The organism is Variovorax sp. EBFNA2, assembly GCF_033802765.1.
Lineage (GTDB): Bacteria > Pseudomonadota > Gammaproteobacteria > Burkholderiales > Burkholderiaceae_C > Variovorax > Variovorax paradoxus_H.
In genome coordinates, this window is record NZ_CP138497.1 from 225,338 (window position 1) to 681,453 (window position 456,116).

421 protein-coding genes and 17 pseudogenes (2 of these 438 running past the window's edge) are annotated in these 456,116 nt (G+C 65.1%); 255 read left to right on the top strand and 183 right to left on the bottom strand.

What is annotated here, in order from left to right; all coding sequences use genetic code 11:
* The 9 genes and pseudogenes from RZE79_RS31470 to RZE79_RS31510 form a co-directional block, all read left to right on the top strand.
* Positions 1-671 carry the 3' portion of a helix-turn-helix domain-containing protein gene (locus RZE79_RS31470; RefSeq protein ID WP_319362165.1) on the top strand. It extends 133 nt beyond the left edge of the window, so only the last 671 of its 804 coding nucleotides appear in the window; its start codon lies beyond the left edge, outside the window; its stop codon occupies positions 669-671.
* Positions 672-835: 164 nt separating this feature from the next.
* Positions 836-1,384 (top strand): hypothetical protein, encoded by a 549-nt coding sequence (locus RZE79_RS31475; protein WP_319362166.1) that lies wholly within the window; start codon positions 836-838, stop codon positions 1,382-1,384.
* A gap of 110 nt (positions 1,385-1,494) precedes the next feature.
* Positions 1,495-2,325: a methyltransferase domain-containing protein gene (locus tag RZE79_RS31480; protein WP_319362167.1), complete on the top strand. Its 831-nt coding sequence runs from the start codon at positions 1,495-1,497 to the stop codon at positions 2,323-2,325.
* Positions 2,326-2,842: 517 nt separating this feature from the next.
* A complete protein-coding gene (locus RZE79_RS31485) occupies positions 2,843-3,478 on the top strand; it encodes a secretin and TonB N-terminal domain-containing protein (protein ID WP_319362168.1) in 636 nt (211 codons plus the stop codon).
* Between the two features lie 5 nt (positions 3,479-3,483).
* Positions 3,484-4,044: an RNA polymerase sigma factor gene (locus tag RZE79_RS31490; RefSeq protein ID WP_319362169.1), complete on the top strand. Its 561-nt coding sequence runs from the start codon at positions 3,484-3,486 to the stop codon at positions 4,042-4,044.
* Positions 4,031-5,032 (top strand): FecR domain-containing protein, encoded by a 1,002-nt coding sequence (locus RZE79_RS31495; RefSeq protein ID WP_319362170.1) that lies wholly within the window; start codon positions 4,031-4,033, stop codon positions 5,030-5,032. Before RZE79_RS31490 ends, RZE79_RS31495 begins: the two co-directional genes overlap by 14 nt.
* A gap of 143 nt (positions 5,033-5,175) precedes the next feature.
* The gene (locus tag RZE79_RS31500; protein ID WP_319362171.1) at positions 5,176-18,675 is read left to right on the top strand and encodes a filamentous haemagglutinin family protein; all 13,500 of its coding nucleotides are present in this window, start codon (positions 5,176-5,178) and stop codon (positions 18,673-18,675) included.
* 230 nt (positions 18,676-18,905) lie between these two features.
* Positions 18,906-19,091, top strand: a pseudogene (locus RZE79_RS31505) (helix-turn-helix domain-containing protein); the annotation flags it as partial.
* 100 nt (positions 19,092-19,191) lie between these two features.
* A complete protein-coding gene (locus RZE79_RS31510) occupies positions 19,192-20,628 on the top strand; it encodes an IS1182 family transposase (protein WP_319359682.1) in 1,437 nt (478 codons plus the stop codon).
* Positions 20,629-20,941: 313 nt separating this feature from the next.
* On the opposite strand, the gene RZE79_RS31515 is transcribed toward RZE79_RS31510, so the two are convergent.
* On the bottom strand, positions 20,942-21,547 hold the full coding sequence (locus RZE79_RS31515) for a TetR/AcrR family transcriptional regulator (protein WP_319362172.1): 606 nt from the start codon (positions 21,545-21,547) through the stop codon (positions 20,942-20,944).
* Positions 21,548-21,835: 288 nt separating this feature from the next.
* On the opposite strand from RZE79_RS31515, the gene RZE79_RS31520 reads away from it, so the two are divergent.
* The 8 genes from RZE79_RS31520 to RZE79_RS31555 all read left to right on the top strand — a co-directional run bounded on the left by RZE79_RS31520 (position 21,836) and on the right by RZE79_RS31555 (position 39,167).
* Positions 21,836-22,804: a tripartite tricarboxylate transporter substrate binding protein gene (locus tag RZE79_RS31520; protein ID WP_319362173.1), complete on the top strand. Its 969-nt coding sequence runs from the start codon at positions 21,836-21,838 to the stop codon at positions 22,802-22,804.
* Entirely contained in the window at positions 22,804-23,577 is a 774-nt protein-coding gene (locus tag RZE79_RS31525; RefSeq protein WP_319362174.1) for a cyclase family protein, read from the top strand. Before RZE79_RS31520 ends, RZE79_RS31525 begins: the two co-directional genes overlap by 1 nt.
* 17 nt (positions 23,578-23,594) lie before the next feature.
* Entirely contained in the window at positions 23,595-25,289 is a 1,695-nt protein-coding gene (locus tag RZE79_RS31530; protein WP_319362175.1) for a CocE/NonD family hydrolase, read from the top strand.
* 88 nt (positions 25,290-25,377) lie between these two features.
* Positions 25,378-26,652 (top strand): fumarylacetoacetase, encoded by a 1,275-nt coding sequence (gene fahA, locus RZE79_RS31535; protein ID WP_319362176.1) that lies wholly within the window; start codon positions 25,378-25,380, stop codon positions 26,650-26,652.
* A gap of 142 nt (positions 26,653-26,794) precedes the next feature.
* Complete coding sequence (locus RZE79_RS31540) at positions 26,795-27,259, top strand: LysR substrate-binding domain-containing protein (RefSeq protein ID WP_319362177.1); 465 nt, start codon at positions 26,795-26,797, stop codon at positions 27,257-27,259.
* Between the two features lie 247 nt (positions 27,260-27,506).
* Positions 27,507-29,618 (top strand): sensor histidine kinase, encoded by a 2,112-nt coding sequence (locus tag RZE79_RS31545; RefSeq protein WP_319362178.1) that lies wholly within the window; start codon positions 27,507-27,509, stop codon positions 29,616-29,618.
* Positions 29,615-30,352: a response regulator transcription factor gene (locus RZE79_RS31550; RefSeq protein ID WP_319362179.1), complete on the top strand. Its 738-nt coding sequence runs from the start codon at positions 29,615-29,617 to the stop codon at positions 30,350-30,352. The genes RZE79_RS31545 and RZE79_RS31550 overlap by 4 nt, the downstream gene beginning before the upstream one ends.
* Before the next feature lie 394 nt (positions 30,353-30,746).
* Positions 30,747-39,167, top strand: a complete 8,421-nt coding sequence (locus RZE79_RS31555) for an autotransporter-associated beta strand repeat-containing protein (protein WP_319362180.1) — start codon at positions 30,747-30,749, stop codon at positions 39,165-39,167.
* 172 nt (positions 39,168-39,339) lie between these two features.
* Here the strand turns inward: RZE79_RS31555 and RZE79_RS31560 are convergent.
* The 3 genes from RZE79_RS31560 to RZE79_RS31570 all read right to left on the bottom strand — a co-directional run bounded on the left by RZE79_RS31560 (position 39,340) and on the right by RZE79_RS31570 (position 42,306).
* Positions 39,340-40,879, bottom strand: a protein-coding gene (locus tag RZE79_RS31560; protein ID WP_319362181.1) for an IS3 family transposase whose coding sequence is annotated in 2 segments (ribosomal slippage) — positions 39,340-39,804 and positions 39,806-40,879 — 1,539 coding nt in all. Because the reading frame shifts where the segments join, the coding sequence is not laid out codon by codon here.
* Between the two features lie 768 nt (positions 40,880-41,647).
* Entirely contained in the window at positions 41,648-41,986 is a 339-nt protein-coding gene (locus RZE79_RS31565; protein ID WP_319362182.1) for a type II toxin-antitoxin system RelE/ParE family toxin, read from the bottom strand.
* Positions 41,987-41,988: 2 nt separating this feature from the next.
* Positions 41,989-42,306, bottom strand: coding sequence for a type II toxin-antitoxin system ParD family antitoxin (locus RZE79_RS31570; RefSeq protein ID WP_319362183.1), 318 nt, complete (start codon positions 42,304-42,306; stop codon positions 41,989-41,991).
* A 325-nt stretch (positions 42,307-42,631) separates the two neighbouring features.
* Between RZE79_RS31570 and RZE79_RS31575 the strand changes: the two genes are divergently transcribed.
* Together RZE79_RS31575 and RZE79_RS31580 are read left to right on the top strand one after the other, a co-directional pair.
* On the top strand, positions 42,632-43,156 hold the full coding sequence (locus tag RZE79_RS31575) for a HipA domain-containing protein (RefSeq protein ID WP_319362184.1): 525 nt from the start codon (positions 42,632-42,634) through the stop codon (positions 43,154-43,156).
* Positions 43,157-43,183: 27 nt separating this feature from the next.
* A complete protein-coding gene (locus RZE79_RS31580) occupies positions 43,184-43,384 on the top strand; it encodes a hypothetical protein (RefSeq protein WP_319362185.1) in 201 nt (66 codons plus the stop codon).
* 126 nt (positions 43,385-43,510) lie between these two features.
* On the opposite strand, the gene RZE79_RS31585 is transcribed toward RZE79_RS31580, so the two are convergent.
* From RZE79_RS31585 to RZE79_RS31605, 5 genes are all read right to left on the bottom strand, one after another.
* Entirely contained in the window at positions 43,511-44,422 is a 912-nt protein-coding gene (locus RZE79_RS31585; protein ID WP_319362186.1) for a LysR family transcriptional regulator, read from the bottom strand.
* A 62-nt stretch (positions 44,423-44,484) separates the two neighbouring features.
* Positions 44,485-45,945: a TolC family protein gene (locus tag RZE79_RS31590; protein ID WP_319362187.1), complete on the bottom strand. Its 1,461-nt coding sequence runs from the start codon at positions 45,943-45,945 to the stop codon at positions 44,485-44,487.
* A complete protein-coding gene (locus tag RZE79_RS31595; protein ID WP_319362188.1) occupies positions 45,942-46,925 on the bottom strand; it encodes an HlyD family secretion protein in 984 nt (327 codons plus the stop codon). Before RZE79_RS31595 ends, RZE79_RS31590 begins: the two co-directional genes overlap by 4 nt.
* Before the next feature lie 20 nt (positions 46,926-46,945).
* Positions 46,946-47,158, bottom strand: coding sequence for a DUF1656 domain-containing protein (locus tag RZE79_RS31600; RefSeq protein WP_319362189.1), 213 nt, complete (start codon positions 47,156-47,158; stop codon positions 46,946-46,948).
* Complete coding sequence (locus RZE79_RS31605; RefSeq protein WP_319362372.1) at positions 47,155-49,182, bottom strand: FUSC family protein; 2,028 nt, start codon at positions 49,180-49,182, stop codon at positions 47,155-47,157. The genes RZE79_RS31600 and RZE79_RS31605 overlap by 4 nt, the downstream gene beginning before the upstream one ends.
* A 635-nt stretch (positions 49,183-49,817) precedes the next feature.
* Here RZE79_RS31605 and RZE79_RS31610 point away from each other — a divergent pair.
* Positions 49,818-50,612, top strand: a complete 795-nt coding sequence (locus RZE79_RS31610) for a helix-turn-helix transcriptional regulator (RefSeq protein WP_319362190.1) — start codon at positions 49,818-49,820, stop codon at positions 50,610-50,612.
* Between the two features lie 56 nt (positions 50,613-50,668).
* On the opposite strand, the gene RZE79_RS31615 is transcribed toward RZE79_RS31610, so the two are convergent.
* Both RZE79_RS31615 and RZE79_RS31620 read right to left on the bottom strand, forming a co-directional pair.
* Entirely contained in the window at positions 50,669-51,448 is a 780-nt protein-coding gene (locus RZE79_RS31615) for an SDR family oxidoreductase (RefSeq protein ID WP_319362191.1), read from the bottom strand.
* 222 nt (positions 51,449-51,670) lie between these two features.
* Positions 51,671-52,816, bottom strand: a complete 1,146-nt coding sequence (locus tag RZE79_RS31620) for a PrpF domain-containing protein (RefSeq protein ID WP_319362192.1) — start codon at positions 52,814-52,816, stop codon at positions 51,671-51,673.
* Positions 52,817-53,003: 187 nt separating this feature from the next.
* Here RZE79_RS31620 and RZE79_RS31625 point away from each other — a divergent pair, with 187 nt between their 5' ends.
* From RZE79_RS31625 to RZE79_RS31650, 6 genes are all read left to right on the top strand, one after another.
* Positions 53,004-53,363 carry an OB-fold domain-containing protein gene (locus tag RZE79_RS31625; RefSeq protein ID WP_319362193.1) on the top strand — a complete coding sequence of 120 codons (360 nt, stop codon included), beginning with the start codon at positions 53,004-53,006 and terminating at the stop codon, positions 53,361-53,363.
* Position 53,364: 1 nt separating this feature from the next.
* On the top strand, positions 53,365-54,501 hold the full coding sequence (locus tag RZE79_RS31630) for a thiolase family protein (protein ID WP_319362194.1): 1,137 nt from the start codon (positions 53,365-53,367) through the stop codon (positions 54,499-54,501).
* 10 nt (positions 54,502-54,511) lie between these two features.
* Positions 54,512-55,291 (top strand): SDR family NAD(P)-dependent oxidoreductase, encoded by a 780-nt coding sequence (locus RZE79_RS31635; protein ID WP_319362195.1) that lies wholly within the window; start codon positions 54,512-54,514, stop codon positions 55,289-55,291.
* 48 nt (positions 55,292-55,339) lie between these two features.
* Positions 55,340-56,530 (top strand): CoA transferase, encoded by a 1,191-nt coding sequence (locus RZE79_RS31640; RefSeq protein WP_319362196.1) that lies wholly within the window; start codon positions 55,340-55,342, stop codon positions 56,528-56,530.
* A gap of 9 nt (positions 56,531-56,539) precedes the next feature.
* Entirely contained in the window at positions 56,540-57,316 is a 777-nt protein-coding gene (locus RZE79_RS31645; RefSeq protein ID WP_319362197.1) for an enoyl-CoA hydratase/isomerase family protein, read from the top strand.
* A 119-nt stretch (positions 57,317-57,435) separates the two neighbouring features.
* The gene (locus tag RZE79_RS31650) at positions 57,436-58,419 is read left to right on the top strand and encodes a Bug family tripartite tricarboxylate transporter substrate binding protein (RefSeq protein WP_319362198.1); all 984 of its coding nucleotides are present in this window, start codon (positions 57,436-57,438) and stop codon (positions 58,417-58,419) included.
* A gap of 110 nt (positions 58,420-58,529) precedes the next feature.
* On the opposite strand, the gene RZE79_RS31655 is transcribed toward RZE79_RS31650, so the two are convergent.
* Positions 58,530-59,426: an oxidoreductase gene (locus tag RZE79_RS31655; protein WP_319362199.1), complete on the bottom strand. Its 897-nt coding sequence runs from the start codon at positions 59,424-59,426 to the stop codon at positions 58,530-58,532.
* A gap of 88 nt (positions 59,427-59,514) precedes the next feature.
* Between RZE79_RS31655 and RZE79_RS31660 the strand changes: the two genes are divergently transcribed.
* The gene (locus tag RZE79_RS31660; RefSeq protein ID WP_319362373.1) at positions 59,515-60,393 is read left to right on the top strand and encodes a MurR/RpiR family transcriptional regulator; all 879 of its coding nucleotides are present in this window, start codon (positions 59,515-59,517) and stop codon (positions 60,391-60,393) included.
* Entirely contained in the window at positions 60,393-61,253 is an 861-nt protein-coding gene (locus tag RZE79_RS31665) for an EamA family transporter (protein WP_319362200.1), read from the top strand. Before RZE79_RS31660 ends, RZE79_RS31665 begins: the two co-directional genes overlap by 1 nt.
* A gap of 21 nt (positions 61,254-61,274) precedes the next feature.
* On the opposite strand, the gene RZE79_RS31670 is transcribed toward RZE79_RS31665, so the two are convergent.
* From RZE79_RS31670 to RZE79_RS31735, 14 genes are all read right to left on the bottom strand, one after another.
* The gene (locus RZE79_RS31670) at positions 61,275-62,147 is read right to left on the bottom strand and encodes a LysR substrate-binding domain-containing protein (protein WP_319362201.1); all 873 of its coding nucleotides are present in this window, start codon (positions 62,145-62,147) and stop codon (positions 61,275-61,277) included.
* A 27-nt stretch (positions 62,148-62,174) separates the two neighbouring features.
* On the bottom strand, positions 62,175-63,416 hold the full coding sequence (locus RZE79_RS31675) for an MFS transporter (RefSeq protein WP_319362202.1): 1,242 nt from the start codon (positions 63,414-63,416) through the stop codon (positions 62,175-62,177).
* 226 nt (positions 63,417-63,642) lie between these two features.
* Positions 63,643-64,365, bottom strand: a complete 723-nt coding sequence (locus tag RZE79_RS31680; protein ID WP_319362203.1) for an ABC transporter ATP-binding protein — start codon at positions 64,363-64,365, stop codon at positions 63,643-63,645.
* A complete protein-coding gene (locus tag RZE79_RS31685; protein WP_319362204.1) occupies positions 64,346-65,110 on the bottom strand; it encodes an ABC transporter ATP-binding protein in 765 nt (254 codons plus the stop codon). Before RZE79_RS31685 ends, RZE79_RS31680 begins: the two co-directional genes overlap by 20 nt.
* A complete protein-coding gene (locus tag RZE79_RS31690; protein ID WP_319362205.1) occupies positions 65,107-66,120 on the bottom strand; it encodes a branched-chain amino acid ABC transporter permease in 1,014 nt (337 codons plus the stop codon). The genes RZE79_RS31685 and RZE79_RS31690 overlap by 4 nt, the downstream gene beginning before the upstream one ends.
* Positions 66,117-66,986, bottom strand: coding sequence for a branched-chain amino acid ABC transporter permease (locus RZE79_RS31695; protein ID WP_319362206.1), 870 nt, complete (start codon positions 66,984-66,986; stop codon positions 66,117-66,119). Before RZE79_RS31695 ends, RZE79_RS31690 begins: the two co-directional genes overlap by 4 nt.
* Positions 66,987-67,001: 15 nt before the next feature.
* Positions 67,002-68,180 carry an ABC transporter substrate-binding protein gene (locus RZE79_RS31700; protein ID WP_319362207.1) on the bottom strand — a complete coding sequence of 393 codons (1,179 nt, stop codon included), beginning with the start codon at positions 68,178-68,180 and terminating at the stop codon, positions 67,002-67,004.
* 80 nt (positions 68,181-68,260) lie between these two features.
* Positions 68,261-68,902, bottom strand: coding sequence for an isochorismatase family protein (locus RZE79_RS31705; protein WP_319362208.1), 642 nt, complete (start codon positions 68,900-68,902; stop codon positions 68,261-68,263).
* Positions 68,899-69,942: a 2,5-dihydroxypyridine 5,6-dioxygenase gene (locus RZE79_RS31710; protein WP_319362209.1), complete on the bottom strand. Its 1,044-nt coding sequence runs from the start codon at positions 69,940-69,942 to the stop codon at positions 68,899-68,901. Before RZE79_RS31710 ends, RZE79_RS31705 begins: the two co-directional genes overlap by 4 nt.
* A gap of 25 nt (positions 69,943-69,967) precedes the next feature.
* The gene (locus RZE79_RS31715; RefSeq protein ID WP_319362210.1) at positions 69,968-70,963 is read right to left on the bottom strand and encodes an amidohydrolase family protein; all 996 of its coding nucleotides are present in this window, start codon (positions 70,961-70,963) and stop codon (positions 69,968-69,970) included.
* Positions 70,964-70,980: 17 nt separating this feature from the next.
* Complete coding sequence (locus tag RZE79_RS31720) at positions 70,981-71,496, bottom strand: nuclear transport factor 2 family protein (RefSeq protein WP_319362211.1); 516 nt, start codon at positions 71,494-71,496, stop codon at positions 70,981-70,983.
* Positions 71,493-72,800, bottom strand: coding sequence for a Rieske 2Fe-2S domain-containing protein (locus RZE79_RS31725; RefSeq protein WP_319362212.1), 1,308 nt, complete (start codon positions 72,798-72,800; stop codon positions 71,493-71,495). The genes RZE79_RS31720 and RZE79_RS31725 overlap by 4 nt, the downstream gene beginning before the upstream one ends.
* 29 nt (positions 72,801-72,829) lie before the next feature.
* Positions 72,830-74,083 (bottom strand): FAD-dependent oxidoreductase, encoded by a 1,254-nt coding sequence (locus RZE79_RS31730; protein WP_319362213.1) that lies wholly within the window; start codon positions 74,081-74,083, stop codon positions 72,830-72,832.
* Positions 74,080-74,397, bottom strand: coding sequence for a non-heme iron oxygenase ferredoxin subunit (locus RZE79_RS31735; protein WP_319362214.1), 318 nt, complete (start codon positions 74,395-74,397; stop codon positions 74,080-74,082). The genes RZE79_RS31730 and RZE79_RS31735 overlap by 4 nt, the downstream gene beginning before the upstream one ends.
* 668 nt (positions 74,398-75,065) lie before the next feature.
* Here RZE79_RS31735 and RZE79_RS31740 point away from each other — a divergent pair.
* From RZE79_RS31740 to RZE79_RS31765, 6 genes are all read left to right on the top strand, one after another.
* Entirely contained in the window at positions 75,066-77,447 is a 2,382-nt protein-coding gene (locus RZE79_RS31740; RefSeq protein ID WP_319362215.1) for a xanthine dehydrogenase family protein molybdopterin-binding subunit, read from the top strand.
* Positions 77,444-78,295, top strand: coding sequence for an FAD binding domain-containing protein (locus RZE79_RS31745; protein ID WP_319362216.1), 852 nt, complete (start codon positions 77,444-77,446; stop codon positions 78,293-78,295). Before RZE79_RS31740 ends, RZE79_RS31745 begins: the two co-directional genes overlap by 4 nt.
* 65 nt (positions 78,296-78,360) lie before the next feature.
* The gene (locus RZE79_RS31750; protein WP_319362374.1) at positions 78,361-79,518 is read left to right on the top strand and encodes a 2Fe-2S iron-sulfur cluster-binding protein; all 1,158 of its coding nucleotides are present in this window, start codon (positions 78,361-78,363) and stop codon (positions 79,516-79,518) included.
* A gap of 125 nt (positions 79,519-79,643) precedes the next feature.
* On the top strand, positions 79,644-80,450 hold the full coding sequence (locus RZE79_RS31755; RefSeq protein ID WP_319362217.1) for an alpha/beta hydrolase: 807 nt from the start codon (positions 79,644-79,646) through the stop codon (positions 80,448-80,450).
* An 84-nt stretch (positions 80,451-80,534) separates the two neighbouring features.
* Positions 80,535-81,065, top strand: a complete 531-nt coding sequence (locus tag RZE79_RS31760; protein WP_373696603.1) for a MarR family winged helix-turn-helix transcriptional regulator — start codon at positions 80,535-80,537, stop codon at positions 81,063-81,065.
* A 267-nt stretch (positions 81,066-81,332) separates the two neighbouring features.
* Positions 81,333-83,123 carry an acyl-CoA dehydrogenase gene (locus RZE79_RS31765; protein ID WP_319362219.1) on the top strand — a complete coding sequence of 597 codons (1,791 nt, stop codon included), beginning with the start codon at positions 81,333-81,335 and terminating at the stop codon, positions 83,121-83,123.
* A 301-nt stretch (positions 83,124-83,424) separates the two neighbouring features.
* Here RZE79_RS31765 and RZE79_RS31770 read toward each other — a convergent pair whose 3' ends face one another.
* Positions 83,425-84,060, bottom strand: coding sequence for a helix-turn-helix domain-containing protein (locus RZE79_RS31770; protein WP_319362220.1), 636 nt, complete (start codon positions 84,058-84,060; stop codon positions 83,425-83,427).
* A gap of 122 nt (positions 84,061-84,182) precedes the next feature.
* Between RZE79_RS31770 and RZE79_RS31775 the strand changes: the two genes are divergently transcribed.
* From RZE79_RS31775 to RZE79_RS31820, 10 genes are read left to right on the top strand one after another with little or no spacing between them, the layout of a single operon-like run.
* On the top strand, positions 84,183-85,934 hold the full coding sequence (locus RZE79_RS31775) for an FAD-dependent monooxygenase (RefSeq protein ID WP_319362221.1): 1,752 nt from the start codon (positions 84,183-84,185) through the stop codon (positions 85,932-85,934).
* Positions 85,931-86,485, top strand: coding sequence for a VOC family protein (locus RZE79_RS31780; protein WP_319362222.1), 555 nt, complete (start codon positions 85,931-85,933; stop codon positions 86,483-86,485). The genes RZE79_RS31775 and RZE79_RS31780 overlap by 4 nt, the downstream gene beginning before the upstream one ends.
* Positions 86,486-86,509: 24 nt before the next feature.
* On the top strand, positions 86,510-87,514 hold the full coding sequence (locus RZE79_RS31785) for an ABC transporter substrate-binding protein (RefSeq protein WP_319362223.1): 1,005 nt from the start codon (positions 86,510-86,512) through the stop codon (positions 87,512-87,514).
* 10 nt (positions 87,515-87,524) lie between these two features.
* Positions 87,525-88,304 carry an ABC transporter permease gene (locus RZE79_RS31790; protein ID WP_319362224.1) on the top strand — a complete coding sequence of 260 codons (780 nt, stop codon included), beginning with the start codon at positions 87,525-87,527 and terminating at the stop codon, positions 88,302-88,304.
* 29 nt (positions 88,305-88,333) lie between these two features.
* The gene (locus RZE79_RS31795) at positions 88,334-89,137 is read left to right on the top strand and encodes an ABC transporter ATP-binding protein (RefSeq protein ID WP_319362225.1); all 804 of its coding nucleotides are present in this window, start codon (positions 88,334-88,336) and stop codon (positions 89,135-89,137) included.
* Positions 89,134-89,880: an ABC transporter permease gene (locus RZE79_RS31800; protein ID WP_319362226.1), complete on the top strand. Its 747-nt coding sequence runs from the start codon at positions 89,134-89,136 to the stop codon at positions 89,878-89,880. Before RZE79_RS31795 ends, RZE79_RS31800 begins: the two co-directional genes overlap by 4 nt.
* A 10-nt stretch (positions 89,881-89,890) precedes the next feature.
* The gene (locus tag RZE79_RS31805) at positions 89,891-90,673 is read left to right on the top strand and encodes a fumarylacetoacetate hydrolase family protein (RefSeq protein WP_319362227.1); all 783 of its coding nucleotides are present in this window, start codon (positions 89,891-89,893) and stop codon (positions 90,671-90,673) included.
* 2 nt (positions 90,674-90,675) lie between these two features.
* A complete protein-coding gene (locus tag RZE79_RS31810; protein ID WP_319362228.1) occupies positions 90,676-91,059 on the top strand; it encodes a nuclear transport factor 2 family protein in 384 nt (127 codons plus the stop codon).
* Positions 91,060-91,061: 2 nt separating this feature from the next.
* Positions 91,062-91,670 (top strand): NAD(P)H-dependent oxidoreductase, encoded by a 609-nt coding sequence (locus RZE79_RS31815; protein ID WP_319362229.1) that lies wholly within the window; start codon positions 91,062-91,064, stop codon positions 91,668-91,670.
* Between the two features lie 24 nt (positions 91,671-91,694).
* Complete coding sequence (locus tag RZE79_RS31820) at positions 91,695-92,669, top strand: tripartite tricarboxylate transporter substrate binding protein (protein WP_319362230.1); 975 nt, start codon at positions 91,695-91,697, stop codon at positions 92,667-92,669.
* A 137-nt stretch (positions 92,670-92,806) separates the two neighbouring features.
* On the opposite strand, the gene RZE79_RS31825 is transcribed toward RZE79_RS31820, so the two are convergent.
* Together RZE79_RS31825 and RZE79_RS31830 are read right to left on the bottom strand one after the other, a co-directional pair.
* On the bottom strand, positions 92,807-93,034 hold the full coding sequence (locus RZE79_RS31825; protein ID WP_319362231.1) for a hypothetical protein: 228 nt from the start codon (positions 93,032-93,034) through the stop codon (positions 92,807-92,809).
* A gap of 15 nt (positions 93,035-93,049) precedes the next feature.
* Positions 93,050-93,334 carry a hypothetical protein gene (locus tag RZE79_RS31830; protein WP_319362232.1) on the bottom strand — a complete coding sequence of 95 codons (285 nt, stop codon included), beginning with the start codon at positions 93,332-93,334 and terminating at the stop codon, positions 93,050-93,052.
* 473 nt (positions 93,335-93,807) lie between these two features.
* On the opposite strand from RZE79_RS31830, the gene RZE79_RS31835 reads away from it, so the two are divergent.
* Together RZE79_RS31835 and RZE79_RS31840 are read left to right on the top strand one after the other, a co-directional pair.
* A complete protein-coding gene (locus RZE79_RS31835) occupies positions 93,808-95,859 on the top strand; it encodes a TonB-dependent receptor (RefSeq protein ID WP_319362233.1) in 2,052 nt (683 codons plus the stop codon).
* 32 nt (positions 95,860-95,891) lie between these two features.
* Positions 95,892-96,071, top strand: coding sequence for a hypothetical protein (locus RZE79_RS31840; RefSeq protein ID WP_319362234.1), 180 nt, complete (start codon positions 95,892-95,894; stop codon positions 96,069-96,071).
* Between the two features lie 15 nt (positions 96,072-96,086).
* Here the strand turns inward: RZE79_RS31840 and RZE79_RS31845 are convergent, their stop codons facing one another.
* Positions 96,087-96,869 (bottom strand): helix-turn-helix domain-containing protein, encoded by a 783-nt coding sequence (locus RZE79_RS31845; RefSeq protein WP_319362235.1) that lies wholly within the window; start codon positions 96,867-96,869, stop codon positions 96,087-96,089.
* A gap of 143 nt (positions 96,870-97,012) precedes the next feature.
* Here RZE79_RS31845 and RZE79_RS31850 point away from each other — a divergent pair, with 143 nt between their 5' ends.
* The 6 genes from RZE79_RS31850 to RZE79_RS31875 are packed head-to-tail and all read left to right on the top strand — an operon-like array spanning position 97,013 to position 102,947.
* Positions 97,013-98,008 carry a tripartite tricarboxylate transporter substrate binding protein gene (locus tag RZE79_RS31850; protein WP_319362236.1) on the top strand — a complete coding sequence of 332 codons (996 nt, stop codon included), beginning with the start codon at positions 97,013-97,015 and terminating at the stop codon, positions 98,006-98,008.
* A 3-nt stretch (positions 98,009-98,011) separates the two neighbouring features.
* Positions 98,012-98,806 (top strand): SDR family oxidoreductase, encoded by a 795-nt coding sequence (locus RZE79_RS31855; protein ID WP_319362237.1) that lies wholly within the window; start codon positions 98,012-98,014, stop codon positions 98,804-98,806.
* On the top strand, positions 98,803-99,960 hold the full coding sequence (locus RZE79_RS31860; protein ID WP_319362238.1) for an acyl-CoA dehydrogenase family protein: 1,158 nt from the start codon (positions 98,803-98,805) through the stop codon (positions 99,958-99,960). The genes RZE79_RS31855 and RZE79_RS31860 overlap by 4 nt, the downstream gene beginning before the upstream one ends.
* Positions 99,957-100,883, top strand: a complete 927-nt coding sequence (locus RZE79_RS31865) for an acyl-CoA dehydrogenase family protein (RefSeq protein WP_319362239.1) — start codon at positions 99,957-99,959, stop codon at positions 100,881-100,883. The genes RZE79_RS31860 and RZE79_RS31865 overlap by 4 nt, the downstream gene beginning before the upstream one ends.
* On the top strand, positions 100,880-102,127 hold the full coding sequence (locus RZE79_RS31870; RefSeq protein ID WP_319362240.1) for a CaiB/BaiF CoA-transferase family protein: 1,248 nt from the start codon (positions 100,880-100,882) through the stop codon (positions 102,125-102,127). The genes RZE79_RS31865 and RZE79_RS31870 overlap by 4 nt, the downstream gene beginning before the upstream one ends.
* A 13-nt stretch (positions 102,128-102,140) precedes the next feature.
* Complete coding sequence (locus tag RZE79_RS31875; protein ID WP_319362241.1) at positions 102,141-102,947, top strand: enoyl-CoA hydratase-related protein; 807 nt, start codon at positions 102,141-102,143, stop codon at positions 102,945-102,947.
* 499 nt (positions 102,948-103,446) lie between these two features.
* Here RZE79_RS31875 and RZE79_RS31885 read toward each other — a convergent pair whose 3' ends face one another.
* The 6 genes from RZE79_RS31885 to RZE79_RS31910 form a co-directional block, all read right to left on the bottom strand.
* Complete coding sequence (locus RZE79_RS31885) at positions 103,447-104,823, bottom strand: sigma-54-dependent transcriptional regulator (protein ID WP_373696598.1); 1,377 nt, start codon at positions 104,821-104,823, stop codon at positions 103,447-103,449.
* A complete protein-coding gene (locus RZE79_RS31890; protein ID WP_319362375.1) occupies positions 104,816-106,867 on the bottom strand; it encodes an ATP-binding protein in 2,052 nt (683 codons plus the stop codon). Before RZE79_RS31890 ends, RZE79_RS31885 begins: the two co-directional genes overlap by 8 nt.
* A gap of 140 nt (positions 106,868-107,007) precedes the next feature.
* Positions 107,008-107,997: a tripartite tricarboxylate transporter substrate-binding protein gene (locus RZE79_RS31895; protein ID WP_319362243.1), complete on the bottom strand. Its 990-nt coding sequence runs from the start codon at positions 107,995-107,997 to the stop codon at positions 107,008-107,010.
* An 81-nt stretch (positions 107,998-108,078) separates the two neighbouring features.
* Positions 108,079-110,367, bottom strand: a complete 2,289-nt coding sequence (locus RZE79_RS31900; RefSeq protein ID WP_319362244.1) for a DUF6351 family protein — start codon at positions 110,365-110,367, stop codon at positions 108,079-108,081.
* Positions 110,368-110,953: 586 nt separating this feature from the next.
* On the bottom strand, positions 110,954-111,412 hold the full coding sequence (locus RZE79_RS31905) for an AAC(3)-I family aminoglycoside N-acetyltransferase (protein ID WP_373696599.1): 459 nt from the start codon (positions 111,410-111,412) through the stop codon (positions 110,954-110,956).
* A gap of 58 nt (positions 111,413-111,470) precedes the next feature.
* The gene (locus tag RZE79_RS31910) at positions 111,471-112,298 is read right to left on the bottom strand and encodes a Crp/Fnr family transcriptional regulator (protein WP_319362246.1); all 828 of its coding nucleotides are present in this window, start codon (positions 112,296-112,298) and stop codon (positions 111,471-111,473) included.
* On the opposite strand from RZE79_RS31910, the gene RZE79_RS31915 reads away from it, so the two are divergent.
* Entirely contained in the window at positions 112,297-114,633 is a 2,337-nt protein-coding gene (locus tag RZE79_RS31915) for a DUF6351 family protein (RefSeq protein ID WP_319362247.1), read from the top strand. The genes RZE79_RS31910 and RZE79_RS31915 overlap by 2 nt on opposite strands.
* Before the next feature lie 332 nt (positions 114,634-114,965).
* Here RZE79_RS31915 and RZE79_RS31920 read toward each other — a convergent pair whose 3' ends face one another.
* The 4 genes from RZE79_RS31920 to RZE79_RS31935 form a co-directional block, all read right to left on the bottom strand.
* Positions 114,966-115,196, bottom strand: a complete 231-nt coding sequence (locus RZE79_RS31920) for a hypothetical protein (RefSeq protein WP_319362248.1) — start codon at positions 115,194-115,196, stop codon at positions 114,966-114,968.
* Positions 115,197-115,858: 662 nt separating this feature from the next.
* Positions 115,859-116,347: a hypothetical protein gene (locus RZE79_RS31925; RefSeq protein ID WP_319362249.1), complete on the bottom strand. Its 489-nt coding sequence runs from the start codon at positions 116,345-116,347 to the stop codon at positions 115,859-115,861.
* 727 nt (positions 116,348-117,074) lie between these two features.
* Entirely contained in the window at positions 117,075-117,950 is an 876-nt protein-coding gene (locus RZE79_RS31930) for an alpha/beta hydrolase (RefSeq protein WP_319362250.1), read from the bottom strand.
* A 3-nt stretch (positions 117,951-117,953) separates the two neighbouring features.
* The gene (locus tag RZE79_RS31935; protein ID WP_319362251.1) at positions 117,954-118,928 is read right to left on the bottom strand and encodes a tripartite tricarboxylate transporter substrate binding protein; all 975 of its coding nucleotides are present in this window, start codon (positions 118,926-118,928) and stop codon (positions 117,954-117,956) included.
* Between the two features lie 133 nt (positions 118,929-119,061).
* On the opposite strand from RZE79_RS31935, the gene RZE79_RS31940 reads away from it, so the two are divergent.
* Both RZE79_RS31940 and RZE79_RS31945 read left to right on the top strand, forming a co-directional pair.
* Complete coding sequence (locus RZE79_RS31940; protein WP_319362252.1) at positions 119,062-120,015, top strand: LysR family transcriptional regulator; 954 nt, start codon at positions 119,062-119,064, stop codon at positions 120,013-120,015.
* A gap of 215 nt (positions 120,016-120,230) precedes the next feature.
* Positions 120,231-120,356: pseudogene (locus RZE79_RS31945) on the top strand (acyl-CoA dehydrogenase); the annotation flags it as partial.
* 117 nt (positions 120,357-120,473) lie between these two features.
* On the opposite strand, the gene RZE79_RS31950 reads toward RZE79_RS31945, so the two are convergent.
* Positions 120,474-120,989 (bottom strand): MarR family winged helix-turn-helix transcriptional regulator, encoded by a 516-nt coding sequence (locus RZE79_RS31950; RefSeq protein WP_319362253.1) that lies wholly within the window; start codon positions 120,987-120,989, stop codon positions 120,474-120,476.
* A 270-nt stretch (positions 120,990-121,259) separates the two neighbouring features.
* On the opposite strand from RZE79_RS31950, the gene gtdA reads away from it, so the two are divergent.
* The 17 genes and pseudogenes from gtdA to RZE79_RS32035 all read left to right on the top strand — a co-directional run.
* Positions 121,260-122,291, top strand: a complete 1,032-nt coding sequence (gene gtdA / locus RZE79_RS31955; RefSeq protein ID WP_319362254.1) for a gentisate 1,2-dioxygenase — start codon at positions 121,260-121,262, stop codon at positions 122,289-122,291.
* A 37-nt stretch (positions 122,292-122,328) separates the two neighbouring features.
* Positions 122,329-123,204, top strand: a complete 876-nt coding sequence (locus RZE79_RS31960; protein ID WP_319362255.1) for a fumarylacetoacetate hydrolase family protein — start codon at positions 122,329-122,331, stop codon at positions 123,202-123,204.
* 3 nt (positions 123,205-123,207) lie between these two features.
* Entirely contained in the window at positions 123,208-123,630 is a 423-nt protein-coding gene (locus RZE79_RS31965) for a thioesterase family protein (RefSeq protein ID WP_319362256.1), read from the top strand.
* A gap of 31 nt (positions 123,631-123,661) precedes the next feature.
* Entirely contained in the window at positions 123,662-124,540 is an 879-nt protein-coding gene (locus RZE79_RS31970; RefSeq protein ID WP_319362257.1) for a 3-keto-5-aminohexanoate cleavage protein, read from the top strand.
* Positions 124,541-124,548: 8 nt separating this feature from the next.
* Positions 124,549-125,556, top strand: coding sequence for a 3-hydroxyacyl-CoA dehydrogenase NAD-binding domain-containing protein (locus RZE79_RS31975; RefSeq protein ID WP_319362258.1), 1,008 nt, complete (start codon positions 124,549-124,551; stop codon positions 125,554-125,556).
* Positions 125,553-127,289 (top strand): acyl-CoA dehydrogenase family protein, encoded by a 1,737-nt coding sequence (locus tag RZE79_RS31980; protein ID WP_319362259.1) that lies wholly within the window; start codon positions 125,553-125,555, stop codon positions 127,287-127,289. The genes RZE79_RS31975 and RZE79_RS31980 overlap by 4 nt, the downstream gene beginning before the upstream one ends.
* Before the next feature lie 20 nt (positions 127,290-127,309).
* Positions 127,310-128,107, top strand: a complete 798-nt coding sequence (locus tag RZE79_RS31985) for a crotonase/enoyl-CoA hydratase family protein (RefSeq protein ID WP_319362260.1) — start codon at positions 127,310-127,312, stop codon at positions 128,105-128,107.
* 12 nt (positions 128,108-128,119) lie between these two features.
* Positions 128,120-129,265: an FAD-dependent monooxygenase gene (locus RZE79_RS31990; protein WP_319362261.1), complete on the top strand. Its 1,146-nt coding sequence runs from the start codon at positions 128,120-128,122 to the stop codon at positions 129,263-129,265.
* Between the two features lie 29 nt (positions 129,266-129,294).
* Positions 129,295-130,866: an AMP-binding protein gene (locus tag RZE79_RS31995; RefSeq protein WP_319362262.1), complete on the top strand. Its 1,572-nt coding sequence runs from the start codon at positions 129,295-129,297 to the stop codon at positions 130,864-130,866.
* Positions 130,867-130,953: 87 nt separating this feature from the next.
* Entirely contained in the window at positions 130,954-132,108 is a 1,155-nt protein-coding gene (locus tag RZE79_RS32000) for an ABC transporter substrate-binding protein (protein WP_319362263.1), read from the top strand.
* 42 nt (positions 132,109-132,150) lie between these two features.
* Positions 132,151-133,266, top strand: coding sequence for an alcohol dehydrogenase catalytic domain-containing protein (locus RZE79_RS32005; protein WP_319362264.1), 1,116 nt, complete (start codon positions 132,151-132,153; stop codon positions 133,264-133,266).
* Positions 133,267-133,296: 30 nt separating this feature from the next.
* Positions 133,297-133,839, top strand: a complete 543-nt coding sequence (locus tag RZE79_RS32010) for a cupin domain-containing protein (protein WP_319362265.1) — start codon at positions 133,297-133,299, stop codon at positions 133,837-133,839.
* Positions 133,840-133,856: 17 nt separating this feature from the next.
* On the top strand, positions 133,857-134,894 hold the full coding sequence (locus tag RZE79_RS32015) for a branched-chain amino acid ABC transporter permease (protein ID WP_319362266.1): 1,038 nt from the start codon (positions 133,857-133,859) through the stop codon (positions 134,892-134,894).
* A gap of 1 nt (position 134,895) precedes the next feature.
* Positions 134,896-136,728, top strand: coding sequence for a branched-chain amino acid ABC transporter ATP-binding protein/permease (locus tag RZE79_RS32020; protein ID WP_319362267.1), 1,833 nt, complete (start codon positions 134,896-134,898; stop codon positions 136,726-136,728).
* Between the two features lies 1 nt (position 136,729).
* Positions 136,730-137,461, top strand: coding sequence for an ABC transporter ATP-binding protein (locus RZE79_RS32025; RefSeq protein WP_319362268.1), 732 nt, complete (start codon positions 136,730-136,732; stop codon positions 137,459-137,461).
* Positions 137,462-137,658: 197 nt separating this feature from the next.
* On the top strand, positions 137,659-138,363 hold the full coding sequence (gene leuD, locus RZE79_RS32030; RefSeq protein WP_319362269.1) for a 3-isopropylmalate dehydratase small subunit: 705 nt from the start codon (positions 137,659-137,661) through the stop codon (positions 138,361-138,363).
* Positions 138,364-138,375: 12 nt separating this feature from the next.
* Positions 138,376-138,614: pseudogene (locus tag RZE79_RS32035) on the top strand (CoA-transferase); the annotation flags it as partial.
* Here RZE79_RS32035 and RZE79_RS32040 read toward each other — a convergent pair.
* From RZE79_RS32040 to RZE79_RS32055, 4 genes and pseudogenes are all read right to left on the bottom strand, one after another.
* Positions 138,608-138,679: pseudogene (locus tag RZE79_RS32040) on the bottom strand (winged helix-turn-helix transcriptional regulator); the annotation flags it as partial. The pseudogenes RZE79_RS32035 and RZE79_RS32040 sit on opposite strands and share 7 nt — an antisense overlap.
* 166 nt (positions 138,680-138,845) lie before the next feature.
* On the bottom strand, positions 138,846-139,802 hold the full coding sequence (locus tag RZE79_RS32045) for a cysteine synthase family protein (protein WP_319362270.1): 957 nt from the start codon (positions 139,800-139,802) through the stop codon (positions 138,846-138,848).
* Positions 139,803-139,898: 96 nt separating this feature from the next.
* Entirely contained in the window at positions 139,899-140,639 is a 741-nt protein-coding gene (locus RZE79_RS32050; protein WP_319362271.1) for a glutamine amidotransferase, read from the bottom strand.
* Between the two features lie 10 nt (positions 140,640-140,649).
* Positions 140,650-141,570 (bottom strand): carbon-nitrogen hydrolase family protein, encoded by a 921-nt coding sequence (locus tag RZE79_RS32055; RefSeq protein ID WP_319362272.1) that lies wholly within the window; start codon positions 141,568-141,570, stop codon positions 140,650-140,652.
* Between the two features lie 81 nt (positions 141,571-141,651).
* Here RZE79_RS32055 and RZE79_RS32060 point away from each other — a divergent pair, with 81 nt between their 5' ends.
* From RZE79_RS32060 to RZE79_RS32090, 7 genes are all read left to right on the top strand, one after another.
* Positions 141,652-142,572: a LysR family transcriptional regulator gene (locus tag RZE79_RS32060; RefSeq protein WP_319362273.1), complete on the top strand. Its 921-nt coding sequence runs from the start codon at positions 141,652-141,654 to the stop codon at positions 142,570-142,572.
* 515 nt (positions 142,573-143,087) lie between these two features.
* Entirely contained in the window at positions 143,088-144,653 is a 1,566-nt protein-coding gene (locus tag RZE79_RS32065) for an ABC transporter substrate-binding protein (protein WP_319362274.1), read from the top strand.
* Positions 144,654-144,677: 24 nt separating this feature from the next.
* On the top strand, positions 144,678-145,625 hold the full coding sequence (locus RZE79_RS32070) for an ABC transporter permease (protein WP_319362275.1): 948 nt from the start codon (positions 144,678-144,680) through the stop codon (positions 145,623-145,625).
* A gap of 88 nt (positions 145,626-145,713) precedes the next feature.
* Positions 145,714-146,514 (top strand): ABC transporter permease, encoded by an 801-nt coding sequence (locus RZE79_RS32075; protein ID WP_319362376.1) that lies wholly within the window; start codon positions 145,714-145,716, stop codon positions 146,512-146,514.
* A gap of 8 nt (positions 146,515-146,522) precedes the next feature.
* The gene (locus RZE79_RS32080) at positions 146,523-148,175 is read left to right on the top strand and encodes an ABC transporter ATP-binding protein (protein WP_319362276.1); all 1,653 of its coding nucleotides are present in this window, start codon (positions 146,523-146,525) and stop codon (positions 148,173-148,175) included.
* The gene (locus RZE79_RS32085; RefSeq protein WP_319362277.1) at positions 148,172-149,389 is read left to right on the top strand and encodes a M20/M25/M40 family metallo-hydrolase; all 1,218 of its coding nucleotides are present in this window, start codon (positions 148,172-148,174) and stop codon (positions 149,387-149,389) included. The genes RZE79_RS32080 and RZE79_RS32085 overlap by 4 nt, the downstream gene beginning before the upstream one ends.
* A 96-nt stretch (positions 149,390-149,485) precedes the next feature.
* On the top strand, positions 149,486-150,274 hold the full coding sequence (locus RZE79_RS32090) for a GntR family transcriptional regulator (RefSeq protein WP_319362278.1): 789 nt from the start codon (positions 149,486-149,488) through the stop codon (positions 150,272-150,274).
* 233 nt (positions 150,275-150,507) lie between these two features.
* Here the strand turns inward: RZE79_RS32090 and RZE79_RS32095 are convergent, their stop codons facing one another.
* Complete coding sequence (locus RZE79_RS32095; protein ID WP_373696604.1) at positions 150,508-151,386, bottom strand: AraC family transcriptional regulator; 879 nt, start codon at positions 151,384-151,386, stop codon at positions 150,508-150,510.
* Between RZE79_RS32095 and RZE79_RS32100 the strand changes: the two genes are divergently transcribed.
* From RZE79_RS32100 to RZE79_RS32135, 8 genes are all read left to right on the top strand, one after another.
* Positions 151,378-151,575 carry a hypothetical protein gene (locus RZE79_RS32100; protein WP_319362397.1) on the top strand — a complete coding sequence of 66 codons (198 nt, stop codon included), beginning with the start codon at positions 151,378-151,380 and terminating at the stop codon, positions 151,573-151,575. The genes RZE79_RS32095 and RZE79_RS32100 overlap by 9 nt on opposite strands.
* Before the next feature lie 119 nt (positions 151,576-151,694).
* Positions 151,695-152,645, top strand: coding sequence for an alpha/beta fold hydrolase (locus tag RZE79_RS32105; RefSeq protein WP_319362279.1), 951 nt, complete (start codon positions 151,695-151,697; stop codon positions 152,643-152,645).
* Positions 152,646-152,737: 92 nt separating this feature from the next.
* Positions 152,738-153,340, top strand: coding sequence for a TetR/AcrR family transcriptional regulator (locus RZE79_RS32110; protein ID WP_319362280.1), 603 nt, complete (start codon positions 152,738-152,740; stop codon positions 153,338-153,340).
* Between the two features lie 678 nt (positions 153,341-154,018).
* Entirely contained in the window at positions 154,019-154,831 is an 813-nt protein-coding gene (locus RZE79_RS32115; RefSeq protein WP_319362281.1) for a glutathione S-transferase family protein, read from the top strand.
* 37 nt (positions 154,832-154,868) lie between these two features.
* Entirely contained in the window at positions 154,869-155,453 is a 585-nt protein-coding gene (locus RZE79_RS32120; protein WP_319362282.1) for a 2-hydroxychromene-2-carboxylate isomerase, read from the top strand.
* Positions 155,450-156,148, top strand: coding sequence for an SDR family NAD(P)-dependent oxidoreductase (locus RZE79_RS32125; protein WP_319362283.1), 699 nt, complete (start codon positions 155,450-155,452; stop codon positions 156,146-156,148). The genes RZE79_RS32120 and RZE79_RS32125 overlap by 4 nt, the downstream gene beginning before the upstream one ends.
* A 55-nt stretch (positions 156,149-156,203) precedes the next feature.
* On the top strand, positions 156,204-157,331 hold the full coding sequence (locus tag RZE79_RS32130) for a zinc-binding dehydrogenase (RefSeq protein ID WP_319362378.1): 1,128 nt from the start codon (positions 156,204-156,206) through the stop codon (positions 157,329-157,331).
* A 56-nt stretch (positions 157,332-157,387) separates the two neighbouring features.
* Positions 157,388-158,212, top strand: a complete 825-nt coding sequence (locus tag RZE79_RS32135) for an enoyl-CoA hydratase/isomerase family protein (RefSeq protein ID WP_319362284.1) — start codon at positions 157,388-157,390, stop codon at positions 158,210-158,212.
* Positions 158,213-158,425: 213 nt separating this feature from the next.
* Here RZE79_RS32135 and RZE79_RS32140 read toward each other — a convergent pair whose 3' ends face one another.
* The 14 genes from RZE79_RS32140 to RZE79_RS32205 all read right to left on the bottom strand — a co-directional run bounded on the left by RZE79_RS32140 (position 158,426) and on the right by RZE79_RS32205 (position 172,637).
* Positions 158,426-158,668, bottom strand: coding sequence for a hypothetical protein (locus tag RZE79_RS32140; protein WP_319362285.1), 243 nt, complete (start codon positions 158,666-158,668; stop codon positions 158,426-158,428).
* Between the two features lie 185 nt (positions 158,669-158,853).
* Positions 158,854-159,936 carry a phosphotransferase gene (locus tag RZE79_RS32145; RefSeq protein ID WP_319362286.1) on the bottom strand — a complete coding sequence of 361 codons (1,083 nt, stop codon included), beginning with the start codon at positions 159,934-159,936 and terminating at the stop codon, positions 158,854-158,856.
* Positions 159,937-160,006: 70 nt separating this feature from the next.
* Entirely contained in the window at positions 160,007-160,708 is a 702-nt protein-coding gene (locus RZE79_RS32150; RefSeq protein WP_319362287.1) for an SDR family oxidoreductase, read from the bottom strand.
* 281 nt (positions 160,709-160,989) lie between these two features.
* On the bottom strand, positions 160,990-161,739 hold the full coding sequence (locus tag RZE79_RS32155; protein ID WP_319362288.1) for a glucose 1-dehydrogenase: 750 nt from the start codon (positions 161,737-161,739) through the stop codon (positions 160,990-160,992).
* Positions 161,740-162,032: 293 nt separating this feature from the next.
* Entirely contained in the window at positions 162,033-163,532 is a 1,500-nt protein-coding gene (locus tag RZE79_RS32160) for an NAD(P)(+) transhydrogenase (Re/Si-specific) subunit beta (protein ID WP_319362289.1), read from the bottom strand.
* A complete protein-coding gene (locus tag RZE79_RS32165; RefSeq protein WP_319362290.1) occupies positions 163,529-163,861 on the bottom strand; it encodes an NAD(P) transhydrogenase subunit alpha in 333 nt (110 codons plus the stop codon). Before RZE79_RS32165 ends, RZE79_RS32160 begins: the two co-directional genes overlap by 4 nt.
* Before the next feature lie 38 nt (positions 163,862-163,899).
* On the bottom strand, positions 163,900-165,030 hold the full coding sequence (locus RZE79_RS32170) for a Re/Si-specific NAD(P)(+) transhydrogenase subunit alpha (protein WP_319362291.1): 1,131 nt from the start codon (positions 165,028-165,030) through the stop codon (positions 163,900-163,902).
* Positions 165,031-165,032: 2 nt separating this feature from the next.
* A complete protein-coding gene (locus RZE79_RS32175; protein ID WP_319362292.1) occupies positions 165,033-166,664 on the bottom strand; it encodes an AMP-binding protein in 1,632 nt (543 codons plus the stop codon).
* 16 nt (positions 166,665-166,680) lie between these two features.
* Entirely contained in the window at positions 166,681-167,718 is a 1,038-nt protein-coding gene (locus RZE79_RS32180) for an NADP-dependent oxidoreductase (protein ID WP_319362293.1), read from the bottom strand.
* Between the two features lie 24 nt (positions 167,719-167,742).
* Positions 167,743-168,318 (bottom strand): NAD(P)H-dependent oxidoreductase, encoded by a 576-nt coding sequence (locus RZE79_RS32185; RefSeq protein ID WP_319362294.1) that lies wholly within the window; start codon positions 168,316-168,318, stop codon positions 167,743-167,745.
* The gene (locus tag RZE79_RS32190; RefSeq protein ID WP_319362295.1) at positions 168,315-169,250 is read right to left on the bottom strand and encodes a nitronate monooxygenase; all 936 of its coding nucleotides are present in this window, start codon (positions 169,248-169,250) and stop codon (positions 168,315-168,317) included. The genes RZE79_RS32185 and RZE79_RS32190 overlap by 4 nt, the downstream gene beginning before the upstream one ends.
* Positions 169,251-169,263: 13 nt before the next feature.
* A complete protein-coding gene (locus RZE79_RS32195) occupies positions 169,264-170,463 on the bottom strand; it encodes an acyl-CoA dehydrogenase family protein (protein ID WP_319362296.1) in 1,200 nt (399 codons plus the stop codon).
* A 40-nt stretch (positions 170,464-170,503) separates the two neighbouring features.
* Entirely contained in the window at positions 170,504-171,295 is a 792-nt protein-coding gene (locus RZE79_RS32200) for an SDR family oxidoreductase (protein ID WP_319362297.1), read from the bottom strand.
* 70 nt (positions 171,296-171,365) lie between these two features.
* Positions 171,366-172,637, bottom strand: coding sequence for a branched-chain amino acid ABC transporter substrate-binding protein (locus RZE79_RS32205; RefSeq protein ID WP_319362298.1), 1,272 nt, complete (start codon positions 172,635-172,637; stop codon positions 171,366-171,368).
* Positions 172,638-174,001: 1,364 nt separating this feature from the next.
* On the opposite strand from RZE79_RS32205, the gene RZE79_RS32210 reads away from it, so the two are divergent.
* A complete protein-coding gene (locus RZE79_RS32210) occupies positions 174,002-174,625 on the top strand; it encodes a TetR family transcriptional regulator (RefSeq protein WP_319362299.1) in 624 nt (207 codons plus the stop codon).
* 255 nt (positions 174,626-174,880) lie between these two features.
* On the opposite strand, the gene RZE79_RS32215 is transcribed toward RZE79_RS32210, so the two are convergent.
* Genes RZE79_RS32215 through mdlC form a run of 8 tightly spaced genes read right to left on the bottom strand, consistent with a single transcriptional unit; the run spans position 174,881 to position 184,044 of the window.
* Positions 174,881-175,957: a maleylacetate reductase gene (locus tag RZE79_RS32215; RefSeq protein WP_319362300.1), complete on the bottom strand. Its 1,077-nt coding sequence runs from the start codon at positions 175,955-175,957 to the stop codon at positions 174,881-174,883.
* 10 nt (positions 175,958-175,967) lie between these two features.
* Positions 175,968-176,297 (bottom strand): Dabb family protein, encoded by a 330-nt coding sequence (locus RZE79_RS32220; protein WP_319362301.1) that lies wholly within the window; start codon positions 176,295-176,297, stop codon positions 175,968-175,970.
* A 36-nt stretch (positions 176,298-176,333) separates the two neighbouring features.
* Complete coding sequence (locus tag RZE79_RS32225) at positions 176,334-177,182, bottom strand: intradiol ring-cleavage dioxygenase (protein ID WP_319362302.1); 849 nt, start codon at positions 177,180-177,182, stop codon at positions 176,334-176,336.
* A 12-nt stretch (positions 177,183-177,194) separates the two neighbouring features.
* Complete coding sequence (locus tag RZE79_RS32230) at positions 177,195-178,157, bottom strand: tripartite tricarboxylate transporter substrate binding protein (RefSeq protein ID WP_319362303.1); 963 nt, start codon at positions 178,155-178,157, stop codon at positions 177,195-177,197.
* The gene (locus tag RZE79_RS32235) at positions 178,154-179,914 is read right to left on the bottom strand and encodes an FAD-dependent oxidoreductase (protein ID WP_319362304.1); all 1,761 of its coding nucleotides are present in this window, start codon (positions 179,912-179,914) and stop codon (positions 178,154-178,156) included. The genes RZE79_RS32230 and RZE79_RS32235 overlap by 4 nt, the downstream gene beginning before the upstream one ends.
* 23 nt (positions 179,915-179,937) lie before the next feature.
* On the bottom strand, positions 179,938-180,903 hold the full coding sequence (locus RZE79_RS32240) for a tripartite tricarboxylate transporter substrate binding protein (protein WP_319362305.1): 966 nt from the start codon (positions 180,901-180,903) through the stop codon (positions 179,938-179,940).
* 20 nt (positions 180,904-180,923) lie between these two features.
* Positions 180,924-182,375: an aldehyde dehydrogenase gene (locus RZE79_RS32245; RefSeq protein ID WP_319362306.1), complete on the bottom strand. Its 1,452-nt coding sequence runs from the start codon at positions 182,373-182,375 to the stop codon at positions 180,924-180,926.
* 40 nt (positions 182,376-182,415) lie between these two features.
* The gene (gene mdlC, locus RZE79_RS32250) at positions 182,416-184,044 is read right to left on the bottom strand and encodes a benzoylformate decarboxylase (protein ID WP_319362307.1); all 1,629 of its coding nucleotides are present in this window, start codon (positions 184,042-184,044) and stop codon (positions 182,416-182,418) included.
* A gap of 84 nt (positions 184,045-184,128) precedes the next feature.
* On the opposite strand from mdlC, the gene RZE79_RS32255 reads away from it, so the two are divergent.
* The gene (locus tag RZE79_RS32255; RefSeq protein ID WP_319362308.1) at positions 184,129-185,034 is read left to right on the top strand and encodes a LysR family transcriptional regulator; all 906 of its coding nucleotides are present in this window, start codon (positions 184,129-184,131) and stop codon (positions 185,032-185,034) included.
* A 251-nt stretch (positions 185,035-185,285) separates the two neighbouring features.
* Here the strand turns inward: RZE79_RS32255 and RZE79_RS32260 are convergent, their stop codons facing one another.
* Entirely contained in the window at positions 185,286-185,765 is a 480-nt protein-coding gene (locus RZE79_RS32260) for a RidA family protein (protein WP_319362309.1), read from the bottom strand.
* Positions 185,766-185,770: 5 nt separating this feature from the next.
* Positions 185,771-187,084 carry an aminotransferase class V-fold PLP-dependent enzyme gene (locus tag RZE79_RS32265; protein ID WP_319362310.1) on the bottom strand — a complete coding sequence of 438 codons (1,314 nt, stop codon included), beginning with the start codon at positions 187,082-187,084 and terminating at the stop codon, positions 185,771-185,773.
* 278 nt (positions 187,085-187,362) lie between these two features.
* On the opposite strand from RZE79_RS32265, the gene RZE79_RS32270 reads away from it, so the two are divergent.
* Positions 187,363-188,121, top strand: coding sequence for a PAS domain-containing protein (locus RZE79_RS32270; protein WP_319362311.1), 759 nt, complete (start codon positions 187,363-187,365; stop codon positions 188,119-188,121).
* Positions 188,122-188,290: 169 nt separating this feature from the next.
* Here the strand turns inward: RZE79_RS32270 and RZE79_RS32275 are convergent, their stop codons facing one another.
* The 3 genes from RZE79_RS32275 to RZE79_RS32285 are packed head-to-tail and all read right to left on the bottom strand — an operon-like array spanning position 188,291 to position 191,864.
* Entirely contained in the window at positions 188,291-189,928 is a 1,638-nt protein-coding gene (locus tag RZE79_RS32275) for a hypothetical protein (protein ID WP_319362312.1), read from the bottom strand.
* A gap of 2 nt (positions 189,929-189,930) precedes the next feature.
* Positions 189,931-190,908 carry a tripartite tricarboxylate transporter substrate binding protein gene (locus tag RZE79_RS32280; protein WP_319362313.1) on the bottom strand — a complete coding sequence of 326 codons (978 nt, stop codon included), beginning with the start codon at positions 190,906-190,908 and terminating at the stop codon, positions 189,931-189,933.
* Positions 190,909-190,946: 38 nt separating this feature from the next.
* Complete coding sequence (locus RZE79_RS32285; protein ID WP_319362314.1) at positions 190,947-191,864, bottom strand: NAD(P)/FAD-dependent oxidoreductase; 918 nt, start codon at positions 191,862-191,864, stop codon at positions 190,947-190,949.
* Positions 191,865-191,947: 83 nt separating this feature from the next.
* On the opposite strand from RZE79_RS32285, the gene RZE79_RS32290 reads away from it, so the two are divergent.
* The 11 genes from RZE79_RS32290 (at position 191,948) to RZE79_RS32340 (ending at position 201,562) form a co-directional block, all read left to right on the top strand.
* Positions 191,948-192,427 (top strand): SMC-Scp complex subunit ScpB, encoded by a 480-nt coding sequence (locus tag RZE79_RS32290; RefSeq protein ID WP_319362315.1) that lies wholly within the window; start codon positions 191,948-191,950, stop codon positions 192,425-192,427.
* Between the two features lie 164 nt (positions 192,428-192,591).
* Positions 192,592-192,972, top strand: coding sequence for a hypothetical protein (locus RZE79_RS32295; RefSeq protein ID WP_319362316.1), 381 nt, complete (start codon positions 192,592-192,594; stop codon positions 192,970-192,972).
* Positions 192,973-192,993: 21 nt separating this feature from the next.
* Positions 192,994-193,926, top strand: a complete 933-nt coding sequence (locus RZE79_RS32300) for a LysR family transcriptional regulator (protein WP_373696600.1) — start codon at positions 192,994-192,996, stop codon at positions 193,924-193,926.
* Between the two features lie 94 nt (positions 193,927-194,020).
* Positions 194,021-195,037, top strand: coding sequence for an ornithine cyclodeaminase family protein (locus RZE79_RS32305; protein ID WP_319362318.1), 1,017 nt, complete (start codon positions 194,021-194,023; stop codon positions 195,035-195,037).
* Positions 195,038-195,063: 26 nt separating this feature from the next.
* Entirely contained in the window at positions 195,064-196,083 is a 1,020-nt protein-coding gene (locus RZE79_RS32310) for a dihydrodipicolinate synthase family protein (RefSeq protein WP_319362319.1), read from the top strand.
* An 11-nt stretch (positions 196,084-196,094) separates the two neighbouring features.
* Entirely contained in the window at positions 196,095-197,570 is a 1,476-nt protein-coding gene (locus tag RZE79_RS32315; protein WP_319362379.1) for an NAD-dependent succinate-semialdehyde dehydrogenase, read from the top strand.
* Positions 197,571-197,597: 27 nt separating this feature from the next.
* Positions 197,598-198,566, top strand: coding sequence for a tripartite tricarboxylate transporter substrate binding protein (locus RZE79_RS32320; RefSeq protein ID WP_319362320.1), 969 nt, complete (start codon positions 197,598-197,600; stop codon positions 198,564-198,566).
* Positions 198,567-198,576: 10 nt separating this feature from the next.
* Positions 198,577-199,158: a cupin domain-containing protein gene (locus tag RZE79_RS32325; RefSeq protein WP_319362321.1), complete on the top strand. Its 582-nt coding sequence runs from the start codon at positions 198,577-198,579 to the stop codon at positions 199,156-199,158.
* 36 nt (positions 199,159-199,194) lie between these two features.
* Positions 199,195-200,184, top strand: a complete 990-nt coding sequence (locus RZE79_RS32330; RefSeq protein ID WP_319362322.1) for a fumarylacetoacetate hydrolase family protein — start codon at positions 199,195-199,197, stop codon at positions 200,182-200,184.
* Between the two features lie 36 nt (positions 200,185-200,220).
* Entirely contained in the window at positions 200,221-201,162 is a 942-nt protein-coding gene (locus RZE79_RS32335; RefSeq protein WP_319362323.1) for an NAD-dependent epimerase/dehydratase family protein, read from the top strand.
* Between the two features lie 61 nt (positions 201,163-201,223).
* On the top strand, positions 201,224-201,562 hold the full coding sequence (locus RZE79_RS32340) for a hypothetical protein (RefSeq protein ID WP_319362324.1): 339 nt from the start codon (positions 201,224-201,226) through the stop codon (positions 201,560-201,562).
* Here the strand turns inward: RZE79_RS32340 and RZE79_RS32345 are convergent.
* The 3 genes from RZE79_RS32345 to RZE79_RS32355 are packed head-to-tail and all read right to left on the bottom strand — an operon-like array spanning position 201,537 to position 203,923.
* Positions 201,537-201,794, bottom strand: coding sequence for a hypothetical protein (locus RZE79_RS32345; RefSeq protein WP_319362325.1), 258 nt, complete (start codon positions 201,792-201,794; stop codon positions 201,537-201,539). The two genes, RZE79_RS32340 and RZE79_RS32345, sit on opposite strands and share 26 nt — an antisense overlap.
* Positions 201,795-201,843: 49 nt before the next feature.
* Positions 201,844-202,890 (bottom strand): molybdopterin-dependent oxidoreductase, encoded by a 1,047-nt coding sequence (locus RZE79_RS32350; RefSeq protein WP_319362326.1) that lies wholly within the window; start codon positions 202,888-202,890, stop codon positions 201,844-201,846.
* On the bottom strand, positions 202,883-203,923 hold the full coding sequence (locus tag RZE79_RS32355) for a carbon-nitrogen hydrolase family protein (protein ID WP_319362327.1): 1,041 nt from the start codon (positions 203,921-203,923) through the stop codon (positions 202,883-202,885). The genes RZE79_RS32350 and RZE79_RS32355 overlap by 8 nt, the downstream gene beginning before the upstream one ends.
* Positions 203,924-204,133: 210 nt before the next feature.
* On the opposite strand from RZE79_RS32355, the gene RZE79_RS32360 reads away from it, so the two are divergent.
* From RZE79_RS32360 to RZE79_RS34805, 4 genes are all read left to right on the top strand, one after another.
* Positions 204,134-205,075: a LysR family transcriptional regulator gene (locus RZE79_RS32360; protein ID WP_319362328.1), complete on the top strand. Its 942-nt coding sequence runs from the start codon at positions 204,134-204,136 to the stop codon at positions 205,073-205,075.
* Between the two features lie 354 nt (positions 205,076-205,429).
* Positions 205,430-206,608: a PLP-dependent transferase gene (locus RZE79_RS32365; RefSeq protein ID WP_319362329.1), complete on the top strand. Its 1,179-nt coding sequence runs from the start codon at positions 205,430-205,432 to the stop codon at positions 206,606-206,608.
* A 50-nt stretch (positions 206,609-206,658) separates the two neighbouring features.
* On the top strand, positions 206,659-207,630 hold the full coding sequence (locus RZE79_RS32370; RefSeq protein WP_319362330.1) for a LysR substrate-binding domain-containing protein: 972 nt from the start codon (positions 206,659-206,661) through the stop codon (positions 207,628-207,630).
* Between the two features lie 121 nt (positions 207,631-207,751).
* The gene (locus tag RZE79_RS34805; protein ID WP_373696605.1) at positions 207,752-207,970 is read left to right on the top strand and encodes a LysR family transcriptional regulator; all 219 of its coding nucleotides are present in this window, start codon (positions 207,752-207,754) and stop codon (positions 207,968-207,970) included.
* On the opposite strand, the gene acs is transcribed toward RZE79_RS34805, so the two are convergent.
* From acs to RZE79_RS32420, 10 genes are all read right to left on the bottom strand, one after another.
* Positions 207,906-209,828, bottom strand: a complete 1,923-nt coding sequence (gene acs, locus RZE79_RS32375) for an acetate--CoA ligase (protein ID WP_319362380.1) — start codon at positions 209,826-209,828, stop codon at positions 207,906-207,908. The two genes, RZE79_RS34805 and acs, sit on opposite strands and share 65 nt — an antisense overlap.
* A 93-nt stretch (positions 209,829-209,921) precedes the next feature.
* Positions 209,922-210,830 carry an acyltransferase domain-containing protein gene (locus RZE79_RS32380; RefSeq protein ID WP_319362331.1) on the bottom strand — a complete coding sequence of 303 codons (909 nt, stop codon included), beginning with the start codon at positions 210,828-210,830 and terminating at the stop codon, positions 209,922-209,924.
* Positions 210,827-211,690 carry a triphosphoribosyl-dephospho-CoA synthase MdcB gene (mdcB, locus tag RZE79_RS32385; RefSeq protein WP_319362332.1) on the bottom strand — a complete coding sequence of 288 codons (864 nt, stop codon included), beginning with the start codon at positions 211,688-211,690 and terminating at the stop codon, positions 210,827-210,829. The genes RZE79_RS32380 and mdcB overlap by 4 nt, the downstream gene beginning before the upstream one ends.
* Positions 211,687-212,370, bottom strand: a complete 684-nt coding sequence (mdcG, locus tag RZE79_RS32390) for a malonate decarboxylase holo-[acyl-carrier-protein] synthase (protein WP_319362333.1) — start codon at positions 212,368-212,370, stop codon at positions 211,687-211,689. The genes mdcB and mdcG overlap by 4 nt, the downstream gene beginning before the upstream one ends.
* Positions 212,371-212,384: 14 nt before the next feature.
* Positions 212,385-213,086, bottom strand: a complete 702-nt coding sequence (locus tag RZE79_RS32395) for a biotin-independent malonate decarboxylase subunit gamma (RefSeq protein WP_319362334.1) — start codon at positions 213,084-213,086, stop codon at positions 212,385-212,387.
* 14 nt (positions 213,087-213,100) lie between these two features.
* The gene (locus RZE79_RS32400; protein WP_319362335.1) at positions 213,101-213,979 is read right to left on the bottom strand and encodes a biotin-independent malonate decarboxylase subunit beta; all 879 of its coding nucleotides are present in this window, start codon (positions 213,977-213,979) and stop codon (positions 213,101-213,103) included.
* Positions 213,976-214,308: a malonate decarboxylase acyl carrier protein gene (gene mdcC, locus RZE79_RS32405; protein ID WP_319362336.1), complete on the bottom strand. Its 333-nt coding sequence runs from the start codon at positions 214,306-214,308 to the stop codon at positions 213,976-213,978. The genes RZE79_RS32400 and mdcC overlap by 4 nt, the downstream gene beginning before the upstream one ends.
* A gap of 14 nt (positions 214,309-214,322) precedes the next feature.
* Positions 214,323-216,005, bottom strand: coding sequence for a malonate decarboxylase subunit alpha (gene mdcA / locus RZE79_RS32410; protein ID WP_319362337.1), 1,683 nt, complete (start codon positions 216,003-216,005; stop codon positions 214,323-214,325).
* 46 nt (positions 216,006-216,051) lie between these two features.
* Entirely contained in the window at positions 216,052-217,425 is a 1,374-nt protein-coding gene (locus RZE79_RS32415) for an SLC13 family permease (protein WP_319362338.1), read from the bottom strand.
* 208 nt (positions 217,426-217,633) lie between these two features.
* Entirely contained in the window at positions 217,634-218,548 is a 915-nt protein-coding gene (locus tag RZE79_RS32420) for a LysR family transcriptional regulator (protein ID WP_319362381.1), read from the bottom strand.
* 439 nt (positions 218,549-218,987) lie between these two features.
* On the opposite strand from RZE79_RS32420, the gene RZE79_RS32425 reads away from it, so the two are divergent.
* The 5 genes and pseudogenes from RZE79_RS32425 to RZE79_RS32445 all read left to right on the top strand — a co-directional run bounded on the left by RZE79_RS32425 (position 218,988) and on the right by RZE79_RS32445 (position 223,513).
* Entirely contained in the window at positions 218,988-219,329 is a 342-nt protein-coding gene (locus RZE79_RS32425; protein ID WP_319362339.1) for a DUF485 domain-containing protein, read from the top strand.
* 7 nt (positions 219,330-219,336) lie between these two features.
* Positions 219,337-221,217, top strand: coding sequence for a cation acetate symporter (locus RZE79_RS32430; protein ID WP_319362340.1), 1,881 nt, complete (start codon positions 219,337-219,339; stop codon positions 221,215-221,217).
* A gap of 330 nt (positions 221,218-221,547) precedes the next feature.
* On the top strand, positions 221,548-221,898 hold the full coding sequence (locus RZE79_RS32435; protein ID WP_319362341.1) for an H-NS histone family protein: 351 nt from the start codon (positions 221,548-221,550) through the stop codon (positions 221,896-221,898).
* Positions 221,899-222,014: 116 nt separating this feature from the next.
* Positions 222,015-222,427 (top strand): annotated as a pseudogene (locus RZE79_RS32440) (transposase); the annotation flags it as partial.
* A 321-nt stretch (positions 222,428-222,748) separates the two neighbouring features.
* Entirely contained in the window at positions 222,749-223,513 is a 765-nt protein-coding gene (locus tag RZE79_RS32445) for a 7TM-DISM domain-containing protein (protein WP_319362342.1), read from the top strand.
* A 63-nt stretch (positions 223,514-223,576) separates the two neighbouring features.
* On the opposite strand, the gene RZE79_RS32450 is transcribed toward RZE79_RS32445, so the two are convergent.
* Positions 223,577-223,897 (bottom strand): hypothetical protein, encoded by a 321-nt coding sequence (locus RZE79_RS32450; RefSeq protein ID WP_319362343.1) that lies wholly within the window; start codon positions 223,895-223,897, stop codon positions 223,577-223,579.
* A gap of 100 nt (positions 223,898-223,997) precedes the next feature.
* Here RZE79_RS32450 and RZE79_RS32455 point away from each other — a divergent pair, with 100 nt between their 5' ends.
* The 4 genes from RZE79_RS32455 to RZE79_RS32470 all read left to right on the top strand — a co-directional run bounded on the left by RZE79_RS32455 (position 223,998) and on the right by RZE79_RS32470 (position 227,282).
* Entirely contained in the window at positions 223,998-224,459 is a 462-nt protein-coding gene (locus tag RZE79_RS32455) for a hypothetical protein (RefSeq protein WP_319362344.1), read from the top strand.
* An 85-nt stretch (positions 224,460-224,544) separates the two neighbouring features.
* Positions 224,545-224,871 (top strand): hypothetical protein, encoded by a 327-nt coding sequence (locus RZE79_RS32460; RefSeq protein ID WP_319362345.1) that lies wholly within the window; start codon positions 224,545-224,547, stop codon positions 224,869-224,871.
* A 910-nt stretch (positions 224,872-225,781) separates the two neighbouring features.
* Positions 225,782-226,222, top strand: coding sequence for a helix-turn-helix transcriptional regulator (locus tag RZE79_RS32465; RefSeq protein WP_319362346.1), 441 nt, complete (start codon positions 225,782-225,784; stop codon positions 226,220-226,222).
* Between the two features lie 538 nt (positions 226,223-226,760).
* Positions 226,761-227,282 carry a hypothetical protein gene (locus RZE79_RS32470; RefSeq protein WP_319362347.1) on the top strand — a complete coding sequence of 174 codons (522 nt, stop codon included), beginning with the start codon at positions 226,761-226,763 and terminating at the stop codon, positions 227,280-227,282.
* A gap of 158 nt (positions 227,283-227,440) precedes the next feature.
* Here RZE79_RS32470 and RZE79_RS32475 read toward each other — a convergent pair whose 3' ends face one another.
* Positions 227,441-227,830, bottom strand: coding sequence for a hypothetical protein (locus RZE79_RS32475; protein ID WP_319362348.1), 390 nt, complete (start codon positions 227,828-227,830; stop codon positions 227,441-227,443).
* A gap of 399 nt (positions 227,831-228,229) precedes the next feature.
* Between RZE79_RS32475 and RZE79_RS32480 the strand changes: the two genes are divergently transcribed.
* From RZE79_RS32480 to RZE79_RS32490, 3 genes are all read left to right on the top strand, one after another.
* Positions 228,230-228,829, top strand: a complete 600-nt coding sequence (locus RZE79_RS32480) for an AbiEi antitoxin N-terminal domain-containing protein (protein WP_373696601.1) — start codon at positions 228,230-228,232, stop codon at positions 228,827-228,829.
* Positions 228,826-229,728 (top strand): nucleotidyl transferase AbiEii/AbiGii toxin family protein, encoded by a 903-nt coding sequence (locus RZE79_RS32485; RefSeq protein ID WP_319362350.1) that lies wholly within the window; start codon positions 228,826-228,828, stop codon positions 229,726-229,728. The genes RZE79_RS32480 and RZE79_RS32485 overlap by 4 nt, the downstream gene beginning before the upstream one ends.
* 581 nt (positions 229,729-230,309) lie before the next feature.
* Positions 230,310-230,738: a hypothetical protein gene (locus tag RZE79_RS32490; protein WP_319362351.1), complete on the top strand. Its 429-nt coding sequence runs from the start codon at positions 230,310-230,312 to the stop codon at positions 230,736-230,738.
* Positions 230,739-230,784: 46 nt separating this feature from the next.
* Here the strand turns inward: RZE79_RS32490 and RZE79_RS32495 are convergent, their stop codons facing one another.
* Complete coding sequence (locus RZE79_RS32495; RefSeq protein ID WP_319362352.1) at positions 230,785-231,189, bottom strand: hypothetical protein; 405 nt, start codon at positions 231,187-231,189, stop codon at positions 230,785-230,787.
* A 384-nt stretch (positions 231,190-231,573) separates the two neighbouring features.
* Between RZE79_RS32495 and RZE79_RS32500 the strand changes: the two genes are divergently transcribed.
* The 6 genes from RZE79_RS32500 to RZE79_RS32525 all read left to right on the top strand — a co-directional run bounded on the left by RZE79_RS32500 (position 231,574) and on the right by RZE79_RS32525 (position 237,208).
* On the top strand, positions 231,574-231,888 hold the full coding sequence (locus RZE79_RS32500) for a response regulator (protein WP_319362353.1): 315 nt from the start codon (positions 231,574-231,576) through the stop codon (positions 231,886-231,888).
* 217 nt (positions 231,889-232,105) lie between these two features.
* Entirely contained in the window at positions 232,106-232,483 is a 378-nt protein-coding gene (locus tag RZE79_RS32505) for a hypothetical protein (RefSeq protein WP_319362354.1), read from the top strand.
* A gap of 128 nt (positions 232,484-232,611) precedes the next feature.
* The gene (locus tag RZE79_RS32510; RefSeq protein WP_319362355.1) at positions 232,612-233,538 is read left to right on the top strand and encodes a Ku protein; all 927 of its coding nucleotides are present in this window, start codon (positions 232,612-232,614) and stop codon (positions 233,536-233,538) included.
* Between the two features lie 63 nt (positions 233,539-233,601).
* Positions 233,602-236,154, top strand: coding sequence for a DNA ligase D (gene ligD / locus RZE79_RS32515; RefSeq protein ID WP_319362356.1), 2,553 nt, complete (start codon positions 233,602-233,604; stop codon positions 236,152-236,154).
* 236 nt (positions 236,155-236,390) lie between these two features.
* Positions 236,391-236,627, top strand: coding sequence for a hypothetical protein (locus RZE79_RS32520; protein WP_319362357.1), 237 nt, complete (start codon positions 236,391-236,393; stop codon positions 236,625-236,627).
* A 227-nt stretch (positions 236,628-236,854) separates the two neighbouring features.
* Positions 236,855-237,208, top strand: coding sequence for a hypothetical protein (locus tag RZE79_RS32525; protein WP_319362358.1), 354 nt, complete (start codon positions 236,855-236,857; stop codon positions 237,206-237,208).
* Positions 237,209-237,214: 6 nt separating this feature from the next.
* Here the strand turns inward: RZE79_RS32525 and RZE79_RS32530 are convergent, their stop codons facing one another.
* Positions 237,215-237,460, bottom strand: a complete 246-nt coding sequence (locus RZE79_RS32530) for a hypothetical protein (RefSeq protein ID WP_319362359.1) — start codon at positions 237,458-237,460, stop codon at positions 237,215-237,217.
* Positions 237,461-237,573: 113 nt separating this feature from the next.
* On the opposite strand from RZE79_RS32530, the gene RZE79_RS32535 reads away from it, so the two are divergent.
* The 8 genes from RZE79_RS32535 (at position 237,574) to RZE79_RS32570 (ending at position 247,953) form a co-directional block, all read left to right on the top strand.
* Positions 237,574-238,506, top strand: a complete 933-nt coding sequence (locus tag RZE79_RS32535; RefSeq protein ID WP_319362360.1) for a Ku protein — start codon at positions 237,574-237,576, stop codon at positions 238,504-238,506.
* Entirely contained in the window at positions 238,503-239,348 is an 846-nt protein-coding gene (locus RZE79_RS32540; protein ID WP_319362361.1) for a tetratricopeptide repeat protein, read from the top strand. Before RZE79_RS32535 ends, RZE79_RS32540 begins: the two co-directional genes overlap by 4 nt.
* 77 nt (positions 239,349-239,425) lie before the next feature.
* Positions 239,426-239,746: a hypothetical protein gene (locus tag RZE79_RS32545; RefSeq protein WP_319362362.1), complete on the top strand. Its 321-nt coding sequence runs from the start codon at positions 239,426-239,428 to the stop codon at positions 239,744-239,746.
* Positions 239,747-240,282: 536 nt separating this feature from the next.
* On the top strand, positions 240,283-242,787 hold the full coding sequence (locus RZE79_RS32550; RefSeq protein WP_319362363.1) for a type VI secretion system Vgr family protein: 2,505 nt from the start codon (positions 240,283-240,285) through the stop codon (positions 242,785-242,787).
* A 19-nt stretch (positions 242,788-242,806) separates the two neighbouring features.
* Positions 242,807-243,799, top strand: coding sequence for a DUF4123 domain-containing protein (locus tag RZE79_RS32555; RefSeq protein ID WP_319362364.1), 993 nt, complete (start codon positions 242,807-242,809; stop codon positions 243,797-243,799).
* A gap of 6 nt (positions 243,800-243,805) precedes the next feature.
* Positions 243,806-246,586 (top strand): T6SS effector BTH_I2691 family protein, encoded by a 2,781-nt coding sequence (locus tag RZE79_RS32560; protein WP_319362365.1) that lies wholly within the window; start codon positions 243,806-243,808, stop codon positions 246,584-246,586.
* Positions 246,583-247,320: a putative type VI secretion system effector gene (locus tag RZE79_RS32565; protein WP_319361409.1), complete on the top strand. Its 738-nt coding sequence runs from the start codon at positions 246,583-246,585 to the stop codon at positions 247,318-247,320. The genes RZE79_RS32560 and RZE79_RS32565 overlap by 4 nt, the downstream gene beginning before the upstream one ends.
* 132 nt (positions 247,321-247,452) lie before the next feature.
* Positions 247,453-247,953: a pentapeptide repeat-containing protein gene (locus tag RZE79_RS32570; protein WP_319361411.1), complete on the top strand. Its 501-nt coding sequence runs from the start codon at positions 247,453-247,455 to the stop codon at positions 247,951-247,953.
* Positions 247,954-247,990: 37 nt separating this feature from the next.
* Here RZE79_RS32570 and RZE79_RS32575 read toward each other — a convergent pair whose 3' ends face one another.
* Positions 247,991-248,224 (bottom strand): hypothetical protein, encoded by a 234-nt coding sequence (locus tag RZE79_RS32575; protein ID WP_319361412.1) that lies wholly within the window; start codon positions 248,222-248,224, stop codon positions 247,991-247,993.
* 169 nt (positions 248,225-248,393) lie between these two features.
* On the opposite strand from RZE79_RS32575, the pseudogene RZE79_RS34810 reads away from it, so the two are divergent.
* Positions 248,394-248,495, top strand: a pseudogene (locus RZE79_RS34810) (EAL domain-containing protein); the annotation flags it as partial.
* Between the two features lie 134 nt (positions 248,496-248,629).
* Here the strand turns inward: RZE79_RS34810 and RZE79_RS32585 are convergent.
* The 5 genes from RZE79_RS32585 to RZE79_RS32605 are packed head-to-tail and all read right to left on the bottom strand — an operon-like array spanning position 248,630 to position 252,679.
* Positions 248,630-248,974: a nuclear transport factor 2 family protein gene (locus RZE79_RS32585; RefSeq protein WP_319361414.1), complete on the bottom strand. Its 345-nt coding sequence runs from the start codon at positions 248,972-248,974 to the stop codon at positions 248,630-248,632.
* 3 nt (positions 248,975-248,977) lie between these two features.
* Entirely contained in the window at positions 248,978-249,823 is an 846-nt protein-coding gene (locus tag RZE79_RS32590) for a fumarylacetoacetate hydrolase family protein (protein WP_319361416.1), read from the bottom strand.
* A gap of 32 nt (positions 249,824-249,855) precedes the next feature.
* Positions 249,856-250,608 carry an IclR family transcriptional regulator C-terminal domain-containing protein gene (locus RZE79_RS32595; protein ID WP_319361417.1) on the bottom strand — a complete coding sequence of 251 codons (753 nt, stop codon included), beginning with the start codon at positions 250,606-250,608 and terminating at the stop codon, positions 249,856-249,858.
* A gap of 21 nt (positions 250,609-250,629) precedes the next feature.
* Positions 250,630-252,129 carry a bifunctional 3-(3-hydroxy-phenyl)propionate/3-hydroxycinnamic acid hydroxylase gene (locus tag RZE79_RS32600; RefSeq protein WP_319361418.1) on the bottom strand — a complete coding sequence of 500 codons (1,500 nt, stop codon included), beginning with the start codon at positions 252,127-252,129 and terminating at the stop codon, positions 250,630-250,632.
* Positions 252,122-252,679, bottom strand: a complete 558-nt coding sequence (locus RZE79_RS32605; RefSeq protein ID WP_319361420.1) for a VOC family protein — start codon at positions 252,677-252,679, stop codon at positions 252,122-252,124. The genes RZE79_RS32600 and RZE79_RS32605 overlap by 8 nt, the downstream gene beginning before the upstream one ends.
* Positions 252,680-252,826: 147 nt before the next feature.
* On the opposite strand from RZE79_RS32605, the gene RZE79_RS32610 reads away from it, so the two are divergent.
* Entirely contained in the window at positions 252,827-253,813 is a 987-nt protein-coding gene (locus RZE79_RS32610) for a tripartite tricarboxylate transporter substrate binding protein (RefSeq protein WP_319361422.1), read from the top strand.
* Between the two features lie 182 nt (positions 253,814-253,995).
* Here the strand turns inward: RZE79_RS32610 and RZE79_RS32615 are convergent, their stop codons facing one another.
* Together RZE79_RS32615 and RZE79_RS32620 are read right to left on the bottom strand one after the other, a co-directional pair.
* Entirely contained in the window at positions 253,996-254,280 is a 285-nt protein-coding gene (locus RZE79_RS32615) for a hypothetical protein (RefSeq protein ID WP_319361424.1), read from the bottom strand.
* 849 nt (positions 254,281-255,129) lie between these two features.
* On the bottom strand, positions 255,130-256,167 hold the full coding sequence (locus tag RZE79_RS32620) for a site-specific integrase (RefSeq protein WP_319361426.1): 1,038 nt from the start codon (positions 256,165-256,167) through the stop codon (positions 255,130-255,132).
* Between the two features lie 196 nt (positions 256,168-256,363).
* Here RZE79_RS32620 and RZE79_RS32625 point away from each other — a divergent pair, with 196 nt between their 5' ends.
* From RZE79_RS32625 to RZE79_RS32675, 11 genes are all read left to right on the top strand, one after another.
* Positions 256,364-257,350, top strand: coding sequence for a DNA-binding protein (locus RZE79_RS32625; protein WP_319361428.1), 987 nt, complete (start codon positions 256,364-256,366; stop codon positions 257,348-257,350).
* 315 nt (positions 257,351-257,665) lie between these two features.
* Complete coding sequence (locus RZE79_RS32630) at positions 257,666-257,998, top strand: helix-turn-helix domain-containing protein (protein WP_319361430.1); 333 nt, start codon at positions 257,666-257,668, stop codon at positions 257,996-257,998.
* A complete protein-coding gene (locus RZE79_RS32635) occupies positions 257,988-259,250 on the top strand; it encodes a HipA domain-containing protein (protein WP_319361432.1) in 1,263 nt (420 codons plus the stop codon). Before RZE79_RS32630 ends, RZE79_RS32635 begins: the two co-directional genes overlap by 11 nt.
* Positions 259,251-259,668: 418 nt before the next feature.
* Positions 259,669-260,004 carry a hypothetical protein gene (locus tag RZE79_RS32640; protein ID WP_319361434.1) on the top strand — a complete coding sequence of 112 codons (336 nt, stop codon included), beginning with the start codon at positions 259,669-259,671 and terminating at the stop codon, positions 260,002-260,004.
* Positions 260,005-260,397: 393 nt separating this feature from the next.
* Entirely contained in the window at positions 260,398-261,318 is a 921-nt protein-coding gene (locus RZE79_RS32645) for a dihydrodipicolinate synthase family protein (protein WP_319361435.1), read from the top strand.
* Complete coding sequence (locus tag RZE79_RS32650) at positions 261,315-262,502, top strand: mandelate racemase/muconate lactonizing enzyme family protein (protein WP_319361436.1); 1,188 nt, start codon at positions 261,315-261,317, stop codon at positions 262,500-262,502. The genes RZE79_RS32645 and RZE79_RS32650 overlap by 4 nt, the downstream gene beginning before the upstream one ends.
* Before the next feature lie 8 nt (positions 262,503-262,510).
* Positions 262,511-263,410, top strand: coding sequence for a 2-dehydro-3-deoxygalactonokinase (locus RZE79_RS32655; protein WP_373696588.1), 900 nt, complete (start codon positions 262,511-262,513; stop codon positions 263,408-263,410).
* Positions 263,407-264,003 (top strand): 2-dehydro-3-deoxy-6-phosphogalactonate aldolase, encoded by a 597-nt coding sequence (locus RZE79_RS32660; RefSeq protein WP_319361440.1) that lies wholly within the window; start codon positions 263,407-263,409, stop codon positions 264,001-264,003. The genes RZE79_RS32655 and RZE79_RS32660 overlap by 4 nt, the downstream gene beginning before the upstream one ends.
* Positions 263,988-265,022, top strand: coding sequence for a tripartite tricarboxylate transporter substrate binding protein (locus RZE79_RS32665; RefSeq protein ID WP_319361442.1), 1,035 nt, complete (start codon positions 263,988-263,990; stop codon positions 265,020-265,022). Before RZE79_RS32660 ends, RZE79_RS32665 begins: the two co-directional genes overlap by 16 nt.
* Positions 265,019-266,038 (top strand): tripartite tricarboxylate transporter substrate binding protein, encoded by a 1,020-nt coding sequence (locus RZE79_RS32670; protein ID WP_319361444.1) that lies wholly within the window; start codon positions 265,019-265,021, stop codon positions 266,036-266,038. The genes RZE79_RS32665 and RZE79_RS32670 overlap by 4 nt, the downstream gene beginning before the upstream one ends.
* A 212-nt stretch (positions 266,039-266,250) precedes the next feature.
* Positions 266,251-267,891, top strand: a complete 1,641-nt coding sequence (locus tag RZE79_RS32675; RefSeq protein WP_319361446.1) for an SMP-30/gluconolactonase/LRE family protein — start codon at positions 266,251-266,253, stop codon at positions 267,889-267,891.
* Positions 267,892-267,991: 100 nt separating this feature from the next.
* On the opposite strand, the gene RZE79_RS32680 is transcribed toward RZE79_RS32675, so the two are convergent.
* From RZE79_RS32680 to RZE79_RS32710, 7 genes and pseudogenes are all read right to left on the bottom strand, one after another.
* Positions 267,992-269,011, bottom strand: coding sequence for a porin (locus RZE79_RS32680; protein WP_319361448.1), 1,020 nt, complete (start codon positions 269,009-269,011; stop codon positions 267,992-267,994).
* Positions 269,012-269,524: 513 nt separating this feature from the next.
* Positions 269,525-269,674, bottom strand: a pseudogene (locus RZE79_RS32685) (amino acid ABC transporter ATP-binding protein); the annotation flags it as partial.
* Positions 269,675-269,821: 147 nt separating this feature from the next.
* Entirely contained in the window at positions 269,822-270,991 is a 1,170-nt protein-coding gene (locus RZE79_RS32690; protein WP_319361450.1) for a pyridoxal phosphate-dependent aminotransferase, read from the bottom strand.
* A 106-nt stretch (positions 270,992-271,097) separates the two neighbouring features.
* On the bottom strand, positions 271,098-272,279 hold the full coding sequence (locus RZE79_RS32695) for an enolase C-terminal domain-like protein (protein ID WP_319361452.1): 1,182 nt from the start codon (positions 272,277-272,279) through the stop codon (positions 271,098-271,100).
* A gap of 42 nt (positions 272,280-272,321) precedes the next feature.
* Positions 272,322-273,314, bottom strand: coding sequence for a tripartite tricarboxylate transporter substrate binding protein (locus RZE79_RS32700; RefSeq protein ID WP_319361454.1), 993 nt, complete (start codon positions 273,312-273,314; stop codon positions 272,322-272,324).
* Between the two features lie 41 nt (positions 273,315-273,355).
* Positions 273,356-274,624 carry an aminotransferase class V-fold PLP-dependent enzyme gene (locus RZE79_RS32705; RefSeq protein ID WP_319361456.1) on the bottom strand — a complete coding sequence of 423 codons (1,269 nt, stop codon included), beginning with the start codon at positions 274,622-274,624 and terminating at the stop codon, positions 273,356-273,358.
* A 16-nt stretch (positions 274,625-274,640) separates the two neighbouring features.
* On the bottom strand, positions 274,641-275,579 hold the full coding sequence (locus RZE79_RS32710) for a dihydrodipicolinate synthase family protein (RefSeq protein ID WP_319361458.1): 939 nt from the start codon (positions 275,577-275,579) through the stop codon (positions 274,641-274,643).
* 174 nt (positions 275,580-275,753) lie between these two features.
* Between RZE79_RS32710 and RZE79_RS32715 the strand changes: the two genes are divergently transcribed.
* From RZE79_RS32715 to RZE79_RS32725, 3 genes are all read left to right on the top strand, one after another.
* Positions 275,754-276,758 carry a LysR substrate-binding domain-containing protein gene (locus RZE79_RS32715; protein WP_319361459.1) on the top strand — a complete coding sequence of 335 codons (1,005 nt, stop codon included), beginning with the start codon at positions 275,754-275,756 and terminating at the stop codon, positions 276,756-276,758.
* Positions 276,759-276,799: 41 nt separating this feature from the next.
* Positions 276,800-277,123: a hypothetical protein gene (locus RZE79_RS32720; protein WP_319361461.1), complete on the top strand. Its 324-nt coding sequence runs from the start codon at positions 276,800-276,802 to the stop codon at positions 277,121-277,123.
* A gap of 546 nt (positions 277,124-277,669) precedes the next feature.
* Positions 277,670-278,350, top strand: a complete 681-nt coding sequence (locus tag RZE79_RS32725; protein WP_319361463.1) for an ion channel — start codon at positions 277,670-277,672, stop codon at positions 278,348-278,350.
* Positions 278,351-278,776: 426 nt separating this feature from the next.
* Here the strand turns inward: RZE79_RS32725 and RZE79_RS32735 are convergent, their stop codons facing one another.
* The 3 genes from RZE79_RS32735 to RZE79_RS32745 all read right to left on the bottom strand — a co-directional run bounded on the left by RZE79_RS32735 (position 278,777) and on the right by RZE79_RS32745 (position 280,112).
* Positions 278,777-279,109, bottom strand: coding sequence for a BrnA antitoxin family protein (locus tag RZE79_RS32735; protein WP_319361465.1), 333 nt, complete (start codon positions 279,107-279,109; stop codon positions 278,777-278,779).
* Entirely contained in the window at positions 279,090-279,359 is a 270-nt protein-coding gene (locus RZE79_RS32740; RefSeq protein ID WP_319361466.1) for a type II toxin-antitoxin system RelE/ParE family toxin, read from the bottom strand. Before RZE79_RS32740 ends, RZE79_RS32735 begins: the two co-directional genes overlap by 20 nt.
* 363 nt (positions 279,360-279,722) lie before the next feature.
* Positions 279,723-280,112, bottom strand: coding sequence for a DUF3223 domain-containing protein (locus RZE79_RS32745; RefSeq protein WP_319361467.1), 390 nt, complete (start codon positions 280,110-280,112; stop codon positions 279,723-279,725).
* A gap of 586 nt (positions 280,113-280,698) precedes the next feature.
* Between RZE79_RS32745 and RZE79_RS34815 the strand changes: the two are divergent.
* A pseudogene (locus RZE79_RS34815) lies at positions 280,699-280,815 on the top strand (universal stress protein); the annotation flags it as partial.
* A gap of 154 nt (positions 280,816-280,969) precedes the next feature.
* Here RZE79_RS34815 and RZE79_RS32755 read toward each other — a convergent pair.
* Positions 280,970-281,941 (bottom strand): annotated as a pseudogene (locus tag RZE79_RS32755) (methyl-accepting chemotaxis protein); the annotation flags it as partial.
* Positions 281,942-282,434: 493 nt separating this feature from the next.
* Between RZE79_RS32755 and istA (RZE79_RS32760) the strand changes: the two are divergent.
* The gene (istA, locus tag RZE79_RS32760; protein ID WP_319361469.1) at positions 282,435-283,928 is read left to right on the top strand and encodes an IS21 family transposase; all 1,494 of its coding nucleotides are present in this window, start codon (positions 282,435-282,437) and stop codon (positions 283,926-283,928) included.
* Positions 283,925-284,728: an IS21-like element helper ATPase IstB gene (gene istB / locus RZE79_RS32765; RefSeq protein ID WP_319361471.1), complete on the top strand. Its 804-nt coding sequence runs from the start codon at positions 283,925-283,927 to the stop codon at positions 284,726-284,728. Before istA (RZE79_RS32760) ends, istB (RZE79_RS32765) begins: the two co-directional genes overlap by 4 nt.
* Positions 284,729-284,770: 42 nt before the next feature.
* Here istB (RZE79_RS32765) and RZE79_RS32770 read toward each other — a convergent pair whose 3' ends face one another.
* The 3 genes and pseudogenes from RZE79_RS32770 to RZE79_RS32780 all read right to left on the bottom strand — a co-directional run.
* Entirely contained in the window at positions 284,771-285,037 is a 267-nt protein-coding gene (locus RZE79_RS32770) for an MCP four helix bundle domain-containing protein (RefSeq protein WP_319361473.1), read from the bottom strand.
* Positions 285,038-285,234: 197 nt separating this feature from the next.
* A complete protein-coding gene (locus RZE79_RS32775; RefSeq protein WP_319361475.1) occupies positions 285,235-286,134 on the bottom strand; it encodes a universal stress protein in 900 nt (299 codons plus the stop codon).
* 160 nt (positions 286,135-286,294) lie between these two features.
* A pseudogene (locus RZE79_RS32780) lies at positions 286,295-286,342 on the bottom strand (hypothetical protein); the annotation flags it as partial.
* Here RZE79_RS32780 and RZE79_RS32785 point away from each other — a divergent pair.
* From RZE79_RS32785 to RZE79_RS32795, 3 genes are all read left to right on the top strand, one after another.
* Entirely contained in the window at positions 286,322-286,648 is a 327-nt protein-coding gene (locus RZE79_RS32785; protein WP_319361477.1) for a universal stress protein, read from the top strand. The pseudogene RZE79_RS32780 and the gene RZE79_RS32785 overlap by 21 nt on opposite strands.
* A 187-nt stretch (positions 286,649-286,835) precedes the next feature.
* Positions 286,836-287,861, top strand: coding sequence for a sodium:calcium antiporter (locus RZE79_RS32790; protein WP_319361479.1), 1,026 nt, complete (start codon positions 286,836-286,838; stop codon positions 287,859-287,861).
* A gap of 30 nt (positions 287,862-287,891) precedes the next feature.
* On the top strand, positions 287,892-288,434 hold the full coding sequence (locus RZE79_RS32795; RefSeq protein ID WP_319361480.1) for a hypothetical protein: 543 nt from the start codon (positions 287,892-287,894) through the stop codon (positions 288,432-288,434).
* 31 nt (positions 288,435-288,465) lie between these two features.
* Here the strand turns inward: RZE79_RS32795 and RZE79_RS32800 are convergent, their stop codons facing one another.
* The 3 genes from RZE79_RS32800 to RZE79_RS32810 all read right to left on the bottom strand — a co-directional run bounded on the left by RZE79_RS32800 (position 288,466) and on the right by RZE79_RS32810 (position 292,447).
* On the bottom strand, positions 288,466-288,915 hold the full coding sequence (locus tag RZE79_RS32800; RefSeq protein WP_319361481.1) for a universal stress protein: 450 nt from the start codon (positions 288,913-288,915) through the stop codon (positions 288,466-288,468).
* A gap of 45 nt (positions 288,916-288,960) precedes the next feature.
* Positions 288,961-291,594: a cation-translocating P-type ATPase gene (locus RZE79_RS32805; RefSeq protein WP_319361483.1), complete on the bottom strand. Its 2,634-nt coding sequence runs from the start codon at positions 291,592-291,594 to the stop codon at positions 288,961-288,963.
* 85 nt (positions 291,595-291,679) lie between these two features.
* Complete coding sequence (locus RZE79_RS32810; protein WP_319361485.1) at positions 291,680-292,447, bottom strand: YoaK family protein; 768 nt, start codon at positions 292,445-292,447, stop codon at positions 291,680-291,682.
* A 321-nt stretch (positions 292,448-292,768) separates the two neighbouring features.
* Between RZE79_RS32810 and RZE79_RS32815 the strand changes: the two genes are divergently transcribed.
* Together RZE79_RS32815 and RZE79_RS32820 are read left to right on the top strand one after the other, a co-directional pair.
* Complete coding sequence (locus tag RZE79_RS32815) at positions 292,769-293,140, top strand: Hsp20/alpha crystallin family protein (protein WP_319361487.1); 372 nt, start codon at positions 292,769-292,771, stop codon at positions 293,138-293,140.
* 73 nt (positions 293,141-293,213) lie between these two features.
* Positions 293,214-294,878, top strand: a complete 1,665-nt coding sequence (locus RZE79_RS32820; RefSeq protein WP_319361489.1) for an alpha/beta fold hydrolase — start codon at positions 293,214-293,216, stop codon at positions 294,876-294,878.
* Between the two features lie 216 nt (positions 294,879-295,094).
* Here the strand turns inward: RZE79_RS32820 and RZE79_RS32825 are convergent, their stop codons facing one another.
* Complete coding sequence (locus RZE79_RS32825) at positions 295,095-295,937, bottom strand: universal stress protein (protein WP_319361491.1); 843 nt, start codon at positions 295,935-295,937, stop codon at positions 295,095-295,097.
* A 40-nt stretch (positions 295,938-295,977) separates the two neighbouring features.
* The gene (locus tag RZE79_RS32830) at positions 295,978-296,193 is read right to left on the bottom strand and encodes a hypothetical protein (RefSeq protein WP_319361492.1); all 216 of its coding nucleotides are present in this window, start codon (positions 296,191-296,193) and stop codon (positions 295,978-295,980) included.
* Positions 296,194-296,329: 136 nt separating this feature from the next.
* Here RZE79_RS32830 and RZE79_RS32835 point away from each other — a divergent pair, with 136 nt between their 5' ends.
* The gene (locus RZE79_RS32835) at positions 296,330-297,601 is read left to right on the top strand and encodes a DUF4010 domain-containing protein (RefSeq protein ID WP_319361494.1); all 1,272 of its coding nucleotides are present in this window, start codon (positions 296,330-296,332) and stop codon (positions 297,599-297,601) included.
* A gap of 675 nt (positions 297,602-298,276) precedes the next feature.
* Here the strand turns inward: RZE79_RS32835 and RZE79_RS32840 are convergent.
* Positions 298,277-298,660 carry an RT0821/Lpp0805 family surface protein gene (locus RZE79_RS32840; RefSeq protein ID WP_319361496.1) on the bottom strand — a complete coding sequence of 128 codons (384 nt, stop codon included), beginning with the start codon at positions 298,658-298,660 and terminating at the stop codon, positions 298,277-298,279.
* 118 nt (positions 298,661-298,778) lie between these two features.
* Positions 298,779-299,252: a hypothetical protein gene (locus RZE79_RS32845; protein ID WP_319361498.1), complete on the bottom strand. Its 474-nt coding sequence runs from the start codon at positions 299,250-299,252 to the stop codon at positions 298,779-298,781.
* 298 nt (positions 299,253-299,550) lie between these two features.
* Between RZE79_RS32845 and RZE79_RS32850 the strand changes: the two genes are divergently transcribed.
* From RZE79_RS32850 to RZE79_RS32860, 3 genes are all read left to right on the top strand, one after another.
* Positions 299,551-299,994 carry a YgaP-like transmembrane domain gene (locus tag RZE79_RS32850; protein WP_319361500.1) on the top strand — a complete coding sequence of 148 codons (444 nt, stop codon included), beginning with the start codon at positions 299,551-299,553 and terminating at the stop codon, positions 299,992-299,994.
* A gap of 275 nt (positions 299,995-300,269) precedes the next feature.
* Positions 300,270-300,479 carry a hypothetical protein gene (locus RZE79_RS32855; protein ID WP_319361501.1) on the top strand — a complete coding sequence of 70 codons (210 nt, stop codon included), beginning with the start codon at positions 300,270-300,272 and terminating at the stop codon, positions 300,477-300,479.
* A 578-nt stretch (positions 300,480-301,057) separates the two neighbouring features.
* A complete protein-coding gene (locus RZE79_RS32860; RefSeq protein ID WP_319361503.1) occupies positions 301,058-301,195 on the top strand; it encodes a BON domain-containing protein in 138 nt (45 codons plus the stop codon).
* Between the two features lie 105 nt (positions 301,196-301,300).
* Here the strand turns inward: RZE79_RS32860 and RZE79_RS32865 are convergent, their stop codons facing one another.
* Positions 301,301-301,603: a hypothetical protein gene (locus RZE79_RS32865; RefSeq protein ID WP_319361504.1), complete on the bottom strand. Its 303-nt coding sequence runs from the start codon at positions 301,601-301,603 to the stop codon at positions 301,301-301,303.
* On the opposite strand from RZE79_RS32865, the gene RZE79_RS32870 reads away from it, so the two are divergent.
* From RZE79_RS32870 to RZE79_RS32890, 5 genes are all read left to right on the top strand, one after another.
* Positions 301,602-301,841 carry a hypothetical protein gene (locus tag RZE79_RS32870; protein WP_319361506.1) on the top strand — a complete coding sequence of 80 codons (240 nt, stop codon included), beginning with the start codon at positions 301,602-301,604 and terminating at the stop codon, positions 301,839-301,841. The two genes, RZE79_RS32865 and RZE79_RS32870, sit on opposite strands and share 2 nt — an antisense overlap.
* Positions 301,842-301,885: 44 nt before the next feature.
* Positions 301,886-302,512: a host attachment protein gene (locus RZE79_RS32875; RefSeq protein ID WP_319361508.1), complete on the top strand. Its 627-nt coding sequence runs from the start codon at positions 301,886-301,888 to the stop codon at positions 302,510-302,512.
* Positions 302,513-302,765: 253 nt separating this feature from the next.
* Positions 302,766-303,194, top strand: a complete 429-nt coding sequence (locus RZE79_RS32880; protein WP_319361509.1) for a hypothetical protein — start codon at positions 302,766-302,768, stop codon at positions 303,192-303,194.
* 41 nt (positions 303,195-303,235) lie between these two features.
* On the top strand, positions 303,236-303,601 hold the full coding sequence (locus RZE79_RS32885) for a universal stress protein (protein ID WP_319361511.1): 366 nt from the start codon (positions 303,236-303,238) through the stop codon (positions 303,599-303,601).
* A gap of 11 nt (positions 303,602-303,612) precedes the next feature.
* Positions 303,613-304,686 (top strand): hypothetical protein, encoded by a 1,074-nt coding sequence (locus tag RZE79_RS32890; RefSeq protein ID WP_319361513.1) that lies wholly within the window; start codon positions 303,613-303,615, stop codon positions 304,684-304,686.
* A 534-nt stretch (positions 304,687-305,220) separates the two neighbouring features.
* On the opposite strand, the gene RZE79_RS32895 is transcribed toward RZE79_RS32890, so the two are convergent.
* Positions 305,221-306,612 (bottom strand): phenylacetate--CoA ligase family protein, encoded by a 1,392-nt coding sequence (locus RZE79_RS32895; RefSeq protein ID WP_319361515.1) that lies wholly within the window; start codon positions 306,610-306,612, stop codon positions 305,221-305,223.
* 254 nt (positions 306,613-306,866) lie between these two features.
* On the opposite strand from RZE79_RS32895, the gene RZE79_RS32900 reads away from it, so the two are divergent.
* Entirely contained in the window at positions 306,867-307,289 is a 423-nt protein-coding gene (locus tag RZE79_RS32900) for an Hsp20 family protein (RefSeq protein ID WP_319361517.1), read from the top strand.
* 61 nt (positions 307,290-307,350) lie between these two features.
* Here RZE79_RS32900 and RZE79_RS32905 read toward each other — a convergent pair whose 3' ends face one another.
* From RZE79_RS32905 to RZE79_RS32915, 3 genes are read right to left on the bottom strand one after another with little or no spacing between them, the layout of a single operon-like run.
* Entirely contained in the window at positions 307,351-308,553 is a 1,203-nt protein-coding gene (locus tag RZE79_RS32905) for an HlyD family efflux transporter periplasmic adaptor subunit (RefSeq protein ID WP_319361519.1), read from the bottom strand.
* A gap of 5 nt (positions 308,554-308,558) precedes the next feature.
* The gene (locus tag RZE79_RS32910; RefSeq protein WP_319361521.1) at positions 308,559-310,949 is read right to left on the bottom strand and encodes an FtsX-like permease family protein; all 2,391 of its coding nucleotides are present in this window, start codon (positions 310,947-310,949) and stop codon (positions 308,559-308,561) included.
* Between the two features lie 7 nt (positions 310,950-310,956).
* Positions 310,957-311,676 (bottom strand): ABC transporter ATP-binding protein, encoded by a 720-nt coding sequence (locus tag RZE79_RS32915; protein WP_319361523.1) that lies wholly within the window; start codon positions 311,674-311,676, stop codon positions 310,957-310,959.
* A gap of 348 nt (positions 311,677-312,024) precedes the next feature.
* Between RZE79_RS32915 and RZE79_RS32920 the strand changes: the two genes are divergently transcribed.
* Together RZE79_RS32920 and RZE79_RS32925 are read left to right on the top strand one after the other, a co-directional pair.
* Complete coding sequence (locus RZE79_RS32920) at positions 312,025-312,240, top strand: DUF2892 domain-containing protein (RefSeq protein WP_319361525.1); 216 nt, start codon at positions 312,025-312,027, stop codon at positions 312,238-312,240.
* Between the two features lie 27 nt (positions 312,241-312,267).
* The gene (locus RZE79_RS32925) at positions 312,268-313,095 is read left to right on the top strand and encodes a murein L,D-transpeptidase (protein WP_319361527.1); all 828 of its coding nucleotides are present in this window, start codon (positions 312,268-312,270) and stop codon (positions 313,093-313,095) included.
* Positions 313,096-313,119: 24 nt separating this feature from the next.
* On the opposite strand, the gene RZE79_RS32930 is transcribed toward RZE79_RS32925, so the two are convergent.
* Entirely contained in the window at positions 313,120-314,649 is a 1,530-nt protein-coding gene (locus RZE79_RS32930; protein WP_319361529.1) for an AAA family ATPase, read from the bottom strand.
* A gap of 241 nt (positions 314,650-314,890) precedes the next feature.
* Here RZE79_RS32930 and RZE79_RS32935 point away from each other — a divergent pair, with 241 nt between their 5' ends.
* The gene (locus tag RZE79_RS32935; RefSeq protein WP_319361531.1) at positions 314,891-315,166 is read left to right on the top strand and encodes a hypothetical protein; all 276 of its coding nucleotides are present in this window, start codon (positions 314,891-314,893) and stop codon (positions 315,164-315,166) included.
* 226 nt (positions 315,167-315,392) lie between these two features.
* Here the strand turns inward: RZE79_RS32935 and RZE79_RS32940 are convergent, their stop codons facing one another.
* The 3 genes from RZE79_RS32940 to RZE79_RS32950 all read right to left on the bottom strand — a co-directional run bounded on the left by RZE79_RS32940 (position 315,393) and on the right by RZE79_RS32950 (position 319,195).
* A complete protein-coding gene (locus tag RZE79_RS32940; RefSeq protein WP_319361532.1) occupies positions 315,393-316,478 on the bottom strand; it encodes a hypothetical protein in 1,086 nt (361 codons plus the stop codon).
* A 232-nt stretch (positions 316,479-316,710) separates the two neighbouring features.
* Positions 316,711-318,219: a thymidine phosphorylase family protein gene (locus RZE79_RS32945; RefSeq protein ID WP_319361534.1), complete on the bottom strand. Its 1,509-nt coding sequence runs from the start codon at positions 318,217-318,219 to the stop codon at positions 316,711-316,713.
* Between the two features lie 85 nt (positions 318,220-318,304).
* Positions 318,305-319,195, bottom strand: a complete 891-nt coding sequence (locus RZE79_RS32950) for an MBL fold metallo-hydrolase (protein WP_319361536.1) — start codon at positions 319,193-319,195, stop codon at positions 318,305-318,307.
* Positions 319,196-319,286: 91 nt separating this feature from the next.
* Here RZE79_RS32950 and RZE79_RS32955 point away from each other — a divergent pair, with 91 nt between their 5' ends.
* The 7 genes from RZE79_RS32955 (at position 319,287) to RZE79_RS32985 (ending at position 323,572) form a co-directional block, all read left to right on the top strand.
* Complete coding sequence (locus RZE79_RS32955) at positions 319,287-319,610, top strand: metalloregulator ArsR/SmtB family transcription factor (protein ID WP_319361538.1); 324 nt, start codon at positions 319,287-319,289, stop codon at positions 319,608-319,610.
* Between the two features lie 2 nt (positions 319,611-319,612).
* A complete protein-coding gene (locus tag RZE79_RS32960) occupies positions 319,613-320,047 on the top strand; it encodes a YeeE/YedE thiosulfate transporter family protein (protein ID WP_319361540.1) in 435 nt (144 codons plus the stop codon).
* A 10-nt stretch (positions 320,048-320,057) separates the two neighbouring features.
* The gene (locus RZE79_RS32965) at positions 320,058-320,516 is read left to right on the top strand and encodes a YeeE/YedE family protein (RefSeq protein ID WP_319361542.1); all 459 of its coding nucleotides are present in this window, start codon (positions 320,058-320,060) and stop codon (positions 320,514-320,516) included.
* Entirely contained in the window at positions 320,513-321,145 is a 633-nt protein-coding gene (locus tag RZE79_RS32970; RefSeq protein ID WP_319361544.1) for a DUF599 family protein, read from the top strand. Before RZE79_RS32965 ends, RZE79_RS32970 begins: the two co-directional genes overlap by 4 nt.
* 103 nt (positions 321,146-321,248) lie before the next feature.
* Positions 321,249-321,524 carry a hypothetical protein gene (locus tag RZE79_RS32975; RefSeq protein ID WP_319361546.1) on the top strand — a complete coding sequence of 92 codons (276 nt, stop codon included), beginning with the start codon at positions 321,249-321,251 and terminating at the stop codon, positions 321,522-321,524.
* A gap of 21 nt (positions 321,525-321,545) precedes the next feature.
* Entirely contained in the window at positions 321,546-322,220 is a 675-nt protein-coding gene (locus RZE79_RS32980; protein ID WP_319361548.1) for a response regulator, read from the top strand.
* The gene (locus RZE79_RS32985; protein ID WP_319361550.1) at positions 322,217-323,572 is read left to right on the top strand and encodes an ATP-binding protein; all 1,356 of its coding nucleotides are present in this window, start codon (positions 322,217-322,219) and stop codon (positions 323,570-323,572) included. Before RZE79_RS32980 ends, RZE79_RS32985 begins: the two co-directional genes overlap by 4 nt.
* A gap of 9 nt (positions 323,573-323,581) precedes the next feature.
* On the opposite strand, the gene RZE79_RS32990 is transcribed toward RZE79_RS32985, so the two are convergent.
* The 6 genes from RZE79_RS32990 to RZE79_RS33015 form a co-directional block, all read right to left on the bottom strand.
* On the bottom strand, positions 323,582-324,277 hold the full coding sequence (locus RZE79_RS32990; protein ID WP_319361552.1) for a hypothetical protein: 696 nt from the start codon (positions 324,275-324,277) through the stop codon (positions 323,582-323,584).
* A 15-nt stretch (positions 324,278-324,292) separates the two neighbouring features.
* On the bottom strand, positions 324,293-325,177 hold the full coding sequence (locus RZE79_RS32995; RefSeq protein ID WP_319361554.1) for an SDR family oxidoreductase: 885 nt from the start codon (positions 325,175-325,177) through the stop codon (positions 324,293-324,295).
* A complete protein-coding gene (locus tag RZE79_RS33000) occupies positions 325,174-325,854 on the bottom strand; it encodes an iron-containing redox enzyme family protein (RefSeq protein ID WP_319361556.1) in 681 nt (226 codons plus the stop codon). Before RZE79_RS33000 ends, RZE79_RS32995 begins: the two co-directional genes overlap by 4 nt.
* Positions 325,855-325,874: 20 nt before the next feature.
* The gene (locus RZE79_RS33005) at positions 325,875-327,320 is read right to left on the bottom strand and encodes an AMP-binding protein (RefSeq protein ID WP_319361557.1); all 1,446 of its coding nucleotides are present in this window, start codon (positions 327,318-327,320) and stop codon (positions 325,875-325,877) included.
* Positions 327,317-327,967: a thermostable hemolysin gene (locus RZE79_RS33010; protein ID WP_319361559.1), complete on the bottom strand. Its 651-nt coding sequence runs from the start codon at positions 327,965-327,967 to the stop codon at positions 327,317-327,319. Before RZE79_RS33010 ends, RZE79_RS33005 begins: the two co-directional genes overlap by 4 nt.
* Before the next feature lie 516 nt (positions 327,968-328,483).
* Positions 328,484-329,272, bottom strand: a complete 789-nt coding sequence (locus RZE79_RS33015) for a Crp/Fnr family transcriptional regulator (protein WP_319361561.1) — start codon at positions 329,270-329,272, stop codon at positions 328,484-328,486.
* 210 nt (positions 329,273-329,482) lie between these two features.
* Between RZE79_RS33015 and RZE79_RS33020 the strand changes: the two genes are divergently transcribed.
* The 5 genes from RZE79_RS33020 (at position 329,483) to RZE79_RS33040 (ending at position 333,219) form a co-directional block, all read left to right on the top strand.
* A complete protein-coding gene (locus RZE79_RS33020; RefSeq protein WP_319361563.1) occupies positions 329,483-329,992 on the top strand; it encodes an ornithine carbamoyltransferase in 510 nt (169 codons plus the stop codon).
* A 130-nt stretch (positions 329,993-330,122) separates the two neighbouring features.
* Positions 330,123-330,773, top strand: coding sequence for a BON domain-containing protein (locus RZE79_RS33025; RefSeq protein ID WP_319361565.1), 651 nt, complete (start codon positions 330,123-330,125; stop codon positions 330,771-330,773).
* Complete coding sequence (locus RZE79_RS33030) at positions 330,770-331,492, top strand: beta-ketoacyl-ACP reductase (RefSeq protein WP_319362383.1); 723 nt, start codon at positions 330,770-330,772, stop codon at positions 331,490-331,492. The genes RZE79_RS33025 and RZE79_RS33030 overlap by 4 nt, the downstream gene beginning before the upstream one ends.
* Before the next feature lie 69 nt (positions 331,493-331,561).
* Positions 331,562-332,551 (top strand): zinc-dependent alcohol dehydrogenase family protein, encoded by a 990-nt coding sequence (locus tag RZE79_RS33035; protein WP_319362384.1) that lies wholly within the window; start codon positions 331,562-331,564, stop codon positions 332,549-332,551.
* Between the two features lie 11 nt (positions 332,552-332,562).
* On the top strand, positions 332,563-333,219 hold the full coding sequence (locus RZE79_RS33040; RefSeq protein ID WP_319361567.1) for a hypothetical protein: 657 nt from the start codon (positions 332,563-332,565) through the stop codon (positions 333,217-333,219).
* Between the two features lie 137 nt (positions 333,220-333,356).
* Here RZE79_RS33040 and RZE79_RS33045 read toward each other — a convergent pair whose 3' ends face one another.
* Together RZE79_RS33045 and RZE79_RS33050 are read right to left on the bottom strand one after the other, a co-directional pair.
* Positions 333,357-333,758 (bottom strand): hypothetical protein, encoded by a 402-nt coding sequence (locus tag RZE79_RS33045; protein ID WP_319361568.1) that lies wholly within the window; start codon positions 333,756-333,758, stop codon positions 333,357-333,359.
* Positions 333,759-333,789: 31 nt separating this feature from the next.
* Positions 333,790-334,212, bottom strand: coding sequence for a universal stress protein (locus RZE79_RS33050; protein ID WP_319361570.1), 423 nt, complete (start codon positions 334,210-334,212; stop codon positions 333,790-333,792).
* 184 nt (positions 334,213-334,396) lie between these two features.
* Between RZE79_RS33050 and RZE79_RS33055 the strand changes: the two genes are divergently transcribed.
* The 5 genes from RZE79_RS33055 to RZE79_RS33075 all read left to right on the top strand — a co-directional run bounded on the left by RZE79_RS33055 (position 334,397) and on the right by RZE79_RS33075 (position 340,232).
* The gene (locus RZE79_RS33055) at positions 334,397-334,924 is read left to right on the top strand and encodes a flavodoxin (protein ID WP_319361571.1); all 528 of its coding nucleotides are present in this window, start codon (positions 334,397-334,399) and stop codon (positions 334,922-334,924) included.
* A complete protein-coding gene (locus RZE79_RS33060) occupies positions 334,921-336,438 on the top strand; it encodes a trypsin-like peptidase domain-containing protein (RefSeq protein ID WP_319361573.1) in 1,518 nt (505 codons plus the stop codon). Before RZE79_RS33055 ends, RZE79_RS33060 begins: the two co-directional genes overlap by 4 nt.
* Entirely contained in the window at positions 336,435-336,824 is a 390-nt protein-coding gene (locus tag RZE79_RS33065) for a TraR/DksA family transcriptional regulator (RefSeq protein ID WP_319361575.1), read from the top strand. Before RZE79_RS33060 ends, RZE79_RS33065 begins: the two co-directional genes overlap by 4 nt.
* Positions 336,825-336,891: 67 nt before the next feature.
* Positions 336,892-337,401 (top strand): universal stress protein, encoded by a 510-nt coding sequence (locus RZE79_RS33070; protein ID WP_319361577.1) that lies wholly within the window; start codon positions 336,892-336,894, stop codon positions 337,399-337,401.
* Positions 337,402-337,538: 137 nt separating this feature from the next.
* The gene (locus RZE79_RS33075) at positions 337,539-340,232 is read left to right on the top strand and encodes a GNAT family N-acetyltransferase (RefSeq protein WP_319361579.1); all 2,694 of its coding nucleotides are present in this window, start codon (positions 337,539-337,541) and stop codon (positions 340,230-340,232) included.
* Here the strand turns inward: RZE79_RS33075 and RZE79_RS33080 are convergent.
* A complete protein-coding gene (locus RZE79_RS33080; RefSeq protein ID WP_319361581.1) occupies positions 340,222-340,719 on the bottom strand; it encodes a universal stress protein in 498 nt (165 codons plus the stop codon). The genes RZE79_RS33075 and RZE79_RS33080 overlap by 11 nt on opposite strands.
* 168 nt (positions 340,720-340,887) lie before the next feature.
* On the opposite strand from RZE79_RS33080, the gene RZE79_RS33085 reads away from it, so the two are divergent.
* The 7 genes from RZE79_RS33085 (at position 340,888) to RZE79_RS33115 (ending at position 348,814) form a co-directional block, all read left to right on the top strand.
* Positions 340,888-341,388, top strand: a complete 501-nt coding sequence (locus tag RZE79_RS33085) for a universal stress protein (RefSeq protein WP_319361583.1) — start codon at positions 340,888-340,890, stop codon at positions 341,386-341,388.
* On the top strand, positions 341,385-342,038 hold the full coding sequence (locus RZE79_RS33090; protein WP_319361585.1) for a BON domain-containing protein: 654 nt from the start codon (positions 341,385-341,387) through the stop codon (positions 342,036-342,038). Before RZE79_RS33085 ends, RZE79_RS33090 begins: the two co-directional genes overlap by 4 nt.
* 10 nt (positions 342,039-342,048) lie before the next feature.
* Entirely contained in the window at positions 342,049-343,080 is a 1,032-nt protein-coding gene (gene adhP, locus RZE79_RS33095; RefSeq protein ID WP_319362385.1) for an alcohol dehydrogenase AdhP, read from the top strand.
* Positions 343,081-343,108: 28 nt separating this feature from the next.
* Positions 343,109-343,366 (top strand): BON domain-containing protein, encoded by a 258-nt coding sequence (locus RZE79_RS33100; protein WP_319361587.1) that lies wholly within the window; start codon positions 343,109-343,111, stop codon positions 343,364-343,366.
* Positions 343,367-343,494: 128 nt separating this feature from the next.
* The gene (locus RZE79_RS33105; protein WP_319361589.1) at positions 343,495-345,864 is read left to right on the top strand and encodes a phosphoketolase family protein; all 2,370 of its coding nucleotides are present in this window, start codon (positions 343,495-343,497) and stop codon (positions 345,862-345,864) included.
* 102 nt (positions 345,865-345,966) lie between these two features.
* Positions 345,967-346,713 carry a response regulator transcription factor gene (locus tag RZE79_RS33110; protein ID WP_319362386.1) on the top strand — a complete coding sequence of 249 codons (747 nt, stop codon included), beginning with the start codon at positions 345,967-345,969 and terminating at the stop codon, positions 346,711-346,713.
* A gap of 4 nt (positions 346,714-346,717) precedes the next feature.
* Positions 346,718-348,814, top strand: a complete 2,097-nt coding sequence (locus RZE79_RS33115; protein ID WP_319361591.1) for a PAS domain S-box protein — start codon at positions 346,718-346,720, stop codon at positions 348,812-348,814.
* A gap of 42 nt (positions 348,815-348,856) precedes the next feature.
* Here RZE79_RS33115 and RZE79_RS33120 read toward each other — a convergent pair whose 3' ends face one another.
* A complete protein-coding gene (locus tag RZE79_RS33120) occupies positions 348,857-350,209 on the bottom strand; it encodes an MBL fold metallo-hydrolase (protein WP_319361593.1) in 1,353 nt (450 codons plus the stop codon).
* A gap of 12 nt (positions 350,210-350,221) precedes the next feature.
* Entirely contained in the window at positions 350,222-351,022 is an 801-nt protein-coding gene (locus tag RZE79_RS33125; protein ID WP_319361595.1) for a universal stress protein, read from the bottom strand.
* A gap of 534 nt (positions 351,023-351,556) precedes the next feature.
* Between RZE79_RS33125 and RZE79_RS33130 the strand changes: the two genes are divergently transcribed.
* Positions 351,557-351,832 carry a hypothetical protein gene (locus RZE79_RS33130; protein ID WP_319361597.1) on the top strand — a complete coding sequence of 92 codons (276 nt, stop codon included), beginning with the start codon at positions 351,557-351,559 and terminating at the stop codon, positions 351,830-351,832.
* 230 nt (positions 351,833-352,062) lie between these two features.
* On the opposite strand, the gene istB (RZE79_RS33135) is transcribed toward RZE79_RS33130, so the two are convergent.
* From istB (RZE79_RS33135) to RZE79_RS33150, 4 genes are all read right to left on the bottom strand, one after another.
* Positions 352,063-352,959: an IS21-like element helper ATPase IstB gene (istB, locus tag RZE79_RS33135; RefSeq protein WP_319361599.1), complete on the bottom strand. Its 897-nt coding sequence runs from the start codon at positions 352,957-352,959 to the stop codon at positions 352,063-352,065.
* A complete protein-coding gene (istA, locus tag RZE79_RS33140; protein WP_319361601.1) occupies positions 352,952-354,484 on the bottom strand; it encodes an IS21 family transposase in 1,533 nt (510 codons plus the stop codon). Before istA (RZE79_RS33140) ends, istB (RZE79_RS33135) begins: the two co-directional genes overlap by 8 nt.
* 831 nt (positions 354,485-355,315) lie before the next feature.
* A complete protein-coding gene (locus RZE79_RS33145; RefSeq protein ID WP_319361603.1) occupies positions 355,316-356,230 on the bottom strand; it encodes a ParB/RepB/Spo0J family partition protein in 915 nt (304 codons plus the stop codon).
* The gene (locus RZE79_RS33150) at positions 356,227-357,039 is read right to left on the bottom strand and encodes a ParA family protein (protein WP_319361605.1); all 813 of its coding nucleotides are present in this window, start codon (positions 357,037-357,039) and stop codon (positions 356,227-356,229) included. The genes RZE79_RS33145 and RZE79_RS33150 overlap by 4 nt, the downstream gene beginning before the upstream one ends.
* 404 nt (positions 357,040-357,443) lie before the next feature.
* Here RZE79_RS33150 and RZE79_RS33155 point away from each other — a divergent pair, with 404 nt between their 5' ends.
* The 7 genes from RZE79_RS33155 to RZE79_RS33185 all read left to right on the top strand — a co-directional run bounded on the left by RZE79_RS33155 (position 357,444) and on the right by RZE79_RS33185 (position 363,360).
* A complete protein-coding gene (locus RZE79_RS33155) occupies positions 357,444-357,872 on the top strand; it encodes a hypothetical protein (RefSeq protein ID WP_319361607.1) in 429 nt (142 codons plus the stop codon).
* A gap of 6 nt (positions 357,873-357,878) precedes the next feature.
* Positions 357,879-358,301, top strand: coding sequence for a TrbC/VirB2 family protein (locus tag RZE79_RS33160; RefSeq protein ID WP_319361609.1), 423 nt, complete (start codon positions 357,879-357,881; stop codon positions 358,299-358,301).
* A 22-nt stretch (positions 358,302-358,323) separates the two neighbouring features.
* A complete protein-coding gene (locus tag RZE79_RS33165) occupies positions 358,324-358,623 on the top strand; it encodes a VirB3 family type IV secretion system protein (protein WP_319361611.1) in 300 nt (99 codons plus the stop codon).
* The gene (gene virB11, locus RZE79_RS33170) at positions 358,554-359,588 is read left to right on the top strand and encodes a P-type DNA transfer ATPase VirB11 (protein ID WP_319361613.1); all 1,035 of its coding nucleotides are present in this window, start codon (positions 358,554-358,556) and stop codon (positions 359,586-359,588) included. Before RZE79_RS33165 ends, virB11 begins: the two co-directional genes overlap by 70 nt.
* The gene (locus RZE79_RS33175) at positions 359,554-361,434 is read left to right on the top strand and encodes a type IV secretory system conjugative DNA transfer family protein (protein ID WP_319361615.1); all 1,881 of its coding nucleotides are present in this window, start codon (positions 359,554-359,556) and stop codon (positions 361,432-361,434) included. Before virB11 ends, RZE79_RS33175 begins: the two co-directional genes overlap by 35 nt.
* 21 nt (positions 361,435-361,455) lie before the next feature.
* Entirely contained in the window at positions 361,456-362,583 is a 1,128-nt protein-coding gene (locus RZE79_RS33180; protein ID WP_319361617.1) for an LPD7 domain-containing protein, read from the top strand.
* 96 nt (positions 362,584-362,679) lie between these two features.
* A complete protein-coding gene (locus RZE79_RS33185) occupies positions 362,680-363,360 on the top strand; it encodes a TraX family protein (RefSeq protein ID WP_319361619.1) in 681 nt (226 codons plus the stop codon).
* 29 nt (positions 363,361-363,389) lie between these two features.
* Here the strand turns inward: RZE79_RS33185 and RZE79_RS33190 are convergent, their stop codons facing one another.
* Entirely contained in the window at positions 363,390-364,868 is a 1,479-nt protein-coding gene (locus RZE79_RS33190) for a trypsin-like peptidase domain-containing protein (protein WP_319361621.1), read from the bottom strand.
* Positions 364,869-365,037: 169 nt separating this feature from the next.
* On the opposite strand from RZE79_RS33190, the gene RZE79_RS33195 reads away from it, so the two are divergent.
* A complete protein-coding gene (locus RZE79_RS33195) occupies positions 365,038-365,586 on the top strand; it encodes a flavodoxin (RefSeq protein WP_319361623.1) in 549 nt (182 codons plus the stop codon).
* A 154-nt stretch (positions 365,587-365,740) separates the two neighbouring features.
* On the opposite strand, the gene RZE79_RS33200 is transcribed toward RZE79_RS33195, so the two are convergent.
* Both RZE79_RS33200 and RZE79_RS33205 read right to left on the bottom strand, forming a co-directional pair.
* The gene (locus RZE79_RS33200) at positions 365,741-366,511 is read right to left on the bottom strand and encodes a PRC-barrel domain-containing protein (RefSeq protein ID WP_319361625.1); all 771 of its coding nucleotides are present in this window, start codon (positions 366,509-366,511) and stop codon (positions 365,741-365,743) included.
* A 56-nt stretch (positions 366,512-366,567) separates the two neighbouring features.
* Positions 366,568-367,605, bottom strand: a complete 1,038-nt coding sequence (locus RZE79_RS33205) for a zinc-dependent alcohol dehydrogenase family protein (protein ID WP_319361627.1) — start codon at positions 367,603-367,605, stop codon at positions 366,568-366,570.
* Between the two features lie 372 nt (positions 367,606-367,977).
* Here RZE79_RS33205 and RZE79_RS33210 point away from each other — a divergent pair, with 372 nt between their 5' ends.
* Together RZE79_RS33210 and RZE79_RS33215 are read left to right on the top strand one after the other, a co-directional pair.
* Positions 367,978-368,289 (top strand): heavy-metal-associated domain-containing protein, encoded by a 312-nt coding sequence (locus tag RZE79_RS33210; protein ID WP_319361629.1) that lies wholly within the window; start codon positions 367,978-367,980, stop codon positions 368,287-368,289.
* Between the two features lie 14 nt (positions 368,290-368,303).
* The gene (locus tag RZE79_RS33215) at positions 368,304-368,552 is read left to right on the top strand and encodes a DUF2933 domain-containing protein (RefSeq protein WP_319361630.1); all 249 of its coding nucleotides are present in this window, start codon (positions 368,304-368,306) and stop codon (positions 368,550-368,552) included.
* Between the two features lie 446 nt (positions 368,553-368,998).
* Here RZE79_RS33215 and RZE79_RS33220 read toward each other — a convergent pair whose 3' ends face one another.
* Positions 368,999-369,355: a response regulator gene (locus RZE79_RS33220; protein WP_319361632.1), complete on the bottom strand. Its 357-nt coding sequence runs from the start codon at positions 369,353-369,355 to the stop codon at positions 368,999-369,001.
* 74 nt (positions 369,356-369,429) lie between these two features.
* Here RZE79_RS33220 and RZE79_RS33225 point away from each other — a divergent pair, with 74 nt between their 5' ends.
* Positions 369,430-370,557, top strand: a complete 1,128-nt coding sequence (locus tag RZE79_RS33225) for a sensor histidine kinase (protein ID WP_319361634.1) — start codon at positions 369,430-369,432, stop codon at positions 370,555-370,557.
* A gap of 637 nt (positions 370,558-371,194) precedes the next feature.
* On the opposite strand, the gene RZE79_RS33230 is transcribed toward RZE79_RS33225, so the two are convergent.
* The 6 genes from RZE79_RS33230 to RZE79_RS33255 form a co-directional block, all read right to left on the bottom strand.
* On the bottom strand, positions 371,195-372,004 hold the full coding sequence (locus RZE79_RS33230; RefSeq protein WP_319361636.1) for a c-type cytochrome: 810 nt from the start codon (positions 372,002-372,004) through the stop codon (positions 371,195-371,197).
* On the bottom strand, positions 372,004-373,626 hold the full coding sequence (locus RZE79_RS33235) for a cbb3-type cytochrome c oxidase subunit I (protein ID WP_319361638.1): 1,623 nt from the start codon (positions 373,624-373,626) through the stop codon (positions 372,004-372,006). The genes RZE79_RS33230 and RZE79_RS33235 overlap by 1 nt, the downstream gene beginning before the upstream one ends.
* Positions 373,613-374,182: a cytochrome C oxidase subunit II gene (locus RZE79_RS33240; RefSeq protein ID WP_319361640.1), complete on the bottom strand. Its 570-nt coding sequence runs from the start codon at positions 374,180-374,182 to the stop codon at positions 373,613-373,615. Before RZE79_RS33240 ends, RZE79_RS33235 begins: the two co-directional genes overlap by 14 nt.
* Positions 374,179-374,361: a hypothetical protein gene (locus RZE79_RS33245; RefSeq protein WP_319361641.1), complete on the bottom strand. Its 183-nt coding sequence runs from the start codon at positions 374,359-374,361 to the stop codon at positions 374,179-374,181. The genes RZE79_RS33240 and RZE79_RS33245 overlap by 4 nt, the downstream gene beginning before the upstream one ends.
* 12 nt (positions 374,362-374,373) lie before the next feature.
* A complete protein-coding gene (locus RZE79_RS33250; protein ID WP_373696606.1) occupies positions 374,374-375,603 on the bottom strand; it encodes a cytochrome c in 1,230 nt (409 codons plus the stop codon).
* 62 nt (positions 375,604-375,665) lie between these two features.
* Positions 375,666-376,334 carry a c-type cytochrome gene (locus tag RZE79_RS33255; RefSeq protein ID WP_319361645.1) on the bottom strand — a complete coding sequence of 223 codons (669 nt, stop codon included), beginning with the start codon at positions 376,332-376,334 and terminating at the stop codon, positions 375,666-375,668.
* Positions 376,335-376,781: 447 nt separating this feature from the next.
* On the opposite strand from RZE79_RS33255, the gene RZE79_RS33260 reads away from it, so the two are divergent.
* Genes RZE79_RS33260 through RZE79_RS33275 form a run of 4 tightly spaced genes read left to right on the top strand, consistent with a single transcriptional unit; the run spans position 376,782 to position 379,847 of the window.
* Positions 376,782-377,129, top strand: coding sequence for a DUF2249 domain-containing protein (locus RZE79_RS33260; RefSeq protein ID WP_319361647.1), 348 nt, complete (start codon positions 376,782-376,784; stop codon positions 377,127-377,129).
* Positions 377,126-377,500: a metal-sulfur cluster assembly factor gene (locus RZE79_RS33265; RefSeq protein ID WP_319361649.1), complete on the top strand. Its 375-nt coding sequence runs from the start codon at positions 377,126-377,128 to the stop codon at positions 377,498-377,500. Before RZE79_RS33260 ends, RZE79_RS33265 begins: the two co-directional genes overlap by 4 nt.
* The gene (locus RZE79_RS33270; protein ID WP_319361651.1) at positions 377,497-378,651 is read left to right on the top strand and encodes a hypothetical protein; all 1,155 of its coding nucleotides are present in this window, start codon (positions 377,497-377,499) and stop codon (positions 378,649-378,651) included. The genes RZE79_RS33265 and RZE79_RS33270 overlap by 4 nt, the downstream gene beginning before the upstream one ends.
* A complete protein-coding gene (locus RZE79_RS33275) occupies positions 378,651-379,847 on the top strand; it encodes an NnrS family protein (protein ID WP_319361653.1) in 1,197 nt (398 codons plus the stop codon). The genes RZE79_RS33270 and RZE79_RS33275 overlap by 1 nt, the downstream gene beginning before the upstream one ends.
* 323 nt (positions 379,848-380,170) lie before the next feature.
* Here RZE79_RS33275 and RZE79_RS33280 read toward each other — a convergent pair whose 3' ends face one another.
* From RZE79_RS33280 to RZE79_RS33295, 4 genes are all read right to left on the bottom strand, one after another.
* Positions 380,171-380,944: a helix-turn-helix domain-containing protein gene (locus RZE79_RS33280; protein ID WP_319361655.1), complete on the bottom strand. Its 774-nt coding sequence runs from the start codon at positions 380,942-380,944 to the stop codon at positions 380,171-380,173.
* Between the two features lie 142 nt (positions 380,945-381,086).
* Entirely contained in the window at positions 381,087-381,338 is a 252-nt protein-coding gene (locus RZE79_RS33285; RefSeq protein ID WP_319361657.1) for a hypothetical protein, read from the bottom strand.
* Positions 381,339-382,224: 886 nt separating this feature from the next.
* Positions 382,225-382,677, bottom strand: a complete 453-nt coding sequence (locus tag RZE79_RS33290) for a hypothetical protein (protein WP_319361659.1) — start codon at positions 382,675-382,677, stop codon at positions 382,225-382,227.
* Between the two features lie 38 nt (positions 382,678-382,715).
* Positions 382,716-382,919, bottom strand: a complete 204-nt coding sequence (locus RZE79_RS33295) for a hypothetical protein (protein WP_319361661.1) — start codon at positions 382,917-382,919, stop codon at positions 382,716-382,718.
* A 194-nt stretch (positions 382,920-383,113) separates the two neighbouring features.
* Here RZE79_RS33295 and RZE79_RS33300 point away from each other — a divergent pair, with 194 nt between their 5' ends.
* From RZE79_RS33300 to istB (RZE79_RS33310), 3 genes and pseudogenes are all read left to right on the top strand, one after another.
* Positions 383,114-383,344 (top strand): hypothetical protein, encoded by a 231-nt coding sequence (locus RZE79_RS33300; RefSeq protein ID WP_319361662.1) that lies wholly within the window; start codon positions 383,114-383,116, stop codon positions 383,342-383,344.
* Between the two features lie 745 nt (positions 383,345-384,089).
* Positions 384,090-385,583, top strand: a pseudogene (gene istA / locus RZE79_RS33305) (IS21 family transposase).
* Entirely contained in the window at positions 385,580-386,383 is an 804-nt protein-coding gene (gene istB / locus RZE79_RS33310; RefSeq protein WP_319361471.1) for an IS21-like element helper ATPase IstB, read from the top strand. Before istA (RZE79_RS33305) ends, istB (RZE79_RS33310) begins: the two are co-directional and overlap by 4 nt.
* A gap of 115 nt (positions 386,384-386,498) precedes the next feature.
* Here istB (RZE79_RS33310) and RZE79_RS33315 read toward each other — a convergent pair whose 3' ends face one another.
* The 3 genes from RZE79_RS33315 to RZE79_RS33325 form a co-directional block, all read right to left on the bottom strand.
* The gene (locus RZE79_RS33315; RefSeq protein WP_373696589.1) at positions 386,499-386,702 is read right to left on the bottom strand and encodes a hypothetical protein; all 204 of its coding nucleotides are present in this window, start codon (positions 386,700-386,702) and stop codon (positions 386,499-386,501) included.
* Between the two features lie 888 nt (positions 386,703-387,590).
* Positions 387,591-387,851: a hypothetical protein gene (locus tag RZE79_RS33320; RefSeq protein ID WP_319361664.1), complete on the bottom strand. Its 261-nt coding sequence runs from the start codon at positions 387,849-387,851 to the stop codon at positions 387,591-387,593.
* Between the two features lie 318 nt (positions 387,852-388,169).
* Positions 388,170-388,574 carry a response regulator transcription factor gene (locus RZE79_RS33325; RefSeq protein ID WP_319361666.1) on the bottom strand — a complete coding sequence of 135 codons (405 nt, stop codon included), beginning with the start codon at positions 388,572-388,574 and terminating at the stop codon, positions 388,170-388,172.
* 168 nt (positions 388,575-388,742) lie between these two features.
* Between RZE79_RS33325 and RZE79_RS33330 the strand changes: the two genes are divergently transcribed.
* Entirely contained in the window at positions 388,743-389,030 is a 288-nt protein-coding gene (locus RZE79_RS33330; protein WP_319361668.1) for a hypothetical protein, read from the top strand.
* Positions 389,031-389,089: 59 nt separating this feature from the next.
* Here RZE79_RS33330 and RZE79_RS33335 read toward each other — a convergent pair whose 3' ends face one another.
* Entirely contained in the window at positions 389,090-389,413 is a 324-nt protein-coding gene (locus RZE79_RS33335; RefSeq protein ID WP_319361670.1) for a hypothetical protein, read from the bottom strand.
* 74 nt (positions 389,414-389,487) lie between these two features.
* Positions 389,488-389,868 (bottom strand): hypothetical protein, encoded by a 381-nt coding sequence (locus RZE79_RS33340; RefSeq protein ID WP_319361672.1) that lies wholly within the window; start codon positions 389,866-389,868, stop codon positions 389,488-389,490.
* Between the two features lie 206 nt (positions 389,869-390,074).
* On the opposite strand from RZE79_RS33340, the gene RZE79_RS33345 reads away from it, so the two are divergent.
* Positions 390,075-390,278, top strand: a complete 204-nt coding sequence (locus RZE79_RS33345; RefSeq protein ID WP_319361674.1) for a hypothetical protein — start codon at positions 390,075-390,077, stop codon at positions 390,276-390,278.
* A 446-nt stretch (positions 390,279-390,724) separates the two neighbouring features.
* Here RZE79_RS33345 and RZE79_RS33350 read toward each other — a convergent pair whose 3' ends face one another.
* Positions 390,725-391,705, bottom strand: coding sequence for a tripartite tricarboxylate transporter substrate binding protein (locus tag RZE79_RS33350; protein ID WP_319361676.1), 981 nt, complete (start codon positions 391,703-391,705; stop codon positions 390,725-390,727).
* A gap of 152 nt (positions 391,706-391,857) precedes the next feature.
* Between RZE79_RS33350 and RZE79_RS33355 the strand changes: the two genes are divergently transcribed.
* The 5 genes from RZE79_RS33355 to RZE79_RS33375 are packed head-to-tail and all read left to right on the top strand — an operon-like array spanning position 391,858 to position 395,970.
* Positions 391,858-392,412 carry a VOC family protein gene (locus tag RZE79_RS33355; RefSeq protein WP_319361677.1) on the top strand — a complete coding sequence of 185 codons (555 nt, stop codon included), beginning with the start codon at positions 391,858-391,860 and terminating at the stop codon, positions 392,410-392,412.
* Positions 392,405-393,904 carry a bifunctional 3-(3-hydroxy-phenyl)propionate/3-hydroxycinnamic acid hydroxylase gene (locus RZE79_RS33360; RefSeq protein ID WP_319361679.1) on the top strand — a complete coding sequence of 500 codons (1,500 nt, stop codon included), beginning with the start codon at positions 392,405-392,407 and terminating at the stop codon, positions 393,902-393,904. Before RZE79_RS33355 ends, RZE79_RS33360 begins: the two co-directional genes overlap by 8 nt.
* A gap of 18 nt (positions 393,905-393,922) precedes the next feature.
* On the top strand, positions 393,923-394,675 hold the full coding sequence (locus tag RZE79_RS33365; RefSeq protein WP_319361681.1) for an IclR family transcriptional regulator: 753 nt from the start codon (positions 393,923-393,925) through the stop codon (positions 394,673-394,675).
* Between the two features lie 37 nt (positions 394,676-394,712).
* Positions 394,713-395,561 (top strand): fumarylacetoacetate hydrolase family protein, encoded by an 849-nt coding sequence (locus RZE79_RS33370; RefSeq protein ID WP_319361683.1) that lies wholly within the window; start codon positions 394,713-394,715, stop codon positions 395,559-395,561.
* Between the two features lie 4 nt (positions 395,562-395,565).
* Positions 395,566-395,970: a nuclear transport factor 2 family protein gene (locus RZE79_RS33375; RefSeq protein WP_319361685.1), complete on the top strand. Its 405-nt coding sequence runs from the start codon at positions 395,566-395,568 to the stop codon at positions 395,968-395,970.
* A 217-nt stretch (positions 395,971-396,187) separates the two neighbouring features.
* Here the strand turns inward: RZE79_RS33375 and RZE79_RS33380 are convergent, their stop codons facing one another.
* The 3 genes from RZE79_RS33380 to RZE79_RS33390 form a co-directional block, all read right to left on the bottom strand.
* A complete protein-coding gene (locus RZE79_RS33380; RefSeq protein WP_319361687.1) occupies positions 396,188-396,664 on the bottom strand; it encodes a hemerythrin in 477 nt (158 codons plus the stop codon).
* Positions 396,665-396,774: 110 nt separating this feature from the next.
* Positions 396,775-397,377: a YitT family protein gene (locus RZE79_RS33385; protein WP_319361689.1), complete on the bottom strand. Its 603-nt coding sequence runs from the start codon at positions 397,375-397,377 to the stop codon at positions 396,775-396,777.
* A 66-nt stretch (positions 397,378-397,443) separates the two neighbouring features.
* A complete protein-coding gene (locus RZE79_RS33390; protein ID WP_319362387.1) occupies positions 397,444-398,652 on the bottom strand; it encodes a nitronate monooxygenase family protein in 1,209 nt (402 codons plus the stop codon).
* Positions 398,653-399,018: 366 nt separating this feature from the next.
* Between RZE79_RS33390 and RZE79_RS33395 the strand changes: the two genes are divergently transcribed.
* The 8 genes from RZE79_RS33395 to RZE79_RS33430 are packed head-to-tail and all read left to right on the top strand — an operon-like array spanning position 399,019 to position 410,242.
* Positions 399,019-400,320 (top strand): nitrate/nitrite transporter, encoded by a 1,302-nt coding sequence (locus tag RZE79_RS33395; RefSeq protein WP_319362388.1) that lies wholly within the window; start codon positions 399,019-399,021, stop codon positions 400,318-400,320.
* A 22-nt stretch (positions 400,321-400,342) separates the two neighbouring features.
* On the top strand, positions 400,343-401,764 hold the full coding sequence (locus RZE79_RS33400) for an MFS transporter (RefSeq protein WP_319361691.1): 1,422 nt from the start codon (positions 400,343-400,345) through the stop codon (positions 401,762-401,764).
* A gap of 34 nt (positions 401,765-401,798) precedes the next feature.
* Complete coding sequence (locus RZE79_RS33405) at positions 401,799-405,578, top strand: nitrate reductase subunit alpha (protein WP_319361693.1); 3,780 nt, start codon at positions 401,799-401,801, stop codon at positions 405,576-405,578.
* A 14-nt stretch (positions 405,579-405,592) separates the two neighbouring features.
* Positions 405,593-407,125 (top strand): nitrate reductase subunit beta, encoded by a 1,533-nt coding sequence (gene narH / locus RZE79_RS33410; RefSeq protein ID WP_319361694.1) that lies wholly within the window; start codon positions 405,593-405,595, stop codon positions 407,123-407,125.
* A gap of 15 nt (positions 407,126-407,140) precedes the next feature.
* Positions 407,141-407,824, top strand: a complete 684-nt coding sequence (narJ, locus tag RZE79_RS33415; protein ID WP_319361696.1) for a nitrate reductase molybdenum cofactor assembly chaperone — start codon at positions 407,141-407,143, stop codon at positions 407,822-407,824.
* Complete coding sequence (gene narI, locus RZE79_RS33420) at positions 407,821-408,615, top strand: respiratory nitrate reductase subunit gamma (RefSeq protein ID WP_319361698.1); 795 nt, start codon at positions 407,821-407,823, stop codon at positions 408,613-408,615. Before narJ ends, narI begins: the two co-directional genes overlap by 4 nt.
* Positions 408,612-409,496: a peptidylprolyl isomerase gene (locus tag RZE79_RS33425; protein ID WP_319361700.1), complete on the top strand. Its 885-nt coding sequence runs from the start codon at positions 408,612-408,614 to the stop codon at positions 409,494-409,496. Before narI ends, RZE79_RS33425 begins: the two co-directional genes overlap by 4 nt.
* Positions 409,493-410,242, top strand: a complete 750-nt coding sequence (locus tag RZE79_RS33430; RefSeq protein WP_319361701.1) for a carbonic anhydrase — start codon at positions 409,493-409,495, stop codon at positions 410,240-410,242. The genes RZE79_RS33425 and RZE79_RS33430 overlap by 4 nt, the downstream gene beginning before the upstream one ends.
* Here RZE79_RS33430 and RZE79_RS33435 read toward each other — a convergent pair.
* Together RZE79_RS33435 and moaA are read right to left on the bottom strand one after the other, a co-directional pair.
* Positions 410,239-410,652 carry a ribonucleotide reductase subunit alpha gene (locus RZE79_RS33435; RefSeq protein WP_319361703.1) on the bottom strand — a complete coding sequence of 138 codons (414 nt, stop codon included), beginning with the start codon at positions 410,650-410,652 and terminating at the stop codon, positions 410,239-410,241. The two genes, RZE79_RS33430 and RZE79_RS33435, sit on opposite strands and share 4 nt — an antisense overlap.
* A gap of 84 nt (positions 410,653-410,736) precedes the next feature.
* Positions 410,737-411,915: a GTP 3',8-cyclase MoaA gene (moaA, locus tag RZE79_RS33440; protein ID WP_319361705.1), complete on the bottom strand. Its 1,179-nt coding sequence runs from the start codon at positions 411,913-411,915 to the stop codon at positions 410,737-410,739.
* Between the two features lie 366 nt (positions 411,916-412,281).
* Here moaA and RZE79_RS33445 point away from each other — a divergent pair, with 366 nt between their 5' ends.
* The 4 genes from RZE79_RS33445 (at position 412,282) to RZE79_RS33460 (ending at position 417,096) form a co-directional block, all read left to right on the top strand.
* Positions 412,282-412,725: a universal stress protein gene (locus RZE79_RS33445; RefSeq protein ID WP_319361707.1), complete on the top strand. Its 444-nt coding sequence runs from the start codon at positions 412,282-412,284 to the stop codon at positions 412,723-412,725.
* A gap of 115 nt (positions 412,726-412,840) precedes the next feature.
* The gene (locus tag RZE79_RS33450; protein ID WP_319361709.1) at positions 412,841-415,240 is read left to right on the top strand and encodes an adenosylcobalamin-dependent ribonucleoside-diphosphate reductase; all 2,400 of its coding nucleotides are present in this window, start codon (positions 412,841-412,843) and stop codon (positions 415,238-415,240) included.
* Entirely contained in the window at positions 415,233-416,504 is a 1,272-nt protein-coding gene (locus RZE79_RS33455; protein WP_319361710.1) for an NnrS family protein, read from the top strand. Before RZE79_RS33450 ends, RZE79_RS33455 begins: the two co-directional genes overlap by 8 nt.
* A 7-nt stretch (positions 416,505-416,511) precedes the next feature.
* A complete protein-coding gene (locus RZE79_RS33460; protein ID WP_319361711.1) occupies positions 416,512-417,096 on the top strand; it encodes a nitroreductase in 585 nt (194 codons plus the stop codon).
* On the opposite strand, the pseudogene RZE79_RS33465 reads toward RZE79_RS33460, so the two are convergent.
* Together RZE79_RS33465 and RZE79_RS33470 are read right to left on the bottom strand one after the other, a co-directional pair.
* Positions 417,085-417,480: pseudogene (locus RZE79_RS33465) on the bottom strand (response regulator transcription factor); the annotation flags it as partial. The gene RZE79_RS33460 and the pseudogene RZE79_RS33465 sit on opposite strands and share 12 nt — an antisense overlap.
* Positions 417,481-417,963: 483 nt before the next feature.
* Entirely contained in the window at positions 417,964-418,194 is a 231-nt protein-coding gene (locus RZE79_RS33470; protein WP_319361713.1) for a hypothetical protein, read from the bottom strand.
* A gap of 692 nt (positions 418,195-418,886) precedes the next feature.
* Between RZE79_RS33470 and RZE79_RS33475 the strand changes: the two genes are divergently transcribed.
* From RZE79_RS33475 to RZE79_RS33510, 8 genes and pseudogenes are all read left to right on the top strand, one after another.
* Positions 418,887-419,234 (top strand): type II toxin-antitoxin system prevent-host-death family antitoxin, encoded by a 348-nt coding sequence (locus RZE79_RS33475; protein WP_319361715.1) that lies wholly within the window; start codon positions 418,887-418,889, stop codon positions 419,232-419,234.
* On the top strand, positions 419,234-419,881 hold the full coding sequence (locus tag RZE79_RS33480; RefSeq protein ID WP_319362389.1) for an AAA family ATPase: 648 nt from the start codon (positions 419,234-419,236) through the stop codon (positions 419,879-419,881). The genes RZE79_RS33475 and RZE79_RS33480 overlap by 1 nt, the downstream gene beginning before the upstream one ends.
* A 284-nt stretch (positions 419,882-420,165) precedes the next feature.
* Positions 420,166-421,137, top strand: a complete 972-nt coding sequence (locus RZE79_RS33485) for a GSU2403 family nucleotidyltransferase fold protein (protein ID WP_319361717.1) — start codon at positions 420,166-420,168, stop codon at positions 421,135-421,137.
* A gap of 723 nt (positions 421,138-421,860) precedes the next feature.
* Positions 421,861-422,142, top strand: a complete 282-nt coding sequence (locus RZE79_RS33490; protein WP_319361719.1) for an HU family DNA-binding protein — start codon at positions 421,861-421,863, stop codon at positions 422,140-422,142.
* A 585-nt stretch (positions 422,143-422,727) separates the two neighbouring features.
* Positions 422,728-422,931 (top strand): transcriptional regulator, encoded by a 204-nt coding sequence (locus tag RZE79_RS33495; RefSeq protein WP_319361721.1) that lies wholly within the window; start codon positions 422,728-422,730, stop codon positions 422,929-422,931.
* Positions 422,921-423,268, top strand: a complete 348-nt coding sequence (locus RZE79_RS33500) for a HipA N-terminal domain-containing protein (RefSeq protein ID WP_319361723.1) — start codon at positions 422,921-422,923, stop codon at positions 423,266-423,268. Before RZE79_RS33495 ends, RZE79_RS33500 begins: the two co-directional genes overlap by 11 nt.
* A 107-nt stretch (positions 423,269-423,375) precedes the next feature.
* Positions 423,376-423,504: pseudogene (locus RZE79_RS33505) on the top strand (type II toxin-antitoxin system HipA family toxin); the annotation flags it as partial.
* A 28-nt stretch (positions 423,505-423,532) separates the two neighbouring features.
* The gene (locus tag RZE79_RS33510; RefSeq protein WP_319361724.1) at positions 423,533-424,012 is read left to right on the top strand and encodes a HipA domain-containing protein; all 480 of its coding nucleotides are present in this window, start codon (positions 423,533-423,535) and stop codon (positions 424,010-424,012) included.
* Positions 424,013-424,278: 266 nt separating this feature from the next.
* Here RZE79_RS33510 and RZE79_RS34820 read toward each other — a convergent pair.
* Positions 424,279-426,848 (bottom strand): annotated as a pseudogene (locus tag RZE79_RS34820) (DUF6351 family protein).
* On the opposite strand from RZE79_RS34820, the gene RZE79_RS33525 reads away from it, so the two are divergent.
* The 3 genes from RZE79_RS33525 (at position 426,760) to RZE79_RS33535 (ending at position 431,039) form a co-directional block, all read left to right on the top strand.
* A complete protein-coding gene (locus RZE79_RS33525) occupies positions 426,760-427,836 on the top strand; it encodes a PAS domain-containing sensor histidine kinase (RefSeq protein WP_319361730.1) in 1,077 nt (358 codons plus the stop codon). The pseudogene RZE79_RS34820 and the gene RZE79_RS33525 sit on opposite strands and share 89 nt — an antisense overlap.
* A gap of 9 nt (positions 427,837-427,845) precedes the next feature.
* Positions 427,846-428,481 carry a response regulator transcription factor gene (locus tag RZE79_RS33530; RefSeq protein WP_319361732.1) on the top strand — a complete coding sequence of 212 codons (636 nt, stop codon included), beginning with the start codon at positions 427,846-427,848 and terminating at the stop codon, positions 428,479-428,481.
* A 134-nt stretch (positions 428,482-428,615) separates the two neighbouring features.
* Complete coding sequence (locus tag RZE79_RS33535; protein ID WP_319361734.1) at positions 428,616-431,039, top strand: DUF6351 family protein; 2,424 nt, start codon at positions 428,616-428,618, stop codon at positions 431,037-431,039.
* Positions 431,040-431,148: 109 nt separating this feature from the next.
* On the opposite strand, the gene RZE79_RS33540 is transcribed toward RZE79_RS33535, so the two are convergent.
* Positions 431,149-431,661 (bottom strand): nucleoside deaminase, encoded by a 513-nt coding sequence (locus RZE79_RS33540; RefSeq protein WP_319361736.1) that lies wholly within the window; start codon positions 431,659-431,661, stop codon positions 431,149-431,151.
* Positions 431,662-431,721: 60 nt separating this feature from the next.
* Positions 431,722-433,062, bottom strand: a complete 1,341-nt coding sequence (locus RZE79_RS33545) for a nucleobase:cation symporter-2 family protein (RefSeq protein WP_319361738.1) — start codon at positions 433,060-433,062, stop codon at positions 431,722-431,724.
* Positions 433,063-433,190: 128 nt separating this feature from the next.
* On the opposite strand from RZE79_RS33545, the gene RZE79_RS33550 reads away from it, so the two are divergent.
* Together RZE79_RS33550 and RZE79_RS33555 are read left to right on the top strand one after the other, a co-directional pair.
* Positions 433,191-434,105: a LysR family transcriptional regulator gene (locus tag RZE79_RS33550; RefSeq protein ID WP_319362390.1), complete on the top strand. Its 915-nt coding sequence runs from the start codon at positions 433,191-433,193 to the stop codon at positions 434,103-434,105.
* 63 nt (positions 434,106-434,168) lie between these two features.
* Positions 434,169-434,788 (top strand): annotated as a pseudogene (locus tag RZE79_RS33555) (cytochrome d ubiquinol oxidase subunit II); the annotation flags it as partial.
* A 308-nt stretch (positions 434,789-435,096) separates the two neighbouring features.
* Here the strand turns inward: RZE79_RS33555 and groL are convergent.
* From groL to RZE79_RS33570, 3 genes are all read right to left on the bottom strand, one after another.
* Positions 435,097-436,722 (bottom strand): chaperonin GroEL, encoded by a 1,626-nt coding sequence (groL, locus tag RZE79_RS33560; protein WP_319361740.1) that lies wholly within the window; start codon positions 436,720-436,722, stop codon positions 435,097-435,099.
* 62 nt (positions 436,723-436,784) lie between these two features.
* On the bottom strand, positions 436,785-437,105 hold the full coding sequence (locus tag RZE79_RS33565; RefSeq protein ID WP_319361742.1) for a co-chaperone GroES: 321 nt from the start codon (positions 437,103-437,105) through the stop codon (positions 436,785-436,787).
* Between the two features lie 171 nt (positions 437,106-437,276).
* Complete coding sequence (locus RZE79_RS33570) at positions 437,277-437,939, bottom strand: diguanylate cyclase (protein WP_319361744.1); 663 nt, start codon at positions 437,937-437,939, stop codon at positions 437,277-437,279.
* 194 nt (positions 437,940-438,133) lie between these two features.
* Here RZE79_RS33570 and RZE79_RS33575 point away from each other — a divergent pair, with 194 nt between their 5' ends.
* Positions 438,134-439,228: a glycosyltransferase family 4 protein gene (locus RZE79_RS33575; RefSeq protein WP_319362391.1), complete on the top strand. Its 1,095-nt coding sequence runs from the start codon at positions 438,134-438,136 to the stop codon at positions 439,226-439,228.
* A 3-nt stretch (positions 439,229-439,231) separates the two neighbouring features.
* The gene (locus RZE79_RS33580; RefSeq protein ID WP_319361746.1) at positions 439,232-441,379 is read left to right on the top strand and encodes an amylo-alpha-1,6-glucosidase; all 2,148 of its coding nucleotides are present in this window, start codon (positions 439,232-439,234) and stop codon (positions 441,377-441,379) included.
* A gap of 34 nt (positions 441,380-441,413) precedes the next feature.
* Here RZE79_RS33580 and RZE79_RS33585 read toward each other — a convergent pair.
* The 5 genes and pseudogenes from RZE79_RS33585 to RZE79_RS33605 all read right to left on the bottom strand — a co-directional run.
* A pseudogene (locus tag RZE79_RS33585) lies at positions 441,414-441,971 on the bottom strand (MBL fold metallo-hydrolase); the annotation flags it as partial.
* Between the two features lie 415 nt (positions 441,972-442,386).
* On the bottom strand, positions 442,387-443,157 hold the full coding sequence (locus RZE79_RS33590) for a M48 family metalloprotease (RefSeq protein ID WP_319361748.1): 771 nt from the start codon (positions 443,155-443,157) through the stop codon (positions 442,387-442,389).
* Between the two features lie 535 nt (positions 443,158-443,692).
* Positions 443,693-443,959 carry a type II toxin-antitoxin system Phd/YefM family antitoxin gene (locus RZE79_RS33595; RefSeq protein WP_319361750.1) on the bottom strand — a complete coding sequence of 89 codons (267 nt, stop codon included), beginning with the start codon at positions 443,957-443,959 and terminating at the stop codon, positions 443,693-443,695.
* A 45-nt stretch (positions 443,960-444,004) separates the two neighbouring features.
* Positions 444,005-445,543, bottom strand: a complete 1,539-nt coding sequence (locus tag RZE79_RS33600) for an IS3 family transposase (protein ID WP_319355680.1) — start codon at positions 445,541-445,543, stop codon at positions 444,005-444,007.
* Between the two features lie 374 nt (positions 445,544-445,917).
* Positions 445,918-446,232, bottom strand: coding sequence for a hypothetical protein (locus tag RZE79_RS33605; RefSeq protein ID WP_319361752.1), 315 nt, complete (start codon positions 446,230-446,232; stop codon positions 445,918-445,920).
* 388 nt (positions 446,233-446,620) lie between these two features.
* Between RZE79_RS33605 and RZE79_RS33610 the strand changes: the two genes are divergently transcribed.
* The gene (locus RZE79_RS33610) at positions 446,621-446,956 is read left to right on the top strand and encodes a hypothetical protein (RefSeq protein ID WP_319361754.1); all 336 of its coding nucleotides are present in this window, start codon (positions 446,621-446,623) and stop codon (positions 446,954-446,956) included.
* Between the two features lie 510 nt (positions 446,957-447,466).
* Here the strand turns inward: RZE79_RS33610 and RZE79_RS33615 are convergent.
* On the bottom strand, positions 447,467-448,210 hold the full coding sequence (locus RZE79_RS33615; RefSeq protein ID WP_319361756.1) for an SDR family oxidoreductase: 744 nt from the start codon (positions 448,208-448,210) through the stop codon (positions 447,467-447,469).
* A gap of 102 nt (positions 448,211-448,312) precedes the next feature.
* Here RZE79_RS33615 and RZE79_RS33620 point away from each other — a divergent pair, with 102 nt between their 5' ends.
* From RZE79_RS33620 to RZE79_RS33650, 7 genes and pseudogenes are all read left to right on the top strand, one after another.
* On the top strand, positions 448,313-449,227 hold the full coding sequence (locus tag RZE79_RS33620; RefSeq protein WP_319361758.1) for an AraC family transcriptional regulator: 915 nt from the start codon (positions 448,313-448,315) through the stop codon (positions 449,225-449,227).
* A 224-nt stretch (positions 449,228-449,451) separates the two neighbouring features.
* Positions 449,452-450,359: pseudogene (locus tag RZE79_RS33625) on the top strand (ornithine cyclodeaminase family protein).
* Positions 450,344-450,484, top strand: a complete 141-nt coding sequence (locus RZE79_RS33630) for a hypothetical protein (protein WP_319361760.1) — start codon at positions 450,344-450,346, stop codon at positions 450,482-450,484. The pseudogene RZE79_RS33625 and the gene RZE79_RS33630 overlap by 16 nt, the downstream one beginning before the upstream one ends.
* A 101-nt stretch (positions 450,485-450,585) precedes the next feature.
* Positions 450,586-450,849, top strand: coding sequence for a type II toxin-antitoxin system Phd/YefM family antitoxin (locus RZE79_RS33635; RefSeq protein ID WP_319361762.1), 264 nt, complete (start codon positions 450,586-450,588; stop codon positions 450,847-450,849).
* A gap of 4 nt (positions 450,850-450,853) precedes the next feature.
* Positions 450,854-451,180: a CcdB family protein gene (locus RZE79_RS33640; RefSeq protein WP_319361764.1), complete on the top strand. Its 327-nt coding sequence runs from the start codon at positions 450,854-450,856 to the stop codon at positions 451,178-451,180.
* Between the two features lie 351 nt (positions 451,181-451,531).
* On the top strand, positions 451,532-452,041 hold the full coding sequence (locus RZE79_RS33645; protein WP_373696590.1) for an ABC transporter ATP-binding protein: 510 nt from the start codon (positions 451,532-451,534) through the stop codon (positions 452,039-452,041).
* Positions 452,042-452,342: 301 nt separating this feature from the next.
* Positions 452,343-454,307, top strand: a complete 1,965-nt coding sequence (locus RZE79_RS33650) for a metallophosphoesterase (RefSeq protein ID WP_319361766.1) — start codon at positions 452,343-452,345, stop codon at positions 454,305-454,307.
* Between the two features lie 192 nt (positions 454,308-454,499).
* On the opposite strand, the gene RZE79_RS33655 is transcribed toward RZE79_RS33650, so the two are convergent.
* Positions 454,500-454,997: an arsenate reductase ArsC gene (locus RZE79_RS33655; protein WP_319361768.1), complete on the bottom strand. Its 498-nt coding sequence runs from the start codon at positions 454,995-454,997 to the stop codon at positions 454,500-454,502.
* 429 nt (positions 454,998-455,426) lie between these two features.
* Here RZE79_RS33655 and RZE79_RS33660 point away from each other — a divergent pair, with 429 nt between their 5' ends.
* Together RZE79_RS33660 and RZE79_RS33665 are read left to right on the top strand one after the other, a co-directional pair.
* Positions 455,427-455,612 carry a hypothetical protein gene (locus RZE79_RS33660; protein WP_319361770.1) on the top strand — a complete coding sequence of 62 codons (186 nt, stop codon included), beginning with the start codon at positions 455,427-455,429 and terminating at the stop codon, positions 455,610-455,612.
* Between the two features lie 147 nt (positions 455,613-455,759).
* Positions 455,760-456,116, top strand: the start of a protein-coding gene (locus RZE79_RS33665; protein WP_319361772.1) for an SMI1/KNR4 family protein. It continues 1,278 nt past the right edge of the window; 357 of the gene's 1,635 nt are visible here — the first part of the coding sequence; it begins with the start codon at positions 455,760-455,762; the stop codon falls past the right edge of the window.

Here is a 456,116-nt window from a genome sequence, read left to right on the forward strand (position 1 = left end):
CCGAGCGCACGGGTTTGTCGAAGTCCACGGTCAGCCGGCTGACGCAGACGCTGGTCGGCGCAGGCATGCTGCAGCTCGACACCGTGCGGCGGGCCTACCGCCTCGCGCCCGCGGTCCTGAGCCTGGCGCATGCCATGCGCTCCGGCTCGCGGCTGCTGGCCGTCGCGGCGCCCCGGATGCGCGCGCTGGCGGAGAGCCGCCGCGTCAACGTCGGCCTGGCGGCGCCCGATCGTGACGAGATGGTCTACCTGGAGTCGATCCGCTATGCCCGGCGGGTCGCGTTGCGCCACGTGGTCTCGGGGCAGCGCGTTCCCATGGAGCTGACCTCGCTGGGCCGCGCCTACCTTGCCGTGGCGCCCGAGCCCAGGACCCGTGCGCTGATGCGCCTCTTCAAGGGCCGCCGAGGCTCGACATGGAGCGGAATGGTGCGGGCCATCGATGCGGCGCGCGTGAGCGTGGAACGAGATGGCTTCTGCGCTGCGTCGTGGCAGCCGGAGGTGGTGGCTCTGGCCGTGCCGCTGGTGGTGGACGACGCGATCTACGTGATGAACCTCAGTCTGTCCACCGCCGAGCCCGTCGAGCAGATCGCGGACCAGTTCTCGGCGTGCCTGCTGGCGTTGGTCCGCGAGGTTCAACGCGAACTGGATGTCCGATTTCCCTCGGACGGATGACGATCTTTCCTTGGCGTCCGTCGGAAAGAAAAACACCAAACGCGAGACAGAAGGAACTTCTAAAGTCTAGTTTGCGCTGGACGACAGTTGTTAGTTGCCTGCGGCGCCGTTCGCCGTATATGCCCGCTCTAGACCGGTTGCAGTCCGACGGCGCGGTCCGCTGAATGTCTGCTGTGCACCGCAATCGAGCCATCCGGCAGCGCATCGATCCGCCTCGCCCCCGTAGCGCGACGTACGGATTTGGCCGTTCGGGCGCGGCGCCACTTGTCACCAACCTGGTGGGCGGCGAGCTCGCCTCGGCCTTCATCGATAGTTCCACCGCGCGGCCGCCCCTCAAGTCGAAGAGCCCGATCACCGTGACCAGCACGCAACGCATGCCCGACGTGCCTCGCCGAACTAAGCTTTCACTTCTTCGACGCCTACGGCCGGCTCGGTGTGTTCCTGCCCGCCGCCACGCTTGCGCCGGTGGTGCTGAATCTTTCCGTCGAAATCGACTGCATCGTGCACCTGCCCGACACGAGCGCAAGATCGAGGCGCTGCGCCTGCAGCTGACCGGCGGCAAGCCCGAAGCGTTTCAGAAAGTGGTGCGCACGGATGCCGCCATCTACGCGAAGATCATCGAGGACGCGAACATCGGCTTCGCGCAGTACGCGCGAGCCGTTGCAACGCTGCGTGAGGTGGCGCAAGATGCCGCGTGGTCGACGCAGGCTTGAGATTCACGGCCTCGTCGTGGTGCTCGTCGCTGTTCGCCACCATGCTGGTTCGGGACGGAAAGGACCCTTTCATTCGCTGGACAACCCCAACAGGGACTGGAGGCATTTCTATGCCGAATCGAATCAACCAAGCCATCCAGACGCACTACGGTCGCCCGGATGTGGGAAGCGTCATTTTGGCGGCCCTGGAAAAGGCGGGCAAAGACCTGGACCGCCTCACGCCAGACGACTTGGCACCGGTTGACGAGTTTCATATCCGGGGCCGGGTCGCGACGCTTGAGCTTGCCCTGGCCGCGGGTCTCGATGCGAATAAACGTGTACTCGATGTCGGCAGCGGAGTTGGCGGGACCTCGCGCTGTCTTGCCAGGGAATTCGGTTGCCACGTCACTGGCATTGACCTCACAGACGAGTATTGCCGTGCCGCTGCAATGCTCTCTGCCAAGGTCGGACTCGCGGACCTGGTCGATTATCGCCAGGCTGATGCCACTGACCTGCCGTTTGATGACGGCGTGTTCGACGTCGTCTGGACGGAGCACGTGGCCATGAACATTCCAGACAAAACCCGGCTGTACAAGGAGATGCACCGGGTTCTGAAGCGGGGCGGCACGCTCGCCATCTACGACGTATTGGCCGGCCCTTCTGGACCGGTCCTGTTTCCCGTCCCATGGGCGCGCACGCCGGATACAAGCTTCCTCGTGCAGCCGGACGAGTTGCGCAGGCTTATCGAGAACGCTGGATTCACGATTTCTGACTGGATGGACACGACCGAGGCAGCGCGCACATGGTTCGTGTCCTTGGCCGAGAAGATCCGCAAGGAAGGCTTTCCGCCCCTTGGATTCCATCTGCTCCTCGGGGCTGACTTTCAGGCGATGGCACAAAATCAAGGGCGAAATCTCCAAGAAGGACGGATTGTTCTTGGGCAAGTTGTCGCAAGGAAATAGGGGGCGCCCAACAACGGAGTGCAGCCGCCCGGCATCCGGCACGCCGTCGTAGGCTGGTCGGACGACTGCGAGCTGATCAAGATCCTCCCGCCTGAACGCGAGACGGTCAATGACGCATAGCACGGGCTCATTGCTCGCCGGTCTCCCACGGCGCACCGCCTGGGTGCGCGCGAGATTTGAAGAGAGCATCCGGGGCGTTCTAGCGTGGCGGAGGCTGCAGTCGTTGGGGGCATCGCACCGAACGGCCGAGGTAGCGCGCAAGTCAGAAAAAGACGCGAATCGCTCGGAACTACACGTGTGAACGAAACGTCACATGTCGGTCATGCACGGCGACTAGTCTCACCGGCACGCTCACCCCGGCCGCACGGCGGACGCCCGCCTTTCGAGTCCTTCGTTGCTGCTGTTGATTCTCCGTCACATGACATGTACTTCCGCATCAGGCGGTGCCCTGACACTGTCCTGGTGCTTGGTCATGGCGCTGGTGATGTGCGCTGCCCATGCGGCAGCAGCCGATGACATGGCGTCCGACGCGGTACCTTTGCATTTCGATCTGCCTGAGCAGCCGCTGGCGCGATCCCTGGCCGTCTTTGGCTATCTCACCGGCCACTCGGTGCTCGTTACCAGCGGCCTCACCGACGGTCGCGAGGCTTCACCGGTGCAAGGCGACTTTGCACCGCGCGACGCACTGCAGCGGATGCTCGCCGGCACCGGGCTGGTGGCGCGCTACACCGGCGCCAGCGCGTTCACGCTCGTGCCGGTACAGGCGACAGCCGTTGCCCAGGACGAACGCGCACCGGCTGGCGCCCCGGTGGCTGGCAGTCCCCGTGCCTTGCAGGCCTACGCTGCCGTCCTGCAGGGCGCGGTCACGCGCGTGCTGTGCATCGCTCAGCCCGACGCCTTCGGCCGCTACCGGCTCGCGATCCAGTTGTGGATCGATCCGGCGGGCGCCGTCACCGAGGCCCGTCTGCTCGAGGGCAGCGGCGTGCCGGCGCGCGACGCCACGGTGCTCGCCAGCCTGCGCTCGCTCGGCCTGGACACGCCGCCACCGGCCGCGCTGCCGCAACCCCTCACGCTCCTGCTGACCCCGCGCCCCGACCCGGCGCGCGACTGCCGGCCGTACCTGCGTGCGCGCGCTGCAGGCGCCACGGGCTGAGGCGCATGTCCGAATCGATCAAGGCTTCGCTGCGTGCGCTGTTCCTGGCGCGCTATGCGCAGTTCCGCAAGCACCTGCACCACCGCCTCGGTTCGGAAGACCTCGCCAACGATGCGCTGCAGGAGGCTTACCTGCGTGTGGAGAACTCGACCGTGCGCAGCGCCGTGCGCTACCCCTCGGCCTACCTGTTCCGCATTGCGCTCAACGTGGCAGAAGACCAGCGCAAGAGCAACGCGCGGCTGCTGAGCGTGGGCGAGGTCGAAGCGCTGTACGACATGGCCGACGAGGCCGCCGACCCCGCGCGCGGTGCTGAGGCGCGCAACGAACTCGAGGCCCTCGAGCGCGCGCTGGGCGAGCTGCCGCGCCGCCGCCGCGCTATCGTGCTGGCCGCGCGCGTCGACGAGATGCCGCACAAGGACATCGCGGCGCGCTACGGCGTGTCGGCGCGCACCGTCGAGAAGGAATTGCGCGCCGGCCTGGAGCATTGCTGCGAGCGGCTCGGCCGGGATTTCATCCAGCGCTTCGGTCCCGGCGCCGGAAAACAGTCTCCCCATGATGACCGATGAAGAACCCCAGGCGACCGAGGCCATGAAGCAAACCCTGCAACGCGAAGCGCAAGCCTGGGTGGTGCGGCTCGGCTCGCAACAGGCGACGGAGGCCGACGGTCAGGCCTTCCGGCGCTGGTGCGCGCGCAGCCGCGACCACGCGCAGGCCTTCGTGCAGGCGCGCGAGGTGTGGCAGGCCATGGCGCCGGCCGCTCAGCGCGTGCGCCAGCAGGAGGTGCGCGAGGCGGCCCGCCGCCTCGCGGTGCCCGGCCGCCGCGCCTTCCTGGGCGGTGCGGTCGCGGCATCGGTCGCCTACCTCACTGTGTCGCCGCCGCTGGCGCTGTGGCCCTCGGTCGCCGAGTGGGGCGATGACTACCGCACTGTCACCGGGGAACAGCGCGAGGTCGCCATGGGCGACGGCGTGGTGCTGCAGATGAACACGCAAACGCGTATCAACCTGCGGCGCGGCGCGGCGCCAGAGCCCGCAGGCGAGGCCATCGAGCTGGTGTCCGGCGAGGCCGAGGTGCTGGCCGGCGGTTCGACCTCGGCGCGCATCACGGTCGCGGCGGGCGCAGGCACGGTGTCGGCGACGCGCGCGCGCTTCAACATCCGCCATTTCGACGGCGAGGTCTGCGTGACCTGCCTTGCGGGACAGGTCGACGTGGCGCAAGGCACGCAGCAGGTGCGGCTCGACGAGGGCCGGCAGCTGCGCTACGGCGCTGCCGGGCTCGGCGTTGCCACGGCCGTGGACACCGCCGCTGTCATCGCATGGCGCCGCCGCCAGCTCGTGTTCGACCAGGTGCCGCTGTCACAGGTGGTGGCTGAGGTCAACCGCTACCGCCATGGCCGGCTCATCCTCACGAGCGAGGCGCTGGGCCGCAGCCGCGTGCAGGCCAGCTTTTCCATCGACCGGCTGGACGACGTGGCCCTCCTCGTGCGCGATGTGTATGGCGCCGAACTCACGCAGTTGCCCGGCGGCATCGTGCTGCTGGGCGCCGCGAACGCCTGAGGCGTGCCGAACCGCGCGTTCGTGAAGATTTCGTGACATGGTGCAGTCGCACCCGACCTTCGCTGTCATAGCTCGGTAGTCCACGAGCCGTTTCGGTTCGTGGCCCCAATCGAGCAACGAAACACGAACTCATGGAAGTCCGCATGCAACGCAGCAGCAGCCGCACGGTGTCCCGGCGTAGTCAGCCGAACGCGTCCTCTTCCTCGTCCACGGCAGTCGTGCAGGCACGGCTCACGCCACTGGTGCGCGCCATCGCGCTGCTGCTAGCCGGCGGTGCAGCGTTCGACGGCGTGCAGGCGCAGCAGGCTTTCAGCGGCGCCTGGATGGCGCAGAAGAACATGGCGCAGAGCACCGCGCTGGCCACCGGCCGCCTGCCCAACGGCATGTCCGCCGCGATGCTCGCGGGACCGCAGGCACAGCAGCAACGCGCGAACGAACAGCTGCAGCAGTCCATCGGCAATTTGAATTTGGCGGCGCGTGCCATCGCGGCGCAACAATCGGCCCAGGCCGCAGCGCGCGCGGCTGCACAGAACGATCCGTCGGTGCCCGACGGCCTTGCCGAAGGCGGCCTGAAGGTCGACACGAATGCGCTCACCGCCGGCTGGCACAACGCGCGCCCGCTCACGGCCGATTCGCAGCGCCAGACCGCGGGCCGCACGGTGGTCATGGTCGAGCAGACGGCAGACAAGGCGATCCTCAACTGGGAGACCTTCAACGTCGGCAGGAACACCACGGTGAAGTTCGACCAGCAGGCCAACTGGGCGGTGCTCAACCGGGTGAACGATCCGAAGGCTCGGCCAAGCCAGATACAAGGCCAGATCAAGGCCGATGGCACGGTGATGGTGGTCAACCGGAACGGCATCATCTTCAGCGGCAGCAGCCAGATCGACACGCGCAACCTGGCGGCATCGGCGTTGAACATCAGCGACGCACAGTTTGGCAAGGGGCTGTTCAGCGAGGCGCAGGGGTCGGCCCATATTCCCACCTTCGCCAACGACCTCGCCATCGGTGCCAGCAGCTTCGCTCACAGCGCGGTGACTGCCGGCGTCACCGTCGAAACCGGCGCGCGCGTCGCCACGCGCGCGCCGAAGTCGGTGACGGAGGGCGGCGGGTATGTGCTGCTGCTGGGCCGCGAAGTGCGCAATGCCGGCGAGATTGCCACGCCCTCCGGACAGACCGTGCTCGGCGCCGGCGATGCCTTCGTGATCCGCAAGGGCCTGGCCACCGATTCGAATCAGGCCTCCACCACGCGCGGCAACGTCGTGAGTTCGTTGCGCAACAGCGGCAGCGGGGCCGGAGATGTCGTCAACAGCGGCTTGGTGCAGGCGACGACCGGCGACATCACCCTGGTCGGGAAGAACCTGCGCCAGGAAGGCGCGCTGGTCGCCACCACCTCGGTACACACGCGTGGCACGGTCCACCTGCTGGCGGACCGGGCCGATGCCGCGAGCCAGGTGACGATGGGCGAGAGCAGCCTGACGGCGGTGGTGCTCGATGCGTCCGCAACCACCGCGCTCGACGTGCAGCGCGAGACGCTGGTCCAGGCTTCCGAGAGACCCGGAGACGGCGTGTCTCACCGGCGCGACCAGTCGCTGGTCCGAATCGACAGCGGGAGCAGCGTCGACTTCAACGCCGGCTCGTTGACGCTTGCCACGGGCGGCCAGGTGCTGGTGGATGCCCGCCGCCGCAGCACCGTGCACACGGGCGCCGCCATCGACGTTTCGGGCGCGGTCGGCGTCGTCGTCGCGATGGAGGCCAACAACGTGCAGGTCAATGTGCAGGGCAACGAGCAGCGCGATGCGCCCGGCAACCGCGACTCGAAGCGGCTGAACAACAGCAACCTCTGGCTGGACCGGCGCGACCTGGTCCGAGTGGCCGCCGGCACGAACGGCTACGAGACCGACCGCTGGTACACGGCGGGCGGCCTGCTCGAGGTGGGCGGCTACCTCGGCGTGACCGGACACGGCATCGCGGAATGGTCGGCGCTGGGGGGCACCGTGCAGTTCGGCGGCAGCGAGCTCGTCACGCGGCCGGGCTCGTCCATCAATGTGTCCGGCGGAACGCTCGACGTGCAGACCGGTTATATCCACCAGTCGTGGCTCGTGGGAACCGACGGCCGGCTCTACAACGCCTCGCGTGCACCGGGCGACCTGCTCTACAGCGGCGTCTACAAGGGCTTCCGGACCGAGCATGTGCGCTGGGGCAACGCAGCTGAAGAATCGTTCTACAGCCCACTGATCGGGCCGATGCGGCGGCTGGAGAACGGCTACACCGTCGGCCGCGACGCGGGCAGGCTCGTGGTCGCCACGCAGGCGGCGGTGCTCGAGGGCGACGTCGAAGGCACGACCTTCCAGGGCGAGCGCCAGACGCGCGGCCGCGATGCGGACACGGACGGCTACCAGCAGGCGCAGACGGCGGTCGCCCGCGGCGCGCGGCTTGTGCTCGGCAGCCTCACGCCGATCTACGACAAGCAGACAGGCCGCCTGCGCGACAGCCCCGCTGCGATGGTGAACGAGGTCCTGATCGGCGACATGCCCGACGGCGCCATGCCCGACAGTGGGCGCATCGTGCTCGACGCCGGCTGGCTCAACGGGCTCGGGCTGGGTGCATTGGAGGTTTATGCGCGCGGTGCCGTGATGGTGCAAAAGGGCGTCGAGGTGGCCACGGGCGGCGACATCGCTCTGCATGCGACGCAGGTCCGCGTCGATGCCGATCTCACCGCACGCAGCGGCTCCATCGCCCTGGGCAACCTGTTCGTCCGCCGCTCCGAAGCGGCCGGCGGCGCGTGGCTCGAAGAGCCCGTCAGCCTCACGGTGCCGACCGGGCGAGCCCTGGAGACGGTGGTGGCTGACGGCGTGAGGCTGGATGTGCGGGGCGTGTGGAGCAACCTGCAGCAGGACCCCGCCGGCTCCGGCGGGCTGCCGTTCATCGACGGCGGCAAGGTGGCGATCCGCGGCAGCGGCAACGTGGCCATCGGAAAGGACAGCCTGATCGATGTGTCTTCCGGCGCGGCCTTGATGGCGGACGGCTCGCTGCGGGGCGGCCGCGGCGGGGACGTCGACCTGGCCGCCGGGCAACACAGCGGCACCGGCGTGCTTTCGCTGGACGGTGCGTTGCGCGGACATGGCGTCGAGGGTGGCGGTCAGCTCCATATCGCCCATGGCACGCTGGTCAGCATCGGCGGCAGGCTGCCGCAGGCCGTCGAGCAGTTGCAGGCCGGCCAGGCCACCACGCTGCCGCTGCGGCTGGCCAACGACTACGTCGTCGGCGCGGGCCAGGTCATCCCGATGAACTTCTCGGTCACGGTGTCGCGCCTGTTGCCGGGTCAGCCCTTGCTGACCGGCACGCAGCCCCTGGTCCAGTCCGGCAACCCCGTGACCCTGCAGGCGCCGTGGCTGGTGCCGGTGACCGTGGTCACTGCGGGCGGCCAGCAGGTCCACGCCGGCGCGACCCTTCCCGCCGGCACGGTGCTGACCACCATCGGCAGGCTCGATGCGGGCTACGTGCTGCCGGCCAGCGTCTTCCCCGACGGCCTCCCGATCACGCCCTCCACGCGCAGCTACCAGGCTGGCAGCATCGCGGCCGCGCCGGTGGTCGTGCCGGCGGGCATGCGCATTCCGGTCGGCACCTTCTGGCCCGAAGCGGTGGCGGTGCAGCCTTCGCTGGCGCTGGGCACTGGCCTGTTCCAGAGTGGCTTCCGCCACTACGCGGTCGAGGGCCAGGACGGACTGGTTGTCGTCGACGGCGCGCAGCTCTCGGTCGCCATGCCGGTGCTGCGCGCGGACCCTGCGCTGGCGCGCGGGCTTGCCAGCGGCGAAGACCCGTCGCTCGCGCTGCAGGCGTGGTTGCCGCCGCTGCTGCAGAACGATCCGGCAAAGGCGCGGATGCGCCTGCGCGAAGGCGCCAGCCTCTCGCTGGTGGCGGGCTCGCGGCTGTCCGAGGGCGACGCGCACGTCGGCGCGGGCGCGCGCATCACCGTTGATCCGGGCGAGGCCATCACGCTGACCGGCAATGCGCAGATCACCATCGAGGGCGAACTGCGGGCGCACGGCGGACGCATCTCCGTATTGCCGGGCACCTTCGGCACGGGCTCGTCGCAGGGCGCCCCCAGCGCGCGCTCGCTCTGGATCGGCGAGCAGGCGGTGCTCGACGTTTCCGGCCAGGCATACGTCGGTGTGGACGCGAAGGGTCGGCGCCATGGGCAGGTGCTCGATGGCGGCGTCATCGAAATCGGCGGCAGGCACGACCTGGCGGCGCAGATCTTCGATGCGATCGACAGCTTTGTCGTGGTGCGCAAGGGCGCGCGGCTGGATGCCTCCGGTGCGTCCGCCACGCTCGACCTGCCGGGCCTGGGCGAGGTCTTCCTGCCCAGCGACGGCGGCGCGATCTCGCTGAGTTCGGGCAACGGGCTCTACATCGACGGCGCGCTGCGCGCCGCAGCGGGCGGGGCAGGCGCATCCGGCGGCAGCCTGGCGCTCAACTTGGAGACGCCGGTCTATCTCGGCGTCGAACGCAACAGCCTTCTGGGCGATGCCGTCAGCGACGAGGTGCGCGTGCCGCGCGAGCTGGTGCTGGGGCAGACCCATGCGGGCAGCGGCCTGCGCGCCGACCTGAAAGCGGGTGCTGCCGATGCGGGCCTGGCCTACGGCAAGGCGCGCTACGGCGTGGATGCGGTGCATGCCGGCGGCTTCGACACGCTGTCGCTGTTCGCCAACGGACTGCTTGGCTTCGATGGCAACGTCGAGCTGCAGATGGGCAACGCGCTGTACCTCACCGCGAGTGCGCTCGGGCTGAGCCAGTCGGCGCCCCGCGACAGCCGGGTGCACCTGTCGGCACCGTACCTGCGGCTGGCTGGCAGCACGGCCCGCCAAGGGGACGGCACCCTGATGCCCAATCCGGTGTTCGGCTCAAGGAACGTCAGCGCGGGCAGCGGCACGCTGGGGGTGCCGCTGGTCGCCGAGGGCGCGGGGCTGCTGCTCGAGGGCGGCCTGATCGATGTGGTGGGCGAGTTCGGCATGGGTGCGCGCGGCGAGATCGTGCACAACAGCGGCACGCCCCTGAAGGTCGAGCGCGATGCCTTCGGCGACGTGCAACTGCGCAGCCGCGGCGACCTGCGCCTGCGCGGCGCGGCCCTGTTCTCGCCGGGCGACATGGTGTTGGCGGCGCGCCAGATCCACGGCAGCGGCACGGTGGTGGTGGGCCAGCGAACCGCCTTCGACACCTGGGGCAACGCCAGCATCGCGCTCGACCCGGCACGCAGCCTGGACATCGAACGCGTCGGCGAGGTGCTGCCGCCGATGCCGTACAGCGTGTTCGGCGAGATGGCTTTCTTCGCCGCCACAGTCAACCAGGGCGGCGTGCTGCGCGCGCCCCTGGGCAGCATCACGCTGGGGCGGGCCGACGGCAGCGGCTACACCGGGCAGGTCAACCTGCTGCCGGGCAGTGTCACGTCGGTCAGTGCCAATGGCCTGACCATGCCCTACGGCGGCACAGTCGACGGGCTGAGCTACTACTACGACGGCGCGGATGTGGACTACCGCGGCGTCGGCCTCGAGCCGAAGGTCCTGTTCAACGCGCACGCCGTCGATGTGCGCGGCGGCGCGGTGATCGACCTGTCCGGCGGCGGCGAGCTGACCGGCGCGGCCTTCCTGAGCGGGCGCGGCGGCTCCACCGATGCACGCCTGCATCCGCTGATGCAGCGGTCGGGCGACGGCCGCGGCTTCGTGCTGCCGGGCCTGGCCACCAACCCGGTGTACGCCATCGTGCCCGGCGCGCAGGCGGGGCAGGCGCCCGTCGCCCCCGAGAAGGGCGCGGGCGATCCGGCGATCGGCCGGCAGATCACCATCGGCGCGGGTGTACCGGGCCTGCCCGCAGGCACCTACACGCTGCTGCCCTCGACCTATGCGCTGTTGCCGGGCGCCTTCCGCGTCGAGCTCAACGGCTTGGCCGCGAGTGTCAGCGCCTTCGGCACCGGCAGTGCAATGCGCAACGGCTCATGGAGCACGTCGGCGCGCCTGGGCATGGCCCAGTCGGGCGTGCAGGACGTGCTGCCCACGCAGGTGGTGCTCACGCCGGCCGGCACTCTGCGCAGCTACTCGCAGTACAACGAGACCAGCTACGCCGGCTTCGCGACCGCCGTGGCCGCGCGCGACGGGGTGCCGCGCCCGGTGCTGGAACGCGATGCAAAGGCCGTTCACTTCAATTTCCTGTCGCCCGACCAGGCTGGCGCGCTCGGCGCGGCGCCTGCGCTGCGCTTCGATGGCGCGCTGCGCGGCAACGCCGCAGGCGGCGGCCATGGGGCGACCGCGGTGGTCCGCAACGCATCGCGCTACGAGCTGCTCGCCGACGGGGCCGCGCCCACGAGCGGCTTCGATGGCGTGTCGGTGCATGCGAGCAGCCTGAATGCGCTCGGCGCTTCGCGGCTGGTCATCGGCGGTGAGCTCAGGTCCGTCTACACCGACTCGCAGACCGGATCGCACCAGTCGGCGAACATCATCAGCGTGGCTGGCGCGAACACCGGCGGCATCGTGCTGCGCGCGGGCGCAGAGCTGAAGGCGGCCGAGGTGTTCCTGCTGACCGGCCGCGTCGATGGCGGCATCGTGCTGGAGCAGGGCGCCGCCATCAACACGCTGGGCCGGGGTGCCGCGTCGTACGACGCCGGCCAGGGCTATGCCTACGACCCGGGGCGCAGTTCGATGCTCGCCGTCTCCAACGGCGTGCTCCACATGCTGGCGCCGTCGGCCGCAGATGCGCAGGGCAACGGCGCGGGTTCGATCGAGATCGGCAACTGCGCCGTGGCGGCGGGCTGCAGCGGCGTCACGCGGCTGTATTCCGAAGGCACGATCACGGCGGCAACGGACAACCGCTTCGTGCTCGGCGATGCGGTGCGCTACGGCACGCGCAACCTCGTGCTCGCCGTGGGCAGCATCAACGCTGGCACCGCGCCAGCGCTGAGCGACGCCGCCGCGCGCGGCGTGCTGAAGGCGGGCCTGACGCTCAACCAGGACGTGCTCGGCCGACTGCTGCTCGGTGACACCAGCGTGGGCGCGCCGGCCCTGGAGAACCTGGTGCTGACCGCGCGCGATTCGGTCAACTTCTTCGGCAACGTGACGCTGTCCACCATCGACCCCGCCACCGGCCGCTCCGCGCTGGAGCGCCTGGTGCTCGGCACGCCGGCCATCTACGGCAGCGGCAGCGCGGGCGACACCGCGCGCATCCACACCGACACGCTGGTCTGGACCGGCACGATCAATCCGGCGGGCGCCGTCGTGGCGGGCGGCGCGGGCACCGGCAGCGGGCAGCTCACGGTCGATGCGCGCGAAATCGAGTTCGGCTTCGGCCCCGGCATCCGCGTGGATTCGGTGCGCTCGCACGACCGGCTGGCGTTGGGTTTCGCGTCGGTGAACCTGAACGCGGCCGAGCGCATCACGGCCAACCACAAGGGCACGCTGTCGGTCCATGCGGCGCAAGGTGCGTGGAACGACGCCACCAAGGCCTTCGACCGCAGCGGCGGCAACCTGAACATCAGCACGCCGCTGTTGACCGGCCGGGCAGGCTCCGTCAACAGGCTCTCGGCCGGCGGCGACATCCGCGTGGGCAGGCCTGCCGGTGCTGCGGCGCCGACCGAAAGCGCCACGCCGGCTGGCGCGCTGGGCGCCGAACTGGCGCTGGACAGCCTGGCCGGCCGCCTGGTGCTCGACACCGCCGTGCTGCTGCCCAGCGGCAAGCTGGGCCTCGGCGCGCAGGGCAACGTGCAGCTTGGCGACGGCGCGCAAATCGACCTGGCCGGCCGTCGCATCGGCTTCTTCGACACCGCCCGCTACAGCTGGGGCGGCGACGTCGCGATCGAGAGCCGGGGCGGCGACATCGCGCAGTCCGCGGGCTCCCGCATCGACCTGTCGGCACGGAACAACCGGGCCGGCAAGCTCACGGCCATCGCGCTCGGCCAGGGCGCGGGCACCGTGGCGCTGGCCGGCACGCTCGAAGGCGCGAGCAGCGGCCACTACGACGCCGGCGGCACCGAGGTGCCTTTCGCTGCCGGTGCCATCGAGGTGCGCGCGCAGCACATCGCCGATTTCTCCGGGCTCAACCGGCGCCTCACCGACGGCGGTGTCGTCGGGCGCCGCAGCTTCCAGCTGAAGCAAGGCGATTTGGCCATCGGAAGCGAGATCAAGGCGCGCGAAGTCAACGTATCGGTCGACAGGGGCCATCTCACGGTCCACGGCACCATCGACGCCAGCGGCGAACAGGTCGGCAGCATCCGCCTGGCGGGCCGGCAGGGTGTGACGTTCACGGGTTCGGCCGTGCTAGACGCCCATGCCAGCGTGCAGCGTGTCGACAGCTATGGCCAGACCATCGACGCACCGAACCGGGCGGTCATCGAGGTCGACTCGGGCGACGGGCGCCTCACGCTCGCAAGCGGTGTGCGCATGGACCTGCGCGTGGCCGGTGCCAGTCGCCACCAGGGAACGGTCGTGCTCAACGCACCGCGCCTGGGCGGCGCGCGCGGCAACGACGTCGACATCGACGCGGCCGGAACCATCGCCATCGACGGCGCCAAGGCCATCGTCGTCAATGCCTTCATCACTGACGACAGTGCCCCGGCCGGCACTGACGCCACGGCCGACGGCCGCACCTACCAGCGGATCGACCAGGCTTGGCTGGACGCTCGTCATGCCGACAGCGTGGCGTTCATCGGCAATGCGCTGGACAACGCCAGCCTGATGAACGGCAAGCTCGCGGGCCTGCGCGGCTACACGTCGCAGTTCCGCCTGCGTCCGGGGCTCGAGGTTGCCAGCCATGCGGCCAACACCGATGGCGATCTGCACATCGACGGCGACATCGACCTGTCGAGATACCGCTACGCCAGCGTGAACCCCGCCACGCAGATGACGGATGCGTACGGATCGGGCGAGGCCGGCGCGCTGGTGGTGCGCGCGGCGGGCAACCTCGAGGTGTTCGGCAGCATCAGCGACGGTTTCGACGGTTCGCGCCTGCACGCCACCGCCGACGACAACGGCTGGGTCCTGCTCAAGGGCCGACAGCCCTGGGGCGCCGATGTAGTCGTGCCGCACGGCGGGCTGGTCACGCTCGCGCGGGACACCTTCTTCCCGTCTGGCAAGGTCCTGAACTACGACCTGCCGATGCAGGCGATGAGCCTGGCCGCGAACACGCTGCTGCCGGTCGCCGCCACCTTGAGCGAGCCGCTGAGCCTGGCGGCTGGCACGGTGTTGTCGGGCCCGGTGTCCGATGCCGCGGGCAACCTGCTGCATGCGGCGGGCACGGTGCTGGCGCAAGGGACCACGCTGCCCGAGGGCGCCCGGCTGGGTGCGGGCGTGCGCCTGCCGGTGGGCGCGAAGGTCGCCGCCATGACCTGGCCGCGCGGCGTGGCGCTGCCGTTCCCGATCGGCGCGGTCAACGACACGACCGATGCATGGAGCACACCCAATGGCGTGCAGCTTGCGCAGGACCTGACGCTGCGCAAAGGCTCGCTCGTCCCCAGCGAGACGGTGGTCAGGCTGCCCGGCGGCGCCGAGATGGTGGACCTGCGCCCGCGCGAAGCCGACGGCATGCAGGGCCGCAACTGGGCGGTGGCCCCGATGCTGCCTTCGGGCTCGCAGTCGTGGGACATCACGCTGGTCGGCGGCGCCGAAACGGGGGCTGCCGACCGGTTGGCGACGGCCCGCGGTACGAAGGGCGGCGTGCGGGTGTCCGACCTGCACTACGGCATGGGCCAGGACGAGGTGCCCGTGCCGGGGACCGGCACGCCAGCCACGTACCGGTGGGCGGCCGATGCGGATGTTGCGATGTGGGAGACGTGGGGGCTGCCGCCCGGGACCCTGGTGCCGGGCGGCACGATTACGCCAGAGGCCCTGCAGACACTGTTCGATTTCGGCTTCATATCCGCGTCACCGCTGGAGCTGAACGACTGGGGTCTGGGCAACACGGTGGCCGTGGAGAGCCCCGGCACGCCGCCCGACACCACCCGGGTTTCGCGTCCCGTGCGCGAGGAGCTCTTCAGCGTGCTGCGCACCGGAACGGGCGACCTGCGTGTCGTCTCGGGCGCCGACATCCTCACCACCTCGCTCTACGGCGTCTACACCGCGGGCACGCCGTCGGCGTCCCTGGCGCCAGCGGGCCAGCCCGATCGCCATGACCTGGGCCGCAGCGTCGGCCACGACGGCACGCTGCTGGGTCCGAAGGGCAGGTCTTTCGCACCGCTGGTGGACGGCGGCGGTCAGAGCCTCTATGCGGCCTGGTACCCCGAAGCCGGGGGCAACCTGCTGCTGCGCGCGCAGGGCGAGGTGATGGGCGACAGCCTCGGCCGGCGCGGGGAACGACAGCGCGAGGAAGGCTTCGGCTACCCGGTGGCGCCGCTCACCGGCAGCGCGTCGGTCGGCACCTGGCTGTGGCGCCAGGGCACCGGCCGCGTGGAGACCGGCCCCGAGGCCGTGCCCACCGCGTGGTGGATCAATTTCGGCACTTACGTGCCGTCGTTCGTGGAAGACGGCAACGCCTACAGTCCGATGCCGCGCCTCGTCGGCTTCACCGGCTTCGGAACGCTGGGCGGCGGCAACCTGGTGCTGGAAGCCGGCGGCGATGCGGGCATGCTCACCGGCCGCGGCGATTGGGGTGCGGTCTTCGTCAACCGCAGCCAGGGCCTGAACCTGGCGGTGGCCGGCACCGGGCGCATGGCGTCGGATGGCAGCTTGGTGCTCACGGGCGGCGGTGACCTCGACGTTCGCATCGGCGGTGGGCTCAATGCCGATCCAGCGCTGCGCAGTTTCAGCGGACGCAGTTCTGGCGAGAGTGCCAACACCGCCTATCTGCGCGACACCCACCGCGTCGACCTCAACGGCATGCTCGTCAACCTGCGCGGTGCGCTGCGGCTGGAGGCAGGCAGCGTCGGCGGCGTCGAGCTGCTCTATGGTCGGCAGGACAGCAAGGAGTCGCGCGCCTATGGCCTGGCCACGGCCAGCTCCGCTACGGCCAGCGGTGGGCCGGTGCTGGTGCCCGGCGATGCCGGGGTGCGGATCGATGCGCGCGGCGACCTGGTGATCGCCAACGTGGTCGACCCCGGCCGTGTGCCCCAGTTCAGCGGCGGCACGCCCTTCCATGCGGACGGTGCGCAGCACGACGGCGGCGGCTTCAGCTGGTTCTCGCTGTGGACGCCGTCCACGGCCGTGGACCTGCTGTCTGCGGGCGGCCATCTGGCGCCCACCCTGGCATGGCTGAGCAATGGGCAGGGCGATGCCACGGCGACCGATGGCGCGAACCTGTACCCGTCGATCTTCCGTGCGGCGGCGGCCAGCGGCAGCCTTTACTACGGCTACAAGCCCGCCAACGAGGACACCACCATCACGCGGCAGCACGTGGTGCTGGCGCCATCCCCGGTGGATCCGCACTTCAAGGCGACCGGCACCGGCCAGCTCGAGCTGCTGGCCGCCGGCTCCATCTATGCAGGCGGCTTCGGCTTCTCGATGTCGGGCGCGGACCCGACCGCGTTGCCCAGCCCGTTCAACCCGGGTTTCGTGGGGGACGCGGAAACCATCTGGTACGGCCCGCGCAAGGTGCACAACGTGAGCAGCACCGCCCTCGCGCCGGCGGTGCTGCTGAACACGGGCCCGATGGGCGGCGGCGGCGGAGCGGGCACGTATCCGCTGTTCTCGTTCACACCGCCGACGGCTTCCGGCCATGTGCACGTGGGGCAGCCGCCGGCGCGCTACTACGCGGCGCAAGGCGACATCGTCGGCCTGCGCACCGGGTCCATCGTCCACCGGGGCAACAACACCGGCCAGCTCGGCAGCTACGCGAGCTGGTACGACGGCGGCGGGCCGGTGGCGATCCGTGCGGGGCGCGACATCGTCAATGCCGGCACCACGCTGGGGAGCTACGACAACCTGGGCAGCGTCTATCGCTTCGAGCCGGGCGCGCTGGGCTGGCTCACGATGGAGAACCTGGGTGATCTCGGTGCCCCGCAGAAACCTGTAGCCGTGCCGGGCGGAACGGGCCGCGGCAACCTGATCGTGCACAACAGCCTGGACGACGTGTCGGTCGTCGAAGCGGGTCGCGACATTCTCACCAGTACCTTCTACGTCGCGGGCCCGGGCCTGCTGGACCTCAGTGCCGGGCGTAATGTCTACATGGCCGACAAGGCCGAGCTGCGCAGCATCGGCCCGGTGGCCAGCGCGGTGCCCGGCGACCGAGGCAGTGGCGCCGGCATCGCGGTCATGGCGGGCGTCGGATCGCACGGACCCGCTTGGCGCGCATTCGCCGAGCGCTACCTGGATCCGGCCAACCAGGCCGATCCGGCGGTGGCCTTCGCCGACCAGCCGGGCAAGGCGCTCGAGATCTACAGCGGCAGCCTGCACCTGGTCAAGTGGCTGAGCGAGCGCTTCGGCGGCGCCAACGGCTTGGGGCTGCATTTCGATGCCGCGACCATGGACGCGCGCGCCTTCTTCACCGCGCTGCCACCGGCGCAGCAGAACGTGTTCCTGCGCGACATCTACTACGCCGAACTCAAGGCCGCCGGCCGCGAGTACAACGACGCGGACGGCAAGCGCTCGGGCAGCTACCTGCGCGGGCGCGAAGCCATCGCCACGCTGTTCCCGGCGCAGGATGCCGAAGGCAGCGCCTTGCGCTACGAGGGTGACCTCACAATGTTCAGCAGCGCGCTGTACTACAGGCAGTACGTCGACAGCCCCGCCACCCGCCGGCCCGAGCGCGGCCTGACATACATCCGCGAGGACGAGTGGGTGGCGCGCGGCAGCCCGGGCTACGACGTGCCGTTCTACAAGGTGCTCGACGCCGGCATGCACACCGACTTCGGCGGCGACATCAGCCTGATGGTGCCGGGCGGCCGCGCGCTGGTTGGGGTGGACGGCGGCTTCACTCCGGGCGAAGGCTCGGGCCTGCTCACGCAGGGCGCGGGCGACATCCGGATCTACACGCAAGGTAGCCTGCTGCTGGGCCAGAGCCGCATCTTCACCACCTTCGGCGGGCACATCCTGGCGTGGTCGGCCGAAGGCGACATCAACGCCGGGCGGGGCAGCAAGACCACCGTCGTCTACACGCCGCAGCGGCGTGCCTACGACAGCATCGGCAACGTGTCCCTGTCGCCGACCACGCCGAACACCGGCGCCGGCATCGCCACGCTCAACCCGATCCCGGAAGTGCCGCCCGGTGACATCGACCTGATCGCGCCGTTGGGCACCATCGATGCAGGCGAGGCGGGCATCCGCGTCTCGGGCAATGTCAACTTGGCGGCGCTCCAGGTGGTCAACGCCGAGAACATCCAGGTGCAGGGCGAGTCGGTGGGCATCCCGGTGGTCGCCGCCGTCAATGTGGGAGCGTTGACCAATGCCAGCGCGGCGGCCTCGCAGGCTGCCACAGCGGCGCAGGACGCCGTGCAGCGCGACCGCGCGGCCCAGCGCCAAGCGCTGCCGTCGGTGTTCACCGTGCGCGTGCTCGGCTTCGGCAACGAACCCGCGGGCGGCGAGGGCGGTGGCAGCGGTACCGGAGGCGAGCGCAGCGGCGCGGCCTACGACCCCAAGGGCGTGGTGCAGGTGCTCGGCGCGGGCGAGCTCACGACCGCGCAGATGCAGTCGCTCACGCCGGGCGAGCAGCGAGGGCTGAAACGCTGAGCGGCTGAATTTTTGTGCGCATTCGCGTGCATACCGCCGCGGAGGGGCCTTTGAATGCCGAGAGCTAAGGGCAACGAAAGTCGAGCTGTTCGCCGCAGCTCTGCTGTGCTCCGCTAGGGAGATGAAGCGCGGTGAGCATGCGGTGGTGCGTACGCCCGAGCAGATCGCACGTCGGAGTACGCGTCCGGTGAAGTGGTCTCGACAGGGTTGCCTGCCAAGTCATGGCTGCAGTGAGTGCAATCAGTTGGACTTCGCAACTACCGCAACCGTGGCAATTCGAGTGGCGCGGCATCGATCTGCTGCGCGCGTTCAGGCCCGGCTCGGAACTGCAGGGCAGCAGCGAGCTGGCCGAGCGCACGGGTTTGTCGAAGTCCACGGTCAGCCGGCTGACGCAGACGCTGGTCGGCGCAGGCATTCGTCGCATATGCCCGCTCTAGACTGAGGCTGTGTGAAAACGCATTGAATCCGTGCATGCCGTCGCCTAGATTGAGACAACGCCACGAACTGGGTTGCCACATGAAGCGATTCATCGAGCCAGGGGATCGAAGCCAGACCACGCTGCTGCCAGAGTGCCTTGACGACTACATCTCAGAAGAGAACCCCATCCGCGTAGTCGATGTCTTTGTCGATGAACTCAAGCTCTATCGGCTCGGCTTTGAAGGCGCGGAACCTGCGGCCACCGGGCGGCCGTCGTACCACCCCTCAGTGCTGTTGAAGATCTATATCTACGGCTACCTGAACCAAGTGCAATCCAGTCGACGCCTGGAGCGCGAGGCACAGCGCAATGTGGAGTTGATGTGGCTGACCGGGCGCCTGGCCCCTGATTTCAAAACCATCGCCGACTTCCGCAAAGATCATGGTGACGCCATTCGTCTGGTGTGCCGAGAGTTCGTTCTTTTGTGCCGCCGGCTCAAGCTATTTGCCGACGGCGTCATCGCCGTGGACGGAAGCAAGTTCAAGGGCGTCAACAACCGCGACAAGAACTTCAACGAGCACAAGCTCCAGGTGCGGATGCAGCAGCTCGAGCAGAGCATCGGCCGATACCTTGCCGAACTTGATCGAGCTGACCGAGATCCAGCGATGGTTCTCCCCGAGCGTGTTGCGCGCCTCCAGGAAAAGGTAGCCAAGATCAAAGGAAAGATGCGTGAAATCTCTGCCATCGAGCGGCAGCTTCAGTCCACGCAAGAGCGACAGATCTCGCTGACCGATCCGGATGCCCGCTCGATGGCGACCAGCCGACTTGGCTCAGCAGTCGTAGGCTACAACGTCCAGGCCGCGGTCGATGCAAAACACCACATGATCGTCGCCCATGAGGTGACCAACGCAGTAACCGATCGAGGCCAACTGGCCGCCATCTCCAAGGCGGCTCAAGAGGCCATCGAACACCCCAAACCAATCGTGCTGGCGGATCGAGGCTACTTCGAAGGCTACGGGATTCTGGAGTGCGAACGTGCGGGCATTGCGACACTTGTCCCGAAGCCCTTGACGTCCAACAGCAAGTTCGAGGGCAGATTCGACAAGCGAGACTTCGTCTATGACAAGCGACGGGATGTGTACCGGTGTCCGGCGGGCGAGATCGCAATCTACCGCTTCACCGCCATTGAGGACGGCAAGGCGTTGCGCAAGTACTGGACATCAAACTGTGGCGGCTGTCACTTGAAGCCGCAGTGCACCCCGGCGCCAGCCAGACGCATCAGTCGATGGGAGTACGAGGAGGTCCTGGAAAAGGTCCAGGCGCGTCTAGATGCTGCGCCCGAGGCCTCAAAGTTCAGGCAACGAACGATCGAACACGTGTTCGGCACCCTGAAAGCGTGGATGGGGGCCACGCACTTCCTGACGAAGACCTTGCCGAACGTGAAAACCGAGATGAATCTGCAGGTTCTGGCCTACAACCTCAAGCGAGCAATCAAGATCCTCGGCCCAAGTACCCTGATTGCAGAGATGAAGTCGTAGGAGCCGACTCGCGTCTTGTCGAGACGGCCGAGAATTCCGGTAGGAACTGAGTCCGCCGGTCCAACGGATCTTGCGCGCCCCTTCAATGCAGGCTGTTTCCACACAGCCTCGACTGGTTGCGGTCCTTGAGCGGAGACGCCTGAACGTCGCAAACGGGCGCAAAGCCGACGTTCGTCAACCCCAAAAGCGGTCGTTGGGTGCTGCTCTTCAGCGACTCTTCGCAGGATCCGAACTCAGAACGTCGCGATGCCGTTCATGGGTTGACTGCATGTTGCGGCCCCGCACAAAGCAACTTCACGTGTTGGCAAAGTCCCTACGAAGACACGCTCGCTCGGATCCCTCCAACGACGAAGTCAACAAGCGCGCTTGCGGTGGCCTTCGTGTCCGTTGTTCCGGCCTTCGTGCCTGAAAGGCGATGGAGTCGATTGGGTCGACCCCTGTCAGTCAGAAAGAGCACCACGGTGCTGACCATCAGCATGTAACGCAGGTACATCAGGCTCAGCGGAATTTCGGGCACGGCGTCGTGGAGTGCTGCCACGAACTGCTTGGCCATCGGGTCGAAGTGCTTCTTGATGACCCGCTCCGTCATCGGTGAAGGTGAAAGGCGGTGCTTCAGTATCAACTGCGCGAGCAACTGGCCTTCGGTTGCTGCGCCCTCCCCAACGTATGGAGCGACGAAGGCGGACACGATCGCCGTCACTTCGGGTCGCGCGCCTTCTGAGCCAGCTGCCGCCGTGATCTCTTTCAGGGCAAGCGTGCGGCTTTTGTTCACTCGCGCTGACAGTTCATCAAAAACCGCCTCGGCCAGCGCTTCGGTGCTTCCGAAGTGGTAGTGAATCGCCGCGACGTTGACACCCGCATGGCTGGTCAGCGCTCGCACAGGCACCCCGTCTACGCCTTTCTCGGCGTACAAGGCCAAGGCGGAATCGAGGATCTTCTGCCGGGTGAGGCGATCAGAGGAGGGAGGTGTTCGTCCTGGCATGTCCGAAGGGGCAAAAAAGTTGGGCTGTGCTTGCGACGGAAGCGCAGATCGCCACGGTCAAGGGACATTCTGCATCAGCCAGTCAATCACTTGTTTCAATCAATGAAGCAGAACGCAGTACTCGTAGAAACACTTGATTCAAACATGTGTTTTATTTGTCTAGAATGCGCCGGTTGCCGGCTTCCGGCGTAGTCAGCGCCGGCCGGTGCCATAGGAGACAAATCCATGTTGAATCGAAGAGAAGCGCTCGCAGGCGTTGCAGTCACGCTTGCAGCGCCCATGTCGAAAGCGGCGACGACGGACCTTCCCGAGCTGATGAGGATCGTGATGCCGTTTCCTGCAGGGGGAGCCCTCGACGGGATCACGCGCATCTTTGCAGACACCTATCAGAAGGTGACAGGTCGCCAATGCATTGTCGACAACAAGCCGGGTGCCGCCACCACCATCGGTGCGTCAGAGGTGTCGCGTGCAAAGCCCGATGGCTCCGTGGTGCTCTGGACCACCGGTGGGCACCTGACGAATGGGGTGCTGATGAAGAAACTGCCGTACCACCCGATCGACGGCTTCACGCCCTTGTCGATGGTGTATTCGACCTATGGCTTCGCGCTGCTGCACAGGGCGAACGGACCCTTCAACACGCTCGCCGAATTCGTCGCCGCAGCCAAGAAGCAACCAGGCAGGTTGAGCTATGCGTCAGCCGGGAACGGAAACACGACACATGTGGTCGGCGCCCTGTTCGCCAAACAGGCCGGGATCGATCTGATCCACGTCCCCTACAAAGGAACGCCGCTCACGGATCTGATCAGTGGTGTGGTGGACGTCTCGTTCATCGCGCCATCGTCTGTGATGCAGTACATCGAGGCCAAGAAGATCAAAGCCCTCGCGATCACTGGGGCACAGCGCGCAGAGACGCTGCTGACCGCGCCTACGTTCGCGGAACTGGGCATGCCCGACATCGACATCCCCGCGTGGATCGGCATGCTCGCGCCGCCCAAGATGCCGCCGCAGGTCCTCGCGGCACTCTACGAAGGCGTTGCGAAGACGCTGGCCGACCCTGGCTTCAAGGAAAAGATGGTCACGTTCGGCAACAAGGTCTCGGAGATGCCGCCTGACCGGTTCAAGGCCTATCTTGAAAAAGAGTTCGCTCGCTACCAGCGAATCCTTCCTCCACTCGGCATCGAAATGGATTCGTGATGTTCAAGAAAATCGTCGACCTTTCCATCTTCCTCGAGAACGATGTGATCTCGGACCCGCCGGCGTTCGCGCCCAGGATCCACTACATGAACCACACGGAGAGCTTCAGCCGGCTGGCTCAGTTCTTCCCTGGGCTCAAGGCCGGAGATCTACCCGATGGCGAGGCATGGGCCGTGGAAAGGGTCGAACTCAGCACCCACAACGGCACGCACCTCGATGCACCCTGGCACTTCGCCTCCACGATGAACCATGGCGAGCCCGCGATCACCATCGACGAGGTGCCTCTCGAATGGTGCCTGCAGCCAGGCGTGAAGCTTGACTTCCGCCATTTCGAGGATGGCTACGTCGTGCAAGCAGAGGACGTCGAGGCGGAGTTGAAGCGCATCGGCCACACGCTGAAGCCGCTGGAGATCGTGGTTATCAACACCCGCGCGGGAAGCCGCTATGGCAAGCCCGATTTCGTGCAATCAGGGTGCGGCATGGGTTACGGCGCGACGATGTACCTGCTTGAGCGTGGCGTTCGCGTGACGGGTACAGACGCCTGGAGCTGGGACGCACCCTTCGTTTACACCGCCGAACGCTACAAACAGGACAAAGATCCGGCAGTGATATGGGAGGGCCACAAGGCCGGCCGCGACATAGGCTACTGCCACCTTGAGAAGTTGCACAACCTGGAAGTGCTGCCGCCGGACGGGTTCTTCCTATCCTGCTTTCCAGCCAAGATCCGCGGCGGTTCGGCGGGCTGGACGCGCGCGGTCGCACTGTTTCAGTGACGTCGATCGGAGTAACCATGATCTTTGAAAAGAATGTGCTGATTCGCTTGCGCGACGGCTCGGTCCTCAAGGCGAACGTTTTCCGCCCGGACGGGGACGCACCCGTGCCGGTCCTCATGACGCATGGCCCCTACGGCAAAGACGCGCATTTCGAGGACGCGTTCAAGCCGCAATGGGACGAACTGAAACGCCTCTACCCTGGCATCGACACGGAAGGCAGTTCCGGAAAGTACCTGCGTTGGGAGGTGGCCGATCCGGAACGCTGGATTCCTTGGGGCTACGCGATCGTGGTGGTCGACAGCCGAGGCGCCGGCGAGTCGCCCGGCAAGCTGTGGGTGTGGTCGCCGCAGGAGGTAGACGACTACGCAGACTGCATCGAATGGGCCGGCGTGCAGGGATGGTCCAGCGGCAAGGTCGGCCTCCTTGGCATCTCGTACTACGCGATGAACCAGTGGCAGGTCGCAGCGCGCCGGCCTTCCCATCTGGCGGCCATCTGTCCGTGGGAAGGGGCCAGCGACATGTACCGCGATGCCAGTCATCACGGCGGGATCTTTGGCAATTTCTTCTTCGAACTCTGGTTCCCCAAGCAGATCCTCTCGGTGCAGCACGGTAAGGCGGACAGTCCCTACATCGACCGCGAAACGGGTACGACGAGCACCGGCGAGGCGCTGGACGCTGACACTCTGCGCGCGAACCGGGTGGATGTCATCGAGGAGTTCCGGTCGCACCCGCTGATGGACGACTGGTATGCCTCAAGGTCTCCGAAGCTCGCCGACATCGAGGTGCCGGTCCTGTCCGCAGGCAACTGGGGCGGCATGGGGCTGCATCTTCGTGGCAATGTGCAGGGCTTCCTAGGTGCAGGGTCGCGCCAGAAGTGGCTGCAGATGCATGGCGGCACGCACTGGGAATCCTTCTATCTGCCCGAGTATGTGCAAATGCAGAAGCGCTTCTTCGACAGGTTCCTGAAGGACGAGCCCAACGGATGGGAGGAGCAACCCCCTGTGATGCTGGAGGTGCGCCATCCGGATCGGTTCGAGCAGCGCTTCGAACACGAATGGCCGATCGCTCGAACGCAATGGACCAAGCTCTACCTCGATGCCCAAGCAGGCAAGCTAGCTGCTGATGCCGTTGATTCGACCGCGACGGCGTCGTACCGCGCGCCCGGCCGCGGTGTCGAATTCCAGAGCGCACCGATGGAGACATCGACAGAGTTCACCGGACCACTGTCACTGGTTGTGTGGATTCGCTCAAGCACCGAAGACATGGATCTCTTCGTGACAGTCCGGGCGTATGACCCCGATGGCAACGAAGTGCTCTTCCGGGGCGCGACGGACCCACAGGTGCCGGTCGCGCAAGGGTGGCTACGAGCGTCGCACCGCAAGACCGACCCGGCGCGGTCACGGCCCGGGCAGCCGTTTCACACGCATACCGAAATCGAGCCGTTGATTCCTGGCGAAGACTATCGGGTGGAAGTGGAAATCTGGCCGACGTCCATCGTGCTTCCGCGTGGGTATCGGCTTGCGGTGCGCGTCGATGCGCAGGACTTCCAACGTGAAGGCGCGACAGGGCCACGCAAGGGGTCAGGGCCGTTCCTACACACCGACCCGCTGGATCGCAAGCCTGATCTCTTCAGCGGCGAGAACACGATCCTCACGGGCGGGCGCTACGACTCATATCTGGTGCTGCCACTGATCCCCTCCCGCGACAACTGAAGCGCTTTTCCAAGTCGCTCCCCGTACCCCGGGGGCGAACTTGGGTGTCGGCTCGCGCAGACGGCACTCTCGACCACAAAGGACCACCTTGACCGCCCCGTTCGATACGAACTCGCCTGACCTCGTCAGTTGGGTTGAGAGCGCAAACGCCCCCGAAACTCCTTTTCCCATCCAAAATCTTCCCTACGGCAGGTTTAGGCGGGATGCATCTGATCCGTGGTCGATCGGCGTGGCCATCGGGGACCAGGTCTTGGATGTTCATGGCGCCGGGCTCGCCCACAGTTCTGAGATGGGCCACTGGCTGACGTTGAGTCGTGTTCAGCGTCTGGCGCAGCGGGATGCGATCTCGCTGGCTCTGAAGCACGGTAACGACAGCCGAGCGCGCATCGCGCCATGGCTGGTGCCAATGACGGGGGTCGAGCTGGGCCTGCCGTGCGAGATCCGCAACTACAGCGACTTCTTCATCGGCATCCACCATGCGTGCAACACGGGTCGCCTCTCTCGACCCGATACGCCACTGCTGCCCAACTATCGCTGGGTGCCCATCGGCTACCACGGACGCGCGTCATCCATACAAGTCAGCGGGCGAGATTTCGCGCGGCCCAAGGGTCAAGTGAAGCCCGCAGGTGCCGAGGTGCCGTCGATGCGGCAGAGCGACCGGCTGGATTTCGAATTGGAGATGGGCATCGTCATCGCCCGAGGCAACGAGCAAGGCGATGCGATCCCCATCGACGAGGCCGAGGAGCACATTGCAGGCCTGACGCTCTTGAACGACTGGAGTGCGCGTGATCTTCAGGCTTGGGAGGCACAGCCGCTGGGGCCGTTCCTGGCGAAGAGTTTCGCCACGACACTGTCGCCTTGGATCGTGACGCTGGAAGCTCTGGCGCCATTTCGCAGGCCCTTCGTCCGATCAGCCGAGGAACCGCAGCCGCTGCCGTACCTGGAAGGTCAGTCGAGCCGTGAGTTCGGTGCGATCGATGTGACGCTCGAGGTCTGGCTCCAAACGCCGCAGATGCGGGCTCACGGGCAGGGCGGCGAATGCATCGTTCGCACGGGCCTCGCCCAGGCTGCATACTGGACGGTGGCTCAGCTGGTGACGCATCACACCATCAATGGGTGCAACCTGATGCCGGGCGATTTGCTTGGGACGGGGACGCTCTCCGGCGAGGGCGCCGGACAGGCGGCGTGTCTGCTGGAAATCACGCAAGGTGGCAGGCATCCACTGCGACTGGCAAACGGCGAGGAACGTCTGTTCCTGAACGATGACGACACCGTCACATTGCGGGGCTACTGCGAGCTTCCGGGGCGCCGTCGGATCGGCTTCGGGGACTGCACAGCGACCGTGCGCGAGGCGAAGGCTTAGCTCGCCTGGGAGTTACGGGTGGGCTCAGCAGTCATCGGGGCGTATTGAACGCCCGCTTTTGGCCGGAACTGCGTGCTGCGCGAGATGCAGACGCTGGAACAGCTCGAGGCGATCGGCACCGACCCGGATCGAGCTGGGTATCGTGCGGCCGTTTGCCCCCCGCAGCTTTGCCGAATCGGCCGCGATCTTTCGTGAACCCTTCGTGTTCGCGATGCCCAGCGAGCACCGTTTGGCCGGGCAGGCCTGCATGCGCCTGCCGGACTTTGAAGGCGAGGCGTTCATCCAGTTCTGCCCGTCGGAGTCGCGCTATCTCTACGAACTGATCGCCGGCAGGCTGCGTGCTCAGGGCGTCGCGCCAGAAACGGTGCAGACCCTGAGCCACACGCATTCGATCCTGGCCCTCGTGGATGCGGGCGTGGGCGTGGCGCTCGTGCCGCGCTCCGCGCAGAAGCTGGGCTACGCGGGCGTGCGCTTCAGGCCCTTGGATGAGACCGACAGCTTCGATGTCGAAGTTCATCTGGCCTGGCGCCGCCGGGGCCGCCAGGGCGTGGTGGATGCGGTGCGCGTGCTGATCCCGGCGGCGTACCCGGTGCCGGCCAAGGCGTAGCCAATTGCGCCGCAGCGCGCGGCGTGCCTGGGACGTTTGCATGGCTACAGCACGCGCGCCTCTGGCACGAAGCCCGACGGATGAAAGAAAAAGTAAGGTGCAAACTCCGCGGCCGCGCCCCAGAATCCGGTGCGAAGCGGCGGCGCAGACAGCGACGCAGACGGCACTTTCGAGGACTCGGACGGCAACTTTGTTCATCGCGCTCTGCTTGACAAATTTCGGGTTGCGACTCGCTGCGGTCCGCGCGATGGCGGGGCTCGCCCTGTTCCTGCTGGCTTGCCTTGCCATACCGAGCCATGCGCAGGCTCAGCCGCTGAGACTCGATGCCGGATTGGACATCCTCGAGCGCAGCTTCAACGGGCGCCTGAAGGCATACCACGACAAGAGCGGCCTGCTCACGCGCGAACAGGTGGCATCGCCTTCCCATCAGCAGCAATTCAAGACGGTCGAGGGCGTCTTCAACGGCGGCTATGCCAGGGGCGCGTGGTGGGTGCGCTTCCAGATCCAGGCCTCGCCCGAACAGATTGCGCATCCGCTCGAAGGTGGCTGGTGGCTGCGGCTGAACGCGCCGTACGCCGACTACATCGATGTGTGGTGGCCCGACGGCGCAGACGGCGCGAGCGGCGGCTTCACGCACCGCGCGCTTGGCGGGATGCGCGCCGCCTCCGCGCGCGAGCTGCCCTGGTCAATCCCTGCCGTGCGCCTGCCCGACCTGCCCGATACCGAACCGCGCTGGGTCTGGGTGCGGCTGGCGGGCGACCGCTCGCTGACCCTGGCCGGCGGTGTATCGCCGCTGCGCGAGCAGGCCGTGGTGCAGCAGGAGCTGGACTACGTCGACGCGGCCGTCGCTGGCATGGTCCTGCTGATGGCGGTGGTCAGCCTGATGATGGGCATCGCGTTGCCCGACCGGCGATTCATTGCGTACGCCGGTTATCTCCTCACGCTCGCGCTGGTGTTCGGAAGCTCGGAGGGCCTGCCGGCGTCCCTGTGGCTGCAGGACCACCCGTTGGCCGCCGTTCGCCTGCACAACTTCGCGGTCTGCCTGCACAGCGCCGCCGCATTCGGATTCGCCCGCGTGCTGCTGGACATGGAGCGGCAGTTCCCGCGCATGAACCGGGTGTTCCAGGTGATGACGCTGGTTTGCCTCGCGGCCTGTGCGCTCGCCATGGCGGGCTGGTACGGACGCATCGCGCGACCGCTGAACCTGATGTGGGTGGTGTTCGCCGCCTGCATCGTGCCGATGTGCGCCATTGCGCTGCGCCGGAACATCCAGGCCTGGCCGGGATTGGTCGGCTATGCCATCTACCTCCTGATGGGCGTGGCGCACTTTGCGAAGAACCTGCAGTGGTTGCCCTACACGCTGGCCACACAGTCCAGCTATGCGATCGGCAGCATCCTTCACATCATGGCTTTCTTCTTTGCGCTGGGCTGGCGCGTGCGCCATCGCGAGCGACGCGCGCTTGCGCTGTCCCGGCGGCATCGTGCGCGGTTGGCACGGCGGGTGAACGAACGCACCCGCGATCTGCGCCTGGAGATCGCGCAGCACCATCGCACGCACGACCAGCTGGCGCTGGCATTGCGCGAGCAGCGCGGCCTGCTGGCCATGGTGTCGCACGAGTTCCGCACGCCGCTCGGCACGATCGGCGGGGCGGCGCAGATTCTCTCGGACGACCGGCTCGGCCTGGCACGCGAAGAGGTCAAGAAGGAAGCGGAGAAGATCAGCCGTACCGTCTTTCGCATGCGCGATCTGGTGGACACCCTGCTGGCCGACGAATGGCTCCAGGCGTCCAGCAACAACCTGTGCCTGGTGCCTGTCGAGCTCGCGGGTTTTCTGCGCGAGAAGATCGAGGAGCACAACGAAGGCGTGGGTGGCGGGCGGATTTCCCTCGATCTCGATGCGCGCGAACTGCCGGTGCTGGCGGACGAGACGCTGATGCACATCGCCATGGACAACCTCCTGACCAACGCCATCAAGTACTCGCCGCCGCATTCGCCGGTGGTGGTCAGGGCCGGAATCCGGCGCTGCCGCTCCGATGGCCTTTCGGACGACGACGACACCGTGCCGGGCGTCTGCATCCAGGTGTGCGACGAAGGCCCCGGCTTCCTGCTGCAGGACCTCACGCATGTCTTCGAGCGCTTCTATCGCGCGGCCGGCGTGCGGCGGATTCCGGGCATCGGACTGGGCCTGCACATGGTGCACCGCATTGCCACGGTCCATGGTGGAAGCGTGGTCGCCTCCAACGCGAGCGGGCAGGGCGCCGTGCTGACGTTGACCCTGCCGCTGCTCGGAAGCTTCGAGCCGCCGGAAGCGCGCGGCGGAAGCCCTGCGGCGATTCCCGCCTACGGAGGGCTCCGATGAGCGCTCCGGCCCGCGTGCTGGTCATCGAGGACGACGACGACCTGCGCGACACGGTGCTGCGGTACCTGCGCGGCGTGGGCATGTTCGCGAGCGGCCTGGAGAGCGCCGAGGCGCTGGACGCCGAACTCCAGCGGCAGGACTTCGATGCCGTGGTGTGCGATATCAATCTGCCGGGCGAAGACGGCTTCAGCGTACTGGCCCGGCTGAGAGCGCGCAGCGCCATGCGCATCGTGATGCTGACCGCACGCGGCATGGCGAACGATCGCCTGCACGGACTGGGCCTGGGCGCCGATTACTACCTCGTGAAGCCGGTGAACCTGCGGGAGCTCGAGATGGTGCTGCACAACCTGCTGCAGCGCAGCCAGGAAACGCGAGGGCAAATCGCGAGCGACCCCGCTGCGATAGAGGCCGGCGAACCCGCCGCGCAGGCGCCGTGGCGCTATTGCGTGACCACCTGGTTCCTGCTGTCGCCGGCCAGCCAGGGCGTGCAGTTGTCCAGCGCGGAAGCGCGGCTGCTGCAGTGCCTGATCGAGCAGCCGCGCGAAGTCGTGGACCGGGCCACGCTGCTCGCGGCGATGGGGCGCCCCGGGCTGGAAGCCTACGAGCGCAACCTCGACGTCACGGTGTCGCGGCTGCGCCGCAAGGCCGAGCAGGCCACGGGCGAGAAGCTGCCGATCGTCGCGGTGCGCGGCGAGGGCTACAGCTTTCAGGGGAGCGTGCGCATCGAGCGTTGATGCGCCACGGGCCCTGCCGGCGCGTGAAAGCCAATGCATTCCTCTCGCAGGAAAACCCACGGTTTTCCGTAGGTGAAGGCGTGTCCATTGCAAGAAAAAGTAAGGTGCAAATCCGATAGCGGCACTTGAGAATTTCTCTCCAAGCGGCAGCGCAGTGATGCCGCACGCGCCATGCGTCCTTGCGATGGCATGGCGGGAGGAGACCCCCTTGAATAGCACCACGACAGCCCCGCGCGGTCGCCGGCCACATCGAACGAGCCTCGCCTGCTCGTCGATTTCCCGCGCGGCGAGTCCCCCGGCGCCCGGCGCGTGGGGATGACCGCGCCGTCGGCCCGCCGCTTCCGATCTGATTTTTTCGCAGTACCTTGAACACGCTGCGCATGGAGAACCGTTGATGAATACCGCCTACAAGACCCTCTGGAACGCAGCGCTCGGTGCATGGGTCGCCGTGTGCGAAACGGCGCCCGCACGCGGCAAGCGCAGCGGCGGGCGGCGTGCGTCGAGCCGCGCGAGCCTCGTGGCGCCGCTCGTGGCCGTGCCCGCTTTCCTGCTGAGCGGAACGGCCTGGGCGGCGTGCACGCTCACGGGCACCACGCTCGACTGCGCGGGCGTCACGCCCGGCTGGGTCGGCGTGGCGGACGGCGGCACGATCAACAACACGGGAACCATTGCCACGCTCGGCGATGGCACCTGGGCCATCAACGTCGGCTCCAACGTCACGGTCAACAACACCGGCACGATCCATGGCACGGCGGGCGTGGTGACCGGCGGCAACTCGGTGATCAACAACAACGGCGGCACGATCAGCAGTACCGATCGCGCGGTCCAGGTGACCGGCGGACCGGTCACGCTGACCAACTCGAACGGCGGCGTAATCGAAGGGTCCGCGGGCGCCTTGCTGTATGGGGGCGGAACGATCGTCAACACCGGCAACAGCCGCATCACCAGCAACGGCAACTACCTGGGCCTCGGCTTCGGCGGAGGCAGTGCAAACATCACCAACACGGCGGGCTCCACGATCGAGGGCATCTACAGCATCTACGGCCAGGCCACCGCGATCACGCTCGACAACGGTGGCCTCCTGCGAGGCCACGTCGCCCTGGACGGTGGGCTGGTGCAGTGGGTCACGCTTCGCACCGGCAGCCGCGTTCAGGGCAACCTCACCATCGGCAACCGCGCGGGATCGACGCTCACCCTGGCCGGCGCGGGCACGCAGATCCATTCGCAAGCGGTCACCGGCGTCACTGACTTCGGCGGCGACCTGATCAAGAACGACAGCGGCGACTGGATCGTCGACCGCGCCATCGGTCCGCGAACTGCAACAGTCAACGGGGGGGCGCTGGGCTTCGCCTCGGGCGGCTCCTTCGGCACCGGCACTGCCCTGAGCCTGGCCGCAGCGGGCACGATGCTGCACACGGATTCGGGCACTGCCGTCGTCGGCAACCTGACAGGCGTGGCGGGCAGCATGGTGGCGCTCGCGGCCGGTTCCTCGCTGAGGATGGCCGACGACAGCAGCACCACCGTCGCCAGCGATTTCAGCGGCGGGGGAACGCTGATCAAGAGCGGCATCGGCGTGCTCACGCTCAGCGGCAACAACAGCGCCTTCACCGGCAGCTTCACGGCGAACGCGGGCACCTTGCAGGCTGCGAGCGCGCAGGCCATCGGCGGCGCGGCGCTCGGCATCGGCGGCGCGGTCACGCTCTCGAGCCCGTTCGCGCTCGCGTTGAACAACGTCGACCTCATCTCGGGCAGCGGCGTGCTCGACGTGCAGACACCGGGCGCGGTCAGCTTCGGCGGCGTGGTCTCGGGCGCGGGTTCGCTGGACCTGCGCGGCATCGGCGGCACGGTCTCGCTGCTGAACAACAACAGCTATGCGGGCGGCACGCGCCTGGCCGGCAGCACCGTCGTGCTGGGCAGCAACACCGCGCTGGGCACCGGCACGGCCGCGATCGAGGGCAACACCGCGCTGTCGGGCAATGCAGCGCTGACGCTGGGCAACGCCTTCGCGATCGGCAAGTCGAACACGCTGAGCATTTCGGGCCCGGCACTGACGCTCGATGGCCAGATCTCGGGTGACGGCGCCATCGTGAAGCAGGGCGTCGATGTGCTCACGCTGCGCGGCGACAACAGCTACAGCGGCGGCACCACGGTGGCCATGGGCACGCTGAGCGTCAGCAACAAGAGCGGCAGTGCCACGGGCACGGGCGCCGTGCAGGTGCAGTCGGGCGCGGCGCTCGTGGGCAGCGGCGCCATCGCCGGCCCGGTCAATGTGGCCGCGGGAGCCCGCCTGTCGGTGGGCAACGGCGGCGTGGGAGCCCTTGCCACCGGCGCGCTCACGCTCGCGGCAGGCTCGACGCTCGAGATGGAAATGGGCAAGGCCGGCAAGGCCGGCGGCGCGTTCAACGATCTGCTCAACGTCAACGGCGATCTCTCGCTGGCGGGCACGCTCGATCTCGCCCAATCGGCTGGCGGCACCTTCGGTGCGGGGATCTACCGGCTCATCAACTACACGGGCGCGCTCACCGCCAACGCGATGACCATCGGCAGTGCGCCGACGCCGCTTGGATACCTCGCGCTGCAGACGGGCGTGGCCAACCAGATCAACCTGGTCAACACCGGCGGCCTCGCGCTCAACATGTGGGACGGCAACAAAGTCGCGAACTTCAACAACGGCCAGGTCGAAGGTGGCAGCGGCACCTGGCGCGCCGGCTCGCCCGGCGACAACTGGACCGATGCCAACGGCATCGTCAACGCGGGCTGGATCCAGGACGGCCTCGCGGTCTTCACCGGCAAGGCCGGCACAGTCGCGGTGGACAACACGGGCGCAGGTGGCGCGGTGCGCATCGGCGGCGCGCAGTTCGCGGTCGACGGCTACGTAGTCAACGGCGACCCGCTCGCGATCAACGCGGCGAACACCACGGTGCGCGTGGGCGACGGCACCGCCGCGGGCGCGGGCATGACGGCGACCATCAATGCGGCCATCGGCGGCACGGGCGGGCTGGTCAAGGACGACGGCGGCACGCTGGTGCTGACCGGCAACAACAGCTACATGGGCGGTACCTCGGTCAAGGGCGGCATCCTGCAGATCTCGGGCGATGCCAACCTCGGCGCGATCGGCACGGGCCTGGCGCTGGACGGCGGCACCCTGCGCATCGCCACGGGTTCCACGCCGTTCTTCAGCATGCGCAATGTCGCGCTCGGCGCCGGCGGCGGCACCATCGACCTGGGCAACAGCTTCCTCGAGCTGCGCGGCGTCGTCAGCGGCAGCGGCCTCTTTACCGTCACCGGCAAGGGCGGCAGCCTGAGTCTGGTGGCGGCCAACAGCTATAGCGGCGGCACGGTGCTGAAGGACGGCGCGAGCATCGTCGCCAGCGCCGGCGGCGTGTTCGGCGGCGGCGCGGTGCAGCAGCAGGGCGACGGCACGGTGCTGGCCTTCACCAACGCGGCGAGCGCCGGCGGCAACGACTACATCGTGGGACGTGCCGCGACCGCGGACAACGGCAATGTGCTGTCGTTCGCCCAGACCACCACGGCGGCCACTTCGAAGATCACGGTCAATGGCGGGGGCTGGCAGGCGCCGGGCGTGAACATCTTGCGGTTCGGCGGCAGTTCGAGCGCCGGTGCATCGACCATCGTCAATGCGGGCGGTGGGATCGGCTTCCTGGAGACCGCCAGCGCCGGGACGGCGACGATCACGAACGGCAGCAACAGCCTGCTCGTCTTCGGCCAGAAGGCCACGGCCGGCAGTGCGCAGATCGCCAACACGGCCGGCGGCCTTGTGCTCTTTGCCGATACCGCGACGGGCACGAATGCCTCGGTCACCAACGCCGCAGGCGCCACGCTCGATGTGTCGGGCGCGACGGGCGGCAAGCCCGCCGTCGAACTCGGCTCGCTCACGGGCGCGGGCGCCGTGGTGCTGGGCGCCACGCAGCTCGCGCTCGGTGGCCTGGGCAACAGCGACACGATCTCGGGCACCGTCAGCGACAAGGGCAGCATCTTCGCGCAGCCGGGCTCGGGCACGGGCGGCTCGATCGTCAAGGTCGGCGCCGGCACGCTCACGCTGAGCGGCGCCAACAGTTACACCGGCGGCACCACGGTGGCGGCCGGCACGCTCGCCGTGAACAACGTCGGCGGCAGCGCGACCGGCACGGGCGCGGTGCAGGTGCAGTCGGGCGCGACGCTCGCAGGCATCGGCAGCATCGCGGGCGCGGTGAGCGTGGGCAAGGGCGGCCAGTTGTCCGCAGGCAACGGTGGCGCCGGCACGCTGACCTTGGGCAGCCTGAGTCTCGCCGATGGCGCAGTGCTGAACTACGACCTGGGCCAGGCCGGCGTGGCCGGCGGATCGCTCAACGATTTGGTCAACGTCAACGGCAACCTGCAACTGGACGGCACGCTCAACGTGGCGGAATCGACCGGCGGCAAGTTCGGCGCGGGCCTGTACCGCCTCATCAACTACACCGGCACGCTGACCGACAACGGCCTGGACATCGGCACTGCGCCGACCGACGCGAGCAAGATGTCCGTGCAGACCTCGGTGGCGAACCAGATCAACCTGGTGAACAGCAACGGGCTGGTGCTCAACCTCTGGGACGGCGTCAACTCCGGCAACTTCAACGACGGCAAGATCGCCGGCGGCTCTGGCACCTGGCGTGCGGGCGTGCCCGGCGACAGCTGGACCGACGCGAATGGAACCGCCAACGGCACCTGGGTGCAGGGCGGGTTCGCGATCTTCGCCGGCAAGGCCGGCACGGTCACGGTGGACAACACGGGCGCGGGCGGGGCGGTGCGCATCGGTGGTGCGCAGTTCGCTGTCGATGGATACACCATCGACGGCGCAGCGCTGACGATGAACGCCCCGGTCTCGATCATTCGCGTGGGCGACGGCACGGCCGCGGGCGCCAGCATGACCGCGACCATCAACGCGGCCATCACGGGCGCGGGCGGTCTCGTGAAGGATGACGTGGGCACGCTGGTGCTCGGCGGCAGCAACAGCTACACCGGCGGCACCACCGTCAAGGGCGGCACCTTGCAGATCGCCTCCGACGCCAACCTCGGTGCGGCCGCGGGCGGCCTTGCGCTGCAGGGCGGCGCCACGCTGCACGTGACCGGCGACAGCGTCAGTGCGCGCGCCGTGAGCCTGGGCGCGGGCAGCAACACCTTCGACATCGACGCGGTACGTACCGTGGCGCTGAACGGCACCGCGAGCGGCGCGGGCAGCCTGCGCAAGACCGGCGCGGGCACCTTGCGGCTCGGTGCGGCCAACAGCCATGCGGGCGGCACCTTCGTCGATGCCGGCACGCTGGCCACCGAGGTCACCGGTGCGCTGGGCAGCGGCGCGGCGACCGTGGCCACGGGCGCGACGCTGCAACTGGGTGGCGGCTTCGACGCCGGCACCACCGCCATCGGCAACCAGGGCAAGGTGCGCTTCCAGGACAAATCGAGCGCCGGCACATCGACCATCACCAACGCCGCGGGTGGGGTGCTGGCCTTTGCCGGCGACGCCTCGGCCGACAAGGCCACGGTGATCAACCAGGCCGGCGCACAGGTGCGCATCGACCAGGCGACCACCGGCGTGAGCTTCGGCGCACTCAGCGGCGCGGGCGATGTCGTGCTCGGCGCCAAGGCGCTCACGCTGGGCGGCAGCGGCGGCGACAACAGCTTGTCGGGCACCGTCAGCGGCACCGGCGGCTCGGTCGTCAAGATCGGCGCCGGCACGCTCGTGCTGACAGGCGCCAACACCTACACCGGCGCCACCACGGTGGCCGCCGGCACGCTGAGGGTGAACAACACCAGCGGCAGCGGCACGGGCACCGGCAGCGTGCAGGTGCAGTCGGGCGCCACGCTCGCGGGCAGCGGCAGCATCGCGGGCGCGGTCACCATCGCCAAGGGCGGCATCCTCGCCGCGGGCAACAGCCCGGGCACCCTGACGCTCGGCGCGCTCACGCTGGCCGGCGGCTCCACGCTCAACTACGAACTCGGCCAGGCCGGCGTGCCCGGCGGCGCGCTCAACGACCTGATCAACGTCACGGGCAACCTGCAGCTGGACGGCACGCTGAACATCGCGCAGTCGGCGGGGGGCACCTTCGGACCGGGCCTGTACCGGCTCATGAGCTACGGCGGCACGCTGACCGACTTCGGCCTGGACATCGGCACCGCGCCGGCCGGCGCCAAGCTGGCCGACCTGCAGGTGCAGACCTCGGTGGCGAACCAGGTCAACCTGGTCAACCGCGCGGGCCTGTCGCTCAACTTCTGGGACGGCGGCGACAGCAGCAAATACAACGACGGCCAGGTGGCCGGCGGCAACGGCACTTGGCGCCTGGGCAGCCCGCAGCCTTCGCAGGACGGCTGGACCGACATGGACGGCAAGCTCAACGCCAACTGGGCGCAGAACCAGTTCGCCGTGTTCGGCGGCAAGGCCGGCACCGTCACGGTCGATGGGGGCGGCGGGGCGGTGCGCATCGCGGGTGTGCAGTTCGCGGTCGACGGCTACACGGTGCAGGGCGACGGCATCACGCTGGACAACGCCAACTCGGTCATCCGCGTGGGCGACGGCACGGCCGCCGGCGCGAACATGACCGCCACGATGAATGTCGCGCTCTCGGGCACGGGCGGCATCTCGAAGGAAGATGCGGGCCGGCTGATCCTCGGCGGTGCCAACACCTACACCGGCGGTACCACCGTAAAGGGCGGCGTGCTGCAGGGCAGCGCCACCAGCCTGCAGGGCAGCATCGTCAACAACGCCGAGGTCGCGTTCGACCAGGACAAGACCGCCGGCATCTACGCGGGCGTGATGAGCGGCACCGGCAAGCTGCGCAAGATCGGCGCGGGCACCCTGACGCTGGCCAGCGCCAACAGCTACAGCGGCGGCACGCTGGTCGATGCGGGCACGCTCGCCACCGCCACCAGCGGCGCACTGGGCACGGGCGCGGTGAGCATCGCCTCGGGCGCGGCGCTGCAGTTCGGCGGCAAGGCCGATGCGGGCAAGCTCGCCATCGCCAACCAGGGCACGCTGCGGCTGCAGGACGGCGCGAATGCCGCCAGCGCCACGGTGGCCAACGCGGCCGGCGCGCAGGTGCGCATCGACCTCGCCACCACCGGCGCGAGCATCGGCGCGCTCGGGGGCGCGGGCGATGTGGTGCTCGGCGCCAAGGCGCTCACCACCGGCGCTGTCGGCAGCGACAGCACGATCTCGGGTGCCATCACCGGCGCCGGTGGTTCGCTGGTCAAGGTCGGCGCGGGCACGCTCACGCTCGCCGGCACGGCCAGCTACAGCGGCGAGACGCGCGTGGCCGCGGGCACGCTCAAGGCCGGCGCGGCCAACGCCTTCAGCGCTGCGTCGAACGCCGTGGTGGCCAGCGGCGCCACGCTCGACCTCGCGGGCTTCAGCCAGACCGTGGCGGGCCTCGCCAACAGCGGCACCGTGGCACTGGCGGGCGCCGCGCCCGGCACCACGTTGACGGTCAAGGGCAACTACGTCGGCAACAACGGCGTGCTGAAGCTGGGCACCGTGCTCAACGGCGGCGCGGGGCCATCGGACCGGCTGGTGATCGATGGCGGTGCGGCCAGCGGCAAGACCAGTGTGCAGATCGCCAACATCGGCGGCCTGGGTGCGCGTACCAGCGGCGCGGGCATCGAGGTGGTGAGCGCGCGCAACGGCGCGACCACCACCGCGCAGACCACCAAGGACGCCTTCGTGCTCGCAGGCGGCCACGTCGATGCCGGTGCCTTCGAGTACCGGCTGCACGCGGGCGACGCGAGCGGCGGGGGCGAGAACTGGTACCTGCGCACCGAGGCCGAACCGGGCACGCCGGGCAATCCTGGCGGCACCGGCCTGCCGACCTACCGCGCCGAGGCTTCGCTGTTCGCCGCGCTGCCGAACCAGCTGCGCCAGAGCAACCTGGGCATGCTCGCGAGCCGCAGCCAGCGCGTGGGCGACGACGATGTGCGCGGCGGTGCCAGCAGCACTTCGGGCACCGACGGCAGCTACCGCCGCGCCTGGGGCCGGCTGATCTCCACCGACATGGGCATCCGCCAGGGCGGCACCGTCTCGCCGCACAGCGAGGGCCGCCTGACCGGGCTGCAGGCCGGCACCGACCTGTGGGCCAACCCGGATTGGCGCGCCGGCATCTATGTGGGCCAGCTCGACGGCGACGCCCGCGTTCGCGGCGTCGGCAGCGGCCTGCTGAATTCCGCCACCGGCCGCAACGACCTGCGCAGCCAGTACCTGGGCCTGTACGGCACCTTCGCCACCGAAGACGGCTTCTATGCCGACGCGGTGCTGCAGGCCGGCCGCCACCGCTACACGGTGCAACCGCTGCTGAGCGGAGGCGTCGAGGGCAAGGGCAACAGCTTTCTGGCATCGATCGAAGTGGGCAAGGCGTTTGCGATCGGCTCGGGCGGCTGGTCGGTGGAACCGCAACTGCAGTTGATCCACCAGCGGCTGCGGCTGGACGACGTGTCCATCCCGGGCGCGCTCGTGCAGCAGGACGCCGACAGCGGCTGGATCGGCCGCGCGGGCGTGCGCATCAAGGGCAGCTTCGCGACAGGTGCCGGCACGCTGCAGCCGTATGTGCGCCTGAACGTCTATCGCAGCGCCAAGGGCAACGACGTTGCGCGCTTCGTGAACCCGGCGGCGATCACGCCGGTGGGTGCGCCGATCGGCGGCACCAGCACCGAATTGGCCGCGGGCTTCACATTGTCGGTGAGCCAGCGCACGAGCCTTTACGGCGAACTGGGCAAGCAGTGGGCTTCGGGTGGCGACGCGCGCGTAGGCAGCTCCATCAATGCGGCGGCAGGGGTGCGGGTGAAGTGGTGAGGTGAAACGGGACCGGTCAGTCCCGGCGACGACGCGGTGCCGAGGGCGCTACGGCAGTGATTTCCGGCGCTGCAGTTCCGCGGCGACCGCCGAGCCGAGCGTGTGTTGATTGCCGCCGAAAATTGACCCTCTAAACCCAGTAAGGGGGTGCGGATAAAAACTTGGACTGGTTTTATGCCGCAAGTCCAAGGCTCACCCGGTATTCGATAGGGCTGAGAGAGCCAAGAGAGATCTTGATCCGCTTCTCGTTGTACCAGCGGATGTACGAGTCGACCGCCTCGATGAATTGCTCGATGGTGGCGTTCTTCCAGTCTCGAGGATAGAACAGCTCGTTCTTCAGCCGACCGAAGAAGCCTTCGCAAGCTGCGTTATCAGGTGAGCATGCTTTGCGAGACATCGAGCGGGTGAAGTTCGCGTCGCTCATTCTTGATAGCCAACCTGGCCAGCGGTAGTGGCCGCCCCGATCGGAGTGAACCACAGGCCGGTCAGTCGTTTCGGCCACTGTCACGATGGCTGCATCCAGCATCGTGTTGACCAGCTCAGCGTCCGGACTGGTTCCAATGGTCCAGCTGACGACCATTCCATCGAAGCAGTCGATGATGGGCGAGAGGTACACCTTGCCAGCCGGGATCTGGAACATCCGTGATGTCCGTGAGCCATTTCTCGTTGGGGACCGCGGCCTGGAAGTCGCGGTTGATGAGGTTCTCAGGCGCTGGACTGATCTCGCCAAGGTATGACGCATACCTGCGCTTCCTGGGCTTTGGAACAACCAGGCTTTCCTGCTTCATCAACCGCTGCACGACCTTCTCGGAGATCGCGACGTCCTGTCTAGTGAGCGAAGCTTGCAGCCTGCGGTAGCCATAGCAGCGGTGGTTCGACTCAAAGATTTCGGTGATGCATTGCCGCACCTCCAGGTACTTGTCGCCCACCGCTGCACGGGCCCGATGATAGAAGTACGAACTGCGCGCAAGATCCAACTGTGCAAGGAGCTCTGGCAGGCCATAGTGCTCCCTGAGGGCGTCAATCAGCAGTGTCTTCTCCCGGTTGGTCAGGAACTGCAGGTCGACGCCCAAGCCTTTTTTTAACAGTTCGTTGGCCTTGTTCAAGAGGTCCTGCTCAAGGCGAAGTTGCCTGACTTCGCGGCGCAGCGACTCAACCTGGCGCTCGAGCTCGTCGCGCTCTTGCGACGGCGGAGATTGATTGGTGCTTTTCATGGATGCGGGTGCCTCACGTCCCAGAAGTTGGTTCTTCCAGTTGTACAGCGTTGGCCGGCACACTCCGAACTTGTCGGCTACAGCCTGGGCACTTTCCTCACGCGTGCAAAGCTCCATGACTCCCGCTTGCATCAGCTTCCCGGAATACCTTCGTCGCCCCGTACTGCCGACGATAGCCCTTCTGGCCTCAGGAAGGGCCTCGCGAATCCAGGCGGTTAGCTTCCCTCTGCACGGGTGGCCCAGTGCCCTCATGGTGGCAGCAATGCAGCGGTCGTGAGTGAGGTAATGCTCGATAGCTGCCGCCTTTTGCTCCTGCGAGAACTTGGGTCTGCGGCCCGCATAGCCCGCTGGCAAGTCGAGCTTCTGCTGGTATTCGTTGTACCAGCCCTTCAGAGAATTTTTTGTTGGGTAACCTAGCTGACGGATAGTGGGTCTGACGCGTTTGCCGAGCTTGATGTAGAGCTCAACGGCTCGAATCCGATCTTCGTAGGAATACATGAACTACCTCCTGGTAGTCCAAGTTTTTGTCCGCACCCCCTTCCGCCCAAAACAGGAATCCCGTCGGCAGTCATTCTCGATCGGTGAAGCGAGTCAGAACCCTTGAATCACCTGAGCGGCCGAAACGATGCGTCGCACGCGGTGATCGACGTAGTAGCCGCCGTACTCCGTATATCTCAGCACGACGATCGAACAGCTGCGGCATCGGTAGACATCGCACCGATTGAAAGGAAAGAACTGCACCGAGATCGGGGGCGTCGACGGAGTCATAGCGAGTGGCGTGGGGATGAAACTCTTCAAAAGTCGGCTCGTCGACCGATGCGTCTCGCAGTGTGCCCAATGACTCCATGAGGTTGGTCGGCCACCGTTCTTCAGTGAAGCTCTCCCAACTCGCCGCAGCGTGCAAACGGCAGGCACAGTTCGCAGTCAAAGGCGCCTGCTCAGAAAGCTGCGCAAGTCGGCGAAGCTACGACGCATCCAGGTGCTCGCCGCTCATGTCGGAAACCCCTCTGTGTTGCCGCCTTGCCTGTACTCGCTTCGATGGCGCATGAAGCGGTGATATGACATGCGCAGATGCAGTTGCATGACCTGGCGCGCAAGTTCGCCGTCGCCCGCGCGAACGGCCAACGTCAGATCGCGGTGCTGAGCCCGCGTTTATTTGTTCCTTTTTCTTCGCCTGCCGGGCGCTGCGCCTTGCACGCTCATGCGCGGATTGCCGATGGCCGGCATGGGCGCCGGCGGTGCTCGCCTGAGGCGGGATGGTTCGGTTCAGGGCGAACCGAGCTGATCGATCAGCGCGGCGACGTAGTTGGTGCGTGTGTGCGGCACATCCACCACATCCACGGCATCGGGGTGGCGGAAATAGACGATCATGTAGGGGTACCTGGGCAGTTTCCATGAGCGCAAGCCGGGCATTCCCAGTTCGGCCTCGAGACGCGGCGAGCCCGCGTCGGGATTTCGCTTGATGAGCTCGTAAGCCCTCTGCAGTTCGTCCACAAAGCCCCTGGCGGCAGTCGGTGCCTGCATGGTGACCGCGTAGTACTGGATCGCGGCGGTGATCTGCGTACGGGCACGAGGGCGGACAAGGAATCGCTTGACGCCCTTCACGCTCAGGTCGCTTTCTTCCTCACGGCCTTTGCGGGTGCCGCCCTGGCCTTGCGCTGAGCGGAAACCTCCGGCGTGCGCGTGCCCGCTGCCTCGGCGTGGGCGATCTCGGCCCGCAATTCATCGAAGTGTGCCGACGTCCACTCGACGGCAGGCCCCGATTCGAGGCCTGCAAAGATGGCCGCTCGAAACTGCTCCCGCGCCAGGTCCCGCCGGATGAGGTCACGCATGTATTCGCTGGCGTTGCCGTAGCGGCGATCTGCGACCTGCGCATCCACAAAGGCCTTCATCTCGTCCGGGAGGGAAATGTTCATCGTGGTCATAGAGGAGACTCTAACGCGAGATGGCAAACTTTGCCATAGTCCGGACTATTCAGGCAGCGGCGGCTGATTCACCTCGCTGTCCCTGAGCACCGATGCGCAGTCCGGGCGGTTGCTGCCGAAGCGCCTCGGGTCCCGCGTGGCCGACAGCATGCAGCAAGCGGTTGATCTCGCGCGCAGCGCAAGCCTGCGCAGTCACCGTCCAGCGCCTCGCCGGTGAGGGGGCAGATTTTTTCAGGCGTGGCGGCCCGCCTCGCGTTGCTCCGTGCCGGTCCGCAGAGCGGGCAGGGCGCCGGAAAGCACAGAGGAGGTCTGTGGATGGGCTGGCTTGCTGCGGCCTGGAGCAGGGCACACCGTTCTCGCCGTCAAGGTCTGCGCGCCGCGGGCGCGCTGGCGGCCTGCGGCCGTCTTCGAACCTTGTCCGGCCAAATTCCCGGGACACAAGGACCAGTACGACTGGGGAAGCTGGGAGTACCTGATCTACCTCCTGGCTGGCGATGCCGGGATCGGAATGCCCCCGGCCAAGCGAGTCCTCCTGAGCGACCGGTACCACACCTACTGCGTGAGTCAATTCGATCGCCAGGCTGGCGCAGCAGGCGCCGCGCAGGGACGCCGGATGTATGCATCGGCCATGACGCTGCTCGAGCGACGCGATGGCCAGGAAGGGGGGAGCTACCTGCATCTCATCGAGGCCCTTGAATCTTGCGGCGGTGTGGGGTTGACCGATGACATGCACCAGCTTTTCTTACGCGCCGTCTTCAATCTGTTGGTGGGAACAGGGACGACCACCTGCGCAACCACGGATTCATCCTGCAGCCGACAGGCTGGCGACTTTCCCCGCTTTCGACCTTAATCCCAATCCCGCGAAAGCGAGCATTCATTGACATGGGATGGCAAGTCTGCGGCGCCGGTACTGCAGACCTTGATGGACACGGCGGGGCACTACCGTCTCGACGCAGCCGTCGCACAGGTCATCGTCGACGAGATCTCTGCAGTCGTGGCCACGTGGAAGGATCTGGCCGCAAAGCTCGACCTCCTTGGTGGTGAAGTACAGATGATGGCCAACGTGTTTGCCGTCTGATGCTTTTGAAAGCTTCGGGCAACTGCATTCTGCATCCCGATCGCGGTGGTTCATCACCGATGCGCAATTCGAACCAGTCTCTCAAACTCAATCCGGATGAACACCGGCTACAACCTATTGGAAGCTTCACATCCAGGCCGGATGGTCGGGCGCGCCGCCTCCCATACGGGCTTCAAGCAATGTCAGTAGTGCCCGCAGGGCTGCGCTGTTGTGCCGGCGCTGCGTGTACGCTGCGTAGAGCCAGATGTCACGAGGCATGAATTCCTTGAGGACTGGCACGAGGCAGCCACGTTCTGTGTACGACTGAGCCAGCAAGGCTGGCACACACACCGCGCCAATGCCGGCCAGTGCCGCGGCAATCAGCGTACTGGAGTCGTTTGCATCCATCCGTCCGTAGATGGGGAGGTTGTATGGCTCGCCATCGACTTCGAACGGTATGTGCGGGGCCCCCGTTGTCAGTGAGTAGGTGAGCACGTCGTGCCATCGCATGTCGTCGGGCATTTGAGGGATGCCGCGCCTGGCCCAATAACTGGGTGTGGCGCAGAGGGTGAGCTCCACGCGTTGGAGGCGACGCACGATCAGGTTCTCGTCGCCGATGCGACCGAACCTCAGAGCCACGTCCACCCCTTCCTCCACGAGATCGATGACGCGATTGCCGATCTGCAGGTCGATGTGGACATCGGGGTAGAGCGTGAGGAATTCGCTCAGCAAGCTTGGGAAGTCGGTTTGCACAAGCCCGTGAAGCCCCGCCACGCGCAAACGACCGCTTGGGCGGGAGCCATGCGCCTGCAACTCGCTGTGTGTCGACTCGACCATTTCCATCAGCGGCGCGCTGCGAAGCTGGAGCAGCCTTCCCGCATCGGTCAATGTCACCGACCGCGTGGAGCGGTTCATGAGCCGTACGTTGAAACGCGCCTCAAGTGTCGCGACATGCTTGCTTGCGCTGGCCTTGGAGATTCCCAGCTTGCCCGCTGCGCGCGAGAAGCTGCCGACGTTGGCAACCTCCAGAAAGGTCTTCAGAAGATTCAGCCCATCCATGTTCGCCCTTACCCACAGGAATTTCCGCCTGTCCCATATATCGAGAGACGCTCAGGTGTGCGCTAGTGCACGGCATTCACGAGGAGCTCATCGCCCTCCCAGCCACCTCCCAGCGCCATGAATACAGCGACTTGATCCTCTGCCAACAAGGCCGCGGAGGTTGCCAGAGCGGCTTCGCTGGCTGCCAGGGTGCGCTGTGCATCCAATGCTTCAAGCTGACCGGTCTTGCCGTTGACATAGAGCTTGTGCGCCTGCCGGCCGACGATGGCACTTTGATCTCGCGCGGCCGAGAGCGCCGCGTGACGTTCGAGTTCGCGGGCGTAGATATCGAGTGCCGTTTCCACCTCGCGCAGCGCCGTGAGGACCGTCCCGTCGAAGCGGGCGGCGGCGACCCGGGTGGCCGCCTCGGCCTGCGCGATGCGAGCGCGGGCAACCCCGGTGTTGGGTAGCGTCCAGTTGATCAACGGACCCAGGCTGTAGCTGAGCGTCTCCCGGTTTCCAAATCTTGCCAGGAAGCCCGCCGAGCTGGCAGACAGGCCCAGTGACACCTTGGGGTAGAGGTCGGCTGTTGCGACGCCGATGCGTGCCGTGGCGACGGCCAGGCTGCGTTCGGCCTGGCGAACGTCGGGCCGCCGGCGCAAAAGGGCCGTGCCGTCTCCGACCGGAAGCAATCCCGCCAAGCGCGGCGGCTGCTCGCACGTGGCCACTGCTGCGGGGAAGTCGCGAGGTGCAGCGCCGGTCAGGGTGGCCAGCCGGTACAACGCACCCTGACGCTGGGCGCGAAGCGGCGGCAATGCCGCGCGCAGTTGTTCCAACTGGCCTTGCGCACGTGCAATGTCGGTTTCCCCCACCTTGCCCGCTCGCTGCAGCCGCTCGGAGACGCGTATCGCCTCTTCCTGCAGACGAACCGACGCCTGTGCTGCGCGCAAGCGATAGCCACTTGAACATGCCTGTGCGTAGGCATGCGCCACGCCGCCAGCCACGTTCACACGCACAAGGTCCAACGCCGCCTGCGTGGCGGCGATGCCGGCCTCGGCCGCTTCGATGGCGCGGCGCAGCTGACCAAACAGGTCCAGTTGATACGACAAGGAAACCCCCGCGCTGTATGTGCCGCGGCTGGGAGGTTCGTGGTCGCGCTGCAAGAGGCTCAAGCCCGACACGTGCCCGAAGCCGGGGCCACCGCTGGCTGCCACCGTCGGCTTGTCTTGTCCACGCACCTCTGCCGCGAGCGCCCGGTCGCGCTCCAGGTTGGCCACGGCCTGCCGCAGGTCGGTGTTGTGTTCCAGCGCCTGTGTGACCAACGCGTCCAGTTGCCGGTCGTCGTAGAGCCTCCACCATTGCGGCGGCAGCGTCGTGTCCGCCGCATCACCGCCGGCAGATCGGAAGGTGCCCGCGGAGGCCGATTGCGCGAAAGTCAGGGGGGCAGGGCTCACGTAGTCTGGGCCCACGGGCGCGTGGGCACAACCGGCGAGCAGCGCGCTTGCGGCCGCGGCGGCAGCCAGGAGTCGAGACACGGCAGTCATCCCCGGTTCTCCGAAGTGCGGGGCGTGACAGCCGTGGTCGGAGCGATCTCGAGAATTTCAACGGTGACCGTCTGGCCTGCGACCAGACGGGTGCCAGACGACGTCTGGTCGAGCTTCACGCGCACGGGCACGCGCTGCGCGAGCCGCACCCAGCTGAAGGTGGGATTGACGCTGGGAAGCAGGTTGGCGCTGGTGCTGCGGTCACGGTCGGCGATCCCGGCGGCGATGCTCTCGACGGTGCCCGCAAGTGCCGGGCCCCCCATGGGCGTGACCCGCACGCGATCGCCCTGATGGATCCGAGCCAGCTTGTTTTCCTCGAAATAGCCTTCGACATAGATGGAGCCCGCGTCAACCAGCGCCATCACGGGGTGGCCGGCGCTCGCATAGGCGCCCTGGCGCAGGTCGAGGTTGGTCACGAGCCCCGCGGCGGGTGCGCGCACCTGGGCGCGCTCCAGGTTCAACGTTGAGGTATTCAACGCGACCAGCGCCTGCCGCAACGCCGCTTCGGCAGCTTGAAGTGCCCCTTTGGCCTGGTCCATCTTCAGACGCGACTGCTCGCGAGCCTCCAGCGAGATCAGATCGCCCAGGTTGGAGTTGCGCTGGCTCTCGCGCTGCGCCTGTGCGAGCGTGATGCGCTGGTTGCTGATCGCGATGCGCTGCGTCTCGACGGCGGCCTGGGCCTGCTCTCGCGCCAGCTCGAAGCGGGCCTTGTCCACCGAGAACAGCAAGGCGCCAGCGGCAACGAACTGATTGTCGTGCACCGCCACATTCGCGACCATGCCGGACACGTCAGGCGCGACTTGCACGACATTGGCTCGCACGCGTCCGTTGCGTGTCCACGGGGCGAGTTCATAGTGATCCCATAGGCGCCATCCCGCCCAGGCGGCTGCAGCCACCATCAGCACGGTGACCAACAGACGAACGACGGGACGGGCAAGACGGGAAGTTGAGATGGGCAAGGGGAGGGCGTCAGGTTTCATGGGTTGAAGCGGTCCGGATATCAGGGCGAGGTGGCGGTTGCGCCGGTGAGACAAGCCAAGGCACTGAGCACCAGGGCGTACAGCGCAAGGTCAAACAGGGCGGGGTGCCAGATCCATCGGTAGGCACCGGCGATGGCCAGCAGACGGCGCATTGCCCAGGCACACGGCAGCGCGCCGGCTGCCAGCAGCAAAAGCCAGGGCAACTGCATGCCCCCAAAGTTGACTTCGATCATGGTTGGAGCGCGGCGGGCGCGGTCGGAAAGAGGTTGCGTCGAAGACCCACGAGTGCCGCGACGGCAGGCCGCTCGGTGTCCGCGACCAGGGCATCGAGCAACAGCCGATCGATATGCGGCAGCAGCGGCGCATGACGCGGTGGTGCTCCTGCCACCTGGGCGCGAAAGACGAGCGCCAATTCCCTGAAGAGGCGGCTGACGGGGTCTGCCGGAAGGCGCGCGCGATGCCGCTGCAGCGCGGCGATGTCTGCCCCCACGCGCAGTTCGCGCAGCGCGCGGTGTGCTGCGATCCGGACCGCTTCGGGACCGGCGGGAGCGATGCGCGGCGCCAACAGCGCGATTCGGTCGAGCATGCGCGAGGCAAAGGCGTCCCGGGCGGATGCGTCCTGCGGACGAGCGGCCAGATCGGCCAGATCGGCGAGGTCGTGCCATGTCGCGCGGCGTATGCGCCTGACCGTCCAGTCGCGCCCCACGCTGCGCATGAGCGCGGTGACGCGGGCCGCGATCACCGCACCCACGAACAAGGCCAGGTTGGAACCGATGAAGCTCACCCAATCGGCGGTGGCCGTGTCTTGAAGGGCGAGCGTTCCGGCGACGCCGAAGAACATGCCAAGGGCCGACAGGGAACTGGCCGGTCGTGCCATGTAGCACCCGACCACCAAGAACACAGGCGCGATGCACAGCACCAGCATGCCGAAGTCATGTGCCAGCGGCATGATCCCCAGGACATAAAAAGCCGACACAGGCAACGACCACAACAGCGCGGTGATGAACTTGTGCATGGCAGGCACGGGATCGTCCAGGGTGGCGAAGAAGCTGCAAAACACGGCAGCGCCCATGGCCATGGCGGATCCGAAGGGCCAGCCCGTCGCAATCCACAGCGCGCACGAGAGGCAGGTGCCCAACACCGCAGTGATCGCCGACCGCAGCGCAAGCCCTCTGTCCAGGTGGAGCACCCTGCGACCCAAAGCCGCGGTGCGCCGCAACGCCACCGGGTTCCCGGCGATGCCGGCGTCGATATCGCTGCGCAACGTGGTGCAGGCCTCCCAGTGCGCGACCAGGTCCTCCAGGCGGGTTGCCAGATCGATCCGCAACGCGCGGATCCAGGCTGAAGCGGCCGGACCGTCCGCGATGGCTCGAAAGGCGGTGCGCGCTTTCTCCACGCCCGCGTTCGTCGCGCTCGGCGCCAGCCAACCTGCATGCTGCGCGAAGGTCGAGCCGATGTCATCCGGCACACCGCCTGTGGCGGCGCACAGCGCTTGCAGGCAATCCTCCACGGCCGAAAGCTCCGGGGTGAGGGCGGCCAGACGGTCCTGCAGGGCGTCGATGGCGCCCCTGGCCCAGCGCAGATCGGTGTCAAAGGGCACATGCGTGGACAGCAGACGCAGTTGTGTGATGTCCAGGGCCAGCCGCTGGCGGTCCGCCGCCATTCGAGCGTCCTTGGCTTCGGTCGGCGGCTCGCGCAGCAGGTCGGTGAGCCATTGCCGCGCATCGCCAAGTGCGCGATCCATCACGCCGAGCAGGGATGGGCCCAGGCCGGCAGGAAGCGCGATGCTGTGGACCACGCTGGCACACAGGATGCCCAGCCCGATTTCAGTGACCCTTGCGACGGCCGTGTCGAACATCGCCGCGGGTGCTTCGACCAGAGGGAATCCGATCAAAGCGGCTGAGTAGCCGGCCAGCATGAAGACGTAAGAACGCGCGCTGCGGTCCAGCAGCGACACATAGAGGCACAGTCCCACCCACAACGCCAAGGCCAGCGACAGGAGCTCCGGGGACCCGGACAGCGAGGGAACGAGCACCACGGTCGCGGCGCACCCCAGCAAGGTGCCCAGGAATCGGTACAGAGCCTTGGAGCGCACATGGCTGGCCAGAGGGTGGGCCACGATGTAGGCGGTCATCATGGCCCAGAAGGGCCGGGGCAGTCCGAAGCGGCTCGACAAGTACAGCGCAAACATGGCGGCGACGAAGCTCTTGAGAGAAAAGAGCAACTCCTGCCGAGAGAAACGTGGCAGCGCGATCACGCGGCGCCCCGAGAAATCGCACGAGCGCGCATCCATGCGAAACGCGAGCGCAAGCGCAAACCGCCGACAGTGATGCTGGCAAAAGCGTGAAGCCATGGGTGAGCTGTGCCCGTCAGCTGTGCCAACTCCCGCGTCGGAATCGTTGGGCACAGCAGCGTGCCGAAGCATTGCGACATCGGTTCCGGAAGGGCAACGCCGGCGGTGTCCCATGACCGGCGAACCGCGCCCGTCAGCACCAGCCCGATGAGAAGAATGAGCAGTGGCCGGGCCGAAACCATCTCGTTCTTATTGCGAATCATTTTCATGCGACGATGCTATTGATCGGCGCACGCGCCGAGAATTGCAAAGTTGGACGAATGACTTCTCTTTTCGGTCATCGTGAAGAAGGCGTGCCCGGCAACGATGCGGAGCCTGCGTCAGCGCGGATGTCGTGACTCGGTGTAAGGCCTGAAGTGGGCCTTGCCCGCCAGCGCGTCCGAGCGACAGGCGCTGCAGCGCGGCGGCGATGCCTTCGGTGCAGCAGCAGGAGGAGCGATCCCTCTGCGTGCCTCGGCCGATCGAAACCGCTTCGGACGGAGCACCCGATCCAATGCACGAACAAGCCCGGTGGCGGGAGCAACACCCACTTTCTCAACATGCGAAGCGCAGAATTCGGTGAGCCAGGCCTGGACTACGAACCGTCAGTACCCGTGTTGGCACTGCGCGTCGATGTGGCGGCGCGCGAGCGAGAGATTCCTGTGCACGAGCACCGGTCCGGCCAGCTCGTGATCGCACTGCGCGGTGCGGTCTCCTGCGAGGTGCCTGGCGCGCTGTGGATGGTCCCACCCCAGGCGGGCGTGTGGATTCCCGGCGGCACGCCGCACAGCAACCGAGGAACGGCGAACGCGCAGATCTTCTACCTCTTCGTCGAACCTGGCGCGGCCCCATTGCCGGATCGTTGCTGCACTTTGCGCGTCAGCCCGATGCTCAGCGAGATGATTCAGTACCTCGCAGGATTGCCGCCCTTGTACGAAGCCGGCGGGTCGACCGATCGACTGGCGCAGGTGCTGCTCGACCAGCTGTGCGCGATGCCCACGGAGGAAATGTTCCTGCCGATGCCCGAGGACGCAAGGCTCAGAAAAATCTCAACGGCGATGATGCGCGATCCCTCCGATCGCAGGACCCAGACGAACTGGGCAAGCGAACTGGGCATGAGCGATCGAACGTTGAATCGACTGTGCACCTCGCTGACGGGCCTGAGTTTTGGCCGCTGGCGGCGCCAGCTGCAGATGATCGTGGCGCTTCGCGAGCTGTCCGGTGGCGCGACCGTCCAGCAAGTCGCCTATGACCTGGGCTATGAGTCGCCCTCTGCCTTCAACACGATGTTCAAGAAGGCTTTTGGAAAGCCGCCCGCCACCTACATCAACGACCGCTTTCGGGTCGATGGATGACACGCGAGTTCATGTCGGCGCGTCGCCGCACACCAGCGGCCATCCCATCGACACACTCACCTGTAGGCCCGGGCGTGGGTCACACCACCGTCCACCACCAGGGTAGCGCCCATCACGTAGTCACCAGCACGCGACGCCAGGAAGATCGCCGCGCCTGCGATGTCCTCTGAAGTGCCGATGCGTCTGGCGGGTATGTGTTCGGACAGTTGGTCGCCGCGGTCGCGCGCGTTGCGGTTCATCTCGGAGGGAAACGCGCCAGGTGCGATGGCGCTGACCGCGATGTTGTCTTGCGCCAGGCGCAGTGCCATGCGCCGCGTCAGGTGGATCAAGCCCGCCTTGCTGGCGACGTAGGAGTAGTTCTCCTGAGGGTTGAGCGCGATGCCATCCGTGGACGCGATGTTGATGATCTTCCCCACACGCTCCTTGGCCGCGGCGCGCAGCGGTTCGGACAGCGCCTTCGTCAGGAAGAAGGGTGTCTTCATGTTGAGATCGACCACCTTGTCCCAGCCGCTTTCGGGGAAAGCATCGAAGTCTTCTCCCCAGGCCGCGCCCGCGTTGTTGACCAGGATGTCCAAGGTGGTCTCATGCTGGGCGTAGGCAGCGGCCAGGGCCTGGCAGCCGTCGACGGTGGAGACGTCGTAGGGCAGCGAGACGCAGTGTCCGTGCGTCGACAGTTCCGAAGCCGCCAGATCGCATGCCGCGGCCTTGCGCGCGCTGATGTAGACGCGTGCGCCCTGCGCCAGAAATCCCTCGGCGATCATGCGGCCGATGCCCCGCGAGCCGCCCGTGACGAGTGCGGTGCGGCCTTGCAGAGAAAAAAGGTCGCGCGTCAGCATCGCGATGCCTCGGCCGTGGTGTTGTTGCGCATGTGAAATATCTCCTGTCTGATTTTTGGGCGCCAATGACGTACTGGCCTTGATGAAAACGACACGGGAGCTCTGGCAGAGCGCAGGCGGCCCATGCTCCCCGGCTGGCCCACCGGTGCGGCCCCAAGGTGCGTGACCACAGGCCCGCTGCGCCGCTGTGTGCAGCACTGCCGCATCGGCAGTCCGGCGGGATCAGTCCACTTCGAGAAGGGCTCGTCTCACGTAGGCGGTGCCATCCAACAGTCGCCGAGCGGTTCGGGTGAAGTGCACTTCTCGGACCGACCACTCGTCGTCGGTAGCGCGAGCCACGTTCGCAAAAATTCCGATCACGCCGCTCGGATGACCGATGCGGATGCGCGTGGGACCGGCATGACTGCCTCGCGCCTCAGCCGGGATCGTTCCTGCGATCTGTGCTGCCACGGAAAGGCAGACCGAGCCACCGCCCGGAAAGGCCTTGTGCATCGCGCCGCCATTGAGAACCATGCGCGCCACGAAGTCGATCTCCGATGACTTGACGATTCGATCGCCGCCGATGGTTCGGTAGTCCTGCGCTTCGCCGATCAGGATCTGGTAGGGCGTGAGGGTTCCTGACGCTGGCAGGTTGCAACGATCGGCGGCCCAGCGTCTGACCTCCTCGGCCATTTCGTAGATGTCGGAGTCGAGCTGACCGGGAAGCTCCGTGCCGGTGACGCCCAGATCCGCTGCGCGGATGAACACACATGCCGTGCCCACATCGACGATCGACACGGGTATCTCGCGACCGAGTTTGGAGACGTAGACCGAATCACGTGCCTGCCCGGTGGGCAGCAACCTGCCCGTGGTGGCCCCGCTGGTGCCGGAGTAGTCCAACGCGACCTCGGCGCCCTTGGCGGGCACCCCATCCACTTCGGTGTCGCCTTCCACGCGGGGCTCGCCGTGCGCACATTGCACCACCATGCGCAGAATCTTGCCGGTGTTGGTGTTGTGCACGCGCACCGTGGTGGCGGGCTCCTGCACGGGAATCAAGCGCTCCTGCAGCGCGTAGACGCCGGTGGCCGATGAGATGTTGCCGCAGACGATCTCGAAGCTCACACTGGGCTGATCGATGCCGATCTGCACAAAGGTGTAGTCGATGTCCGCGTCAGGCCGTGACGGGGGTCCGATGATTGCGCATTTGCTCGTGAGGATGTCGGCGCCTCCCAGCCCGTCGATCTGGCGCACATCGGGGCTGCCGAACAGCGCCAGCAGGAATCGCTGCAGCGCCTGCGGATCCGAGGGCACGTCGCGCTGTGCGAGAAAAACAGCCTTGCTTGTGCCGCCGCGCATCAAGGTGACCGGAACGCTGATTTGTTCTTTCATTCATTCAGTATGCGCGTGCGCATGGCGCGCGTCCTTGCAGTTCGGCTGCTCTGGCTTTAGAAGAACTACACGATTGAGACTCTTTAGGAAAGCTAAAGAATGCGCAGCACAAATCCAATGACGGGGTGGCCCTGGGTCACCAAACTTCCTGTTGCCGTGGCCATCGCCACCGGAACAGGAGACACCTTTGAAGATCATCAAGCGCACGGATTCCCACATCCGTGACACCCCCGGCGGCATGGTGCTTGTGGCCACGCAGGCAGGCGGTCAGCCCGCCCAGTTTCCGCCGATCGAGTTCGTTCAGCATGACCAGCCGATCGAGGAAATAGAGCTCGGCCCGACCGGGTCCCTCTACAGCTTCACCGTGGTCCATCCCGGCAAGGACAAGCCCGCCTACGCATTGGCGATGGTCGACTTCGAGCCGGGCGTTCGCGCCTTCGGTCGGCTCCTGTTCGATGGAAGCCCGCCTGCGATCGAAAGCCGCGTGCGCGTGGTGCCTTTCGCATTGCCGGACGGCACACCCGACTACGCCTTCCAGGAGCAATGAAATGAAGCAACCAATGATCACCGGCGTGGGAATCACCGACTTCGGCCGCTTTCCGGAGCTCACCGAAGAGGCCATGGTCCAGTCGGCCATTCTTGACGCCGTGGAAGATGCCGGCACGCGACTCTCGGACGTGCAGGCGTTCTACTGCGGCAACGCGCTCGGGGCCATGCTGCCGGGGCAGAGGGCACTGCGTGAACTGCATGCGCACGGGGGCGCCGTCTACAACGTGGACAACGCCTGCTCCAGCGGCGCGACAGCGCTGAACCTCGCATTGCAGGCGCTCAAGGTCGGGCAGTACGACACGGTCCTGGTGTTCGGGATGGACCATCTGAGCGGTCTGGGCGGCGGGCCGCTGCAGCTGAGCCAGCAAGACTGGAACAACAGGCGGGGCATGATCATGCCCGCTTTGTACGCCATGCGCGCGCGGCGCTACATGCATGAGCGCGGGCTCAAGCTCGAGACGCTTGCGGACATCTCCGTGAAGAACCGAAAGCACGGCGTTCTCAATCCCATCGCCAAGTTTGCAAAGCTGGCGACCCGCGAGGAGATCCTTGCGTCCCGCCCCGTGGCCGAGCCGCTCACGCTGCTGCAGTGCTGTCCCGCCGTGGTCGACGGTGCAGCGGCCCTCGTGCTCAGCACCAGACCTTCTCAAGGCATTGCAAAGCCGGTTCAGGTCCTGGCGTCCGTGGTGCAGTCCGGCTTGTTCGAAACCACGCCGGTCGACATGACGGAGGCCGAGATCACGGCGCGTGCCGCCAAGTTGGCTTATGAGCAGGCCGGTGTGGGACCACAGGATCTCAGTCTGCTGGAAGTGCACGACGCCTTCACCATCTCCGAATTGCTCTACTACGAAGCGCTGGGGCTTTGCGATCGCGGCGACGCGGCTGCGTTGCTGCACAGCGGTGCGACCGCGCTGGGCGGGCGGGTGCCTGTCAATCCGAGTGGCGGCCTTCTCGCCAAGGGACATCCGCCCGGCGCAACCGGCGTCGCACAGATCGTGGAGGTCTGCGAGCAGTTGCAAGGCCGCGCGGGAGCGCGGCAAGTGCAGGGGGCGCGCATCGGCCTCACGCAGGTGACTGGCGGCGGTATCTGGGGCGTGGATCACGCTGCCTGCGCCATCCACATTCTTTCGCTCTGATCGGGTCGACATGAACCAGACAAATCCAACCGCGCCTGCCTCGTTGCAAGGCCTCGTTGCCGTCGTCACCGGGGGGGCGAAGGGCATCGGCCTTGGCATCGCCCGCGAGCTTGCGCAGGCCGGCTGCCGCATCGCGCTGTGGGACTTCGACGACGAAGCCCTGCAAACGGCCCAGCGCAGCCTTGCGAGCGAGGGGGTCGACGTGAAGACCTTCAAGGTTGACGTGAGCTCCGTGGCGCAGGTGGAGTCGACGGTGGCTCAACTGCTGGCATCCCATGCCCGCATCGACATCCTGGTCAACAACGCCGGCATCGGTGGAGACAAGCTTGTTTCCAAGATGGACCTGGCGTTCTGGAGCCGCGTGATCGAGGTCAACCTCCATTCGCAATTCATTTGCTCCAAGGCGGTCTTAGCCCAGATGGCGGAAAACCGGTTCGGGCGCATCATCAACATCGGTTCGCGGGCCTGGCTGGGCAATCGCGGCCAGGCGGCCTATTCCGCTTCCAAAGGCGCCGTGGTGAGCCTGACCCGCTCGCTGGCGCTGGAATATGCGCGCAAGGGCATCACCGTGAATGCCATCGCCCCGGGCATCGTCGAGACGCCGCTGTTTGAAACGCTCACCGAAGAGGTCAGGCAGGGTCTTCACAAGACCGTGCCGATGGAGCGCATCGGCCAGCCGGAAGACATCGGTCGTGCCGTTCGATTCTTCGCGGAACCGGGCTCGAGCTACGTCACGGGGCAGCTGCTTTACGTTTGCGGTGGACGCAGTCTCAGCAGTCCGTCGGTGTAGTGAGCCGATGCGAATCCGAGAAGAACATCCAACGAGATCGAAGGTCGCATGCTCGCAAATGCATTGAGCGGATTGAAGGTGATCGACTTCACCCAGGTCATGGCGGGCCCCACGTGCACGCTGTGCATGGCCGACCTCGGGGCCGACGTCGTAAAGGTGGAAGCCCCCACAGGCGATCTGTCGCGTGCGCTGTCGCCCTGGGTTCATGGCGAGGGCGTTCCTTTCCTGGCGCTCAATCGCAACAAGCGCAGCATCGTGCTCGATCTGAAGCAGCCGACCCACCGGCAAGCGGCGCTGCAGCTGGTCGCGCAGGCGGACGTGCTGGTGGAGAGCTTCCGCCCGGGCGTGATGGAACGCCTGGGGCTTGATTACGCCACGGTGGCTGCGGCCAATCCGCGGCTGATCTATTGCTCTGTCTCCGCGTACGGTCAGCACGGTGCCGCGAGGGACCTGCCCGGGGTGGACGGCGTGCTGCAGGCCGTGAGCGGCCTCATGAGCGTCACCGGCGCGCCCGATGGACAGCCGTGCAAGGTGCCGGTGCCCGTTGTCGATCTTGTCACGGGGTCCTTCGCGACCATCTCGATCCTGGCTGCTCTCGCGGATCGCCAACGCACGGGGTTGGGCCAGCACGTGGAAGCGAGCATGTTCGCCAGCGCCATCGCGCTGCAGCATGTGAGTTTTGCGTCCTATTTCGCAGACGGCCATGTGCCCGGCCCGCAGGGAAATGCCGCGCCGTATTCGACGCCGAACGAGGCCTTGCGGTGCGCCGACGGATGGATCATGGTGGCGGCCTATCACCCCGCGCGATGGCAAGCCTTGTGTGCCGCCATCGGTGCGCCTGAGCTCGCATCCGATCCGCGTTTTGCTGATAACAAGAGTCGATTGCAGCACCGCGAGGCGCTGTTGCGCCTGCTCGAAGCACGCATGCTTGCGCATCCCCGTGCCGTCTGGCTCGAGCGGTTCGCGGCCGTGGACATCATCTGCGGGCCGATCAACAACTATGCCGAGGTCGCGCAATCCGCGCCCTTCGTCGAAGCGGCGCTCACAGAGACCTTGCAGCATCCGGTCGCAGGTGCGTTGACCATGCCACGCAGCGTCATCGGTGCGGTTGGCGAGCGGCCTCAGGCGCGACGGGCCGCTCCCACACTCGGACAGCACACGCGCGAGGTGCTGGTCGAACTGGGCATGCCGCCAGCAAACATCGAGGCGGTCATCGCCGCCGACTCTTCTTCGAACTGAGACACACCCATGCCCATCGTCAAGACAGTCCAGGATGGCGTCGCCATCGTCACCCTGAACCGGCCCGAAGCCATGAATTCCATCGACCCGGAATCCAACGAGCAGTTGCTCGCGATCTGGGACGATGTCTCCAGCGATGAGAGCATCCGCGTCCTCGTGCTGACCGGCGCGGGCGAGCGTGCGTTCTGCACAGGTGCAGACCTCAAGAAGACGATGCCGCCCGCCGACAGCGCAGCCCGACAGGTCTTTCGCCCCGGTACGCGGCATTCCAATTTCGGCACGCTGCAGACCGACAAGCCTGTCATCGCCGCGATCAATGGCTATGCCCTGGGCGGCGGACTGGAACTGGCCTTGCTTGCGGACATCCGCATCTGTTCCGACAACGCGCAGTTCGGCTTGCCGGAGGTGCGCGTCGGCAGCATCCCAGGCGCCGGGGGCACGCAACGCCTGATTCGCGCGGTGGGCCAGTCGGACGCGATGTGGATGCTGCTGACGGGCGAGCGCATCGATGCCACCGAAGCGTTGCGGATCGGATTGGTCAGCAAGGTCGTTCCCCTTTCCGTGCTGCAGGAAACGGCGGTCAACCTGGCACGCGCAATGGCCGCCAATGCGCCATTGGCGATGACCGCAGCCAAGCGTCTGGCCATGACCGGACGGGAGCTGCCGCTTGCGGGCGGACTCGAACTGGAGCGCCAGGCCTTTGGCGTGCTCAGGGACAGCGAGGACCGACTGGAGGGGCGCCGCGCGTTCGCCGACAAGCGCGCTCCGGTCTTTCGCGGGCGCTGACTGTGCTTCGCACACAGGCGCCAAGCGTCGTGGGTCGCCGCGCGCTCGAACCCCCGAGTGGCCTCGTGCCGACGCCACAGCAAGCGATGTGACCTCGCTGAATTTCCTTGGAGCAACTCTTGAACAAACCGAGTACCGCCTGGCTCTGCAGCCTCGCACTCATCGTTGCCGTGCCCTTCGGCACGTCGTCGGCCACGGCGCAGTCGGCCAGCCGCCCGCCCGCAAGGATTCTTGTGGGCTTCTCGCCTGGCGGGACACTCGATGTGGTCACACGCGCGCTTGCGGATCAGCTGCATGAGCCGCTCCATCGCACGGTCGTGGTGGAGAACAAACCCGGCGCCGGCGGAAAGATCGCGGTCGATGCGCTGCGTGCCGCGCCGAGCGACGGGAGCGTGGCCATGCTGTGCCCTGACTTCCTGCAGTCGATCTATCCGTTCGTCTTCAACAAGCTCAACTACGCTGCGCAGCGGGACATCTTGCCGGCGTCGACGGTGGTCGAGTTTCCGATGGCACTGGCTGTACCCGCATCCTCGCCCGTCAAGACCTTTGCCGAATATGCCCCATGGGTGCGCGCGCATCCTGAGCATGCCAACTTCGGCCATGCCGCATCGGGAGGCCCGACCCATTTCCTGGGATTGCAGATCGCCAAGGTCATCGGCACACCGCTGCAGGACGTGCCGTTTCAGGGCGCAGCCCCGATGATCGTGAACCTCGTCGGTGGCAATGTCGCCGCGGGAAGTTCGACGGTCGGAGACTTCGCGCAGCATCACAACGCCGGCAAGCTTCGAGTGCTGGCAGTCACCTCTGCGCAGCGCTCGCCGCTTCTGCCCGACGTTCCGACGTTCGGCGAACTCGGTCGAAAGGAGCTCACCGCCGTGGGCGTATTGGCCATCTGCCTGCCACCTGGAACGCCTGCGGTCGTCGTCTCCGAATGGAGCACCGCGATCCGAAAAGCGGTGGCAACCGAGCAGTTCGCGCGCAAGATCCGCACGCTCGGCTTCGTGGAGGCGGGAAGCTCGCCGGCCGAGGCTCGAGCCCGGTTCGGCGAAATGCGCGCCTTCTGGGAGCCGGTGGTCAAGGCTTCGGGATTCAAGGCGGACTAGGGTGTGGGCCGCGAAGGCCGGTGTTCGCACACTGGCTGGACAGCAACTCGACGCAGGATTGCAGGCGCTGCAGAGGAAGAGGCGCGACGGTGCGCGCAGCGGCCGCGGGATCAGCCAGGGCCATCGCTCGCGGCCGCGAGCAGCGGCACCAGGATATCGCTGATCGGCGTCGCGACGCCCAGAGCCCGGCCGCGACGCGCGACGACACCGTTGCGGATATCCCATTCGAGCGGCCGACCGGCTTCGCGATCCGTGAGGATGGACGTGCCCATGTCTGCGGGAGAGGCCTGGAACCTGTCGAGAATTTCCTGGGGCACCCCGTCGTCGAGTTCTGCGCCTTCGGCGCGTGCCACGGCCAGGCATTCCCGCAGATAGGCAAGGGCGAGTGCGGCGATATCGGACCGGCCGAACATGCCGCTGCGGCGGTGCGTGAGCACCATGAGTCCGGCCACCGCGTTCTGCAGCAGTTTGCGCCAGGCCAGCGCGTGGAAGTTCGCCGCGAGTTCGACGCGGCACTGTGTGCCTTGCAGCGCCTCGGCCACCACGCGGGCGGGTGACGTGTCTGGCAGGCTCAGGCGCATGTCTGCGCGCAGGCGCACCGAGCCGTCGGCTTGGGCCTGCACAGGGAACCACACGACCGCGGGAACGACCTGCGCGGCCCGGGCATGCAAAGCGACCCGCTCCAGTTGCTCGACGCCGTTCTGCAGAACGCACACGACGGTCTTCGGGCCACTCAACACGGCGAGCCAGTCTGCCGTCGCCTCGATCTGTGTCGCCTTGACCGCCAGAAACACGAGGTCAACCGTCCCGCCGATTTTTGCGGGATCCACCCGCACCGGGCCGTCCACGGTGATGAGGCGATCGCCATCGTGAAGCGTCAGGCGCGCCCGGGGTGTGCGGCCGCACAACAACGGTGTACGACCGGCTTCGTGCAGTGCCGCCGCGATCGCGGTGCCGATGGCGCCCGGACCCACGACCGCGATGGATGCGGCCCTTGGTGTATTCATGAACACAGACTCCTTCGAGCGCCCCTTCAGCGTTCCGTACACGCCGTGCTTGCGCGCGTCACCGGTGCAATGTAATCTATTACCTATCATGAAGAAATATGGTAATGCAGTTTCAGGCAACGAGCGCTTGTTGCAATGGATCGGAAGCATCCAGGCCCGAACCGGCGATCTGGCTGCCAGCGAGGCAAAGGTCGTCGAACTCCTGCTCGTCGATCCCCTGTTTGTGGGCGCGAGCACGACCGCGCAGGTGGCTGCCCGCGCCGGCGTTTCCCCACCGAGCGTGATCCGCGCAGCGCGTGCGATCGGGTTCAGCGGTTTCACCGAACTCAAGATCGAGATCGCGCGTGCCCGCGGTACCACCGGGTTCTTCGCACCATCTGACGTGCTCACCGCGGATGCGACGACCGCTGCGGTGCTCGAGGCCTCGATCCGCGCAGGCACTGACGCACTGATGGCGCTCGGCGGCGCCCTGGAGCTGTCGGCGCTCGAGCGGGCGGTCAGCACCATCGAGCAGGCGCGCCAGGTGATGGCATTCGGAGCCGGCCCCTCCGCGACGGTCGCCGCCGATGCGGTCTTCCGACTGCGCGCGGTCGGCGTGACGAGCATCGGCATCGCGGACCATCTGTCGGCAATGATCGCGACACGGCTCCTGGGCCCCGGTGACGTCGTCATCGCCATCAGTTCGACGGGACGCACCTCGACGACCCTCGCCATCGCCGATGCGGCAGCTTCTGCCGGCGCCTCGCTCATCGCCGTCACCAACCAGTACGGCACGCCGCTGGCGAGCCTCGCGAACATCGCGCTTGTCGTCGGCGGGGCACCACTGACGGCCCAGATGGCCGCGGCCGGGAGTCGGCTGGCGCAGCTCGTGGTGATCGACGCGCTGGTCGCGGCTGTCGCGCTGCGCGACCCGCAGCGCAGCCGCCGCGCCGAACGGGCGGGCATCGACCTGCCCGATATCGCCTGATGCTGCCCGGCACCGTCGCGATGGTCCTCGCCGCGGCGCTCGCCCATGCGGTGTGGAACCTGGCCTCGAAGTACAAGCGCGGTGATGCCTTCCTGTTCGTCTGCGCCTACACCTACGCTTCGGCGCTGCTGTGTGTCCCGATCAGTCTCGTCTTCATGGCGGATGGGCCGCCAGTGCTCGGCTGGCAACTCGCGGCGGGCGCCGCTGTCTCGGCCGTGTTGCACACCGCCTACTCTCTGACGTTGCAGGCCGGCTACGAACGCGCCGAGCTGGGGGTGGTTTATCCGGTCGCCCGCGGCACCGGGCCGGTGCTGGCGATGCTGTTCGCGATCCTGCTCCTGGACGAACAGCTCGCCGTTGTGGCGATGTTCGGCGCTTCGCTGGTCGTGGCGGGCATTCTCGTCGTCACCGGCAACCCGTTCAGGAGCGCAAGCCGCCGGCCGCTGCAGGGCTTGCTCTGGGGCGCCGCGACGGGGGCCACCATCGCCGCCTACACCGTCTGGGACGGCTACGCGGTCGTTGCGCTGCACCTGGCGCCTGTGAGCTACTACGCGGCTACGCTGCTGCTGCAAAGCCTGATCCTGACCCCCGGTTTGCTGCGCCGGCGCCATCGCATCCGAGCGGCCATCCGTGTCGACGCCGTGCCGATTCTCATCGTGGCTGTGTTCTCCCCGCTCGCCTACATCCTCGTTCTCACCGCCATGCTGAAGGCGCCGGTGGCGCTCGTCGCGCCCCTGCGCGAGTCGTCCATCGTCATCGGCTCACTCGTTGCATGCCGACTGTTTGGCGAGGGTCATCTCGCGCGCCGCATGGCCGGCGCGGTGATCGTGCTGGCGGGGATCGCGGCGATCAGTCTTTGACGCCTTCTTCGATACCCCCTGCTACCGGACAGAACGGATCCAATCTCTGAAGAGCTTCACGGGAGCCTCTGCCGCTTTCAGCGGATCGCAGACCAGGTAGTACCCGGACTCCGTTCTGGCCACGTGATCCACAGCGATGACGAGCCGCCCGCTGCGCAGGTCATCGTCCACGTAGGCGCGCTGGGCGATGGCGATCCCCAGCCCGTCGGCCGCTGCCTGGTAGCACAGCGCAGCATTCGCCAAGGTGATTCCATGCAGCCGCGGGGAATCCACAAGTTCGGCCGAACTGAACCACAGCGACCAGGCTTCCGGGCGCATCATCGAGTGCAGCAGGTTGGCTTGCAGCAGGTCTTGAGGTGTCTTCAGATGCCTGGCCAGGTGGGGTGCGCAGACGGGAAGAAATTCGTCGTCGAAGAGGTGATCCAGTTCGACATCGGCCCACTCTCCCATGCCATGCCGGATCGCGCAGTCAGCGCCCTCGAGCCGGATGTCGTCGGCCATTGCGATGGTCGAAATCTCCAGGTCAATGTCGGGGTGTTGCGCGTAGAAGCCGCGCAGGCGAGGCACCAACCATCGGATGGCCAGGCTCGGCGTCACCTTCAGGCGCAGCCGCTTGTCCAGCTGGACATCGACCACGTCATTGAGCGCATCGTTCAGCCGGTCGAAAGCGTCCGAGACGCGGTGGGCCAGTCGTTTGCCCACCGCGGTGAGTTCGATCTCGCGGCCGGATTTCTGGAACAGCTGAGCTCCGAGCCCGACCTCCAGCTGCTTGACTTGCTGGCTGACTGCGCCGGGCGTCACATGCAGAACCTGAGCGGCGCGCGTGATCCCCTTGGCGCGGCACACTGCATCGAACACGCGCAGCGGGCCCAGGAGCGCACGGAGACTGTGCATCGTGACCAAAGTGAAGGCGCAGCGAACTCAGTGCTCGCCCGGACCCGCCGCTGCGGCCGTGCCGCTCGCGTGCCCGGCGGCCGGACGGTCCGTGAGGCAAAGCATTGCGGCCGCAAGCAGCAGTCCCGCGGCCAGACAGAGCCACGAGACATAGCTGCCGGAAATGTCAAAGAGCCGTCCCGCGAGAAATGGCCCGATGCCGGCGCCGATGGCCACCGTGGCATAGACACCTCCGAAGAGGGTGCTGTAGAGGTTCAGCGGGAATTTTCGGCTCACCAGATAGGCTGCGAGGTCGAACTCCGCGCCGACCGCGAAGCCTGTCATGAGCAACCCCGGAAGCACCAGCGCCGGTTGGCCTGTGGCCAGCAGCAGCATGCCGGTGGCAGACAGCATGAAGAGCGTCGCCGACAAGCGCGCGGCATCGAACACGTCCAGCAGAAAGCCGGTGACGATCCGTCCGACGATGACCGCCACGCCAAGGATGCTGGCGAGACCGGCGGCGCGGCTCGGGGAAAGCCCCAGGTCGGTGAGCATCGGAACGACGTGCACGATCGTGCCGAAGATGCCGACCGAGCACAACAGGAAGACCGCGGCAATGCGGAAGAAGCGCGGATCGGCCAGCGCCTTCAGATTATTTCCGGCTGAGGCACGGCGGCCCTTGTCTGCAGGGGCCGCATCCGCGCCCCGCAGGAAGTAGGCAATCGATGGCAAGAGTACAAGGACAACCGCCGCAAGGCCCAGGTAGGTGGCGCGCCATCCGAAATGGGTGATGGCCGGCGTGACGATCAGCGGAATCAGGATGGCCCCGACGCCCGTTCCGGTGATGGCGATGCCCAGCGCCAGTCCGCGTTGGCGAGAGAACTTGCCCACGAGGATCTTCGTGAAGGACAAGGGCGAGGTCGCGCCACCGAGCAGTGTCAGGACCGTGACCAGCGCCAGAAAACTGGCCAACCCCTGTGTCCAAACGCCCAGAAGCAGGAACGAGGTCGACAGGCCCACCAGGGAGAGCAGGGTGACGCGTCGCGCGCCGTACCGGTCGATCACCTGCCCGATGAACGGCGCCGCGCATCCGAGCAGCACGCTGCTGATCAGCGAGCCCAGGGACGCGGTGCCTCGGGTCCACCCGAACTCGGCGGCGAGCGGCTTCAGAAACAGACCTGAACTGTAGAAGTACAGCGATGAGACGCCGCTGGCCAAGCCGAGGAAGCAACCCAGGACGTAGCGCCAATGCTGCCGCAGTTCTGAAGATGAATGAGGAGAGGGCGCCATGTGCGGATCCTTATGACGAAGTGAAAGTGAACGGTGGAACGGCGCGGTCGTCGCGCACGCCGAGAAGAAACTCGCAGCGCCCCTTCGCCCGCAAAAAGCAGCCGAACGGAGCCGACGGATCGGTGGCTTCAGTGCTCGACCGCGCCGAGTCGATCAGCGCTGCGCATCGCCTCGTGAGAGTGGGCCTTCCTTTCGAGGTCACGTTGAACCAACGATGAATTCGTCTTCAGCACTTCTGGATGCCGATGGTGCGGTTCAGCAATGCCTCTTCGCCGCTCAGTACCGCTGCTGACCCGCAGTAGGCGGCCAAGCCGCGTTCCAGCACGATCACATTGTTGGAGAACTCGAGAACGACATCCACGTGCTGCTCCACGATGATGCAGCCCACGCCCAGCTGATCACTCATCCGGACGATGGCGTCCATCAGCTCCTCGCGCACCATCGGCGCCAGGCCTTCCAGCGGTTCGTCGAGCAACAGGATGCGCGGCTGCCCGACGAGTGCGCGTGCCACGGACAGCATTTGCTGCTCGCCACCCGACAGCTGCGTGCCTCCGTTGCGTCGACGCTCCTTGAGCCGCGGAAACAGCGCATAGATCGGGGGCAGGGCAACGCTGGCCGAGCGTCCCTGCAGGCCCGACAGCAGGTTCTCCTCCACTGTCAGTGAGGGGAAGATGTCGCGGCTTTGCGGCACGTAACCGAGGCCAGCGCGCGAGCGTGCGTAGGTGCTCGCGCTGCTGATGTCGTTGCCGCCGAAGTGAATGCGCCCCTTCATCAGGTCGGCCAGGCCCATGGCTGTCGCGAGCGTCGTGGTCTTGCCGGCGCCGTTGCGTCCGATCAGACCGAGGCGCTCGCCTTCGCGTACGCTGAAGCTCAGATGCTCGAGCACTGGCAGGCCGCCATAGCCTGCAGTGACGTCGTCGAACCGGAGTTCAATGGTGGGCTTGGGCATGACCGTCTCGTCCGAAGTAGATTTGCTTGACCTGCTCGTTGGCAGCGACTTCCTGTGGCGTCCCCTCGACCATCACCGCACCGGCGACCAGGACGATGATGTGCGACGCGAACCGGAACACCAGGTCCATGTCGTGCTCGATCAGCAGGACGGACAGATCCTTGGGCAAGCCCGCGATGGCTTCCATGATGCGGCCGCCCTCACCCTGTGGCACGCCTGCGCCCGGTTCATCGAGGAGCAGCACCTGGGGCCTCATCGCGAGTGCAAGGGCGATCTCCGCAAGCCGCTGCTCGCCCAGTGCCAACTGTCCCACCACCCGATTCGCATAGGGATGCAGCCCCAGCATGCCGAGTGTCTCGTCGACATCTTGCTGCACGCGTGTGGAACGCGTCGGCGAGGGCCACCACTGCATGGAAGCCCGGTGCCGCTGCAACACGGCGACCTTGACGTTGTCCGCCACAGTGAGTTCCTTGAACAGGCGGCTGATTTGGAACGTGCGAACGATGCCGTTGCGCACGCGTGCGTACTGGGGCAGCTGGACGATCGAGCGGCCGTCCAGCTGAATGTCGCCCGACTGCGGGCGCAACGCCCCGCTCAGGAGGTTGACCAACGTCGTCTTGCCGGCGCCGTTCGGCCCGATCAATGCCGTGCGGGCTCCCTGGGGGAGGGACAGCGTGACGTTCTGCGTGACCGCCAGGCCGCCAAAGGAGTGACTCAGGTGATGAGTCTGGAGTCGGTGGGTCATCGTGCCACCCCGCTGCGGCCAGGCCGCTTGGTGTACGCCACAGCGCGGTCCACAAGTCCGATCAAGCCTTCGGGCAGGACGATGAGTACGACGATCAGCATCGACCCGATGAAGAACAACCAGTGATAGGGGTTCAAGGTCGATGCGATGTGATGGATAGTCATGTACGCGACGGTGCCCAGCACGGCGCCCGACAGACGGCGCGTTCCACCCAGCACGATCATGACCACGACTCCGGCCGATGTCGTGAAATCCAGCATGAAGAGGTTGGCGACTTTGCTGGTCTGCGCTGTCAATGCGCCAGCCAGCCCCGCCACGATGCCGCCGACGGTGTAGACGGCCAGCAAGTGCAAGTAGACGCGCCCCCCCAGCGCCTGAACTCGTCCGGGATCTTGCCGGATGGCCCTGGCCGTCAGGCCGAACGGTGACTCCACGAGGTTCCTCAGCAGGAAGTACACGAGCACAAGTGCACCCAAGGCATAGAAGTAGCCCGTGTGGCTCAGGAAGTTGAATTCCCAGATGCCCAGCAGGGGAGCGATGCTGAAACCGGCAAGCCCATCGTCGCCGCCCGTGAGCCACCTCGCCCAATTGGCCAGTTCAAGCAGCAGCTGGGCGACCGCGATGGTCAGCATGACCAGCGTCAGTTTGGTTGACCGCAGCATGACGGCGCCGCTCAGCAGCGCGATCACGCCGCCGCCCAGCCCGCCCAGCAGCAGGCCGACGATCGGGTCTGCCGTCAGATACAGCGCCGTCCAGCCCGCGACGTAGGCACCGCTGCCGTACAACGCGGCCTGCCCCAGGGTCGCGATGCCGGCCTGTCCCAGCACGAGACTCAGCGACAGCGCGAAGATGGACATGGTCGCCATGTTGGTGAGCAGGCCGAGATCCTGCGGAAACAGCACGAAGGCCAGCAGCCCCACCAGCATCAGCACGAGCTCTCCGCGCAGTTGCATCCACGGGCGGGCGCGAGACGGTGCGGTCATCGTCATGGGCGCACTGACTGCGTTCATGCGTGTCTCCCGAACAGCCCTTGCGGGCGAACCAGCAGGACGATGATCATCGTCAGGAAAAACGCAGCCGATGCGAGCTGCGGAACCATGTATTTCATCGAAGTCTCCACAATGCCGAGCAGCAACGCTGCAAAGAATGAGCCGAACAGATTTCCGTTGCCTCCCACAGCGACGACGGCCAGGAGGATCACCAAGTATTTGGAGGCGTAAGTCGGCTCCATGGGCAGCAATTCCGCGCCGGCTATGCCTCCCAGCGCGGCGAGCGCTGCACCCATCACGAAAGTGGCGGCATAGATCTTCGTCGTGTCGATGCCGATGGCTCGTGCGATGGGCGCGTTGTCGACGGCAGCGCGTACCCGGATGCCAAAGGACGATTTGTCCACCGCCAGCCAGAGAACGCAGACCACAACGAGCCCACAGGCCACAACGATGAGGCGATGCCGAGGGATGGACCGAAAGCCAAGATCGACCGTGCCGTTGAACAGCTCCGGCAGCGCCACCGATGTCACCGTCGAGCCGAACAACAGATTCACCGCGGCGGTTGCCACGAACATCAGTCCGATCGTCACCAGCATCTGATCGAGATCGTCGCGTCGATAGAAGCGCCGTAGCAGGATGCGCTCGAACAGCAGCGCAACCAGTCCCACCAGGACGATGGCCAGCACGAAGCCCAGCCAGATCGGCACGCCCAGGCGTTGCGGGATCGTGGCTGCGAAGAAGCCGCCGAGCATCGCGAAGGCGCCATGGGCCAGATTCACCACCCGCATCAGGCCCATCGTCATTGACAGGCCCACTGTGATCATGAACAGGATCATCGCGTACGCGATCCCGTCGATCAGAATGCTGCTAAGAAGCGCGAGAGACATGCTGCGGACTCTGGGTTACTTGGACGCGTTCTGGGTGCGGCCGTAATCGGGCTGCATCTCGAACGTGCGGAATTCCCGATTGACGTAGCGCCCGGACGGATCCTTTTCGACCACGCGCATGTAGACGTTCTGCACGAACTCGCGGGAGGCCGGGTCGATCTTCACGGGGCCACGCGGACTTTCCCAGGAATGACCCTTGGCGCTGGCAAGCGCCTTGGCGCCGTCGCGCTTCCCATCGGTTGCCTTGACCATGTGATAGATCACATGCAGACCGTCATACGCGTTCGCAAGCTGGACGGTCGGAATGGCCTTGGGGGCAACCTCGCCGAGGGCCTTGATGACGGCGTTGTTCAAAGGAGAGTTGTGCGTTGCCGAATAGAACATGCCCGTCTCGATGCCCAGAAGATCCGGGCCGATCGCTCGCAGCTGGTCCTCATCGGTCTCGGCCGTGCCGAGAAAGCGCACGCCGGCCGCCCTCAATCCGGCCTCGTTGTATGCCTTGACCATCGCGTAGGTCGCAGGTCCGCCTGGGGCAAAGACGTACAGGGCATCGGGCTTGAGCGCCTTGACGCGCTGCATCAGAGGACCAAAGTCGGTTGTCTTCAGCGGCGCGCGGATGGCCTCGAGCAGCTTGCCTCCGCCGCTGACAAATGCCGTGGTGAAGCCCTTCTCGGCGTCCAGGCCGGGACCGAAGTCGCTGACGAGCGTGACCACGTTCCTGACGTTCTTCTCCAGCGCGTACTTGGCCACAGGCACCGCCATCTGCGGCAAGGTGTACGAGGTGCGCAGCAGGAAGTCCGACTTGTCCAGAAGCGAAGATGTCGATGCGTTGAAGATCACGACCGGTACCTTGGCCTCCTGCGCGAGCGCAGCCACAGCCAGGGTGTCAGGGGTGAAATAGAGGCCGGCGATGTACTGGGCGCCTTCCTTGACAATCAGTTCCTGTGCCAATGCCTTGGCTTGCGCGGGGTTGATCTCCGGAAGGTCGCGATAGATGACTTCGATCGTGTGTTTGCCCACGGTCGTGCCATTGAGCTTCTGGTACGCCTTGGTCGCACCCTCCCAGGTTTGCCCCACGGCCGAGAACGGTCCGGACATCGGCGCGATGACGCCAACCTTGATGACGTCGGCGCGGGCCTGAAAGGCGATCGTCGCGAGTGAGACCGCCAAGGCGGCAACGAATTTGATGGTCATTCTTTTCTCCAAATGGTGGGGCATGTCTGGCCCCCTGAGCGCCAGGGGGTCGAACGAGGTGACGTTCCTTCGAACGGATGTCAGACCGAGGCACTGTTTTCTGCCCTGGTGGTCGCCTCAAGCGCGACATCACGGGCCATCAAGGTCGCGTACTTCTGATTCATGTCGAACAGGTTGGCCTCGTGGGCCTGCAGCGATCGGTCGCCCACGCAGTCGGTCACGACGAGGGGGCGGAACCCGTGGCACATGGCGTCGACCACACTGGCGCGGACACAGCCGCTGGTCGTGCACCCGGCAATCAGGACGGTTCGTATGCCGCGCAGGGACAACCAGGCGGCCAGCGAAGTCCCGAAGAAGGCCGAGGGACTGGTCTTGCGCAGCACCAACTCGCCTGTCACCGGCTGCAGTTGCGGCACGATCTGACTTTCCGGCGCATCCTCGCGCAGGGCAAGGATGGGAGGCACCTTGAGCGCGAAAATGTTGGCGTCGGCGCCATCGTCCTGATACACGACCCGCGTATGCACGACCGGCCATTGGCGCTGGCGCGCTTGGGCAAGAAGCCCGCGCGTGCATTCGATGGCCGGGCCGATGTTGCCGCCGCCAAACGTGAGCGGATCGGCGAAGCCATTGATGAAGTCGATGATCAACAGGCCGTAGGGCGCAATGGGCGCCACGGCATTGCCGAACCCTTGCTTCTGGTAGATGTCTTGATCGAAACTCATTGGAAGGCCTCGTCGATCACCTTGCCGTCGCGGACCACGACGATGTCATCGAGCGCCACCGTGCAATTGCGCAGCGGAATGTCGAGGTGACAAGGTGTGGTGCGAGAACCGCCGGCCTCGTTGTTCGGACCCAGAGAGAACAGGAAGTTGCCTTCGAACGAGCGCGCATCCTGGCCGGTCGTCGCCTCCCGGTCCATCAGCGACAGTGTGTGCCAGTAGCACCGTGGCTGCATCCCCCAGCCGATGTGCGCGATGGCGTAGGCCTCGGGGTCCTTGTAGGCTTCCATGAATTCGCGCAGCAAGGCGGCATCGACGTCACCTTCGATGCTGCGCACGAAGCCGCCGCTCAGATTCATCGTGATCTTGTCCGAGACATAGTTCTTCTGCGGCAGCAGGATGTCCCCGCGATCGATCACGATGGTGCCGTCGCTGCCGCCCTCGTTGGCGAAAGTGAAGAGAAAGCCGCTGGGCCAGTGGTCCCAGCGCCCGGGTTCCTCGCAGAAGCCGTACTCGGTGATGACCGGAAATTCGCCGAGCTGGAACGTCACGTCCGTGCCGGCTGGCGACGTCACGTGCATCCTCTTGGCCTGCTTGAGAAGCTTCGACGCGTCCAGCACGCGCTTGCGATCGGCTTCGGTCGGCACTGCCCGCACCAGGACTTCCGGTGGCTCCACGGCCAGCAGGATCTTCGTTCCCGACTCGAGGATCTCCATCTGCTCGGGCGAGAACAGCAGCAGCATCAAGTCCAGGACGAGGTCGCTGTTCTTCATCGCCGCCAGCGCGGCCGGGTTGTCGGTCAGGGGCGTTGCACCCAGGTAGCTCATCAGGTCGCGGCTGGTGGCCTTCTCCGCGTTGATGGGTTGCAGCTCGATCCTCGTCACGATCGCGCCCGCAGCCTGCGCGGCGATCGTTGCTGTCTGGAGCGTCTGCGGATGCGTGTGGGGACCGCAAAGAATAGAGACCGTCTGTCCGCGCTCGACTTTGCTGAGCTTCAGGACCTCGTCCCAGGCCTTGACCATCTGATAATCGCTGACTGCCATTTTTTTCGTCCTTTGGAGTGAAGTGTCAGAACTGCAGCAGCGCCAGGTCTTCCGGGCTGCCTAGCTTGAAGAGCCGGCGCGCATTGCCATGGCACACCTGTGCCCGGGTCCTGTCGTCCAGGGGCGCGTCTTCGATGAAGGCGCAGGCCTGGGCGGTGGACTCGTAGGGGTAGTCCACCGAAAAGAGCACGGCCTGTGCCCCGAGCTCGCCAATGGCGCCCAGCAGGGCCGGTGCGGAGCACACGCCGGACGTGGTGATCAGGATGTTGCTGCCGATGTACTCGCTGGGTTTGCGCGCCAACTTGATGTCGGATGGATATGCGGCGAAACGGCTGTCGATGCGCCAGCGCTGGTACGGCAGCGCCTCCCCCATGTGGCCCAGCACCAGGGTCAGGCGGGGGAATCGGTCGAACACCCCGCCGAACAGCAGGCGCAACGCATGGCCCGCTGTCTCCACGCCCCATCCCCATGCCGCGCCCTGGAGCACCGGCATGCCTTCGAGCAGGGCCGGTGCCTGGCTGAACGCGTTGGGATGCAGATAGATGGGCACGCCGAGCGCCTGTGCGCGCTCCCAGAACACATCGAACGCGCCACCTTCGTAGTAGCGACCCAGGGTATGGCCGTTGATCATGGCGCCTTTGAAGCCGTGTTCGACGACGGTGCGCTCCAGCTCCTTGGCCGCGGCGCTCGGATCCTGCATGGCCACGTGGGCGAAGGCGCCGAAGCGCTGCGGATGGCGTGCCACGCGCTCGGCAAGGAATTCGTTGTTCTCGCGCGCGCGGCGCACGGCGGTGTCGCGATCCGCCTCGGCCTGTACACCGGGCATCGTTTGCGACAGCACGACGTACTCGATGTTCCCTGCGTCCATTTCCGCAAGACGCTGATCGTCGAAGTCGGCCAGCCTGGCGTCGAGCTTGGCGACGAATTCGGCGGGCAGCGCTCGCGTGTAAGGGGCGGAGTAGGCGTCGAAGCCGGGAGCGCAGAAGTGCTCTTCCAGTGCGATCTTTGGGATTTGATTCATAGTCTTCCTAGGTGGCCTCAGACCGGGTACGCCAAGGCGGTGTCGAGAATTTCCGTGTCGTGGATCACTTCGCGGCTGGCAAGCAGCAGCCGTTCGCCTTCGCGCACGAAGCGGTCGTGATAGACCCCGGCCAGGTGCACCGTCGATGGGCCCTCCACCAGGGTCTGCATGAGGATGAAGGGCGTCTGGGAACTGATCGTGTCTCCCGTCTCTTGCAGTACGCGCGCAATCCCCAGCACATGCAACATGTGCCGCGGCGCGAACATCTGCGAGTGCGCGACGGCGAGGGCGCGGTCGATGATCATGTCCAGGCCTTCGCAGTAGATGAGCCCCACGGGCATGTTCAAGAGCGCGTTCTGGCGCGAGGTCACGCGGTACGTCGCTTCCTGGCTGAAGAAGTCCGGCCAGCGTTCGACGTCGTTCGCATCCAAGACCGCGCAGTACTCGACGTGAAACGACTCGATCTCGGCGCGCAACTCGGCTGCGCGTCGCGGCGAGATGGTGGTCTTGGCGTAGGCGAGCCGATCCTTCATGCTTCCTCCGCAACACGGATGTCCATCACGTCCCGGTAGTACTGGTAGAGGGAGCGGATGCAGGACTCGGAGATGAGATTGCGTGCCGTGCCCTGGTGGCCGGCATCGAGCTTGACGACGTTGTTGTCCGTGGACGAGTTGCGCAGGCCTTCCTGGACGAACTTCAATGCCTCGTTGTCCTCGAGACCCAGGAAGCCGGCCGGGCCCATCAGGTTGCCCTGACGCAGGCGGTGCCGTGTCATCTCCGGCGTGTCGTCCTCGTACCCGAACATCGTCCACTGCATCACCATGCTGTTCGGACCGTTCGGGATGATCTGGCGCACACCCATCGTGTTCATCTGGCGCTGAACGATGAGGTTCGGCCACATGGTCATCATGTTGGCGGACCAGGGCGACTTGAACTCTCGAACGTAGTCCAGGAACCGTTCGTCGCGCAACCGGAGGTTGTCGCTGAAGGAACGCATCTGCGCCTTGTCGTCGTCCGCGACAGTGGCATAGATCTCGTCCGGCTTGGCCGATGCCATGAAGCCATGGCGGCCATGCGCCTTGTCCGCAAACACGATCGACTTGATGCCGGGAACCAGCAGGCCAAACACCACGAGAAACGAATGCAGCAGCGTCGCGTGGTACGGATCCTTGAGGTTCTCGTGGTACATCTTCCAGTTGCAGGGAAGCTCGTTGCGGCAGTAGCCCAGGATCTTGAGTTTCTTGCCCGAGAAGGGAACGTCGAACTCCTCGACGATCTCCTGGGTCATGTACTCTTCCAGGGGCGGGGTCTTGTCGGAGTAGGTGGCGAACACCACGCCGTTGCGCGTGGCCACGCGCAACTGGCGGGTGCCGTGGTCAGCGTTCTTGAAGTCCGCCGGCATGCCACCGACCTTGTTGATGCCGCGCTTGAACGGAACGCCCTGCAGGTTTCCCTTGAGGTCGTACGACCACTGGTGGTAGGGGCAGACGAACTCCTTCGTATTGCCCTGGCTGGCGCGACAGAACTCAGCGCCGCGATGGGCGCAGCGGTTCTCGAAGACGGAGATCGTGTGGTCCTCGGCGCGAACGATCACGACGGCCGTGGCGCCGACGTAACCGCGCTTGTAGTCGCCCGGGTTGGGAATCTCCGCTTCCAGGGCGACAAAGTTCCAGGTGTCCCCCCGAAAGATGCGCTCGATCTCCTGGTCATAGATCGCCTGGCTGGTGTAGACCCAGTCCGGAATGTTGTTCATGGCGTCCGCTGGCCAGACGCACTGTTCCAAGGGCGGGTTCTTTCGGGCATTCGTGATGCCGATGACCGCCTGCGATTGATACATGAAAGCTCCTTAGCTTTGAGAGAGGTGGTTTAAGCGGTGATTGCGACGTCGGCCTGCATCTGCTTGGCCCATGCGCGTAGAGGGATGGCGTCCCGTTGAAAGTCCTCCAGCTGCACGGGGCGCCCGCGTTCGAAGAGAGGGCGAACGGCGCGCAGATCGGCGCCTGCATTGATGGCGACGCCGTGCAAGGGGACAGAATCCCGATGGCCGATCCACAGAACCTTGTCGTCGGCCGGGTCGCCGCGGCGCACATATTCGAGATCACTGGCCGGCAGGCCCAGCATCTGGATGTTGTGTTTCCCCTGGTCGGTCCAGAACCACGGCACCGCGGGTGCAGGAAGAGGCAAGCCCAGCATGGCGGCAGCGGCCGTTCGCCCCTGCTCGTTCGCGTTCTGCCAGGATTCGACGCGCGTTGGCGCCGCCTGGCCTGGGCGGCGTTGGCTGGTGCAATCGCCACATGCAAACACGTGCGCGTCGCTGGTGCGGCAGGAGGTGTCCACCAGAATGCCGCCGCCTGCCGCGACCTGCAGCCCCGCATCGCGCGCCAGCGCCTCGTTGGGCGACAGGCCGATGGCGACGACCACCTCATCCACTTCCAGCTCGCCGGTGCTGGTGCTCAGGCGCGACCGACCGGCCGGCAGTGAATGGACGCCGCTGCAGGAAGTCCCGAGCAGGAGTGTTGCGCCCGCTGCCCGCGTTCGCGATTCCAGCCATGCCGACGCCTGCGGCGGCACAAAGCGATCGAGCAGGGCGGTGGCGCGTTCGAGCACCGTCACCGACGCGCCTGCGGACAGTGCCGAGTGGGCGATTTCGAGGCCGAGGAAACCCCCGCCAAGAATTGCGACTTGCGGCGTTCCTTGAAGGGCTGCGCGCAGCCTGCGCGCGTCATCCAGAGTCCGGATGTAGTGCACACCCGGACGGCCGGCCGGAACGGACGCGAGCGTGACCGCCTCGCCGCCGGTGGCGAGCAGACAGATCTCGTACTCGAGTACCTGCCCGTGCGCAAGGCGGACGTGCTGCTGCGCAAGATCCAGTGCAACCGCATCGCTGCCGCTGAGCAGGTCGATCTTGCTGCGCGCCCAGGATTCGTCCGTGAGGACGTCCAGCCGGGGGGCGTCGGCAGCGACCAGGACGGCCTTGGACAAAGGCGGGCGCTCGTACGGTCTGTGGCGCTCGCGCCCCAGCATCGTGATGCGTCCGCTGTAGCCATGCTCGCGCAGGGCGTGTGCCGCGACAGCCGCCGACTGGCCCGCCCCGACGATGACGATGCCGCGTGAGGTCATTTGCCGGCAGGCGACAACACGTAGATGTGATCGCCCTCCCGCTTCACGGCATGTGTGCGCAGGTCCACGGTGGCCGGCGCACACATCGCTTTGCCCGTGCGAATGTCGAAGCGGCCCTGATGCAGGGGGCATTCGACACAACCGTCTTCCACGTAACCCTCCGACAGCAAGGCGGTGGCATGGGTGCACATGCTGTCTGTGGCGAAAAACTCGTCGTCGATGCGGTACAGCGCGACACCGTAACCAGCGACATCGACCGTCTTCGCTTCATCGTTGCTCAGCTCTTGCGCCGAGGCGACCTTGATCCAATCCATGGCTCCATCCAGTCGTTGAAAGATCCGAAATAAATACTCAGTGAACTGTCATATTAGTTGGATAAGTTTGTCTTTTCAAGTGCGGGTTTGTACTTGTTGGCACTGCACCAGAGTGGATGGAAACGCACCTGCAAATCGGGCTAAAACGGTGCGATATAGCTGGTAGGACGCACAGAATCGGTGAGTTTTATGTGTCAGGGTTTTCATCAAGAAACACTGCCTTCACACGCGAGGACCGCACGTCTATACTTCTGCATGTGTACTGTCATAAAAATGCGATCAGGCTGTGGAAGGTGTGCTGAAAACTGCGACGCGAATGGCGGGATTCGGCAGGTGAACATCTTCTTGATGAGAGCCGAGCGGGTGGGCAAGTGCGCGGATGAAGCGGTGGAGCGTGTCTGGTCAGGACCGCCGTTCACGAAGGGGTCCCGGTGCTTTCGAATTCGCGCGCACATCGGGCGCGCCCGGTCGAGGTCATGGCTTCGCTCGGGACTTTCGATGAGTCAGCGATGCGCCGGCGACGCGACGCACGAAGTGCTGTCACGCGCCAGTTTCGCGGGGCCATCGGTGCGCATGAGTAAGCAGCCACTGGGATCGCTGGGACAGTGCCGCCGTGTCGCGCATCCTGTGCGGTGCACGGGAAAAATTAGTCAAGCAAAAGGAAACGCATGAACCAAGCAGACATTCCGGCGAGAGTTCTCAAGCGCGAGGGCATCGGAGCCCGTGTGCCTCGCAAGGAGGATGCGCGCCACATGGTGGGCAAGGGCAACTTCGTGGGCGACTTCGTATTGCCGGGTCTGCAGGAGGTCGCGTTCCTGCGCAGCCCTCTGGCGCACGCCACCATCACGGGTGTCGAGATTCCGGAAGCGATTGCGGGGAAGGTGTTCCTGCGCGAGATGATGCTGGATGCAGCGGACATCGGTTCGCCTTCTTCGCTGCCCACATACCAGTATTCGGCCTTGCCGCCACTGGCTTCGGGCAAGGTCCGGCACGTGGGAGAGGCGGTCGCCATGGCTGTTGCGCCCACGCGTGCAGTGGCGGAAGACCTGCTCGAGGAGGTGCAGGTCTCCTATGACGAGCTGCCCGTCTACCACGGCGCCGAGTCTTCTCTTGCGGCGACGGGAGACTTCCTTCATCCTGGGTGGAAAGACAATGTGTTTCTCACGCTGCGGGCCAATCGCGACTTCGATGAACTTGCCGCGAAGGCGGAAGTGAAGGTCAGCCGCACCGTCGAGCTGTCGCGTCAGTGCATCGTGCCGCTGGAGGGCAAATCGGTGCTGGCCTACTGGGACTTCCAGGCCGATCAACTCGTGGTCGTCAGTGCGACGCAAGTCCCGCACCTGCTGCGCGTCGGTATCGCCCAGCATCTCTCGATGAACGAGGAAGCGGTGCGCGTGGTGTCTCCGGACGTGGGAGGCGCCTTCGGCTACAAGGGGCAGCTGTACCCCGAAGATCTGTGCATCGCCTGGCTGGCCAAGACGTACCGGACCCCATTTCGCTATCTTGAGGATCGGCGTGAACATCTGATCGTCGGCGCCAACACGCGGCAGCATCACTACCAGCTCACTGCCTACGCGGACCGCACGGGAAAGCTCCTCGCGTTGGACGCTGTCATCACCATCGACGGCGGTGCCTATTCCTACTATCCCTTCTTCGTCGGTCTGGAGCCTGGCCAGGCAATCGGCAACCTGCCGGGGCCCTACACCTTCCGCGGCTATCGTTGCGAGACCCTGTGTGTCGCGACCAACAAGCCGGGCTTCATGGCCTACCGCGGCGTGGCGCGCACCGGCGTGTGCTTCGCGATCGAGCTCCTCATGGACGCCGTGGCGCGTGAAGTGGGCCGAGAGCCATGGGAGGTCCGCATGGACAACCTGGTCCCGGCCGCTGCCATGCCCTACGTCAACGTGGCCAACAAGCACTTCGACAGCGGTGACTTTCCCGCGAGCCTGCGCCGCGCCGTGGAGATGATCGGACTGGCTGCTGTGCGTGACCGACAAGCCCGGGGAGAGCCGGACGGACGTCGGATCGGTTTCGGAACGGCAACCTACACGGAGCAGTCCGCGCACGGCACGACCGTGTTCGCCAACTGGGGGTTGCCGGTGGTGCCTGGCTTCGATCAGGCGGTGGTCAGGATGACCGCGGATGGCGGACTGGAAGTGCGCGTCGGCGTGCACTCGCATGGCCAGGGCATGGAGACCAGCTTCGCGCAGATCGCCAATGATGTGCTGGGCATTCCTGTTGCCCGGATCCGGGTGGTGCATGGCGACACCGCGCTCACGCCCTTCTCCTCGGGGACCTATGCGTCTCGGGCCACCGTCATGTCCGGAGGCGCCATCTCGACGGCGTGCAAGGAACTGCTGCCTCGCATCCAGTCGATCGCCGGCTATCTCATGGGCGTGGACCCGCAGACCGTCGCATTGGTCGAGGGGTTCGCCGTCGCCGGGGAGAAGTCGATTCCGCTGTCCCAAGTGGGCGGCGCGTGGTATCTCACGCCACAGGACCTGCCCGAGAACGTGCATCTTGGTGGACTGGAGGTTTCGCGTGCATACAAGCCCAAGGTCGACACGGGTACCTTCACCTATGCCACCCATGCGGTCGTTGTCGCCGTCGACACGCAGACAGGCGAGGTCGAGATCCTCGACTACGTCGTCGTCGAGGATTGCGGCACCATGGTCAATCCGATGATCGTGGAGGGTCAGACCATCGGGGGCATCGCGCAGGGCATTGGCACCGCGATGTACGAAGAAAGCCCATACGACGACCAAGGCCAGCCCCTGGCTTCCACGCTGGCCGACTACATCCTGCCTGGCGCCACGGAAGTGCCGCGCATCCGCATCGAGCACTTCGAGACCCCTTCGCCTCACACCGAGTTCGGTGCCAAGGGCGTTGGGGAGGGGGGCGCAATCGCGCCGCCCGCGGTGATCTTCAACGCCGTCAACGACGCGTTGCGGGGCACGGGTGCTGCCGAGGTGCTGATGACGCCCCTGACGCCACGTCGCTTGCTCAAGGCCCTCGAAAGCGCGAAGCCGCAACAGGAGCTCGTCAAATGAAGGCTGCGAAATTTGCATACACGCGGGTCTTCGACGTGGATGAGGCGATCAAGGTGCTGGCCAAGGGCGGCGGCACGGCCAAGGCAATGAGCGGAAGCCAGTCCTTCGGTCCCATGCTCAACTTGAGACTGGCGCGACCGGCGCAAGTGGTCGACGTCGCCCATATCGCGGTGCTGCGCGCCGTCAGTCGCAAGGGCGAGTGGGTCGAGATCGGCGCTGCCGTCACGCATGCCGAGATCGAGGATGGTGTGTACCCGCCGCTGGCTGCGCATCCCATGCGTCAGGTCGCGGGTGGCATCGCCTACCGGGCCATCCGAAGCCGCGGCACCGTCGGAGGCAGCCTGGCGCATGCAGATCCGGCTGCGGACTGGGTGGTGACGCTCGCTGCACTTGGTGCCCGCATCGTGCTCAGGTCGCCGCGCGGCGAACGCACGATCGAGGCGGACGGCCTCATGCTCGGCGCCTATACGACCGTGCTCGAGGCCGATGAGTTGATCGTGGCGATCCATGTGCCATCCGAGACGCCGAGCACGCGCTGGGGGTATCACAAGGTCTGCCGCAAGCCTGGGGAATTTGCCGAAGCCAGTGCAGCAGTTTATTTCGATGTCTCGCGCAAGCGTGCACGCGTGGTTCTGGGGGCAGCGGACGGGCCCCCGATCCTCTTGAACGAGTTCGCGGCGGAAGTTGCCAGCAAGGGTGCGCAGGCCGCGGGGCGTGAAAAGGTCGCCGCGGCCGTCGGCCTCGCGCTTCCTGATCGCGACGGCATCGACCGGAAGCTCTTCACGGCCTGCGTCGAGCGCGCGCTCGAGCAGTCGGGTGTTTTTTCCAACCACAAGCTTGCGGAGTAAGCGACTTGAACCCCATCTCTATTCAGGTCAACGGCCGCGGCTTCAGCCGGCAGGCGGAGCCGCGGATGCATCTTGGTGACTTCCTGCGGGACGAACTGCGCCTGACAGGAACCCATCTTGGCTGCGAGCATGGCGTCTGCGGCGCATGCACGGTGCTCGTCAACGGGCAACCGACGCGCTCGTGCATCACTTTCGCCGTGGCATGTGAAGGCCAGGAGGTCACCACCATCGAGGGCTACGACGATGATGCGGTGATGCAGAGGCTGCGTCCGGCGTTCACGCGTCACCACGCACTGCAGTGCGGCTTCTGCACACCCGGCATGCTCACCACGGCGCGCGACATCGTGCTGCGTCTGCCCCACGCCGACGAGGCGCGCGTGCGCCTGGAGCTGTCCGGGAACCTGTGCCGCTGCACCGGCTACCAAGGCATCGTGGACGCCATCCTGGATGTGCTGCAACAGCAGCGTGACGCCCCCGACACGCAGGTCGAAGAGCTGCGGCAGACGCTGAGCCTGCCGCGAAACGCGGCACTGGGCCCGGTCACGACGCCGAGCCAAGCGCAGCCGCCCGCGCGTTCGACCGCCAAGCCGCCCACGGCGGATCCGGTGGCTGCCGCGGAAATGGCGGAGGTCGATCCCGTCGCGATGGCCAAGGCCAAGGCCAAGGGCAACGCGATCGAAGTGCATTTCGATGTGCCCTATCCCGCCGATCAGGTGTGGGAATTCATGGGCGACCTGCCTGCCGTTGCGTCCTGCTTGCCCGGTGCGACCATCGACTCGCACGAGGGAGAGCGGGTCAAGGGCACCATCGCGATCAAGTTCGGTCCGATGTCGGCGGCGTTCGCTGGTGCAGCGCGGCTGGAGCGTGACGACGTTGCCAGGCGCGCAGTCCTTCGCGGTGCGGGCCAGGACAGCTTGAGCAAGTCGCGCACCCAGGGAGACATCACCTATCGCCTGGAAGCACTGACGGCGGGCAACACTCGTGTCCACGTGGACATGATCTATGCCCTCCAGGGTCCACTGGCGCAATTCTCGCGCTCCGGACTCGTGAAGGATTTCGTGCGCCGCATGGTCGCGGACTTCGGCAAACAGATCACGCGACGGTTGGGCGGGCAAACGGTTGCGTCCAATGAACCACAACCCACGGTTTCCGTCGCCGGGATGATGTGGAGCGTGCTCTGGAGTCGCATCCGTGGCTGGTTTGGAAAACCGCCGCAGCCCTGACATATCTCGCTTCAGGTGCGATGAGCAAAACACGCGAGCGATTGGATGGTGCTTTCACCGCAGGTTCCAGCGGGACGCTGGATCCTCGCATACAGGCGAGTGAGTGAATCTTTTTTGGAGTCTCAATGAGTTCCTTTCTTCATGGCTATCACGTGCGCGCGAACGGAGTGCGGCTGCACCTCTTGCGCTACGGCGGGCAGGGCCCTCGACTGCTCCTGTTGCCGGGAATCACGAGTCCTGCAATCACCTGGGGCTTCGTCGCCGAGCGATTGGCTCGGCACTTCGACGTCCATGTCGTTGACTTCCGGGGGCGCGGTCTGTCCTTCAGCGCGCCCGGGATGGACGCGGGCCTTGATGCCATGGCGGCCGATGTGCTGGACCTGCTGAATGTGCTGGGGTGGTCGTCCGTGACGGTGCTGGGGCACTCCATGGGCGCCCGCGTGGCGATTCGCGCCGCGGCGCGCGATCCGGGACGCATGGACAGACTGCTGCTTGTCGATCCGCCCATGTCCGGCCCTGGGCGCCGGCCCTACCCAGTCCCCCTGGCTTGGTATGTCGAGTCGATCCAATTGGCTGTCAAGGGCATCACGGCCGAGGAGCTTCGCTCCTATGCACCGACGTGGACAGACGAGCAGTTGCAGCTTCGGGCCGAATGGCTTCATACCTGCGACCAGGATGCCATTGTCCAGGCGCATGCCGGCTTCCATGAGGACGACATCCACGCCGATCTACCCAAACTGCAGACGCCGGGACTTGTGATGGCGGCCGGCCGAGGAGGGGTGATGCTGCCGGAAGACCTTGCTGAGATCGAGGCTCTCGCGCCTGGATTGTCGCAATGCACGGCCTTGAATGCCGGGCACATGATCCCGTGGGATGACGAGGAAGATTTTTATCGCTTGCTTGGTGATTACCTGAAGGTCGACCTGCGTTAGCGCAACCTGGAAGCGCGGTTTGGTTTCCATTCACCCTCAAGGGAGTCGATAAACTCGTCGGCTGACACCTTCAGCGATCTCGAGATAATGACAAAGCGTTCTCCCGCTCAGAAAAAGACAGTCGGCTCGGCCGATGTGGCAAAGCAACCGGTCCTGGAGCCTTTCAATCCATTGCGCCAGGTCATGTGGCGTCGTCCGGGTTTCCTCATCCGCAGGCTGACCCAGATCGGACAGGCGATCTTTTTCGATCTATGCAAGTCCGAGAGCATCACGCCGCTCCAGGTCGGCATGCTGACGGCGCTTTCGATGAATCCTTGGCTGGATCAGAAAGCGATCGGTCGAGAGCTTTCGCTGGACAGGACTACGACGGCCGAAGTGCTCAAACGTCTCAGTGACAAGGGCTTGGTCGAAACCCGCGTCAACCCGGACGATCGTCGGTCAAGACTGTCGGTGATCACCACGGATGGGCTCAACCTGATCAACGACTTGCAAGAGAGCATTCATCGCTCCCAAGAACTGCTGATCGAACCGTTGCCGCCGGAGGATCGCGCTGTCTTCATGAGGTTGCTTGCGCAGCTTGTCGATGCACATGAAAAGAAGGAAAAGGAAAGCTGAGTCGTCTGATGGCATTTCCGTCTTTCACAGACTGATCACTATCGCGCACTGATTTCTTTCAACGCCCGTATTGCTTGCTGATCGGCCGCAGCAACTGCCCTCGTCGTGCGAATCGGTATCTCCATGCATCGGTCTTCTGCGGGATTTCTCTGACTGCCTTGGGAGTCTTGGGAAGCCGTCAAAGGTCAGGCTGTGGGCCGTCGGTTGATCCACTTGCAAGTTGTGTTTACTAAGTAATTTGGGACTGCTTTTGGAAGCAGGATTGAGATGAGCTACACCGCCCCCCTCAAGGACATGCTGTTCGACATCGAGCACCTGGCCAACATCGGCGAGATCGCCAAGCTGCCCGGCTTTGAAGACGCCGGCCTCGAAACCGCGCAGGCCGTACTCGAAGAATGCGCGCGCTTCAACCAGGACGTGGTTGCGCCGCTCAACGTCGAAGGCGACCGCAACCCCTCGTCGTTCAAGGACGGCGAAGTCACCACCAGCAAGGGCTTCAAGGACGCCTTCGCACAGTACGTGTCGGGCGGTTGGCAGGGTTTGCAGCATCCGGCGGACTTCGGCGGCCAGGGCCTGCCCAAGACCATCGGCGCGGCCTGCGGCGAAATGCTCAACTCGGCCAACATGAGCTTCGCGCTGTGCCCGCTCTTGAGCGACGGCGCCATCGAGGCGCTGCTCACCGCCGGCTCCGACGAGCTCAAGGCCATCTACCTCGAGAAGCTCGTGAGCGGCCAGTGGACCGGCACGATGAACCTCACCGAGCCGCAGGCCGGCAGCGACCTGGCCATGGTGCGCAGCCGCGCCGAGCCGCAGCCCGACGGCACCTACAAGGTCTTCGGCACCAAGATCTTCATCACCTACGGTGAGCACGACATGGCCGAGAACATCGTGCACCTCGTGCTGGCCCGCGTGACCGGCGCGCCCGAAGGCGTGAAGGGCATCAGCTTGTTCGTGGTGCCGAAGTTCATGGTTAATGCCGACGGTTCGCTCGGTGCACGCAACGACGTGCACTGTGTGAGCATCGAGCACAAGATGGGCATCAAGGCCTCGCCGACCGCCGTGCTGCAGTACGGCGACCATGGCGGCGCCATCGGCTACCTCGTGGGCCAGGAAAACCGCGGCCTCGAGTACATGTTCATCATGATGAACTCGGCCCGCTACGCCGTGGGCATGCAGGGCATCGCGATTGCCGAGCGCGCCTACCAGCACGCCGTGGCCTACGCGAAAGACCGCGTGCAGAGCCGCCCGGTCGATGGCTCGATCAACGCCAGCGCGCCCATCATTCACCACCCGGATGTGAAGCGCATGCTGATGACGATGCGCGCCTACACCGAAGGCTGCCGCGCGATGGCCTCGGTGGCCGCCGCCGCCTACGACGCGGCGCACCACCATCCCGATGCCGACGCGCGCAAGCAGAACCAGGCCTTCTACGAATTCATGGTGCCGCTCGTGAAGGGCTACAGCACCGAGATGAGCCTCGAAGTGACCTCGCTCGGCGTGCAGGTGCACGGCGGCATGGGCTTCATCGAAGAGACGGGTGCGGCGCAGTACTACCGCGACGCGAAGATCCTCACGATCTACGAAGGCACCACCGCGATCCAGGCCAACGACCTCGTGGGCCGCAAGACCGCGCGCGACGGCGGCCAGACCGCCAAGGCCATCGCTGCGCAGATCGAGAAGACCGAGGCCGAGCTCGCCAAGAGCGACAGCGCTGCAGCCGCAGCCGTTCTCAAGCGCCTGACCGCCGCGCGCCTGGCCTTCATCGACGTGGTCGACTTCGTCGCCGGCCAGACCAAGGCGTCGCCGAATGCCGTGTTCTCGGGCAGCGTGCCGTACCTCATGCTCGCGGGCAACCTCGTGGCCGGCTGGCAGCTCGCGCGTTCGCTCATCGTGGCGCAGGACCAGGCCTCGCACAACGTCGACGTCGCCTTCATGCAGGCCAAGATCGCCACCGCGCGCTTCTACGCCGAGCACATCCTGAACAAGGTGCCGGGCGTTCGCGACAGCATCGTCGAAGGCGCCGAGAGCGTCACGGCGCTGGCGCTCGACGCGTTCTGACGGGGATGATCCGCAGGCAAGTTCCTGGTCGAAGTCACTGCGATGAAAAATGCAACGGGCGGCTTGCGCAAATGAAACTTGCCGTCACCGCGGAACGCAAGAAAGTTCCCGATTCCGTCTGCGAGCCCGTGGTGTACGGGCCCTTTTTGTCCACGGCGCGCTCGGCTCGGGCCGAGGTCCGCGGAGCCGGACATACGCGCCGAGATTCTGAGCGGTGTGCACTGCGGGTCCAATCGGAATGGGCCGATTGCACTGCCCACGAAGTCGCACGGATGCAGACCGATGCGCCGGCCCTGCGGCCCTAGACGTTGCGATCGAGTTCGACGCAAAGCACATCGCAGGCCAATTGGTCCAGCTGGCGAAGCGTCAATTCCAAGACTTCGGACTCGCTCACCGAGCGGTCCGCGAGCCACGCCAGAACGAGCTGATCGTGAAATCCGATCCAGGCGCGCATGCACGCGCGAACCTTCCTGGTGGGGCTCGCAATCCCCAGGACTTCGCATATCCGATCGATCGCTTGCTGGCGCGATGCTTCCCAGATCTCGGCAACCTCCGAATTGATCGCGAGGTTGTGGGAGCGCGCTCGGAAAAGCGCATCGCCTTGCCGTTGCTTTACGGCCTTCACATGTGCGCGCAGGAACGATGCGACTTGTTCACGCGCGGTCCGGCCGCGAAATGAGTTCTGCTGCGCCTTGTTCATCTGCTGCGCGGCCGCCCGGCTGACCTCGGCATACAGACCTTCCATCGATCCGAAGTGATGAAAAAGCAGGCCGTGGGCGACGCCTGCCTCGCGAACGATCTCTGCGGCTGAGACATCCAGGAACCCCCTGTTCGCAAAAAGGCGCTCCGCCGTTTCCAGGATTCGTTGCTTGCCCGAAGGCGCCCGCTCGGGCGTTTCCCGTCCGGGGCGTGCAGGAGAAATCGCGGTGTCAGTCATCGTTTCGATCATATGTCCGCTCGGCCGCGCGGGTATTTCGAGCCTCAGGGAAAACCAGCAATTGGCATTCGTCCCCGCGCCATAGACTGACTGACAGTCAATCAATTAACAAACGGATTTAGATGGTGGCGAACAAATCAGAAGACACGACTGCTCCCGACTACGAGGTCCTGATCGTCGGCGGCGGGCCCTGCGGGTTGGCGGCGGCCATCGCGCTGGGGCGTTGCGGGGTACGCGCGCTGCTCGTCGAGAAGCACCCGTCGACGAGCTTTCATCCGCGCGGTCACGTCGTCAGCGCGAGAACGATGGAGATCTTCAGGACCTGGGGATTGGAGGAGGCGGTGCGCGCCCGCGGCATTGCCCACGACCGCAATCAGGGCGTCATCTTCGTGCGCTCTGTTGCCGGCGAGGTGATCGGCGAGATCCGAACGTGCGCCGATCGGCAGCGCAATCGACTCTTCGAAACCTACGGACCGAGCGCGAAGACATCCTGCCCCCAGGATGCGCTCGAGCCTGTTCTGCGGCGCGCGGCGGAAGAACAGGCCGGCGTCCATGTCATGTTCGGGACCCTGCTGGATGAGCTCGGACAGGATGAGCGGGGCGTGTCGGCGAAGATCACCACAGGCAACGGCACCACGCGCATCGTTCGCGCGCGCTACGCCATTGCGGCCGACGGCGCGCGTGGCGGCCTTCGCGAGCGTCTGGGCGTTGCTCTGGGCGGCGAAGCGGCGCTTGGCCATCAGATCGGGGTGTACTTCGAGGCCGACCTGTGGCCCTGGGTGGCGAATCGTCCCAACCTGCTTTGGTGGATCTACAACCCCGCGACCGTCGGCGTGATGATCGCGCTGGACGGGCGCCGCCGCTGGACCTACAACTTCGGCTACGACGCCAACAAGAACGCCTCGCAAGACTTCACCCCCGAGCGCTGCGCCGACATCGTCAAAGCCGCCATCGGTGTCGAGGACCTTCGATTGCAGGTCAAGGACGTTCGCGCGTGGCGCATGCAGGCGCGTATCGCCCAGAAGTTGCGCGTCGGGAACGTCTTCCTCGCAGGCGATGCCGCCCATCCCTTGCCACCCACGGGCGGGCAGGGAATGAACACGGCGATTGGCGATGTCCACAACCTGTGCTGGAAACTCGCGCTGGTCCTCAGGGGCGTGGCCGGCGAGCACATCCTCGACTCGTACGAAGTTGAGCGCATGCCGGTGATCCGGTTCAACGTGGCGCAGAGCGTGCGCAACGCGCGGCGCATGGAGTCTGCGGGTCTGGGCGGCATCATGAAGACGCCCGACGATTTCTGCGAAGACGACATCTCCCGCATGCGCGACGCCATCCCTGGTCAGCGGGATCACTTCGAATACCACGGACAGACCTTCGGCTACGTCTACCGCTCGGCTCTGGTCTTCGATGAGGGAACTGCGGCGCAGCCAGGAGACATCAACACCTATGACGCGAGCGCCGCGCCGGGCGCACGCGCCCCCCACTGCTGGCTGACGCTGCCCGAAGGCGGGCCCACGATCTCGACGGTAGATCTGTTCAAGGACCTGCGCTTCACCCTGCTCGCCGGTCGCGATGCCCAGCCATGGGTGCAGGCGTTCTCCAGGGCCACATCTGCGGCGGGCATCCGGTCACAGGCATTTGTCGTGGGTGCGCATCGCGACCTGCTGGACCACCTGGGTGCGTTCCACGACCTCTACGAAATCTCTCCGCGCGGTGCCGTCCTCGTGCGGCCCGATGGCCACGTGGCATGGCGCGCCAAAGACGCCATGCCACACGCCGACCGAACGATGGCCCAAGTGATCGGCGCTTTCGCATCGAGAACCGACAAGGGCAATTCAGAGCCTGCATCACAACATCAGGAGGTACACGCATGACTTCAGTCCCTGCCATCGCGACGAAATCGCCACGGCGCCTGGCTCATGTCGCACTGCGCACCAATCACCTGAGCGCGCTTGTCGACTGGTATTGCAAGGTTCTCGGAGCGCACGTCGCCCACGCCTCCGACAAGGTTGCGTTTCTGACCTACGACGATGAACACCATCGGATCGCATTGCTCGCATTGCAGGACTATCCGCCGCAAGACGCGACCGTGCGCGCCGGCCACTTTCACACGGCCTTCGCCTACGACTCACTGGCCGACCTGCTCGACAACTTCGTGCGCCTTCGGCAACTCGGGATCGTTCCCCATCGGGCGATCAACCACGGGCCCACGGTCTCCTTCTATTACGCGGACCCCGAGGGCAACCAGATCGAGCTGCAGGTGGACAGTTTTCCCGATGCCCAGGCGACCAATGCCTGGCTCCATAGCGAAGCATTCAGGCGCAACCCCATCGGAATCGAATTCGACGCGGACGAGATGCTGCAGAAGCTGCGCGACGGGGTTCCCGAAGTGGAATTGATGCGGCGGCCCGATTCCGACCTCTAGGTCATTCAAGCAAGGAGACAAGGCATGCTCAACAGGTACCTGAGGAACGCCGTCATCGGCGTGATCATCGCGGCGGCAGCGCTCGCCGCGGCCGCACAGCCCACGAAGGCGAAGCTGGTGCTTCCGGCCGTCTCCATTCTTTTCGCGCCGGTCTACATCGCGCAGGACGCCGGCTACTTCAAGGAAGCGGGCGTTGACGTGGAGCTCAGCCAGCTGGCAGGTCCGGCCGCGCTCAATGCGCTGATCGGCGGCAGCGGCGACTTCACCACGATCGCCGGCCTGGTTCAGCTGCGCGCGGCCCAGCGCGGCCAGAAGACGCTGGCAATCGCCGGTCTCCAGGAAAACGCGACCACCGAGATCGTGCTGTCAGGGCCCACGGCCGAACGCCTGGCCTTCGCCAAGACGCCGATGGACAAGGCCCGCGCACTCAAAGGCCTGACGCTGGCGGTGGACACGGCCAACGGCCTGCCTCAGGCCTATCTGCGATTCATTGCCAGGCAGGCAGGCATCGACGCGGACCGGGACATCCGCCTGGTCTTCATCGCGCCGCCGGGAATGGACGCGGCCCTTCAGAAGAAGGAGGTGGACGGGTTTGTCTTCTCCAGCCCTTTCACGCTGGAAGCCGTGCGCCGCGGCGCACGGCTGTGGATCAGCGGCCCCGGCGGCGATTTTCCCCAGGTGAATCCGACGACCTACAACGTGCTGGTCGCCCGCGACGGCTTGTGCCGCGGCGCCCCCACCACCTGCCGCCAGATGGTCGGCGCGCTCGACCGCAGCCTGGCGCTCATCACCGCAGAGCCTCAGAAGGCGCTGGCACTGTTGGCCAAGCGCTTCGACAAGATGGACCCCGAGCTGCTGAAACTGGCATTCGAGAGCTTCCAGCGCAACACACCCGCTCGCTCGATGCCGATGGGCAATGCGTTCGAGCGCACGGTGGACGTGATGTTCGGTCCGCAGGATGACAAGGCAGCGTTGAAGGCGCTCGCCAAGACGCTCTACACCGACGAGTTCGTCGGCTCCGGCAAGTAGGCGGTCGAAGATGACTCATCGTCGCCTGTGGACGGACAGGATCGTTCTGGCCTGCGTGATCCTGATGGCCTGGGAGATGGTGGGCCGCCTGCGAGGGGCCTACTGGATCAGTTCGCCGACGCTGGTGCTGGAGCGGATCTGGACGCTGGTGCTCAACGGCGATCTCTGGTTCCATGGCCGGTTCACGATCGGCGAGGCACTGGGCGGCTTTCTCCTTGGCGCGATTCCCGGCTGCGCGGTCGCGATGGCGCTGCGCCGCCATCCCTTCTCGCGCGCGGCCTTCGTGGGTGTCGCCGCCATCGGATATGCCATTCCCAAGACGGCGCTCGTGCCGTTGTTCATCCTCTGGCTCGGGGTCGGCCCCGGCGCGAAAGTCGCTCTGGTGGGCGCAGCGATCTTCTTCATCGTCTTCTACAGCACCCTGGATGGCGTCGACGCTGTCGATCAGAAGCTTGTGCTGTCGGCACGCGTTTTCGGTGCCACGGAATCGCAGCTGCTCAGGCATGTGGTCTGGCCTGCCGTCATCCCGTATGTGTTCGGCGGTCTGCGGGTGGCCGTGCCCTATGCCATCGCCGGTGCCATCGTGGGAGAGATCATTTCGTCGAACCGCGGCCTCGGCTACCTGGCGCAGTACGGCGCCACGGATTTCGACACCACTCTGGTGTTCGTCTCGCTCGTGACCGTGATGCTCATCGTTCTTTCGGTGAGCGCCGTCCTGTCCCGAATCCAGAAGCGCTTGCTCAGATGGCAAACCAACCCGTCGCAGGACGCGCATACCGTCGGAGCATGACCATGAAAAGAGACATCCCCGAAACAGCCATGGCCGATGTGGTGCTGCAACTTCGGCAACTGGGAATCTCGTACGGTCCGCGCACCGCCGACGAACGCCACTGGATCCTGCGCGATCTGGACCTGAGCGTTCGGGAGGGTGAATTCGTGACCGTCATGGGCTCCTCGGGCGCCGGCAAGTCGACGCTTCTGAACCTGGTGGCGCAGACGCTGCAACCCTCCGCGGGTCAGATCGCCTTTCGAGGAGAAGTCGTGGGGGGCGCCGACATGCGGCCCAACCCCGGCAGCAGCCGCCAGATCGGCTACGTCACGCAGGACGACAACCTGCTGCCGTGGCGCACCGTGTGGGACAACGTGATGTTTCCGCTCACGCTGGCCGGCAAGCCGTCGCCTTCAGAGGTCGATCGCGCGCGTCACCTGATCGACCGGGTCGGACTGTCGCAGTGGACGCAACATTTCCCGCATCAGCTGTCGGGCGGCATGCGCAAGCGCGCGTCCCTGGCCCGCACGCTCGCCTACAACCCGCCGGTCGTCCTCATGGACGAGCCTTTCGGGGCGCTGGACGCAGAGACGCGGGCGCAATTGCAAAGCGATTTGCTTGCGCTGTGGGCATCCGAGAAAAAGACGATTCTGTTCGTCACGCATGACATCAACGAAGCCATCGCGCTGGGCGATCGCATCATCGTGCTGTCGGGTTCGCCCGGGCGGATCGTGCTGGAGCGCCGCATCGACATCGATCGTCCGCGCGATCCGGAGCTGATCTTCAAGGCGCCGACGTTCGCAGGGCACTACGACGCCGTGCGCGATTGCCTTCGCAGCGCGTGCCAACCATGACAAGGAACGAGCTGTTTCTGGCCAAGGCGCTGGGCCTGGTCGCTTTCGCCGCCGTGTGGGAGGCCGCGAGCCGTGCGGTCGGCGACTACTGGGTCCCCGGCATCGGGCAGGTCGCCGCCCGGTTCTGGACGGAACTGCTCGCCGGCAGGCTGGTTGCCGACCTGGCCGCCACCGGTCACCTGCTACTGGCCGGCACGTCGGTCGGCGCCGTGTGCGGATGCGCCATCGCATGCATGCTCAGGCTCGCTCCGCGGCTCGACGCGATGGTGCAACCGTTCATCACGGCTGTCATGAGCATTCCGAAGCTGGGCCTGGTTCCGCTGCTCGTGCTCTGGTTCGGGACCGGATGGACGCCCAAGGTGATGCTGGTGGCACTGACGGTTCTGTTCATCGTCTTCTCGCTGACCTATGCAGGCTTGGCGACCGTGAACGCGCGCCTGGTCATGACGGCCAGGGTGTTCGGTGCCAGTTCGCTCCAGCTCACGCGACATGTCGTCATTCCGAGCGTGCTTCCCTTCATGTTCACGGGACTTCAGGTGGCTTTGCCGTGGGCGGTCAGCGCGGCGCTGGTTGCCGAGTATCTCGCGGCCAAGGTGGGGGTCGGGCACGGGATCGAGCAGGCCAGGCAACTGAGCGATTCGACCGGGGTGTATTACGGAATCGTCCTAGCGACGGCCCTGGTCCTGCTTTGCAACGGCGTGCTGGCTTGGGTCCGCAAGCTGGCCATCAAGGTTCAACCATAGGAGCGAGGACATGAAGATCTACAAGTTTCTGGAGGCGGGCAGACCGCAGTTCGGGGTGCTGGACGGGCCGGCCACCGTCCGTGCGCTGAAGGCATCGCCGTTCGAAGGGGCGATCGAGCTGGGTGAGAAGACCTGGCCCCTCGCGAGCCTGACTCTCCTGCCGCCGACGGTGGCGCACCCGCGCATCTTCGGCGTGGGACTCAATTACAAGTCCCACATTCTCGAGACCGGCCGCGGGCTGCCGGAGATTCCACCGCTGTTCATGAAGCCGGACACCGCCTTGATCCCACATGGCGAGCGCATCGTCTATCCGGAAGGCAGCACGATCGTGCACTACGAGAGCGAGCTCGTCGCGGTGATCGGACGCACAGCGAAAAACATCGAACGTGCGGACGCGCTGACTTACGTGCTCGGCTATACGTGCGGCAACGACGTGAGCGAACGCACGATCCAGCGAAAGGAGATGGCGATGGGCCTCATGACCATCGGCAAGGCCTTCGACACCTTCGCGCCGATCGGCCCGTGCATCGAGACATCGGTGGATCCTTCGAAGCTGCGAATGCGAGGGCGCTTGAACGGGGCTGTCGTCCAGGACTGCGACACCTGCGACATGCTCTTCGGAGTGGATGCGCTCGTGGCCTACCTGAGCAGGTCGATCACCCTGATGCCGGGCGATCTCATCATGACCGGAACGCCCGGCGGGGTGGGTCCGCTGCAGCCCGGCGACACCTTCGAGGTCGATATCGAAGGCGTGGGCGCGCTGAGCAACAACGTGGTCGCGCACAACACATGACCGTGACGGATCCCACCCTCGAATCGCAGGTCTTGGCGGCCGATGAAACCAGGTACCAGGCGCTGTACCGGCAGGACCTGGCTGCGCTCGAGCAGATGCTCGCTGCAGACTACCGCCATACCCACGCGAACGGAAAGATCGACGACAAGGCTGCCTTTCTCGCGTCCATCAAAGCAGGCAGATACCGCTTCGTCGATGCGCTGCGTTCCGAGCAATGCGTTCGGGTCTGCGGTCCTGTGGCGCTGTTGAGCGGCAAGACCCGCACGACCCTGGACATCGCAGGCCAGATCAAGGTCATGGACAACGCCTTCGTGACGGTATGGGCGCGGACCGATGGCGGCGTGAGGCTGCTGCATTGGCAAGCCACCAAGGTTCTGGAAGCCTGAGCATGCCGCTGCCAGAAGCCATCGATCAGGCGCCGAGGCTGCATGTCGTGACATGCAGCACCCGTGCAGGCAGGGCAGGGGACACCGTGGCCCAGTGGTTCGCCCGGGAAGCGAGCCGTTTCAGCAGGCTTGCCGTCGAACGCGTCGATCTGAAGACGTTCAACCTGCCCGTCTTCGACGAGCCACGGCACCCTCGGCTGGGCGAATACGCCCATGCGCATACGCGGGCATGGGCTGCAAAGGTGCAGGAGGCCGATGCCTTTGTGTTCGTCATTCCGGAATACAACCACTTTCCGCCATCGTCGTTTGTCAACGCGCTCACCTATCTGTCACGGGAGTGGCAGTACAAGCCGGCTGGTTTTGTGAGCTACGGCGGCATCTCCGGAGGCATCCGCGCGGTCCAGGCGGCCAAGCCGATGCTGTGCGCACTTCGGATGGTGTCAGTCGTGGAATCGATTGCGATTGCGGACATTGCGAGCCGCCTGGATCCGAATCGAAGCTTCGTGGCGACCGATGCCATCAACGCTGCAGTCGAGCCTTTTCTGCGAGAGATCGATCGCGTGGCCCGCAGCCTGCGGCCCCTGCGCGTCGAACACCCATCCGCCTTGTAAGCAGAAAAACCAGGAGACAGGTCCATGAAGAAAACAAGACGACACGTCGCGGCACTGTTGGCCACTGCAGCGCTCAGCGTTCCTCTGGCCGCGTTTTCGCAAGCCAACTACCCCTCCCGGCCTGTCACGCTGGTCCTGCCGGCGGCAGCGGGCACCGGCGTCGACATCATCGGTCGGCTCGGCGCTCAGAAATTGTCGGAGGTGCTCGGGCTGCCGGTGGTGGTCGACAACGTGGTGGGGGCCAGCGGCGTCATCGGCGTTCAGAAGGTCACGCGCGCGAAGCCGGACGGATACACGTTGCTTTTCGCATTCAATCAGACGATCACCATGAACCCTCACATGGTGGCCAATTTGCCGTACGACCCGCAAAAGGAGCTGGTCCCCGTTTCAAGATTCGCGGCCTCGCCGTTTGTGTGGATGGTCAACGCACAGGTCCAGATCAGAACCTTTGCGGACCTCGTGGCGCACGCGAAGTCGCATCCCGGCAAGCTTGCGATGGGCGTCACCGGATTTGCCTCGGCCGCCTATCTCGGTTCGCAGCTTCTTGCATACCAGACGGGGGCGGAAGTCCTGCCGGTGAACTACGCGGGCAACTTCAGCGCCGACCTGATGTCGAACGTGGTCCAGCTGTCGATGAGCCCTGCCGCACAGGTTCCGGCCCTGGTCGCCAGCGGCAAGGTGCGCGCGCTGGCGCAGACAGGCGCGCGCAGGGCCGAGGGGATGCCCGAGGTTCCAACCGTCAAGGAGACCGTGCCCGGCTTCGTGATCGATGGCTGGTATGCGGTCTGGGCCCCCGCCGGAACGCCCAGGGAAGTCGTCGCGATCTTGACAGACGCTTGGCGATCGGTGGCATCGATGCCCCAGGTCAAGGAGCGTCTTGCCGCGGTCTCGGCCGTCGCGGTGGGAAGCACTGCAGAAGAACTGAGCGAACTGACCCGCACCGAGACGAAGATGTGGGGCGAGGTCGTCAAGGCGCGAAGCATTGTGCCGGCGCAGTGATGGCGCTCTTTTTTCGAGAGGGAGAGGCGCTTGCAGCTGGTTGGGCGTTGAACTCCGCCAGCCTCGGACCGTAGGCTATTCTTTTCCTAAGTGTTGCAAGATTTTCTGCATTCGAGGCCTTCGATCCCAGAATTTCTTCACTGCAAGCGCTTCATCGCCATGTGCCGTCTTCTCCAAAGATCGGTCGGCAACATGGGTGAGTAGCGCCGCCTCCTGTCCCACCAGCAATCGACAGGATCAGCACCGACCCCGATGAGATCATGACGGTCGTAGATGTCGCGTGGCGCATTGCGTTGATCTGACATGGCTTCCGCGATTTTCATAGTCGTAGCCGCCAGCATGTCGTGGATGTACGACGTGACCAAGAGGGGCGCCATCCCCTATGCCGGCGGAGGGCTCACCATCTCCACCGGGATGTACTGACGGTTCAACTCACGCTGTCGCCCGGAGACTTCGACCTCGAAGCGCAGGTCGGTTCCTCCGATAGTTCGTCCGGCAAGGCGGGCTCGCACTGCCGTACCCGACTCCTTGGTGATCTCAGCCGAGATCTCCCGCATTCCTGCGTTGGCGCCTGCCGTCTTCAACATTTGGGGCAGACGCCCTTTGTTCGACTGCAGCGACAAAGAGGGATCGCGATCAAAGTCAATGTCCTTGGTCAGGCGCATGCTGCCGACCCCGCCCATCGCTCACCAAAGCGTCTGTCGGCTGGACGTATAGAGAAGTCATATCTCGCTAACTGAGAGTTATGCACTCAATACTACGAAGCTCGCGGGCCTCGACCGCTAACAGCGTCGCCCGTGCGGCCTTGAGTGCAAGTTCACGCCGATGAAAACGACAGCCGTCTTCTGCGCGGCGTACTCCACCCACTCTGCCTCTCGCGGCGGCATTGCTTCAGCAAAAAAGCATCGGAAGGTTTGTAATTGAGAATGAAACGCATTAACATTTCTGTCAGGAGAAGCTTAAGATGGTGGACAGGACAACAAAGCGGTACGGTGGGTGCGACGACTTCGCGGCCTCGCCTTGGATGACGATCGTGAAAGGGGCCCTTGCCGCTCATGCCGTCTTCGGTGCCCATGCGGCGCTTGCGCAGACGACGCCATCCGATCCGGCGCCAAGTGGGACTACCCCGGCGCAGGCGTTGCCCGCAATCACGGTCACCGAGCAACGCACTGCCATCGACGAAGCGCCGCCGGCCATCGGCGGCGGCCAGGTGGGCAGCGGTGCCCGCATGGGCATCCTGGGCAACGCCTCGGTCATGGAAACCCCGTTCAGCGTGACGAGCTACACCGCCCAGGCGATCGAAAACGAGCAGGCCCGTTCGGTCGCGGACGTGGTCTCCATGGACCCGTCGGTGCGCATGGGCACAGCGCGCTCGAACCTCAACGAGGACATCACGATCCGCGGCTTCAATGTTCCGAGCAGTGACTTCGCATTGAACGGCGTGTTCGGCGTGACCCCCTATTGGCGCGCACCGCTGGAGGCCATCGAGCGCGTCGAGATCATCAAGGGGCCTTCCGCCTCGCTGTTCGGCATGTCGCCTGGCGGCAGCGTGGGCGGTGTGGTGAATCTCGTGCCCAAGCGCGCGACCAGCGCGCCCATCACTCGTGTGACGGGCACCGCCTCGTCGGATTCCGTTCTTGGGGCGCATGTCGATATCGGACGGCGCTTCGGCCCAGACGAGGCGTTCGGCGTGCGCGTCAACGCCATGCATCGCGAGGGCGATACGGCGATCAAGGCTCAGTCCACAAGAGAAAGCCTGGGCGCCCTCGCGCTGGACTACAGAGGACGTGCCCTGCGCGCATCGTTGGACCTGGTGTGGCAGCAGGAGCGCATCGACAACGTGGTGCGGCAGTTCCAGCTCGGTCCCGGGCTGCTGGCCGTGCCACAGGCGCCGAGCGGGCGCTATCCCTACCCGGGCCTGGGCTGGTCCGACGCACGAAACGGGTCGGCACTGTTGAAGGTCGAGTACGACATCACGGAAAACATCACCGCCTTCGCCGGCTACGGCAAGCGCAAGCTGAACTGGGGGGCGATCGCGGCCAACCCCGTCATCCTGAACACCCAGGGCGACTACATGTACTTCGGTGGATGGCAGCGCATGCCTGTGGACAGCAAGTCCGTCGAGGCCGGCCTGCGCGCGAACTTCACCACCGGCCCCGTGGCCCACAACCTCGCGCTGAGCGCCTCCGAACTGGACCAGGAGCAGAAGCTCGGTTTCTACACCGGCTTTCCCGGTGGCAGCTCGAATCTCTATGCGGGCCTGCTCTTCCCGACGCCGTCGATCCGCGGCATCAGCAACCCGGTACGGCCCTACGTCGACACGAAGCTGCGCAGCGTCGCATTGGCCGACACCCTTTCCTTCATGGGCGACCGGCTGCAGCTCACGCTGGGTGTGCGCAGGCAGCAGGTGGGCGGACAGAACTACAACTACCTGACAGGCGAAAGCAGCGGCGCTTACTACAAGGAGAGTGCCACCACGCCCGTGGCCGGTCTCGTCTTCAAGGTGCGGCCCGGCGTTTCGCTCTATGCCAGTTACATCGAAGGGCTCTCGCGCGGTGAGACCGCTCCCATCAGTGCGGCCATCAGCAATCCGGGCGCGGTCATGCCGCCCTCCAAGTCCAAGCAAAAGGAGATCGGTGCGAAGTTCGAGCTCGACGGCAACATGACCGCTGCCGTGAGCCTTTTCGAACTGACCATGCCCAGCGCGGGCATCTCCGGCGCCACCTTCGGCGTCTTCGGCGAGCAGCGCAACCGCGGCGTGGAAGCGACCCTGGCCGGCGAGCTCACACGCGGCGTGCGCGTGATCGGCGGCATCACCTACCTGGACGGCGTTGTCGCCAAGGCGGTCGACCCGGCTCTTGAAGGAAAGAAGGCGGTCGGGGTGCCGAAGTGGCAGCTCAATCTCGGCGCGGAGTGGGACCTGCCCTTCGCACCCGGCCTGACGCTCAACGGCCGACTGATCCATACCGCCAAGGCGGCGGTGGACGCAGCCAACACGCTTCATATCCCCGGCTGGAGTCGCTTCGACGCCGGCGCGCGCTACACGACGAGGATCGGCGACAAGCCCGTGACCTTCCGGCTGAACGTGGAGAACTTCTTCGACAAGAAGTACTGGGGAACCGCGACAGCAGGCTATCTGTTCGTGGGCTCGCCGCGAACCGTCAGCCTCTCGGGCACCATCGAATTCTGAGCGCCCCGATGTCCACGCGTCGTTGAGTTCGGGTGCACAAGTCGAGCAGCCTGGCGTGCACGCTGTTCATGCAGCTGATGTGGCTGCCGCTGATCTTCCACGAAGTGATCGAACATCTAAGTGGCATGGCTCAGGCACCCGCGATGCCGCCCGGCACACCCAATCCGGTCCTGGATCCCGTCGCGAAGGCCGTACCGCTTGTTGTCGTGTAACCCGGCCGCTGGCGTTCACGTGCCTCTGGACTCGAGCCCGTTGCTCATCTCCTGGGCCAACACGCGCTTCCACTCCTCGATGATCGATTCGGTGACCATGGATGCGTGGGACGCAATGCTCAGCGCCAGGTGTGGCGCAGCGCCTGCGCTGGGCACGGCAGTGCCCATGCCGAAGCCGTCCGCCACCACCGTTCCCTGGCTCAAAGCGAAGCCCGTCTGGCGTGCCATGCGCACTGCGCTGCGCACGCTGTTGGGGTTCAGGCGAGGGTAGGGCCTCAGGCCGGGTGCGACGAGTTCGATGATCTGTTCGCAGTGCTCCTTGTCCAGAGCCGCCAGCAGCGCAGTGGCGCCGGCGCCCACGCCTAGCAGGCGGCGCTGGCCCACTTCCACCGGCACGAAGCGCATCAGTGCCTGACTGTCCGCCTTGGCGAGACACACCGCCTCGACACCGCTGCGACGCATCAGGTAGGCCGTGGCGCCCGTTCGGCGCGCAATCGCGCTGAGCACGGGTCGCCAGTGCGCCACTTCGAGCACGCTGGCTGTTGGCGCGAGGCTCAGTTCATAGACCAGCTCGCCCAACCGGTAACGCTTGTCCTGCTCCGGCGCGCAGGCCAGTCGTTCCTCGATGAGGCAGCGCAGGATGCGGTGCGCGGTAGAGCGGGCCAGATTGCAATCACGCGCCACCTCCGCCAGCGTGGCTCCCCCTGCACCGGCTTTGCCAAGCGCACGCAGCACGGCCGCGGCCCGGCGTATGGCTTGGGTTCCGCTGGCCGCGGCTGATTCGGTGGGGGTGTCCATCATATGGAACGTGAGGTGCCGTGATTTCCCTTGGCAACGGACCGGTGTGCTGGATGTCGTCGCACCGATGAGCCAAATTCGAAGCTTGAGTATCCCACCATGTGGATGAACCATCTTCCCGAATCAGCAAAAGGAGCACGATCATGGGCCGATCTTTTTCCAGTTCGCCTTTCCGTCGCCGCCGCAGTCTTGTGCTGGCAGCCACTGGCGCCGCACTGACCGGCATCACTTCCTGGCCAGCCGCAGCGCAGGGGACCTATCCGGACAAGCCCGTGCGCATCGTGGTGCCGTTCGGTGCCGGCGGCTCCGACTCGCTCGCCCGCGCGCTCGGTGAAAGGCTCGGCGTCCAGCTCAACCAGGCCGTGATCGTCGACAACAAGCCAGGCGCGGCGGCGCTCGTCGGCACCGAGTACGCGGCCGCACAGCCCGCCGACGGCTACACGATCCTGTTCCTCGGTGGCGGCAGCCTGACGCCGGTACTGGTCAAGGACCTGAAGTTCAACCTGCTGCGATCCATGCGGCCCATCGTCTGCGTAGCGCGCGGCGGCATGACGCTGATGGTCCCGGGCACGCTGCCGGTGAACAACTTCCGGGAGTTCGTCGACTACGCCAAGAAGAACCCAGACAAGGTCAACTTCAGCTACACGGCGGGCAGCATCCTGTTGGCGGGCGAGATGCTGAAGTCGCGCGCGGGCTTTCAGGCGACGCCGATCCCGTACAAGGGATCCACGCAGGTTGCCACCGCGCTGATTTCCGGCGAAATACAGATGGGCATCGACGTGCCGCTGTTCTACGTGGGCATGATCAAGGAAGGTCGCATCAAGGCGCTGGCGCACGGCGCGTCCGAGCGCTCCCCCTCTTTGCCGGAGGTTCCGACTTTGGCAGAAGTCGGAGTGCCCGACCTCACCTTCGCGTTCTCGTTCGGATTCTGGGCGCCGGCCACCACGCCCGAGTCCATCGTCAAGCGGCTCAATGCCGCGTTCAACGAAGTACTGAAGGATCCAGACATTCGTGCCCGACTCGCGCAAGCCGGCGTGATACCCGTGGGCGGTGCGCCGGAGGTCCATTCCGCCCAAGTGGCAGCCGAGCAGCGGATGTGGGCGCAAGCCGCAGCCGCGATCGGCTACAAGCCGGAGTAACGCATGTTTTCCTTGTCAGGCAAGACAGTCGTTGTCACTGGCGGCGGGCGCGGTATCGGGCGAGGCATCTCACTGGCCGTGGCGCGCTGCGGTGCCAACGTGGTGGTGAGCGGCCGGTCAAAGGATGCGTTGGCTGCCACGCAAGCCGAGATGCAAGAGCTGGGCGTGCAGGCGCACGCCGTGGCAGCTGACGTCACGCGCGCCGAAGACATCGCGCGCATCGTCGCCGAAGCGCAGCACCGGTTCGGTGCCATCGACGGCTGGGTCAACAATGCCGGCAGCGCAGCCCCGGGCGATATCGGCCCGCTGCTGGACGTGCGCGAAGACCAATGGGATCGCGTCGTCGACCTGAACCTGAAGTGGACGTTCTTCGCGGCGCAGGCTGCCGCTCGTGCCATGCCGCACGGCGGCTCCATCGTGAACATCACTTCCCGCAGCGCATCACATCCCAATCCCGTCACGGGCCACTACGGTGCGGCCAAAGCTGCCGTCGAAAACCTCACGCTCACGATGGCCGCCGAGTGGGGGCATCGGGGCATCCGCGTCAATGCCGTGGCGCCGGGGGTCGTGATGACCGAAGAGCTGGCCAAGGTGTTCAACACCGAAGGGAGGATCCGCCGCCAGGTGGAAACGGTGCCACTGCAGCGTTTGGGAACGCCCGATGACATCGGCCCGCTCTGCGCCTACCTGCTGTCGGACGAGGCGTCGTGGACCTCCGGTGCCTTGATCGCAGTCCATGGCGGCAGTCCTGTCCCCATGGGCTATCTGAGTTACCTGCACAAGGTGAGCAACGCATGAATTTCGAATGGACCACCGAACAGCGGGCGCTGCGCGATCGTGTGCGCACGCTGCTGGCGCGCGAACTGCCGCCCGACTGGGAACACATCAGCCGCCATGGCCCGGGGTCCCCGGCGCAAACGGCGTTCTCGCTGGACTTTTGCCCCAAACTCGCAGCCGAGGGATTGCTGGTGCCGCACTGGCCGGTGGAGCATGGCGGGCGCGGCGCCCCGGCCTGGGAGCACTTCATCCTCGGTGAGGAACTGTTCGCCGCGGGAGAGCCGCGGGGACCGCAATACATGAACGTCAACTTCATCGGCGCCACGCTGATGAAGTACGGAACGCCGCAGCAGCAGGCCCGATACCTGCCGGACATGGCGGCGGGGCGCGCGGTGTGGTGCCAGGGATTTTCGGAACCGTCGGCAGGATCCGATCTGGCCTCGCTGGCCACGCGTGCCATTCAGCGCGAAGACGAATACCTGATCAATGGCAGCAAGGTGTGGACGTCCTATGCCGGCATGGCGCAGACCTGTTTCCTGCTGGCGCGCACCGGGGCGGGCAAGGGTGGCATCGCGATCTTTCTCGTGCCGATGGATACGCCTGGCATCACGGTGCGCGCGATCCCTTCGCTGATCGGTCACGGCGACATCCACGAAGTGTTCTTCGACGACGTGGTGGTGCCTGCCACGGCGCGCCTCGGCGCAGAAGGCCAAGCCTGGGCCATCATCGGCTATGCGCTGTCGCTCGAGCGTGTGGGACTGGCACGCTATGCGTTCTCGCGCCGCGTACTGGATCGAATGGTCTGCGAACTCCAGGCGCGGGGCCGGTTCGCCGACACCCACGTACGTGCGCAGGCGGCCCAGGCGCTCGCCGCCTGTGAAGCGGCTCGCCTGCTCGTTTATCGGGTGGTGGACGAACGTGCCCGCGGCCTACCACCCAGCGCCGTATCCAATGTGGCCCGCGTGGCGGTGGTGAAGGCCGACCATGCGGTGTCGGACTTCGCGCTCGCACATTTCGGCGACGCGCTGTGCGGCGACGGCTGGCCGCTCGTGCAGGCCCACCATGAACGCGCGATCGCCGCTGGCATCGCCTCGGGCGCCGCGGAAATCCAGCTCAACCTCGTCGCGCAGGCATGGCTGCAGTTGCCGCGCGAACCCCTTCCGGAAAGCACATGAACCTGGAATTCAACCCCGACCAACTCGCGTTGCTCGATGCCGTCGAGCGCATCGCGTCGGCCCACGAGGCGCGTTCGGTGCTTGGTGCCAACCACTTCGAGTACTCCACATTGCTGCAGACCGACCTGGACGCCGCTGGCATCTTCGAGGCCGCAGCCGTTGAGGAACTCGGCGCTGTGGCTGCCGTGGCCATGATCCACCGCCTGGCAAAGCTGCCGCAGTGCGTGGAACTCGTTGCCGCGGCGCTGGTGTTGCCTCTTCTCGCCCCGGATCTGGCCCGCGCTTGCGCCGTGTTCTGGGGCCGCCGTGACGGACCTGCGCGCTGGCTGCCTGGCGCACGCACGGTGCTGTGCGTATGCGGCGACATCGTCGAGACCGCCATGCTCACGGATGCCGACGTTGCGAGTCTGGACAGCCCATTCGGCTATCCCGTGGGACGCTTGATCGAACCGGACGCGCTCTCGTGGCGCCAGCTCGACCTGGAGGCGGCCGAACTGCGACGGCTGTGGCGATTGGGCGTCGCGATCGAACTGACCGGCTGCCTCGAGGCGGCGTTGCACGCGGTGGCAGCCCATGTGCGCGACCGACGCCAGTTCGGACGCCCGCTGGGTGCGTTCCAGGCTGTCCAGCACCGGCTGGCCGCTGCGGCGGTGCAGGTGGAGGCTGGTCGGTGGCTTGCATTGCAGGCGGCACACAGCGGGTGCGACGCCGACGCCGCCTGCGCCCTGGCGCACGCTCAGGATTGCACGCCTGCCATCACCTACGACCTGCACCAGTTCATGGGGGCGATGGGCCTGACGCTCGAGCATCCGCTGCACAGATGGACCACCCGGGCCAAGATGCTGCGTGCTGACACCGGAGGCGCACAAGCGCAGCAGCTTGCGCTGGCAGCTGCTGTCTGGGACCTGGAGGTGACAGCATGAGTGACATCAACACCAGGCTGCCGCTCGCAGGCGTGAAGGTCCTCGATTTGAGCCGCATCCTGGCGGCACCGCTGGCCGCGCAGACCCTGGCGGACCTCGGGGCCGAAGTCATCAAGGTCGAACGGCCTGGGAACGGGGACGAAGCGCGCCGTTGGGGGCCCCCGTTCTTGAAGGACCCAGACGGCAATGACACGCGCGAGTCACCCATGTACCTGTCGGCGAACCGCAGCAAGCAGTCGATCACGATCGACATCGCATGCGCGGAAGGGCAGGACCTGGTGCGCCGTCTGGCCGCGCGATCCGATGTGTTGCTCGAGAACTTCAAGGTCGGCGATCTGGCTCGGTACAAGCTGGACCATACGTCTCTGCGCGCGCTGAACCCGCGACTCATCTACTGCTCTGTCACCGGCTTCGGCCAGACCGGCCCCAAGAGTCACCTGCCGGGCTACGACACCGTGTTCCAGGCGATGAGCGGCATGATGAGCGTGACCGGCCTGCCGGACGGCGTTCCCGGAGGCGGTCCCATGAAGACCGGTCCCAGCCTGGCCGACTTCATCGCCGGGCAGTACGCAGCCTCGGGCGTGCTGGCGGCGTTGTACGAGCGTGACGGGCCCAATGGCACGGGCTTGGGCCGGCACATCGACATCGCACTGCTGGACTGCACCATCGCCGCCCAGACGCATTCGGTCATGACCTATCTTGCAGCCGGCGTGGTGCCGCCGCGCCGCGGCACCGAAGGCAATGGCGGTCTGCCTTCGCAAGCGTTCGAATGCGCCGATGGCGGCATCATCGTCATCTGCGGCAGCGAGGCGCAGTACAAGGCGTTCTGCGGCGTACTGTGCCAGCCGCAACTGGCGGACGACGCTCGCTTTGTCAACAACTCGCAGCGGCTCGCGCACCGCCGCGAACTGGCCGACGTGTTCAATGCGCTCACCCGACAATGGCCGGCGCGCGAACTGTTGATCGCGCTGGAGGCCGCGGGCATTCCCAGCGGCCCGATCAACCACTATCCGGAGGTGTTCGCCGACCCGCAGGTCGTGCATCGCGGCGTGACCCAACGCGTACCGCATCCAACCGCGGGGGAAGTGACACTGTGCGTCAGCCCGATCCGCTTCACCGGCATGCAGCCGCCGCCATCCAAGGCGCCGCCCACCATCGGCCAGCACACCGACAGCATCCTGCGCGATGTGCTGGGGCTGGAACCCGCCGCCATCGCCTCGCTGCATGAGCGGCGCATCGTCTGAGGAAAACACGACGATGTACGACTACGAGACCATTCTTTGCGACGTGGCCGACGACAGCGTCGCGACGCTCACGCTGAACCGCCCCGCGTCGCTGAACGCCATCAGTCGGCTCATGGCCGACGAAATGACAGATGCCTTGGCGCGTCTTGCGGCCGAGGCGAGCCTGCGCGTGCTGATCCTTCGCGGCGCAGGCGAAGCTTTCTGCGCGGGCGGTGACGTGCGCGACATGGCGAGCCAGGGCACCCGCAGTTCGACTGAAGCACTGGACAGCATGGCGCGGTACCGCCGAATGACGCTCGCGCTGCATGGCTTTCAGCGGCCGGTGATCGCCGCCGTGGACGGCGTGGCCTTCGGCGCCGGGATGAGCCTCGTCCTGCTGGCCGATCTGGTTCTGTTGAGTGAGCGTGCAAGGCTTTGCCTGGTGTTCCAGCGCGTGGGCCTGAGCCCCGACTGCGCCGCTCTATATACCTTGCCTCGTCTGGTGGGCCTGCAGCAAGCCAAGGCCCTTGCGCTCTCGGCACGTGAAATCGGTGCGATCGAAGCGCAGGCCATGGGTCTGGCACTGGAAGTGCTGCCCTGGCAGAAGCTTTATGAGCGCGCGAACCAGCTCGCTACCGCGGTCGCCAAGGGCTCTCCTGCCGCACTTTCGCTGACAAAGCAGGCACTGGACGCGTCGCTCCAGAGTGACTTGCCAACCATGCTGGCGATGGAAGCCGCCGCGCAGGCAATCGCCCTGACAAGCGAAGACCATCGAGCGGCGGTGCGGGCATTCGTACGAAAAGAAGGAAATCGGTACGTCTGGCCTGCGCGGTCCGACTGACGCTGCACCGATGTCAGTAGCAGCCCGTCAGCCGGCAGCGCCTCTTGCTCGGCGGGCGCCTCGCGGGAACGGCGCGTGTGCTGACGCCGGGAGTCATTGCCTGCCACTTGCGACTCTACGCCCCTGAACGCTTGTGCTGCGGCTCTCTGGTACAGGCCAGCGCAGGAACCCGCATCAGGCTCGCGAGAACAGGGAAAGCCTGCGGAACGAGCCTCGGGCCTAGATCCTGAGTCGCAGTTTCTCGGATCTTCCGTCTAAGACGTGTACCATCCAAAACCATACCCTGCTCGTTCTTGAGTCAGATGTGGCGATATTGAGTGTCATCAGACGCGGGGCCCCGCCCGATCAGATATCCATCCGCGAGATTGCAAGGCCCGCAGGCGTGCCTCGCGACACTGTCAAGAAGTACCTGCGAGCGGGCGAAGTAATGCTGCGTTACATCAAGCGGTGAACTCGAGCCCTTGCAGGCAAGCTTTCGACCGGATCCGCAGTCGAGCATTCAGGCGCTGCGCAATGCGCGCCTGGCCCCCGCATCGTCCACCGGCGCATCGAGCGGGCCGAGGCGCCGCATCTTGTCGTACAGCGTCTTGCGCGGCACGCCCAGCCGCTCGGCCGCTGCCGCGGCGCTGCCGCCGCAAGCCTCGAGCGCCTCGTGGATCAGGTAGCGCTCGAATTGGGCCATTTGCTCATCGAGCGTGCGCGAGCCCCGGGCGGTGCTGAGGATGCCGCCATCCCCATCCCAGAGGCCGAGCACGAAGCGGTCGGCGATGTTGCGCAACTCACGCACGTTGCCCGGCCATGCGTGCGCCATCAACTCCTGCAGGTGACGCGGCGTGACCACCGGCAGCTCCCGTTCGTGGCGCAGCGCCGCCTGCATTGCGAAGTGAGTGAACAGCAGCGGGATGTCCTCGCGGCGCTCGCGCAGCGGCGGCAGCTGCAGCACCACCACGCTCAGGCGGTAGTAGAGGTCGTCACGGAAGGTCCTGGCGCGCGCGGCCTCCAGCAGGTCGGCCTTGGTGGCGGCGACCACGCGGCTGTCCATCGGGCGCAGTTCGTTGGAGCCCAGGCGCTCGTACTGGCGCTCCTGCAGCGTGCGCAGCATCTTCACCTGCAGGTTCATCGGCATGGTCTCGATCTCGTCCAGAAAGAGCGTGCCACCGCGCGCATGCTCGATCTTGCCGATGCGCCGCTTGGCCGCGCCGGTGAAGGCGCCGGCCTCGTGACCGAACATCTCGCTCTCGAAAAGCGCCTCGGGCATGCCGCCGCAGTTGATGGCCGCGAAGTGGCCCTCGCGCCGCCTCCCGTGGTCGTGCAGGCAGCGCGCCACCAGTTCCTTGCCGGTGCCGGTCTCCCCGAGGATCAACACATCGGCATCGGTCGTGGCCACGTCCAGCACCAGCCGGCGCAGGCGCTGCATGGCCGACGAACGGCCGATGAGCTTGGCCTCGATCGCCTCGTAGCTCGCGAGCTTGCGGCGCAGGAGGTCCACCTCCAGGCTCAGCGCCCGTTTCTCGAGCGCGCGCTCGACCACTTCGCTGAGCTGCTCGGGCGAGAAGGGTTTCTCGATGAAATCGTAGGCGCCCAGGCGCATCGCCTGCACCGCCATCGTGATGTCGCCGTGCCCGGTCACCAGGATCACCGGCAGCGTCGGGTCGATCTTCAGCGCACGCGCCAGAAGCGCCAGCCCGTCCATGCCCGGCAGCTTCACGTCGGTGACCAGCACGCCGCCAAAGCCGGGCACCACGCGCGGCATCACCTGCTCGGCCGAGCCGAAGCCCGAGACGCGCAGGCCTGCCAGCTGCAGCGCCTGGGTACTGCCCATGCGCACCGCGGGGTCGTCCTCGACGAACAGCACTTCGAGTTCTTCTTCAGCCATGGGTGTCTGCTCCGCGCACTCCGTGGCGCAATGTGACGATGAATGCCGCGCCGCCGAGCTCGCTGTGGCCGGCGCGCAGGAGTCCGCCGAAGTCGCGCACGATGCCCGAGGAAATCGCCAGGCCCAGGCCGAGGCCCAGACCCTGCTCCTTGGTGGTGAAGAAGGGCTCGAACAGGCGCGGCATCACCTCGAGGGGGATGCCGTTGCCGTTGTCGTGTACTTCCACGATCGCGCCCTCGCGCGTGCTGCGCGCGACGATGCGCACGCGCCGCAGGCTCGCTGCGCCGGCCGCAGTGGCGTCGAAGGCGTTGGCCAGCAGGTTGACCAGCACCTGCTCCAGCCGATTGCCCTCGCACAGCGCGTACACGTGCGGCTCGATGGCTTGTTCCAGCTGGATGTGCTCCTGGCGGATTCGCTGGTCCAGGAGGAAAAGCGCATCGGCGATGACGTCGGCCAGCGCAACCGAACGCATCGCCACCGCCGAGCGCCGCGCGAATTTCTTCAGCTGCGCGGTGATCTCCCCCATGCGGTCGGTCAGCTGGCAGATGGTGCGCAGGTTCAGGTCGACCTGCGAGGCCTGCCCGCGTTCCAGGTACACCACCGCGTTGGCCGAGAGCGTGCGCAGCGCCGCCAGCGGCTGGTTGAGTTCGTGCGTGATGCCCGCGGACATCTGGCCCAGCACGGCCATCTTGCCGGTCTGCACGAGGTCGTCCAGCGTGGTCTTGAGGATCTCCTCGGCGCGCTTGCGCTCCGCGATCTCGGTCTGCAGGTGCAGGTTGGCCTCGCTCAGCGCCTCGGTGCGCAGCTGCACCTTGTTCTCGAGCTCGTCGTAGGCGCCTTGCAGCGCCTCGCGCGCGGCCAGCCGCTGGTGCACGATGCGCCGTCGCTGCTGGAAGTACAGCACCAGCAGTGTGAGAAAGACAAGCGCGAACACCGTGGCCACCGCGCTTGTACGCGCCAGCGCATGCACCGGCTTCATGTCCGACAGCATGATGAGCTTCCAGTCGGTACCGTCCACCGGGCGGCTGTCCAGCAGGTAGTCCGGGCCGAAGGCGTCGCGACCCGGCGCGCGGCCCGCTTCCCCGCGGCTGAGCTGCACCACGACGCCGGCGCCGCCCGACAGCGGCCTGTCTTCGCGCATGTCGATGGGTGTGAGCGACCCTGCCTCGGTGTACTGACGCGTCTGCGCGAGCTGCTGCAGCGTTTCGCTGGAAAGCGGGCGCAGCGCGCGGAACTTCCAGCCCGCGTCCGACGAGAGGAACACCACGCCGTTGCCGTCCACCGCGAGCACCTTATCGGCCGATTGCGACCAGGTGGCGTCGAGTTTGTCCAGGTTGACCTTCACCGTCGCCACGCCGAGCTGGCGGTCGCCGTCGGGAATGCCGAACGAGAAGTAGTACCCCGGCTCGCGGCTCACCGTGCCGATGCCGTAGAACCGCCCCGGCACGCCGCGCAACGCGTCCTGGAAGTAGGGGCGGTACGAGAAGTTCATGTCCACGAAGCTGCCCTGCTGGTTCCAGTTGCTCGCGGCCAGCGTGAGGCCCTTGGCGTCCATCACGTAGATGGCCGAGGCCTGGGCGTGCGAATTGACGGTCTCCAGGTAGACGTTGGCGCTGAACTGCAGGCTGCTGTCGCCGGGGCTGCGCAGCAGGTCGAGCACGTCGGGGCTCAGCGACAGCACCTGCGGCAGGTATTCGTAGCGGCTCAATTCGCTGCGCAGGCTGGTCGAATAGATGTCGAGGCGGTGCAGCGTGCCCTGCTGCAGCGAGCGGATGCCGGCGCGCTCGCCCACGAGGTACGCGAGTGCTCCGCCCGCGCCGATCAGGCAGAGCCAGACGCCGGCGGCTGTCCAGCGGCGCCAGCGCGCGGCCGGCGGCGCACCGGTGGAAGAGCCGGTGGACGCGCCGGGAACGGCCGATGCATGGCCGCTGGCGGGAAAGCGCGCCAGCACGGCCTTGTCGCGCACGTCTGCCGGCGATCCGGCAAAGCCGGGCCGGTACGGCGCGGAGAGCTTCAGCATGGCACGGCCTGCCGCAAGGAGCATGGACACGGGAACGGGAAGCGGAAGTCCGCCGGTCTGCGATGAAAGGCCACGATCGTAGTCAGGCCCACCTGCCTCGCCGAGACGGAATTACCCTCGTTGCCGGCCCCATCCCCGCCCATGCGCCGCACCATGGCAGCGCGTCAGTCGGCGTACACGCCGGCCGCCTTGATGACCGGGCCGAAGCGCGCGACCTCGGCCTGCACGAACTTCTTGTGCTCGGCCGGCTCGACGCGCCCGTCGGCCACGACGACCGCGCCCAGGCCTTCTTCCTTCTTGACGAACTCCGGGTCCTTCAGCGCGACCTTCAGCGCATCGTTGATCTTCTTGAGCACCGGCGCGGGCGTGCCCTTGGGTGCGTAGAGGCCGTGCCAGATCGTCACCTGGAAATTCTTCAGGCCCGACTCGTCCAGCGTGGGCAGGTCCTTGAGTGCGGGGGTGGACAGGCGCTTGAGCGTGGTCACGGCATAGGGCTTGACCTTTCTGGCCTCGATCTGCCCGGTGGTGTTGGTCGTCTGGTCGCACAAGAGGTCGATCTGCCCGCCCAGGAGGTCGGCGATGGCCGGCGCAGTGCCCTTGTAGGGCACGGTGGTCATCTCGGCCTTGAGTTCGCTTTGCAGCAGCAGGCCGCACAGGTGCGAGGCCGAGCCGATGCCCGCGTTGCCCAGGTTGGTCTTGCCCGCGTTCTTCGCGACCCACTCGCGCAGTTCCCTGAAGTTGGTGGCTTCGAGTTGCGGCTTGCCGATGACGGTCATCGGCACGTCGTTGATCATGCCCAGGTACTCGAAGTCGGTTTCATAGTTGTAGGGAAGCTTGCGGTAGAGCACCGGCGTGGTCGCCATGCCCACATGGGTGAGCAGCAGCGTGTACCCGTCGGCCTTCGCGCGCGCCACCTTGGCGTTGCCGATGGTGCTGCCTGCGCCGGCCGCGTTGTCGATCACGATGCTGGTGCCGTCCAGGGGCTTTCTCATCGCCTCGGCGAGGTCACGCGCGACGCGGTCGGTGGGGCCACCGGCTGCGAAGGGCACGACGATGGTGATCGGCTTGCCTGCGGGAAAGTCCTGCGCGTGCAGGCCCAGCGAGGCCGTGGAAAGGACGGCGGCAGACGCGATGAGGGCCAGGGGATTCTTCATGGATGCTTTCAAGGGTCACTCCGGGATGCAAAAAAAGGGGCGGGGACGGGAGCGGGAGGGCACGCCTTCCCCGCGCAGGGCTTACATGAAGCTGGACACCAGCTTCTTCGTGATGTCGAACAGCAGGTTCACCGGCGACGGGCCGAACGACAGCCAGGTGCCCGCGAGCGGCTGCTGGCCGACGCCGGGCTTGGTCCAGTCGCACACGCCCTCGGGAAAGGCTGCGCTCAGGCGTGCCCACTGCACCGGGCTGAAGATCACGCGGTAGTCCGAAGGATTGAGCGGTTTGAGCTGGCACTTGGCGATGTCGTCGCTCAGCGGGCCGCCTGCGGCCATTCGCGGTGTGGTGCCCGCAGGGTAGAAGGTGTTGCACGCGCCGGAGCCGAAGGCGGTCTGCTCCTCGGTGTACTTCAGGCCCGCGTTCCAGCACGCATCGCGCAGGTCGGCCGGGCGGTTGGCGGCGATCTTCTGCGCCTGGGTGCGGTCGGACGTGTCCGCCTTCGCGGCGGTGAGCCACTTGACCATCTCGTCGTACGCAGCCGGGGTGCCGCCACCCATGGTCCACATCACGTGGTTGTCGATGTTGCCGTTGGCGCGGCGCAGGCGCTCGCGCATCGAGAACGAATGGATCTTGGTGTGGATGTCGCCGCCGGCGTTGCCGTCGTTGTAGTCGCGCAGGTCGATGATGGCTGTGGACGCGAGGCCGCCTCCGCCGCTCACGATGCGGCCCGACTGGTAGGCGCGGCGCAGCGCCTGATCGTCGCCTACGGTGCGCGTGGCGGTGCGCTTCATGTCTCGGTCCACGCCGCCCACGCGCTCGTTCAGGTCGAGGAACTTGTCGATGCTGAGCTTGCCTTCGTTGAGCGCGTTCAGGCCGTACTGGATGCCCACGTTGTCGATCGGGCGCAGTGCGAAGCCCTCGGCCTCGGTCTTGCCGTAGACGTTCACCGTGTGGTCGAACACCGTGGCGCGCGCGCCGGTGGGATTGGTGAGCGCGTTGTAGCGCTTGTCGAGCGGCACGCCCGCAGGGAACGACACGGTGGGATCGAGCCGGCCCGCGCTGTTGCTCATGTTGGGAATGTTGCCGATCTGCAGGTAGCCCGAGATGGCCTGCTTCTCGGCTGTCGTGTAGGCGAGCGCCGTGGTGGCCGGGTCGTTGAAGTAGTTGTTGAGCACGCGCGAATCGTGCAGCTTGAAGATGGTCGAGGAGGTCACGTCGGCGAACACCTGACTCACCACCACCCCGTCGAACAGGCCCGGGTAGTTGTCGCTCGTCTGGTGGCTCTGGTAGGAGCCGCCCGAGCCGCCGGTGCCGATGGTGTGGGCGGGCAGGCCGTAGTTTTCGATGAAGCGCTCCTTCACCATGGCGATGGTCTCCGAGGAGAGCTGGTCGTTGCAGTTGGTGCCGAAGACATTGAGGGTGGAGGTCGTCACCGCGAAGCCGCGGCTCTGGTAGACCGGGTTGATGAGCGTGGCGAAGTCACTGCCCTGCTGGAACCAACCGCCCTGGCAGCCACCGCCCAGCGGGTAGAGCAGCGTGCCGTTCCAGTTGGCCGGGGGCGTGGTGGGCGAGGGCGGCGGCTCGTTGAGCACGTCGTGCAGGATCGCCGACTGGTACAGGCCGCGGTTGATGGTGCCGCTCTCCAGCCGCACCACGTAGGGCACCTGCTTGCCGTTGATCGCGAGGTAGGCGATGTTGGCCGGATAGGCGGTGATCGACTCGGGCACGAAGCGCGTGTTGGCGCCGCCCGTGGTGCGGTAGTAGTAGTCCACGCGCGTCTGCACCGAGCACTTGCCGTCGTCCAGCGACTTGAGCACCTGCCCACCCATGCGCGTGAAGGTGGCGTAGCCGCAGACGAAGGGCTCTTCGTGCGGGCCGGAGATGACCGGACCGGTGACCGGCCAGGCGGTGAGCGCGAGCTTGGTGCTGTAGTCGCCGTACCTGGCGACCAGTTCGTTGGCGCCTTCCTTCAGGCCCGTGACCTTGCCCAGCAGGCGACCGGTTGCGGGGTTGCGCGCGAAGGCGGCGGTGACGTCGCGGCCGTCGACCGTCACGGCGAGGCTGTCCGCCGGCTGCTCCTTGATCAGTTCGAGCTCGACCAGCGCGTCCTCGCCCGTCACGAGCTGCGGCGCGGACGACACAACGCTGACCTTGAGCGTGGCGGCGGGCGGCATGCCTGGACCGGGATCGGGATTGCCGGGGGTGTCAGGGTTGCCCGGCGTGCCGGGACCGCCCGCGACGGGCGGGATGAAGCCGACGCCTGCGCCCCCTCCGCTGCCGCCGCCGCAGGCGGTGAGGATCAATGCGGCCAGCAGCGTGCCGACCCGGGCGGGGCTGATGCGAAAGCGTGTCGCGTTCTGGATTTTCATCTTTCAATGTCTCCGTTTTGTTGTGGTTGCAAGGGCAGGGGAGGGAAAACAGAAGAGGCTTCGCCGCGAGCCGAAGACGGGCATGCGGCGGCGCGACTCGGCAGGGCCGGGTCGTCGCACGGGGCGGGGCGCGTCAGCGCGGGTCGGGGAAAGAAGGCAGGCTCGCGGGCATCGGCGCCGCGCAGGCGGTGGTCGGCAGGTCGTTCATGGGTGTCTCCATCCTCGGGTGGGGGTGAACTCCAAATAGCAACCGATGTGCCATGCCTGCTGGAAACAGCAAGTGTTTGAATTCAAAGGACTTTTGAAAATAGGCTCGTGGTTTTCCCGTGCAGCGCAGGATGAAAAACCAGCCGCCGAATGCCCTTGTTGTCTGGAAAATCGCACGCGCCTTCTCGCACCGAAGGTTGTTGACACTGTGCGTTCGCTGCGCTCATGCACGGTGGATGCAGTCTCTTCATTCCGAACCACTCATGGCGCAGAGGAGAGGTCGCGCTTGCTGCACGAGGACCACGATTTCCGCGGTGGCTTCGCGGGCGCTCCTTGATGGGCCGATGGCACCAGGCATCTGGAGGGCCTTCGAGGACAATCAAGTGCCCGGTGTCGGCCGCACCGGGAAGTCGAAATGCAGCACCTCTTCGCGCGCGCCGAGCTTTGCGTACAGCGCGACCGCGGGCTCGTCGGGTGGGTCTGCCTGGACGAAAATCACCCAGGCCCCGCGCCTGGCGCCGATGTGCTGGAGCTCGCGGATCAACGCCGTCGCAACCCCCTTGCGCCTGTGTGCTGTCGCGACGGCCAGGTCATAGATGTAGATCTCGCTGCGCTCCTGCTCGAATTTCTTCAGCTCGTAGGCTGCGAGGCCGCCGATGACCTGCGCCCCATCTCGGGCGACCAATGCAATGAAATGGTCGCTGTCGAGCAATTGCCGAAGGTAGGCTGGTCGGGGACGGCGGGCACCGTAGGTCTCCGTGTCGCCGAAGGCTTCGCCGAAAACGGTGAGCAGCGCATTCATCAGCGGCCCGTCGTCGGCACAGAGCTGCTGAATCATGTAGCTGTCTGGAGCGGACATCATGCGCGTTGGTCGCCGCAAGCCTCTGGCGTCCCCTTCACTTGCTCAGGCTCAGTGGCTCGGAGCTTTGCTGGAAGCCGCGCAATCCTCCAAGGTCGAGGATCGCAAGTCCGCGTTTTTCGAGGCGGATGAGCCCCAGCGCCTGGAAGCGGCGCAGCGCCACGTTCACGCGCTGCCTCGATACATTGGCCAGCAGGCCGATCTCGACCTGCCCGACCTCCAGGAAATGTGGCGCGTCAGGATACAAGTCGGGATTGAACAGGCTTGCCAGGCAGTTCGCGACGCGCGCGTCGGTGTCGAGCAGGCGCTCGTGTGCGAGTGCGCCGATGAAAAGGCTCAGCCGCGCGTTCAGCAGCTCCTGCAGGTAGTGGTTGAACGGCACGCTGGTGCCGCGCAGCCATTCGAATGTGCGACGCGGCATCAGCGCCACCCGCGTGGGCCGCAGCGCGAACACGTCGTAGCGGCGCGCCTCGTGCTTGAACAGCGATCCTTCACCGAACCAGACGCCTGGTGACACGCCGGTGAGCGTGGACACGCGCCCCTCTTGCGAAGCCACCGACATCTTCGCAAAGCCGTCCACGAGCCCGATCCAGTGCTCGACGAGCTGCCCGGCCCGCGCGATGCAGGCGCCGCGCGCGAACTGCCGCTCCTGCATGCTGCCCAGTACGTGCTCGACGTCCGCCGGCGCAAGGCCCGCTGCCCATCGCGAGCGCCGCACCATGTCTTCCATGGCTGGCGCGCTCGAGAGCCGGGCGGCCTCAGGGATTACCTCTAGCGATTGGCACCTCATGTGTCGTCGCGACGACCGCAGCGTGGAACGTCCATCCTTAATCTTCCAGAACACATCACAGAAGGAGACTTCCATGCTCGCAACACCTCACCGCCCGCACAAGCGGGTTTTTCCGTGGCCCGGGATCCGGAGAAGGGCTGTCGCGGTCGGCGTCGCCATGGCCGGCGCAATGCTCGTCGCGGGTTGCGGTGGGGGCTCGGGCGGCGGGGGGTTCTCGTTCATTCCGGTCGCGAGTCCACCGCCGGCTGCGCAGACGCCGGCCGAGACGCCGGCCGTATTCCAGGTCAAGACGCTGTCTTCCGCCCCCGACATGATCAGCGGCGGCGACACGCTGATCGAGATCACTGCACCCGGGGGCGTTGCGCCCGACAAGGTGCGCGTGAGCCTCAACGGCAGTGACGTGACCGCGCAGGTGCCCGTGGTCGACAGCACCGCGCGCGTGCTGCGGGGCCTCGTCACCGGCCTCACGACCGAACCGGGCAGCACCACCGGCAGTGTCAACACGCTGGTGGTGAGCAACGTCGATGTTGCGGCGCAGCGCACCGAAGCCCGGCTGGTCAACTATCCGATCACCGGGCCGATCCTCTCGGGATCGCACATCTCGCCCTACGAATGCCGAACGATCCAGAGCGGCCTGGGCAATCCGCGCGATGCGAACTGCTCGGCCACTACGCTGGTGACGTACTACTACCGCGGCTCGGCAAGTTGCCCAGCTGGGGCGGTCGCTTGCTTCAAGCCACTGACCTATCCAACCGCTGCGCGGCCTGCAGACCTGCTGAACACGACCACCAAGGATGGCGTGACCGTGCCGTACATCGTTCGCGTCGAACGCGGCACGATCAACCGTGGGATCTATGACATCGCGATGCTGGACAACCCGCCAGTGGGCGCCGCGCTGCCGGCCAAGTTCGTTCCGGGCACGGGCTGGAACCGAAAATTGCTCGTCTACTTCAGCGGGGGAGGGGGGGCGGCTTTCAACCAGGGCACTGCAGCCACTGGTGCCGCGTCGGACGCCTTGGGTATCGGCGAGCCTGCCATTGCCCGCGGCTTCGCGTTCGTGACGTCGACAGAGCTGTGGAACAACCAGCATTCCAATCCGTACGTGCAGGGCGAGACGCTGATGATGCTCAAGGAGTATTTCATCGAGCGGGTGGGGATCCCGAAGTGGACGTCCGGCCTGGGAGCGTCGGGCGGCGGCATCCAGCAGTACCTGCTCGCGCAGCTCTTTCCGGGGCTGCTCGACGGGCTTCAGACCTTCAATGCCTTCCCCGAGACTTTCATGCCGAACGTCTACGAATGCCGGTTGGCCAACGCCGTCTTCGCGAGCGACCCCGCACGCTGGACGACCGCCAAGCAAGTGTCCGTCCAGGGCTTTACGGCGGGGACCTGCAACTCGTGGGATCTCGCGTTCGCGAGCCTGTTGATCGGTACCGACTACGCGCCGGGCTGTGCGGTCAGCGATCCGGCGAACGTCGCGCGGATTTACAACAGGCAGACCAATCCGGCAGGGGACCTGTTCTGCGGCTTCCTCGAGACGAATACCAATCTTTTCGGCAAGGACGCCAGTGGGCGTGCCCGGCGGCCGTTTGACAATGTCGGCGTCCAGTACGGCCTGAAGGCCTTGAACAGGGGCGCGATCACGACGACGGAGTTCCTGGACTTCAACCAGTTGGTCGGCGGATTCGACAGCGACGGACACGGCCTGGCTGTGCCGTCGGGCCCGGTGGCGCCGGCGCCCGCCGCTCCCCGACATGTGGCCGATCTGGATGCGGTGCGGCTTGCGTATGCCGGGGGCTTCAAGAACAGCTTCGCGAGCCCTGGGCTTTCGAACGTGCCGATTCTGGAGCAGTACGTCAATGCCAGCGGAACGGCCGACATCCATGACGCGATGCAGGGGCTGATCATTCGAGCCAGGCTGCAGCGTGCCAACGGCAGAGCGGACAACCATGTGCTGATCACATCGAGCACGGAGTCGGCCATCGCCGGCTACAACTATCTCACCACATCGCTGGACATCATGAATGACTGGCTCGACGCGATCGTCGCCGACCCGGCTGCGGCGTCGATCGCCAAGGTCGTTCGTCTGAAGCCGGCCTCGGCGACCGATGCATGCATCGACAAGGCTGGCGTGCGAATCGATGAAACACAGTCGCTCGACCCGGCAACCACGTGCAATACGATTTATCCGCGCGCCTCGACGCTGCGAATTGCCGCTGGCGAGCCCCTGGTGCAAGACGGTGTGAAGTGCGCGCTCAAGCCAGTCAAGCCATCGGACTACGCGGTGACCTTCAGCAACTCCGAACTTGCGCGTCTGAATCAGATCTTTCCAGAGGGTGTGTGCGACTGGACGCAGCCGGGCGTGAATCAGGTGCCGCTCAAGGGGACCTATTTGCGGCTGCCGCTGAACTGAGAGTCGAGGCAGCCGTTGCGAGTGGCTGCCGGGCAACTGCCTTGCTTGTCAGTCATTCGCAGGCAGACGATGGAATCGAGCGGCAGTTCGCCGTCCGTCTTCGACATCGTCGTGCGATCTGCAGGGTACTGCCGCCACCGCTGAATCGTGCTGTCGCACAGGCGGTGGATCCCAGTCCACGCAGGTAGCGATGCATCGCGATGATGTTGCATGTCCGCCGTGATGAAGCAAGCAACGATAGCGGGGTGTTCAGTTACGCCTTTGGCTGTCGCCGGTCAGGTCAGCAATGGCCAGCTCGGGGTCGCCGAAGGTGGGCAGGCGCCCAATACCCTTCAGCGTGCCCTCCAGAACTGCCACCAGCGGGCTCGCGCGGCCCTCATCGCGAGCGGCCGCATATCGAGGGTGTCGTAGTTGGTGAATGGCGCACCGGCACGCCTTCGCAACTCGGCTTCGAGTTCGTGGGCGATGCCGCGTGCATGAAACTCACCCTTGAGCGCCTTCCTGCGCCACTCGGCCGCCATTGCACCCAGCGCTTCGTCGGTCCACTCGTGACTTGTGTTCATGAGCAGGTTCTGCCGCTGCTGCTCATCTGTCTTGCCCATCTGCACAGGCGCTGTCGCGCGCAAGCCAATACTCAACACGGTACCTCTGCATCATTTCGCTTTCGTAAACGCCGTCGTGGCCAGGTGGCCGTTGAAAGGTGACAGCGGTCGGCATCGAGGCGATTCCCTGAGCAATTTTTTCTTCCCCTTGCCTCTACCAGCGCCGAACCGCTGTCGAGAGCCAGTGTGCGCGGCGCAAGTGAAGTCAGGGTGAAGTCTGTGCAGGAGTCCCGTGAAACGATACCCGTCGTCTTGGCGCGAGCCACCCTGGACAGGGCTGCCATACGTTTGCGTGCAGCAGTGTTTGCGGTTTTCTCCCTTGCCGGTCGACGGACAGGGTTGCGCGTCCTCACATAGGCCCTGTCTCGTGAAAGTATCGGTCTGACATGTCCAGCTGCGGCAGTCGGCGTCGACATCCCGAACGCAACTGCGCACGAGCCGCGTCAGCGGGACGCTCGCATGGCCGGCGAGGGCGTGGACCTTTGGTAGGGTTCATCGAGATCGTCGAGATACTTGCAGCGTCGTTGGCATTGCTGCGCAGCTCGCGCGGCGTGGCGCCCCAGCATGCTTTGACAGCATGCCAGAAGGAGTTGGGCTCGGTGTAACCCAGGTGCTCGGCAACATCAGGCAGCGGCATGCTGCCATGGGTCAGAAGAAGCAGGGCCTCGTCCATTCATGCGGCCTCCAGAACCGGACGGAAAGGCATACCGTGCTGGCTCAGGCGCCGTTGCAATGTGCGGGGGGATGCCGAGGTCGCTCGCGATGTCGTCGCACGACACATGGACAAAGCCACGCTGGGCAATGGCAGCCCTCACGGCCGCTTCGAGCGAGTCGGATACGTTCTGCGCGCGCAGCAGGCCGTCCGCTTGCGCACGGATCAACGCGAGCAACGCGGAATCGGCACCTTGAAAGGGCTGATCGAGTGCCTGGTTGTCATATTTCACGCACACGTTGCGCGCGCCCAGCGTGGCAGGGCAGCTCAGGAGTGCCGTGTGGGCCAGGCCGAGCTGCTTGTCCGGCGCAGTCAGCGCAATGTGCCTGGGCGTGACGCTTCGTGTGCTGCAACGCTTGAGAAATGCCATGTGTCCGCCAAACAGCGAGGCGATCTGCATGGGGTGCAAGGGTCGAAGGTTCGAATCCTTTCACACGACCAGTATTGACAGGGGTTAGCAGCGTAGTAGTTGCTAACCCCTTTGTCATTTTCGGCACTCGTGCCCTAGAGATGCCCTAACTTGCGGCGCTTCGATAATCTTCAGAGGCTGCCCATTGACTGGGTGCACAGCCGGTGGGCCGCGGGAGTGCATCCATCTCTCTTCCCTAGCTGAGCACGGCTTCAGGGGGTAGTCCTACCCTGACTGGCTCGCCTCATGCAAGGCGCCGACACGCAGCGCACCGCGGCACTCCGACAAGGACGACCGCACGAGCCCTGACCGCTGGCACGGGAAACAGGGGCCCTGGCTTGAGCTACGACTGCCGACGTTAATGGGGCTTCGCCCAGTGCACCGGGCTGCATATGGCCTAGATCACACCCGCGTTGCTAGCGGCCTCGAGTGCTCTGAGCGCCGACGTCGAGTTCGGCGCAGAGCGATCTGTATAAGAGGCCCTTGTGCCCCTGTCGCTGTGGAAGATCGATCTGGCCTCCTTGTGTTGGGTCAGAGATCGGCGGAATCCAACAGCGAGAAGGTGCCATTTGCTCACCGGCACCACTGCTGCTCGCAGGGCACGCCGTCATTGTTGCCGTCCATCTTCACGCCGAGGCAGTTCTTCAGTTCGTCATCATGTGGGTTGGTCCTCGTCGTTGTCGATAGGCTGAGCGGCGGACTTGTCAGGTCCGAGCGATCAGGCGGGAGCGAGACCCACCGGACCGACGCCGATCCGGTGAAGAAAACTCAGTACGATCTCGTTGAAGAGTCCTGGGTTGTCGCGGTGAACGCCATGACCCGCGTCGGGAACTTCGACTGTTTGTGCGCGAGGCATCAACGTCGCCAATGCTTCGAATATCGCGCGATGGATTGCCTCTGTCCTAGCACCGCGCAGCAAAAGGGTTGGCACTTCCAGCATGGAAAGGGCCCGACGGTCCAAGGCCGGATAGGCATGGTCCGAAAGCGCCAATGCCCGCATGGCTTGCGCATTGCGAAGTCGTCGGGCGAGACCTGCCGCGGACATTGCCTCTTGACTGCCGACTCCGTTGATTCCGCCGGTGAGTATGCCGATGGCGACTTCGGTCTGTTCGCTTGCGAACGCCGCGTCGGACGGCCGAAGGACCTCGCGCTCGAAGTGCTCGCGCGCTGTACGTCCACCAGGAACGTGGTCCGCAAACGGTAGCACGGGCGGCTCGGTCAGCACCAGCGAGCGGACCTTGTCCGGCGAGCGCAAGGCGAGTGCTAGAGCGGTGTAGGCGCCGTAGGATGTGCCGACTAGCGTCGCTGGCGCCGCGTCCCAGGCGTCGATTAAGGCGCCGAGGTCGTCGGCCTCGGAAAAGACGGAGTGATTGGCTCGATCCAACTGGTTCTGATTGGGTGAGCTGAAGCGTCGGCTATAGCTGAAACAGTGGAACTGTGGCGTGAATGCCGGCCATTGAGGGGCCCAGGATTGCCAGTCGCCCATCCCCCCGTGCACGAAGATCAGGGGGCTTCCCGATCCTGCCTCGGCGTAGTGAATGTTGATGTCGTCACGAATCTCGATGCGTCGCAGCGGCAATTCCAACAGATCCATGCCTTACTCCGGTTTGACATTGGCGAGGAGCGGTCGAAGCCGGCTCTCCTCTTGGGCTAGGAACTGGCGGAACGCGCCCGGGTCCGCGAATTCAGCCACCACGCTGCCGGATTTGAACTCGGCGTCACGGTAGGAGGCGCTCGCCATGATCTCCTTGAGAACCGCGGAGAGCCGCGCGACCACCGCGGGCGGCATGTTTGCTGGCCCCAGCAATGCGGTCCACAGGTCTGCCTCGACACCCCTGACGAGCTTGCCTTCGTTCACAGTCGGAATTGCCGAAGCCGTGGAATCGCGATGCATCGAGATGACGCCCAGCGCTTTGAGCTTGCCGTCCCGGATGAACGGCAGCGCAGAGGTCAGCGCGATGGTGCCGATCTGCACTTGTCCTGCGACGAGGTCGTTGAGCAGCGGGGCGCCTCCCTTGTAGACGACATGGTTCATTTTGAATCCACCTGCGTCGGCAAGCATTGTTCCGCCGAAGGTCTGCATCGTCGCGGTGCCTGTGGCACCTGAAAGTAGCGGATCGCGGCTCTTGCGGGCGAGTTGGATCAACTCGTCGACGTTGTTTGCACCGAACGATGGATGCGCGACAAGCACCGTAGAGTTGTTCGAGATCCTGGCGATGGGCGTAAAGTCCTTTATGGAGTAGCCGGCCTTCAACACGGGCGGTGCGACCACAAGTTCGTTCACTGTGCCAATCAGCAGGGTGTAGCCGTCGGGCTTAGCGCGCAGCACGCGCTTGCCCGCCAGTGTGCCGGACGCGCCCGCCACGTTCTCGACGATCACGCTCTGGCCCAAGCGCTTGCCCAGTTCGAGCGCGAGTCCGCGTGCCACCCGGTCCACCGCAGCACCCGCGGGATAAGGCACCACCAGCGTGACCGCTTTGTCGGGATAGGTCTGTGCGAGGGCAGGGCCGGCCAGCGCGGCGGCGATGAAAGTAGACGCGATCAGGCGTCGGTGAAGCGGGGGATGGGCCAAGGCTGTGTCTCTGGATGGGTGTTGTATTCGCCGAAGTTTGTTCCACGCGGCGATAGATTTCTAATCGATTTTTGCCATAGCCAATTGGCATTTTCGATACCATGACCGATGACACCCGCCACTCGAGAACCCGATGAACCCAACCGCCACAGTCCTGCGCAACCGGCTACTCAGCCGTGCCCGCTTGCGCCATCTGGAGGTCTTCGTCCGGGTCGCTGACCTGGGTTCAGTCAAGCGAGCTGCCGAAGCCGTCGGCATGGCGCAGCCGACGGCCACACAGGCGCTGTCCGACCTTGAGGCTTTGTTGGGTGGTGCCTTGTTCCTGCGGCATTCGAAAGGCATGACTCCAACGGCCCTGGGGCTGGCATTGCTGCCGTTGGCACGGCGTACCCTGGCCCTGGTGGACGAAGCCGCGACACAGGCTGTGGCTATCACGGGCGGTGCAAGTTCGCTTGTGCGGGTGGCGGCCATTGCCGCGGGCATCGGTAGCTTGCTCGGGAATGCATTGCCCGCGTTTGCCAGCGCACATCCCGAAGTTCTGATTCAGCTCCAGGAAGCAGATGCCCTGCGACAAGCCTCGCTGCTGGCTGACAGAGACAGCGACTGCTTCATCTGCCGGGCACCCCAGGTGCTGCCGGAAGGCTGGGAGTTCATCGCTCTGCAGCGTGACAGATTCGCCGTGGTGGCGGCGCCGGACCATCCCCTTGTGCGCAAACGGTCCGTCTCGCAGGCCGACCTGGAGGCCGCGACCTGGCTTGTGATGCCCAGCCCGGTTGCTGCGCGTGCCGCATTCGACGAGCTTTTTTCTTGCTCAGCGCAAGCGCCTCCAACCTTCAGTGTGCTGACCACGTCACCCACCATGGTGTGGGCGTTGCTGGCGAAGAAAGGCCTGCTAGCGTTGCTGCCGACCAGCGTCATCCAGCATCTGCTGGACGGAGGGCATCTCGCAGAACTGCGCTGGAGTTCGGGGCGAGAGTTTGGTGATATTGGCGTGCTCTTGCCATTGCGTGAGCGCAGTGGTGCGCTGGACTGTTTCGTGCGGTTTCTGACTTCGCACGCGAGCAGGCATGATCGTGCGCCGACGTAGTGGAAAAGCGTTTCCGACTCATTCCTCGTAGTGGTTATTGCGAAACTCTAGGACGTACAAAGGGCGCACCGCCTAGTGCGGCCAGGCGCTGGTTGCTGCTGCGCGGCGTCGCGCAGATTGGCGCGGGCTTCCTCAAAGTGCAGGCGGTAGTGGTTGAAGCCGTCGACGATGTGGTCGAGCTCGCGCACCTCGGTGCGCGGCAGTTTAGGCACGACACCGCCAAGCACATCTTCGCGATCGTGCCGTCGAAGCAGGACGGCATCCGTTACCTCGACGACTGGGACCACCTGGGCCAGCGCCTGACCGAGTCGGGCGGCGTGATCATCGAGGACGTTCGTGTCGCCGTAGTCGATGACCGCATTTTCCGCAAGCCGACATTGGCCGCGCTTGATCAAGTTCGGCGAGCTAAGGGGTGCCCGGAATCAAGGAAGTTGCGGATCGTCGTAGCCGCTAAGGCGTCAAGACTCCGTCGGGGCAATCTTCGATAGGAGATGCAACAGTTGCTTGCGCTCATCGGCTGTGAGAGCAACTGCGATTTCGGCTTCAAACGTCCTAACCAACTGTTGGTAGCGATTCAGCTCAGTCACGCCCTGCTCGGTGAGGACAAGCGCGTAGTTGCGGCGGTCGTCCATGCGCTCGCGCCGGAGCACCCCCATGCCTTCGAGGTCGTCGATAACCTTCACCACGCTCGGGCCTGCGATGTTCAGCATCGCGCCTAGCGCAGACTGGTTAATCCCAGGGTTCACGCCCACCGTGGCCAAAGCGCTAAGCCGAGCAGGCGACATGGGGGGAACAAGGTACTTCGCAAACGCGCCGTCGCTGCGCACCAGGGCGCGGCGAAGTGCGTAGCCAACCGAGTCTTCCAAGAGGTATTTGCCCATCACAAGTGCCGCTTGCTTTCGGCTCGCCGTAGGGGCGGGCGAAAGCACTTTCGGGGCTTTGCTTTTCACATTGGGAACAGAAGCTTCGCTCATAGGGAACTGTAGTCCTTCGGCCGGAACGCCTGCAAGCAGTGTAACGCAAAACAGCAAACGATTAGCGTAACGAACGATTAGCTAAGCGAATATAGTTTCCTGCGAGCTTCCCCTCCGAATTTGCGAGCCTCGCGCTGTCACGGCCGAGGCCGAACGTCCTGCCGTGCTAGGGGAAAGCACCGATCGATTCGCCCAGAAAGCGCATTGACCCGAATGCCTTAGCCTCCTACATTGTTAGCTAAGCTAACGATTAGCCAACTGAGGCAAAAAATGACATCTTCGTCGCAGCTTTCCGAACGCGAGTCCTACTACAGCGAGCTCGGCAACCATAGCTTGGCTCCTCTTTGGGCCTCGCTTGCCCGGCTCGTGCCGCCGTCTCCCCAGCCAAGTGCGCAGGCATTCGCCTGGAAGTACGCTGAGATCCGACAACACCTCCTGACGGCTGGCAATCTGATCACGGCGGAAGAAGCAGAGCGTCGAGTTCTGGTCCTGGAGAACCCAAGCCTCTCGGGCCAGTCCCGCATCACTGACACGTTGTATGCGGGTCTGCAGCTGATCCTTCCGGGCGAGGTCGCGCCTGCCCACCGGCATGTTCAATCGGCGCTGCGCTTTGCTATCGAGGGCGAAGGCGCCTACACCGCCGTCAACGGAGAGCGGGTGTCGATGTCGCCGGGCGACTTCATCATCACACCCGCATGGACATGGCACGACCACGGTAGCGAGTCCAGTGGTCCCGTCGTCTGGCTCGATGGCCTGGACGTTCCGTTCATCGACTTCTTGAAGGCCGGTTTTCGCGAACAGTACGAGCACGCGTCCCAGATTGCGCACAGAAGCGAAGGCGAAGCCCGCCTGCGTTTTGGCAGCGGCATGCTTCGGCCTTCCGACAAGCCCACCAACAGCTCGCCGCTGTTCAAGTACCCGTACGACCAAACCAAGGCGGCCTTGGCACTGATCTCGAAGACGGAAGAGATCGATGCCCACCGAGGCTTCGAGATCCGCTACATCAACCCGACCACCGGTGGTGACGCGCTGCCCACGATCTCCGCAGGCATGCGACTCCTGCCGGACGGCTTCAAGACGTCGCCCTACCGCTCGACCGATGGCAGCGTCATCGTCCTGGTCGAAGGCAGCCTCCGGGCGACCGTAGCAGACAAGGAAATCACCTTGTCGCCGAAGGACGTCTTGGCTATCCCCGCGTGGGCCTCCGTGACGCTGGAGGCCTCGGGCGAAACCGTCCTCTTCAACTTCTCCGATGCCCCGGTGCATCAGAAGCTGGGCCTCTGGCGCGAAGAGCGAAGCTGATTCCCTCCGCATATCCCTACCAAGCAAGAGATTCCAAATGAAAATTTGCCGCTTCAACAACGACCGCGTCGGTATCGTCGACGGGGATGGCGTCATCGATGTCACCGACTTGTTCGATCGCCAGCAGGCTTGGCCGGTGCCTCCGGGCGACACGATCATTCGCCAGATCGACGGCCTGAAGGACAAGCTCAGGGCTGCCCTCGCGAGCGATCAAGCACGTACCCCCTTGTCTTCGGTCCGACTGGAGAGCCCGGTCGCGAATCCGTCCAAGATTGTCGGCGCACCAATCAACTACAAGGCGCACATTGAGGAAGCCAACGCGGATTCCGAAATCAGCCACGGGCATGTCTACACCTCCCTGGACCAGTACGGCCTCTTCCTCAAGGCGAACACCTCGCTGATCGGCGTTGCCGACGAGGTCGAGATTCGATTCGCGGACCGTCGTACCGACCACGAGGTTGAACTCGCCGTCGTCATTGGCCGCGAGGCGCGGATGGTGACCAAGGAAGAAGCGCTCGACTACGTCTTGGGTTACGCCGTCGGCCTGGACATGACGGTGCGAGGAAAGGAATTTCCCACTTTCCGCAAGTCGGTCGACACGTACTGTGTGCTCGGGCCCTGGATCATCACGACCGACGAAGTGGCGGATCCGAACGCGCTGGAGCTGACTCTCACGGTGAACGGGAAGGCGCGTCAAGGCTCCAACACCAGCAAGCTGATCTTCAACGTACAGCGCCTCATCGAGTACGCCTCGTCCTTCTACACGCTCTACCCCGGCGATGTGATCATGACCGGCACGCCGGATGGCGTCGGGCCGGTCGAGCCTGGAGACGTCATGGATGCGGAAGTGGAAGGCGTCGCCAAGATCCAGGTGCGCGTCGCGCCCGGCTACGCAACGGCCGATCGGAGCTGATCGATGCGCACCTATCTCTACAACCGACTGATGCAGTGGAGTGAGTGCGATGCGGGCGGGATCATCTTCTTCCCGAACTACGCACGCTGGATGGTCGACGGCCTGAACCAGATGTTCCTGTCGCTCGGCATCGACCCCAACGCCATCCTCGATGCAGAGACCCGCGGCGGCCTACCCGTGCTGCAGCTCTCGATGCAGTTTCATCAAGCGCCGAAGCTCCATGAAACCGTGACGCACGAGATCCTGGTCGAAAAGATCGGCGGCAAGTCGTTGAACTTCAAGCATCGCTTCCTCGTGGGTGAAGTTCTCTGCATGGAGTCGACCGAGACCCGGGTCTGGGCCACGCACTCGCTCACGCAACCACCAGTCCTCACCACGCTGCCCGTGCCAGATCAGGTGCGAACGGCCCTTTCACTCGAAAGCTGACAACCCGGGCATCTGCCCAACGGAGACTCTCATGGCAAGCAACAAAGTAATCGTGACCGTCGCCCCCACGGGGGGCATGGCAAAGAAATCTCAAAACCCGAATCTTCCTACGCAGCCTGAGGAGATCGCGGAATCGGTGCATCGCTGCTACAACGCGGGCGCCTCGGTGGTTGCCATCCACGCGCGCCGCCCTGACGACCAAGCAACCTGCAATGCAGACATCTATCGCAGGATCAACCAGCTGGTGCGCGAGCGCTGCAACATCGTGATCAACAACTCCACCGGCGGGGGCGTCGACGGGGACATGCTGATTGAACGACCAGACGGTCTGTACGACGTGAACTTCGAGGAGCGTCTGAAGGGTCTGGACGCCGGCGCCGAGATGGCCACATTCGACGGCTTCACCGTCGCTGCGATACACGGCAAGCGGGAGATGATTGTCAGCACGACACCGAGCCAGTGCGATCGACTGGCCGCGCGCTTCATCGAGCGCGGCATCAAGCCCGAATGGGAAGTGTTCAGCCCTGCGCACATTCTCCAGGACGCCACGCGTCTGATCACGGTCTGCGACAAGCCGCCGTACTTCTTCAACTTCGTGCTGAATGTGGATCGCGGCTTCCAGGGTGCTATGCCTTACACGCCGGACATCCTGCAGATGATGGTCAAGCTGTTGCCCCCGAACTCGATCTTCAATGTCTCGGCTGCAGGCACGGCGCAGCTTCCGGCCACCACGCATGCACTCCTGCTCGGCGGACACGTGCGGGTCGGTCTGGAGGACAACCTCTATTACAGCAAGGGCGTGCACGCCACCAACGAGATGCTGGTCGAGCGGCAGGTTCGCATCATTCGCGAGCTCGGATTCGAGCCGGCCACTCCGGACGAAGCCCGCCAGATGATGGGCCTGGCGTAAGGCATATCGTGACACTCCTCGCGCTTGAAAACATCCGTGTGGCCGGCCTTGCCGGCGCCGGCTCCGTGGGCACCGCTTGGGCGGCGCTGATGCTGGCAAAGGACATGAAGGTCGTCGTGTACGACCCTTCCGAGGGCGCCGCCGAGCGACTTCGTGCGGGGGTGGAAGCGGCATGGCCCGCGCTGCGTGCACTTGGTAGCGCGAACCAGGCACACCCTCCGTTCGAGGCCCTGCGCTTTGCCGCTTCTCTGGAAGACATGGCTCGCCAAAGCGATATTGTTCAGGAGAACGTGGCGGAAGCCTTGGAGGTCAAGCGCGACGTCATAGCAAAGATCGACAGCGTCCTCGCATCCGATCGCCTCATTCTGTCGAGCAGCGGTGGCGTTCCTCCTTCGCAGCTGCAGGCCTTCTGCAGCCATCCAGAAAGGTTGCTTCTCGGGCACCCCTTCCATCCTGCGTACATCGTTCCGTTGGTCGAGGTGGTGGCGGGGGAGAAGACGTTGCCGGCGGCGGTGACGCTCGCCCGGCGCTTCTACGAAAAGCTCGGCAAGCATCCGATCACGCTGCAGAAGGAAATGACCGGCCACCTGTCGAACCGTTTGCAGTTTGCGCTCCTGCGTGAGGCGATCTACTGCTTGAGCGAGGGCGTGGCCAGCGCGGACGACATCGATGCCGCCATGCGCTTCGGGCTCGGCCCCCGCTGGGCTGTCATGGGTCCGTTGATGACCTTCAATCTTGCTGGTGGTGACGGTGGAATCGAACAGATCCTCGCCCGCTTCCGCACGGATGTCGAAGGCTGGTGGTCGTCGTTGGGCCAGCCATCGCTGACGCCCGAGGTTTGCGACTCGCTCAAGGCGGGTGCGCAGCTTTTGCGCAAGGGGCGCTCAAACGCCGAATGGTCGGCCTGGCGCGACCGCGAACTGGTTGATTTTCTCTCGTACCGGAATGCGCACCCGTATGCCGGCGACGATCCTGCGAACCTGGGCGCAGGCGCGGCAAGGGAGGTGGCGCGATGAATGACACCAACTACGGGTTACACGCGGACGTGATCCGAAAGCACATCGAACTCGTGCCAGGCTACAGGCCGTTGGCACAGCGCCTTCTTCCAGGCATCGATGTGTCGCCGGATTCGATCCAACAAATCCTCGATGCAGCTGCGAAGTTCGCCGAGGAAGTCCTCGTGCTGATCAATCGAGTTGGGGACGTAGAGGGCTGCCTCACGCTGAACGGTCGGGTGAGGACCGCGCCCGGCTATCGAGAGGCTTGGAAGAACCTTGCCGCGGCAGGTTGGAACAGCGTCGACCAGCCGGAGGAATATGGCGGTCAAGGCTTGCCAACCTTCGTGAACGCCGCGTGCCGCGAGCTCTTCGACCGGGCATGCATGGCAATTGGAATGGTCAGTGGGCCAACCCGCGCGGCAACCCAAGTGCTGATGCAATTTGCCTCGGAGGCAATCAAGGAAGAGTGGATCCCGAAGTTCGTGACTGGCGAATGGGCCGCCACGATCTGTATTTCGGAAGCGGACGCGGGCTCCGACGTCGGACGCATCCGTTCTCGCGCCACGCCCTCCGATGACGGCACATGGCGCCTGACCGGCGAGAAGATGTGGACCACCTTCGGTGACAACGATCTCGTCGAGAGAATCGGGCACCTGGTGTTGGCGCGGACGCCTGACGCGCCCCCCGGCAGCGCGGGCCTCAGTCTTTTCCTAGTGCCCAACTTCATCCATGACGCGGCGGGCGCACTGGCTCCCAACGGCGTGCAGGCGCGCCGGATTGAACACAAGCTCGGCCTGCACGGCTCGCCGACGTGCGCCATGGGTTTCGAAGGAGCGCAGTGCTACTTGCTCGGCAAGCAGCATCGTGGCTTGGCTCAGATGTTCGTGATGATCCAGACGATGCGCCAAATGGTGGCCATCGAAGGGGTAGGAATGGCTTTCGGCGCCGAACAGGTTGCCCTCGGCTATGCCGCCGAGCGCCGCCAGGGCGGTGATCCATCCAAGGCGCCGGTCGCCATCTCCAATCACGCCGATGTTCAGCGTCAGCTCTTGACGATGGCGAGCCGTGTGGAAGTACTTCACGGGCTGGTGTACGAGCTGATTATCCGCATCGACGCCCAACAGCTGGATTCCGCGAGCGCCGAGGGCAATCGCCCGGCCACGGACAACGTTGCGCAGTGGCTCCTTCCTATTGTCAAGGCCTCATGTGCAGACGCAGGACACGAGGTTCCTGACGAAGCCATCCAGGTTCTGGGTGGCGCCGGCTACACGACCGAATGGCCCGTCGAACAATGGATGCGCGACGCCCGGATGATGTCGATCGCCGAGGGAACGACCGGGGTGCAGGCGCTCGACCTCGTGCACCGCCGGCTCTGGCGAGACAACGGAAAGGGGTTGGGGGAGTTCCTGCAGGTCGCCTCCGCCGAAGTCGCGGCTGCCGATGCGTCCCTGGCAGTGCCTGCGGCTGCCACCCTCGCCATTCTCAAGGCTACCGGAGACGCCGTGCTCAAGCTTCAATCCTCGCCGCGTGACGCGGAGGCAGGAGCCGTTTCCTTCCTTAGGCTGGCGATGCTAGGCGCCACCGGCTGGATCGCCGTGCGACTTGCTAGCGCGCCCGGCGATGACCGAATCACCAGAAGACTCGCAGCAGCGGGCAAGTACTGGTTGAGCGACCTTGAAACGCGTGCTGCTCATGCAGCCAAACAAGCCACCGCCGGCGCCTCGTCGCTGGATCTCTTCGAACACATCTGACCGCCATTGCGGAACGTCCTATGACCGAATCTGAAGCAATCTCCTACGAGCTCCGAGGCAACATCGCCCTTATCGCGATCGATCGGCCCTCCAAGCGCAACGCGATGAACCAGGCCATGTTTGAAGCCTTGGGAAAGGCCGCGCAGCGCGCCCAGGAAGAGGCGCGTGTCGGGATCATCTACAGCCGCAACGAGAATTTCTCGGCGGGCCTTGATCTTGCCGAGCACATGGGCCGCACGCCGATTGACGGCCTCCACGACTCACGCGCCCAGCATGCGTTGCTGAACATCGTCGAGCAAGGAAAGATCCCCTTCATTGCAGCCCTTCAGGGTGCGACGATCGGTGCTGGGCTCGAGATCGCGGCCTCGGCGCACATCCGCGTCGCAGACGCCACCACGTACTTTGCCCTACCAGAGGGCAAGCGGGGCATCTTCGTTGGTGGTGGCGGCTCGGTTCGCGTGGCACGTTTGCTCAGCGTCACGCGAATGGTCGAGATGATGCTCACGTCTCGCGTCGTGAAGGCGGACGAGGCGCTCGCGGCCAACCTGGTGAACTTTGTCACCGCGGAAGGCGGCGCTCTCGACAAGGCGCTGGAGTTGGCGTCTGGAATCGCGACGAACTCTCCGATCTCCAACTACGCAATCATCAACGCCCTGCCTCGCATTCACGACATGTCGCACGACGACGGTCTTTTCGTCGAATCGCTGATGGCCGCGATGACGCAGACCAGCCCGGAGGCCCAGGCTGGCCTCAAGCAGTTCATCGAAAAGAAGGCCGACAGGCTCAAGCCAGTCGCTGCTCAAGCTTCCAAGTCCTGACAGGAGACAACCATGCGAGTCAAGATCCTCGGCGGTGGGCCAGCAGGCCTGTACGCAGGCTTTCGAATCAAGCGCCAGTTTCCGACTTCGGAGGTGGTCGTCTACGAACAGAACGCTGTCGGTGAGACGTTCGGTTTCGGCGTGGTGTTCTCGGACAAGGCCCTCGAGTTTCTGAGCGCCGAAGATCCTGAAGCGCTTGCGGCCATCACGGCTGGTCTGGAATCCTGGAGCGACATCGAACTGCGCATCCATGGGGAGTTCATCCGAATTGACGGCGTGGTCTTCACCGCGATCGCTCGGCTTCGGCTGCTGCAGGTGTTGCGCGAACGCGCCGAGTCTGCCGGCGTCGTGCTCGTGAACAGCAAGCTCATCACCGATCTGGCCGAACTGGGCGAGGCCGACCTCGTCATTGGCGCCGATGGCGTGAACTCGCTCGTGCGGAGAACTTACGAGAAGGAGTTCGGGACCAAGCTCGACCTGCTGAACAACCGGTTCGCGTGGTTCGGTGCGACCAAGCCCTTCAACTTCCTCACGCAAACGTTCAAGGCGACGCCCGACGGCAATTTCAACGCGCACCACTATCGGTACTCGCCTGATATGAGCACGTTCCTGGTCGAGGTGAATGAGCAAACCTTCGACCGGATCGGATTCGCATCGATGTCCGAAGACGAGTCGCGTGTGAAGTGCGAACAGGTCTTTGCCGAAGAGCTGCAGGGCGCGAGCCTTGTGACGAACAAGTCGCTCTGGAGGCGCTTTCCCAATATCAGTAACGCACACTGGTCGTCCGGAAAATACGTCCTGGTCGGTGATGCGCTGCGGACCGCGCATTTCTCCATCGGCTCCGGCACACGTCTCGCCTTGGAAGATGTTCAGGCTCTCACCAAGGCGCTTGCCGAAAACCCCAGCAGCATTCCTGACGCGCTTGCCGCCTTCGAGTCCGGCCGACGCCCCATCGTCGACAAGCTAATTGCGGCGTCGGCCAGGAGCTCCGGCTGGTACGAGAACTTCGAAGATCACATGAAGCTTCCCGCATGGGAGTTCGCCATGAGCTACATCGGTCGTTCGGGTCGCATCGATCCCGAGCGCCTGAAGGCCATGTCTCCTCGATTCGTCGCGGGTTTCGAGGCGTGGCGCGCCGCGCACCCGGAATTCGCGTGAGCAACTCAACCTCAACGAACGGAGCAACCATGTCATTCCCAGACGCAAACGTCTTCGGCGACATCGTGCGGGCTCAAAGCACGCTGGGCGCCAAGATTGCGTTTCGCGACGACGTTGTGGAGGTCAGCTTCGAGGATTTCGGCCGACGGGTAGAGCGCCTTGTCCAAGGTCTCCTGGCCGCCGGGGTTCGACCAGGTCAACGCGTTGCATTGCTCGGTCGTAACAGCGTCGCCTTCGCCGAATGGGTCGCAACGTGCTCGGCTGGCTTCATCCCAGTGCCTCTGAACTGGCGGCTGTCCCGTCCTGAGCTCGAGCAACTGCTGGCGGATTGCACGCCTGCGGTGATCGTCGCGGACTCGGTGTGGATTGAGGTCGCTGACGAGATGGCCAAGACCGTCTCTTCTGTGAGGATGCGAGTCGCGGTGGCCGATGGACGCGACGGATGGATCGGCCACGAGGACTTGATCAAACGCAGCGAGGGAAGCGCGACCTATCCGGCAGTGCAGCCCGATGACGTCGCATGTCTCATCTACACCAGTGGAACGACGAGCGCCCCCAAAGGCGCGTCCATCAGCCATCGCGGGCTGGTGGAGAACTGCAAGGCGTCAGCTACCCAAGCCATCGGCGTAACGGCAGCAGACGTTGTCCTCTGTGTGATGCCGATGTTTCACGTAGGGGGACTCTGCTACTACCTTCTGCCGAGCTACGGCGCCGGCGCCACCATCGTTTTGCGGCCGATGTTCGATCTCGCCGACCTCGTGTCGAGCTTGAAGAGCCATGCGGTGACGAATGTGCACCTTGTGCCGACGATGCTCGGCGACCTGATCGGTCATCCGGAGGCGCCCGCAGCAGCTGCCGCGCTTCGCAGGATCGTCTACGCCGGTTCTGCCATGCCCGTTGCACACCTGAAGCGCGCGCTTGCCGTGCTCGGCGGCTGCTCGTTCTCGCAGTCCTATGGATCAACCGAAGGCGGAATCATCTCCACGCTGACTCCCCGGGACCACGAGCAGGCGGTCGCCGATCCCGCAAGCGCACATCTGCTCGCATCCTGCGGTCGACCGTTAGGAGCAGACGAGATCCGCATCGAGACTGTCAACGGCGATCCTGCAGAGATCGGCGAACCAGGCGAAGTGCTGGTTAGAAGCGCGCGCACGATGGTCGGCTATTGGAATCTTCCCGAGAAGAGTGCAGCGGCCTTTGCTGGCGGATTCTTGCGGACTGGCGACATCGGCTATCAGGATGCGCAGGGCTATCTGTACCTGGTCGACCGCAAGAACGACATGGTCGTGAGCGGCGGAGAGAACGTCTTTCCGTCCGAAGTCGAGCAAGTGCTCCACCAATCGCCCGACGTGAGCGAAGCCGCTGTGTTTGGCGTCCGAGACCCGCGCTGGATCGAGAGGGTGGTCGCCGCTGTCGTACTGCGTCCGGGCTCACAGGCCTCCACCCAGGACCTCATTGCCTTCGCCAAGCTGCATCTCGCGGCCTACAAGTGCCCCAAGGAAATCTTCCTCGTGACGGAACTGCCGAAGAGCGGCGCGGGGAAGGTGCTGCGCAAGACGCTTCGAACCAAGTTCGGTGCGGCGTCACCGCCACCGAAGTAGTCGTCATCAGGATTGGTCGCGGGGCAAACGCTGCTGCGGCTCGAGTTCACCGTGCTTTCGTTCTTTTTCAACGTTACTGGAGACAAAATGAAATTCAAGCTTGCAACTTCCGCCGTCGCCGTCGCCGTCGCCTTTGCTGCGCTCGCCTGTTTGATGGGCACCGCATCTGCTCAGATCAAGGTAGGCATCATCACCGGCGCGTCGGGGCCGGGCGCCTCGCTGGGCATTCCCTACAAGAACACTTTCGCTGCCACTCCGAACACGCTCGGGGGCGAACCGGTGACCTACATCGTCGTCGACGACGCAACCGATCCCGCCAACGCGGCGCGCTTGGCACGGAAGCTCATCACCGAGGACAAGGTTGATCTGATCATCGGATCGGGCAACGTGCCCACTGCCTCCTCGATCAGCTTCGTCGCTTCCGAGACGAAGACCCCGCAGATCGCGCTGTCGCCGCTGAGCGGCGAGCCGGCAAAGAACCCGTGGGTATTCTCTATGTCGCTTCCCACCTCCTTGCAAATGGGTGCTGTGGCCGACCACATCAAGGCGAAGGGAGCGAAGACAGTCGGCTACATCGGTTTCAGCGACTCCTGGGGCGATCAGGTCTATACCGCCCTCACTGCGCACGCACCGGCTGCAGGGTTCAGCGTCACCACAAACGAGCGATACGCACGGCTCGATACGTCGGTGACCAGCCAGGCACTGAAGGTGGTTTCCTCCCGCCCGGATGTCGTTGTGCTGGGCGGCTCTGGAACGCCCGGCGCCCTGCCGCACACCACGTTGGTGGAGCGCGGCTACAAGGGGCAGATCTATCACAGCGCTGCGGTGGTCAATCCTGAATTCCTGAAGATTGGCGGCAAGGCACTTGAGGGCGCTCTGGTTTCCGCGGGTCCGGTCGTCGTCGCGGAGCAACTGCCCGACTCGAATCCTGTGAAAAAGCAGGGGCTCGAGTTCACCAAGGCCTACGAGGCGAAGTATGGACCGGGGACCCGGAACTCTTTCTCTGCGTACTCGTGGGACGCATATCTGCTTGCCGACAGGGCCGTCGCGGTTGCGAAGACGAAGGCCAAGCCGGGGACGCCGGAGTTCCGCCAAGCACTGCGCGATGCACTCGAGGCCACCAAGGATCTGGCAGGTGCTCAGGGCGTCTACACGATGTCCCCGACCGATCACGCTGGCGCCGACAAGCGTGCCGTCGTTCTCCTGCGCGTCGAGAACGGCGGCTGGAAGCTGGCGAACTGAACCGATCCGTACCTCAACGATTGATATTGGAGCGAGACAAATATGAGCAACAAGACCATGCGCGCCGCACGCCTTCACGATGTGGGCGGCAAATTCCAAGTTGACGAGGTCCCTGTCCCGGAGGTTCGGCCAACGGATGTCCTGGTCGAGGTGAAGGCGGCGGGCGTCGTCCCCAACCTGCGAAATGTCATCGCCAACTATCCGACCTGGTTCCCGTACCTGCCGCTGCCGAAGCTGCCTGCCATTTATGGCCTGGACACGGCCGGCATCGTGACGGCGGTTGGCAGCCAGGTCCGCTCTGGCGTCAAACCCGGCGATCGGGTGTACGTCAACCCCGGTCTCTCATGCGGTGGATGCGTGGCATGCCGAAGGGGCGACTCCGTCAACTGCACGGCATACACCTTCATGGGCTACTTCGGGTTCGGCCCGGGCTCGCAGCAGCTGTTCGAAGACTATCCGTACGGTGGATTCGGCCAATATCTCGTTGCGCCGGTTGCGAACCTCGTGAAGCTTCCCGAAAGCATCACCTTCGAACAGGGAGCGCGGTTCGGCTACCTCGGAACTGGCTACTCGGCCCTTCGCAAGGCGCAGTTCGCTCCGGGACAGACTGTCTTAGTTGACGGGGGCACCGGCACTCTGGGGGTTGGAACCGTGTTGCTTGCGCTCGCGATGGGCGCCTCGAAGGTCTTCCCGACAGGTCGCAATAAGACGCTTCTCGAAAAGCTGCAGGCGCTGGATCCGAAGCGAATCCATCCGGTCGCGGTGGGCGAAAAGTCGGTTGCGGAAATCGTGATGACAGCGACCGACGGCCTCGGGGTCGACGTTGTGATCCAGGCGCTTGGCGCGAACGCTCCGGCCGCCGCCGTGTTGGACTCTTTCAATGCGCTGCGCCGCGGTGGCAAAGCGATCAATGTGGGCGGCGTTGCGGAAACCCTCGCCCTTGAACCCATCCCCCTGATGGTCCAGCAGAAGTCCCTCATCGGATCGCTCTGGTTCACCACTGCGGAAGGAGAGGACATGGCAGCGATGGCTGCTTCTGGGCAGCTCGACCTGAGCGTCTTGGAGCACGAATCTTTTCCTCTTGAGAAAGTGAACGAAGCGTTGGACGCCGTCGATCAACGCACCGGCGGGTTCACGAACATCGTGATCGCTCACTGAGCCGCCCCCGATCCCACATTGGAGAACTCCATGCAAGTTCGACGCATCGTCACCGGCCATAGCCCGTCGGGCAAATCGGTCTTTATCTCTGACGGCACGCTGCCGCGCTACTCAGAGTTCAAACACGTGCCTGGCATGAGCGCAGGTCTGGGTTGGGAAACGCCCCCAAATCCGCAGGTGCCAGCGATTTCAGCGGACCCCGCCGCGACCGCGACGTCTTGGCTGCCGCAGACCGGCGGAACCAACGTCATGGTCGTCACGCTGCCGCCGGACTCGGTCATGGCAAGCCCCGATTTCGATCCTGCCACGGCCGGCGGTGAATACATGCAGATCCTGCCGGGTTTGGCTGAGCGCTTCGAAATGGACAGCCCAGGCATGCACACCACCGACAGCGTCGACTATGCGATGCTCCTCGAGGGGGAACTGCACCTCGAACTCGACGATGGCGCTTGCAAGGCCCTGAAGGTTCACGACCTGATCGTGCAGAACGGCACGCGCCACGCCTGGCGCAACAGGAGCGATCGTCCAGCCACGATCCTCTTCGTGCTGATTGGCGCCAAGCGCAACGGCTGAACCAAAGAAGGCCTCCCATGGACCTCTCCATTGCATCCCTACTTTTCGTTGACGGCGCAGTCAACGGGGCGGTCTATGCCCTGATGGCGATTGCCATCATTCTGGTGTTCACCGTCACACGCGTACTGTTCATCGCCCAGGGCGAGTTCGTCGTCTTCGGCGTGGTGACCTTGGCGCAGCTCCAACTGGGGAAGGTCCCATCCGCAGTCTGGCTCGTAGCGATCATGGCCGTGGCCTGCGTCGTCCAAGAAATCTGGAACGGCATCCGCCGGGGCAGCGTCCTTCAGGATGTTGCCATGGCGTGCGGGAGGGTGCTTGCCGTGCCAGCGATCGTAGTGGCGCTGGCCGCGTGGCTTGCACCGCTGAAGGCGCCGTTGGCCGTGCAGGTTCTTCTGACGCTCGCCATCATCACGCCCATGGGGTCGATGCTTTATCGGCTGGTGTACCGGTCGCTTGCGACTTCCACGGTGCTCACGCTTCTGATCGTCTCGGTCGGCGTTCATTTCGCGCTCACCAGCCTCGCCCTCGCTTTCTTTGGGCCCGAGGGATTTAGGACTCCTTCGTTCTTCGACGCGACGTGGTCCCTGGGTGACATTTCGATCAACAGCCAGAGCGCGATCGTCATCGGTGTGGCTGCGGTTCTCATTGCGCTGCTGTTCTGGCTCTTCACGCGGACGTTCCGAGGCATGAGCCTGCGGGCGACCGCCGTGAACCAGCTCGGAGCCCGGATCGTAGGCATCTCGGCGGAGAAGGCGGGAATGCTGAGCTTCACGCTCGCTGCGGGCGTCGGCGCCCTCTCGGGCGTACTCATCGGTCCCACAACGACGGTGTTCTACGACACGGGATTCCTGATCGGTCTGAAGGGCTTCGTTGCTGCGGTCTTCGCTGGCCTGGCCAACTTCCCCGGTGCGCTCGCTGGCGCCATCGTCGTTGGCTTGATCGAATCGTTCGGGTCATTCTGGGCAAGCGCTTTCAAGGAATCGATCGTGTTCGCCGCAATCATCCCGATCCTGCTGTGGCGATCGTTGCTGAACCGTGGTTCGGAGGAGCATTGAGATGGCTATCGCTGAAAAACTCCCTATGACCGCGACGCCAGCGCGAACGAAAAGCGCCAACGTTCGACGCGTCGGCATCATCGCGTTCGTTGTCCTGGTGCTTGCGCTTCCGCTGCTTCCCATCCCAGCGTTTCTCATCACCCAGATGAACTACATCGGGATCGACGCCTTGGTAGTTCTCGGCATCGTGCTGCTGACGGGCGTGGTCGGTCTGACGTCCTTCGGCCAGGCGGCCTTTGCCGGGATTGGCGCGTACACGACGGCCTATCTCTGCGTGACGATGGGCTTGTCACCCTGGGTCGGCCTCGTGGCGGGCCTGGCGCTCACGGGGGTGATCGCGATTTGCCTGGGATGGGTAACGCTTCGTATGTCCGACCACAACCTTCCGTTGGCAACGATCGCCTGGTGTATCGCGCTCTACTATGTGATCGGCAATCTGGATGCGCTCGGGAAGTACGACGGGATCAACAACGTTCCGCCGATCAGCATCGGCGCCTACAGCCTTCAAAGCGGACGGGACTTCTACTATCTGATCTGGGGCATCGCGCTAGCCGCAGCTCTTGCCATGCATCACCTGCTGGACTCGCGAACGGGCCGCGTGCTGCGCGCCATGAATGCGGATCACGGAGGCGGCGAGACGATGCCCGCGTCGATCGGTGCCTCGACCTTCCGTTACAAGCTGACCGCCTTCGTGATCGCGGCGCTGCTTGCGTCGGTCTCGGGATGGCTCTTCGCTCACATGCAGCGCGCCGTGACCCCGTCACCTTTCGGCATCGGCAAAAGCCTTGACTATCTCTTCATGGGAGTACTGGGCGGCGTGGGCCATATCTGGGGAGCATTTCTCGGCGCCGGGTTTTCGACAGTCCTGAAGGACGCGCTGCAGGATTGGATGCCGGCACTGTTCGGCGCCGGAGCGAACTATGAGGGCGTGATCTTCGGCTTGCTCTTGATCATTGTCCTGAAGGTGGCACCTCACGGCCTATGGTCGCTGGTTGGACGGGTGCTGCCGAGATCGCAGCGGAAGAACGACTGGAATGAAGCGGGCCCCTTGCCGGCGCGCGAGAAGGTCGCCAAGGGCGAGCGCCTGCTCGATGTGGACGCTATTCGCAAGCAGTTTGGCGGCTTGACCGCGGTGCACGACATCACCTTTTCGGTGAGGGGAGGCGAGATCGTGGGCTTGATTGGCCCGAACGGCGCCGGAAAGTCCACGACCTTCAATTTGATCTCGGGCGTGCTTCCCCTCACCGGTGGGCAGGTCATGGTCACGGGCGACCGCGTCGACGGTCGGCCCTCTCGTGAGATCGCTGCGCGCGGCGTGTCGAGGACCTTCCAGCACGTCAAACTGGTTCCCGATATGACGGTGCTGGAGAACGTCGCTATCGGGTGCTATCTCCGGACCTCCTCCGGCATTGCATCGTCGGTCCTTCGAATGGATCGGGGCGAGGAGAGGCGGGCATTGCGGGAGGCACAGAAGCAGATCAAACGCATTGGCCTCGGGGCATCGATGTACGAGGTCGCTGGGAACCTCTCGCTTGGCGCTCAGCGGCTCGTCGAGATAGCTCGCGCCCTCGCGTCGGATCCGACCCTTTTGCTTCTCGATGAGCCGGCCGCTGGTTTACGCCATGGGGAAAAGCAGGCGCTCGCGAACGTGCTGAGCCAGTTGCGCGGCGAGGGTCTGAGCTTGCTCCTGGTGGAGCACGACATGGAGTTCGTCATGAACCTGACGGACCGAATCGTAGTGATGGAGTTCGGCAAGAAGTTGATCGAGGGCACCCCGGTGGAGGTCCAGGAAAGCCCGCTTGTGCGCGCCGCCTACCTTGGAACGGAGCACTGACATGACGACCACTCTTCTGGAGATTTCGCAACTGCGCGCGGGCTATGGGAAGGCTGAGGTTCTGTCCGGCCTGGCCCTGAACGCTGCGAAAGGCACCATCGTCTCCGTCCTCGGCCCCAACGGAGCCGGAAAATCCACGCTCCTCAACTCGCTGAGCGGCGTGATCGGCAGTCACGGTGTCCAGCGCTTCGAAGGTGAGGACGTTTCCAGGTTGTCGCTCGAGCAACGTGTGATGCGAGGCATCTCGCTGGTACCGGAGAAGCGAGAGCTCTTCACGACCATGACCGTCGAAGAGAACCTGTTGCTCGGTGGTCATCGGCCCCGAGAGTTGCGAGTCGCAGCATGGCGGGACACGACAGATCTTGTCTACGGTCTCTTCCCTCGCCTGAAGGAAAGAAGCAAGCAACTTGCGGGGACCCTATCGGGCGGCGAGAGGCAGATGCTTGCAGTGGGACGGGCCCTGATGGGGCAGCCGAAGCTGTTGATGCTTGACGAGCCGAGCTTGGGTCTCGCACCTCTGATCGTCGCCGAGATGATGAAGGCGATCAACAAACTCAAGGAGGCCGGTTTGACCGTGCTGCTCGTCGAACAGAACGCACGAGCGGCCCTCGAGATCTCTGATTGGGCCTATGTCCTCGAAGGTGGTACGTTCCTCATGCAAGGAAGCGCCCAAGAGATGCGCTCCGATCCACGTCTCATCGAAAGTTACCTTGGTACCCGAAAGGCCGGCTGAGCGCGACGCGCAAGGCGCGCCACAGGTTGCAGCAGGGAAGAAGATGGTTTACCTCGAAGGTCCGGGAGCGTTGGCAAGCGTGGAGGTCGATGAGGCCCGCGAGAGGGCGCCCGTCTCTGGCTGGTACTTTGCCGCACCTTTGGTGTTGATGTTAGTGCTCGTCATAGTTTGCATTGTCCAGAACGGTCGGTAGTCCAATGGAGAAGCTCTCAACGGTTCATAGCATCGCTGTCCCGCTTGATCGGGACAACGTGGACACCGACGCCATCATTCCGAAGCAGTTCATGAAGTCGATCCGTCGCACTGGGTTCGGGCCGAACCTGTTCGACGCCTGGAGATACCTTGATGCGGGAGAGCCCGGCAAGCCGCAGGGAAGCCGAAGGCCGAATCCAGACTTCGTTTTGAACCTGCCGAGGTACACGGGTCCGCGCATCCTCGTGACAGGATCGAACTTTGGATGCGGATCCAGTCGCGAGCACGCCCCTTGGGCGCTTCATCAGTTTGGCTTCCGTGTCCTCATCGCGTCTTCATTTGCCGAGATCTTCCGAAGCAACGTGTTCAAGAACGGGATGCTGGCGATCACCTTGGATCCATCAATCGTCAGAAAAATGTTGGACGACATCGTCGCTCAGCCTGGGTACGCGCTGTCGGTAGACCTCATTGGCCAGCGGATCGCGCTTCCAGACGGAGATTTTGTTGAGTTCCAGGTTGCGCCCTTTCAGAAGAAGTGTTTGCTTGAGGGCTTGGACGAGATTGAGCTGACCTTGCGGCACTCGGAAAAGATCGCCGCCTTTGAGGCGGAACGTCTCACCCGACAGCCATGGCTTAGGAATGTTCTGGCTGAAGACGGACGACCAGGGGAACCAATATCGCGGAGTTCGCGGCGCTCCGGACCAACCTAGAAGGATCTCATCATGGCGAACAAGATTTATCCCTCCGCCGACGCGGCGCTTCAAGGGTGTCGTGGCCGATGGCCAGACGCTCGCCGTCGGTGGCTTCGGGCCTGTGCGTCATCCCCGAGGCGCTGATCGACGTACTGCACGATTCGGGTGTGAAAAACTTGACCTGCATCTCCAACAACGCGGGCGTCGACGGCTTCGGCCCCGACACAATGAGTATCTCAGAAGCTTGGGGTGGCATGACCTATTCGACGTTCGACAGGGCGCCGTCACGTTGCAGCTCGTCGAGAATGCGCAGGTCGATGGTGTCGAGTTCCATGCGCACAGACCCTCTTTGGGCGGTCACGCTGGTTGTCCGCGCTGAGGTATATGCATTGTCTTGCCTTTGCCGACACTGGGAAGCACTATCATCGACATGACGCTTGTCAAGCACCCTTCAGGTGCGGCATTGCCGCGTCACACAATCGCAAGTTCACGATCCTCACCTATGCAGAAGGAGCGGAGAAGAGATTGCCGTTCATGTATTTCAGGCCCGTATCCGATGCGACAGTGACGACCGTTGCATCGGGTCCAAGTTCACGAGCGAGCTGTATTGCGGCGGTTACGTTTAGGCCGGTCGATGTCCCAGCAAGCAATCCTTCTTCGCTCGCCAGGCGTCGGCACATCCGACGCGCCTCGACTTCGGAGATTGCCCGTACTTCGTCATAGAGGTCTCGATCCAGCAGTGGTGGAACGAAGCCGATGCCAATCCCTTCGACATGGTGCTCGCCGGCGAAGCCGTGAGATATAAGGGGGGAAGTAGCAGGCTCGAGGACGACGATTCGCGTATCTTGGGCAGCTGCTTTGAGGGCCCTCGACACCCTCATCACCATGCCCGCCACTCCAACTGCTCCGCAGAAAGCTGAAATGCCGTTGGGAAACTGCTTGATGAGCTCGACTCCGATCTGCTCGTACCCGATGAGAGCATCGCGGTTGTTGAACTGGTCGGTCCGATAGCAATTTCCCTCGTCGGCGATCTCTTTCGATCGCTGAATCATCGAAGGAATCAAGTTTGCCGAAATATTCCCAGACGGACTGTGAATCAGCTCAACCTCTGCGCCGAAAGCAGCCATCGTTTTCAGTTTCTCTTGAGCGAATGCGTTGGACGAAACGATCCGAAATCGATAGCCCTTGACCGCACAGACAAATGCGAGAGACGAGCCGGTGCTTCCCCCGCTTGCCTCGACGACAGTCATGCCTGGCTTGAGAGTTCCTCGGGCCTCTGCTTCCTCGACCATTGTCTTCGCCATACGATCTTTGTATGAACCTGTTGGATTGAAGTACTCCAACTTCACGTATACAGATCCACTGCCCTCCGGCACCACTCGCCGAAGTTTTACGACCGGTGTATTTCCAATTGCACACAGAGCCGATTCCGATGGAAGAGGGCGAGGCTGGGTCATAAGAACGAAGAACGCATTGTTGCATCGATACGGATAAGGACGTGCACAACGGGTATCGCATACCTGTTAGATCCCGCGCGCTGGAGGTCGCCGCGGTTACCAAGAGTCAGCCGACACCTGTGCCGCTGTTGTGGCGAACTTCATGAGAATTGCGTGTGCATCGGGTGTAGGCGCAAGCTCGAGGAGCAGCTGTTCGACGTCTGCGCCTTCTTGTTCGAGGATGGTTCTGCGTCGCTGGATGCACAACGACATGATCGCCGGCGTGAACTCCGGATGAAACTGAATGGAAAAGGCATTCGGGCCGTAGCGAAGAATCTGATTCTCGTCATGTTCCGAGGCGCCTAGGACCACAGCGCCGGGTGGTTTGACCAGAACTGTCTGTGCGTGCGTCAGTAGCGCCGGGAACTCGCCGGGGATGTGTGCTAGGAGGGGATCGTTGATGCTCTCCTGCCGCAGCCGGATGGTCTGGAGGCCCAGTTCCCGACCTCGCGGGTGGTAGCCCACGAGTCCGCCAAGGGCGTGGGCCATGAGCTGATGTCCGTAGCAGACGCCGAGCAGCGGCACATCCGCTGCAACCAGCTGGCGGATCCACTCGGCCGTGCGTTCACTCCAGTCATGGAGATCGGTCACCATGTGCCATGAGCCAGTAACCACCGCGCCAGCAAAGCTGCCCGGTTGTGGCAACGGTTCGCCCATGTGCGGGCGCACCACCAGCACGTCGAGGTTCGCGGGAGCGAGCGCGGCGAGAAACCAGTCTGGTTGTTCGCCCAGCGCTTCACTCACGTCGTACGGCGGGCGTCCCATCTGGACGATCAATATCGGTAACTGTGCGCTCATTGCCGCAGGCTCAGTTGAACTCGACCGGGCGCTTCTGCCTCGTGTCCACGCTCAATGTGAAAACGTCCGGTCGTGCGTAGTGCCCCACCACGTCGAAGTCGTAGCGCGCGCGCACTAGTTCCTCAGTATCGATCTCGGCCACGACCAGCCCTACCTCGTTGAAGAGGGGACCAGCCAATACATCGCCGTACGGTCCGACGATCAGGCTGCCTCCGCGAATAAGGGGGCGGGATGGCTCCCAATTCGGCACCTCGATTCCAAGCTGGGACGGGGACTGCTGCACTTGGCACGCACTGATCACGAAGGAGCGTCCCTCGTGCGCGATATGGCGCATGGAACATTGCCAGACATCGCGCTCGTCCACCGTCGGTGCACACCAGATCTGCACCCCCTTCGCATACATCGCTGTCCGCAGCAGCGGCATGTGGTTCTCCCAGCAGATGGCGGCACCTAGGCGACCTGCGGCTGAATCAACGATCGGAAGCGTTGAGCCGTCGCCTTGGCCCCAGATCAGGCGTTCGGTGCCGGTCGGCATCAGCTTGCGATGCTTGGCCATCAGCCCGCTCTCAGGCTCGAAGAACAGAGCGGAGCAATAGAGGGTGTTGCCGCCGCGCTCGATCACGCCGACCACCAGACTCGCCTTTGCCCGGCGCGAGAGGTCCGCGAGCGCATCTGTTTCCGGCCCGGGAACGTCGATGGCATTGGCGTAGTAGCGACCATAGGCCTCACGCCCCTCCGGAAGCCGATAGCCCAGGCGCGTGCCGAAGATTTCGCCCTTCGGGTAGCCCCCCAGCAGTGCTTCCGGCATCACCACCACGGACGCGCCGGATTCAATGATTTTTTCCTCGAAGCCTAGCACGAGGTCCAGGGTAGCTTTTTTGCCAGTGGGAAGAGCGCCGACTTGAAGCGCGGCTACTTTGGTTTTGGCCATGGGAGATTGAAGGTGTGAAGGAATATTGCGAGTATTGAATCCACGGCAAAATCAATCAACACCGTTCTGCTTGTGATAGATATGACCATGATTGATATCAGCGCTGTTGATCTGAACATTCTGAAGGTCTTCGAAGCCTTGTACGAAGAGGGCGGCGCTACGCGAGCGGGGGTGAGGTTGGGGCTGACTCAATCGGCTGTAAGCGCGGCACTTGCGCGGCTGCGCAAGACCTATGGCGATCAACTCTTTACTCGCACCGGCCGCGGGCTGATGCCGACGCTAAGGGCGCAAGAACTCAAACCTCTGATCAGCGAGGGGCTTAACAAGTGTCGCCAAAGCTTGTCCATGAGCGGCAGCGGTGGCAATGACTTCCACGGCCGCTCGATCGTTGTCGGCTTGTCAGACGACTTCGAGGTTGCGTTCGGACGGCTGTTCATCGATGCGGTGGCGGCCCGGGCACCTGGATTGCGGTTGGCGTTCCGCCAGACGCACAGCCTGGTGGTAGGCAACATGCTGCAAGCGCGGCTCGCCGATGTCGCCGTGGTGTCGGGCGGCCTATCCTCGCGTCTGCTTGGCCACGAGGCGATTGGCCAGGGCCGCTACGCGTGCCTTATGGATCCTGCGTATGCACCGTCCACACGAGGACTGACCTTGCCGGAGTACGTCCGCAGAGGCCACTTGCTAGTTTCCTCCGGCGGCTTCATCGGCGTGGTGGACGAGGTGCTTGCGGCCATCGGGCGACCGCGCCGAGTCGTCGCCTCGACGACGCACTTCGCCGCGCTTCCTCACCTTCTGTTTGGCAGCGACGCCATCGCGACGATCCCCAAACATGCCGCCTCGGCGATCGCGGCGCGAACGGGACTGCAGATGTTTGCCTGTCCATTGACTATGCCGCGCTACGCGGTGGAAGTCGGGTGGCGAACCGATGCGCTGCGCGATGCAGCCATCGCAGAAGTGCGACGCGTACTGCTTGGGGTCCTCCAGGCCGCTCATTGGTCCTAGGCGCTGTGACATGGATTGTCGACAGTAAGGCAGCTTCTACTCAATAAGGGGCGTAGCAGGGGGTGACCGCGCATGACGCGCGAACATCGCGCTCAATACGTGGGTTGTGCCCCGCTCGGCGGCCGACTTCGGAGCAGTAGGTAGAACACATTGCGCCAGCGGTGATTGACCTAGCCAATCTTCGACCTTGCCGCAGCAACACCCTCGTGCCCGTGGATGGCGGCGTTGTGATCATGCCACTACGCCTCAGTGTGGTTTCTAAGTGGGAGACGCAGCCGTGCGTGGCAGACCGCAATACCCCATCGCCTAATTGCCCTTGGTTGCGGCGAGCTGTCCAGGAAGAGAGCGCATCTCTTTGGTTGCACAAATAAAGTCATCTGTCAAGCCGCTGTTTTCCCTCTACCTCTGAAAACAATAAACTTTATAGTAATGAGCGTGGCGAGACGGATGCCTCCCGTTTGCCAGCGCATTTGCACTCCGCTTCCCGAGGGCAACCACTCACCGAGAGATTCCGCATGAACACCCTTGTTGCTGCGAACCGTCGCGACTTCCTCGGGGCTGCCGCCTCGTTGGCTGCGCTGTCCTTTCCCATGTCATCGGCCTTTGCTGCCGGCCCGCAAAAACGCGGCGGTACGCTGCGCGTCAGCATCAATCAAGCAGTCAACAAGCTGAACCCCTTGGTGGCGCGTGTGACGCCGGAGTACTTGGTTGCCGAACTCTTGTACTCTGGGCTCACGCGGATTGGCCCGACCATGGCCCCCGAGGCTGATCTCGCCCAGTCCTGGACCAGTTCTCCCGATCTGACCCAATGGACCTTCAAGCTGCGCCCAGGACTAGTTTTCCATGACGGCTCGGCATGCACTTCTGCTGATGTTGTCGCGAGCTTCCAGGCCATCCTGGATGCAAAGACCGCCTCGCCGGGCCGCCAGAACATCGGCCCAATCGCGAGCGTCAGCGCTCCTGACAAGAGCAGCGTGGTGTTCGTCCTGTCGTCGCCCTACGCGGATCTGCCTGTCGCCCTGGCATTCCCGAGCGCCAAGATCGTTCCGGCATCCGTGCTGCAGAAGGGGCTGGACCGACTTAATCGCGAAGCCATTGGCACCGGGCCTTTCAAGCTCGTGACCTTTGAGCCAGAGCGTATCGTGGTTGTCGCACGCAACGAGGCTTACTACGACAAGGCGCGTCCCTACCTCGATCGTATTGAAGTCCGGGTATACCCAGACGCGACAGCCGAGGGCTCCGCGTTGATCGCCGGCGATACCGATCTGATGGCGCTGGTGCAGCCCGCTGAGTTTGCGCGCTTAAAGGCTGCGTCCGGTGTGAACGCCCTGAAGCTGCCGTCGGGCGTGTTCTGCAACATCAATCTCGGCTGCAACCAGAAGCCATTCAACGACGTGCGGGTCCGCAAGGCGCTTGCATTGACCGTCGACCGCCCCGCAATGGTGGACTTCGTTGCCGAAGGCTATGGCACCGTTGCGAACGACAACCCCATCAGTGCGTCCTATCCCTTCTACAAGGAACTGCCGCAGCGCAAGCGGGACATTGCGCAGGCGAAGAAGCTGCTGGCAGAAGCGGGCCATGACAAGGGCCTCACCCTCACACTGGTCGCTTCCGACAATCCGTCGATTCGCACGCAAATGGCCGTCGCCCTGCGCGAGATGGCCAAGCCCGCTGGATTCAACATCAATGTGCAGACGATGCCGCATGCCACTTATCTGGAGCAGGTCTGGAAGAAGGGCAACTTCTATGTCGGCTTCTACAACATGCAGCCGACGGTCGATTCGATCTTCTCCCTGCTGTACACCTCGAACGCTTCTTGGAACGAAACGCACTGGAACAATGCGACCTTTGACAAGCTGGTGGCCGACGCTCGCGCAACGGCTGACGTGAAGAAGCGCAACGAGCTGTACGCCGAAGCGCAAAGACTCATGACGGAGGAAGTGCCCTCCATCATCCCGGTGTACTTCGACCTGCTTCGCGCTAAGCGCAGCTATGTCGACGGCTACCAGGTTAATCCGCGCGGCCTGGTCTACCGTCTGGACTACGTTTCGCTGGACGACGGCGCCCCGAAGCGCGCCTGAAGCGCGCCCTCGCTTGGAGCAACCATGTCGCTAAGCTACTTCCTCAAACGGATCGGACTGAGCGTTTACACGCTTCTCGTCGTGTCAATCCTTGTCTTCGTCATTACACAGGTGTTGCCCGCCGATCCTGCGGTGATGATGCTGGGTGAGAACGCCACACCTGATGCGCTGCAGGCGTTGCGAGATCAGTTGGGTCTCGATGCCCCGCTTTGGCAGCAATACCTGCACTGGTTCACCGGAGCGATCCGCGGTGACTTCGGCGAGTCGATGCGCACCGGGCAAGCCGTCGCTCCGGTGATGATGGAGGCGTTGGGTCGTTCGCTGACCCTGGCCTTCCTGTCGATCAGCTTCATGCTAATGATCGCCATCCCACTGGGTATCATCGCGGCCGTGCGCCGCGGCAAGATTGCCGACGTACTTGTGAGCGTCGTGTCGTACGTCGGCGTGTCGCTTCCAGAGTTCGTGACGGCGACGCTGCTGGTGCTGGTCTTCGCCGACTTCTGGCAGATCCTTCCCGCGACCGGCTACATCCCGCTTTCGGAGAGCTTTTTCGGCGGACTTCGGCATCTGGCGCTGCCTGTGATCACGGTCTCGGTCATCTTGATTGCGCACGTGTCGCGGATGGTCCGCTCCGAGCTGGTTGATGTGCTGCACATGGACTACATCCGGTCGGCCCGTCTCAAGGGCCTGTCGAAGTATGCGGTGCTCTTCAAGCACGCCTTGCGCAACTCGCTTCTACCCACGATCACGATCGTTGCCCTTGATGTGGGCTACCTCCTGGGTGGTGTCATCGTCGTTGAAGAAATCTTTGCCCTCCCAGGCATCGGACGCCAACTGATCGTTGCCATCCAGAACCGTGATCTGCCCGCCATCCAGGCCGGCGCCCTCATCATGGCCGCGACCTATTGCGTCGTGAACTTCGTCGCTGACATGGCCTACGCGGCGCTCGACAAGAGGATTCAGTATGAGTGATATCGCCACACCGCTCCAAAGCGAAAAGCCCAGCGCCGCGTCGGCTTCGGCGGGAAAGCTCGGATCCAACCATTTCTTCGCGCGTCTCATGCGCTCGCCGCAAGGCAAGCTGGGGATGCTGATCATCGGGATCGTCATGGTGATGGTGCTGTTCGGCCCCTATCTGGCGCCTCACAGTCCCGACGACATGGCACCGCTGTCGCGCTACAAAGGGCCCAGCGCGGAGAACTGGCTCGGCACCGACCAGTACGGCCGGGATCTACTGAGTCGGGTTCTCTACGGAGCTCGCTCCACGGTCGTCTTGGCGTTCATGGCCACTGCGATCGGCAGCTTGATAGGCGCCTTTATAGGAACCTTGTGCGCCTTCCTCGGTGGCCGATTCGACGAAATCGTGATGCGCACGGTCGACGCTGTGATGGCCATCCCGAGCCTGCTGTTCGCGCTACTCATCGTCAACCTGATGGGCAAGGGCGAGATCAACGCGGTGCTGGCCATTGCCGTCGCGTTCGTGCCGAGCATGACCCGCATCACGCGCTCCGTAGCGCTGGCGATCCGCAAGCAAGACTTCGTCAGTGCCGCGATTGCACGCGGCGAATCAAGCCTGTACGTCGTACTGCGTGAGATGCTGCCGAACGTCGTGGCGCCCGTCGTGGTCGAGATGACGATTCGCGTGGCCTTCGCGGTCATGCTCTTCGCGACGTTGAGCTTTCTCGGCTTAGGCGCACAACCTCCCGCGTCTGAATGGGGCCTGATGGCCGCCGAGGCTCGCAAGTTCATGCACTTGAGCCCTTGGATGATCCTCTGGCCGAGCGCCGCCGTGGCGATGGTCGCCATCGGCTTCAACCTTCTGGGCGACGGTCTTCGTGATGCCCTCAACCCCAAAACCTGAGGCCTGTCATGGATCACGTCCTTGAAGTCAAAGACTACTCGCTCGACTACGCGACGCCGAACGGTCGCTTCCATGCGCTGGTCAATCTCAATCTGACGATCGATCGCGGCGAAGTGCTCGGCCTGGTTGGCGAGTCCGGCTCCGGAAAGACTTCGCTCGCCTGGTCGATCATGCGCTACCTCGCGGGTAACGCCATCGAGACGAGCGGGAGCATCAAGCTGGTCGGCGAAGACCTGTTGAAGTTCGCTCCGAAGCAAATCGATTCCATTCGCGGGCGCCGCATCAGCATGGTGTTCCAGGATCCGAGTACCTCTCTGAATCCAACCCTGTCGCTCGGGGAGCAGCTGACGGAAGTGCTGGTCCGGCATCGCAACCTGACCCGCAAGCAGGCAGCCATGGAGGGCATTGCCATGCTCGACCGCGTCGGCCTCAAGGACCCAGCGGGGATGATGCGCCGCTACCCACACGAAGCGTCCGGCGGGGAAAAACAGCGCGTCGTGATCGCCACAGCCTTCGCTTGCAGGCCGGAATGCATCATCTTCGACGAGCCGACCACCGCATTGGATGTCATCACTGGACGGCAGATCCTTGATCTTTTCGACGAGCTCCAGGCCGAAACGGACGTGGCCTCGCTGTACATCTCGCACGACCTTGCACTGGTCTCCCAGGTGGCCGACCGGGTGGCAGTGATCCACAAGGGCGTCATCGTCGAGCAAGGCGAGGTGGAACAGGTGTTCACCCATCCAGCCGATCCCTATACGAAGCGGCTGATCGGCGCCGTGCCTCGGCCCGATCACCGCCTCGTTGGCGCCCCCCCAAAGACCGGCGGCCAAGCGTTGGTCGAAGCCAAAGCGCTGAGCGTGACCTATGGCGGCGTCTCAGCATTCGCCAGGTTGCTCGGCAAGCGCAAAGCCAGCGTCGTCGGCAACCGTGCCATCAGCATTGCGGTCAAGCCCGGTGAGATTCTCGGCGTGGTGGGTGAGTCCGGTTCCGGTAAGTCGACGCTGGCCAAGGCCCTGACCGGCCTCAATCCTTTCGAGGGCCAGCTCTTCTTCGCAGGCAAACAGATTAACGGCGCGAAGGACATGGGGAAGCTCTACCGGCGGGATGTGCAGATGATCTTCCAGCATCCCGACGCCTCGCTCAATCCGCGCCAACGCGTGCGAGACATCCTGTCGCGACCGTTGAAGCTGTACACCGACACCCCGTCAGGCCAATACACACAGATCATCGGCGACCTCCTGGAACAGGTACGCCTGCCGCGTGAGTACATGAACCGCTTCCCGCATCAGCTCTCGGGCGGTGAGAAGCAACGGGTCGCAATTGCCCGCGCATTCGCGTCACGTCCCAAACTGGTTATTTGCGACGAGATTACCTCGGCGCTCGACGTTTCCGTGCAGGCGTCGGTGGTTGAGCTTCTCATCGAGTTGCAAAAGCAGTTCGGCACCGCCTACCTGTTCATCACGCATGACCTGAACCTCGTGCGCCAGATTGCCCATCGCATCGCCGTCATGTACCGGGGCGACCTGGTCGACCTCCTCGAAACCGCCGAGGTGGATTCTCCATCGCGGCATGCCTACACGCGCTCCTTGCTCGACGCCGTACCCACTCCGGTTGGCGACTACGCCAGCCTTGCTCCTGAATTGGAAGTTGCCCCATGAACGTTGATCAGTTGCTGGACCGTGTTGACGAGTCCGCTGCCCTCGAGTTTCTCACCAAGATGGTGCAGCACAAGAGCTATCCAGAAACCGATGGCGAGCGCGTGCTGGCGCAATACATGGTCGAGCAGATGCACTCCATTGGCCTGGAGGCGGCTCTGACCCCTGTCAACGAAAGCCGCGTGAACGCAATCGGCACCTGGAAGGGCACCGGCGGCGGAAAGAGCCTGCTGTTCAACGGCCATCTCGACACGAACCCCGTCTCGGAGGGGTGGACGGTCGACCCATGGGCCGGCACGGTGGACGACAAGTTCATCTATGGCATCGGTGTGTCGAACATGAAGGCCGGCGACGCTGCGTACTTCTGCGCGGTGAAGACGTTGATCGACGCCGGCGTCAGGGTCAAGGGTGATGTCGTGCTCACCTTCGTGGTCGGCGAACTCCAGGGGGGCGTGGGGACACTGGCGGCCATTCAGCAGGGCGTACGTGCAGACTACTTCATCAACAGCGAGCCGACCGACCTGTCCGCGGTGACGATGCATGCAGCCTCGCTGTCGTACACGATCGAGTTGACGGGTGTCACTCGCCATCTGTCCAAGCGCGAGGAAGCAGTGGATGCCATTGCGGCAGCGTGCGTGCTGATCCCACGAATCAACGCCATGACCTTCAGCAACGCAAAAAGCGAGGAGCATCGATCGATCAACCGCGGCCATGTCGGTATCGTCAATGGCGCGCTGGGCAAGGACCTGCATGGATGGCGTCCACCGCAGGTGTCAGACTTTGTTCGCTTGCGCGGCGTGTGTCGCTACGCACCGGGCCAGACCGAAGCCGATGCCCTGGGTGACCTGCGGCGATTGCTGGACACGCTCGAACAAGAACACCCTGGCCTGAAAGCCACTGTGGTCGCCGAGAAGCACACGGGACGCCCGACCATGCCGCCCTTCGAGGTCGACAAGAACTCTCGCATCGTCAAGGTTGTCAACGAAGCGTTCAAGAAAGTGCGCGGTACGGAGCAACCGACTGGCGCTATCAAACCCGCTGGCTTCTTCGGGACTGACGCGGGTCATTTGTATGCGGCAGCCGGAATGGAAGGCGTGGTCTGCGGTCCCGGCGGCCGCTACAACACGATGCCCGACGAACGTGTCGACATCGCCGACTACCTTGACATGATCCGAATCTACATGATCGCAATCCTCGAGGTCTGCGGAGCCGAGTAACTCACCATTTCCGATCGAGGCCATCGACCGAGCACAACGTGCGGCCTATCCCTGGCAAAATATAAACATTAAAGTTGAGCCAACGGACGGGAACAGATGCTCGAAGTCGAAGAACGATCCGCGCAGGCAGCAGGCGACAACTCGCCTGTGCAGCGCATCACTGAACTGTCGAGTTCGCCGCTGCACGAAGTCGTCAAGCGCCAGATTTCCGAGGCCATCGACGTGGGAGCCTGGCCACCCGGGCATGTATTGCCCAGCGAGATCTCGCTGGCCAACACCATGGGTGTCGCAGTCGGAACGGTTAGGCGCGCTCTGCTCGATCTCGCAGCAGAGGGGCTGCTGAGCCGTCGACGCAAGACGGGAACTGTCGTTACCGGGCGCACTGCACACCGAGGACTGAGGTACTTCTTCAAGTACTTCCGACTGCACAGACGAGACGGCTCGCTAGTCCATTCCGAAGCTCGGGTGCTGGCTGTAGTGCGGGAAAAGGCGAACGCCGTGGTGCAGGAAAAGCTTGGACTCGATGCCGGCGCGGACATTATTCGACTCGAGCGACTTCGCTTGGTAAACGCGCAACCGGTAATGCTCGACACTTTCATTCTGGCGGCTGAACGCGTACCGGATTTTCCCCTTAAGAACGAAGACGTTCCTCAACTCGTCTATACCTTTCTTGTCGAGCGGTATGGAATCAAAATTTCGGCCGTGAGAGAAGAGCTCAGCGCCGAACTCGCCTCGGTTGACGATGCTCGGCTTCTTGGCATACAGACACCTGCTGCGATCATGATGATCGAGGAAGTTGCTTTCGATCAGTCCAACGTTCCCACTATCGTGGGCGTGCGACGTGCGTTAACCAAGGACCACGTCTACATCAACGAAGTGCGTTAGGTACCACGCGCGACTTGAGTCGTTGCGCCGCTTCGCGCTTGGCGGCGGGCATAGCGCTCTTTACGGGAAGGTTCCTGGAACTTTAGCGTTCGCCTGGGTTGTCGTTGAGATTTCCTCAATCGCGTTCGAAGGGCAGCCTGCGCCTTGGCAGGTTCAATAGGATCTGCGCTAATGCGCAATGCTTCGATCCCGAATTGGCTAGCGCACACCAGAGTTTCAAACTTGGCGCAGTTTCAGCCGTATGCCCGGCTACGCCTTAGCGTCTGCGAGGGCGCTTCGCCGAATTGCCGTCGATACGTCGCGGCAAAGTCGCCGACATGGGTGAAGCCGTATTCGAGAGCGATGTCAGTAACGCGAATTTCGCCGCGGCTCGGCTTCTGCAGCGCGCCCCGCGCGGCTTCCATCCGCCTTTCCCGTAGCCACGTCATCGGACCTGCACCGTGGCAAGACTGAAACGCGGCGAACAGGGTGCGGCGAGACACTCCGCACTCAATGCAAAGGTCGCTCACCGAAACGTGGGACCGTAGCCGCCGTAGCATCAGCTCCTCGGCCTGTCTGACGATCCGCGGCGAGGCCGCGAAGGTCGCCCCTGCGTCGAGCGCGGACTGTTGGTTATGGGCATGCTGGGTCAGCAGAAGCGATGCCAGAGCGTCCGCCAGCGATGCTTGCGCGAATTGCCGTGCCTTGACGGCTGGCGGGAGCTCCGACGCAATGCCGGCGAGGGCGACGATGCCGCGCCACGCCTGGGGCAACTGCGGTCGCGCGAGCATAGACGTTTCGAAAATCAAAGGTGCTATCAGGGGCCGACCGGTCAGCCCCTGCCAAGCATCTGCAATCAATGAACTATCAACGCGGATCAGCAGTTGGTCATATCCCTCATGCACTTCCATCGAGAAGTTGCGAACTGGACTGAAAACGCCTGGACTCTGCACAGCCAGTTGGTGCAATTCGCCGCCCTGGCGTACTTGCGCTGCTCCTCGAGTCGGCAGGCTGATCAGGTAGTAGCCCTGCAAGGCCTGTGACAGAGGTTGGAGCGAAACACGCGCGCCCCAGCGTGTGCGATTGAATGACACGGGGCCCATCGGAACGCAGTCGAGCGTTCCATGGAACACATCGTCACGCCGCAACCGCTGAAGCTTGCATTCGCCAAAAAAGGGCGCGGTTTGCAGGGGCGATTCGTCAACATCGTGGCTGTCCGCCACGCGCAGGCCGCGCAGGCATATGCCTCCATGATCGAACTCAATGGGAGGGAACGGTGTTACGGAGGTCACTGGAAACGACGATGGTCCGGCAGTGGTTGACTCTCAAAAGGGAAGTTTCGAGTCAATGATTGCACGCATTCCGCTGAATTGCACTGAGGCGTTAGAGTCAATCCTGCATTCCACCGATGCTCCGGAATCTAATCCACGGAGACATCGCGATGCTTCATTCTCGACGCGCCATCATCTCATCTGTCCTTGCAGCCTCGGGCGCGGCCCTGGCCGCGTGCTCGGGAACCCATGCAGAACCGGGGCCAGCGCTCTTGCCAAAAAGCCCATACCTGCTGGTTCACGGGGCCTGGCATGGCACTTGGTGCTGGAGCAAAGTCAGTCCTCTGCTGGCCGCTGCCGGCCACCCGGTGCTGGCGATCGACTTGCCGGGGCATGGCCTCAATGCGGAATTCCCGGCGGCGTTCGACGTTCAGCCCCGGACGGCGGCGTTGGCGACCGAACGCTCACCGGTTGCGGGTATCACGCTGGCCGACTACGCTCGGGTCGTGGGCAATGCCGTTGACTCCTTGCTCGCCGCGGGCTTCCCGGCTCCGATCGTCGTGGGTCACAGCATGGGCGGCGGTGCGATCCATGCTGCCGCTGAACTGCTGGGCCCCGGCAAGATCGCGCGCCTGGTCTATCTCGCGGCATTCATGCCCAAGGACGGCGAGCCGATGGTGGCATTCCCTCCTGTTGAACAGGCTCCGCCATCGCTTTTGACACCGCTGCTGCGCAGCGATCCTGGAGTTACCGGCGCCCTGCGGCTCGACCCCGCATCCACAGACAATGCCTACCGCGCGGGGCTTATCAATCTGTTTTATGGAAAGGTGGACGCTGCAACAGCGCGGGCCGCTCTCAACTTGCTGTCGCCGGATATTCCGATAGGTGCGATGGTCACGCCAATCGCCACTTCCGTGCAGCGCTGGGGAGCCATTCCACGTACGTATATCCGGACCAGCGCGGACAACACCATCCCGCCGGCGCTCCAGGACCTGATGGTGGCGCAGGCAGACACCGCGACGCCCGCCAACAGGACGCAGGTGCTGCGACTGGACTCGGATCACAGCCCATTCCTGTCCATGCCGCAGCAGTTGGCTCGAGCTCTGCTCTCGCTGGGTTGAAGAGGAGGCGCGAATGCATCATGGAGCCATCAATGTCTACAATGAGATGTTGACCGTCATCCAGATCGTCAGATTGCACAGGAGCGTTTGCCTTGGGACATTCGCAGGCCGAAAAGGCGCAAAGTCGAGAGCGGATCCTGAAGGAGGCCGCCGACCAGATTCGAGACGGCGGACTTGAGTCAGTGAGCGTGGGCAAGCTCATGAAGAGCGTGAACCTCACGCATGGCGGCTTCTACGGTCATTTTGCATCTCGCGCGGACTTACTTGCCCAAGCCCTTAGGCAAGCTCTGAGTGATGGAGTACGTCGGTCGGCAGCGAGGGAGAAATCAGCGCGCTCGCGTGGCTTGGCTGGTTTCGTCAATGACTATCTGAGCTCCAGCCACCGGGACTCGCGCAGCACTGGATGCGCAGTCTCGGCGTTGGTTTCCGATGTCGGACGCGCCGATGCTCAGTCCAGAGCGGTCATGTCAGGCTCTATCGAGGACTACATTGCCGCGGCGCGGCGCCACCTTGGTGATAACGACGATGCCAGAGCGATGTTGGCCGTCAGCGCTATGGTTGGTGCTCTGGCGCTCTCGCGGGTGATCATAGACCCGGCTCGTTCCGACGACCTGCTCAGCAGCGTACGCGAGCAACTGGTGGCGCTCAAGGGGCCCAATGAGCGGGCGCTCTCAGGCAACCGGGACGAAACCTGAGTTGCGGCACGGGCGCTAACACGTTCCTCCTCGGCGCGTGCTCGGCAAGTGCGGAGCATGCTAGGTCCTCGCACCCGACGGTGAGCGCTCGCAGGTTTTCGCCGCGAGTGGTGGAACTCAAATTGCATGAGTGCTCAGTGCAGCGTCTGAGTGCGGGGTGCTGACCAATACGCCTATTCAGCTCATGTGGGCGCCACCCGGCCACAAGTAGCTTCCATCTGGGCGCCAACCTTTGTGGCTCAGGTTCTTCATCAGAGTGATTTCGTTCGGTCCGACCTGCCTGGCTCGCTCCGCGCGGTCGCTCGCGCTCCGTTGAGGCGTATTTCCGCCGCGCGAGCAAAAGCGTGTTGCCACGCTTTTGGTGGACATGCCCCGTCCAGGGCCAGGTCCCGCCCAGACGTCCGAAGCATTTGTTCCCGGCGACTTCAACGGCGGCGCTTACGGTCGACGCTCCGGTATTGGAGCAGTCCAGCCATGCGGTCGCGTCCTGTTTGACGCATCCGTCTCCGGGCAAGTCAGTGCAGTTCAAACGTCTTTTGGTGAAGTAATGCGATAGACAGGATGATGGTCGTCATGCAGAATGGGGCGTGAACAGTGGGTGGTGTCGGCAGTGGCTGGCTCCGCAGCCCGCTGGAACAACTGCGCCACCGCTTGTCGGCGCACCATGGAGACAGCTCGATGGCTGAAGTGCGGATCTTTTCCTACCTGCCCAATCCTCGTGTGTGGAAGTCAGTCATCGCCGCGCGCATCGGCGGCGTCGATCTGGAGGTGCGGGGGGCTGCGGGCGGCGAACTCGTGGATTGGCTCTGGGACTTCGACGCTCGACCGTTGAGCGAAGTGTCCGCCGAGGAGCGCACTGCCGCCGAGCGTATGGGCCGGATCGGATTCAAGGGCCTCAGTCTCTACAAGACCGACGCCTTTCTCGTAGCTCAGCCGTTCGGGACAGTCCCTGCAGCTTTCAGCGGGGACGGTCAGATCGGCATCTTTGAATCCAACAGCATCATGCGTGCGGTTGCACGCCAATCGGAGCGCAGTGGCCTATATGGCCACGATCCGTTCGAGGCCTCGCGGATCGATAGCTTTCTGGATGTCAGCCTGGTGTTCGGTCGCGACGCGCAGATTTACCTCCTCGCCCTACAAGATTCCGAGCTCGCAGCGGACGTCCACGCTCGCGCCGACGAGGCGTTCACAACCTACATGACGGGGATCGACCGGGCCTTGGCCCCGGCCCGCCAAGCGCTTGTCGGCGAGAGGGTGAGTTTGGCCGACATCTGCTTCGCCTGTGAGCTCGCCCTTTTCCACAACGAACTGGGCCGTAGCGACGCGCTAAGTGCGCTCGGCAAGGCGCCGCTCCTGGACAGCGCCCGTGAGCGGTTTCCCCGCGCCATGGCGCACTTTGACCGCCTCGCGAACGACCCTGCCTTCGCGCCGGAGTTCGGCCCATATCTCACGAAGTTCGCAAACGAGCACGGATTCGGACGCAGACGATAAACATCATTCACAACCACGGACTCTCAAAGGAACCCAAATGAAAAGCGTTGACTTCTACTTTGACTATCGCAGCCCCTACAGCTTCCTGGCACTGTCCCAGGTCCGGAAGATGGATGTCGAGATCGCCTTCCACCCATTCGAAATCGGGGCCCTGATGAAGGCGGTGGGAAACGTGCCGACGAGCCTCACCTGCGCACCCAAAGGCCGCTACGTGATGACCGACATGGCGCGATGGGCGGCCCACTATGGAGTTCCACTCAATCGGCATCCCCAGGGATCGGAGATCGACGCCAGCCGCCTGTTGCGTGCCACGCTCGTGGCCGGGCAACTGGGCGCTATGCCCGCGGCGGTGAACGCAATCTTCAACGCGTTTTGGTCAGCTCCCGCGCCGCTGTCCACGGCGGCCGAGGTCGCGGCCCTGCTGGGCGCTGCGGGGCTCGACGCTGAGACGCTTGAAGCGCGGATGGACTTGCCGGCCGCACAGGCCCTCCTGGATGAGGCAACCGGCGGGGCGGCGTCGCGCGGCGTGTTCGGCGCGCCGACCCTATTCGTGGAGGACGATATGTTCTTCGGCAATGACCGCCTGCACTTCGTGCAAGCTCGCTTGGAGCAGGCCGCATGAGGCCGCTTGTCATCATCACCGGCGTAGGACCGGGCACCGGCTCGGCAATGGTCCGACGGTTCCACGATGGCGGCTACCAGGTGGCCATGCTCGCGCGAACGGTCGAGCGCTTGACCGATCTCGAGAGCGCGCTTCCAAACGCTTTTGCGGTCCCCTGCGATGTGGCCGACCCTGCGGCGCTAGCGGCTGCACTCGATGCCATCGAGCAACGCGCCGGCATCCCCAAGGTGGTGATCCACAACGCAGTGGGTGGGGCATTCGGCAACTTCCTCGACATCGACCCGCAGGTTCTCCAGCAGAATTTCCAGATTAATGTCATGGCCCTGCTGCACCTTGCCCGGTGGGCGGCGCCGCGAATGGAGGTAGCAGGGGGGGGCGCCTTGCTGGTTACAGGCAACACCTCGGCCGTTCGTGGCAAGGCTGCTTTTGCGGGCTTTGCGCCAAGCAAGGCGGCGCAGCGCATTCTGGCCGAGTCCATCGCTCGTGAGATGGGACCCCGGGGTGTGCACGTGTCCTTCATGATGATCGACGCAGTCATCGACGTGCCTTGGGCCCGCGCGCGGATGGCGGACAAGCCGGATGACTTTTTCATCAAGCCATCCGACATCGCCGAAGAGGTCTGGCACGTCACCCACCAGCCACGTTCAGCGTGGTCGTTCCTGACGGAAGTGCGGCCCTTCCGCGAGTCCTGGTGATCGGAGGCGTTCAGCTTCCATGAACTCGCCTTTGTCCAACTCACAAGACACTCCCATGCCGTTGCAACTCCGCTCCATCGTCCGCGCCGGCGGCGAGCTTGAACTCTCGCTCGCCGAGGTGCCGATGCCCGAACCCAAAGCCGGCGAGGTGCTCGTGCGCATCGAGGCGGCGCCGATGAACCCGTCGGACCTGATGGTGCTGTTTGGCATGGCCGACATGTCGACCGCGAAGGCCTCCGGCACAGCCGACCGTCCGGTCGTCACTGCCACCGTGCCGCCCCGCATGCTGCCGGCCGTGGCGGGCCGCCTAGGCGAGTCCGTGCCGGTCGGCTACGAAGGCGCCGGCGTCGTGGTGGGCGCGGGAAGTTCCCCGGCTGCACAGGCCCTGCTCGGCAAGACGGTGGGTGTGATCGGCGGCGCGATGTATTCGCAGTACTGCGCAGTCAACGTCGCGCAGTGCCTATCGCTGCCCGAGGGCACGACGGCGGCGGAAGGTGCCTCATGGTTCGCCAATCCGCTCACCTCTCTCGGCATGACGGAGACGATGAAGCGAGAGGGCCACACCGCGCTGGTTCACACCGCTGCGGCGTCGAACCTGGGGCAGATGCTCAACAAGGTCTGCCTGAAAGACGGGATCGGCCTCGTCAACATCGTGCGCAAGCCCGAGCACGAGACGCTGCTGCGCGAACTCGGCGCGAAGTACGTCTGCAACAGCACGTCGCCGACCTTCATGGCCGACCTGACGAATGCGCTGGCTGAAACCGGCGCGACGCTGGCCTTCGACGCAATCGGCGGCGGCAAGGTGGCCGGCCAGATCCTCATGGCGATGGAAGCCGCCGCGAACCGCAATGCGAAGGAATACAACCGCTACGGATCGACCGTGCACAAGCAGGTCTACATCTACGGCAGCCTCGACCGGGGGGCGACGGAATTCACCCGTGGCTTCGGCATGACATGGAGCATGGGTGGCTGGTTGCTATTCCCGTTTCTGCAGAAGGTCGGCGCGACCGAGGTCGAGCGGCTGAAGCAACGCGTGGCATCCGAACTTAAGACAACCTTTGCAAGCCACTACACGCGGGAGGTGTCAATGGTCGAAGCACTGCAGCTTGACGCCATCGCGGTCTACAGCAAGGCGTCGACGGGCGCGAAGTACCTTGTTAATCCGAACAAGGATCGGAGCTGACCAAGTCGGCATCTTTGCGACATCTGGTGTTGATCTAAACCTAAGGAATTATGACCATGAGCAAACAAACCCAATTTCAAGTACACGCGGTGTCGCCGGCCTATTGGAAGGTGACCTTTGAGAACGGGCCGATCAACCTCATCGATCCGGACACCATCGATGAGCTTGGCGAACTGGTGACCCGCATGGAGCAGGACCCCGATCTGACCGTCGTCGTGTTCCAGAGCGCCAACCCCGACTTCTTCATGGCGCACTTCGATCTCAAGTCGGATATCCAGCGCGTGTACACCACGGCGCCGGGCCCCACCGGGCTCCTGCCCCACCCGGACACCCTTTTGCGCCTCAGCAGGGTTCCGGCCCTCACTATCTCGGCCATCAACGGCCGCGCCCGAGGAGCGGGAAGCGAGTTCGTCCTGCACACGGACATCCGTTTCGCTGGGCCTAATGCCATCCTGGGGCAGCCCGAGGTGGGCTTCGGCGCCGTACCCGGCGGCAACCCGATGGGGCGGCTGGCTGAGTTGGTAGGCCGAGGTCGCGCAATGGAGATCGTGGTGGGAGGAGAGGACTTCCCGGCCAAGCTCGCTGCCGAATATGGATATGTCAACCGCGTGCTTCCAGAGGGCGAACTGGACGACTTCGTCGACACCTTCGCCCGCCGCATCGCCGGCTTTAGCAAGGCCGGGGTCTCTGGCACGAAGGAGTTCGTCGATGCGGCTACCGCAATTCCGGCGGGGGATTACGCAGCAGCTATGGCCGCCTTCAGGCGCACGGCGGGGCGTCCGGAGAACGCAGCTCACGTGCGCAGCCTCTTTGAACGCGGTTTGCAGCAGCCTCAGGGAATCGAACTCGACCTCGGCAAGCGCATCGCTGAGAGGTTTTGAGCCGCACGGCCGGAGCTGTCAAGTTAACCGGAAATGCGGCTGTTCGGGCTCGTCTCTGGCTCTACGTCGCGCGGAAAGTCCCAGCAAAACCAGCCGCAGACCAGGGGCCAAATCCGGCTTTTGAGCCATCAATTTGGGGCTCGACCCGTCCGACCTAAAGCTACTCTGGCTGTGGCCAGATCCGGTTTTAACCTGAACCTGCTTGTCACCGGATCACTGGGGGCAATTCGCGTCGATTCTTGACGCGATGAACGCTCGTTCTTCAACCTGACTCAGGGCGTCTTCGGCGGCGACGCCGCTACGGCGACCGCGGCCGGCGACATAGAAGCCCGTCGCTCGGCAACGCTGGACGGAGATGATCGTATCGGTGGCGGTCCGGCGGAGGCGGGCGCACAGCACGCGGTGAAAGCTCGTGGCCAAACGCACCGAGAAAGTCGTGACGATGGCGTACGCCATCCGCCCAATGGCCTGGCGTATGCCGCACGCGATGCAGCGCGAGCACTGCCTCCTGCTTGATTGTTTCACCGGAACATGGTGCATGTTTGCCGACCCACTGCCTCCCAGATCGCCTCAGCATCGGCTGCATTGCTTCTTCAAGCGTCGATGACCCGAGGGCGTCGCTGAAGTGGACGCACGCTCATTCAAGCGCGTTGCGCGAGTGCCCAACCCATCTGCGCAAGCGGCCGCGCACCGGCACTCGCTTGCTTTGCCTGCGCGCTCGATGCCGTCCCCGTCTCCACACGTTTGGCAATTCCTTGCAGAATGCCGGCGAGCCGGAACATGTTGTAGGCGAGGTAGAAGCTCCAATCGGCCATCACTGCGTCGGGGTCGGCGCGGCCGGTTCGCTCGCAGTAGCGGCGCACATAGCTCTTCTCGTCGGGTATGCCGAGAGCGGCGAGGTCGAGCCCGCAAATGCCGAGGGTTGTCGGGCCCGGCTGGATGTGCCACGACATGCAGTGGTAGCTCAAGTCGGCCAGTGGATGGCCGATCGTCGAGAGTTCCCAGTCGAGCACTGCGATCGCCCGTGACTCGGTGGCGTGGAACATCAGATTGTCGAGCCGGTAGTCGCCGTGCACGATCGACACTTGGCTCTCGTCGCGCGCGCTCGCCGGTATGTGGGCAGGGAGCCAGTCCATCAACCGATCCATCTCGGGAATCGGCTGCGTGATCGAAGCCTGGTACTGCTTCGTCCAGCGACCGATCTGGCGCTCGAAATAGTTGCCAGGCTTGCCGTAGTTCTCGAGACCTACTGCCTTGACGTCGACGCTATGCAGCGCGGCGATCACTCGGTTCATCTCGTCGTAGATTCGACTTCGCCGTGTGTCGTCGGCAGCGGGGATCGATTGGTCCCACATCACGCGGCCAGACATGTACTCCATCACGTAGAAGGCGCAGCCGATCACGGATTCATCTTCACACAGCAGGTACATGTTTGGTACAGGCACGTCGGTCGCGCGCAGCGCTCGCATCACGGTGAATTCACGATCGATCGCATGCGCCGAGGCCAGCAGCTTCGCCGCCGGGCCGGGCTTGCAGCGCATCACGTAAGAGCGCTCCGGCGTGTTGAGTTTGTAGGTTGGGTTCGATTGCCCGCCCTTGAACTGTTCGACCGTGAGTGGTCCCTCGAAACCATCCACCCGCGGCTCGAGATAAGCCCGCAGCGTGGCTACGTCGAACGGATGAGCCCCGGAGATTGGCTTGGTGCCGGTTTGAGCTTCTGTCATGTCTATGGACTCGTGTTTTTCGTTCAATCAGTAGGTGCGGGGTAGTGGCTTGCCGGAAGGCAGTTCAGCCTTAGGTCGTCCGAAGGTAGACGCCCGGCTCGGCCGACAAGCCCTGCTTAACCTGCTGGGTGATCTCGTCGGCCAGCACCTCCTCGGCCCCGGCTTCGAGGGCGTCGAGGCTGCGGCGCACCACCTCTTCGGGGCTGGACTTCGGCTGATCGTTGCCGCGCGCCATGTCGGTGTCGACGAACCCCATGTGCAAGCCCAGTACCTGGGTGCCCTGGGCGCGCAGCTCGTGGCGCAGACTATTGGTCAGTGACCAGGCGGCCGATTTGGTGGCGGCATAGGTCGCGAGACGGGGTGCTGTGATCCAGCTCGCGAGCGACAGGACGTTCAAGATCGCACCGCCGCCATGGCCGGCGAGCACCGGCGCAAAGGCGAGCGCCATGCGCAGGGGCCCGAAAAAATTGGTCTCGAACTGGTCGCGGGCGGCCTCGACACTGCCCTCGGCAATGAATGCCCCGAGCGTCGCGATACCGGCGTTGTTGATCAGTAGCGTGACGTCGCCGCAATGGCGTGCCGCTGCAGCAATCTCATCGGGCCGGGTGACGTCGAGGCGAATTGGTTCGACGCCAGCCAACGTGACGTTGGCCGGGTCGCGCGATCCAGCGTAGACCTTGCGTGCGCCGCGCGCCAGAGCGGCGCGGGCGAATGCGAGACCGATGCCGCGGTTGGCGCCGGTGACGAGGACGGTAGCGTTTTCGAGTTTCATGGTCGGGTCTTTGCAGGAGATTGAAGAGGCTGCGGTGCAGCGGTAGAGCGCCACATGGATACGCTATTCGTCATGTTTCGCGTTCGAAAGAAGGTGGAGGCTGCGCGCAAGGCCCCTCGGGCCGCGGGGGTTAGTCCGATCTGATGGGCGGCAACGGTTGCTGCGCAACCGACCAATAGCTTGGCCCCCGGGGAAAGTCGCCTGACCCACATGATCCAAGTGGTAGTGACCGATCTCAATCGTTCCGTTGCGCACTTAGCAGGACCAACAGCTTCATCGCCCTAGATCTGCGCAATGCCTCCGTCGACGAACAGTTCAATGCCGGTGACGAAGCTCGATGCGTCCGAGGCTAGGAAGACGGCGACCTTGCCAATCTCATCGGGTTCTCCAACGCGGCCCATCGGAATCTGACCTGCAAAACCATCGAGCAGCCCCTGCTGGTGTTCGACTGGCACCAGGCCCACCAGCCCTGGTGTTTTCGTCGGTCCGGGACTGAGGACATTGATGCGAATGTTGCGACCTTTGAGGTCCAGAATCCAGCTACGAGCGAAATTCCGGATTGCCGCCTTGGAAGCGCTGTAGACGCTGAATGCAGGTACGCCATGTATTGAACTGGTCGAACCAACCAGGATGACTGCCGCGCCCTCGGCCAATAGGGAAAGTGCCTTTTGAACTGTGAAGAGCACCCCTTTCACGTTGGTGCTGAACGTCTGGTCGAACAGCTCTTCCGTGATCGCGCCAAGCGGAGCCATGCTGCCGCCTCCAGCATTCGCGACCAAGACGTCGATGCGTCCATGGCGTTGCTTGACGGTCTCGAAGAGTGTGTCGAGATCCTGTAGGCTGGAGACGTCGGCGCGGACGGCGGAGGCTTGATCCCCGATTTCGGCGACCGCGGCGTCAAGTTCTTTCGGGCGCCGACCGGTGATAACGACGCTTGCGCCTTCGGCTGCAAACCGTTTGGCAATAGCCAAACCGATACCGGTACTTGCACCAGTCACGACAGCGATCTTGCCTTGAAGAGAGGGAGTCATTTTGCGGGCCTTTGGAAATGGTCCGGCACGGGATGCGCCGGACGGGGGGATGAAGCGTGAGGTCCGGCACTGAGGCCGCTATCGGACGAGGCGCCAACCGTCGTAACCTGATCGCGTGATGCACTCAGTTCGTGTACCGTGAAACCGGCAGCGCACCGGTCCATTCACCATGCCAGACGGTGGCAAGAGGGATCCAATCCGCGGCTGTCTAAGCCTTGGCCCTGACCACAGCTGACGGGAGCACTGCCTCCGAGTCACCGTTGCACTGTGTTGATGCGTTCATCAGCAGCGCTTTATTCGATGGCCTTGCCCATGTCCTCGACGACCTTTTTGGCGTCTCCGAACACCATCATGGTCTTGTCCATGTAGAAGAGTTCGTTGTCCAGGCCCGCGTAGCCCGCCGCCATGGAGCGCTTGTTCACGATGACGGTCTTGGCCTTGTAGGCCTCCAGAATGGGCATGCCGTAGATCGGGCTGCCCTTGGTGTGCGCCGCGGGGTTCACCACGTCGTTGGCACCCAGGATGATCGCCACGTCGGCCTGGCCGAACTCGCCGTTGATGTCTTCCATCTCGAACACCTGGTCGTAGGGCACCTCGGCCTCGGCCAGCAGCACGTTCATGTGGCCGGGCATGCGGCCTGCCACCGGGTGGATGGCGTACTTGACGGTGATGCCCTTCTCGGTGAGCTTGGCCGCCAGTTCCTTCACGGCGTGCTGGGCGCGCGCCACGGCCAGGCCGTAGCCCGGCACGATGACCACGGTCTCGGCGTTGCCGAGCACGAAGGCCGCGTCGTCGGCGCTGCCGGTCTTCACGGGGCGCTGCTCCTTCGCGCCGCCAGTGGCCGCGGCCGCCTCGCCGCCGAAGCCGCCCAGGATCACGTTGAAGAACGAGCGGTTCATGGCCTTGCACATGATGTAGCTCAGGATCGCACCCGAAGAGCCCACCAGCGAGCCGGCCACGATCAGCATCGCGTTGTTCAGGCTGAAGCCGATGCCGGCCGCCGCCCAGCCCGAGTAGCTGTTGAGCATCGACACCACCACCGGCATGTCGGCGCCGCCGATCGGGATGATGATGAGCACGCCCATCACGAAGGCCAGCGCCAGCATGGTGAAGAACGCCGGCCAGCTTTCGGTGGCCACGAACACCAGGCCCAGGCCGATGGTCGCCAGGCCCAGCACCAGGTTCAGCATGTGCTGGCCCTTGAACTGCACCGGTGCGCCCTGGAACAGGCGGAACTTGTACTTGCCCGACAGCTTGCCGAAGGCGATGACCGAGCCGCTGAAGGTGATGGCGCCGATGGCCGCGCCCAGGAACAGTTCGAGCCGGTTGCCGTAAGGAATGCCGTGGCGCACGAAGCCCTCGAAGAGCACCGCGCCGTCGGGCGTGCGCGAACCGATGACGGCCGCCACGGGCGCAGCCGTGATGCCGAAGGCCCAGGGCTCGGCCACCGCGGCCACGCCGATGAACACCGCGGCCAGGCCGATCATGCTGTGCATGAAGGCAACCAGCTCGGGCATCTTGGTCATCTCGACCTTGTTGGCCATGAAGGCGCCCAGGCCGCCACCGACCACGACGGCAGCCAGCACCCAGGCGATGCCGGTGGTGAAGTCGACGTTGAGCGCGCGCGCCTGTGCGTGCACCAGCGCGATGGTGGTCAGCACGGCGATCGCCATGCCGGTCATGCCGAAGACGTTGCCGCGGATCGAGGTGGTGGGATGCGACAGGCCCTTCAGGGCCTGGATGAAGCAGACGCTGGCAACGAGGTACAGCAGCGTGACGAGGTTCATGCTCACTTGGAAGCTCCCTCTTCAGCCTTCGGTGCGACGGCCTTTTTCTCTTTCTTCTTGAACATCTCCAGCATCCGGCGCGTGACCAGGAAGCCGCCGAAGACGTTCACGGCGGCCAGCGCCACGGCGAGCACGCCCATGGTCTTGCCCAGCGGCGTGGTGGTGAGCGCGGCGGCCAGCATGGCGCCCACGATCACGATGGCCGAGATGGCGTTGGTCACGGCCATGAGCGGCGTGTGCAGCGCGGGCGTGACGGTCCAGACCACGTGGTAGCCGACATAGATGGCCAACACGAAGATGGTCAGGTTGATGACGGTGTGCGAAACGATTTCCATGGTGTTTTCTTCTCCTCGCGTAGATGCTCAGGGGGCGCTTATTTCTTCGTGACCTGGCCGTCTTGCGTGACGCGGCAGGCGGCGACGATGTCGTCCTCGAGGTCGATCTGGAGCGCGCCTTCCTTCGTGACGACGAGCTTGAGGAAGTCGAGCACGTTGCGCGCATAGAGCGCCGACGCGTCGGCCGCCACCAGCGCCGCCAGGTTGGTTTCGCCGACGATGGTCACGCCATGCTTGACGACGGTCTTGTCGGCCTCCGACAGCGGGCAGTTGCCGCCGATACCGTCCGGCCCCTTGCCGGCCGCGATGTCGACGATGACCGAGCCCGGCTTCATCGACTTGACCATCTCCTCGGTGATGAGGGTGGGCGCGGCGCGGCCGGGAATGAGCGCGGTGCTGATGACCACGTCGGCCAGCGCGACGCGCTTGGCAACCTCGATCTGCTGGCGCGCGAGCCAGCTAGCGGGCATCGGCTTGGCATAGCCGCCGACACCGACCGCGGCCTCTTTCTCTTCGTCGGTGTCGTAGGACACCTCGATGAACTTGCCGCCCAGCGACTCGATCTGTTCCTTGACGCTCGGACGCACGTCCGACGCCTCGATGACGGCGCCCAGGCGCTTGGCCGTGGCAATCGCCTGCAGCCCGGCCACGCCGACACCCAGGATGACGACGCGCGCGGCCTTCACGGTGCCGGCGGCGGTCATGAGCATGGGGAAGAAGCGCTGGTACTTGTCGGCCGCGATCATCACGGCCTTGTAGCCCGCGATGTTGGCTTGCGAGCTGAGCACGTCCATGCTCTGGGCGCGCGTGGTGCGCGGCGCGGCTTCGAGGGCGAAGGCCGTGACGCCGGCGGCAGCCAAGCGCTGCAGGCCGGCCGCGTCGAAAGGATTGAGCATGCCGATGACGACGGCGCCGGCCTTCAGCTGCGCCGCTTCGGCGTCGCTGGGCGTGCGCACCTTGAGCACCATGTCGGCGGAGAACGCGCCCGCCTGGTCTGTGATTTCCGCGCCGGCGGTCTGGTAAGCCGCATCGGTGACGCTGGCTGCAACGCCGGCTCCCGACTGAACACGAACGATGTGCCCGGAAGCGACCAGTTTCTTCACCGTTTCGGGTGTCACGGCCACTCGGGTTTCGCCAGCCGCTGTCTCGGCGGGTACGCCTATCTTCAAGGTCACAGCGGAGCACCCAGCGACGAACGCAGCAATTTTCCGACAGCTGATCGAGGGAGTTTTTCCCGAAATTCGATTACCTTCGGGCGTTTATAAGCCGTGAGATTCGCCTTCATGTGTTGCCTTATTGATTCTTCGGTGAGTGCATCACTTCGGGGCACGACAACCAACTTCACCGCTTCTCCAGTGATTTCGTCAGGAATGCCGACGGCCGCACACTCGAGTACCAGTTCCATCTCGATAGCCACAGCCTCGATCTCGCTGGGATAAACGTTGAACCCGCTCACGAGCATCATTTCTTTTTCCCGTCCAGAAATGCACAGGTAGCCCTGTTCATCAATGCGGCCAAGATCACCCGTCAGGAAAAAACCATCTTTCGTCATGAATCGAGCAGTTTCTGCTTCGCGCCGCCAATAGCCCTTAAATAATTGCGGCCCGCGAACTGCAATTTGACCGATCTCTCCCAAGGGCAGGGCTTGAAATTTCTCGTCAAGGATCATTACTTCCGTCGAGGGTGCTGGCGGGCCGACGGTTCCTTGGCGGATGGCGCCGTGAGGAGGATTGCAGCTGACAGTGCCGGAAGTCTCGGAAAGTCCGTATCCTTCGCTGATGGCGCAACCAGTTCTTTCGAACCAGCGAGCGGCAACCGGACGCTGGGTGGACATCCCGCCAGCCGTTGCGATCTTCAGGTGGCTCCAATCAACCGTGCCGAAGTCCGGGTCATTCATCAAATTGCTGAATAACGTATTGATGCCGGGCAGCATATGAAAAGGTGCTTCCTTCAGCTTCGACAACATTTTTGCTGAATCTCGAGGGTCTGAAATCAGAAGGAGGATTCCTCCCAGCTTGATACTTGCCAAAAGCGTTATGAAAGAAACTATGTGATACAGGGGAAGGGCGCACGCGATAACGGGAACTGGTACCTCCGCTAATGCAGGTTGAAACCAAGCGAAATTTTGAGCCGTGTTCGCTAATAGACTTTCGTGTGAAAGCATCGCCCCCTTGGAAACCCCGGTCGTCCCGCCGGTGTACTGCAGCACCGCGGTGTCGCTATTGGCCGAATTGGGTGGCGAGTAAATCGCTGACATGCCGAGAGAGAGCGCTGCAGGCATATCAACAGCGGTGCCGTCGCGGTGCGCGAGAAGGTCGCCTGGTTTCGGCTTCAAGTCCGTGCGTAAATTGCAGAGGATCAAATGGCGAATCTGCGTCTGGGATAGGCCATCTTTTACCGCATCGAATTGACTTTCGAGCAGTATCGACGCTTCGGCACCGGCGTCCGTGACTTGCAACAGGAACTCCCTAGCGGTATAGGCAGGGTTGACGTTGACCAATACCAATCCCGCCCGAATAACACCAATCGCCGCTACGACGTAGTGCGGTGAATTTGGAAGGGCAACAGCAACCCTCGCCCCCGCGCTGAGTCCAAGGGTCTGTAAATAGGCCGCGATCGCTAGACTCAAGGAGTCTAGATTTGAATAGCTGTACTCACTATTTTCGTGACGTATGGCAGTACGATCGCCTAAATGGTTAAACGAGGCGTTGAAGAAGTCAGCGAGCGTCTGATGATCCTTCAAGGGCTCGATGTCGTGAGGAACTTGAGGCGGGTACCATTTCAACCACGGGCGATTGTTCATGCGCTGACTCCGTTACTTATTCAGCAAGGTTGGCGGCTGCGGGGAGCTTAATAAGCATTTTCCCAGTGTTGCCACCATCAAACATGCGCTGCAATGCTGTCGGAAAGGACTCAATCCCTTCAAGTACATCTTCAAAAGATTTGATCCAACCAGCGGCGTGCCACCCGCGCAATGCATGCAGCGCCTCTGGATAACGCTGCTCATAATCGAAGATGACGAATCCTGCCATCGTGGCCCTGTTCATGAGCAAGGACATGTAGTTCCTCGGCCCATTGCCGCGAGCGACATTGTTGTATTGCGAAACGGCTCCACAAACCACGATTCGTGCACCGTGGCGAATGCGGCCGAGGGCCAGATCAAGGATTTCACCGCCTACATTGTCGAAATAGATATCGACTCCTTCCGGGCAGGCTTTCGCCAACTGAGCACGCGCATCAGGTTGCTTGTAATCAACAGCGGCATCGAACCCCAGATTATTTACGAGGTGTGCGCACTTCTCGGCTCCCCCTGCGATGCCGACGACGCGGCACCCCTTGATCTTTGCGATTTGACCGACCACGGAGCCCACGGCGCCTGCAGCACCAGAAACCAGGACCGTGTCGCCAAATTTGAGTTTTCCGATTTCAAGAAGCCCAAAATACGCTGTAAATCCGGGAGTGCCTAATGCGCCCATGTAAGCGGTCGCAGGCACCTTTGAAACATCGATCTTCGTAAGACCGTCAGCTTCCATGGATGCAAATTCCTGGACGCCGAAAGCCCCCAATACAGTGTCCCCGACACTAAATCTCGCATCGTCGGAAAACAGAACTACACCAGCTCCGGCCGCCCGCATGACATCGCCAATGGCTATGGCCTCCATGTAGGATTTTCCTTCGTTCATCCATGAACGCATGGCTGGATCCACCGAGATATAGGTAACCTGTACGAGTACCTTCCCTTTTTCTGGTGCCTTTACCGCTGTTTTCACCTGCTGCCAATCGCTTTCCTTCGGCAGACCGCTCGGACGCTGCCTGAGAATGAATTGCTTGTTGGAAAGTTGTGAAAAATTAGTCATGGGTTATCTCCGAATTTGAATGAGTTAAAGTTGCCGATTGCACGAGAGATTTGCGAATTTCACGACCTGACTCGCCATCAGTTGAATTTGCTGCACCACGGAGTTCGATTGGCATGCGCCTGCGGAATCGAGCGGAGCTTCGGATATGTTGATAGCGACGCCCATTGGGGTGGGCCATCCTCTTAGTGCATGCACTATTTCTCTCAAGGAAGCCATGGTTCCGACCGCGGCTTGCCATCCCCCGGCTACCGCCATGCAGCCGACCGCGCGTTCGCTGAAGTAGGGGCGTTGATCACTTCTGGTTTCCTCTGCGTAGTCAAGCGCGTTCTTCATAAAGCCGGATACCGTTCCGTGATAGCCAGGCGAAGCGATGATGATTCCGTCGGCCCTACGCAACTCTTTAACCAACTGCAGCGCTGATGCGTCAGAGGCTGCGCTGGGTTCATAGAGGGGTAAGCGAAGTGCACTTGCGCCGAGGAAACTCGTTGTTGCGCCAGCCTCTTCTGCAGCGCTCAATGCAAGTTGCAGATAACGCTCCGCGCTTGATCCAGGCCTTGTACCGCCACCGATGCCAAGGATATGTGGGGAGGAATTAGTCATTGCGCGGCCTCGGAATACTGCAATTTGGTGCCGCTTTCGACGGCGGACCAGTACTCTCTGCTTAGCCGATCCACCAACGTGGCGGTCGGCTCGATCACATTGAGCGATCCCACTCCGTGGCCGGCTGACCACACCTTCGTCCAGCGCTCGATGTCTCCGTTGTGTACGGGTTCAGCAGACTCGAGCTCGTCCGCGTTGATGCCGACTGCAGCTAAGCTTTTGCGGAGCCAGTACGCGGGCACCCCGGATACGGCTTTGGTTAAAACCAAGTCGTCGATATCCGAGTCCAGCAACATCTGACGATATGAGTCGCTGGCCATCGACTCTGGGCAGGCGATGAATGCCGTGCCCATGGAGGCGAGATCGGCGCCAAGCGTTTCGACGGCCCGGATGCCTGACCCATTGATAATTCCTCCCCCTAGGACCATTGTTCCGTGAAAGAACTCTCGGATCGCAGGCACCATTGCAAAAGCGCTCATCGTTCCGGTATGGCCCCCCGCGCCCGCGGCTACCAGGACAAGTCCATCGACTCCAAGCGATGTCGCCTTACGTGCATGTTGTACGGAGTTCACGTCGGCAAACACTCGCCCGCCATATGAATGCACGCATTCAATGACTTCTCTTGGACTACCAAGTGCTGTGATGACGAGTGGTGGGCGATAGCGAGCCACCACCTCCAGGTCTTCGCTGAGGCGGCGATAACTTTTATGCACCAGTAGGTTTACGCCCCATGGCGCATCTGCTGGACCTAGCTGCGTAGAAATCCGATGAAGCCATTCATCCAAGATCTCAACAGTTCTGGCGTTTGCTGCCGGAACTGTCCCGATGGCACCCTTGCGGCAAGCGGCCACTACCAGCTCAACCGTGGACACCAAGAACATTGGTGCAATGAGGAGCGGCAACTTCAACCGTCTGAGCCAGTCTTCAGGCATTGTCATTTCGACCTCAAAGCATTGCGGAGTTCGTTGGAAGGCCAAGGTAGAGCCGGCCCGTGAGCTCATACGTGGACTCGCTGACCATCATGTGTTGGGACGCCGTCAAGACGTCGCGCAGACAACGCTGCAGTGGAGAGTTGTCAAAGATGGCGCTGCCACCCGCACAGGAATACACCCGAGTCACAACCTTGACGGCCTCTTCGCTTGCGTGGGTCGTGGCCAGTCGAAGATCTCGGCGCAACGCCACTGAGATCTCTCCCGTGCTGCTCGACGCCGACCATGCCCTGTCAACTGCGTCGATCAGGAAGGCGCGTGCGGAGCGAAGCTGGGCTTCCGCTCTGGCGACATGCTGCTGAGTTGAAGCTCGGTCCGCCAAAAGGCGGGCGCTACCTTGAGGTGTCTTTTTCGTTGCGAGCTCAATCAAGCTGTCGATGGCGAGACGTGCAATGCCAAGCGCTACTGCCGCAATGCCAACTCCCAGAATGCAAAACACCGGGAACTTGAACAGTGCCCCTGGGAGTGGCGTGTCCGTGAGTATCGACGCGGACAGACCGTTGGGAACGAATGCATCTTTTACGCTGTACTCATTGCTGCCGGTGCCGCGCAGTCCGAGCGTATGCCATGTATCTGCTATCGATACTTGATCTGCTCTGAAGACCATGGATCGGTTCTCAAACAATCCATCAGCCAATTTCTCCGGCTTTCCGTCTTCGCCCAGAATCAAACAGCCGCCGGTGATGAAGTCTGCGTTGTACGACGCGGAGCCCCACATCCAACTTCCATTCACCAAAAAGCCGGGGACACCTTCGACTATTGTGCGGACAGCGGTGCCGCGCGGCGCGAACACGCCGGCCATCTTGACGTTCGGGTTTGCAAAGATCGCCTTGACTTCGCGCTCAGGAAGATAGGCCCCGATGATGGTTGATGTGTTCGAGATAAACGTACACCACGCCGCGGCCGCGTTGGCTTGTGCCAGTTTTTCCACGACGGCCACGAACGTATGAACATCCGCCTCCAGACCTCCGAGAGCGCGCGGAATGAATATGCGATAGAGACCTGCCTGGGCCAACCTTTCCGCAAGCTCATCCGGCAGATGTCTTTCTTCTTCCACCGTGTCATTGGCCGCTTGCAAGATTGGACTCAACTCCTGGCATGCGTAAAGCAGTTCGTCACGCTGCGTCAACTCTGATGGCTCGTACTCAAATGTCATGGGTAAGCTTTCGTTTGATTGCGAATTGATGCGTTGTTGTTCACGCTCCGATGACCGCACTGGTGCCGCCGTCCACGACAATTGAATGTCCGGTCATGTGCTTCCCAGCAGCGGACGCCAGCAATAGAGCGGCTCCCTTCAGGTCGTCTGGGTCGCCGAGCCGCCCGAGAGGCGTGGTGCTAATGATTCTTTCCTCACCGAACGCTGCAATCACGCCATCTGCCATCTTGCTTGGGAACAAGCCCGGGGAAATCGCATTCACGTTAATTCCGTGCTTGCCCCATTCGGCAGCAAGCGCACGGGTAAATGTGATAACCGCCCCCTTGCTCGTGTTGTAAGCGACGCATTCCATTGGAGCTGGATTTCCGCCGAGCCCGGCAATCGAGGCGATGTTGATGATGCGACCACGTCGGCGCGGGATCATGCTTCCTACGGCGACCTGCTGGCTAAAAAGAAAGAGACTTCGGATATTCAGGTTCATCACGCGATCCCATGCCTGAAGCGTGTGAGTCTCAGCCGAGGCACCCCAAGAAGTTCCCGCGTTATTAACCAATATGTCCAGATGGCCAAACGTGTCGAAAGTTGTGCTGCAAACGCGTTGAACTTCGGATGGGTCGCTAGAGTCGGCTGCGATCCAAGAAGCCTCAATCCCGAGGTTTCCCAAATAGGCGGCCGCTGCTTCGAGTTCGGCCTCCTTTCTGGCTGTCAGCATGAGCCGCGCACCGGCACTGCCGAGCGCTTCCGCAATTTGAAGCCCGATGCCTCGTGACCCGCCTGTAATGAGAGCGGTGGAACCTTCAAGATCGAAAAGTGTGTTGGAGTAGTGATTCATATCTTTAAACTAGTTCTCCAAGTGGAGTAGTTAAGGGGAAATTTTTTTATGAGGCGATGTCAAGAAAAATTCAAGGGCGAGACATGCGGCACGTTGAAGGTCTTGAAACTTGTTCGGCGGTGAATTCGCGCACAGGAGCGAATGTCTTGCCCGTGCCTTCAGCGCTGTAAGGAACTTGAGCGCTTACGCTCGTCCACACGGTTACAAATAACGGCTGCTGAAGTTGGTGGTCTGCTTTTCTCATTTCGACCAGCCCATTAAAACCGTTGAATTTTGCGCCCTCCATTTGTGCGGCGACGGGAATTACTTCTGTAGATTGCGCTTGTTGGATTGATTTGCTAAGCAACTCAAAAACTAGCGCAACACCGTGTGTGTAGAAATCTTCGTTGAACCGCTTCTGGAACTCTCTCATCCAGACGTTCATTTGACCACCCATGTTGTAGTGGCTGTAAGCGACTTGAAAGACGCGATTGTCATCAACTTGGCGGAGCGCGGTTGGAGTACCCGCGACTACGGCGTAGTAGGTATAAAAAGAACCCTTCCAGCCGCTTTCCTCTGCGGCCTTGATAAGCAAGGAAAGGTCTGTGCCCCAGCTGCCTGTAATGATCGTGTCCGCCCCGGAGGCGCGGACTTTTGTCATGTAGGGTGAGAAATCACGAATTTGCGCAAGTGGATGGCGATCGTCGCCAACGATTGCGATGTCAGGTCGCTTTTCCCGCAATCCGGCCTTCGCAGCCTCTGCGATCTGAATACCGGAAGAATAATTCTGGTTGATCAGATAAACTTTTTTTACCTTGGGCTGGTCTTTAATGAAGCTTGTCAATGCCTCCATTTTCATGGCGGTGTCTGCCTCAAATCGAAAATGCCAATAGCTGCAGTTGCTTCCAGTCAACTCAGGGTCGGTCGCGGCATGATTTAGGTAAAGAACTTCTTTTCCTGGATTGCGTTGATTGTGTTTTTCGATCGCACTGATAAGCGCCAACGCAGGCGCTGATCCAGTCCCTTGCGCAATGAATCGAATACCCTGATCTGTTGCGCTCTTAAGTGCGCCGAGAGTTTCGGTTGGACTCAGTTTGTTATCGAAGCCAACGATTTCGAACTTCACGCCCGCTGCGTTGGAGGCGCTGAATTGTTCCGCTAGGTACTGATAGGACTTCAGCAGGCTTGTGCCTACGGAGCCCATCAGTCCGGACAGGGGTTCGATCACCGCGATTTTCACCACTTGGCCTTTCAGTACAGGCTTCTGGTTTTGCGCCATTGCTTGTCTAGAAAAACCTAACCCAGCCACTGCCCAAGTCGCGATGCGGGCGAAGTGCCTCCGCGTGAAGGTTGTAGATGTCATCGAGAAAGTACTCCAAGTGGATAAGTTTGGTCTGGCTAATCTAGCTGCCACGGGGGCACGCGGAACTAGTACTTACCCGATAGCAGTCGCGCAGGTGATCTAAGGGAAGGGAAGACTTCAAGGGATTCACGACACGAAGCGCTGATGCGATCCTCAAGGCCAACAGTTTTGGCCGAGGGCGCGGACGCGGGGCTTCAGTCGCCAGAATCGCGGTGAGTCGAAACCTGAGGGCGACCTAGTACGGGGAAGCCGGAGGGCCGTGGCGTGCTCAACGCGCAAGGCACTTGAGAGCCCGGAGCCCGACAATCCACTTCATTGTGTGTTTCGGACAGTGCCTCGCAGCTCGCATCGCCGGGGAAGTTGAGCAAGAAGTCGCGCTACGGTGCGCACGGCCATAGTGCCAGTCAGAGCCGAATCCGGGCCAGGTCTGGATGCGCAAGCTGCAGCGTTGATCCGTGACGCCTTGTGGCCTGCGAGGGCGGTGAACCTGCATGATCTTGCTGTGACCGCGCTGTCGCGCTCGTGCAGGTTTGTGATGGGCCGAGGCCCATCCCGCCTGGCTCTTCTTCAACCGGCAAGCCAACCGCATGAAGGTCCTTGTGCAAAGGTGGTCTGCTTAGGCACGCTCCAGCGGACTCAAGGCTGCTCCCTCCGGGCCAGCATGGCCCTGTGGACCCAGACGGCCTGCCGCGTCAGCAGCTCGCTGATTTGTGGTCGGGGCACGGCAGCAGCGTCTGGGCGATGGAGGCCGCAGTCATTGCAGCATTGTGTGTGCGGCAGGGGGCCAAGCATCAACTGCGACGTTTGCTATTCGGCCCTTGCCGCGCATTTCGGCAATCTAGCGCTGATGCTCACCTACGAATAACTCGAGGGACTCGGCAAGGCCGAACTGCGCGCTGGTGGGGGGGATTGCTGATCCAGATCACCGAGCGCGACGCGAAATCGCGCTAGGCGAGCCCAGGTCACGTAGCCGAGAGAGCGAGATGCTGATGCAGGTACGGCCCAACACATCCGCAGGGACATGAGCGAGAAGCTCGAATACGTGCCGGATCTGTTCGCAGTAGTGCGTCACGTTCGGAGAAATTGGCCTGCTCCGCTGTGATGCAATCGACTCCATGGGATTCCCGCGGCGATGTGTACCCGCCAGTGTTCCTAGACCATCCCATCGCGCGTTCAGGACCCGGGGGCCACTTGTTGAATCCTCTTGTGGCCCGGTCCTTTGAGAGTGTTGAGCTTCGACAAAACTTGACGTATTTCAATCTCTTGGGGACTCCGCTAAAAACTTGATCTGCCACTTGGAGCCCGATGAACGATATGCCTTCTTCTGCTAAGCTGATGGCCCAAACGACTTTGAAGAGCCTGCTGTGAGCGCCTTTGCTGAACCAGATTTGCCACTGAGCGCGCGTGGATGTCAGCGTCACAAAGAATTGATCGCGGCGGCGCTTCGCGTATTAGTTCGTGATGGGCATCATGCTGTAACGTTGCGAGCAGTTTCGGTCGAAGCCAACGCAAGTCATGGGTCAATCAACTATTACTTCGGGTCCCGAAGCGCCTTGATGTGCGCCCTCGCTGAAGACGTTTGCCGTCGAATTGCAAACAACATTACTCTCGTCACTCCTAAGCTCGGAAAGTGCGCAGATGATCCCGATCGATTCGCCACCGTTCTCGCAGAGCACAACCTGAAATATATGGTCAACGATCATGCAATGGGCATGGCGATCACCGAGCTTTCACTTGCGGGGTCGCGCGACCAAGAGCTAGGTGGCGTCTTGGTGAAATGGGGAAAGATACATGCTCGTTTGATGCGAGATAGCTTTCTGAAGCTTGGATCCAAGGATCCAGATTTGGATTATGCTTTTGTGTTGAATTGTGTCAACGGACTTATCATGGCACAACTCGCGATACCGCGTCGCGACTTCCAATCGCGGATTCTTCAGCCCTCGTTGCTTCGGCTTGTTCGCGCTATCGCAAGTGAGAAAATCGTATAACACTTTGGCTTAATTTATTAATTAAGGGCCAAAAAAGTTTTTTGCGATCGTCAATTTTCAATAAGGAGGTTGCCTGCAAAGGCATACCAAGTCTTGGCTTCAGTTTTGGAGTCCTTGATCAATTATTTTGACCAAAGAAGAAAAAATAGCCGAGTCTCCAATAGTGGCCAACCCCGGTTTAGTGGGAGACAGATTTTCATCAATGGCAGTGGTCGGTGCGCCGAGGCCAGTTGATCTTGACTGCAGGTAATCGGCTTACTCAGGCCGGGTCCCCTCAAAGGCGTTCTGCAGCAGTCGCCTGATCTCGCCTCGCTGAGCTACGCCGATCTCTCGCGGATTCCAGTAGGGGTTGTTCACCACGAGATCCGCAGCACGGTCGAGGTCTGCCTCCTTCATGCCGATGTCGCGCAATGCCACCGGTGCGCCGTTGTCTCGCGCCAAGTCGAAGAGGCCGGCTGCGGCGCTGCGAGGCTCTGCGGACCCGAGTGCGCGCTCGATGCGGGACATGGCCTCAGGCACTGTCGGCGCATTGAAGGCAATGGCCTGGGGCAGCACCACCGTGTGAACCTCGGCATGCGGCAGGTTGAAGCTGCCGCCCAAGGTGTGGCACAGCTTGTGGTGCAAGGCCATGCCCACGTTGCCAAGTACCGTACCGCACAGCCATGCACCGTACAGCGCGTCTGCGCGAGCGTCGACATCGTTGCTGCGCTGGCGGACGGCCGGCAGCGCCCTGGCCAGCGCGCGAATGCCTTCTTCAGCCATCAGGCTCATCACCGGATTGCCGTCGCGTGCATACAGGCCTTCGGCCGCGTGTGCGATGGCATTCATGCCGCTCGTCACGCTCAAGGAAATCGGCAGCGTCAGCGTCAACTCCGGGTCGTAGATCACGGTACGAGGCAGCACGCGCGCGTCCTTGCCGGTCTTCTTCAATCCGGCCTCGGTGATGCCGTAGATCGGTGTCATCTCGCTGCCGGCGTAGGTCGTGGGGATCGCAAGAATCGGCAAGCCGGATTCCAGCGCAATGGCCTTGCCCAAGCCCGTGGTCGAGCCACCGCCGATGGCAATGGCGCAATCGGCACCCAGGCGGCGCGCCTCGTCGCGGGCTTCGCGTGCCGTCTCGATGGGCACGTGCATGACTGCGCGCGCAAAAATGCCCACAGCGCGGCCGCCGAGACGCTCGGCGACCATTTGCGCCTGGCCCTGCTGCTCGGGCGTGCACAGCACCAGCGCACGATGCGCGCCGAGAAGCTCGATCTCTCGCTCCAGATGCGCCAGTGAGCCTGCGCCGAACACCACCCGCGATGGCTGGCTGTTGTAGACGAAGTCCTTCATGTGATCCCCGTTACGTCGTGTTCAGTCCAGGTCTGCCGACCTGGACCTCGTAGTCCACCTGATGCCGTGCGATGCGGACGCCCGCTAGTTCGTCGCGTACTCGCAGATGTTCGGGGTGCGTTGCATAGGCGGTCAATGCTTCCCAGGATTCGAACTCGCTGTACAACACGACGTCACAGGCATAGTCGACCTTGCTGATATCCACGCCGATCTCCAGATAGAGCAGTCCGGGAATGCAGTCGCGCAGACCATGGAAACACTGTTGGAGGCGTTCGACGTTCCGCTGCTTTTCCTCGGCTGTGTCGCCGTTCACGTCCCACATGACGATGTGCCGGATCATCGCGCGTCCTTTGCGGTTGTTGGCGAAAGCAGGGTGTCAAGCATCCGCAGTCTTCTGCCTGGCGGGCTTCAGCACGAAGTCATACTCGACAAGGTAGGAGCCATCGGCCTGCTGCTTCCAATCGGCAATCAGCGACTGGCGCACGCCGAACACGGCATCCGAATCCAGGTAGCGATCGTCGCTGCGGAACACGTGCGTGATCAGCTTCTCGTAGCCACCGGCCTCGATCAGGAAGTGCAGGTGCGCGGGACGCCAGGGATGCCGGCCGGTAGCCTTCAGGAGATCGCCCACCGGGCCATCGTGCGGAATGGCATAGGGAACGGCCAGGATCGAGCGGAAGTGGTAGCGCCCCTCGCTGTCGGCGTGCACGATGCCGCGAGCCTGCGCATGGTCGATCTCCGGATGCTGCACGTCGTACAGGCCGTCTTCGTCCGACTGCCACACGTCCATGCGGGCATTGGCGACCGGCTCTCCGCCAATGCCACGCACCGTGCCGCGTACCAGGCACGGGATGCCGGACGCACCGTTGGAGATGTCTGCGCCGAGTTCGTAGTGAGGCGCCCCTTCTACGTGGAACGGACCGAAGACGGTCGCCTCGGTGCAGCCGGCAGGCTTGTCGTTGTTCTGCGCCACCGTCAGCATCGACAGGCCCAGAACGTCCGACAGCAGGATGAACTCCTGGCGTTTGTCGTCGGTGATGTGGCCGCAGCGGGTCAGGAACTCGATGCCCTTGAACCACTCCTCTTCGGTCAGTTCCACCTCGCGTGCAAAGGCATGCAGGTGCTGCACGAGACTGTCCATGACGCGCTTGAGCCGCGGGTCTGCCGCTTGCGCCTGCCGCGCAAGCACGGCGTCTGTGATGGTGTGATGGTTCAGATTGCGCATGATGGCTTTCCTTCAGTCCAGCTGCAGTTGGGTCCGCTGTGCGACCGTACCCCACTTGGCGAAATCCTCTTGGCTGCGCCGTTGCGCTTCCTGCGTGCTGTAGCCCTCGACACGCAGGTCCATCTCCGCCAGACGCGCTTTCACGGCCGGAGCCAAGAGCACGGCACGCACGTCGCGCTGGATCTTCTCGACCGTGGCCGCCGGCAGACTGGAGGGTGCCATCAAGGTCTCGAAGAAGGTGGCATCGAATCCCGGATGTCCGCTCTGGGCGATGGTCGGCACGCTGGGCAGCAGGCCCGATCTTTCCTTGCCGGACACGGCGATCGCGCGCAGCCGCCCGCTTTGCACATGGGGCAGGACGATGGAGGAGACGATGAAACCGCAGTCCACATGGCCTCCCATCACGTCCTGCGCGGCAGGGCCGGGGCCTTTGTAGGGCACATGGGTGAGCTTGGTTCCGGTCGTCGCCAATAGCATCTCCATGGCCATGTGGCTCGGTGTCCCCGCGCCGCCGGAGGCGTACATCCGCGTCGAGGGCAGCTGGACGAACTTCGCGAGGGACGGAACATCGGCGGCCGGATTGCAGACCAGCGTCTGGTTGAAGCTCGCGAAGTAGGTGACCGGCTTGAGCGAAGCCCTCAAATCGAAGCCCAGCTTCCTGTACAGATGGGGATTGATGGTGAGGATCGTGTCGGGCCCCACGAGCAGTGTGTGTCCGTCCTTGGCATGCGCGACTTCCCCAGCCGCCAGGTTGCCTCCCGCGCCTGTCTTGTTCTCTATGACGATCGGCTGATTCCAGGTGGCTTGAAGCGCCGGCTGTATCAACCTCGCGATCACGTCACCCGGGGTGCCCGGCGGAAATGCCGCCACCAGGCGGACCGGCTTGGTGGGCCAAGCCTGCGCGAAGGCCGAAGGAGCGATCCCCAAGGCCATCGCAAAGGCGGCGAGGCGAAGAAACAGGGTGTGGGTTTTCATGCCGGGTCTCCTCTCGTCGCATCGACGGAGATTGTTGAAGGGGTTGAAGTGACGTGCGGCGACGCGGGGCGAAGCAGGGCCGTGACGCGAGACAGCACACTTGCCGCATCGTCCGCAGCTGCACCGCGCCATGCCACGATCTGGTCCGGGCGGATCAGTGCAAGCGGCGCTTCATAGAGTTCGCGCAGGGACGGCTGCGCCAGCCGCACGACACGCAGGTCCATTTTCAAATCGCGGGCCGCGGCTTCGAAGGCCTCGGTAGCGGGGCAATCGGAGCCCAGCGCCAGCAGGGTCCATTCGGTGTGGAACAGGTCGAACAGCGAACGCCCGTCGTCGAGCCACGCATGCGGCGGCCGGCCGCCCGGACTAGCGGTGGGTGTGTAGGCATTCGGCTCGTCTGGCGGCAGCGCGGCCCCATCGCCAGGGATGATCGGCGAGCCGTCGTACCGGCCGCCGAAGGTCACGCCCGGAATATTGAATTCGAGCCGGGCATGCGCATCGAAGTGCAGGCCCGCGAGCTTGCGCTCGGCATCGCCTCGCTGGGAGGTTTCTTCCAGCACCGGCTTTGCCGCGAAGAGCCCCACCGAGTCGGCGAACTTGCGTGCGTAGCCGGTGTTGCGCTCGGCCAGGGGCCTGCGCTCGGCCTCGTAACTATCGAGCAGCGCCAGCGGTGCCTGGCCGCGGATCACGCTCGCGAGCTTCCAGCCCAGGTTGACCGCGTCTTCGACGGCCGTGTTGTAGCCCAGCCCGCCGGTCGGTGTGAACAGGTGGGCCGCATCGCCTGCGATGAAGACCCGGCCCTGCTGGAAGCGCTGCGCCACCAGCGCGTGCCCCGCGAGCCAGGTGCCCATGGAGAGAATCTCGATTGGCACGTCGGCGCCCACCGCCTCGGCGAAGACACGGTGTGCATCGGCCTCGGTCCAGCCCTCGGCATCTTCGCCGGGGCGCAGCGCCGCATGGAAGGCGTACTCGGACACGCCGTCCACAGAGGCCATGAAGGCACGCCTTTCATGGTTGACGGCCACGTACATCCAGGCCTTGGGGTGACGCAGCACGTCGACGAACCGGGGCGCGCGCAAGTAGATGGCAAACATCTTGCCGCCCATGAACTCGCGCTGTATGCCGCTCACGCCGCCCCACTCGATGCCCAGCTGTTGCCGAACCAGACTGCGGGCGCCGTCGGCACCGATCAGGAACTTTGCGACGATCTCCTGCGCAGGGCCGTCCTCGCTCGGCCGCACCGTGGCGCTCACCGAATCACCGTCGTCGCTGAACCGCTCCAGCCGCCAGCCATAGCGCACATCGGCGGAAGGCCAGGCCTGCGCATGGCGGCGCAGAGCTTGCTCGACGAATTTCTGCGACACGCGATGCGGCAACTCGGCGGCGCTCCAGGACCCGGTCATTGTCTTGACCTTGACCGCGGCCTCGGCGGCCGTGGGCAGGCTGATGCGGGCCAGTTCGTGGTCGGCCAAGCGCGTGAAGTAGGCGATGTCCGTCGGGTGGTCGGCGGGCAGCCCCAACGCACGGATCTCGTGCGCGAAGCCAAGCCTGCGGAAATGCTCCATCGTCCGGGCCTGTGTCGCATTGGCCTGCGGGTTGAAGGCCGTGCCCGCCTTGGCGTCGACCAGCAGGCAGCGGATGCCGCGGCGGCCAAGTTCGTTGGCGAGCATCAGGCCGCAAGGGCCGCCCCCGGCGATCAGCACGTCCGTGGCGATGAGGGGCGGGTGGCCGGCTGCAGGCTGGGGTGTGGCGGTCATCGGCTGTCTTTCTTCTTCATGCATCAATCGGCGCGGATGCCGCGTTCCCGGATCACGGCGCCCAGCCGCTTGAAGTCGGCCGCGCCCTTGTCGCCAAAGGCTGCGGGCGTCAACGACTCCGGCACGTTGCCGAGGGTTTCGATGGTTGTCCTGACGGCGGGCAATGTCAGTGCGCGATTGACCTCCGCATTGATCCGCTGGATCACAGCTGGCCGTGTGCCGGCCGGCGCGTAGAGGCCGAACACCGCATCGGCATCGAAGCCCTTGAGGCCGAGTTCATCGAGCGTGGGCACCTCGGGCATCTGCGGTGCGCGCTTCAGGCTTGCCACAGCCAGCATGCGCAACTTGCCGGTCTTGACGTGCTGGATGCTGATGCCCGGATCGAACAGGAAGTCAATTTGGCCGCCCAGCAGGTCCGTCAGCGCGGGCGCTGCGCCGCGGTAGGGCACGTGGATGGCTGCGGTCCCTGTCTGACCCGTCATCATCTCCGCTGCGAGGTGAGGCGAACTTCCGTTGCCGGGCGATCCGAACGAGCGCTTGCCGGGGTTCGCCTTGAGATCGGCGACCAGGCCCTTGAAGTCCTTGATCGGGCTGTCGGCACGAACCACCAGGTAGAACGGCACACGTGCGACGGACGCGACGGGGACGAGATCCTTCGCGGGGTCGAAGGACATCTTCGCGTAGATGTGCGGATTGATCGACACCATGCCGCCGGAGCTCATGAGGAAGGTATAGCCGTCGGGCTGTGATTTGGCGACGAACTCGCCACCCAGGTTGCCACCGGCGCCGCCCCTGTTCTCTACGATCACCGGCTGCCCAAGCGTCTCGTGCAAGGGTGCGCTGATCACGCGGGCCAGCTGGTCGGCCGCGCCGCCGGGCGCGAAGTTGGCGACGATCTTGATGGGCTGCTTCGGCCACTCCTGTGCCTGGGCAATACCGTACGGTCCCAAGCCGAGCGCAAGCGCTGTGGTTGCCAGCAGAAACTTCATGGGGTGTCTCCTGCTTTGCATCAGAACGGATAGTGACGGTCGGTGGTCTGCACCGTGAGCCACCGCAGTTCTGTGAACGCGTCGATGCCGGCCTTGCCACCGAAGCGGCCGTAGCCTGAGTCCTTCACGCCTCCGAAGGGCATCTGTGCTTCGTCGTGCACGGTCGGGCCGTTCACGTGGCAGATGCCGGAGTCGATGCGGTTGGCCACCTCCCAAGCACGGGCGAAGTCGCGACCGAACACGGCGGAGGACAACCCGTAGGGGTTGTCGTTGGCCACGCGCACCGCTTCGTCGACGCCGTCCACACGCACCACCGGCTTCACGGGGCCGAAGCTCTCTTCATGGTAGATGCGCATCTGTGGCGTCACATGGTCGAGCAGCGTCGCGGGCATCAGCGTGCTGTCGGCCTTACCGCCGCAAACGAGCTTCGCGCCTTTGGCGAGCGCATCATCGATCAGCGCGTTGCAGCGCTCGACCGTGCTCGCATCCACCACCGATCCCAACACCACCGGCCCCTTGCGCGGATCGCCCAGCGGCAGCTGCACGGCCTTGGCGGCGAGCTTGGCGACGAAGGCGTCTGCGATCTTTCGGTCCACGATGATGCGCTCGGTGCTCATGCAGATCTGGCCGCTGTTGGCGAAGGCACCGAAGGCTGCGCCGTTGACCGCGGCGTCGAGGTCGGCATCGTCCAGCACGACCAGCGGAGCCTTGCCGCCGAGCTCGAGAACCGCCGGCTTCAAGTACTTCGCGCAGGTCTGCGCGATCAGTCTGCCGACGCGGGTGGAGCCGGTGAAGTTCACCCGCCGCAGCGCCGGATGGGAAATGATTGCCTCGACCACCTGCGCTGCATCCGCTGGTGCATTGGTCACGAAGTTGACGACGCCCGGCGGAAAACCTGCATCCTTGAAGGCTTCGACGATCAGGCCGTGCGTGGCCGGGCTGAGTTCCGAGCCCTTGAACACCACCGTATTGCCGCAGGCGAGTGGCGTGGCAATCGCACGCACGCCGAGGATCACCGGTGCGTTCCAAGGTGCAATGCCCAGCACCACGCCGGCTGGGCGGCGCAGGCCCATGGCCAGGCTGCCGGGCACGTCGGAGGGGATGACCTCTCCGCTGATCTGGGTCGTCATGCCGGCCGCTTGTTGCAGCATGCCGGCGGCCAGGTGCACGTTGAAACCGGCCCACGGGGCGCCGGCGCCGGTCTCGGATGCCATGGCATCCGTCAGGGCTTGGGCCTTGGCTTCGATGGCCTGTGCCGCCTTCAGCAACAGCGCCCTGCGTTCGCTCGGCCCGGTGCGGGACCAAGCCGGAAATGCTGCGGCGGCAGCGTCGACGGCTGCCACAGCGTCGGCCTTCGTGGCGGCCGGCGCAATGGTCGCCACCGTGCCGTCGAGTGGATTGCGGCGCTCGAAGGTCGCACCGCCGGTGGCCTGGCGATCTTCGCCGTTGATCAACATCGATATCGTGCCCATCGTCTTGTCTCCTTGTGGATTTGGAAAAGCGAAAAAACTCTCAAGCCACTTCGATCTCGACCAGCATCGGTGCGGTCGATTGCAGTGCCTGGTGCAATGCGGGCTGCAACTGCTCCGCCGTTTCGACGCGCAGCCCCTTCATGCCTTGCGCGCCAGCCAGCGCGACAAAATCGAGGTCGGGCAGGTCGGTGCCGGGGACATGCTCGTCAGGCCGGTAGCCGAAGATGCGGGCGAAGTCGTACAGCGCGGCGTAGCGGCGGTTCTTCAGGATCAGCACCGTGACCGGCAGCGCCAGCTGCGCCGCACTCCATAGCGCCTGGATGGCGTACATCGCCGAGCCATCGCCCACCAATGCGATGACCCGTGCGCCAGGCTTGCCCAACGCCACTCCCACCGCGGCCGGAAGACCGAAACCCAGGCCGCCACTGCACATGGTGTAGAAAGTTTCCGACTCGAAGATCGGCAGGTGGCCATGCATGACCGGACGCGCGCTGGGTGCTTCCTCGACCAGGATGCTGTCGCGCGCACGGACATCGGCCAGCGTTTGCAGGACCCACGCCACCGGCAGGCGTTCGCCGGGCTCGGGCTCTGCGATGCGCGGCGGCCGTACGTGGGCAGGTGGCGCCTTACGATCGTGGGGCGTGCTGCATTCGAGCAGATCGAGCAATCCGAGGCGGATGCTGCCAACCACGGAGGTTCCTGTCGGCGCCCAGGCTGCGACCTGCGGATCGTCCGTCAGCTGCACCAGCTCGCATCCTTCGGGCAGGTGCGGCCCTTGGCCCGGCACATGGTAGGTGAACGCCGGCGCACCGAGCGCAAACACCAGGTCGTGGCCGGCGAGCCTCTCGACGATGCGCTCGCGCATCGGCGGCAGGAAGCCTCCCCAGAGCGGGTGATCTTCCGGGAAGCTGCAACGGCCCGACATGGGCGCGACGTAAACGCGGGCGTTGTGCCGCTCAGCCAATTCAACCGCCTCTTTCCAGGCCTCGTCGCGATCGACCGCGGCACCGACCACGAACGCCGGGGAGCGGGCACCATCTAGGGCCGCGGCAACGCGCGCGAGAAGATCGGGATCAGCACGCACGTGGCGGCTGACCTCGCGTGCATCGACCGGCAGGGTCTGCACGTCCCAGTCGTCCGAGGGGATCGAGACCAGCACAGGTCCGCGCGGTGGCGTCATTGCGATGTAGTAGGCCCGCGCAATTGCCAGCGGAACGTCCTCGGCCCGGGCCGGCTCGACGCTCCACTTCACATAGGGTCTCGGCAGCTCGGGCGCCTGCGTGGAGCCGAGGAAAGGCTCGAAGGGCAGGATCGACCGCGCCTGCTGGCCGGCGGTGATGACCAGCGGCGTGCGGTTGCGAAAGGCAGTGAAGATGTTGCCCATCGCGTGCCCGACGCCAGCGGCTGAGTGCAGGTTGATGAACGCCGCGTTGTGCGTGGCCTGCGCATAACCGTCCGCCATGCCCACCACGACGGATTCCTGCAGACCGAGTACGTACTGGAAGTCTCGCGGGAAGTCGATGAACATCGGCAGCTCCGTCGAGCCGGGGTTGCCGAACACGCGGGTCATGCCAAAGGCGCGGAGCAACCTGAAAACCGCGTCTCGCACGGTCTGGGTGCTGCTGGCCGGGAAGGGCGCTTGCGTGGAAAGTTCGACGCGTCGGTCCATGAATGCTCCTAGGTGAAGGCTGCAGTTTTGCGGTTCACCTGGTATTCATCAATACAATGAAATGTCTAAAGCAAAATAAGTCAGATGCATACTGAAAAGCTGGACATGAACTTGCTCCGCCTATTTGAGGCGGTGTACCGCCTGGGCAGCGTGAGTCGTGCCGCCGATGCGCTTGGGCTGTCGCAGCCGGCGGCCAGCCAAGGTCTGACACGATTGCGGCTCGCGTTGGGCGATGCGCTGTTCGTGCGCGCCAACGGGCGCATGCGCCCGACGCTGCGCGCGGAGCGGCTGGCAAGCGTCGTTCAGCCGGCCGTGGCCGCCATCGAGGATGTGCTGCGGGATGAAGACACCTTCGACCCCTCACGCTCGCGCATGACCGTTCGGCTGCATATGAACGACATCGGCGAGGCCAGGCTGCTGCCGGAACTGATGGAAGCTTTGCACCGCCAGGCACCCGGCATACGCGTGCATACGACGCCGCTGCCGCATGGGGAGATCACCGATGCCCTTGAAACCGGGGCCATTCATTTCGCACTCGGATTTCTGCCTTCGGTCAGTGGTACGGAGCGCGTCGAACTGCTACGTGACCGGTATGCAGTGGTGGTGCGGGCAGGGCATCCGATGGCGAAGGCCTCGAAGGCTTCGGATGTCCGCATGACGATCCAGGACCTGCGGCGCTTGGAGTATGTGGCCGTCCGCTCGCACTCGGAGACCTTCCGCATCTTGCAGCAGCTCGGGCTCGATGAAAGGTTGGTGCTCAATTCGGCGCATTTCCTGGCGCTGCCGGCGATCATTGCGCGCACCGATTTCGCCGTCGTGATGCCGCAGGCGATCGCGCGCAGGTTCATCGAGCCGAAGCGCTATGCAGTGCTTCCGGCGGAGCTTCCCCGCAGCGCTTTCACGGTGTCGCTGCACTGGAGCCGCCGGTTCGAATCGGACCCCGCGCACCACTGGATGCGAAATCTTTTCGTCGGCCTTTTTAAGGATTAGTCCGGATTCGGCACTGCACTCAGTCGCTTGATCTACACGATGATGGGCGGAGCGAAGGACTGCTCAGGGTTAGCGTGCTCGGGCCGACATGGCCCCTGAGGCCTCGGCTTGTCGTTTTGGCGATCCAATGGCCGTACCCCACGGCGCGCCGCTGGAGCGGCAGCAGTGGTGATGGCCACCAATTGCCGCGCGGCGCCCGCAATCTCATCGCGGCAACGAGTGAGAAAGCCCACTTGGTCGTTGGCGATCGGCTACTTCGCGGCGATGCACTCCAGTTCCACCCGAGCGTTGAACGCCAGGGCTGTGGCACCGAATGCACTGCGAGCAGGAAACCTCCCATCCTTGAAGTACGTCTTGTAGACATCATTGAACGCAGCCCACTCGCTCATGTCAGCAAGCATCGCCGTGCACTTGACCACATCGTCCAACGAGTAACCGTGCGCCTCCAGTGAAGTCCTGATGTTGTCGAGAACCTGCTTCGATTCTGGTTTGATGCCACCGGACGGTAACTTTAGACTGCCGGGGATGTTCCCGATTTGCCCAGATAGGTACAGCGTATTGCCGACTTGGACTGCCTCCGAGAACGGAAGAGTGGTGGGCAAGATCTTCCCTGAATTCAGGTACTTGGGCGGCGTGGTGCACCCGGCGCTTATTCCAAGCGCTAGTGCGAATGCACTCACGCCAAGAAGACGGGCGAAGGACGGTTTAGATGCGTGAAATGTGAGGTTCATGTGATTCAAGCGGTTCCGATAGCGGCGAGAAACTTTTCGATATCGCTCATGTCGTTGTACACCGATGGCGAGATACGCGCGTGGTTAGCGCGCAAAGTGATTTCGATCTTCGCGGGCGACAACCGTGTGGATAGCTGCGAGGCGTTCGCATAAGCAAACGTGACGATTGGCGAGACGGTTTCTGGAGGCGTGACCACTTGGAAACCTTTTGCGCGTAGCCCGGTTTGCAGCGCATCGGTCATGGGCTTCCGATAGGCTTGGATCTTGTCCACCCCGATACTTTGAATCCAGTCAATGGATGCTGCACAAGCCGTTTCCACAGAAGAAGCGGGGAACGAACCTGCGAAGTAGCCTGCGACAGAGTTGAGCTGTGCACTCTCGTAAGGGATGCTCCCAGGAGAGTCCAGTGGGTAAACGTGCAGGATTGGCGCCGCGAAGTTTCGTGTTTGTCGATACCCATACCAAGGGCGTTGGAGTTGGGGAAGAAGACTCTTGCGCACATAGAGGAAGGCAAACCCAAAGTCCCCCATGAGCCACTTGTAGGTTCCGCATGCGGCAAAGTCCACACCGGCCGCTTTGACATCGACAGGAATGGCGCCCGCCGACTGGATCAGGTCGACGTAGACAAGGGCTCCACGAGAATGCGCCAAGTCGCATACCGCCTTCAAATCGTGCGTGAAGCCGTTGTAGAGAGACACGTGCGAGATGGCGACCAGCTTGGTCCCCGGAGAGATTGCGACATCGAGAGCGCTGAGCGAGATCCGATAGTCGGCATCCATTGGAACCGTCACGACGTCTAGGCCTTGCAGACGGTATTGCTCGTACATGTAGAACGAGCCGACAAAATGCAAGGCGTCGGTCACGACTCGGCCGCCGCTCGTCGGCAGGCCAAGTGACTTGGTGACGAGGTATTCGCCCATTGAGGTGCTGGGCACATAGGTAACCTCGTCAGCATCGGCGTTGATGAGCGCCGCGAACTTCGCTGTCGCGGTGGCGCTTCCGTCGGCAAGGGAAAGCTTTGATTGGGCGTAGCCTTTCAAGGCGTCCGTGGCGTATTGGTTCCAGGGATGGTCCGCTGCTCCATTGAGGTATATGCGGTCCGCCACTCCTGGAAACAGTGCCTTCGCAGGAAGGCTCGATGCGCCTGCGGGCGTCGGCGGTTCAGCCGCAGATGCCGGCGAGATGGGGGCGCCCCCTGAGCCTCCGCCGCATCCCGTGAGCTGGCCTCCGAGCAGGCCAGCAATCGATGCGCCGCCGATGGACTTGAGCCATCGGCGACGAGAGGCCTCAGGGTAGGGCTGGGGTCGAACTTCGTTCATTTCAATAAACTCCTTGTCAATAGAACAACAAAATGTTGAATCAAAAGGCCCACTGCTGGCCTATAGTCATTGAGCCTACAGGTGCGTATTCAACGAGATGTTTATTGTTCAACACTCTGTGTAAATCGACGCATAGGGCTAACCCCTTCACTTCGGAGACACCTACTTACATGTCATCACGCAAGCTTCGCGAGTCCGCTGCCATGCCGCTAGGCGCCGCGCCAGGTGGGCGACACCGACTTGAACGTAGTCAATTGGCAATCGAGCGGGACCGGATCATGTCAATCCTGCGCCCCGTCGTTGATCTGATGGCGCAAATACTGCCGCCCAACACGGAACTGGTACTTCATGACCTCACACATCCAGACACTTCCGTGATTGCCATTGCTAACGGGCAGGTCTCGGGTAGAACGGTCGGAAGTCCTATCTTGAGTGGCCCGAAAGACGATCAGGCCTTTGCCGTGGCATTTGCTACTACGACTGAGGCCTCCGATGAGGGGCACGCGATGGTCGGCGTCTATCCCACAGTCAGTCCAGCCGGCACTCCCCTCAAATCAGCAACCGTCATCTTTCGTTCGAAGTCCGGAGTACCTCTGGCGGCACTTTGTGCCAACGTCGATCTCCAGATGCTCAAACTGGTTCACGCATGGATTGGCAGGGCTATCGATGGACCTTCGAATGTGACGGTAAACGGAGGAGCGCATACGGAAACTGCCGACATGGACACCTTGATGGCGGAGATTATTGAATCCGCAGTTCAAAACCTCGGGAAGCCCGTGCTGCTGATGACCAAGGACGAGAAGAGTAAGGCCGTCGAGGAGATGTTGCGCCGTGGATTGTTCATCGTGAAAGGCAGCGTTCCACGTGCCGCCAAGGCGCTGGGGCTCTCAAGGTACACGGTCTACAACTATCTCGAAGAGATTCGACAACGCGAAAAGCAAGCTCCTCCAAAGCGGAAATCTTCGACTACGGTGACGAATCGCGCCTCTGTACTGGGGCAGGCTACTGCCCGCAAAAGGGGATCCGTGGCAGATTGATGCAGCAACGTAGCCCTTTCAACTGATGCGAGACCTAAGCCTGCTATAGGTAGCGCTGTGCACCCCCAGCGCTATGCATCCGTCTCAGCCCTTTGGGTTTGGTCTCCAAGAATTCAGCAGTTTTGAATGACGTCCAGGCACAACGGGATATCAACCTTTCGGCCCGGAACTACATCCACTTGTCGACGGGGATCGAGACTGGGTTGTAGAACTGCCAAGCCTGAGACATGGGGTTTGTTCGGCCACCAACAACGACGATCTCGATCGAACCCTTCGGGTAGACCTGGATCTCCTGCTCGTCAGGCGCGGTGAGGTAAGACTCTGGCCAGCGCTTCGATTGATATGCCGCGCCGTTTCCCTTGATCCCCTGTTCCATGAAGGCCTTGTAAAAGTAGTCGCTACGAAAGTCCTTCGCAGTGCGCTTCGCGTTGGCCCACAGATACTCGGTCACGTCAGTCTTGGAATAGCCAGCTCCGGCAAGCTTGTCCGCAACAATCGGATCAAGCAGCAGCAACGCTCCTCGTGGCATCTCAAACTGTGCCAGTCCCCGAGCCATTGAGTCCAAGCCGAGCTTTACATCCGACATAAACCGGGCGAAGGGGGACAGGAAGTTCCATCCCCCATACAGGACCGTAACAACGTCCGCCGTGGAAGAGAATCCATGCGAGGCATGCCACGACTCCCATGGACTTTCCTTCACGTTTTCCGTGAACGCAAGGCTGTACTTTGTGGGATTGCCGATGCTGCTCAGGTCGCTGACGCCTGTTCTTGAGCCGCCAAGGCAGATCAAGGCGAGCCGGACGAAGCGGCCAATCGCAGCATTGGCCGAATTTCCTGTGCCCGCCCCCAACGCGTTCGCGCCGGAGTTCATGCCCAGCTTTGCCGCGATAGCCCCCCCGATGAGCGTAGCCAGAGAGAACGCGGTGGTTGAACGAACGCATGAGGCAAATGTCGGTGCACTAATTGCGTCTACGATGGCCAGAAGAACTGGCATGGAGTCAGGCGGGCAGTTGGTCATTGCGCCGACTGCTGCAACTTTCTCGACAGTGACGCGATACCCCTCGGGATGGAATCTCTCGACGACGACATCGTCGGGCTTCTTGCTCGTGGCCCGCAGCATCCTGGCGACGGCCGCCTCTGTTGGCGGCATGATCGGCAATCCGTCCGTCCATTCGCGGTTGGAGAAGAAGCAATTCACGTCTTCGATCGAGCCGCGAAATACGATGCGATCTCGCGAACCGTCGTCAACGGAGTTGGTACTAAGTTCGCGCTGCGTCAGGGGCTGGGTCAGGGCTGCCGCGAGCTGTTCCGCGATTTCTCGCATCTTTTGCTCGGGGACCATGTCGCATGGATGCGGAACGTGCACCCGTCTAAGCCCAGGCATGCCCTCTTTGTGACAGCTAACCTCGACGTCTGCACGGAACGGCTCGTCGACCACGTAGACACAGGGAGTTCCTCGTTTTTCGATCTCGGCAGACCAATGCGTGCCCCACATTGAACATGATCCGCACGCGCCACAACCGTAGATGACAGCATCTGCTTCGGCTTGCACGCGCGCCCACAGCCCTGGGTCGTCGGACATGTAAGTGGTTTCACGGCGAACAAACACGGTCTTTGCGCCAGGGGCGTACTCCGGGAGGAGCTTGGCCACGTATTGCATGAAGAAATCTGCGCCACCTATGACCTGGCTAATGCAATAGACAATTTTTCCTGAGAGGTCGGGTAGGCGGGGATTTGGAGAGCGAGGCCGCGCATGAACTGCCTCTCCTGAGGGGCTCAGGACTTCATATTCGGCTTCCTGCTGCATACTCATTGCTCCATCTTGATACCAGCGTTCTTGATCACCTTGCCCCACGTCGCGTAGTCTCTTCGCACAATGGAGTCGAACTCTTTCGCGCTAGTCCCAGTAAGCTCAATGCCAAGGGGCTCGAATTGCCGGCGGACCTCTTGTGACTTGAGCGCTTCGACAAATGCCCTGTTCAGGGTATCAACGACTGCTGAGGGCATGCCGCCGGGGCCAAAGACCCCGAACCAGCCCGTAACGTCGAGTTCGGAAAAGCCCATTTCGACGCAGCTTGGGATCTGGGGAAGGGCTTCAATTCTCGAAGTACCAGTCACGCCCAACGCCTTGACCTTCCCGGATTTGATATGCGGGATGGCAGAGGACACTGAATCAAAGTAGACCTGAACGATTCCTGCCTGGAGGTCGCGTTGGCCCTCCGACGCCCCCTTATAGGGAACATGGATGAACTTCGCGCCATAGATCCGGTTGAGCATCTCGATGTAGAGATGTCCATTGGTACCGATGCCTGCCGACGCAGCACTGATCGCTTCGGTCGACTTGGAGAGCTCAACCAGTTCTTTGAGGTTCTGAGCTTTCAGGGAAGGCTGCCCGCAGATGACGACACCGGCACGGAACAGCTGACAAATGGGTGTGAAATCGCGAAACGGATCGTAGGGAAGCTTCTGCAGTAGATGCGGGACCTGCGTGTGTGTGCTGTTGATCGTTAGAAGCAATGTGTATCCATCGGAAGGAGAGCTGGCAACAATGTTGGCACCCAGTACCGTGGCTCCGCCTGGCTTGCTTTCGACCACAATAGGCGCCCCCTTGAGTTGCGACGTCAGGGTCAGCGAGAGGGAGCGAGCCATCAAGTCGGCCGGACCACCAGGCGCCGCCGGCACAACGATCCGAACCGGCTTGCCAGCTATGGGGAACTCTGAAGCCCAAGCCGAGGCCGTTAGAACGGCAGCTCCAAAACCAAGGAAATCTCTCCGGTGTAAGGTCATCTCATGTCTCCATTGTTTTGTCACGAAAGGGGGCTGGTTCAGGCCATTCCAGAAAAGTTGGAAAGGATCGAATGCGCGGCAGCACGAGCGTCGGATATCGCGCTCGCGAACGTGCGAGCACTTCCCGCGCGCACCTCACCGATCGCAAAAATCCGCGATGCCGGGATGCGGCAACATTCATCCGTCTCGACCAAGCCTTCTCTGTCAAGGCCAACGCCTGAGTCCAGGAACTCCGTTTCGGGCATCCGACCCACTTGAATTGAGAGGCCGGTCGCGGGCAGCGTCCGAGGGCCTACGTCTTTCATGTTCACGTGCACTGCATCGATTGCCCCGGAGGCAGTCGCGCCCGCGCCGCTCACTTCCGAGGAAAGCATGATCTCGATGACGGAATTTCGATGGAGCTGCTCTGCGAGTTCAGGGGAGCAACCGAGCTCATTGGATCGCTCCACGAGAATCACACGCTCTGCGTGGATGGCCAAGTTGATCGCGTCAATTGCGCCTCCATGACCTGCTCCGCAAACTACAACGGTTTCGCCCCGGTAAAAGCCGGCGTCGCAAGCAGTGCAGCCGATCAGGCCCCGGCCTTCGAATTTGCGAAAGTCCTTGCCAAGTATTCTTCTTCGCCCCATCGCTAACACCACGGCGGAGCCTTGAACAAACCCGTGTCCAGATAGGGCGACGACAGCCGACCGGGAATAGAGCTCCAAGGCCGTGGCTTCTCTCGAAATGAATGTCACCCCTGCCGCTTGGGCGCGGTCGATCAGCTGGGAAGCCAGTTCTGCACCGTTGATCGGAGCATCTAGTCCAGGAACTCCATCTACCCACAAGAGGCTTGGAAGTTCGCCACCCAAGGGCCCTTTGTGCACCAAGCCTACAGCGAGCCCCTGTTGAGCCAACAGTTCAGCAGCAGTCAGCCCGGCGGGGCCTCCGCCCACGATCACGATGTCCCGGTGCACTGTGTCTCCTCAGGATTGGTTTAAAGTGCCTGCATATTGCAGCTAAAATGCAGACAGGTCAAGCGGATGATTAAAATAGCGACATGCTGAAGCCAATGCCTCTGGACAAACGAGTCAACTACAGACTCCATCAGGTCTCTCAAAGATGGAGCGGTCTTGTTGTTGCCATGGCCAGATCGAAATACCAGCTAAACGCAAGTGCGATGAAGACCCTTTCGGTGATCGCTTGCTACCAGCCCATCTCCCCGTCGGAACTCGTTGAACGCACGTCGTCTGACTCGCCAAAAGTGGCGAGAGCAGTTGGGTACCTCGTTGAGCAGGGCTTGATTGAGAGGGTTCCTGATCGCCAAGACGGGCGTCGGGCACTGCTTAGGGTCACATCGAAGGGCGCCAAGATCAACGCTGACATCGATAAGGTTGCGAACCTAGTCGAAGAGAAGATCGTTTCGGAACTAAGCGAGACCGATCAGAAGTCGCTTTACGACATCCTCGACAAGATCGAGTCAATCATTCATCAACAGTTGCATGGGACGACTTGGTCCGCAATCGTCAGCGAAGAATGATGGGTTGAGCGTCTGGCTCGTGCGATTGCGCACGTAGCGGAGCAGAGGGCCGCAACTTTTGGAGTTGCCGGTCCCTAGCGGCGAGCAGTACAGCCCCGTCAATTGGCGGGCATTGGCCAGAACGCCCGGTTCGCGCACAGCTTGGTATCCACGACCTACAGCTTGTGGCAGATCCCGTTCATCACCAGCGCTTCGTCGGTCCGGCCGAATTGAAGGGCCTTGCCCAGTTAGAAGTTCAGTGGCACGAACGCCCTGCCGACCGCCACACCGCCTTGCTGCGGTCGCAACGCACGGGTGAACTCGGTCTGTTGGCCACAACCACCTTCGTACTCGGCCTGAGCAAGGTGGAGCAGCGCCTTGACGGTCTGCCGCCCCTTCGGCAGTGCGTGTCAGCCAAGAATGCCAGCTTCACCGTGTCGAAATGGTGCCAGATCATCACTGCGGGCTTCGCCGGTGCATTGGCGGCTGGGCCTCGTGCGCAGGCATTTGCGCACTGTGTAGTGCGACAAGCTCTTCGTCCTCGCAAGATTTCGAACGGTTTTTAGTGCACCGGCGCCTGGCGGCCCATGCACAATTCCCGCGTGCAAAACATACTCGACCCCAAGTGGCAACTATTCGTCAAAGTTGCGGACTCCGGAAGTGTCTCGGGCGCCGCGCTCGCGCTCGACATGCAGCAGTCGGTGGTGAGTCGGCACATCACGCGGCTGGAGCAAGAGTCGGGGACGCGCCTGTTCCGCCGCACCGGCCGCGGCGTGGTGCTGACGGAATTCGGAGAACAGGTCTATCCGCGCGTGACGGCGCTGATCCGTGATGCTGAGCAACTGGCCGATGATATGCGCACGAACAGCGGAACCCCCGTCGGTGACGTGCGTGTCGGCTTGCTGCCCTCCACAGTCAGTATGCTGGCTGGCCCCGTGTTTTCGACCGTCCGCAAGTCGTGGCCGCAGGTCCGGCTGCATCTCACCGAAGGGTCGAGCGCCCAACTCGAGGAATGGTTGACCCAAGGCCGGCTTGACCTCGCCCTGTTGCTGCGTGAGGAAGACACCGCTTCGCCTGAAGAAACCGTGCTCACACGTCTTTCGCTCTACTTGGTGGTGCCTGCGAAGGACACTCTGGCAACCCGAAAGACGATCGACTTCGAGGAGGTTGCAGGTCTGCCTTTGGTGCTGCCGAGCGAGCCACATCCGCTGCGTGCGCGACTGGCGAAACTCGCGCGGCACAAGGGCCTGACTCTCACTCAAGTGCTGGAGGCCGACTCAATCCGACTGCAGCACGAGATCACGGCCAGTGGCGGCGGATATGCGATCACGGCGGGCACGCTGACAGCCAATGAGGCGCGCCGGCTCGCGGCCATTCGCATTGTCCGCCCTGTGTTGTCACGCGCGATCGTCCTCGGGATCACTCAGCACCGCGCTCACACCAAGGCGACCTGGGAAGTCATGCGCCTGCTCAAGACCATGGCACCGGCCATGCTCAAGTCGGCAAGACAGAACCCATAAGCTATTCCAAATCGGGAAAGCTGCTTTGGCCTCTTCCGGGTCGCCAGAGGGAGAGGCGCTGCCTACGATCGTGTCCATTACAGGAGACATCGCATTGGGCACCTTCAATTCCGCGGCCGCCATAGAGTTGCCGCCGACCCTTTTTCTCACGGACGAGGATGTAGCTCGGCTGACGGACTGGCAGGCCGCCTTCGACGCCCTGCGCAGCGCCTACGCCAGCACGATTGCCGCGGCCATGGTGCCGCCGCGTTCCATGGCCCGGGGCGAAGGCACTTGGCTGCGCGGTCTCACGGCCGTATCCCCCAGCGGCAGGCACATGGGCTGCAAGTTGATCTCCGCCAGCATGAAGGCGCGTCGTGCCAGCTACCTCGTCTCACTTTTCGACCAGGAGACCATGGGCCTGGCCGCGCTGATCGACGGCAACCGCATCACGGGCATTCGAACCGCAGCCACCGCCGCGGTCGCTGTCAACGCCGCAGCGCCCCTCAAGCCGTTGAGCGTGGCCGTGATCGGCTCTGGCTTCGAGGCGAAGGGATTGCTCGCAGCGCTGGTCGCAGTACGGAATATCGCGCGCGTTCGCATCTTCAGCCCGACACCGGCGAACCGGGAAAAGTTTGCATCGACGGTCCGCGAAGAGCACGGCCTCGACATCGAGGCCGCTGCATCGGCGTCCGGAGCGATCGAGGGTGCGGATGTCGTGCTCTGCGCCGCGCGCAGCCGCGACGAGTCGCCAGTGATCCGCGGTGAATGGCTGGCCCCCGGCATGACCGTGGTGTCCATCGGCTCCACGCTGCCCGAACAGCGCGAGGTCGATGAAGAAACCATCGTCCGTGCGTCCCTGATCGTCGCCGACATGCCCGAAGAGGTCGCCCACGACACCGGCGACATGCTGGCAGCGACCCGAGCCGGTGTCGGCTTCGCCGGCAAGCTGGTGTCACTCGCCGACTTCGTTGGAGGCGGGGTCGCACGCAAGCCAGAAGACATCGTTCTCTACAAATCCGTCGGCTCCGCACTGCAGGACGTCATCACCGCCGAGATGCTGCTGGCCCGCGCCCGAGCCATGGGGATCGGTACCGAGATGGCCCACAGCATCGTGCCGGTCGCCAAGTAAGTCAACCAATCAACCCAAGGAATACCATGCCTACCTATCAACGCAAGGACGCCCGCGCCTGGGCGCGCGACCACCTCGTCGGCTGCTCCGCTGTCACCATTCCCAGCTACTCCGCAGACCTGAGCAACCTGAACGAAAAGGGCATCCGCCACGACATCGCGCTCGCCAAGGAACTCGGCTACAGCTACACGCTTCTTTGCGCCGAAGTGGCAATCACCCCCGAAGAGAATGCGCAATTCACGGCATGGGCGCGCGACACGGCAGGTAGCGACATGGGTCTCTTTTTCCATGCGGCTTTCGGCACACTCGCGGAAAACATCCAGGCCGTGAAACTGGCGGAGAAGGCCGGCGCGGACATCGTGCTCCTGTCTTATCCCCCGCAGTTCTGGCCGACGACCGAGCAGGAGATCTACGACTACACCAAGCAGTTCTGCGACGCGACGCAGCTGGCCGTGATGCTGTTCCCGATTCCGCTGTGGGGTTTCGAGCGCGTCCATCCGGCGGGCATGTCGGTCGAGTTGGTGCGCCGCCTGCTGAAGGATTGCCCCAACATCGTGGCGATCAAGTCGGAGCAGGGATTCCCGCTGCCCGCGGGCCTGTGCGAGATGTACCACCACTTCCGCGACGACGTGGTGATCAGCTGCCCGATCGAAGGCGATGCCATCCCGCTCATGAGCGTGATGAAGCTGCAGTTTTCCGGGACCAGCAACACGCAATGGATGAGCACCTACTACCCGCACGCCTTCGATCTGGCGAGAAGCGGCGAGTGGGAGTCTGCAATGGAGCTGTATTGGAAGGTCAACCCGGCGCGCAGCGCCAACGGCGCCGCCGCACAGAGCTACGCCGGCGGCACCGGCGTGTTGAACCGGACGATGTGGAAGTACCAGGACTGGCTGGCAGGCTTCAACGGTGGCCCTCTGCGGGCGCCGGCGATGCGTGTGCCGGACCGCCTCATGAAGATGCTGCGCCAGGGGTTGGTGGCATCCGGCCTGCCGGTCACCAAGGACCCGGACAGCGCGTACATGGTTGGTCGCAACCCATGCTGAAAGAAGGCACCATGCGATACCTTCTCGAGGACCCCGAGCTCTTCCGCACCGCAGCTCATGTAGGCGGCGAGTGGATCGGCTCCACACCACACGGCACGTACACGCTGCGCAATCCGGCCGACAACGTCGTCCTGGCTGAGCTTCCCCGCTTCAGGGAGGCGGAGACCGCCAACGCAATCGAAGTTGCCCACGCAGCTTTCCTGTCCTGGCGCAAGACTACGGCCAAGCACCGTTCGGAAGTGCTGCGCCGCTGGTACGAGCTGATGATTCGGCACCGCGACGATCTCGCAACACTGATCACGCTGGAAGAGGGCAAGCCGCTCGCCGAAGCGAAGGTGGAGATCGACTACGCGGCCTCCTTCCTGCAGTGGTTCGCCGAGGAAGCTAAGCGGGTGCGCGGAGATGTGATTCCGGCACCGAAGGACACCCAGCGCATCGTGGTGCTGAAGGAGCCGATCGGGGTCTGCGCAGCCATCACGCCCTGGAATTTCCCTGCGGCAATGATTACGCGCAAGGCGGGCCCGGCGTTGGCGGCAGGCTGCAGCATGGTGGTCAAGCCCGCGAGCCAGACGCCGCTCACCGCGTTGGCGCTGGCGGAGCTCGCCCGGCGCGCCGGCGTGCCGGCAGGGGTGTTTAACGTCCTGACGGGAAACGATACCCGCGACATCGGGAATCAGCTCACATCGCATCCTCTTGTGCGCAAGATCACATTCACCGGTTCGACGGAGGTTGGGCGCCTGCTGCTCGCACAGGCCGCGGGGACGATCAAGAAGTGTTCCATGGAGCTCGGCGGCAATGCGCCGTTCATCGTCTTCGACGATGCGGATCTCGATGCGGCCGCCGACGGCGTCGTTGCTGCGAAGTTTCGCAACACAGGCCAGGCCTGCATCAGCGCCAACAGGGTGCTGGTCCAGGCGGGCGTGTACGACGCCTTCGCGGCCAAGCTCGTGGAGCGGGTGGCCAGGCTTCGTGTCGGCAATGGCCTGGAAGCAGGCGTGCAACTGGGACCGCTGATCGACGACGCGGCTGTGACGAAGGTCGAGGAGCACATCGCCGATGCGCTTGCCAACGGCGCCACCGTGTTGCATGGCGGCAACCGCCACGCGCTCGGGGGCCGATTCTTCGAGCCGACCGTCATCGTGGGGGCCAGGTCAGGAATGGCCGTGGCTCGCGAAGAAACCTTTGGCCCGCTCGCCCCGCTGTTCCGCTTCGAGAATGACGAGGAAGCTTTCGCGCTTGCGAACGCCACCGACTTCGGCTTGGCCGCCTACCTGTACAGCCGCGACGCCGCCCGCATTTGGCGAGCGTCTTCCGCGATCGAGTCGGGAATGATTGGTATCAACTGCGGCCTGATCTCAAATGAGGTGGCGCCCTTCGGCGGCGTGAAGCAGAGCGGTCTCGGCCGCGAAGGCTCGCACCACGGCATCGAGGAGTTTCTCGAGATCAAGTACCTGTGCTGGGATGGGCTGGCGCCTGCCTTCGGCTGACGCTTTCAGAAAAATCAGGAGACAGAGATGAAGTACCAGCCTCGCCCCGCGTGGCGTTCCTTGCTCTTCGCCGCGATCATTGTGATCGCCGCGGCTGGCTCGGCCCACGCGCAGCCCAATGTGATCAAGATGGTGGTTCCCTTTCCGCCGGGCGGAGTCACGGACCAGGTGGCCCGCATCATGGCGGAGCACATGGGCCGCCAGCTCGGCCAGGTCATCATCATCGACAACCGGCCCGGTGCCGGCAGCCGGTTGGGCGTCGAAGTCGTGATGAAGGCGCCCGCCGACGGCAACACGCTTCTGTTCACGAATTCGAGCTACAGCATCCTCCCGGTGGTCGATCCGAAGATTTCCTTCGACCCTGCGAAGGCTCTGGCCCCGGTCAGCATGACCGCGACCTACGGTCTGCAGATCGTCACGAAGAAGGACATTCCAGCCAGCACGCTTGCCGAGTTCATCGCGTATGCGAAGAAGAATCCCGGAAAGTTGAGCTACGGCAGCGCCGGCATGGGCAGCGGCGCGCACTTTGCCGGCGAGTACTTCAAGTCGCTGACCGGAACGTTCCTCGTGCACATCCCCTATCGCTCCACGGCAGGCGCGTTGAACGATGTCGCGGGCGGCCAGCTGGACATGGCGTTCGATGCCTCGGCCAAGCCGCTGGTCGATGCGGGGCACATCAAGCTGCTGGCGGTCACCAGCAAGCAGCGGGATCCGCGCTTCCCCGGGACGCAGACGGCAGCCGAGGCTGGCGTGAAGGCCTTCGTACTCGAATCCTGGGTGGGCGTGCTGGCACCCGCAACGACCCCGCCGCCCTTGCTCGAGAAACTGAACAAGGCTGCCAGCGTGGCGTTGGCCGATCCTGCGGTGCAGAAGCGGTTCGCAGAGCTCGGGCTGCGGCCTGAGGGCGGCAGCTCCGCTCGCTTTGCCGAAGGGATACGCGACGACCTCGTGCTCTATCGCGGGATAGCCAAAGAGTCCAAGCTCCAATTCGAATGAGAGAAAAATCATGAACTTTCCAGTCATTCATCGTGTGGTCACCGGCCACGACGCGCAGGGCAATGCCGTCATCACCAGCAACGGACCGCTGCCGGTCGTGGCGGAAATCAAGGCCATTCCGGGTACGGTTTTTCACGAGGTATGGGCGACCACGGGCGCGCCGGTGCGTGTGGACAACGGCCCGGACCCGACCACCGGACCGCTGACGCTGCCGCCACCATCAAGTGGCACGCGCTTCCGGTTCGTGGACATTCCACCGGACAGCGAGGAGCTGTTCAGTCGCAGCGCCGAGCAGTTGCGCGCGGGTTTCAGCGAGATCGGGGACATGGCGGCTTCCACGGCGGACCGGGGCGCGCCGCACCCGCTGATGCACCGCACGGAGAGCGTCGACTATGGTGTCGTGATGGAGGGCGAGATCACGCTGGTCCTGGATCAGGGCGAGGTGCAACTGCATACCGGCAGCGTCGTCGTGCAGCGCGGCACCAACCATGCGTGGGCCAACCGCTCCGGCAAGCCATGCCGGATGCTCTTCGTCCTGATAGACGGCACGTACGATCCCGCCATCGGCCAGGCGCTGGCCGGGCGGGGCTGAGGTGAATGTTGCGATGTTCTTCGAACTGAAAAAAGCATGAAACTGGCATCCCTCAAGGGCGGCAAGGACGGCCGACTCGTCGTCGTGTCGCGCGACCTGCAGCAATCGGTGAGCGCGCAGGCGATCGCGCCGACCCTTCTCGACGCGTTGGAGCGCTGGACCGAGTGCGAGCCGCGGCTGCAGCAACTCTATGCACAAGTCAATGCGGGGCAGGCGGAGGGCGCATCGGCGTTCGATCCGCGCCAGGCTGCCGCACCGCTGCCGAGGGCGTCGCAATGGTGCGACGGCTCTGCCTTCCTGAATCACGGCCGCCTGATGGAGAGGGCGTTCAACCTCGCGCCCATTCCCGACACGGAGACGATCCCGTTGATCTACCAGGGCGGCTCCGACGACTTCCTGGGATCCACCGACGACGTTCCGCTGCCGGACGAGGCGCACGGCATCGATTTCGAAGGCGAGTACGGCGTGATCCTGCGCGAGGTGCCCCTGGGTGCTTCGGCGCACCTCGCGCGCAGCCGCATCGCGCTGCTGGTGCAGATCAACGACGTGAGTCTGCGTTCCTTCGGTCCACGTGAAATGAAGACCGGCTTCGGGTTCTTCCAGGCGAAGCCTTCCTCCAGCTTCGCGCCGGTAGCGGTGACGCCGGACGAGATCGGCGAGCATTGGCGGGATGCGCGCGTGCACCTGGACCTCCATGTCGAATGCAACGGCACATGGTTCGGCAACCCAAACGGCGGTGAGATGAACTTCGGCTTCGACGATCTGATCGCGCATGCGGCTGCGACGCGCCGCCTGTCCGCGGGCACGATCATCGGCAGCGGCACTGTCTCGAATGCAGGAGGGCAGAAGGGCTCGGCCTGTATCGCGGAGCGCCGTGCGATCGAGGCTATTGAGCACGGCGCACCCAAGACGCCGTTCATGCGCTTCGGCGACCGCGTCCGCATGGAGGTGCGCCAGGAGGGCGGACCGGTCTTCGGTGCCATTGACCAGCGCATCATTCGCGCTCCTACGCCGCCGCAGGCGTGAGCAGCGCGTGTGCACCAGCGAACTGGATTGAATCCGATGCGAGTCCTTATCACCGGCGGTGGCGGCTTCATCGGCGCTCACGTCGCCGACCTGCTGCGTGAGCGCGGCGAACTCGGCGGCCGGTGCATCGAAGCACTGGCGCTCGCCGACCAGATCTTGTCGGACAGGTCAGGGGAAACCGCCATCCGCGGCGATCTCACGCAGCCTGCCGTGATGGCGAAGGTCGCAACGTTCCGGCCCGACCTGGTTTTTCACCTCGCGGCAGTCCCTGGAGGTGCCTCCGAGGCGGACTATGCGCTCGGCCGACGGGTCAACCTCGACGCATCGCTCTCGTTGTTCGAGGCCCTGGCGGCGAGCGGCACCAGGCCTACGGTCGTGTATGCGAGCAGCATCGCGGTGTACGGATCCGACCTGCCGGACCTTGTCACGCCGACGACGTTACTGCGACCGCCGCTCACATACGGTGCACACAAGCAGGTGTGTGAGATCCTCCTGGCGGACTTCACGCGCCGCGGTCTTCTGGATGGCCGATCTGTCCGGCTCCCTGGCATCGTCGCCCGCGCGAAGAGCAGCGCGGGGCTCTCCTCCGCATTCATGAGCGACATCCTGCACGCGCTCAAGGTCGACGAAACCTTCACCTGCCCCGTAGGTCCCGAGGCCACGGCGTGGTGGATGTCGGCGCGTCGCTGCGCCGAGAACTTGGCCCATGCGGCAGTGATGGATGTCTCGCATGCTGACTCCGGGCGGGCTTGGCCAATGCCTGTGCTGCGTCTCTCGATCCGGGACATCATCGACACGTGCTCGGCACGTTACGGCGAGTCCCGTCGCGCATTGGTGTCATTCCAACCTCGTCCCGATGTGGAGGCGGTGTTCGGGCGCTATCCGCATCTCGACGACGCATCCGCCCGTGGGCTGGGTCTGCGGGACGACGGTTCGGCAGAGGAGCTTGTGCGGCGGGCCTTGGGCGAAATCAACTGACGTACTCCAGACCCGCCGCACGCTCGCGCGACTCAGGGGCCGGCTGGCAGGTTGAGTTGCCTTGAGCTCTCGCGAACTTCCTGCGTTCATCGAAGGATTCGGTCCGGTACGGTCGTTCCAAGGGCTGGCGCAGGCTCCAGCCGCGGCGAGGGTCTGGTCCGCCGTCGCCGGCCGGAACAAGTTGCTGCGCAACATCAAGGCAGCCTTTGATGGCTGCAACATGAGCGATGGTGCGATCCTGTTGTTCCACCGCCATCTGCGCAACGGCGATCAGGTGCTCAATCAGGTGCTTGCCGCGAAGAGCGCGTTTGTGCGGTTAAGCGCTATATCAAACTGGGCAGACGGGATGCGCTTACCAGGGGGCAGCGAGAAGGTCAGGTCGTGGGTGCACCCGCCGTGACGAGGTTGAGCTTGGTATTCCACGCCTCATGGGGCTTGCCGATAACTCGCAGACAGTTTTTTAGACGTGCGGTGCTGTTTTGGCCGGGTGCATGCGCCTTGGCCAATGCGGTTTCGAGCTTGATCTGCACGATCTGCGCACGCTGCAACTGTTCAAACCCGAGATCCGGTCCCTCTGATTTGGCCCAATGGCTTAGGTGTGCATAGAGCGTGAGCCAGTTGAAATCGCTCAAACAGCCCGTGCCATTTGCAGCCGTGTTTGGCGACGTAGGGGACGGCCGTTCACGGTAAAAACCAGCTAATCTGAGTCGAATGGGCTGCGTTCCGTGTCCCGCTCAATGGCTGGATCGACCCATCCGCGTCACGGGCTCTCGCGATGATGCTCACAAGGCCGGGGGTTTGCGGCAGCGGCAGTGTCGCCGCGAACTGCTGCCATTCGAATTCCCGGCGTGGCAGGACCTCAGCCTCCAGCCACGTTGCGGCGCCGTCGGTGCTGAGGGCCACGCCATCGATGCCGTTGCCGCTCCAGGCCCAGCCCTTCACTGCCACCTCATCCGCGGAGATGGTGTCGCCTTGCGCGGGATGGGTAATCAAGGAGTTGGGCTCGACAGACCACACCGGCTCTCGCAAGACTTCGCCTTCGCGCTCGCTGTCGCGGTTGTACCAAAGGGTAGTGAAGGGGGAATTTGCACGTCCGCCCCGGACCGACAGGCGGCACAGCCACTTGGTCATGTTGGTGCCGAACCAGCCAGGCACCACGAGCCGAACTGGTCCGCCCCGCTCGCGTGTCAAGGGTTTGCCATTCATCTCGTAAGCCACGAGTACCTCGTACGACAGCGCTTTTGAAAGCGGCAGATCCTTGCGATAGCGGTTCATGCTGCGGCCGCCGAACTCGCCGCTGTCCAGGCCGTCCGACCAGACATGGGTGGCACCTGCCTCGAGCTGCGCGTGCTCGAGCAGCACAGCCAGTGGCACACCTGTCCATCGCACATTGCCGACACGCCAGAGATTGGCGCTGGTAGGTACGAGGGGGCTGCCAAAGCACTCATGGAAGGCTGTGATGGAGACCGAAGGCAGCCGCTTGAGAGCGTCCAGGTCGATAGAGAAAGGGTTGTGGACGAGCCCGTCCACTTGCAGCCTCCAGCGCTTGGCGTCGACTTCGACGGAACCCATGTGGATGGTCTCGAAGAGCTGCGCATCGGAGGTGATGAAGTCGCGCAGTGCCGCAGGGGCGGGCGGCGGCTTCAGATGGAATCCGCGAGACCGGCCTATGACAACCGAACGCTCCTCTCCGTAGGGCAGCGGTGGCAGAAAAGTGTCACTATTCATCCAGCACCCCGGCGGTCACCTCATCGTCGAGCAGTCGCGGAAATTGCGGATCGGACGATCCGGACCACGCGACCGGCTCGTGGCGGCGGCGTTCGACGCCGAGCGAGAACACGTCGAATCGGTTGTAGTAGCCCACCACGTCATGGAATTGCTTCGGCTCGATGCACTTGTTCAGGTCGAACTCGGCATAGGCGATTCCTTCCTCATTCTGGAGGGTATCTCCAATCTGCGTACCCGTGGGGTCCACGAACATGGACGCAGCGCGCGGTGTGCCGTCTATCACCTCTGCCACGGCGGGATCGCGATCCACCAGAAAGTCACGCATCGCCTTGTCCATGAAGCTCGCGCAGACGATTCCGAACGCCTTGGCTTCGAACGAATGAGCGGACGCCCGAATGCGGTTTGCCGCAACGTTGTCGAAGTTCCCCCCTCCCGATGGCTTGCGCGTGGGCCACATCGGAGGCCAACTGGAGATATGGATCTGCTCCGCCTGCGCCATGAGCGAGAAGCGTGCGAGCGGGTTGGTGTTTTCGCCGCAGATCAGACCGCCGATGCGCCCGAAACGTGTCTCGGCGACCCGAAGTCCTTGCCCGTCTCCGGCCGCCCAGACCAGCTTCTCGTAGAAGGTCGGCACCAGCTTGCGATGATGGTTGAGCAACTCGCCTGTCTCGCCGATCAGGATGTTCGAGTTCCAGATGCAGCCGGCGCTGGCCGTGCTGCGTTCGCTGATGCCCATCGATACGCACACCCCGAAGCGTTTGGCGGCCGCAGCGATCAAGGCCACCTCGGGCCCCGGCACGTAGACGCTGTTCTCGACCATCGCCTCGAACAGATCGTGGTTGTAGATTGGCGCCCACAGGGCCGCCCAGACCGGGAACGCCGGAATATAGGTTTCCGGAAACGCAATCACCTGTGCGCCATGGAGGGCTGCCTCCTTGATGATCGAAACCGCCTTCTCAGTGGTGGCGGACTTGTCGAGCAGCACCGGCGCTGCGTGGGCGGCTGCAACCTTCACCCGGGGCAATGAACTCATGTCAGATACTCGCTATGCGTTGCTGAAGCCAAAAGGATAGTTGCCGATAGGGGCCATCCGATACTCAAAAATGCGCAATGAGAGATGCGTTTTTGCGGGCTCCTCGGGTCCATGCAGCATTGCGCGTCGCCAAACGAAGTGCTATCAACGATCACCGGTCGTTCAGGCCGAAGAATCAAGCTTGCACACGACGATGCACAGGAAGGCTGCATGACGACCAAGAAGGTACCCCTTGCCAATCTCGATTGGGACGATGTGCGCCTGTTTTTGCATATCAACCGTACGGGAAGTCTTACCCAGGCGGCCAGGCAGCTTCGCATTGATCACTCCACCGTCAGCCGGCGGCTGTCGCAGTTGGAGCTGTGCCTGGGCGGTCCGCTTTTTGAACGCCACCGCGCCGGACTCAAACCTACCGAGCTTGCGCATGTTCTTGCCCTCCAGGCTGACAAGATGGAGCGCGCAGTTTTGTCCCTTCAGGAGGAACTCGGTGGAACCAATATGGAGCCCTCGGGCAGCGTGCGCGTGGCCATGATGGAGGGCATCGGAACCACGTTCGTAGCTCGCCATCTCGAGTCGCTGCTGCGGAAGTATCCCAAGCTGCGGATAGAACTGGTGACGTCTTCCTCCGTTGTCAACGTGAGCCGTCGGGAAGCCGACGTTTTCGTCAGCTTCTTCAAACCGATCGGCCAGGGATTGGAATGCGAGACAGCGGGCTCGTTCGCGTTGTACCTGTATGGCTCGCCGGGGTATCTTGAAAGCCACGGAGTGCCTGCAAGTCTGTCCGACTTGCCAAAGCATCAGTTCGTTGGATACCTGGACGACTTGATCCAGCTCGACGCCGTGCGCTGGCTCGATGAACTGGTCGCAAAGCCTCCGATGAGCTTCCAGTCCAACAGCATGCTGGCTCAGACGGCCGCCGCCGCGTCCGGGCTCGGCCTGGTGTTGCTTCCCAAGTTCTCGGTGGTGAAAGAGGACACGCTGGTGCCGGTGCTTGCCGGCGAGGCGAGGGTGATGCGAACGCTCTGGGTCAGCGTGCACCATGACCTCCAGTACTCGGCGCGGATCCGGGCCGTCACCGAGTACTTAAAGCAGCTCTTCGTGTCAAAGCAAGAGTGGCTGAACGGCCCTGCAGATGCGCAGCCGCGCGGGTAGCCTGATGGGTGAGAGGCACTGACGATGGGCTGCACGTTCTCATGCTTCGCCATCAAAAAACACAGCGATTAGATGACGCTGCTCAGAACGAGCGAAGTGGCCGCGCTATGGTTTCGAGAACGTCGATCAGGCTTCGATTCGGCAGGCGATTTTTACTGGGCTCTGCAAGCTGACTGACCTTTTTGCGGGCGAAGCCAAGTGGTTCGATGCCGCATCCTAGCGGCGGCAGCCGGGCTGCATTGTCCTTGCTACTTCGCCGCAACCCGATGTGCGGATTTGCCTAGGGTGGCCGCATAGGCGGCAAGCTCGTGTTCCGATACATTGAAGCTCTCCACCTGCAGAAGAGCTCTCGACATGTCTCAAGACATCAGCACCCGACTGATTCACCACGGTTACGTCCCCCCGGCCGGCTACCAAGCGATTCCGCCGGGCGTGTTCAAGGGCTCGACGGTCCTGTTCCCAAACGCAGCAACGGTGCGCGAACGTGCCAAGGCATTCGGCCATCGCGACGGGTACAGTTACGGGCTCTACGGAACGCCGACGACCTACACCCTTGAGCAGCGTCTGTGCACGCTCGAAGGCGGCCGGCACTGCCTGCTCTGTCCAAGCGGACAAGCCGCGATCGCGTTGGTCAACCTCGGCCTGCTGTCGACCGGCGACGAAGTGCTCCTGCCGACCAACGTCTACGGGCCCTCGCTGCGCCATGCACGCGCGACCCTCTCGCAGCTGGGCATCACCCATCAGTGCTACGACCCCTTGGACGTTGCCGATCTGCAGGCCAAGCTCAGCGTGCGCACGAAGCTCGTCTGGGTCGAGGCACCAGGATCGATCACCATGGAATTCCCGGACCTTCGCACATTGGTGGCGACGGCCAAGAAGGCAGGCGTGATCGTCGGGCTCGACAACACCTGGGGTGCGGGCATTGCTTTTTCCCCTTTCGAGATGGGTGTAGACGTCTGCGTCCACGCGTTGACAAAGTACCCTTCCGGTGGTGCCGATGTCCTGATGGGATCGATCGTCACGAACGACGACGAGTTGCATGACAAGCTCCGCGGGGCCTACCTGGACCTCGGAATGGGCGTGGGCGCCAACGATGCGGAACTGGTGCTGCGGGGCTTGGCATCCATCAAGGCCCGCTACGATCTGCACGACGCCACGGCCCGGGCGCTCGCCTCTTGGCTGGCCGAACAGGACGGCATTCGCAGGGTCCTGCATCCGGCTCTGGCATCCTGCCCTGGGCACGAGCACTGGGCCACGCACTGCAACGCAGCCGCCGGACTCTTCTCGGTGCTCATCGACGAGGCCTGCACCCCCGCACAAGTCGATGCCTTCTGCGACCGCCTTCGGTTGTTCGGGATTGGTCTGTCCTGGGGCGGGCCCATGAGCCTGGTCATGCCCTATGACATGAGAAGCATCCGCAGCGGCAAGCAGAGCTATGCTGGGCACTTGCTGCGTTTCTCGATCGGCCTGGAGGGCGTTGACGATCTGCGAGAAGATCTGGCACAAGCCTTGGCCGCCGCGTTGGCAACATAGCCACGCAAGCATGCGCATGGGCATCTTCTCAGAAGATCGGGTGACGCGCGATGCAGAGCCAGTGGCTTGAGGACTTCGTAGGACTGGCCGAGGCGGGCAGCTTCAGCCGCGCTGCACAACTGCGCAACATGACGCAATCCGCACTTGCCCGGCGAATCCGGGCACTCGAACACTGGGCGGGCACCGACCTGGTGGACCGTGGCCGATGTCCGACCCAACTCACCTCGGCCGGAAAGACTCTGCACGCTCACGCATTCGAAATGCTGCAAGCCTTACAGCGGATGCGCGCCGTTTCGCGCTCTCATTCGGCTGAGGCGCAGAACATGATTGAGTTCGCCATGCCCCACTCGCTGGCGGCTAACTTCTTTCCCGCATGGACCGCGAGTTTTCGAGCTGAGTTTGGTCAGGTGAGAAGCAAGCTCGATGCACTACGCATGAACGCCGCGGTGCAGCGGCTGGTCGAAGGGCAGTGTGACTTTCTCATTGCCTACCACTGCGAATCGCAACCGCTTCCTCTGGATGCTTCGCGCTACGAGATGCTGAGACTTGGACAAGAGGTCATCGCACCATGGGTGCGGTCGGACGCGCGCGAAAACCCGTGCTTTCGGCTACCGGGCAAAGAGGATCTCCCGGTGCCGTTCCTGGGCTATGCGCCCGGAGACTATCTGGGGACCCTGGCCGAACAATGGCTCCTCGGCTCGCAAACGCCGATCTATCTGGACCGCATCTGCGAAGCCGATGACGTCGAAAGCCTCAAGGCCATGGCACTCGAGGGACATGGGATTGCCGTCCTTCCTCTCAGCGCCGTGTACAAGGAGGTCTGCGCCAAGACGCTGATGAGTGCATTGGCGGAGGATGCGGGCAGCCCCGGAAAGACTATAGAGATTCGCCTGTACCGTCAGAGGGATCGGGAAAGACGAACTGAAAGCGGCAGGTCCGATGAGGGCGACGGCTTTTCATCGCGGCCTGCAACTGCCGCAAATGCGCTCTGGACATTTCTGACCAAATTAACGCCATCCTAGTACGCCGCGCATGGCTGCCCATGCGCAATTCCCGTGTGCAGAACATGCTCGACCCCAAGTGGCAGCTGTTCCTCAAGGTGCGGACTCCGGAAGCGTCTCGGGCGCTGCACTTGCGCTCGACATGCAGCGGTCGGCGGTGAGCCGCCACATCACGCGGCTGGAGCAGGCGTCGGGGACGCGTCTGTTTCGTCGGACGGGCCTGATTTCTCGATGGCTGAACCGCTCGGGTGTCAGCGCTCTGACAACGAAAGCTCATCAAACAAGCCAGTTTCGTGTCAGTTCCTTTCAGATAGCTGTTCCAAGATGGCAGGGTTTTCCAAGGTTGAGGTGTCCTGCGTGATCGCCTCGCCCTTGGCTACGGAGCGCAGCAGCCGGCGCATGATCTTGCCGCTGCGCGTCTTGGGCAGGTTGTCGCCAAAGCGGATGTCCTTGGGCTTCGCGATCGGGCCGATCTCTTTCGCGACCCAGTTGCGCAGCTCGTTCGCGATCTTCTTCGCTTCGTCTCCGGTGGGACGCGCACGCTTGAGCACGACAAAGGCGCAGATCGCCTCGCCGGTGGTGTCGTCGGGGCGGCCGACCACCGCGGCTTCGGCCACCAGCGCGGTGCACGACACCAGCGCCGATTCGATCTCCATCGTGCCCATGCGGTGGCCCGAGACATTGAGCACATCGTCGATGCGGCCAGTGATCGTGAAATAGCCTGTCTTTGCATCGCGGATGGCGCCGTCGCCCGCCAAGTAAAAGCCCTTGAGTTCCGGCGGGTAGTAACTTGCCTTGAATCGCTCGGGGTCGCCCCAGATCGTGCGGATCATGCTCGGCCAGGGCCTCTTCACCACGAGGATGCCGCCCTGGCCGTTCGGCACGTCGGCGCCGGTCTCGTCGACGATGGCCGCCGCGATGCCGGGGAAGGGCAGGGTGCAGGAGCCCGGCACCAGCGGCGTGGCGCCCGGCAGCGGTGTGATCATGTGGCCGCCCGTCTCCGTCTGCCAGAAAGTGTCGACAATCGGACAGCGCCCACCGCCGACGTGCTGGTGGAACCACTCCCAGGCCGCCGGATTGATCGGCTCGCCGACCGAGCCCAGGATGCGCAGGCTCGACAGGTCGTAGCGCTTCGGATGCGCGGCCTCGTTGCCTTCGGCCGCCTTGATCAGCGAGCGGATGGCCGTGGGCGCGGTGTAGAACACGCTCACCTCGTGGTCCTGGATCATCTTCCAGAAGCGGCCCGCGTCGGGGTAGGTGGGCACGCCCTCGAACACCACTTCGGTGGCGCCCAGCGCCAGCGGGCCGTAGGCGATGTAGGTATGGCCTGTGACCCAGCCGATGTCGGCGGTGCACCAGAACACGTCGGCGGGCTTCAGGTCGAAGGTCCACTGGGTCGTCAGCGCCGCATGCAGCAGGTAGCCGCCGCTGGAATGCTGCACGCCCTTGGGCTTGCCGGTGGACCCGGAGGTGTAGAGCACGAACAGCGGATGCTCGGCGCCCACCCATTCGGGTTCGCAGGTCTCGGGCTGGGCTTGCGTTTCTTCGTGCAGCCAGCGGTCGCGCGACGGCACCCAGCCGATCGGGCCGCCGGTGCGCCGGTAGACGATGACGTCCTTCACAGTCTCGCAGCCGCCCAGTGCGATGGCTTCGTCGACGATGGCCTTGAGCGGCAGCTGCTTGCCGCCGCGCACCTGTTCGTCGGCGGTAACGACCATCACGGCGCCCGCATCCTGGATGCGGTCGCGCAGGCTCTGCGCAGAGAAGCCGCCGAACACCACCGAATGCGTGGCGCCGATGCGCGCACAGGCCTGCATCGCGACCACGCCCTCGATGCTCATCGACATGTAGATGACGACCCGGTCGCCCTTCTTCACGCCGCGCGCCTTCAGCGCATTGGCCATGCGGCAGGTGCGCGCGAGCAGCTCGCGGTAGCTGGCCCGCGTCACCTGCCCGTCGTCGGCTTCGAAGATGATCGCGGTCTTGTCGCCCAGACCGCGCTCGACCTGGCGGTCCAGGCAATTCCAGGACACGTTCAGCGTGCCGTCCTCGAACCACTTGAAGAAGGGCGCCTGGCTGTCGTCGAGCCCCCGGGTGAACGGCGTTTTCCAGCCCAGGAACTCGCGCGCGAGGCGCGACCAGTAGCCGCTGTGGTCGGCCTCTGCCTCGGCCACCAGTTTTTCATAGGCGTCCATGCCGTACACATGGGCGTCCTTCATGTCCGGGGCTGGAATGAGAGGGGTTGCTGCTTCGTTGCTGCTCACGATGGGTCTCCTGTTGTTCGATTCAAGACGTCGATCGCCCGCTTGGACTCAAGGCTCCGCATGGCTGTTCAGCCAGGCGGCAACCGCCGCGGCACTACGGAAGTCGTCGCAGGCGCGTGCCGGTACCGTGGGACAGCGCTGGTTCCACATACGCACCAACGCTTGGCCGGGGCCGATCTCCAGAACGCAGTGCACCTGCCGGGCCATGACGTTCTCCATGCATTCGTCCCAGCGAACCGTCTGCGCGATCTGGCCGGCAAGCGCGGCCCGGGCTGAGTCCGCGTTGCGGATGCGGTCCGCTGCGTTGCTGAACAGCGCGATGCGTGGCGCGCGAAACGGTACCGCTGCCAGTGCATGCGAAAAGCTGTCTGCCGCCTCCTGCATCCAGGATGTGTGCGATGCCACATGCACCCGCAGGCGCTTGCACTGCGCGCCGGCGGCCATGGCGATGCGTTCGGCGGTGTCCAGCGCGGCCAGTGGCCCGCCGACGATCACGTTCGCGCTGCCGTTGCGGATGGCGAGTTCGGCGCCGGCCTCGGCGCGCAGTTGCGCAAGACCCGGTTCGGAGAGGCCGCTGACCGAGAGCAGCCCGCCGGGGACGCGCGCGGCGCAGCGGTCCATGGCCCGGGCTCGCAGCCGTGCCAAGGCGGCGGCCGTGTCGGGCGCGATCACGCCGGCCACGCTGAAAGCGGCCAGCTCGCCGACGCTGTAGCCGGCGACGGCGGCTGGCGGCGGCACGAACGGCGCCAGCTGGTCCCAGGCCGCCAAGGCGAGGCCCGTGAGCAGTGTCTGCGCGTGGTCGTTGAGCTCCGCCCAAGCGGGGTCCGCGAGCGCACTTCGCCAGTCGTCAATGCCCAGGCGCGCGCAGGTGTCGCGCACGCGGTCATCGTGCGCGAGCCAGGGCAGCATCGCGGGATGCTGAGTGCCCTGCCCGGAAAAGAGCAACGCGAAGCTCATGGGTTCGGGCACACGCGCGTGATCCAGCAGGCCGCGGCGAGCGTGTCTGCGGCGCCGCCGGGTGACAGCCGCTGCGTGACAAAGGCGTGCGCGATGGCGGTGACTTCCTGAAGGCCCTCGGGCCGCGCGATGCCGCCTCGGTCCAGGAAGGCGCGTGCGGCTTGCTGGGCCTGGCGCAGGCCGGTGAGGCCGCCGCGGTGCGCGAGGTTGCTGTCGTCCAGCACGGCCATGATGTGGAACAGGGTGTCAAGCCGCGCCTGCTGCGGCGTGAGTCCGCGGGCTTGTGCGGCCCTCAACGCAGGTAATGCCGTTTCGAACAGCACGGGGAAGGCCAGCGCCGCTTCTTCGGACGCGCTGCGAAGGCCATGGCGCCGCGCGGCGATGCCACCGGGCAACGTGGGTGGGCGCCGGCTGCGCGCGGCCAGAGCCTCGCCCCAGTGCCGGCGCAGCGCATCGCGCAGGCGCAGGGGATGCAAGGCGCCGCCGTGTTCACGCAACGCGGCGCCCGCCGCGGCGCACAGCAGTCCGAGCATGAAGACCGCGCCGCGGTGCGTGTTGATGCCTCCGGTCGCGGCGAGCATGCGTGCTTCCGCCGCGATGCCGTGCCGCTCCAGCACCGCGAACTCCGCACCATCAAAGCCGGCTTCGGCGATCTGGACGAAGTAATGGCGCAGCGCGAAGAGGCTGCGCATGAACGTATGCGCGTCCATGTCTTCGTGGCTGCCGCGATCGATCAATGTCACGAGCCCGGGCTTGGGCGTCAGCGACAGCTCGTCGTGCAGCGCCAGCGTGGCTGCGCGCCCGATCTTGGCGGGCGTGAGCCGTGCCTCGGGTGGAAAGAAGAGTGCAGCGGTCTTCATTCGGCCAGCTCCGCTAGCGTGGCGCCCTCGCACCATGTGGTGTCGCGCTGCAGCGCAACCCCGTCGAGCCGCTTGACCAGCACGGCCCGTGCATCCCCGGCACGCCAAGCAGCCCATTCGCGCCAGGCCACGGCAGCACCGTCGCCGAACAGGAGCTCGCCGTCCAGCCGCAACGGTGCGGGGCCGAAGGACTGCAGCACGTTCGCCACGGCGTCTGCATGCGCCGCCCCGTCGACCGCCACGCACAGGTCGAGATCGGAGGCTGGCCGCACGTGGTCGAGACCACTGATCGCCTGCCAGCCGTAGCTTCCGAAAACGTGCGCGATGGCATTGCACGCATCGAGTGCACCGACGAGATTGCTCACCGCACTGCGCACCGTGGCTGGCAGCAGCGCCTGCATGTCGGCCAGGCGCGGGAACTCGCCCAGGCCGAGCACCGCCGCACGCGGCACTTGCAACGCCAGCCGGCGCCGGTCCCAGCGCGCTGGCGCGGGCAGGCCCAGTGCGATCGCCCCGCTGGAGGCGACGTCGAGCGGCTGCCGCGTCACCACCAGCGGTAGCCGGTGCGTTGCCCAATGTGTCAGGCAGTCGTGCGCGGGGCTGTCCCAGGGGCGGGCGAGGATGCAGGCCCACCCGGCTTCCGAGAGTCGGGCGAGTTGGTGGCGGCGCAGCATGGCCATGGCCCTTGCAACGATCAGACCGCGTCCAGCACGCGCTGTGCGACGGCGGCGGCCAACCGGCGTCCGCCGCGTTCGGCGCCGTCCTGCGCGCGCCGGTCTTGCGTGGGCGCATGGGCCAGTGCTTCGCGCAGCGCGGCCTGCAGGTCGCCCTCCCACAGCGCACGCACGCCGCCCATGGCCACATAGTTCTTCACGCCCGGTGCGAATACGGGGTTGGACTGTGACAAGGCCGTGAGCTTTTCTTCGGGCAGCTTGGTCACGCGCGCCATGGCGGGAATGCGCATCACGCGGATCTCGGCGTCCGGCAGCGCATCGCAGGCGTCGGCGATCAGGCCCGAGGTGATGAAGCCGCCGGACAGGGCCTGGTCATACACCAGGCCAAGCACGCGGTGGCCGCCGCGGCGCGCCAGGTCGATGCTCGCCCCGAGGTGCGCCATGGCCCGGTTGATGCCGAGCAGCTCGTCGCGCCGGCGCAGTTGCTGGCCCTGGGTGTCGATCAGCAGCAGGATCGGGCGGCCCGGGTGCTGTGCGATGGTGTCGAGCACCACCCGGGCCTGCACGAGCGCAAGATGCACGCCGATCGGCGCATGGTTCGTGGTGCCGATCACGGTGAGCGGCTTGCCGTCGAAGATCACGTCGCCCTGCAGGAAATCGCCCACCGCACGCATGCCGTGGTACGAGCCGAAGAGCTGGGTGACAAGGGAATGCCATTGCATAGGGGGCTCCTGGGTCAGCACGTACGCAACGCGCGCACGGCGGTCACTGACAAGTCCGGCACCTGCTGCGCATCGGCAACGCCGAGGGCGCGCCAGAGCAGCGTCGCTTCATCGAAGCCGGCGGTGTCGGCGGGCAGGGCGTTCAGGCGTGCGGTGAGCAACGCGTGTTCTTCTTCGAGCACCGCCAGGGTCAGCGGCCTCGGGGCGCCGAGGGCTGCGACGGCCGCCGCACGAAATTCGGCGACGTCGTCCTCGACGAGCGCATGGCAGTCGCCGCTCAGCCAGCGGTGCTTGCCGCCGGTGGTGCGCCAGACCAGCGCCCGGTCGCGCGAATCGAATTCCTCCACGCCGTGGGAGGCCTCGATCACCTCGGGACCTGACATCGCCAGGCGCCCGGCATCGCTCATCACGATGTGGTCGGCGCAGCGCGCCACGATGCCCATGCCGCCGAAGCAGCCGTTGGCACCGCCGATCAGCACGATCACGGGGATGGCGGCGGCGCGCACGTCGAGCAGCGCGCGCATGACTTCCGAGACCGCGATCAGCCCGGCGTTGGCCTCGTGCAGTCGCACGCCGCCCGATTCGGCCAGCAGCAGCACGGCCGCCGGCCGGTCGCGCAGGGCACGCCGCAGCAGGCCGACCAGCTTGGCGCCGTGGACTTCACCGACACCGCCACCCATGAACGCGCCTTCCTGCGCGGCCACGAACACTGCGTGGCCGTCGAGGGTCGCGCGGCCGATCGCCACACCGTCGTCGAAGGCGGCGGGCACGCCGAGCTGCGCCAGGTGCGGGCTGGTGACTCGTTCGCCCGGTGGCAGCCATTCGTGGAAGCTGCCAGCGTCGAGCAGCAGTGCCAGCCGCTCGCGCGCCGAACATTCGGCATAACTGATCATGGCCGACCTCCGTTGATTTCCGCCACGGCCTGGTCCAGCCGCAGGCTCACCACCGCGGGCGTGGCGCCCATGTCGTTGATCGAGACGCGCACACCGGCCAGGGGGTGGCGCGCATGGAAGTCGTCCATCACGGCCTGCCAGATCGGGCCGAAGCCGCGCGCGGAGGTTTCGACACGCACAGCGCAGTTGGTGCCGGCAGCGGGCTCGAGCATCACCTCGAGGTTGCCGGAGCCGACCACGCCGACCAGTACAGCCGGAAAGGCACCAGCGGGCCGGCCGCCGGCGTAGAAGAAGTCCAGGGTTTCGAGCCCTGCGGGAACGTCGCTCATCGTCGGATTTCCTGTTACCAGTTTCGAAAGCGCTTGGGCGGCTGGTACAGCCCGCCCGAGGCGCGCACCAGGTCGCGCATGCTGCGTGCCGCCAGCAGGTTGCGCGTGGCCTGGCGGGGGTCGATGCCCAGGTCCTGCGGGCGGCGGATCACGCCGCGGTCGCGCAGGTTCTCCACGGCGCGTCGGTCGCGTGCCAAGCCGACCGCGGTGTAGCCGGCCACGCCGCGGATCGCCTGCTCGCGCTCCGCGTCGCTGCGGCACAGCAGCAGGTTGGCAATGCCTTCCTCGGTGAGGATGTGCGAGACGTCGTCGCCGTAGATCATGATCGGCGGCAGGTCCATGCCGGCCTGCTCCTGCAGCGTCCAGGCGTCGAGCCGGTCGACGAAGGCCGGCTGCATGTGCTCGCGGAAGGTCTCGACCATCTGCACCACCAGCTTCTGCCCACGTGGCGTGCCGGCGGCGCCGCTGCGACCAGCGCGCGCCTCGCGCCCGGCCTTGAGCCAAGCCGGACTCGCATGGCGACGCCCGCGGGCATCGGCACCCATGTTGGGAGCGCCGCCGAAGCCAGCGATGCGCCCCAGCGTCGCCGTGGAGCTGTTTCCGTCCAGGTCGATCTGCAGGGTCGAGCCGATGAACATGTCGCAGGCGTAGTGGCCGGCCGCCTGGCAGAACGCCCGGTTGCTGCGCAGGTTGCCGTCGGGGCCGGTGAAGAACACGTCGGAGCGTGCGCGGATGTAGTCCTCCATGCCGAGCTCGGAGCCGAAGGAGTGCACCGACTCGACCCAGCCCGCCTCGATGGCGGGAATGAGCGCCGGGTGCGGATTCAACGCCCAGTGCTTGCCGATCTTGCCCTTGAGACCGAGCGACTCGGCATAGGTCGGCAGCAGCAGCTCGATGGCGGCCGTGTCGAAGCCGATGCCGTGGTTCAGGCGCTGCACGCCGTACTCGGCATAGATGCCCTTGATCGCCATCATCGCCATCAGGATCTGGACCTCGCTGATCTGCGCCGGGTCGCGCGTGAACAGCGGTTCGATGAAGTTCGGGCGCGGTGCCTTGACGACGAAGCTCACCCAGTCGGCAGGAATGTCGATGCGCGGCAGCCTGGTGGTCCTGCCGTCGACCATTTCATTGACCTGCGCGATCACGATCCCGCCCGAGAACGCTGTGGCTTCGACGATGGCCGGAGTGTCTTCCGTGTTGGGACCGGTGTAGAGATTGCCTTCGGCGTCAGCTGCCTGCGCCGCGACAAGCGCGACCTTGGGCGTCAGATCGACGAAATAGCGCGCAAACAGTTCGAGGTACGTGTGGATCGCCCCGATCTCGATGCGCCCGGCCGACACCAGCTTGGCCAGCCGCGCGCCCTGTGGGCCCGAGAAGCTGAAATCCAGGCGGGCAGCCACGCCGTTTTCGAAGACGTCCAGGTGCTCGGGCAGCGCCAGCACCGACTGCAACATGTGGAGACCATGCACGCGCCGGGGATCGACCTGCACCAGTGCCTGCGCCAGGAAGTCGGCCTGCTTCTGGTTGTTGCCTTCGAGACAAACCCGGTCACCGGGCGAGAGCACTGCTTCGAGCAGGGTGCCGATGGCATCGGTCTCGACGTGCTTGCCGGCGAGCCGCGTGCCGAGGGCATTGGCTGCGCGCGCCAGCCGGTCGGCGCGATCGTCGGCCTTGGAGGTCCAGGATCTGGTATTCATGAGAGTCCGATGGAAAGGAAATTAAGGGGCGAACAGCAACGCCGCCTCACAGGACCACGAAGAGCAGCCACACCAGAACGGGGGCCACCAGGGTCACGATGGCGCCGTACACCATCAACTGCCGAAAGAACACGTCGCGGTCCACACCTTTGGCATTGGCGAGCACCAGTGCGCCATTGGTCGAGAACGGACTCACGTCCACGATGGTCGAGGAGACGGCCATGGCCGCGATGAAGCCGATGGCGCCCACGCCGGCGTCGCCTTGAAGAAACGGCACCGCGAGCGGGATCAGGGAGCCGAGCACTGCCGTCGACGAGGCAAAGGCCGACACCACGGCGCCGACGAGGCACAGCAGCAGCGCGGCGACCAGCGGCGAAGTGAGGCCCGCCACGCTGTGGCCGACGAAGTCGATGGTGCCCATCTTGTCCATCACGCCCACGTAGGTGCTGACACCCACGATCAGCATGATCTCCGGCCACGACACTTGGCCCAGGGCGCGCTTTTGCAGGTTGGGCGCCATCAGCGTCAGCGCGAGGCCGATGGTGATCGAGACGAAGCCGATGTCCTGCTTGAAGAACAGCGTCAGCACGGCCAGTGCCAGCAGGCCGGCCACGGTCGCGATCTGGTAGGCGCGCGAGCCGGCGTTCGCGGCTTCGGCGGGCGCTGATTCCATCAGCGAGTTCTCGGCCCGCGCCGCGGTACGCCGCTCTTCGGGGAACGATTCGCCTTCGGCGTCGCCATACACCTGGGCGCCGCTCTGTCCATGCGACGCACGCGGCACGACCGGCGCACTGCCGTCGGCATTCGCCCTCTGGCGCATCAGCTTCATGCCACCCATGAGGAAGAACAGCAGCAGCGACACCGACAGGTTGACGCCGAGGCTCGCGAGCATGGTGGCGATCTCGTTGAGCGGCAGGCCGGCCTTGGCGACTATCTTGTTGGTGATGCCGCCGTAGATGCTGATCGGCGAGAAGCCGCCGCCCTGCGCGCCATGCACGACCATGAGCCCCATGAGCAGCGGATTGATGCCGTACTTGGCGGCAAACCCGAGCGCGATCGGCGCGATGATGGCCACTGCCGCCGGGCTGACCGCACCCACTGCAGTGAGCAGCGCGGCGATCAGGAACATGATCCACGGAATGGCAGCGATGCGCCCTCGCACGGCGCGCACCGCCAGCCTGACGAGCCAGTCGATGGTGCCGTTGTTTTGCGCCAGCGCAAACAGATAGGTGATGCCCACCAGCGTGAGAAACAGGTCGGCGGGAAAACCACCCATGATCGCCTTCGCGTTCATGCCGGCCACCAGCGTGCCGACCAGGAAGGCGCCGACAAAGGCGATCACGCCCATGTTGATGGGCAGCACCGTGGCCAGCACGAACATGCCAACCAGTGCGTAGATCGAAATCCAATGCGAATTCATCGAGGCGTCTCCGGGTTTTTTGTGTGGCGCACATGCACCGTGCGCCTGGGTCCGTACGTTACGGACCCCCTCCGGGACGATCAATGAAGCGTCGACGTCGACCTTTACGCCAAATGAAATGATTGAGGGTTAACCCTCGCTCGTGCCGGCGCGGCACCGACGGCGTGGCGTGCCCAGCTCAGCTCAGCTCAGCTCAGCTCAGCTCAGCTCAGCTCAGCTCAGCTTTGGTCGAGCGGCACACGGCGAGCAGCGAAAGCAGATTGGGATCGCGTTCGCGCGTGCGCAGGAAGTTGAGCGCGATGGTCTGGCGCATCAGATAGCGGGGCTGCAGCGGTATCAGCTGCACGTTCTGCGGCATGACGCCGCGCACCCGCCCTGGCAGCAGCGTGTAGCCGACGCCGCCGCTCACCAGGTTCATCAGCGAGAAGATATCGTCTGTCTTCATCACCACATCGGGCGTGAAGCCGGCGATGCGAAATGTATCGACAAAGCCGCTGTAGGTGACGAAGCCTTCGCTCAGGCTCACAAAGCGTTCGCCAGCGCATTTGCTCAAGTCGATTTCCTTTTCTGAGGAGTAGGCAGACCCCACCGGTGCGGCAAACTGGATGTCGTCCTCGAACAGGGGCTCGGATTCAACGTCTGAAGCGTCCTCGGGGATTGCCATGAGTGCTGCTTCGATGGCGCCGTCGCGCAGCTTTTGTAGCAGGTGAGCGTTGGAGCCGAGCACCAACTCGGTGTGCAGCTCGGGCTTGCGCAGCTTCATTCCCATGATCAGCTGCGGCACTGTGCGGCTGGTCAGCGAGTAGAGTGAGCCGATCCGGATTCGATCCGATGAATAGCCAGCGACCTCCCGCGTGGCGCGGATGCCCTCGGACATTGTGCGAAGGACATCGCGTGCCACCTCCGCCAGTGCCTGCGCCGCATCGGTCGGATGCAGGGTTCGGCCCTCATGCCGGAACAAGGTACAGCGTAGTCCCGATTCCAATGCATGCAAGGCGCGGTGAACGCTGACGGCACTGGTCTCAAGCTTTTCGGCGGCGCGGGTGAGATTGCCGGTCTCCATGAAGACCAGGAGGATTTCGAGCCGGCGGAAGGTAATTTCTTCGTCGACGTGAAGATGCATGATCGGGCTGTAAGTGGGGTGCGGATCGTACGTCAGCCATGTGAAGTCTGTCAGCTTCTTGTCCACGAAGAGACCGACGAAGCGATTCCGAATCTATCCGCATGCCCGATCGCGCTCGGCGCGGGAGTCCTAACAAGTCGCTGCGGCAAAGGTGCAGCAGGATGTTCCGATGGAACGTTCACTGCAGTTCCTTCAATGTCTTGCAGGACTCGCAAGTCAGCACGTTGGTTGCCGCAAGCTGCTGTTCAAGGTAAATGTCACGCACACGCCCACTGTGCACCAGACTTCCTTTGCATTTATGCAGAGTGACTTGCGAATTCGCCGTTCGTATTGTCAGTGGGGCGTCACTAGACTTATCTCTAGCTGCAGATGACGAAGCGTCCAAGAAGCGCCGCGGCAGTGCACATGGCTCCTTCACACCTCACTGTTCGGTACAACCATGAAAAATATAGAGACAAGAGAATCACTCTCCTGGGAAGCGATTCATGCGCATCCAGAATTCGCCCTTCTCGTGTCAAAACGGCGGTCCGTGACATGGCGCCTGTTTGCCATCAGCATGCTGTTCTTCTTCTCCATTCCCGTCATAGCGACATACTTTCCTCAGCTATTTCGGATACAGATATTGGGGCCTATCAATATCGGCTTCGTGTTCCTAGTTGCCCAGTACTTTGGCGGCGGAATCGTCGCTTGGAGATATGCGATACATCTCAAAATAGTCGACGCGCTTGCTGAGAAACTCGTCCAATCCTTGGCGCCACGCGCTGCAAACGGAACCAACTGAGGTCGCGATGAAACAGCGCTCAAAAATCTTCACCGGCGGCTTCGCTGCTGGGGCTTCTGGTCTTGCAAACGCACAGGGCGTGACCCTCGTTTCCGACGGGAACAGAGTCATGACGATCATCGTGTTCACGACACTGTTTCTGCTGACGCTGGGCATCACCTACTTGGCAGCAAGGCGCAACAAATCCGTCGGTGATTTCTACACTGCCGGTGGCAGCATCCCGGCCAAATGGAACGGCTTGGCCATTGCCGGAGACTACCTCTCTGCGGCTGCGTTTTTAGGCGTATCCGGATTGATCGCTTTGTACGGCCTTGATGGCATGGCGTACGTCGTGGGATTTTTTATCTCGTTCATCCCCGTGTTGATTCTGGTGGCCGAGCCCTGTCGAAACCTCGGCAAGTACACCTTGGGAGATGTGCTCTCGTTCCGCAATCACTTCCGGAGTACCAAATCGGCAGTCGCAACATCCAGCATCCTCGTCGCGTTGTTCTACATGGTCCCGCAAATCGTAGGTGGGGCTGTGATCATCCGTGCACTGATCGGTGTGCCCTATGAAACTTCAGTCATCGCCGTTGGTGTGTTGATGCTCGGCTATGTGATGTTTGGTGGCATGCGAGCAACGACCTCTGTGCAAATTCTGAAGGCAGGACTTTTGATCGGTTTCTGCTTCGTTCTTGTCGTGCTGTCTTGGATCCCGTACGGTTTTGACATCGGAGCCTTCTTCCGCGCGCTTACCTTAAATGAGGAGATTCAGCAACACGTGCTTTCGGCCCTACTGCCGGGAAGCGCCGGCTTGTCGCCTACCGAAGCGGGGCAGCGCTTTCTTGAGCCAGGCCTTTACCTCAAGAATCCGTTGGAACAGATTTCGCTGAGTCTTGCTCTGGTGCTCGGAACGGCGGCGATGCCGCATATCCTCATGCGGTTCTTTACGGTTCCAAACGCGAGATCCGCACGCAGCTCGGCGCTGTACGCAATGTTCGCCATTGGTGTGTGCCACCTGTTGATCGTTGTTATCGGGTTTTCGGCCGCCTTGAATGTTGGGCCCGCAGCAGTACTGTCGCTCGACAAAGGTGGCAATCTAGCGGCTCCGATGCTGGCCCAGTTTTTGGGGGGTGGTCCGGAGAGCTTCATGGGAAATCTCATGCTGGCTTTCGTTTCTGCGGTGTCGTTCGCAACGATCGTTGCTGTTGTCGCAGGCCTCACGCTTGCAGCGGCTTCTTCATTGGCACACGATGTGTGGGTTGGGGCGATCCGCGGTGGGCAAGCCTCCGAAAGCGAACAGGCCACGGCGGCCCGCGTAGCAACTCTCGCGATGGCAGTCATCTCCATCGTCGCCGGAATGGCAGCCAAAGGACAGAACGTGGCGCAACTGGTCGGTTTGGGCTATGCAGTGGCAGCCTCAGCAAATCTTCCTGCATTGCTGTTGACGCTCTACTGGCGGCGCTGTAGCAGTGCCGGCGTCTTGGCAGGGGTCATCGGAGGCACAATACTGTCCATTGGGCTGGTGCTGGTGTCGCCGAACATGTCTTATCCAAGATTGCAAAGAGCCAGCGCGATGGCCAATGTCGCAGCAATCCAAGAAAAACAGAAAAATGCAGATTCCGGTGTGCTGGTGTCCACGCCTCAGCAACGATTGCAATGGCAACGCGAACTTGAGAGTGCACAAATCACTGTGCGCTCGATTGACCCAGACGCTAGAAGCGTTGTAGGTCTGCGCCAGCCGCTGATTGATCTGCGGAATCCAGGCATCATTTCGATTCCTGTCGGCTTTCTGCTCGTCTTGATCTTTTCACTCTTGCGGCCGAGTTCTCTTTCGTCGTCCCGTTGGGCCGAGCTGGCGGTACGGCGTGAAACAGGGTTGGGCGTTGCGAAGGCTATCGCACATTAGAGATGTTCCGTAGAACAAGCGCAGCACGGGCGATACCCAACGATGCGATGCTTGTGCATCCGAACATCTCGATCGATCCGTAGTGCCGTCGATCTTTCTGCTCCGCGCCGTCCTCAAGGGAATCAATGAGCATGTGACATGCTGGCAGCATCACGCCTCGCATAAGCCGACGAGAGGACGAAAGCTTCCATGGACATGTAGGAAGTGATTCCCATCGCGTTCCTCAACGCAGCGGACATTCGCGGTCTCCTGGATTGACGATTCGCGCTGACAAGCGATCAGTACTTTCTGCGTTTAAGCTCGCACCTTCTTCCAATTGAGGTCCGACTCATGGCAAAAACCTTTCTCCAGGTACAGAAACAGATCGAACAGCTGCAGCGTGAGGCCGAGCAACTGCGTAAGAAGGAGGCAGATGGCGTGCTCAGCCGCATCAAGGAAGCCATCGCGGTGTATGGCTTTACCGCCGCTGACCTGGGCTTCCGGAAAGGCACAGGTCGTGCGGCCCTTGTCGTGAAGCAGAGCATTAAGAAGACCCGAAGGGGAAAGAAGCAGACCGGTACTGCAACCCCGAAGTTCCGGGACGACCAGGGAAACGTTTGGAGCGGCCGAGGCCCTCGTCCCGCCTGGTTCAAGGCGGCACTGGAGGCGGGCAAGGCAGCGGACGATCTACTTGCCAAGTAGTTGGATTCGAGCCCTTGAGCTCTACATCAAGCTTGGCAAACGCGTCAGGTCAACTATCCGTCAGCTGGGTTACCCAACAAAGAATTGTCCGAAGGGCTGGTACAACGAATACCAGCAATGGAACGGTCGTCAGCTGGACCATTGGGACCAGTCCGGACGCCGAGTTGGTCAACACGATGCTGGATGAGACATCGAAACAGTGGCCGAAACTACTGACCGGCCTGTGGTTCACTCCGATCAGGGCGGCCACTACCGCTGGCCAGGTTGGCTATCAAGAACGAGCGACGCGAACTTCACCCGCTCGATGTCTCGCAAGGCATGCTCACCTGATAACGCAGCTTGCGAAGGCTTCTTCGGCCGGCTGAAGAACGAGCTGTTCTATCCTCGAGACTGGAAGAACGCCACCATCGAGCAATTCATCGAGGCGGTCGACTCGTACATCCGCTGGTACAACGAGAAGCGGATCAAGGTCTCTCTTGGCTCTCTCAGCCCTATCGAATACCGGGTGAGTCTTGGACTTGCGGCATAAAGCCAGTCCAGGTTTTTATCCGCGCCCCCTGGATGGGTGATAGAAAAAGTTAGATGCAAACGCTGCAGCCGTGCCGAAGAATCCGGTGCGAAGCGGCGACGGCGTCGGCGAATCGATGGTCTTCATGACCCACGGTTTCCGGTGGCGGCGAGGAGGGTCGATGCATGGCAGACGGTCCACGCACCTCAACGTGCACACACGGGCGGCCGCGAAGCCCTTTGTGAATCCGAAGACTCGACAGCACCTTGCTCATTGCGCCATGTTTGACCCAATTGAATGGCAACTCGCCGACAGCGCGTCGCAGTACGGCATCGCTGACTGATGCCGGCACCAAGTACGCCTATCGCGCACGCGACCCCCCTTTTCCTGCTGCACCAGTGGCTTGTCGCGATCCGCACGAGCGCTGCGCTGGTCCTGTTCCTGCTCGCGTGCCTGGCCGTTGCGGGCCCGGCGCGAGCGCAGCCCCTTCAGCTCGATGCCGACTTGAGCATCCTCGAGCGCAGCTTCAACGGGCGCTTGCAGGCCTTCCATGACAAGACCGGGCAGCTCACGCGCGAACAGGTGGCATCACCGGCCTACGAGCAGCAGTTCAAGACCCTCGAGGGCGCCTTCAACGGCGGCTATGCGAAGGGCGCCTGGTGGATGCGCTTACAGATCCAGGCTTCGCCCGCGCAGGTTGCGCACCCGCTCGAAGGGGGCTGGTGGCTGCGGCTGAACGCACCATGTGCCGACTACATCGACGTGTGGTGGCCCGACGTCAAGGGCGGTGCGAGCGACGGGTTCACGCACCGGGCGCTGGGCGGAATGCGCGCGGGCTCGAAGCGCGAGCTGTCCTGGTCGATCCCCGCGGTGCGCCTGCCCGACCTGACCGATACCGAACCGCGCTGGGTCTGGGTACGGCTGGCGGGTGACCGCACGCTGAGTCTTGCCGGGGGTGTCTCGCCGCTGCGGGAGCAGGCCGTGGTGCAGCAAGAGCTCGACTACGTCGATGCGGCCGTTACCGGCATGGTCCTGCTGATGGCGGTGGTCAGCCTGATGATGGGCATCGCGCTGCCCGACCGGCGATTCACGTGGTATGCCGGCTAGCCGCGTACGCATCGCGACGCGCGTCCTCCCCCAGGTGGGCCGCCTGCCGCATCGTCCGACCCGTCAGATCGGGCGCCAGAACCTCCACCAGCGGCGCTGTACCGCCGTTCTCAGTTCCAGCGGGCGCATGTCCAGCGTGTCGTAGTTCGGAAACGGCGCGCCCACGCGCCGGCGCATCTCGGTCTCGAGTTCGTGGGCCACACCCCGCGCATGCAGGTCCCCCTGCAAGGCCCGCCTGCGCCAGTCGCCGGCCAGGGCACGCAGCTCCTCGTCGGACAGCCTCTCATTCATCGTCATGGAGCGCATTGTGCCGCTGCAGGGCACGGCGGACAGAACGGCGGGGCCGGCGGGGCCATCAAACGAGAATGGGGTGGTCGCGTTCATATGTCGGGTAACGGATGCGCCGAACGGCTCCTTCGTCGCACACAGCGTCCCTTGACGGGAGCGTCCAGCGCGAGGGCAGACCGGCGACTCTGTTGGTTTCGTGGAAGACAGCACGAAAATACGCCGCATATGCAAGCAGTTGTGTCAGACAGCTTCCCATGTGTCTGAAAGTTCGAAGGATGGAACGCTGGCGGTGACGCTGCCCTGCCTGCGCCGGGACGGCGAACTGTCGATCATCGGGAGATCGCCGACTTCAGTTGCGGGGCTGCGCCATCAAAAATACGCGATCTACCTCCTGGACGCCCAAGGCCGCGTCAGCCGTTCGATCACGGGCGCGCAGCGGCTCAAAGGCTACTCGGCTGACGAAATCATCGGGCAGCACTTCAGTCGGTTCTGCGCGCCCGGAGACCTCGCCACCGAACGTGCTGGCAGCAATGTTTCGCGAAGATTGGAAGAGGAAATAACTTCCTTTTGCTTGGCTCCCGCAGCGCCAGCACGAGGGAATTGGGAGGTGTCACGACGGCGAAACACCAGCTCGGTGTCGCCACAGGTTCCGGCGTAGGACGAACCGACCGGCGTGTGCGCCAGGCGTCTTCGCCAGTGAATGTCTGACAAGACGTGGCGAAAGCGATCGCGATACTTGAAACATGAAGAACAAGATCATGACATCAGGTGGCAGATTGTTTTCAGTGACAGTCGTTGGTGCACCGCTGCATCTGAAAGACACCATGGTCGCGGCACAGACCTTTCTCATGACACTGGAGGGCGAATTCCCGGATGCCGTCACCTTGCTCGCATGCTTCTTTGGGCGACGCAAAGAAATCGAGAAAGGAGAGTTGAATCTCACGGATGGCGAGCTGCGCCTGGCTGCACGGTGGAAGAAGGCCGAAGCGATCGCGGACCGCGCCGCAAGGCCGGCACTTAGCGAACCCAAAAAGCAGAAGTTCCTCGTGCAAATAACGCATCAGAATTGATCCGGACCTCGCGAAGACGTCACTCTCGCATGGAAAGCATGGCGGGGCCTACCCACAAACGCTTCGCTCGCTGCATGCCGAAGTTACTGCCGCCGATCGGACAATCGATACAGGCGCATCGCATGGCCGGTGCCTTTTTCCTTGGCCCCGGCCGCTGGCACGCGCGGCGTGGAGGCGCTTGACCGTTCCAAAGGAGAAAAGCGTCGCGCAAGAAAAAGCCCGCACGAAGGCGGGCAAGGACAGCCCGGGGAGGGAGAAGGGCGAAAACATGGGCCGTCAAAAAATAAGGCTAGCGGCCAAATTGTCTTCTCGGCGCCCTGAGGCAAAGTGTTGCGTTTCAGGGCGCAGCCCCGAACGAATGGTGACTGACCCACCTGCGGATTCCAGATGACGACCGGCAACGATGGCCATCGGTCGTCCATCCATCGCTTTGACTACCTGCCCATGAGCAGGCCCATCGCGGGGTCGGGCATGTCGATGCGATGCTTGAGGCGCCACCGGAGACTGCGATGAATGCAACGACGGGCCTTTCGTGCAGCCCGTTCATTTGCTCACTGTCGCCGATCTGGTTCGCTCTGGCTCGTCGCAAGGCGAAGGACATTGCGCGATATCGCTCAAAGAAGATTTGCCAGCCCTTTGAAGCGTGGAGGTGCCCTCGGCCCACCGTGAGTGGAAATGTACGATTTTCCGGTCCGCAGGACCAACACCATGGAGCTGCTCATCGAGCAGCTCCTTGAACAGTTCGTTCGACCCGTTGCGTGCTGCACCCTTTGGAAAAGCCAGCAGCAAATCACGTTTGATGTTGGCTGATTCGGCCCATTGCGCATGGATGAGCCCTGGACCCATTGCATAGAACCAACCCAGGTTTTATCTATTTCCTCCCATTTGCCGATACCTGCACAATACAAGGATGCCAAACATCGCATCCATCCTCAAAGCCGAAATCTCCCGCGTCGCCCGCAAGGAGGTCCGCACAGAGATCGAAACGCTCAAGAAAGCATCGACGCAGTACCGCAGTGCGATTGCCGCGCTGCGTCGCCAGGTCGACAGCGTGGAGAAAGAGCTCAAGCGGGTCAGCAAGGGAGCCGGACGCACGCGATCAGAACCAACCCCGACGCAGGCGAGCGAGCAAGCGCCTGCGCGCCGCTTCAGTGCGACGCGCCTGGCCGCGCATCGCAGCAAGCTCGGACTGTCCGCTGCGGCTTATGGATCGCTGATAGGCGTTTCCGGCCAGACGATCTATCACTGGGAGCAGGGCAAGGCGCGACCGCGCGCTCCGCAGCTCCAGGCGCTGGCTGGCGTGCGGGCCATGGGCAAGCGGGAGGTGCAGGAACACCTGAGCGCGGCGTAGCAGTGCCCAGCTCGGCCCGAGTGCGCCGCGTGCCTGGCTTTCGTCGCGCATCTGGGAAAAAGTCCCGGTAGTTCGGTGGCTTCACGGGCTTGACGTTCACACGAGCGGCCAGAGCGAAACGCTTGCGCGGGTCCGCTTCATGGTGCGCTTTACCGCAGTGCGGTGCAGCCGCCCAAGCGCCCTACCGGCCCCGGCAGCCGGGCGCCTGCAGCGGTTGCTGAGGGCGGACGACAAGATCGACGCACTCTCGGGCAGCTCTGCAGCGCCTGCTGTCCGGGCACGGGCAGGCACCTCGCTTGCCGGCAGTGAAGAACGAGCGCGCGCGGAACATGTCTGCATGCCTTTTCCTTCTCTTCGCGGTTCCGGCCATGACCATGTTCCAGCATGCCCCCCAGAGCCCCCAATCCGGCCCTTGTGATCGTCTGGTTTTGGCGGATGGCCGAGAGTCAACTCGGTCGTCCTGCGCAAAGCTCCGAAATTTTCGTGACCGCCGAAGATTGAGCAAAGCAGCCCTCCGGCCCTGAAGCAGGACCGAACCATGAACACCACCTCTATCTCCGCCAGCGATGTCCCACTGAACGTGCAGGGTCTGCCGACGCTCTACGGGTCCCAGGGAAGCTGGTGTGCCTGGGTGACAGCCTTGCCGTTGCCACATACCGCGAGATTTCGCGGCGCAACCGCACGGGCGGCATCGCCAGGCTACGCCAAGGCCGACAGGATCGCCGAAACCGGCGGGGTGATCGTCTACCTCGAGAACGACGACGGATCCGGCGGTGCGCCCGATGCGGTGATGATCGAAGCAGCACGCCGGCTGCTCGAAAACGATGCGGTTCTTTCCCGCGCAGTGCTGGACGCCATCCTGGCCGATCTGCCGTCTCTGCGCGCCATCGAGAACGCGACCGTCCTGGCTGACGATGTGTTCCGACTGCCCGAGCGCTGGGATGAGGACACGCTGCTGCCCTTGGTTCGGCTCAACAGCATCAATCTATACCCCGTGCCCAGTGGGCCTTATATTGGTCTGGACTTTAGCTGCGCCTGGGAGGACGAGCATGGTTACTGATGATGGCAGGCACCGAGGTGGTGGAAACAGGCGGCGCTGAGGTCGGCGCGCTGGCCTGGATCGCTGCGCAGCACGCGCAAACTCGGCAATCGCAGTGATGGCGAGGCTGTACGGCAGGAGGGCGCGGGTTGCCCACCGATGCGCCCGGTGGGCCGGACTCAAGGACCGTTGGCTTCCCCGCCGGGCAGTTGGAAGGAGTCCGGTCCCGGGAAGCGCTTTTCAGGCTTGGGAATCGGGCGCTTGTGAAGCGAGGCGAAGCTGATGCAGCATGCGGCCCCGATCACGGGGATGAGCCACACCAGAGCCAACTGGAGCTTGCGTTGCAGCGGCGAATAAAAATCGCTGCGCCATACAACGACCGTTGCCATCACATTGCCTGCGAGCACTGCGATGGCAATGAAGGCGAGTATGACGTACGTGTGTCTAGGCAATGTGGCCTCTCCAAGAGTTCTTTGGGGAATGTAGCCAGCGGTGCATCCCGGCGTCAACCAGTCGGCCTGACCTGACACATGGCGGAACATGAGCCGCGATGGCACAGTCGCGGTCATGACTGCTCAGCGCCTGGAGTGGGGCAGAGGTGCCGCAGCGGTCCGCCGTGCCGGTGTATGCGGATGTCGCGCGTCCATTCGCGCCGACCTGCTGCTGGCGCAGGTGGCTGGAACTTCCCCATGCAAGCAAGCGCACCACCGCGCTTCCCCGGGATGCATCCCCGGATGCCGCACCGATGCAAAACGCGGCCACGGCATCTGGCAAGCGGTGATACGCCAGCCAGCACCGCGTCTTCGGTAGCCGAGGATGAAATACCCCGGCACGATCGAGCCGAACCTTCGTCACCTTCGCCGGCACACGGACTTCACGCGCGCCATGGGTGTGATTTCGGCCTTGTTCGGCGGTTTAAAAAACGCATCACTTGAGAATAAGTAATGTGTATATTAAAATTCGCAAGCGTGAACCAGTCCGACCACATCCTTGACCTTGCCCGCCGCCTTCGCGTGCTGCGCGCAGCAGATGTGCGGGAGCGCGGCTGGTCAGCGCAACTGCTGATCAGCCTGCAGCAAGCCGGCAAGCTGCAACGGGTAGCCCGGGGCCTATACAGCCTGCCGGATGCTGAAATAACCGAGCACCAGACGCTGATCGAGGTGTGTCAACGCGTGCCCAAGGCTGTACTGTTTCTGCTAAGCGCGCTGCAGTTCCACGGCATTGGCACCCAAATGCCCCATGAGGTATGGGTGGCACTGCCGGAGGCCACACAGGCCCCTGTGCTGGACTATCCCACGCTGCGTATCGCGCGTCTGCGAGGCCGAGCTTATTCCGAAGGCATCCAGACCGTGACCGAGCACGGTGCACCGATCCGCGTCTACAACGTCGCCAAGACAGTGACAGACTGCTTCAAGTTTCGCAACAAGATCGGCCTCGACGTCGCCTTGGAGGCGCTCAAGGAATCCTGGCGGGGCCGCAAGGTCACCATGTCCGAGCTGAACCACTTTGCAAAGATCAACCGGGTGGAGCGTGTGATGCAGCCTTACCTTGAAGCGGTGGCCGCATGAGTGCAAATCTATCAGCCTCCGTGCTTGGGCGACTGCTGATGCTGGCCAAACAGCGGGGCGATGACTACAGCCTGCTGCTCAACCGCTTTGCATTAGAGCGCCTGCTTCTGCGCATCAGCATCTCACCGCACGCCGACCGGTTTTTGCTCAAAGGCGCTCTACTCTTCACACTTTGGTACGACGATGCGCACCGCCCGACAAGGGACGCCGACTTGTTGGGGTTTGGCGCCGCAGACGAAGCGAACCTGATCGCCACTTTCCGCGATATCGCTGCGCTGGACTTGGCTGACGGCATCGTGTTTGATCCCGAGTCAGTCCAAGCGGATGCTATTCGCGAAGACAACAGCTACGGCGGTACCCGCATCAAGCTGGGGGCACGTATCGGCTCCGCGCGCTGTGCATTGCAAGTTGATGTGGGATTTGGCGACGCAGTGACGCCGGAGCCGCAAATCGTCAGCTATCCCACCCTGTTGAAAGACTTCCAAGGCCCGAGACTGCGGGTCTACCCGGTGTACACGGTGATCGCCGAGAAATACCAAGCCATGGTGGCGCTGGGTCAAGCAAACAGCCGCATGAAAGACTTTTACGATCTAGCGGTGATCGCACGGCGCACAGAGCTCGATGGCGCAACCCTGACCGCCGCCATCGCCGCCACCTTTTCAAGACGTCAGACGCCGCTCCCGACCGAGCATCCGCTCGCCCTTACCAGGCAGTTCGGTGAAGACCCCGCAAAGCTGAAGCAGTGGCAGGCCTTCCTGAATAAGAACCGTGTTGCCGCCGGCAGCTTGGTCGAGACGCTTGCACTGCTGAACTTGCTGCTATGGCCGCCTACGGAGGCTGCCGCAGCAAACATTCGAACGACGAACACATGGCGCCCTGAATCCTTAAGCTGGGTTTGAATTCCAACCTATGCTCTCTCGAAATGATTCAGAGCCTTGACCCGCTCACTCAAGCCGCCGAGGCAAACGATACCGACGTAGAGGTGTGTGGCTGGAACGTTGTGGCGGTCGGGCGATAACCAGATATCTGATTGAAGCGGACTGCATTCGACTTATTCCGCCCATCGAGTATTCGAGGCCGCCAAGGGCCTTACCTTGGAGGACATTTGAAAGCCTAAGAGACAGCGGTTGACATCGAGGAAATTTTCCCTGAGCGGACTTTTTTCCCCCTGGCCTCTACCAGCGCCAACTGCTGTCCAGAGGCAGTTGGCGCCACGCGAATGAAATCTCGGGGCAGTGTGTGCGCCGATCCGCAAGAGATCGAAGAGACCGAGCACGCGGCGCGCAGCCAAGCCATGCGCCTCCTCACGCCCGACAAACTGTCATGAGTTCGTTGTTGATGGAAGATGCAGTTCCGCGTGTGAGCGTCGCGAGGCGGTCTATGGGCGCAAAGCCGGCCGCGGTCCCCCGATTTGGGCCCCATCCGATCCGTGTGTCGGGCACGGTCTGGCACACTGCAACGCTCACAAAAGGGCTGCAGGATGTCAACCTTCAAGGTCATTACTACCTCCGTATTCGTCGCTGCAATTCTCGGCGGTTGCGCGACCGTGCGCCAGCAAGATCTGGATGCCTGGGTCGGCGCGCCCGTGGAGGCGCTTGACACCCACCCTGTGTTTCTCACGATGCCGATGTACCGCGCGCAGACAGACGGCGGGGTCGAAACGCGCAACTACGTCAATGGCGAGAAGGTCGAGCAGTGCTTCACCAATGCAGGCGCGCGCAGAGGGGACAAGAAGTACGTGAGCCACACGGCATTCACCACCTGCTCGCAGAGCAGCATCGTCTGCAACAACATCTTCTACATCCAGGCCGGCAAGGTCATTCGCTACGCGCCGACTGGCGCCTGCTACACCGATGACACGGTGCGGCCGAAGGTCGGCTTTCTGCCAACGAAGCTCCCCGCGAATTAACGAGCACGCGGCCGACTCGTCTCCCTGCATTCGAGCGGAAAAGAGGCTAGTCGAGCCGGTAGAAGAACCGAAGAATCCAGGACATCTGGTCAGCGAGCATCGCGGCAACGAAGAACCGGTGAAAGTGCCTGCTGGCCGTCACGGATCCTGTGACGCAAAGCGCCAACAGGATCGGTGTGCGAACGAGGGACTTGAAGGCAAATTTCTCGAAGTGTGCTTCGCCCTTGATCACGGTATCGACGACGTCCAGCAGGAACGTTGTGCCCAGAAGGCCGAAGAACCACGCACGGTGGGCATGGAAATAGTCTTCGTAGCTTTCGTCGTCCCGCAAGCTGTCGGGAAACAGCACGGCGCACAGAAGGAACAGAGCCACCGCGTAGCTGACGATGAACGCGTAGGTCCCGAACGTCCAGGCTTGGATCCGAGCAATCGCGTCTTCTACGTCACGCACAGATACGCGCGTTTCCTTACGGCGTTCTACGGCGACAGTGTCTATGAACGATCGCATTTGGAAGCCGTTAGCAAGATCCTTGTTTGACTTACCGGGAGGATCCAAGCTTCAGTTCTTCATGACGCCCAGGCGCTCTCTGGATGGACCATCGCCGCGCAGGCTTTGGCGGCAGGACGTTTTGCGAAGGTCAACGACCTCGCCTCAACGGAGGGCGGGCCCGACTCCTCTGCAAGTGAGGCTTTTGGCCTACAAACGTTACGAAATCAGTCCCCTTATAACGGTGACGGTTCGATCTGGGACGCAACAACTCCGATATAGCGCCGGTGCGCAATCTGTAAATGCCGCTCTCAACTATCCTGGTCGAAGACAGCCATCAGAGAGAACTTGATTTCGGCACTGGCGGAACTGGCCGACGCCCAAGTCGTGGCCACCGCAGAGACGGCGGATGACGCTGCTGCCGTCCTGGACAGCCTCAAGGACACCTGGCAGTTGGCCGTCGTGGATCTCTGCTTGCGTGAGGGATCGGGCCTGACGGTTTTGCGCGCCTGCCAAGGGCGTCGGGCGCATCAACGGGTGGTGGTACTGACGAATTACCCCACTGTGGAAATGCGGCGGCGCAGTCTGGAACTGGGTGCCGATGCGGTCTTTGATAAGTCACGAGAACTCGAGCTGTTCTTCGAGTGGTGCCAACCGTCCTGACAAGCTTCAGGTACGGGGCTGGCCCTGGCTCGCGTGTGATTGGGCGCGCGTCCGGCGAAACGGCGAACCGCAAAAAGATCTGGCGTTGTGGCTAGCGATTCGGCACTTCGCAAGTCCTCGCGATGGTGGCAAGGCGGGTCGGATTGCAGATGGCAGCGCTGGACTGTTTCCGCGCACACCGGCGAGAAACAGCCAGGCGCTCTATGGAGAAGCGAACATGGCGGTGAAAAAGCAAGGTGCGTTACGGCAAATCTCGGTGCACATCGAGGAGCCGAAATCCGGCGCGTTCGAATGGGTGCTCAGCGAGGCAGGCGATCCGGATGTCGGCACATGGACGCCGTTCCAGCGCGCCCGCAGGCCTGCGAACACCTACAAGGCGGCGATGGCCGATGGCCTGGTCGCGCTCGAATCCATGATCGATGACCTGGACAACGGTCCCCGATCGAGCACGTCCCACGACACCCACCCCGAGCCTGACCGGGCGATGAAACGGGAACGGGCCAAGCGTGGAGCCCAAGCCACACCGAGCAAGGACCCACCAGAAGATTCGGCCGGGCGCAACCGTACGGCGTTCGGATTCGGCCTGATGCCGTAGCCCCCGCCAAAAGACCTGCATGTGCGCAATGTCCTCCCGGTAGCTTCGGTCGCGTCCCACATCGCTACGCGCAGGCCGGCGCAATGCTGCCAAGCATCTTCTCTCTCGCACGACCCCAAGGAAAGTCCATGGCAACAGGCAGTAGAACCCTCTGGAAAGGCGCGATCACCTTCGGCCTGGTCCATATCCCCGTGGGCTTGCACACGGCGAGCATCGAGCAAGGGGTGGACTTCGACTGGTTGGACAAGCGCACCATGGACCCGGTGGGCTACAAGCGCATCAACAAGAAGACGGGCAAGGAAATCGACAAGGAAAACATCGTCAAGGGTTTCGAATACGAGGACGGCAAGTACGTCGTGATCTCGCCCGATGAGATCGAAGCCGTGTATCCGCGCACGACCCAGACGATCGAGATCCAGCGCTTCATCGACGCCAACGAGATCCCCTTCGTCTACCTGGAGCGTCCGTACTATGTGGCGCCCATCAACAAGGGACAGAAGGTCTATGCGCTGCTGCGCGAAGTGCTGATCAAGTCCGGCAAGGTCGGCCTGGCCAAAGTGGTCATCGCGACCAAGCAGCACCTGGCCGTGCTGGTGCCGTCCGGCAAGGCGCTGGTGCTCAACCTGTTGCGATGGGGTGACGAGGTCAAGACGCTCGAAGGTCTCGACCTTCCCGCCGCTGGCGTCAAGGGTGCCAGCGTATCGGCCGCGGAAATGAAGATGGCGCAGCAACTCGTGGACGATATGTCGGGCAAATGGGATCCGGAGGATTTCAAGGACGAGTTCAAGCATGCGGTGATGAAAATCGTCCAGAAGAAGGTGAAGGCGGGCGACACCGAAACCGTGATCCAACCGGAAGAGGAAGCGCCGGACGAAGGCTCGAACGTGATCGACCTGTCCGAACTTCTCCAGCGCAGCCTCAAGGCAGGCAGTTCGGGCAAGGCAAAGGCTCCCGCGACCAAGAAGCGCAGCGCCAAGACGGCGGCCAAATCCGCCGCCAAGGCGCGAAAGACTGCTGCGAAGAAAACGCACGCTGCGGCCAAGAAGGTCGCATAGCCAACCGCAAGCCAGGCCGACCGCTTGGACAGCAAGGCGCAGCAGCTGGAGCAACGAGGACCGATGGCCAAGAGCGACGCGCTTTCCACGTACAAGTCCAAGCGGAATTTCGCCGTGACCGCGGAACCCGCCGATGGTGGCCGGCCGAGTCCCCAGGCGCTGTCTTTCGTCGTGCAAAAGCATGCGGCATCGCGGCTGCACTACGACTTCCGGCTCGAACTCGACGGGGTGATGGTTTCCTGGGCGGTGCCCAAAGGGCCGAGCTTCGATCCGAAAGAAAAGCGCATGGCCATCCACGTGGAGGACCATCCGATCTCCTACTCCTCCTTCGAAGGGACGATTCCGCCGAAGCAGTACGGCGCCGGGACGGTCATCGTCTGGGACAACGGCACCTGGGAGCCGGTTGGGGACCCACGCGCAGGCTTGGCCGCCGGCAAGCTGGTGTTCCGGCTTCACGGCCAGAAGCTCGAAGGCCTGTGGGAGCTGGTGAACATCTCCAAGGGCGGCGAGCGACAGGAGCCCTGGATCCTGTTCAAGAAGAAGGATGAATACGCGCGTGCGCATGCCGACTACGACGTCGTGACGGCGTTGCCCGACAGCGTGATCGCCAAGCCGATCAGGAAGCTGCGCCCCAGCGCCTCCACGGCGGGGGCTGCGTTGACGCGCACCGCGCCCGCCGAGATGCCCAAGCCGCTCGCCAGTGCGCGCGTGACGGCGCTGCCGGCTCAGATCAAGCCGCAACTGGCGACCCTGGCCGCAGGCGTTCCGTCGGTCGGCGAATGGCTCTACGAGATCAAGTTTGACGGCTACCGCCTGATGGCCCGGCTCGACAGGGGCAAGGTGGCCCTGCTGACGCGCGGTGGACACGACTGGGCGGCCAGGATGCCGACGCTGGTCGCCGAACTTCAGGCCTTGGCCCTTCGCTCGTCGTTCCTGGACGGCGAAATCGTGGTGCTGGGCTCCGGTGGTGCGCCGGATTTCAATGCCTTGCAGAACGCCTTCGATCGCGGCCGAGACACCGAAGACATCGTGTTCTTTGTCTTCGACGCGCCTTTCTTCGAAGGCCACGACCTGAGACAGGTGCCACTGCGCGATCGACGGCAACTGCTGCACGACTTCTTTGCAGAGAAAGCCAGCGAACACGTCAGGTTCAGTGCCAATTTCGAGGCCGACCCGACGTCCTTGCTCCGGTCTGCCTGCCAGATGGAGATGGAAGGCGTGATCGCCAAGCGCGCCGATGCGCCCTATGTTTCCCGCCGCAGCGAAACCTGGCTCAAGCTCAAATGCAAGCTGCGCCAGGAATTCGTGGTCTGCGGGTACACCGACCGCACCGACGAGGCCGACCAGGTCGGCAGCCTGCTGCTTGGTGTTCACGACGACGATGGCAAGCTGATCTCTGTCGGCAGTGTCGGCACCGGTTGGAGCAGCGATGAAGCTCGCGAAATCAAGCAGGAATTGCTGCCGCTGGCGGCCACCACAGCGCCTTTCGACAAGGGCGATACCAAGCCGGGGCGCTGGTCCAAGCGCAAGGCCGGCAGCGAGCGCTGGGTCAAACCGAAGTTGCTCGCAGAGGTCAGCTTCGCGGAATGGACGCCCGACGGGCAAATCCGCCACGCTTCGTTCATCGGATTGCGCGACGACAAGCCCGCCAAGGTCATCGTGCGGGAGCGGCCCAAGGCCGTCGGTGCGCCTGCCGCTGCGTCGTCCCGCCGCACGGCAGCCGGCTCGTCGAGCGCTTCGGTCACGGTGACCCACGGCGACCGGGTCATCGATGCCACCACAGGCATCACCAAACTGGATCTGGTGCGCTACTACGATTCCGTGGCCGAATTCATCCTGCCGCATCTCAAGGGACGCCCCTGCTCCCTGGTGCGCGGGCCGGCAGGCGTGACCGGACAGCTGTTCTTCCAGAAGCACGGTGAAAAGATCGGCATACCAGGCATCACCGAACTACCTGAGAACCTGTGGCCGGGCCATGCCTCGCTGCTCGAGATCGGCAACGCCAAGGCCCTTGCGGGCGCAGCCCAGATGAACGTGATCGAGTTTCACACGTGGAACTCGACGGCCAGAGCGATCAACAAGCCCGATCGCATGGTGTTCGACCTGGACCCCGGCGAAGGGACCACCTGGGGCCATATCCAGGAAGCGACAACGCTGGTGCGGGCGATGCTCGACGCCCTTGGCTTGAAGGCATGGCTCAAGACGAGCGGCGGCAAGGGACTGCATGTGGTTGTCCCCTTGGCGCCGCGATACGACTACGAGACCGTCAAGGGGTTCTCCCAGGCGATCGTGCAGCACATGGCTAGGACGATCCCGACGCGCTTCGTGGCCAAGAGCGGCCCGAGCAACCGCGTGGGGAAGCTCTTCGTCGACTACCTGCGCAACGGGCACGGCGCCACGACCGCCGCCGCGTTCTCGGCGCGCGCGCGCCCGGGCCTGGGCGTTTCGATGCCGGTCGCATGGGAAGACCTGGGCAGCCTCAAGAGCGGCTCGCAATGGAACGTTCGATCGGCGCGCGAACACCTGTCCTTCCAGAACGAGGATCCATGGATCGCCTATTGGAAAACGCGCCAGCCGCTGGCGCAGGCCATGAAGCGACTCGGCTATGAAAGGTGAGTGCTTGTCGCACGGCGAGGACCGATGCCTTCAGACGCGCTTGGCCTGCCGGCCACACCGGAGGGGACGGTTTGAGGATCCGTGTGCCAACCGCAGCAAAGGTCGCTGGACCGGCTGGGGGTTCTGGAATGGGCAGACGCCCCTTGCGAGGAGCTCCTGCCTCACCAACGAGTCACTTTGCCAGGCGCTGGATCCACCCCGATGAAAAGCTACCGATTGAATGAGGACAAGAAATCATGAAACTTGCACATCTCGCACTGACCGTGATCGAAGACCCGCTGCACGAGGGCCGCTATCACTGGCTGCTCCTGACGGCCCGCGGCGACACGGATCAGGTCCAGGAGTTCGGTGCCTCGGACCAGTCCTTTGCGTCTGCGCACGAAGCCTTCGAGGCCGGCGCCGCCCGGTGGCGACAGGAAATGTCCCAGGAGAACGAAGACGCCGATCCGGTCGGGGGTGGCCCCGTGGATTGACAAAAAAACTCGGCGCCAAGCCGGTCGGAAGAAATCTGCTGTGTGGCAGATCAGCCTCCCGCCCAGGGGCAAGCGTCCAGACCGATTGAATCTGTCGTGGCATCGGGCTGCGGATTGCCGGACAAGGCCCCTGTCTCACTCCAAGTTTTCCCGCCTTCCTACATGGCACGTGCCGTCGATGGGGAGCTTGAAGGCAATGGCCGGCACGGGTCGCACTGAGTGCCTCCATGCCTGTGACAGCATTCCTCGTCGAAGACAACAGGGTCATCCGCGACAACCTCATCCCCACGATCGAGAGTCTGTCGGACGCGCGCGTTGCCGGGGTCGCGGAGACGGAGGACGACGCGATGGCCTGGTTGATTTCGCACGATGGCCATTGGGAAGTCGCGGTGATCGATCTGTTCTTGCGCGAGGGCTCGGGACTGAACGTGGTCGATCGTTGCCGGCATCGTCAATCCCATCAGCGCGTCGTCATTCTTCCAATTACGCGACCGTCGAAATTCACCGGCAGGCTGAGCTGCTGGGTGCGGATGCGGTCTTCGACAAGTCGACGGAGATCGAAGGCCTGCTCGATTTTCTAGAAGAGCTCAATGGCCTTCCATAGGTGAAGGCGAGTCTTTCTGGCGCTCCAGCGTGGCTCTGCCGACAGGCGTGATCCGAAGCACCACGGCCACTTGTGGCGACTGAGCAGAACCTTCCCCGTTGGCGGTTGGCAACTCGACCTCGATCAGCCCCGCCGCCTGCAGAACCAGGACGTTGTTGATGTCGTTGAACGCCTCGACTCTGAGGGGGAACTCGGCTTTTTCGATCTTTCGCAGATAGTCCATCGGCATGGCGGCGGGGCTCTTGGCAGTGTGAATACAGACGGCGCCGCAATGTCGGATTTCGCCTCTTTTCGGCGGTCGAGAAAAGTGGCATGTTGATTTTGCCTCGCAAAGGAGCTGCCATGGCCACACCCCGCTCGATCGCTTCCCTCTCGCTCGGCTTCGGCCTGGTGTCGATCCCTGTGCGCCTGTACACCGCCACCGAGAGTTCGGCGGCCATTCATTTCAATCTCCTGTCCAAGGAAGGAACACGGGTGAAGCAGCAGTACGTCTCTGCGCTCAACCCGAAGAAGGTCATTCCCCGCGCGGAAATGGTCAAAGGCTACGAGTTCGACACGGACCGCTTCGTCATCTTCCAGCCAGAGGAGCTCAAGGCGCTGGAGGATGGCGCGAGCCATTTGATCGACATCGTGGCGTTCATTCCGGCCGACGCGGTCGATCCGATCTACTACGACAAGCCATATTTTCTTGCGCCGGACAAACGAGGCGGCAAGCCGTACAACCTGCTGAAGAAGGCGATGCTGACGAGCGGGCGCTGCGCCCTGGCGAAGTGGGCCTGGAAGTCCAAGCAGTACGTGGTCCAGGTGCGCGCCCAGGAGGATGGACTCGTCTTGCAGCAGTTGCTGTATGCACAAGAGGTGCGTTCCCTCCAGGACCTCGACATCGAGAAAATCGAACCCTCGGCCGCCGAACTGAAGCTGGCACTGCAGTTGATCGATCAGATCTCGCAGGACAGCTATGACCCGACCATGTTCGAGGACGAGGAGAAAAAGCGCATCCTGGCAGCCATCGACGCAAAGATTGCGGGCCAGGAAATTGTGGCGACGGAACATCCCGAGGACGGCACGTCTTCCGCACAGGTGATCGATCTGACACAGATGCTCATGGCCAGTCTCGACCGCAAGGGGGCCGGCGCGCCCAAGCAGCGCACGACGCCGGCCAAGGGCACGCAGGTGGTGACGCCCCTTCGCAAGCCAGTGGCCAAGGCCAAGCGCGCGCCCAAGGCCGGCCCCAGAACGGCCGCGCCGATGCCACGCACGAGAGCGAAGAAGTGAAAGCCTGGGAAGAATTTCCGCTGTCATTGCGAAAGGTGCTGAAGTCCTTCGGTCTGTCGCGCCACACGGTGCTCAAGCTGATCGAACTGGGTTTCGTCGCACCGGTGAAGGCGCATGACAAGGCCTGGAAGTTTTCCTTCCAGGACCTCGTGCTCCTGCGATCCGCACATGAACTGCGGACCGCACGCATCCCCACACGGCAGATCCTCAAGGCACTGCGTCAGCTTCGCGCGTCGATGCCCGAAGATCAGCCGTTGCAGGGCATGCGGATCACGTCCGAGGGGGACCGGGTGACCGTGCGCTTCGGAGACACACATTGGGAGCCTCAGACAGGGCAACTGCTGCTTGATCTTCAGATCACTCCTGGCGAAAGTCCTCTGCGCTTCTTTCCCTCCAGGTCTGCGCCGCATGTCAGCGAGGACGCGCTGGACGCGCGTTTTGCCGAGGCGGAAGGTCTGGAGGAAACCGCTCCCAGGATTGCCGAGGCGCTCTACAGAAGCATCTTGGCGGACGACCCGTCGTATGCCCACGCGTACCTGAATCTCGGCTTCATGCTCTGTGAGTCCGGCGAGTTCGAGGCGGCCGCTTCGCTTTACGAAAAAGGGTTGCAGTTCTGTCCCGACGATCCCCTGATGCACTTCAATCTCGCCGTCGCGCGCGAGGGCGTGGCGGACGTGGACGGCGCACTGGCGAGCTACGAGGAAGCCCTGCGGCTGCAACCGGACCTGCTTGATGCACACCGGAATGCGGCCTTGCTCTATGCCGACACCGGGCGAAAACAAATGGCGATTCGGCACTTCAGCGCGTTTCGCCGACTGCAGGCTGGCAAGCACACGACCTGAAGCGAGGAACCTGCGTTTCGCCGCTTGCTCAGGAACCCGATACCCGGCTTTGTGCACCCCGAGTCGCCGATGCCGCAATGCTCACGCTGGCTATCGAGCGGTTGCGACACGGCGGTGCAATTTCGTCCGACATGCAAGGATGTCCGCGCAACCACAAGATCTCCTATCTCAAGGAGGTCGAGATGAGAAATCGTGGTCGCCATTCCCCTGGCTCGCCTAACAGTGAGCTGATTGTTCTTGTCGTCATCGCTGTCTTGATCGGCACCATCGCACTCCTGCGCCTTGCGGTGGAGCGCGAACGTGAGGCCGGTCCAGCACAGTTCGATCTGTCGGCCTGGATCGCAGGTGGCGACCTGGAGTCCCGCCAGTCGACAGTTTCGAATTGGAGAAGAGAGTAGCCCCGGGGGCCTCGCTGCGTCTGTCTTGGCGCCGGAACATTGAACGTGCGGATTCTCGTTCGCGCCTTTCGCGGCGGGTCGCAAGTCCGTCCCGCCCTGATCGTCACGACGCCTCGCCGACCGGCTGCGCGCAGCATGCACAGGCATCCCCGCTGAATAGAAACAAGAAACCACCGGCCCGCGCGCAGGGGCAGGTCCGCGCTACACCGTTCGCCCGCGCGTCAGGAGGATCCTTGACGTGGAGGTCGCCGAAGCCTGAGCGGGCTTAGCAGTGCCCATCGTGGCCCGAGACTGGAGAACTTTTTTGTTAGAAATGGGCGGCGTTGTCGGATTCTCGGAAGTTTTTTGTGGCGCCGACTGCACATCACTTCGTTGGGAGGCAATTGCCAGCAACAGGGCCGTGTACGATTGCATTTGTGCCTGCAAAACTCGCGGGCCAGGGAGGACATCACAAGGCCACGAGCCGTTGCCTGGCATGGGCGACAGACTGATTCGGTCGAGGTTGTCCATGCACGTGATCAACGCCGGACAACACCATGGGCAGCCTTGCCAGTGTCTTCTCGTCTTCATACAGCCAAGGGCAACGCCTGCTCAGGCTGAGCTTCCCCCACGATGATGCGCCAAGTGCCACCGACCCCTATGGCCGGAGCAGCACCCCCACGGTGGTCATCGAACGTCTGGACGCCGAGGAAGGCCTTTCTCGCGACTTCAACTACACGCTGACCCTTCTGGCCGACAGCGCCGGCATTGCGCTCAAGGACATGCTTGGGAAATTGCTGGCCGTGTCATTGGTTCGCCCCGATGGCTCGCTGCGCTGGTTTACCGGCCATGTCTTCGAATTCGAGCTGACGGCTTCTGACGCCGGCGTCGCGACCTACCGCGCCGTCCTGCGTCCCTGGCTGTGGTTCACCACGCTGCGCATCAACAACCGCGTCTTTCGGGATCAGAGCCTGCGGCAAATCACTGCCGCGATTTTCGAGGACCACGGTGCATTGCCTCGCTGGGAATGGTGCGTGCGCGGCGACGATCCCCTCATCACCATGGCAGTGCAAGGCGCAGGCTGGGGTGAGAGCGATCACAGCTATCTTCATCGCCGCTGGGAGCAAGCCGGCTACAGCTATCACTGGGAACACACCGGGTACGGCCACACCCTTGTCGTCACGGACGACACGACCACGCAGTGCAAGCCCGTCGATGGTTCCCCACAGGTGCGCTTCCAGGCGAAGGGCGGACCGGCCGAGGAAGAAGGCATCCAGACCTTCTCTCCGCTGCGCGAGATCACCTCCGGCACCTTTTCGGCCAGCGCCTTCAACTTCAAGAGTCCCACGCCTCGCCACGCCCAGGTGCCCACCCTCAATCGCCAGGGAGAGGTTCCCCACCTGGACGTGCATGCGTACTCCGGCGCCTATGGTTTCAGGAAAGAAGACACCGGTGGCGATGCCTTTGTGCGCCTGCGCATGGAAGAGATCGAGGCTCGGGCCAAGCGCCAGGAGGCCGAAGGCAATCATCATGGTATCCAGTCGGGGCGCTGGTTCGAGCTGTGCGACCATTTCAGTTGCGATGGCCGTCCGGCCGAAGACAACCAGTATCTGGTCGTTGAAGCCCAACACGTCGCAACCAACAACTACCTCCAGCAGAACAGCCGGTCGGAATACCGCAACAGCTTCGTTGCCAGCCGACGCTCGGTCCCTTGGCGGCCCGGCCTGGGCTTGAACAGCCAGCCGCTGCGCGTCCTGGCTCCGCAAACAGCCACTGTGGTGGGCGATGGCGGCATGGGCGCTCTGGATATCGACGAGTACGGCCGCATCCTGATCCAGTACCACTGGGACAGGGAAGGCAAGTACAGCGCCCGGGTCCGGGTGTCCAGCAGCTGGGCGGGGGGGGAGATGGGCATGGTCTCCTGGCCCCGGGTGGGTTCGGAGGTCATCGTGCAGTGCCTGGACGGCAATGCGGACCATCCCCTGGTCACCGGCGTGGTCTACAACCAGGCCCACATGCCGCCGTGGACCGTGCCGGGCCAGAAGAGCCTGACGGGCATTCGCAGCCGAGAGCTACAGGGCGATGGGGGTAATCAACCGGGAGGCAGAAGCAACCACCTGATCCTGGACGATACGGACAAGCAGATCCAGGCCAAGCTGCGCAGTGACGAGCAAGCCAGCGAGCTGAGCCTGGGGCATATCGTTCGCATCGACAGCTCGCTGGGGCGCAAACACCAGGCGGGACAGGGGGCGGAACTGAGAACGGACGGACATGGGGCCATCCGGGCCGCCAGCGGGCTGCTCATCACCACGGAGGCCCGCCCGAACGCGCACGCCCACCTGACGGACATGGGGGAGACGGTCGCCAGGCTCACAGCCGCCAGGGACCTGCACGAGGGCCTGAGCGAAGCGGCAATGCAGGCCAAGGCGCATGAGGGCGGGGACTCGGATGCGGTCACCAAGGAGTTGAAGAAGCAAAACGACGAGGTCAAGGGAGCCGGTCCGGGCAACAGGGAGCAGGGGCAGTTCCCGGAATTCGAAACCCCGCATCTGACGATCGCCAGTCCGGCGGGAATCGAAGCGACCACGGCGCGTTCAGCGCACATCGCAGCCAGTGAGCACATCGCAACCACCAGCGCAAGCCACACGAGCATCGCGGCGGGCAAGAGCCTGCTGGTGAGTGCCAAGGAGGCGGTACGCATTGCGGCGGTCGAACAAGGGATGCGGCTGATCGCCGCCAATGCGGATATCGATATCCAGGCGCTGAAGGACAGCATCAACGTGCTGGCCAAGCTGAACATCAAGATGGACGCCCAGCGCATCACCATCACCGCCAAGGAAGAGATCATGATCAATGGCGGGACCAGCTATACGCGGTGGAACGCTGCGGGCATCGTGAGCGGGACCAGCGGTATGTGGCGCGAACATGCGGCGAGCCATTCCCTCGTTGGCCCCCACAGCGTGAATGCCGAAGGCCATCTTCCCGAGTCCAGGTACAAGGGGTGTGCCGTTGCAGCGCAATGTGCGTCGGCGTCGCAGTCGTCCACGGTGACCTTGGGTTGAGGTGCCAATGACATCCAATATGGCGACCTCGCCTGCCAACGTCGATGCCCTGGACAGGGCGTCGGTTCTGTCGACCCTGTCCGTGCAGGGGTGCATGGTCTTGCTGGATCCCGCGCTGCGTCCCATCGCAGAAGACCCTTTGTGGCCGGCGGGCGATCTCGAAGGGCCTGTTCCCATTTCGCTCGAGCATCCGCGGGTCGACCCCAGTGTCGTGCCGCAATTGCTGACCCTGTGCCCGAATGACGGCTTGCACGCCGGCGTGCTCGCGCACACGCTGGACGAGGCACAGGTCGATTGCGATCGGGAGTCATTGCGTCATGGCCGCGGCCGGCGAATCGGGGCCTGGTTGGTCACGACGGCCACGGCATCGGACGTGGGCACTCATCTGGGACGGGTCATGCTGCAGCGACACGGTCTCACAGGTGCACAGGTCTGGCTGCGGCTGCACGATCCGGCCGTGTTGTGGCTCATTTGGCCTGAACTTTCGCCGCAACAGCAGGCGGCCTTGCTGGGCCCCATCGAGGCGGCTTACCTGCTGGATCCACTCGGCCGGATCGAGGTGATTCGCCGTCCTGCCTCTGCGGCCATCGCACCCCACGGGCTCGAACTCACGCCGCAGCAATGGACCACCATCGACGCGACGAGCGCGGCGAACCAGGCCTTGAGGGATTGGTCAGCCATACCGCAGGGCACCTCGATTCGCGGGCATGCACAGGTGGCTTTGGAGGCGGCACGGCGCGCCGCATCGCTGGGATTTGGCGACACGAGCGACCAGTCGCACTTTGCACTGCGCGCATTGACGACCCACCCCCGGTTCGACCGCCACCCGTGGGTGGCGCAGCGGCTCGACGATCGAGCACCGGAGGACTATTTCAGCGGCTTGGTGGCCGATCTCGACGAAATGCAGTGGCAGCACATTGGCGCCGATCTCCATGCGAACGCGGTACCGCTCGGTGATGAGCCAGAGCGCCTGGCCGCGATGCAATGGCCGGCCCAAACTCCAAACCATTGATCATCCATGTCAGAAGTTGTTCCTGGCACTTGTGCCCAATGCAAGCCCTCCGGGCTGCCCATCCTGCCGGTGCGCTACACCGTCGTGCCCAAAGGCATCCATCCCACACTGCCTGGCTGGGCGGGAGGTGACCGTGTCAAGAGCGTCGCTCTTGGCGATGACTTCGAGTACGCCTTGCGCACGGTGCGCAGCGGCTATATCTACCTCTTCTACGATCACCATGCGCGCGGGCGGAACTACTGGGAGTGCTACATGGTGCATGCCGATGGCGGCCTGTCGCTGCAGCCCAGCCCCAAGGCGGCACACACGCCGCCGCCGGCGCGCAAGGAATGCAACCTCCAAAGCAACCCCGCCCACAAGCACTACTTCGTCATCGAACAAACCCACAAGTGTGGGACGGCATGGATCGCTTTCAGCGAGCACAAGTGGAGTGACGAGACGCTGGAGGACTACTCCTCCAGCAAGAAGCTGCGCGACAAGCGCATGCAGACGCTGCATCCCGCGGCAATGGTCGAAGGGGCCAAGCACAGCCACGGCGCCATTGCCACCAGTGCCACGCTGGAGGACGTCCTCGAATACTCCGGCCGCTTCAACACCGCCAAGCTGCCCTACAACACCGCGGTCGAAAATTTCACCAAGGAGGACGGCAGTTTCGAGGCGGCTTCGCTCGAGCAGATGAGCACGCGCTATCCGTGGGCGCTGCGCATGCAGATGGCGCAATCCACGGTCCAGCACATGCAAGGACGCGCCAGGATCGAGGGAGATAAGCCGGGGCAGCCCCATGTCCTGGCGCTGTGGGACGCCATGGGCATTGCGCACGAGCTCAACGGCTACCGCAGCGACGCGGCAGGCTGGATCAAGAGGTACGAAGCCGAACGTGCCCAGCAGATCTCCCTGACGTTCATCTACGCAGGACTGCAGAAGTCCCTGGAAAACCGGGCTCAAGTGCAGGCAGAAGAACATGTCCGCCGCGGGGTCGAGGGCGACAACGAAATCAGGGAGCAGATCCGGGAACTTGAAAAGCGGCAAGAGCGTCTTCCGCCCACCTGGAGCGACGATGGCTCCATCTACGACAGTGAGCGTCGCAGCATCCAGAATCAGCTGGACTTCCTGCGCTCGGTCGACAAGCAGATCACGGCCGCAGCGCCTGCCGTGGGGCAAGCCCTCGGCAGGCGAGCCGCCGCAGAAGCCTGGCCCAAGTACGCAGACCGCATCGACTATCCGGCGCTCAACACCTTCACGAATAATCTTCAGAAATTCCAGAACGACTCGGTCGCCCTGTGCGAGAGGCGAACCCGCCCGCTCGTGCAGTGGCTGGAGGCACCGCTTCTGGTCGACATGCTGAACGACTTCCACTGCAAGAACATCGAGGACGGGCTCCTGTTCGATGCCGCCGTCAGCGAGGCGATCTTTGGCATGGGCGCGTGTCAGACGGGAGCTGACAAGATCAACGCGTGGATCAGCGAAGGTAAAGCGACCACGGAGAGCAACCTGCTTTGGCGCGCCTTGGCGTTGAACCAGGACGACGTTCGAAAAGAACTCGACGAGGTCCTCGTCGAGGTCAGGAAGCACAAGGATGAGCAGACCTTGGCCTCGGCATTGACGTGGACCAACTACACGGCCAAGAGCCTCAAGGCCTTCGCAGACACCTACAAGAAAGCGCAGGGCGTCTTCGATGCCAACGACAAGGCCAACACTGCGCCTACCCCGACGGCTCCTAAAGGGGGAAACTATGTGTTCGGCGCGAGACTGCAGCCCGTCAGAATGCGAGGAACGGACAGGTTCGCTATCAGCATCGGCGACGCCGTCTTCAAGGCCTTCCGGATCGACAAGCTCGCGGACTTCGCCGCAGAAAAGATCATCCAGCACCTCTTCAGCATCCGGGCCTTCGTCAATCCAGCCGATTCGACCAACCTGATCATCAGCCAGGCGAGAAATGAAGCACTGCTGCGCGGGCAATTGCTCCAGCGTGTGCGAACCGCGCGCGCATTCATGGCCGCGGACACGCCCGAGATACGCAGTGCCCAGGCCGAGAGCCTGAGGGCGGAATGGGGGCGATTCAGAAACAGCGGCAGCAGTGACAGCGCCAGAGCGATCAAGGACGCGCGGCTCGCACTGGTGGTCGCGCTGATCGAGGGGGTCAACTTCGCCAAGCTGCTGGCCGAGTGCAAGACCAAGGGCGACACCAAGACCTACTGCACCCTGCTGGCGTCGGGTATGGCGATCACCAGTGCCATGTTCGACATCGCCGCGACGGTGGCCAAGAATCTGCCGAGCATGGGAAGCAGCAGTTGGACCTATCAGCACTTGAAGCTGTGGGGCGGTGTGCTCAGCGGTGCCGCTGGCATCGTCACCGGTGCCTTCGATCTGGCCGATGGCAGGAAGAATGCGGATCGCGGGTATCGGATGCTTGCGTTCTTGTACCTGGTCAAAGGCACTGCGGGGATGGCGTCGGGTGTCCTCACGCTCGCTGTCGCTTGCACGTATTCGGCACCGCTGGTGAGCCGGCTGGCGGGACAGGCAGCCATGGGCACGGCCGTACGCGCCGTGGGCGCGCGCGCCGCGGCGTTCGTGGGGCTGCGCATCGTCGGCATGGCACTGGGCGGCTGGATCACTGTGGGCTTGTTCGCCATCCAGTTGGTCATCTGGTGGGTGACGCCGGATGCGCTGCAGGTATGGCTCGACCATTCAGCGTTTGGAAAAGAACGTCAGAACGAGGGCTACAAGAGCGCTGAAGAGCAGGACAAGAAATTGCAAGAGGCCTTGGTAGAGATGGGATTCCAATGAACAAAAGTACGGCGCTGTCCGCAGCCCCCGGTCTTGTGACATTGAACGGTGTCATTCGCGATTACCGCAGCACGCGGGCTGGCGCAAGCTTTGTCTTTGATGACAGCGACAAGACCACGCTGGGCGTGGTGGCCGTCGCGGCGGCGGCGGTCGGACTCAGCGGGCAGGCCGTCTCCGCGGCGGCCAGCGCGACAAGCGCAGAAGAGGACGCGGACTATGTCGAATTCCAGCTTGATGGCCAGCAAATCAAAGGGTGGATGTGGCGCAGCCCTTTCAAGGAAGGCGACGAGGTACGGGTGGCGGCGCAGTGGTCAGGTCAGCACTACGAAGCCGTTGGTATCGCGCGGCCATCAGACCGCCTCATTGCGTTGTATCCGCACTGTTCCAGGAGCCCGCGCACGCATATCCGCAATGCGGTGAAGTGGTGGTTCATCGGGGTGACGTTGTGGCTTGCAGTCCTGGCGGCCGTCTGCCTCGCGGTCCTCGGGTTTGCCAACGGCGTGGACATGATTGCTTTCGGGTTTCCCTATGGCGCGCCGATTTCCTATGCCTTCTTCGGACTGATGACTTTCAGTCTCTCTCGCAAATGGATGCCTTTCGCTCGACTGACCGAGAAGGTCGGCCGAGCCCTGGGGCTTCCGAACCCTGAGGGCCTCAATCTCGTGAGGTCCGCCAAGGCACAACGCAAACCGGAAGATTCGGGCGAATATGGGACCTTCTACTTCCGGTACTGATCAGCAGGCGGGCCCTGCCTTTCTGGGCCGCGGCCTGCAAGTTGCGAGCGCCGAAGATCGCTCGCCACGTGAGCCGCAAGCAATACACGCATCTATCGAATCGATGGTCTCAGCAGGCACACCCGAGTCCTCATGAGCGCACAACAGATCATCATCGACCACGACCTCTGGCGCAAAGGTGCTGGTGGCGCTCCTGCAGGGCTAACCGGCCAAGCCGACAGCTTGGCCTACGCGGGTCTGGACCTCGACCTGGCTCAGTTCGCACGTAGCAGTTTTTCCGGCACGCGCTTTTCAGACACGAGCTTCAAAGAGGCCGGCTGGACGGGTTGCACGTTCGTAGGATGCACATTCACGCGCTGCAACTTCCAGTCGATCTCGATCCACGGCTGTAGCTTCTCCAACTGCAGCTTCAGCGCCAGTTCATTCGATCACACCCGTTTTGTGGACACCCGGTTCACCGAATGCAGGTGGGACGACCTGCGCTTTGACCGCAGTCACTGGGAGAATGTCCAGGTGCTCGATTGCACAGGCTCCAGAATTCGCGGCGACATGGTGAACGGTGAGCGGGTGGATTTCACTGGCAGTTGCTTCGAGCAGCTCGAATTCAGCAACGCCAGGATCAACAGCCGATAGTTGCTCGACGTGTTCGCGGCCAGCATCTGTCAAGGGCCTAATTCGAATCGTTGCACATGATGGCCTTGGCAATCGCCTTGTCCTCCCTGCCGACCAAGACATATGGCTCATCGAATTCGAGGAGGAGTTCCATGAACTGTGTGATGGGAAAATCCATGCGCCGTGGCTTTTTGGCCTGGCTTGCACGCTCTACCCGCTCAACAGGGATCGCTCCCCATGCGTAGCCGCTCAGGTTGCGTTCACGACGCTGGGCTATGAGTTGCCACGTCACGAACTCGAGGACTTTTTTGCGTTGACGTCATCGCTACATCAGGCCGAGTTGCATTGACCTTTCTTCGATAAAACGCATCTGCACATCTGGACGGTTCATTCCAGAAGACCACACTCTCTCACTTCAAGAAATCGCGCTCGTGTCTCAGTGGCCGGGCGTCATTTCCCTTGGACACGAACTCAATCTCAAGGTCATCGCCGAAGGTGTCGAGACCGAGGAGCAGCTGGAATTTCTGCACGCCAACGGCTGCGACGAAATGCAGGGCTATCTCCTCAGCCCCTGTACCACCCGCCGAACTTCCCGGCTTGATCAAAACACGTTTTGGCGTCGCGCATGCACGCCGAGGGCGTCACCAGGTCCCGCAGGCCAAGCTGTAGCCTGTTTCCACGACGCGGAGCGTCAGCATCACACAGCCACGGTTGATCGACGAACTCCCGTTCGCTCAACTGGGCGCCGCCAGCCAGCGTCGCGCAGTTCACCGCCCCGGCGCAGCTGTGCGCGCATTTCGCCGGAGAAGAGGGCGCAATTCGGCATGTGCGTCACCGCCAGCCGGTCGAAGCAAAAGCGCTGGTAGACAACTCGTCCCGAGGCCAGCCTGGCAATCAGGCTTTCACGCGAATCAGCGCTGCCGGTGGAATGCACGTAGCGCAGGTCGGGCGCCAGTAGTCTGCGCAACGCGTGCTTCTCGTCAGCGAGCATCGCTGCACGTCGCTCTTCCACCAACAGGAGGATCTGCGCGGTCTCGCGCACGGCTCACTCGTCGCAAATGCCGTTGCGCAGCACACCGATGGCGTCCACCTCGATCTCGCAGACATCGCCGGGCTTCATGAAGACCTGCGGCGTGCGCTTGTTGCCGACGCCGCCCGGCGTGCCGGTCACGATGACGTCACCAGGCGTGAGCGGGACGAACGTGGAGATGTAGGCGATCTGGCGCGGAATGCTGTGCACCATCATGTCGGTGGTGGCCCGCTGCATCTCCTGGCCGTTCAGGCGCGTGACGAGCGTCATCTTCTGGTCGGCGGCGATCTCGTCGGCCGTCACCATCCAGGGGCCGAAGCTGCCGGTGCGCCAGAAGTTCTTGCCCGGCGTCCACTGCGAGGTGTGAAGCTGCCAGTCGCGCACGCTGCCGTCGTTGTAGCAGCTGTAGCCGACGATGTGCGACCAGGCGTCGGCTTCGGCGATGTGGCGGCCGCCCTGGCCGATGACGATCGCGATCTCGCCTTCGTAGTCCAGGCGCTCGGAGGCGCGCGGGCGCACGATGTCTTCGCCGTGGGCCAGCTGCGAGTCGGCCACGCGCAGGAAGATCACGGGCTTTTCCGTCACCTCCTTGCCGGTCTCGCGAATGTGCTCGGCGTAGTTCAGGCCGATGCAGAAGATCTTGTCGGGGTTGGGAATCACCGGCAGCAGCCGGACCTCGGACAGGGGCAGCGTGGCCGTGGCGGCGGCCACCCTGGCGGCTGCTTGCGAGACGAGGTTCGCTGCGATGAATGTCTTCAGGTCCGGCGCACGATCGAAGATCGCGCGCAGGTCGACCACGCGGTCGCCCACCACGGCGCCGTAGCCGTCCTCGCCGTTGTGGTGATAGCTGATGAGTTTCATGGGAATTTCCTTGGGGGAGGGTTGGGATGGATCTAGGCCAACCGACCTCCGATGCGCGTCGTGGCCTCGGTGATCAGTCGGACCAACTTGTCAAGGTCGACGATCGCCAGGCGCGAGGTATCGAATACAAGGGAAATGGCAGCCCAGGCGCCGCCATCGGATTTCGGAATGGGCGCCGCCACCGCCGCCAGCTGCGGCTCCAGTTCGCCCTTGGACACGTAGTAGCCCGCCTTGCGGATGGCCGCGTAGTAGCGGCGAAACTCCGGCCACTCCGCGGGCAGCCCGCAGCCGACCAGCTCTTCGTGCCGCGTCTCGAAGACCTTCTTGAGCTGGGCCGGGCTGAAGGTGGACAGCAGCACCTTCGGCGCACCGCCGAGGAACAGCGGCCGCGGACGGCCCCGTCCGTAGGCCAGCTCGGCCGGCATGCCGCCCATCTCGCGGTGCGTGTCGAGCACCTGCATGCCGAACACGCCCGTCACCACGCAGTCGAAGCCCGTGGCCGCGACCAGCTCGCGAAGGATCGGCAGGCCGACCTTCAGCACCGGATCGGCGCGGCGGATGTAGTGGTCCAGCAGGATGATGCGCGGGCCCAGGGCGTAGTGCGAATCCTCCACGCGTTGCAGCAGGCCCGCCTGCAGCAGCAGGCGCACGTAGCGGTAGCTCGTGGGCAGCGAGACGTCGAGCGTCGTGGCGATGTCTTCCGCCGTGCGTGTCAGATGGGTGTCGTCGAAGAGGTCGAGCACGCCCAGCATGCGTTCCAGGCTCGACGTTGAAGATTCGGACACGGCAGTTCCCCAATGAATAGTTCATGGCGCGACGGGGAGGTATTGCGAAATGCGATCCAGATCAGCCCCCGACCGCGCCACGCCGACGATATATCGGTCGGGCCGCAGTATCACGGCATTGGCGTCATGCGCCTGCAGCCAGGCGTCCAGGCGCGGATCGGGGCGGTCGATGACCACGGCATCGCTGTGCAACCAGCGCTGCACCGTCGCCGGCGCCGCCGCCGACAGCGTGTTGCTGTGTCCGATGACGGCGCTTCGGCGGCCGAGCAGCTCATCGAGCAGGCGCCCGTCCGCCAGCCGTGGTTGCGGAAAGGGCCGGCCGGCGGGGCTGTCTGCCGCGGTGTCGAATGCGCCTGCGCCGAGCAGCTGCGGTGGCAGCTCGAAGATCTCCGGCTGGCCGGCCTTGAACTTCGCGTCGCGCTCGGCGGCCTGCTGCAAGTCGGTGGTCTGGATGATGCTGCCCAGGCGCACGGCGAGTTCGATCAGCGCGCGCACGTGCGGCTTGCGTTCGGACTCGTAGGTGTCCAGCAGGGTGTGCGGTGCGCGGCCGGCAAGCACCGCATCGAGTTTCCACGCGAGGTTCGAGGCATCGCGGATGCCCGCGCACATGCCCTGCCCGAGAAAGGGCGGCGTCTGGTGGCACGCGTCGCCGGCCAGGAACAGGCGACGCTCGCGCCATCCGTCGGCAATCACCGAGTGGAAGGTGTAGATGGCTGCGCGCTCGAGCGTGGCCTGATCCCGGCGCACCCAGGGCGCCACCATTTCCCACAGACGGTCCGGCTGGACGAGCGCCTCGCGGTCGTCGCCGGGCAGCACCATGATCTCCCAGCGCCGGCGTGCGCCCACCACGTGGCAGTAGGTCATGGGTCGGCGCGGATCGCAGTGCTGCACCGTGTGATCGGGCAGGTCCACCGGCTGCGTCAGCATGACGTCGAACACCAGCCAGGGCTGGCGCAAGCCGAGATCGACCATGGGGCTTGCGATGTGCTGGCGGATCGGGGAGCGGGCGCCGTCGCAACCGACGACGAACCGGGCCTGCGCCGACTGCACCTGGCCGGTGTCCATCGCGCGAAAGCTCAGCGTGGCGACATCGGCGTCCTGCCGGACATCGATGAACTCATGCCGCAGCTTGACCTCGACCTGCCCAAAACGCGCGATGCCGTCGCGCAGCACGGCTTCCAGCTGCGGCTGGTGAAAGTAGTAGTTGTTGGCGCACCCGTGAGGGCCGAGCGCGGCCGTGCCGCCGCGGATGAGCATCGTCTCGCCCGCGCCGTTGACGAAATGCATGCCCTGTGTGCCGGGCCGGGAGATCGCCAGCACCTGCTCGCGAAGACCAGCCGCTTGAAAGGTGCGCAGCACCTCGCCGTCGAAGTGGATCGCACGCGGCAGCGAAAACACGCCGGCCTCTTTCTCCAGCACCAGCACCGACCGGCCTGCGGCGCCCAGCAGGTTGGCCAGCATCGCGCCGGTCGGCCCCAGGCCCACGATGGCCACGTCGTACACGTGCGAGCGCTCAGGCATGCTGGTCTTCCTGCATGCGGCGCGCGATGTCGGCCTGCCATTGCGCGCGGCTCATGAACTTGGGAAAGCGCTTCGCGATGGCCTCGGCCTGCGCAAGGATGGCTTCGTCCGGCTGGGCCAGGTCGATGGGCTCGCGCAGCGGCTGGTCGCAGTACCACGGCGTGTCCATGAACAGCTCGAGCCGGTTGCCCTCCGGATCGCGGCAATACACCGACACCGCGTTGCCGTGGGTGACCGGGTGCATGTCGGTGGCGCCTTCGGACAGCAGGCGGTCATGAAAGCCGCGCAGCGTGGCCAGGTCGGGCACCCGGAAGGAGATCTGGTTCACCACGTTGAAAGCCATGTCCGCCGGCCGACCCGTGGCGAGCACCAGCTGGTGGTGTTCAGCAGGGTCGCGGCTCAGGAACACCAGCTGCACCGTGCCCAGGTCGCCCGCATCCGTCTGCGTGAAGCGAAGCGCCCGCTTGTAGAAACCCGCCATGCGGGGCAGGTCGGTGACGTACAGGCCGATGTGGCTGAACTGCAGATTCGATGTCGGGGAAGCTTGCATCAATTTGTCTCCATCTGAGAACCGTCGGCGTCAACGGGTCGTCGATTTGGTGAATCATACATAAATTATCGTATTTTGATATTTAGATGTTTTTCGTATGATTCGATCTCGTGCAATTGGCACGGATTCGCAGATGGAGACAAATTCATGACCTTCCTCAAGAGGCTCGCCGTCCGTTCGTCGGTCCTGGCGCTGGCCGCGGGCTTCGCCTGGGGCGCCACCGCTGCCCCTGCGGCCGACTACCCCACCAAGCCGGTGCGCATCATTGCCCCCTTCCCGGCAGGCAGCGGCCCTGACGCCAACGCCCGGGAGCTCGCGGCCGAGCTCACCAAAATCCTGGGACAGTCGTTCTTCGTCGAGAACAGGCCGGGCGCCTCGAACATCATCGGCACCGAGGTGGCGGCCAGGGCACCTGCGGACGGCTACTCGCTGTACATCGGCACCACCAGCTCGCTGTCGGTGGTGCCGCACCTGTACAACAAGCTGCCGTTCAATGCGGAGCGCGACTTCGCGCCGATCAGCCTGCTGGGCGTGCTCAACACCGGGCTGATCGCGCACCCGGGCGTGCAGGCCAGCGACGCGCGCGGGCTCATCGCCCAGCTCAAGGCCAGGCCCGATGTCGCGTCGGTCGCCACGCAAGGCATCGGAAGCTATTCGCACCTGTCGGCCGTGTGGTTCAACAACGTCGCGGGCGTGAAGGCCAGCCTCATTCCGTACAACAGCAACAGCCCCTACACCGACCTGCTGGCGGGCCAGATCCAGTTGATGTTCGACGGCCTGCCGGCCGCCGCGAGCAACGTGCAGGCGGGCAAGCTCAAGCTGCTGGCCATCACCGGCAAGGAGCGCCACCCCAGCTTTCCGAACGTGCCCACGTTCGCGGAGCAGGGCCTGCCCGACTACGCGCCCATCGCCTGGCAAGGCGTGCTGGCGCCCGCGGGCACGCCACCGGCCGTCCTGGAGAAACTCAGTGCGGCCATGCGCAAGGTCTGCCAGTCGCCTGAGCTGGCGAAGAAGTGGCGCGACTACGGCGGCGAGCTGCGCTGCAACACGCCGGCCGAGTTCACGGCGTTCATCAACGCGGACCGCGCCATGTGGGGCAAGGTGATTCGCGAGGCAGGCGTGAAGCTGGACTGATCGCGTCACACATCAATCGATCCTCACCCTCAACCTTGCACCCGCGGATGTCTGGGAGCTATCCGGCGGGCCAAGCGGGGGCACATGACCCCAGTTGGGCGCCGCCATTCTTGCGCCCATGAAAACAGCACGAAGGCCAAGCGCGGGTTCACGCCCTCCAACCAACGAATAGCTCAGGTCTTTCAGTGAAGGCCGCTGCGGCGCATGGCTCGAGCGCTAGCCGCATGCTCAGCCTCCTCGATCTCTTCCGGGTCGAACATCAAGATGGGATGGGCTAGCTGCGCCAGGCGCCTGGGGTCTTCGTCGGGTGAGCGATGAAACAGCGCGCGGCTGATTTCAATGAGCCAGACTTCGTCGATACAGCCGTCGCACTGTTCTCTGAGTTCGTCTTCCAACTCGTGCCACCAAGCCTCCTGATCTGTCAGAGGGCGGCCGGCAATCACGATGGGGCTGGCGGGCTTCCACATGGACGAATGCTACTTCCTGTTTGGCTACGTGCGTATCTGCGCGGCCGGGATTTCTTCGGCGCATACGTAGTCGGGAATGTGTCGAGAAGAGGCAAAAATGCGTCGCCCCGAGGGGAGGACAGAAGCCGCTTTGCGCCGACTGCGAAAAAATCGAAACTGGACACCTGTCAGGTAGCTGGGCCAAGTGGGGGGGCGAAAACGACAAAGGTGCCGGCTGGAGTCCAGGCTAGGGGATGGCCAGGCCCACCCGTACCGTCGAGCAACTGCAGGCCCTGCTGATCGAGCGCATTGAGGCCATCCCCGACCTGCGTGGCCAGGCGATCGACGTGAACCGGAGCGGGGTGATCTAGATGGCCGGGGCGACGACGGCGGCCCGAATCGGACTGCGTGTGTGGTCAGCGATCGCTGCGCGCGCCGCAGCGACATCAGACGAATCGTGCGCGAACTGCAGATGCGGTTCGACTTCGAGGGCTAGCGTCAGTGATGCGCTGCGTTCAGAAATCGAGGTGATGTGATGAGCGAAGAGGTAGCAGGAGATCTCGAGAAGCGCGTGACACTCTTTTCGCAGGTCCGCATCCTGCCCTTTGACTTGGGTTGCACGTGAGCGCTGTGCTGCGCTGTTTCCACTCGCGCCCCCAGCTTGGGGCAGCGGGCGCAGTCGGCATCAGTCCGGGGCGCGCGAAAAGCGGCTGTTCTGAGTTGCGGCCATTCCGGCCGTGACCCGTCTTCCTCGTAGGAGCAGGAGCGAAACGTCGGGGGTGTAGGCAGCGGCAGGCGGACTCAGCGTCTGCATGCGGACGCAACCTTCAAGGCTGGCCTGCTGCCGCAGGACGGCGGGCCGGTAAGGCATCAAGGGTCATCAAGCAGCTTGCCCGCTTTGCCGGCCAGGGTGCTCAAGGCGCGGAAATACCCCACGACGCTCGCGACGCTCTGGTGGCCAGTCATTGCCATCGTTTCGGCCAAAGGCAGGTTCTGACGGCCAGCTTCGGTAACGAATCCCGATCTCAGCGAGTGGGCGGAGAAATCGCCCTCCACGCCGGCGAGCGCACACCGCTCCTTGACGATGTCGCGCACTGCCGCCGCGCTGAGCGCCTCGCCCAGATGTCCGCCTTTGCGCACCCGTCGAAACAGCGCCCCGCTAACGATGCCGCTGGAAGCCAGCCAGGCCTGCATCGCTTCACCGGCGCTGCCGGTCAGCGGCTTGATGTCTTGAGGCCGCTCCACGCCCGCTTGATTGGTCTTGGAATGCGCAAGCATGTAGAGGAAGACCGCCGGCTCGATGCGACGCAGGTTTTCTACCGTGGCAGCGGCAACCTCTGAGCGGCGGCGCCCCCCGGTGGCCCATGCGAACGACAGCAGCGCGCGATCCCGCCGGCCGCGCAACGAATCGTCGCAGGTGGCGAGGATGGCCTGCAAGGGTTCCTTGCTCAGCGCGCGCTGCTTGCGGGGGAGGGCGCCGCGCTTGGCATAGGCGCGCCGCGTCTTGGCCAGCAGTTCGCGCACCAGCGCATCACCGCAGGGATTGGGCTGTTGCGCCAGCTGATGGGTCTTGGACAGCACCGCGATCCGATGCACCACGGTGCTGAAGGCAGGTGCGCCCAGTTTGCCTTTGTAGCCATGGTCCACCAGTAGGCGATCCACCGCAGCCGGCAGCTGCGATACCAGGCCCGTCGGGGTCGTTCGCTCGGCATGGTCCACGATGAATTGAACGACCGCGGGCGTCGGCACGGGCAGGCGCATTGGCTGGCCATAGCGCGCGGCAAACCACGCAGCCCAGTAGCGCAGGGCCGAGCGGTAGGCGGCCAGCGTGTTCACCGATTCGCCTTCGCGCAGCAGCGCGCGCGCGGCGTCTTCCGCCATTTCCGACAGCTTCGCTGGATCGAGCATGGGGTGACTCTTGAGGCTGACCTCCGTCCCGGAGATTCTCGCGGCCTGAGTTTTCATATTATTTAATACATTTCATGTATGATGTATTACATATAAAGAATATAGCCCTCGATAAGTTTTCATTATCGAGGGTAAAAAGCCGAGATTGGAGCAGCACATGGAAAGCGGGAGTTCGAGGGGCATCCAGGAGCCGCAGGTGTGGGCCGCCGCTGATCAGTTGCTCGCGGAGGGGCTGCGACCCACCATCGAGCGGGTCCGGCAGAAAATCGGCCGCGGATCGCCCAACACCGTGAGCCCGATGCTCGAGCGCTGGTTTGCGACATTGGGAAAGCGGCTGGGCAACGGCTCGGGCGGAGCTGCGCAAAGTCCGACAACGAACGCCATGCCCCCGGCACTGCTGCAAGTCGCCCATCAGCTATGGGATGCCGCGCGCGCGGAGTCGGCCAAGACACAGGCGCAGCAGGCCGAGGCGCTGCGCCGCGAGATCGAACTCAAGGCCGCGGGGCTGGAGGATCAGCAAGCGCAGTTGCGTCAGCGCGAGGTTGCGTTCGAGCACACCCGCGGCAGTCTGGAAAGCGCGCTGGCCTCATCGCGGCAGGCACTCGAATCGGTGAAAGGACAGCTGTCGGAGGCGGCCCGGCAACAGGACAGTGCTCAGGGCGAGATCCGGCGTCTGCGGGATGCGCTTGCGCAGTTCCAGGCGCAACTGGACGCGCAGCGGCTCGAGCACCGCGCCGCCGTGACCGCTCGCGAGGAAGCCTTGAAGGAAGCCCAAGCGCGGCACGCGGCGCGTGAGCACCGATTGCTGGCCGACATCGATCGGGAGCGCGTGGCGTCCCGCCAGGCGGCCTCCGAACTTGCGAAGGAGCACAAGCTGCGCGCCCGCAACGAGGAAGAGGGCGCCTCGAAGCTGGAGGCCGAGCGCGCCGCCACACGCGATGCTGAAAAACTGGCGGAGCAATTGCGTGCCGACCTCGCCGCAAAATCGGCCGAGCTTGCGCAGTTGCAAGCAGAGATGCGGTCGACCAAGCAGACGCACGACGAAGCTCGAACCCGACTTGCGGCAGAAGAACGTGCGCATGAGCTGACGCGCGGCTTGCTGGCCAATGCTCTTGCGACGAAGCCGAAGGAAGGGAAAGAGGCAAGGGGCCGCAAGTCGGCAGCGAGGCCTCGCTCCAGCTGATTGGCTGGGGGCTCGAATCGGCTCGGCTCAGAACCCGGCGACACCTTGCACCTGCGCAATGGCAGCTATTGGTTGCACGTCGAACATGTCGCCGCTCGGGGCCTCCTTCGTTCACTTCTGAGGAGGGGCGTACCCCGCCACGGTCCCCCGCATGGCAACCGGGCGTGCGCAAATGCTGTAATAAATTGCCTAAAATATCCGGCGTTATCAAGATATTTGCCTATTTTGGCAATCTCTCTTCCGCGTCTCCGGCTTGTCTTTCATGGACTCAATGCCTAATATTGCGGGCGTTGACTATATGAAATGCCTATTTCAATGAGCAAATTCGTGATGCCGATGCAAGCCACCGAGCGGATTGCACAGCTGGGGCAACGCATTCGGGTGGCGCGGCTTCGGCGCGGCTGGTCGATCGCCGATCTCGCTAGCAAGGCGGGCATCAACCGAAATACCCTCACGGCACTAGAACTCGGCAAGCCAGGTACGGCCATCGGCGTGTGCTTCACGGTACTGTGGGCACTCGGCCTGGACAAGTCTCTGGACGCTGTTGCGGATCCCGACAGCGATCTGCACGGCAAGGCGCTCGAAGCGTCGCGCCGCCCGACACGGGCGGGTAAGGCCCGGAAGGCGAACGACGACTATGACTTCTGAGCGAGAAGCCTATGTTTACATTCAGCTGCCCGGCACGTTGGAAACGGTGCCGGCAGCACTGCTCAGAGTGCAGACACTGCCCGATGGCACGCAAATAGGGCGGTTTCGCTACGGCGACCGCTACCTTCAGCGCCAAGAGGCGGTGGCACTCGATCCATTCCAGCTGCCTCTTGCCAAGGAAGTCTTCGAGTTCACCCAACTCAAAGGGATCCCTGGTGCGGTTCGAGACGCGGGACCCGACGCCTGGGGACGGCGCGTGATCGAGCACAAGCTCGAGCGCAGCGCGGCCGACCTCCAGGAAATCGACTATCTGCTGCACGGCCCACAAGACGGGGCAGGGTACCTGAGCTTCGGACTGAAGGCCGAACCGCCCGCGCCCAAGCGACAGTACAACCGCACGCACCAATTGGCCGAGCTGATCGCTGCCACGCAGGCGATCGAAGAGGGGCGTCCAGTGGCCGCACATCTGCTCGAGCAGCTTGATCCAGGCACCAGCATGGGCGGTGCGCGGCCAAAGGCCACGATCGAGGATGCGCAAAGCCTCTGGCTGGGCAAGTTTCCTGCCAAAGATGACCGCTTCAATCTGCAGCGCGTCGAATTTGCAACGCTCGACTTGGCACGCAGATGCGGCTTGAATGTCACACAGGCGCGGCTCCAGCCTGTGGGCGAGAGCGATGTGCTGATGTTGCAGCGCTTCGATCGCGACTACACCGACAAGGGCTACCTTCGCTTCGGTCTTGTCAGCGGCTTGACTGTGCTTGACTGCGGTGATAGCCACCTGGACCGCGAGCGCTGGTCCTACCCGCTGCTGGCCGACCATTTACGTCGATGGTCTGACAAGCCGGAAGCTGACTGCGCCGAACTCTTCAGGCGGATGGTCTTCAATGCTGCCGTGACCAACAACGATGATCATCCTCGCAACCACGCTCTGCTACGCAGGCAGAAGGGATGGCGGTTGTCGCCGGCCTACGACCTCGTGCCTGCTCCCGTTGTGAGCCTGGAGAGGCGCGATCTGGCGTTGACTGTCGGCGACTACGGCCGCACGGCCAGCGTCTACAACCTGCTGTCGCAGGCGGGGCGCTTCGGTTTATCGGGGGGGGACGCGCGTGAGGAAATCGATCGACTCGTCGACGTCGTTCGGCATTGGCGCGAAAGCTTCTTCGCCTGCGGCGTGTCGGCCAAGGACGTCGACTACATCGCCCCGGCCATCCTGCCTAGCTGCTTTTTCTTCGAGAGACGTCCTGATATGTGAGAGTGCGTATTCCGGCGAACGTGACCGACGATTCCGCTCTATCGTGACCGGTCGTCATGCGTTTTCGAGCGACGTGCCCGTTGCCAGAATCTGCATGACGCCTGCAGCCTTTGCACGCACCAGGGGAGGCAGTCATCGACGCTAGTTGCCCAGAATGGAAATTGACGCCGATATCAACAAGGTGAGGGCGTGCGGCCTCGGCGGCGATTTTCATCCGCTGATGGTGCGTGTGCGAAGCTGGACATCTCTGTCGTAGACGACTCGAGTAGGTTTCGCTCAGCGTTGGCTTCGGCTGTCTGCGGTTACAGCGGTTCGAGAATTGTGTGGGCAAGTACCAGGCATTCCCAGAAGGACATGCGGAAGGACTTGGCGTCAATTTCGTCGAACTTGAGTTCTGCTATTTCCGCTCGGGCGTCCAATGCGGAATCCGATCGCGCTACTTCCGGCGCTGATTCTCGCGGTGGCGGGTGCCTATGGGATTTTGCACGCGCAGCAGCCGACCGAAGCCAAAGAGCGGGCCGACAGCCAAGGGCGGACGCCGCGCTCGCGACCTGGCAGGCACTGCTCGAAGACAGCGAGCGGCGCGGGTAAAGGTCAAGGACGCGCCGACAAGTTCGCGGCCCAGCGCAACCAGGCGATGCAAGAGCTCTGGGAGATGACGGGCCAGCTCAAGGCCATGAAACGCTTACGGCGCAGATCCTCGAACGGGGCACGCTGCGCGACCTCATTCGTTAACAGCAAGACCAACGAATAGCACATTGACGCCAACCGTGCTCCGAGCGCGCCTCGGCCCATCTGCTTGCCAGGGGCGCATTCATCTTCAACGCTACGCCCGCGACGTCCCCGTCGGCCTGTGGGGATTGCATCAGACCCATAACCCTGGATTTTTCGCCCAAGTGCGCAAGAAGGATCTGCAGGCCAAGCGCTTGGCCGGGTGGTCGCCGTGATGTGGAACCTCTGGTTGGCCCAAAGTAATTTTCCGGTAGATGGAATTATGTGATGGCACTTCGGGAGTTTCACGCCTACGTCCGCGCGAAGACCCTCTGTTTCCAGGGAGGCAGGACGTAGGGCCTAGGTGTTTACACGGATGAGGATCTGAGTTTGAAACTCGATAATTCCATTCATCGGAACAAAATAGTTGAGCACCATGACTGCGCTTTCCTCGCTAACGGGTGTATTCCCCGTTCTTCCTACCCCTTTTGACGCCCACGGAAATCCCGACACGGCGTCCCTGCGCAAGCTTGTCGACTACCTGCTCCGGTGCGGGGTGGATGGACTGACCTATCCGGGCGTCGCCAGCGAAGTGGGTCAGTTGACTGTTGACGAGCGACAAGCGCTCGTTGATCTCGTGCTTGCCGAAGTGGCAGGCCGGGTGCCGGTGATCGCCGGCGTCTCGAGCAGCGACGCTGCGACCACCATCCGCCTTGCCGTTGCCGCGACCGAACGCGGGGCGGCGGCGCTGATGGTGGCGGTGCCACCGGATCGTAAAAACGCGGCCGAACAGATCGTCTACTTCAAGGAAGTCGCCAAGGCGGCGGGCGGCGCCGTTCTCATGTTGCAGAACGTGCCCCCTCCCGTAGGGGCGGGTTTGGACCCGGAAGTTCTGATCGAGGTTCTGCAGGCCGTTCCGTCGATCCGTTACGTCAAGGAAGAGACGTTGCCGAGCGGTCAGCGTCTTTCGGTACTGCGCGCGAAGGCGCCGGCCAACCTGCTCGGCGTTTTCGGCGGCGCGGGAGGGCGCTACATCACCGACGAACTGCGCCGGGGCGCCGCCGGAACCATGCCGGCCATTGAACTGGCGGAAGTGCATACGGCCTTGTTCAAGGCGCATCGCGAAGGAGATGCGGACCGCGTCCGCGCGCTTTTTACGCGCATGCTGCCTGTATTGAACGTGCAGGCCGTTTTTCGATGGTCACTGACGAAGTACGTGCTCAAGAAGCGGGGCCTGATCGCCGAGACCCGCCAGCGTATGCCTGGGCCGCTGCTTGATGAGATGGACAAGGCCGACGTGGACGCCTTCCTGCTGGACATCGACGACCTGCTGCTTGCGCAGGACCAGTTGCCATGACCGGCTTTGCAAAGATCGCGCAGGTCGAGAGCTTCATCGTCTCGCTGCCCCGCGATACGCCCTATCTCGGGCCCCTCGGGCCCGGCGAAAAAATCAACGACCGCGGCTATCTCGTGCGCAGCGGAAACCGGGCGATCTATCCATCGACGGACATGTCCGTCTTGATAAAGATCACCGCCGACGACGGCACGATCGGCTGGGGCGAGACCTACGGCATCGTCGCGCCCGATGCGGTCACGAGCATCATCGACGACGTGATCGGTCCGGTGATCGTGGGGCGCGATCCCCGCGACGCGGTGGTGATCCAAGAAGACCTCTATGACCTGATGCGCGTGCGCGGGTTCTTCGGAGGGTTCTATGTCGACGCCATCGCTGGCGTGGACATCGCGGTGTGGGATCTGTTCGGCAAGCTGCTCGGCCAGCCCGTCGTGAAGTTGCTCGGCGGTCAGCGCCACGAGACCGTGCCAGCCTATGTGTCCGGCCTTCCGGGGGCGACATTGGAGGCCCGGCTCGAACTCGCGCGCAGCTTCGTCGCGAGAGGCTTCGACGCCTTCAAGTACCACGCGGCCGTCTCGTTCGATGGCATCGTGGCCGAGATGCGAACGCTGCGCGAAGGCCTGGGCGACAAGGTCAAGCTGATGGTCGACCTGCATTGGAAGTTCACGGCGCAGGAAGCCGTCCAACTCATCGACCAGCTCGCCCCCTACAACCCCTATTTTGTCGAAGCACCCTGCCAGCCGGAGGATATCGAGGGCCAAGCTCACGTGGGTGCGAGCGTGCGGGTGCCACTCGCGCTGGGAGAGGAGTGGCGCACCGTCTTCGAGTACCGCCCGCGTCTGGAGCGGCGTGCGATGTCGATCGTGCAGCCCGAGATGGGGCACACGGGCATCAGCCAGTTCATGCAGATCGGGCGCATGGCGAATGCCTTTCACATGAAAGTGATTCCGCACGCCAGCATCGGGCTGGGCATCTACCAGGCCGCGAGCCTGCACGCGACGGCGGCGCTGCCCAATGCACCGATGCACGAGTACCAGCACTCCGTGTTCGACCGCAATCTGCAGTACGTGCACACCGCCATGCGTTGCGACGCCGGCGCTTTTCACCTTCCTGACGGGCCCGGACTCGGCATTGAGCCCGCCCCACACATCTGGCAATTCCTGAGAAAGAAGGGCGGCTCGCAATGAAGGCGTCATTGATTGCCATCGACTGGGGCACTTCCAACCTGCGCGCCAGCTTGCTCGACGCGCAGGGCGATCTGCTCGAAACGCGCAGCGCTTCGGGCGGCGTGATGGCCGTGCCCGAGCGGCGTTTCGCCGACGCATTGCTCGCCCTGTGCGGTGACTGGATCGACACGCATGCGGTGCCTCTGATTGCGAGCGGCATGATCGGCAGCCGCCAGGGCTGGCAGGAGGCGCCCTACATCGCATGCCCGGCGAGCCTGCCGGCGGCCGCTGCACAGTTGGTGAAAGTCGAGGTCAGGCCCGGCGCGGTGCTGCACATCGTGCCCGGTATCCGCTGCTTCGGTGCCGACGCGGTGCACGATGTCATGCGCGGTGAGGAAACCCAGCTGTGGGGCGCGGGCCTGGCCGCTGGCGACTGCTGCGTGCTGCCGGGCACGCACAGCAAATGGGCATGGCTGGGCGAGGAGGGCAACGTCGATCGCTTCGAGACTTTCATGACCGGCGAGCTCTATGGCCTGCTGACGAAGCACGGCATCCTCGGACGGCTCATGGAGTTCGGGACGGCTCGCCCCGAAACCTTTGATGCAGGTGTCAGACTGGGTTTGACACAACATGACAATGCCCTGCACGTCATCTTCGCGGCGCGTACGGCCGGTCTCATGGGAGACGTCGATCCTCGGGGCTTGCCTGATTACCTCTCGGGCATATTGATCGGTCTGGAAATCGCGAGCGCGACGGCGCGCCATCCCCAACGCTGCGTCACCTTGCTCGGTGACGACGATCTGTGCGGCCGGTACGAAACCGCGCTGGGCATCGCCGGAGTGGATTCGCGCCGGGCAAGCGAGGGCGCGACCACGCGGGGCCAATGGCGCGTCGCTGTCGAAGCCGGACTTGTGAAGGAACGCGCATGAAGGGCGTCATTGCAATCTTGCGTGGGATCACGCCCGGCGAAGTGCTGGCGGTGGGGCATGCACTGCAGGCGTGCGGCATCGGCTGCATCGAGGTGCCGCTCAATTCCCCGCAGGCGTTCGTCAGCATCGAAGCCCTCGTGCGCGAATTCGGTGACCGCCTGTCTGTCGGCGCAGGCACCGTCATGGATGCCGAACAGGTCGATCGCGTCGCCGACACGGGTGCTCAGCTGGTGTTGTCCCCGCACTTCGATGCGCAGGTGGTGCACCAAGCCAAAAAGCGCCGGCTGTATTCGATGCCGGGTGTCGCCACGCCGACCGAGGGCTTTGCTGCGCTGGCCGCGGGATGTGATGCGCTCAAGCTTTTCCCCTCCGAACTGCTCGGTACTGCCGCCCTGCGCGCATGGTCCTCCGTGTTTCCTGCCGGCACCCCGATGTTCAGCGTCGGCGGTGTCAGTGCCGACAACATCGGCGCCTACAAGAGCGCCGGTGCTGCAGGCGTTGGCATCGGATCGAGCCTGTATGCGCCGGGCATCGGCATCCAGGAGTTGACCCGTCGAGCCCAAGCGTTGATCGCTGGATGGGCGGCGGCCTGAAACAAAAGCAAGGAGACCGGATCGTGTTTCACAAAGACAGAAGAATCGTCCTGCGCCTGGCGCTCGCCTGTGTGCTGCCCGCCTTCAGCGGCGCGCATGCGCAGCCTGCCGTCCCCGCCTACCCGACCAAGCCGATCAAATTCGTGGTGCCGGTGCCGGCAGGCGGCGCTGCGGACGTGATGGCGCGCATGATTGCCACGCATCTGCAGACCAAGTGGGGGCAGGCGGTGGTGGTCGACAACAAACCCGGCGCCGGCTCCAGCGTGGGAATGGCGGTGGTCGCGAAGGCCGCGCCAGACGGCTACACCATCGGCATGGGCAATGTTGCCGCCAATGCCATCAACCCGGCCGTGAGGCCCGAGTCCTTTCCCTACGATCCGGTGAAGGACTTCGCCGCGGTCACGATGGTGGGCATCACGCCGCTGATTCTTGTGGTGAATCCGCAGAAGGTGCCCGCGCGCACACTGCCCGAGTTCGTCGCGTACCTCAAGGCTCACCCGGGCAAGCTCAGCTACGGCTCTTCCGGCGCGGGTTCGGCATTGCATGTGGGCATGGAGCTGTTCATGCAGAAGACGGGCACCTCGATGGTCCATGTCGGGTACAAAGGTTCGGCACCGATGCTGACGGATCTGCTCGGAGGCCAGATCGACGCCTCCATGGACGCGGCAGCCACCTCATGGCCGCAAGTTCAAACAGGCAAACTGCGGGCGCTTGGCATTTCCACCGCACAGCGCGCAGACTTCGCGCCCGACGTGCCGCCGATCGCCCAGTCCGTGAAAGGATTCGAGATGAATCCGTGGCACGGTGTGATGGCTCCCGCCGGTACACCGCCGGCCATCGTCGACAAACTCGCGACCGAGATCCAGGCATTTCTGCGCCAGCCCGACACCGAAACCAAGTTGCGCGACCGCGGCGTGGTGCGCGTCGGTTCCAGCGCCGCGGAGTTCGCGAAGACGCTGCGCGATGAAGCAGCGTTCTACAAGAAGCTGGTGGCCGACACCGGCATCAAGGCCGAATGAGCCGCCGATCCGACCCGCAGGCCATGACCTTTCAACGAACCGATCCCCGGCTCTCCCGCCGAAGCGCGCTGGCTCTGCTGAGCGCAACGGCAGCGTCCTCCTTCTGGCCCACGCTCGCCGGCGCCCAGGCGCCATGGCCCACGCGCCCCGTCACCGTGATCGTTCCGTTCGCGCCAGGGGGCGCGGGCAATGGCTCCGTGCGCATCCTGGCGGAACTGATCGGGCCACGCCTGGGCCAGCCCCTGGTGATCGACAACCGCCCGGGGGCTGGCGGGATCACGGGAACCGCCATGGTGACCTCGAGCAATGACGACCACACGCTGCTGATGGGGAGCACCACCATGACCATCCTGCCGGCGCTGCGCAGCGACCTGAGCTACGACGTGCAGCGCGACCTGCAGGCGGTGGGGATGATCTCGACGCAGCCGCTGGTGCTCGCCGTCGCCGCCGGCTCGCCGGTGCGCAGCCTGGACGACCTCATGTCCCGGGGACGCGCGGGCGAGTTGAGCGCTGGCAACAGCGGTGTCGGCACACTCTCGCACTTGACGACCGAATTGCTCAACAGCAAGCTGGGCACGCGCATCCTTCCGGTTCCCTACAAGGGCGACAGCGTGCTGATTCCCGATGTGGTGGCGGGCACCGTGTCGATGGGCGTGATGAATCTTCCGGTCGCACTGCCGTTGATCCAGGCGGGTCGCCTGCGCGCAGTGGCCGTCACGTCGGCGCAGCCTCTCGCGAATCTGACCGGTGTGCCGGTGCTGCGCACTCTCGGCGACGAGTTCGTGATCTCCGGCTGGGCCGCGCTCTTCGCCGCCAAGAAGGTCCCCCCTGCAGGCGTGGAGCGCCTCGCAGGGCTGCTGCGCGAAATCATCGCCACGACGGCCGTGCGCGAGCGTTTCGCGGGCTTCGGGGTCACTCCCCAGGTATCCACGCCATCACAGTTGCGCGACCATGTCCGCAATGAAACTGCGCGATGGACTGACCTGGTGCGCAGCCGCGGCATCAAGCTTGAATGAGCCTGTGATCGTCCATGCGCAGGTGCGGCTCGCACTAGAATTCGGCCAATGTTCCGCTGTTCGGAACTTCTCTGCGCATATCCATGACAAGCACCACTGGAGCCGCCTCTCAGGGAGATGGCACAGCCAAAACTCCATCGCCTGACAGGCTCAGCCGAACGTCCGACCCAGCGCGCCCGGCGGCTTCAGGTCCCGGTGTGCTGGAAAAGGCGATGCAATTGCTGAACATCGTGTCGGCACGCCGCACGCCGATGACGTTCACCGAACTGCTGCGCGCGTGTGACCTGCCCAAGGCCACATTGCACCGCATCATCGCGACGCTGGTGCGCGAAGGATTGCTGCGGCACAACGCCTACGACAAGACCTTTCAACTCGGATTGCGCCTGCTCGAGCTGGCCCACGATGTGTGGAGCGAGTTCGATCTGCGCGTGGCAGCGCAGGAAGAGCTTGCGCGAATGCGTGACGCACTCAACGAAACGGTGGAGCTCTCATTGCTCGATGGCACGTGCGTGGTCATCCTGGCCAGCGAGCCGGCGGGCGAGGTGCAGGGTGTGCGATCCGCGGTCGGGCAGCGCCTGCCGGTGCATGCGTCGGCTGCGGGCAAAGCCATTGCCGCGAGCCTGGATCCTTCTGGCCAGCGACGCCTGATCCAGGCGCTCGACCTCGAGCGCTTTACGCCGCGCACGATTGTGACGGCGACGGAACTGCATGCCGAACTCGACCTGGTGCGCGCGCGCGGCTATGCGATCGAACAGGGCGAGCGCGCCGTGGATCGAGCGGCGGTGGCTGCGCCCATCTTCGACTACGAAGGCCGTCCCATCGGGGCGGTCGCCATCAGCACCGACGCGAGTCGGCTCGATGAGGCGCGAGCCCATACCTTGTCGTCCGCACTGATGGGGGCATCGCGCAACATCTCGCACAGCGCCGCAGGCAAGGCGATGTCCATTGCAACGCAGGCGCCGCCCGAGACGGCGTCATCCGTCGACGTGGTCTGCGTGAGCGAAGTGCGTTCGCTCCTGGGCGAAGGTCCGGTATGGTCACCACGCGACAACGCGCTGTACTGGGTCGATATCCTCACGCCGTCCGTGCACCGATACGACGCGGCGACAGGCGTGGACACCGAGACACCGTTGGGAACGATGGTCAGCCTGGTGGTGCCCAAAGCCAGCGGCGGCCTGCTGGTTGCCACCCCTGGCGGGGTCATGGCACTTGATCTTTCCACGCGGCGGCTGACCTCCTTTTGCCACCCTGAAGCGGGTCGGGCCAACGTTCGCTACAACGACGGCAAATGCGACCGGCGGGGGCGCCTGTGGGTCGGCTCCATGGACATGGGCGCCGCGGCGAACCGGGGACACCTGTTTTGCATCGAGGCGAATGGCAGTTGGAAGCAGGTCGACACCGGCTTCACGGTGCCCAACGGCATCGGCTGGAGCCCCGACAACAAGACCATGTACGTCACCGACACGTACCGTCAGACCATCTACCGGTACGACTTCGATCTGGCCTCCGGCACTGTCGGCAACCGGCGTCCACTGATCACCATCGCCGCCTCCGACGGCAAGCCCGACGGTCTGACGGTTGACGACCAGGGTTGTCTATGGGTCGCCCTCTGGGACGCCTGGCAGATCGCGCGCTTTTCACCGGAAGGCCAACTCATGCAGCGCCTGCGTGTGCCGGTTCCTCGTCCGACGAGTTGCTGCTTCGGCGGGGACAACCTGGACACGCTGTATGTCACGAGTGCCTCGTTGCGCCTCAGCGAAGCGCAACTCGCAACAGCGCCGCTGTCGGGATCGCTTTTTTCCATTCAGCTGAAAGATGCGCGAGGCCTGCCCGAAGCCGCCTTCGCAGGTTGACGCGTCGCCCTGATTCGCGCGCTCGCGCATAAAAACAACCATGAAAGTGACCGCGTCCTCGAAGGGGCGGCGCGGCTGCTTGCGGCCCGCGCCTCGCTGATCAGAAGTAATGCCGCAGACCGAAGTCGTAGCCGGTCTTGCCGATAGTCTTGCCGGTTGAAGCCCAGCCCTTGGCGGCGGTATAGGCGAATGCCGCCGCCTTGGGATCGTGCACCACGTCGGTGTAAAGAACGGTGCGCTTCGACAGGTAGTGGTAGTAGCCCACGGCAACCCGCGACTGGATCAATTGATCGTCCGCCTTGGTGCGCGTGTAGGACACCCGAATGTTGCCGGCGCCGACAGGAACGTTCACGCCGACCATCTGGTTGCGAATGGCTTGCGCGGCCGTGTTGGTGCCTGAACCGATGCCCCCGTACAGCCGCAGCACGCCGAAATCGTACTGACCCGACAGGTAGGCCCAGTGGTCGCGCGGCCTGGATGGGTTGATGTACGACACGCCGACCTGGACGGGACCGGATGCATAGATCAGGGACGCCGCATAGGGTCGGTTGCCCGTGGGATCTGTGCCTTCGCGCATGGCGCTTTGGGCGCGCAGCGTGAAGCCAGCCATGGTCAACGCGTAGTTGATCGAATTGTTCGTTCGCACGGTATCGATCGCACCCGGTGCCCCGTTGCCTCGGGAAATGCCGCCTCGGGCGCCGTAGCCGCCCGCCAGGCCGTCCTGCCCGAAGGGATCGGCCCCCGCTTCGACATAGTGGCTGGGATTGATGTCTCGTCCCACGGTCACGCGTCCAAAGGCGCCTTCCAGGCCCACGGTCGAGCGCCCTCCGAAGTACGTCGTGGCGTTGAACTGCGTGCCATCGTCGGGATTGATCTGGGTTTCAAGTTGGAAGATGGCCTTGAGACCTCCCCCCAGGTCTTCGGCCCCGCGGAACCCGAGCCGGCTCGTGGCGCCCGTACCCATCGTTTTGACGTTGGTTCCGTCGTATTTCCCGGTGGCGATGTCCATGAGGCCGTAGATCGTCACATTGGACTGTGCTGTGGCAATGCCGGCCAGAGGAACGAGCACGAGCGCAGGCAGCAGCTTGCCTAGCGGACGGCGATGAAAGGGGCGGTGCACGAGAGTCGTCTCCTGTTTAAAAAGTCCATTGATTGGAACCAATGGACGAAGAGGATTGTTCTCTGCCGATATTGTTCCGTTAAATGGTACTTTCCCTAAGGAATCCGAAGAGGCGGGAAGCAGCGAAGTCCACTCTCAAGTCGATTTGTTTCGATAAACGGGACTGGAGGGAGTGCAGCGGGTGCAACAGCAAGCGTGCTGCTAGCCGAGGGACACGCGTGGGGACACAAGCGAACTCGCCGGCCCTTATGGGCGCATTCAGTGGCATTGAACCCGCCCTGGGACGGTTTTTTGACACCTGCCGGCGAGGAAATCCGTACGTCAGCGCGGGGCTCGGATGTGCGCGGGCAGACAACCGCGCTCGCCACCAGCGCCTGCTTGTTCAGACGCAGGAGCGCTGGGTTGCCGGCGGTGCGCATGTGTGCGCCGCTGGAACTTGTGTCCCGAGCGCGCGACGCTGCCGTCGATCCGCGGGGCAGGCCTCGTATTTCCCGGGATCCGCGCTGCCGGCGCTCAGTGCTGGAGGATCTTCGAGAGGAACTGCTGGGCGCGGTCGGGGCACGCGGCCGTTGCCGAAGAACCCTTCCTAGGGCAGTCTTCGACGATGCTGCCGCGGTCCATGAAGATCACGCGGTTGGCCACCTTGCGCACAAAGCCCATCTGGGCCTGCGCACGCTCGTCGTGCCCAAGTCCGACATTCCTTCCCTCGAGGCAGTCCCGGCCTGTCTGCGAGCGAGGATCATTGATGGAAGACGGTCCCTCGTGGGCGTGTACGCAGGTGCGGTGCGCGTCGGCACGTTGGGCTAGCCTCTAGGCGCCCAGTGCCGCACGTACCTTGTCGCCCAGCCCGCGGAGTCGCTCGACCGGCTCGTTGGAGAAAACAAGACGCAGGTACTGCGCGCCGTGCACCTGGCCCCAGCCCTGCATGGCGGTGGCGCAGACGCGTGCTTCCAGCAGCCGCTGCGACAGTGTCTGCCCATCGATGCCGAAGTCAGTCGCCCGCAGCAGCAGCGACCAGCCGCCGGCCGGAACGCCGACCGGTAGTCCCTTGAGTTCGCCGAGCACCGTGTCGCGTCGGCGTTCCAATTCGGCCACATAGGGCGCGAGCGTGCGCACCGACTGCTCGAGCGCCGTTGCCACCGCGTCCTGCGCGATGCCCACCGGCACCACCACGTTGGCGAGCGACACGGCCACGAGGTCGGACATGTAGCTTTCGGGCGCCACAGTCCAGCCCACGCGCCAGCCGATCATGCGCAGTTCCTTGGCCGACGAGCCCACCGTGATCGTGCGCTCGGCCATGCCGGGCAGGCCCGCCGGATGGATCACCTTGCGTCCGTCGTACAGCAGCCTTTCCATGGCCGTGTCGAGAATCAGCGTCAAGTCGTGCTGCACGCACAGCGCGGCGATGGCGCGCCAGTCGTCTTCGTCGAAGCAGCCGCCCGTGGGCATCGAAGGCGACATCAGCAGCATCACGCGCACCCGCGGACTGACAGCAGCCTGCAGCGCGCCGCGGTCGAGCTTCCATTCGCCTCCGGGGTTGAACACAAACGGCACGTACTTCGGCGTGCCGCCCGCGAGCCGGATGCGGTTGAGCAGGCCCGCGTAGGTCGGATCGGTCACCAGCACTTCGTCGCCTACCTCGACCGTCGCGAGCAGCGCATTGAGGATGCCCGAGAGCCCGCCGGCCGAGATCACGCAGTTGCGCGCGCCGTTGTACGCCACGCCCGACAACGCCGACACATGCCGCGCCGCCACGTCGCGCAAGCGAGATTGGCCGACAAAGGGAAGGTAGCTGTTGTCCGAATCTTCCGAGGCGGCGCGCGCGGTGCGCTCGATGGCCTCGGGGTCGGGCGGAATGTCGACATCGAGGTTCTCGAGCCGAAGAAAGGGCGGCCCGTCCACGTCGTCGGCAATGGCGCCCATGCGGTCGACGCCGATGCCGGCGATGTGGGTCAAGCGGGCGGGGCGGTGGCGTGGCATGCCGGTCTCCTTCTGCGTACTGAGAAAGCAGTGGTATGCGACAGCTTGGCACACCCGCGGGTGCGTTTCAACGCTGGCTGTCGCCTTCCTCGTGCGTCATCAGCGTTCAGGCCCCTTGCCGCTGCGCGAGTTCCCGGAAGATCGCGTACAGCGCCGGCTGCTCCTCGAAGCCGATGCCTGGTGCACAGGGCAGGGTCGCGAACCCATTGCTCACCTGGACCTCGCGGCTGAAGCCACCGAAAGGCTCGAACAGCCCGGGGTACGACTCTGCGCTCCCCAGACCCAGGCCTGCGGTTGCGTGCAGGGACATCATGTTGCCGCCGTGCGGGACGATGTTCTGGCGGCCTACGCCGTGTGCCCGCGCCACTTCGACGATGCGGTGCAGTTCGCGGATGCCGTAGGCCAGCGGTGGGTCGGGCTGCAGCACGACGCGTCCGCCGAAGCACCCGTAGCGCAGGAAGTTGTCCGCTTCCTCGCGAGAAAAGAGGTTCTCGCCGCCCGCCACGGTGCCCGGATAGGCTTCGCCGACCGCGCGATAGGTTTCGAAGTCGGCTGGGTCGCAAGGCTCTTCGAGCCATCGCAGGTCGTAGGGTGCAATGGCGCGCGCAAAGGCCAGCGCTTCGTCGCGTTGGAAGGCGCAGCTTGCGTCGAGCGCGAGCCTCGAGCCGCTCCCGATCAGCGCCAGCACCGATTCGATGCGCCGAAGGTCGTCGGCCAGCGCAAGCCCGCCGGCCTTGATCTTGACCTCGGTGTAGCCGGCGTCGAGATGGCCGCTCACTTCGTCGCAGAGCAGCGCGAGGTCATTGGCGCCGCGGTAGAACCCGCCGCCGACGTAGCACCGCACGGTGCGCGGAACGTCAGCGCCCGGTTCGGCGAAGCGCTCGGCCAGTACGCGGTAGAGCGGCAGGCCGCGCATTTTTCCGACGATGTCCCAGAGCGCCAGTTCCAGTGTGCCGACGGCCATGGAGCGTTCGGCATGCGCACCGGCTTTCTCGCGCTGCAGCAGTACATCGACCGCGCGGCCGGGGCCGACGATGCCGGTGTCCGGGTCGTTCAGCTCATGGGGCGCGGCGCGCAGCAATCGCGGAATGAAGCGTTCGCGCAGAGGGCCGCCGCAGGCGTAGCGGCCGAAGGAGTTGAAGGCGTAGCCGACGACCCTGCGGCCTTCGCGAAACTGGTCGGTGGCGATGGCCACCACGCTGGCGGTGATCTCGCTGAAGTCCACGCGCGCGTTGCGCAGCGACGTGACGATGGGAACGGTGCGTTCCTCGATGCTGGTGATTTTCATGCGGGGCAGGGGTATGCGGAGGTATGCGGGGTTCTCGCCCGTTCAATCGACGATGGCGCCGGTGCTCTTCACGATGGGCCCCCACTTGTCGTGCTCGGTCTTGATGAAGGCGCCGAACTGCTCGGGTGTTCCATGCACTGGCGTACTCCCCAGCTTGGCCACCTGCTCGCGCACGGCCGGCGTGTCCAGCGCCTTGCGGGCGGCCTCGTTGAGCTTGTCGACGATGGCGCGCGGCGTGCCCGCCGGCGCCAGCAGTCCGTACCACGCAAGCGCTTCGTAGCCTGGAACGCCGGCTTCTTCGAGCGTGGGTACTTCGGGCAACAGTGGCGAGCGCTGCCTGCCGGTCACCGCCAGCGCGCGCAGCCTGCCCGTCGCGAGGTTGGGCATGGCCGACACCATGCTGTCGATCGCGAAATCGATCTGTCCGCCCATCAGGTCGTTGGCCATCGGCGCCTGTCCCTTGTAGGGAACGTGCGTGGCCGTGATGCCCGCGAGCGATCCGAGCAGCACGGACGACAGGTGCTGCGGCGTGCCGTTGCCGGACGATCCGAAGCTGTACTTGCCGGGGCTCGCCTTCAGTGTCTTGAGAAAGGCCGCTGCGTTGCGTGCCGGGTTGGCGTCGTTGACCTCCAGCACCAGCGGCACGGCGGCGATCTGCACCACGGGCGTGAAGTCTTTCAACGGGCTGTAGGGCAGCTTGGCATAGAGCCACGGACTGATGGCCAGCGGTCCGCTGGACGACAGCAGCAGGGTGTAGCCATCGGGCCTGGCCTTGGCCACCATGTCGGTGCCGATGTTGCCCCCGGCGCCCACCCTGGCCTCGATGATCAGCGGCTGCCCCAGGATGGCCTGCATGCGCGGTGCAATGACGCGTGCGAGCAGGTCCGAGGGGCCGCCCACGGGGTACTGGATGACCACCGTGATCGGCTTCACGGGATAGGTCTGCGCCATCGCTGCCGGGACTGTGCCGGCAAGCGCCGCCGCGATCAGTGGGCCGGCGAAGCGGCCGGGTTTCGAGTGTTTTCGGGTTTTCATTTTGTCTCCTGTGTTGATCGGCAATCGGGGGCGAGGGGAAATCAGCCGCTGCCTGTCGGCACCAGCGCCTCGAGGGCCAGCACCAGGCGTTCGATCTCTTCGTCGTCGGTGAGGTAGTGCGGCGTCAGCCGCAGCAGGGGCCCGCCAGCGCCCGCAGCTTCGAGGGCCCAGCGCGCATGCTGGGTGCCCACGAGCGATACGTTCACACCGGCTTCGCCCAGACGGCGGACGAACCCCTCGGCATCGCCCACGGCCTCGGGAAGCGCATAGGTCATGAGGGCGGTGGCCCGGGCATGGCCGGCTTCGAGTGGCTGCCATCCGAGGCGGGCTTCGAGCGTGCTGGCCGTGCTTTCGCGAACCCGTGTGTTCTGGTCGGCGATGCGCGCGGGGCCGGCCGATAGCGCGCTGTCGCACGCCGCGCCGAGCGCCAACCGAAGGCCGGGATGAAACTCGCTGCCTTCGAAGCGCCGGGCATCGGCGTGCGGCAGCACGCACGTGCCCGTCAGCCATTGGGCGCCCGCCACGTCGACCGCGTCAGGCGCGTCGAGCCGGGCCAGTGCGCGTTCGGAAAGGCACAACACGCCCAGGCCCTTGGGCCCGCGCAGCCACTTGCGCGCAGGGAACACCAGCATGTCGCAGTCCAGTGCGCGCATGTCCACAGGCAGTTGCCCCACGGCGTGGCTGGCGTCCAGCAGCAGCAGGCCGCCGCGCGCGTGCACACGTTGCGCCACGCCTGCCAGTGGCGTGGCGACGCCCCACGAAGTCGGCACCACCGGGAGCGAGACCACGGGCAGGTGGGCCGCATCGGCGATGCGGTCGAGTTGATCGTCCAGCCTTTCGAGAAACGATGCCTCGGCGGGTCTGGCCGACATGACCGAGAAGGCAAGCCGCCCGCGTTGCGCAGCCGCCAGTAGGTACAGCGCGTTCGCACCGTATTCGTCGTGCGTGGTGACGACGTGCACGGGCCGTTCGCCGCTCAGCGCCGCGCTCACCGCGGTGGACCAGGCGCGGCTGGCGGAATCGAAAAAGGCGATCTGGTGGGCCTGCGCACCGACGAGCCGTGCGACGCTGGCGCGCACCGAGCGCAATGCAGCGGCGTGTTGCTCGGCCGCACGGTGTGCGCCGGCGGCTCTTTCTGTGTCCAGCCACGCATGCCAGGCCGCGTACACCGCATCGGGCGGCAGGCTTGCCGAACCGTGCGCAAAGTGCGCATACCGGCCCCACGCCCGCGTTTCGCCGCGCAGGCGCGTCAGCTCGGCCTCGGTGAAATGTGCCGCGCCGTACATCGCGGTGCAGGCGTCGCTTTGCATCGAAGGAAGAACCTGCTCAGGCCAGGCCGTCGATGGCAAAGGCCGCGCTGCGTAGCGCTTGCTGCAAGGCCTCCTGCTGCATGGCGTCGAGCGCTTCAAGCGGGGGCCGCACGCGGGCCCATTGCGCGTCTTGCGTTGCGCTGGCAATGGCCGATTTCATGGCGGGAATCAACGGGTACGCCGCGAACTTCGCACGCACGGCGTTGAGCGCGTCCTGCTGCGCGGGCGCGCTCTCGTCTTTCCAGGTCTGGAACAGCCGCACGATCGCTCCCGGGTTGACGTTCGCAGTGGCCGAGATGCAGCCCGCGCCTCCATGGCGCAGGGTGTCGAGCAGGATGGTTTCCGTACCGGCGAAGACATCGAAGCCCTCGTGACCAAAAAGCGAAAGGGCGCGCTCGGTGTAGGCCCAGTCGCCGCCGGTGTCCTTCATGCCGGCCACCACGCCCGGGTAGCGCCGCAGCAGCCGCTCGACCAGCGCATGGGAAAAGCCGACCTGCGCCACCGGTGGAATGTGATACAGGTAAACGCGCAGGCGCCGGTCGCCCACGCGTTCGATCACCTCGCTGAAGAAGGCGAACAAGCCGTCGTCGGTGATGCTCTTGTAATAGAACGGCGGCAACGCGAGCACGCCGGCGCAGTGGTGTTCGACCGCCGCCCGTGTCAGGCGCACGGCATCGGTCAGTGAGCAACTGCCCGTGCCCGGTAGCATCCGCGCGGCTGGCACGCCTGCCTCCACGACGTGCTGCAGCAGGTCGATGCGCTCGTCCACGCTGAGCGAGTTGCCCTCCGAGTTGGTGCCGAACATGGCGAGCCCGCAGTCCTGCGCCACCAGCCACCGGCACAGGTGCGCAAAGCGCGCCGCGTCGGGCTTCAATTGGGCATCGAACGGTGTGAGGACGGGGGCGAGCACGCCGCGAAGACGTTGCTGCTGTTGTTGTTCCTGAAGGTGCGGCATCTGCGACTCATGGGTTGAAAGTGCAGGAATTCTGTTTTTTTGCGGGCCGGTACGTGTTGATTTGTTTGGCCGGTGTTTTGCTAAATCCGCAATCCAAGGGCCCTTGAAAGCCATCGCGTTCCATTTGTGGAGATGTAGACTTTTGCCGCCGCAACTGTTTGAGAAAACCGCAACATGATCGATTTGGTTACTCTCAAGGACTTCCTTGTCCTGTGCCAGACCAGGAGCTTCAGCCGCGCGGCCGAGCGCTGCCATGTGTCGGTGTCGGGACTGAGCCGGCGCATCCAGGGGCTGGAGCAATGGCTGGGCGCGCCGGTTTTCGACAGGCGCAAGACGGCGCTTGAACTCACGCACGCGGGACAGCGCTTGCAGGCCGTGTCGTCCGAGGTGGTCTATGCGCTGGAGGGTTTGCGCAAGTCCATCAAGGCCGATGGCGAAGACAGGCAGTTGCGCATCCGCTTTGCCGCGCCGCACATCATGTCGGCGGTGTTCTTTCCCGACTGGGTGCCCCGATTGCACAACGACTTCAAGACGGCCAAGTTCAGCGTGGACTCCGACAATCTGCCGGAATGCATGGAGCTGCTCGGCGACGGTTCTGCGGACTATGTGGTGGCGCTGTTCGACGAGGCCGGAACGGTGGCAGAACGACTCGGCGTGGTGCTGGAGGCCGGCGACCACCGGGTGCTCGAACTCGGCCGCGAGCGCCTCGTGCCCGTCAGCGCGCCCAATGCGGCGGGGCGGCCCCTGTTCGACCTGCACGGCCGCGCGGGCGAGCCGGTTTCATTCCTGGGCTATGCCGCGGAGTGCCATCTGGGCTGGTCGCTGCAACCCCTGCTGAAACGTCACGGCGAACTGCCGCTGCAGCAGAACCACAGCGCGAGCCTGACCGATGGGCTCCGATTCATGGCGCTGTCGAGCCTCGGGGTGGCTTGGCTGCCGCAAACGCTGGTGCGCGAAGACCTGGGTGCGGGGCGGCTGGTCAGGGCCGGCGACCCGGCGTTCGACGTGCCGCTGCGCTTCACCTTGCTGCGGCGTCCCGAACCGCTGGCCGCGCAGGCCGAGCGGCTGTGGGGTTACCTGAACGATCTTGCCGAAGCGCACCAGGCGGCGCCGGCGGACGTGACAACCCGGGGCGGGCATACTTTGGCCGCTTCCGAAACCCCGGTCCATGCCGATTGACGACGAGTGAATGAATGCCGGCCGAAGGGCTGCAACCGACGATGAGCAGATACGAAGGAAGGCCGCTGCTGCGGCTGGTGGATTGTTTTGTGCTGGACGCCATCGACCAGCTCGACGATGCGCAAAGGGCTACGCTCGAGGCGTTGGAGCCCCGGCTCGCGAAGACCTTCGATGCGAGCGGCACCTGGCAGGAGATCGTGGGCGGCCAGATGGGCTTTGCCCACGACTTGCCCGACAAGATCCGTCAGTTCTGGCGCGGCTACATCGACCAGGCGCAAACGCAGGCGCTGCGTGCGGACCCTCAGGCCTTCGTCGTGGCCTTCGTGGCGCAGAACTTTCCGGACATCGCGCCGCCCCGGCACTGAGATCCCGGGCGAGCGCGGCGTTCGGTTTCCATCAGAGAGCGGCGGCAGCTGTTCCCGTTGCGCCTGTGCCGCGTGCAGCAGGAAATTCCGTGTCGCCCGCATGCCGCCAGTTGCTTGGTTGCCGCTGGCGCCGTTCCAGAAGGTCCGCGTGAAGTTCGCCGCCTCCGGCAGCACGGGCTTGAGCACGATCGCCCTGCGCGATGAACGCCGGCACGACGGGTCGCGTCAATGCCCAGATCGCGGTGTACGGACTCGGAGGAGGGCACAGTTGCGCGGTGGAGGTAAAGACCCGCGCCAAGCAAGCAGCGCGGTCAAGACGATGTGATGGCGACGAGCTTCAGTCTCATCTCTGTTGCAGCGGAACTTTCGGACCCGAGGCGCCGCATCCATTCTGGTTGCGCTCCTCGCACATGTGCTGTCTTGACCCAGCCGCGCGGACCGGAACGGGCGGCCAAATGTCTCATCCCTGGTGTGCTTGCTCTCCCGTGGCCCTCCAAGGAGGCAGGGCTGTCGGTCGGCTCGATGTGATTGCCGGACAATCATTCAATGAACCCCCTGCGCCTGATCATTCACACGAAGCGTCATCCAAGTGCGATCCTGTTGATCGTGCAGCTTCTCGGAATCGTCCTGTACCCGTTCATCGAGCAAGCCGATACGGATCGCATCGGCTTCGGGATTTTTGGGATGGTGGTGCTGGGCATCACCACGAGGATGGTGAGACGTACGCCGGGATATACCTGGATTTCGGTGACGATCGCTGTTCCAGCCATCGTGCTGCTGGCATTGCAGGCTTGGTTCGGCATGCCGCAGCTGTTGCCATGGTCGGCCGGGCTCGAAGCTGCTTTCTATTTCTATGCCGCCGGCTGCTTAATCGCCTACATGATGGCCGACCGCAAGGCCACCAAAGACGAGCTCTATGCTGCGGGCGCAACATTCACCTTGATCGCGTGGGGCTTCGCCTATCTCTTTACGTTATTGCAGGCGCTCCAGCCGGGATCCTTCGCCGCAGCGATCCATCCGGAGGCGCCCCGCAGCTGGACCGAACTCGTATTTCTAAGCTTCGCCCTGTTATCAAGCACTGGCATCGGAGATGTCATTCCCGTGTCCGCGCATGCGCGGTCATTGGCCAGCTTGGAGATGTTCGCCGGCTTGATTTACTTGGCAGCCGTGGTCTCGCGGTTGATCGGCCTGACCTTGCAGGACCACAGTCAGCGCAGCCCAAAATAGCTCTCGTGTTGTTACCCGTGCGGGGGCGGCCTTGTGGCCCAGCCATGCCAAATTTTTGCCTTACCTCATCGTAGCGCAGCGGCGGTCCTATCCGGCTGTCGACCTGACGAAGATGCACGAACTTTGTTGTAGGAAGCACGCGGCTGGCTCGCACAACTTCTCGCTGCCGGCCATCGGTCGTCTGGCTGAAGCCGAAAGCATCCTGAAGGGCTGAGTCCTCTACGACCCCCCGTCCGCCGATTACTGGGCGCCCATCGAAGCCTGGGCCTGCGCTGGCCCCGCGGCGCCCAAGGCACCGAAGACCCGGTGATCCGCTCCATCATGCAGGCCATCATCGTCGAGCGCGACAAGCTCAAGGCCCAGCTCAACGTGCTGAAGGCCAACACGCACGTGACCGTTGACCACCGCCCCCTGGGTATGACCGTGTCAGCCCGAGATGCTGCCACGCACGGGCACCTTCGTGCGGCGCGGCGCGGCTTTCTTCACGGCGAACGCTTCGCGCAATGCATCGTTCGCGCGCGTCTGCCAGCCGGGGCCGGCTGCCTTCAGCGCCGCCAGCACATCGGCATCAAAGCGGATGGTGGTGGACACCTTGGCATCGGCCTTCGTGCTGCCAGCGGGGCGCCCAGGTTTGCGCGCGGCGATCTGGTCGGGCGTGTGGACGGCGGCATATTCGCCGCGCAGGGCTTGGTCAACGCTGCCCAGCAGCGCTGCCTCGAATTCTGCGATCTCTGGGTCCTTAACCTTTTTGGTGGGCATCAAATTTCTCCTTGAGGGCTTTCAGTACATCAGCGCCGATGTTGTCGAACTTGGCTTTGGCGTAGACCAGCACGAGCACCACTTCGTTGCGCTCGTTGCGCGAGAAGAAGATCACGCGGGCACCGCCGCGCTTTCCTATTCCGGCGCGCGTCCAACGCACCTTTCGCAGGCCGCCGGAGCCAGGAATAACGTCGCCGGCTTCGTGGTTCTCAGCGATCCAATCAATGAAGGCTTCAACGCTCTTCGTCATCCCAGACCTTTGCGGCCCAGTCGATGAAGTAGGGGGTTTCGATCACTGTGAACATGGGTTTATTGTAGTAACGTAAAACCTGCCGCACAAGAATTATCTGTAGTAACGAGAAATTTCTTCCAGCGGCGCTATCCCGGCAGCGTCCATGTGCAAAAGGCGATTCACCTTTTTAATCTTGCGGGAGCGGTGTCAGTGAGGTAGTGCCCGACTTCGCCTACCTGGCGCTGATCAAGGTAACTGCGGCAAAGCAGTTCGTGCGCTTGCTCAATTTAGATGCAGAAGCTGCGGCGGAGGAGTTGGCCAAGCTCCCATCTCTTAACGACAACCAGCCTTATTTATTTAACATAAGATACATTGTATTTCTTATAGGTGTAGCGAGTCGTCGGTCGAATCGTGTTTTGACCGTTTGGAGATGTCGTGTGCCGACATCCCTGCCGAACGCACTGCTTTGGCGTAGCTAAAGTCGACGGACGTGCCATCGGTACGATGCACATGAAAGCCGATCGTGCTCCAGCGGTAATCAGCGTTGCGCTGACGAGAGAAATGACTGATCCCGCTTCCCGTTTTCGTAGGGAAGCCAGGCATAACCGAACTGTCGTACATCGTCAGAAGAGCACAAAGGTCGTCGTGATGCGATGAATCACTGATTCGGTCTCCGTTTCCGTATTGCGCCAATATTTGCTTGAAGTGCTCGAGCGCTTCGGCGCGGGAGCGCCAGCGGCGACCATTGGCAAGCAGGACAGGTTTGATCATCGTGATTTTGCGACTGAATGAAGCAATGGAACTGCCGCCATCGACGCTGAATTGCGGACAGGTGACGGAGTGCGCGGTCCAGACCAGTTTTTGTTGGCTTGAATCCGTCTCGCATTCGGAAATCAGCGGCGCGCCGCCATGAAAGTCTTTACTTCAGCACCAGCTAAGGCGAAGAGAAAAAGGGGGCGATCGCTGTGCATTGCACGAGGGTAAGGGCCGCCCGTGAGCAGCTCATTGATCTGAATCAACGGCCCGGATTCCGGAGAAATCCACGTTCAACCGCACTCTGGTCGCCACAGACCGTTCAGCGCTCTCGAGGTAGGCGGTAACGAAGGCGATCGCCCTTGCCGCTCAGAGCGACGCAGAATTGATCGCATTCACCGTGGTGCCGCACTTTCCGTGGAGCCATTTCGACGGCGCCCTGTTCCATTCGCCCGAAGAATCGGCCGCCTCGAGATACGCTGGACCAAAAGGACACGGACGACGCTTGATACTGTGAAGGCGTGCGCCGAACAGAGCGACCGCCGGATCAAGACGGCAACCGGGAATTCAGACCTGGTGGGGAGGAGTCCATCATTGCTGCGGCAAACAAACAAAAGGCGACCTGATCGTGATGACTTCGCATGGACGCCAAGGGATTCAGCGCCTGCTGCTGGGCAGCAAGACCCAGGATGTTTTGACGGATTCAGCGCTGCCTGTCTTGTGCTTCGGTAGGCCGCGCCTTCGTCAGCGCAGACATGGGTGTCGGCTCGACCGCCGGCCTCCGAGCGTCGACTTGTGCGAGCCATTCAGCTTGCCCACAGCCACGTTCGTCATTTCCAGAGACACCCATGCGCGCACGTGGACAGGTTAGGACTTTAAGTGCAGTGGAGACGAGCGCGTCCCGCCCTCGTCTCTCCGAGCTTGAACAGGCTGACCGACCGCACCAGGCTTGCGGCCTGCTCCTGCATCGACTGGGCAGCCGCGGATGCCTCTTCCACCAGCGCCGCATTCTGTTGCGTCACCTGATCCATCTGGGCGATCGCTTGGCTGATCTGCTCGATGCCTGTGGTCTGCTCACTGCTCGCCGCCGATATCTCCCCCATGATGTCGGTCACCCGCCGCACACTGCCCACGATCTCCTGCATGGTCTTGCCGGCGTCGCCGACGAGCGCGCTGCCCTCGCCCACCTTTTGCACTGACTCGTCAATCAGGCCCTTGATCTCTTTGGCCGCTGCGGCCGACCGCTGCGCCAGATTGCGTACCTCGGCCGCCACGACTGCGAAGCCCCGGCCCTGATCGCCTGCGCGCGCGGCCTCGACTGCGGCGTTTAGCGCCAGGATGTTTGTCTGAAATGCAATCCCGTCGATGACGCTGATGATGTTCGTCACCTTGCAGGATGAGGCGTGAATCGAATCCATCGTGCGCACCACCTGGCCGACCACCTCGCCGCCCCTCACCGCCACCTCAGACGCCAGTACCGCCAGTTGGTTGGCTTGTCGCGCGTTGTCGGCGTTCTGCTTCACGGTGCCGGTGAGCTCTTCCATCGCCGCCGCCGTCTGCTCCAGGGAACTGGCTTGCTCCTCGGTTCGATTTGAAAGGTCCTGGCTGCCTGCTGCAATCTGGCTGGACGCGATCGCGATGGCGTCGGTGCTGCTGCGCACACCGCCGACGACTTCCGACAAGTTCGCGTTCATCGCCTTGAGAGCGCGCATCAATTGCCCAGTCTGGTCTTCGCTGTGCGCTTCAATGCGGGACGTGAGGTCGCCCGCGGCCACCGTCTGCGCGACCTTGACCGCTTCGCCGACCGGCCGCGTGATCGAGCGGGTCAGCAGGATCGCAATCGCAGCCGCCAATGCCGTTGCTGTGGCGCCGATTCCGAGCATCAGCATCGTGGCATTGCGTGCGATGTCGGCCGCTTCGACCGTGAACTGCTCCATCTCCTGCACCTGGGTGCGGGAAAACTCCTCGATGGCAGACAGATAGACCCCCTGCGGCTGAAGCATTTCCTTCACGAGGAATTCGCGACCGTCGTCGATCTGGCCCGATTTGATATGGCCAAGCAGGCGCGCCTCACGATCGCCGAAATTGCTGCGTGCCTCCAGCAGCGCACGCAGTGCATGCCTGCCAGTGTCGGTCTGGATGATCCCCTTCAATCGGTCGGTGGCCTTGGCAGTCTCATGCATGGATTCCTCAACCTCCGCGAGATTTGCCTTGATGACGTGGCCAGCGACAATTATCTTGAGCGGTCGACGACAACTATCGTGAGCGGTTGACGCGCGCGCCCGGGGTGCGTTTGCGGTCGGGTTTTAAAGTGGATTGCCTCTAGAGGAGGCAGCCACCTTGCCCGGCAAACGCATATCGGATCATCAAGTGACCAAGTACAAGGAACTGCGCAGCAAGCACAGCCAGGAGGTGGCGGCTGCCAAGGCTGGGGTGAGTGTGGCCAGCGCGCGCCGGATCGAATCGATGGTTCTTCTGCCCTCCCAGAAGCCTGCGCGGACATGGCGAACGCGCGCCGATCCGCTGACTGAGGTGTGGGCGGCGGAGGTCGTGCCGATGCTGGAGGCGGCCCCTGGGCTAATGGCGGTGACGGTGCTGGAGGAACTACAGCTTCGATATCCGCAGCGCTTTGACGGCGCGGTGTTGCGCACCCTGCAGCGCAGAGTGCGGCAGTGGCGCGCCGAGCACGGTGGCGATCGCGAGATCTTCTTCGCCCAGGAGCATCCGCCTGGCCGGCTCGGCCTGTCGGACTTCACGGTGTGCGACGAGTTGGCCATCACCATCGTTGGGGTGATCTTGCCGCACCGGCTGTACCAGTTCGCGTTCGCCCACAGCGGTTGGCGTCATGCGTGCATCGTCCTGGGCGGCGAGAGCTTCCAGGCATTGGCGAGCGGCCTTCAGGAGGCGCTATGGATGGCCGGCGGTGTGCCCGAAGAGCATCGCACCGACAGCCTGTCGGCGGCGTTCAACAACTTGGCCGAACAGGAGGAACTCACCGCCCGCTATCGCGAGCTGTGCGCGCACTACGGCCTGCGCGCGAGCCGCAACAATCCGGGCGTGAGCCACGAGAACGGTTCGATCGAAGCACGCCAGGGCAGCCTGAAGACCGCACTGAATCAGTCGTTGCTGCTGCGCGGCACACGTGAGTTCGCGAACCTCGAGAGCTACGGTCAGTTCGTCGCAGATACCGTACGGCGCCTGAACGCGCGCTGCGCTCGACTTTGGGAGATCGAGCGTGCCAGCCTCCGGCCCCTGCCAACTCGACGGACGGTGGACTTCGAAGAGGTCGACGCCCGGGTCAGCAAGTTCGGTCTGATCAGCATCAAGGCCGCCCACTACAGCGTGCCGTCCAGGCTGGTCGGCCATCGGCTGAAGGTCCGGCTCTACAGCGCCCACCTCGAAGCCTGGCTGGGCGGCGTGAAGGTGTTCGAGTGCGAGCGGTTGCGCAGCAGCGCCCAGACCAAGCATCCCAAGCGCATCGACTGGCGCCACATGCTCCCGTCACTGCGACGCAAGCCCGGAGCCTTCGCCCGCTGGATGTTGCGCGATGCCATGTTCCCGCGCAGCGAATACGCCCAAGCCTGGGAGCACATGAGCCAGCGCCTGAGCGAGCGGGAGGCCTGTCGGTTGATGGTGAATCTGCTCGATCTGGCCGATCGGGCCAATGTGGTAACCGAGCTCGCCGCGATCCTCAGCGCCCTGGGCGAGCGCAACGAACTCCCCGACATCGAGGTGTTGAGAGCGCAGTTCGCGCCGCGTCCGGCATTGATGCCGTTCGTGGAGGTCCTGTTGCCGGCTACCGCGGTGTACGACGATCTGCTGGAGGCCGCATGAACACGATTGCATCCGCGCGCACCGCGGCCGATGCAGCGCGCCTGCCCCTCATGCTGGGAGAACTGAGGCTTCCAACGATGAAGCGGCTATGGGCCGAGCTGGCTGAGCAGTCCAACCGCGAAGGCTGGCCGGCAGAACGCTTCCTCGGCGTACTGCTCGAGCAGGAGGTCAACGAACGCGAGACGCGTCGGCTTGCGCGCGCTCGCATCGACAGCCAACTGCCACCGGACAAGAGCTTGGCCAGCTTCGACTTCGACGCAGTTCCGGCCGTCTCCAAGGCCCACGTCACCGCCTTGGCCGAGGCCGACGGCTGGATCGCGCAAGGGCACAACTTGCTCGCCTTCGGGCCGCCGGGCGTGGGCAAGACTCATCTCATCGCCGGCATCGGCCATGCCTTGATTGACCACGGCTACAAGGTCCTCTTCGTGCGCACGAGCGACCTGGTGCAACGTCTGCAGGCGGCGCGCCGAGACCTGCGCTTGCCAAATGAACTCGCCAAGCTCGATCGCTTCGATCTCATCATCCTGGACGATCTGAGCTATGCACGGCGGGACCAGGCCGAGACCTCCGTGCTGTTCGAGCTCATTGCCGAGCGCTACGAGAGAAAGAGCATTGCCATCACGGCCAACGCACCGTTCTCGGCGTGGGACGAGGTCTTCCCCGACAAGGCCATGACGATTGCCGCGGTCGACCGCTTGGTCCATCACGCCACTATCCTGGAGATGAACGTGGACAGCTACCGCCGCCGCGCTGCGTTGCCGGCTCGCCGGCAACGCAGCGCAACGACAACTACTCAATGATCTTGCTCGACCGCACCGCTCAAGATAATTGACGCTGGCCGCTCAAAGTAGTTGACGCCGGGCAATGACGGCAGGATCGCGCGCGATCAGGGCAATCGATAAGGCGCGGGCTTGCTTGTTCACCTCGTTCTCGACAGTCTGCGCGAGCGCCACCTTGGCGAAGCGGTCATGTGCAATGACCTCCGTGTTGTCGTCGACCGCGCGGATGCGGCTGATGCCGACAGCAACCATGAGCATCAGCAAAACGATGACGGCTGCGAACCCCGCCCCCATGCGGGTACCGATCCTGAAATCCTTGATCTGTTTCATTGCGTTCTCCAGAAGCGAGGTCCACTGAGAAGCGAAGTGCTCGGCCGGTGCCGGTTCAGGGACTACTGGTCTATCGGCAATGAAATTTAATTCTTTAGTACTAAATGCTAAATTTTTTAACTTGGCCTCGAAGGGATGCACGTGACATGCCGCACCCCTGGGCGGAGCAGGACGCCTTGCAGTATGGCTTTCGCCAGTCAGAGCGCGTTTGGACAATATGGGCTACCACCGCGCACCACCAGCGTATCGCAATCGAGCGAATGCAACAGTTGCTCCGCAGTGCTCCCGAGAAGCGCCCGGGGTAGCCCGCTGCGGCCTTGGGATCCGAGCACGACCAGGTCCACGTTCCCGTGCGCGACATAGTCGGCCAGCAACTCGGCGGGCAAGCCGGGCTCCAGCAGGCGCTGCAACGCCGTCGCGGTGGACGCAGGGAGGTCCAGTCCCGCCAGGTGCGCCTCGCACTGCCGCGTGACCGCCGCGCACGACGCGTCAATGGCGGCCGTCCCCATGTCTACTGCCGAGACGGAGGGCTGGTAAGCGTGGAACAGCGTCAACTTCGCGCCTTCGAACCAGCGCGCGGCCATCGCGAGCGCCCGCCCGGCGGGCTCTGAGAAGTCGGTGGCCACCAACACGTGGCCGTATGGTGTGGAGCCGCGCGAGCGCACGTTCAGCACGGGTATCCGGGCGTGGCGCACGAGGCTGTCGACCGTGCTGCCCAGCTGGACTCGATCGAGGCACGCGTCCTTGGCGATGCCCAGCACCACCAGCGAGTTGCCGTCCCCGCCCGACGCCTCCAGCACCGCGTCGGCGGGTGCGCCGACGACGACACTGCACGAGGCGCTGATGCCCTCGGCGACCAGGTCATCGCGCAGGCGCCGCTCGAGCATCGATGTCCAGGGCTCCGATCGCCGCCAGGAGGGCGCGTCGCCGGACATTCGCTCGCGATGTGCGACTTCGGATGGGCTGACGGCGTGCACAACGCCGAGCTCGCTGTTCCAGGTTCGTGCAAGCTGCCACGCGCGCGCGAGCGCCCGATCGCAGCGGGCGCTCATGTCCGTGGCGACGATGAGGCGGGTGGGCAGGGTCGGTTCGGACATGGGTTGCTCCAGGGAGTGAACGGTCGACGCGTGCGCAAAGATAGTCTTCCGGTGGCGGAACGAGTTGATTTGCATCAACCGGCCAACCGGTGCCTCCGTCGAACACGATCGAAGGGCCCGGCAGCACATGCATGAGCGTCAGCGTCGCACCGGTCTCGCGGGCGACCCGCGCGGCACGCCCGGCCGCATGCCGCGCCGGAGCCGACAGGTCGATGCAGACATCGTCGAGCAGTACCGGCGCCGAACACGTGCAGAGGCGACACGGCAGTTGCACGCGTTGGCGGAGCGCTCAGGTCTCGAGCCGGGCGGGTGGGAGCCCTGCGTGATCGAGGGCGACCCCTCGCAGCGCCTGGTCGAGCAGGAGCAGGTCCACGACTGCGACCTCGTCATTCTCGTCATTCTCGGCAAGCACGGCCGCTCGGCCACCGAAGACCTGTTGCTGGGCAGCGTCACCAAGCACGTGCTGGCCGAAGGGAGCGCCGACGTGCTCGTGTCAACGCGACACGAGGCCTGAGGGCAGCAGGGCTGCAGAGGCGTGCGGGCACCAACGCACGCTGCCGACAAGTCTCCGAAGCCGCAGCGTGGCTTGATCCTCATCAATCCGACGGCGGGTGCAATTCCGAGAATGGCCCTGTGCTGGCGTAACGCCCGCAAAGGTCGAAGATGAATCACCCACAAATTTTTGCCGTGCACGGCGTCACATGGACACGGTGAGCGAACTAGGTCTGGTCTGGGCCAAGCTCATTCTGTGCGGCGGCGCGATTGCCGTCGCCGGCACGCTGCTGACCCGCTACGCCGACGTCATCGCAGACAAGACCGGCTGGTCGGGCGCCTGGGTCGGCCTGGTGCTGCTCGCCACCATCACCTCATTGCCCGAACTGGCCACCGGCATCACATCGGTCACGCTTGCTGACGCACCCGACGTGGCGGTCGGCAACGTGCTTGGCGCCTGCGTACTCAATCTTTCATATGTCGCCTTGCTGGACCTGCTGAAGCGTGGCGAACCGCTGTTCCGGTGCGCCGGACTCGAGCATATGGCGCTGGCTGGTTTCGGCGTCGTCATGCTGGGACCGGTCGGGCTGGGACTGGCTATCGCGCAGCTTCCGCTGGCGCATGGGCTGGGGCACGTCGGGTGGTACACCCCGGCCCTGCTGCTGCTCTATCCCCTGGCAGTGCGCAGCATTTCCAGGCTCGAACGGTCCGGGCTCTCTATCCAGCCCGGGCGCGTCGCCAGCCGCTACCCGGACATGTCCCTGCGCAAGGCCGCGCTGCGCTGCCTCGCGGCGGCCGCCGTCGTGGTCGCGGCCGGCAGTTGGCTGCCGTTCATCGCCACTGAGCTCGCAGCCTCGATGCAATGGACCCGGAGCTTCGTCGGCACGCTGCTGGTGGCCTTCGTGACCTCGCTGCCCGAACTGGTCGTGACGCTGTCGGCGATGCGTCTGGGCGCGATCGACATGGCGATCGCGAACCTGCTGGGGAGCAACATGTTCAACGTAATGATCCTCGCGATAGACGATGTGTTCTATGTTCGCGGACCGCTATTGGGGGCCGTCTCGCCAATTCACGCGATCTCAGTGATGTCCGCCGTCACGATGAGCGGAGTTGTCATCATCGCATTGCTGACACGGCCGACCGGTCGCGCGCTGCACCTGGCAAGCTGGAGTGGCGTGGCGCTCGGGTGCGTGTATGTGATCAACGCCTATCTGTTGTTCCGCTACAGCGCCTGACCCTGAACGAGACGACAAAGGAGAAAAACCATGACGCGCAGCCCATCGGAGCACGAACTGGACCTGCGTGTGAACGAGCTCGCACAGCTGTTCAATTCGATGGATCCCACGCCGTTCCTCAACAAGGACCTGGACCGCGAAGCCGAGGCGTACATCGAGTCCTGGGCCATGGGTCTTCCTCGCGACAGCCGGCTGCGTCTCTCGATCCACCTCGGACGCCTGCCGATCGAAGACGAGCCGAGCACTCTGTTGACCGAGGCGATCCACAACTACTTCGAATACAAGGGGAACCTGGCCAGAGGCGAGCTGAAGCAGCTCCTGAGAGATGGCCGCACCAGCCTGCTGATCGGCCTATCGTTTGTCACGGCATGCCTGATCGGGGCCGAGGCCATCGCTCAGGCGGGTACCCACACGGCTTTCACCATCGCGCGCGAGAGCTTGACGATCGTCGGCTGGGTGGCGATGTGGCGCCCGTTGCAGACATTCCTGTACGACTGGTGGCCCTTGGCGCGGCGGATCCGGGTGTACCAGAACCTGAGTCATGCCCATGTGCGCGTGGTGCAAGCCCAATAGCAGTTGCCGCAGACCGCGCGCGGCCCGGACCTCAAGGCCGCGGTACCAGCACCGGCACCTTGCATTGCGCCAGTACCTGCGAGGTGACCGAACCCAGCAGCAGCGCTCCCAGCGCCGAGTGGCCGTGCGATCCCATGAGGATGAGATCGAAGCTTTCTTCCACCGCCATGTCCGCGATCACCTTGCCCGGCCGCCCGACTCTGTGAATGATCGCGGGCTCCCACCCGCGCCGGGCGGCAAATTCGACCACAGGCTGCAACGCCCCCTCGGCTTCGGTCCGGTAGTAGGCCTGCGCCTCAGCCTCGTTCATGATACCGCGCACCCGGGGTGGGAGAGGTGGCACCACGGTCACGCAAGTGATCTCGTGCGGCTTGCCAAGCCACCCCCCCTCGGCACGCTGGCTATGTGCACTCTGCGCGGCCAGATAGTCCAACATGTGACGGGTGTATTCACTGCCGTCCACTGGCATCAGTATCTTCATGGTTGTCTTTCCTTTTCAGAATGGAGTTGCATCGGTCCGCGGCGCTCAGGCAATCTCGACCGCACCCCCCGGAGCGCTAGCCGCCCGACGGCGAACCCACTTTTCGATCTCTACCGCGCAAAAGACCACCACCGCGCACGCCAGGCACAGCGCCAGTTCGCCGGCCGTCAATGCCTCGGTCCGAAACACCGGCTGCAAGGCGGGAAGGTAGATCACCGCAAGCTGGAGCGCGAAGGTGGACAGAACAGCGCCCACCAGCGGCAAATTGCTTCGCAACCCTTGGGTGAATAGCGATTCGACTTCGGAGCGGATGGCCAACACGTGGGCCATCTGCGACAGCGTGAGCACCGTGAATACCATGGTCTGCCAATGCATGCCTGCCTTCAGGGCCCAAGCCTGAATGCCCAGGCACAGCGTTGCGATCAGCAGGCCGACCCACAGCGTGTGTTGCCACAGCCCTCCCGCGAACACGCTTTCACCAGGCGGGCGGGGCGGCCGCCGCATGACGCCTCGCTCGGCGGGCTCCGCGGCAAGGGCGAGGCCGGGCAGTCCGTCGGTCACCAGGTTGACCCACAGAATGTGCAACGGCAGCAGCGGTATCGGCATGCCCATCAGCGGTGCGAGGAACAAGGTCCAGATCTCGCCGGAGTTCCCCGTCATTGCGTAGCGGATGAACTTTCGGATGTTGTCGAAGATTCGTCGACCTTCGCGCACGGCCCCCACGATGCTCGCAAAGTTGTCGTCGAGCAGCACGAGGCTGGCCGCCTCCCGCGCGACGTCGGTGCCGCCCTTCCCCATCGCCACGCCGATGTCCGCCTGCTTGAGCGCGGGCGCATCGTTGACGCCGTCACCCGTCATTGCGACGAATTGCCCCTGGGCCTGGAGTGCCCGGACGATCCGGATTTTCTGGGCCGGGTCGACGCGCGCATACACGCGCACGTCACGGACCGCGCGCTGCAACGCCGCGTCGTCCATTGCGCTCAGGTCCGCACCGGTGAGCGCCGACGCACCAGCCTCTGCAATGCCGAGTTCGTGCGCAATGGCCAATGCTGTCGCCGGATGGTCGCCAGTGATCATCACCGGCGTAATACCCGCGCTGCGGCAATCGGCCACGGCAGCCTTGGCCTGCGGCCGGGGCGGGTCTGCCAGTCCCACGAGCCCGAGCAGGACCATGCCGGACTCGATGGCACCGGCAGGCTGGCCGGCAGGATCCTGCCCAAAGCAGCGGCGTGCCACCGCGAGCACGCGTAATCCTTGCGCCGCCATCGCTTGCGCGGCGACCAAGGCTTCGGCACTGTCCAGCGCAAGATCTCCCTGCGCCGATGCCACGCGAGTGCAGCGCGGCAGCACGGTCTCTGGGGCGCCCTTGGTCACCACGAACCAGCTTTCATGCTCACGGTGCAACGTGCTCATGCGTTTGCGCCCCGACTCGAAGGGCCATTCGTGCAAGCGTGCATTTGCCGCCCGGACAGCAACCGGATCGAGTCCATCGGCTTGCGCGGCTTCGACCAGAGCAGTCTCGGTCGGGTCTCCCACCCACTCTCCCTGGGCGCCCGCGCTGGCATCTGTGCACAGCAGCACCGCACGCCAGATGGCGTCGCGGGAGCCGCCGGCGAGGAGATCCACGACCTGAACCCGCATGCGGTTCTGCGTCAGGGTGCCGGTCTTGTCGGAGCAGATCACGCTGACGGAGCCAAGCGTTTCCACGGACGGCAGACGGCGAACGAGCGCATTCACCTTCACCATGCGACGGGCGCCCAATGCCAGCAGCACGGTCACGACCGCAGGCAGGGCCTCGGGAATCGCCGCCACAGCGAGGCTGATGGCGGTCAATGCCATGAGCAGCACCGGCTCGCCCCGCAGCACGCCGATGCCGAAGATCAGCGCACAGATGCACAGCACGACCAGGGACAGCCGCTTGCCAAACGACGCCAGGCGCTGCTGCAGCGGCGTGCTCCGCTCTTCAGCGTCGCGCAGCAGTCCGGCCACGCGGCCCAGTTCGGTCTGGGAGCCAGTAGCGGTCACCAACCCTTCAGCCCGGCCGTGTGTGACCAGCGTGCCCTTGAACGCCATGTTGAGCCGGTCGCCCAGCGCGTGCGCACTGCCGGACAGATGCGCGGTGTGCTTCTCCACCGTAACCGATTCCCCGGTCAGCGTCGATTCGTCGACCCGCAATTGGGCTGCATCGTGCAGGCGAAGATCGGCCGGCACGAGATTGCCGGCTTCCAGCAGCACCACGTCGCCCGGGACAAGCTGGCTCGTATCCAGGACCTGGGTGCGTCCTTCGCGCCGCACTGTCGCCTGCGGACTGGCCAGGCGCTTGAGCGCGTCGAGCGCGCGCTCCGCCCGCCACTCCTGGGCCAGACCGATGACGGCGTTGAGCACAACGATGACCGCAATGGCCACGGTGTCCGCCACATCGCCGATGAATCCCGACAGCAGCGCCGCTGCGATCAGCACCAGCACCATGAAATCCCGGAACTGGTCAAGCACGCGCTCAACAAGGCTCCGTGGCGGAGACTCCGGCAGGCTGTTGCGGCCGTGGAGCACCTGCCGCTCGGTCGCCTGCCCGGCGCTCAGGCCCTCTCGAGGGTCGACCTCCAGATGGGCTGCAAGAGCGTCGACGGTATGCAGGTGTGCATCACGGACCAGAGCGGAGACGTCTTTCGGGTCGTTCATCCGCACATCGTCCCGCGATGTCGACGATCGGGCCTTGAGAATGCGCAAACCAGGGCGTGGTCAGCAATGACGCGACGAACCGACGCTAGCCGACTTTCAGGAAGCGCATTAATGCCTTGGACCGGGATACGTCCCGCAGGAACGGCGGCACCGACAACGCCAGCAAGATCGCCGCAAGCGGCACCACGCAGACGAAGCCCAAGTAGCTGAAGCCCAGTGCGCCCACGATTCCGCCGGACACGAACATGGCCAGCAAGCCACCGGCCATCCGGATGCGCTCCCGGTTGTGGCGCACGTGCGGGGCGTCAGGGCCGCCTCGCCTGTTCCAGTACAGCATCTTTCCGAGTTCCATCCCGAGATCGGTGATGTTGCCCGTCATGTGGGTCGTGCGAATGCTTCCGCCGGAAGTCTTGGAGGCCACGGCGTTCTGCAGGCCCATGATGAAGGCCAACAGCAACGCCGTCAGGGGCACAGCGAACGGCGTGCCCCACGTGAGGGTCAGGGCCCCCATCAAGCCGAAGGGGAGCATGAGCGCGGCCTCCAGGAGGAGCGGCAAGGCGTAGACACTGTGCAGATGATGCTGACGGCCCCAATTCACGAGCACGGCGCAAGTGGCTGCACCGGAGAGGAATGCGAGGATGGCGCCCACCGCGTTCAGCAGCAGCTTCATGTTTCCCAATACCAGGCTGTCGGCCACCTGGGAGGCGAATCCCGTCATGTGGGACGTGTACATGTGAAGCACGAGGAACCCGCCCGCATTCACGGCGCCCGCATTGAATGCAAGCAGCAAGCCAAGCAGCCGGTTCGTTGAGGGCGCCCGGCGCCGATGAATGAGGTAGCGAAGTCTGCGCATGTCTGTTCCAGCACTACCCACGCGTCATGCGGCATCCGGCGCGACGTGCGTGGTAGTACCTGGCAGTCGTTTGCCAAAAGCTTTTGCAAACGTCGAGAGCCAGGCCGAAATCTAGGTCGATCGGCCTGCTTTCGGCTTGATTCAGCGCAAGTCCTCAGTTGCGTGCAGTCACTACATTCAAGCCGATCGGAGGCACAGGCGCGCCCCGTTCGAGTCGTTGCTTTTTTTCGGATCCTTGCTAGCCGCAACAGACCTGGGAGGCGATCGAACAAATGTCGCCACGATGCATCTGCCTGCCAATGCCACTCGATGAGGCCTGTCATGTACAACTTCGCCATCGCCGATCCATCTTCCATAGGCGGCACCGCCATCCAGGTCTGTGATGAAGAACCCCCTTCTGAAATGGCCATGACCGACCTGGCCGGCGCGGTGCACAGCGTGAGGCTTCGTATCGCCGAAGCGCCGCTCCGCTGGGAAGTGACGATCGAACTCAACGACATGCCGGCCGAGTCCTTCGAAGTCGAAGTCGCCGACAACGAGGTCCACATCCTTCTGCACGATATCGCACCTGTTGTGCTGGCATTCCCGCAGGTGATCGACCCGTCGGCCTCACGCGGTGAATGCGGGGACGGCATCCTCCGGTTATCCCTCGGGAAACAAGTCCTCCGGGCACTCGGGTCGGAGATTCTGTGAAGCCGGAGCTGTCGTTTTTTTGCACGTCCTGCCAGCGGCTCGGTCCGGCCTGGCAAATCACCAAGGAACCGCCATGAATGACGAGCCCGCCCAACTGGACCGGGCTTTGCACGCACTCTGGGGGCGCATGCTCGGAGGCATGTCGCCGGCCGCGCAGGTGCTCGCTTGGGCGGACTGGGCCATCCATCTGGCGACACAGCCCGGGCGCGCAACCAAGGCCGCCATAGGCGCATCCGCTGTCCAGGCTCCCGAGCCGGCGCATGACCCGCGGCTGGCGGGAGAAGAATGGGACGCGTGGCCCTTCAGCCTGTACCGACAAGCGCACGAGGCAAACGCTCACCGCTTGCTCGCTCTCATTAACGGCGTGCCTGGCGTGGAGCGTCACCATGAGCAGTTGGTGGCCTTCATGGCGCGGCAATGGCTGGAACTGTTGTCGCCCGCCAATTCAGCACTGACCAATCCGCAGGTCCTGCAGACGGTCGCAGCCACCTCCGGCAGCAGCCTGGTCAACGGGGCCCTCCAATGGCTCGGGGATGCCGGCCGCATGGCGTTCCGTCTTCCGCCGACAGAAGCCGGCGCATTCAGGCCCGGGCATGAAGTCGCGGTCACACCGGGAAAGGTCATCCTGCGCAATGACCTGATCGAACTCATCCAGTACGCCCCGACCACGCCGACGGTGTATGCCGAGCCGGTCCTCATCGTCAGCGCCTGGATCATGAAGTACTACGTGCTCGACCTCTCGCCGCACAACTCGCTGATCCGCTATCTCGTGGCCAAGGGGCACACGGTGTTCGCGGTGTCCTGGAAAAATCCCGATGCAACGGATGCAGAGTTCGGCATGGCGGAATATTTGCGCCTGGGCGTCATGGCGAGCCTTGACGCAGTCGAAGCCCTGGTGCCTCGGCGTCCGATTCACGCCGTGGGCTACTGTCTCGGCGGAACCCTCATGGCCATCGCCGCCGCAGCCATGGCCCGGGACAGCGACGAACGGTTGGCCTCCCTCACCCTGCTGGCCGCGCAAACGGACTTCAGCGAACCCGGAGAACTGAGTCTTTTCATAGACGAAAGCCAACTGGCGTTCCTGGAAGACATCATGTCGTGTCAGGGTTACTTGAGCGCGGAGCAGATGGCGGCCGCTTTTCAGGTACTGCGCCCCGGCGATCTGATCTGGACTCCCATGGTGCGCCGCTACCTGCTGGGCGAACGCGCGCCAATGGCCGACCTGATGGCGTGGAACGCGGACGGCACGCGCATGCCCAGCCGCATGCACGCCGACTATCTACGAGGCCTGTTTCTCGAAAACTCCCTGGCGGCGGGCCGTTACCAAGTGGAAGGTCGGCCTGTTTCTCTCGGTGATATCGATGTGCCGGTGTTCGCGCTCGGCACCCGTACCGACCATGTAGCGCCATGGCGCTCGGTGTACAAGATCCACCTGCTGTGCGACACGGAGACCACCTTCGTGCTGACAGAAGGCGGCCACAATGCCGGCATCCTGAGCGAACCGGGCCATCCGCACCGGAGCCATCGCGTGTTGAATCGCCCGAAGAACACTGCCTATGTCGCCCCCGATGAGTTTCTCGACCGTGCGCAAGAGGTATCGGGCTCCTGGTGGCCCTGCTTCGAGCAATGGCTCGCCACGCATTCGGGGCCGAGACGGCGGCCGCCAAGCATTGGTTCGCCCAGGCGCGGCTACCCGCCGGTCGGCGATGCACCGGGTGCCTACGTCCTCGGACACTGAGTCCGTGGCGCAGGTGCTACCGCGTCGGTCGGCCTAGCCACGCCAGCACAGACGATGGAAGCGCTTGCCGGTCGCACCTGGACAGGCAGCACGCGCTCCCAGAAGACTCACGCAGTTGGCCGACGTCGCAAGTCATCGCCATGTGATCTGGCCGGCACCCGAACGGGCGTGGTCGCGACAAGCGGCCGACGCCTCCGTACGGTGCCGCTGAAGCAGTCAATGCGCCAAAAGCACCGGCACTGCCATCTGCGCGAGGATCCGGCGCGTCACGCCACCGAGGATCAGCTCACGCAGCCGTGAATGCCCATAGCCGCCCATCACGAGCAGGTCGGCGCCGAGGTCTGCGACACGCGACAGCAACGCGTCGGCAACATCGATGTCCGTGACATTCCGCTCGAACGTCGCTTGAACGCCGTGCCGCGAAAGAAAGCGGCGCATGTCGGCACTGGATGGCTGGCGGTTGCCGTCTTCTTCCCTCGGATGCCGAAAGGAAACGATCGTCACCGACGATGCGCACCGCAGAGCCGGCAATGCCGCATGAAGGGCCACGGCCGATTCCCGCGTGCCGTTCCAGGCGACCACAGCATTCTTTGCAGCGCCTTCGAACTCTCCAGCGGACGGAATGACCAAAGCGGGCTGACCCACTTCCATCAGCACGGGCCCGACGAGACCATGCACTGCGAGGTCCCTCGCATCCAGAGCATCGTCCTGCCCAAGCACCACGAGATCGCTCGCGCGGCCGTGTTGAACCACGGCATCGACCGTTGCCCCGTCGGCCAGGCGCACCTCGTACGAAACCTCGCCTGTTGCCGCGATGCTTTCCCTGAACTCGCGACCGATGGCCTCGGCTCGCCGGCGCAGGTAGTCCGCCGATTCCGCGATGAAATCGTTCATCCCTGTGGCGATGGCATCGGCCGGGATCACGCCGTCGTACAACCCTGTGGGTATGAGTCCCACCAGATGAGCCTGGTGCGCTCTGGCCCATCGGGCCGCGAGCGCCGCCCGTGCGGTACTGCCAACGGAATGGTCGAGATGGACGAGGATGGTCTTGAAGTTCATGAATCGGTCTCCCGGTATTTGGTGCGTGACGACTGCGGGCCTAGCCGTCCAAGGGCACTCCGCCGCCAAAGCGGCAGACCCACTGGTCACGAAGGTCTTCCTGCACGGCGCCGATGGCGCGCTGCCAAGCGGCGAGCATCCCCCACTGGACACGCTGCGCGTGCAACATGCTTTCGGTCACGGCCTTCTGCCAGTCCCCCACGGAACGAAGGTAGTCATCGACGAGGAACGGCGCCTGAAAGGAAGTGCTCGGCATGGTGATCTCCAAATGGAGGAGCATGCAATTAGCGACGAACCCGAAGGTTGACGAACATCAAACTCCGGGGCAACGCGATACGGCGGATGCGGCGCAGGGGTCTTGACGACGCTGCGCGTCGAGCGACACTGAACGAATGGACAATACCGCGCTTCCGCTGGACGCCATCTTCGGTCTTGCCGTGGCCCTGGGCGTGGGCCTGCTGGTCGGCGTCGAGCGCGAGCGCCGCAAGGGGGCCGGCGATCAACGTGCGGCGGCAGGGTTGCGCACCTTCGCCATCGTCGCAATGGCCGGCGCCATGGCGCAGCTTGTTCATGCGCCGAGCCTCGTCCCTGTTGGCGCGGCGCTTGTTGCGTTGCTCGCAGCCGTGTCGCACTGGAAGAGCCGCTCGAACGATCCGGGCATCACCACCGAGATTGCACTGTTCGCAACCTACTTGATCGGCGTGCTGTCGATCTCTTCGCCCTCGCTCGCGGCCGCATGCGGGACCGGACTGGCCTTGCTACTGGCGGCGCGGAGCCGCCTGCATCATTTCGCAACGCACCTTCTGAGCGAGCAGGAGCTGCACGACGGGGTGCTGCTGGCCGCACTCGCCCTTATCGTGCTGCCGCTGGTTCCTTCGGCTCCCATCGAGGTGCTCGGCGGCATCAACCCCCGACCGCTCGCCGCACTGGTGCTGCTGATCATGGCGATCCAGGTCGCGGGCCAGACCGCGATACGGTGGCTCGGCGTCCGCGCCGGGATTCTGGGTTCCGGGTTCCTCTCGGGTTTCGTCTCCAGCACGGCCACGGTCGCGTCGTTCGGCAGCCGTGCGCGCCAGCAGCCCGGACAGACGCCGCTGCTCGCGAGCGGCGCCTCCCTTTCCGCAGTCGCCACGTGGCTGCAGGCGCTGATGATCAGCGCCGCATTGTCACCCAGGGCCGCATTCGCACTGCTGCCGGCAGCCGCTGCGGGCGCCCTGGCTGCGGCAATCCTCGGGCTGCTGCCCATTCTCTTCCGCAGCACTGCCATTCCGGCCGAGGCACCGGTTCCCGCCCGAAGCGCCCTTCGCCCGCGTGTTGCGCTGGTGATTGCCCTGGCACTGGCGCTCGCCGCCCTGCTGGTCGGCACAGCGCAGCAGCACTTCGGCGACACCGGCTTGCGCGTCGGTGTCGCTCTCGCCGCACTGCTGGATGCCCACGCACCGGTCGCCACGCTCGCTTCGCTGCATTCGTCGGGTGTGCTGACCTCAGAGCATTTTGTCCAGGGCGTCCTGATCGCCATCGCGACAAACACGGTCACGCGCTGCGTAGTGGCTGTCGTTGCCGGGGGCGTGACGTATGGACTCCGTCTGGCTATGAGCCTGCTTGCGAGCTTTGCAATCGCTGCGGGCATCGGCTATTGGCGCCAAGCCTATCTCCCAGGCTGATTTGAAAGCAGGGGGCGCGCTGACGCCAGACTTCATCGGCCGCAATCCTCTGCAAGGGTCGATCTCCGGACTTGCGCTGGATCAAGCGGCCCACCGACGTTTGGCACTACATTGAACACACCGATGGATCGAAGGCGAATGCCGGAAATGCAGCCGTGACAGTGAGGATTCCCCCTCGGGGAAGTTCACGGTGTCGCTCCGATACCGTGGGGATGAAGGCAACCTCAGACTGCCTAGGCTGCAGAGCCCGGGCGGGGACCTTCACCAGGCCCGCCATCCGCGAGGACGGCGGGCTTTTTTTGCCAGGGGGCTGCACCTGCGGGTGCCTTCGACGTCCGTCTCTTCCGACGGAGCGGCGCCGCAGCGGGGAGGCCACGCGCCGCACCCGGCCGCTCGGGCCGCCGCAGCCGCTCTCGCCCACCCGGCATCCGACGCGCACGTTCCGCCCCGCACCCAATGGGCAAGTGGGTCCACCTGCCAAGTTGGTGAAATGTTCCATGGCAAAGACGAACCGGCGCTACGTCTGAGGCGATCTTCGAGAAGTACATCCTCAAGGCGCTCGGCATCCGAGCGGCTCGACGCCGGCATTAGTCGATCGAAATCAACTTTTCGAAGTTTCTCGAAAGCACCGCGATGGAGCGGAAGTCCGGCGCCAAGCATGAGCCGCCCATGTTGTCAGCCAGACATGTGCCAGCTGCCGTCATCCTTGCGGCAGGCACTGCCGAAGGCGGTGTCGGCACGGCCGCCGACCTCAACGCGCACGGTGAACTCGCGGCAGGTGGCGCCGAGCTGCTCGAAAGTGCGCGTGGGCGTGAGCACGAAGCTGTCGCCGGTCTCCCGGTTGCGCCAGTTCGCGGATTGGCCCGATGGCACCGATTCGAGCGCGCGTGCTGCCTGGCCGCGATCGGTCTTGTCCATGGCGCGGGCGGCCACGCTGCCGAGACCCGCGGCAGGAAAGGCGCCGACGAGCGTGGTGCCTCCCTCACGCGCTCGCATGCCGGTGCAGCCACCCAGCAGGAAGGCCAGGAAGGGAACGGCAAGAATCGCTACGAGCTTCATTCGCATCTCCAGTTCGCCCACGTCCAGATGCCGGAGCGTGGCCCCTCGCAGAGGGTCTCATTGTTCCCAACCTTGACAAGTGCTCGCCGGTGCATCGAACAGCCTCGAAGGAAGGGCCTCATGGCCGACCTGGCCGAGCCACCTGCGTAGGTCCCTCCGCAGACGGTGCTGGTCCCGGTTCCTTCAGCGAACCCGTCGTATTCCGCGGTGCGAAGCCGTAGAAGCGCTGATTGAGGTCGCGGGCGACCTCCAGGATGTCCTCGTCGTTCCATCCGAGTGAGGCGGCCTGCTGCCAGTGCCGTACCTGCCGCTCGAGGCTGGCCCAGTCGTTGACCAGCTTCCCGCTGCGCCAGTGCATTTTCTCGCTGTGGCAGGCAACGCAGTGCATGTCGTAGAGCAGCTCGCCGCGGGACTGCGCGCGCGCCGGGCTGCCGTGCAGGACCACGACCGCAATGGCCAGAGCTGCCAATGCCCGTGAGCACTGCGCAAGGCAGCCATTCTCGGAAACGGGCACAAGGCGCATGGAGACTCCTCTGTCTTTCTGTTCGACCATCAGCGGCCAGGCGCTATCCTCCACGCCGACGAAGATCACCACTTGATCCAGCGCAATCAGAGCCCGCGCGCGAGCGCCTAGATGGGAAATACTTCCCGATGTGGCGGCCGTTGCGCCGGCCGCGCTCGTCGAAATCGAAGGCCTCGATGTGCGAGTCGCGGCGGATTCGTGTCGGCGCAATGGCATCGGCCACTCCAGCCGTGCAGCAGGTCCCGCAAGGGGTGGTCGATGCGCTCTAGACGTGACCGCGGGGTGTTCATGCGAGTACTCCCGGCCAGGTGGCTTGTCGCCTCCACACCCGGGGCCGCGATGCGGCGAGCACCCGCGCCTGGCAGATGTGCTCTACAAGCCGATCGTGGTCGACGCGGCAATGCCAGTGAGCATGGTGGCAGCGCTCATGGTCGAACGGGGGATCTATCATGTCGTGGTGACCGACAGGGATGGGATCGCCAGCATCGCGCCGTCGCTGAATTTCGTGCGAACCTTCGTGCCCCTCGCAGTGGCCGCCCTTGATCTGTCTCAACGCCGGCCAGGCCTGCGCCGGACAAGATGTTCTCCACCCTCCAAGGAGAAACAAATGTCCTTCCTCTCGAAAAACATCGGCCTCATTGACCGCACGCTGCGCGTCGGCGGCGGCGTGCTTCTCATCGTGCTCGCCGCCACGGAAATCATCGGCCGCTGGGGCTACATCGGCGTTGTGCCGCTGCTGACGGGGGTGATCGGCACCTGCCCGCTCTATTCCCTCTTTGGCTTCAGCACCTGCGCTCGGGCCAGGCGCTGAACGCAAGACGAGGCGTCTGATGTCCGCGCTCCAATGGCTCGCCCTCGCGCTGGCCGCAGTACTGCTGGCGGCGGGAGCCTGGCTCGCGGTGAACATGTTCGTCTTCTGGATCACGCTCGATTGAGGCAGCGAGGCTCGATACCGGCGATTGACACAGTGTTTCCGTCTGATGCACAGCGTTGGTGACGCAGTCAAGGAGGGGTTCTAAATTGACATGGCGCGATTCGTCTTCCGCTGACAGTGACAGCGAGACGCAAGCGCACAAGGAGATCAAGATGGACACACTCAATGCATCCGGTGGGTACGAACTGCGGTTTCATCCCCTCTTCGCCAATCACCGCCCCTTCGCCTTCCCGTGCGACGCGATCGGTCATGTCGACATGGATTCGCTCAGCGAACCCATGTTCAACAATTACCTGTATGCACGTGCCATGATGGGGCTGGCGCTTTCCTGGCCCGAAGTGCGCCTGAGCCCCTCCCACTGACGGTCTGGAGCGGATCGCGTCGACCGAAGCCTGTGCGGGGCACAGCCGGTCCCCTCAGCGCTGCGCCGCTCAGAGCGATTCAATGGCCGCTGCGACATCCTGGCCACCAGCATGCACGGTGGGACACGCCGACGCACCGACCATACAGGACACCCGATCGTCCCTGCGGAAGAAGAGACGGCGCCCGTGCCATGTTCTCCATCCCGCCGGCGATGCCGGTCCCGACGTCACGGGAATAGACGGCACGGAACGACGTTCCTCGGCTTCATGGATGCTCCTGGGTGTGTTGCACGCTGGAGACCGAGCCTGTCGCTGTGCCGCAGCCTTCACATCGATCAGGTGAACGCCCCTCGGGCTTCGCTTTGCGCCAGCGCAAGAACGGCGCGTGCGATTGTTCCTAGTCTTGTTCTTTCTCAGCAACCCATGGAGTAATCATGAAACCAAGCTCTTTCAGAGTCCGGTTGATCGCTGGCGCGATGGCCCTTGCTGCGCTCACCGCGTGCGGGGGGAAGATTGACACGCGAAAGCACCGGTGAGTACATCGAGACACCGCGATCACGGCCCGCGTGAAGGCGAAGTTGGCGACCGACGCCAAGGTTCGGGCCAGGGAAGTCAACGTCGAGACGTTCAAGGGACGGGTCCAACTGAGCGGGTTTGCCTCGACCGTCGAGGAGCGGCGCGAGGCCGCTGCCATTGCCCGCTCGGTCAGGGAGTAACCGAAGTCGTCACGATATCCTCATCAAATAGCTGACGCTCGATTCCATCAGCACCACGGCCGGCAGCGCACTGCCGGCCGTGGCCTTCTTGAACGCACCGGGCGTTCAGAGACCGGCTTCGCGGAGCCGCTGCAACAGGTCAATCTCTTCGTCATGCCGGCGCACTGGCCCGCGCCGGCCTAGGATGCGCAAGCAGAGCGAAATTACTTTCTTCATGGTGACTTCTCGCAATCGAACGGAATGGGCGGATGGACGGCTGTATTTCATCCGCATGCATGCATGATGCCGCGCCGGCAGGCCCGCGGCCTTGATCGCCATCAAGCCCCGACCGCCGATCCTGCCTAGCATTCGCAATGACCTGGAAGCCAGCGGCGCAAGTTCCTTCAAGCCTTCTTCGAGGAGCGGCATGAAACATTCCCAGAAACACAGAGGCAGGACGATCGTCGTCCAGGCCAGGACTCGCGAACACCATCATGGCTACGCTTGGACCTATTCGGTCGAAGAACTGCCTGCCATTGCAGGCTGCGGAATTACGGGGGACGACACCGGTGTGCGGGAGATCGCACTGCACCAGGCGATGTGCGCAGCCCGACGGGCCATCGATGAGTCGGACAAAGCCAAGATTCCGCTCGCCGGCAGGAGGTAAATGCCAGCGCGGCGGCGCCGACCGACAGACGCTCGCCATCGGCCATGCTGATGGCGAAGGAGGTCGCGCTCGAACGCCGTCAGGGTGCCGGCGACGGGCTCGCCCATCTGCAAACCTCGTCGCGTCGGTCGCGGCTGGAGCCGAGACTACTTTTCACGCGTGTACTTGATCGAGCGCAACCTTCGATGTTCTTTGCGGACCTAAGCTTGACCGTCACTTCCTGCGAGGCTGTCATGAAATCCCAATGGATCGTTGTCACGAATGCCGCGCTGGCGCGCATCTTCAGCCGGAAATCCGAGATCGAGCCGCTGGTGCCGGTCGCAACCCTCACCCACTCGCAAAGCCGCCTGCGCGCCGGCGCACTCGCAGCCGACCGTGCCGGTCGCCAGGCCGCCGACAACAGCCATGGCGTCAACCAGTTCGCGCCGCGCCGCGACCCGCACCGCAAGGAACACCAGCGTTTCGCCCGGGAAATCGCCCAGCAGCTGGACGAAGCGCTGGCCGCAGGCAAGTTCGGCTCGCTCCTGATCTTCTCGTCCAGTCCCTTCATCGGCGAGCTCAAGGCCCAGCTGAGCCGCTCCGTGGCCGAGCGAATCCAGACCTTGCTGAGCCGCGACCTGTCCCATGTAGAAATCACCGAACTCGAGCGGCGCATCGCCGTGCCCCTCTGACGCAAGGCCGTGAGTGCCGTGGCCTTACCGCCAACGAGCCGCCGCGAGAGCCGGCGAATAGGCATCGCGCAGTCGGGGTGCTCGAGTTGCCGCGCCGGCGCTCCAAACTGGGGGGCGTCCCATGGGCGAGTTCGTCCAACCCGTTGCGATCTGCCGGTCAGGAACTGCAGAGGCGGTGCATCTGAAGGCGCCGCTATCGGTTCATTGCGCTGGCGCAACGCGCCTCGTAACCGCTCGGCGCAGCATCGCAGCCATGAACACGCTCCATTCGATCCTGGTCCATCTCGACGGCACTGCCCGCGCCGAGACACGGTTGCAATTCGCCCAGCTGCTCGCACAGACTCACCAATGCGCGATGACCGCAATGTTCGCGGTCACCCCACCCGTGCTGCCGGCACTGGCTCTGCCCGGCGGTCTGCCGGCGATGCCCATGCGAGGGCCGATCGACCCCGATCATCGGGCTCGCGCCCTCGCGATGTTCGAACGCAGCCTGCAGCACAGCCCGGTTCGCAGCGACTGGCAGGAGCTTCGCGGTGAGCCGGTCACCGAGACCTTCGTGCGCCGTGCCCTGACCGCTGACCTCATGGTGCTGGGACAGCGCGACCCTCTTGATGCCTCCGGCTTCGACGTGCCCGGTGATTCACCGAAGCGGCACTGCTCGGCAGTGGCAAGCCGGCGCTGATCATTCCCTTCGCGGGTGCGCCATCGGCAGCGCTCGATACGGTGCTGGTCGCGTGGCGTTTCACCCGCGAGGCCGCCAATGCGCTCGCCACGGCCGTTCCGGTGCTGCGAAGGGCAAAGCAGGTTCACCTGGTCTGCGCCGCCGAAGAAGCCGGGGGTGACCCGGAACCCGGGATGTCGGCGGTGCGCAACTTCCTGCTGACGCACGGCATCGGGCGCGTGGAGGAGCATGCCAGCCTCCAGGCGCGGCATCCAGGCCAGGCCCTGCTGTCGCTCGCCAGGGACGTCGCTGCCGATCTGATCGTCATGGGCTGCTACGGACACAGCCGGGCCCGGGAGCTGGTGCTCGGCGGTGTCACGCGGACCGTGCTGGAATCGTCGACCCTGCCCGTCTGGATGGCCCATTGAGTCCCTTCGCGATGGAAATCCTGGCCACTCCTACCCCTTTGCCCTCGGCGGCTGGCGAGCGGCCAGCCGATCGGCAGCCGGACATTGAAACAAAGCTGCGATGCCTCGAGTCCTTTCTCGCGGCGAACGATGCGGGCGCGCATGCGCAGCGCATCGAGACCCATATGTCATGGGTGCTTGTCGGCAATACGCAGGTGCTGAAACTCAAGAAGCCCGTGGTCTATCCCCCAGTCGACTATTCGAGCTTGGGAGCGCGTGAATGCAATGCCCGTAGGGAGCTGCGGCTGAACCGGCGGCTGGCGCCGGATGTCTATCTGGGCCTGCTAGCGCTGCAATGGCACGGCGGCAGGCTCAGCGCCGTTGGAGAGGCCTTCGTCCAGCCGGGACGGCAAACCGCGGATTGGGCCGTCGTGATGCGGCGCCTTCCGCAGGAGCGCATGCTCGACGAGCTCATCCGGCGCCGCGAACTCCGCCCGGGCGACATCGACGCACTCAGCGCCACCCTGGCAGCCTTCTACCGCGGTGCGGTACGCGCTGCGGTCGACGAGGGCGAATATGTCGCGCGGCTTCGCCATGACATCGCGCTCAGCGCGCGCATGCTCGAGCGTGCCGCATTCGCCCTCCCGCACGTTCCCGAAGCCTGCCAGGCGACGGACGAGGCGCTGACACAGTACGAAGGGCTGCTGCGCGCGCGCGTGGCCGACGGCCGTCTGGTCGAAGGGCACGGCGATCTTCGCGCCGAGCACGTCTGCCTCGTCGAGCCACCGGCCGTGTTCGACGCGCTCGAGTTCGATGCCCGCCTGGGCGAGGTCGACCCCTTCGACGAACTGTGCTTTCTGGGCCTGGAATGCGACGTCGTGGGCGACGCATCGATCGGCCCGCGGCTGTGCACCCGCATCGCGACAGTCCTGGGCGATGCGCCAGCGCCGGCACTGCTGCGCCTGTACACCGCGAAGAATGCCTTGATGCGGGCACGCCTGAGCGTTGCGCATCTGATGGGACCTGATCCCCGCCGTCCGGAGAAATGGCTGCCGCAGGCTTCAGGCTATCTGAAGCGCGTGCTCATGGTCCTTTCCGGCTCATGAACGGGCCGGTCCCACCGCCCGGTGCCAGAGACACGACAAGATTCTCGACAAGTTGGCGTCAGACACCTCGAAGCTGACGCAAGGAAGGATATCGCTGCCCCGCGCTCGGCCAGATGCAACTGAACGACCGCGATAGCCCCGTTGTGCACGCCATCCCTTGCCGGGGCAACACGCACGCCAGGTCCAAGAAAGGAGCGTGATCATCGAGAAGTACGTGGTGGCGCCGGCCCGTCCTTGCGTGCGCGGCCAGCAGGTCGCCAGTCGCTCGTCGACGGTCTGGTTGAAATGCCGACAGCACGCCGCGACGGCGACGAGCGGCTTCGAGGCCAGAAGGCGACGAGGGCGTCCACCCTCGCTCGCAATCGCGCCACCTGCGCAGCGGGGGCGGCCGCCACGGCGAGCACGAGGCATTCGGGCAAGCAGCTGCGCGGCTCCGCAGCGCCGCCGGCACCGTGGTGCCTCCATCGTCGGCCTTTAATTTTGCAGGGCCCTGCGCTTGTGGGACGGCGGCGCCCCTTCCCTTGCGGCGAATCGTCAGCGCTGCGAGGAGATCACGCGCTTCATCTTGCCGCTCGGGCCGCAGCAGCCGCTCTCGCCGACGTGGCACCGGATGCGGACGCCGTCCGCCCCCCGTGCCGCCAAGAAGTCTTCGAGCATCCGTCCAGCCTTCTTCAGCGCCGCTTGGGTCTCCGGCCCGCTTCGACTGGTCCGTAGCAGCAGCTCGACGGGGCCCCGCTGCAGCAGCTGGAAATCGAACAGGCCGGCCTCTTCCTCGAGCACTGTGCTCACGGCCAGCGGAACGATCTTGACGGGCGGCGTACCGCGGGCACCGCGAAACACCAGCGTGTCGTCTTCGCGCCCGTCGACCTCGATGGCTGGAAGCCGCGAGCCGCACGCACAGCGCGGCGACAGCAGCGTGACGCGGTCGCCCAGGTCGTATCGGATCAGCGGCTGCACGTGGTTGGCCAAATTGGTCAGCAACGTCGTCGTGCCGGCGCGGCCCGCGGGGACGGGCATACCGTGCGCATCGACTGGCTCCAGAATCGCCCAGTCGCTGTTCAGATGCAGCACGCCGAAGCTGCATTCGAAGGCCAGCGACAGGAACTCCGAAGCGCCGTAGCTGTTGGCGACCGGACACTCGAACGCCTTCCCGACGAAGGCGCGCCTGGTGCGGGAAAAGCCTTCGCCGCCGGTCCAGATCTCTTGCAGCGACACCTTCAATCGCCCGCAGCGCCGCTCCTGCGCCAGCAGCACGGCCGCGCTCGGATAGGTGGCGAGCACCGTCGGGCGGAACGCATTCAGTTGCGCGACCAGTGCGTCGATGGGCTGCAGGAAGGAGAAGCTGCACAGACGGTCCGACAGGCCGGGCTGGAGCCTGCGCAGCCGCTCGACCGACACCGTGCTCGCGAAATGGCCGCCCGTCGCGCCAACGAAGGCGATGCGCTCGGTCAGCCCCCACGGATCCAGCCACCGCTGCAGCGGCCGAAGCACCGGCCGGCGCACGGCTTCGAGCGCGTCGTAGACCGCCATGGCTGCCGCATCCTGGACGAAGAGGCCCGACTCGCCGGTGCTGCCGGAACTCTCCCAGACCATGTAGCGACCGAGCCAGGGCTTGGCGATGTTCGCACTGTCCGCCACGAAGTCCCGCAGGCTGCCCAGCTCCAGCGCCGGATCGGCCACCCATGATTTGAAGTCGCGCATCAACTCCTTCTTGTGCGCGATCGGCAGGTCCTCCAGTTTGGCGGCCGCCGGTTCGCGGCCGCCAAACACCTGCCGATACCGGGCCGATCCTGCGGCGGCAGCCGAGAAGAGAGACGCCAGGCGGCTGGCGCGCAGGCGCCAAAGTGCCTCGTCGGAGGCACGCGTGACGACGGATACGTCCGCTGCGACAACACATGTCTGCCACGGATCAAGGATGGGCAACATGGGAGCTGTTTCCGGAGTGGGCGAGGCGCATGGCAGTTCCTTGGAATAGCGAGCTTGCGCGCCCGACGCGCTCGCGTGTTGACGTGCATCAATCTCCCTGCGCCGCTCGTGACTCTTCGCCCATGGGGGCCCTTGCTGCGGTTGACCCAGCGCAAAGTACCACGGCGTCCAACTGCCTAGAGTGAACGTTCGCGCTGCTGCCCACTCGCGGGCAGGTCCGGTGCGAAATCCAACCAACCTTGTGGAGCAAACCGATGAACGCACTCACTCGCCTTGACCGGCTCGAAAACCTCTTTCCCGACATGCTGCGCCGCTGGGCGCGCCCGCTGCAGCTGATCGATGACGTCGAACTGCCCGCGGACATTCGCTTGGATGTGAACGAGAACGACAAGGAATACCTTGTCACGGCCGAAATCCCCGGCGCGAAGAAGGAAGACGTCCGCGTCTCGATCGACGGCAATTACGTGTCGATCTCCGCCGAGGTCAAGAAGGACCAGGAAAAGAAGCATGGGCGCGCCCTGGTCACAGAGACCTACCGGGGCACCGTGTCGCGCGGCTTCTCGTTAGCTTCCGAGATCGACGAGAAGACCGCTGTGGCCAAGCTCGAGGACGGCGTGCTGCGCCTGACGCTGCCCAAGCGGGAAGGCGCCGGCCGCAGCACCCTCGCGATCCAGTGAACGACTGTGGCCGGACGCCCACGGTCCCGCCGGCGTCCGGCCATGGCCTGCAGCGAAAGCCTCAGCGCACCGCACGCACCTTCACACGCATGCCGTCGCGCAGCGTCGCCGCCGGATGGACGATCACCTCCGCGCCCTCGACAAGTCCCCCGCGCACCCAGGCCTCGCTGCCGTTGCGTCCACCGAAATCGACCGGCGCAAGCTGCGCTCTTCCCGCCCTCACCACGAACACGGCCATGCCACCGCCGGGCTGCGGAAAGACCGCGCTCACCGGTACGCGCAGCACCGAGGGGCGCGACAGGGTCACGATGCGCACCCCGACCCGATAGCCGTCGCCCAGCGTCCTCCAGAGATCAGGCGGTCCGACGAGGTCGATCAGGACATTGACGCGCTGCTCTTCGACGCCCAGCGCCGACACCTTGGTGAACGCGGCCGGTTCCACGCGGCGCACGCGGCCCTCCAGCACACCGTCGCCGCCCCAACGCTCGATGCGCACCGGCGCGCCTGGAAGCGCCTGCAGCGCATCGGTGGTCAGCAGCTCTGCCACGACCTCCAGCCGCGTGGTGTCGCCGATATCGATCAGCGGCGCTCCGAGCATCACGGTTGCCTCGCTCGTCTGCGCCACGCGCAGGACGCGGCCGCTCACCGGGGAGCGCAATGCAAAGCTTCCTTCGCCCGAACCGGGTGTGCGGATCGCGATGAGCGCGGCACGCGCGGTGTCACGCTCATGCCCCGCGACTTGGCGCGACTGCACGGCTGATTCGAGCTCCATCAGGGCGGCCTCCAGCGCCAACCGGTCGGTGTCGACCTTGGCCGGCGAGATGAACTGCTGCTGCGCCAGTTGCTCGCTGCGCCGCAACTCGATACGCGCCTGCTCCACCGCGACGCGCGCGCGCTGCACGCCGGCGTCGGCCCTGCGCACCGCCGCTTCGGCGGCTTCCGCGCGGGCGGACTGCTCGCGCCGTGTGCGCTCGTCGAGCATGGGCGAGAGCGCCGGCGTGATGGTGGCGACCACCGCATCGGCTTCCACCGCATCTCCCTCGCGCAGCGCGATGCGGGCCAGGCGGCCGGTCAGCGGCGCGCTCAGCGCGTAGCGGTCGCGCAGGCGAGTCCGGCCGTCTTCGAGGACGGCCTGTTCATACGGACCCATGCTCGCACGGGCCACCTCCACGTCCAGCGGCCGTGGCGCGAAGGCCCAGAGGAGCGCAGCCGAGACGGCGACGCCGGCCGAGATCGATATCCACAAAGTTTTTTTCGAGGTCACAGGGTTCACTCTCTCGTTTTCAGGGCCGAGACCATGTCGATGCGATCGATGCGGCGGCGCACGATCAGCGCGCTGGCCGCAGCAGCCAGCACCACGGCCAGCCCGGCCAAGGCGTAGGTCCGCGCACGGATCACCACGGGAAACAGGAACTGGTCGGACTTCAGCAGCATGGCGATCAGGTGGACCAGGGCATCGCCCGCCAGCATGCCCAGCGGCAGGGCGATGGCGATGCCGATGGCCATCTCACCCAACAGCAGGCCCGATACCTCGGCGCGCGTGAAGCCGAGGACGCGCAGGCTCGCGAGCTCCCAGGCACGCTCGGCCAGCGCGATGCGCGCGTTGTTGTAGACCACGCCCACGGCGATCACCGCGGCAAACAGCGTGAGCACCGTGCTCATGATGAGGATGTTGCGCGCCGTCACCTCCTGCATGTTGCGCAGCATCGCCGCCTTGCTGAACGCCCCGGCCGCGCGCGGCAGCGCCTGGACCGCCTGCAGCAGCCGCGCCTCACTGCCCTGCTCCAGCGCGAGCAGGAAGCCGGTGGCGATGTCGCCCTCGCCCAGCGCGCGGTTCAGCGCCTCGCGGTTCATGTAGGCATTCAGTCCCATCATCTCGCGCACCGTGCCGTCCACCCGTGCCTCAAAGGCGCGCCGGCGGCCCTCGTGCACCTCGACGCGCACCACGTCGCCCACGCGCAGTCCCAGCTTCTCGGCCAGCCGGTCGGTCAGCAGCAAGCCTTCGCCGTGCGGAACCGACTGCCGCCCGCCCACATCCACGATGCGCAGCAGTTCGCTGCGCACCGGGCCGCCCCGGATCTGCAGGCGCTTGCGCAGATGGCCGTTGACCAGCGTCACCTGCACATCGCGCAGCGACTCATGCGAGAGCACACCGGGCAGGCGCGCGAGCTGCAGCGCCACGGCGTTGTCCGCCGGCTCCACGAGCCAGACCGAGACGTCGCTGCGCATCGACAAGGTGAAGCTGCTGTCGACGATCACGTCGATGGCGTCGCGAAAGAAGTTGCCCATCACCACGATGGCTATCGCCGCCGCGACGCCGCCGATCGACAGGCCCGTGCGCAACGGGCGGCGCTCCATGTTGCGAAGGATCATGCGCACGGCCGGACTGAGGCGTGTGATGCCCAGGCGTTCGGCCAGTGTGCGGCGGTAGCTGCCCGGCGCCGGCGGCCGCATGGCCTCGGCCGGCGTCAGCCGAACGGTTGCCGCAATGGCCGAGAGCGTGCCCAGCAGCGCGGTTGCCAGCGTCACCCCGGCCGCCAGCAGCACGAGCCGCGGATCCATGCGGTGCTCGAAATCCGCGAAGTGAAAGACCTCTGCATAAAGGCCGACCAGGCGAGCGCCGAGCCAGTCGCCGAGCGCGACGCCCAAAGCAAGGCCCAGCGCGACAATCACGAGCACCAGGCTCAGGAAGTGGGCGGCGATGGTGCGGTTCGCATAGCCCAGTGCCTTCAGCGCGGCAATCTGCTCGCGCTGGGTGGCGATCAGCCGGGCCACGACCACGTTCAGCAGGAACGCCGCCACCCCTAGAAAGATGGACGGCAGCATGATGCCGAGCACCCGCTGCTCCTTGATCTCGTTGTCGAGCATCGCGTGGGACACCTGCTCCTCTCGCGTGCGCGGGGCGGCACCGCCGAAGCGCGCCAGCGGCTGGGCCAGCGCATCGGCCACCTCGGCGTCGGAGACACGCCGCGCCCCTAGCGGGGCGAGCCGCACCGCTAGCGTGTTGAACGCGCCTTCCATGTCGTAGGCACCGGCCAGCACCTCCTGGTCGACCCAGATGATGCCGAAACCGCGCTGGTCCGGCATGCCCCACAGGCCCGCGAAGACGAACTCCGGCGACACGGCGGTGCCGACGATGCGCAGTTGCCGCTGCCGGCCGTTGAGCAGCGCGCCGAAGGTGTCGCCGGGCTTCAGGCCGCGCGCCTGTGCAAAGCCCAGCGACACGAGCGCATCGATGGCTTCGAGCCCGCCACCCCGGGGGGCAGCGCCGTCGAACAGCCCGCGCCCGGCGACGATACTCACCTGGTTCAGGCGCGGCGGCACGGTGCGGTCGATGCCGATCAGCTGCCCGAGCACCGGGTCGGTGCTCGTGGGCAGCTGGATGCGCACGATCTGCTCGATGGTCGGCTGGGCCTCCGCCACGCCGGGCACCTCGCGCAGCTGTTCGACGAGCGCAAGCGGCGCGCGCTTGACCGTGATGAAGATGTCTGCAAAACGCCCCTGCGCATAGAAGACGTCGCGCGCGGCGGCCAGGGAGTCGATCGCCGACAGGCTCGTGAGAAAGCCACCGGCGCCGCTGGCCACCACCAGCGCGATCGTGAGCACCTGGCTCCACATCGTGCGCAGGTCGCGCAGCAGCTTGCGGTCGAGTGCTCTCACGGCCGTGCTACCAGGACAGTTCCGCCGGCGCGAGCCGATGCGCATTGCGCTCGATCTTCTGCACCCGGCCATCACCCAGCGAGATCACGCGGTCGGCCATGCCTGCGATCGAGGCGTTGTGCGTGATCACCAGCGTGGTGGTGCCAAGCTCGCGGTTGACGCGGGCAATCACGTCGAGCACCAGCTTGCCGGTCGCATAGTCGAGCGCACCCGTCGGCTCGTCGCACAGGAGCACCCGGGGCCGCTTGACGATGGCTCTTGCAATCGCCACGCGCTGCTGCTCGCCGCCCGAGAGCTGCGAAGGGAAATGGTCGCGTCGCGCCGACAGGCCCACGCGATCCAGCGCGTCGTCGATCGGCATCGGGTCGGCGGCGATGTCGGTGACCAGGGCCACGTTCTCGTGGGCCGTAAGACTGGGAATGAGGTTGTAGAACTGGAACACGAAGCCCACGTGCTCGCGCCGGTAGCGCGTGAGCGCCTTGTCGCCGGCGGCGATCAGGTCCTGCCCGAAATAGTGCAGGCTGCCGGTGCTGGCCACCTCCAGGCCGCCCAGGATGTTGAGCAGCGTCGATTTACCGCTGCCGGAAGCACCGAGGAGAACCACGAACTCGCCAGCCTCGATGTTTAGATCGACGTCGCGCAATGCGACGACGTCGACATCGCCCGCGTGATAGGTCTTTCCGAGGCCGCGGGCACGGAAGACGGGGAGCTGTGGATCCAGGGGCATGCACCGATCCTGCGCCCTGAGGTCCTCTCTCGCTCTGATCTTTGTCAACTCCGGGCCGGCGTGCGGGTGGTGCGTCAAGCGGACCGGAAACTCGACGCTCGGCGCTCGGCGCTCGGCGCCGAGGCGAACGTCTGGTGAATGCGCTTCCCCATTCGTACGGCCGCGAAGAGCACTTGAGTTCGGATCAAGGATCGTGGTCATGCCCCGATGGCCACCGTGGTGATGCACCCGATCTTGTTCGGGTCGAACAGTCCGGGCCGACCCAAGCGCCCGCTTGATCCATCGCAATGCGGCCCGCGCGTCTCGCGTGCAGGATCCCGCCGTAGCACTTCAGCCAGGAGGAACCGGATGTCGAACAACCTTGGAATCCTCGACCGCACCCTGCGCATCGCATCCGGCATGCTGCTGGTCTCGCTTGCCGCGGCCGGCACCGTCGAGTCCTGGGGTTACCTGGGAACGCTGGGATTGCTCACTGGGGTGATCGGCGCCTGCCCCATCTATTCCATGCTCGGCCTGGACACGCGTTGGCACCACATGCAGGCGCGTCCGCCGCGCCTGTGGTGAGGTCTCGCAGACTCGCATGGAATTTCTGTGACTCGCGTTGCGTCCCTCATCGCAACGCTCGCGATCGCTCTTGCAACGCTCAGCGCGGTCGGCGCACTCGCCGGGCCCGCGTCCCCCTCTGAGCTGGCCGAGGCCTTCCGCGCGCGGGTGGAGCATCGGCTCGACCCGCCGCCCGACGAAGCCAGGCGGTACGGAGAACTGGCGCTCGGCGCGCTCGCACAGGCCGGCATTGCGCCCACGGCGCAATACGTCGCACTTGTCGACCGCAGCCCGAACGTCCAGGCCATCTTCATCTATTGGTTGAACGACGGCGCCGCGCCGCTGCTCATCGGAGCCGCTGCCGCGTCCACCGGCCGCGGCGGCGAGTTCGATCATTTCGAGACCCCACTCGGAGTGTTCGAGCACTCCACCGCCAATCCCGACTTCCGCGCCGAAGGCACCCGCAACAAGTCCGGTATCCGCGGCTACGGGGCAAAGGGCCTGCGCGTGTTCGACCTGGGATGGCAGCAGGCCCGGCGACTCTGGGGCCAGGGCGGCACCGGCACGATGCGATTGCAGATGCATGCCACCGATCCGGACCTGCTGGAGCCGCGGCTCGGCAGCGTCCAGTCGAAGGGCTGCATCGGTATCCCGGCCAGCCTGAACCGGCTGCTCGACCACTTCGGCGTGCTCGATGCCGACTACATCGCGGCTGCGGCGCAGGGCTTGCCCATGTGGATGCTGCCGGCTGACCACACCCCCATCGCAAGCCCGGGACGCTATTTGGTCGTGGTCGACTCCGTACGCGCCGAACGGCCCGCCTGGTCACCGGCGCCCGGACCGCGCCGCACGAGCGCCCCGGCCGGCGGCAAATGAACGCCGAAGCGGCTGCGGCGCCGCTCAGGTCTTCGCGCGCCAACGCGCCTCGAGCGAAGCGATGTCGACCGCGTCGTCGGTGAAGACCGCGAGGGCCAGCGCACGCTCGTCGGCCTCCAGAGGCTCGTGCGCTGCGAGCTGGCGCTCCAGCACCCCTAGGTTTGCCTCCGATGCGTCCGCGCCCGAGGCCCCGCGCTGCGCCACGCGGCGGCGCAACACGGCTTCGGCGGCACGGCAGTCAAGGATGGCGAAAGGCACGCCGAGCTCGGCCGCCAGCACCTGGAAGCTGCGCCGCTCAGCGCGGCGCAGGAAGGCCGCATCCACGATCACGGGATAGCCTGCCAGCAAGGCGCCGTGCGCGCAGGCGCGCAAGCGCTCGAAGGTCCGCCGCGTGGCCTGCTCCCCATAGATGGCCAGGCCCTGCGCGGCGGAGCTGGCAAGCGGAGCGAGTCCGAACAGGCGCTTGCGCTCCACGTCCGAGCGGACGCGCACCGCGCCCGCAGCGCATAGCAGTTGCGAGGCCAGCGCCGACTTGCCGGAACCCGAGAACCCGTGCGTGATCAGCAGGCGCGCACGCCCCCGCGGATCCTGTGCCAGCTGCGCGGCGCACGCCAGATAGTCGGGCTTCGATGTGCCCGCCGAAGCGGTCGCGACCTGCGGCCCCAGGCCGGCGGCCATGGCCCGCACCAACGCCCGGTACACCTCGTAGAAGCGCAGCACCTGCGCGCCGGCATAGTCGCCGCTGTGCTGCAGCCACGCATCCAGGAAACGGAACGCGAGGTCGGCGCGGCCATGAGCCCTCAGGTCCATGGTGAGGAACGCGATGTCGCTCATCACATCGATCCGGCGCATCATCGGATCGAACTCGATGCAGTCGAAGGCAGTGAGTTCGCCGTCCACCAGGACCATATTGGCCATGTGCAGGTCGCCATGGCATTCGCGTACTGCGCCGCCCTGCTGGCGCTCGATCCAGGCCATGTGCAGCGCCTGCGACTGGTCTTGAATCCATGTGCTCAGGAGCGCAAGGCGGCCGTCGCTGCGCTGCGCGAGCAGCTGGCGCACCACGTCGAGGGCCGCGCGAACGATGACGTCGGGCGCGCCGCACGCCGAGGGCGGCCCCATGCGCTCGGCCGCCTCCTGCAGCGCCGCAAGCCGCTGTGCGAAGCCGTCAAGCCAAGCCGGCTCCAGCCGGCCGGCCACCAACAGGTTGCGCAGCAGTGACGACTCCGGAAAGCGCCGCATGCGCACCACGTGGTCGATCGGCACGCCGTCGCCGCCCAACCGCGGCGCCTCGGGCGCGCCGCACACCGGCACCACGTCCAGGTACAGCGAGGGCGCGAAACGGCGGTTCAAGCGTAGCTCCTCCTCGCAGAAATGCCTGCGTGCCGCGATGCTCGCGAAGTCGACGAAGGGAAGGTGCACGGGCTTCTTGAGCTTGTAGGCAAACGTCGCCGTCAGCAGCACCCAGGAGATGTGCGTCTCGACCACCTCGACGCGCGCACCGGTTCCGCGCTGCAGCGCCTCGCGCAATGCCTTCACCAGTGTCGTGTCCATCGATCCTGTCTCCGTTGCTGCGGTCGAGAGCATGAGCGAAAGGGCCCGTGCCGCGCAAGGGCCGCTACCTTGGGCTGCCCGGCGCCGAGCTTCGCACCGCGCGCCATAAGGGCCTTGACCTGAGTCAACGCGGCGCCGGTGCTCCTTGGATTCGTCGGCCCGGCATCAGACCGCTTTGCGCCAGATCAAGCCACGGATGTGTGACGAAAGATAACTTTGTTCAAGGCAACCAGAGGATTCAATGCCGCTCTTGTTCTTGGTGAGGCTTTCCCAGACCCCGCTACCCGTGCAGGTGGTTCAGCCAGAAGAAATTCGGCATGTGTCGGTGCTCGTCGCCACCGGTCTGATCGAGGCCGGGATTGCACCGCTTCCTCGCAAGGGACTGTATGTGAAATCGGCGATGGCGACGGTGACGCGCATCACGGAAGAAGGTCGTTCCGAGATCGCCAAGACTGGCAGCTCACCAGGCTCCCCCACCACCTCCATGCGACTCGCTCGGGGATTGCGATTGATGTGACCTGCGGACCGCGGCGCATCCGCTCTTGTCTTGTGCTACCGCCGAACGCGCCGGTTGGTGTTGTCGTGCACGCTGACGAGGTTGATCGAATGGGCGGTCGGGCGCAGCCACCCGATCAGCTTGACGGCCTACTTGACGGCCCTCGAGGCGTACGTCGAACCGTCGGTGCCCACGAGGATCTTTACTTGGATTTTCCTTCCTGAGTGCAGCGGAATCCGTATCTCGTTCACGCGGAGGGATGGGTCACCTGCTCCTGCGCAAGAAAGCGCTTTCGCTCGTCGACCCACCATGTAGGGGCGTCTTGGCGCAGCAGCTCTGTCGTCGAACTGAACGGATGAAACCCCCGTGCAAGGCATTCCGTGGTCTGCCCGTCCTTGCATTTCAACTCGGCGGAGGCACCGAGCCAGTCCGGCGGCAGGGGATGCAGAGCGAAAGGGTTGTGGATCAGCACCGTGCCTTCGTTCCACTGTTCACGCTGTGTGCCCCGCTGGCCCACTTCGTAGGCGTAACCGGTTGGCGTGGAGCTGTCTCCGTTGTCTGCGAGGCAAGCGCCGTGGCGCAGCATCCTTGCTGCACTGGCTGCATGCTCTTCCTGTCCAAGCCGGTTGAACTTCGCGATCGTGGCGTCGTTGCAGAACAGGACGCCGGAAACATGCTCGGCTTCCTGGTGACCGAAGAAGCCGTCCGGGAAAAGTTCGCCGAGCTCATGCGACATTCCAGATCCTCCATAGAGGAAATGCAGGAGTGCGGATGGCGCGCCCTGAGTCCGCCCGTGGTCAAAGTCCTGAATGGCGAGGACAAAGGGATGACCTTCCGCATGGGGCGCACGCCAGCCGCGCTGATGCAGCCGTTGGAAGAGAATGTCGCCCAAACCGCGGAATTGAGGCTCGGATGCAGTCGGCCGTGGCGACGTGAGTTGGGGTTCGACCCCGATGACCGGTGTTCCGACAGTGAGCGCATCGACGGCGGCCGTGGCGCCGCCTTTTGTCAAGAGAAGGGCCGGGACGTCAGGCCGGAAATCGACTCGGTGGTCCGCGGCCTCGAACAGCGCAACAAGGAAGAGTTCGAAGAGCGCGGTGTCGAAATCCTCTCCCTGGAAATGCTGGAAGTAGTCCGGCCGCATGTCGCGAATTCTCGCCCCATGCAATTTGCTCACCAGCGAGCGTGCAGGCGCGAACTCGGCCCGATCCCGCAGCAGGCAGAAGCGCGGATGCAGCTGCCTCTCGGGGCGCGCCGTCTGCTGGAACAGGTCGCGCACGGCATCGGCGGGAATACCGCTCGTGTTGGAACGATTGTTTGAATCGGGAACCATCGGATTCCTTTGGTCGTTTTCTTAGGCGAAGGACAGGCTTGCCATCACTCTAGGCAAGACCAGCGACCATCGGTTGAGGCAGATCAAGGCCCGGCTTCCTGCGCGCAGAACCAAGGGTCGGGGTCCTGTTGCCGTCACGCTGGGAACGGTGGTGCCGACCCGTCGCAATGCCCGGCCCCGCGGCTCGCAGCCGGGAGGTAGATCGGCCCACGCCGCCCCTGCCCCCGGGGTCTCAGGTCCCCGCCTCGATGTGAACGACTGGGAGCTGAGAGCGCACGAAGCTCGAGGCGTACTGCAACTCGCCGAGGCTCCCGGCGTGCAAGGTGAAGAGCGGTTGTCCGCGCTCCACGCGGTCCATCACGCGCACATGCATCGAGGCACCCGCTGCGGGATCGCGCGGCGCACCGGCCAGCTTGGCCATGCGCGCCACAAGGCGAGTGTCGATGGCCGAGACCACCCCGGCCGCGGGCGCCGTCACGCAGTGTGTGTGGGCGGCCTTCGGCGGCACACGCAAGCCGCCCTGCGCTTCGCAGATTGCGATGAAGCGGGCCAGCGCGCGCCCGTCGTCCAGGACCGCACGCGCCAGCGCGTAGCCGGCGCCGGGCGCCGCCTTGCCCGCGAGTTCGAGCAACAGCCCGGCCAGCAGCAGTGCGCGCTCGCGCAGGTCCGACGGCGCGTCGGGGCTACGTTCGAGCACCGCCATCACGTCCATCGCCTCGAGTGCGGGTCCGACGCCGCGGCCGACCGGCTGGCTTCCGTCGGTGAACACCGTCTGCACCTGCAGGCCCAGCGCCGCGCCCACCGCGACCAGACTGCGCGAAAGCTGGCCGCCGGCGGCATCGGTGCGCACCTTGGCCAACGCGCCGACAGGAATGTCGATCAACACGCGCTGGGAACCCATCGCGGCCTTCTTGGACAGGATCGACGCCACCATGAGGCCCTCGCTGTCGATGCCGAGTGGCCGCTCCACGCGGATCAGTACATCGTCGGCGGGGCTGACGCGCATGGCGCTGCCCCAGACGACACAACCCCCTTCGCGCTCGACCACGCGGCGCATGGCCGCCAAGTCCAGATCGACCGGCGCGAGCGTTTCCATCACATCCGCTGAGCCGGCCGCCGAGGTGATGGCGCGCGACGAGGTCTTGGGCATCACCAGGCCGCAGGCGGCGATGATCGGCACCACCAGCAGCGTGGTCCGGTTGCCCGGCAAACCGCCGATGCAGTGCTTGTCCATCACAGGCGAAGTGCCCCAGTCGATGCGTTCTCCGACGTCGACCATGGCGCGGGTCAACGCCACGGTCTCGTCCAGGTCGAGGCCGCGCCCGGCGCAGATCGTCACGAACGACGCCAAGTGGATGTCGGCGAGTCGCCCCCGGCTGGCGTCTTCCATCAGCGCGCGCAGCGGGACGAAGTCCAGCCTGCCGCCATGCACCTTGCTGCGCAGGTGCGCGAGCGACTCGAGAAGCGGCGGATGCCGCACCACCAGCTCCTCGCCCTCGGTGGCACCCAGCAGGGTCCAAGCCGATTCCGACAGCGCGATCTCGTCTCCGCGCAGCCAGTCGCCGTTCACCTGGTGCAGGATTGCAAACAGATGGCGCCCGTTGGCGATCACCTCGACCTGCGCCTGCGACTGGAAGCCCTCGGCCCGGCATACCGCGCAGTCGCTGCGCATGTAGACCACGGGCTGCTGGTAGGTGTCGATGCCGGCGCGGCGGGCCAGCAGGCGGTTGGTTGACGACATGGGCTGGGCGCTCCTTTTGCGGTCAGAGCTTGGCATGCGCCGCACGCGCCTGGCTTGATGCCCGTCAAGCCGGCGACCCCGGGGCTCAGTCCACGCTGGTGTGGCGAACCGGCAGTGCGTTGAGCGGTATGCGCAGGTAAGACACGCCGTTGTCATCGGGCGGGGGCAGCCGGCCGGCCCGCACGTTGACCTGGATCGACGGCAGGATGAGCGTCGGCACTTCGAGCTTCGCGTCGCGCGCCTGCCGCATGGCCACGAACTCGTCCTCGGTGATGCCGTCGCGCACATGGATGTTGCGTGCGCGCTGCTCGGCCACCGTGGTCTGCCATTGCGCCGGGCGCGATGCCGGCGGGTAGTCGTGGCAGACGTACATCGGCGTCTCGGATGGCAGATCCAGCAGCCGGCGCATCGATGCGTACAGCTGGCGCGCATCGCCGCCCGGGAAGTCCGCGCGCGCGCTGCCCAGGTCGGGCATGAAGAGCGTATCGCCGACGAACACCGCGCCGCCGATCAGGTACGCCATGTCGGCGGGCGTGTGGCCCGGCACCAGCATGGCGGCGGCTTCGATGGCGCCGATGCGGAAGGTCTCGCCGTCCCTGAACAGGTGGTCGAATTGGCTGCCGTCGGGCAGGAAGCCGCGCTCCAGGTTGAAGAGCCTCTTGAAGGTGGCCTGCACCGTGCGGATGTTCTCGCCGATCGCGATGCGCCCGCCGACCCGCTCCTGAAGATAGGCGGCCGCCGAGAGGTGATCGGCATGGGCATGGGTCTCCAGGATCCAGTCGACCTGCAGCCCGCGCTCGGCCACGCAGGCCAGCACCCGGTCCGCAGACGCTGTGCCGGTGTGGCCCGACTTGTAGTCGTAGTCCAGCACCGGATCGATCACGGCGGCGCGCAGGCTGGCCGGGTCCCACACGACGTAGGAGGCCGTTCCAGTCTGGGGGTCGAAGAAGGCCTGGATGGAAGCGGGGGTGTTCATGATGGGCTCGCCGGCTGCGTCAACGATATATTGAAACATATTATATAACTTGATATAATCAAGTCAAGCCAATCATCGAACCACGCCAACCATGAGATCGCCCCACCCTGTCTTCGATCCCGAGATCCTGCGCGGTGCGGCCGCCCAAGCGGTCGGCATGCTGAAGGTGTTGGCCAACGAGGACCGCCTGCTTCTGCTGTGTCAGCTGTCCCAGGGCGAGATGTGCGTGAGCGAACTCGAAACGCAGCTCGACATCCGTCAGCCGACGCTGTCCCAGCAGCTCGGCGTGCTGCGCAACGAGGGTGTGGTCGCCACGCGCCGCCAGGGCAAGAACGTCTTCTATGCCGTGGCGGACCCCGCGTTGCTCGAGATTCTCGCCCTGCTCTACCGGATCTACTGCCCGAAGGAAAAATGATCATGACCATCGACTGGCCCGCATTCACCCCATGGACCGCCCTGGCGGGCGGCGCACTCGTCGGCGCGGCCGCCGCGCTGTTCGTGCTGCTCAATGGCCGCATCGCCGGCATCAGCGGCATCGTCGGCGGCCTGCTGCGCCCCGTTCGCGGCGACCTGGCTTGGCGCCTGGCGTTCGTTGCCGGCCTGGTCGCAGCGCCCATGGCCTATGCGCTTTTCGCGGACTGGCCCGCGCCCCGGATCGATGCCGGCTACGGCGCGCTCGTCGCGGCCGGCCTGCTGGTGGGCCTGGGCACGCGCTACGCCTCGGGGTGCACGAGCGGCCACGGGGTCTGCGGACTGTCCCGACTGTCGCCGCGCTCGCTGGCGGCGACCGCGGCCTTCATGGCGGCCGGCTTCCTGACCGTGTTCCTGATGCGCCATCTGCTGGGTCTTTGAGGAAACCATCATGACCGTCTTCACTTCATTTCTGGCCGGCCTGGTGTTCGGCCTGGGCCTGATCGTTTCCGGCATGGCCAACCCGGCCAAGGTGCTCGGCTTCCTGGATCTTGGCGGGCGCTGGGACCCGTCGCTTGCCTTGGTGATGGGCGGCGCGATCGCCGTCGGCGCTGTCGCGTTCGCGGTGGCAAGGCGGCGCACGCGTTCCTTGCTCGGCGCAGCCATGCGGCTGCCGACCGCACGCGCCGTCGATCGCCGCCTGGTGCTCGGCAGCATCCTGTTCGGGATCGGCTGGGGCGTGGCCGGCTTCTGTCCGGGCCCGGGCCTCGTGGCCGCCGGCATGGGAGAGGCCAAGGCGCTGGTCTTTGTCGCCGCGATGCTCGCAGGCATGGTGGGGTACGAGCTGATCGAGCGGAGGAGATCCGCCGCTGCGGACATGCCGGGCACTCCGGCTGACAACGCGCGATGAGCGCGACCGCCGCCTGGCTGGCGATCCTGGCGACCGTCGCAGTGCTCGCCGCCTACGAAGGCGCGCGCGCATGGGCGCAGCACCGGACGCCGCACTGCGTGGCGCGCAGCGCGCATGCCTTGCTGCGCGAAGAATGGTTCGACGCGGTATCGCAGCAACGAGGTTCGGAGATTCTCTCGGTCCAGACGCTGCGCAATTCCCTGATGGCTGCGACGATGACGGCATCGACCGCCGCGCTGGGACTGGTCGGCACCGCGACGCTGACCGCGCCCTCGCTGCGCGAAGCTCTCGGCGGCGCCGGATGGCTTCTGACGCCCCGGCTCGTGTCCGAACTCCTGCTCCTGGCCCTGCTCCTTGCATCGCTCGTGTGCTCCGCCATGGCCGTGCGCTACTACACGCACCTGGGCTTCATCAGCGGCATGCCGGTGGAATGCGCGGCACGGCCGCGGTGGAATCCGATGGGCCATGTCTACGTGCGCCGTGCAGGCGCTCTGTACGGCTGGGGGCTGCGCCATCTGATCCTGGTGGCCCCGGTTCTCGCCGCGCTGCTGCATCCGCTCGCCGGACCGGTCACGGCCGTGGGGGTCACAGCCGTGCTGTGGGGGTTCGACCGGATTGATGAGGAGTGACATTGCCTCGTCTGCGGGACAGGTTGCATCGGCGTCTTAAGGCAAAACGAATCTGCCGCGGCGATCATGGGAATGTGCGGCGTGTCCAGCGGGCGGCCGAGACATGAGCCTACGTGGAGATGCCGATGAACATTGCAGCCGAGTCCGATGGGGCCACCGCCCCTTCGCCGCCGTGCGCCAATGCGCCGAAGGCGCCGGCGAGGACCTTCCCGCCGTCACCCGCCGCAGCCTCGCGGATGCCGCGGCTCTCGCCGTCATGGCGATCGTGGCACTCGGCGCCGCGGCCCTGGTGTGCGGGGTCTACAACGCCTTCGACGACGGGTGGTTCGGGATGAGCGGGTCTACACTGTCGCGCATCCTGGCCCTGGCCGGCTTCTGAGGCAAGGAGCACCGCTTTCAGATGCGCTTGTTGATTGTTGAAGACGACCCCCTGCTCGGCGATGCACTGGCCACCGGACTGCGCCAGCTCGGCCATGCGGTCGACTGGTTCGGCAGCGGCGGCCAGGCCGACGCCGCGCTGTCCGGCGCCTCGTTTGATGCCCTGGTGCTGGATCTTGGGCTTCCGGGCGGCGACGGCATGACCTGGCTGCGCCGCTGGCGCGACCGGGGGCTGAAGCTGCCGCTGCTCATCTTGACGGCGCGCGACGGCGTCGAACAGCGCATCGCCGGCCTCGATGCAGGGGCTGACGACTACCTGGTCAAGCCCATCACCATCGACGAACTCGCCGCTCGGCTGCGGGCGCTGGTGCGCCGCGCCGCCGGCCGCGCCCAGCCGGTCTGGCAGCACGGAGCGCTCGAGTACGACCCCGCCAGGAAACTCGTGCTCTGGAAAGGCGCGCCCGTTGATCTGACCGGGCGCGAACTGGCGGTGCTTGAAGCGCTCCTGGCGCAGCCGCAGCGCGTGCTCTCGAAAGCCCATCTGCAGGAAAAGCTCTACGACTGGAGCGGCACGGAGCCAGAAGGCAACGTCCTCGAGGTCCATATCCATCACCTGCGGCGCAAGATCGATCCGGGCATCGTGAGGACCGTGCGCGGCGTGGGCTATGCGCTCGGCGCCGGCCAACCATCGCCATGAGCCTGCAGCGCCGCCTTCTGCTCTATCTGCTGGTTTGCGCGCCCCTGGTCTGGGGCGTGGCGCTCTACTTCTCCATCAGCCGGGCTCGGCACGAGGTCAATGAATTGTTCGACACCGAACTGATCCGGCTGGCGCGCCAGGTTCAGTCCACGTTGGGCCCCGGCCATCTGGGCGCCGCGCCAATGCTGCCACCTGCGCCCAGCGAAGGCACGAGGGAGGCCGGGGCGTCGGACGTGCGCGATCTGGCCGTGGCGGCATGGGACGCGAAGGGCCGCCTCATGCTTGCGGACCACGAAGGCGCGGTGCTGCCGTGGCGGCCCGATGCGAGCGGCTTCGTCAACGAGAAGATCGGGAGCATGACGTGGCGCATCTACTACCTGCCGTCCTTCGACGGCGCCTGGCTGGTGGCCGCCGGGCAGGACGCATACGAGCGCGATGAACTGGTGTACGGCCTCACGGTCACGCAGGTCGTCCCATGGCTGCTGGTGCTGCCCTTTCTCTTGGCCGTGATGGCATGGGCCGTGCGCCGCGCGCTGGCGCCAGTGCACCAGTTGACCGCGGAGCTGCGCCGCCGGAAGGCCGACGACCTGCAGGCCGTGCCTGTCGAGCGGGCACCGGCCGAGCTCAAGCCTCTGCTGGGTGCGATGAACGGGCTGTTCGCCCGCATCGATCAGTTGCTCGTGCGCGAGCGCCGCTTCACGGCGGACGCCGCGCATGAGCTGCGCACGCCGCTGGCCGTGCTGCGCGCCCAGTGGGACGTGGTGCGCCGCGCCGGCAGCGATGCCGAACGCGCCGCGGCCGAAGCCAAGCTCAGCGCCGGGCTCGACCGCATGGGACGGCTGGTGACGCAGATGCTCTCTCTCTCGCGCGTGGAGTCCGGCGTTGCGCCGGCCCTGACCGCCGAGGTGCAGTGGCCGCGGATCGTCGAACAGGCCATGAGCGATTGCCTCGCGACGGCCGAACGCCGCTGCATCGAATTGGCCTGTGAATGGCCGCCGCATGGATCGCACCCTCTGCCCCTGTTCGGCGACGAGCATTTGCTGACGGTGATGCTGCGCAACCTTCTCGACAACGCGGTTCGCTATGCGCCCGAAGGATCGAGCGTGGTGCTGCGCATCGGGCGCGAACACCTGGAGCTCGAGAACGAGGGGGAGCCACTGTCGGCCGAACAGCTCACGCGGCTGGGCGAGCGGTTCTACCGGCCCGACGGACAGCAGGAAGGCGGCAGCGGCCTGGGGGTGTCGATCGTGCGGCGCATTGCGCAACTGCACGGCCTCGAGCTGCAGTTCGGCCCCGGCGCCGGCGGCCGGGGGGTCAAGGCGACGCTGCAGTTCGACGCAGCCCACCGCTGACGCACCGCCCTACCTGGCCCTGGCCTTCTCCAGCAGCTGGCGCGCCTCGTCGCGGCGTCCGCTGTCGGCCACCTGCCGGCCGGGCCGCGGCGGCGCCTGCATGGCCCGCTCGAGATACGCAACGGCCTGCTCGGGCTGCCGGACCTCGATCAGGTATTCACCGTAGAAGAAGTTCGGATCGATCCCCTTCGGGTTGAGCGCCAGCGCCTTCTGCAGCAGTTCCTTGGCTTTGCCCTTGTCGCCGAAACCCACCGGCCAGCCGGGAACCTTGTAGTAGAGGACGCCCAGGCTGTTGTAGGCGGAGCCGTCGAGCACATTGCCGTCGATCGCGATCGCGGCCTCGTACAGTGCCTTGGCCTGCTTCACCAATCCCAGCGCGCCGAGTCCGCCCTTCTCGCCGGCCCACGAACTGACGATGATGCCCTCCCAGACCAGGGGTTCCGCGCGGCCCGGGTGGGCTTCGCTCACCTTGCGGGCCTTGGCGGCCAAGGCCTCGAAGCGCTTCTCGCGCTCGGCGGCGGGCGTCTGGTAGCGGATCGCTTCCCAGTCGTGCTGCAGTTCGGCCACCGCATCGTCGGCGCCAGCCGCGAAGGCTGCGCGCGGAAGCGCCACTGCCAGTGCGGCGGCAACGGCAACGCCGATCAGCCGCCGGCGTTGCACCGCAGATGGCATGGGCAAGAGGAATGGTGAGCTGGTCGGTGTCATGGCGTCCTTGGTGGGTCAGTGCACGCTGTGCAGCAGCGAATGGGAATCGGCTTCGCCGGAAGCGCCCACGGTGTCGGGGCACTCGAAAGAGGGCAGCGCCGGCAGCGCGAGCGGCGGCAGGGCGCGGCGGTGCCTGTCGAAGGCGCCGTCCAGCAACTCCGGCGCGAGCCCGTTGAGCCGGACGGCCAGCTTCTCGGGAAAGCCCAGGAAGCACTCGGCATCTTCGCTCTCGATGAGCCGCAGCAGCGCCGTCGCGGGGATGTCGGGCCGGTCCGTCGCCGTGCCCGTGGCCTCGTTGTAGCTTTCCGCCTCGGCACTGTTGAAGCCGGTGCGCGTGGTGCGCGGGCCGAGGTATTGCACGCGCACCGGTGTATCGCCGAGTTCGCGGCGCAGCGACTCCGCAAAGCCGCGAAGCCCGAACTTGCTGGCGCAGTACACGCTGAAACCGGGCAGGCCAAGACGACCCAGCACCGAGCCCACGCAGACGATCTGCGCCCGCGGCAGGCTGCGCAGTTGCGCCAGCATCGCCTGGGTCAGCAGCATCGGCACCATCAGGTTGAGGTGCAGCATCTGCGCCATGTCGCTCGCCGAGAGCGCTTCGATCCGGCCGAAGCCCGAGACGCCGGCGTTGTGCACCAGCACGTTGCAGCCCCATCCGGACGCCACCTCTGCAATGCCCAGCAGGCTGGCGGCGCGCGCCAGGTCGGCGGCGTACCACTCCACGCGGGGGCGGGGTACGCGGCAGTCGCGCACCAGGGTCCGCGCCTGCGCCGCCAGCCGCGCTGGCGAACGGCCCACCAGCATCACCGATGCGCCGGCGTTCACCAGGTGCGTGGCCGCGGCCTGGCCGATGCCGCCGCTTGCGCCCGTCAGCAGCACCCGGGCTTCGGACGCCTTCATGCGCGTGCCCCGGCGCTGGCGTTCGCCTGCGGCAGCGGCAGGCTGCGGAACACGTCGCCGTACAGGCGGTAGAAGGCGCGCGCGGCATGGACGATGTCCGCCTGGTCCTGCGGGTCCTCCACCTGATTCATCAGCAGCTCGAAGTGCGCGGTGTGTTCCCGGTCCAGCATGCCGTGCGAGCGCAGGTAGGAGAACGCTGCATCGGGCAGCTCCAGGGGCTTCTGGATCTGGTCGGCGGCCATCAGCGCGAGCGACACGCTGGTGCCCTCGAGCACGTGCACCATCCCGAAGAAGCCGAGCGGATTGCGCCGCGCGATGGTGTCGTGGGCGTAGGCCACCATGATCTCGGTGGCGTGGCCGGGCAGTCCGTTGCGCACCGCTTGCGCATCGCCGCCGGCGGCGCGGATGTCGTCGAGGATCCATTCGTCATGGCCCCGCTCTTCCTCCACGTATTCGTCGAGGGGGCCGCGCAGCCATGCATGGCGTTCCGGCAAGGCCGCCTTGCACGCCTGCAGCAGGGGGACGGTGTGGCGCACGTGGTGGTAGGCCTCGCGCAGAAAGGCCAGGTAGCTCGGCAGCGAGACCTCGCCGCGCAGGCAGCCCTGGATGATGGGCGTACCGAGCAGGCTCGCGCGGGTGTCGGTGGTCTGTGCGACCAGGTGGTCATGGAAACTCATCGGGACTCCAGTGGATTCGGTCAGGGTGCGGCGATGTCGAGGGCATCGGCGTGCAGTTGCAGGATGGCGGCGCGCTGAGGACGGCCGTTGGCCGTGGCCATGCCGGATGCGGCGTCGAAGCTCGCCCGGCCCCGGGCCCAGCGCTGAATGCGGGCATAGTCGGGCAGCGTGGCATTGGCGGCGTCGACGACCGCCTGCAGCTGCGCGTCGGGCGCGTCGGCGCGCACCGGCCAGAGCACGGCGCACAGCGCCGGCTGCGCGTCGCCGAACACCACGGCCTGGGCCAACGCGTGTTCGCAGCGCAGCGCCGTCTCGACCCATTCGGGCGACACGTTGCGGCCGAAGGCGGTGACGAGCACATGCTTCCTGCGGCCACTGATGTGAAGATAGCCATCCGCGTCGATCCGGCCCAGGTCGCCCGTGGGCCACCACTTCGGCGGTGCGGCGGCGTCGCCGAGGTAGCCGAGAAACAGGCTGCCGGCCACCTCCACTTCGCCGTCCGGCGCGATGCGCAGGCGCGCATGCGGCAGCGCGCGGCCGGCCGTGCCGGGGCGGTCGTGCCCGGGCAGGTTGAGCGTTTGCACGGAAGCGCCTTCGGACAGGCCATAGCCTTCGTAGGCCGGGATCCCTACCCCGCGCGCGTCGTGGAGCAGCTTGGCACCCACCGCCGCCCCGCCCACGGCCACCAGCTTCAGCGAGTCCGGCGCACGCTGACCGCTTTGCAGCAGGTAGCCGGACCAGGCGCGCAGCATCTGCGGCAGCAGGATGACACTGTGCGGCTGCTGCGCCACCGCGCAGGCATGGAACCGGGCCGCATCGAAGCCCGAAGAACCGTTCAAGCCCAGTTGCTGCAGGGGCAGCGTGATGCAGGTGGCGCCGCGCAGCAGCGGCGCCATCACGCCCGCGATGTTCTCCAGCAGCACCGCGAACGGCAGCGCGCAGAGATGGCGGCGGATGTCGAGCGGTGCCATCGCCTCGACAAGGCCCTCGGCCACCCGGCGCATGGCCTCGGCATCGAGGCACACGCCCTTGGGCGCGCCGGTGGTGCCAGACGTGAAGGTGATCTTGGTCGTGCCCACGGGCACCGGCGGGGCCGCCGCCGCAAGGCGCACGATCGACAGCGGCTCGTCTGCGACAGTCAGCGCCGAGGCAGCGCCGGCCGACCAACGCGCGGCAAGCGGCGACGGGGTCAGCACGGTGTCCGCGCCGGCCGCGCGCAGCGCATGGTCGATCTGTGCCGCGGCGAAGAACGGCGGTAGCGGCACATGCACCACCTTCGCCCGCGTTGCAGCCAGGTCGGCGACCACCCAGGCAGGCGAGTTGTCCATCAGCGTGGCGACGACGCGCACGTCTTCTGCCCGCAGCCGCTCGGCGAGCCGGGTCGCCTCGTCCTCCAGTTCGGCGAAAGCGAGGCGGCGCTCGCCGCCGTCCAGCGCGACGCCGGACGCTTCGGTGCGCGGGCTCATGCCGGCGCTCCCGGAGCCGCAGACCGGCGCGCCATGTGGCGGCGCAGCGCGAGCTGCAGATGGGAGGCCAGCACCACGGGATGGTGGTCGTAATAGCTTCCCCAATGCACGGCCTCGGCACCCAGGGCCGACGCGTGGGCTGCGCCGAGCGTCAGCGGAACCACGCCCAGGCGCACGAGCATCTTGCGCAGTTCCTGTGTCACCGTGCCGACGATCCATTCGAAGCCTTCGTCCGCCAGATGCGGCGCCAGCCACTGGATCAGTTGCCGCCCCTCGCCGGCGCGGCTTGACGCGAGGTGCCCGACCTCGACGATGCTCTCGCGAGCCGGGCGCCCGGCCGCGCAACCTGCGAGCAGCACCTCGACGGGCGACGAAAGGTAGTGCTCGAGAAACAGCGCACCGCGCGTGGCGTCGCGGTAGCCGGCCGCGGCGACGAGTTCACCGTTCCTGCGCAGGCTCACCAGCCGCGGCGCAAAGTGCGTCACCTGCGCGCCGTAGCGGTGCGCGTAGATGTCGCGGATGAAAACCTCGACCGCGGCGCGCCGCGGATCGTGGCGCTCGTGCACCGCGAATTCGGCCGGCGGCGTGACGGCAACGCCGGCTGGCGGCTCGACCATGCGGGTGCTCGACGACAGACACATGAACATGCACTTTCCTCTGAAGCCCGCCGCGGGCTGCGGGCTGGGCATGGGGTGCATGGTCGCTGCCGCCGATTAACGCCAGCTTAAGGAAGTGAAAGAAGGTCCCACGAACGTCTCATCCATCTGCACGCGGCGCCTCATGGCAATGGAAGGCGGCAGTCACCGTTCCAGCTCGCCACGATCTCCGACGATGCGCAGGCCCTGAGCGGCCAAGGTGCCGCACCCTGGAGGTGCGATCGATGCCTGCGACGCAGCGGCATTTGCGCGAAGAAGCCCGAAGACAAGATCTGCCTCGGCGAGGATGCGCTGGCCGAGGCGGTGAAGGTCTCACTGGTCTGGCGCGGACACACCAGTGATCATCGACAACCCGTATGGCCCGACCGCAGACCGTGAACTCCGGGGTTGTCGTTGCCCGGGAGGATCGAGGGGGAACCGGTGGAAAACAGCAGCGAGTCATGGTCCATTGTTCCCGGGTTCGCGGGACCGCTGCAGACCGGGGACGGGCCCACCGCGCCACAGGGCTCACTGCAGCATGGCAGGTGCCGGCGCGATGCAGCGCTGCACGAAGGCCGACAGGGCGCCCACATCGGGAATCTGCACGTCGCGGCGGCCTTTTTCGACGAACTCGATCACCTTGTCGCGCGCCAGCCGCGACAGCGCGCGGCTCACGCTTTCGAGCGTCATGCCCAGGTAGTTGCCGATTTCAGCGCGCGTCATGCGCAGCGTGATCTGGTCGGTGCGCATGCCGCGCTCGGCCAGCGACTGCGCCCAGTAGCGCAGGAAGTCCGCCACGCGCGCATCGGCCGGCAGCGTGCAAACGGACATGAGCGAATCGCGGTCATGCGCGATCTCGCGGCTCATCGCGGTATGGAACACCTGCAGCAAGGCGGGCTCGGCAAGGGCTGCGGCCAGCAGCGACTCGTACGAGACCACCCAGACCTCGCCCGTGTCCATGGCGACCGCGTCGCACGAGTAGCGGCCCCCGGCAATACCGTCGAAGCCCAGCCAGTCGCCGCGGAACTTCAGGCCCACGACCTGTTCGCGGCCGTCGGCCGACAGGTTCACGATCTTGAAGAAACCCGAGTTCAGGATGTAGAGGTTGCCGAAGCGCTCGCCGGCCTGGTAGACCACGTCGCCGGCATGCACCACGCGGCGTTGCGGGTCCAGGCGATCCTTGAGCAGCTTTTGCGTCTCCGTCAGCTTCTGGCTCGCCCGCTCGTGCGCCGCGGCGCCTGCCGCTGGCAGTGCAGGGGCGGCACGAGATCCGTACAGGGTCGCTGCGGCGGTCTGGGGTGTGGACGGGTTGAACATTGGAAGCACTCCTGCATGAAGTCGGTGTCGATGCAGGGATGCTAGAAAGCGCCCGCCAACACAGTGACAACCGCAGGCGTCGGTCGGTAACGCTCCGTCAACGGTTTGTGTCTGGCGCGTATCCGCACAAGACCGACCGCGGACTTGACCTGTATCAAACCGGATCCAGGCCGCCACGATTAGCCTGCCGCGTTCACACCAGGGCGTCCCATGCTCTTTCCATTTGAAATCCACAATGCCTCGGCGTTCGACAAGCTGCTGCCTCAGGACGAAGCCGCCTTGATGGATCGCGCCCGATTCGTGCAGGCGGCTTCCCTGCGCGGCGCGCTTGCGCTGCCGCTCAAGGGAAAGAATCTCGGTCTGCTCTGCGACGAAGGGGGCGCGGGCAGCGAAAGCCAGGAACTGTTCCGGCGCGCGGCGACGGAACTGGGTGCGCATGTGGCGGTCATTCGCCCCGCACTCTCCAGCCTCGGCAACCCCGCCGAGATCCAGCACACCGCGCGAATCTTGGGCCGCTTCTACAACGCGGTGGAATGCCAGGGCGTGGCGCCGGATATCGTTCGCCAGATCGGTCAGGCCGCAGGCATCCCGGTCTACGACGGCATTGCCTGCGCGACACACCCCACCGCCAAGCTCGCCGTGTTGCTCGGCGACCGAACATCGCCGGCGGACAACCGGCGTTTCGTGCTGCAGGCACTGCTTCTGGGCAGCATTGGTTGATGCGAAGCACTGCGGCGCGCGTGAATTGATCCAGCGCAATACGGCCGGATGGCGGAGTTTCTACAGTGATTCCACGGTCGACGCCGATCCGGCGCGGACCGTTCAATCCCAATTCATTGCGAGGAATCTCATGAAAACCGATGCTCAACTGCGAGACGACATCCAGTCCGAACTGGCCTGGGATCCATCGTTCGATGCCGCCAATGTGGGCGTGATCGTCAAGGACGGGGTGGTCACCCTGACCGGCCATCTGGCGAGCTTCGCCGAAAAGTATGCCGTCGAACGCGCGGCGCAGCGCGTGCACGGCGTGAAGGCCGTGGCCGTCGAGATCACGGTGAAGCTCCCGTTCGACAACGAACGCACCGATGCCGATATTGCGGCCGCTGCTGAACGCGCGCTCGAATGGAACGTGCTGGTGCCGGACAAGATCCGACCGATGGTCGAGAAGGGCTGGCTCACGCTCAACGGCGAAGTCGAATGGGAATACCAGCGCCGCGCCGCGGAAGGTGCCGTGCGCAACCTGCTGGGCGTGCGAGGCGTATCCAATCTCGTCAACGTCACGCCCAAGGTCCGCCCCGCCGACGTCGAGAAGAACATTCACGATGCGCTCGCACGCCAGGCCGACCGCGAGGCCAAGCACGTGGCCGTCGCCGTGAACGGCTCGCAGGTCACGCTGCGCGGCAAGGTCCACTCCTGGGCCGAGCGCAAGGCGGTGCAGGGTGCGGCGTGGGCCGCGCCTGGCGTTTCGGTCGTCGTGAACGACCTCACGGTGGGCAATTGACGCGCGTCGCGCTGGTCACCGGCGGCACCTGCGGCATCGGCGCGGCCACAGCCGAAGCGCTGCAGTCGGCAGGGTATCGCGTGGCCGTCAACCACGGCCACCGCTCACAGGTGGCCGAGGCGTTCACCGCGCGCACCGGCATTCCCGCGTTCGCCTGGAACGTGGCCGAACCGGAGGCCTGCCTCGCGGGTGTCGCACAGATCGAGGCGGCCCTCGGCCCGGTGGAGGTGCTTGTCAACAACGCCGGCATCACCCGTGATGCAATGCTGCACAAGATGAGTTTCGAGCAGTGGCGCGAGGTGCTCGACGTGAACCTCGGCGGCTGCTTCAACATGTGCCGCGCCGTCATCGGCGGCATGCGCGAACGGCGCTTCGGGCGCATCGTGAACATGGGATCCGTCAACGGTCTGTCCGGGCAGGCGGGCCAAACCAATTACGCAGCAACGAAGGCGGGCCTGATCGGTTTCACGAAATCGCTCGCATTCGAGGGGGCGTCGCGCAACATCACGGCCAACGTGGTCGCCCCGGGCTACACAGACACCGCGATGGTCGGAGCAGTCGATGCCGAGGTGATGGCGCGCATCCTTGCCACCATTCCGGCCGGCCGCCTCGCGGGGCCCGCCGAGATCGCACGCGCGGTCGTGTTCCTTGCGGCCGACGATGCCGGGTTCATCACGGGCACGACGCTGTCGATCAACGGGGGCAAGTACATGGCCTGAACTGCGCCGCGGATATCGACCTTCCATTCCCCACAGGCAAGTTCCAACATGACCGCCGAGCCCGAGACGATGCGCGCGATGGTACTGAGCGCGGCGATGCTGCCTCTGGAGCTGCAGCGCCGCAAGATGCCGCTCCCCGGTGCGGGCGAGCTGCGCCTGCGCGTGCTGGCTTGCGCCGTGTGCCGCACCGACCTTCACATTGCAAACGGCGAACTGCCGCTGCCCGTGCTGCCGATCGTGCCGGGCCACGAGATCGTCGGCCTCGTGGAAGCCGCCGGCGCAGGCGTGGAGGGCTACCGCGTCGGTGACCGCGTCGGTGTGCCATGGCTGGGCCACAGCTGCGGCCGCTGCCACTTCTGTATCGCAGGCCACGAGAACCTGTGCGATGGGCCGCGTTTCACCGGCTATCACCGCGATGGCGGCTTCGCGAGCCACGTGATTGCCGAGGCGGCCTTCTGCCTGCCGCTGACCATGGCCGAACCGGACGCAGCGCGCATCGCTCCCCTGCTCTGCGCCGGCCTCATCGGCTGGCGCAGCCTGAAGGCGGCAGGCGAAGGCGTGCACCGGTTGGGGCTCTTCGGCTTTGGCGCGGCGGCGCACCTGGTCGCGCAGGCGGCCGTTGCGCAGGGGCGCGAAGTCTACGCCTTCACCCGTCCCGGCGACGGGGACGCGCAAGCTCTTGCGCGAGAGTTGGGGGCCCGTTGGGCGGGCGGCTCCGGCGAGAGCGCGCCTCAACTGCTGGACGCCGCGATTATTTTCGCGCCGGTCGGCGAACTGGTACCAACGGCCTTGCGCGCGGTGCGCAAGGGTGGCCGGGTCGTGTGCGGCGGCATCCACATGAGCGACATCCCGGCTTTCCCCTACAGATTGCTCTGGGAAGAACGCAGCGTGGTCTCGGTGGCCAACCTGACGCGCGCCGATGCCCGCGAGTTCCTGGACTTCGTGCAGACCCATCCGCTGCAGGTGCACATCAGAAGGTACGCGCTCACCCAAGCCAATGAAGCGCTCGCCGATCTGCAAGCGGGCCGTATCCACGGTGCCGCGGTTCTGGTGCCCTGAGCGGCGCCTGTGTGTTCTCGTTTGCCAATTCAATCTTCAACAGGAAAAAGATCATGACTTCCCGACCATTTCGCAGCCTATTCGTGTTGCTCACCCTTTTCATTGGTGCCAGCGCCTTTGCGGCGGACAGCAGCACTGCGCCCCCACCGCAAGGCAAGGCCCCCGATGCGCAGCGCAAGGCGGTGAACGCAGCCGAAAGAGCTGCGCGAGATGCCGAAACCGCCGCACGAAAGGCGGTCGATGCCGCCGAAGCTGCAGCAGAGCAAGGCAAGGCCACCGCCGGCAAGGTGTCGAGGGCCTTGGCAGAAGGCGTGCGGCGCGCCGCACGCAAGGCCGCCCAGGCTGCCAACCGTTTCGAGGAGAAAGCGGGTACCGCGACAGGCAAGGCACTCGACAGCACGCGGGCTGCCGCACGCGCTGCGGAGGAAGAAAGCAGGAAAGCCTCCGCCGCCATGCAGGCCGCTCTCGACCGGGCCGAAGAATCCGTCAAACGTTCCACGCAGGCGAGCAAGGAAGAGGCGGAAAGGGCTGCCGAGTCGACCCGACAGGCGCTGGACAAGGCCGCCGAAGCCATGCGTAGCGCGGCCCGTGCCACAGCAGATGCCGCTGCCCAGACGGGCCAGGCCCTCAAGCGCACTGCGCGTCCCGCAGGCACGGACAAGCAGTAGCAGCGCAGGCTCAGGCGCAGGCGCAGGCGCAGGCGCAGGCGCAGGCCAGCACATCGTGCGTGTTCGCGCCGCCGAAAAGCCGCTCACGCGTTCGTGAGCGGCCGTAGCCAGCAAGCGGGCCGGGCCCGGAGCGCCTCCTACCTGGCGGGCGATTGGAGCTTTTCCCGATCCTGCATCATCTGCATGGTCATGTCCTTCATGGCCATGCAGCGCTTCATCATGTCTTCGGACGGGGCCCCGGCCTGCGGGCCCGACGTGGCGCCCATTTGGCACATCATCGACATCCCGCCTTGCATGGCCTTCATGTGTTCGGCCATCAGTGCCTGGCGCTCCTGCGGGGTCTTGGCAGCCATCATCTTCCTGTGCATTTCGCGCATCTGCGCCATCTGCTGGTCCGACTTGGCCGCCGCTGGCGGTAGCGTCGCGGACGGATGGTGCAACAGATGATCCTTGTCCTTCTTGTCGCCTGTTGAGGGCAGCGCGGTGCAACCGGCCAGAAGCAGCAGTGCAGCCGGGCCGAGGATGTGAATGGCTTTCATGGCAAATCCTTGAAGAGTTGGAACCGCGGGTTCAGCGCACCAGCAGCACGGGCACCGTGCACCGGGCCAGTACCTTCATGGCCACGGAGCCCAGCACGAGGTTCGTCAGCGAGCCGTGGCCTCGCGATCCCATGATCACGAGGTCGAACTTTCCGCGCTCCGCGAAGGCGGATATCTCGTCGGCCGGATGGCCGACCTTGTGGGCGAATGCCGCCTCGATGCCGCGCGCGGCCAGCGCGGCGCGCACCGGCTCCAGCACGACGCGCGCTTCGTCTTCGTAGTAGGTATGCACCAGGTCCGGCCCCGCGAACGCCGCGGCGCGATGCGGCACTGGGAGCACGGCGTTGAAGACCGTGAACGCATGGCCTGCGTCGCACCATTCCTTGTGTGCGCCCAGATAGTCGAGCATGCGAGCCGTGTATTGGCTGCCGTCCACGGCGAGGAGGATTTTCATGATGTTCCTTGCTTGTCTCGTTGGAATGGCCGGATGTTCGCCCACCCGTGGAGATGCGCCTTGCGCCAGATCAAACCAGCGAGGCGTCGCGCAGATCGGTCTCTTCGCCCGCTTGATACACCGCAAGGCGGTGACCCAGCATGCGACCTACATTGCCCTCTCCATGAACACACTTGGGACAGCCATGAACAAGGTCCTCGTCGTCGTCTACTCCTACACCGGCACCTCTCGCAAGGTCGCGGATCTGCTGTGCAGCCAGCAACGCTGGCCCATGGCCGAGATCGTCGAGATCCGGCCCCGCGCGGGTGCCTTTGGCAGCTTTCGGTGCCTGCTCGATTCGGTCTTCCGCCGGCATCCTTCGATCCGCTATGAGGGTCCGCGCGCGAAGAGTTTCGACGCCGTGGTGCTCGTGTCGCCGATCTGGGGGCAGCGGCTCGCGGGGCCGATGCGCAGCTTCGTCGGCACCCGGCGCAACCACCTGCCCGACGTGGCCGTGATCTCGGTCATGGGCGGGCGCGGAGCGCCCAACGCGGTCGCCGAAGTCAGCCAGCTGATCGGACGCGCGCCCATTCTCGACGTGGCTTTCACCACGCACGAGGTCGACAACGGCAGCTTCGCCACGCGGCTGGAAGCATTCGGCACCGCGGTGCGCAAGGCCGAGGGGCCGCAGTCGACGGTGCGGCCTGCCGACCTGTCTCCACAGGCGGCGTGACCGGATACCTCGTGCAGCCAATCCAACGTTTCATCGCCGCCTCGGCGTGCGCCGGTCTGCTTGCGCTCCTCGGCGCATGCGCGGTCGGACCTGCATCCGCGGCTGCGCCTCTGCAGGCCGAGCCAGCCTCCGGGTCATCTTCGGCACCGGCGTTTTCTTCGCTCGTCGCGAGCCGCAGCGCTTCGGTGGTCGACATCAGCACGCTGCGCATCGGGCGCGACCAGAGCCCGGAAGACATCGACCTGGAGATCGCGCCCGAGCATGACTTCGCCGACCGGCTGGCCTACCCGCTGCCGGCCAGCGTGCGGGTCAGCCAGATCCGCGACCTCGCCTCCGGCGTGATCATCAGCAGCGACGGCCTGATCCTCACCAGTGCGCACGTGCTCGCGAACATCGACGAAGCCCAGGTCCGTCTCGACGACGGCCGGCGCTTCGCGGCCCGTGTGGTCGGCGCCGACAAGCGCACCGACGTGGGCCTGCTCAAGATCGACGCCGCCGGGCTGCCGGTGGCCGTCGTCGGAGATTCCTCCCGGCTGGCTCCGGGCGACTGGGTGGCTGCCATCAGCGCGCCGTTCGGCTTTCATGGCAGCGTCACGGCCGGTGTGGTGAGCGCCGTCGACCGCCTGATGGGTGGCGCCGGGAGCGTCCCCTACATCCAGACCGATGTGGCCATCAACCCGGGCAGCTCGGGCAGCCCGCTCTTCGACAGCCGCGGCGAGGTCGTCGGCATCAACTCGATGATCTACAGCGGCAGCGGCGGCTACATGGGCCTCTCGTTCGCGGTGCCGATCAACCTGGCGATGCGGATCGCCACGCAGCTGAGGGTCGGCGGAACCGTGCGCCGTGCGCATCTTGGCGCGGAGTTTCAGGAGATGACGCCCGCGCTGGCGCAGTCCTTCGCCCTGTCCGCGCCCGCCGGCGCGCTGGTGGTCCACGTCGATGCGGGCGGCCCGGCGCAAGCCGCCGGCCTTGTGCTGGGCGACGTGGTCACGGCCTTCGACGGCATACCGGTCGCACGACTGACCGATCTGCTGCAGCAGATCGGTGACCGCGTGCCCGGCGACCGCAGCCGGATGGAGGTCTGGCGGCGCGGCGCGCAGCGCACTGTCTGGGTCACCCCGTCGCAGCCGCAGCCCGCGAAAACCGCCCAGCTTGCTCCCGACCTCACGCCTGAATGGAACGACGGACTCGGACTGGTGCTTGGAGAAGTGTCCGCCACGCAGAAAGCGCTGCTTCGCATCGACGGCGGGCTGCTGGTGCGCGAAGCCGCCGGGCTCGCGCGCAGCGAGGGCATCCGCGCCGGCGATTTCATCGTGGCGCTCAACGATGTGCTCCTCAACCGTGTCGATCAGTTCAGGCAAGACCTGTCGCGCATGCCGGCCGGCAAGACGGTCGCGTTGCTGGTGATGCGCGACAAGCGGGTTGCCTATGTTGCGGTGCGGCTACCGGATCCGGTCCCCTCCTACACGACGCCTCCCCTTCTTCAACCCCCCAATCCAAAGAGGACACCATGAAACATCTGAGCGACAGCGATCGCCACGCATTGGCCAAGGAACTCGAGGCCATGAAAGCCCAGGTGCTGGCCGAACTGCGCGAAAGCGCAGCCGGGGCGCAGGCGGGCTGGCCCGAGACTGCCCACGAGGTGCGAAGCCACGCCGACGAAGCCGAGACCGCGCGCCTGAATGACGTGCACTTTGCGGAAGTCGACATCGACCGGCTCCGCTTGAGCGAGATCGAGCAGGCGCAGCGGCGCATGACCGACGGCCGTTACGGCATCTGCATCGATTGCGGCGAGGACATTCCGCGCGAACGCCTGCTGGCGCGGCCCATGGCCATCCGCTGTGCCTCCTGTCAGGTCGCCGCGGAGTCGCATCAGCGCCGCCACGATGCCTTGACTTGATAGATATCAACCGCCGACGCGTGCGCACCCGGATACTGACCGCCAAACCACTGCCAGCGAGGCCGCCATGTACCAGCGAATTCTTGTTCCCATTGATGGAAGCTCGACATCCAGCCGTGGCTTGGACGAGGCCATTCGCCTTGCCAAGCTCACGCAGGGGCGCTTGCGCCTGATGCACGTCATCGACGAGCTCTCTTTTGCACTGGCGATGGATGCCTATTCGGGCTACACCGGCGATTGGCTCGCCCAGTTGCGCGCCGCTGGCAGCAAGCTGCTCGAGGAAGGCAGGGCAAAGGCCACAGCCGCAGGCGTAGAGGCCGAATGTCTGCTCTGCGACACCTTCCGGGGTGCGGTCGCCGAGCGCGTCGTGAGTGACGCCGCCGCCTGGCCTGCGGATCTGATCGTGCTCGGGACGCACGGTCGCCGCGGCCTCGGGCGCATGGTGATGGGCAGCAGCGCGGAACTCATCCTGCGGCACGCCAGCGTTCCGGTGCTGCTGGTGTGCGCACCCGAAGCACAGGCCAATGCCGAGGCGGCAGGCTTCACGCTGCCGAGCGGGCTTGTCGCCATTCAATAGTCCTGCCGCTCGGCCATCGCACGCGTCGGCGCCCAGGTCCGCTGGACGGCAGTCCTCGTCGACGTGACGCCCTTGATCCGAAGGATGTGGCGGCCCCGCCGAACAGGCCCCCTGCCCGCCGATTACCGGAGATTCCATTGAGCATCCGCCATCTCGATCGCCTGCTGTCGCCTGCATCCGTCGCCGTATTCGGCGCCTCGACCCGGCCTGGCAGCGTCGGCGCCACGGTCTGGCGCAACCTGCGCGCCGGCGCCTTCACCGGGCCCATTTACGGCGTGAACCCTAAGCATTCGATGCTGGACGGCGTGCCCGTCTACGCAAGGGTCTCGCAGCTGCCCGCGGCCCCGGACCTCGCCGTGGTCTGCACGCCGCCGGACACCGTGGCCGCATTGATCGCTGAACTCGGCGCCCTTGGCACACGCGCAGTCGTGGTCGTGACGGGCGGGCTCAACACGGAACAGAAGCAGGCAGCGCTGGACGCCGCGCGCCCGCACAGGGTCCGGCTGCTGGGGCCCAACTGCATCGGCTTGCTCAACCCGCACATCGGGCTGAACGCCAGCTTTGCCCATTGCGACGCATTGGCCGGAGACATCGCCTTCGTGTCGCAATCCGGCGCACTCGTGACGGCGGTACTCGACTGGACGCGCAGCCGCGGCGTCGGCCTCTCGCGGCTGGTGTCGCTTGGCGACCATTCCGACGTCGATTTCGGCGACCTGCTCGACCACCTGGCCAACGACGCGCAGACACGGTCGATCCTGCTGTATGTCGAAGCGATCGAGTCGCCGCGCAAGTTCATGTCCGCCGCGCGTGCGGCTGCACGCAACAAGCCCGTGATCATCGTCAAGGCCGGCCGCGCCGGCAACGGCGTGAAGGCCGCCGCATCGCACACCGGCGCACTGGCCGGCTCCGACGCGGTGTACGACGCCGCGATCCGGCGCGCCGGGATGCTGCGCGTGGACACCTTGCAGGAGCTGTTCCTCGCCGCCGAAACGCTGGCGCGCTTCCGCACCAATCGCAGCACAGAACTCACGGTCATGACCAACGGCGGCGGCGCCGGTGTCATGGCGGCCGACGCGGCCGCACGCTCCGGCGTTGCGCTGGCGGAGCCCGGCACGGCGCTGCTGGCCCGGCTCGATGCCGTGCTGCCGCCCACCTGGTCTCGCGCCAACCCGATCGACATCATCGGCGATGCGCCGGTGCAGCGCTACGTCGACACGCTTTCGGCCCTTCTGACGGATCCCGACGCGGGCGCGGTGCTCTTCGTGCATGCGCCCACAGCCATCGTGCGCAGCGAAGACATCGCGCGCGCCTGCCTGCCGCTGGTGCGCGGCCACACGTCCCGCGTGATGAGCGCCTGGCTTGGCGATGCGGCGGTTGCGCAGGCACGCAAGCTCTTCGAAGACGCCGGCGTAGCCGACTACGCCACGCCCGAAGAAGCAATACGCGCTTTTTCAATGCTGCAGACCTACCGGCGCAACCAGGAAATCCTGACCGAGACGCCGGACGCCAGCCAGAACCCCGCGCCCGATGCGGCTGCAGCCCGCGGCCTGCTGGCCAATGCCATCGCCGAAGGCCGCGAGTGGCTGGGCGAGCAGGAGGCCAAGGCCCTCTTGAAGGCCTACGGCATCGACACCGTTCCCACGGTCGCAGTGGCCGCTTCGACCGATGCCGCCGTGGCGGCTGCACGCGAACTCGGCTACCCGGTCGTGCTGAAGATCCTGTCGCGCGACATCACGCACAAGTCGGACGTGGGCGGCGTGCGGCTCGCCCTGGCCGATGACGCGGCCCTGCGGGATGCCGTGCGGACCATGCAGGAGGCAGTCGCAAGCACGCGGCCCGGCGCGCGCATCGACGGATTCACGGTGCAGCCGATGGTGCAGCGGCCCCATGCGCAGGAAGTGATCGTCGGCGCCAGCATCGACAGCGTCTTCGGTCCGGTGATCCTGTGCGGCCAAGGTGGCACCGCGGTCGAGGTGGTCGCCGACAGCGCCATCGCGCTGCCGCCGCTTAACAGGGCGCTGGCGGGTGAACTGGTGGCGCGCACCCGCGTTTCGCGCCTGCTGGCCGGCTATCGTGATCACCCGCCCGCCAGAATCGACGCGCTCTATGACGTGCTGATGGCGGTGTCCCAAATGCTGGCGGATCTGCCGCAACTGGCCGAACTCGACATCAACCCGCTGTGGGTCGACGAGCACGGTGCCCTTGCGCTGGATGCGCGCGCGCGGATTTCGATGAAACCTGTGGCGGGTGCCGAGCGGTTCTCGATCCTGCCCTACCCCACGCAATGGGTCCGTACACAGGAATGGAACGGCCGTTCGATGGTGGTGAGACCGATACGCCCCGAAGACGAAGCCCAGCACCGGCGCTTCCTGGAGTCGCTCGACCCCGAAGACATCCGCATGCGCGTCTTCCACAGCCGCAGCGAGTTGCCGCGCAGCGAACTCGCACGGTTGACCCAGATCGACTACGACCGCGAGATGGCCTTCATTGCCGAAGCCCGAGATGAAAACGGCGGTACGGAAACGCTCGGGGTGGCGCGCACGGTGAGCGATCCCGACAACGTGGAAGCCGAGTTCGCAATTGTGGTGCGCTCCGACCTCAAGGGCCAGGGGCTGGGCACGCTGTTGTTCGAGCGGCTCATCGAGCACGCAAAGCATCGCGGCCTTGAACGGCTTGTGGGCCTGGTGCTGCGCGAGAACACCCGCATGCTGAAGCTGTCGCGCGCCATGGGCTTCGAGGCCGACGCCGCCGAGCCCGTGGACTCTGGGCTGCGCCGCATGGTCCGGCATCTCGCCGACACGACGCCTGCCCCGGCACGCCTCAGGTCGTGAGGAAGATGCGTCCCGTGCCGCCGGAGCCGGCTTCGTCGTCATCGGACGGTGAGCGCACGAGCAGCACCGGCACCGTCGCCAGCCGCAGGATCTCGTCGGCGCCGCTGCCGAGCGGCACCCGTCCCCCGCCGCGGCGCCCGTGGGCGCCCATCACGATCAGATCGGCATTCCAAGCCCTGGCCTGCTCGGCAACGAGATCGCACAGCCGCCCCGACACCGAGGTGAACAGCAGCGTCTCGGTCTGAATGCCCGCATGCTCCGCGCGCTCCCTGCCCTGCTGAAGGATCTGCTCGCCGGCTTCCTCCATCAGCAGCACCAGATCTGGGCCGCCGGCCAATCGCTCGAAGCCGGTCACGTACTTCAGTTCGTCCACGACATGAACGAGCCGGAGAACGGCACCCGTGAGCTCAGCGAGGCGGATCGCTTCCTCCAGGCCCCGGAGGGACACGGGGCTGCCGTCAATGGGGACAAGGATGCGGTGGTACATGCTGGATCCATGGTGAAGTCGCGCATGGATGGCAGTCTCGGTGCCGTCCCTTGCCGCTGGCTTGACGTGGCGCAAGGTCACATCCGCGGCCCGGCCGAAAAATCGAAGCGTTCGCCGGCTCGGTCGGAGGCGAACGTCCCTTCAGCCCGGCCCCAAGGAAAACACGCCATGTACCACCGCATCCTTGTCCCCCTCGACGGCAGTCCCACTGCAGAGCGCGGCCTGCGCGAGGCCATTCGCCTGGCGGCAGAACTCAAAGGAAAGTTGCGTCTGTTGCACGTCATCGACGATTTTCCGGTGCTGATGGAAATGTCGACCATCTCCAATTTCGAAGCCGGTCTGCAGAAGATGCGCGAGTACGGTGTGTCCGTGCTGGATGCCGCCAAAGCCACCGCGTTGCGCTCGGAAGTGGAGGCCGATACCATGCTGCGAGAGGTCACGCACGGCCGGATTGCCGACGTCGTGATCGAAGAGGCGAAGAAGGCGGGCTGCGACCTGGTCGTGATGGGGACCCACGGCCGGCGCGGCTTCAGCCGCCTTGCGCTCGGAAGCGATGCGGATCTCGTGGTGCGCGGCAGCCCGGTGCCGGTGCTGCTCGTGCGCCAGGAATCCGGCGGCGGACCCGCTCCGAGCCACGCAGGCGCTGCTCAGGAGCTGGAAGGTCGATGAAATCCGATGCACAACTCAGGGCCGAAGTGCAAGCCGAACTGGCGTGGGACCCGGCCGTGACCGCTGAAGACGTTGGCGTCATCGCCAACCATGGCGTGGTCACGCTGACGGGTCATCTCCGCAGCCATGCCGAGAAGCTCGCAGTGGAACGCGCGGCATTGCGCGTCCACGGCGTGAGGGCGCTGGCCGTCGAGACCTCCGTCAAGCTGGCCGCCGGATTCGAACGCACCGATGCCGACCTCGCCGAGGCCGTCGGACATGCGCTCGAATGGAACGTGCAGGTGCCCCGAGGCGCGATCCAGCCCATGCTGGAAGGCGGCTGGGTCACGCTGACTGGCGAAGTCGACTGCGACTACCAGCGCCGCGCGGCCGAAGCCACGGTGCGCAACCTGCTGGGCGTCACCGGCATCACGAACCTGGTGACCATCAAGCCGCTGCTGCGTTCTGCCGACGTGGAGCGGCAGGTGCAGGACGCGCTCGTCCGCGCCTTTCATGGCCAGCCACGGCAGGTCGCCGTCGACGTGAACGGCTCGCAGCTCGTGCTGTGCGGAAAGGTGCGCTCGTGGGCGGAATTGGAGGCCGTGCGCAATGCCGCATGGTCGACGCCGGGCATTGTCTCGGTAGTGAATGAACTAACTGTTGAAGCCTGAGGAATCGCATATGCAAATGATGAAAGCTGCCGTCGTTCGGGAATTCGGCCGCCCGCTGCAGATCGAGGAGGTCGCCGTTCCCGACGTCCTGCCCGGCCAGGTGCTCGTGAAGGTGGTTGCATCGGGCGTCTGCCATACCGACCTGCATGCCGCCGACGGCGACTGGCCGGTCAAGCCCACCCTGCCCTTCATTCCGGGACACGAGGGCGTCGGCTTCGTCGCGGCCGTCGGCGCTGGCGTCAGATACGTGAAGGAAGGCGACCGCGTGGGCGTGCCCTGGCTTCACACGGCCTGCGGGCATTGTGAACATTGCATCACCGGCTGGGAAACGCTGTGTGACCACCAGCAGATGACCGGCTACACGGTGAACGGCGGTTACGCCGAATACGTGCTCGCCGATCCCGGCTACATCGGCCGGCTGCCCGCCAACGTGGGATTCACCGAGATCGCCCCTGTGCTGTGCGCAGGCGTCACGGTCTACAAGGGCTTGAAGGTTCTCGACTGCAAGCCGGGCGACTGGGTGGTCATATCGGGCGTGGGCGGCCTCGGGCATCTTGCCGTGCAATACGCCAAAGCCATGGGCTTTCACGTGGTGGGCGTCGATATTCACGATGGACAGCTGGAACTGGCGAAGCAACTCGGCGCTGACATGGTCATCAATGCCGCCACCCAGGACCCCGCAAAAGAACTGCAGCGCACGTTGCGCGGTGCGCACGGCGTGCTGGTCACCGCGGTGTCGCGCAGCGCATTCGGCCAGGCGCTGGGCATGCTGCACAAGCGCGGCACCATGTCGCTGGTCGGGTTGCCGCCAGGCGACTTCGCGTTGCCGATCTTCGACATGGTGCTCAACGCCAAGACGGTGCGAGGCTCGATCGTCGGGACGCGCAAGGACCTGCAGGAGGCGCTGGAGTTCGCCGGCGAAGGGAAGGTACGAACCGTTTGCACCGAAGACCGGCTCGACAACATCAACACGGTGCTGGACCGCATGCGCCAGGGCCGGATCGAGGGCCGCGTCGTGATGCGGATCGCAGATGCGCAGTAATGAGTCTCTCTTTTCCGAAAGGATCCACATGGACCCCGACATCCAACTCCGGCACGAGGTCTTCGCCCAGCTGAACTGGGACCCGGCGGTATTCGGATGCGACGTCGACGTGCGCGTCAAGGACGGCGTGGTCATCCTGGAAGGCAGCCTCGCCAGCGAGAACCAGAAAGCCGCGGTCGAACGCGCCGTGCGCCGCGCCGAAGGCGTCACCACGATCGTGAACAGGCTGACCACGGCAGAGTGCGCCGTTGATGCGGTGGGCAGCACGCCGCGGCCCCACCCTTGACCCAAGGTATCTCCGAAGCGCTCCGATACGTGTGTTCTTTTTTGTATCGATTGTTTCGGTATTGATGAGCGCCGGCTCTCGCATGATGGAGTTCCGACATTCCTGAGCTGACCCGAAGAAAGCAGCCCATGCCTCTTACCTCCCCGCCTGCGGCTGAGCAGGACTTTTCGCTTCTCGACGCCTGGTGGCGCGCGGCCAACTACCTGTCCGTGGGCCAGATCTACCTGATGGACAACCCCTTGCTCCGCGAGAAGCTCGAGCTGGCCCACATCAAGCCGCGCCTCCTGGGCCATTGGGGCACCACGCCGGGCCTCAACTTCGTGTACGCGCACATGAACCGGGTCATCAACGCGCGCGAGCTCGATGCCATTTTCATTGCCGGGCCGGGACACGGCGGCCCGGGCGTGGTCGCCAACACCTACCTCGAAGGCACCTACAGCGAGGTGTACCCCCATGTCGGGCCGGACGCCGAAGGGCTGAAGCAGCTCTTCACGCAGTTCTCGTTTCCGGGCGGCATTCCGAGCCACGTGGCGCCCGAAACGCCAGGCTCCATCCACGAAGGCGGAGAGCTCGGCTATTCGCTGCTGCACGCCTATGGCGCCGTGTTCGACAACCCCGGCCTGCTCGCCTGCTGCGTGGTGGGCGACGGCGAGGCGGAAACCGGCGCGCTGGCGGCGAGCTGGCATTCCAACAAGTTCCTGAACCCCGCAACCGATGGCGCGGTGCTGCCCATCCTGCATCTCAACGGCTACAAGATCGCCGGCCCCACCGTGCTCGCGCGCATCGGCGACGAAGAACTGGGGCAACTGATGAGAGGCTACGGGCACGAGCCGTACTTCGTGGCCGGCGACGACCCCGCGCAGATGCACCGCCTGATGGCGGCGGCGCTCGACAAGGCTCTCGATGAAATCCATGCCATCCAGGCCCGCGCGCGAAAAGACGGATTCAGCGAACGGCCGCGCTGGCCGATGATCGTGCTGCGCTCGCCCAAGGGCTGGACCGGGCCGCGTCAGGTGGACGGCGTGCCGGTCGAGGGCACGTTCCGTTCGCATCAGGTGCCGCTGACGGGCTTTTCCGGCAAGCCGGGCCACGTGGCCCTGCTCGAAGACTGGATGCGCAGCTACCGGCCCGAGGATCTGTTCGACGCCGCCGGCGCGTTGCGAGCCGACATTGCCGCCCTGGCACCCAAGGGGGCCAAGCGCATGAGCGCCAGCCCGCACGCCAACGGCGGCCTGCTGCTCACCGACCTGGCGATGCCGCCCTTCCGCGAGCACGCCGTCGCGGTCGACGCCCCCGGCGCGGCGGATGCGGAGGCCACGCGCACTGCGGGCCGCTTCCTGCGCGAGGTGATGCGCCTGAACGCAGCGTCACGCAACTTCCGCGTGATGGGGCCGGACGAAACTGCCTCGAACCGGCTTGGCGACCTGTTCGACGTGACCGGGCGGACCTCGACCGCCGAGATCCTGCCCGGCGACGAACATGTGTCGCCCGATGGACGCGTGATGGAAGTGCTCAGCGAGCACCTCTGCCAAGGCTGGCTCGAAGGCTACCTGCTCACCGGGCGCCACGGCTTCTTCTCGTGCTACGAGGCGTTCATCCACATCGTCGACTCGATGTTCAACCAGCATGCCAAGTGGCTCAAGGTGACGCACGACATCGGCTGGCGGCGGCCGATCGCCTCGCTCAACTACCTGCTCACCAGCCACGTCTGGCGGCAGGACCACAACGGCTTCAGCCACCAGGACCCGGGCTTTCTCGACCATGTGGTCAACAAGAAGGCCGAGGTGGTGCGCGTGTACCTGCCGCCCGACGCCAACACCCTGCTCTCGGTGGTCGACCATTGCCTGCGAAGCCGCAACTACGTGAACGTGATCGTGGCCGGCAAGCAGCCCGGCCCGCAGTGGCTGGACATCGATGCCGCGGTGCGCCACTGCACGGTGGGCCTGGGTGTCTGGACCTGGGCCAGCAACGACGAAGGCGCCGCGCCCGACGTGGTCATGGCCTGCGCCGGCGACGTGCCCACACTCGAAACGATGGCCGCGGTCGACCTGCTGCGCAAGATGCTGCCGGACCTGAAGGTGCGCGTGGTGAACGTGGTCGACCTGATGGCGCTGCAGTCACCCGATGCGCACCCGCACGGGCTGCCCGATGCGGACTTCGACTCGATCTTCACCACCCGCTGCCCGGTGGTCTTCGCATTCCACGGCTACCCGTCGCTGATCCACCGGCTGACCTACAAGCGCACGAACCACGGCAACTTCCATGTACACGGGTACCTGGAAGAAGGCACTACCACCACGCCGTTCGACATGACCGTGCTCAACCGGCTGGACCGCTTTCACCTGGCGGCTGACGCCATTGGCCGGGTGGAGCGGTTTCGCAACAGCGCGGGCCATGTGCAGCAACATCTGCGCGACAAGCTGCTGGAGCACCGCGCTTATGTCACGCGGCACGGCAAGGACATGCCCGAGATCGAGAACTGGCGCTGGGCACGCTGAGCCGGCGGTACGCTCAAAAGCCCTGCATCGGCGTCGCGTGCATGCTACGCTTATGTGGCTTCAACGACGCCGTGGTGTTCGCGCCCCACACATGCTTTGCGAATGACATCCGCTTTTCACATTGCGGTCCTCGACGACGAACTCGACATCAGGCTGCTGCTGGCCAACTACCTTCAGAGCCACGGCTTTCGCGTGACCCAGCTGCACGACGGCGCCTCGCTCCTGAAGCTGATGGACAGCGACCCGGCCGACCTGGTCCTGCTCGACCTGGGCCTGCCTGGCGAGGACGGTTTCTCCATCGCCCGGCGCATGCGCGAAAACTGGCGCTGCGGCCTCGTCATCGTCACCGGCCGCGGAGATCCGGTCGACAAGGTCGTCGGCCTCGAGGTGGGCGCGGACGACTACGTGACCAAGCCGTTCGATTTGCGCGAACTCGTGGCGCGTGTCAAGGCCGTGCTCCGGCGCCTGGCGCCCGACGGGGCTTCCGCTGCACCGGCGGCCGCACCGTCATCGGCCGCAGCGAGCCCTTCCGAGCGGCTGCGCTTCGCCGGATGGCAACTCGATCTCGCCGCGCGCAGCCTGACCGATCCACTAGGCCAGAACGTTTCGCTCACTGGCGGTGAATTCGATCTGCTGTGCGCATTCGCGCGCCACCCGGGGCGCGTGCTGTCGCGCGACTTCCTCCTTGAGCAGACCCGCGGACGCGAAGCCGCGCCCTTCGACCGCACGATCGATGTGCAGGTCGGGCGGCTGCGCAAGAAAATCGAGACCGATCCCGACGATCCGCAGATCATCAAATCGGTGCGCGGCGCGGGCTATATCCTCGTTCCGCCGATCACCCAAGGCTGACTTCATGAACCCGCCTCCTTCCCTGCCCCTGAGCGCGTTGCCCGGACTGCCTTCGGGCACCGAAGAGAGCAGCGTCTTCCGGTCGCTCTTCATTTCCTACCCGGACTCGCTGCTGCTGGTCGACCAGGCCGGCAGCATCGTGCTGGCCAACCCTGCGGCCGCGGGCCTGCTTGGCTATGCGATCGACGAACTGGTGGGTCTCGGTGTCGATGCCCTCGTGCCCGACAGCATCCGTCCGCGCCATGCCGCCTACCGCGAAGCCTATGGGCGGGCGCCGCGCGCACGGCCCATGGGCACGCAGATGGAGCTCGTGGCCAAGCGCAAGGACGGCAGCGAGGTGATGGTGGAGATCGCGCTCAGTCCACTGCAAAGCCACGGCCTGCCGTTCGTCGTGGCCGCCATTCGCGACATCGGCGCCTACCCGCGCGTGAAGCAGGCGCTGCAGCGGGCGCGCTACAGCGAATACCTCGCCCAGCTCGGCCGCCTCGCGGTCGACACCCGCGACCTGCAAGTGGTGCTCGACCATGTGCCCACGATGGCCGCAGAAGCGCTGGAGGTTGAGGTGGCCATGGTGCTGCTGCTGGAAAGCAGCCGCCTCGAATTCCGCGTGGCGAGCGGCGTGGGCCTGGTGCCCGGCGAAGAAATCGGCGCGCGCATCCCGAGCCATGCGAACACGCCGCCGGGCTTCGTGTTCGCCGAGGGGCAGCCTGTGGTCGTTTCCGACTACAGCGAAGAGCGCCGCTTTGCCGTGCCGCAGGCCTATCTCGATGCTGGCCTGGTCAGTGCGCTGGCCGTGCCTTTCTACGACCGAGGCCGGTTCATCGGCGTGTTGGCCGTGCGCTCGCGCGAGGCCAAGCGCTTCGGCGACGAGGAGCTCAGGTTCCTCGAGTCACTCTCGAACCTGCTGGCCACCAGCCTGCAGCGGGTGCAAACCGAAGAGGCGCTCAATCATGCCCAGCGGCTCGAAAGCGTCGGCCAGCTCACGGGCGGCATTGCGCACGACTTCAACAACCTGCTCACGGTGATCCAGGGCAACCTGCAGGTGCTCGAAGAACTGCCCGCCATTGCGCAGGACGGCTATGCGCAGCAGCTGGTGGGGGCCGCGGCGCGGGCCTCGCGGCGCGGCGCCGAGCTCACGGGCAAACTGCTGGCGTTTTCGCGCCGGCAGATGCTGCAGCCCAATGCGGTAGACCCGCATGCCATGCTGCAATCCCTCGCCGACATGCTGCGGCGCACGCTGGACCAGCGCATCGGCATTGCGGTTGACACCACGCGGGGCAGCCCGCCGGTCCTTGCGGACCCGGGCCAGCTCGAATCGGCGTTGCTCAACATCGCCATCAACGCACGCGATGCCATGCCCGAGGGCGGTACGCTGCACTTCCGCACCGAAGCCTGCGGCGGGCTGCCGCCGGAAGTGCGCAATGAACTGAGCGACAGCGATGCCCAAGGCGGCTTCGTCGCCATTTCCATCACCGACAGCGGCATGGGAATGACGGAGGAAGTGAAGGAGCGCGCCTTCGAGCCCTTCTTCACCACCAAGGAGGCCGGCCGGGGCACCGGGTTGGGCCTGAGCACGGTCTACGGCTTCGTGAAACAGTCCAAGGGCGCTATTGCCATCGCGACGCGTCCGGGTGCAGGAACGACCGTGACACTGTACCTTCCGCAACTGTACGACGCGGCCCCTCCGGTCGCGGACGAAGAAGATGGCGAACACGCCATTCCTGCGGGGCTGCGGGTCATGCTCGTCGAGGACGAGCCCGAGGTGCGCAAGGTCGTTCACACATTCCTCACCACGCTCGGCTGCAGCGTGGTGACAGCGGGCACGGCCGAGCAAGCCCTTTTGAAGATGGAATCGGATGCGGACGGGTTCGACGTGCTGCTGAGCGACATTGCGCTCGGCCCGGGCATGCGCGGAACCCGGCTCGCCACCGAGGCGCAGCAACGTTTTCCCGGGCTTGCCATTCTCCTCATGTCGGGCTTTTCCTCGGAGCTGCTCGACGCGGACCGGGATGTACCGCAAAGCTGGGAGCTGCTTCGCAAGCCCTACTCGCGCGCCGAACTGGCGCGTGCCCTGGCCCGGGTGCTGGCAGCACGGCCCTAGCCGCAGCGAAAGGTCGTCCGCCGCGGCTGCGGCCGCCAGGTCTCACAGTTCCCGCGACTCGCGGTAATCGGGCACGGTGCAAGGCCAGCCGTAGCGCTCCTCGATCGCCAGTCGCAGCGCATCGGCTGCGACCGGCTCGCCATGCGTCACGAACACCCGGCGCGGCGACTTCTGCGGCGCCAGCCAGGCAAGCAGCTGCTCGCGGTCGGCGTGGGCGGACAGGGTTTCGAGGTTTGCCACTTCGGCGCGCACCGGCACGTAGGTGCCATGGATCTTCACCGAATCCGCGCCGGCCAGCAGCGTGGCCCCGCGTGTGCCCGCGGCCTGGAAGCCCGCGAACAGGATCGTGTTCCTCGCATCGGACGCATAGGCCTTCAGGTGATGCAGCACGCGGCCACCCGTCGCCATGCCGCTGGCCGACACGATGATCGACGGGTAGCTCAGCCTGTTCAGGCGCTTGGACTCTTCGATGGTGTTGACGATGATCGTGCGGCCGCTCATGTCCGCGCACTGCTCGGCGCTCATGCGGTGCTCGTCCAGGTGCGCCTTGTACAGGCGCGTGGCGTCCGCGGCCATCGGGCTGTTGAGGTACACCGGCATGTCCGGAATGCGCCCGTCGCGCTTGAGCATCTGGATGCAATGCAGCAGCGTTTGCGCCCGCCCCACGGCAAAGGCCGGCACCACCAGCACCCCGCCGCGCGCGGCCGTGCGGTTGATCACGCCGGCCAGCTCTGCGAGCGTGTCCGCCTCCAGGTGCAGGCGATTGCCATAGGTGGACTCCACCACCACGTAGTCCGCAGGGGCAGCCTCTTGCGGTGGCCTCATCACCAGGTCGTCGCTGCGGCCCAGGTCACCGGAGAAGAGGATGCTGCCTTCGTTCCACGCAACGCGCAGGCTGGCCGCGCCGAGGATGTGACCGGCGCGGCGCAGCCGCCATGACCAGCCGGGCCAAGGTGAGCATTCGTCATCGAACGAAATGCATTCGAACCGCTTCAGCGCGGCGCGTGCGTCCTGCTCGGTGTAGAGCGGCAGCGCCGGCTTGTGCTTCGAAAATCCGTGGCGGTTGGCGAAGTCGGTTTCTTCCTCCTGCAGGCGGCCCGAATCGGGAAGCAGCAGTTCGCACAACTCGCGCGTGGCCGCCGTGCAATACACCTTGCCGTTGAAGCCGAGCTTCACCAGGCGCGGCACGAAGCCGCTGTGGTCCATGTGGGCATGGGTGAGCAGCACGGCATCGATGGCAGAGGCATCGAAGGGCAGCGCGTCCCGGTTGCGCAGACGCAGCTGCTTCAGCCCCTGGAACAGCCCGCAGTCGACCAGCAGGCGCTTGCCCTCGTGAGTCAACAGGTACTTGGAACCGGTCACGGTGCCGGTGCCGCCGAGAAAATCGATGCGCATGGTGGCCCGCCTTCAATGCGACAGCAGCACAGGCAAGGTCATCGTCTCGAGAATGGTTCGAGTGGCGCCGCCCAGGATCCATTCGCGTGCGCGGCTGTGGCCGTAGCATCCCATCACAAGAAGGTCCGCCCCCAGGTCGGCAGCCATCGACAGCAGCTTGTTGCCGGCGTCGCCTTCTTCGCTGCTTTCCGCGTGCAGCGAGACTTCGGCAATGCCCTGCGCGGCGAGATACGGTTGCAGCTGTTTCAGGGAAGCCTCGGCATTTTCGCCATAGCTGGCGGCGTGCACGTGCGAGGCCGTGCGCAGCCAGGGCAGTGCGGCCGACACGGCGCGCGCGGCTTCGGGCGTTTCTTTCCACGCCACCAGCACGGTGCGGCCCACATGCTCCACCGGCCCGGTGTACGGCAGCACCAGCGCAGGACGCCCGCTTTCCACCAAGACGTTTGGCAGGAAGTCGCCAGGCAGCTCGAAGGCCATGGGGTCTTCCGGATTGCGCTGGCCCAGGATCATCAGATCGGCATACAGCGCATGGCGCGCAAATCCCCAGGGTGCGTCGCTTTCCGGTTCGGTCCAGTGCATGCGGAGCGAGCCCCCGGCGTGGGCCGCGAAGCTGGCGTACATCCGCTCGCGGGCGGCCTTGTCGCTCTCCCGCATGATCGCGATGGCTTCGGCCGCGCCGTCCAGCGCGAAGGGATAGCGCATGAGTGCCGACATGGTGCACGGCATGCCTGTCACCTGCGCATCGAACGCGTCGGCGAGGCGGCGGGCCAGCTCGATGCGCGGTGCGGTGCGGGCCGAGCCGTCGAGATGCAAGAGGATCGATTTCGGGGTCTGCATGAAAGCTCCTTCGGGAGATGATGAGTCGATGCGCAGACCTTAGGCCGCGCGATCGACTCAGGCCTTGCGCGACATCAAATCCGGCTGACCTCCCCCCTCGCGACGATGGATGGTGACCCAGGGCTGCGCCCCCGTCCGGAACCGCGGTCCGACAGAGGTCAGCTGGCGCGAAGACCGCCTGGATCGTTCGAGCCTGGCTGCGTCGTCGCACGTCAGGGTCCTTGGGCGCGCCCCCACTGCCGGGACCCTCTTGATCGGCTCCATGGGACTCCGGGTCCACAGGCGGATCAGGCGGGCCCCGTCCGTCCTGGATGTCCCTTCCGACAGATCCTTCGAGCGCCCACCAAGCATTGCGCCTGCATCGGGAGCGGCTGAGCAACTGGGTGCCGCGCCGGAGGCATCAGTCGCGACTTCGTCTGACTTCCAGGCGACCATTAATGTGAAAAAATCGCATTAATACAAAGTGCCGGCTTCCGATGGGTCAACGTCGGACCGGCATCGGAGAGCTGAATGCCGATCCTTCTTCTTTTGAGGTTGCAACGGGTGCAGTTGCCTGTCCGGGTCACCGATACCGAGGAAGTGCGGCAGGTTTCGATGCTCGTGGCCACCGGCTTGATCGAGGCTGAGTTCGAAGCCATCCGGACACAAGCCCGGCAGGCGGTCTGGCATGTGGCGATCGTGACTCGCATCACGGAAGAGGGAATGGCCGAACTCGCCGCAGTCAGCGACGTCCCCCGCTCCACGCAGACCTGCATCCGATTGCCCGGTGGATTGCGGGTGCTGTGATTCCCGTGCCTGGATGCGCGGAAGGGGACGGGCCGAGGGGAGGCCTCCGGAATTTCGACAGGTAGGGGGTGCGGACGAAAACTTGGACTACCTAGAGGTAGTTCATGTATTCCTACGAAGATCGGATTCGAGCCGTTGAGTGTTAGCGCCAGTGCAATCGAGATCAGCAGTGCCAGTCGAACATTGACCAGGGGCTGGAGCTGGTTCCGGTAGGAGCCAGCTGTGGATAACTATAGGTTGGATGCCTCGGTAGGTCCTCCTTTTCTTGAACCGGTTGTTGGTATTCCCGAGCCGTCAGGCGAGGCCCCTTCCTCCGCGACCTCGCTCACCTGAGCCGCAGTTGTCTTCCTGGTCTGCTCGCGCGTCTTGATGCGCCCCTTGGCTTCGTGCGTGCTGTGGCGGAAGCGGTAGGACTCGTTGCCCGTCTCGATGATGTGGCAGTGATGGGTCAAGCGATCCAGCAGCGCCGTGGTCATCTTGGCGTCGCCGAACACACTGGACCACTCGGCGAACGTCAGGTTGGTGGTGATCATCACGCTGGTGTGCTCGTACAGCTTGGACAGCAGGTGGAACAACAAGGCGCCACCGGCCTGGCTGAACGGCAGGTAACCCAACTCGTCGAGCACGACCAAGTCCATGCGCACCAGACTCATGGCGATGCGTCCGGCACGTCCCTGGCTCTTCTCATGCTCCAGGGCATTGACCAGATCGACCGTGGAGTAGAACCGCACTCGCTTGGCGTGCCGGGTGAGGCCGGCAATCCCCAGCGCCGTGGCCAGGTGGGTCTTGCCAGTGCCTGGGCCACCGACCAACACCACGTTCTGTGCATCCTGCGTGAACGACAGGTCCGCCAGTTTCTGGATCAACGCGCGGTCGACCTGCGAGACGGCGAAGTCGAACCCGGCCAGGTCGCGGTGCATGGGGAAGCGCGCCGACTTCATCTGGTGAGCAATGGAGCGCATCACCCGGTCAGCATCTTCGGCCTGCAGCAGGTGCTCCACCAGCCAGCGTGATGCGGCCAGGGTCGTATCGCCGCCTTGTTCCGTCAGATCGGCCCAGGCCGTGGCCATGCCGTTGAGCCGCAGCGCCTTCAGTTGGGCCTGCACATCGAGGGAGGTCTCACGCATGGCCTACCTCCTGTCCGTCCAGATGATCCTGGTGGGTGGGGCGCAGCCGGTCGTAGCGCGCGGTGTCGGCCTTGGGCGCCTGGGTGAGTCGCAGGGACGTCTGCGCCTGGTCCGGCGTGGCTGGGCTGTTCAAGCGGGCCAGCACGTTGCGCACGTGCTCAACGCTGATGCTGCCGCTGGGCGCTCTGCCTTCGAGCACCAGCTCGATGGCCACCAGCACCGCCTCCAGCCCGGCCTGCGGCACCACGGCCAGCACCTGTGCCATGACCCGGTCTCCTCCAGGGTGCCTGAGCAGCGACTGGCGCAAGCGCAGCAACGGCGCCGGCAGGTCCAGGAACGGCGTGCCGTTGCGCAAGGCGCCTGGTTTGCGCTGCACCAGCTCGATGTAGTGCTGCCAGTCGTAGCTGGTCTGGCCGCTGCCCGGCAGCCGGGCATGGCTGGCCACGACGGCGTCCGCGGCCGCCACATCGATTCGCTCTGGATAGACGCGGGTGCTGACGATGTGGCCGGCCCACTCGCACGGCACGGAGTAACGGTTGCGCGCGGCGGCCACCAGGCAGGTGCTGCTGACCCGGGCCAGCCGCTCGACGTAGCCGTCGAAGGGAGCAGGCATGGACATGAGGTGAGGCTTCTCCAACTCCCACATCTCGGCCACAGTGAACTGCCGGTGGATCGGGTGCGTGGTGTCGCTCCACACCGAACGACACCGCTCACTCAGCCAGGCATTGAGTTCGATGAACGAGCCGAAGCGCCGGGTTGCGGCTTCGATCCAGATGCGCCGGCGGCTGTCCTGCACGTTCTTCTCGACCACACCCTTCTCCCAGCCGGAAGCGACGTTGCAGAAGTCGGGGTCGAACAGGTAGTGGCTGCACATGGCAGCGAAGCGGGCGTTGACGGTGCGCTGCTTGCCGCGCTGCACCTTGTCCACGGCGGTGCGCATGTTGTCGTAGATGCCGCGCCGGGTGACGCCGCCGAGTGCCTGGAACGAGCGTGTGTGCGCGTCGAACAGCATCTCGTGCCCCTGGCTGGGGTAGGCCACCAGCCAGAAGGCGCGACTGGCGCACAGCTTCAGGTGCGCCACTTGCACGTTGTAGAACACGCCACCGACGACCATGGCTTCGACGCTCCAGTCGAACTGGAAGGCCTCGCCCAGCTCGAAGCTCATCGGAACGAACGCCTTGGCCGGACTGGCTGCCGACTCCACCCGCCAGCGCCGGATGTAGTCGGTGACGGCGCTGTAGCCGCCGCGGTAGCCCTGCGCCTGTATCTGGGCAAACAGGGCGCGACCACTGCGCCGTCCCTGCTTGGGGCGATGGCTGTCGGTTGTGAGCGCTTGATGCAGGGCCGGCTCGAACGCCGTGAGCTTGCCGTCGAGCTTCACCCGCTCGTACTTCGGCACAACATCGCCGGGCGCCTTGAGCCACTTCTTGACCGTGTTGCGCGACAGGCCTGTGCGCTTTGCGATCTCACTGAGAGAGAGTTGGTCGCGCAGCCTCATGCGCCTGACCTTGCCAATCATGTCCATGGTGATCACCTTGAATCCCTGCTGAAATTCTCAGCAGGTCAGTGGAACACCCTGGTCAATATTGGATTGGCACTTTGCGGTTTAGCTGGTCAAGATTGCATCGGCACTAACACTGCTGCGGTAGTCCGGTAGTTGCCCACCCGGCGAATGAGAGCAAAGGATCCCAGTAGGCTAGCTCTGCGTAACCACAATCCCTGCGCCGTACCCCGCGAGCCGATTGAAAGCCTCAGCCGCATGGGGCAATTTTTAAATGAAGTGCTATGGTGTTTGACGAATTGAACGGGGCGCCTCTGCTCTTGCCAAAAGCGTCAAATTATTAACGCCGTTAATTAATTAGTCTTCAACGCCTCCTCGGTAAGCGGTCGTATCCCGCTTTCTAGGCTATGACTCGGTCTTTAGTCCAATGCTGCCGCAACAGCTTCCCACAAAGCCCACCCTCCCCCAGATCGCTGAGATACTCGATCGGGCAAAAATATCGTTGAGGAGTGAGAAATGGTTGGGATTCATGTATCGGAAATAGCCAGCTGGCAGACCATGAGATTCGACGGTACTTTTTCTCGGCATCGCTGACAACCAGAAGCGAGAAATCGAGCTTTCATAGGCCTTGTGGAAGGAATTCGATCCCCTTCAGCCGCCAGGGCGCTGGATCTTGATGGCCCGTGCTCCACTGCATGGCTCGATGCCTGACGCGGGACATCGGTATGAGCGAACTCGCGGCGAATCGACAAAGTGGCCGAGGTTCGGTTGTCGGTTGCGGTGATGCGCATGAATCCTCGCGACGTGTCAGCGGCACGGGCGCGGGTCGGGCTGGTCGAGCGGGGCACCACGCGCCTAGGAGGACGATTCCTCCGTGGCCCAGCAAACAAGCCGAAGTTCCTCCAGCTTGATGAGGACACGGGAGCCATCTCCGAAGCGGACCTCTGCCATGTCGTTGTCACGGGCCTTGAGCCTGAGCGACCCACACCGGCCGAGATGTTCGACCACGAGGACTGTGCGGCCGCCGCTGTTCGTGGAGCGTTCCGCCACCGGCGCACGGGCTGGTGTGCTTGGCCGCGGCTGTCGGGCGGCGCCGCTCTCACGGATCGCATCCACCGCGCTGCGCGTGATCGGGCCTTCGCCTTCGAGCAGGGCTGCCGCCCTGTCCGGCTGCGTTCTCGCAACCAGCGCCAACTGGTAGAGCACCCGGAGATCGGCGCCGAGACGCCCTGCGTCGAAGGCTGACCGGACTGCCGCAGGCGCATCGATCAGCGCCGCCGCTTCGGAGATGAACGATCGGGGTTTGTTGAGCCGGCGCGCGATCTCGGCGCGGGAGTGCCCCTCCTTCTCGCGCTCGGCGATGAAGCGCGCCAGGTCAAAGGGGGACATGCCCTCCCGGTGCAGGTTCTCGGCCGCCTGGGCATAGGGATCGACGCGTTCATCGAGGAACGCGGGAATGGCGTTCAGGCCGGCGCGGCGGGCGGCCCGGACGCGCCGCTCTCCGCGGTTGACGATGTACCGGCCCTCGGCCTCGGTGGATCGGCGCAGCGACACCGGCTCGAGCACACCATGCGTGCGGATCGAGCCAGCCAGTTCGTCGAGGGTGGCCTCGTCCACGGTGCTGCGCGGCTGCATCGGATCGAAGTCGATCAGCGGCAGCGGCACCTGCATCGGGGCACCTTCCTCCATGTGCAACGGGGCCCCTTCGAGGAGCGCACTGGCCTTGAACTGGGACAGCACGCTGAGGTCAAGGTTCTCGTGCGCGCTCACGGCAGGTCCTTCCGGGCGGCCTGCGGGCCTGCTGGTGCTACGCCGGTCATTGTGGGCACCCGATCGATCCGCTGCTTGATCAAGTCGAACATCGTCAGCAGTTCGGCACTTGCCTCCCGCGCCGAGCTCTTGGCGAGTTGCCAGACCGGAATGCCGGCGGCCAAGCCCTCGGGGATCGCCGAGCGCATCGAGATCTTCGCCGGCAGGACGAATTCGCTGTAATGCGCGACCAGCTCCTGCAGCGCCGCCTTCTGGCGCGCGGAATGGGCGTTGAAGCGGTTGGCCACGATGCCCGCGAGCCGCAGGCGCGGGTTGTAGCGCCGCTGGATGCCGAAGACCGTCTTCAACATGTCGGCGACGCCGTCGATGCTGTACTCCTCCAGTTCGATCGGACACACCACGCCGTCGGCGGCGATCAGCGCCGCGCTCATGCGCAGGCCCAAGGCCGGCGGGGTATCGATCACCACCCAGTCGAATGCCTGGTCGAGCTGGGCGATCTGCCGACGGAACACCGGGATCACGACCTCGGGTCGCGCCAGCTCCAAGTCGACCAGCGACTTGCTGCCGCCCAGCAGCGTGATGCCAGCGCCGGCTGCGGGTGGCCATTGCAGCGGCTGTTCGGAGAACAGCGCGCGCGCCTCGATGCTGCAGGCGAACCGCGCGAGCGACTTCGAGCAGTTGCACTGGGCGTCGAGATCGACCACGCACATCCGCGCGCCGTGCCTGTCCGCGAGCCAATGCGCGAACAGCACGCTCAAGGTCGATTTGCCGACACCGCCCTTCTGGTTGCTGAAGACGAGTACCCCCATCCAAGACCTCCGTTCGAGCGAGCCAAGAAGAGGCTCATGCGGCGATATACGTGTGCCCCGTGTGTTGAACCACTGTCATCTTTGACAGTGGCATGGTCGAACGGCCGTCCTAACAATGCCGCGCATCCAAGCGTCGAAGACAGCCCTCGCGCGTTTCCCTTGAGGCGTCGGCCGCGACCCGTCGTTCCTTCGGTCCCACGCGCGTCTTCGTTCAGACATCGCTACCGTGGCCAGGGCTCGCCATGGATCACATCGGATCGACTGGAGCGTTCGTCATGCACGTTCGGGAACGGCCATCCACAGACAGGGTGCTGAAGAACTGGCAGCGGTGGCCCATGGCTGTGTGCCTAGGTTCGGCCCTCGCCGTTTCGGCCGATCCCCTCGGTGCCCGTCCAGCAGCGACGGTGATCGCCCCGGCCGTGCAAGCCGCGCGCGACGACGAACGACTGCGCATCCTGCGCGAAGAGCTCCAGCGCACCGAGGCGCTGGCCGCGCAGTTCGCGCAGCGCAAGGCCGAACGGCTCGCCGCCGCCGATGCGGCGGGCGCGGACGAAGCACAGGCGCAGCGCACGCGCGCCCTGCAGGACATCGCCAGCCTCGAACGCGAGATCGCCGGCTTGCGCCCGGCGGCAGGCGCCTCGAAGCGCCCGCCTTCCGCCGCATCCGCCCAACCGGCGAGCACGCGCCCTCCTGTTCACAGCCCGCCTTCAGCGCCGTGGTGGGATGTCTATGGCCGCACGAGGCGCGGCGACGCGCCCGCGCCGGTGTCCTATGCATCGCCGTCCGGCGGCGCCGCCGACGCAGCCCCAAGTTCCACCTACCGCATGGAGTAGTCCTGTATGCCCGTCCTGTTTCTGCGCCCTCTTTCGGACAACGCCACGCCCCGCCGCTCCGTGCGGCTTCGTCGATCCGAATGCCACGCCGAGCCCGCTCGGCCCGCGCATGTAGCCCGTCTTTCGTCCGCGGAAAACCTGGCGCCGGTTTGCGGTGGCGCCCGCCTGAGGTGGCTGGTCGCGCTCGCGTGCCTCGTGCCCGGGCTGGCGCTCGCGGGCAGCCCGTTCGCGACGGGCGCGAACGCCACTCAGACGCAACTGGTCGCGATCCTGACGCCGCTGGCTGCCGTCGCGGTGATGGTGTCGGGAGTCATGGCCTGGTTCGGGCGTGTCAGCTGGTGGTGGATGGTGGGCGTGGTGCTCGGCACCGTGCTCGTCTTCGGTGGTCCGCAGATCGTCTCCTGGATCCGCGGCATGTTCGGGGTCTGATGCCCCAGGTCGCGAGGCTGCCATGGACCGCAACACCGGGCTTGTCGCGGACGCGCTCTTCGTCGGCATGACTCGGCCGTCGATGGTCTGGGGCGTGACCTACTCGGCCATGATGTTCAACGTCGTCGTGACGACGGAATCGTTCATCGTGACGAAGAATCTCGCGTGGCTGCTGGCCTTCGTGCCGATGCACGGGCTTCCGCACCGTCTATGGACTCCGAAGCGACACCGCCCATCCCTGAGGCGCGGGCTGTGTCCGAGCCGTCGTCGCTGGCCCTTTTCCTCGGGCCGCTCGCGCCGCTGCTGGACGACCCCGAGGTGACGGAGATCTGCATCAACCAGCCCGGCAGCGCCTTCGTCGAGCGTTCGTCGGGCTGGAGCCGCGCGGCGCTGCCGTTCGCGACCTTCGACTGGTGCCTGTCGATCGCGAAGCTGGTGGCGAACCACACGCGCCAGCGCATCTCGGCGCACGAGCCGCTGCTGTCGGCCACGCTGCCCGGCGGCGAGCGCATCCAGATCGTGCTGCCGCCCGCGACCGAGGAGCGCACGGTCTCGATCACGATCCGCCGGCCGTCGGGCGTGCTGTGGACGCTCGACGAGCTGGAGGCGATGGGCGTGTTCGAGCCGGCGCGGGGCGTGCCGCCGGCGCGCGGCCGGGAGGCCGCCGGGGCGCTGTCGGCGGCGGACCGCGAGCTCGCGGAGCTGCTGGCCGCTCGGCAGTTCGTGCCGTTCCTGCGCCGCGCGGTGCAGCTGCGCCGCAACATCCTGCTGTCGGGCGCCACGGGTTCGGGCAAGACGACGGTGAGCAAGGCGCTGATCCTCGAGGTGCCGGCCGAGGACCGGCTGGTGACGATCGAGGATGTGAAGGAGCTGTCGCTGCGCAACCAGCCCAACCATGTGCGGCTCTTCTACTCGCAGGGCGGGCAGGGGCAGGCCGCGGTCACGCCGGGGCAGCTGCTGGCCGGCGCGAAGCGGCAGCGGCCGGACCGCATCTTCGTGTCCGAGCTGCGCACCGGCGAGGAGGTGTACGACTACCTGGTGTCGGTGAACACGGGGCATCCGGGCTCGATCACGAGCGTGCATGCCGACAGCGCGCAGATGGCCTTCGTCGCGCTGGCGCAGCTCATGCGGCGCAGCGACGCGGGCCGCGGCATGACGACGCGCGAGGGCGTGGAGCTCGCGCAGCTGAGCGTGGACGTGGTGGTGCAGTGCGCGCGCGAGCGGCAGCGCCGCGTGGTGCGGGAGATCTGGCATGACCCTGGCGCCAAGCGCGGCGGACTCGCCTAGCCCGCTCAAGGTGGCGGCGGCGCTGCTGCTCGCGGCGGGCGTGGGCCTGTACCTGGCGGGCTACGTGTTCCTGCTCGCGATGAAGCTGCCGCCGAGAGAGGCCACGCCGCTCACGACCTACCGGTACTGGCAGGCGCACGGCGACCGCCCGGAGGTGCGGCGCGCGCTGCTCGCGGCGCTCGCGGGCGCCGAGGGGCTGGTGCTCGGGCTCGCGGCGTGCGCGATGCTGCCGCGGCGAAGGCCGCTGCACGGGGAGGCGCGCTTCGCCACGCGGCGCGAGATTGCGCGGGCCGCGCTGCTCGGCGAGCACGGCATCATCCTCGGGCGCCTGGGCGGGCGCTACCTGATGCTGCCCGGCCAGCAGGGCGTCGAACTGGAGGCGCCGCCGCGCAGCGGCAAGGGGGTGGGCGTGGTGATCCCGAATCTGCTGAACTGGCCCGGCTCGACGATCGTCAGCGACGTCAAGGGCGAGAACTTCCTGCGCACCGCGGGCTACCGCCGGGCCCACGGGCAGGAGGTGCACCTGTTCGATCCGTTGTCCGAGCGCGGGCGCTCGGCGCGGTGGAATCCGCTCGGCTATGTCTCGACGGTGCCCTACCGCTGCATCGACGACCTGCAGCGCATCGCGGGCATGCTGTTCCCGGATCCGCAGGCGGGCGATCCGTTCTGGACCTCGTCGGCGCGCTCGCTGTTCCTGGGCATCGCGCTCTACCTGTTCGAGACCGAGGGCGCGACCCGCACGCTCGGCGAGGTGCTGCGCCAGGGCATGGCCAGCGACGACGAGGGCTTCCAGAAGCACTGGCGGCGCGTGATCGACGCCTGCGAGCGCGCGGGCTACCCGCTGTCGCAGGAGGCGGTGCAGAGCCTCTACGACGTGATCGACCTGGCGCCCACGACCGCCTCGAGCATTCGCAAGACCTTCACGAGCCGGCTGGACCTCTGGCTCAATCCGATGATCGACGCGGCGACCTCGGCCAACGACTTCGACCTGCGCGCGCTGCGCGAGCGGCCGATCTCGATCTATGTGCAGATCAACCCGGACAACATCGCCCGGCTGCAGCCGCTGCTCAATCTCTTCTTCCAGCAGGCGATCGGCCTGCAGACCCGGGAGCTGCCCGAGAACAACCCGGCGCTGCGGCACCAGCTGCTGCTGATGCTCGACGAGTTCCCGGCGCTCGGGCGCATCCCGGTCATCGCCGAGTCGACCGCGTTCCTGCCGGGCTACAACGTGCGCACGGTGATCATCGTGCAGTCGAACTCGCAGCTCGTCGAGAAATACGGCGTCGAGGGCGCCAAGTCGATCCGCAAGATGCTGGCCGCGCGGATCGTGTTTCCGCCGAAGGAGTTCGAGGATGCGGAGGCGGTCTCGCGCGAGCTCGGCACGTACACGGTCCGCCAGCGCAGCCTCAGCCGGCCGCTGTGGGGCGGCGCGGGCCGGCCGCCCACGGTGAGCATCAGCGAGCAGCCACGGCGGCTGCTGCTGCCCCAGGAGGTCAAGGAGCTCGGCGCCGAGCGCATGCTCCTGTTCTACGAGGGCCTGCGCCCGGTGCTCGCGCGGCGCATCCGTTATTTCAGCGACAGGCGGTTTTCGCGGCGCGAGCGCCCGCCGCCGCAGGTGCCGCGGCTCGAGCTCGCCCGCGCGCCGGCTGCACGTGCGGGCGGCGCCGCTGCGGCCGCGGTGCCGGTGGCGGCCTCGGGGACGGCGGTCGAGCCGGACCGCGCCCAGGCGCTCGATCTGGACGACTTCTCGCTGGACTTCGGCGATGTCGAGATTCCCCGGGGTCCGATGACGGACGCCGAGGTCCAGGCCGCGGCCGCGCATTTTCTTGCGCAGCTGATCGACTGATCCGCACAGGGAGGCACCCGCATGACCCCTTCAGACATCGATCCCGCCGATGCGTCCGCCGGGGACGCCGTGCGCGAGCAGCCGCCGCGGCCCGGGCACGCCGCGAACCGGCTCGTGCCCGAGGCGGTGGCCGCGCGCTTCCTGCGCATCGGCGAGCGGTACTTCCTGCCGGACCGCAGCCTGGCCTTCGTCGACGGCGGCACGCGCCTGCAGGTGCTCACGCACAACCTCGACGTGGTGCACGGCGTGGTCGCGATCATGCAGGCGCGCGGCTGGCGGCAGGTGCAGGTGACGGGCGCGCCGGCGTTCCGGCAGCTGCTGTGGCGCGAGGCGACGCTGCAGGGCATCGAGGTGCACGGCCACCGGCCCGGCGCGCTCGAACTGCAGCAGCTCGAGCGCGCGAAGGCGCGCAGCCGGACGGCCGCGCACCCTCCAGCACCGGATCCGGTGGGCGCCGAGGTTGCCGCTTCCGCCCCCGGTGCTGGTCCGGGGCCCGCGGGGGACGGGCCGGCGCGCGGTGGCGGGCGGGCGCCGGTGCGCGGCATCCTGCTGGCCCATGCCGCCGCCCCGTACCGCTTCGATCCCGCGCAGCGCCTGTCCTACTACGCGCGCGTGCGCACCGCGGCCGGCGAGCGGACGCTCTGGGGCGCGGATCTCGAGCGGGCGATCGCCGAGTCGCGCTCGGGCGTGCAGGTGGGCGACGAGGTGGTGGTGCGGCCGCGCGGGGCGCGGCCCGTCGCGGTGCGCGTCGCGCAGCGCAACGAGGCGGGCGAACGGGTCGGCGAACGGAAGGTGGTGGTCTCGCGCACGGCCTGGACGGTGGAGACGGCGCGCCATCTCGAGGCCCTCCAGCGCAAGGCCGAGATGGTGCGCGGCGGGCACCTGCCCGCGGGCGCGCTGCTGGCCCGCGACCCGGAGCTGGCGAGCGCGGTCGCGGGCCTGCGGCTGGCCGCGCAGTTCGCGCAGCGCGTGGCGCCGCGCGCCGACGACCAGGCGCGGATCGTCGACGCGATCCGTGAGGGCCTCGCCCGTGCGCTGGCAGAAGGCGACCGGATCCGGCTGCCGGCGTTCAGGTCCCGCGAGCGCGGCGCGCCTGAGCGCGGCCGCCCTCCCCGTGCCATCGACGGTCCCGCGCCGGCGCGCGCCTGAAGGCGGCCGACCATGAGAGCCGGGTCCCGTCCGACGCCTTCGCGGTCCGGTGCCGCCCGCGCGGATCGTCGTTCACCGGACCACGCCGGACCCGCCGTGCCCGGGGCGCCGCCGCCGGCCGGTACCGATGGCCTCATCGTCGCGGGCGGCACGCTCGAGGCGCTCAAATGGTTGGCCGCGGTCCTGATGGCGCTGGACCACGTCAACCGTTCGCTGCTCGGCGGCGCGCATGCCTTCCTGTACGACCTCGGCAGGCTCGCGATGCCGGTCTTCGGCTTCGTGCTCATGCACCACCTCGCGCGCCCCGGCGCATGTGCGGCGGGCGTGCACCGCCGGGTCATGGGGCGGCTCCTGGGCGTGGGCCTCCTGAGCACGCCGGTGTATGCGGCGCTGGCCGGCGCGTGGCCGTTGAACGTGCTGTTCATGCTGCTGCTGTCGACCGCGGTCGTGTGGCTGATCGAGCGGCGGCGCCACGGCCTTGCGGCGCTGGCCTTTGTCGCGGGCGGCCCGACGGTGGAATTCTGGTGGTTCGGCGTGCTCGCCTGCCTCGGCGCATGGCACTGCTGCCGCCGGCCCGCGGCGGGCCGGCTGGCGCTGTGGGCCCTGGCACTGGCTTCACTCTGGCTCGTGAACCGGAACCTGGCCGCGCTCGCGGCCTTGCCGCTGGTCTGGTGCGCGGCCCGGATCGAGCTGCCGGTGGTGCGGTGCCGATGGTTCTTCTACGGCTTCTACCCCGCCCACCTGGCGCTGATCTGGGCGTGGCAGCGCCTGGCCTGAGCGGGACCGAAGGTCGTCACCGCCCAGGCTCAGGGCCTCAGCGCTGCGCGCCTGGACGCGCGCGGCGGGATCGCGACATAGCCCCGGGTCGCGCCGCGCACGATCAGCAGCGCGACCGTGTCGCTTTCCGGAATGGACTGGATGGCGGCATCGAACTGCGCGAGGCTGGCCACGTTCACGTCGTTGACCGCGAGCAGCGCGTCGCCATAGCGCAGCCCCGCCCGCTGGGCCGAGCCCGAGGCCGCTTCCACGTAGAGCCCGGGGTCGAGCAGGCTCACGCCCAGCACGCCCTTGCGTTCCCCGAGTTCGAGCCCGAACCGCACCTCGCGCGTTTCGGCGCGCGCGACGGGCTTCGGGGCGAGGTCCGGCGCGCTCTGGGCCACGCCGACCTCGACCGTGAGCGGCGCCCGGCGGCGCCAGACGCGCAGGGTCAGCCGGGCGCCCTGGCCGGCGCTGTTCACATGCTCCTGGATCTCGGCATAGGGCATCGCCGCGGCCGAGGCGCCGACGGCCAGCACCACGTCGCCGCTGCGAAGCCCCGCCGCCTCGGCCGGGCTGTCCGCGTCGACGCGCACGATCAGGGCGCCCAGGGCGGCGTCGAGGCCGAATGCGGGCGCCAGTTCCGCGGTCAGCGGCTGCGTGCGCGCGCCGATGTGGCTGCGCGTCACGCGTCCCGTGGCGCGCAGCTCGTCGGCCACGCGCATTGCCGTGTCGATCGGAAGGCTGAACGAGATGCCGAAGTAGCCGCCGGTGGCGGAATAGATCATCGAGTTCATGCCGACCACCTTGCCCTGCTCGTCGAACAGCGGACCGCCCGAGTTGCCGGGATTGAGCGCGACGTCGGTCTGGATCAGCGGCACGCCGGTGCCGCCCGGCATGTAGCGCGGATTGGCGCTCACCACCCCGGCGGTCACGCTGCGCTCGAAGCCGAAGGGCGCGCCCATCGCGGCGACCCATGCGCCCGGGCAGAGTTCGCTGCTGCGGCCCACGGTCACGACCGGCAGGTCGGACGCCGCGATGCGCAGCAGCGCCACGTCGGTGCGGCGGTCGATGCCCACCACCTCGGCGTCGAAGCGGCGCTGGTCCGCGGTGGCGACGGCGATCGACTGCGCGCCGTTCACCACATGCGCGCTGGTCAGGATGTAGCCGTCGCGATGGAAGATGAATCCCGACGCGACGCCGCGGTCCATGCCCTGCGCCCATCGGGCGGAAGGCGGCATGCCGCCCGCACCGGCCCCGTCGTTTCCGGACCCTGCGACGGTGATGCTCACCACCGCGGACGCCTGCCGCGCGGCCGCGGCCACGAAGTCGGCGCCCTGCGACACCGACGGCGCGCGCTCCAGGCACGCGCGCGTCTGCGACCAGGCGCTCATGGCGCCGCCGAGCGCGAGCGCGCAGACGGCTGCCGTGAACGCATGTTCCGCTCTCGTGCGCGCCCTGCGGACAAGCGGGCGGGACGGCATTCGACGGGTGCGATGGCTGCCGCTGGCGGCAGGCGGGACGGTCATGGGAACTCCTTCGGCGGACGCGCCGCGATGTCCGGATGCTCGCCCCGCCGCGCGCGACGCCGCTTGCGCCACATCAAGAAATCCGGCGACGCGATGCGCGCCGGCACGGCATCGGTCCCTGTTGACGCGGCGCAAGGCCGCGGCGCCTCGTGCGGCCTACATTGACGCCATGAACGAAGCAGAGGCGCTCGTGAACAAGGTCCTGGTGATCGTGTATTCCTACACCGGCACTTCTCGCCGCGTCGCAGAGCTCCTGCGCGCGCAGCACGGCTGGCCCGTCGCGCACATCCATGACGCGCGCCCGCGCAGCGGCGTGCTCGGGGGTTGGCGCTGCGTCCTCGACGCGATGCTCCGGCGCCACCCCGAGATCGGCTACGACGGCCCGCCGCCGAGCGACTACGATGCCGTGGTGCTGGTGTCGCCGATCTGGCTGCTGCAGCTGGCCGGCCCGATGCGAAGCTTCGTCGCCCGTCAGCACCGCCGGCTGCGCAAGGTCGCGGTGCTCTCGGTGATGGGCGGCGAAGGGGAACCGGATGCGGCGGCCGAGATCGGCGAGCTGCTGGGCCGCGCCCCGGTCCTGAGCGCCGCGGTCACCAGGCGCGAGGTCAACAACGGGCGCTGCGCGCAGCGGCTGCAGGCCTTCGGCGACGCCCTCGGCGGGGGCGAGAATCAGCGTGCCGCCGTGCATCCGGCCGCACTGTCGCCGCAATCGATCTGAAGACCGGTGCGGCGTCGCGGCATACCTGCCGTCTTCTGCTGCGCCTGCATCGAAGTGGCCGCAGCTGCGCGCCGCCGCAGGTCGATCCGACGAAAGCGCGCTAGCCGCTGCGGACGCTCGTCAGGCCGCGCATCGATGCGCGCCTGGTTCCGGTTCAGTCCGGCGCGCGGCGCATGGCGCTGCGCAGGCGTGCCGAGGCCCGTCCGATCTCGGCCTCCACCGCCTGCCACTGTGACGGGCCTGCGATGTCCATCTCGTCGACCTTGTCCTCGACGGCCTGCTGGCTTTGACGCAGCGCGGCGATCTGCCGGTCGGCGCGCGCCCTGGCCTCGCCGCTGCTCTGCGCGGACCGGCGCTCGGCCATGGCGATGGCCTGCCGCGACTTGTCGACGTCCTGCTGGGCGCGCTCGACGATCGCACTCTGCGTGCGGGTGACCGGCGCATGCACGAAGGCGGGCGCCGCGGCCAGGGCCTGGCGGTCGGCCTCGGGCAGCAGCAGGCGCGCGCCGCGCACCCGCAGCTGCGCCGCCGGAACGGCGACCAAGCGCTGCGACACGCCGATGGCGCCGCCTCCCGTGTCAAGGATCAGGTAGGTCAGGCGCTTGTCGGTGCCCACGATCAGGTCGAGCGCCCTGCCGAGCCTGGCGCCCGACGCGTTGTAGACAGGCCGCCCGAGGATGCTCTGCTTCGCGCTCCAGCCCGGGACCACCTGCTCGGGGTCCGCCGCAGCGCTGCCCGGCCGCATCGCGCCGGCCACCTGGGCGCCGGCGGGGCCGGCACCCGCGAGTGCAAGCCCCATGCTCAGGGCCGCGATGCAGCGCTGCACGCATGCCCGCCTTCCGGGCGTGCGGTGGACCTGTTCGCCAAGGTGTTGCGCGAGCGCCCGCGTGGCATCGGGCCGGACGACGGCGTGGAAAGGTGGCATGGACGAGTCCGTTCAGAAAATCGGAAAGAAAGGAGGAAGGCGAGAGGCGTCGGATGCTACGTTTCGATGATCACCTTGAGTGCCTGCGTCTCGGCCGCGCGCGCAAAGGTGTCGTAGGCGTCCATGACCTGCGCGAGCTTGAACCGGTGCGTGATCAGCCGGGCCGGGTCCACCTTGCCGGACTGCACGGTCTTGAGCAGCATCGGCGTCGACACGGTGTCCACCAGCCGCGTCGTGATCGCAATGTTCTGCGACCACAGGCGCTCCAGATGCAGCTCGGCCGGGTGGCCGTGGACGCCGATGTTCGCGATGGTGCCGCCGGGCGCCACGATGTCCTGGCACAGGACGAAGGTCGCGGGAATGCCCACGGCCTCGATCGATACGTCGACGCCGCGGCCGCCGGTGAGCGCGCGCACGGCCTCGGCGGCCCTGCCGTCGCTGCTGTTGACCGTGTGCGTCGCACCGAAGCGGCGCGCGATCTCCAGCCGCCCCTCGTCGAGATCGACGACGATGATCTGCGACGGCGAATAGAACTGGGCCGTGAGCAGCGTGGCCAGCCCGATGGGCCCGGCGCCCACGATGGCCACCGTGCTGCCGGGCGCCACCTTGCCGTTGAGCACGCCGCATTCGAAGCCCGTGGGCAGGATGTCGCTGAGCATCACGAGCGCGTCCTCGTCCGCGCCCTCCGGGATCGGGTAGAGGCTGGTGTCCGCGTGCGGGATGCGCACGTACTCGGCCTGGGTGCCATCGATCGTGTTCCCGAGCATCCAGCCGCCGGTCGCGCAGTGCGAATACATGCCGCGGCGGCAGAACTCGCACTTGCCGCACGACGAGATGCACGAGATCAGCACATGGTCGCCGGGATGGAACGCGGTCACGCCGGCGCCCGCGCTTTCGACCACCCCCACGCCCTCGTGCCCGAGAATGCGCCCCGGCGTGCAGGTGGGCACATCGCCCTTGAGGATGTGCAGGTCGGTGCCGCAGATGGTGGTCTTGAGGACCCGGACGATGGCGTCGCCCGGCGCCTGGAGCTGCGGCCGTGGATGGTCTTCGAGCGATTTGAGGCCGGGGCCGCGGTAGACGAGTGCTTTCATGGGGTGAGGTTAGGCGCCCGTGCGCGCCTGGCGCTTGCGGTAGCGCAAGATCCCCGCGCGCCACACACACCACGGCCGCTGCTGCCCTTGGGGCCGGCGACTGCCGGCCGGCGCAGCCATCGCCTGCGCCCGACGTCGAGCATGCGCTCGATCCTCGCGACCAGCGTTCCGCGGACTGCCGCAAGGCCCCAGCCTCTCGGGCTTGAGCCCTCGACGCTGCGGGCGCGGAAGTTCCGACGTTGGCCCCTGCCGGCCCGGCCGCCCCATGTGCGCCGAAGGGCCTTCCGGGCGCCTGGGACTGTCGAGAAGCACTTGACCTTTCCATCATGGCAAGGCTCACAGTTGAGCTCATCCCAAGAAAGGAGCCTTCAGATGATCAGCTTCCAGATTTCCGAGATGCGCTGCGGCCATTGCGCCAGTGCGATCGGGGCCGCCATCGGCTCGGTGGACAAGGGCGCCCGCGTGGAGGTCAGCCTCCGCGACAGGCGGGTACGCGTCTCCAGCCGCGCAACGCAGGCCGAACTGGTCGGCGCCATCGCCACCGCCGGCCACACGGCCAAGGCGGTCGAAGCGGGCCTGCCGCGGGCGCAGAAGCCCGCCGGCGGATGTTGCTGCGGCCGCGCAGAGTCGGCCGTTGATCTTCGTCCAACCGGGTCCCCGCCCCGCGGTCCATGCTGCGGCTAACACAGGAGTCCTTCATGGAACAGCCGCACGCCGCCCCGTCCTTCCGGAAGACGCCGTTCGGCATCGCCGCGGCTTTGCTCGCGGTTGCTGTCAGCGCGTACCTCTATCTCGCCCACAAGGACCACCTGCTGGCGCTGCTGCCCTTCGCGCTGCTGGCGGCCTGCCCGCTGATGCACCTGTTCATGCACAGGGACCACAGCAGACACGGGGACCACTCGCAGCACCGAGGCGGGGAGGACCGTGATGACACCCGCTCCGGCTAAGGCTGCGGCGCTCGCCTCCGCACCCGCACCCGGCGCGATGGCGCACTGGCCGGCGGCGAGGGCTTCGCCGTTCGCTGCCAGGCTCCGCGAATGGCTGCGTGGATCCGCATCGACGACGTGTGGGTGTGCCCCGGCCGATCGACATGCGAGCCGGTGCGACGCGCGCCACCCTGCGCCCCCCGTGGTGCATGCCGAGCAACGGAAGGAGCTCGGAGCGAAGCCGCTGCAGTGGCCCTTCAGCTCGTCAATGACTTTGCCGAGCAGCGGCGCCTGCGCGAGGCCACCTTCATGGCCGCCAAGCTCGATCAACCCGCCCACGAGCCCGCACCGCAGGGGCGTCTGCGCCTTGCCACGAGCGGCGGGAAGCTCGATGCGGCGCAGGCCGGCCTCTGGCCGGGCATCGGCGGCACCCTGAAACACGATCATGCGGTCGATGGACCGCCTGCTCAGGGAAGGGCCCTCAGCACGCCGACGAGGCCGTCCACGTCGGCAGGCTTGCCGAAGTGGTGGTCGAACGCGCCGTTGCCCTGGATTTGGGCGAGCCGCACCACGTTGCCCGACAACGCGATCAGCAGCGGCGCGGCATCCAGATAGGCCGCGCGCAGGGCGAACGCGAGCGCCTCGCCGTCCAGGCCCGGCATTTCCAGGTCGAGAACGGCCGCGTCCGGCCGCTCCCGGATCGCCAGGTCGAGCCCGGCCTGGCCCCCATGGGCCACGCGCACGGCGGCCCGGGGGAAATGAAGCCCGAGCAGCACGCCCAACAGGTCCGCGGCATCGGCTTCGTCGTCGACGATGAGCACCATCGGTTGCGTCATAGGACTCTTGCTTCCTGCTGACTTTGCTGTAAGGTTTTCATACATCCTCTTCGCCCACCGACATGCAACTTGCCACGTTCCTGGAGTCCGCCAGAGCGCCCATCCTCGAGGCGGCCATCGCCTTCGCCCGCACCATTCCGGCATTGCGCGAGATGGACGAGCCGGCGTTGAGGGATCACCTGCCGCAACTGCTGGAAGCGATTTCAGCGGACTTGCGAGGCCCCCAAAGTAGGACGGAGTCGATTGCGAGGTCCCATGGCGAAGCACCGGTGCCGTCGCCGCAGACCTCGGCCCAGACGCATGGGCTGTTGCGGGCGCAACGGGGCATCTCCATTGAGCAGCTTGTGGCTGAATTCCGGGCGCTGCGCTCCTCGATCCTTCGCCTCTGGGGCGACGCACACCCGCCCGGACCCGATGCCATTGATGAGATCACCCGCTTCAACGAAGCGATCGACCAGGCCGTGGCCGAGTCGGTGCAGTTCTATGCACAGGAGCGCGAGCGCTGGCGGCAGATCTTCCTCGGGATCCTCGGGCACGACCTTCGCGGTCCGCTCAATTCGGTCGCGCTGACGGTCGAGCTGATGCGCGCGGAAGCGGTCGCGCCCGCAGCGCAGACGGCGCTGCTCTCTCGCGGCGTGAAGCGCCTGGCATCCCTGCTGGACTCGCTGCTGGAGTACAGCCGGGCCAGCTTCGGCGTCGGCATGGTGCTGCGGCGGGCTCAGGTCGACCTCGCCGCGGCCTGTGCCGAAGAACTGGAACTGCTCCGGGTTGGCCACCCCGGAGCCGAGATTGCCTTCGAGGTGCATGGGGACACCGAAGGGGCCTTCGACGCGTCCCGCTTGCGCGAAGCGCTCGGGAACCTCGTGTCGAACGCGGTCAAGCATGGGGAACCTTCCGGGCAGGCCATGGTGAAGATCGAAGGAGGCGACTCATCCGTTCGCATCTCGGTGGAGAACGCGGGCGAGATCCCCCCGGAAGACATCGAGATGTTGTTCGAGCCGCTGCGCCAGCGCGCCACGCCCTCGGCGCTTTCCGAGCGAACGCATCTGGGTCTGGGGCTGTTCATCGCCAGGCAGATCGCCAGGGCGCACGGCGGGGAGACGGTTGGCGACTGTGCGGCGGGGCGGGTGCGGTTCACCATCGAATTGCCGAGGGCCGATTCGCGAGAGAACGGCGCGGAAACCGCCTGATTGCCGCGCTTCGCGCGGAGTCGTACTGTGCCTCTCACACCGTCATCGCTGCAGTTGTGGAAACAGATGGAGCGCCTCGCCCGTGCGGCTGAGTGGCACTTGCATCTGAAGCTCCTCGCTTACTTCCGCGGCCATGGGCCTGCCCCTGAACCAGGAGACTTCGAGCAGGCAGAGGACGCCAGAGTGCTCGCGAATGAATCTCTTCAGCGATGGCTCCAGGGCCAGGCCGGCCGTGTCAACTGGCTCTGCCGCAACCAACCACGGCCGGATGACGTGCCGCGACCACGATCTCGCACCGCCCGATGAAGAACTCACGAGCGGAGCATGTGAAGCTCGATGGCCGCATGGGCGGCTGCAGAAAGCTTCCTCGCGCAGGAAGTGCGCGTTGCGCCGTGCCAGCGCGCGTGGCCCGATGGCTTCACCGAGTGCCGCCGCCATTCGAGGGCCGGCGTGTCGAGAGTCGCGGACCTTGGCTCTGCATGCCTCGATGAGATCGGCTGTTGTTGGAAAGCACACGACGGCGCGGGGGCGGTCCATGCACACAGGCCGTGCGGGCTGCAGCGGGTGGTTGCAGTCAAGGCCCCAAGAAAGCAGACCGGCTTGCCCCCGCGAGTGGCCGACCGTGCGGCGCCCGAACTCAGTGCCGCTGCCCGGCGCTCGCCTTGCGCGCATAGAACGCCGCCACCTCGGCGATCTCCTGCTCCGACATCGGCCGCGCCATGTTCCGCATCTGGCCCTGGGCGTCGTTGCGGCGGGCGCCGCTCTTGAAGGCCTTCAGCTGCTCGACCAGATAGTCCTTCGGCATGCCCTCGATCCACGGGGCGCCGAGCTTCTGGTCCACGCCCCCGTGGCATGAAATGCAGGGCGCGATGTTGCGAAGCGGGTCGCCCACGCGCACCAGCGCCGGCAGGGACTCGTCGTAGGTGGTCGGTGCCGTGCGCGCCTTCGGCAGGAACGCGTAATAGGCCGCGATGTCTTCGATGTCCTGCTGGGACATGTCGCGCGCCAGCGCCTCCATCAGCGTATGCGAGCGCCGGCCCGCCTTGTAGTCGAGCAGCTGCTTGATGACGACCTCCGGGTACTGCCCCGACAGGTTGGGCGCGTTCGAAGAACTCATGCCCTGGGCGCCGTGGCACATCGTGCAGTTGAGCGCCAGGGTGGCGCCGCGGCCCACCGCGCCGGCGTCCATCGTGCGCACCATGCGCCGCTCGAGCACCACGTCGGTCGATGCGGGCCCGGTCTTCACGTCCTGCGCCCCGGTCCAGCGGGACGGCACGCCGGCCGCCCTGCAGACGGCGTCCCACAGGTTCTGCGCGGTGAAGTCCTTGTGCACCGACGGCAGCCACACGAAGCCGACCAGCAGGGACACCACCGTGAACGCGGCCAGGGACACGATCGTCCAACGAAACCACGCATTGCTCCAGGAGTACACCGCACCGTCGCGCATCACCGGCTCCCGATGGGAATGATGGGCACCGACGCCTCCTCCAGCGCCGCCAGCTGGAAGATCGGGTACCCGTAGTTGATCAGGGTCAGGCCGATCATCATCGCGACCCACAGCGAGAAGCGGTTCAGCAGCGCGGGCGTGTGCGCGGTCGCATGCGTGGTGCGGCTGAAGGCGTACGGCTCGACGGCCGCCGCTTTCCGGCGGTGCGCCGTGGCGAGGATGTAGACCAGCAGGATGCCGGACGCGAGCAGCACGAATCCGCCGATGGCCGAGGCGGTGACGGTCCAGGCCTGCGGCTGGATGTCCGGATGGGTGTAGTCGTAGTAGGCCATCCGCCGGGGCATGCCCAGCAGGCCCACCAGGTGCCAGGGCATCGACAGCACCATCATGCCGACGAACCAGCTCCAGATCTGCCATTTGATGAGCCGCGCGGACAACGGCGCACACCCGGTGAGCTGAGGCCAGAGGTCGTACGCCACCATGAAGTACATCAGGACGATCGCACCCGCGAAGATGAGGTGGAAGTGCCCGGTGACCCACTGCGTGTTGTGCACCGTCTCGTTGAGCTGGTAGCTCATGTTGATGATGCCGCCGGCGCCGCCGAAGCCCAGCATCACGAACGAGAACGTGACGGCCAGCATCCACGGGTTGTCCCAGGGCAGCGCCTTGACCCAGCCGAACGGCCCCCGGCCGCCGCGCAGCCGCCCTGCGATCTCCACCGAGGCGACGATGGTGAAGACCGTGAGTAACGTGGGCACCGACACCATCGCGGTCATGGCCGCGTGCACGAACTTGAAGCCCGCCCCGACCTGCGGGTCGGCGAACAGGTGGTGGATGCCGATCGGCATCGAGAACACCAGGAAGAGCACGAACGCGACGCGGCCCATCGTGTCGCTGTACAGGCGACCGCCGATCGCGCGGGGAACGATGGTGTAGAAGGCGATGTAGGCGGGCATCAGCCAGAAGTAGACGATCGCGTGCAGCGTCCACGAGAAGAAGACCCGCGCCAGGCCCGCGTTGATGGTGTCGGTGAGCCCGAGCGAGGCCGGAAGGATCAGGACCAGGATCTCGACCGCCGCCCCGACCGAGGTCCAGGCCCAGAGGTACGCGCCCGCGACATTGCCGAACATCGCCAGGGGCACCGACTCGCCCGGGTGCTCCTTGCGCCAGGCGCGCAGGTTGATGGACATGAGCGCCACCCAGATCCAGGAGCCGACGACGACGAGCACCACGCCGAGGTAGTAGAACGCGCTGCCGATCATCGGGGGATAGAAGGTGTAGAGCACCGACGCCTTGCCCAGCGCCATCGTCACCGCCGCCATCGCGGTGCCCGCGATGACCAGCCAGAAGCCGGCCCAGGCCCAGCGGACCCCGACGAGCGGCCGCTTGAGCGCGAGCTCGCTGATGGCGTAGCCGAAGCCCATCGCCACGAGCGTGGGCAGGACATAGGCCATGACCGTGCCATGCGCCGTCACCGAGCGGTAGTAGTGCTCGGGGTTGTTGACCCAGGTGGCGAGCGGGCTGCGGATGTACATCTGCCACGCGCCGAGCGCGAGCGCCCCGAGGAACGCGACGAACGCGACGCCGAAGTGGGCGAGGACGAGTTTCCTAGCGTGAAACACAGGTCAGCCTTTCTCCGTCGCGCGCCTTTTCGAGGAACTCCGCGGGCGGCAGCACCTGCACCCGCGCCCACATCGCCTCGTGGCCCGTGCCGCAGTATTCATGGCAGGGCATCAGCTGCTCGCCGGTCTTCGAGAAGCGGGTCGTGAACGTGGCGACGAAGCCCGGGATGAGCATCGTGTTCGCATTGGTCTTGCCGACGATGAAGCCGTGGATCGCGTCCGTGGCCGTCCCCCGGAAGGTCACGGGCATCTCGGCCGGCACGACGATGCACTGCGGCGAGAAGGAGTACTGCTGCGCGATGAGGCGCACGGTCACCTTCCCGTCGGGCCCGAGCGCCGTTCCCAGGTTGCTTTCGACGAACTCGCCTTCCAGGTGGACGGTGTTGACGTCGATGGTCTCCACGCGCGAGGGCGGCATCGCGGCCCAGTGCAGGCCCGTGAACACCATCATCGCCAGCAGCAGCGCGATGATGCCCGCGACGATGAAGGCCCAGCGCCTCTCGGCCGCGGCGGCCGTGGCCTCCGACGCACCTTCGGGGGGCGCCGCGGCGCTCACTGCACGGCCCCCCGCGGCAGGTAGGCAAAGAAGTAGAACGCGAAATAGATGGCCACCACGATGGCAGTCGCCACGCCGGCGACGGCGAAGGCACCGGACGGGCCGCGCCGGACGATTTCGTCGACGCGGCGATCCTCGTCCTCGTCGCCAGGTCGGTCTTGCTCATGCGGCGTGGCCATCGCTGCCTTCTCCTATTCGGGTATCAGCCGGCGCAGTTCGTTGACCTGCGCTGGCGCCACCGGCGTGCCGCTGTTGTCCCAGGCGACGCGGATGTAGGTGACGACGGCGGCTGCCTCTTCGTCGTTGAGGATGTGGTTGAAGGGCGGCATGCCGTAGGGCCTCGGGTTCTTCTTCGTGCCCGGCGCGTAGCCGCCGTTGAGCACCATCCGGATCGAGTTGACCGGCGACGCCATCGTGATGGACTGGTTGCCCGCCAGCGGCGGCAGCCCCGGCGGATACCCCTTGCCTTCCTCGCCGTGGCACATCGCGCACTGCTGCGCATAGGTCCTGCGGCCCAGCTCCATCACGTTGGGCGCCACCAGCCGCGCCTGGCTCGTGGGCGGCGGCTCGGCGTCGCGCTGCGGCAGCGCTTTGAGATAGACCGCCATCGCCTCCACGTCCTCGTCGCTCAGGTACTGCAGGCTGTTGTAGGTCACCTCGGCCATCGGGCCGTAGACGGTGCCGCGGTGCGAGACGCCCGTCTGCAGCAGGTCCTTGATGTCCTGGATGCTCCAGTTGCCCAGGCCCGCCTCGCGGTTCGAAGTCAGGGACGGCGCATACCAGTTCTGGTTCGGGATCATGCCGCCTTCGAAGGCCTTGGACTCGCTCGATCCGCCGAGCGGATTCACCGCCGTGTGGCACATGGCGCAGTGCCCCAGGCCCAGCACCAGGTAGGCGCCCCGGTTCCACTGCGCCGACTGCTTCGGGTCGGGCTTGTACTCGCCCTGGCTGAAATACAGCGCGCGCCAGCCGACCAGCAGCTCGCGCTGGTTGTATGGAAAGCGCAGTTCGTGCGGACGGTTGGGCTGCTTCACCGGCGGCACCGACATCAGGTAGGCGTAGATGGCGTCCGAGTCCTCGCGCGTCACCTTGGTGTACGAGGCGAACGGCATCGCCGGGTACAGCAGCGTGCCGTCGCGCGACACGCCCGTGTGCATCATGCGGTAGAACTCGTCGGGCGTCCACGTGCCGATGCCCGTCTCTTCGTCGGGCGTGATATTGGGCACGTACAGGTTGCCGAAAGGCGTGGGCATCGCGCGGCCGCCCGCGAACTCCTTGCCGCCGGGAGGGGTGTGGCAGGCCACGCAGTCACCCGCGCGCGCGAGGTACTCGCCCTTGTTGATCACCTGGGTCGTGGCGTTGGGTGCCTGGGGGCCCTCGCGCGGGCGAAGCTCGCCGGGCAGCAGGACGTACACGGCCATGACGCCCACGGCCGCCACCGCGACCAGGGCGCCGGTCCATGCCGCAAGGCGCCGCATCGCGGTCACCGCTGGCTGCCGCATGCGAGCGGCATGCGGATGAGGTTGGAGGACTCCGGCGACGGATCCCTCGGAGGATCCTGGCTGCCGAGCCAGGCCGCGACCGCGTGGACATCGGGCTCGGTGAGGCGGGTCGCGATCCGCTTCATGCAGTCGGGATCCGCCGCGTGCCTTTCTCCGACCCGCCAGCGGGTGAGCTGGGCCGCGATGTAGCTCGGCCGAAGCCCGACGAGCCCGGGAATGCCCGGGTTCATGCCGGTGAGTCCCTCGCCGTGGCAGGCGACGCACGCCGGAATGCCCTTGCCGGGATCGCCTGCGGTCACCAGCGCCTTGCCGCGCGCCAGCGCGGCTGCATCGGCAGCCGTGTCCTCCCTCGACGCGAACGGCGGACGCTGCCTGGCAAAGTGGTCCGCGATCTCTTTGAGGTAGGCATCCGGCAGGTAGGCCACGAGGTAGTTCATCGGCGGGTACCGCCGCGTGCCGTCGCGGAAGGCAACCAGCTGGTTGTAGAGATAGCCCGCGGGCTTTCCGGCGATGCGGGGGAAGTAGCCGTTGCTGGTGCCCTGGCCGCTCTGGCCATGGCAGGTCGCGCAACCCTGGACCCGTGCCTCCATCGAATCCATCTCCTTGAATGCCGGCACCGCCTCCTTCTGGCCGAGCGCCAGCGTGGGCATGGCGACAGCAAGAAACAGACAGGCCTGCGCAAGTCGTCGTGGATGGGTCACGTGTGTTGCCAGCGATGGGCTCGTGGGTATGGCGATCGAGAATGCCTCAGCGCCCACACACCGTCCATAGGACGCGTCCGACAGGGTGTTCCCGGTGCCTGCGACGGCGGCGCCATGCGTTGGTGAGAAAGTCCTCATCGTGGCTGCGGGAGCACACGAAAGCTCGCTTGACGGAACCCAGTTCGGGTGCGCGGAGGCCTTTGCGAGCCGGGCGTGCATGCAATCGGAGGGAGACGGATCGCGCGCGGCCGTTGCGGTTCGGAGACGCATCGCGGATGGCGCGCGGAACAGCGCGCCACTTGACGCAGATCAAAAGCCGCGGCGCGCGGACTTTCTAGCATCGGATGCACTCGGAAGGCGCCTGCCGCGCCCGCCGCCATCCCAAGGACACCCGCCGTGACATCCGCAGCCCTCTCCCCCACCGTCGACGCGCGGACGCTCGAGCCGCGCCTGCGGGATGCGCACATCCTCTCGAGCTTCGCGGCCCTGGAGGAAGGGCAAGGCATCGAACTCGTGGACGATCACGACCTGGGGCCGCTCTACGCGAGGTTCCAGGCGCGGTGGCCCGATCGCTTCGCGTGGAACGCGCTGGAGGAAGGCCCGGCGGTGTGGCGCGTCGCGATCACGAGGGTGCCGGCGTTCGACGCCCATGGCCGCGGACGCCGCGGCGGCGGCGGGTGGACGGCGCCCGGGCCTCACCCACGACCGGCACGCGCGGTGCATCGCGCCGCAGGAGGCGCATGAGCACCGCTCGCGGCCCCGATGGCGCGGCGCCTGATCCGCTCCCGCCCTCTCCCTTCCCGTACGAAGGTCCGGCCGCGCTGCGCGAGCCGATCGTCGCAGCCCTCTCGCGCGTGGTCGACCCGGAGGTGTCGATGAGCATCGTGGACGTCGGCCTCGTCTACGGCGTGACGGTCGACGACGGCGCCGTGCACCTGCGCATCACGATGACCTCGGCCGCCTGCCCGGTCGCCGAGCTCATCGTCGACGATGCGGAGCTTGAGCTCGACAAGGTCGTGCCGCCGGACCTGCAGATCCGCGCCGAACTGGTCTGGGAGCCGCCGTGGACGGCGGACCGCATGAGCGCCAAGGCCAAGTGGATCATGGGATGGTGAACGCGCTACAAGCCACCGCCCGGGGCCTGCCAGGGCCCTCGGCATCGCGCACGCGCAAGCTCGCGCGCGCCGTGTTCGGCGGGCTGGCGGTCCTGTCGCTGCTGATGGGTGTGGCCGGCGGCCTCTGGCGACTGGGCGTCGCGGTGCCCGATCCGCGCGTGTTCCCCTGGACCGGTCCCGTCCTGCTGGCGCATGCGGCCCTCATGATCTGCGGTTTTCTCGGCACGGTCATCGGCCTGGAGCGCGCGGTGGCGCTCAGGCACCCGGCTGCGTTTGCCGCACCGCTCGCCTCCGGCGCGGGCGCGTGGTGCCTCGCGTTCGGGCACCCCGCCGCCGGTGCGTGGCTCGGTGTCGCCGCGGCCGCGTGCTTCCTCGCGGTCAATGCGGTGCTCGTGCGGCGCCAGTGGGCCGCCCACACCCTGCTGCTGCTGGTGAGCGCGGGGGCGTGGCTCGTGGGCAACCTGCTGTTCGCGCTGGGCCATGGCGGCCATGCGGTGCTGCCCTGGTGGTTCGCCTTCCTCGTCCTGACGATCGCCGCCGAGCGCCTGGAGATGGCGCGCCTGATGCGGCGGCGCCCTGCCGCCAGTGCCGCGCTCCATGCGCTGCTGTCCCTGCTGCTGCTGGGCGCCGCATGGTCGGGCGCGGCGCCGCGCACGGGCGGCCTGGTCTACGGCGCCGCGCTCGCGCTGCTCGCCGCCTGGCTGCTGGCCTTCGACATCGCCCGCCGCACCGTGTTCTCGCAGGGCCTTGCCCGCTACATGGCCGTGTGCCTGCTCGGCGGCTACGGGTGGCTCGGGATCGCCGGCGTGGCCTGGGCCCTGACGGCGCTCGGATGGCCGATGCGCGACGTGGCGCTGCATGCGCTGGGACTGGGCTTCGTCGTCAGCATGATGATGGGGCACGCGCCGGTCGTGCTGCCGGCCGTCGCGCGGATCAAGCTGGCGTTCGGCCCGGCCTTCTACCTGCCGCTGGCGGCCCTGCATCTGTCGCTGCTGGTGCGTTTCATGCCCGGGACCGCCGGCGAGACGCTGCGAGCGGCCGGCGCCGCGCTCAATGCGGCGTCCCTCGCCTTCTTCGCCGCGACCATGGCCGGGGCCGCCCTGGCGTGGCGCCTTCGACACGGCGCCGCCGGCGCCAGAGAGCTCACCTGATGTCCTCCCCCCTCATGCACCCGTCTTCGCGCGCCCCGGCCGCACCGGTGCCGGCCTTCGCGCTGTGGCAGCTCGGATTCCGGCCGTTCTACCTGCTCGCGAGCGCGTTCGCCGCGCTGTCCGTGGGCCTGTGGGCGATGCAGTTCGCCGGCTGGCTGCCCGGCGCCTACCTGCAGGGGCCGATGTGGCATGCGCACGAGATGCTGTTCGGCTTCTGCCTCGCGGTGATCGTGGGCTTCCTGTTCACCGCGGGCCGCAACTGGTCGGGCCGGCCGACGCCGACGGGGCCGTCGCTCGCCGCCCTCGCGGCCCTGTGGCTCGCCGCGCGCGTGCTGGTCCTCTCGCCGTTCGCCTGGGCGGCCGCGATCGCCAACGCGGCCTTTCCGCTGGCCTGCGCGGTCGTGCTGGCCGTGCCGCTCGTGGGCGCGCGCAACCGCCGCAACTACTTCTTCATCGGGCTGCTCGCGATGCTGTCGGCGGCCGCGTCCGGTTTTCATCTTTCGGTGCTTGGCGTGATCGAGTTCCCCGCCTGGATCGGGATCCAGGTCGCGCTCGACATCCTGCTGTTCATCCTCGCCGTGATGGGCGGGCGCGTGATCCCGATGTTCACCAACAACGGCGTCAGCGGCGCCCGGGCCACGCGACAGCCCTGGATCGAGAAGGCGAGCCTGGGCCTCGTGCTCGCGCTGCTGGCCGCCGACGCGCTCGGCCTGCCGGCCGCCGCACTGGCGGCGATCGCGCTCGCGGCGGCGCTCGCCCACCTCGCGCGGTGGCTGCTCTGGCAGCCCTGGAAGACCGTGAGCAATTCGCTCGTGCTGGTGCTGCACCTGGCCTACGTCTGGGTGCCGGTGCATCTCGCGCTGCGCGGGCTCGCGCTGCACGGCTGGGCTTCGCCGTCGCTCGCGGCCCATGCGCTGACCGTCGGCGCCGCCGGCGGACTGATCATCGGCATGATGGTGCGCACCGCACGGGGACACACGGGCCGGGTCCTGCGCGCCGACCAGACCGATACCGCGTGTTTCGTGCTGGTCCTGCTCGCCGCGCTCGCGCGGATCCTCGTGCCCCTGGTCGCGCCGTCCCAGGTCCTGGGCGCCGTGCTCGCATCCGCGGCCTTCTGGAGCCTCGGGTTCGGCCTGTATGCGGTGCGCTACTGGCCGGTGCTCTCGCGACCGCGCCTGGACGGCCAGCCGGGCTGAGCGCGCTTCGTTTCCCGAGGCACACCGCGGGCACGCTGCTGCGCGCGATCCCGGGCTGTGGCTTTCCGATGGCAGCATCGAGGCAGCAAGGCAGCGGGAGCCTCACCGGTGGAGGCGCGCGGTCCTCACGGCCACCTCTCCAATGCAAGAGCCATTCGCGTCGAGGCAGGCGTGGCGTCTGTCCGCCAAGAGGCCGCCAAGAGCCAGACTGCCTGCGACCACGGACCCCAACTGCTCGGTTCGAGCAGACCGCCGCTGAAATCCATTGAGCCACGATCCCGTGCCAAGTACCTGTCACTGTCCCGTTCGTACGCGCGGATCGATCAGCAAGAATTTCTCGCGCCATTGCCGTGCGGAACTGAAATGCCCGTGGGGTGGCGGATTGCCGCGGCTTCTGCGTCGTCGCGGGCGGTACCGCGCTGCGCGCCCGCTGCCCGGACACGAAATCCGAGTGGGCTCTGGTCATACAGCGACGATGGCATGTCTCTCAGCAGGTACCCTTGGCCCCAGATGGCCTGGAGCCCGAAGCGCAATCCGAGCTTTTTGCGCAAGGCCGATACACAGACGTCCAGTGCACGCGTGAGGGATCTGTTCTCTTCCTTTCGTCCCCACGCCTTGGAGGGGGCGCCGCTCTCGACCTTTCGTCCCCACACATTGGCGACGAGCCATTCCCGCGTGAGCACCCGGTCGACGTTGCGAAAGAAGGCGACTGCCAAGTCGATCTCGCGGGGCCGCAGCCGGATGGGAGTGCCGGCGAACTCCGCCTTGTCCTGGTCCAGCATGAAACGATAGCCCCGCCATTCGAGCACTCGCGCGGGGACGGGTGCTCCCAGACGCACCAGATGGGCTTCCAACAAGCGGTAGGTGTCTTCGAACGAAGATGGCGCGGGCGCCACCGTGGAAAAAGCATCCCCGTACAAAGCCGACATCATCCGCAACTGGCGCTTGGACGCGCCGAGGATCAACGGCGCCTGCCTGCGCAGGGTCTCGCGCACCTCGGCGACGAGCGGCTGAAACACCGCCGGGTCGAACGGACACGCGAGCAGCAGCACGCCGAAGCTGCTGGCTTCGCCGGCGTGCTCCTGAAGTTCGTTCACGTGGGTGAAAATCACTGGCTCATGGCCCAGCCTGCAGATCGCCCGTCGCGCGAGCTCTCTGGTTCGAAATGATGGATCTAGGACAGCGATTCGCAAAATCGACCTCGTGGTTCAATCGCTTCCAGTACAGGAAGCCAGTGAGTCACCCTTGCAAATCGCAGAGGCGCCAGGGCTGCCGAGCCAACGGTTCGGCCTCGGCCGGCGAGTTGTCGCCAAGCGCTGCCCTGATCGCCGGGTCCAGACAGTCATGCAGGTTTTCGTGGGCCCGAAGCGACTGCCGGATGCTTCCATCCGGCATGGCCACGGCGAGCACGGTGCACGTGCTCCACAGCGCGTGGTGTAGGTGGATCAGGCACGCGTCAGTGGTCGCTTCGCCTCCGGCGTCTTCCGGCAAGGGGTTCTCCTTCATTCGATTTCTTGCTATACCCGCGCAGACGCTGCGCTCGCAAGGGCGCCGATTGTGCCAGCACGATGTTCGCGACGAGCCATGCCGGACCGTCTTCCTGTTTGCAATGCCGCCGGGTTCTTGTGAAGCCGGCGGCTGCGATGCGATTGTTCCGGTCTGCATCGATGGAGCCCGACGCGTATGGCATTGAGAATCAGCACGATCGATGCAATCGGTCTCAAGGAGCCTCTTGAGCCTCAAACGCCGGCGTCATCTCGTTGCCGTCGCTGATCGGCGAAGCTTCCTTGGGGCCGAACAGGGCCCCTGAGCCGCCCGCCTCCATCCGCAGCCTTCAGGGGGCAGAGGGCGAACTGGGGTTTGCGGTCGTTCGACCCCGAACGAACGGAATGATCACCATACCGGCAGGTGAATTTGTCGCCGCCCGTCCCCGGCAGCTCGAAGCCGCCGAACCATACGCTCCCCCGCGAGAGGCCGCGGTGTGCCGGATCGCCGACGAGAACGCGCCGAGTTGCCCTGGTGCGCGACATATCGATGCCTGCAATGATCTGTGTGCAATTCGCTCCAGGACCACGATTGATGTGATCCACGCCAGGGAATCAAAAATGCCGTCGCGCACCGAGCCCTCAAAGGTTGTCGCATTTGTAGCGCGCCTTTTGCTCAAGCGGCATGGTTCATGGTTACCCCTTGCGCTGTCAAAACGGCCGGAAATTCACGAAGATTGGCATGCCGCGTCCCAACAGGACAGGCAGTGTCAGCTCGACCTGACGGCAACGCGGACCCTCATTGTCCGTCGAGCTGACCCCTCAAAGCCCTCAGTGCCCAAAGCCTGGGGGCTTTGTTGCTTCCAAGTCGCTCTCCCCCTGACGGAAGCATCTCAGATGCCGATCCCGGGAACAGGCTTCTGCGCCAAGGGATGCCAGATCTGTTCCACTCTGCTGGCGCGGGCAAGCCGCTCACGGAACTGCAGCGGCAGTTGTCCGCCAGGGGCATGGGAGCAGCGGATCCCGGCTGGCGCCGCGTGGGTCACCATAATGCCGGCGCCGCGTCCAGCGAGTTCATCGAGTGCTTCGGCGACAAATGGCGGCATTTTTGACTGGGTCACTTCCAGCCAGATCGTGACGTTCTCGTCCAGATGATCAGCCGCATCGATGGCGGCGGCCAGCAACTTGGCTGCTCGGTGCGTGGAGACTGCGGTCGTACATGCTGCCGCATCGAGGTTCAGACGCACAACCGGGCCATCCGGAAAGGGCGCATCGCTCCAGAGCTCCATATCGAAGATGCCCACAACCTCTTGCAACGCGAGAGCGTGTGCTTCGGTGAACCCCACGGGGGTCTCCGGATGAAAGGGACGTCCTCGCATTTCGTTCATTCCTTCATCGCAAGGAAGTCGCTCAGCGCCTTGGCCTGTTCTTCCGCGGTCCCGCCCAGCACGAGGTCATCTGAACCGCCGCCGACGCGATAAACGCGCAGCGCGATGCAATTCAGAGAACCGCGCTCAGCTTCGTGCAGCCGCTCGCGCAAGGTTGCTACAGCTGCATCTTTGCCGAGAACGGCGCCTTTTGGGATCATGGGGAGTCTCGCGTCAGATGTACTACCGTAACCATCGAGCACTCTCCTGCTTGTCAGACGTGGCGCCTTTGCCCACACGGCGCCAAGGAAGTCCGGACCGAATGGAGGGACGTCGCTCCATCGCCTTCCGACGCTCTGGTCCAACTGTTGGTGTTCGACTTTAGCTCGATTGAAAGCAGCAACGCTGAAAGTTCATGAGCCGCAGCCTCCCGAAGGGCACAAACCTCCACGGCCAGCTCGAGCTGAAGCGGGTTCGCTTCGGCGGATTCGATACTGCAGCGCAACGACGCCTCGGCCTCAGCGAGGCGATATTCGGCCTCTCGCCAACGGAGAAATTCGGGGCTGTACTGCATGGTCTCGATCCACCTGTGCAACTTGCAATGGATCGAGCCTGTGCAGCGCCCGGCAAGCACGAGCCGGGCTGATCGCTTGTTTCATTTTAAGACGCTGTGGAGGAGTCCTGTCGCTTTCCTGCTTACCATCTTGCGCCCGGCTCTAGGCGGCGACGGCTTGCCCGGGCCAATCCGGACGTGCAGCGCACTCGTCGTGGAGGAATGCGCCATGACGGCAGCTTTGACGGACATTGAGGATCGCGGGCCATCAACGCGATTGCAACCAAGTCCGGATGCGCAAGAGTTCGGCTTGCCTCTGCTCGCGATTCGATACGGCGTCAAGAGAGCAGCGGGCAAAGACACCATAGCCGGCATGTCTGCGCTGCTTATGCGCCGGGGACGGATTTTGAGCTTGCGACGCGGGTCCTCGCGGGAAGGCGCAGGTGGAGCTATGTTCACATGGAACGATCGATCACTTCGTCAACGGGGACCTGAGTTCGAGTTCATGCTGAACCTCGCCGACCAACCCCAGAAGGCACGCCGAAAACTGATCTGCAACCTGCTTCGACCGGCTCGGTTGTGGACAGGCTGAGATTCATCACGTAGATCGCGCTGTCCACCACCAGGGGAACTGCAAGAGCTACCACTTCCGGCTGCCGTGACGCGGCACAGAAGCCGTCGCGCTGCACGCCGAGGCGCGCGGCGTCGCTGGCCCGCGTGGCCAGCGACAATTATCTTGAGCGGTCGACGACAACTATCGTGAGCGGTTGACGCGCGCGCCCGGGGTGCGTTTGCGGTCGGGTTTTAAAGTGGATTGCCTCTAGAGGAGGCAGCCACCTTGCCCGGCAAACGCATATCGGATCATCAAGTGACCAAGTACAAGGAACTGCGCAGCAAGCACAGCCAGGAGGTGGCGGCTGCCAAGGCTGGGGTGAGTGTGGCCAGCGCGCGCCGGATCGAATCGATGGTTCTTCTGCCCTCCCAGAAGCCTGCGCGGACATGGCGAACGCGCGCCGATCCGCTGACTGAGGTGTGGGCGGCGGAGGTCGTGCCGATGCTGGAGGCGGCCCCTGGGCTAATGGCGGTGACGGTGCTGGAGGAACTACAGCTTCGATATCCGCAGCGCTTTGACGGCGCGGTGTTGCGCACCCTGCAGCGCAGAGTGCGGCAGTGGCGCGCCGAGCACGGTGGCGATCGCGAGATCTTCTTCGCCCAGGAGCATCCGCCTGGCCGGCTCGGCCTGTCGGACTTCACGGTGTGCGACGAGTTGGCCATCACCATCGTTGGGGTGATCTTGCCGCACCGGCTGTACCAGTTCGCGTTCGCCCACAGCGGTTGGCGTCATGCGTGCATCGTCCTGGGCGGCGAGAGCTTCCAGGCATTGGCGAGCGGCCTTCAGGAGGCGCTATGGATGGCCGGCGGTGTGCCCGAAGAGCATCGCACCGACAGCCTGTCGGCGGCGTTCAACAACTTGGCCGAACAGGAGGAACTCACCGCCCGCTATCGCGAGCTGTGCGCGCACTACGGCCTGCGCGCGAGCCGCAACAATCCGGGCGTGAGCCACGAGAACGGTTCGATCGAAGCACGCCAGGGCAGCCTGAAGACCGCACTGAATCAGTCGTTGCTGCTGCGCGGCACACGTGAGTTCGCGAACCTCTAGAGCTACGGTCAGTTCGTCGCAGATACCGTACGGCGCCTGAACGCGCGCTGCGCTCGACTTTGGGAGATCGAGCGTGCCAGCCTCCGGCCCCTGCCAACTCGACGGACGGTGGACTTCGAAGAGGTCGACGCCCGGGTCAGCAAGTTCGGTCTGATCAGCATCAAGGCCGCCCACTACAGCGTGCCGTCCAGGCTGGTCGGCCATCGGCTGAAGGTCCGGCTCTACAGCGCCCACCTCGAAGCCTGGCTGGGCGGCGTGAAGGTGTTCGAGTGCGAGCGGTTGCGCAGCAGCGCCCAGACCAAGCATCCCAAGCGCATCGACTGGCGCCACATGCTCCCGTCACTGCGACGCAAGCCCGGAGCCTTCGCCCGCTGGATGTTGCGCGATGCCATGTTCCCGCGCAGCGAATACGCCCAAGCCTGGGAGCACATGAGCCAGCGCCTGAGCGAGCGGGAGGCCTGTCGGTTGATGGTGAATCTGCTCGATCTGGCCGATCGGGCCAATGTGGTAACCGAGCTCGCCGCGATCCTCAGCGCCCTGGGCGAGCGCAACGAACTCCCCGACATCGAGGTGTTGAGAGCGCAGTTCGCGCCGCGTCCGGCATTGATGCCGTTCGTGGAGGTCCTGTTGCCGGCTACCGCGGTGTACGACGATCTGCTGGAGGCCGCATGAACACGATTGCATCCGCGCGCACCGCGGCCGATGCAGCGCGCCTGCCCCTCATGCTGGGAGAACTGAGGCTTCCAACGATGAAGCGGCTATGGGCCGAGCTGGCTGAGCAGTCCAACCGCGAAGGCTGGCCGGCAGAACGCTTCCTCGGCGTACTGCTCGAGCAGGAGGTCAACGAACGCGAGACGCGTCGGCTTGCGCGCGCTCGCATCGACAGCCAACTGCCACCGGACAAGAGCTTGGCCAGCTTCGACTTCGACGCAGTTCCGGCCGTCTCCAAGGCCCACGTCACCGCCTTGGCCGAGGCCGACGGCTGGATCGCGCAAGGGCACAACTTGCTCGCCTTCGGGCCGCCGGGCGTGGGCAAGACTCATCTCATCGCCGGCATCGGCCATGCCTTGATTGACCACGGCTACAAGGTCCTCTTCGTGCGCACGAGCGACCTGGTGCAACGTCTGCAGGCGGCGCGCCGAGACCTGCGCTTGCCAAATGAACTCGCCAAGCTCGATCGCTTCGATCTCATCATCCTGGACGATCTGAGCTATGCACGGCGGGACCAGGCCGAGACCTCCGTGCTGTTCGAGCTCATTGCCGAGCGCTACGAGAGAAAGAGCATTGCCATCACGGCCAACGCACCGTTCTCGGCGTGGGACGAGGTCTTCCCCGACAAGGCCATGACGATTGCCGCGGTCGACCGCTTGGTCCATCACGCCACTATCCTGGAGATGAACGTGGACAGCTACCGCCGCCGCGCTGCGTTGCCGGCTCGCCGGCAACGCAGCGCAACGACAACTACTCAATGATCTTGCTCGACCGCACCGCTCAAGATAATTGACGCTGGCCGCTCAAAGTAGTTGACGCCGGGCACCCGCGCCATCTCGCTCCATGTCGAGCCCCGGAGGCTTCTGAAAAGGCGCATCAGCGCGCGGGTCCTGGGCTCGGGCGCCACGGCAAGTAGGCGCGGCCCAGCGAGGTCAGTTCCATGGGAACGCGCTGGCCGGAGATCACGTGGCGCAACGCGACGCGCCGGGCGTAGCGGATCGACTCCAGGTAGACCATCTCGTCGCGGTCGGGCGTCGCCAGGCCGACGTTGACGCGCCGCTTTTCCGCCAGCGCGCGCACCGGGGTGCCGCGACGGGATAGCTGAAGGCAGGCTGCCGTTCGTAGGATCGGCCATCAATGCTCGCTGCCTAGAGGATGTGGATTTAACCAGCGTACCGATCACGCTCGTGAATGGAGCTGATCTGTCTTGACGGCCAAAACCGTGCCGAACGCAGCTAAACCTTCACACAGGCATCTGTCCTTGACCGACGGAGCAAACCACTCAACTAGCACCGGAGTAGCGCTGTCGCGCCGGGCGCACCGCCGCCGAATGATCTGAAGGTGGACGACAGCGGGCCGTCAGGTATCGTTCCACAAAACTCTCGCGTTGACTTGCGCGCACCGCGCTCACTGCCTCTCGACAGCGGTTCGGCAGTAGAGGCACGGGAATAAAAGACCCACTCAGAAAAGAACCGCCCCGATGCCAAATGCTGTCACCATACGCGCAGCTTCGGAGAGGATGTGTCACTACTGACAAGCTGCAAAGCAGCACCTCGCGTGCCGCCGTGAGCCCCCGTACTTCAGGGGCCGAACCGCACGTTTTCGTAGTCAAGTCGTACCTGTTGCGACCGAACACTGGCACCACAGGGTTCGATCCCTTGGATGGTTAGAAGGAAGGCCCCGCCGCCCTTATGGAGCGCAGCACGGCGCCAAGTCACGCTTCACCGCACCACTTGTTGCTTTGCCGAGCCAAGCCGGCAGCAGGCGATGCGTCGATAGGAGCGCCCCTCAATCCGCACACCCACCCACCTTCGGCAAACCTGTGGCTCGAAACCAGGCCACAGGCATCTGCATTGCCGTACCAGGTACCTCAAGCCATGCCACGGGCCCGAGTTCGCGGACGCTAAAGCTGGAATTTGAGCCGCCAGCAGCAGGTTGCCGACACGGGTCGGCCTAGGCGCTACGCCCTCATGCGGAATTGAAGCTGCCGCGGTACGGCTTCCAGAGAACGTACCGCGTGCGAATGTGATCTCCCGGGCTTCCTTGGTCCACAACAGCGTACGAGTCTCCTATGACGGCGCACAACTCGGCCACCCGAAAGCCGTACTCAAGCAGTGCCGCGTCCATCGGCTTGCCGGCTTCCAGCAAGCCGAGCTCGACGGCGATGCGCCTGAACTCCGCTCGCGCGTGGCACTTCTCTTCATCGCGCTCGACATCGCCGTTTTCCATGTGATCTCCGGTAGGCTACAGGACTATCGGCCATACAGGCGAGCCGAGGAGTAGGCCGGCGCCGGGATCTCCGGGCGGGTCATGCGTGTTCATGCCCAGGTTGCGCACCATCTGCCTGCCTGAGCGTGAGCACGAAAAAGCCCGCACGAGGCGGGCTTTGAATTTGGTCGTGAACTCTCACGCGGTCCACGGTTACGGCAAATTTTCACTTGCGGAAGCCACTTGTAGTTTTTCTCGTCGCAGTGACTTCGACGCGCCGGTGTGAGATTCGGCTTGACTGGCCAGTCAAAACCCAAAACCTGGTTCGGGTGTAATGAATTATAGCCTGGGCGGGAATGAGCTGCCCGGCTTCGGCGTGTCTCCCCGAAGGCACCATTCAAAAAACTGGTCGAGCTCGTTTGACTTGTCGAACAGAGCATCGGCGCCCAACTCCAGACTGCGACGACGCATTTCCTCGGTTGGATAGTTCGTCAGGACGACCATCCTCTGGTGCGAAGCACGCTGCTGGCAGGTTCGCAGTACCGTGAGGCCCGAGCCCTCGCGCAAAAAGAGATCCACCACGGCCAAGTCCCAAGTCTCCCCGAGCCTTTCGAGAACGGCGATCCCCTCGCTTGCAGTCTCTGCGACGGCGACAACTTCTGCATCCGCAAGATCAGCCAGTGCCGGGACCAACGCCTCTCGGATGGTGTTGCTGTCCTCGATGAGAACCGTCTGGAGCGACATGACGTTGGAGCGGCGTTGCGCCTGACTTGTTGCGATAGATTGCTGGCTGTGAACGGTTATACGTTCCGGTTCGGCATCGTGTGTAGGCCTAAAGCTTGAACCCGCGGCAGCGGCTGAGTCGTCCCCCATGTGCCGGCTAACATCCGACTCCAGACTGAAAGGTTTGTCATGACCCGTTCCTCATCCACGCTTCCGCCCCCCGAAGATGCCGCGAATCTGACCAAGGTAATCGAGAAGAACAAGCAGGTTGCCGAAACGGTCCAGGAAGCCGCGGAGGATCTCTCCGTGGTCCACGCGGTGCTGGACAGCGAAGTGCCGAAAGAAACCCTGCACCCCGACGTCGGACAGGCCATCGAGCAAACAGACCAGCTCAAGGACAAGCTCAAGGCCGCAGAGGAAAAGTTGAGGTCTGTGAACGAGGCGCTTGAGCAGCAGGTCGCCCCAAAGGGCTCTTAGGCCGCAGCGCTTTGCCTGGACGACCCCTGACCAGCCTCCCGTCGTTGATGCGCCGATGCTTAGGGTCGAATGACGATCTGGGGCTGGATGACCACGGTCGGGTGTTCTGAGGGCGGGGGCGCGGCATGGTAGGCGCCGTCATACTGCCGCGGGCGTGCGGAGCGTTCCTTGCACTTTCGCTCCTCCTTGTATTCGCCGTTTTTCTCCCACTTGCGCTCGACCTTGCAGCGGCCATCCCAGTACTCTTCCTTGTGTTCGCGCTTTCCGTGGCGCTTGCCATGGCCGTGGCCGCTTTCGTCTTTGTGCGGGTCTGCTATTGCAGGAGCGACCAGGCTGCCAGCTAAAAGGGCGACAAGGGCCAACGGGCGTAGAGGGAATTTCATAGCGACTCCAAAATGTGATCCATTCTCATGTGCTGCCGCAGCACTTGCGCATCGGGAAGTTTCAGCGCTTTCGCTCACAGCAGCCGTGGGCCCCGCGCCAGTTGCACCGACGAGGGAATGGGCTTGGGCAGTTCGCCGATCCTTGCAATCTCGGCGCGACCGTATTCCGTGATGCGGGTGACCGTCGCCAGCGTGGGGGCGGCGTAGCGACCCGACGCTGGGAACGCGCCCATCTGGGCTTCGATGAGGCCTGTCGCGGCGAGTACCGAGACGTACCGGATCTCACTGGGTTCGACGACGCAAATCGGAAGCTGCTCGTGTCTCAGTCGCATCAGGAACCACAGCGGCTTCCGGTTGCCGAGCCGAATTTTTGCGCGGCGGGCTCGCAGTCGCTGCGCTTCCTCGCGCAGCCACTCCGCGTCCATGGTCACCCGGCTCAAGACGGCATTGAGCACGGCAATCCGCTCCCCCAGTTCTCCGGACGAAGAATTTAAATCTGTCATAGATCCAATAAATGTGAAACTTTCACATTAATCGTACCGGCTGTTACGAACAGGGAATACTAGGTAGTTTCCAGAGGTTGCACCCTGAAACGAGTTCGTCTGACAAAGCGTCGCGCTCACGTTTCGTACGTTGTGAGCTCCACTCTTGGATTTCCAGAATGACCCGAACAGGTGCCGTCCTCGACAACGAAGCCGCAATCGCCACGCTGCGCGAACTCCTGCATGAAGCGGAGCACGGAACGCTGAACTGCATCGCACTGCGCATCTATGGCGCAGGCGGGAATTGGGAAGACCTGGTTATCGGGGGCACTCAGGCGGAGCAGGCCCAGGCGCTCGACCACCTGGGGGCGGCTCGCGGCTAAGCAGCGTCCCGCTGATTAGCGAGTAGGTGAGACAGGCGATGGCTGTTCAGGCCGTGCCGCCATGTTGAGTTCGGGCATCCCCCATCGGGCCGAGCTCGGCATCGCGCTCCTCGGTGATGCGAAACACCGTGGCGGCACGGGAAGCTACATAGGGAGCCGTGATCGCAGTGTCTCGATCTCCGCCCCAACAAGCCGGTGCCCCCCGCGGCGGCGCACGCGTGAAGAGTTCGCTCACCGCGACGGTGGGCATGCGGGTCCGGTGGTGAGGGCACCGGCGAAGCGCCTTCAGCGCTGCCAGCATTCGTACAGGTCCCGCGGTCGCCGGATTCGCTATCCGGCGTGATGCGCCTCGATGACTACCAATGGAGCCACATCTGCGTGTCACCGTAGCAGCCGTCACGAAAAAAGCCCGCACGAGGTGGGCTCTCTGCGATCTGGTCGTGAACTCAATCCAACCGTACCTTGGCTTCGCGAATCACCTTGCCCCACATCGCGCGGTCCGCATCGATGAAGGCGGTGAACTCAGCGGGCGTGTTGCAGCGTAGCTCGCCGCCGTAGTCGCGCCACTTCTTCGCAAGTTCTGGCGACTGGCAGGCCTTCTGCATCGCGGCGCTCAGTTTCTCCAGCACGTCCTTGGGCGTTCCGGCGGGCGCGAGGATGCCCTGCCACGCGATGGGCGCATAGCCGGGCAGTCCAGCTTCCGCGAATGTGGGCACATCGGGAAAGCTCGGATGCCGTTCCTTGCCGGTGATGGCGAGCAGCTTGAGTTTGCCCGCACGGATGTGGCTTGCCGCCGCGGGCAGCCCGTCGAACATCAATTGAACCTGGCCGGCGAGCAGGTCGGTGTAGGGGCTGTTGCTGTTGTAGGGCACGAGGCTGGTCTTCACGCCCGCGGCGTTGTTGAACCAGACCGCCGACAGGTGCGAGTAGCTGCCGATGCCTGCCGTCCCGACCGCGACCGAGTCGGGCCGGGCCTTGAGCGCAGCGATGAGCTCGCGGGCGTCCTTCGCCTGAACACCCGGCGTGGCGACGAGGCCGGTGTTCAGCACGCCCAACAGGCTGACCGGCGCGAAATCCTTTTCGGCGTTGAAGGGCAGCTTGGCATACAGGTGCGGCACAACCGAGAGAGAACTCGTCGTGCCGATGTACAGCGAGTAGCCGTCGGCTGGCGCCTTTGCGGCGACCTCGGTGCCGATGATGTTCGACGCCCCCGGCCGGTTCTCCACGAAGAAGGTCTGGCCCAGGATCCTGGTGAGCTCCGCGGCGATTTCCCGGGCATTGGCATCGGGGCCGCTGCCGGCGGGGAACGGCGCAATGATGCGCACCGCCTTGGCGGGGTAGTCGGGCTGGGCCGCGGCGCCAGCCGACGCGGCAGCGACCGCGGCCAGGGTGAGCCAGCGGCGCAAGGGCATGTTCAGAACTCTCATCGGTTTGTCTCCTTTTGGGAATGCGTGCGGTCAGCACGTCCTCGAATGTTAGTGAAATACGTCATATTGTCAAAATACGATAATTTCTATATGATTTCTAGGTATCGGAGTTGATTGCCCGCAACCATTTCTCGCCAAGAGACATCGACGCAATGGAAAATACCCCCTCGGATCTTCAGTTCAGCCACATCGGTCTGTACGTGGCCGACCTCCCGCGGATGGCGCGCTTCTACAAGCAGGCCTTGCGCTTCACGCAGACCGATGCAGGGGATTTGGGCACGGTGCAGCTGGTGTTCCTGAGCCGCGACCCGCGCGAGCACCATCAGCTGGTGCTGGCCACGGGCCGCCCCGCGGAGCTCGGCTTCAACGTGGTCAACCAGATTTCCTTTCGCGTGCCCGACATCGGCACGCTGCGCCGGTTCCACGACCGGCTGCTGGAAGAAGGCGCACACGACATGCTGGCGGTGACGCACGGCAACGCGGTGTCGGTGTATTGCCGCGATCCCGAAGGCAACCGGCTGGAGCTGTTCATGGACACGCCCTGGTACTGCGAACAGCCGCTGCGCGAACCGGTGGACCTGTCGCAGCCCGACGAGGTGATCCTGTCGCGGGCCGAGGCGATCGCCAAGCGCTTTCCCAGGTTCATGAGCCGGGCGCAGTGGCAGGCCGAGGTGGCGCGCCGCATGGAGAAAGACCAGCGTGGCTGAGTCAAGCGACCGGTACGACGTGGCGATCGTCGGGCTGGGTCCGACCGGAGCCACGCTCGCCAACCTGCTGGGCGCCGCCGGCCTCTCCGTGGTGGTGCTCGAGAAGGAGGCCGGCATCTTCCCGTTGCCGCGCGCGATTCACTTCGATGGCGAGGTGCTGCGGATCCTGCAGGCTGCAGGGCTGCGCGACGAAGCGCTGGGCATCTCCCGCCCTGGCGAGCAGGGCATGCACTTCGTCAACGCTGCCGGCGAAACCATGCTCATCCGCGGCGGCACGGCCGCGCTCGGGCCGCACGGTTGCGCGAACAACTACTACTTTCACCAGCCGCAACTGGAAGCGGTGCTGCGCGACGGGCTCGCGCGCTTTCCCAACGTCGACGTCCGCTTGCGCCATGAAGTGTTGAGCATCGAGCAGGACGCAGAAAGTGCCACGCTGCAAGTGCGCGAAGCCGGGGCGGACCGCGTCTCGACCGTGCGCGCGCGCTATGCCGTCGGCTGCGACGGTGCGCGCTCGCCGGTGCGCCGGCGCATGGGCAGCGCAATGGTCGATCTCGGCCTGAAGCAACCTTGGCTCGTGTTCGACGTGGTGCTTGAGCAAGACGTCGAGCTGCCGCTTCACACCGTGCAGCACTGCAACCCCGCCCGCCCCATGACCTACTGCAACGTGGTCGGCAACCGGCGTCGCTGGGAAATCATGGTGCTGCCCGGCGACGACCGCGAGGCGATGGTGCAGCCCGCATCGCTATGGCCAATGGTCGCGCCTTGGGTGCGGCCTGACCAGGCACGGCTGGAGCGCGCCGCCATCTACACCTTCCATTCGGTGATTGCCGAGGGCTGGCGCAACGGCCGGCTGCTGCTGGCCGGGGATGCCTGCCACCAGACGCCGCCTTTCCTTGGGCAGGGCATGTGTGCGGGTCTTCGCGACGCCGCGAATCTGGCGTGGAAGCTCGAGGCTGTGCTGAAGGGCCGCGCCCCGGCCGCCTTGCTCGACACCTACGAGTCGGAGCGCGCGCCGCACGTGCGTGCGCTGATCGAACTGGCGGTGCGGCTGGGCAACATCATCCAGACCACGGACCCCGCACTCGCCGCCGAGCGCGACGCGAAGTTCCGTACCGGCGAGCCCGAGATCTTCGAGCTGCCGCCGCAGGTGCTCGGCGCAGGCGCCTTCGATGCCACGCCCGGTGCGCTGGCGGGCCGCCCCTTTCCGCAGCCGCGCCTGGACGACGGCCGCCTGCTCGACGAACTGCTCGGCCGGCGCAGCGCCGTCATCGGCCACGCACCGGCCCTGGCATCGGCCGCGCCGGCCACCGCCGAGCGCTGGCGCCGCGCCGGCGCGATCGTGATCGACCGCCCCGATGCGGCGCTGCGCGACTGGCTCCAATCGCACCAAGCCCATGCGGTGATACTGCGGCCTGACCGATATATCGTCGGCGTCGCGCGCACGGGGTTCGATCTGGATCGCATCTCGCAATACCTCCCCGTCGCACCATGACATCTCGGAGGAATTCGCGTGCCGGAAAAATCCATGTCCAGCCTGGGCCGAATGCTCGGCGTCCTGGACCTCTTCGACGACAGGCACCTGACACGCACGGCGGAAGACATCTCGGCGGCGCTCGACGTGTCGCTGCCCACGGGCTACCGCTACGTGCGGCTGCTGCTCGAAGCCGGCCTGCTGCAGCGCGTGGAAGATTCGCACTATGCGCTGGGGCCGCGCATCATCCTGCTCGACCATTACATCCGCAAGGCGGATCCGGTGCTGCGCGAAGGCATGCCGGTGATGCGCGAGCTGGTGGCCGCCACGGGTTTCGACTGCGTGGTCTCGGCCTTGTTCGGACCGCAGGTGCTCGACACGCATCGCGAGATGGGCAGCACGCCCGCGACGCTCGCGTACGGCCGGGGCCGGCCGCGCCCGCCGTTCCAGGGTGCGGCGCCCAAGGTGCTGCTTGCCGCGCTGCCTCCTGCGCAACTTCGGAAGATCTTCGACGCGCGCCGCGACGAAGCGGTGCGCGGCGGGCTGCCCGGCGACTGGAGCGATTTCCGCAAGCAGTTCGCAGCGATCCGCAAGGCGGGGCACTACGTCTCCATCGGCGAACTGGAGCCGCAGCTTGCGGCCGTGGCGGCCCCTATCCCCAAGGTCGACGGAGGCGCATGGGCCGCGCTGTCGCTGGTTTTCGACACTTCGCGTCTTTCCATCGTCGACGTCGACAAGATGGTTCATCTGATCACCGAAGGCGCCGCGCGCATAGGAGGTCGACTGGCATAGATCAATTCAACCCACCACGCACTCACGAAGGCAGACCATGAAACTCATCAGCTACCAGTACAACGGCATCGACAGCTACGGCGCCGTGTTCGGCGACCGGGTCGCCGACCTGCGCGAGGTCTTCGGCGCCCGCGCGCCCGACCTGAAGGCGCTGATCGCCGCGGACCTGCTGTCCGAAGCGGTCGCTGCCGCGGGCCAGGCCGCAGCGACCCTGCCGCTGAGCGAGGTACAGCTGCTGCCCGTGATTCCGAACCCCGGGAAGATCGTGTGCGTGGGGCTCAACTACGGCGACCACGTGCGTGAAACGGGGCGCGAGATCACGGAGAAGCCGACGCTCTTCCTGCGCGTCGCCGAATCGCAGGTTGCGCATGGCGAGGACATCGTGATGCCGCCCGAGTCGAGCAAGCTCGACTACGAAGGCGAGATCGCCATCGTCATTGGCAAGGGCGGCCGCCGCATCGCCGAGGCCGAGGCCTGGGACCACATTGCCGGCTACGCTTGCTACAACGACGGCAGCATCCGCGACTGGCAGACCGCCACGCCGCAGTGGACCGCAGGCAAGAACTTCTGGCGCACTGGCGGCTTCGGCCCGTGGATGGTCACGCGCGACGAGATCGCCGACGACCAGGTGATGACGCTCGTCACGCGTCTCAATGGACAGGAGATGCAGCGCACCACGACCGACAAGCTGATCCACAGCATTCCGCGGCAGATCGCGCACATCTCCGCCTTCATGCCGCTGGCTGCGGGCGATGTGATCGTGACGGGCACGCCGGGCGGTGTGGGCGCCAAGCGCACGCCTCCGGTCTGGATGAAGCCCGGCGACGTTGTGGAGATCGAGGTCGACGCCATCGGCATCCTTCGCAACACTGTTCGCGCGGAATAGCCGCATGACCGCCGTCGAGGCGCTGGCACTCGAAGACGCGCGTCGGCGCGCGATGCTGAGGGGCGACGCCGACGCGCTTGGGCGCCTGCTCGCACCGGAGCTTCGATATGTCCACTCGACAGGCGTGTGCGACACGCGTGAAAGCCTGTTGCACAAGGTGCGCGAGCGCGCGATCACGTACCTTGCACTCTCCTTCGACGACATGCACGCGACCGTGACCGAAGACACAGCTCTCATTGGCGCGCGAATGCGGGCCGAAGTGCAACGCCTTCACGAGGTCCGGCGGATCGAGGCCACGTATCTCGCGGTCTGGTTTCGTCGGGCGGGTGAATGGCAGCTATCGGCCTACCAAGGTACGGCAGTTGGCGCCTTCCCCACTGGGTCCGCTGATCAACCGCAGCAGCGATGACAGCCCGAGGGCTCGATCGGCCGAGGTCGTTGGCTGTGTCCTGACGACGTGGCAATTCTCCATGGGATAGTCATCTCGAGCGACCAATACGTCCGGTTCGTCCTGCGCGCCATCGTCCCTGAGATACACGGGACCAGTGTCGTATCCACCGCGCTGTGCAAAGGGTGCGGGCGAACCGCCGAAGCGGATCCAGCAGTGCGTCTCTGGCTTCGAGGGTTCAGCGCGAGGCGGCTGGTTCCGGCGCCGTCCCGCGCGGCCACCGCGTGCTTCGCGGCATGGCCGCCGGCATCTCGGTCGGTGCGGGAGCGGACCGCGCGCCGCGCAGGTGGAAGGCCAACGCCGCATCCATGCCCTGGACATGCTTGCCGTACCAGTCCCTCAGTTGACGCGCCATCTCGCGCACCCGCCACAGCTGGCCTCGGGCGGCCTGCAGCGACCCTTCGCGCATCACCTCCAGCACGACGCGGTGCTGGACGGCGTGCTCCCTGCGCGAGGAAAAACCCGTCGCCCGCATCCAGACGTCCTCGCGCGCGAAACTCTCCGCCGCGAAGTCCACGAGGTCGCGCCAGGCGGCCTGCAGCCGGGCGTCGTCGGCATCGTCGACCCGCGCCAACAGTTCGGTGAACGCCTCGCACGCCCGGTCCATGAAGGGCAGCCCGAGCCGCAGTGCGCCGGATCGGTCCAGAACAGCCATGCGATCTCCTGTGATGATGAAGACCGCAAGGCTACCGGCGCCCGCGCGGCAGCTTCTTGACATGGCTCAACCAGACGGCGCGGCTGCCGGCGGCGTGCCGCCGCGCTCTTTCAGGGGCGATGGTTCCACATCAGCACCAGGTTCACCATCACGGCCGATATGACCGAATAGACGACGCGACCCGGCTCGACGACGGCGAAGGCCGCCGCCACGACCGCCGCGTCACAGGCCAGCTGCACGGTGCCGGCATTCCATCCGCACCTGCGCTGCAGGAACAGCGCGAGCACGCCGAAGCCGCCCAGGCTCGCGCCGTGGCGAAACAGGATCAGCAGACCGACGCCGATCAGCAACCCGCCGGCGACCGCCGCAAACAGCGGATGCGCCGCCTGCACGCTGAGCACGCGGCCGATGCCTTCGACCGCCAGGGAGAGGCCCGCGACGACGATCACGGTCTTCGCGGCGAAGCGCGCTCCGAACGCCCGCCACGCGAACGCGATGAATGGCAGGTTGACGACGACGAGAGTCCATCCGAGCGGCCATCCGGTTGCATAGGTGGTCAGGAACGCCAGGCCCGGGACGCCGCCGGTCAGCAGCTGGGCGCTGCGCAGCATGGCCAGTCCGAGGCCGACCAGGAGAATCGCTGTGCCGAAGCCTTGCGCATCGTTCAGAAGTGCACGCGGCGTTGGAAGGACGTTGGGCAGGTCGTGGGGCATGGCGCGGGCCGGTGATGCAGGTGGTCGGATGTCGCGCCGGGGCAAGGTCTCGGCGCCGCCTGCCGCTCAGCCCACTTTCGCGCCGAACGCGGGCGCGGCCTGAGGGCGCGTCAGCAGGCGCGCGAGCAGCTCGCGCACGCTGCGGATCTGCTCGCCGAACGGCAGCTCGCCGACGCCGCGGAAGAACAGGCCCTTCTTCACGTCGCCGCGCAGCGCGGCGGCCAGCTGCGTGTCGATGCAGAACTGCCCCCAGGTGGCAAGGCCGTCGCGCAGGCCGCACTGCGCCAGGCAGTCGAATGCGAGCGTGCAGCGTGGCTTGACATGCGCCACGCTCTGCAGCTTCGCCTCCGCCTTCAGGTAGCTCTGGAGCCACCGGGTCGCGACCGCCCGAGCCGGCAGGCCGGCCACGCTCGTGAACTCGACCAGGTCCTCGTCGCGCGCCTGCGCCAGCACGCGCTTGAACTCGGGATGCGCATCGCACTCCAGCGTCACCGCAAAGGGCGTGCCGAGCTGCACGGCGGCGGCGCCAAGCCCCTGCACGCGCGCGATGTCCTCGAACCGCCGGATGCCGCCGGCCGCGATCAGCGGGATCTCCTTCTCGATGCCTGCTGCCTTCAGGAATGCGAGGGACTGGGGAATGACGTTCTCGAAGTCGAAGCGCGGGTCGGCCAGATCGGCGATCTTCGCGGCGCCCAGGTGGCCGCCGGCGAGCCGCGGATGCTCGATCACGATGGCGTCGGGCAGGCGCTTCCTGCGTTCCCACTTGCGCACCAGCAGCTGCACGCCGCGTGCATCCGACAAGATCGGCACGAGCAGCGCATCGGGATGGTCCTGTGCGAGTTCCGGCAGGTCCAGCGGCAAGCCGGCGCCGACGACCACCGCATCGATTCCGCACTCGAGGGCGCGCGTGACCGACGGCGCGTATTCGCCCACGGCGCGCATGACGTTGATGGCGAGCAGGCCGCGCCCGCCCGAGCGCTGGCGCGCCGCGCCGATCTCGCGCGCCAGCGCCTCGAGATTGGCCGCGTTGATGTCGTCCTTGGCGCGCTGGGTCGCCGCCGCCCCCGGGGCCAGATCGCGCGTGCGGGCCATCAGGTCGGGGTGGTGGCGGCGCAGGTCGACCGACGAGATCGTGCCCATTGCACCGAGCGCCGCCACGCTGCCCGCCAGCCGATGCGCCGACACGCCCACGCCCATGCCGCCCTGGACGATCGGCAGCAGCTCGCGCCCGCCCAGACGCAGCGGCCTGAGTGCACACCGGTGCAGCGACGCCATCAGTTGGTCCGCGTCGTCGGCGGTGTCAGCGGCTGGCGCAATGGGATGGTCAGTGGTCATGGCGGGCGCGGCTGGGCGCAAGCGCGCCGCATCAGGTGGAAACCCCGCACGGTAGGACGCCTGCGCGCCCGGCGTGTTGACGAAGGTCAAGCTTCCGCACCGCCGGTGGGCCCGAGGCTTCGCCGATGCATGCCCCGGTCTATCCGCACGGCGCGGTCGTTGACGCCGATTCAGCCTGTCGTGCACGGCCGCGCGTTGCATCGGATCAGCGCCCCGCGGTCCGTTGATCTACATCAAGACCGCCCGAGAGCGCCCTCCCTAAGCTCGGCGCACATGACCAGGAGATCCCCAGTGCAGCCGCACGCCATACCCCAAAGAACACCCGATCGAAGTTCCCCGGTCACGCCCGTGCGGTCTGCGGCGCGCGCCTGGCGCGTGCTCGGCGTCAGCACGCTCGCCTTCACGGCCTGCTTCATGGTGTGGATGATGTTCGGCGTCATCGGCATCCCGATCCGCAAGGCGCTGAACCTCAACGCGACGGAGTTCGGGCTGCTGACGGCGATGCCGGTGCTCAGCGGCTCGATCGTGCGCGTGCCGCTGGGCATCTGGACCGACCGTTTCGGCGGGCGAATCGTGATGGCCTGGGTCATGGGCCTCACCATCCCCGCCATCTGGCTGCTGTCGTACGCAACGCAGTACTGGCAGTTCCTCGCGCTGGGCCTCGTCATCGGACTGGCGGGCGGTTCCTTCTCCGTCGGCACGCCCTACGTCGCACGCTGGTTCCCGCGCAGCCAGCAAGGCTTCGCGATGGGCATCTACGGCGCCGGCAACTCGGGCGCGGCGGTCAACAAGTTCATCGCACCCGCCATCCTCGTGGCCTTCGGCTGGACCATGGTGCCCCAGGTCTATGCCGCCATCATGCTCGGCGCTCTGCTGCTCTTCTGGTTCCTGAGCGCCACCGATCCGTCGCACCACAGCGCGGGCTCGGTCTCGTTCGCCGAGCAGTTCAAGGCCCTGAACGATCCGCGCGTGCTGCGCTACTGTCAGTACTACAGCATCGTCTTCGGCGGCTATGTCGCGCTGTCGCTGTGGATGGTGCAGTTCTATGTCGGCGAGTTCGGCCTCGACATCCGGGTCGCCGCGCTGCTGGCCGCGTGCTTCTCGCTGCCCGGCGGCGTGCTGCGCGCCGTGGGCGGCTGGCTCTCCGACAAGTACGGCGCCCACAGCGTCACCTGGTGGGTGCTGTGGGTCTGCTGGATCTGCCTGTTCCTGCTGAGCTATCCGCAGACCGATCTCACGGTGGCCACCGTCGACGGTCCCCGTACCTTCCACATCGGCCTGAACGTCTACGCCTTCACGGGCCTGATGTTCGTGCTCGGCATCGCCATGGCGTTCGGCAAGGCCAGCGTCTTCAAGTACATCAGCGACGACTACCCGAAGAACATCGGCGCGATCAGCGGCGTCGTCGGCCTGGCCGGCGGTCTCGGGGGCTTCGTGCTGCCGATCATGTTCGGCGCGCTGATGGATCTCACCGGCATTCGCTCCAGCGCCTTCATGCTGCTCTACGGGGTCGTATGGGTGTCGCTGATCTGGATGTACTTCACGGAAGTGCGTCAAACCGCGGTGATGGGCAAGGATGCGCCCGCCGCACCAACGTTCGCCCGCTGAACCGGGCACGCAGGAACACATCATGCACACAAGCACCACCGCCTCGGCCCCGCGCGCGCGGCGCGGCCGCGTCCTGTCGATCTGGACGCCGGAGGACAAGGAGTTCTGGGACCGCGAGGGCCAGGCCATCGCGAAGCTGAACCTCTGGATCAGCGTCCCCGCCCTGTTCCTGGCCTTCGCGATCTGGCAGGTCTGGAGCGTGGTCGCCGTCGGCCTGCCGGCCCTCGGCTTCGCGTACTCGACCAACCAGCTGTTCTGGCTCGCGGCCGCACCCGCGCTGTCGGGCGCCACGTTGCGCATCTTCTATTCCTTCATCGTGCCCGTCTTCGGCGGGCGCCGCTGGACCGCCATCTCGACCGCCAGCCTGCTGATCCCCGCCATCGGCATCGGCTACGCAGTGCAGGACAACACCACGCCCTACACGACGATGCTCGTGCTGGCCCTGCTGTGCGGCCTTGGCGGCGGCAACTTCAGCTCCAGCATGGCGAACATCAGCTTCTTCTTCCCGAAGGAGCGCAAGGGGTCGGCGCTCGGCGTCAACGCGGGCCTGGGCAACCTCGGCGTGTCAGTGGTGCAGTTCCTCAGCCCGCTGGTCGTGACGGCGGGCGTCTTCGGGGTGTTCGGCGGCGATCCGCAGACGATCACCAAGGGCGGGCAGGCGGTGCAGACCTGGACGCAGAACGCCGCCTTCATCTGGGTCCCGTGGATCGCGCTGACCTCGCTCGCCGCATGGTTCGGCATGAACGACATCGCCGACGCGCGCGCCTCCTTCGCCACGCAGGCCGCCATCTTCAAGCGCAAGCACAACTGGCTCATGTGCGTGCTGTACCTGGGCACCTTCGGCTCGTTCATCGGCTATGCGGCCGGCTTCCCGCTGCTCATCAAGAGCCAGTTCCCCGGCGTCAATCCGCTGTCCTATGCGTGGCTGGGCCCGCTGGTCGGCGCGGCGGTGCGGCCCTTCGGCGGCTGGCTCGCCGACAAGCTCGGCGGCGCGCGGGTCACGTTCTGGAACTTCGTGGTGATGGCGCTCGCCGTGCTCGGTGTGCTGCACTTCCTTCCCCAGGGCGGGGCCGGCGGCAGCTTCACGGGCTTCTTCCTGATGTTCCTCGTGCTCTTCCTGACCACCGGCATCGGCAACGGCTCGACCTTCCGCATGATCCCCGTGATCTTCCTGAACCAGGCGATGCGCGGCGTCGATGCGAAGAACCCCGACGCCGTGGCCCGCGCGACCAAGGAGGGCAACACCGAAGGCGCCGCCACGCTCGGCTTCACGGCCGCGATGGCCGCCTACGGCGGCTTCTTCATCCCCAAGAGCTACGGGACCTCGATCAGCCTGACGGGCACACCCGATGCCGCCCTCTACACCTTCGTCGCGTTCTACCTGATCTGCATCGCCATCACCTGGTGGAACTACAGCCGCAAGAACGCGCCGATGCCCTGCTGACCCACCTCAAGCACACAAGACAAAAGACCCCACCATGAGCCACTTTCTCGACCGCCTCACCTACTTCGCGCAGCCGCGCGAATCCTTCGCCGAAGGCCATGGCCAGGTCACAGGCGAAGACCGCACCTGGGAGGACGCCTACCGCACGCGCTGGGCGCACGACAAGATCGTGCGCAGCACGCACGGCGTGAACTGCACGGGCTCCTGCTCGTGGAAGATCTACGTCAAGGGCGGCATCGTCACCTGGGAAACCCAGCAGACCGACTATCCGCGCACGCGCTGGGACATGCCCAACCACGAGCCGCGCGGCTGCGCCCGCGGCGCCAGCTACAGCTGGTACCTGTACAGCGCCAACCGCGTGAAGTACCCGATGATCCGCGGCGCGCTGCTCAAGGCGTGGCGCGAAGCGCGCAAGACGCTCGCGCCCGTCGAGGCCTGGGCCTCGATCGTGCAGGACGAGGCCACGCGCCGCAGCTACCAGAGCGTGCGCGGCCTGGGCGGCTTCGCACGCGCGGGCTGGGACGAGGTCAACGAGATCGTCGCGGCCAGCAACATCCACACCATCCGCCGCCACGGACCGGACCGCATCATCGGTTTCTCGCCGATTCCCGCCATGTCGATGGTGAGCTACGCCGCGGGCAGCCGCTACCTGAGCCTGATCGGCGGCGTGTGCATGAGCTTCTACGACTGGTACTGCGACCTGCCGCCGGCCAGCCCGCAGGTGTGGGGCGAACAGACCGACGTGCCGGAATCGGCCGACTGGTACAACTCCAGCTACATCATCGCCTGGGGCTCCAACGTGCCGCAGACGCGCACGCCGGACGCGCACTTCTTCACCGAGGTCCGCTACAAGGGCGCCAAGACGGTGGCCATCACGCCCGACTACTCCGAGGTCGCCAAGCTGTCCGACCTGTGGATGCATCCCAAGCAGGGCACCGACGCCGCGGTCGCCATGGCCATGGGCCACGTGATCCTCAAGGAGTTCTACTTCGACAAGCGCACCGCGTACTTCGACGACTACGCGCGCCGCTACACCGACCTGCCGATGCTGGTGATGCTCAAGGCGCACACCCTGCCCTCGGGCGAAGAGGTCCTGGTGCCCGACCGCTACGTGCGAGCCTCGGACTTCGACGACCGCCTCGGTCAGCCCAACAACCCCGAATGGAAAACCGTCGCGCTGGCCGAGGACGGCCGCGTGGTGGTGCCGCAGGGCGCCATCGGCTTTCGCTGGGGTGCGGACGGCCGCGCCGATGCCGGCCAGTGGAACCTCGAAGCCAAGGAAGCGGAGCATGGCAGCGACGTGAAGCTCACGCTGTCGCTGCTCGACGGCACCGGCGAGGCCGGCCAGACGGCGCGGGTCGGATTCTCCTATTTCGGCGGCATCGAGAACGAGCACTTTCCGAACAACACGCAGACCGATGTGCTGGTGCGCACGGTCCCGGTGCGACCCATTGCGCTCGGCGCGGAAGGCCAGACCGCGCTGGTCGCCACGGTGTTCGACCTGCAGGCCGCCAACTACGGCGTCGCGCGCGGCCTGCCCGGGGAGATGGCGGCCGCCAGTTACGACGACGATGCGCCCTACACGCCGGCCTGGCAGGAAAAGATCACCGGCGTGCCGCGCGACCAGGTCATCACCGTGGCGCGCGAGTTCGCGGCCAACGCCGAGAAGACGCACGGCAAGTCGATGGTGATCATCGGCGCGGCCATGAACCACTGGTACCACAGCGACATGAACTACCGCGGCGTCATCAACATCCTGATGATGTGCGGCTGCATCGGCCAGAGCGGCGGCGGCTGGGCCCATTACGTGGGCCAGGAAAAGCTGCGCCCGCAGACCGGCTGGACCCCGCTGGCCTTCGCGCTCGACTGGATCCGCCCGCCGCGGCAGATGAACTCCACGAGCTTCTTCTACGCCCACACCGACCAGTGGCGCTACGAGAAGCTCGGCATGGAGGAAGTGCTGTCGCCGCTGGCCGACAAGGCCGCCTTCGCAGGCACCATGATCGACTACAACGTGCGCGCCGAGCGCATGGGCTGGCTGCCGTCGGCGCCGCAGCTGCAGACCAACCCGCAGCAGGTGGCGCGCGACGCGCAGGCCGCCGGCCTCGACGGGGCCGCCTACACGGCCCGCGCGCTGAAGGACGGCACGCTGCGCATGAGCTGCGAAGACCCCGACCACCCGTCGAACTGGCCGCGCAACATGTTCGTGTGGCGCTCCAACATCCTGGGGTCGTCGGGCAAGGGGCACGAGTACTTCCTCAAGCACCTCCTGGGCACCACGCACGGCGTGCAGGGCAAGGACCTCGGACCCGACGACGCCAAGCCCACCGAGGTGGTCTGGCACGACAAGGCGCCCGAGGGCAAGCTCGACCTGCTGGTGACGCTCGACTTCCGCATGAGCACGACCTGCCTCTACTCGGACATCGTGCTGCCGACCGCCACCTGGTACGAGAAGAACGACCTGAACACCAGCGACATGCATCCCTTCATCCATCCGCTGTCGACCGCGGTCGACCCGGCTTGGCAGGCGCGCAGCGACTGGGAGATCTACAAGGGCTTCGCGCGCACGTTCAGCGCGCTGTGCCCGGGCCACCTGGGCGTCGAGAAGGAAGTGGTGCTCACGCCGCTGATGCACGACTCGCCCGCCGAGCTGGCGCAGCCCTTCGGCGTGGCCGACTGGAAGCGCGGCGAATGCGAGCTGATCCCTGGCAAGACCGCGCCGCAGATCGCGGTCGTCGAGCGCGACTATCCGAACCTCTACAAGCGCTTCACCGCCCTGGGCCCGCTGCTCAAGAAGATCGGCAACGGCGGCAAGGGGATCGGGTGGAACACAGAGCTCGAGGTCGACGAACTCGGCAACCTGAACGGCCGCGTCACCGAGCCGGGCGCCACCGAGGGCATGCCGAGCATCGACACCGACATCGACGCCTGCGAGGTCGTGCTGCAGCTGGCGCCCGAGACCAACGGCCATGTGGCCGTGAAGGCGTGGAAGGCCCTGGGCGTGCAGACGGGGCGCGACCACACGCACCTGGCGATCTACCGCGAGGACGAGAAGATCCGCTTCCGCGACATCCAGGCGCAGCCGCGCAAGATCATCTCCTCGCCCACCTGGAGCGGCATCGAGAGCGAGAAGGTCTCCTACAACGCCGGCTACACCAACGTCCACGAGCTGATCCCCTGGCGCACCCTCACCGGCCGCCAGCAGTTCTACCTGGACCACCCATGGATGCGCGCGTTCGGCGAAAGCCTGGCGGTCTACCGACCCCCGGTCGACCTGAAGACCACGAAGGACATCCACAACATCCGCAGCAACGGAAACAAGGAGATCCAGCTCAACTTCATCACGCCGCACCAGAAGTGGGGCATTCACTCGACGTACACCGACAACCTGCTGATGCTCACGCTCAACCGCGGCGGGCCGGTGGTGTGGCTGTCGGAGGACGACGCCAAGAGCGCCGGCATCGTGGACAACGACTGGGTGGAGCTGTTCAACATCAACGGCGCCATCGCGGCGCGCGCGGTGGTGAGCCAGCGCGTCAATCCGGGCATGGTGATGATGTACCACGCGCAGGAAAAGATCATCAACACGCCGGGCTCCGAGATCACCGGCACGCGCGGCGGCATCCACAACTCGGTGACCCGCATCGTGCTCAAGCCCACGCACATGATCGGCGGCTACGCGCAGTTCAGCTACGGCTTCAACTACTACGGAACCATCGGCACCAACCGCGACGAGTTCGTGGTGGTGCGCAAGATGAACAAGATCGACTGGCTCGACGAGCCCGCGGACACCGCTGCCGCGACGGCGGCCTGAACGAGGTACCCACGATGAAAATACGCGCGCAAATCGGCATGGTCCTGAACCTGGACAAGTGCATCGGCTGCCACACCTGCTCGGTCACCTGCAAGAACGTCTGGACCAGCCGTCCCGGCGTCGAGTACGCCTGGTTCAACAACGTCGAGACCAAGCCCGGCATCGGCTACCCCAAGGAATGGGAGAACCAGGGCAAGTGGCAGGGCGGCTGGGTGCGCAAGCCCGACGGCTCGATCGAGCCGCGCCAGGGCGGCAAGTGGAGCCTGCTCATGCGCATCTTCTCCAACCCCAACCTGCCGCAGATCGACGACTACTACGAACCCTTCACCTTCGACTACGAGCACCTGCAGTCGGCGCCCACGATGAAGGCGCCGCCGACGGCGCGCCCGCGCAGCCTGATCACCGGCAAACGCATGGAGAAGATCGAGTGGGGCCCCAACTGGGAAGAGATCCTCGGCGGCGAGTTCGCCAAGCGCAGCAAGGACGCCAACCTCGCCAGCTTCGACGCGGTGCAGAAGGAGATGGTCGGCCAGTTCGAGAACACCTTCATGATGTACCTGCCCAGGCTGTGCGAGCACTGCCTGAACCCGGCGTGCGTGGCCTCCTGCCCTTCGGGCTCGATCTACAAGCGCGAGGAAGACGGCATCGTGCTGATCGACCAGGACAAGTGCCGCGGCTGGCGCATGTGCGTCTCGGGCTGCCCCTACAAGAAGATCTACTACAACTGGCAAAGCGGCAAGGCCGAGAAGTGCATCTTCTGCTATCCGCGCATCGAGGCCGGCCAGCCGACTGTCTGTTCGGAAACCTGCGTCGGGCGCATCCGCTACCTGGGCGTGGTGCTGTACGACGCCGACCGCATCCAGGAAGCGGCCAGCGTGCCGGACGAGAAGGACCTCTATGAAGCCCAGCTCGGCATCTTCCTCGACCCGCACGATCCGGAAGTGATCGCGCAGGCGCGGCGCGACGGCATCCCCGAGGCCTGGCTCGAAGGCGCGAGGAAGAGTCCCGTCTACAAGATGGCGATGGAGTGGAAGGTGGCGCTGCCGCTGCACCCCGAGTACCGCACGCTGCCGATGGTCTGGTACGTGCCGCCGCTGTCGCCGATCACCGCGGCCGCCAACGCGGGCCACGTGGGCGCCAAGGGCGCGATTCCGGACGTCACGCAGATGCGCATTCCGGTGCAGTACCTGGCCAACCTGCTGACCGCGGGCGCCACCGAACCGGTGATCCGTGCGCTCGAGCGCATGCTGGCCATGCGCACCTACCAGCGCGGCAAGCACGTCGACGACTTCGCCGATCCGGCCGTGCTCGCGCAAGTGGGCCTGAGCGCGGCGCAGGTCGAGGAGATGTACCAGGTGATGGCCATCGCCGACTACGAAGACCGCTTCGTGATCCCCTCGACGCACCGCGAGTACGCCGAGAACACCTTCGACATGAAGGGCGGCTGCGGCTTCTCGTTCGGCAACGGCTGCTCCGACGGCAGCTCCGAGGCCAGCCTGTTCGGCGGCGCCAAGCGCCGCACGATTCCGATCCACGCCAAGGTCTGACACCGGAGCGCAACAATGAAAAACCAACGCCACACCCTCCGCGCACTGGCCCTGCTGCTCGGTTATCCCGATGCGCAGGCGCGTGCCCTGATGCCCCAGCTGGCCGATGCGATGGACGCCGAGGCGGCGCTGTCGCCCGCGCGCCGCAGGGAACTGCGGGCACTGGCCCGCGCGCTTGTCTCGATGGATCCGATCGAGGCCGAAACCCAATTCGTGGAACTGTTCGACCGCGGGCGCAGCACCTCGCTGCACCTGTTCGAGCATGTGCACGGCGACTCGCGCGAGCGCGGCCCGGCCATGATCGACCTGGCCCAGACCTACGAAAAGGCCGGGCTGCTGCTCGGCCCGCACGAAGTGCCCGACCACCTGTGTGTGGTGCTCGAGTTCGCGTCGACGCAGCCGCCGGCGACGGCGCGCGCCTTCCTCGGCGAGATGGCGCACATCCTGGCGTCCATCTTCAGCGCGCTGCGCAAGCGCGAGAGCGCCTATGCGAGCGTGCTGGCGGCCATCATCGAGCTCGCCGGCCAGAAGGCCGAAGCGGTGCCGGTGGCCGACGACCAGCCGATCGACGAGAGCTGGGCCGAGCCCATCGTCTTCGACGGCTGCAGCACGAAGGGCCAGGCACGGCCCGGCGATGCGCAGCCCATCCACATCGTTCGCAAGGCGGCCGCGGCCGCCCCCAGCGGAGCCCGCATATGAAAGCCCTCGACAACTTCCTCTTCGGCATCTATCCGTACATCTGCCTGAGCGTCTTCCTCGTCGGCAGCCTGATCCGGTTCGATCGCGAGCAGTACACCTGGAAGAGCGACTCCTCGCAGCTGCTGCGCGCCGGCCAACTGCGCTGGGGCAGCAACCTGTTCCACGTGGGCGTGCTGTTCCTGTTCTTCGGCCACAGCGTCGGCATGCTCACGCCGCACTTCCTCTACGAGCCCTTCATCGGTGCCGGCAGCAAGCAGCTCATGGCCATGATCTCGGGCGGCATCGCCGGCCTGCTCGGGTTCGCCGGCGTCACGATCCTGCTGCACCGGCGGCTTTCGGACGAGCGCATTCGGGTCAACTCCAGGACCAGCGACATCGCGCTGCTGGTGCTGCTGTGGCTGCAGCTGGCGCTCGGCCTGGCGACCATTCCGCTGTCGGCCCAGCACCTGGACGGCAGCATGATGGTGCTGCTGGCCGAATGGGCGCAGCGCATCGTCACCTTCCGCGGCGGCGCGGTGGAGCTGCTCGACGGCGCGAGCTGGGTGTTCAAGGCCCACATGTTCCTCGGCATGTCGATCTTCCTGATCTTCCCGTTCACGCGGCTGGTGCATGTCTGGAGCGGCTTCGCCACGGTGGGCTATGTCTTCCGGCCCTACCAGGTCGTGCGCAGCCGCCGCGTGTTGGCGAGCCGCAAGCCGGCTTCGGCGGCCGTGCCGAGTGCCGCACCTCATTCGCCGCCGAAGACAGTGCCGGCCGGGGCCGTCGCCAAGTCGACGGGGGTGGCCTCGTGAGCGCCGGCGGATGCGGCAGCGGCGCCTGCCAGTGCCGCGAAACCGCGGCGCCGGTGCCGGCTTCAGCCCCGGTGGCCGTCGAGGCGGCAGCGAGCAAGGTCCCGACCGAAGTCGCATGCGCGGCGATCAACGGCGTTGCCCTGCACCTGCCGGGCGAGCGTCCGGACGAATACACGCTGCGCGAGCTGGCCTGGGCCGAGCTGCTGCGGCAGGAGGCCGTCGCACGCCGGTTGCTGCCGCATTCGGATGCGCACCTGGCACCGCACCTGGGCCCCGCCGAGCAGGCGGTGATCCAGCAGATGCTCGATGACGAGATCGAGGTGCCCGCGGCCAGCGAGGACGAATGCCGCCGCTACTACGCGGCGCGCAGCGCGCACTTCGCGCTCGGCCGCCGCGTGCATGCACGGCACATCCTGTTTGCGGTGACCGAGGGCATCAATGTCGCGGCGCTGGCCGCGCATGCCGAGAAGGCGCTGATCGAACTGCGCCACAAGGAGGTGGCCCCCGGCCGTTTCGCCGAACTCGCGCGCACCCTGTCGAACTGCCCGAGCGGCGCCGACGGCGGCGACCTGGGCTGGATCGGCCCGGACGATTGCGCCGACGAGCTCGCGGCCGAGCTGTTCCACACCAGCGAGGAGCTCGACGCGGTGGGCCTGCATCCGCGCCTCGTCCACAGCCGCTACGGCTTCCACATCGTCGAGGTGCTCGCGCGCGACGCGGGGCGCCGGCAATCTTTCGAAGAGGTGGGCCCGCGCATCGCGGTGCAGCTCGCCCAGCAGTCGCGCGCCAAGGCGCTGCACCAGTACATGCAGCTGCTGGCCGGCGGCGCGCAGGTGAGCGGCCTGGTCCTCGAAGGGGCGGATTCCCCGCTGGTGCAATGACTACCCAGGAACCGGACGACCTGCTCTTGCGCCTGCGCAGGTTCCGCTCCGACTATTTCCCGCGGCACCAGCAGCGCTTCCAGGACCTGGTCGCCGAAGGCCAGCATCCGAAGACGCTCTTCATCGGCTGCTCGGACTCGCGGCTGATGCCCTACCTGCTGACCGGCACCGGCCCGGGCGAGCTCTTCATCATCCGCAACGTCGGTGCGTTCGTGCCGCCGTGCGACGGTTCGCACGGGCTGCATGGCACGGTGGCCGCCATCGAGTTCGCGCTGCTCGAACTGAAGGTTGAGCGCATCGTGGTGTGCGGCCACAGCCACTGCGGCGCGATCCGCGCGGCCTACGAAGGCGTGGCGGACGAAGCGCTGGCATTGAAGTCCTGGCTGCGGCTGGCCGACGAGGCGCTGTTGCCGGTGCGTCCCAGCCCCGCCGCGCTGCGCCGCAGCGAACAACGCGCGGTGGTGCTGCAGCTCGAGCGCCTGATGGACTACCCGATGGTGCGCAGCCGCGTCGAGCGCAACGCGCTCACGCTGCATGGCTGGCACTATGTGATCGAGGAAGGCGAAGTCCACGTGTTCGACGTGCAGGCGGGCGACTTCGTGCCGGCCTCGCTCGCGTCCAACGCCGGCACCGGCCCCTACGCGCCCTATGTGGAAGGCGAGGACCACGCGCGGCGATGCGCGCACGCCGGTGACCTGCACCCCGTACGGATGGATGGTGCCCCGCAGGCGCCGGGCGCCGGCTAGCCGGCGAAGAAGCGCACGGGGTCGCCGGCCGGGTCCAGCGCCATGTAGCTGCCGAAGCTGCCTTCTTGCAGGTTGCGCACCATCGATTCGAGCGCCGCATCCACCTGCGCGTCGGACGGGTCCTGGCCGTCGCGTCCCGCGAGTGCCCCGATGAACACGAAGGCCCAGGGCGGGCACGCGCGGCGCGACTCGGCCACGAGCGCCGCAAAGTCGCTGAGCTCATCGGGCCGCTTGTCGGCGCAGGCGATCGGCACGAGGGCGCCGCCGCGCATCGCGCGAAAGCTCGCGCGCTGCGCCTCGGTCGCCTCCGTAGGCATCGTGGCCTCGGTGAACACGAACAGCAGCCGCTGCGGGTCGGGCTGGGCCGCGGCGGCGCTCAGCAGGTCGTCGAAATGGGAGGAGGAAGTCATGCCCCGTAGCGTCCACTCCGCGGGTGCCCGCGGGCTTGCGCTGGATCAACCCGCGCGCATTCGCGCCGCCGGCGTTGCGCCGGGTCAACCACCGATGTAGCTCATCTCGACGCGCCGCGCAGCGGCCGGCGGCAGCGGCCCGCCGAGGGCGCGCAGCTCCGAGTACCGGTCCGCGCGTTGGCGCCAGACCTCGGCGAGGCGCGCGCGTATGCGGTCGTCTCCCGCCGGGCCGGGCCCTTCGCGCAGCAGCGCCTTGAAGTCGTGGCCGCCGTGGGCGAACAGACAGAGGAAGAGCCGCCCGTCCGTGGAAAGGCGCGCGCGGCTGCACTCGCTGCAGAAGGCGCGCGTCACGCTGCCGATCACCCCGATCTCGCCGGCGCCATCGGCGTAGGCCCAGCGCTGCGCGGTCTCGCCCGGCGCCGCGGCTTCGAGCGGCACCAGCGGATGGGCCTGCGACAGGCGCGCGATCACGTCGGCGGACGGCAGCACCTCGTCCATGCGCCAGCCGTTGGTGGCGCCGACGTCCATGTACTCGATGAAGCGCAGCACCACGCCCGTGCCGCGAAAGCGGCGCGCCATCGGCAGAATCTCGTGCGCATTGGTGCCGCGCTTGACGACCATGTTGACCTTGATGCGCTCGAAACCGGCCTCCATGGCGGCATCGATGCCGGCCAGCACCCGGGCCACGGGAAAATCGACGTCGTTCATGCGGCGAAAGACCGCGTCGTCCAGCGCATCGAGGCTTACGGTCACGCGCCCGAGTCCCGCGTCGCGCAGCGCGCGGGCCTTGCCCGCCAGCAGCGATCCGTTGGTGGTGAGGCCCAGGTCCAACCGCTGCCCACCGGGGGTGCGCAGGCCCGCCAGCGCGGCAACCAGCCGCTCCAGGCCGCGCCGCAGCAGCGGCTCGCCGCCCGTGAGTCGGATCTTGCGCACGCCGTGCAGCACCGACAGCCGCGCGAGCCGCGTGATCTCCTCGAAGCTCAGCATCTCGGCCTGCGGCAGGTAGGCATGGTCCTTGTCGAACACCTCCTTGGGCATGCAATAGGTGCAACGGAAGTTGCACCGGTCGGTCACGCTGATGCGCAGGTCCGTGAGCGGCCGCCCCAGGCGGTCGGCCAGCGGGCCGGCCGCGGGCACAGACGGCTCCCGCAGGAACGCCCGCTGGCCGGGACGGCCGATCGCGGACAACGGAATGGTGGCGATCGCCGGCGGGGCTTGGCTTGGCAGGTTCGTTGGCGGCCTCGGCGGGCTGTTCGGTGTCATGGCGGCTCGGGGGTGTGGGGGCTCCGATGCTGCCGCGCGGCCGCGCAGGATGCCTTGCGCCGGATCAACCCCGGCATGCCTGGCCGGCCCCGGCGCTTGATCCAGCGCAAGGGCCGCGCCCGCCGCCTCTCCCAGACTCGGCCATCCCCCACGCAACACCCAGGAGTCGCCATGAAGATCTCGAAGACCGACGCATTGCAGGCCGCGTGCTTCGCACTCGCCACGCTCGCCGCCACCGCCCTGCTGGTCGTCGCCGGCCTCTAGGCCCGGCAGCTTTGCGCCGACACGCGGTTGCTTGATCCAGATCAAGCACCTCCCCGACCGCCCGGATACGCTGCACAGACCCAACGCCCCAGGAGAACGGTCATGTTCCATCGCATCCTTGTCGCCACCGACGGCTCCGAACTCGCGGACAAGGCGGTCTCGAAGGCGATCGCCCTGGCCGCGCTGTTCGAGGCGGAACTCGTCGCGCTGACCGTGGTGCGAAGACAACCCCGCAGCTACATGGAGGGCAGCAGCAGCGTCCAGTCGGAGGAGCTCGCACGCGTCGACGACGGGCGCGCCGAACAGGCGCGCTCGATGATCGAGGCGGTCGAGAAGCGCGCCAAGGCGCGCGGCATCCCGGTTCGCACGGCGACCGTGAAATCCAACCAGATCGGCGATTCGATCGTCGCTGCGGCCCGCACGCACGGCAGCCAACTGATCGTGATGGCTTCGCACGGACGCCGAGGGCTCGCGCGCGCCGTCCTCGGCAGCGCGACCGACCATGTGCTGACGCATTCCGAGGTGCCGGTGCTGGTGCTTCGCTAGCGCCGCGCGGACCGCGCAACGCCCCTGGTGGCGCGGCCGCCCCCCACCCCTGTCCCATTGACCTGTCCGGACGCGCGCCGACATTGCGGCCCTGTCCGACCTACGCTGGAAACCCATGAAACGAGACGACGCCGTTGCCATTTCGCTGCCCATGCAGCCGATCAGCCGCGATGTGCTGCGCGAGAAGTACCTCAAGCCCGGCGAGCAGGAGGCCGAGGACCTGTTCGCGCGCGTGGCGCGTGCGCTGGCCTCGGTCGAGCCCGAGGCCGAGCGCGCGCGATGGCAGGCGCGCTTCCTGGAGAACCTGCGCGCCGGCGCGATCGGCGCGGGACGCATCATGAGCGCGGCCGGCACGGACCTGGAGGCGACGCTGATCAACTGCTTCGTGCAGCCGGTGGGCGACTGCATCCAGGGCCAGGATGCCGCCGGCTATCCCGGAATCTACGAGGCGCTGCGCGAGGCCGCCGAGACGATGCGCCGCGGCGGCGGCGTGGGCTACGACTTCTCGCGCATCCGCCCGCGCGGCGCGCAGGTGCGCGCGACGGCGTCGCTCGCCTCGGGACCGTGCAGCTACATCGACGTGTTCGACCGCTCCTGCTCCACCGTCGAAAGCGCGGGCGCGCGCCGCGGCGCGCAGATGGGCGTGATGCGGATCGACCATCCCGACGTGCTCGACTTCATCACCGCAAAGCGCACGCCCGGGCGCTGGAACAACTTCAACGTGTCGGTGGCGGTCAGCGACCGGTTCATGCACGCCCTGGCGGCCGGCGAGGACTGGCCCCTGGTGCACAGCGCCACGCCCGGCGCCGAACTGATCGCCGAGGGCGCCGTGCAGGCCCCGGACGGCCGCTGGATCTACCGCCGCGTGCCGGCGCGCGAACTGTGGGACACGGTGATGCGGTCGGCCTACGACTTCGCCGAGCCGGGCATCCTCTTCACGGACACGATCCACCACGACAACAACCTGCGCGACCGCGAGGTCATCGAGGCGACCAACCCATGCGGCGAGCAGCCGCTGCCGGCCTACGGCTGCTGCGACCTCGGCCCGGTCATCCTGCCGCGCTTCGTCGCGCATCCGTTCGGCGTCGGCGGGCCGCCGCAGTTCGATTTCGCGCGCTTCGAGGAAGCGGTCGCGGTCCAGGTCCGCGCACTCGACAACGTGCTGGACCTGACCTACTGGCCGCTGCCCCAGCAGCGGGCGCAGGCCATGGCCAAGCGCCGCATCGGCGTGGGCTTCACGGGCCTGGGCAACGCGCTGGCCATGCTCTGCCTGCGCTACGACCAACCCGAGGGCCGCGCGATGGCGGTGCGCATCGCGCGCGCGCTGCGCGACGCGGCGTACGCGGCCTCGGTCGCGCTCGCGCGCGAGAAAGGGGCCTTCCCCGAATTCGACGCGCCGCAGTACCTCGCGCCGGGCACCTTCGCCAGCCGGCTGGAGCCGGCCCTGCAGGCGCAGATCCGTACGCACGGCATCCGCAACAGCCACCTGGTGTCGATCGCGCCGACGGGCACCGTGAGCCTGGCGTTCGCCGACAACGCTTCCAACGGCATCGAGCCGCCGTTCTCCTGGACCTACCGGCGCAAGAAGCGCGAGGCCGACGGCAGCACCAGCGAGTACGAGGTGGAGGACCATGCCTGGCGGCTCTACCGCTCGCTGGGCGGCGACACCGCCGCGCTGCCGGCCTACTTCGTCTCCGCGCTGTCGATGCCCGCGGCCGGCCATCTGGCGATGATGGAGGCGGTGCAGCCTTTCGTCGACACCGCGATCTCCAAGACGGTCAACGTGCCCGCCGACTGTCCCTACGAGGACTTCAAGGAGCTCTATGCCCAGGCCTGGCGCGCGAAGCTCAAGGGCCTGGCCACGTACCGGCCCAACGCGATCCTCGGCTCGGTGCTGGCGCTCGCGCCGGTGCCGGAGGAAGGCGAGCCTTCCGCGGGCGGCGCCGTCGCGGACCCGATGCGCGCGATGATCGAAAGCCGCCCCACCGGTGCGCTGAGCGCGCTCGCGGAGAAGATCGAGTACTGGACGCAGCAGGGGCGCCAGACGCTGTACCTCGTGGTTTCGTTCCTGCCCCTGGCCGACGGGCGCGAACGCGCGGTCGAGTTCTTCATGCCCGTGGGCCAGAGCGGCGAGTCGCAGCAGTGGATCACGGCGAGCATGCGGCTGCTGTCGCTGGCGGCCCGCGGCGGCTTCCTCGACCGGGCGCTGGCCGACATGCGCAAGGTCGCTTGGGACCGCGGGCCGGTGCGCCTGGGCACCCACGCGAAGGCCGACGGCACCCCGGTGCCGATGTGGCACGATTCGGAGGTGGGGGCGATCGCCTACGCGATCCAGAACCTGATCGCCCAGCGCAACGGCCTCGCGCGGCCCTCCGACGGCCCGTCCGCGCCGGCGGCCGCGGTGCCCGCGCCGCTGATGGGCGCCAAGTGCCCGGAATGCGGCGCCCACGCGATGATCCGCAAGGACGGCTGCGACTACTGCACGCAGTGCGGGCACCTCGGAAGCTGTGGCTGAGCCTGCGGCGGCAGCGCGCGCCCAGATTCCGCGCTGGCGCGTGCGGCACCTGCTGCGGGCGCCGCATCGGCTCGGCTTCTTCCTGGGCACCCTCGTGCTGCTGGCCGCCGGCGGCTGGTGGGCGGCGGTCCAGCTGATGCGCGCAGGCCTCGGCGCGGCACCCGCCGCCGCGGTGCCGGTCTCGCTGGTCCACGCGGCCGCGATGACCTTCGGATTCATGCCGCTGTTCTTCGCCGGCTTCCTGTTCACCGCGGTGCCCAAGTGGCTGCGGGTGCCGCCGCCGCCGACGGGACGCCTCGCGGCGCCGCTGCTCGCGCAGGCCGCCGGCGCGATGGCCTGGCTGGCCGGCAGCCATGTGCACCGGCTCGCGGCCTGTGCCGGACTGGCCGTGGCCACCGCCGGCCTCGTCGGGGTGACGGTCCGCTACGCGCGCATGCTGCGCGCGAGCGCGCAGGCCGACCGGCTGCACGCGGGATTGATCGGCCTGGCGCTCGCATTCGGCTGTGTCTGCCTGGCCGCGGCGGCGGCGTCCACCGCCGCCGGCTGGGACCGGGCCGCCAGCGCATGGGTGCGCAGCGGGTTCTGGGGTTTCGTGGTGATGGTGTTCCTCTGCGTGTCCCATCGCCTGATCCCCTTCTTCACCTGCGATGCCTTCCCGACGTCCCGCCGGTTCGGTGCGTCCTGGAGCCTCTGGGCGATGCTCGGTCTCGCGGCCCTCGAAGCGGCGGCCGAGCTGCTCGATGCCGCGGGCGGGCGCTCCACGGTGCGCGAGGTCCTGCTCGGCGCGGTCGAATGGGCCGCGGGCGCGGGCACGATCTGGCTGTGCGTGCGCTGGGGCCGGACCCAGAACCTCGCCGTGCGATGGGTGGGCATGCTGCACCTGGGGTTCGTCTGGCTCGGCCTCGCGCTGGTCCTCGGCGGCGCGGCGCGGCTGCTGTCAGCGCAGACCGGCGCCGTCCATCTGCCGCTGGGCGCCTTGCATGCGGTCGCCATGGGAAGCCTGGGCTCCCTGATGCTGGCCATGGTCGCGCGCATCTCCATGGCCCACAGCGGCCGCCCCGTGCGTGCCGAGGGCCTGCTGACCGGCGTATTCCGCGCGCTGCAGGTCGCGACCCTGCTGCGCCTTGCGGCCACCCTGCCCTGGCCGCACGCCCAGGGCATCATCGCTTTCGCTGCGCTTGCGTGGTTCACGCTCACGCTCTTCTGGGGAACACGACATGTCTACTGGTATGGACTTCCGCGCGCCGACGGCCGCCCCGGCTGATCCGCCGATGACCGAACGGCAACTGGCCGCCTTGCTGCAGGCGCGCCGCACCGTGCTGCCGAAGCGGCTCGGCGCGCCCGGGCCCGGGCGCCACGAACTCGAGCGCATCCTTGGCGCCGCCGCTGCAGCGCCCGACCACGGCGCGCTCGTGCCCTGGCGGTTCGTGATCGTTCCGCTGACCCAGCGCGAGCGGCTCGCGCAGGTCTTCGTGCAGTCGCTGCTGCAGCGCGACAGTGCGGCGACGCCCGAGCAGTGCGGCCAGGCGAGAGAGAAGGCGTTTCGCGCGCCGGTGCTGATGCTCGCGGTCGTGCGACTCGGTGCGGACGACGCGCAGATCCCGGCCACCGACCGGATGGTCTCGGCGGGCTGCGCGATCCAGAACATGCTGCTGACGGCGACGGCGCTGGGCTTCGGCTCGGCGCTGACCACCGGCCGGGCGCTGCAGTCGCCCGGTCTGCGCGCGCTGTTCTCGCTCGGCGAGCACGAGCAGCCGCTGTGCTTCGTCAGCTTCGGCTCGGTGACGAGCGCCAAGGCCGGCGCCGCCCGGCCCGCGCTGGAGCGCTACGTGTCCGAGCTCGCGGAGGCGCCGTGAAGAGGCTGAGATGTACCGGCGCCCCAGCGCAACGGTGCGAACGGCGTCGGCGATTTCCTCCGGCGGGCATTCCTTGTTGAGATAGCCCGATGCCCCTTGGCGGATCAGGTTCACGGCGTAGTGTTCCTCCGGATATCCGCTGAGGATGAGCACGCCGAGATTGGGTGCCTTGGCGCGAACCATGGCCAGCGAATCGATGCCGCTTTGTCCGGGCATGGACAGGTCCATGATCAGCACGTCCATCTCTGTGGTGCGAACCATGTCGATCGCTTCTCGTCCAGATCCGGCTTCACCGACCACCCGGAAATCCACAAAGGAGGAAAAGAAGGCCTTCAGGCCAGAACGGACGACCGCGTGGTCGTCGACGATGCCGATCTTGATCATGTGGTCGCTGCTTGCAAGTTGATGGAGGGAGCCGCGCTTGGCGGCGGAAGGGACAATGCCACAGCGGCGCAACGTTTTTCGCTCGCGGCTGGAAGTCGCGCTTTTGTCCTGCACGGTCGCGCCATCCCCTCCTCCACGAATGCGCGCCCTTCGCTGATGCATGCTGATGTCATGCACCACGCCGCTTCGCCCGGGCAGGCTGTACATCCTGCAGCAACAGGGGCTGTGACTTGAAGGAGCCAGGTTCGAGAGGAACGTGACGTGCGATAGCGCGCGCACGGATTCGTGGGCATGTGAACGACTACTCCAAGGGAGCGCAAGAGAGTGACCGGCCCATGCAAGAGGGCTCTGTGTCTCACCTGCACGAAGTGTTGGCAGGAGATCGACAACGATCCTTCCGCCCTCGCGGCGAAGCCGAGTCGTGCGTTGGGGCGACAACACCCGCGCTGACAGGTCAGCCGCTTTCGCAGTAGGTCGTTGCGCTCAGCTCGTACCGAGAATGATCGCGCCCGAGGCGATGAATCGATCGAATTCGATCTTGGGAATGGCGGCGCTCATCGGTTGGTCTGCCTCGGTCCAGGTCAGCACGGCGCTGTCTCCTTCGACGATGACCTTGCAGTGGCCTTCGGGGATCGTAAGCAGCGGGCCGTCGCCAGCGCGAAATTCGACCGGGGCTGCGATACGGGCGCTGATCTGGGTAGGGTCTGAGGACATGGCGGTGATGGTCGGAGCAGCCGGTCCATCGCGGCGTGGGACGGCACCGCATCCTTGCCGAGGGGAATGCCCTCAACGCAGGGGCCGCGCATCTTTCACAATCGCCTCTGCGGGGGCGAGCAGGCTCCAGCCTGCGCATCAGTGCCTCCAATACACGCTTCGTCGGGCACAAGCAGCCACGATCATGCCTCTACCTATGGCCACCGCCCCCCAGATGACAAGCGGGTTGAGCAGGATGCGCGCGAGTGGTAATGGACGTCGCTCACTGCCGTATTCGATTCCGGACGCAGCCCTTTCCTTTGGGGTGATCATCCGTTCAGCGCTCGGGTTCTCTTCCCCTTCCAAGGCCGCTTCCGACAAACTGCCCCCTTGGGGGCAGCTCCTGATGCCCCTTGACATCGGTACCCTATGAGACGGACTGGCAGTGGGCTTGGAGGCCATGCCCACCCGGGGGACGCTCAAGCTTGCGAACCCTGCCCTCCAGGATCTGCTGGCCATCGGGAGTTTTTTGGACAGGGCGACACGTTCGGAGAATGCCCTGGCAATTGATCGCGGCGAAGCGCCGTCGGCGGGCTGTACGCCCGGCACCGAAGCTTGGCGATACGCGCCCAAGTTGCCAACTCAAGCGATGTCGATGGGGTGAATTGTCTATTTTTGCCATTTTTGCCATAATGACCCAAAAGGAGCACTTCATGGCCGCCGTCCTTCCCAGCCTCAACGACCTGCCCCGTCAGAACGCCTCCCACGTCAAGAACCGGTGGGGCGACGTGGTGCGCCAAGTCCAGCAATCGGGCAGCGTTGCAGTCACCAACCATTCGACGGTGGAGATGGTGCTCCTGACCGCAGCCACGTACAACCAGCTGGTGGAAGACGCACAGGCGCTCAAGGCACGTGAGCAGTCGGTGCTCGATGAACTCGGCCAACGCTTCGACGCACGTCTTGGCGTGCTGCAGCAGCCCGATGCCTCGGCGAAGGTGGGCGGTCTGTTCGCGGCCAAGGGCAAGCTGACGCGACGTCCCAAGGCGGGCGAGACATTCTGATCGCGGTGGCCGCGCGCCCGTTCATCCTGGTGCTGGCCGGCGTCAATGGCGCCGGCAAAAGCTCGGTCGCGGGCGCCTTGCTCGAAGAGCACGGCCTGACCTGGTTCAACCCGGACACTTGCGCGCGGGAGCTGGTCGCGCAGCTGGGCCTGACGCAAGAAGAAGCGAATGCCCGCGCATGGCACATGGGCCGTGAGCGGCTGGAGGCGGCCATTGCGCAAGGTTCCAGCTACGCATTCGAAACCACGCTGGGTGCGAAAACCATCCCCGCCTTGCTTGCGCGGGCCGCAGCAAGCCATGACGTGATCATGATCTATTGCGGTCTCTCGTCACCCGAGCAACACATGGCACGGGTTCAAGCCCGGGTCGCGCGCGGGGGGCACCACATCCCCGAGGTCAAGATCCGCGAGCGCTGGATCGCATCGCGCGCCAATCTCATCCAGCTGCTGCCAAAGCTCACGCGGCTGCAGGTCTTTGACAACAGCGCCGAAGCGGCGACCGGAGAGGACATCGCGGATCCAGTCCTGGTGCTCGAATTGAACTCGGGCGAGCCAATCTTTCCGCAGCCCGATGACCACGCCGCGCTCGCTGCGACACCGCCGTGGGCTCGCCCCATCGTCCAGGCGGCCATCGAACTGGCGCGCTGACACACGGCAGCAGGTGCCACTCTCGTCGCAGAGCGTTCGTAGTGAATCGGCACGTTCCTCGGCGACTTGGTTCCTAGCGGCCAAAAACTGATGCAGACGCCGCAAGGTCACGAGATCTATTTTACACGTTGCATCTCGATGATCGACGAGTTTTAGCTACGTAACTCGTTGAATTTAAAGGATTTTCATCATTAATCGTAAGATCAAACGTTTGTGGTGAAAAAAGCAGGCGCTGCTTTTCAGGTTTTTCACTATAAAAAACGAAATCTTGAGAAAATGATGAAATGTCAGACATCCTCGAGAACAGCGAAAGCCAGAAGCGGCAGTACATCGACGCGGAGACCGTCTTTGCAGAACTGCGGCGCTTGAGGCAAGAGGCCGCACAGTTCCGAGGCGGAATGATGTGGCGCGAGATCTCAGGACATCGGTATCTCATCCGCACCTCGGTCAAGGGTGCGCACAAATCGCTGGGCCCCGAAAGTGAAGCAACCAACAGGATTTTTCAGGCCTTCTCCCAGCGAAAGGCGGCACTTGCCGAACGACTGGCGTCCATCGAAAAGACGTTCGAGGAACAGCGCCGTCTGAATCGTGCGCTGCGCGTGGGGCGGGTTCCGCCGCTCGTTGTCAACGTACTGAACATCCTAGACAAAGCCGGGTTGTCCGAGCATTTCACGGTGGTCGGCACACACGCGCTGTATGCATATGAAAGTGCGTGTGGTGTGCGATTTGTGCCTCGGGCAATGGCAACGCGCGACATTGACCTTCTGTTTGATACACGCAAGCATCTGGCCTTTTTCTCACGCATGAAGGAATCGGATGTATCGCTGCTGGGACTCCTTCGCAAGGCCGACAAATCCTTCGAGCGCCTTGAGGATCAAAAAGAAACCGCGCGCAACGCGACCGGCTTCGAGATCGACGTCATTCGTCGTGTTGCCAAGGATGGTGACCCGCATCCGCTGCGCATGAGCGATGACGAGGACGAGGACGAGGACGAGGACGAGGACGACATCTGGGCAGTACAAGCGTCCACTGGCGAAAGAAACCTGAGTTCACCTCGATTCAGCCAGATGGTGGTCGCGACGAACGGCGAGATGACGCTCATGAATACGATGCATCCCCTAGATTTCGTGGACGTCAAACTGGCTTTGGCGAACTATGCGAATCGCGATCCTCTCAAGCGTTCGAAAGATGCATTGCAGGCCGAGCTTGTGGCGACGCTGGTCCGGGACTACATGCCGCAGTACGCACGCCTTTGATAGCCGCAGAGCAGATGGTTTTGCAAGAAGAAAGCGACCATTTCCCCACTGAGATCAATATCGTCTTTCTTCGCGCCACATAAGGTGCGGTCGCGCCTTCCCCTCGCGGATGCTTTGGCAGCAACCTGTTTTCCAACCGCGTGACGCTATGGCCTAGGGGATGCGAGCGGTCGAATGCCGTGGGCCTCGGCAAGGCGGCCAAGTGCGTCTACGCAAGTCGCCTCTACAGGGCGTACCCCCCGGTATTAGGGGCGCTCGAGGCCGGCCTGCAGTTGAGAGTTTTCGGCGGGTGATTCTGCGGGAGCCGAAGGAGGCAGTGCAGCGATCAGTAACAGGGCGATCCCGAAGGCGATGACAGTGATAGAGGTTTTCAAGCTTGTTCTCTTTGAACGGGCGCGGCAGCGGCGCCGGGCGAATCATAGAGGCCGAGGCAGTTCAAGAAGGCTGCTTTCCGTGAAGAACTTCCGCCTCACGCAAGGCCGCGCAAAAACGCGTCGCTGCTCTTTCGGGAACTGTGAGAAATTCCCTCGGCGCAAGAATCCGCGCCCTTTCCCTGTGGCAGTGCACCGTCACGCCAGCGCAAGACACGGTCGTGCTGTTTCCGTTTCGAAACGCTTCCAATGGACAACTCGGCCGTGGTCATGCTTAGACTCGGCTCTGCACGCATCCGCGTCTCTGGTCTCTGTTTTCTTCTCCACCACTTCCCTTGAAAGAGTCCCCATTTTGAACAAGACCGACCTCGTTGCAGCCGTTGCCGCAGACACCAACCTCAGCAAGATCGATGCTGCACGAGCACTTGATTCCGTCCTCGAAAACCTCTCGCGCGCATTGGTTCGTGGCGATACCGTCCAGTTGATTGGCTTCGGCACCTTCGCGGTTTCGGATCGTCCGGAGCGCTCGGGCCGCAATCCTTCGACGGGCGAGCCCATGACCATCAAGGCAAGCAAGGCCCCGAAGTTCTCCGCTGGCAAGGCCCTGAAGGACGCCCTCAACGCCGCCAACTGAGCGAGGGCCTGGACGACATGTCGCACGCCTGCGATGACGCGACATGTTCCGCTCAACCCAGACGTCACGTCCGTGTCGTCCACGCCTGGGATCGAGCCTCACAGGATTGGGCTGCCTCATACGATCGAGGTGGACTCGCAGCATGGAGCGCCGTTGCGTGGGCCGTCCGAGCTCGCACAGGCGCAGCAATGCACTAGGTAAGAAACTGCGCACCGCAACCTCTTGCTGTTCCCAAAGGTATCGTGCGCGTTCGACCGTGGGTTCGCCGAGCTTGGCGGTACCCTTACCTGCCCACATGCGTGGGCTGACCCGCAGCGCCCTGACATCGGCAGCGCTATGGCGCGAAGTTGCGTTCCGGGAGCCTTCGCCCTACGGCGGATATGAGCGGAGTGCCATGGCACGAGCACCTCTCACAGGCGATTCGATATCAACCTGTTCGGTGGCACTCACCCCCTTGCGTTCTTAATCTGTCCTCCTTAACGGACATTTTCTGAATTTCTCCAGAAAATGTGTCGCATGAAGGACAAAATCCGATTGCCCATCGAGCTTGGCCACGCCATCCAGCGTGCGCGCAAAGAGTGACGTTTGAAGGCGACCGACATCGCCGCGCGGTCTGAACGCGCGCGCAGCGTGCTTTATCGGTTGGAGCGGGGCGATGACATCACGCTCACCTCATTGTTCGACATCCTGCGCGCCATGGATCTGACGATCCGCCTGGAGCGTCTGGGCATGCCAACGCAGGAGGAAGTCGCTGCGCGATTTGGACAGGATGAGGACGATGCTTCCTGAAAGAACCAAGCAGCTGGACGTCGAGATCGCCGGTGAGTCGGCCGGTCAATTGCTCAAGCACTCGATCTACGAGTTCCGGTATCTCGACAGCCGTGTCGATCAGCCTTCGCTCGCATTGCTGATGCCGCCCACACAACCGACATACCAGGGCGGCGCACTGTTCGCCGTGATGGACCAGAACCTGCCCGAGGGAGACCTGTACCTGCGTCTGCGGGCGAGGTTCCCCAAACAGCAGCTCACCCAGATGCATCTACTCGCAGTGGAGGGTTCTAACGGCATCGGACGACTGGATTTCGGCTGCCGGGCGCGACGTTGCCTGCAGCGCCCCGGATCCTGAATCGCAAGGCCTTGCTCGCAACCCGGTACACGACTGAAGTTTTCGACGAACTGGTCCGTGCCTACCTGAGCACGGGTGCCGGCATTGCCGGCATGCAGCCAAAGATCATGGTGCCGGACCGAATCAGCGTATCGGTGCCAACGATCATCGTGAAGGCCGCCGCACCTTCCTATCCAGGCTTGTCGGCCAATGAGTTCATGTGCCTCACGGCAGCTGGCCACGCAGGCATCGAGACGCCCACATTCGATCTTTCGGATGACGGGCATGTGCTCCTGGTCGACCGTTTCGACATTGCGGCAGACGGATCTCGGATCGGACATCGCGGCCTTGATGAACCTTCGGGTGCGCGACATCCAATCAGATCGGAAATACCAGGGGAGCTACCAGCGTATCGCCGAGCTCATGCAGTATCTCCAGCTGCCGAGCAAGAACCTCGAACGATTCTTCGAGCAGGTGGCGTTCAGCATCATGGTGCGTAATGGCGACGCTCACCTCAAGAACTTTGGTCTGCTCTATACCTCGAGCGCGGACTGCCGCCTTGCCCCCATGTTCGACGTAGTCACAACCGCGCTCTACCGGTACACCGCCAGAGGCGAGCGCAGCATCTGTTCACTTGGGTGTATTTGTCGCGGGATATCCGCAAAAATCGTACGTGCGCGAGGAGGCATCGCCAGCACCCGGGTTTGTCTTTCCTCATCGCCCGGCACCTCAAGGATCACCTTGATGTGGCCGGGCTTCGAGTGATCCACCGCAGACAACAGGCACCGATGGGCCATTGCAGTCATCTGTGCTTCTGCCGGATCCAGTACGCCATGCTCTGACACGGTCTTGTTCTTTGCAGTTGCCAAACTCGATCTACTTGCGAGGCTTCTATGAGCCCGTGCAGCTGAATGGTAATGCCGAACGACAGTGCCCGAGCCTTCGATGCATTCGTTTTCTCGAATCGGAATCGTGTCACGGCTTCGGAGCACGCATCCGCGTCGATCGAGGCGAGCACGCCCGGCGACTGTTTAGTAGCGCAGCCACGTCCCCTGCAGCGCTGCCTGCCCCAGGCCCGGCTTGCTGAAGTCGCACACGCCATCGGGGAAGATCGCGTCCAGCCGCAGCTTCTCCGGCGGCGTGAAGACCGCGGGCAAGAAGTCGGCCTCGTTCACCGGCTTCAACTGGCACTTGAGCACGTTGTCCGTCAGCGGCCCGCCGGCCACCATGCGCGGCGCGGGCGTCTTCGGGTACAACGCATTGCACTTGCCCGGACCGTCGTATGTGGCGGTTTCGCGGTAGCGCGCACTGTCGTTCACGTCCCAGCACGAGTCCTGCGCATCGACCGGCTTGAGGCGGGCGACCTTGTCGGCCGTGAGCGGTGCGGGGTCCTCCGCCAGCGCGTCCAGCCACTGGGCCATCAGGTCCAGCCGGGCGACCAGCGTGTCGCGCAGCAGCGTACTCAACGGCCCGACCTGCGCGGGCTTGCCGATCAGTGCGGCCAGCTGCGGGTTCGGGAACAGCCAGATCACCTGGTTGTCCGATCGGCCGTTGGCCTGCTCCAGTTGCGCGCGCAGCTTGAGGTCGTTGTAGATCGTGTGGATGTCGGCACCAGGCTCGGCATAGGGGTGCAGGCTCAGCATCGGCACCGTTGCGAGGCCACCCGCGCCGCTGCCCACGCGGCCCAGCGCATGGGCGCGTGCCAGGCCGTCGATGTCGCCCACCGTGCGCTGCGCGACGATGTTGCCGTCGCCGTCGTAGCCGCCGACCTTCTCGTTGAGGTCGAGGAACTGGGTGACGGTGATCGCGCCCTTCTTCAGGCTTTCGAGCCCGTAGGCTACGCCCACGTTGTCCAGCGGCCGGCGCGCAAAGCCGGTGGCGGCGTCGCGTCCGAGCGAGGTGGCGTTGATGTCGTACACGGTGCAGCGCGCCCCGGTCGGGTTGGTGACCGGGTGGTAGACCTTGCTGGCATCGTTCAGGCCGCAAGCCGGCTTGATCGAGCCGCTCGTGGCGAGCACGGCGTCGCCGTTGCCGATGCTCCAGTTGCGGCAGGTGCCCTTGAGGTGGCCTTCCACCGCGCGGCGCACGGCGTCCGAAAACGGATACCCCGGGCTGGCGGTGTTGGTGAAATAGGTGTCGAGCAGCCGGCAGTCGGACACGGCCATCGCCGTGCTGAACACATCGGGGAAGGCCGCGTCGGGCATCAGCCCGTCGAGGATTCGGGGTAGTTCTGCGCAATCAACAGTTGCTGGATCGCACCACCCGAGCCCCCCATGCCGACCACCCAGCGCGGCACGCCGTAGCGCTCGGCGATGTGCTCGCGCAGCATCATCGCGGTCTCGGCCGCCAGCACGTCGTTGACGTTGACCTTGTTGATGTTGAGCGTCGACAGCACGTAGGCGTAGCCCTTCTGCAGCGACTGAATGCTCTGCTGGTCGATGGTGTCGGCCTTGAACACCTCGTCCAGCGTGTTCGATCCCTGGTTGTACTGCGCGGCGGTCGATTCGCCGAAGCGAAAGACGACGCGCCGGTTCCAGCCCGCCGGGTTCCAGCGCCCGGCCTCCTGCGGATCATCGAGCACGGCGATGCGGTAGATCGAGCGGTTGAGGGTGCCCGACTCGACCCGCACGATGAAGGGCACGGTCTTGCCGTCGCGCGTGGTGGCGGTGGCCAGGTCGGCGGGGCGCGGCCCGAGCGGATCGGCCAGCACCTTGCGGGCGCCGGCCGGCGTGAAGTAGAACCAGTCGAAGGTGGTCGCCGCGGAACAGTCGGCGTCCAGCGCTGCGCCCAGCCCGGCGACTGTCGTGCGGCATTCGAAAGGCGTCAGGTGCGGCCCCGAGAACACCGGGCCAGTGAGCGGATGGTTCGTCACGGCGAGCTTGCCGGCAGCGCGCGTGCCGGCCGTGGCGGCGAGCGTGTTCTCACCCACGGCGAGCCCCGCCACCAGCCCGCGCAGCGCGCGGCCGTCCGGTTGCGGCGAGAACGCGGACGTCACGTCGTCGCCGTTGCGCGTCACGCGCACATCGGCGGCGGCCACGCCTTCGGGCAGTGCGACCTCGACCAGCGCGTCGCCGCCGGTCGCCATGTCGGGGCGGCTCGACAGGGTGCGCAGCGTCAGCACGACCGGCTCGGGCGGCGGCGTCGTGGTGCCGGGCCCGGCGCTGCCGTTGCCAGGCGGCAGGAAGGCGGGCCAGCCGGAGCCGCCGTTTCCGCCGCCGCAGCTGCCCAGCAGCAGAAGCAACGACGTGGCCAGCAGTGCGGCCACCGGCCGCGAAACGGGGGAAGCGGCGCGCACCCAGGTCTTCATGTCATGTCTCCGGCATCGAGGCCAAAGGCGGGACTGTAGGCAATCGCGGCGCGCGCATCTGTCAGATAAACGGGTGCGCCGCCTCGGGGAAACACGGATGCGCAGACGCTTTGCGCCGCCCCACGCCACCGCTGGGGCCCGCATAATTCCCCGGTTGGTGACAACAGCCCCGGCGCGCAGATGCCATTCCACAGGGCCGACGACGATGAGACAAACCCCCAACGACGTTCCCTTCGACATGCCTTCCGTCCCGTTCCGCGGCATCGTGGAACAGTCGGTCGCAGGCGTGTACATCCTGCAGGACGAGCATTTTCAGTACACCAACGCCACGTTCGCCGGCATGGCCGGCTATTCGGACGACGAGGTGCTGGGCAAACCGCTGCGCGACTGCGTGCCCGGCTACTACGTCGGCGAGGTGATGGAGCGCTACAAGCGGCGCATCTCCGGCGAAGTGAAGAGCATGCATTTCGTGACCCACGGGCTGCACCGCGACGGCAACGTGGTGCACATCGACGTGCACGGACAGACCATGCAGTTCCGCGGCCGCCCGGCCGTGGTGGGCGTGGGCGTGAACGTGACCGGCCAGATCCAGCGCGACGCCGAGCTGCTGGAGTCGCGCCACGAGTACCGAGAGCTGGCCTCGCGGCTGAACACCATGCGCGAGCAGCAGCGCGCGGAGTACGCACGCGAAGTGCACGACGTACTCGGCGGGTTGCTCACCTCGATGAAGCTCGACGTGGGCCGCATCGCACGCCGTTCGCGCTCCACCGCCATCCGCGGCATCGCCAGCGACCTCAACGCGCTGCTGGTCGAGGCCATCGACAACGTGCGCGAGCTGTCGGAGTCGATGCGTCCGCAGGCGCTCGACCACCTCGGCCTGGGCGCGGCCATTGCCAGCCACCTGAAGCGTTTTCGCGAACGCTCCGAACTGCGCGTGAGCCTGCAGCCGCCCGAGTTCGACATCGACCTGCCGCGCTGGCGATCGATTGCGGTGTTCCGCATCTTCCAGGAGGCGCTCACCAATGTCGCGCGGCATGCGTGCGCCACCGGCGTCACGGTGCGCTTCCGGCGCAGCGACACGGCCTTCTGGCTGGAGATCGAGGACGACGGCATCGGCTTCAGCGCGGGCGTGCCGGCCATGCGCCAGTCGCTCGGCCTGATCTCGATGCGCGAACGCGCCTACGAGCTCGGCGGCACGCTCACGATCGACTCGGCCCCGCGCTTCGGCACGCGCGTGACGCTGCATGCGCCCATCGTGCAAAGCCCGCTGGTGCGCACCTGATCCAACGACATGACGAGCCTGCTCATCATCGACGACCACGCCATGTTCCGCTCGGGCCTGCGCAAGGTGCTGCAGGACGCGCCCGAGATCACCCGCATCGACGAGGCCGGCGACTGGCGCGGGGGCCTGGCCTGCCTGGAGGCCGTGCCCACCGACGTGCTGCTGCTGGACATCAACATGCCCGACAGCAGCGGGCTGGACCTCATCGGACCGATCCGCGAGCGCTTTGCGGCGTTGCGCATCATCATGCTGAGCATGTACTCGGAGCCGCAGTACGCGGTGCGCGCGCTGCGCAACGGCGCGCACGGCTACGTGGCCAAGGACATGGAAGCCGCCGACCTGATCGCTGCGATCCGCATCGTGAGCCGGGGCCGCCAGTTTGTCGCGCCGTCGATCACGCGAGCGATGACCGACACGCTGCTGGGCATGGCGCCCGACCCGCGTCCGCACGAGCGGCTGTCGTCGCGTGAATCGGAGATCCTGCGCATGATCGTGGGTGGCGACTCCCTCACGGCCATCGCGGAGCGCCTGGCCATCAATGTCAAGACCGTGAGCACCTACCGGCGCCGCCTGCTCGAGAAGATGGGGCTGGGCTCGAACGCGCAGCTGGTGCAGTACGCGGTGCACCACCGGTTGCTGGATTGAGCCGCGTCATCGAAATCTGACAGCGTGCGCCCGGCTTTCCGACTTGTGGGGGCCCCCTTGGTTTCCTAGCATCGACGCGGACCGTGAGCTGACGGCTCGCGCCTGTCGACAAAGAAAATCTAGGAGACATTCACATGGGTTCATGGAAACAGATCGCGGCCTGTACGGCCGGCGCGATCGTGATCGCCGCATGCGGCGGCAGTGGTGGTGGCGGCGGCGGGATGCCGTTCATTCCTTCATCGCCGCCGCCCTCCTCCGGACCACCGCCGACGACGCCGCCCGCGTCGAAAATTTCCCTTCAGCTGCTCTCGAGCCAGCCGGAGCACGTGTCGGGCGGCGATGCGCGCATCGCGGTGCTCGCACCGCAGGCCGAGCAGGCGCAGATCGAGCTGTGGCTCAACGACGCGAAGATATCGCCCGCGCTGGAGGGCGACGCTCAGCGACTCGAAGGCCTGGTGACGGGCCTGAAGCTTGGCGCCAACACGCTTGAGCTGCGCCACAAGACGCGCGGCAAGCTCGACAGGCTCACGCTCACCAACCACCCCATCACCGGCCCGATCTTCGCGGGGCCGAAGCAGGAGCCCTTCGTGTGCTCCGTCGTCACCGAGCTGGGCAAGGAGCCACTGGTCGATACCACGGATCCGAAGTACTTCGCGGTCAAGGACGGAGGTGGCGCCACCGTCGGCCACAGCCAGCACTGCTCGATCGCACCCTACGTGCTGTACTACTACATGCCTGTGGGCGGCACCACGCACAGCCATTACCTGCCGATGCCCGCCGACGGTTCACGCCCGGCGAACATCGCGAAGACGACGCTGACCGACGGACGCGAGGTCGACTTCATCGTGCGCTGGGAACGCGGCACCGTCAACCGCTTCATCTACCAGTACGTGATGCTCGCGCCGTTCGGTGAAGACCCCGCCAAGCCCAACACCAGCCTGTGGAACAAGCGGCTGGTCTATCACTTCCAGGGCGGCGTGGGATTTGGCCACTACCAAGGCCGCGCGGACAAGCGCGCCGGTCTGGTCGATGCGATCGGCAGGGGCTACGCCATCGCCTACTCCACCGGCAACCGCACGGGCGAGCACTACGACATGATCCTCGGCGGCGAGACCGCGCTCATGACCAAGGAGGGCTTCATCAAGCGCTACGGCATGCCCAGCTACACCGTGGGCCTGGGCGCCTCGGGTGGCGGTATCCAGCAGTACCTGTATCCGCAGAATCATCCGGGCCTGATCGACGCGGCCATCGCGGTGCAGCCCTACCCCGATATGGTGGGACAGATTCCGCATGTGGGCGACTGCGAACTGCTCGAGCACTACATGGACGTGACGGACCGCACCAACACCAAGTGGACCAGCGACATCAAGAACCGCACGATGCTAGTCGGCTTCAATGCCGAGGCCGGCGTCGCCAACCCATTCTTCCCGCTGCAGCCCTACCTGCCCGACGTGAAGATGGCCGCCGGCTCCACCGAATGCCGCGCCGCCTGGATGGGCCTGACGGCGGGCGCGATGAATCCGAAGTTCGACGCCGACGGCATCATGGCCAAGGGCGCCGCGCGCATGGACATGGCCGCCTTCGGCACGATCCCTTTCAGCCACTATGACGATGTGCGCAACGTCTACGGCATCGGTGCCGACGGCTACCCGCGTTCCACCTGGGACAACGTGGGCGTGCAGTACGGCCTGCAGTCGATGAAGGACGGCAAGCTCACCGTGGCCGAGTTCCTGGACCTGAACCTGAAGGTCGGCGGCTGGAAGCGCATGAGCGAGATGGTGCCCGAGGGCTTCCCGTACAACGGCACCGGCTTGTCCGAGGTCCAGAAGGTGGCGGCCGACCCGAACTATTTCGACCCCTGGGGTCGCCGCAACATGAACCGCTGGAATCCGGCCGCGCCCGACGTGCCGGCGCCGCGCACCCATGGCGACCTCGAAGCCATCAAGGCGATGCAGCGCTCGGGCCTGGTCTTCACCGGCAAGACCGACATCCCGACGATCGACTGGCACCCGTACCTCGAACAGAAGCTGAACATGCACAACGTGCACCAGTCGTTCGCGATCCGCCAGCGCATCCGCCACAAGATGGGCAACTCCGACCATCAGGCGATCTGGTTCACCGAGACGCGCGGCGCCAGCAAGGAGTTCGATCAGACGCCGATGGCCCTGGAGGTGATCGACGAATGGATCACGCAGATGCGCGCCCATCCGGGCCGCAGCGTGGCCGACAACCGCCCCGACCGCGCGGTGGACAGCTGCTTCGACAAAGACGGTGCGCTCATGGCCAAGGGCGCCGGCGTGTGGGCCGGCGTGCTCGACACCCAGCCCAAGGGCAGCTGCACCCAGGCCTTCCCGATGTACGGCACCTCGCGCATCGTGGCCGGCGGGCCGATCGAAGGCGGCATCTTCAAGTGCGCGCTCAAGTCGGTCGACGCGGCCGTGGCCGACGGCACCTACGGGCCATGGACGCCCTCGCCGGCCGAGATCCTGAAGCTGCAGACCATCTTCCCGGAAGGCGTCTGCGACTTCGGCAAACCCGACCAGGGCGCGCCCACCTGAGCCGTCCCTGACGCCCTCCGAAGCCACCGTCCGCGGTGGCTTTTTTCATGGTGAGCGATGGAGGCGGCGATCCGCCTGCCCTGCAGCGCGAACCTGGTGGTGCGAGCGCTCAGTGCTGCAGCCTCCAGAAGCCGCGATGCGGAGCGGCGGCCTCGTCTTCGAGCAAGGGACCCACGACCTCGACGCGGCGCTGGCCGCGTACGAACACCTCGCGACAGGGCAACGAGAATGTGGGATTCTCCGGATGGTCACCGGTCAATCCAAGCAACGCATGCTCCGACAGCGCATAGACCACGCGGCCGATGTTCGTCCAGTAGATCGCGCCGGCGCACATGCAGCAGGGCTCGGCGCTGGTGAACAGCGTGCATCGCGCGAGCTGTTCGGGGCTCAGCCGCCGCGCCGCTTGCGCGGCCGCCACCAGCTCGGCATGCTGCGTCGGATCGCCCTCCGGCGGCATCGAGTTGTTGCCGGCGGTGACGACCACTTGGCCGTTCTCGTCGGCCACGAGCGCGGCGAAAGGATGCCGGCCACGCCCCTTCGATTCTTGCGACAACGCGATCGTCATGCGCAGCAACTCGAGGTCACGCGGCGAAAGGGAAACAGGGGCGGGGCTGGAATTCATGGCAGTGAGAGTCCGTCGGAAAGTGAAAAAAGGAGAAAAAACAAGGGGGGAAAGAAGCGCTCAGCGCGCGATGACGGCCGGCGCCTCTTCCTCGGCCAGCGCCGCCGCGCCGCGGTTGAGCAGCAGGTTCAGCAGCACCGCCGTGATCGCGGCCAGGAATATGCCGCTTTCGAGCACGAGCCGCAGCGGCCCGCTGGCATGCGCGAACAGCGCGGGGAACGACATCGGCAGCACGCCGACGCTCACCGAGACGGCCACGATGATCGCGTTGCGCGTGCCCTCGAAGCGCACACGCGACAACTCCTGGATGCCGGCGACGGTCGTCATACCGAACATCACAACCGCGCAGCCGCCGAGCACCGGCCGCGGCACCGAGGCGATCAGCGCGCCGAGCTTGGGAAATAACCCCATCAGCACCATGATCGCGCCGGCCGATGCCACCACGTAGCGGCTCTTGATACCCGACAACGCGATGAGCCCCGTGTTCTGCGTGAACGCGTTGTACGGAAAGCTGTTGAAGACGCCGCCGATCATGGTCGCCAGCCCGTCCGCCCGGAAGGCGTTGCCGAGCGTCGTCTGTGTCGAGGGGCGCCCGACGATCTGCCCGATGGCCAGGCAGTTGCCGGTCGTCTCGGCCATGATGACCATCATCGCGAGCGTCATGATGAGGATCGGTGCCACGCCGAACGCGGGCAGGCCAAATGCGAAAGGTGCGCTGATCTCGAACCATGCCGCATGGCCCACCTGCACGAAGTCGGTGAGCCCGAATGCCGCCGCAATGGCCGTGCCGGCGACGAGTCCGAGCAGCACGGCCAGGTTGCCGATGAAGCCGCTGAAGCGTGCGTAGACGAACAGCGTGATGGCGATGGTCGCCAGCCCCAGCAGCAGGTTCGGCGCGCTGCCGAAATCGGCCGCGTCCGGATTGCCGCCGCCGAGCCAGATGGCGGCGGCCGGCATCAGCGAGATGCCGATCACGGTGATGAGGCTGCCGATCACCACCGGCGGAAAAAAGCGAAGCAGCCGGCTGATGGCCGGCGCCAGCAGCACCGTGATCGCACCGCCCGCGATGACCGCCCCGAACACATGGGGCAGGCCGTATTCCTTGCCGATCATGATCATCGGCGCCAGCGCAATGAACGAACAGGCCTGCACCAACGGCAGGCGCGCGCCGAACTTCCAGAAGCCCAGCGTCTGGATCAGCGTCGCGATGCCCGAGGTCAGCAGATTGGCGTTGATCAGCGTCACGACCTGCGCCGGCGTCAGTCCGAGTGCACTGCCCAGGATCAGCGGCACCGCCACTGCGCCCGCATAGAGCACCAGCACGTGCTGCAGGCCGTAGGTTGCCATCTGCTGCGCGGGCAGCACTTCGTCCACGGGGTGGACGCGGGAAGAGGGGTTCATCGAAAGTCTCCGTGTTGTAGGTCTGTGCCCCGGAACCTTGGGTCGGCGCCGGGCCGCACGGATGATCGATGGCCTCCTTCGGGAGTCAAAGTTAGTATTCATCGCTTTTATCGATGGGAGAGGAACGCGTGCGCTATTCGCTGGAGCAGCTCGAGACATTCGTGGCCGTGGCGCGAGCCGGCTCTTTCTCGGCGGCGGCGCGTCAGCTGGGCAAGACCCAGTCGACGGTCAGCGCGGCCATCGGCAACCTCGAGATCGACCTGGCCTTGGTGCTGTTCGACCGCGCGACCAAGGTTCCCACGCTGACCGAGGCCGGCCGCCGCCTGCTGCGCGAAGCGCACAGCGTGCTGGATCGCTGCCTGGCGCTCGAAGGTCATGCGCAGAGTCTGTCCGACGCGGTCGAGTCCGCCCTCACGCTGGCCATCGAGATTCCCTACAACGTGCTGATGCCCGCATTCACCGCCTTCGCCGAACGCTTCCCGCATGTCGATCTGCAGGTGCGGCATCCGTTGCACGGCGATGTGAGCGCGCTGGTGTGGCAGAGCGAGGCGCAGTTGGGCATCGGCTTTGCCCAACCGGGCTATGCGCGCGAGCTGGACTTCGTGCAGATGGGCAAGCTGGTGATGGCGCATGTGGTCGCGCGCGCGCACCCCTTGGCGGCGCTGGCCACGGTGAACTTCAGTGACCTGCACCAGCACCGGCGACTCGCCTTCAGCGCCCACACCGAGCGGCTGCCCAGCACCGAATACCTGGACGCCCCGCGGTGCTGGCGCGCCGAGAGCTATCTGGCCCTGCTGGAGATGACCCGCGCGGGCCTGGGCTGGGCCACGTTGCCGCGCATGCTCGTGCGGCGCGAACTGGCCGAGGGCGAGCTGGTGGAACTGCAGCTGGGCGCCTACCCGCACACAGACTGGCTGCTGGGCGTCGATCTACTGTGGAACAAGACGCGCCCACTGGGCAAGGCCGGCGGTTGGCTGCGTGCCGAACTGGCGCGCACCAAGGTGGCCGAGATCGACAGTGCCGGTCATCCCACCGCCTTTTGACCCGCTAGCCGCGTACCGTGCGTGGGCGCTTTCTGACCGCTCTTTGTGCGCGGTTGGCGGCGTTCGTTCACCGCCACCTTCTTCCAGGGCGTGGCGCTGGGCGCGTTCCTCGACGGACGGAAAGTGGTCGACGGCAACTTCTCCGGCGGCGCGTTCGACTGGATCTCGCCCTTCTCGGTGTTCACCGGCCTCGCGCCGGTGGCCGCCTATGCGCTGCTCGGCGCCACCTGGCTCGTGATGAAGACCGAGGGCGAGCTGCAGCAGCGTATGTGACCGCTCGTGTGGGCGATGCTCGCGGTGACCGGCATGCTGAGCGTGTGGACGTCGCTCGCGCACGAAGCCATTGCGCAGCGCTGGTTCACGCTGCCGAACCTGCTGTGCTTTTTACCGGTGCCGCTGCTGGCGGGCGTGGTGGCGTGGCGGCTGCTGCACACGCTGCGCGGCGACCGGCATGCCGCGCCCTTCGTGCTGACGCTGCTGTTCCTCGGCTACACGGGCCTGGGCATCAGCCTGTGGCCGAACGTGATCCCGCCGGACATCTCGATCTGGCAGGCGGCCGGGCCGCCGCAGAGCCAGGGCTTTGCGCTCGTGGGCGCACTGCTGATCATTCCGGTCATCCTCATGTACACGGCTTGGAGTTACCGGTCTTTCGCGGCAAGGTGCGCCATGGCGACGGATATCACCGAGGCGGGTCAGCGCCCGCCGTGCGCCTGGCGGCGGCGTCAGGGCTGGCTTGCAAGCGTTGGCGTGACGTTTGTGGTGGCGGTCGTGTTCCGCTTCCTGATGGCCGCGGTCGAGCTCTCGCGGTAATGCAGCGCCCGGCCTTTTCCGTTCTGGACCTGTCTTCAGCGCCATCGCTTTCCGTGCGATGGCCACACCAGCAGCCGCTTCGCGGCGTTGAAGCTGCGCTGCTCCAGCCCCCAAAAACGGCGGCACTTCCGGCACACGGCGCACCGGGAACTCCGGTGCGCCGTGGCCGCTGTGCCAGGACTCAGAAGTCCATGCCGCCGCCGGCGGGCACGGCGGGCGCCTTCTGCGGCTTGGGCAGCTCCGCCACGGTCGCGTCGGTCGTGAGGATCAACCCCGCGATCGACGCGGCGTTCTGCAGCGCGGTGCGCGTGACCTTGGTCGGGTCGACCACGCCGAGTTCGACCAGGTCACCGTACTCGCCCGTAGCGGCGTCGTACCCGTGGTTGCCCTTGCCTTCGAGCACCTTGGCCACCACCACCGACGGCTCCACGCCCGCGTTCGTGACGATGGCGCGCAGCGGTGCTTCGAGCGCACGCAGCGCGATACGGATGCCGGCGTCCTGGTCGGTGTTGGCGCCCTTGAGCCCGGAGATCGCGGCACGCGCGCGCAACAGCGCCACGCCGCCGCCGGGCACGATGCCCTCGGCCACCGCCGCACGCGTGGCGTGCAGCGCGTCGTCGACGCGGTCTTTCTTCTCCTTCATCTCGACCTCTGTGGCCGCGCCCACGCGGATCACCGCCACGCCGCCCGCGAGCTTGGCCACGCGCTCCTGCAGCTTCTCGCGGTCGTAGTCGCTGGTGGCCTGCTCGATCTGCGCCTGGATAGACTTCACGCGCGCATCGATGCGCTGCTGGTCGCCCCCGCCATCGATGATGATGGTGTTCTCCTTCTGCACCTCGATGCGCTTGGCGTGGCCGAGGTCCTCGAGCGTGGCCTTGTCGAGCTGCTTGCCTGTTTCGTCGGAGATCACCGTGGCACCGGTGAGCACCGCGATGTCCTCGAGCATGGCCTTGCGGCGATCGCCAAAGCCGGGCGCCTTCACGGCCGCCACCTTGAGCACGCCGCGCATGGAGTTCACGACCAGCGTCGCGAGTGCCTCGCCCTCGACCTCCTCGGCCACGATCAGCAACGGCTTGCCAGCCTTGGCGGCGCTTTCGAGCACAGGCAGCAGCTCGCGGATGTTGGAGATCTTCTTGTCGTGCAGCAGCACGAGCGGGTCTTCGAGATGCGCGACTTGCTTTTCGGGGTCGTTGATGAAGTACGGGCTCAGGTAGCCGCGGTCGAACTGCATGCCCTCGACCACATCGAGTTCGTTGTCGAGCGACTTGCCGTCTTCCACGGTGATCACGCCGTCCTTGCCGACCTTCTCCATCGCGTCGGCAATGATCTTTCCGATGGCGTCGTCGGAGTTGGCGGACAGTGCGGCCACCTGCGCGATTTCCTTGCCGGTGGAGATGGGCTTGGAGAGCTTGTGCAGCTCGTCGAGCACCGCGGCCGTGGCCTTGTCGATGCCGCGCTTGAGGTCCATCGGGTTCATGCCCGAGGCCACATGCTTCATGCCCTCCTGCACGATCGCTTGCGCGAGCACCGTGGCGGTCGTGGTGCCGTCGCCCGCCACGTCGGCGGTCTTGGAAGCGACCTGCTTGACGATCTGCGCGCCCATGTTCTCGAACTTGTCGGCAAGCTCGATTTCCTTGGCGACCGACACGCCGTCTTTCGTGATGACCGGCGCGCCGTAGCTGCGCTCAAGCAGCACGTTGCGGCCCTTCGGCCCCAGGGTGACTTTCACGGCATCGGCAAGGATGTTCACGCCCGCGACGATGCGCTGGCGGGCATTGTCGTGAAACTGAACGTCTTTGGCAGTCATTTCTCGATTGCTCCTTCTTGACTCATCTGTCTGTAGAACTGAATGGGATTCGCAACCTTCTTTCAGGCCACGCGCTTGAGATTGCCGCGCTCGGCGCCTTCGACGACGGCAAGGACATCGTCCTCGCGCAGCACCAGCAGTTCCTCGTCGTCCACCTTCACGGTCTGGCCCGCGTACTTTCCGAAGAGCACCTGGTCGCCGGCCTTCAGATGCAAGGGACGAAGCGTGCCGTCGGCGAGCAGCTTGCCCTGGCCCACGCAGACCACCTCGCCCTGCTCGGGCTTCTCGGCGGCCGAATCCGGAATCACGATGCCGGAGGCTGTCTGTCGCTGCTGCTCGATTCGCTTGACGATCACTCGGTCGTAAAGAGGATGAAGTTTCATGTTCGATCTCCTAAGCGATAAAGGTCATCAATGGAACCCCACACGCCACCTTGTGGCGGCGTGCTGGGCCCGTTCTTCTCACCGGCGTTCATGCGCCGGCGGGCGAGAGCTATGGGCTTCGGCGCACGCGTTCAAGAGGCCGCGCCCACGATTTTTTTGTGACCAATTTTTTCAATCGCGGACCAACACCCATGCGCTCGCGCGACCGAGCCGGTACACGGTCCGCTGCGGCACCGTTGCGCGTGCAGGGCTGGGGACCACAGGGCACGGCAGCGTGCGCCCGCCCGTGCTGTCGAGCGTGTCATCGGCGTCGTCTGGCACGGCGGACCAGATGCCGCATTTGCGTGGCCTGAACAGCCAGCGCACGTAGCCGCGCCGGCCGGCCTCGCGCAGCATCTCTTCCCGGTCGGGCACTTGCGCCATCGTGTGTTCGCGCATGTCGCCCTTGGCATTCGCAGCGTCTTCCTCGTCCGCATAGCCGAAGGCGCGCAAGGCCTCGCTGACTTCGGCCGCCGGCGCGCCCAACCGCCACCACGCCGGACGCACGACGCGCTCCAAGTCCCATGCGCCGAGTTGCCAGGCGGCTTCGAGCAGCGCCTGCTCGAGCGTGTCGGGACGCTCGCCGGACATGTCGAGCCTGGCGATCGACTGGGCGACCGGCCGTGGCGGCAATTCCACGCCCGGCATGTTCAGCGGCGTTCGCCGGAAAAAGCCATGCCAATGCAGCGACAGCAAGGCCGCGTCGGCGCGCCGCGCGACGCTCGTCACAGTGACCGCATACAGCGGCAGGCGCATCGCAGCCGCATGCGCTGCGACGGTTTCGAAAAGGTTCATCGGCACCTCCACAAAACAATAACGAGTCCAACAACCAGACAGTCTTTGAACGTCCGACAGCGCGGAGGTTTCCACGACAAGGGCCCTCTTGAAAAACGCGACGCCCGCGGCCATATTCCGCACCGGAAGCCCCGCCTTCCATCTTCGCCCTCATCCTTGTTTATTCATTCCCTTTCGAGGAGATTGTCTTGACGATGAAGATCGCGCAGATCGCGCCCCTTTACGAAGCCGTGCCTCCGCGGCTCTATGGCGGCACTGAACGTGTCGTCGCTCACCTGGCTAACGCCCTGGTGGATCTCGGCCACGAGGTCACCCTCTTCGCTTCCGCCGACACCAGCACGCGGGCCGAACTCGCGCCGATGCGCGCGCAGGCGCTGCGCCTGGATCCGGCGCCGCTGAAGTCGGACCTCGCCAGCCATCTGCACATGCTGGGCGAGCTGCGCCAGCGCGCACACGAATTCGACGTGCTGCACTTCCATGTCGACCTGCTGCACTTTCCCTTCTTCGAGGACATGGCGCAGCGCACGATCACCACGCTGCACGGGCGCCTGGACATCGCGGACTTGCCGGTGGTCTACCGTCGCTGGAACCGCTACCCGCTGGTTTCGATTTCACGCCACCAGCGCAAGCCGCTGCCGCTCGCCAACTGGCTGGCCACCGTGCCCCACGGACTCGATGCGTCGACCTACCGCTTCGAGCCCCGAAGCGGCGACTACCTCGCGTTCCTTGGCCGCATCTCGCCGGAAAAACGGCCCGACCGTGCCATCGAAATTGCCCGCAGGGCGGGGCTGCCGCTGAAGATTGCGGCCAAGATCGATGCGGCCGATGCGACCTATTTCGAACAGGTCATCCAGCCGCTGCTGCGCGACAACCCCTGGGTCGAGTTCGTGGGCGAGATCGGCGATGCCGAGAAGTCGGCGTTTCTCGGCGGTGCCCGCGCGCTGCTGTTCCCCATCGACTGGCCCGAGCCCTTCGGCCTGGTGATGATCGAGGCCATGGCCTGCGGCACGCCGGTGATCGGCTGGCGCTGCGGCTCGGTGCCCGAGGTGATCGACGACGGCACCAGCGGCCTCATCGTGGAGGATATGGACCAGGCCGTGGCCGCCGTGCATGCCGTCAACCAGCTCGACCGGCGCCTCGTGCGGGAAGCCTTCGAAAGCCGCTTCTCGGCCCGCGCGATGGCCGGCGCCTATGTGGCGCAGTACCGTCGGCTCACCGGCCAGGAAGACCGCAGCAGCAACAGCAGCGCCACCGCGCCGGAGGTTGCGCTTTGCAGTGAGTTCGCATGAGCCATGAGTCTTGAGACCCCCGCCACCGACCAGGCCGAGGCAGCGCCCGAGCGCGCGGTGCAGCATGCCTTTGTCCTGAAAGAGGCCGACACCTACCTCGTGATGGATGCCCATGGCGATGTCGGTGGCGGCGTCGACGGCCTGTTCCATCACGACACCCGCATGCTCTCGTCCTTCGTGCTGCGGCTGGACGGCACCCGCCCCTCGCTGCTGTCCAGTGGCGTGAGCAGCGACAACGTCTACTTCACCGCGCACCTCACCAACCGGCCGCTGCCCGTGCTCGGGTCCACCTCGACGCCGCAGGGCGTGATCCACCTGGAGCGCAAGCGCTTCTTGTGGGGCGCGCGGATGTTCGAGCGCCTGCGGCTCGTCAACTACAGCGACCAGCCCGCGCGCGCGCCGCTGGGCTTGCGCTTCGCGGCGGATTTCCGCGACATGTTCGAGGTGCGCGGCCAGGTGCGCGCACAGCGCGGCGAGTTCGGCACGCCCGAGATCGGCGCGCAGGGCATCGTGCTTGCGTACCGCGGCCTGGACGCGGTGCAGCGCCGCGCGTGCATCGACTTCTCGGAACCGGCGCAGCACCTGGACGCCGGCGGCGCGACGTTCGAGGTCGCGCTGCCCGCGCGCGGCGCGTGGACGCTGTTCATCGAAGTGGGTACCGAGCCGGCGGTGGCGGGCGCCGACCGTTTCCGCGAGGCAGGGGTGCTGGCCCGCTGGCGGATGCGCGCGCGCCAGCGCCGCGGATCGCGCCTGCACGCGTCGGGGCGCCTGTTCCAGAGCTGGCTCGACCGCTCGCGCGCCGACCTCGCCCTGCTCACGACCGACATGGCCACCGGGCCGTACCCGTACGCAGGCATTCCGTGGTTCTCTACGCCGTTTGGGCGGGACGCCATCGTCACGGCCTTCCAGACGTTGTGGATCGATCCGGCGCTGGCGCTGGGCGTACTGCGGTTTCTTGCCGCCCGCCAGGCGCGCCAGACCTCGAGCTTTCGCGACGCGGAGCCCGGAAAAATCATGCACGAGACGCGCAAGGGCGAGATGGCGGCCGTCGACGAACTGCCCTTCGGCCAGTACTACGGCGGCGTCGACACCACGCCGCTCTTCGTGGCACTGGCCGGCGCGTACATGCAGCGCACGGGAGACGCCGCGACCATCGAGGAAATCTGGCCGGCGCTGTTGGCCGCCTGCGAATGGATGGAGCGCAACATGGCGCGCCACCCTGCGGGCCTGCTCGCCTACCAGCGCGGCGAAAGCAGTGGGCTGGCCAACCAAGGCTGGAAGGACAGCCACGATTCGATCTTCCATGCCGACGGCAGTTCGCCCGAAGGCCCCATCGCCCTGGTGGAGGTGCAGGGCTACGCCTGTGCGGCCTTCCTCGCGATGTCCGCCCTGGCGGAGCTGCGCGCCGATGCGCGCGCGGGCCACTGGCGCCAGCGATCGGCGCAGGTGGCGCAGGCCATCGAGCGGGAGTTCTGGCTACCGCAGCAGCAGTTCTACGCACTCGCGATCGACGGTGCCAGCCGGCCTTGCGCGGTGCGCTCGTCGAACGTGGGGCACCTGCTGTTTGCCGGCGTGCCCACGCCCGATCGGGCCCGCGCGATCACGCGGGGCCTGCTGGCGCCGGCCTTCGAGTGCGGCTGGGGCATACGCACCTTGCCGCTGGAAGCCGCGCGCTTCAATCCGATGTCGTATCACAACGGGTCGGTGTGGCCGCACGACCTGGCCCTGTGCGCGGCGGGCATGGCGCGCTATGGCGAGCGCGAGGGCGTGGCTCGCATCCTGGACAACCTGTTCGAAGCCGCATCGCACTTCGGCATGCGGCTGCCCGAGTTGTTCTGCGGGTTCGAACGGCAGCCGGGACAGGCGCCCGTGGCCTATCCGGTCGCCTGCCTGCCGCAGGCCTGGGCCGCGGGCTCGGTCTTCATGCTGCTGCAGGCCTGCCTCGGTTTGAGCGTGGACGGCATCCGCCACGCAGTGCAGATCGTCCATCCGCGCCTGCCGACGGACATCGAGCACCTGCATGTGCGCGAGCTGAAGGTGGGCGACAGCCGCCTGGACCTGCACTTCCAGCGCATCGGACAGGAGCGGGTGGTCGTCACGGCGGAACACCGCCCGGGCGGTGCGAAGGTCGATGTGAAGCTGCAGATCTAGCGGCCCGTCCGAGCGGCGATTGCGGGGCTGGATCGCCGGTGAGCGGCACCAGGAGGATGTCGCCTGGCAACCCCTGGGACTGACGCACGCAGTTGAAACCACCAGGGCTCGCCGCTCCTTCCGGCGCAGACCTGCCAGCGCTCGCGGCGGCTCCACTGCTGCGGACGAAAACGTTGACGATTGAGCCAGGTACGCTGCGCTGCGCCTCGTCGCGCTCGGTGCGCATCATGTGCACCCGCGCCTCGGGCAAATCGTCGAGTCCACCCGCATGGTCGAAGTCCAGATGCGTAAGCACGATGTGGCGCACATCATTGGCCGAGCAGCCCCGCCGATCGACCTGGCGCACGGCGGTCATTTCCTCGCGGAAGTCGGGGTCCATCAGCCGCAGGAAGAAGCCGCTGAGGCGGCTGCGCGGATCGCGCACGTCAGGCAGGTCATATCCAGTGTCAACCAGCACCAGGCCGCGGTCGGTTTCGAGCAGCAGGCAGTGGCAGCACAGCCAGCCGCGCTGCAGCGCGGACCTGCTGCGACTGTCCATGAGGCGCCCGCCGAGCGGGCAGGCGCAGACACCGTTGAGATGATGGATGGCGATCCTGGCTTGCCAGGCGACTTGGAATTGATGAACGCCTTTGCTGGCAAGCGGCGCGCCCGACCAGCGTGGGGTCATCTCGACGGCCGCACTCCTGAGGTCTCGGCCGCAGCTTTCTCCGCCGAACTTGCGGCAAGAACTCCGTCGTACGCAATGGCGCTCACTCGCGGAGAACCGTGAAACCCGGAGCTCCAAAAATGTGACCTGGCTGGCACCTAGCCATACCGCAGTTCGAAGCGCGACGATCCCCTCGAGGCGAATCGCGCTTGATTTCAGTAGCCACGCCGGAACACCGGGTGCTTCGAACAACGCGCCACGGGCAAGCCGTCACATCGGACCGAACCCCAGGGGCAACGGGGGGACCTGCCCTCGGTCGGCGCGCCTCACACCGATCGCGAGAGACCCAGGGGAGCGCGGGTCAACTGCGAGCGTCCAGGCGCTTTTGCATGGCGGCCGCACGATCCGTGGACGGCGGGTGCGAGCTCAAGATGGAACTGCCCGTGCTGCCGCTACCCGCGCTGAGCTTTGCCAACTTCTGGAAGCTCGTCACGAGTCCCTTGCGCTCGAGCTTGCGCTCCGTCAGGAGATCGAACGAATAATTGTCGGCGGCGCTCTCCTGAGACTGGGAGAACTGGGCGTTGATGAACTTCTCGCCCAGATCGCCGGCTTGCGACTGGGACAGTGCAGCCAGCGTGCCGCCGCTTGCAGCAGCCAGGCCTCGCACCGCTGAGGCGGCATAGGCGGTTTGCATGCGTGCCTTGCTGTGGCCCAAGGCCACATGGCCGATCTCGTGCCCAATCACGCCGCGCAGTTCATCGTCGTTCATCAGGTCCATCAGGCCGCTGTAGACACGGATGCAGCCATTGGCCATGGCCCATGCATTCACATCCTTGGTCAGGTAGACCTTGTAGACGGCCGTCTTGCCATTGATGTTCGTCGGCATCGACTTGATGACTTGATTCAACCGTGTGGTATAGCGGCTGTTGGCCGGTGCGATCTGGCTTTTCTGGTCCATGGCGGCGCACGACTGATCGGACATCGCGGTGATATCCCCGTCGCTGAGCGACATCGCCTTGTAGGCCGTGCCGCCCACGTTGGCCAGGCTGTTCGTGTCCATGTTCTTGACCGCCCCACAGCCTGCGAGTGCAGCGGCAGTAACAACCGAGGTCAATACGAAGAAATGCTTCATTTGAATTATTCTTTAGTGAAAGTTGGATTCCTAGTGCGGCAATGCCGCAGCCTCATCCGGCAAGGAGGCCAAGAGATATCTGATTTGCCGGACGGCGAAAGTCTAACGACTCATGCGCATCGACGAATAAATGCCGCATGGCGATGGCGTCCGGATTTCGCGCTTGCGAATGGCGACAAGTCGTTTACGACGTCCCTCGCTGATGTGGTGTAGTTCGGTGAAGTGCAGCCGAGTGCTGCCAGCATTGAAGGGCCCCGACCGATGCCATTGCCGAAGAACCCATGCCCTTCTTGCGCCCCGCCGGCCAGCCTGAACCACTTTCCGAACGCACGCGAGGTCACGCAGCTGGAACGTACGGGCTCAACAATGACGTGCAACCGCTATTGGAATGCCCGCATCCGGGCGCACCAGCCGTCGGCAGTTTCGAGAATCTCGTCTTCGGCCTTGAGCCAGTCGGATTTGCTCCATATGTCGAACATGTACTCCTGAAGCGAGAGCAAGTCCTTCTGGGGGCCGGGAAGAATGAAGATGGCCGCTACGTGCGGCGCTGGCGAGCTGCGGCCAAGTGCGCTCGGGACTCGGCAATTGAAATTCCTTTGCCTTGTTTGCGCTCTTTCTCACCCAAGGCGACGATTCTCAAAGTGGCGATCAGCGCTTCTTCTTCCTGAAACTGCTTGATGCTTTCAAGCACCATGCTGGCTTCGCTATTCTGGATGATGAAGAAAGGCGCGCCGTTCATCTCCAGATTTTCCGGCAGCTGGGCGGCGTGGCTTTTCAGATAGCCGATGGTGTTGGATTCCATCGATCTCTGACCCGAGGGGGGTGCGGATAAAAACTTGGACTGGTTTTATGCCGCAAGTCCAAGGCTCACCCGGTATTCGATAGGGCTGAGAGAGCCAAGAGAGATCTTGATCCGCTTCTCGTTGTACCAGCGGATGTACGAGTCGACCGCCTCGATGAATTGCTCGATGGTGGCGTTCTTCCAGTCTCGAGGATAGAACAGCTCGTTCTTCAGCCGACCGAAGAAGCCTTCGCAAGCTGCGTTATCAGGTGAGCATGCCTTGCGAGACATCGAGCGAGTGAAGTTCGCGTCGCTCATTCTTGATAGCCAACCTGGCCAGCGGTAGTGGCCGCCCCGATCGGAGTGAACCACAGGCCGGTCAGTAGTTTCGGCCACTGTCTCGATGGCCGCATCCAGCATCGTGTTGACCAACTCAGCGTCCGGACTGGTCCCAATGGTCCAGCTGACGACCATTCCATCGAAGCAGTCGATGATGGGCGAGAGGTACACCTTGCCAGCCGGGATCTGGAACTCCGTGATGTCCGTGAGCCATTTCTCGTTGGGGACCGCGGCCTGGAAGTCGCGGTTGATGAGGTTCTCAGGCGCTGGACTGATCTCGCCAAGGTATGACGCATACCTGCGCTTCCTGGGCTTTGGAACAACCAGGCTTTCCTGCTTCATCAACCGCTGCACGACCTTCTCGGAGATCGCGACGTCCTGTCTGGTGAGCGATGCTTGCAGTCTGCGGTAGCCATAGCAGCGGTGGTTCGACTCAAAGATGTCGGTGATGGATTGCCGCACCTTCAGGTACTTGTCGCCCACCGCTGCGCGGGCCCGATGGTAGAAGTACGAACTACGCGCAAGGTCCAACTGTGCAAGGAGCTCTGGCAGGCCATAGTGCTCCCTGAGGGCGTCAATCAGCAGTGTCTTCTCCCGGTTGGACAGGAGCTGCAGGTCGACGCCCAGGCCTTTTTTTAACAGTTCGTTGGCCTTGTTCAAGAGGTCCTGCTCAAGGCGAAGTTGCCTGACTTCGCGGCGCAGTGACTCAACCTGGCGCTCAAGGTCGTCGCGCTCTTGCGACGGCGGAGATTGATTGGTGCTTTTCATGGATGCGGGTGCCTCACGTCCCAGAAGTTGGTTCTTCCAGTTGTACAGCGTTGGCCGGCACACGCCGAACTTGTCGGCTACAGCCTGCGCACTTTCCTCACGCGTGCAAAGCTCCATGACTCCCGCATGCATCAGCTCCCCGGAATACCTTCGTCGCCCCACACTTCCAACGACAGCCCTTCTGGCCTCAGGAATGGCCTCGCGAACCCACGCGGTTAGTGTCCCTCTGCCGGGATAGCCCAATGCCCTCATGGTGGCAGCAATGCAGCGGTCGTGAGTGAGGTAGTGCTCGATAGCTGCCGCTTTTTGCTCCTGCGAGAACTTGGGTCGCCGGCCCGCATAGCCCGCTGGCAAGTCGAGCTTCTGCTGGTATTCGTTATACCAGCCCTTCAGAGAATTTTTTGTTGGGTAACCCAGCTGACGGATAGTGGGTCTGACGCGTTTGCCGAGCTTGATGTAGAGCTCAACGGCTCGAATCCGATCTTCGTAGGAATACATGAACTACCTCCTGGTAGTCCAAGTTTTCCGCCGCACCCCCTTACTGCGTTAGCTGGGTCAATTTTCGGCGGCAATCAACAGGCACGGCGCTACTATGCCAAAGACACGGGCTGGCGGCACGCCTCTTGGACCTCGACCTTGGACTGTTCGCTGTGTGGCGCGAAGCGAGGACTGATCAATCACGCCATTTGTCGAGTCCGCATCATTCGTTGCGGACACGGTGCTCGGCGTTCTCAAGCCTTCGAGAAGACTTCGCGCAGCGCTTACAACTCATCAGCGGGTGGGTTGAATACTTGAATTTGATGCGCCCCGCGAAGCAGTTGCCCGCGGTGAAAGAAGTGGAGTCACCTCGGTCAGCCTGAGTACGGATAGCGCTACCGCTGGCCCCTGGCGGGTACGCTGGAAGACTTGGGCTCAGCGTCAGGACCAGAGAGGCGGACCGTGTTTCGCTCGTCGACGATGTGCTGAAGCGCGGCCTCCAACGTCGGCCAGTTGGCAAATACGTAGACCCGCTCCCTCTGCTCAAAACGGCCGCCGAATTCGGCCAGAACCGAGGCATGTCCCGACACGCTGCCCAGCAGTGCAGGCTTCATGCGGCCAAACGCGGCTGAGAACTCGCCGACGCTACAGCCAAGCTGTGCCGCGAGGAACTGCACTCGATCGGTGCCGCTTGGACGAGATAACAACATGAGAAATTCTCACCGGCATGTGGTGTTGATAAATCCGATCTCCCTGCCAGCACTGGGCACTATTTCACGGCCGTCGCGTTGGTATGGCGGCCAGTTTCATCGAGCTCATCGAGTACTCCCGCTGCGTCGCCCCGCGCAATCCCGGGGGTGGAGGCACTTGCGGGGCCTTCGACCTTGAGCGAGCACTGGTGGCGCTGGCTCGCAGGATGCTCGCAGTTCGCGGAGTTTGCATGTCAAGAAAAGAAGCGGGCCATGGTGGAGGCCACGGCGGCTGTGCACCGATTCTTTCCGCCACCCGTTCAATGATGGGCGCTGGAAGTGCTGCACTGAAACAAGTTGGTACAGCGCACTCTCCGGATGCGCTACAAGCAAGAAAAGGAGCACACCCATGAAGTCCACATCGATCATCGCCATCGCCGCGGCGATTCTTCTCGCGCCGATGACGGCCTTGGCCGATCCGGACAAGGATGAAAGCGGCCACGGTAAGCGCCGGCACGGTCATCGCGAGTACAAAGAAGAGTACTGGGATGGCAACTGCAAGGTGGAGCGAAAATTCAAGAAAGACGGCGAATACAAGGAAGAGCGCAAGTGCAAGGGTCACGATCACTATCGCCCTGGCCATGCCTACGCCCCGGCGCCCGTCTACGTTCCTGCTCCTGCCTACGCGCCCACGCAGGCGGGTGAACCCGGAGTCGTGATTCAGGGCACGATCCGGATGCGCTAGAGGCTGTGACGGGCAACTGACCTCGGGGCCCGCCATCGCGCGGGCTTTTGTTTGCGCAACTATGACCTCAGGCCGTCAACGCGAACGCAACAGCAGTGTGGCTACCGCTGGAAGTCGGCCTCGTTTCCCCGCCTTTTTGATCCAGGCAACGCACTTTTCCTGGAGCAATTCGATGTCGTCTTCCCCCGCGGCCTGCGTTCGGGAAAGCACAAGCTTGAAGCGCTGCACGCCGACCCGGGGTGATGTGGGCCACGGCGCAGATCCATCGCCCTCGATGTGGATTCGATAGGTCGTGCAGGTCCCGCACCCGCCTTCGTAGGAGAACACTTCGCCGTCCATCGGAAGCCTCGACACTCGCTACAGGCGAGGCATCGGGATTGATGGGGGCGCCAGCAAAGAGCTTCCGAAACGGAACATACCCCCGGCCTTCTTGCAACGGCACCACAAGACTAGCCGGGCGACGATCCGCCGATGCGCCAGACCCACTTTTATTCACTGACGCACGCGCCTTCAGTTCTGCCGGGCCAGCGCGACTGCATCCGCCCCCGCCGGATAGCGCAGGGTCGTCTGGTTGTCGTTCGCGGCGCGCCAGACGGCCTCGGCCACGTCGGCCGCCGTGGTCACGTCTGTCGGGCTGCCCAGCGCCGCGAAGACCGTCTGTGCCAGCGGTGCATAGTGCAGCGGGATCAGGCCCTGCATGCGCTGCGCCCCGTTCTCGGTGAACCGCGTGCCTGGCCCGTAGCCCGGCTCGACAAGCTTCACGCGCACGTTGAACGCCGCCAGCTCGAGGGCGAGCGAGGCGGTGAAGCCCTCGATGGCCGTCTTGCTCGCGGTGTACGCCGCCACCAGCGGCATCGGTGCCAGCGTGACGGTCGAGGTGACGTTGACCAGCAACCCCGCGCGCCGCGCCCGGAACTGCGGCAGCACGGCCTGCGCCATGGCCATCATGCCGAAGGTGTTGGTCTCGAACACCTCGCGCACGGTGGCCATGGGCGTGGCCTCGAAAGCGCCGAACAGCCCGACGCCTGCGTTGTTCACGAGCACGTCGATCGGGCCCGCGTTCTCGATGGCGGCGGCGATGCTGTCGGGTTGCGTCACGTCCAGCGGCAGCACGCGCAGGTTCGGCGCGTCGGGAAAGAGGTCGTCGCGCGGCGTGCGCATCGTGGCGATGACACGCCAGCCCTGGGCATGGAAGTGGCGTGCGGTGGCCAGGCCGTAGCCGGACGAGCAGCCGGTGATCAGTGCGGTTTTCAATGGAGTTCCTTGGAGGTGGGTGATGAAGAGCCTCAACGATAGGAGCGACCGGCCGGATTCGCTACCATTGAACGTCGCCATTTCTTTTGCAGGAGTCCAGCCGTGGCCGATCCACTCGCCGAGGTCATCGCGCTGCTTCGGCCGCGCGCCGTGTATTCCAAGGTGATCGCGGGCGCCGGCGCCTGGGCCGTGCGCTACACGACCTTCGGCCAGCCCAGCTTCTGCACGATGCTCGAGGGCGACTGCATCCTGGCGGTCGATGGGCAACCGCCGCTGGCGCTGACCGCCGGCGACTTCCTGCTGATGCCGGCCACGCCCGGCTTCACGTTGTCGGGGCTCACGCCGGCGCCGCCGGTGTTTCTCGATCCGCATGAACAAGCGGCGCGCGAAGACGCACACGGCGAGGTCCGCCACGGCGATCGCGAAGGCCCGCCCGACGTGCGCATGCTTGGCGGTTACTTCGCCTTCGATTCGCCGGACGCTGCCTTGATGGTGTCGCTGCTGCCCTCGGTGCTGCACATGCGCGGCGTCGCGCGGCTGTCGCTGCTGGTGCAGCTCGTGCGCGAAGAATCCATGGCCCAGCGGCCGGGGCGCGACCTCGTGCTCGGCCGGCTGGTCGAGGTGCTGCTGATCGAAGCGCTGCGCTCGGCGCCCGGCGAAGGCGCGCCGCCGGGGCTGCTGCGCGCGCTGGCGGACAGCCGGCTGGCCGTCGCCGTGCGGCACATGCACGCCGACCCCGCGCGTTCATGGACGGTGGAAGAACTCGCCGGCAAGGCCGCGCTGTCGCGCTCGGCGTTCTTCGAGCGCTTCTCACGCGCCGTCGGCCTGCCGCCGATGGAATACCTGCTCGCGTGGCGCATGGCGATCGCCAAGGACCTGCTGCGCCGCGGCGGCTGCGCGTCGGCAGACGTGGCCGCGCGCGTCGGCTACAGCTCGGCCAGTACCTTCAGCACGGCGTTCAGCCGCCATGTGGGTCAGGCACCAGGCCGCTACGCGCGGCAGAAGATGCAGCGCTAGCTGCGGGTCTTCGATCTGTCCGCAACCTCGCGACGGTCGAGAATTCTTGCGGGGAGCCTGAAGCGGGCGCCAACGTTCGTCAAGGCATGGAGACACCAGTGAAAACAAGTTTGTAGTCACGATGGTCTTGGCGCTGTGCAGAGCGGACGGATTCGAAGACTACCTTGCGGCACACGCATTCGCTGCAGGCCGAAACGGACGCCGCGCCGCGCACCGTGCTGGTCATGCCCGTGTGGCAGCACGACCGCTACCTGGGCATCAAGACTGTGACCATCTTCCCGGACAACGCACGGCGCGGCCTGCCCGGACTGTTCTCGACCTACGTGCTGTACGACGCACGCACGGGCGAGCCGTTGGCGCAGATCGACGGCAACGAGATCACGTCGCGCCGCACCGCTGCCGCATCGGCCCTGGCCGCGTCCTACCTCGCGCCTGTCGACGCGCGCAGTCTACTGGTCGTCGGCTGCGGGCGTGTCGGCAGTCTGATTCCCGAGGCCTTGCGTGCCGTGCGTCTGCGGCGAAGGCACTCGCTGCGCGGCTGTGTGCGCAGAACATCGAGGCGGCCGTCGCGCCGGATCTCGCCCATGCGGTGAACGACGTCGACATCGTGAGCTGTGCCACGCTCGCCACGCAGCCGGTGGTGCAGGGCGCGTGGCTGCGGCCTCGCAGCCACCTCGACCTGATCGGCAGTTTCACGCCGCAGATGCGCGAAGCCGACGATGTCTGCTTTGCAGGCGCACGTCTGTTTGTCGATACGCAAGAAGCGTTGCAAAAGAGTGGCGAACTGCTCGGGCCCATGTCGCGCGGCGTGTTCGCCGCCGAAGATGTGGCGGGAACGCTGGCCGACCTAGTGACGGACAGGACCCCGGGACGCACTCAGCGCGACGGGCGGACCGTCTTCAAGGCCGTGGGCACCGCCTTGGAGGACCTGGCCGCTGCAGTGCTGGCCTACGGGGCTTCCAATCGAACTGAGGCGCTTGCCTTCGCGGGCCGCTATGCGCCGGGCGACTCCTGCGCGTGTGCGGCAGGCACGTTGCGCGCGTTGTCGAGCATGGGCAGCTCGCCTGGCACCGGGCTGGCGTCAGCCCTGGAGATCCGCGGCACCGAGATCGGTCAATGCTTGCCGAACTGATCTTCGAGGCCGCAGGGCCGCAGAGCCAGATACTCGACGCGGCCGAAGCGCGCCGCAAAGCGATCTACAGTGGAAGCAACAAAATCCAGCGCAGCATCATCGCCAAGGCAGAACTGGGTCTGTAGCTAGTCGGCGGCGCAGGTGTGTGCGCACGTACAACCTCGGACTGGACATCGGCAGCTGGCACGCTAAACTATCCATGTTAGCTACTTTGCAGGATCGAGCCATGATCACCGTCACATCCGTGGAGGCGCAAAACAAGTTTGGGCAACTCCTGGACACAGCGCAGCGCGAGCCCGTCATCATCACGCGTCACGGGCGGCCTGCTGCCTACATGATCTCGCCTCAAGACATGAAGGAATTCCAAGAGGTGCGGGCACGCAGCGGTCAAGGCAAATCTGCGCGCGATTGGGCCACGGCAAGCGCACAGGCTTGGAACGATTTCGACACCCAATTCGGCTCATTCGCGGACGAGCATTCAACGCTCTGAACCGGTGGCGCAGTTCGACGTTCATCGCAACAAAGGGAGCCAGAAAGATAGCATTCCCTTTGTGGTGGTCATCCAATCCGCGCGATTCGATGGCTATCGTCGCAGAGTGGTTGTTCCCTTGGTCTTGCGCCAGCACGCGCCAGGTTCATCCATTTCCGGCTCCCGGATGAATCCCATCTTCCGCATCGGGAGCGTCGAAGTCGTCCTCAATCCTTTGCAGGTGGTCTCCGTGGCGAGCGATCAACTGGGGGTAGTAGTCGACTCTCTTGCGGAACATGGGCAACAGATCATTGATGCGATGGACGAGCTGATGACCAGAGCCTGGGGATAGGAGGCGATGCGCTTTTGGGGAACTTCGGTTGAAGGCCCCCTGATAGCTCGACTCGAGCCAGCTGACATTCGAGAACGCCCGAAGACCGTGATCACTTTGCCTCTTGCAATAGGGGGGCGTGCCAGCCCCGTGACCTGCCGCATCTAGGGGGGCAGGATCAGGGGCCGCGCTCTCGGCACGCCATTGGCACCACCGGGACGGCATTTATCAGCAAATTGCTACCGTCGCCTCGATCGGCCCGCCGCGCCTCAAGGTGTTGTAGATGGGACAGGTATCGGTGAATGCATCGACCAGCGCGCGTGCGGGGGCCAAGTCGACACCGCCCAGTACAAACGCCAGCCGGATGGCTGCGTGCGACAGCCGCAGGCCTTCCTGTTCGACGAGCCGCTGTCGAACCTCGACGCCAAGTTGCGCGTGCAGATGCGCACCGAGATCAAGGCGCTGCACCAGCGGCTGGGCACGACCACGGTGTATGTCACGCACGACCAGGTCGAAGCGATGACCATGGCCGACCGCATCGTGGTGCTGAAGGAAGGAAAGGTCGAACAGATCGGCGAGCCGCTCGCCCTGTACGACCGCACGCGCAACGCCTTCGCGGCCGGCTTCATCGGCTCGCCCGCGATGAACTTCATCCCCGGCCGGTTGCAGCTCGACGGCGCACCGCATGTGTTGAGGGACGACGACCTGCGGCTGCTGCTGGCCAACGTATCGAGCGGCACGCACGGCGACCGTGTGCTCTACGGTACGCGCCCGGAGAACTTCACCCTCGACGCCGGTCAGGGCCTGCCCGCCGACGTGGTGGTAGTCGAGCCGACGAGTTCGGAAACGCAGGTCGCGCTGCCCTGGGCGGCCATACGGTGATGGCCGCCTTCCGCGAGCGCATCGATGCCCGCCTCGGCGAGCGGCTGCCGCTGTGGCCCGTGGCAGCGAAGGCGCATTTTTTTGATGCGGCGGGTGGGCAGCGGCTCAATTGAGGCAGTCAGTCGAGGGTGGCGAAGCCGCTGCCGATGAGCGGCCCGATGCCGCCCCATGCTGCGCGCTCAGGCCTGGCGGTCGAATTGGCCGTGGATGAAATACAGGGCGAGCTCTCCTAGTGCTTTTTGATTCATTTTCCTGACACGGACCCCCGATAGCGTGACGCTCTTTGTCTGGAGCAGAGGGTATGCGTAGAACGAAAACGAATGTCGGCGCGTTGTCGCTGATGGCGCTGCTGACCTTGACCGCTTGCGGCGGTGGAGGTGGCGGCGCAGGAGGGATCGCCTTTCCCGCCGTGCCGCCGGCCGGAGCACCGGCCACTCCCGAGACGCCGGCACCGCCCGCAGCCACAACGCTGCGCATCGGCATCCTTCCCGATACCCAGGGCAGCGAATCGGGCGTGGCGCTGCATCCGATGAAGGCCATCCTCGATCTTTACGAAAAGTCGGGCGTCAATGTCGTGCTGGCGGTGGGCGATCTGGTCGAGAACGGCACCGCGAGCGAATACAGGCTCTGGCGCGAGATGGCCGACAAGTACCGAAGCAAGATGACGATCCTTCCGATCATGGGCAACCACGATCCGAAGGGCATCGATCAGGACTGGTACGACACCGTGGAGTCGTTCATTCCGGCGGACGCAGAGCACATGCCGGGCTCGCGCAACAAGAACTACGTGGTGGTGCGCGACAACGTGCTGTTGATCAACATCTCCTACGGCTGGATCGAGCGCGCCTACGACTTCGTCGAAGCCATGGTGGCCAAGCACGGCCCGAAGGTGGATCACATCATCCTGCAGACCCACAACTCGTTCGCGGGCAACCGCTATGGCCTGGTGCGCGAGAACATCGTCGACGGCAGCCACGCCATCGTCAACGACGTGAAGTTCCGCGACGCCTACGACAAATACCGCAAGCTGCTCGCCGCGCACGACGTGATCTATGTGTCAGGCCACGAGCATCACTATTCGCGCAGCGTCGTGCGCGACGACAACGACCTGGCGTTCACGCAGATCGTCTCCGGCAATTCGGCCTACAAGGGCTACGAGACCCGATTCGGCGAACATGAGCGGATCCAGAGCATGCTGATGTTGAAGGTCCAGAACGAGGCGACCGGCAGCATCGACGCCAATGCGTCGATCTTCGAGATCAGTGGGCCTGCCATCGACTACCGCTCGTATTACGTGACCCACTCGGTGTTCAGCAACACCGATGCGCCCCAGCAACTGGCGGCGCCCGATTGGAAGCTCATGGACCGCTTCGTGCGCACGAAGGACCGGTGCGAGAAGATCGTGTATCCGGCCAGTGTGCCTGCGCACGTGCAGCGCAACGGCCTCTACGATCCGTCGTATCGCACCAGCGCATGCACATCCGCCGGCGGCAGCCGGGCACGCCTGCTCGACGGGCGCAACGACACGTTCAGCCGGCACGACACGCGCACGCGTGCGATGAGCGCCACGCCGGGCTACTCGTTTGCGAGCAGCAACCTTGAAATGGAAGCGATGATGTACCGCTACATGTTCATCCGCGATGCGAGCTTCAGCCCGAACCTGAACAACAATCTGCGTGCCCGGGTGGTCAACGAGGGCACGCCCGACGAAGAGGTCCAGGTGCGCGGCACCACGATCGACCTGAAGAAGCTGGTGTCGCTCAACTGGAAGGCGGCCGGGGCGGACACCCTGTCCGATCAACTGCTGGTCAGCGGGATCGTCAGCCAGGATGGAACCTACATCGATGCCTATGGACGGCCCAAGGACATCCGCATGCAAACAGGACTTCCCGGCAGCCTGGGCGACGGGACCGAAGCGGGCAAGACGCCGGTCATGCTGCCCGCGAACGCCAAAGGCGGATGGACGCTGGACAACGACAAGCGCGGCGACAACTACGTGCTCGAGTTTTCGTTGCCCAAAGGTCGTTCCGTGGCCGATACACAGCTGGCCAGATACGACAGTTCTTCCGGCAAGTGGGTCGCTTTGGGCACGCCCGCCTGCGTGAGCAAGACGGCCTACCAGAGCGCCTATCTGACCACGTTGCCGGGTGATGTCGATGCATCCTGCGGTGCTTCGCCTGTCGTCGTCGGTTACGACGCGCAGGCATCCGCCTACTGGGCGCGGTTGAACCAGGATGGCCGCTTCGCCCTCATTGCCAGACCCTGAGCCGATCACTGCTGCGCGGCATGGCCGCGCAGCTTGATTCATCGGAAGACGCGGAGGATGCCGCCGGCCTCGAGGAGCCCGCGCTGAAGCGCGGGTGCCAGAGGCATCCTCTACCAGCGCCGACGAGCATCCGATCCAGTATCGGCGCCGCAGATGAAGCACGGATGACATGCAACAAGCGCCGCATCGCAGTCAAGCTCCCCCGATGCGCCTTGCCTCGACTTCGATCACGAGCCGATCGATGCGTTCATCGGGCAGGTTGACCAGCAATTCCACGTGGCGACGGATCGCATGCATGGCCAGCGAGAACGGCTCGGTGCCATCCCCTTTGCTGTCGGCAAGAGGGTCGGGATGCGACCAGTGTGCCGACGCCGGATGACCGGGCCAGACTGGGCAGGCCTCGCCTGCGGCTTCGTCGCAAAGCGTGACGATGAGGTCCATGTGCTGCGCCGACGCTGCACCGAGTTCGCTCCAGCTCTTGCTGCGTAAGCCGTCCGTCGGCAGACCCGCGCCGCGCAGCACCTCGAGCGTGCGGGCATCCGGCAGCCCGTCTGGTGTCGGCGAGCTTCCCGCGGAGTAGGCAACGAAACGGCCATGGCCCAGGTGATTGAGCAACGACTGCGCCATCAGGCTGCGCGCGGCATTGCTGTTGCACAAGAAAAGAACATGGATCGGGTGGTGGGGGGTCATCGCGGTACATGGTGGCTGCCCGAGGCTGGCCCGTTGGCTGAAGACATGATGCATTGACTCGAACTCCCATGACGTGCATGTGACTCGGCCGATGTTCCACACAACTCTTCACGCGGGACGCGATCCCTTACGTTAAAGACGCTCGCGCTCGACCAGTCCATTTGCACTGCGAGCCCTGCTCGCCTACGCTGCAAGACGGCCGGGTCAACAAGATCAGTGAAGCGCCTCTTCGTCGGTTTGGCCCCCGCTGTCACGCGCCTGGCATGGACAGGCGCTAAGTTCGATACCCCACCGAAGACGTTTGGATCAACGGTGTGGCGCTCCAAGAACCATCGGTTTCCATGTGAGGTTTCTATGGACAATCCGTTTTCTGCTTGCCTGTGCGATGTCACCCATCTCCGGGGCGTGCCCCGCAGCCCCTGGACACACATGCTGCCCTGGCTGTGCCTGTACCGCTGTGAGAACTGCGGCAAGACTCAGCTCCATCCACCGCACGCCGTGGAGGAAGCGCTCCACAAGCGCGCGACCCGAGGCATGACCGCGAAGAAGGGCTATCGGTTCGGACCGTCGCGAATTCAGGAAGCAAAGGTCTCCGTGCACCGGCCGACGCATTGAGGGCCGGATGGACCTTCGGCGATGTGGGCCGAACCCTCGGCCTGCCAAGCGCTGGCTGCGCCCTTGGAACTGCAGTCACAAGCAGTTCGGGCCGCAGCCGGGCCCATGCGGATAGGATGGCTTGATCCAAGGCAACAGGGGATGCGGATGAGCAGGAACGTCGCTGGCGCATTGCGCATCACTGCGGCAATGACAGTGGTGGTGTCGCTGGCGGCAGCCGGCTATCTTGGGCGCTCACCCTGGATCGTCGTGGTGGCGACACCGGCCCTGACCTTGCTGTATGCGCTGGGCAAGTTTCGTCAGTGGCAGATGGCCTGGCGCGCCGGCGGATTGAAAGCCATCGGCCCCAGCGTGCTGGCGACGTTGCCTGTTCAACTAGTGCTTGGCTATGTTCTCTACCTGATCGGGCGGGGACTGGCGAGCCTGTTTGTGCCCACACCGATCGCCGCCTTCAGCTCCGCGGATGTGCTTGGCGTCGGCGCGGTGTTTCTGATGTGTCTGGCG

Coding starts and splice junctions, on each gene's coding strand:
- RZE79_RS31475 (WP_319362166.1), top strand. CDS start 836: ATGTCTGCTGTGCACCGCAATCGAGCCATCCGGCAGCGCATCGATCCG.
- RZE79_RS31480 (WP_319362167.1), top strand. CDS start 1,495: ATGCCGAATCGAATCAACCAAGCCATCCAGACGCACTACGGTCGCCCG.
- RZE79_RS31485 (WP_319362168.1), top strand. CDS start 2,843: ATGGCGTCCGACGCGGTACCTTTGCATTTCGATCTGCCTGAGCAGCCG.
- RZE79_RS31490 (WP_319362169.1), top strand. CDS start 3,484: ATGTCCGAATCGATCAAGGCTTCGCTGCGTGCGCTGTTCCTGGCGCGC.
- RZE79_RS31495 (WP_319362170.1), top strand. CDS start 4,031: ATGATGACCGATGAAGAACCCCAGGCGACCGAGGCCATGAAGCAAACC.
- RZE79_RS31500 (WP_319362171.1), top strand. CDS start 5,176: ATGCAACGCAGCAGCAGCCGCACGGTGTCCCGGCGTAGTCAGCCGAAC.
- RZE79_RS31510 (WP_319359682.1), top strand. CDS start 19,192: ATGAAGCGATTCATCGAGCCAGGGGATCGAAGCCAGACCACGCTGCTG.
- RZE79_RS31520 (WP_319362173.1), top strand. CDS start 21,836: ATGTTGAATCGAAGAGAAGCGCTCGCAGGCGTTGCAGTCACGCTTGCA.
- RZE79_RS31525 (WP_319362174.1), top strand. CDS start 22,804: ATGTTCAAGAAAATCGTCGACCTTTCCATCTTCCTCGAGAACGATGTG.
- RZE79_RS31530 (WP_319362175.1), top strand. CDS start 23,595: ATGATCTTTGAAAAGAATGTGCTGATTCGCTTGCGCGACGGCTCGGTC.
- RZE79_RS31545 (WP_319362178.1), top strand. CDS start 27,507: ATGGCGGGGCTCGCCCTGTTCCTGCTGGCTTGCCTTGCCATACCGAGC.
- RZE79_RS31550 (WP_319362179.1), top strand. CDS start 29,615: ATGAGCGCTCCGGCCCGCGTGCTGGTCATCGAGGACGACGACGACCTG.
- RZE79_RS31555 (WP_319362180.1), top strand. CDS start 30,747: ATGAATACCGCCTACAAGACCCTCTGGAACGCAGCGCTCGGTGCATGG.
- RZE79_RS31570 (WP_319362183.1), bottom strand. CDS start 42,306: ATGACCACGATGAACATTTCCCTCCCGGACGAGATGAAGGCCTTTGTG.
- RZE79_RS31585 (WP_319362186.1), bottom strand. CDS start 44,422: ATGGATGGGCTGAATCTTCTGAAGACCTTTCTGGAGGTTGCCAACGTC.
- RZE79_RS31590 (WP_319362187.1), bottom strand. CDS start 45,945: ATGACTGCCGTGTCTCGACTCCTGGCTGCCGCCGCGGCCGCAAGCGCG.
- RZE79_RS31595 (WP_319362188.1), bottom strand. CDS start 46,925: ATGAAACCTGACGCCCTCCCCTTGCCCATCTCAACTTCCCGTCTTGCC.
- RZE79_RS31600 (WP_319362189.1), bottom strand. CDS start 47,158: ATGATCGAAGTCAACTTTGGGGGCATGCAGTTGCCCTGGCTTTTGCTG.
- RZE79_RS31610 (WP_319362190.1), top strand. CDS start 49,818: ATGCGAAGCGCAGAATTCGGTGAGCCAGGCCTGGACTACGAACCGTCA.
- RZE79_RS31615 (WP_319362191.1), bottom strand. CDS start 51,448: ATGCTGACGCGCGACCTTTTTTCTCTGCAAGGCCGCACCGCACTCGTC.
- RZE79_RS31620 (WP_319362192.1), bottom strand. CDS start 52,816: ATGAAAGAACAAATCAGCGTTCCGGTCACCTTGATGCGCGGCGGCACA.
- RZE79_RS31630 (WP_319362194.1), top strand. CDS start 53,365: ATGAAGCAACCAATGATCACCGGCGTGGGAATCACCGACTTCGGCCGC.
- RZE79_RS31635 (WP_319362195.1), top strand. CDS start 54,512: ATGAACCAGACAAATCCAACCGCGCCTGCCTCGTTGCAAGGCCTCGTT.
- RZE79_RS31640 (WP_319362196.1), top strand. CDS start 55,340: ATGCTCGCAAATGCATTGAGCGGATTGAAGGTGATCGACTTCACCCAG.
- RZE79_RS31645 (WP_319362197.1), top strand. CDS start 56,540: ATGCCCATCGTCAAGACAGTCCAGGATGGCGTCGCCATCGTCACCCTG.
- RZE79_RS31655 (WP_319362199.1), bottom strand. CDS start 59,426: ATGAATACACCAAGGGCCGCATCCATCGCGGTCGTGGGTCCGGGCGCC.
- RZE79_RS31660 (WP_319362373.1), top strand. CDS start 59,515: ATGAAGAAATATGGTAATGCAGTTTCAGGCAACGAGCGCTTGTTGCAA.
- RZE79_RS31665 (WP_319362200.1), top strand. CDS start 60,393: ATGCTGCCCGGCACCGTCGCGATGGTCCTCGCCGCGGCGCTCGCCCAT.
- RZE79_RS31670 (WP_319362201.1), bottom strand. CDS start 62,147: ATGCACAGTCTCCGTGCGCTCCTGGGCCCGCTGCGCGTGTTCGATGCA.
- RZE79_RS31675 (WP_319362202.1), bottom strand. CDS start 63,416: ATGGCGCCCTCTCCTCATTCATCTTCAGAACTGCGGCAGCATTGGCGC.
- RZE79_RS31680 (WP_319362203.1), bottom strand. CDS start 64,365: ATGCCCAAGCCCACCATTGAACTCCGGTTCGACGACGTCACTGCAGGC.
- RZE79_RS31685 (WP_319362204.1), bottom strand. CDS start 65,110: ATGACCCACCGACTCCAGACTCATCACCTGAGTCACTCCTTTGGCGGC.
- RZE79_RS31690 (WP_319362205.1), bottom strand. CDS start 66,120: ATGAACGCAGTCAGTGCGCCCATGACGATGACCGCACCGTCTCGCGCC.
- RZE79_RS31695 (WP_319362206.1), bottom strand. CDS start 66,986: ATGTCTCTCGCGCTTCTTAGCAGCATTCTGATCGACGGGATCGCGTAC.
- RZE79_RS31700 (WP_319362207.1), bottom strand. CDS start 68,180: ATGACCATCAAATTCGTTGCCGCCTTGGCGGTCTCACTCGCGACGATC.
- RZE79_RS31705 (WP_319362208.1), bottom strand. CDS start 68,902: ATGAGTTTCGATCAAGACATCTACCAGAAGCAAGGGTTCGGCAATGCC.
- RZE79_RS31710 (WP_319362209.1), bottom strand. CDS start 69,942: ATGGCAGTCAGCGATTATCAGATGGTCAAGGCCTGGGACGAGGTCCTG.
- RZE79_RS31715 (WP_319362210.1), bottom strand. CDS start 70,963: ATGAATCAAATCCCAAAGATCGCACTGGAAGAGCACTTCTGCGCTCCC.
- RZE79_RS31720 (WP_319362211.1), bottom strand. CDS start 71,496: ATGAAGGATCGGCTCGCCTACGCCAAGACCACCATCTCGCCGCGACGC.
- RZE79_RS31725 (WP_319362212.1), bottom strand. CDS start 72,800: ATGTATCAATCGCAGGCGGTCATCGGCATCACGAATGCCCGAAAGAAC.
- RZE79_RS31730 (WP_319362213.1), bottom strand. CDS start 74,083: ATGACCTCACGCGGCATCGTCATCGTCGGGGCGGGCCAGTCGGCGGCT.
- RZE79_RS31735 (WP_319362214.1), bottom strand. CDS start 74,397: ATGGATTGGATCAAGGTCGCCTCGGCGCAAGAGCTGAGCAACGATGAA.
- RZE79_RS31740 (WP_319362215.1), top strand. CDS start 75,066: ATGAACCAAGCAGACATTCCGGCGAGAGTTCTCAAGCGCGAGGGCATC.
- RZE79_RS31745 (WP_319362216.1), top strand. CDS start 77,444: ATGAAGGCTGCGAAATTTGCATACACGCGGGTCTTCGACGTGGATGAG.
- RZE79_RS31750 (WP_319362374.1), top strand. CDS start 78,361: ATGCATCTTGGTGACTTCCTGCGGGACGAACTGCGCCTGACAGGAACC.
- RZE79_RS31755 (WP_319362217.1), top strand. CDS start 79,644: ATGAGTTCCTTTCTTCATGGCTATCACGTGCGCGCGAACGGAGTGCGG.
- RZE79_RS31765 (WP_319362219.1), top strand. CDS start 81,333: ATGAGCTACACCGCCCCCCTCAAGGACATGCTGTTCGACATCGAGCAC.
- RZE79_RS31770 (WP_319362220.1), bottom strand. CDS start 84,060: ATGACTGACACCGCGATTTCTCCTGCACGCCCCGGACGGGAAACGCCC.
- RZE79_RS31775 (WP_319362221.1), top strand. CDS start 84,183: ATGGTGGCGAACAAATCAGAAGACACGACTGCTCCCGACTACGAGGTC.
- RZE79_RS31780 (WP_319362222.1), top strand. CDS start 85,931: ATGACTTCAGTCCCTGCCATCGCGACGAAATCGCCACGGCGCCTGGCT.
- RZE79_RS31785 (WP_319362223.1), top strand. CDS start 86,510: ATGCTCAACAGGTACCTGAGGAACGCCGTCATCGGCGTGATCATCGCG.
- RZE79_RS31790 (WP_319362224.1), top strand. CDS start 87,525: ATGACTCATCGTCGCCTGTGGACGGACAGGATCGTTCTGGCCTGCGTG.
- RZE79_RS31795 (WP_319362225.1), top strand. CDS start 88,334: ATGGCCGATGTGGTGCTGCAACTTCGGCAACTGGGAATCTCGTACGGT.
- RZE79_RS31800 (WP_319362226.1), top strand. CDS start 89,134: ATGACAAGGAACGAGCTGTTTCTGGCCAAGGCGCTGGGCCTGGTCGCT.
- RZE79_RS31805 (WP_319362227.1), top strand. CDS start 89,891: ATGAAGATCTACAAGTTTCTGGAGGCGGGCAGACCGCAGTTCGGGGTG.
- RZE79_RS31815 (WP_319362229.1), top strand. CDS start 91,062: ATGCCGCTGCCAGAAGCCATCGATCAGGCGCCGAGGCTGCATGTCGTG.
- RZE79_RS31820 (WP_319362230.1), top strand. CDS start 91,695: ATGAAGAAAACAAGACGACACGTCGCGGCACTGTTGGCCACTGCAGCG.
- RZE79_RS31830 (WP_319362232.1), bottom strand. CDS start 93,334: ATGCGCCTGACCAAGGACATTGACTTTGATCGCGATCCCTCTTTGTCG.
- RZE79_RS31845 (WP_319362235.1), bottom strand. CDS start 96,869: ATGGACACCCCCACCGAATCAGCCGCGGCCAGCGGAACCCAAGCCATA.
- RZE79_RS31850 (WP_319362236.1), top strand. CDS start 97,013: ATGGGCCGATCTTTTTCCAGTTCGCCTTTCCGTCGCCGCCGCAGTCTT.
- RZE79_RS31855 (WP_319362237.1), top strand. CDS start 98,012: ATGTTTTCCTTGTCAGGCAAGACAGTCGTTGTCACTGGCGGCGGGCGC.
- RZE79_RS31860 (WP_319362238.1), top strand. CDS start 98,803: ATGAATTTCGAATGGACCACCGAACAGCGGGCGCTGCGCGATCGTGTG.
- RZE79_RS31865 (WP_319362239.1), top strand. CDS start 99,957: ATGAACCTGGAATTCAACCCCGACCAACTCGCGTTGCTCGATGCCGTC.
- RZE79_RS31870 (WP_319362240.1), top strand. CDS start 100,880: ATGAGTGACATCAACACCAGGCTGCCGCTCGCAGGCGTGAAGGTCCTC.
- RZE79_RS31875 (WP_319362241.1), top strand. CDS start 102,141: ATGTACGACTACGAGACCATTCTTTGCGACGTGGCCGACGACAGCGTC.
- RZE79_RS31885 (WP_373696598.1), bottom strand. CDS start 104,823: ATGGCTGAAGAAGAACTCGAAGTGCTGTTCGTCGAGGACGACCCCGCG.
- RZE79_RS31890 (WP_319362375.1), bottom strand. CDS start 106,867: ATGCTCCTTGCGGCAGGCCGTGCCATGCTGAAGCTCTCCGCGCCGTAC.
- RZE79_RS31895 (WP_319362243.1), bottom strand. CDS start 107,997: ATGAAGAATCCCCTGGCCCTCATCGCGTCTGCCGCCGTCCTTTCCACG.
- RZE79_RS31900 (WP_319362244.1), bottom strand. CDS start 110,367: ATGAAAATCCAGAACGCGACACGCTTTCGCATCAGCCCCGCCCGGGTC.
- RZE79_RS31905 (WP_373696599.1), bottom strand. CDS start 111,412: ATGATTCAGCAGCTCTGTGCCGACGACGGGCCGCTGATGAATGCGCTG.
- RZE79_RS31915 (WP_319362247.1), top strand. CDS start 112,297: ATGCTCGCAACACCTCACCGCCCGCACAAGCGGGTTTTTCCGTGGCCC.
- RZE79_RS31910 (WP_319362246.1), bottom strand. CDS start 112,298: ATGGAAGTCTCCTTCTGTGATGTGTTCTGGAAGATTAAGGATGGACGT.
- RZE79_RS31920 (WP_319362248.1), bottom strand. CDS start 115,196: ATGAACACAAGTCACGAGTGGACCGACGAAGCGCTGGGTGCAATGGCG.
- RZE79_RS31925 (WP_319362249.1), bottom strand. CDS start 116,347: ATGCAGATCGCCTCGCTGTTTGGCGGACACATGGCATTTCTCAAGCGT.
- RZE79_RS31930 (WP_319362250.1), bottom strand. CDS start 117,950: ATGGATCTGTTGGAATTGCCGCTGCGACGCATCGAGATTCGTGACGAC.
- RZE79_RS31940 (WP_319362252.1), top strand. CDS start 119,062: ATGAACCCAACCGCCACAGTCCTGCGCAACCGGCTACTCAGCCGTGCC.
- RZE79_RS31950 (WP_319362253.1), bottom strand. CDS start 120,989: ATGAGCGAAGCTTCTGTTCCCAATGTGAAAAGCAAAGCCCCGAAAGTG.
- gtdA (WP_319362254.1), top strand. CDS start 121,260: ATGACATCTTCGTCGCAGCTTTCCGAACGCGAGTCCTACTACAGCGAG.
- RZE79_RS31960 (WP_319362255.1), top strand. CDS start 122,329: ATGAAAATTTGCCGCTTCAACAACGACCGCGTCGGTATCGTCGACGGG.
- RZE79_RS31965 (WP_319362256.1), top strand. CDS start 123,208: ATGCGCACCTATCTCTACAACCGACTGATGCAGTGGAGTGAGTGCGAT.
- RZE79_RS31970 (WP_319362257.1), top strand. CDS start 123,662: ATGGCAAGCAACAAAGTAATCGTGACCGTCGCCCCCACGGGGGGCATG.
- RZE79_RS31980 (WP_319362259.1), top strand. CDS start 125,553: ATGAATGACACCAACTACGGGTTACACGCGGACGTGATCCGAAAGCAC.
- RZE79_RS31985 (WP_319362260.1), top strand. CDS start 127,310: ATGACCGAATCTGAAGCAATCTCCTACGAGCTCCGAGGCAACATCGCC.
- RZE79_RS31990 (WP_319362261.1), top strand. CDS start 128,120: ATGCGAGTCAAGATCCTCGGCGGTGGGCCAGCAGGCCTGTACGCAGGC.
- RZE79_RS31995 (WP_319362262.1), top strand. CDS start 129,295: ATGTCATTCCCAGACGCAAACGTCTTCGGCGACATCGTGCGGGCTCAA.
- RZE79_RS32000 (WP_319362263.1), top strand. CDS start 130,954: ATGAAATTCAAGCTTGCAACTTCCGCCGTCGCCGTCGCCGTCGCCTTT.
- RZE79_RS32005 (WP_319362264.1), top strand. CDS start 132,151: ATGAGCAACAAGACCATGCGCGCCGCACGCCTTCACGATGTGGGCGGC.
- RZE79_RS32010 (WP_319362265.1), top strand. CDS start 133,297: ATGCAAGTTCGACGCATCGTCACCGGCCATAGCCCGTCGGGCAAATCG.
- RZE79_RS32015 (WP_319362266.1), top strand. CDS start 133,857: ATGGACCTCTCCATTGCATCCCTACTTTTCGTTGACGGCGCAGTCAAC.
- RZE79_RS32020 (WP_319362267.1), top strand. CDS start 134,896: ATGGCTATCGCTGAAAAACTCCCTATGACCGCGACGCCAGCGCGAACG.
- RZE79_RS32025 (WP_319362268.1), top strand. CDS start 136,730: ATGACGACCACTCTTCTGGAGATTTCGCAACTGCGCGCGGGCTATGGG.
- leuD (WP_319362269.1), top strand. CDS start 137,659: ATGGAGAAGCTCTCAACGGTTCATAGCATCGCTGTCCCGCTTGATCGG.
- RZE79_RS32045 (WP_319362270.1), bottom strand. CDS start 139,802: ATGACCCAGCCTCGCCCTCTTCCATCGGAATCGGCTCTGTGTGCAATT.
- RZE79_RS32050 (WP_319362271.1), bottom strand. CDS start 140,639: ATGAGCGCACAGTTACCGATATTGATCGTCCAGATGGGACGCCCGCCG.
- RZE79_RS32055 (WP_319362272.1), bottom strand. CDS start 141,570: ATGGCCAAAACCAAAGTAGCCGCGCTTCAAGTCGGCGCTCTTCCCACT.
- RZE79_RS32060 (WP_319362273.1), top strand. CDS start 141,652: ATGACCATGATTGATATCAGCGCTGTTGATCTGAACATTCTGAAGGTC.
- RZE79_RS32065 (WP_319362274.1), top strand. CDS start 143,088: ATGAACACCCTTGTTGCTGCGAACCGTCGCGACTTCCTCGGGGCTGCC.
- RZE79_RS32070 (WP_319362275.1), top strand. CDS start 144,678: ATGTCGCTAAGCTACTTCCTCAAACGGATCGGACTGAGCGTTTACACG.
- RZE79_RS32075 (WP_319362376.1), top strand. CDS start 145,714: ATGCGCTCGCCGCAAGGCAAGCTGGGGATGCTGATCATCGGGATCGTC.
- RZE79_RS32080 (WP_319362276.1), top strand. CDS start 146,523: ATGGATCACGTCCTTGAAGTCAAAGACTACTCGCTCGACTACGCGACG.
- RZE79_RS32085 (WP_319362277.1), top strand. CDS start 148,172: ATGAACGTTGATCAGTTGCTGGACCGTGTTGACGAGTCCGCTGCCCTC.
- RZE79_RS32090 (WP_319362278.1), top strand. CDS start 149,486: ATGCTCGAAGTCGAAGAACGATCCGCGCAGGCAGCAGGCGACAACTCG.
- RZE79_RS32100 (WP_319362397.1), top strand. CDS start 151,378: ATGGAACACATCGTCACGCCGCAACCGCTGAAGCTTGCATTCGCCAAA.
- RZE79_RS32105 (WP_319362279.1), top strand. CDS start 151,695: ATGCTTCATTCTCGACGCGCCATCATCTCATCTGTCCTTGCAGCCTCG.
- RZE79_RS32115 (WP_319362281.1), top strand. CDS start 154,019: ATGGCTGAAGTGCGGATCTTTTCCTACCTGCCCAATCCTCGTGTGTGG.
- RZE79_RS32120 (WP_319362282.1), top strand. CDS start 154,869: ATGAAAAGCGTTGACTTCTACTTTGACTATCGCAGCCCCTACAGCTTC.
- RZE79_RS32125 (WP_319362283.1), top strand. CDS start 155,450: ATGAGGCCGCTTGTCATCATCACCGGCGTAGGACCGGGCACCGGCTCG.
- RZE79_RS32130 (WP_319362378.1), top strand. CDS start 156,204: ATGCCGTTGCAACTCCGCTCCATCGTCCGCGCCGGCGGCGAGCTTGAA.
- RZE79_RS32135 (WP_319362284.1), top strand. CDS start 157,388: ATGAGCAAACAAACCCAATTTCAAGTACACGCGGTGTCGCCGGCCTAT.
- RZE79_RS32140 (WP_319362285.1), bottom strand. CDS start 158,668: ATGGCGTACGCCATCGTCACGACTTTCTCGGTGCGTTTGGCCACGAGC.
- RZE79_RS32145 (WP_319362286.1), bottom strand. CDS start 159,936: ATGACAGAAGCTCAAACCGGCACCAAGCCAATCTCCGGGGCTCATCCG.
- RZE79_RS32150 (WP_319362287.1), bottom strand. CDS start 160,708: ATGAAACTCGAAAACGCTACCGTCCTCGTCACCGGCGCCAACCGCGGC.
- RZE79_RS32155 (WP_319362288.1), bottom strand. CDS start 161,739: ATGACTCCCTCTCTTCAAGGCAAGATCGCTGTCGTGACTGGTGCAAGT.
- RZE79_RS32165 (WP_319362290.1), bottom strand. CDS start 163,861: ATGGAAATCGTTTCGCACACCGTCATCAACCTGACCATCTTCGTGTTG.
- RZE79_RS32175 (WP_319362292.1), bottom strand. CDS start 166,664: ATGAACAATCGCCCGTGGTTGAAATGGTACCCGCCTCAAGTTCCTCAC.
- RZE79_RS32180 (WP_319362293.1), bottom strand. CDS start 167,718: ATGACTAATTTTTCACAACTTTCCAACAAGCAATTCATTCTCAGGCAG.
- RZE79_RS32185 (WP_319362294.1), bottom strand. CDS start 168,318: ATGACTAATTCCTCCCCACATATCCTTGGCATCGGTGGCGGTACAAGG.
- RZE79_RS32190 (WP_319362295.1), bottom strand. CDS start 169,250: ATGCCTGAAGACTGGCTCAGACGGTTGAAGTTGCCGCTCCTCATTGCA.
- RZE79_RS32195 (WP_319362296.1), bottom strand. CDS start 170,463: ATGACATTTGAGTACGAGCCATCAGAGTTGACGCAGCGTGACGAACTG.
- RZE79_RS32200 (WP_319362297.1), bottom strand. CDS start 171,295: ATGAATCACTACTCCAACACACTTTTCGATCTTGAAGGTTCCACCGCT.
- RZE79_RS32205 (WP_319362298.1), bottom strand. CDS start 172,637: ATGACATCTACAACCTTCACGCGGAGGCACTTCGCCCGCATCGCGACT.
- RZE79_RS32215 (WP_319362300.1), bottom strand. CDS start 175,957: ATGAAGGACTTCGTCTACAACAGCCAGCCATCGCGGGTGGTGTTCGGC.
- RZE79_RS32220 (WP_319362301.1), bottom strand. CDS start 176,297: ATGATCCGGCACATCGTCATGTGGGACGTGAACGGCGACACAGCCGAG.
- RZE79_RS32225 (WP_319362302.1), bottom strand. CDS start 177,182: ATGCGCAATCTGAACCATCACACCATCACAGACGCCGTGCTTGCGCGG.
- RZE79_RS32230 (WP_319362303.1), bottom strand. CDS start 178,157: ATGAAAACCCACACCCTGTTTCTTCGCCTCGCCGCCTTTGCGATGGCC.
- RZE79_RS32235 (WP_319362304.1), bottom strand. CDS start 179,914: ATGACCGCCACACCCCAGCCTGCAGCCGGCCACCCGCCCCTCATCGCC.
- RZE79_RS32240 (WP_319362305.1), bottom strand. CDS start 180,903: ATGAAGTTTCTGCTGGCAACCACAGCGCTTGCGCTCGGCTTGGGACCG.
- RZE79_RS32245 (WP_319362306.1), bottom strand. CDS start 182,375: ATGGGCACGATATCGATGTTGATCAACGGCGAAGATCGCCAGGCCACC.
- mdlC (WP_319362307.1), bottom strand. CDS start 184,044: ATGGACCGACGCGTCGAACTTTCCACGCAAGCGCCCTTCCCGGCCAGC.
- RZE79_RS32255 (WP_319362308.1), top strand. CDS start 184,129: ATGCATACTGAAAAGCTGGACATGAACTTGCTCCGCCTATTTGAGGCG.
- RZE79_RS32260 (WP_319362309.1), bottom strand. CDS start 185,765: ATGAACCTCACATTTCACGCATCTAAACCGTCCTTCGCCCGTCTTCTT.
- RZE79_RS32265 (WP_319362310.1), bottom strand. CDS start 187,084: ATGAACGAAGTTCGACCCCAGCCCTACCCTGAGGCCTCTCGTCGCCGA.
- RZE79_RS32270 (WP_319362311.1), top strand. CDS start 187,363: ATGTCAATCCTGCGCCCCGTCGTTGATCTGATGGCGCAAATACTGCCG.
- RZE79_RS32275 (WP_319362312.1), bottom strand. CDS start 189,928: ATGCAGCAGGAAGCCGAATATGAAGTCCTGAGCCCCTCAGGAGAGGCA.
- RZE79_RS32280 (WP_319362313.1), bottom strand. CDS start 190,908: ATGACCTTACACCGGAGAGATTTCCTTGGTTTTGGAGCTGCCGTTCTA.
- RZE79_RS32290 (WP_319362315.1), top strand. CDS start 191,948: ATGCTGAAGCCAATGCCTCTGGACAAACGAGTCAACTACAGACTCCAT.
- RZE79_RS32300 (WP_373696600.1), top strand. CDS start 192,994: ATGCACAATTCCCGCGTGCAAAACATACTCGACCCCAAGTGGCAACTA.
- RZE79_RS32310 (WP_319362319.1), top strand. CDS start 195,064: ATGCCTACCTATCAACGCAAGGACGCCCGCGCCTGGGCGCGCGACCAC.
- RZE79_RS32315 (WP_319362379.1), top strand. CDS start 196,095: ATGCGATACCTTCTCGAGGACCCCGAGCTCTTCCGCACCGCAGCTCAT.
- RZE79_RS32320 (WP_319362320.1), top strand. CDS start 197,598: ATGAAGTACCAGCCTCGCCCCGCGTGGCGTTCCTTGCTCTTCGCCGCG.
- RZE79_RS32325 (WP_319362321.1), top strand. CDS start 198,577: ATGAACTTTCCAGTCATTCATCGTGTGGTCACCGGCCACGACGCGCAG.
- RZE79_RS32330 (WP_319362322.1), top strand. CDS start 199,195: ATGAAACTGGCATCCCTCAAGGGCGGCAAGGACGGCCGACTCGTCGTC.
- RZE79_RS32335 (WP_319362323.1), top strand. CDS start 200,221: ATGCGAGTCCTTATCACCGGCGGTGGCGGCTTCATCGGCGCTCACGTC.
- RZE79_RS32350 (WP_319362326.1), bottom strand. CDS start 202,890: ATGAATAGTGACACTTTTCTGCCACCGCTGCCCTACGGAGAGGAGCGT.
- RZE79_RS32355 (WP_319362327.1), bottom strand. CDS start 203,923: ATGAGTTCATTGCCCCGGGTGAAGGTTGCAGCCGCCCACGCAGCGCCG.
- RZE79_RS32360 (WP_319362328.1), top strand. CDS start 204,134: ATGACGACCAAGAAGGTACCCCTTGCCAATCTCGATTGGGACGATGTG.
- RZE79_RS32365 (WP_319362329.1), top strand. CDS start 205,430: ATGTCTCAAGACATCAGCACCCGACTGATTCACCACGGTTACGTCCCC.
- RZE79_RS32370 (WP_319362330.1), top strand. CDS start 206,659: ATGCAGAGCCAGTGGCTTGAGGACTTCGTAGGACTGGCCGAGGCGGGC.
- RZE79_RS34805 (WP_373696605.1), top strand. CDS start 207,752: ATGCAGCGGTCGGCGGTGAGCCGCCACATCACGCGGCTGGAGCAGGCG.
- acs (WP_319362380.1), bottom strand. CDS start 209,828: ATGAAGGACGCCCATGTGTACGGCATGGACGCCTATGAAAAACTGGTG.
- RZE79_RS32380 (WP_319362331.1), bottom strand. CDS start 210,830: ATGAGCTTCGCGTTGCTCTTTTCCGGGCAGGGCACTCAGCATCCCGCG.
- mdcB (WP_319362332.1), bottom strand. CDS start 211,690: ATGAAGACCGCTGCACTCTTCTTTCCACCCGAGGCACGGCTCACGCCC.
- mdcG (WP_319362333.1), bottom strand. CDS start 212,370: ATGGCCATGCTGCGCCGCCACCAACTCGCCCGACTCTCGGAAGCCGGG.
- RZE79_RS32395 (WP_319362334.1), bottom strand. CDS start 213,086: ATGCAATGGCATTCCCTTGTCACCCAGCTCTTCGGCTCGTACCACGGC.
- RZE79_RS32400 (WP_319362335.1), bottom strand. CDS start 213,979: ATGATCAGTTATGCCGAATGTTCGGCGCGCGAGCGGCTGGCACTGCTG.
- mdcC (WP_319362336.1), bottom strand. CDS start 214,308: ATGAGCGACGTTCCCGCAGGGCTCGAAACCCTGGACTTCTTCTACGCC.
- mdcA (WP_319362337.1), bottom strand. CDS start 216,005: ATGAATACCAGATCCTGGACCTCCAAGGCCGACGATCGCGCCGACCGG.
- RZE79_RS32415 (WP_319362338.1), bottom strand. CDS start 217,425: ATGAATTCGCATTGGATTTCGATCTACGCACTGGTTGGCATGTTCGTG.
- RZE79_RS32420 (WP_319362381.1), bottom strand. CDS start 218,548: ATGCATCTTCACGTCGACGAAGAAATTACCTTCCGCCGGCTCGAAATC.
- RZE79_RS32425 (WP_319362339.1), top strand. CDS start 218,988: ATGAAAAATATAGAGACAAGAGAATCACTCTCCTGGGAAGCGATTCAT.
- RZE79_RS32430 (WP_319362340.1), top strand. CDS start 219,337: ATGAAACAGCGCTCAAAAATCTTCACCGGCGGCTTCGCTGCTGGGGCT.
- RZE79_RS32435 (WP_319362341.1), top strand. CDS start 221,548: ATGGCAAAAACCTTTCTCCAGGTACAGAAACAGATCGAACAGCTGCAG.
- RZE79_RS32445 (WP_319362342.1), top strand. CDS start 222,749: ATGCCGGCACCAAGTACGCCTATCGCGCACGCGACCCCCCTTTTCCTG.
- RZE79_RS32450 (WP_319362343.1), bottom strand. CDS start 223,897: ATGAACGCGACCACCCCATTCTCGTTTGATGGCCCCGCCGGCCCCGCC.
- RZE79_RS32460 (WP_319362345.1), top strand. CDS start 224,545: ATGAAGAACAAGATCATGACATCAGGTGGCAGATTGTTTTCAGTGACA.
- RZE79_RS32465 (WP_319362346.1), top strand. CDS start 225,782: ATGCCAAACATCGCATCCATCCTCAAAGCCGAAATCTCCCGCGTCGCC.
- RZE79_RS32470 (WP_319362347.1), top strand. CDS start 226,761: ATGAACACCACCTCTATCTCCGCCAGCGATGTCCCACTGAACGTGCAG.
- RZE79_RS32475 (WP_319362348.1), bottom strand. CDS start 227,830: ATGACCGCGACTGTGCCATCGCGGCTCATGTTCCGCCATGTGTCAGGT.
- RZE79_RS32485 (WP_319362350.1), top strand. CDS start 228,826: ATGAGTGCAAATCTATCAGCCTCCGTGCTTGGGCGACTGCTGATGCTG.
- RZE79_RS32490 (WP_319362351.1), top strand. CDS start 230,310: ATGTCAACCTTCAAGGTCATTACTACCTCCGTATTCGTCGCTGCAATT.
- RZE79_RS32505 (WP_319362354.1), top strand. CDS start 232,106: ATGGCGGTGAAAAAGCAAGGTGCGTTACGGCAAATCTCGGTGCACATC.
- RZE79_RS32510 (WP_319362355.1), top strand. CDS start 232,612: ATGGCAACAGGCAGTAGAACCCTCTGGAAAGGCGCGATCACCTTCGGC.
- ligD (WP_319362356.1), top strand. CDS start 233,602: ATGGCCAAGAGCGACGCGCTTTCCACGTACAAGTCCAAGCGGAATTTC.
- RZE79_RS32520 (WP_319362357.1), top strand. CDS start 236,391: ATGAAACTTGCACATCTCGCACTGACCGTGATCGAAGACCCGCTGCAC.
- RZE79_RS32525 (WP_319362358.1), top strand. CDS start 236,855: ATGCCTGTGACAGCATTCCTCGTCGAAGACAACAGGGTCATCCGCGAC.
- RZE79_RS32530 (WP_319362359.1), bottom strand. CDS start 237,460: ATGCCGATGGACTATCTGCGAAAGATCGAAAAAGCCGAGTTCCCCCTC.
- RZE79_RS32535 (WP_319362360.1), top strand. CDS start 237,574: ATGGCCACACCCCGCTCGATCGCTTCCCTCTCGCTCGGCTTCGGCCTG.
- RZE79_RS32545 (WP_319362362.1), top strand. CDS start 239,426: ATGCTCACGCTGGCTATCGAGCGGTTGCGACACGGCGGTGCAATTTCG.
- RZE79_RS32550 (WP_319362363.1), top strand. CDS start 240,283: ATGGGCAGCCTTGCCAGTGTCTTCTCGTCTTCATACAGCCAAGGGCAA.
- RZE79_RS32555 (WP_319362364.1), top strand. CDS start 242,807: ATGGCGACCTCGCCTGCCAACGTCGATGCCCTGGACAGGGCGTCGGTT.
- RZE79_RS32560 (WP_319362365.1), top strand. CDS start 243,806: ATGTCAGAAGTTGTTCCTGGCACTTGTGCCCAATGCAAGCCCTCCGGG.
- RZE79_RS32565 (WP_319361409.1), top strand. CDS start 246,583: ATGAACAAAAGTACGGCGCTGTCCGCAGCCCCCGGTCTTGTGACATTG.
- RZE79_RS32570 (WP_319361411.1), top strand. CDS start 247,453: ATGAGCGCACAACAGATCATCATCGACCACGACCTCTGGCGCAAAGGT.
- RZE79_RS32590 (WP_319361416.1), bottom strand. CDS start 249,823: ATGAAACTCATCAGCTATCACCACAACGGCGAGGACGGCTACGGCGCC.
- RZE79_RS32600 (WP_319361418.1), bottom strand. CDS start 252,129: ATGCCTGAGCGCTCGCACGTGTACGACGTGGCCATCGTGGGCCTGGGG.
- RZE79_RS32605 (WP_319361420.1), bottom strand. CDS start 252,679: ATGCAAGCTTCCCCGACATCGAATCTGCAGTTCAGCCACATCGGCCTG.
- RZE79_RS32610 (WP_319361422.1), top strand. CDS start 252,827: ATGACCTTCCTCAAGAGGCTCGCCGTCCGTTCGTCGGTCCTGGCGCTG.
- RZE79_RS32615 (WP_319361424.1), bottom strand. CDS start 254,280: ATGTGGAAGCCCGCCAGCCCCATCGTGATTGCCGGCCGCCCTCTGACA.
- RZE79_RS32620 (WP_319361426.1), bottom strand. CDS start 256,167: ATGCTCGATCCAGCGAAGCTGTCGGAAATGGCGGAAGACGCCGCGCGC.
- RZE79_RS32630 (WP_319361430.1), top strand. CDS start 257,666: ATGAGCAAATTCGTGATGCCGATGCAAGCCACCGAGCGGATTGCACAG.
- RZE79_RS32635 (WP_319361432.1), top strand. CDS start 257,988: ATGACTTCTGAGCGAGAAGCCTATGTTTACATTCAGCTGCCCGGCACG.
- RZE79_RS32640 (WP_319361434.1), top strand. CDS start 259,669: ATGCGGAATCCGATCGCGCTACTTCCGGCGCTGATTCTCGCGGTGGCG.
- RZE79_RS32645 (WP_319361435.1), top strand. CDS start 260,398: ATGACTGCGCTTTCCTCGCTAACGGGTGTATTCCCCGTTCTTCCTACC.
- RZE79_RS32650 (WP_319361436.1), top strand. CDS start 261,315: ATGACCGGCTTTGCAAAGATCGCGCAGGTCGAGAGCTTCATCGTCTCG.
- RZE79_RS32660 (WP_319361440.1), top strand. CDS start 263,407: ATGAAGGGCGTCATTGCAATCTTGCGTGGGATCACGCCCGGCGAAGTG.
- RZE79_RS32665 (WP_319361442.1), top strand. CDS start 263,988: ATGGGCGGCGGCCTGAAACAAAAGCAAGGAGACCGGATCGTGTTTCAC.
- RZE79_RS32670 (WP_319361444.1), top strand. CDS start 265,019: ATGAGCCGCCGATCCGACCCGCAGGCCATGACCTTTCAACGAACCGAT.
- RZE79_RS32675 (WP_319361446.1), top strand. CDS start 266,251: ATGCAATTGCTGAACATCGTGTCGGCACGCCGCACGCCGATGACGTTC.
- RZE79_RS32690 (WP_319361450.1), bottom strand. CDS start 270,991: ATGCCACGCCACCGCCCCGCCCGCTTGACCCACATCGCCGGCATCGGC.
- RZE79_RS32695 (WP_319361452.1), bottom strand. CDS start 272,279: ATGAAAATCACCAGCATCGAGGAACGCACCGTTCCCATCGTCACGTCG.
- RZE79_RS32700 (WP_319361454.1), bottom strand. CDS start 273,314: ATGAAAACCCGAAAACACTCGAAACCCGGCCGCTTCGCCGGCCCACTG.
- RZE79_RS32705 (WP_319361456.1), bottom strand. CDS start 274,624: ATGCAAAGCGACGCCTGCACCGCGATGTACGGCGCGGCACATTTCACC.
- RZE79_RS32710 (WP_319361458.1), bottom strand. CDS start 275,579: ATGCCGCACCTTCAGGAACAACAACAGCAGCAACGTCTTCGCGGCGTG.
- RZE79_RS32715 (WP_319361459.1), top strand. CDS start 275,754: ATGATCGATTTGGTTACTCTCAAGGACTTCCTTGTCCTGTGCCAGACC.
- RZE79_RS32720 (WP_319361461.1), top strand. CDS start 276,800: ATGAGCAGATACGAAGGAAGGCCGCTGCTGCGGCTGGTGGATTGTTTT.
- RZE79_RS32725 (WP_319361463.1), top strand. CDS start 277,670: ATGAACCCCCTGCGCCTGATCATTCACACGAAGCGTCATCCAAGTGCG.
- RZE79_RS32735 (WP_319361465.1), bottom strand. CDS start 279,109: ATGCCCACCAAAAAGGTTAAGGACCCAGAGATCGCAGAATTCGAGGCA.
- RZE79_RS32740 (WP_319361466.1), bottom strand. CDS start 279,359: ATGACGAAGAGCGTTGAAGCCTTCATTGATTGGATCGCTGAGAACCAC.
- RZE79_RS32745 (WP_319361467.1), bottom strand. CDS start 280,112: ATGATCAAACCTGTCCTGCTTGCCAATGGTCGCCGCTGGCGCTCCCGC.
- istB (WP_319361471.1), top strand. CDS start 283,925: ATGAACACGATTGCATCCGCGCGCACCGCGGCCGATGCAGCGCGCCTG.
- RZE79_RS32770 (WP_319361473.1), bottom strand. CDS start 285,037: ATGAAACAGATCAAGGATTTCAGGATCGGTACCCGCATGGGGGCGGGG.
- RZE79_RS32775 (WP_319361475.1), bottom strand. CDS start 286,134: ATGTCCGAACCGACCCTGCCCACCCGCCTCATCGTCGCCACGGACATG.
- RZE79_RS32785 (WP_319361477.1), top strand. CDS start 286,322: ATGCCGCGCCGGAGCCGACAGGTCGATGCAGACATCGTCGAGCAGTAC.
- RZE79_RS32790 (WP_319361479.1), top strand. CDS start 286,836: ATGGACACGGTGAGCGAACTAGGTCTGGTCTGGGCCAAGCTCATTCTG.
- RZE79_RS32795 (WP_319361480.1), top strand. CDS start 287,892: ATGACGCGCAGCCCATCGGAGCACGAACTGGACCTGCGTGTGAACGAG.
- RZE79_RS32800 (WP_319361481.1), bottom strand. CDS start 288,915: ATGAAGATACTGATGCCAGTGGACGGCAGTGAATACACCCGTCACATG.
- RZE79_RS32805 (WP_319361483.1), bottom strand. CDS start 291,594: ATGAACGACCCGAAAGACGTCTCCGCTCTGGTCCGTGATGCACACCTG.
- RZE79_RS32810 (WP_319361485.1), bottom strand. CDS start 292,447: ATGCGCAGACTTCGCTACCTCATTCATCGGCGCCGGGCGCCCTCAACG.
- RZE79_RS32815 (WP_319361487.1), top strand. CDS start 292,769: ATGTACAACTTCGCCATCGCCGATCCATCTTCCATAGGCGGCACCGCC.
- RZE79_RS32820 (WP_319361489.1), top strand. CDS start 293,214: ATGAATGACGAGCCCGCCCAACTGGACCGGGCTTTGCACGCACTCTGG.
- RZE79_RS32825 (WP_319361491.1), bottom strand. CDS start 295,937: ATGAACTTCAAGACCATCCTCGTCCATCTCGACCATTCCGTTGGCAGT.
- RZE79_RS32830 (WP_319361492.1), bottom strand. CDS start 296,193: ATGCCGAGCACTTCCTTTCAGGCGCCGTTCCTCGTCGATGACTACCTT.
- RZE79_RS32835 (WP_319361494.1), top strand. CDS start 296,330: ATGGACAATACCGCGCTTCCGCTGGACGCCATCTTCGGTCTTGCCGTG.
- RZE79_RS32840 (WP_319361496.1), bottom strand. CDS start 298,660: ATGAAGCTCGTAGCGATTCTTGCCGTTCCCTTCCTGGCCTTCCTGCTG.
- RZE79_RS32855 (WP_319361501.1), top strand. CDS start 300,270: ATGGACACACTCAATGCATCCGGTGGGTACGAACTGCGGTTTCATCCC.
- RZE79_RS32870 (WP_319361506.1), top strand. CDS start 301,602: ATGAAACATTCCCAGAAACACAGAGGCAGGACGATCGTCGTCCAGGCC.
- RZE79_RS32865 (WP_319361504.1), bottom strand. CDS start 301,603: ATGCCGCTCCTCGAAGAAGGCTTGAAGGAACTTGCGCCGCTGGCTTCC.
- RZE79_RS32875 (WP_319361508.1), top strand. CDS start 301,886: ATGCTGATGGCGAAGGAGGTCGCGCTCGAACGCCGTCAGGGTGCCGGC.
- RZE79_RS32880 (WP_319361509.1), top strand. CDS start 302,766: ATGAACACGCTCCATTCGATCCTGGTCCATCTCGACGGCACTGCCCGC.
- RZE79_RS32890 (WP_319361513.1), top strand. CDS start 303,613: ATGGAAATCCTGGCCACTCCTACCCCTTTGCCCTCGGCGGCTGGCGAG.
- RZE79_RS32895 (WP_319361515.1), bottom strand. CDS start 306,612: ATGTTGCCCATCCTTGATCCGTGGCAGACATGTGTTGTCGCAGCGGAC.
- RZE79_RS32900 (WP_319361517.1), top strand. CDS start 306,867: ATGAACGCACTCACTCGCCTTGACCGGCTCGAAAACCTCTTTCCCGAC.
- RZE79_RS32915 (WP_319361523.1), bottom strand. CDS start 311,676: ATGCCCCTGGATCCACAGCTCCCCGTCTTCCGTGCCCGCGGCCTCGGA.
- RZE79_RS32920 (WP_319361525.1), top strand. CDS start 312,025: ATGTCGAACAACCTTGGAATCCTCGACCGCACCCTGCGCATCGCATCC.
- RZE79_RS32930 (WP_319361529.1), bottom strand. CDS start 314,649: ATGGACACGACACTGGTGAAGGCATTGCGCGAGGCGCTGCAGCGCGGA.
- RZE79_RS32935 (WP_319361531.1), top strand. CDS start 314,891: ATGCCGCTCTTGTTCTTGGTGAGGCTTTCCCAGACCCCGCTACCCGTG.
- RZE79_RS32940 (WP_319361532.1), bottom strand. CDS start 316,478: ATGGTTCCCGATTCAAACAATCGTTCCAACACGAGCGGTATTCCCGCC.
- RZE79_RS32945 (WP_319361534.1), bottom strand. CDS start 318,219: ATGTCGTCAACCAACCGCCTGCTGGCCCGCCGCGCCGGCATCGACACC.
- RZE79_RS32950 (WP_319361536.1), bottom strand. CDS start 319,195: ATGAACACCCCCGCTTCCATCCAGGCCTTCTTCGACCCCCAGACTGGA.
- RZE79_RS32955 (WP_319361538.1), top strand. CDS start 319,287: ATGAGATCGCCCCACCCTGTCTTCGATCCCGAGATCCTGCGCGGTGCG.
- RZE79_RS32960 (WP_319361540.1), top strand. CDS start 319,613: ATGACCATCGACTGGCCCGCATTCACCCCATGGACCGCCCTGGCGGGC.
- RZE79_RS32965 (WP_319361542.1), top strand. CDS start 320,058: ATGACCGTCTTCACTTCATTTCTGGCCGGCCTGGTGTTCGGCCTGGGC.
- RZE79_RS32970 (WP_319361544.1), top strand. CDS start 320,513: ATGAGCGCGACCGCCGCCTGGCTGGCGATCCTGGCGACCGTCGCAGTG.
- RZE79_RS32975 (WP_319361546.1), top strand. CDS start 321,249: ATGAGCCTACGTGGAGATGCCGATGAACATTGCAGCCGAGTCCGATGG.
- RZE79_RS32980 (WP_319361548.1), top strand. CDS start 321,546: ATGCGCTTGTTGATTGTTGAAGACGACCCCCTGCTCGGCGATGCACTG.
- RZE79_RS32985 (WP_319361550.1), top strand. CDS start 322,217: ATGAGCCTGCAGCGCCGCCTTCTGCTCTATCTGCTGGTTTGCGCGCCC.
- RZE79_RS32990 (WP_319361552.1), bottom strand. CDS start 324,277: ATGACACCGACCAGCTCACCATTCCTCTTGCCCATGCCATCTGCGGTG.
- RZE79_RS32995 (WP_319361554.1), bottom strand. CDS start 325,177: ATGAAGGCGTCCGAAGCCCGGGTGCTGCTGACGGGCGCAAGCGGCGGC.
- RZE79_RS33000 (WP_319361556.1), bottom strand. CDS start 325,854: ATGAGTTTCCATGACCACCTGGTCGCACAGACCACCGACACCCGCGCG.
- RZE79_RS33005 (WP_319361557.1), bottom strand. CDS start 327,320: ATGAGCCCGCGCACCGAAGCGTCCGGCGTCGCGCTGGACGGCGGCGAG.
- RZE79_RS33010 (WP_319361559.1), bottom strand. CDS start 327,967: ATGTTCATGTGTCTGTCGTCGAGCACCCGCATGGTCGAGCCGCCAGCC.
- RZE79_RS33015 (WP_319361561.1), bottom strand. CDS start 329,272: ATGTTCAACCCGTCCACACCCCAGACCGCCGCAGCGACCCTGTACGGA.
- RZE79_RS33020 (WP_319361563.1), top strand. CDS start 329,483: ATGCTCTTTCCATTTGAAATCCACAATGCCTCGGCGTTCGACAAGCTG.
- RZE79_RS33025 (WP_319361565.1), top strand. CDS start 330,123: ATGAAAACCGATGCTCAACTGCGAGACGACATCCAGTCCGAACTGGCC.
- RZE79_RS33035 (WP_319362384.1), top strand. CDS start 331,562: ATGCGCGCGATGGTACTGAGCGCGGCGATGCTGCCTCTGGAGCTGCAG.
- RZE79_RS33045 (WP_319361568.1), bottom strand. CDS start 333,758: ATGAAAGCCATTCACATCCTCGGCCCGGCTGCACTGCTGCTTCTGGCC.
- RZE79_RS33050 (WP_319361570.1), bottom strand. CDS start 334,212: ATGAAAATCCTCCTCGCCGTGGACGGCAGCCAATACACGGCTCGCATG.
- RZE79_RS33055 (WP_319361571.1), top strand. CDS start 334,397: ATGAACAAGGTCCTCGTCGTCGTCTACTCCTACACCGGCACCTCTCGC.
- RZE79_RS33065 (WP_319361575.1), top strand. CDS start 336,435: ATGAAACATCTGAGCGACAGCGATCGCCACGCATTGGCCAAGGAACTC.
- RZE79_RS33070 (WP_319361577.1), top strand. CDS start 336,892: ATGTACCAGCGAATTCTTGTTCCCATTGATGGAAGCTCGACATCCAGC.
- RZE79_RS33080 (WP_319361581.1), bottom strand. CDS start 340,719: ATGTACCACCGCATCCTTGTCCCCATTGACGGCAGCCCCGTGTCCCTC.
- RZE79_RS33085 (WP_319361583.1), top strand. CDS start 340,888: ATGTACCACCGCATCCTTGTCCCCCTCGACGGCAGTCCCACTGCAGAG.
- RZE79_RS33090 (WP_319361585.1), top strand. CDS start 341,385: ATGAAATCCGATGCACAACTCAGGGCCGAAGTGCAAGCCGAACTGGCG.
- adhP (WP_319362385.1), top strand. CDS start 342,049: ATGCAAATGATGAAAGCTGCCGTCGTTCGGGAATTCGGCCGCCCGCTG.
- RZE79_RS33100 (WP_319361587.1), top strand. CDS start 343,109: ATGGACCCCGACATCCAACTCCGGCACGAGGTCTTCGCCCAGCTGAAC.
- RZE79_RS33105 (WP_319361589.1), top strand. CDS start 343,495: ATGCCTCTTACCTCCCCGCCTGCGGCTGAGCAGGACTTTTCGCTTCTC.
- RZE79_RS33110 (WP_319362386.1), top strand. CDS start 345,967: ATGACATCCGCTTTTCACATTGCGGTCCTCGACGACGAACTCGACATC.
- RZE79_RS33115 (WP_319361591.1), top strand. CDS start 346,718: ATGAACCCGCCTCCTTCCCTGCCCCTGAGCGCGTTGCCCGGACTGCCT.
- RZE79_RS33120 (WP_319361593.1), bottom strand. CDS start 350,209: ATGCGCATCGATTTTCTCGGCGGCACCGGCACCGTGACCGGTTCCAAG.
- RZE79_RS33130 (WP_319361597.1), top strand. CDS start 351,557: ATGCCGATCCTTCTTCTTTTGAGGTTGCAACGGGTGCAGTTGCCTGTC.
- istB (WP_319361599.1), bottom strand. CDS start 352,959: ATGCGTGAGACCTCCCTCGATGTGCAGGCCCAACTGAAGGCGCTGCGG.
- istA (WP_319361601.1), bottom strand. CDS start 354,484: ATGGACATGATTGGCAAGGTCAGGCGCATGAGGCTGCGCGACCAACTC.
- RZE79_RS33150 (WP_319361605.1), bottom strand. CDS start 357,039: ATGGGGGTACTCGTCTTCAGCAACCAGAAGGGCGGTGTCGGCAAATCG.
- RZE79_RS33160 (WP_319361609.1), top strand. CDS start 357,879: ATGCCCGTCCTGTTTCTGCGCCCTCTTTCGGACAACGCCACGCCCCGC.
- RZE79_RS33165 (WP_319361611.1), top strand. CDS start 358,324: ATGGACCGCAACACCGGGCTTGTCGCGGACGCGCTCTTCGTCGGCATG.
- RZE79_RS33175 (WP_319361615.1), top strand. CDS start 359,554: ATGACCCTGGCGCCAAGCGCGGCGGACTCGCCTAGCCCGCTCAAGGTG.
- RZE79_RS33180 (WP_319361617.1), top strand. CDS start 361,456: ATGACCCCTTCAGACATCGATCCCGCCGATGCGTCCGCCGGGGACGCC.
- RZE79_RS33190 (WP_319361621.1), bottom strand. CDS start 364,868: ATGACCGTCCCGCCTGCCGCCAGCGGCAGCCATCGCACCCGTCGAATG.
- RZE79_RS33195 (WP_319361623.1), top strand. CDS start 365,038: ATGAACGAAGCAGAGGCGCTCGTGAACAAGGTCCTGGTGATCGTGTAT.
- RZE79_RS33200 (WP_319361625.1), bottom strand. CDS start 366,511: ATGCCACCTTTCCACGCCGTCGTCCGGCCCGATGCCACGCGGGCGCTC.
- RZE79_RS33205 (WP_319361627.1), bottom strand. CDS start 367,605: ATGAAAGCACTCGTCTACCGCGGCCCCGGCCTCAAATCGCTCGAAGAC.
- RZE79_RS33210 (WP_319361629.1), top strand. CDS start 367,978: ATGATCAGCTTCCAGATTTCCGAGATGCGCTGCGGCCATTGCGCCAGT.
- RZE79_RS33215 (WP_319361630.1), top strand. CDS start 368,304: ATGGAACAGCCGCACGCCGCCCCGTCCTTCCGGAAGACGCCGTTCGGC.
- RZE79_RS33220 (WP_319361632.1), bottom strand. CDS start 369,355: ATGGTGCTCATCGTCGACGACGAAGCCGATGCCGCGGACCTGTTGGGC.
- RZE79_RS33225 (WP_319361634.1), top strand. CDS start 369,430: ATGCAACTTGCCACGTTCCTGGAGTCCGCCAGAGCGCCCATCCTCGAG.
- RZE79_RS33230 (WP_319361636.1), bottom strand. CDS start 372,004: ATGCGCGACGGTGCGGTGTACTCCTGGAGCAATGCGTGGTTTCGTTGG.
- RZE79_RS33245 (WP_319361641.1), bottom strand. CDS start 374,361: ATGGCCACGCCGCATGAGCAAGACCGACCTGGCGACGAGGACGAGGAT.
- RZE79_RS33250 (WP_373696606.1), bottom strand. CDS start 375,603: ATGGCCGTGTACGTCCTGCTGCCCGGCGAGCTTCGCCCGCGCGAGGGC.
- RZE79_RS33255 (WP_319361645.1), bottom strand. CDS start 376,334: ATGCCCACGCTGGCGCTCGGCCAGAAGGAGGCGGTGCCGGCATTCAAG.
- RZE79_RS33265 (WP_319361649.1), top strand. CDS start 377,126: ATGAGCACCGCTCGCGGCCCCGATGGCGCGGCGCCTGATCCGCTCCCG.
- RZE79_RS33275 (WP_319361653.1), top strand. CDS start 378,651: ATGTCCTCCCCCCTCATGCACCCGTCTTCGCGCGCCCCGGCCGCACCG.
- RZE79_RS33295 (WP_319361661.1), bottom strand. CDS start 382,919: ATGATCCCAAAAGGCGCCGTTCTCGGCAAAGATGCAGCTGTAGCAACC.
- RZE79_RS33300 (WP_319361662.1), top strand. CDS start 383,114: ATGAGCCGCAGCCTCCCGAAGGGCACAAACCTCCACGGCCAGCTCGAG.
- istB (WP_319361471.1), top strand. CDS start 385,580: ATGAACACGATTGCATCCGCGCGCACCGCGGCCGATGCAGCGCGCCTG.
- RZE79_RS33320 (WP_319361664.1), bottom strand. CDS start 387,851: ATGGAAAACGGCGATGTCGAGCGCGATGAAGAGAAGTGCCACGCGCGA.
- RZE79_RS33325 (WP_319361666.1), bottom strand. CDS start 388,574: ATGTCGCTCCAGACGGTTCTCATCGAGGACAGCAACACCATCCGAGAG.
- RZE79_RS33330 (WP_319361668.1), top strand. CDS start 388,743: ATGACCCGTTCCTCATCCACGCTTCCGCCCCCCGAAGATGCCGCGAAT.
- RZE79_RS33335 (WP_319361670.1), bottom strand. CDS start 389,413: ATGAAATTCCCTCTACGCCCGTTGGCCCTTGTCGCCCTTTTAGCTGGC.
- RZE79_RS33345 (WP_319361674.1), top strand. CDS start 390,075: ATGACCCGAACAGGTGCCGTCCTCGACAACGAAGCCGCAATCGCCACG.
- RZE79_RS33350 (WP_319361676.1), bottom strand. CDS start 391,705: ATGAGAGTTCTGAACATGCCCTTGCGCCGCTGGCTCACCCTGGCCGCG.
- RZE79_RS33355 (WP_319361677.1), top strand. CDS start 391,858: ATGGAAAATACCCCCTCGGATCTTCAGTTCAGCCACATCGGTCTGTAC.
- RZE79_RS33370 (WP_319361683.1), top strand. CDS start 394,713: ATGAAACTCATCAGCTACCAGTACAACGGCATCGACAGCTACGGCGCC.
- RZE79_RS33375 (WP_319361685.1), top strand. CDS start 395,566: ATGACCGCCGTCGAGGCGCTGGCACTCGAAGACGCGCGTCGGCGCGCG.
- RZE79_RS33380 (WP_319361687.1), bottom strand. CDS start 396,664: ATGGCTGTTCTGGACCGATCCGGCGCACTGCGGCTCGGGCTGCCCTTC.
- RZE79_RS33385 (WP_319361689.1), bottom strand. CDS start 397,377: ATGCCCCACGACCTGCCCAACGTCCTTCCAACGCCGCGTGCACTTCTG.
- RZE79_RS33390 (WP_319362387.1), bottom strand. CDS start 398,652: ATGGCGTCGCTGCACCGGTGTGCACTCAGGCCGCTGCGTCTGGGCGGG.
- RZE79_RS33400 (WP_319361691.1), top strand. CDS start 400,343: ATGCACACAAGCACCACCGCCTCGGCCCCGCGCGCGCGGCGCGGCCGC.
- RZE79_RS33405 (WP_319361693.1), top strand. CDS start 401,799: ATGAGCCACTTTCTCGACCGCCTCACCTACTTCGCGCAGCCGCGCGAA.
- narH (WP_319361694.1), top strand. CDS start 405,593: ATGAAAATACGCGCGCAAATCGGCATGGTCCTGAACCTGGACAAGTGC.
- narJ (WP_319361696.1), top strand. CDS start 407,141: ATGAAAAACCAACGCCACACCCTCCGCGCACTGGCCCTGCTGCTCGGT.
- narI (WP_319361698.1), top strand. CDS start 407,821: ATGAAAGCCCTCGACAACTTCCTCTTCGGCATCTATCCGTACATCTGC.
- RZE79_RS33430 (WP_319361701.1), top strand. CDS start 409,493: ATGACTACCCAGGAACCGGACGACCTGCTCTTGCGCCTGCGCAGGTTC.
- RZE79_RS33435 (WP_319361703.1), bottom strand. CDS start 410,652: ATGACTTCCTCCTCCCATTTCGACGACCTGCTGAGCGCCGCCGCGGCC.
- moaA (WP_319361705.1), bottom strand. CDS start 411,915: ATGACACCGAACAGCCCGCCGAGGCCGCCAACGAACCTGCCAAGCCAA.
- RZE79_RS33445 (WP_319361707.1), top strand. CDS start 412,282: ATGTTCCATCGCATCCTTGTCGCCACCGACGGCTCCGAACTCGCGGAC.
- RZE79_RS33450 (WP_319361709.1), top strand. CDS start 412,841: ATGAAACGAGACGACGCCGTTGCCATTTCGCTGCCCATGCAGCCGATC.
- RZE79_RS33460 (WP_319361711.1), top strand. CDS start 416,512: ATGACCGAACGGCAACTGGCCGCCTTGCTGCAGGCGCGCCGCACCGTG.
- RZE79_RS33470 (WP_319361713.1), bottom strand. CDS start 418,194: ATGTCCTCAGACCCTACCCAGATCAGCGCCCGTATCGCAGCCCCGGTC.
- RZE79_RS33475 (WP_319361715.1), top strand. CDS start 418,887: ATGGCCGCCGTCCTTCCCAGCCTCAACGACCTGCCCCGTCAGAACGCC.
- RZE79_RS33485 (WP_319361717.1), top strand. CDS start 420,166: ATGTCAGACATCCTCGAGAACAGCGAAAGCCAGAAGCGGCAGTACATC.
- RZE79_RS33500 (WP_319361723.1), top strand. CDS start 422,921: ATGCTTCCTGAAAGAACCAAGCAGCTGGACGTCGAGATCGCCGGTGAG.
- RZE79_RS33510 (WP_319361724.1), top strand. CDS start 423,533: ATGTGCTCCTGGTCGACCGTTTCGACATTGCGGCAGACGGATCTCGGA.
- RZE79_RS33525 (WP_319361730.1), top strand. CDS start 426,760: ATGAGACAAACCCCCAACGACGTTCCCTTCGACATGCCTTCCGTCCCG.
- RZE79_RS33530 (WP_319361732.1), top strand. CDS start 427,846: ATGACGAGCCTGCTCATCATCGACGACCACGCCATGTTCCGCTCGGGC.
- RZE79_RS33535 (WP_319361734.1), top strand. CDS start 428,616: ATGGGTTCATGGAAACAGATCGCGGCCTGTACGGCCGGCGCGATCGTG.
- RZE79_RS33540 (WP_319361736.1), bottom strand. CDS start 431,661: ATGAATTCCAGCCCCGCCCCTGTTTCCCTTTCGCCGCGTGACCTCGAG.
- RZE79_RS33545 (WP_319361738.1), bottom strand. CDS start 433,062: ATGAACCCCTCTTCCCGCGTCCACCCCGTGGACGAAGTGCTGCCCGCG.
- groL (WP_319361740.1), bottom strand. CDS start 436,722: ATGACTGCCAAAGACGTTCAGTTTCACGACAATGCCCGCCAGCGCATC.
- RZE79_RS33565 (WP_319361742.1), bottom strand. CDS start 437,105: ATGAAACTTCATCCTCTTTACGACCGAGTGATCGTCAAGCGAATCGAG.
- RZE79_RS33570 (WP_319361744.1), bottom strand. CDS start 437,939: ATGAACCTTTTCGAAACCGTCGCAGCGCATGCGGCTGCGATGCGCCTG.
- RZE79_RS33575 (WP_319362391.1), top strand. CDS start 438,134: ATGAAGATCGCGCAGATCGCGCCCCTTTACGAAGCCGTGCCTCCGCGG.
- RZE79_RS33580 (WP_319361746.1), top strand. CDS start 439,232: ATGAGTCTTGAGACCCCCGCCACCGACCAGGCCGAGGCAGCGCCCGAG.
- RZE79_RS33590 (WP_319361748.1), bottom strand. CDS start 443,157: ATGAAGCATTTCTTCGTATTGACCTCGGTTGTTACTGCCGCTGCACTC.
- RZE79_RS33595 (WP_319361750.1), bottom strand. CDS start 443,959: ATGGAATCCAACACCATCGGCTATCTGAAAAGCCACGCCGCCCAGCTG.
- RZE79_RS33600 (WP_319355680.1), bottom strand. CDS start 445,543: ATGTATTCCTACGAAGATCGGATTCGAGCCGTTGAGCTCTACATCAAG.
- RZE79_RS33605 (WP_319361752.1), bottom strand. CDS start 446,232: ATGTTGTTATCTCGTCCAAGCGGCACCGATCGAGTGCAGTTCCTCGCG.
- RZE79_RS33610 (WP_319361754.1), top strand. CDS start 446,621: ATGAAGTCCACATCGATCATCGCCATCGCCGCGGCGATTCTTCTCGCG.
- RZE79_RS33630 (WP_319361760.1), top strand. CDS start 450,344: ATGCTTGCCGAACTGATCTTCGAGGCCGCAGGGCCGCAGAGCCAGATA.
- RZE79_RS33635 (WP_319361762.1), top strand. CDS start 450,586: ATGATCACCGTCACATCCGTGGAGGCGCAAAACAAGTTTGGGCAACTC.
- RZE79_RS33650 (WP_319361766.1), top strand. CDS start 452,343: ATGCGTAGAACGAAAACGAATGTCGGCGCGTTGTCGCTGATGGCGCTG.
- RZE79_RS33655 (WP_319361768.1), bottom strand. CDS start 454,997: ATGACCCCCCACCACCCGATCCATGTTCTTTTCTTGTGCAACAGCAAT.
- RZE79_RS33660 (WP_319361770.1), top strand. CDS start 455,427: ATGCTGCCCTGGCTGTGCCTGTACCGCTGTGAGAACTGCGGCAAGACT.